This is a genomic window from Micromonospora sp. Llam0, assembly GCF_003751085.1.
Lineage (GTDB): Bacteria > Actinomycetota > Actinomycetes > Mycobacteriales > Micromonosporaceae > Micromonospora_E.
In genome coordinates, this window is sequence record NZ_RJJY01000001.1 from 56,463 (window position 1) to 517,835 (window position 461,373).

Annotated in this window: 418 protein-coding genes, 5 tRNA genes, 7 pseudogenes and 2 riboswitches (2 of these 432 running past the window's edge); of the genes and pseudogenes, 258 read left to right on the forward strand and 172 right to left on the reverse strand. The window is 71.1% G+C overall.

Annotated features, from left to right (window positions below):
* A protein-coding gene (ctaD, locus tag EDC02_RS00275; RefSeq protein WP_123600179.1) for a cytochrome c oxidase subunit I crosses the window boundary here: on the forward strand, positions 1-979 show its 3' portion. Its footprint begins 782 nt before the window's first position; the window shows 979 of its 1,761 coding nt (coding positions 783-1,761); its start codon lies off the left edge, out of view; the stop codon is at positions 977-979.
* A 94-nt stretch (positions 980-1,073) separates the two neighbouring features.
* Here the strand turns inward: ctaD and EDC02_RS00280 are convergent, their stop codons facing one another.
* The 4 genes from EDC02_RS00280 to EDC02_RS00295 form a co-directional block, all read right to left on the reverse strand.
* Positions 1,074-2,270 carry an MFS transporter gene (locus EDC02_RS00280; RefSeq protein ID WP_123600180.1) on the reverse strand — a complete coding sequence of 399 codons (1,197 nt, stop codon included), beginning with the start codon at positions 2,268-2,270 and terminating at the stop codon, positions 1,074-1,076.
* A gap of 104 nt (positions 2,271-2,374) precedes the next feature.
* Positions 2,375-2,959 (reverse strand): nicotinamidase, encoded by a 585-nt coding sequence (locus EDC02_RS00285; RefSeq protein WP_123600181.1) that lies wholly within the window; start codon positions 2,957-2,959, stop codon positions 2,375-2,377.
* 78 nt (positions 2,960-3,037) lie between these two features.
* A complete protein-coding gene (locus EDC02_RS00290; protein ID WP_123600182.1) occupies positions 3,038-4,327 on the reverse strand; it encodes a nicotinate phosphoribosyltransferase in 1,290 nt (429 codons plus the stop codon).
* Entirely contained in the window at positions 4,324-6,981 is a 2,658-nt protein-coding gene (locus EDC02_RS00295) for a LuxR C-terminal-related transcriptional regulator (RefSeq protein WP_233605661.1), read from the reverse strand. Before EDC02_RS00295 ends, EDC02_RS00290 begins: the two co-directional genes overlap by 4 nt.
* 290 nt (positions 6,982-7,271) lie before the next feature.
* Here EDC02_RS00295 and EDC02_RS00300 point away from each other — a divergent pair, with 290 nt between their 5' ends.
* The 24 genes from EDC02_RS00300 to EDC02_RS00415 all read left to right on the forward strand — a co-directional run bounded on the left by EDC02_RS00300 (position 7,272) and on the right by EDC02_RS00415 (position 34,083).
* Positions 7,272-8,687: a hypothetical protein gene (locus EDC02_RS00300; protein WP_123600184.1), complete on the forward strand. Its 1,416-nt coding sequence runs from the start codon at positions 7,272-7,274 to the stop codon at positions 8,685-8,687.
* Positions 8,688-8,736: 49 nt separating this feature from the next.
* On the forward strand, positions 8,737-9,027 hold the full coding sequence (gene clpS, locus EDC02_RS00305) for an ATP-dependent Clp protease adapter ClpS (RefSeq protein WP_123600185.1): 291 nt from the start codon (positions 8,737-8,739) through the stop codon (positions 9,025-9,027).
* Positions 9,024-9,533 carry a DUF2017 domain-containing protein gene (locus EDC02_RS00310; RefSeq protein ID WP_123600186.1) on the forward strand — a complete coding sequence of 170 codons (510 nt, stop codon included), beginning with the start codon at positions 9,024-9,026 and terminating at the stop codon, positions 9,531-9,533. The genes clpS and EDC02_RS00310 overlap by 4 nt, the downstream gene beginning before the upstream one ends.
* A 110-nt stretch (positions 9,534-9,643) precedes the next feature.
* Entirely contained in the window at positions 9,644-10,135 is a 492-nt protein-coding gene (locus tag EDC02_RS00315) for a Mov34/MPN/PAD-1 family protein (protein WP_123600187.1), read from the forward strand.
* 60 nt (positions 10,136-10,195) lie between these two features.
* Complete coding sequence (locus tag EDC02_RS00320) at positions 10,196-10,513, forward strand: MoaD/ThiS family protein (RefSeq protein ID WP_123600188.1); 318 nt, start codon at positions 10,196-10,198, stop codon at positions 10,511-10,513.
* A 10-nt stretch (positions 10,514-10,523) separates the two neighbouring features.
* Positions 10,524-11,489, forward strand: a complete 966-nt coding sequence (locus tag EDC02_RS00325) for a PLP-dependent cysteine synthase family protein (protein WP_123600189.1) — start codon at positions 10,524-10,526, stop codon at positions 11,487-11,489.
* A gap of 260 nt (positions 11,490-11,749) precedes the next feature.
* Entirely contained in the window at positions 11,750-12,496 is a 747-nt protein-coding gene (locus tag EDC02_RS00330; RefSeq protein WP_123600190.1) for an MBL fold metallo-hydrolase, read from the forward strand.
* Between the two features lie 98 nt (positions 12,497-12,594).
* A complete protein-coding gene (locus tag EDC02_RS00335; RefSeq protein ID WP_123600191.1) occupies positions 12,595-13,746 on the forward strand; it encodes a glycosyltransferase family 1 protein in 1,152 nt (383 codons plus the stop codon).
* 94 nt (positions 13,747-13,840) lie between these two features.
* The gene (gene rph, locus EDC02_RS00340) at positions 13,841-14,569 is read left to right on the forward strand and encodes a ribonuclease PH (RefSeq protein ID WP_123600192.1); all 729 of its coding nucleotides are present in this window, start codon (positions 13,841-13,843) and stop codon (positions 14,567-14,569) included.
* Positions 14,566-15,195, forward strand: a complete 630-nt coding sequence (gene rdgB, locus EDC02_RS00345) for an RdgB/HAM1 family non-canonical purine NTP pyrophosphatase (protein WP_123600193.1) — start codon at positions 14,566-14,568, stop codon at positions 15,193-15,195. The genes rph and rdgB overlap by 4 nt, the downstream gene beginning before the upstream one ends.
* A gap of 122 nt (positions 15,196-15,317) precedes the next feature.
* Positions 15,318-17,042 (forward strand): glycoside hydrolase family 26 protein, encoded by a 1,725-nt coding sequence (locus EDC02_RS00350; protein WP_233605662.1) that lies wholly within the window; start codon positions 15,318-15,320, stop codon positions 17,040-17,042.
* A gap of 181 nt (positions 17,043-17,223) precedes the next feature.
* On the forward strand, positions 17,224-19,161 hold the full coding sequence (locus tag EDC02_RS00355) for a delta-60 repeat domain-containing protein (protein WP_123604364.1): 1,938 nt from the start codon (positions 17,224-17,226) through the stop codon (positions 19,159-19,161).
* Positions 19,162-19,274: 113 nt separating this feature from the next.
* Positions 19,275-19,823 carry a DapH/DapD/GlmU-related protein gene (locus EDC02_RS00360; RefSeq protein WP_123600194.1) on the forward strand — a complete coding sequence of 183 codons (549 nt, stop codon included), beginning with the start codon at positions 19,275-19,277 and terminating at the stop codon, positions 19,821-19,823.
* Positions 19,816-21,594, forward strand: coding sequence for a lipopolysaccharide biosynthesis protein (locus EDC02_RS00365; protein ID WP_123600195.1), 1,779 nt, complete (start codon positions 19,816-19,818; stop codon positions 21,592-21,594). The genes EDC02_RS00360 and EDC02_RS00365 overlap by 8 nt, the downstream gene beginning before the upstream one ends.
* Complete coding sequence (locus EDC02_RS00370; RefSeq protein ID WP_370461402.1) at positions 21,587-22,885, forward strand: O-antigen ligase family protein; 1,299 nt, start codon at positions 21,587-21,589, stop codon at positions 22,883-22,885. Before EDC02_RS00365 ends, EDC02_RS00370 begins: the two co-directional genes overlap by 8 nt.
* Positions 22,882-24,381, forward strand: a complete 1,500-nt coding sequence (locus tag EDC02_RS00375) for a lipopolysaccharide biosynthesis protein (protein WP_123600196.1) — start codon at positions 22,882-22,884, stop codon at positions 24,379-24,381. The genes EDC02_RS00370 and EDC02_RS00375 overlap by 4 nt, the downstream gene beginning before the upstream one ends.
* Before the next feature lie 7 nt (positions 24,382-24,388).
* Positions 24,389-25,291, forward strand: a complete 903-nt coding sequence (locus EDC02_RS00380; RefSeq protein ID WP_123604366.1) for a sulfotransferase domain-containing protein — start codon at positions 24,389-24,391, stop codon at positions 25,289-25,291.
* Positions 25,270-26,625, forward strand: coding sequence for a hypothetical protein (locus tag EDC02_RS00385; protein ID WP_123600197.1), 1,356 nt, complete (start codon positions 25,270-25,272; stop codon positions 26,623-26,625). Before EDC02_RS00380 ends, EDC02_RS00385 begins: the two co-directional genes overlap by 22 nt.
* Before the next feature lie 365 nt (positions 26,626-26,990).
* Positions 26,991-27,473 carry a UDP-N-acetylglucosamine--LPS N-acetylglucosamine transferase gene (locus EDC02_RS00390; protein WP_199757458.1) on the forward strand — a complete coding sequence of 161 codons (483 nt, stop codon included), beginning with the start codon at positions 26,991-26,993 and terminating at the stop codon, positions 27,471-27,473.
* A gap of 73 nt (positions 27,474-27,546) precedes the next feature.
* Positions 27,547-28,173, forward strand: a complete 627-nt coding sequence (locus EDC02_RS00395) for a glycosyltransferase (protein ID WP_233605663.1) — start codon at positions 27,547-27,549, stop codon at positions 28,171-28,173.
* Positions 28,170-29,093, forward strand: coding sequence for a glycosyltransferase family A protein (locus EDC02_RS00400; RefSeq protein ID WP_123600199.1), 924 nt, complete (start codon positions 28,170-28,172; stop codon positions 29,091-29,093). The genes EDC02_RS00395 and EDC02_RS00400 overlap by 4 nt, the downstream gene beginning before the upstream one ends.
* Positions 29,094-29,211: 118 nt before the next feature.
* Complete coding sequence (gltX, locus tag EDC02_RS00405) at positions 29,212-30,615, forward strand: glutamate--tRNA ligase (RefSeq protein WP_123600200.1); 1,404 nt, start codon at positions 29,212-29,214, stop codon at positions 30,613-30,615.
* A 129-nt stretch (positions 30,616-30,744) separates the two neighbouring features.
* Positions 30,745-32,463, forward strand: a complete 1,719-nt coding sequence (gene argS, locus EDC02_RS00410; RefSeq protein WP_123600201.1) for an arginine--tRNA ligase — start codon at positions 30,745-30,747, stop codon at positions 32,461-32,463.
* Positions 32,464-32,763: 300 nt separating this feature from the next.
* Positions 32,764-34,083 carry a hypothetical protein gene (locus tag EDC02_RS00415; protein ID WP_233605664.1) on the forward strand — a complete coding sequence of 440 codons (1,320 nt, stop codon included), beginning with the start codon at positions 32,764-32,766 and terminating at the stop codon, positions 34,081-34,083.
* 322 nt (positions 34,084-34,405) lie between these two features.
* On the opposite strand, the gene hutH is transcribed toward EDC02_RS00415, so the two are convergent.
* Genes hutH through EDC02_RS00445 form a run of 6 tightly spaced genes read right to left on the reverse strand, consistent with a single transcriptional unit; the run spans position 34,406 to position 42,414 of the window.
* On the reverse strand, positions 34,406-35,947 hold the full coding sequence (hutH, locus tag EDC02_RS00420; protein ID WP_123600202.1) for a histidine ammonia-lyase: 1,542 nt from the start codon (positions 35,945-35,947) through the stop codon (positions 34,406-34,408).
* Positions 35,935-37,116, reverse strand: coding sequence for an imidazolonepropionase (gene hutI / locus EDC02_RS00425; protein WP_123600203.1), 1,182 nt, complete (start codon positions 37,114-37,116; stop codon positions 35,935-35,937). Before hutI ends, hutH begins: the two co-directional genes overlap by 13 nt.
* The gene (locus EDC02_RS00430) at positions 37,113-38,465 is read right to left on the reverse strand and encodes a formimidoylglutamate deiminase (protein ID WP_233605665.1); all 1,353 of its coding nucleotides are present in this window, start codon (positions 38,463-38,465) and stop codon (positions 37,113-37,115) included. Before EDC02_RS00430 ends, hutI begins: the two co-directional genes overlap by 4 nt.
* A 26-nt stretch (positions 38,466-38,491) precedes the next feature.
* Positions 38,492-39,760 (reverse strand): allantoate amidohydrolase, encoded by a 1,269-nt coding sequence (locus tag EDC02_RS00435; protein ID WP_123600204.1) that lies wholly within the window; start codon positions 39,758-39,760, stop codon positions 38,492-38,494.
* Complete coding sequence (locus EDC02_RS00440) at positions 39,757-41,469, reverse strand: urocanate hydratase (RefSeq protein ID WP_123600205.1); 1,713 nt, start codon at positions 41,467-41,469, stop codon at positions 39,757-39,759. Before EDC02_RS00440 ends, EDC02_RS00435 begins: the two co-directional genes overlap by 4 nt.
* A gap of 21 nt (positions 41,470-41,490) precedes the next feature.
* A complete protein-coding gene (locus EDC02_RS00445) occupies positions 41,491-42,414 on the reverse strand; it encodes a MurR/RpiR family transcriptional regulator (RefSeq protein WP_123604370.1) in 924 nt (307 codons plus the stop codon).
* Between the two features lie 11 nt (positions 42,415-42,425).
* Between EDC02_RS00445 and EDC02_RS00450 the strand changes: the two genes are divergently transcribed.
* Together EDC02_RS00450 and EDC02_RS00455 are read left to right on the forward strand one after the other, a co-directional pair.
* A complete protein-coding gene (locus EDC02_RS00450; protein ID WP_123600206.1) occupies positions 42,426-43,415 on the forward strand; it encodes an MOSC domain-containing protein in 990 nt (329 codons plus the stop codon).
* Between the two features lie 54 nt (positions 43,416-43,469).
* Positions 43,470-44,468, forward strand: coding sequence for an expansin EXLX1 family cellulose-binding protein (locus EDC02_RS00455; RefSeq protein ID WP_233605666.1), 999 nt, complete (start codon positions 43,470-43,472; stop codon positions 44,466-44,468).
* A gap of 8 nt (positions 44,469-44,476) precedes the next feature.
* Here the strand turns inward: EDC02_RS00455 and EDC02_RS00460 are convergent, their stop codons facing one another.
* The 3 genes from EDC02_RS00460 to bcp form a co-directional block, all read right to left on the reverse strand.
* Positions 44,477-45,040, reverse strand: a complete 564-nt coding sequence (locus EDC02_RS00460) for a GNAT family N-acetyltransferase (protein ID WP_123604371.1) — start codon at positions 45,038-45,040, stop codon at positions 44,477-44,479.
* Positions 45,041-45,087: 47 nt separating this feature from the next.
* Positions 45,088-45,161 (reverse strand) — tRNA-Leu (locus EDC02_RS00465).
* Positions 45,162-45,271: 110 nt separating this feature from the next.
* On the reverse strand, positions 45,272-45,763 hold the full coding sequence (bcp, locus tag EDC02_RS00470; RefSeq protein ID WP_123600208.1) for a thioredoxin-dependent thiol peroxidase: 492 nt from the start codon (positions 45,761-45,763) through the stop codon (positions 45,272-45,274).
* 135 nt (positions 45,764-45,898) lie between these two features.
* On the opposite strand from bcp, the gene EDC02_RS00475 reads away from it, so the two are divergent.
* The 4 genes and pseudogenes from EDC02_RS00475 to EDC02_RS00490 all read left to right on the forward strand — a co-directional run.
* Complete coding sequence (locus tag EDC02_RS00475; RefSeq protein WP_123600209.1) at positions 45,899-46,642, forward strand: energy-coupling factor ABC transporter permease; 744 nt, start codon at positions 45,899-45,901, stop codon at positions 46,640-46,642.
* The gene (locus tag EDC02_RS00480; RefSeq protein ID WP_123600210.1) at positions 46,639-47,004 is read left to right on the forward strand and encodes a PDGLE domain-containing protein; all 366 of its coding nucleotides are present in this window, start codon (positions 46,639-46,641) and stop codon (positions 47,002-47,004) included. Before EDC02_RS00475 ends, EDC02_RS00480 begins: the two co-directional genes overlap by 4 nt.
* 14 nt (positions 47,005-47,018) lie before the next feature.
* Entirely contained in the window at positions 47,019-47,789 is a 771-nt protein-coding gene (gene cbiQ / locus EDC02_RS00485) for a cobalt ECF transporter T component CbiQ (protein ID WP_123600211.1), read from the forward strand.
* Positions 47,786-48,544: pseudogene (locus tag EDC02_RS00490) on the forward strand (energy-coupling factor ABC transporter ATP-binding protein); the annotation flags it as partial. The gene cbiQ and the pseudogene EDC02_RS00490, both read left to right, overlap by 4 nt.
* Here the strand turns inward: EDC02_RS00490 and EDC02_RS41180 are convergent.
* Genes EDC02_RS41180 through EDC02_RS00505 form a run of 3 tightly spaced genes read right to left on the reverse strand, consistent with a single transcriptional unit; the run spans position 48,509 to position 50,905 of the window.
* Positions 48,509-49,696 carry a hypothetical protein gene (locus EDC02_RS41180; protein WP_233605667.1) on the reverse strand — a complete coding sequence of 396 codons (1,188 nt, stop codon included), beginning with the start codon at positions 49,694-49,696 and terminating at the stop codon, positions 48,509-48,511. The pseudogene EDC02_RS00490 and the gene EDC02_RS41180 sit on opposite strands and share 36 nt — an antisense overlap.
* Before the next feature lies 1 nt (position 49,697).
* A complete protein-coding gene (locus EDC02_RS00500) occupies positions 49,698-50,408 on the reverse strand; it encodes a thioredoxin domain-containing protein (RefSeq protein ID WP_123600213.1) in 711 nt (236 codons plus the stop codon).
* A 32-nt stretch (positions 50,409-50,440) separates the two neighbouring features.
* Entirely contained in the window at positions 50,441-50,905 is a 465-nt protein-coding gene (locus EDC02_RS00505; RefSeq protein WP_233605668.1) for a DoxX family protein, read from the reverse strand.
* A gap of 171 nt (positions 50,906-51,076) precedes the next feature.
* On the opposite strand from EDC02_RS00505, the gene EDC02_RS00510 reads away from it, so the two are divergent.
* On the forward strand, positions 51,077-52,738 hold the full coding sequence (locus EDC02_RS00510) for a copper resistance CopC/CopD family protein (RefSeq protein ID WP_370461502.1): 1,662 nt from the start codon (positions 51,077-51,079) through the stop codon (positions 52,736-52,738).
* 13 nt (positions 52,739-52,751) lie between these two features.
* Positions 52,752-53,576, forward strand: coding sequence for a YcnI family protein (locus EDC02_RS00515; RefSeq protein WP_123600216.1), 825 nt, complete (start codon positions 52,752-52,754; stop codon positions 53,574-53,576).
* Here EDC02_RS00515 and EDC02_RS00520 read toward each other — a convergent pair.
* Complete coding sequence (locus EDC02_RS00520) at positions 53,530-54,840, reverse strand: glycosyltransferase family 87 protein (RefSeq protein WP_123600217.1); 1,311 nt, start codon at positions 54,838-54,840, stop codon at positions 53,530-53,532. The genes EDC02_RS00515 and EDC02_RS00520 overlap by 47 nt on opposite strands.
* 72 nt (positions 54,841-54,912) lie before the next feature.
* On the opposite strand from EDC02_RS00520, the gene orn reads away from it, so the two are divergent.
* A complete protein-coding gene (gene orn, locus EDC02_RS00525; RefSeq protein WP_123600218.1) occupies positions 54,913-55,503 on the forward strand; it encodes an oligoribonuclease in 591 nt (196 codons plus the stop codon).
* 146 nt (positions 55,504-55,649) lie between these two features.
* A tRNA-His gene (locus tag EDC02_RS00530) sits at positions 55,650-55,725 on the forward strand.
* Positions 55,726-55,799: 74 nt separating this feature from the next.
* Here EDC02_RS00530 and EDC02_RS00535 read toward each other — a convergent pair.
* Positions 55,800-57,116 carry an Ig-like domain-containing protein gene (locus EDC02_RS00535; RefSeq protein WP_123600219.1) on the reverse strand — a complete coding sequence of 439 codons (1,317 nt, stop codon included), beginning with the start codon at positions 57,114-57,116 and terminating at the stop codon, positions 55,800-55,802.
* A gap of 223 nt (positions 57,117-57,339) precedes the next feature.
* Positions 57,340-58,620 carry an Ig-like domain-containing protein gene (locus EDC02_RS00540; protein ID WP_123600220.1) on the reverse strand — a complete coding sequence of 427 codons (1,281 nt, stop codon included), beginning with the start codon at positions 58,618-58,620 and terminating at the stop codon, positions 57,340-57,342.
* Positions 58,621-58,806: 186 nt separating this feature from the next.
* On the opposite strand from EDC02_RS00540, the gene EDC02_RS00545 reads away from it, so the two are divergent.
* The 3 genes from EDC02_RS00545 to EDC02_RS00555 all read left to right on the forward strand — a co-directional run bounded on the left by EDC02_RS00545 (position 58,807) and on the right by EDC02_RS00555 (position 60,834).
* A tRNA-Lys gene (locus tag EDC02_RS00545) sits at positions 58,807-58,882 on the forward strand.
* A 206-nt stretch (positions 58,883-59,088) separates the two neighbouring features.
* On the forward strand, positions 59,089-59,733 hold the full coding sequence (locus EDC02_RS00550) for an HAD family phosphatase (protein WP_233605669.1): 645 nt from the start codon (positions 59,089-59,091) through the stop codon (positions 59,731-59,733).
* 81 nt (positions 59,734-59,814) lie between these two features.
* Entirely contained in the window at positions 59,815-60,834 is a 1,020-nt protein-coding gene (locus EDC02_RS00555; protein ID WP_123600222.1) for a tryptophan--tRNA ligase, read from the forward strand.
* 22 nt (positions 60,835-60,856) lie between these two features.
* On the opposite strand, the gene EDC02_RS00560 is transcribed toward EDC02_RS00555, so the two are convergent.
* The 4 genes from EDC02_RS00560 to EDC02_RS00580 all read right to left on the reverse strand — a co-directional run bounded on the left by EDC02_RS00560 (position 60,857) and on the right by EDC02_RS00580 (position 64,632).
* Positions 60,857-61,888: an FAD-dependent oxidoreductase gene (locus EDC02_RS00560; protein ID WP_233605670.1), complete on the reverse strand. Its 1,032-nt coding sequence runs from the start codon at positions 61,886-61,888 to the stop codon at positions 60,857-60,859.
* Positions 61,878-62,510, reverse strand: coding sequence for a hypothetical protein (locus EDC02_RS00565; protein WP_148083283.1), 633 nt, complete (start codon positions 62,508-62,510; stop codon positions 61,878-61,880). The genes EDC02_RS00560 and EDC02_RS00565 overlap by 11 nt, the downstream gene beginning before the upstream one ends.
* A gap of 263 nt (positions 62,511-62,773) precedes the next feature.
* Positions 62,774-63,727 (reverse strand): hypothetical protein, encoded by a 954-nt coding sequence (locus tag EDC02_RS00575; RefSeq protein WP_123600226.1) that lies wholly within the window; start codon positions 63,725-63,727, stop codon positions 62,774-62,776.
* A 50-nt stretch (positions 63,728-63,777) separates the two neighbouring features.
* On the reverse strand, positions 63,778-64,632 hold the full coding sequence (locus tag EDC02_RS00580; RefSeq protein ID WP_158632003.1) for a hypothetical protein: 855 nt from the start codon (positions 64,630-64,632) through the stop codon (positions 63,778-63,780).
* Between the two features lie 650 nt (positions 64,633-65,282).
* Here EDC02_RS00580 and EDC02_RS00590 point away from each other — a divergent pair.
* On the forward strand, positions 65,283-65,846 hold the full coding sequence (locus EDC02_RS00590; RefSeq protein WP_123600229.1) for an NUDIX hydrolase: 564 nt from the start codon (positions 65,283-65,285) through the stop codon (positions 65,844-65,846).
* On the opposite strand, the gene EDC02_RS00595 is transcribed toward EDC02_RS00590, so the two are convergent.
* The 9 genes from EDC02_RS00595 to EDC02_RS00640 form a co-directional block, all read right to left on the reverse strand.
* Entirely contained in the window at positions 65,843-67,219 is a 1,377-nt protein-coding gene (locus EDC02_RS00595; protein ID WP_123600230.1) for a helix-turn-helix domain-containing protein, read from the reverse strand. The two genes, EDC02_RS00590 and EDC02_RS00595, sit on opposite strands and share 4 nt — an antisense overlap.
* 362 nt (positions 67,220-67,581) lie before the next feature.
* Entirely contained in the window at positions 67,582-68,541 is a 960-nt protein-coding gene (locus tag EDC02_RS00600; protein WP_158632004.1) for an IS1380 family transposase, read from the reverse strand.
* Between the two features lie 12 nt (positions 68,542-68,553).
* Positions 68,554-69,048 carry a hypothetical protein gene (locus EDC02_RS00605; RefSeq protein WP_123600232.1) on the reverse strand — a complete coding sequence of 165 codons (495 nt, stop codon included), beginning with the start codon at positions 69,046-69,048 and terminating at the stop codon, positions 68,554-68,556.
* Positions 69,049-69,878: 830 nt separating this feature from the next.
* Positions 69,879-70,838 carry a phosphotransferase enzyme family protein gene (locus tag EDC02_RS00615; RefSeq protein ID WP_158632005.1) on the reverse strand — a complete coding sequence of 320 codons (960 nt, stop codon included), beginning with the start codon at positions 70,836-70,838 and terminating at the stop codon, positions 69,879-69,881.
* A 28-nt stretch (positions 70,839-70,866) separates the two neighbouring features.
* Positions 70,867-71,889 (reverse strand): IS3 family transposase, encoded by a 1,023-nt coding sequence (locus EDC02_RS00620; protein ID WP_123600235.1) that lies wholly within the window; start codon positions 71,887-71,889, stop codon positions 70,867-70,869.
* Positions 71,886-72,314, reverse strand: a complete 429-nt coding sequence (locus EDC02_RS00625) for a hypothetical protein (RefSeq protein WP_123600236.1) — start codon at positions 72,312-72,314, stop codon at positions 71,886-71,888. The genes EDC02_RS00620 and EDC02_RS00625 overlap by 4 nt, the downstream gene beginning before the upstream one ends.
* Before the next feature lie 175 nt (positions 72,315-72,489).
* On the reverse strand, positions 72,490-73,134 hold the full coding sequence (locus EDC02_RS00630; protein WP_123600237.1) for a glycosyltransferase: 645 nt from the start codon (positions 73,132-73,134) through the stop codon (positions 72,490-72,492).
* The gene (locus tag EDC02_RS00635) at positions 73,116-73,550 is read right to left on the reverse strand and encodes a hypothetical protein (protein ID WP_148083284.1); all 435 of its coding nucleotides are present in this window, start codon (positions 73,548-73,550) and stop codon (positions 73,116-73,118) included. The genes EDC02_RS00630 and EDC02_RS00635 overlap by 19 nt, the downstream gene beginning before the upstream one ends.
* A 98-nt stretch (positions 73,551-73,648) precedes the next feature.
* Positions 73,649-74,389, reverse strand: coding sequence for an AP endonuclease (locus EDC02_RS00640; protein ID WP_148083285.1), 741 nt, complete (start codon positions 74,387-74,389; stop codon positions 73,649-73,651).
* A 69-nt stretch (positions 74,390-74,458) separates the two neighbouring features.
* Here EDC02_RS00640 and EDC02_RS00645 point away from each other — a divergent pair, with 69 nt between their 5' ends.
* Complete coding sequence (locus tag EDC02_RS00645) at positions 74,459-76,186, forward strand: IS66 family transposase (RefSeq protein WP_199757460.1); 1,728 nt, start codon at positions 74,459-74,461, stop codon at positions 76,184-76,186.
* Between the two features lie 190 nt (positions 76,187-76,376).
* Here the strand turns inward: EDC02_RS00645 and EDC02_RS39425 are convergent, their stop codons facing one another.
* From EDC02_RS39425 to EDC02_RS00665, 4 genes are all read right to left on the reverse strand, one after another.
* On the reverse strand, positions 76,377-77,273 hold the full coding sequence (locus EDC02_RS39425; protein ID WP_158632006.1) for a hypothetical protein: 897 nt from the start codon (positions 77,271-77,273) through the stop codon (positions 76,377-76,379).
* The gene (locus EDC02_RS00655) at positions 77,264-77,950 is read right to left on the reverse strand and encodes an HAD family hydrolase (RefSeq protein ID WP_158632007.1); all 687 of its coding nucleotides are present in this window, start codon (positions 77,948-77,950) and stop codon (positions 77,264-77,266) included. The genes EDC02_RS39425 and EDC02_RS00655 overlap by 10 nt, the downstream gene beginning before the upstream one ends.
* Before the next feature lie 11 nt (positions 77,951-77,961).
* The gene (locus EDC02_RS00660) at positions 77,962-78,723 is read right to left on the reverse strand and encodes a hypothetical protein (RefSeq protein ID WP_148083287.1); all 762 of its coding nucleotides are present in this window, start codon (positions 78,721-78,723) and stop codon (positions 77,962-77,964) included.
* Between the two features lie 83 nt (positions 78,724-78,806).
* Positions 78,807-79,553, reverse strand: a complete 747-nt coding sequence (locus tag EDC02_RS00665; protein WP_123600244.1) for a hypothetical protein — start codon at positions 79,551-79,553, stop codon at positions 78,807-78,809.
* A gap of 145 nt (positions 79,554-79,698) precedes the next feature.
* Here EDC02_RS00665 and EDC02_RS42610 point away from each other — a divergent pair, with 145 nt between their 5' ends.
* Together EDC02_RS42610 and EDC02_RS00670 are read left to right on the forward strand one after the other, a co-directional pair.
* Entirely contained in the window at positions 79,699-79,992 is a 294-nt protein-coding gene (locus EDC02_RS42610; RefSeq protein ID WP_370461403.1) for a transposase, read from the forward strand.
* A gap of 5 nt (positions 79,993-79,997) precedes the next feature.
* Complete coding sequence (locus tag EDC02_RS00670; RefSeq protein ID WP_199757918.1) at positions 79,998-80,882, forward strand: IS3 family transposase; 885 nt, start codon at positions 79,998-80,000, stop codon at positions 80,880-80,882.
* Positions 80,883-81,035: 153 nt separating this feature from the next.
* On the opposite strand, the gene EDC02_RS42235 is transcribed toward EDC02_RS00670, so the two are convergent.
* The 4 genes from EDC02_RS42235 to amcA form a co-directional block, all read right to left on the reverse strand.
* Positions 81,036-81,374, reverse strand: coding sequence for a transposase (locus tag EDC02_RS42235; RefSeq protein ID WP_158632008.1), 339 nt, complete (start codon positions 81,372-81,374; stop codon positions 81,036-81,038).
* Positions 81,364-82,515, reverse strand: a complete 1,152-nt coding sequence (locus EDC02_RS00680) for a transposase (RefSeq protein ID WP_148083288.1) — start codon at positions 82,513-82,515, stop codon at positions 81,364-81,366. The genes EDC02_RS42235 and EDC02_RS00680 overlap by 11 nt, the downstream gene beginning before the upstream one ends.
* An 844-nt stretch (positions 82,516-83,359) precedes the next feature.
* A complete protein-coding gene (locus tag EDC02_RS42240) occupies positions 83,360-83,482 on the reverse strand; it encodes an NAD-dependent epimerase/dehydratase family protein (RefSeq protein WP_255499733.1) in 123 nt (40 codons plus the stop codon).
* Complete coding sequence (amcA, locus tag EDC02_RS00685) at positions 83,479-83,664, reverse strand: multiple cyclophane-containing RiPP AmcA (protein ID WP_123600248.1); 186 nt, start codon at positions 83,662-83,664, stop codon at positions 83,479-83,481. Before amcA ends, EDC02_RS42240 begins: the two co-directional genes overlap by 4 nt.
* A 484-nt stretch (positions 83,665-84,148) precedes the next feature.
* Here amcA and EDC02_RS00690 point away from each other — a divergent pair, with 484 nt between their 5' ends.
* Entirely contained in the window at positions 84,149-85,483 is a 1,335-nt protein-coding gene (locus EDC02_RS00690; RefSeq protein ID WP_123600249.1) for an XRE family transcriptional regulator, read from the forward strand.
* Here EDC02_RS00690 and EDC02_RS00695 read toward each other — a convergent pair whose 3' ends face one another.
* The 3 genes from EDC02_RS00695 to EDC02_RS00705 are packed head-to-tail and all read right to left on the reverse strand — an operon-like array spanning position 85,484 to position 89,606.
* Positions 85,484-86,140, reverse strand: a complete 657-nt coding sequence (locus tag EDC02_RS00695; RefSeq protein ID WP_123600250.1) for an HAD family hydrolase — start codon at positions 86,138-86,140, stop codon at positions 85,484-85,486.
* Between the two features lie 47 nt (positions 86,141-86,187).
* Positions 86,188-88,743 carry a valine--tRNA ligase gene (valS, locus tag EDC02_RS00700; protein ID WP_123600251.1) on the reverse strand — a complete coding sequence of 852 codons (2,556 nt, stop codon included), beginning with the start codon at positions 88,741-88,743 and terminating at the stop codon, positions 86,188-86,190.
* 11 nt (positions 88,744-88,754) lie between these two features.
* Entirely contained in the window at positions 88,755-89,606 is an 852-nt protein-coding gene (locus tag EDC02_RS00705; RefSeq protein WP_233605671.1) for a TrmH family RNA methyltransferase, read from the reverse strand.
* 109 nt (positions 89,607-89,715) lie between these two features.
* On the opposite strand from EDC02_RS00705, the gene EDC02_RS00710 reads away from it, so the two are divergent.
* The gene (locus EDC02_RS00710) at positions 89,716-90,555 is read left to right on the forward strand and encodes a phytanoyl-CoA dioxygenase family protein (protein ID WP_123600253.1); all 840 of its coding nucleotides are present in this window, start codon (positions 89,716-89,718) and stop codon (positions 90,553-90,555) included.
* Between the two features lie 22 nt (positions 90,556-90,577).
* Here the strand turns inward: EDC02_RS00710 and EDC02_RS00715 are convergent, their stop codons facing one another.
* Positions 90,578-94,207, reverse strand: coding sequence for an AAA domain-containing protein (locus EDC02_RS00715; protein WP_123600254.1), 3,630 nt, complete (start codon positions 94,205-94,207; stop codon positions 90,578-90,580).
* Positions 94,207-94,584, reverse strand: coding sequence for a hypothetical protein (locus tag EDC02_RS00720; RefSeq protein WP_123600255.1), 378 nt, complete (start codon positions 94,582-94,584; stop codon positions 94,207-94,209). Before EDC02_RS00720 ends, EDC02_RS00715 begins: the two co-directional genes overlap by 1 nt.
* 249 nt (positions 94,585-94,833) lie before the next feature.
* Between EDC02_RS00720 and EDC02_RS00725 the strand changes: the two genes are divergently transcribed.
* The 3 genes from EDC02_RS00725 (at position 94,834) to EDC02_RS00735 (ending at position 98,304) form a co-directional block, all read left to right on the forward strand.
* Positions 94,834-95,811: a serine protease gene (locus EDC02_RS00725; protein ID WP_123600256.1), complete on the forward strand. Its 978-nt coding sequence runs from the start codon at positions 94,834-94,836 to the stop codon at positions 95,809-95,811.
* A gap of 154 nt (positions 95,812-95,965) precedes the next feature.
* Complete coding sequence (locus tag EDC02_RS42245; protein WP_255499734.1) at positions 95,966-96,415, forward strand: carboxypeptidase-like regulatory domain-containing protein; 450 nt, start codon at positions 95,966-95,968, stop codon at positions 96,413-96,415.
* 500 nt (positions 96,416-96,915) lie between these two features.
* The gene (locus EDC02_RS00735) at positions 96,916-98,304 is read left to right on the forward strand and encodes an RICIN domain-containing protein (RefSeq protein WP_123600258.1); all 1,389 of its coding nucleotides are present in this window, start codon (positions 96,916-96,918) and stop codon (positions 98,302-98,304) included.
* Between the two features lie 122 nt (positions 98,305-98,426).
* Here the strand turns inward: EDC02_RS00735 and EDC02_RS00740 are convergent, their stop codons facing one another.
* Positions 98,427-101,981, reverse strand: coding sequence for a ThuA domain-containing protein (locus EDC02_RS00740; protein ID WP_123600259.1), 3,555 nt, complete (start codon positions 101,979-101,981; stop codon positions 98,427-98,429).
* A gap of 537 nt (positions 101,982-102,518) precedes the next feature.
* On the opposite strand from EDC02_RS00740, the gene EDC02_RS00745 reads away from it, so the two are divergent.
* The 6 genes from EDC02_RS00745 (at position 102,519) to EDC02_RS00775 (ending at position 110,028) form a co-directional block, all read left to right on the forward strand.
* Positions 102,519-104,018 (forward strand): sugar ABC transporter ATP-binding protein, encoded by a 1,500-nt coding sequence (locus EDC02_RS00745; RefSeq protein ID WP_123600260.1) that lies wholly within the window; start codon positions 102,519-102,521, stop codon positions 104,016-104,018.
* Complete coding sequence (locus EDC02_RS00750) at positions 104,015-104,989, forward strand: ABC transporter permease (RefSeq protein ID WP_123600261.1); 975 nt, start codon at positions 104,015-104,017, stop codon at positions 104,987-104,989. Before EDC02_RS00745 ends, EDC02_RS00750 begins: the two co-directional genes overlap by 4 nt.
* A 2-nt stretch (positions 104,990-104,991) precedes the next feature.
* On the forward strand, positions 104,992-105,969 hold the full coding sequence (locus tag EDC02_RS00755; protein ID WP_123604372.1) for an ABC transporter permease: 978 nt from the start codon (positions 104,992-104,994) through the stop codon (positions 105,967-105,969).
* A gap of 9 nt (positions 105,970-105,978) precedes the next feature.
* A complete protein-coding gene (locus EDC02_RS00760; protein ID WP_233605672.1) occupies positions 105,979-107,160 on the forward strand; it encodes a substrate-binding domain-containing protein in 1,182 nt (393 codons plus the stop codon).
* A 22-nt stretch (positions 107,161-107,182) separates the two neighbouring features.
* Complete coding sequence (locus EDC02_RS00765; RefSeq protein WP_233605673.1) at positions 107,183-108,064, forward strand: sugar phosphate isomerase/epimerase; 882 nt, start codon at positions 107,183-107,185, stop codon at positions 108,062-108,064.
* Between the two features lie 212 nt (positions 108,065-108,276).
* Positions 108,277-110,028, forward strand: a complete 1,752-nt coding sequence (locus EDC02_RS00775; protein WP_148083289.1) for an RICIN domain-containing protein — start codon at positions 108,277-108,279, stop codon at positions 110,026-110,028.
* A 37-nt stretch (positions 110,029-110,065) separates the two neighbouring features.
* Here the strand turns inward: EDC02_RS00775 and EDC02_RS00780 are convergent, their stop codons facing one another.
* The 7 genes and pseudogenes from EDC02_RS00780 to EDC02_RS00805 form a co-directional block, all read right to left on the reverse strand.
* Positions 110,066-111,391, reverse strand: coding sequence for an MFS transporter (locus tag EDC02_RS00780; RefSeq protein WP_233605674.1), 1,326 nt, complete (start codon positions 111,389-111,391; stop codon positions 110,066-110,068).
* Positions 111,384-112,586, reverse strand: coding sequence for a cytochrome P450 (locus EDC02_RS00785; protein WP_123600265.1), 1,203 nt, complete (start codon positions 112,584-112,586; stop codon positions 111,384-111,386). Before EDC02_RS00785 ends, EDC02_RS00780 begins: the two co-directional genes overlap by 8 nt.
* Before the next feature lie 46 nt (positions 112,587-112,632).
* Positions 112,633-113,352 (reverse strand): DUF5825 family protein, encoded by a 720-nt coding sequence (locus EDC02_RS00790; protein WP_233605675.1) that lies wholly within the window; start codon positions 113,350-113,352, stop codon positions 112,633-112,635.
* The gene (locus tag EDC02_RS00795; RefSeq protein ID WP_123600266.1) at positions 113,333-115,258 is read right to left on the reverse strand and encodes a RiPP maturation radical SAM C-methyltransferase; all 1,926 of its coding nucleotides are present in this window, start codon (positions 115,256-115,258) and stop codon (positions 113,333-113,335) included. Before EDC02_RS00795 ends, EDC02_RS00790 begins: the two co-directional genes overlap by 20 nt.
* 97 nt (positions 115,259-115,355) lie before the next feature.
* Positions 115,356-115,514 (reverse strand): hypothetical protein, encoded by a 159-nt coding sequence (locus EDC02_RS40675; protein WP_199757461.1) that lies wholly within the window; start codon positions 115,512-115,514, stop codon positions 115,356-115,358.
* A 5-nt stretch (positions 115,515-115,519) separates the two neighbouring features.
* Positions 115,520-117,420 (reverse strand): annotated as a pseudogene (locus EDC02_RS00800) (alpha/beta hydrolase family protein).
* A 166-nt stretch (positions 117,421-117,586) separates the two neighbouring features.
* The gene (locus EDC02_RS00805) at positions 117,587-117,913 is read right to left on the reverse strand and encodes a hypothetical protein (RefSeq protein ID WP_148083290.1); all 327 of its coding nucleotides are present in this window, start codon (positions 117,911-117,913) and stop codon (positions 117,587-117,589) included.
* A 660-nt stretch (positions 117,914-118,573) separates the two neighbouring features.
* On the opposite strand from EDC02_RS00805, the gene EDC02_RS00810 reads away from it, so the two are divergent.
* From EDC02_RS00810 to EDC02_RS00840, 7 genes are all read left to right on the forward strand, one after another.
* Positions 118,574-119,902: a hypothetical protein gene (locus EDC02_RS00810; protein ID WP_148083291.1), complete on the forward strand. Its 1,329-nt coding sequence runs from the start codon at positions 118,574-118,576 to the stop codon at positions 119,900-119,902.
* A complete protein-coding gene (locus EDC02_RS00815) occupies positions 119,899-121,779 on the forward strand; it encodes an AAA family ATPase (protein WP_123600269.1) in 1,881 nt (626 codons plus the stop codon). The genes EDC02_RS00810 and EDC02_RS00815 overlap by 4 nt, the downstream gene beginning before the upstream one ends.
* Positions 121,776-122,291, forward strand: coding sequence for an FHA domain-containing protein (locus EDC02_RS00820; protein WP_123600270.1), 516 nt, complete (start codon positions 121,776-121,778; stop codon positions 122,289-122,291). The genes EDC02_RS00815 and EDC02_RS00820 overlap by 4 nt, the downstream gene beginning before the upstream one ends.
* A 20-nt stretch (positions 122,292-122,311) precedes the next feature.
* On the forward strand, positions 122,312-123,052 hold the full coding sequence (locus EDC02_RS00825) for a PP2C family serine/threonine-protein phosphatase (protein ID WP_158632010.1): 741 nt from the start codon (positions 122,312-122,314) through the stop codon (positions 123,050-123,052).
* A gap of 11 nt (positions 123,053-123,063) precedes the next feature.
* Positions 123,064-125,052 (forward strand): protein kinase, encoded by a 1,989-nt coding sequence (locus EDC02_RS00830; RefSeq protein ID WP_233606318.1) that lies wholly within the window; start codon positions 123,064-123,066, stop codon positions 125,050-125,052.
* 92 nt (positions 125,053-125,144) lie between these two features.
* On the forward strand, positions 125,145-127,673 hold the full coding sequence (locus tag EDC02_RS00835; RefSeq protein WP_123600273.1) for a CHAT domain-containing protein: 2,529 nt from the start codon (positions 125,145-125,147) through the stop codon (positions 127,671-127,673).
* A 64-nt stretch (positions 127,674-127,737) separates the two neighbouring features.
* The gene (locus EDC02_RS00840; RefSeq protein ID WP_158632011.1) at positions 127,738-130,347 is read left to right on the forward strand and encodes a CHAT domain-containing protein; all 2,610 of its coding nucleotides are present in this window, start codon (positions 127,738-127,740) and stop codon (positions 130,345-130,347) included.
* 50 nt (positions 130,348-130,397) lie between these two features.
* Here EDC02_RS00840 and EDC02_RS00845 read toward each other — a convergent pair whose 3' ends face one another.
* Both EDC02_RS00845 and EDC02_RS00850 read right to left on the reverse strand, forming a co-directional pair.
* A complete protein-coding gene (locus tag EDC02_RS00845) occupies positions 130,398-130,805 on the reverse strand; it encodes a VOC family protein (RefSeq protein WP_123600275.1) in 408 nt (135 codons plus the stop codon).
* Between the two features lie 3 nt (positions 130,806-130,808).
* Positions 130,809-131,891: a LacI family DNA-binding transcriptional regulator gene (locus EDC02_RS00850; RefSeq protein WP_123600276.1), complete on the reverse strand. Its 1,083-nt coding sequence runs from the start codon at positions 131,889-131,891 to the stop codon at positions 130,809-130,811.
* A 218-nt stretch (positions 131,892-132,109) separates the two neighbouring features.
* Here EDC02_RS00850 and EDC02_RS00855 point away from each other — a divergent pair, with 218 nt between their 5' ends.
* On the forward strand, positions 132,110-133,507 hold the full coding sequence (locus tag EDC02_RS00855; protein ID WP_199757462.1) for a PHB depolymerase family esterase: 1,398 nt from the start codon (positions 132,110-132,112) through the stop codon (positions 133,505-133,507).
* A 63-nt stretch (positions 133,508-133,570) separates the two neighbouring features.
* Here EDC02_RS00855 and EDC02_RS00860 read toward each other — a convergent pair whose 3' ends face one another.
* Positions 133,571-134,005, reverse strand: a complete 435-nt coding sequence (locus EDC02_RS00860; protein ID WP_123600277.1) for an Imm1 family immunity protein — start codon at positions 134,003-134,005, stop codon at positions 133,571-133,573.
* A gap of 64 nt (positions 134,006-134,069) precedes the next feature.
* Positions 134,070-134,543, reverse strand: a pseudogene (locus tag EDC02_RS42615) (DddA-like double-stranded DNA deaminase toxin); the annotation flags it as partial.
* Positions 134,544-134,765: 222 nt separating this feature from the next.
* Between EDC02_RS42615 and EDC02_RS00870 the strand changes: the two are divergent.
* Positions 134,766-135,125 carry a transposase family protein gene (locus tag EDC02_RS00870; protein ID WP_158632014.1) on the forward strand — a complete coding sequence of 120 codons (360 nt, stop codon included), beginning with the start codon at positions 134,766-134,768 and terminating at the stop codon, positions 135,123-135,125.
* A 40-nt stretch (positions 135,126-135,165) separates the two neighbouring features.
* Here EDC02_RS00870 and EDC02_RS00875 read toward each other — a convergent pair.
* Positions 135,166-136,349 (reverse strand): IS3 family transposase gene (locus tag EDC02_RS00875; RefSeq protein WP_123600279.1). Its coding sequence is split into 2 segments (ribosomal slippage): positions 135,166-136,082 and positions 136,082-136,349, totalling 1,185 coding nucleotides; the frame shifts between segments, so codons are not numbered across the junction.
* Between the two features lie 56 nt (positions 136,350-136,405).
* On the opposite strand from EDC02_RS00875, the gene EDC02_RS00880 reads away from it, so the two are divergent.
* From EDC02_RS00880 to EDC02_RS00890, 4 genes are all read left to right on the forward strand, one after another.
* Positions 136,406-136,963: an ISAs1 family transposase gene (locus EDC02_RS00880; protein WP_255500574.1), complete on the forward strand. Its 558-nt coding sequence runs from the start codon at positions 136,406-136,408 to the stop codon at positions 136,961-136,963.
* A 97-nt stretch (positions 136,964-137,060) separates the two neighbouring features.
* A complete protein-coding gene (locus tag EDC02_RS39430) occupies positions 137,061-137,309 on the forward strand; it encodes a hypothetical protein (protein WP_148083292.1) in 249 nt (82 codons plus the stop codon).
* 122 nt (positions 137,310-137,431) lie between these two features.
* Positions 137,432-138,700 (forward strand): Gfo/Idh/MocA family protein, encoded by a 1,269-nt coding sequence (locus tag EDC02_RS00885; RefSeq protein WP_233606319.1) that lies wholly within the window; start codon positions 137,432-137,434, stop codon positions 138,698-138,700.
* A gap of 13 nt (positions 138,701-138,713) precedes the next feature.
* Positions 138,714-139,808 carry a Gfo/Idh/MocA family protein gene (locus tag EDC02_RS00890; RefSeq protein ID WP_123600281.1) on the forward strand — a complete coding sequence of 365 codons (1,095 nt, stop codon included), beginning with the start codon at positions 138,714-138,716 and terminating at the stop codon, positions 139,806-139,808.
* A gap of 111 nt (positions 139,809-139,919) precedes the next feature.
* Here the strand turns inward: EDC02_RS00890 and EDC02_RS00895 are convergent, their stop codons facing one another.
* From EDC02_RS00895 to EDC02_RS00905, 3 genes are all read right to left on the reverse strand, one after another.
* The gene (locus EDC02_RS00895) at positions 139,920-140,876 is read right to left on the reverse strand and encodes a DUF559 domain-containing protein (protein ID WP_123600282.1); all 957 of its coding nucleotides are present in this window, start codon (positions 140,874-140,876) and stop codon (positions 139,920-139,922) included.
* Between the two features lie 266 nt (positions 140,877-141,142).
* Positions 141,143-141,463 carry a hypothetical protein gene (locus tag EDC02_RS00900; RefSeq protein ID WP_148083293.1) on the reverse strand — a complete coding sequence of 107 codons (321 nt, stop codon included), beginning with the start codon at positions 141,461-141,463 and terminating at the stop codon, positions 141,143-141,145.
* The gene (locus tag EDC02_RS00905) at positions 141,460-141,693 is read right to left on the reverse strand and encodes a hypothetical protein (protein ID WP_123600284.1); all 234 of its coding nucleotides are present in this window, start codon (positions 141,691-141,693) and stop codon (positions 141,460-141,462) included. The genes EDC02_RS00900 and EDC02_RS00905 overlap by 4 nt, the downstream gene beginning before the upstream one ends.
* Positions 141,694-141,826: 133 nt before the next feature.
* Between EDC02_RS00905 and EDC02_RS00910 the strand changes: the two genes are divergently transcribed.
* Positions 141,827-143,215 (forward strand): IS1380 family transposase, encoded by a 1,389-nt coding sequence (locus EDC02_RS00910; RefSeq protein ID WP_199757464.1) that lies wholly within the window; start codon positions 141,827-141,829, stop codon positions 143,213-143,215.
* Positions 143,216-143,356: 141 nt separating this feature from the next.
* Here EDC02_RS00910 and EDC02_RS00915 read toward each other — a convergent pair whose 3' ends face one another.
* The 6 genes from EDC02_RS00915 to EDC02_RS00940 are packed head-to-tail and all read right to left on the reverse strand — an operon-like array spanning position 143,357 to position 145,179.
* Positions 143,357-143,998, reverse strand: coding sequence for a hypothetical protein (locus EDC02_RS00915; protein WP_148083294.1), 642 nt, complete (start codon positions 143,996-143,998; stop codon positions 143,357-143,359).
* A gap of 40 nt (positions 143,999-144,038) precedes the next feature.
* Positions 144,039-144,236, reverse strand: coding sequence for a hypothetical protein (locus EDC02_RS00920; RefSeq protein WP_370461404.1), 198 nt, complete (start codon positions 144,234-144,236; stop codon positions 144,039-144,041).
* Positions 144,236-144,451: a hypothetical protein gene (locus EDC02_RS00925; protein ID WP_123600286.1), complete on the reverse strand. Its 216-nt coding sequence runs from the start codon at positions 144,449-144,451 to the stop codon at positions 144,236-144,238. Before EDC02_RS00925 ends, EDC02_RS00920 begins: the two co-directional genes overlap by 1 nt.
* Positions 144,448-144,651: a hypothetical protein gene (locus EDC02_RS00930; protein ID WP_123600287.1), complete on the reverse strand. Its 204-nt coding sequence runs from the start codon at positions 144,649-144,651 to the stop codon at positions 144,448-144,450. Before EDC02_RS00930 ends, EDC02_RS00925 begins: the two co-directional genes overlap by 4 nt.
* Complete coding sequence (locus EDC02_RS00935; RefSeq protein WP_123600288.1) at positions 144,644-144,886, reverse strand: hypothetical protein; 243 nt, start codon at positions 144,884-144,886, stop codon at positions 144,644-144,646. Before EDC02_RS00935 ends, EDC02_RS00930 begins: the two co-directional genes overlap by 8 nt.
* On the reverse strand, positions 144,883-145,179 hold the full coding sequence (locus tag EDC02_RS00940; RefSeq protein WP_123600289.1) for a DivIVA domain-containing protein: 297 nt from the start codon (positions 145,177-145,179) through the stop codon (positions 144,883-144,885). Before EDC02_RS00940 ends, EDC02_RS00935 begins: the two co-directional genes overlap by 4 nt.
* A 145-nt stretch (positions 145,180-145,324) precedes the next feature.
* Between EDC02_RS00940 and EDC02_RS00945 the strand changes: the two genes are divergently transcribed.
* Together EDC02_RS00945 and EDC02_RS00950 are read left to right on the forward strand one after the other, a co-directional pair.
* A complete protein-coding gene (locus EDC02_RS00945; RefSeq protein ID WP_199757465.1) occupies positions 145,325-145,525 on the forward strand; it encodes an AlpA family transcriptional regulator in 201 nt (66 codons plus the stop codon).
* A gap of 257 nt (positions 145,526-145,782) precedes the next feature.
* Positions 145,783-146,019 (forward strand): GntR family transcriptional regulator, encoded by a 237-nt coding sequence (locus EDC02_RS00950; RefSeq protein ID WP_123600291.1) that lies wholly within the window; start codon positions 145,783-145,785, stop codon positions 146,017-146,019.
* Positions 146,020-146,045: 26 nt separating this feature from the next.
* Here EDC02_RS00950 and EDC02_RS00955 read toward each other — a convergent pair whose 3' ends face one another.
* Positions 146,046-146,240: a hypothetical protein gene (locus tag EDC02_RS00955; RefSeq protein ID WP_123600292.1), complete on the reverse strand. Its 195-nt coding sequence runs from the start codon at positions 146,238-146,240 to the stop codon at positions 146,046-146,048.
* A gap of 331 nt (positions 146,241-146,571) precedes the next feature.
* On the opposite strand from EDC02_RS00955, the gene EDC02_RS00960 reads away from it, so the two are divergent.
* The 8 genes and pseudogenes from EDC02_RS00960 to EDC02_RS00990 all read left to right on the forward strand — a co-directional run bounded on the left by EDC02_RS00960 (position 146,572) and on the right by EDC02_RS00990 (position 154,222).
* Positions 146,572-147,177, forward strand: coding sequence for a DUF4956 domain-containing protein (locus EDC02_RS00960; protein ID WP_123600293.1), 606 nt, complete (start codon positions 146,572-146,574; stop codon positions 147,175-147,177).
* Positions 147,174-148,034 carry a polyphosphate polymerase domain-containing protein gene (locus EDC02_RS00965; RefSeq protein WP_123600294.1) on the forward strand — a complete coding sequence of 287 codons (861 nt, stop codon included), beginning with the start codon at positions 147,174-147,176 and terminating at the stop codon, positions 148,032-148,034. The genes EDC02_RS00960 and EDC02_RS00965 overlap by 4 nt, the downstream gene beginning before the upstream one ends.
* Positions 148,035-148,270: 236 nt before the next feature.
* Positions 148,271-149,722, forward strand: a pseudogene (locus EDC02_RS42620) (CotH kinase family protein); the annotation flags it as partial.
* Between the two features lie 60 nt (positions 149,723-149,782).
* Positions 149,783-150,193 (forward strand): annotated as a pseudogene (locus tag EDC02_RS42625) (cellulose binding domain-containing protein); the annotation flags it as partial.
* 175 nt (positions 150,194-150,368) lie between these two features.
* Positions 150,369-150,788, forward strand: a complete 420-nt coding sequence (locus EDC02_RS00975; RefSeq protein WP_123600296.1) for a cold-shock protein — start codon at positions 150,369-150,371, stop codon at positions 150,786-150,788.
* A gap of 211 nt (positions 150,789-150,999) precedes the next feature.
* Positions 151,000-152,112, forward strand: a complete 1,113-nt coding sequence (locus tag EDC02_RS00980) for an endo-1,4-beta-xylanase (RefSeq protein ID WP_123600297.1) — start codon at positions 151,000-151,002, stop codon at positions 152,110-152,112.
* Positions 152,113-152,426: 314 nt separating this feature from the next.
* Entirely contained in the window at positions 152,427-153,293 is an 867-nt protein-coding gene (locus EDC02_RS00985) for a polysaccharide deacetylase family protein (RefSeq protein WP_123600298.1), read from the forward strand.
* The gene (locus EDC02_RS00990) at positions 153,290-154,222 is read left to right on the forward strand and encodes a family 16 glycosylhydrolase (RefSeq protein ID WP_123600299.1); all 933 of its coding nucleotides are present in this window, start codon (positions 153,290-153,292) and stop codon (positions 154,220-154,222) included. Before EDC02_RS00985 ends, EDC02_RS00990 begins: the two co-directional genes overlap by 4 nt.
* 79 nt (positions 154,223-154,301) lie before the next feature.
* Here the strand turns inward: EDC02_RS00990 and EDC02_RS00995 are convergent, their stop codons facing one another.
* Genes EDC02_RS00995 through EDC02_RS01015 form a run of 5 tightly spaced genes read right to left on the reverse strand, consistent with a single transcriptional unit; the run spans position 154,302 to position 161,231 of the window.
* The gene (locus tag EDC02_RS00995; RefSeq protein WP_123600300.1) at positions 154,302-156,719 is read right to left on the reverse strand and encodes a hypothetical protein; all 2,418 of its coding nucleotides are present in this window, start codon (positions 156,717-156,719) and stop codon (positions 154,302-154,304) included.
* Positions 156,716-158,092 carry a lipopolysaccharide biosynthesis protein gene (locus EDC02_RS01000; RefSeq protein WP_123600301.1) on the reverse strand — a complete coding sequence of 459 codons (1,377 nt, stop codon included), beginning with the start codon at positions 158,090-158,092 and terminating at the stop codon, positions 156,716-156,718. The genes EDC02_RS00995 and EDC02_RS01000 overlap by 4 nt, the downstream gene beginning before the upstream one ends.
* Positions 158,089-159,381, reverse strand: coding sequence for a glycosyltransferase family 2 protein (locus tag EDC02_RS01005; protein ID WP_123600302.1), 1,293 nt, complete (start codon positions 159,379-159,381; stop codon positions 158,089-158,091). The genes EDC02_RS01000 and EDC02_RS01005 overlap by 4 nt, the downstream gene beginning before the upstream one ends.
* The gene (locus EDC02_RS01010; protein WP_123600303.1) at positions 159,378-160,340 is read right to left on the reverse strand and encodes a glycosyltransferase family 2 protein; all 963 of its coding nucleotides are present in this window, start codon (positions 160,338-160,340) and stop codon (positions 159,378-159,380) included. Before EDC02_RS01010 ends, EDC02_RS01005 begins: the two co-directional genes overlap by 4 nt.
* A 3-nt stretch (positions 160,341-160,343) precedes the next feature.
* Positions 160,344-161,231 (reverse strand): glycosyltransferase family 2 protein, encoded by an 888-nt coding sequence (locus EDC02_RS01015; protein WP_123600304.1) that lies wholly within the window; start codon positions 161,229-161,231, stop codon positions 160,344-160,346.
* Between the two features lie 482 nt (positions 161,232-161,713).
* Here EDC02_RS01015 and EDC02_RS01020 point away from each other — a divergent pair, with 482 nt between their 5' ends.
* Positions 161,714-163,555 (forward strand): glycoside hydrolase family 6 protein, encoded by a 1,842-nt coding sequence (locus EDC02_RS01020; protein WP_199757466.1) that lies wholly within the window; start codon positions 161,714-161,716, stop codon positions 163,553-163,555.
* 93 nt (positions 163,556-163,648) lie between these two features.
* Here EDC02_RS01020 and EDC02_RS01025 read toward each other — a convergent pair whose 3' ends face one another.
* The 3 genes from EDC02_RS01025 to EDC02_RS01035 all read right to left on the reverse strand — a co-directional run bounded on the left by EDC02_RS01025 (position 163,649) and on the right by EDC02_RS01035 (position 165,337).
* A complete protein-coding gene (locus EDC02_RS01025; RefSeq protein ID WP_123600305.1) occupies positions 163,649-163,960 on the reverse strand; it encodes a hypothetical protein in 312 nt (103 codons plus the stop codon).
* 151 nt (positions 163,961-164,111) lie between these two features.
* Positions 164,112-164,732 (reverse strand): hypothetical protein, encoded by a 621-nt coding sequence (locus tag EDC02_RS01030; RefSeq protein WP_123600306.1) that lies wholly within the window; start codon positions 164,730-164,732, stop codon positions 164,112-164,114.
* 11 nt (positions 164,733-164,743) lie between these two features.
* Positions 164,744-165,337 carry a hypothetical protein gene (locus EDC02_RS01035; protein WP_123600307.1) on the reverse strand — a complete coding sequence of 198 codons (594 nt, stop codon included), beginning with the start codon at positions 165,335-165,337 and terminating at the stop codon, positions 164,744-164,746.
* A 335-nt stretch (positions 165,338-165,672) separates the two neighbouring features.
* Here EDC02_RS01035 and EDC02_RS42495 point away from each other — a divergent pair, with 335 nt between their 5' ends.
* The 4 genes from EDC02_RS42495 to EDC02_RS01055 are packed head-to-tail and all read left to right on the forward strand — an operon-like array spanning position 165,673 to position 169,636.
* Positions 165,673-168,255: a nitrate- and nitrite sensing domain-containing protein gene (locus tag EDC02_RS42495; RefSeq protein ID WP_123600308.1), complete on the forward strand. Its 2,583-nt coding sequence runs from the start codon at positions 165,673-165,675 to the stop codon at positions 168,253-168,255.
* 11 nt (positions 168,256-168,266) lie between these two features.
* Positions 168,267-168,677, forward strand: a complete 411-nt coding sequence (locus EDC02_RS01045) for a roadblock/LC7 domain-containing protein (RefSeq protein ID WP_123604380.1) — start codon at positions 168,267-168,269, stop codon at positions 168,675-168,677.
* A complete protein-coding gene (locus tag EDC02_RS01050; RefSeq protein ID WP_123600309.1) occupies positions 168,667-169,053 on the forward strand; it encodes a DUF742 domain-containing protein in 387 nt (128 codons plus the stop codon). The genes EDC02_RS01045 and EDC02_RS01050 overlap by 11 nt, the downstream gene beginning before the upstream one ends.
* Positions 169,034-169,636 carry an ATP/GTP-binding protein gene (locus EDC02_RS01055; RefSeq protein ID WP_123600310.1) on the forward strand — a complete coding sequence of 201 codons (603 nt, stop codon included), beginning with the start codon at positions 169,034-169,036 and terminating at the stop codon, positions 169,634-169,636. The genes EDC02_RS01050 and EDC02_RS01055 overlap by 20 nt, the downstream gene beginning before the upstream one ends.
* Here the strand turns inward: EDC02_RS01055 and EDC02_RS01060 are convergent.
* The 4 genes from EDC02_RS01060 to EDC02_RS01075 are packed head-to-tail and all read right to left on the reverse strand — an operon-like array spanning position 169,615 to position 173,254.
* Entirely contained in the window at positions 169,615-170,310 is a 696-nt protein-coding gene (locus EDC02_RS01060; protein WP_233605678.1) for an LUD domain-containing protein, read from the reverse strand. The genes EDC02_RS01055 and EDC02_RS01060 overlap by 22 nt on opposite strands.
* Positions 170,303-171,793: a lactate utilization protein B gene (locus EDC02_RS01065; protein ID WP_199757783.1), complete on the reverse strand. Its 1,491-nt coding sequence runs from the start codon at positions 171,791-171,793 to the stop codon at positions 170,303-170,305. The genes EDC02_RS01060 and EDC02_RS01065 overlap by 8 nt, the downstream gene beginning before the upstream one ends.
* Before the next feature lie 53 nt (positions 171,794-171,846).
* Positions 171,847-172,581, reverse strand: a complete 735-nt coding sequence (locus EDC02_RS01070; RefSeq protein WP_123600313.1) for a (Fe-S)-binding protein — start codon at positions 172,579-172,581, stop codon at positions 171,847-171,849.
* Positions 172,582-172,585: 4 nt separating this feature from the next.
* Positions 172,586-173,254: a GntR family transcriptional regulator gene (locus EDC02_RS01075; RefSeq protein WP_233605679.1), complete on the reverse strand. Its 669-nt coding sequence runs from the start codon at positions 173,252-173,254 to the stop codon at positions 172,586-172,588.
* A gap of 169 nt (positions 173,255-173,423) precedes the next feature.
* On the opposite strand from EDC02_RS01075, the gene EDC02_RS01080 reads away from it, so the two are divergent.
* The 3 genes from EDC02_RS01080 (at position 173,424) to EDC02_RS01090 (ending at position 178,180) form a co-directional block, all read left to right on the forward strand.
* Positions 173,424-174,494, forward strand: coding sequence for a lactonase family protein (locus EDC02_RS01080; RefSeq protein WP_123600314.1), 1,071 nt, complete (start codon positions 173,424-173,426; stop codon positions 174,492-174,494).
* 255 nt (positions 174,495-174,749) lie between these two features.
* Positions 174,750-176,453 (forward strand): substrate-binding domain-containing protein, encoded by a 1,704-nt coding sequence (locus EDC02_RS01085; protein ID WP_233605680.1) that lies wholly within the window; start codon positions 174,750-174,752, stop codon positions 176,451-176,453.
* A gap of 242 nt (positions 176,454-176,695) precedes the next feature.
* The gene (locus EDC02_RS01090) at positions 176,696-178,180 is read left to right on the forward strand and encodes a sugar transferase (protein ID WP_370461405.1); all 1,485 of its coding nucleotides are present in this window, start codon (positions 176,696-176,698) and stop codon (positions 178,178-178,180) included.
* A 58-nt stretch (positions 178,181-178,238) separates the two neighbouring features.
* On the opposite strand, the gene EDC02_RS01095 is transcribed toward EDC02_RS01090, so the two are convergent.
* On the reverse strand, positions 178,239-179,453 hold the full coding sequence (locus tag EDC02_RS01095; protein ID WP_123600316.1) for an ROK family protein: 1,215 nt from the start codon (positions 179,451-179,453) through the stop codon (positions 178,239-178,241).
* A 74-nt stretch (positions 179,454-179,527) separates the two neighbouring features.
* Here EDC02_RS01095 and xylA point away from each other — a divergent pair, with 74 nt between their 5' ends.
* The 4 genes from xylA to EDC02_RS01115 all read left to right on the forward strand — a co-directional run bounded on the left by xylA (position 179,528) and on the right by EDC02_RS01115 (position 183,575).
* Complete coding sequence (gene xylA / locus EDC02_RS01100; RefSeq protein WP_123600317.1) at positions 179,528-180,718, forward strand: xylose isomerase; 1,191 nt, start codon at positions 179,528-179,530, stop codon at positions 180,716-180,718.
* A gap of 51 nt (positions 180,719-180,769) precedes the next feature.
* Complete coding sequence (gene xylB, locus EDC02_RS01105) at positions 180,770-182,188, forward strand: xylulokinase (RefSeq protein WP_123600318.1); 1,419 nt, start codon at positions 180,770-180,772, stop codon at positions 182,186-182,188.
* A 597-nt stretch (positions 182,189-182,785) separates the two neighbouring features.
* Positions 182,786-183,106: a hypothetical protein gene (locus EDC02_RS01110; protein WP_148083295.1), complete on the forward strand. Its 321-nt coding sequence runs from the start codon at positions 182,786-182,788 to the stop codon at positions 183,104-183,106.
* Between the two features lie 118 nt (positions 183,107-183,224).
* Complete coding sequence (locus EDC02_RS01115; protein ID WP_148083296.1) at positions 183,225-183,575, forward strand: hypothetical protein; 351 nt, start codon at positions 183,225-183,227, stop codon at positions 183,573-183,575.
* A gap of 282 nt (positions 183,576-183,857) precedes the next feature.
* Here EDC02_RS01115 and EDC02_RS01120 read toward each other — a convergent pair whose 3' ends face one another.
* Together EDC02_RS01120 and EDC02_RS01125 are read right to left on the reverse strand one after the other, a co-directional pair.
* Positions 183,858-184,115, reverse strand: coding sequence for a hypothetical protein (locus tag EDC02_RS01120; protein WP_123600321.1), 258 nt, complete (start codon positions 184,113-184,115; stop codon positions 183,858-183,860).
* A complete protein-coding gene (locus EDC02_RS01125) occupies positions 184,108-184,623 on the reverse strand; it encodes a hypothetical protein (RefSeq protein WP_123600322.1) in 516 nt (171 codons plus the stop codon). The genes EDC02_RS01120 and EDC02_RS01125 overlap by 8 nt, the downstream gene beginning before the upstream one ends.
* 185 nt (positions 184,624-184,808) lie before the next feature.
* Between EDC02_RS01125 and EDC02_RS01130 the strand changes: the two genes are divergently transcribed.
* Positions 184,809-185,594, forward strand: coding sequence for a helix-turn-helix transcriptional regulator (locus EDC02_RS01130; RefSeq protein ID WP_123600323.1), 786 nt, complete (start codon positions 184,809-184,811; stop codon positions 185,592-185,594).
* Positions 185,585-185,770 carry a DUF397 domain-containing protein gene (locus EDC02_RS01135; RefSeq protein ID WP_123600324.1) on the forward strand — a complete coding sequence of 62 codons (186 nt, stop codon included), beginning with the start codon at positions 185,585-185,587 and terminating at the stop codon, positions 185,768-185,770. The genes EDC02_RS01130 and EDC02_RS01135 overlap by 10 nt, the downstream gene beginning before the upstream one ends.
* Positions 185,771-185,929: 159 nt before the next feature.
* Here EDC02_RS01135 and EDC02_RS01140 read toward each other — a convergent pair whose 3' ends face one another.
* Positions 185,930-186,523: a TetR/AcrR family transcriptional regulator gene (locus EDC02_RS01140; protein WP_123600325.1), complete on the reverse strand. Its 594-nt coding sequence runs from the start codon at positions 186,521-186,523 to the stop codon at positions 185,930-185,932.
* Positions 186,524-186,603: 80 nt separating this feature from the next.
* On the opposite strand from EDC02_RS01140, the gene EDC02_RS01145 reads away from it, so the two are divergent.
* The 3 genes from EDC02_RS01145 to EDC02_RS01155 all read left to right on the forward strand — a co-directional run bounded on the left by EDC02_RS01145 (position 186,604) and on the right by EDC02_RS01155 (position 189,160).
* Positions 186,604-187,368: a DUF2306 domain-containing protein gene (locus EDC02_RS01145; RefSeq protein ID WP_123600326.1), complete on the forward strand. Its 765-nt coding sequence runs from the start codon at positions 186,604-186,606 to the stop codon at positions 187,366-187,368.
* A 76-nt stretch (positions 187,369-187,444) separates the two neighbouring features.
* Positions 187,445-187,648, forward strand: a complete 204-nt coding sequence (locus EDC02_RS01150) for an antitoxin (RefSeq protein WP_123600327.1) — start codon at positions 187,445-187,447, stop codon at positions 187,646-187,648.
* Positions 187,649-187,756: 108 nt separating this feature from the next.
* The gene (locus EDC02_RS01155) at positions 187,757-189,160 is read left to right on the forward strand and encodes an MFS transporter (protein WP_123600328.1); all 1,404 of its coding nucleotides are present in this window, start codon (positions 187,757-187,759) and stop codon (positions 189,158-189,160) included.
* Here the strand turns inward: EDC02_RS01155 and EDC02_RS01160 are convergent.
* The 9 genes from EDC02_RS01160 to EDC02_RS01195 form a co-directional block, all read right to left on the reverse strand.
* On the reverse strand, positions 189,129-190,805 hold the full coding sequence (locus EDC02_RS01160; protein ID WP_123600329.1) for a glycoside hydrolase family 13 protein: 1,677 nt from the start codon (positions 190,803-190,805) through the stop codon (positions 189,129-189,131). The genes EDC02_RS01155 and EDC02_RS01160 overlap by 32 nt on opposite strands.
* A 114-nt stretch (positions 190,806-190,919) precedes the next feature.
* On the reverse strand, positions 190,920-191,969 hold the full coding sequence (locus EDC02_RS01165; protein ID WP_123600330.1) for a LacI family DNA-binding transcriptional regulator: 1,050 nt from the start codon (positions 191,967-191,969) through the stop codon (positions 190,920-190,922).
* Between the two features lie 47 nt (positions 191,970-192,016).
* Positions 192,017-192,985 carry a carbohydrate ABC transporter permease gene (locus tag EDC02_RS01170; RefSeq protein ID WP_123600331.1) on the reverse strand — a complete coding sequence of 323 codons (969 nt, stop codon included), beginning with the start codon at positions 192,983-192,985 and terminating at the stop codon, positions 192,017-192,019.
* Positions 192,986-192,990: 5 nt separating this feature from the next.
* A complete protein-coding gene (locus EDC02_RS01175) occupies positions 192,991-194,049 on the reverse strand; it encodes a carbohydrate ABC transporter permease (protein WP_123600332.1) in 1,059 nt (352 codons plus the stop codon).
* Between the two features lie 88 nt (positions 194,050-194,137).
* Positions 194,138-195,484 carry an ABC transporter substrate-binding protein gene (locus tag EDC02_RS01180; protein ID WP_123600333.1) on the reverse strand — a complete coding sequence of 449 codons (1,347 nt, stop codon included), beginning with the start codon at positions 195,482-195,484 and terminating at the stop codon, positions 194,138-194,140.
* Positions 195,485-195,649: 165 nt separating this feature from the next.
* Positions 195,650-196,108, reverse strand: coding sequence for a TspO/MBR family protein (locus EDC02_RS01185; protein WP_123600334.1), 459 nt, complete (start codon positions 196,106-196,108; stop codon positions 195,650-195,652).
* A gap of 184 nt (positions 196,109-196,292) precedes the next feature.
* The gene (locus tag EDC02_RS40680) at positions 196,293-196,436 is read right to left on the reverse strand and encodes a GPGG-motif small membrane protein (protein ID WP_199757467.1); all 144 of its coding nucleotides are present in this window, start codon (positions 196,434-196,436) and stop codon (positions 196,293-196,295) included.
* Between the two features lie 49 nt (positions 196,437-196,485).
* Positions 196,486-197,175 carry a metallophosphoesterase gene (locus EDC02_RS01190; RefSeq protein WP_233606321.1) on the reverse strand — a complete coding sequence of 230 codons (690 nt, stop codon included), beginning with the start codon at positions 197,173-197,175 and terminating at the stop codon, positions 196,486-196,488.
* 29 nt (positions 197,176-197,204) lie between these two features.
* A complete protein-coding gene (locus tag EDC02_RS01195) occupies positions 197,205-197,495 on the reverse strand; it encodes a hypothetical protein (protein WP_233605682.1) in 291 nt (96 codons plus the stop codon).
* Positions 197,496-197,767: 272 nt separating this feature from the next.
* Here EDC02_RS01195 and EDC02_RS01200 point away from each other — a divergent pair, with 272 nt between their 5' ends.
* Both EDC02_RS01200 and EDC02_RS01205 read left to right on the forward strand, forming a co-directional pair.
* Complete coding sequence (locus tag EDC02_RS01200; protein WP_233605683.1) at positions 197,768-198,451, forward strand: dTMP kinase; 684 nt, start codon at positions 197,768-197,770, stop codon at positions 198,449-198,451.
* A 441-nt stretch (positions 198,452-198,892) separates the two neighbouring features.
* Positions 198,893-199,885 carry an RNA polymerase sigma factor RpoD/SigA gene (locus EDC02_RS01205; RefSeq protein WP_370461503.1) on the forward strand — a complete coding sequence of 331 codons (993 nt, stop codon included), beginning with the start codon at positions 198,893-198,895 and terminating at the stop codon, positions 199,883-199,885.
* 138 nt (positions 199,886-200,023) lie between these two features.
* Here EDC02_RS01205 and EDC02_RS01210 read toward each other — a convergent pair whose 3' ends face one another.
* Positions 200,024-200,983 (reverse strand): NlpC/P60 family protein, encoded by a 960-nt coding sequence (locus tag EDC02_RS01210; protein WP_370461406.1) that lies wholly within the window; start codon positions 200,981-200,983, stop codon positions 200,024-200,026.
* Between the two features lie 10 nt (positions 200,984-200,993).
* Positions 200,994-201,125: riboswitch (cyclic di-AMP (ydaO/yuaA leader) on the reverse strand.
* 473 nt (positions 201,126-201,598) lie between these two features.
* On the opposite strand from EDC02_RS01210, the gene EDC02_RS01215 reads away from it, so the two are divergent.
* Positions 201,599-202,135, forward strand: a complete 537-nt coding sequence (locus EDC02_RS01215) for a DUF6232 family protein (RefSeq protein WP_148083297.1) — start codon at positions 201,599-201,601, stop codon at positions 202,133-202,135.
* A gap of 47 nt (positions 202,136-202,182) precedes the next feature.
* Here the strand turns inward: EDC02_RS01215 and EDC02_RS01220 are convergent, their stop codons facing one another.
* The gene (locus EDC02_RS01220) at positions 202,183-203,064 is read right to left on the reverse strand and encodes a helix-turn-helix transcriptional regulator (protein ID WP_123600340.1); all 882 of its coding nucleotides are present in this window, start codon (positions 203,062-203,064) and stop codon (positions 202,183-202,185) included.
* Between the two features lie 267 nt (positions 203,065-203,331).
* Here EDC02_RS01220 and EDC02_RS01225 point away from each other — a divergent pair, with 267 nt between their 5' ends.
* Positions 203,332-203,547, forward strand: coding sequence for a DUF397 domain-containing protein (locus EDC02_RS01225; protein ID WP_370461408.1), 216 nt, complete (start codon positions 203,332-203,334; stop codon positions 203,545-203,547).
* Positions 203,548-203,673: 126 nt separating this feature from the next.
* On the opposite strand, the gene EDC02_RS01230 is transcribed toward EDC02_RS01225, so the two are convergent.
* Both EDC02_RS01230 and EDC02_RS01235 read right to left on the reverse strand, forming a co-directional pair.
* Positions 203,674-204,003: a DUF3817 domain-containing protein gene (locus EDC02_RS01230; RefSeq protein WP_123600341.1), complete on the reverse strand. Its 330-nt coding sequence runs from the start codon at positions 204,001-204,003 to the stop codon at positions 203,674-203,676.
* A gap of 25 nt (positions 204,004-204,028) precedes the next feature.
* Positions 204,029-204,472: a hypothetical protein gene (locus tag EDC02_RS01235; protein WP_123600342.1), complete on the reverse strand. Its 444-nt coding sequence runs from the start codon at positions 204,470-204,472 to the stop codon at positions 204,029-204,031.
* Positions 204,473-204,624: 152 nt separating this feature from the next.
* Here EDC02_RS01235 and EDC02_RS41205 point away from each other — a divergent pair, with 152 nt between their 5' ends.
* Both EDC02_RS41205 and EDC02_RS01245 read left to right on the forward strand, forming a co-directional pair.
* Positions 204,625-204,981, forward strand: a complete 357-nt coding sequence (locus tag EDC02_RS41205; RefSeq protein WP_233605684.1) for a DUF6158 family protein — start codon at positions 204,625-204,627, stop codon at positions 204,979-204,981.
* 3 nt (positions 204,982-204,984) lie between these two features.
* Entirely contained in the window at positions 204,985-205,314 is a 330-nt protein-coding gene (locus EDC02_RS01245; protein WP_123600343.1) for a hypothetical protein, read from the forward strand.
* A 3-nt stretch (positions 205,315-205,317) separates the two neighbouring features.
* Here the strand turns inward: EDC02_RS01245 and EDC02_RS01250 are convergent, their stop codons facing one another.
* Together EDC02_RS01250 and EDC02_RS01255 are read right to left on the reverse strand one after the other, a co-directional pair.
* Positions 205,318-205,521: a hypothetical protein gene (locus EDC02_RS01250; protein ID WP_123600344.1), complete on the reverse strand. Its 204-nt coding sequence runs from the start codon at positions 205,519-205,521 to the stop codon at positions 205,318-205,320.
* A 6-nt stretch (positions 205,522-205,527) separates the two neighbouring features.
* Positions 205,528-205,740: a hypothetical protein gene (locus EDC02_RS01255; RefSeq protein ID WP_123600345.1), complete on the reverse strand. Its 213-nt coding sequence runs from the start codon at positions 205,738-205,740 to the stop codon at positions 205,528-205,530.
* 141 nt (positions 205,741-205,881) lie between these two features.
* Between EDC02_RS01255 and EDC02_RS01260 the strand changes: the two genes are divergently transcribed.
* Positions 205,882-206,172: a GlsB/YeaQ/YmgE family stress response membrane protein gene (locus tag EDC02_RS01260; RefSeq protein WP_123600346.1), complete on the forward strand. Its 291-nt coding sequence runs from the start codon at positions 205,882-205,884 to the stop codon at positions 206,170-206,172.
* Between the two features lie 139 nt (positions 206,173-206,311).
* Here EDC02_RS01260 and EDC02_RS01265 read toward each other — a convergent pair whose 3' ends face one another.
* Complete coding sequence (locus EDC02_RS01265) at positions 206,312-207,397, reverse strand: 3-deoxy-7-phosphoheptulonate synthase (RefSeq protein WP_123600347.1); 1,086 nt, start codon at positions 207,395-207,397, stop codon at positions 206,312-206,314.
* A 353-nt stretch (positions 207,398-207,750) separates the two neighbouring features.
* Here EDC02_RS01265 and EDC02_RS01270 point away from each other — a divergent pair, with 353 nt between their 5' ends.
* The 4 genes from EDC02_RS01270 (at position 207,751) to EDC02_RS01285 (ending at position 211,943) form a co-directional block, all read left to right on the forward strand.
* On the forward strand, positions 207,751-208,905 hold the full coding sequence (locus EDC02_RS01270; protein WP_123604386.1) for an alkaline phosphatase PhoX: 1,155 nt from the start codon (positions 207,751-207,753) through the stop codon (positions 208,903-208,905).
* 56 nt (positions 208,906-208,961) lie between these two features.
* Positions 208,962-209,207, forward strand: coding sequence for a hypothetical protein (locus EDC02_RS01275; RefSeq protein ID WP_148083298.1), 246 nt, complete (start codon positions 208,962-208,964; stop codon positions 209,205-209,207).
* A 103-nt stretch (positions 209,208-209,310) separates the two neighbouring features.
* Entirely contained in the window at positions 209,311-210,603 is a 1,293-nt protein-coding gene (locus tag EDC02_RS01280) for a pitrilysin family protein (protein ID WP_123600349.1), read from the forward strand.
* Positions 210,600-211,943: a pitrilysin family protein gene (locus EDC02_RS01285; protein ID WP_123600350.1), complete on the forward strand. Its 1,344-nt coding sequence runs from the start codon at positions 210,600-210,602 to the stop codon at positions 211,941-211,943. The genes EDC02_RS01280 and EDC02_RS01285 overlap by 4 nt, the downstream gene beginning before the upstream one ends.
* Positions 211,944-211,995: 52 nt before the next feature.
* Here the strand turns inward: EDC02_RS01285 and EDC02_RS01290 are convergent, their stop codons facing one another.
* The 3 genes from EDC02_RS01290 to EDC02_RS01300 form a co-directional block, all read right to left on the reverse strand.
* Positions 211,996-213,060 (reverse strand): hypothetical protein, encoded by a 1,065-nt coding sequence (locus EDC02_RS01290; protein WP_123600351.1) that lies wholly within the window; start codon positions 213,058-213,060, stop codon positions 211,996-211,998.
* Positions 213,057-213,533 (reverse strand): PadR family transcriptional regulator, encoded by a 477-nt coding sequence (locus tag EDC02_RS01295; RefSeq protein ID WP_123600352.1) that lies wholly within the window; start codon positions 213,531-213,533, stop codon positions 213,057-213,059. Before EDC02_RS01295 ends, EDC02_RS01290 begins: the two co-directional genes overlap by 4 nt.
* 431 nt (positions 213,534-213,964) lie before the next feature.
* Positions 213,965-214,360, reverse strand: a complete 396-nt coding sequence (locus EDC02_RS01300; RefSeq protein ID WP_123600353.1) for a hypothetical protein — start codon at positions 214,358-214,360, stop codon at positions 213,965-213,967.
* A gap of 127 nt (positions 214,361-214,487) precedes the next feature.
* On the opposite strand from EDC02_RS01300, the gene EDC02_RS01305 reads away from it, so the two are divergent.
* Together EDC02_RS01305 and EDC02_RS01310 are read left to right on the forward strand one after the other, a co-directional pair.
* The gene (locus EDC02_RS01305) at positions 214,488-215,114 is read left to right on the forward strand and encodes a GNAT family N-acetyltransferase (RefSeq protein WP_123600354.1); all 627 of its coding nucleotides are present in this window, start codon (positions 214,488-214,490) and stop codon (positions 215,112-215,114) included.
* A gap of 125 nt (positions 215,115-215,239) precedes the next feature.
* Complete coding sequence (locus tag EDC02_RS01310; RefSeq protein ID WP_123600355.1) at positions 215,240-216,265, forward strand: aspartate-semialdehyde dehydrogenase; 1,026 nt, start codon at positions 215,240-215,242, stop codon at positions 216,263-216,265.
* Between the two features lie 48 nt (positions 216,266-216,313).
* Here EDC02_RS01310 and EDC02_RS01315 read toward each other — a convergent pair whose 3' ends face one another.
* Positions 216,314-217,450: a PP2C family protein-serine/threonine phosphatase gene (locus tag EDC02_RS01315; protein ID WP_148083299.1), complete on the reverse strand. Its 1,137-nt coding sequence runs from the start codon at positions 217,448-217,450 to the stop codon at positions 216,314-216,316.
* A 161-nt stretch (positions 217,451-217,611) separates the two neighbouring features.
* Here EDC02_RS01315 and EDC02_RS01320 point away from each other — a divergent pair, with 161 nt between their 5' ends.
* Positions 217,612-218,028: a CBS domain-containing protein gene (locus EDC02_RS01320; protein WP_123600357.1), complete on the forward strand. Its 417-nt coding sequence runs from the start codon at positions 217,612-217,614 to the stop codon at positions 218,026-218,028.
* 153 nt (positions 218,029-218,181) lie between these two features.
* Positions 218,182-219,489 (forward strand): NAD(P)/FAD-dependent oxidoreductase, encoded by a 1,308-nt coding sequence (locus EDC02_RS01325; RefSeq protein WP_123600358.1) that lies wholly within the window; start codon positions 218,182-218,184, stop codon positions 219,487-219,489.
* Between the two features lie 15 nt (positions 219,490-219,504).
* Here the strand turns inward: EDC02_RS01325 and EDC02_RS01330 are convergent, their stop codons facing one another.
* The 3 genes from EDC02_RS01330 to EDC02_RS01340 are packed head-to-tail and all read right to left on the reverse strand — an operon-like array spanning position 219,505 to position 220,327.
* Positions 219,505-219,738: a hypothetical protein gene (locus EDC02_RS01330; RefSeq protein ID WP_123600359.1), complete on the reverse strand. Its 234-nt coding sequence runs from the start codon at positions 219,736-219,738 to the stop codon at positions 219,505-219,507.
* Positions 219,732-219,992 carry a hypothetical protein gene (locus EDC02_RS01335; protein ID WP_123600360.1) on the reverse strand — a complete coding sequence of 87 codons (261 nt, stop codon included), beginning with the start codon at positions 219,990-219,992 and terminating at the stop codon, positions 219,732-219,734. The genes EDC02_RS01330 and EDC02_RS01335 overlap by 7 nt, the downstream gene beginning before the upstream one ends.
* On the reverse strand, positions 219,989-220,327 hold the full coding sequence (locus tag EDC02_RS01340) for a PadR family transcriptional regulator (RefSeq protein ID WP_123600361.1): 339 nt from the start codon (positions 220,325-220,327) through the stop codon (positions 219,989-219,991). Before EDC02_RS01340 ends, EDC02_RS01335 begins: the two co-directional genes overlap by 4 nt.
* Positions 220,328-220,490: 163 nt before the next feature.
* On the opposite strand from EDC02_RS01340, the gene EDC02_RS42500 reads away from it, so the two are divergent.
* The 3 genes from EDC02_RS42500 (at position 220,491) to ahcY (ending at position 224,465) form a co-directional block, all read left to right on the forward strand.
* Positions 220,491-222,074 (forward strand): IS1634 family transposase, encoded by a 1,584-nt coding sequence (locus EDC02_RS42500; RefSeq protein ID WP_123604387.1) that lies wholly within the window; start codon positions 220,491-220,493, stop codon positions 222,072-222,074.
* Between the two features lie 97 nt (positions 222,075-222,171).
* Positions 222,172-222,837, forward strand: coding sequence for an NADPH-dependent F420 reductase (locus EDC02_RS01350; RefSeq protein WP_255500576.1), 666 nt, complete (start codon positions 222,172-222,174; stop codon positions 222,835-222,837).
* Between the two features lie 158 nt (positions 222,838-222,995).
* Positions 222,996-224,465, forward strand: a complete 1,470-nt coding sequence (ahcY, locus tag EDC02_RS01355; RefSeq protein ID WP_199757468.1) for an adenosylhomocysteinase — start codon at positions 222,996-222,998, stop codon at positions 224,463-224,465.
* Between the two features lie 49 nt (positions 224,466-224,514).
* Here ahcY and EDC02_RS01360 read toward each other — a convergent pair whose 3' ends face one another.
* On the reverse strand, positions 224,515-225,966 hold the full coding sequence (locus EDC02_RS01360) for a glycoside hydrolase family 3 N-terminal domain-containing protein (protein ID WP_123604389.1): 1,452 nt from the start codon (positions 225,964-225,966) through the stop codon (positions 224,515-224,517).
* 179 nt (positions 225,967-226,145) lie between these two features.
* On the opposite strand from EDC02_RS01360, the gene EDC02_RS01365 reads away from it, so the two are divergent.
* The 4 genes from EDC02_RS01365 to EDC02_RS01380 all read left to right on the forward strand — a co-directional run bounded on the left by EDC02_RS01365 (position 226,146) and on the right by EDC02_RS01380 (position 229,670).
* Positions 226,146-227,321, forward strand: coding sequence for an ROK family transcriptional regulator (locus EDC02_RS01365; RefSeq protein ID WP_123600363.1), 1,176 nt, complete (start codon positions 226,146-226,148; stop codon positions 227,319-227,321).
* 117 nt (positions 227,322-227,438) lie between these two features.
* A complete protein-coding gene (locus tag EDC02_RS01370; protein WP_123600364.1) occupies positions 227,439-228,248 on the forward strand; it encodes an ABC transporter ATP-binding protein in 810 nt (269 codons plus the stop codon).
* Between the two features lie 12 nt (positions 228,249-228,260).
* Positions 228,261-229,151, forward strand: a complete 891-nt coding sequence (locus EDC02_RS01375; protein WP_123600365.1) for a ribokinase — start codon at positions 228,261-228,263, stop codon at positions 229,149-229,151.
* 111 nt (positions 229,152-229,262) lie between these two features.
* On the forward strand, positions 229,263-229,670 hold the full coding sequence (locus EDC02_RS01380) for a YccF domain-containing protein (RefSeq protein WP_123600366.1): 408 nt from the start codon (positions 229,263-229,265) through the stop codon (positions 229,668-229,670).
* Between the two features lie 70 nt (positions 229,671-229,740).
* On the opposite strand, the gene EDC02_RS01385 is transcribed toward EDC02_RS01380, so the two are convergent.
* Together EDC02_RS01385 and map are read right to left on the reverse strand one after the other, a co-directional pair.
* On the reverse strand, positions 229,741-230,172 hold the full coding sequence (locus tag EDC02_RS01385) for a DNA-binding protein (protein ID WP_123600367.1): 432 nt from the start codon (positions 230,170-230,172) through the stop codon (positions 229,741-229,743).
* A 79-nt stretch (positions 230,173-230,251) separates the two neighbouring features.
* A complete protein-coding gene (gene map, locus EDC02_RS01390) occupies positions 230,252-231,025 on the reverse strand; it encodes a type I methionyl aminopeptidase (protein ID WP_123600368.1) in 774 nt (257 codons plus the stop codon).
* Between the two features lie 77 nt (positions 231,026-231,102).
* On the opposite strand from map, the gene EDC02_RS01395 reads away from it, so the two are divergent.
* Positions 231,103-231,369: a helix-turn-helix domain-containing protein gene (locus EDC02_RS01395; protein ID WP_123600369.1), complete on the forward strand. Its 267-nt coding sequence runs from the start codon at positions 231,103-231,105 to the stop codon at positions 231,367-231,369.
* Positions 231,370-231,383: 14 nt separating this feature from the next.
* Here the strand turns inward: EDC02_RS01395 and EDC02_RS01400 are convergent, their stop codons facing one another.
* Together EDC02_RS01400 and EDC02_RS01405 are read right to left on the reverse strand one after the other, a co-directional pair.
* The gene (locus tag EDC02_RS01400) at positions 231,384-232,151 is read right to left on the reverse strand and encodes a hypothetical protein (protein WP_123600370.1); all 768 of its coding nucleotides are present in this window, start codon (positions 232,149-232,151) and stop codon (positions 231,384-231,386) included.
* A 172-nt stretch (positions 232,152-232,323) separates the two neighbouring features.
* Positions 232,324-232,785: a DUF6232 family protein gene (locus EDC02_RS01405; protein ID WP_123600371.1), complete on the reverse strand. Its 462-nt coding sequence runs from the start codon at positions 232,783-232,785 to the stop codon at positions 232,324-232,326.
* A gap of 79 nt (positions 232,786-232,864) precedes the next feature.
* Between EDC02_RS01405 and EDC02_RS01410 the strand changes: the two genes are divergently transcribed.
* From EDC02_RS01410 to EDC02_RS01425, 4 genes are all read left to right on the forward strand, one after another.
* Positions 232,865-233,653: an enoyl-CoA hydratase-related protein gene (locus EDC02_RS01410; protein WP_370461409.1), complete on the forward strand. Its 789-nt coding sequence runs from the start codon at positions 232,865-232,867 to the stop codon at positions 233,651-233,653.
* A gap of 155 nt (positions 233,654-233,808) precedes the next feature.
* On the forward strand, positions 233,809-235,431 hold the full coding sequence (locus EDC02_RS01415) for an acetolactate synthase (protein ID WP_123600373.1): 1,623 nt from the start codon (positions 233,809-233,811) through the stop codon (positions 235,429-235,431).
* Positions 235,432-235,570: 139 nt separating this feature from the next.
* Entirely contained in the window at positions 235,571-236,650 is a 1,080-nt protein-coding gene (locus EDC02_RS01420) for an ATP-binding cassette domain-containing protein (protein WP_123600374.1), read from the forward strand.
* Positions 236,647-237,462, forward strand: coding sequence for an ABC transporter permease (locus EDC02_RS01425; RefSeq protein ID WP_123600375.1), 816 nt, complete (start codon positions 236,647-236,649; stop codon positions 237,460-237,462). Before EDC02_RS01420 ends, EDC02_RS01425 begins: the two co-directional genes overlap by 4 nt.
* Before the next feature lie 39 nt (positions 237,463-237,501).
* Here EDC02_RS01425 and EDC02_RS01430 read toward each other — a convergent pair whose 3' ends face one another.
* The 3 genes from EDC02_RS01430 to EDC02_RS01440 are packed head-to-tail and all read right to left on the reverse strand — an operon-like array spanning position 237,502 to position 238,684.
* Positions 237,502-237,927 (reverse strand): PLD nuclease N-terminal domain-containing protein, encoded by a 426-nt coding sequence (locus EDC02_RS01430; RefSeq protein WP_123600376.1) that lies wholly within the window; start codon positions 237,925-237,927, stop codon positions 237,502-237,504.
* A gap of 36 nt (positions 237,928-237,963) precedes the next feature.
* Positions 237,964-238,302: a DUF202 domain-containing protein gene (locus EDC02_RS01435; RefSeq protein WP_123600377.1), complete on the reverse strand. Its 339-nt coding sequence runs from the start codon at positions 238,300-238,302 to the stop codon at positions 237,964-237,966.
* A complete protein-coding gene (locus EDC02_RS01440) occupies positions 238,295-238,684 on the reverse strand; it encodes a YidH family protein (RefSeq protein WP_123604390.1) in 390 nt (129 codons plus the stop codon). Before EDC02_RS01440 ends, EDC02_RS01435 begins: the two co-directional genes overlap by 8 nt.
* A gap of 33 nt (positions 238,685-238,717) precedes the next feature.
* Here EDC02_RS01440 and EDC02_RS01445 point away from each other — a divergent pair, with 33 nt between their 5' ends.
* The 3 genes from EDC02_RS01445 (at position 238,718) to EDC02_RS01455 (ending at position 241,082) form a co-directional block, all read left to right on the forward strand.
* Complete coding sequence (locus EDC02_RS01445; RefSeq protein WP_123600378.1) at positions 238,718-239,122, forward strand: hypothetical protein; 405 nt, start codon at positions 238,718-238,720, stop codon at positions 239,120-239,122.
* 203 nt (positions 239,123-239,325) lie between these two features.
* A complete protein-coding gene (locus EDC02_RS01450; protein ID WP_123600379.1) occupies positions 239,326-240,105 on the forward strand; it encodes an electron transfer flavoprotein subunit beta/FixA family protein in 780 nt (259 codons plus the stop codon).
* A gap of 14 nt (positions 240,106-240,119) precedes the next feature.
* Entirely contained in the window at positions 240,120-241,082 is a 963-nt protein-coding gene (locus EDC02_RS01455; RefSeq protein ID WP_123600380.1) for an electron transfer flavoprotein subunit alpha/FixB family protein, read from the forward strand.
* A gap of 59 nt (positions 241,083-241,141) precedes the next feature.
* On the opposite strand, the gene EDC02_RS41215 is transcribed toward EDC02_RS01455, so the two are convergent.
* Entirely contained in the window at positions 241,142-241,288 is a 147-nt protein-coding gene (locus EDC02_RS41215; protein ID WP_233605687.1) for a hypothetical protein, read from the reverse strand.
* Between EDC02_RS41215 and EDC02_RS01465 the strand changes: the two genes are divergently transcribed.
* The 11 genes from EDC02_RS01465 to gatB all read left to right on the forward strand — a co-directional run bounded on the left by EDC02_RS01465 (position 241,282) and on the right by gatB (position 255,122).
* Positions 241,282-242,478, forward strand: coding sequence for a cysteine desulfurase family protein (locus EDC02_RS01465; protein ID WP_123604391.1), 1,197 nt, complete (start codon positions 241,282-241,284; stop codon positions 242,476-242,478). The two genes, EDC02_RS41215 and EDC02_RS01465, sit on opposite strands and share 7 nt — an antisense overlap.
* A gap of 63 nt (positions 242,479-242,541) precedes the next feature.
* Positions 242,542-243,615: a tRNA 2-thiouridine(34) synthase MnmA gene (gene mnmA / locus EDC02_RS01470; RefSeq protein ID WP_123604392.1), complete on the forward strand. Its 1,074-nt coding sequence runs from the start codon at positions 242,542-242,544 to the stop codon at positions 243,613-243,615.
* 76 nt (positions 243,616-243,691) lie between these two features.
* Positions 243,692-244,726 carry a methionine synthase gene (locus EDC02_RS01475; RefSeq protein WP_123604393.1) on the forward strand — a complete coding sequence of 345 codons (1,035 nt, stop codon included), beginning with the start codon at positions 243,692-243,694 and terminating at the stop codon, positions 244,724-244,726.
* A 76-nt stretch (positions 244,727-244,802) separates the two neighbouring features.
* Positions 244,803-244,964, forward strand: coding sequence for a hypothetical protein (locus tag EDC02_RS40000; RefSeq protein WP_158632016.1), 162 nt, complete (start codon positions 244,803-244,805; stop codon positions 244,962-244,964).
* A gap of 132 nt (positions 244,965-245,096) precedes the next feature.
* A complete protein-coding gene (gene ligA / locus EDC02_RS01480; RefSeq protein ID WP_123600381.1) occupies positions 245,097-247,238 on the forward strand; it encodes an NAD-dependent DNA ligase LigA in 2,142 nt (713 codons plus the stop codon).
* 241 nt (positions 247,239-247,479) lie between these two features.
* A complete protein-coding gene (locus EDC02_RS01485; RefSeq protein ID WP_123600382.1) occupies positions 247,480-249,663 on the forward strand; it encodes a bifunctional diguanylate cyclase/phosphodiesterase in 2,184 nt (727 codons plus the stop codon).
* A gap of 79 nt (positions 249,664-249,742) precedes the next feature.
* Positions 249,743-250,042 (forward strand): Asp-tRNA(Asn)/Glu-tRNA(Gln) amidotransferase subunit GatC, encoded by a 300-nt coding sequence (gene gatC, locus EDC02_RS01490; RefSeq protein WP_123600383.1) that lies wholly within the window; start codon positions 249,743-249,745, stop codon positions 250,040-250,042.
* A gap of 3 nt (positions 250,043-250,045) precedes the next feature.
* The gene (gene gatA / locus EDC02_RS01495) at positions 250,046-251,524 is read left to right on the forward strand and encodes an Asp-tRNA(Asn)/Glu-tRNA(Gln) amidotransferase subunit GatA (RefSeq protein ID WP_123600384.1); all 1,479 of its coding nucleotides are present in this window, start codon (positions 250,046-250,048) and stop codon (positions 251,522-251,524) included.
* Between the two features lie 8 nt (positions 251,525-251,532).
* The gene (locus EDC02_RS01500) at positions 251,533-252,921 is read left to right on the forward strand and encodes an AAA family ATPase (RefSeq protein WP_158632017.1); all 1,389 of its coding nucleotides are present in this window, start codon (positions 251,533-251,535) and stop codon (positions 252,919-252,921) included.
* Entirely contained in the window at positions 252,921-253,553 is a 633-nt protein-coding gene (locus EDC02_RS01505; RefSeq protein ID WP_123600386.1) for a DUF4276 family protein, read from the forward strand. Before EDC02_RS01500 ends, EDC02_RS01505 begins: the two co-directional genes overlap by 1 nt.
* Before the next feature lie 63 nt (positions 253,554-253,616).
* Positions 253,617-255,122, forward strand: a complete 1,506-nt coding sequence (gene gatB, locus EDC02_RS01510; RefSeq protein WP_123600387.1) for an Asp-tRNA(Asn)/Glu-tRNA(Gln) amidotransferase subunit GatB — start codon at positions 253,617-253,619, stop codon at positions 255,120-255,122.
* A 138-nt stretch (positions 255,123-255,260) separates the two neighbouring features.
* Here gatB and EDC02_RS01515 read toward each other — a convergent pair whose 3' ends face one another.
* Positions 255,261-255,455: a DUF397 domain-containing protein gene (locus EDC02_RS01515; RefSeq protein ID WP_123600388.1), complete on the reverse strand. Its 195-nt coding sequence runs from the start codon at positions 255,453-255,455 to the stop codon at positions 255,261-255,263.
* Positions 255,446-256,237 carry a helix-turn-helix transcriptional regulator gene (locus EDC02_RS01520; protein WP_123600389.1) on the reverse strand — a complete coding sequence of 264 codons (792 nt, stop codon included), beginning with the start codon at positions 256,235-256,237 and terminating at the stop codon, positions 255,446-255,448. Before EDC02_RS01520 ends, EDC02_RS01515 begins: the two co-directional genes overlap by 10 nt.
* Before the next feature lie 251 nt (positions 256,238-256,488).
* Between EDC02_RS01520 and EDC02_RS01525 the strand changes: the two genes are divergently transcribed.
* Both EDC02_RS01525 and EDC02_RS01530 read left to right on the forward strand, forming a co-directional pair.
* A complete protein-coding gene (locus EDC02_RS01525) occupies positions 256,489-256,803 on the forward strand; it encodes a hypothetical protein (RefSeq protein ID WP_148083300.1) in 315 nt (104 codons plus the stop codon).
* A complete protein-coding gene (locus EDC02_RS01530; RefSeq protein WP_148083301.1) occupies positions 256,796-257,152 on the forward strand; it encodes a hypothetical protein in 357 nt (118 codons plus the stop codon). The genes EDC02_RS01525 and EDC02_RS01530 overlap by 8 nt, the downstream gene beginning before the upstream one ends.
* 161 nt (positions 257,153-257,313) lie before the next feature.
* Here the strand turns inward: EDC02_RS01530 and EDC02_RS01535 are convergent, their stop codons facing one another.
* A complete protein-coding gene (locus tag EDC02_RS01535; protein ID WP_123600392.1) occupies positions 257,314-259,002 on the reverse strand; it encodes a metallophosphoesterase in 1,689 nt (562 codons plus the stop codon).
* Between the two features lie 44 nt (positions 259,003-259,046).
* Entirely contained in the window at positions 259,047-260,213 is a 1,167-nt protein-coding gene (locus EDC02_RS01540) for a sorbosone dehydrogenase family protein (RefSeq protein ID WP_370461504.1), read from the reverse strand.
* A 230-nt stretch (positions 260,214-260,443) separates the two neighbouring features.
* On the opposite strand from EDC02_RS01540, the gene EDC02_RS01545 reads away from it, so the two are divergent.
* The gene (locus EDC02_RS01545) at positions 260,444-260,743 is read left to right on the forward strand and encodes a DUF1540 domain-containing protein (RefSeq protein ID WP_123600394.1); all 300 of its coding nucleotides are present in this window, start codon (positions 260,444-260,446) and stop codon (positions 260,741-260,743) included.
* 84 nt (positions 260,744-260,827) lie between these two features.
* On the opposite strand, the gene EDC02_RS01555 is transcribed toward EDC02_RS01545, so the two are convergent.
* Positions 260,828-262,087 (reverse strand): hypothetical protein, encoded by a 1,260-nt coding sequence (locus tag EDC02_RS01555; RefSeq protein WP_158632018.1) that lies wholly within the window; start codon positions 262,085-262,087, stop codon positions 260,828-260,830.
* Between the two features lie 394 nt (positions 262,088-262,481).
* On the opposite strand from EDC02_RS01555, the gene EDC02_RS01560 reads away from it, so the two are divergent.
* Positions 262,482-263,408: a 2-hydroxyacid dehydrogenase gene (locus EDC02_RS01560; RefSeq protein ID WP_123600395.1), complete on the forward strand. Its 927-nt coding sequence runs from the start codon at positions 262,482-262,484 to the stop codon at positions 263,406-263,408.
* Here the strand turns inward: EDC02_RS01560 and EDC02_RS01565 are convergent.
* Positions 263,402-263,857, reverse strand: coding sequence for a PH domain-containing protein (locus tag EDC02_RS01565; RefSeq protein WP_123600396.1), 456 nt, complete (start codon positions 263,855-263,857; stop codon positions 263,402-263,404). The two genes, EDC02_RS01560 and EDC02_RS01565, sit on opposite strands and share 7 nt — an antisense overlap.
* Before the next feature lie 191 nt (positions 263,858-264,048).
* Here EDC02_RS01565 and EDC02_RS01570 point away from each other — a divergent pair, with 191 nt between their 5' ends.
* Complete coding sequence (locus EDC02_RS01570) at positions 264,049-266,715, forward strand: bifunctional diguanylate cyclase/phosphodiesterase (RefSeq protein ID WP_233605689.1); 2,667 nt, start codon at positions 264,049-264,051, stop codon at positions 266,713-266,715.
* A gap of 58 nt (positions 266,716-266,773) precedes the next feature.
* Here the strand turns inward: EDC02_RS01570 and glyA are convergent, their stop codons facing one another.
* Both glyA and EDC02_RS01580 read right to left on the reverse strand, forming a co-directional pair.
* Positions 266,774-268,039, reverse strand: coding sequence for a serine hydroxymethyltransferase (gene glyA, locus EDC02_RS01575; RefSeq protein WP_123600397.1), 1,266 nt, complete (start codon positions 268,037-268,039; stop codon positions 266,774-266,776).
* 65 nt (positions 268,040-268,104) lie between these two features.
* Positions 268,105-268,190: riboswitch (ZMP/ZTP riboswitch) on the reverse strand.
* Between the two features lie 121 nt (positions 268,191-268,311).
* Positions 268,312-269,331 carry a LacI family DNA-binding transcriptional regulator gene (locus tag EDC02_RS01580; protein ID WP_123600398.1) on the reverse strand — a complete coding sequence of 340 codons (1,020 nt, stop codon included), beginning with the start codon at positions 269,329-269,331 and terminating at the stop codon, positions 268,312-268,314.
* Between the two features lie 244 nt (positions 269,332-269,575).
* On the opposite strand from EDC02_RS01580, the gene EDC02_RS01585 reads away from it, so the two are divergent.
* Genes EDC02_RS01585 through EDC02_RS01610 form a run of 6 tightly spaced genes read left to right on the forward strand, consistent with a single transcriptional unit; the run spans position 269,576 to position 278,262 of the window.
* Positions 269,576-270,856 (forward strand): ABC transporter substrate-binding protein, encoded by a 1,281-nt coding sequence (locus EDC02_RS01585; protein WP_123600399.1) that lies wholly within the window; start codon positions 269,576-269,578, stop codon positions 270,854-270,856.
* A 49-nt stretch (positions 270,857-270,905) separates the two neighbouring features.
* Positions 270,906-271,871, forward strand: coding sequence for a carbohydrate ABC transporter permease (locus EDC02_RS01590; protein WP_123600400.1), 966 nt, complete (start codon positions 270,906-270,908; stop codon positions 271,869-271,871).
* Positions 271,868-272,725, forward strand: a complete 858-nt coding sequence (locus tag EDC02_RS01595) for a carbohydrate ABC transporter permease (RefSeq protein WP_123600401.1) — start codon at positions 271,868-271,870, stop codon at positions 272,723-272,725. The genes EDC02_RS01590 and EDC02_RS01595 overlap by 4 nt, the downstream gene beginning before the upstream one ends.
* A 56-nt stretch (positions 272,726-272,781) precedes the next feature.
* Positions 272,782-275,268, forward strand: coding sequence for a glycoside hydrolase family 2 protein (locus tag EDC02_RS01600; RefSeq protein ID WP_123600402.1), 2,487 nt, complete (start codon positions 272,782-272,784; stop codon positions 275,266-275,268).
* Positions 275,265-276,224, forward strand: a complete 960-nt coding sequence (locus EDC02_RS01605) for an ROK family protein (RefSeq protein WP_123600403.1) — start codon at positions 275,265-275,267, stop codon at positions 276,222-276,224. The genes EDC02_RS01600 and EDC02_RS01605 overlap by 4 nt, the downstream gene beginning before the upstream one ends.
* Positions 276,225-276,258: 34 nt before the next feature.
* Entirely contained in the window at positions 276,259-278,262 is a 2,004-nt protein-coding gene (locus EDC02_RS01610) for a cellulase family glycosylhydrolase (protein WP_148083303.1), read from the forward strand.
* A 100-nt stretch (positions 278,263-278,362) separates the two neighbouring features.
* Here EDC02_RS01610 and EDC02_RS01615 read toward each other — a convergent pair whose 3' ends face one another.
* Together EDC02_RS01615 and EDC02_RS01620 are read right to left on the reverse strand one after the other, a co-directional pair.
* Positions 278,363-278,548, reverse strand: coding sequence for a DUF397 domain-containing protein (locus tag EDC02_RS01615; protein ID WP_123600405.1), 186 nt, complete (start codon positions 278,546-278,548; stop codon positions 278,363-278,365).
* Positions 278,545-279,330: a helix-turn-helix transcriptional regulator gene (locus EDC02_RS01620; protein ID WP_148083304.1), complete on the reverse strand. Its 786-nt coding sequence runs from the start codon at positions 279,328-279,330 to the stop codon at positions 278,545-278,547. Before EDC02_RS01620 ends, EDC02_RS01615 begins: the two co-directional genes overlap by 4 nt.
* A gap of 471 nt (positions 279,331-279,801) precedes the next feature.
* Here EDC02_RS01620 and EDC02_RS01625 point away from each other — a divergent pair, with 471 nt between their 5' ends.
* Positions 279,802-280,662, forward strand: coding sequence for a hypothetical protein (locus tag EDC02_RS01625; protein WP_123600407.1), 861 nt, complete (start codon positions 279,802-279,804; stop codon positions 280,660-280,662).
* 37 nt (positions 280,663-280,699) lie between these two features.
* Positions 280,700-282,238, forward strand: coding sequence for a sigma-70 family RNA polymerase sigma factor (locus tag EDC02_RS42505; RefSeq protein ID WP_123600408.1), 1,539 nt, complete (start codon positions 280,700-280,702; stop codon positions 282,236-282,238).
* 54 nt (positions 282,239-282,292) lie between these two features.
* Here EDC02_RS42505 and EDC02_RS01635 read toward each other — a convergent pair whose 3' ends face one another.
* Entirely contained in the window at positions 282,293-282,907 is a 615-nt protein-coding gene (locus tag EDC02_RS01635; protein ID WP_123600409.1) for a TetR/AcrR family transcriptional regulator, read from the reverse strand.
* 100 nt (positions 282,908-283,007) lie between these two features.
* On the opposite strand from EDC02_RS01635, the gene EDC02_RS01640 reads away from it, so the two are divergent.
* The 3 genes from EDC02_RS01640 (at position 283,008) to EDC02_RS01650 (ending at position 285,103) form a co-directional block, all read left to right on the forward strand.
* Complete coding sequence (locus EDC02_RS01640; protein WP_158632019.1) at positions 283,008-283,718, forward strand: SDR family NAD(P)-dependent oxidoreductase; 711 nt, start codon at positions 283,008-283,010, stop codon at positions 283,716-283,718.
* 103 nt (positions 283,719-283,821) lie between these two features.
* A complete protein-coding gene (locus EDC02_RS01645) occupies positions 283,822-284,397 on the forward strand; it encodes a GNAT family N-acetyltransferase (protein WP_123604396.1) in 576 nt (191 codons plus the stop codon).
* Between the two features lie 79 nt (positions 284,398-284,476).
* Complete coding sequence (locus EDC02_RS01650) at positions 284,477-285,103, forward strand: hypothetical protein (protein WP_148083305.1); 627 nt, start codon at positions 284,477-284,479, stop codon at positions 285,101-285,103.
* 24 nt (positions 285,104-285,127) lie between these two features.
* On the opposite strand, the gene dinB is transcribed toward EDC02_RS01650, so the two are convergent.
* Complete coding sequence (dinB, locus tag EDC02_RS01655) at positions 285,128-286,357, reverse strand: DNA polymerase IV (protein ID WP_123604397.1); 1,230 nt, start codon at positions 286,355-286,357, stop codon at positions 285,128-285,130.
* Between the two features lie 80 nt (positions 286,358-286,437).
* Positions 286,438-288,285 carry a dihydroxy-acid dehydratase gene (gene ilvD, locus EDC02_RS01660; RefSeq protein WP_123600412.1) on the reverse strand — a complete coding sequence of 616 codons (1,848 nt, stop codon included), beginning with the start codon at positions 288,283-288,285 and terminating at the stop codon, positions 286,438-286,440.
* 276 nt (positions 288,286-288,561) lie between these two features.
* Here ilvD and EDC02_RS01665 point away from each other — a divergent pair, with 276 nt between their 5' ends.
* From EDC02_RS01665 to serA, 6 genes are all read left to right on the forward strand, one after another.
* Positions 288,562-290,763 (forward strand): bifunctional diguanylate cyclase/phosphodiesterase, encoded by a 2,202-nt coding sequence (locus tag EDC02_RS01665; RefSeq protein ID WP_233606323.1) that lies wholly within the window; start codon positions 288,562-288,564, stop codon positions 290,761-290,763.
* A gap of 197 nt (positions 290,764-290,960) precedes the next feature.
* Entirely contained in the window at positions 290,961-292,847 is a 1,887-nt protein-coding gene (locus EDC02_RS01670; RefSeq protein ID WP_123600414.1) for an acetolactate synthase large subunit, read from the forward strand.
* 46 nt (positions 292,848-292,893) lie between these two features.
* Complete coding sequence (gene ilvN / locus EDC02_RS01675; RefSeq protein ID WP_123600415.1) at positions 292,894-293,409, forward strand: acetolactate synthase small subunit; 516 nt, start codon at positions 292,894-292,896, stop codon at positions 293,407-293,409.
* Between the two features lie 104 nt (positions 293,410-293,513).
* Entirely contained in the window at positions 293,514-294,527 is a 1,014-nt protein-coding gene (gene ilvC, locus EDC02_RS01680; protein WP_123600416.1) for a ketol-acid reductoisomerase, read from the forward strand.
* 177 nt (positions 294,528-294,704) lie between these two features.
* Positions 294,705-295,940 (forward strand): mannosyl-3-phosphoglycerate synthase, encoded by a 1,236-nt coding sequence (mpgS, locus tag EDC02_RS01685; protein WP_123600417.1) that lies wholly within the window; start codon positions 294,705-294,707, stop codon positions 295,938-295,940.
* A gap of 306 nt (positions 295,941-296,246) precedes the next feature.
* Positions 296,247-297,845: a phosphoglycerate dehydrogenase gene (serA, locus tag EDC02_RS01690; protein ID WP_123600418.1), complete on the forward strand. Its 1,599-nt coding sequence runs from the start codon at positions 296,247-296,249 to the stop codon at positions 297,843-297,845.
* A gap of 63 nt (positions 297,846-297,908) precedes the next feature.
* Here the strand turns inward: serA and EDC02_RS01695 are convergent, their stop codons facing one another.
* Together EDC02_RS01695 and EDC02_RS01700 are read right to left on the reverse strand one after the other, a co-directional pair.
* On the reverse strand, positions 297,909-298,277 hold the full coding sequence (locus tag EDC02_RS01695; protein ID WP_233605690.1) for a hypothetical protein: 369 nt from the start codon (positions 298,275-298,277) through the stop codon (positions 297,909-297,911).
* A gap of 246 nt (positions 298,278-298,523) precedes the next feature.
* Positions 298,524-299,468 (reverse strand): FAD:protein FMN transferase, encoded by a 945-nt coding sequence (locus EDC02_RS01700; RefSeq protein WP_123600420.1) that lies wholly within the window; start codon positions 299,466-299,468, stop codon positions 298,524-298,526.
* Positions 299,469-299,706: 238 nt separating this feature from the next.
* On the opposite strand from EDC02_RS01700, the gene EDC02_RS01705 reads away from it, so the two are divergent.
* Both EDC02_RS01705 and EDC02_RS01710 read left to right on the forward strand, forming a co-directional pair.
* Complete coding sequence (locus EDC02_RS01705; protein ID WP_123604398.1) at positions 299,707-300,738, forward strand: 3-isopropylmalate dehydrogenase; 1,032 nt, start codon at positions 299,707-299,709, stop codon at positions 300,736-300,738.
* Positions 300,739-301,097: 359 nt separating this feature from the next.
* Entirely contained in the window at positions 301,098-302,195 is a 1,098-nt protein-coding gene (locus EDC02_RS01710) for a branched-chain amino acid aminotransferase (RefSeq protein ID WP_123604399.1), read from the forward strand.
* 60 nt (positions 302,196-302,255) lie between these two features.
* Here the strand turns inward: EDC02_RS01710 and EDC02_RS01715 are convergent, their stop codons facing one another.
* A complete protein-coding gene (locus EDC02_RS01715) occupies positions 302,256-302,996 on the reverse strand; it encodes a tyrosine-protein phosphatase (RefSeq protein ID WP_123600421.1) in 741 nt (246 codons plus the stop codon).
* Between the two features lie 90 nt (positions 302,997-303,086).
* Positions 303,087-304,550, reverse strand: coding sequence for an NF041680 family putative transposase (locus EDC02_RS01720; RefSeq protein WP_305036219.1), 1,464 nt, complete (start codon positions 304,548-304,550; stop codon positions 303,087-303,089).
* Positions 304,551-304,887: 337 nt separating this feature from the next.
* On the opposite strand from EDC02_RS01720, the gene EDC02_RS01725 reads away from it, so the two are divergent.
* A protein-coding gene (locus EDC02_RS01725; protein ID WP_370461505.1) for an IS5 family transposase occupies positions 304,888-305,765 on the forward strand; the annotation gives its coding sequence in 2 pieces (ribosomal slippage) (positions 304,888-305,277 and positions 305,280-305,765; 876 coding nt in all).
* A gap of 219 nt (positions 305,766-305,984) precedes the next feature.
* Positions 305,985-307,448 (forward strand): NF041680 family putative transposase, encoded by a 1,464-nt coding sequence (locus EDC02_RS01730; protein WP_305036219.1) that lies wholly within the window; start codon positions 305,985-305,987, stop codon positions 307,446-307,448.
* A gap of 27 nt (positions 307,449-307,475) precedes the next feature.
* Here EDC02_RS01730 and EDC02_RS01735 read toward each other — a convergent pair whose 3' ends face one another.
* The gene (locus EDC02_RS01735) at positions 307,476-307,937 is read right to left on the reverse strand and encodes a PRC-barrel domain containing protein (protein WP_123600423.1); all 462 of its coding nucleotides are present in this window, start codon (positions 307,935-307,937) and stop codon (positions 307,476-307,478) included.
* Positions 307,938-308,273: 336 nt separating this feature from the next.
* On the opposite strand from EDC02_RS01735, the gene cimA reads away from it, so the two are divergent.
* Positions 308,274-309,878, forward strand: coding sequence for a citramalate synthase (gene cimA, locus EDC02_RS01740; RefSeq protein WP_123600424.1), 1,605 nt, complete (start codon positions 308,274-308,276; stop codon positions 309,876-309,878).
* A 58-nt stretch (positions 309,879-309,936) separates the two neighbouring features.
* On the opposite strand, the gene EDC02_RS01745 is transcribed toward cimA, so the two are convergent.
* Complete coding sequence (locus tag EDC02_RS01745) at positions 309,937-310,872, reverse strand: endonuclease/exonuclease/phosphatase family protein (RefSeq protein ID WP_123600425.1); 936 nt, start codon at positions 310,870-310,872, stop codon at positions 309,937-309,939.
* A gap of 277 nt (positions 310,873-311,149) precedes the next feature.
* On the opposite strand from EDC02_RS01745, the gene EDC02_RS01750 reads away from it, so the two are divergent.
* From EDC02_RS01750 to arfB, 5 genes are all read left to right on the forward strand, one after another.
* A complete protein-coding gene (locus tag EDC02_RS01750; RefSeq protein WP_123600426.1) occupies positions 311,150-312,196 on the forward strand; it encodes a MoxR family ATPase in 1,047 nt (348 codons plus the stop codon).
* A complete protein-coding gene (locus EDC02_RS01755) occupies positions 312,193-313,197 on the forward strand; it encodes a DUF58 domain-containing protein (RefSeq protein WP_123600427.1) in 1,005 nt (334 codons plus the stop codon). The genes EDC02_RS01750 and EDC02_RS01755 overlap by 4 nt, the downstream gene beginning before the upstream one ends.
* Positions 313,197-314,159, forward strand: coding sequence for a VWA domain-containing protein (locus tag EDC02_RS01760; RefSeq protein ID WP_123600428.1), 963 nt, complete (start codon positions 313,197-313,199; stop codon positions 314,157-314,159). The genes EDC02_RS01755 and EDC02_RS01760 overlap by 1 nt, the downstream gene beginning before the upstream one ends.
* A gap of 67 nt (positions 314,160-314,226) precedes the next feature.
* Complete coding sequence (locus EDC02_RS01765) at positions 314,227-315,123, forward strand: S1C family serine protease (RefSeq protein WP_123600429.1); 897 nt, start codon at positions 314,227-314,229, stop codon at positions 315,121-315,123.
* Positions 315,124-315,169: 46 nt separating this feature from the next.
* Entirely contained in the window at positions 315,170-315,598 is a 429-nt protein-coding gene (arfB, locus tag EDC02_RS01770) for an alternative ribosome rescue aminoacyl-tRNA hydrolase ArfB (protein ID WP_123604400.1), read from the forward strand.
* A gap of 16 nt (positions 315,599-315,614) precedes the next feature.
* Here arfB and EDC02_RS01775 read toward each other — a convergent pair whose 3' ends face one another.
* A complete protein-coding gene (locus EDC02_RS01775) occupies positions 315,615-317,162 on the reverse strand; it encodes a S8 family serine peptidase (RefSeq protein WP_158632020.1) in 1,548 nt (515 codons plus the stop codon).
* Positions 317,163-317,446: 284 nt separating this feature from the next.
* Here EDC02_RS01775 and EDC02_RS01780 point away from each other — a divergent pair, with 284 nt between their 5' ends.
* The 14 genes from EDC02_RS01780 to EDC02_RS01845 all read left to right on the forward strand — a co-directional run bounded on the left by EDC02_RS01780 (position 317,447) and on the right by EDC02_RS01845 (position 336,214).
* Positions 317,447-320,932 (forward strand): diguanylate cyclase, encoded by a 3,486-nt coding sequence (locus EDC02_RS01780; RefSeq protein ID WP_123600431.1) that lies wholly within the window; start codon positions 317,447-317,449, stop codon positions 320,930-320,932.
* Positions 320,929-321,438 (forward strand): hypothetical protein, encoded by a 510-nt coding sequence (locus tag EDC02_RS01785; protein ID WP_123600432.1) that lies wholly within the window; start codon positions 320,929-320,931, stop codon positions 321,436-321,438. The genes EDC02_RS01780 and EDC02_RS01785 overlap by 4 nt, the downstream gene beginning before the upstream one ends.
* 51 nt (positions 321,439-321,489) lie before the next feature.
* On the forward strand, positions 321,490-322,392 hold the full coding sequence (locus EDC02_RS01790) for a 3-methyladenine DNA glycosylase (protein WP_123600433.1): 903 nt from the start codon (positions 321,490-321,492) through the stop codon (positions 322,390-322,392).
* 193 nt (positions 322,393-322,585) lie between these two features.
* The gene (locus tag EDC02_RS01795; RefSeq protein ID WP_123600434.1) at positions 322,586-322,774 is read left to right on the forward strand and encodes a thiazolylpeptide-type bacteriocin; all 189 of its coding nucleotides are present in this window, start codon (positions 322,586-322,588) and stop codon (positions 322,772-322,774) included.
* A gap of 80 nt (positions 322,775-322,854) precedes the next feature.
* The gene (locus tag EDC02_RS01800) at positions 322,855-323,043 is read left to right on the forward strand and encodes a thiazolylpeptide-type bacteriocin (protein ID WP_123600435.1); all 189 of its coding nucleotides are present in this window, start codon (positions 322,855-322,857) and stop codon (positions 323,041-323,043) included.
* A gap of 142 nt (positions 323,044-323,185) precedes the next feature.
* Positions 323,186-324,115, forward strand: coding sequence for an ABC transporter ATP-binding protein (locus tag EDC02_RS01805; RefSeq protein WP_233605692.1), 930 nt, complete (start codon positions 323,186-323,188; stop codon positions 324,113-324,115).
* Between the two features lies 1 nt (position 324,116).
* A complete protein-coding gene (locus tag EDC02_RS01810; protein ID WP_123600437.1) occupies positions 324,117-324,872 on the forward strand; it encodes an ABC transporter permease in 756 nt (251 codons plus the stop codon).
* On the forward strand, positions 324,869-327,544 hold the full coding sequence (locus tag EDC02_RS01815; RefSeq protein WP_123600438.1) for a lantibiotic dehydratase: 2,676 nt from the start codon (positions 324,869-324,871) through the stop codon (positions 327,542-327,544). Before EDC02_RS01810 ends, EDC02_RS01815 begins: the two co-directional genes overlap by 4 nt.
* Entirely contained in the window at positions 327,537-328,721 is a 1,185-nt protein-coding gene (locus tag EDC02_RS01820) for a lantibiotic dehydratase C-terminal domain-containing protein (RefSeq protein WP_123600439.1), read from the forward strand. The genes EDC02_RS01815 and EDC02_RS01820 overlap by 8 nt, the downstream gene beginning before the upstream one ends.
* Complete coding sequence (locus EDC02_RS01825) at positions 328,721-330,679, forward strand: hypothetical protein (RefSeq protein ID WP_123600440.1); 1,959 nt, start codon at positions 328,721-328,723, stop codon at positions 330,677-330,679. The genes EDC02_RS01820 and EDC02_RS01825 overlap by 1 nt, the downstream gene beginning before the upstream one ends.
* Before the next feature lie 3 nt (positions 330,680-330,682).
* The gene (locus EDC02_RS01830) at positions 330,683-332,632 is read left to right on the forward strand and encodes a TOMM precursor leader peptide-binding protein (protein ID WP_123600441.1); all 1,950 of its coding nucleotides are present in this window, start codon (positions 330,683-330,685) and stop codon (positions 332,630-332,632) included.
* Between the two features lie 8 nt (positions 332,633-332,640).
* Positions 332,641-333,921, forward strand: coding sequence for a nitroreductase family protein (locus tag EDC02_RS01835; protein ID WP_123600442.1), 1,281 nt, complete (start codon positions 332,641-332,643; stop codon positions 333,919-333,921).
* Positions 333,918-335,705 carry a thiopeptide-type bacteriocin biosynthesis protein gene (locus EDC02_RS01840; RefSeq protein WP_123600443.1) on the forward strand — a complete coding sequence of 596 codons (1,788 nt, stop codon included), beginning with the start codon at positions 333,918-333,920 and terminating at the stop codon, positions 335,703-335,705. The genes EDC02_RS01835 and EDC02_RS01840 overlap by 4 nt, the downstream gene beginning before the upstream one ends.
* Positions 335,706-335,794: 89 nt before the next feature.
* Positions 335,795-336,214 (forward strand): winged helix-turn-helix domain-containing protein, encoded by a 420-nt coding sequence (locus tag EDC02_RS01845; RefSeq protein WP_158632021.1) that lies wholly within the window; start codon positions 335,795-335,797, stop codon positions 336,212-336,214.
* On the opposite strand, the gene EDC02_RS01850 is transcribed toward EDC02_RS01845, so the two are convergent.
* Together EDC02_RS01850 and EDC02_RS40005 are read right to left on the reverse strand one after the other, a co-directional pair.
* The gene (locus EDC02_RS01850; RefSeq protein ID WP_123600445.1) at positions 336,191-337,552 is read right to left on the reverse strand and encodes a radical SAM/SPASM domain-containing protein; all 1,362 of its coding nucleotides are present in this window, start codon (positions 337,550-337,552) and stop codon (positions 336,191-336,193) included. The two genes, EDC02_RS01845 and EDC02_RS01850, sit on opposite strands and share 24 nt — an antisense overlap.
* A gap of 138 nt (positions 337,553-337,690) precedes the next feature.
* Positions 337,691-337,882, reverse strand: coding sequence for a hypothetical protein (locus EDC02_RS40005; protein ID WP_158632022.1), 192 nt, complete (start codon positions 337,880-337,882; stop codon positions 337,691-337,693).
* Positions 337,883-338,098: 216 nt separating this feature from the next.
* On the opposite strand from EDC02_RS40005, the gene EDC02_RS01855 reads away from it, so the two are divergent.
* Positions 338,099-338,692 (forward strand): helix-turn-helix domain-containing protein, encoded by a 594-nt coding sequence (locus EDC02_RS01855; protein WP_158632023.1) that lies wholly within the window; start codon positions 338,099-338,101, stop codon positions 338,690-338,692.
* Positions 338,693-338,750: 58 nt separating this feature from the next.
* Here EDC02_RS01855 and EDC02_RS01860 read toward each other — a convergent pair whose 3' ends face one another.
* Positions 338,751-339,941, reverse strand: a complete 1,191-nt coding sequence (locus EDC02_RS01860; RefSeq protein WP_123600447.1) for a hypothetical protein — start codon at positions 339,939-339,941, stop codon at positions 338,751-338,753.
* A 196-nt stretch (positions 339,942-340,137) separates the two neighbouring features.
* Here EDC02_RS01860 and EDC02_RS01865 point away from each other — a divergent pair, with 196 nt between their 5' ends.
* The 3 genes from EDC02_RS01865 to EDC02_RS01875 all read left to right on the forward strand — a co-directional run bounded on the left by EDC02_RS01865 (position 340,138) and on the right by EDC02_RS01875 (position 341,279).
* On the forward strand, positions 340,138-340,941 hold the full coding sequence (locus EDC02_RS01865; protein WP_123600448.1) for a fumarylacetoacetate hydrolase family protein: 804 nt from the start codon (positions 340,138-340,140) through the stop codon (positions 340,939-340,941).
* Positions 340,942-341,019: 78 nt separating this feature from the next.
* A tRNA-Gln gene (locus EDC02_RS01870) sits at positions 341,020-341,094 on the forward strand.
* 112 nt (positions 341,095-341,206) lie between these two features.
* A tRNA-Glu gene (locus EDC02_RS01875) sits at positions 341,207-341,279 on the forward strand.
* Positions 341,280-341,460: 181 nt separating this feature from the next.
* Here EDC02_RS01875 and EDC02_RS01880 read toward each other — a convergent pair.
* Positions 341,461-342,147: an IclR family transcriptional regulator gene (locus EDC02_RS01880; protein ID WP_123600449.1), complete on the reverse strand. Its 687-nt coding sequence runs from the start codon at positions 342,145-342,147 to the stop codon at positions 341,461-341,463.
* Positions 342,148-342,196: 49 nt separating this feature from the next.
* Between EDC02_RS01880 and leuC the strand changes: the two genes are divergently transcribed.
* The 3 genes from leuC to EDC02_RS01895 all read left to right on the forward strand — a co-directional run bounded on the left by leuC (position 342,197) and on the right by EDC02_RS01895 (position 345,176).
* Entirely contained in the window at positions 342,197-343,654 is a 1,458-nt protein-coding gene (gene leuC / locus EDC02_RS01885) for a 3-isopropylmalate dehydratase large subunit (protein ID WP_123600450.1), read from the forward strand.
* A 37-nt stretch (positions 343,655-343,691) separates the two neighbouring features.
* Positions 343,692-344,279 (forward strand): 3-isopropylmalate dehydratase small subunit, encoded by a 588-nt coding sequence (gene leuD / locus EDC02_RS01890; RefSeq protein WP_123600451.1) that lies wholly within the window; start codon positions 343,692-343,694, stop codon positions 344,277-344,279.
* Between the two features lie 237 nt (positions 344,280-344,516).
* Positions 344,517-345,176, forward strand: a complete 660-nt coding sequence (locus EDC02_RS01895; protein ID WP_123600452.1) for an HU family DNA-binding protein — start codon at positions 344,517-344,519, stop codon at positions 345,174-345,176.
* A gap of 88 nt (positions 345,177-345,264) precedes the next feature.
* Here EDC02_RS01895 and EDC02_RS01900 read toward each other — a convergent pair whose 3' ends face one another.
* From EDC02_RS01900 to cofC, 5 genes are all read right to left on the reverse strand, one after another.
* Positions 345,265-346,161: an NUDIX hydrolase gene (locus EDC02_RS01900; RefSeq protein ID WP_123600453.1), complete on the reverse strand. Its 897-nt coding sequence runs from the start codon at positions 346,159-346,161 to the stop codon at positions 345,265-345,267.
* Positions 346,149-347,678: a CYTH and CHAD domain-containing protein gene (locus EDC02_RS01905; RefSeq protein ID WP_123600454.1), complete on the reverse strand. Its 1,530-nt coding sequence runs from the start codon at positions 347,676-347,678 to the stop codon at positions 346,149-346,151. The genes EDC02_RS01900 and EDC02_RS01905 overlap by 13 nt, the downstream gene beginning before the upstream one ends.
* A gap of 83 nt (positions 347,679-347,761) precedes the next feature.
* The gene (locus tag EDC02_RS01910) at positions 347,762-349,915 is read right to left on the reverse strand and encodes an RNA degradosome polyphosphate kinase (protein WP_370461506.1); all 2,154 of its coding nucleotides are present in this window, start codon (positions 349,913-349,915) and stop codon (positions 347,762-347,764) included.
* A gap of 462 nt (positions 349,916-350,377) precedes the next feature.
* A complete protein-coding gene (locus EDC02_RS01920) occupies positions 350,378-350,575 on the reverse strand; it encodes a cold-shock protein (protein WP_123600457.1) in 198 nt (65 codons plus the stop codon).
* 1 nt (position 350,576) lies between these two features.
* Positions 350,577-351,308, reverse strand: a complete 732-nt coding sequence (cofC, locus tag EDC02_RS01925) for a 2-phospho-L-lactate guanylyltransferase (protein ID WP_123600458.1) — start codon at positions 351,306-351,308, stop codon at positions 350,577-350,579.
* 149 nt (positions 351,309-351,457) lie between these two features.
* On the opposite strand from cofC, the gene EDC02_RS01930 reads away from it, so the two are divergent.
* The 3 genes from EDC02_RS01930 to EDC02_RS01940 are packed head-to-tail and all read left to right on the forward strand — an operon-like array spanning position 351,458 to position 354,370.
* Entirely contained in the window at positions 351,458-352,198 is a 741-nt protein-coding gene (locus EDC02_RS01930) for a 1-acyl-sn-glycerol-3-phosphate acyltransferase (RefSeq protein WP_123604401.1), read from the forward strand.
* The gene (locus EDC02_RS01935; RefSeq protein WP_123600459.1) at positions 352,195-353,199 is read left to right on the forward strand and encodes an NAD(P)H-dependent glycerol-3-phosphate dehydrogenase; all 1,005 of its coding nucleotides are present in this window, start codon (positions 352,195-352,197) and stop codon (positions 353,197-353,199) included. The genes EDC02_RS01930 and EDC02_RS01935 overlap by 4 nt, the downstream gene beginning before the upstream one ends.
* A 40-nt stretch (positions 353,200-353,239) precedes the next feature.
* A complete protein-coding gene (locus tag EDC02_RS01940; protein ID WP_123604402.1) occupies positions 353,240-354,370 on the forward strand; it encodes a cystathionine gamma-lyase in 1,131 nt (376 codons plus the stop codon).
* A gap of 74 nt (positions 354,371-354,444) precedes the next feature.
* On the opposite strand, the gene EDC02_RS01945 is transcribed toward EDC02_RS01940, so the two are convergent.
* On the reverse strand, positions 354,445-354,744 hold the full coding sequence (locus tag EDC02_RS01945) for a type II toxin-antitoxin system Phd/YefM family antitoxin (protein ID WP_199757470.1): 300 nt from the start codon (positions 354,742-354,744) through the stop codon (positions 354,445-354,447).
* Positions 354,745-354,832: 88 nt separating this feature from the next.
* On the opposite strand from EDC02_RS01945, the gene EDC02_RS01950 reads away from it, so the two are divergent.
* Positions 354,833-355,099: a hypothetical protein gene (locus EDC02_RS01950; RefSeq protein ID WP_148083306.1), complete on the forward strand. Its 267-nt coding sequence runs from the start codon at positions 354,833-354,835 to the stop codon at positions 355,097-355,099.
* Positions 355,096-355,443 carry a hypothetical protein gene (locus tag EDC02_RS01955; protein ID WP_148083307.1) on the forward strand — a complete coding sequence of 116 codons (348 nt, stop codon included), beginning with the start codon at positions 355,096-355,098 and terminating at the stop codon, positions 355,441-355,443. The genes EDC02_RS01950 and EDC02_RS01955 overlap by 4 nt, the downstream gene beginning before the upstream one ends.
* 1,073 nt (positions 355,444-356,516) lie before the next feature.
* On the opposite strand, the gene EDC02_RS01960 is transcribed toward EDC02_RS01955, so the two are convergent.
* Together EDC02_RS01960 and EDC02_RS01965 are read right to left on the reverse strand one after the other, a co-directional pair.
* The gene (locus tag EDC02_RS01960) at positions 356,517-356,717 is read right to left on the reverse strand and encodes a DUF397 domain-containing protein (RefSeq protein WP_123600462.1); all 201 of its coding nucleotides are present in this window, start codon (positions 356,715-356,717) and stop codon (positions 356,517-356,519) included.
* Positions 356,714-357,589 (reverse strand): helix-turn-helix transcriptional regulator, encoded by an 876-nt coding sequence (locus EDC02_RS01965; protein WP_123600463.1) that lies wholly within the window; start codon positions 357,587-357,589, stop codon positions 356,714-356,716. Before EDC02_RS01965 ends, EDC02_RS01960 begins: the two co-directional genes overlap by 4 nt.
* Before the next feature lie 590 nt (positions 357,590-358,179).
* Between EDC02_RS01965 and EDC02_RS01970 the strand changes: the two genes are divergently transcribed.
* From EDC02_RS01970 to EDC02_RS02000, 8 genes are all read left to right on the forward strand, one after another.
* Positions 358,180-361,197: a LamG domain-containing protein gene (locus EDC02_RS01970; protein ID WP_158632024.1), complete on the forward strand. Its 3,018-nt coding sequence runs from the start codon at positions 358,180-358,182 to the stop codon at positions 361,195-361,197.
* Between the two features lie 124 nt (positions 361,198-361,321).
* Positions 361,322-362,815, forward strand: coding sequence for an IS4 family transposase (locus tag EDC02_RS01975; protein WP_158632025.1), 1,494 nt, complete (start codon positions 361,322-361,324; stop codon positions 362,813-362,815).
* 20 nt (positions 362,816-362,835) lie between these two features.
* Positions 362,836-363,342 carry a LamG domain-containing protein gene (locus EDC02_RS01980; protein ID WP_255500577.1) on the forward strand — a complete coding sequence of 169 codons (507 nt, stop codon included), beginning with the start codon at positions 362,836-362,838 and terminating at the stop codon, positions 363,340-363,342.
* 527 nt (positions 363,343-363,869) lie between these two features.
* Complete coding sequence (locus EDC02_RS01985; protein WP_158632026.1) at positions 363,870-367,463, forward strand: RHS repeat domain-containing protein; 3,594 nt, start codon at positions 363,870-363,872, stop codon at positions 367,461-367,463.
* A 138-nt stretch (positions 367,464-367,601) separates the two neighbouring features.
* Positions 367,602-369,089 carry an ISKra4 family transposase gene (locus EDC02_RS01990; RefSeq protein ID WP_370461507.1) on the forward strand — a complete coding sequence of 496 codons (1,488 nt, stop codon included), beginning with the start codon at positions 367,602-367,604 and terminating at the stop codon, positions 369,087-369,089.
* Positions 369,086-371,446 carry an RHS repeat-associated core domain-containing protein gene (locus tag EDC02_RS01995; protein ID WP_123600468.1) on the forward strand — a complete coding sequence of 787 codons (2,361 nt, stop codon included), beginning with the start codon at positions 369,086-369,088 and terminating at the stop codon, positions 371,444-371,446. The genes EDC02_RS01990 and EDC02_RS01995 overlap by 4 nt, the downstream gene beginning before the upstream one ends.
* A gap of 18 nt (positions 371,447-371,464) precedes the next feature.
* A complete protein-coding gene (locus EDC02_RS39435) occupies positions 371,465-372,052 on the forward strand; it encodes a hypothetical protein (RefSeq protein WP_148083308.1) in 588 nt (195 codons plus the stop codon).
* A 653-nt stretch (positions 372,053-372,705) separates the two neighbouring features.
* Entirely contained in the window at positions 372,706-373,809 is a 1,104-nt protein-coding gene (locus tag EDC02_RS02000) for a D-alanine--D-alanine ligase family protein (protein ID WP_123600469.1), read from the forward strand.
* A 64-nt stretch (positions 373,810-373,873) separates the two neighbouring features.
* Here EDC02_RS02000 and EDC02_RS02005 read toward each other — a convergent pair whose 3' ends face one another.
* Positions 373,874-374,473, reverse strand: a complete 600-nt coding sequence (locus EDC02_RS02005) for a DUF3515 family protein (protein ID WP_123600470.1) — start codon at positions 374,471-374,473, stop codon at positions 373,874-373,876.
* The gene (locus EDC02_RS02010; protein ID WP_123600471.1) at positions 374,470-374,703 is read right to left on the reverse strand and encodes an Lrp/AsnC ligand binding domain-containing protein; all 234 of its coding nucleotides are present in this window, start codon (positions 374,701-374,703) and stop codon (positions 374,470-374,472) included. The genes EDC02_RS02005 and EDC02_RS02010 overlap by 4 nt, the downstream gene beginning before the upstream one ends.
* Positions 374,704-374,815: 112 nt before the next feature.
* Here EDC02_RS02010 and EDC02_RS02015 point away from each other — a divergent pair, with 112 nt between their 5' ends.
* Entirely contained in the window at positions 374,816-375,754 is a 939-nt protein-coding gene (locus tag EDC02_RS02015; protein WP_123600472.1) for a thiamine-phosphate kinase, read from the forward strand.
* A 63-nt stretch (positions 375,755-375,817) separates the two neighbouring features.
* Positions 375,818-376,303, forward strand: coding sequence for a GNAT family N-acetyltransferase (locus EDC02_RS02020; protein ID WP_370461508.1), 486 nt, complete (start codon positions 375,818-375,820; stop codon positions 376,301-376,303).
* Between the two features lie 97 nt (positions 376,304-376,400).
* On the opposite strand, the gene rpmB is transcribed toward EDC02_RS02020, so the two are convergent.
* Positions 376,401-376,595 (reverse strand): 50S ribosomal protein L28, encoded by a 195-nt coding sequence (gene rpmB / locus EDC02_RS02025; protein WP_123600473.1) that lies wholly within the window; start codon positions 376,593-376,595, stop codon positions 376,401-376,403.
* Positions 376,596-376,792: 197 nt separating this feature from the next.
* Between rpmB and EDC02_RS02030 the strand changes: the two genes are divergently transcribed.
* Positions 376,793-378,502, forward strand: a complete 1,710-nt coding sequence (locus tag EDC02_RS02030; protein ID WP_123600474.1) for a DAK2 domain-containing protein — start codon at positions 376,793-376,795, stop codon at positions 378,500-378,502.
* 22 nt (positions 378,503-378,524) lie between these two features.
* Complete coding sequence (gene recG / locus EDC02_RS02035; RefSeq protein WP_123600475.1) at positions 378,525-380,774, forward strand: ATP-dependent DNA helicase RecG; 2,250 nt, start codon at positions 378,525-378,527, stop codon at positions 380,772-380,774.
* Positions 380,775-380,934: 160 nt separating this feature from the next.
* Here the strand turns inward: recG and EDC02_RS02040 are convergent, their stop codons facing one another.
* On the reverse strand, positions 380,935-382,107 hold the full coding sequence (locus EDC02_RS02040; protein WP_123600476.1) for a cell wall anchor protein: 1,173 nt from the start codon (positions 382,105-382,107) through the stop codon (positions 380,935-380,937).
* Positions 382,108-382,508: 401 nt separating this feature from the next.
* Here EDC02_RS02040 and rsmD point away from each other — a divergent pair, with 401 nt between their 5' ends.
* The 8 genes from rsmD (at position 382,509) to mutM (ending at position 387,965) form a co-directional block, all read left to right on the forward strand.
* The gene (rsmD, locus tag EDC02_RS02045; RefSeq protein WP_123600477.1) at positions 382,509-383,072 is read left to right on the forward strand and encodes a 16S rRNA (guanine(966)-N(2))-methyltransferase RsmD; all 564 of its coding nucleotides are present in this window, start codon (positions 382,509-382,511) and stop codon (positions 383,070-383,072) included.
* A complete protein-coding gene (coaD, locus tag EDC02_RS02050) occupies positions 383,069-383,563 on the forward strand; it encodes a pantetheine-phosphate adenylyltransferase (RefSeq protein WP_123600478.1) in 495 nt (164 codons plus the stop codon). The genes rsmD and coaD overlap by 4 nt, the downstream gene beginning before the upstream one ends.
* A 244-nt stretch (positions 383,564-383,807) precedes the next feature.
* The gene (locus tag EDC02_RS02055; RefSeq protein WP_123604406.1) at positions 383,808-384,305 is read left to right on the forward strand and encodes a hypothetical protein; all 498 of its coding nucleotides are present in this window, start codon (positions 383,808-383,810) and stop codon (positions 384,303-384,305) included.
* A 134-nt stretch (positions 384,306-384,439) separates the two neighbouring features.
* Positions 384,440-385,003 carry a DUF177 domain-containing protein gene (locus EDC02_RS02060; protein WP_123600479.1) on the forward strand — a complete coding sequence of 188 codons (564 nt, stop codon included), beginning with the start codon at positions 384,440-384,442 and terminating at the stop codon, positions 385,001-385,003.
* Positions 385,004-385,008: 5 nt separating this feature from the next.
* Positions 385,009-385,182 (forward strand): 50S ribosomal protein L32, encoded by a 174-nt coding sequence (gene rpmF, locus EDC02_RS02065; protein ID WP_123600480.1) that lies wholly within the window; start codon positions 385,009-385,011, stop codon positions 385,180-385,182.
* Positions 385,183-385,306: 124 nt separating this feature from the next.
* On the forward strand, positions 385,307-386,239 hold the full coding sequence (locus EDC02_RS02070) for a phosphate acyltransferase PlsX (protein ID WP_233606326.1): 933 nt from the start codon (positions 385,307-385,309) through the stop codon (positions 386,237-386,239).
* On the forward strand, positions 386,236-387,069 hold the full coding sequence (gene rnc, locus EDC02_RS02075) for a ribonuclease III (protein ID WP_123600482.1): 834 nt from the start codon (positions 386,236-386,238) through the stop codon (positions 387,067-387,069). The genes EDC02_RS02070 and rnc overlap by 4 nt, the downstream gene beginning before the upstream one ends.
* A 41-nt stretch (positions 387,070-387,110) precedes the next feature.
* Positions 387,111-387,965, forward strand: coding sequence for a bifunctional DNA-formamidopyrimidine glycosylase/DNA-(apurinic or apyrimidinic site) lyase (gene mutM, locus EDC02_RS02080; protein WP_123600483.1), 855 nt, complete (start codon positions 387,111-387,113; stop codon positions 387,963-387,965).
* Positions 387,966-387,976: 11 nt separating this feature from the next.
* Here mutM and EDC02_RS02085 read toward each other — a convergent pair whose 3' ends face one another.
* Entirely contained in the window at positions 387,977-389,515 is a 1,539-nt protein-coding gene (locus tag EDC02_RS02085) for a CAP domain-containing protein (RefSeq protein WP_123600484.1), read from the reverse strand.
* 416 nt (positions 389,516-389,931) lie between these two features.
* On the opposite strand from EDC02_RS02085, the gene EDC02_RS02090 reads away from it, so the two are divergent.
* Together EDC02_RS02090 and smc are read left to right on the forward strand one after the other, a co-directional pair.
* Positions 389,932-390,126 (forward strand): hypothetical protein, encoded by a 195-nt coding sequence (locus EDC02_RS02090; protein WP_123600485.1) that lies wholly within the window; start codon positions 389,932-389,934, stop codon positions 390,124-390,126.
* Positions 390,127-390,370: 244 nt separating this feature from the next.
* A pseudogene (gene smc, locus EDC02_RS02095) lies at positions 390,371-393,946 on the forward strand (chromosome segregation protein SMC); the annotation flags it as partial.
* Positions 393,947-394,019: 73 nt separating this feature from the next.
* Here the strand turns inward: smc and EDC02_RS02100 are convergent.
* Positions 394,020-395,738 carry an alkaline phosphatase D family protein gene (locus EDC02_RS02100; RefSeq protein ID WP_123604407.1) on the reverse strand — a complete coding sequence of 573 codons (1,719 nt, stop codon included), beginning with the start codon at positions 395,736-395,738 and terminating at the stop codon, positions 394,020-394,022.
* A gap of 312 nt (positions 395,739-396,050) precedes the next feature.
* On the opposite strand from EDC02_RS02100, the gene ftsY reads away from it, so the two are divergent.
* From ftsY to EDC02_RS02200, 20 genes are all read left to right on the forward strand, one after another.
* Positions 396,051-397,262 (forward strand): signal recognition particle-docking protein FtsY, encoded by a 1,212-nt coding sequence (gene ftsY, locus EDC02_RS02105; protein ID WP_123604408.1) that lies wholly within the window; start codon positions 396,051-396,053, stop codon positions 397,260-397,262.
* A 6-nt stretch (positions 397,263-397,268) separates the two neighbouring features.
* Positions 397,269-398,099 (forward strand): aminoglycoside phosphotransferase family protein, encoded by an 831-nt coding sequence (locus tag EDC02_RS02110; RefSeq protein ID WP_199757471.1) that lies wholly within the window; start codon positions 397,269-397,271, stop codon positions 398,097-398,099.
* A gap of 357 nt (positions 398,100-398,456) precedes the next feature.
* Positions 398,457-399,710, forward strand: a complete 1,254-nt coding sequence (locus EDC02_RS02115) for an ammonium transporter (RefSeq protein WP_233605694.1) — start codon at positions 398,457-398,459, stop codon at positions 399,708-399,710.
* A gap of 24 nt (positions 399,711-399,734) precedes the next feature.
* Positions 399,735-400,073, forward strand: a complete 339-nt coding sequence (locus tag EDC02_RS02120; protein WP_199757473.1) for a P-II family nitrogen regulator — start codon at positions 399,735-399,737, stop codon at positions 400,071-400,073.
* Between the two features lie 36 nt (positions 400,074-400,109).
* The gene (locus tag EDC02_RS02125) at positions 400,110-402,365 is read left to right on the forward strand and encodes a [protein-PII] uridylyltransferase (protein WP_123600489.1); all 2,256 of its coding nucleotides are present in this window, start codon (positions 400,110-400,112) and stop codon (positions 402,363-402,365) included.
* Positions 402,366-402,509: 144 nt separating this feature from the next.
* Complete coding sequence (gene ffh, locus EDC02_RS02130) at positions 402,510-404,069, forward strand: signal recognition particle protein (RefSeq protein ID WP_123600490.1); 1,560 nt, start codon at positions 402,510-402,512, stop codon at positions 404,067-404,069.
* A gap of 20 nt (positions 404,070-404,089) precedes the next feature.
* Positions 404,090-405,169, forward strand: coding sequence for an amidohydrolase family protein (locus tag EDC02_RS02135; RefSeq protein ID WP_123600491.1), 1,080 nt, complete (start codon positions 404,090-404,092; stop codon positions 405,167-405,169).
* A gap of 104 nt (positions 405,170-405,273) precedes the next feature.
* Positions 405,274-406,680, forward strand: coding sequence for a proline--tRNA ligase (gene proS / locus EDC02_RS02140; protein WP_123600492.1), 1,407 nt, complete (start codon positions 405,274-405,276; stop codon positions 406,678-406,680).
* Positions 406,681-406,818: 138 nt separating this feature from the next.
* On the forward strand, positions 406,819-407,469 hold the full coding sequence (locus EDC02_RS02145) for a DUF402 domain-containing protein (protein WP_123600493.1): 651 nt from the start codon (positions 406,819-406,821) through the stop codon (positions 407,467-407,469).
* A gap of 229 nt (positions 407,470-407,698) precedes the next feature.
* Positions 407,699-408,220 (forward strand): 30S ribosomal protein S16, encoded by a 522-nt coding sequence (gene rpsP, locus EDC02_RS02150; protein WP_123600494.1) that lies wholly within the window; start codon positions 407,699-407,701, stop codon positions 408,218-408,220.
* Complete coding sequence (locus tag EDC02_RS02155; RefSeq protein ID WP_199757474.1) at positions 408,195-408,455, forward strand: RNA-binding protein; 261 nt, start codon at positions 408,195-408,197, stop codon at positions 408,453-408,455. The genes rpsP and EDC02_RS02155 overlap by 26 nt, the downstream gene beginning before the upstream one ends.
* A gap of 2 nt (positions 408,456-408,457) precedes the next feature.
* Positions 408,458-409,024, forward strand: coding sequence for a ribosome maturation factor RimM (rimM, locus tag EDC02_RS02160; RefSeq protein WP_199757788.1), 567 nt, complete (start codon positions 408,458-408,460; stop codon positions 409,022-409,024).
* Between the two features lie 29 nt (positions 409,025-409,053).
* Complete coding sequence (gene trmD / locus EDC02_RS02165) at positions 409,054-409,827, forward strand: tRNA (guanosine(37)-N1)-methyltransferase TrmD (RefSeq protein ID WP_123604410.1); 774 nt, start codon at positions 409,054-409,056, stop codon at positions 409,825-409,827.
* Between the two features lie 171 nt (positions 409,828-409,998).
* Positions 409,999-410,355 (forward strand): 50S ribosomal protein L19, encoded by a 357-nt coding sequence (gene rplS, locus EDC02_RS02170; protein ID WP_123600497.1) that lies wholly within the window; start codon positions 409,999-410,001, stop codon positions 410,353-410,355.
* 320 nt (positions 410,356-410,675) lie between these two features.
* Positions 410,676-411,524: a signal peptidase I gene (gene lepB / locus EDC02_RS02175; RefSeq protein ID WP_123600498.1), complete on the forward strand. Its 849-nt coding sequence runs from the start codon at positions 410,676-410,678 to the stop codon at positions 411,522-411,524.
* On the forward strand, positions 411,521-412,159 hold the full coding sequence (gene lepB / locus EDC02_RS02180; RefSeq protein ID WP_123600499.1) for a signal peptidase I: 639 nt from the start codon (positions 411,521-411,523) through the stop codon (positions 412,157-412,159). Before lepB (EDC02_RS02175) ends, lepB (EDC02_RS02180) begins: the two co-directional genes overlap by 4 nt.
* Positions 412,160-412,274: 115 nt before the next feature.
* Positions 412,275-412,775, forward strand: coding sequence for an NUDIX hydrolase (locus EDC02_RS02185; RefSeq protein WP_233605695.1), 501 nt, complete (start codon positions 412,275-412,277; stop codon positions 412,773-412,775).
* Positions 412,769-413,617, forward strand: coding sequence for a ribonuclease HII (locus EDC02_RS02190; protein WP_123600500.1), 849 nt, complete (start codon positions 412,769-412,771; stop codon positions 413,615-413,617). Before EDC02_RS02185 ends, EDC02_RS02190 begins: the two co-directional genes overlap by 7 nt.
* Entirely contained in the window at positions 413,614-413,937 is a 324-nt protein-coding gene (locus tag EDC02_RS02195; RefSeq protein WP_123604412.1) for a DUF2469 domain-containing protein, read from the forward strand. Before EDC02_RS02190 ends, EDC02_RS02195 begins: the two co-directional genes overlap by 4 nt.
* 123 nt (positions 413,938-414,060) lie before the next feature.
* Positions 414,061-414,618 carry a M23 family metallopeptidase gene (locus EDC02_RS02200; RefSeq protein WP_123600501.1) on the forward strand — a complete coding sequence of 186 codons (558 nt, stop codon included), beginning with the start codon at positions 414,061-414,063 and terminating at the stop codon, positions 414,616-414,618.
* Here EDC02_RS02200 and EDC02_RS02205 read toward each other — a convergent pair.
* The 5 genes from EDC02_RS02205 to EDC02_RS02225 all read right to left on the reverse strand — a co-directional run bounded on the left by EDC02_RS02205 (position 414,601) and on the right by EDC02_RS02225 (position 420,603).
* Positions 414,601-415,803 carry an aminotransferase class V-fold PLP-dependent enzyme gene (locus tag EDC02_RS02205; RefSeq protein ID WP_123600502.1) on the reverse strand — a complete coding sequence of 401 codons (1,203 nt, stop codon included), beginning with the start codon at positions 415,801-415,803 and terminating at the stop codon, positions 414,601-414,603. The two genes, EDC02_RS02200 and EDC02_RS02205, sit on opposite strands and share 18 nt — an antisense overlap.
* Positions 415,804-416,227: 424 nt before the next feature.
* Positions 416,228-417,229, reverse strand: a complete 1,002-nt coding sequence (locus EDC02_RS02210) for a tyrosine recombinase XerC (RefSeq protein ID WP_123600503.1) — start codon at positions 417,227-417,229, stop codon at positions 416,228-416,230.
* Positions 417,226-418,488 carry a DNA-processing protein DprA gene (gene dprA / locus EDC02_RS02215; protein ID WP_123600504.1) on the reverse strand — a complete coding sequence of 421 codons (1,263 nt, stop codon included), beginning with the start codon at positions 418,486-418,488 and terminating at the stop codon, positions 417,226-417,228. Before dprA ends, EDC02_RS02210 begins: the two co-directional genes overlap by 4 nt.
* Positions 418,488-420,005, reverse strand: a complete 1,518-nt coding sequence (locus EDC02_RS02220; protein ID WP_123600505.1) for a YifB family Mg chelatase-like AAA ATPase — start codon at positions 420,003-420,005, stop codon at positions 418,488-418,490. The genes dprA and EDC02_RS02220 overlap by 1 nt, the downstream gene beginning before the upstream one ends.
* Positions 420,006-420,240: 235 nt before the next feature.
* Positions 420,241-420,603 carry a YraN family protein gene (locus EDC02_RS02225; RefSeq protein ID WP_123600506.1) on the reverse strand — a complete coding sequence of 121 codons (363 nt, stop codon included), beginning with the start codon at positions 420,601-420,603 and terminating at the stop codon, positions 420,241-420,243.
* Between the two features lie 206 nt (positions 420,604-420,809).
* Here EDC02_RS02225 and EDC02_RS02230 point away from each other — a divergent pair, with 206 nt between their 5' ends.
* The 8 genes from EDC02_RS02230 (at position 420,810) to EDC02_RS02265 (ending at position 429,021) form a co-directional block, all read left to right on the forward strand.
* Positions 420,810-421,700, forward strand: coding sequence for a hypothetical protein (locus tag EDC02_RS02230; RefSeq protein ID WP_123600507.1), 891 nt, complete (start codon positions 420,810-420,812; stop codon positions 421,698-421,700).
* 223 nt (positions 421,701-421,923) lie between these two features.
* Complete coding sequence (gene rpsB, locus EDC02_RS02235; protein WP_123600508.1) at positions 421,924-422,772, forward strand: 30S ribosomal protein S2; 849 nt, start codon at positions 421,924-421,926, stop codon at positions 422,770-422,772.
* 39 nt (positions 422,773-422,811) lie between these two features.
* Positions 422,812-423,642: a translation elongation factor Ts gene (tsf, locus tag EDC02_RS02240; RefSeq protein WP_123600509.1), complete on the forward strand. Its 831-nt coding sequence runs from the start codon at positions 422,812-422,814 to the stop codon at positions 423,640-423,642.
* Positions 423,643-423,834: 192 nt separating this feature from the next.
* Complete coding sequence (gene pyrH / locus EDC02_RS02245) at positions 423,835-424,602, forward strand: UMP kinase (RefSeq protein WP_370461410.1); 768 nt, start codon at positions 423,835-423,837, stop codon at positions 424,600-424,602.
* Positions 424,603-424,681: 79 nt separating this feature from the next.
* The gene (frr, locus tag EDC02_RS02250) at positions 424,682-425,239 is read left to right on the forward strand and encodes a ribosome recycling factor (RefSeq protein ID WP_123604413.1); all 558 of its coding nucleotides are present in this window, start codon (positions 424,682-424,684) and stop codon (positions 425,237-425,239) included.
* Entirely contained in the window at positions 425,239-426,627 is a 1,389-nt protein-coding gene (locus EDC02_RS02255; protein WP_233605696.1) for a phosphatidate cytidylyltransferase, read from the forward strand. Before frr ends, EDC02_RS02255 begins: the two co-directional genes overlap by 1 nt.
* A gap of 83 nt (positions 426,628-426,710) precedes the next feature.
* Positions 426,711-427,838, forward strand: coding sequence for a 23S rRNA (adenine(2503)-C(2))-methyltransferase RlmN (gene rlmN / locus EDC02_RS02260; RefSeq protein WP_123600511.1), 1,128 nt, complete (start codon positions 426,711-426,713; stop codon positions 427,836-427,838).
* A gap of 37 nt (positions 427,839-427,875) precedes the next feature.
* The gene (locus EDC02_RS02265; protein WP_123600512.1) at positions 427,876-429,021 is read left to right on the forward strand and encodes a DivIVA domain-containing protein; all 1,146 of its coding nucleotides are present in this window, start codon (positions 427,876-427,878) and stop codon (positions 429,019-429,021) included.
* Between the two features lie 63 nt (positions 429,022-429,084).
* Here EDC02_RS02265 and EDC02_RS02270 read toward each other — a convergent pair whose 3' ends face one another.
* Entirely contained in the window at positions 429,085-429,306 is a 222-nt protein-coding gene (locus EDC02_RS02270; protein ID WP_123600513.1) for a DUF2631 domain-containing protein, read from the reverse strand.
* A 251-nt stretch (positions 429,307-429,557) separates the two neighbouring features.
* On the opposite strand from EDC02_RS02270, the gene EDC02_RS02275 reads away from it, so the two are divergent.
* Together EDC02_RS02275 and EDC02_RS02280 are read left to right on the forward strand one after the other, a co-directional pair.
* Complete coding sequence (locus EDC02_RS02275; protein ID WP_123604415.1) at positions 429,558-431,150, forward strand: Rieske 2Fe-2S domain-containing protein; 1,593 nt, start codon at positions 429,558-429,560, stop codon at positions 431,148-431,150.
* Between the two features lie 227 nt (positions 431,151-431,377).
* Positions 431,378-432,841, forward strand: a complete 1,464-nt coding sequence (locus tag EDC02_RS02280; protein ID WP_305036219.1) for an NF041680 family putative transposase — start codon at positions 431,378-431,380, stop codon at positions 432,839-432,841.
* A gap of 8 nt (positions 432,842-432,849) precedes the next feature.
* Here EDC02_RS02280 and EDC02_RS02285 read toward each other — a convergent pair whose 3' ends face one another.
* Positions 432,850-434,463 carry an NAD(P)/FAD-dependent oxidoreductase gene (locus EDC02_RS02285; RefSeq protein ID WP_123600514.1) on the reverse strand — a complete coding sequence of 538 codons (1,614 nt, stop codon included), beginning with the start codon at positions 434,461-434,463 and terminating at the stop codon, positions 432,850-432,852.
* Between the two features lie 54 nt (positions 434,464-434,517).
* Between EDC02_RS02285 and EDC02_RS02290 the strand changes: the two genes are divergently transcribed.
* Positions 434,518-436,713, forward strand: a complete 2,196-nt coding sequence (locus EDC02_RS02290; protein WP_199757475.1) for an MMPL family transporter — start codon at positions 434,518-434,520, stop codon at positions 436,711-436,713.
* On the opposite strand, the pseudogene EDC02_RS41225 reads toward EDC02_RS02290, so the two are convergent.
* Positions 436,700-437,506, reverse strand: a pseudogene (locus EDC02_RS41225) (YhjD/YihY/BrkB family envelope integrity protein); the annotation flags it as partial. The gene EDC02_RS02290 and the pseudogene EDC02_RS41225 overlap by 14 nt on opposite strands.
* A gap of 176 nt (positions 437,507-437,682) precedes the next feature.
* On the opposite strand from EDC02_RS41225, the gene EDC02_RS02300 reads away from it, so the two are divergent.
* The 6 genes from EDC02_RS02300 (at position 437,683) to EDC02_RS02325 (ending at position 445,163) form a co-directional block, all read left to right on the forward strand.
* Positions 437,683-438,318, forward strand: coding sequence for a Uma2 family endonuclease (locus EDC02_RS02300; protein ID WP_158632027.1), 636 nt, complete (start codon positions 437,683-437,685; stop codon positions 438,316-438,318).
* Between the two features lie 127 nt (positions 438,319-438,445).
* Positions 438,446-439,639, forward strand: a complete 1,194-nt coding sequence (dxr, locus tag EDC02_RS02305) for a 1-deoxy-D-xylulose-5-phosphate reductoisomerase (RefSeq protein ID WP_123604417.1) — start codon at positions 438,446-438,448, stop codon at positions 439,637-439,639.
* Complete coding sequence (locus EDC02_RS02310) at positions 439,639-440,886, forward strand: RIP metalloprotease (RefSeq protein WP_123600516.1); 1,248 nt, start codon at positions 439,639-439,641, stop codon at positions 440,884-440,886. The genes dxr and EDC02_RS02310 overlap by 1 nt, the downstream gene beginning before the upstream one ends.
* A gap of 8 nt (positions 440,887-440,894) precedes the next feature.
* Positions 440,895-442,067: a flavodoxin-dependent (E)-4-hydroxy-3-methylbut-2-enyl-diphosphate synthase gene (ispG, locus tag EDC02_RS02315; protein ID WP_123600517.1), complete on the forward strand. Its 1,173-nt coding sequence runs from the start codon at positions 440,895-440,897 to the stop codon at positions 442,065-442,067.
* 284 nt (positions 442,068-442,351) lie between these two features.
* Entirely contained in the window at positions 442,352-444,511 is a 2,160-nt protein-coding gene (locus EDC02_RS02320; protein ID WP_123600518.1) for a cellulase family glycosylhydrolase, read from the forward strand.
* Positions 444,512-444,626: 115 nt separating this feature from the next.
* The gene (locus tag EDC02_RS02325) at positions 444,627-445,163 is read left to right on the forward strand and encodes a DinB family protein (protein ID WP_199757476.1); all 537 of its coding nucleotides are present in this window, start codon (positions 444,627-444,629) and stop codon (positions 445,161-445,163) included.
* A 43-nt stretch (positions 445,164-445,206) separates the two neighbouring features.
* On the opposite strand, the gene EDC02_RS02330 is transcribed toward EDC02_RS02325, so the two are convergent.
* A complete protein-coding gene (locus tag EDC02_RS02330; RefSeq protein WP_123600519.1) occupies positions 445,207-447,651 on the reverse strand; it encodes a low temperature requirement protein A in 2,445 nt (814 codons plus the stop codon).
* 81 nt (positions 447,652-447,732) lie between these two features.
* Positions 447,733-448,455 (reverse strand): GntR family transcriptional regulator, encoded by a 723-nt coding sequence (locus EDC02_RS02335; RefSeq protein WP_123600520.1) that lies wholly within the window; start codon positions 448,453-448,455, stop codon positions 447,733-447,735.
* A 259-nt stretch (positions 448,456-448,714) separates the two neighbouring features.
* Here EDC02_RS02335 and EDC02_RS02340 point away from each other — a divergent pair, with 259 nt between their 5' ends.
* The 3 genes from EDC02_RS02340 to EDC02_RS02350 are packed head-to-tail and all read left to right on the forward strand — an operon-like array spanning position 448,715 to position 451,398.
* Complete coding sequence (locus tag EDC02_RS02340; RefSeq protein WP_123600521.1) at positions 448,715-449,722, forward strand: ABC transporter substrate-binding protein; 1,008 nt, start codon at positions 448,715-448,717, stop codon at positions 449,720-449,722.
* A 37-nt stretch (positions 449,723-449,759) separates the two neighbouring features.
* Complete coding sequence (locus EDC02_RS02345) at positions 449,760-450,542, forward strand: ABC transporter permease (RefSeq protein WP_123600522.1); 783 nt, start codon at positions 449,760-449,762, stop codon at positions 450,540-450,542.
* Between the two features lie 31 nt (positions 450,543-450,573).
* A complete protein-coding gene (locus EDC02_RS02350; RefSeq protein ID WP_123600523.1) occupies positions 450,574-451,398 on the forward strand; it encodes an ABC transporter ATP-binding protein in 825 nt (274 codons plus the stop codon).
* A gap of 141 nt (positions 451,399-451,539) precedes the next feature.
* Here EDC02_RS02350 and EDC02_RS02355 read toward each other — a convergent pair whose 3' ends face one another.
* Positions 451,540-453,225 (reverse strand): sodium:solute symporter family protein, encoded by a 1,686-nt coding sequence (locus tag EDC02_RS02355; protein WP_123600524.1) that lies wholly within the window; start codon positions 453,223-453,225, stop codon positions 451,540-451,542.
* A complete protein-coding gene (locus tag EDC02_RS02360) occupies positions 453,222-453,554 on the reverse strand; it encodes a DUF4212 domain-containing protein (protein ID WP_233605697.1) in 333 nt (110 codons plus the stop codon). Before EDC02_RS02360 ends, EDC02_RS02355 begins: the two co-directional genes overlap by 4 nt.
* A 399-nt stretch (positions 453,555-453,953) precedes the next feature.
* Here EDC02_RS02360 and EDC02_RS02365 point away from each other — a divergent pair, with 399 nt between their 5' ends.
* The gene (locus EDC02_RS02365; protein ID WP_123600525.1) at positions 453,954-454,367 is read left to right on the forward strand and encodes a hypothetical protein; all 414 of its coding nucleotides are present in this window, start codon (positions 453,954-453,956) and stop codon (positions 454,365-454,367) included.
* A 108-nt stretch (positions 454,368-454,475) separates the two neighbouring features.
* A complete protein-coding gene (locus tag EDC02_RS02370; RefSeq protein ID WP_123600526.1) occupies positions 454,476-454,892 on the forward strand; it encodes a hypothetical protein in 417 nt (138 codons plus the stop codon).
* 55 nt (positions 454,893-454,947) lie between these two features.
* On the opposite strand, the gene EDC02_RS02375 is transcribed toward EDC02_RS02370, so the two are convergent.
* The 5 genes from EDC02_RS02375 to EDC02_RS02395 form a co-directional block, all read right to left on the reverse strand.
* Positions 454,948-455,562 carry a hypothetical protein gene (locus tag EDC02_RS02375; protein WP_123600527.1) on the reverse strand — a complete coding sequence of 205 codons (615 nt, stop codon included), beginning with the start codon at positions 455,560-455,562 and terminating at the stop codon, positions 454,948-454,950.
* The gene (locus EDC02_RS02380) at positions 455,559-456,971 is read right to left on the reverse strand and encodes a hypothetical protein (protein ID WP_148083309.1); all 1,413 of its coding nucleotides are present in this window, start codon (positions 456,969-456,971) and stop codon (positions 455,559-455,561) included. Before EDC02_RS02380 ends, EDC02_RS02375 begins: the two co-directional genes overlap by 4 nt.
* Positions 456,968-457,771, reverse strand: coding sequence for an ABC transporter ATP-binding protein (locus EDC02_RS02385; RefSeq protein WP_370461411.1), 804 nt, complete (start codon positions 457,769-457,771; stop codon positions 456,968-456,970). The genes EDC02_RS02380 and EDC02_RS02385 overlap by 4 nt, the downstream gene beginning before the upstream one ends.
* A gap of 107 nt (positions 457,772-457,878) precedes the next feature.
* Complete coding sequence (locus tag EDC02_RS02390; RefSeq protein WP_123600530.1) at positions 457,879-458,688, reverse strand: zf-HC2 domain-containing protein; 810 nt, start codon at positions 458,686-458,688, stop codon at positions 457,879-457,881.
* Complete coding sequence (locus EDC02_RS02395; RefSeq protein WP_199757477.1) at positions 458,685-459,236, reverse strand: RNA polymerase sigma factor; 552 nt, start codon at positions 459,234-459,236, stop codon at positions 458,685-458,687. The genes EDC02_RS02390 and EDC02_RS02395 overlap by 4 nt, the downstream gene beginning before the upstream one ends.
* Before the next feature lie 215 nt (positions 459,237-459,451).
* Here EDC02_RS02395 and EDC02_RS02400 point away from each other — a divergent pair, with 215 nt between their 5' ends.
* Positions 459,452-460,921 carry an SDR family NAD(P)-dependent oxidoreductase gene (locus tag EDC02_RS02400; RefSeq protein ID WP_123600532.1) on the forward strand — a complete coding sequence of 490 codons (1,470 nt, stop codon included), beginning with the start codon at positions 459,452-459,454 and terminating at the stop codon, positions 460,919-460,921.
* Here the strand turns inward: EDC02_RS02400 and EDC02_RS02405 are convergent.
* Positions 460,900-461,373 carry the end of a hypothetical protein gene (locus EDC02_RS02405; RefSeq protein ID WP_123600533.1) on the reverse strand. 957 nt of this gene lie beyond the right edge of the window, so 474 of the gene's 1,431 nt are visible here — the last part of the coding sequence; the start codon falls outside the window, past its right edge; it ends in the stop codon at positions 460,900-460,902. The genes EDC02_RS02400 and EDC02_RS02405 overlap by 22 nt on opposite strands.

Here is a 461,373-nt window from a genome sequence, read left to right on the forward strand (position 1 = left end):
CCCCGAGGTGTACATCGTCGCGCTGCCGTTCTTCGGCATCATCAGCGAGATCATCCCGGTCTTCTCCCGCAAGCCGATCTTCGGCTACAAGGGCCTGGTGGCCGCGACGATCGCGATCGCCGCGCTGTCGATGAGCGTCTGGGCGCACCACATGTTCGCCACCGGCGCGGTGCTGCTGCCCTTCTTCAGTTTCCTGAGCTTCCTGATCGCCGTGCCGACCGGCATGAAGTTCTTCAACTGGATCGGCACCCTGTGGCGGGGGCAGATCAGCTTCGAGACGCCGATGCTCTGGTCGATCGGCTTCCTGGTCACCTTCCTCTTCGGCGGTCTGTCGGGTGTGCTGCTGGCCAGCCCGCCGATCGACTTCCACGTCTCGGACTCGTACTTCGTCGTCGCCCACTTCCACTACGTGCTGTTCGGCACGATCGTGTTCGCGGTGTTCGCCGGCATCTACTTCTGGTTCCCGAAGTTCACCGGTCGGATGCTCGACGAGCGGCTGGGCCGGGTGCACTTCTGGCTGACCTTCGTCGGCTTCCACACCACCTTCCTGGTGCAGCACTGGCTCGGTGCCGAAGGCTTCCCCCGCCGGTACGCCGACTACCAGGCGATCGACGGCTGGACCACGCTGAACATGATCTCCACGGTCGGCTCGTTCGTCACCGGCATCTCCACCCTGCCGTTCCTGTACAACGTGTGGAAGTCGTACAAGGCCGGGCCGCTGGTCGAGGTCGACGACCCGTGGGGCCACGGGAACTCGCTGGAGTGGGCGACGAGCTGCCCGCCGCCGCTGCGCAACTTCGACCGGATGCCCCGGATCCGCTCCGAGCGGCCGGCGTTCGACCTGAAGTTCCCGGAGCTGGCCGCCGGCCACCACTCGGTCGCCGGCCCGCCGGAGGGCGGTGCCAAGCCGCTGACCAGCGAGTCGGACGGCGGTGCCACCTACCAGGAGGACACCGCCAGCAACATCGACCGGCGCTGACCCACGGGCGACGCTGACCGACTGACTCACACCGGCCTACGACGCGGCCCCGGGCGGAATGCGCCCGGGGCCGCGTCGTGCCTCTGGGAGCCCGTCACCGCAGGGCCGGCACCCGGTCCGGCACCGCCCGGCGGCGCAACTGCATGGCGACCATCGGCAGCGCCAGCAGCAGCCCCGCCGCACCGATCGCCACGAAACCCCACGTCGGCGTACTGGCGTCGATCACCGCACCGGTCAGCGGCGCCCCGACGGCCATGCCCACGGTCAACGCCGAACCATGCAGGCCCATCGCCTCGCCGCGTACCGCCGCCGGGGCCAGCCGGGCGACCGCGTCGGACGTGGCGGCGATCGTCGGCGCGCAGAGCAGCCCGGCCGGGGCTAGGGCCAGGGCCAGGGTCCACCAGTGCCCGGCCCCGAGGCCGACCGGAATGGTGGCGACCGCCAGCGTCACCATCAACCCGACCGGCGGCACCGCACGCCGGGTGGCGCCGTAGGCGAACCCGCCGACCAGTGAGTACGCCCCCCAGCCGGCCAGCACGACGCTGGTCCAGGCCAACTGGTCGCTGTCCCGCAGCGCGGCGATCAACGCGACGTCGGTGCCGCCGAGCACCAGCGTCGACGCTGCGCCGACCGCGAGGACCCCGAGCAACTGCGGGGTCAGCCAGTCCCGCCGGGCGATCCGGACGCCAGCCCGCTCCGGCTCCTCATGCCGGGCGCGGATCGGCGGGTCGACGACGAACAGCGCCAGCCCGGCGGCGACCAGGCCGGCGCCGACCGCGACCATCGCGATCCGAGGGGAGACCGAGGTGGCGAGCAGCACCGCCAGCGCCGGGCCGATCATGAAGGAGAGCTCGACCGACATCGAATCCAGGGCGTACGCCGGACGCCGCTGCTCCGCCGGGACCAGGGCGGCCAGCGACTGCCGGATCACCGAGAACATCGGCAGGTTGAGCAGACCGGCGGCGACCGCGGCGACGAGCAACGCGGGGTACGGCAGCGCCTGCGCCACGGCCCAGAAGACGCCCTGGGCGGCGATCGAGACGGCCAGCACCGGACGTAGTCCGTGCCGGTCGACCAACCGGCCCAGCACCGGTGCGCCGATCGCGGCCCCGACGGTCAACGCGGTACCAGCCAGACCAGCCGCGCCGTACCCCCGGCCCAGTTCCAGCACGACGTACAGGGTCAGCGCCACTCCGGCGGCGGTGTTCGGCATCCGGGCCAGCACCGACAGGGCGAGCAGCCGGGCCACACCGGGCAGCGCGAGCGCCTGCCGGTAAGGAGTCAGGTTCATCGGTCGGTGTTACCTCCGGCCGGCATCATGCCTGCCGGGTACGACGTCGGCCAACCGATATCCGCGCCGCCAGCCCGACATCCGGTCCGACCCCGGCCGGCGGGTCAGGCCGGACGCAGCACCGGGGAGCCGGTCAACGTCACCCCGGCGGCCCGCATCGCGTCCACCGCCACCTCGGTGGTGGCCCGGGCCACCCCGGCGGTCAGGTCGAGCAGCACGGTGGTGTCGAAGCCGGCCCGGGCGGCGTCCAGCGCGGTCGCCCGTACGCAGTGGTCGGTGGCGATGCCGACCACGTCGACCCCGGTGATCCCGCGTTCCCGCAGCCAGTCGGCCAGGTCGGTGCCGTCGTCCGTGCGGCCCTCGAAGCCCGAGTAGGCCGCCGCGTACTGGCCCTTACGGAAGACCGCCTCGATCCGATCGGTGGCCAGCCCGGGATGGAACTCGTCCCCGCCGGTGCCCACCACACAGTGCGCCGGCCAGGTGTCGACGAAGTCCGGCGGGTCGCCGAAGTGCGCGCCGGGGTCGACGTGGTAGTCCTTGGTCGCCACCACATGCCGCCACCGCCGCTGCGGTGCTTCGGCGACGGTCCGAGAGATCGCCGCCGCCACGTCGGTGCCGCCGCCCACCGCGAGTGAGCCGCCTTCACAGAAGTCGTTCTGTACGTCAACGATGATCAGTGCCCGGTGCATGGTCGTCGTCCTCCTGCTTCTGACTTCTGAACGGGCGGTCACCGGCCGCTCCCGGTCGCGCCGGTCACGGCCAGGCGGTCACTGGTCGGCGGGCACGACGGTCACCGGAATGGCCGGATCTCCGGCGGACAGTTTCAGCCCTTCCCACGGTATCGAGATCAGGCAGCGACGCAGGTGCTCGCGGGACTCGTCGAGGGTCGGCCGGGCCAGCGCCTCGCCAGTGGCGACAAAGGACCGTTGCAGCACCCGGTCACCGTTGACCCGGTCCGGCACTCCCTGCGAGACGACGATCTCCTCGGTGGCGGTGCCGGTCGGCTTGTGCCGGCGTACCGCCACCTTCCGGCCCCCGACGGTGGCCTTGTTCTCGGAGCGCTTGACCACCGGCCGGCCGTCGACCTCGACCAGCTTGTAGACCAGCCGGGCGGTCGGCGCGCCGGACCCGGTCACCACGGCGGTCCCGGCGCCGTACATGTCGACCGGCTCGGCGGCGAGCGAGGCGATCGAGTACTCGTCGAGATCACCGGAGACTATGATCTTGGTCTCGGTGGCGCCGAGCGAGTCGAGCAGTTCCCGGGACTGTTGCGCCAGGACCGACAGGTCACCGGAGTCGATCCGGATCGCCCGCAGGTCCGGTCCGGCGACCTCGATCGCGTTACGGATGCCCTGGCTGATGCTGTAGGTGTCGACCAGCAACGTGGTGTCCCGCCCGAGCGTGGCCACCTGGGACGCGAACGCGGCCCGTTCGTCGTCGTGCAACAGGGTGAACGCGTGCGCCGAGGTACCCGCCGTCGGGATGCCGTACCGGGCACCCGCCGCCAGGTTGGACGTGGCCGCGAAACCGGCCAGGTACGCGCTCCGGGCGGCCGCCACCGCCGCCTCCTCATGGGTGCGCCGCGAGCCCATCTCGATCACCGGCCGGCCGCGGGCCGCCGTCACCGCCCGCGCCGCCGCCGCCGCGATCGCGCAGTCGTGGTTCAGCACCGACAGCACCAGGGTCTCCAACAGGACGCACTCGGCGAAGGTGCCGGAGACGGTGAGGATCGGCGAGTTCGGGAAGAACAACTCGCCCTCGGCGTACCCGTCGACGTCCCCGGTGAACCGGTAGTCGGTCAGCCACTGTGCGGTGTCGGCGTCGACCACCGCGCGGTCCCGCAGGTGACGGACGGTCTCCGCATCGAAGCGGAAGTCCCGGATCAGGTCGACCAGCCGGCCGGTGCCGGCGACCACACCGTACCGGCGGCCGGTCGGCAGCCGCCGGGCGAAGACCTCGAACACGCAGTGCCGGTGCGCGCTGCCGTCGGCCAACGCGGCGGCGAGCATGGTCAGCTCGTAGTGGTCGGTCAGCAGAGCGGGGCTTGAGCTGGTCACCTGGCTACTGTACGGCCGCCCGGCCGGCCCGGCCTGTCCCGGCCCGGTGGCCCCGGCTCGTCGGGCAGGGCGCGCACCGCCTCGGCCAGCTCGGCACGCCCGGTCACGCCGAGCTTGCCGTACGCCCGGTGCAGATGGTTCTCCACGGTGCGGGGCGACAGGAACAACCGCTGCGCTATCTCCCGGCTGGCCACGCCGGCCGCCGCCAGCTTCGCCACTTGTTGCTCCCGGCCGGTCAGGTTGGGCCGGCCGGCCAGCAACGCCGGGGTACGCACGTCGACGCACTGGCCGAGCGACCGGCCGAGCAGCACGTTGGTCTGCCCGGTCACCGGCGAGCGGGCCAGCCGCTGCCGCCGTACCGCCATCGCGGCGGACTCGGCGGCGAACAGGTGCAGCCCGAGGCCGGCGAAGCCGCTGGCCGCGCGCAGCAGGGCACCGTACGGTCCGTTGGTGGCGCCCTGCGCCTGACGCAGGACCAGCGGCGGCAGCGGGCCCTCGACGACCTTGGCGAGCTCGGTCAGCCGGTCCACCGCCAGGTCGGCCCGGTCCAGCCGGACCAGGTCGTGCAGCACCATCACCTCGTGGCCGGCGAAACCATCGGTACGCAGCCGGGCCGCCAGCTCCCGCAGCATGCCGACCGCGCCGGTGACGTCCCCCTCGGCGACCGCCACCCAGCAGCGCGCCTGCTCCCGCCACGGGTACAGGATGGCCATCCCGGGTGTCTGTGCCCGGTCCGAGTCGGCCATCGCCGCGGCGGCCTGGGCCGCCTCGCCACGCAGGGCGGCCGCGTGTGCGCGTTCGGCGTGGGCCAGCCCGGCGTACACCCGGCCGGTGGCCAGCGTGGCGCACGCCTGCAAGCTGTGTCGCAGCGCGTCGTCGAGCCGGCCGCGCAGCCGGGCGGCCTGCGCCCGGATCACCGACAGGTAACCGGACCCGAGCCGGAAGTCACCGGCGTCGGCCAGGTCGGCGAACTCCTCGGCGACGATCGCCTCGATCCCGGACAGGTCGCCGGCGAGCACCAGCCGGGTGCCGCGGGCGAGCTCCAGCGCCAGCTGCAGGTAGGGAAGCTCGGTACGCCAGTGCGGGGCGTCGGCCTCGACCCGGGCGATGGCCCGGCCGCTGCCGGTCAGGTCGCCCTGCGCGGCCTGCAGGTGGGCGATGGTGCACTGGGCCAGCCCGTGGGCGGCGTGACTGGCCGCCGGCCGGTCGAGTACGGCACGTGCCAGCCGCAACGCGGCGTCACACTCCAGCCGGTGCAACCGCATGATCGCCTCGAACGAGTCGACCCGGACCCGCTCGGCCGGGTCGGTCAGCTCGCGGGCACCGGCCGCCAGGTCCTCCAGCGTCGACTCGTTGCCGAGCCCCCAGTAGGCGACCAGTCCCAGCACCATCAACCAGCGGCTGCGTCGTTCGTCGGTGGTGACCTCGTCGCGGACCGCCTCGATGGTGGCCAGGGCCCGCTCCGGCTCGTCGCGGAACATCAGGATGGTCGCCCTCAGCTCGGCCGCGTCGAACCCCCCGCCGGCGTCGAACGCGCGGGCGGCCAGCCGGTCCGCCAGTGGGACGTCGTACCCGGCGAACGCCCGGCCGGCCGCGCTGAGCAGCATCGCCGGGTCGTCGGCGGTGTTCGACTCCAGCCGCCAGACGGCGACCCGCAGCAGATCCTCCCGGCGCCGTGCCCCGACTCCGTCCACGAGCGAGGCGAGCCGCGCCTGCAGCCGCTGCGCCCGGGTGACCGGGCACCGGCGGCGTACCACCTCGCCGTACAGCGGATGGGCCATGTGCACGTCCTGCCGGCGGTCGTCGACGTCGACCCGGATCAGCCCGCGTTCCTCGGCGGCCTCCACGTCGGCGTGCCGGCTGGTCCGCAGCAACAGCTGCAGCCCGATCGGCTGGCCGAACGCCACCAGCTCGACGACGCCGCGGACCGGCGGGCTGAGCCGGCCGATCCGGCTGTCGATCAGATCGGTCAGGCTCGGTGCCAGCTCCAGCCGGCCGGTCCACCGCCACACCCCGTACGTCTGGGTCAGCTCCTGCCCGGACTGGGCGGCGATGACGAGCTCCCGCAGCAGCAGCGGATTTCCTTCGGACAGTCGCCACAGCCGTTCGGCCGACGTCGGGTCCAGCGGCCCACCGAGCAGCTCCATCAGCAGGCCGGTGCTGTCGACGACGTCCAGCGGCGCCAGCTGGTCGTGTACCACCAGATCGTCGGCCCACAGTGCCCGGATCGGCAGCGGCACCGGCTCGCCGCTGAGCAGCGTACCCAGCACAGTGGCGTGGCCGGAGCGGGCGATCAGGTTCGTCACCGCCGCCGAGGAGGGGTCGAGCAGGTGCGCGTCGTCGATGGCGAGCACGATCGGCCGGCCGGCGGCCCGCTGCCGCAGCGACTCGACGGCCCAGCGCAGCAGCGCCGACGGGGACAACCCGGGTGGCTGATCCGCCGGGAGTACCTGGGCGAGGCCGGCGAACGGCAGGCCGGCGGCGCTGACGCTGCCCGAGGCGAACCAGACCGCGTAGGTCTCGGTCGGCAGTCTACCTACGACTTCCCGTAGCAGTCGGCTCTTGCCGATCCCGGCGGAGCCACTGAGGATCAGGCCGCGACCGCCGTCGGTGGCGGCGGCGAACAGCCGGTCGAGCTCTTCGGACCGTCCCACGAAGCTCCACAGGCCCATGGCAGGGGAGCATATAGAACAGTTGCCAAGGGGGAAGGGGCGGTCACGGATCGCAGTTGAGTATGAAGTGTTTGATCAGTTGAGTAGCGATGATCGTCGCTGTGTAAGTGATTGTGCACGTAGCGTCGGTGTATTGGTATTTCGTGGCGATGACGCCCGAAGGAGCTCAGCTTGTGGAGTCCGTGACAACACCGTCGAATCGCCCGGCTGCCCGCGCCGCGGCCCGAGTGCCCCGGCAGCGTAGGCGGCCGCGCCGACCGGGTGACCTGGCCGTGGACCTGCCGATGGCCGCCCCGATGCCGCCGCCCCCGGCCGACGAACCGGTCGCGGCCGTCGTGGTCGGAGCCGCCGCCAACAGCCGCCGTGCCGTGCTGACCGCGTTTCTCGACGGTGAATCGCTGCCCGACCTGCGTCCGCCCGAGAGTTTCCTGGTCATCCGGCACGGTACGGTCGAGCGGATCGCGGCCTACCTGCCGGGCTGGTCGCAGCCGTGGATCGTCCCGGCGCGGTCGGCGCGGTCCGGTGCCGGCCTGGCCCTGCCCCGTCCACCGCGCCGGGTCGAGGTGAGCCGACCGGATGCTCCGCTGCGCCGGCTCAGCCTGGTCGATTCGCCCGACCTGGAGACGCTCCGGTCGGCCGGCGCGACGGTGCTGCTCGACGCGGCGGTACGCGGCGGCGCGCTGGTCTTCGTGGTTGGTGCCGGGCCGCCGCCCGGGCAGGTCGAACACGAGCTGCTGCGCCGGGCACTGCGCGCCGGTATCACGGTGTTTGTCGCCATCACCGCGGCCGGCGTACAGAGCGCGGGCGAGTCGTTCCAGCGGGCGGCGCTGCTGGCCGCCGTGCCGGAGCTGGAACAGGCACCCTGGCATTCGGTCGACGCGGCAACCGGCGACGCGGTATTTCTCCGCCGGGAGGTGACCGACTGGGCCGCCCGGGAGGCGCTGCACCGGGCCGGTGCCGGTCTGGCCGATCAGTCGGCGTTCGACGAGCCGCCGACGCTGCCGCCCGGCGGGCCGGCAGCCGACTGGTCCGAGCAGCTGGACCGGGTGGTGCGACGGATCGGCCAGCGGGTGCGGCACACCCTGGCGATCGAGTTGGCCAACCTGCACCTGGCCGCGGTACGCGAGCTGCTGTTCGGCGGTGGACCGGCCGGGATACCCGGCTTCCTGGACCGCGAGTTCCTGACCCTGTCGTTGCAGGCCAGCACGGCCTGTGCCGTGGGCGTGGATGACGCGATGGACGAGGTGGTCGAGCAGGTGTTCGGGGCCGACCCGGCGCAGCGGCTCGGTCCGCTGCTGCGCGAGCAGCTCCGCCGCCGGCTGCTCGGGGATCCACCCACGGCGGTCGCGGAAGGACTCCTGACGACCGCTGCGGGCCAGTGCGAGCCGGTGCCGTCTCTCGCCGCCGGGCCGGCCCCCGTGGTGGTGGATGTCTTCGCCGCGTACCCGGTGCAGCGGTCCCGGTGCACCGTGCCGCCGATCGGCGTCGCGCTCGCCGCCGACTGCTGGCACCCGCGCGGTGGACCGTCCGGGATGGCGCCGGACCAGGCCCGGTCCTGGATCCAGCAGGCGCTGCGGGCGGTGGAGATCGCGCTGTCCCAGGAGATCTCGTTGCGGTTCGCCGCGGTACGGCGTGGCCTGGCCAACCTGTTGGCAGATGCGATCGACAGCGGCGACGCGCCGGGCTGACCGTGGTGGGCGTTGTCCGCCCCGTCCCCACCGGTGGCACGATGGGGGAATGGCGGCTCCCCAGGTTGCTCCGGTCGAGACGCCGGACACGGTCGAGGTACCAGGTGACGAACGCCTGTGGGTGACCATCGTCTGGGACGATCCGGTCAACCTGATGACGTACGTGACCTGGGTTTTTCAGAAGTTGTTCGGGTACAGCCAGGCCAAGGCGGAGGAGCTGATGCTCGACGTGCACAACAAGGGCCGGGCGGTGGTGTCCAGCGGCCCCCGCGAGCGGATGGAGCTCGACGCGTCCCGGCTGCACGCCTACGGGCTCTGGGCGACGGTCGATCGGGCATGAGCATGTTTCGACGCCGCAACGGGCGGGTCGTCGCGGTCTTCTCCCCCGACGAGGTACGGGTGCTGCGCAAGGTCGCCGGTGAGGTGGTGGGTCTGCTCACCGACGGGTTCGAACGGGACGACCCAGTGGTCGACCGGCTCTTCCCGGACACTTACCGGGACGATCCGGCGAGCTCGGCGGAGCTGCGGCGGTACACCGAGAGCGACCTCAAGACGGCCAAGATCGACCAGGCGGGAGCGGTGCTCGCCGCGTTGCCGGCCGACGCCGACGACACGGGCGCGGAGGTCCGCCTGGACGGCGAGGCGGCCGAGGCGTGGCTGCGCGCGATCAACGACGCCCGGCTGGCGATGGGCGTCCGGTTGCAGGTGCGGGCCGACACCGATCTCGGCGCCGAGCTGGCGGCGGCCGAGCGGGACGATCCGTCGTCGAGCCGGCTGTTCCAGCTGTCGGTCTACGCCTATCTGGGCTATCTGCAGGAGTCCCTGCTCGGCGCGTTGCTCGACTGACGTCGGCTGGCGTCGAACAGTGCCGGCCAGTGCCGGCCAGTGTCGGACAGCGTGACGACCGCCACGGGCCGGCCGGGCCGGAGAAGCGGAGAAGGCGGTAGGCTGGGGTCGTGCTGAGCATCGACCGGTCGATCATCGACGCGATCGTCGCCCATGCCCGCCGGGACCACCCCGACGAGGCGTGCGGCGTCGTCGCCGGACCGGCCGGCTCGGACACGCCGACCCGGCACGTCCCGATGCAGAACGCGGCCCGCTCGATGACGTTCTACGAGTTCGACTCGATGGAGCAGTTGCATCTGTGGCGGGAGATGGACGACCGGGACGAGGAGCCGGTGGTGATCTACCACTCGCACACCGCGACCGAGGCGTACCCGTCCCGCACCGACGCGGCGATCGCCGGCTGGCCCGAGGCCCACTACCTGCTGGTCTCCACCCGTGACCCGGAGGTCACCGAGATCCGGTCGTTCCGCATCGTGGACGAGGTGGTGACCGAGGAGCCGGTCAATCTCATTGACGCCGGTGTCGACCCGCACGCGGTGCAGTCGTACCTGTTCGGGCAGACCCCGACCACGGTCGACTACGAGTGTTCGTCCGGCCGCTGACCCTGGCGCCGTACCGCACCGCAGTCTGGTCCGACCTACCGTTGCAATAGGAGCACGTCAATGTCTATCGAAGTTCGCGTCCCCACCATCCTGCGCAGCTACACCGGCGGCGCCAAGGTCGTCGAAGGCAACGGGGACACCCTCGCCGCCCTGCTGGACGACCTCGACGCCAAGCACTCCGGCCTGCGTGGCCGGCTGGTCACCGACGAGGGCAACCTGCACCGGTTCGTCAACATTTACGTCAACGACGAGGATGTCCGGTTCCTCGGCGCGCTCGAGGCCAAGGTCGCCGACGGGGACACCGTGACGATCCTGCCCGCGGTGGCCGGCGGCGCGGGCGACATCGCCTCGGCCGCCACCACCACCGTCAGCGGCTGAGCGCCCCGCCATGGCGCGCTACGACAGCCTGCTCGACGCGTGTGGCGGCACCCCGCTGGTCGGCCTGCCCCGGCTCTCCCCGGTGGTGCCCGACGGGGCACCACCGGTACGGCTGTGGGCCAAGCTGGAGGACCGCAACCCGACCGGCAGTGTCAAGGACCGGGCGGCCATGTTCATGGTCCGCGCCGCCGAACGGGCCGGGCGGCTCCGACCCGGAGACACCATCCTCGAACCCACCAGCGGCAACACCGGCATCTCGCTCGCCATGGTGGCGAAGCTGCGCGGCTACCGGCTGGTCTGCGTCATGCCGGAGAACGTCTCCGCCGAACGGGTCCAGCTGCTCCGGATGTACGGCGCCGAGATCATCTTCTCGCCGGCCGCCGGCGGCTCCAACCAGGCGGTGGCCACCGCCAAGCAGATCGCCGCCGAGCACCCCGACTGGGTGATGCTCTACCAGTACGGCAACAGCGGCAACGCCCAGGCCCACTACGAGACCACCGGGCCGGAGCTGCTGCGCGACCTGCCCACGGTCACCCACTTCGTCGCCGGGCTCGGCACCACCGGCACCCTGATGGGCACCGGGCGCTACCTGCGGGAGAAGGTCGACGGCATCGAGGTGGTCGCGGCCGAGCCCCGCTACGGCGAGCTGGTGTACGGGTTACGCAACATCGACGAGGGCTACGTGCCGGAGCTGTACGACGCGAACGTGCTGACCCGGCGGTTCTCGGTGGGTACCCGCGACGCGGTGCTGCGGACCCGGCAGCTGGTCGAGGTGGAAGGGCTCTTCGTCGGCTTCTCGACCGGCGCCGTACTGCACGCCGCGCTCGCCGTCGCGCACGAGGCGGTCAAGGCCGGTCGCCGCGCCGACGTGGCGTTCCTGGTCGCCGACGGCGGCTGGAAGTACCTCTCCACCGGTGCGTACGGCGGCACGCTGTCCGACGCCGAGGAAGCGCTGGAAGGTCAGCTCTGGGCCTGAACCGCACCGGTCGGTACGGTCTGTGGCCCGGTGCTCCGGTGCAAATGATTGGTTGCGCTATGGGCGATCCTGGGGCGGGTTGTCGAAGTCGCTCCAGTTGTTCGCGCTTCGGTGTCACGTTGACGACAAGTTGCAGCGGATCTTTCATTCCGCTGCTGGCTGCGGCGTAGGCTGCCGAGCGTGGCAGAGCCGCTGGTGGAGATCTTCGATGGCATGGACGGCGCATCGCCGGTGTCTCACCGCGACCGTGGGAACAGTTGATGCGTCTGACCGTACTCGGCTGCGCCGGGAGTTTCCCCGGGCCCGAGGCAGCCTGTTCGGCCTACCTGATCGAGGCGGACGGGTTCCGCCTGCTCGTCGACTTCGGCTCGGGTTCGCTGTCCGCCCTGCAGCGGTACGCCGGCCTGCACGCGGTCGACGCGATCCTGCTCACCCACCTGCACTGCGACCACATGCTCGACGCCTGCACCTACGTGGTGGTGCGGCGCTACGCCCCGGACGGCCCGTACCCGCCGCTGCCGGTCTACGCCCCGGCCGGCGCGCCCGACCGGATCGCCACCGCGTACAACATCAGCGGCGAGTCGGTCGACGACGTCTACACCTTCTACGGACTGCAACCCGGCAGCTTCCCGATCGGCCCGCTGCAGGTCACCGTCGACCGGGTCAACCACCCGGTGGAAACCTACGGAGTACGCGTGGAGCACGGCGACCGGGTGCTGACCTACTCGTCGGACACGGCACCCTGTGAGGCGCTGCTGCGGCTGGCCCAGGACGCGCACGTCTTCCTCTGCGAGGCCAGCTACCTCGACGGGGTGGACAACCCACCGGATCTGCACCTGACCGGCCGCGAGGCCGGGGAGGCCGCGACCAAGGCGGGCGTCGGCCGGCTGCTGCTGACCCACCTGGTCACTGCCTGGGGCAGCGAGGCGTCGACGTTCGAGGCGGCGGCGTCGAGCTTCGACGGGCCGGTCGAGATCGTCCGGGCCGGCGCCCGTTACGAGGTCTGACCGGCAGACATCGGCCAACCGGTCTCTTGCCGCAGAGTTCGCCCGCTGGTCAACGCGGCGTAGCCTCGGCCACCCGCACAGGCGCGACCGTGACACCCATGCGCGTCGCGATCGTCACCGAGTCCTTCCCGCCGGACCTCAACGGGGTGGCGCACTCCGTGGTGCGGGTCGCCGAACACCTGGTCGCCCGCGGCCACGAGCCGTTGGTCGTCGCGCCGGCGCCAGCGCCGGCCGCCGCCGAGCGGGCGGAGGCCGGCGCCCACCCGTACCCGGTGGTCCGGGTGCCGAGCCTGCCGGTGCCGCTGTACCGCAGCTTCCGGCTCGGCCTGCCGAGCCGCCGGCTGACCGAGGTGCTGGCCGAGCACGCCCCGGACGTCGTACACCTGGCCAGCCCGTTCGTGCTCGGTGCGCGAGGACTGACGGTCGCCCGCCGGTTGCGGCTACCCACCCTGGCGGTCTACCAGACCGACGTGGCCGCCTACGCCCGCGCGTACCACCTGGGGTGGAGCGTGGCGACGGTCTGGCGCTGGCTGCGCGAGATCCACAACGCGGCGGACCGCACCCTGGCGCCCTCGACCGCCGCGGCCGCCGACCTGACCGCCAACGGCATCGACCGGGTACGCATCTGGGGCCGCGGCATCGACCCGGTCCGGTTCGACCCGGCCCGCCGCTGCGAACAGACCCGCCGCGAGCTGGCCCCCGGTGGTGAGACGCTGGTCGGCTACGTCGGCCGGCTCGCCGCCGAGAAGCGGGTGGACCTGCTCGCCGAGACCAGCCGGCTGCCGGGCGTACGGGTCGTGGTGGTGGGTGACGGACCGGCCCGCAAGGAGTTGGAACGCGCCCTGCCGGCGGTCCGCTTCCTCGGCGCCCGGCACGGCCGCGAACTGGCCCGGCTGTACGCCAGCTTCGACGTGTTCACCCACACCGGGCCGCACGAGACCTTCGGCCAGACCGTGCAGGAGGCGCAGGCCAGCGGCGTACCGGTGGTGGCACCGGCCGCCGGTGGCCCGATGGACCTGGTGGTGTCCGGGGTGACCGGGCTGCTGGTGCCGCCCGGTGATCCGACGGCGCTCGCCGGGGCGGTCGCCGGCCTGGTCGCCGACCCGGCCCGTCGGGCCCGGTACGGCCGGGCCGCGCGGGCCGCGGTCGCCGGCCGTACCTGGGCGGCGATCGGCGACGAGTTGATCGAACACTACCGCGCCGTGTTGGACGCCCCCGGCGTCGTGGCCCGCCTGCCGGTCGCCGCCTGAGCGGACCGGTCCGGTGTGACCCGGACGGTGCGCCCGGACGGGTCCGGTGTGACCCGGACGGGGCCCGGCGCGGCGCGGCACATAGGCTCTGCGCATGGCACGACCCGACGGACGCACCCACGCCCAGCTACGACCGGTGACCCTGACCCGCAACTGGAGCATGCACCCGGAAGGGTCGGTGCTGGTCGAGTTCGGGCAGACCAAGGTGCTCTGCACCGCGAGCGTCACCGAGGGGGTGCCCCGCTGGCGGAAAGGGTCCGGACTGGGCTGGGTTACGGCCGAGTACGCCATGCTGCCGCGGGCGACCACCACCCGGTCGGACCGGGAGAGCGTCAAGGGCCGGCTGGGTGGTCGGACCCACGAGATCTCCCGGCTGATCGGGCGCAGCCTGCGTGCCGCCGTCGACCTGAAGGCGCTCGGGGAGAACTCGATCGTGCTGGACTGCGACGTGCTGCAGGCCGACGGCGGCACCCGGACCGCCGCGATCACCGGCGGCTACGTCGCGCTGAACGACGCGGTCAGCTGGCTGGCCGACCGCAAGGCGCTCAGCGGCAAGCCGGACCGGGTGATGCGGCGCTCGATCGCGGCGGTCAGCGTGGGCGTGATCGACGGCGAACCGCGGCTGGACCTGTGCTATCTGGAGGACGTCGCGGCCGACGTGGACATGAACGTGGTCTGCACCGGCGACGGCGACTTCGTCGAGGTGCAGGGCACCGGTGAGGCGGCGGTGTTCGGCCGGGACCAGCTTGACGCCATGCTCGACCTGGCGGTCGCCGGTTGCGCCGAGCTGACCGCCGTGCAGCGTAAGGTGCTGGACCGGTGAGCGCGGCACCTCCCGGGCGCACCCGGCTGCTGCTCGCCACCCGCAACGGCAAGAAGCTGGCCGAGCTGCAGCGGATCCTGGACACCTCGCTCGGTGCCCACCGGGTTCAACTGGTCGGGCTGGCCGACCTGGAGCCCTACCCGGAGGTGCCCGAATCCGGCCTCACCTTTGGTGAGAACGCGCTGCTCAAAGCCAGGGAAGGCTGCCGGCACACCGGGCTGCCGACGGTCGCCGACGACTCCGGGTTGGCCGTCGACGCGCTGGGCGGGATGCCCGGAGTGTTCAGCGCCCGGTGGTCCGGCCGGCACGGTGACGACCTCGCCAACCTGAATCTGGTGCTGGCCCAACTGGCCGACGTGCCGGACGAGCACCGGGCGGCGTCGTTCGTCTGCGCGGCGGCCCTGGTGCTGCCCGGCGGCAAGGAACACCTGGTCGAAGGTCGTCAGTCCGGCCGGCTGTTGCACGCCGGTCGTGGCGACGGCGGCTTCGGTTACGACCCGATCTTCATCGGCGACGGCCAGGAACGGACCAACGCCGAGCTCAGCTCGGCCGAGAAGGACGCGATCAGCCACCGTGGCAAGGCATTCAGGTTGATGGCGAAGGTCGTCGCGAAGACCCTCGGATGACGCCGGTAGATTTAATTAGTGCTTAGATCTCTGGTTACGCGGCGTACATCTGAGCTCACCCCCGTTAGGCTCGCGCGGCAAGCTCGTGCCACAGGGGGGCTGTTTTCTTGAGCAGACACAGATTGAGCGACGTCATCGCGCGTACCGGGTCCGGCCGTCGCCGGCTCATCGTCGGCGGCGTCAGCGCCGCGCTGCTGGCCGGCATGGTGGTCACCGCCCTGCCGTTGCTCGCCGACGACGAGGTCACCGTGTCGGCGACCGCCGACACCACCGCAACCGACGTGCCGCAGGACGGTGACAACGGGGCGAAGACCACCCTGGCCACCTGTCCCGCGCTCTGCGAGCGCAACCCGCGGGGGGCCCGGGACGCGATCGTCGAGTTCACCGTCGACCAACTACCGAAGACCGTTCGCAACCTGCGGGTCCGCCTGCAGTTGTACTCCTGGCAGGACCTGGACGCGCAGGTCACCGCGTACCGGACCGCAGTGGACGCCCGTCAGTCGCGGCCGTCGCTGGCCGGGGCGGACGGTATCGCCCGGACCGTCGACCGGGCACTCGCGACGCTGCCGACGGTCCGCAAGGGCTACAACGAGTGGGACGTGTCCGCGCAGGTCGCCGGCAACGGCACCTACACGTTCGCGCTGCGCCAGACCGGGCTGAACCAACGCGTCTACTGGCCGTCGGTCGAGTACCGCGACCAGTCGATCCGGCCACGGCTGGTGATCAGCTACGAGCCGGCGGCGGACGCGCCCAGCAGCCCGCCACCGGCTGCGGCGCCCACCCCGTCGGCGCCGCCGAGCGCGCCGGTGCCGACCACGCCGGCCCCGTCGGCGTCCGCATCGGCCTCCGCTTCGCCGACCGCCGCGCCCAGCCCGTCGGCCAGCCCGCCGGCCCCCGGTGCCGGCTGTGGCTCGGTGTCGGACCTGCTGGTGCCCGCCTGCGGTGCCTGGTGGGGGATGTACTCGCCGACCAGCGCCGCGAAGGGCTGGAACCACGGGGGTGCGGTCGCCGAGGTGGAGGCGCAGGTCGGGCGCAAGTTCGACATCGTGCACCGCTATCACGACTTCTCGAACGCCGGCAGCAACGGGGCGTTCCCTGACAAGTTCGAGCAGGAGCAGATGCGCGGCGGCCGGTTGATGTTCTTCGCCTGGGAGTCCCGGATCTTCTCCTCCGGCACCACGCTGAGCTGGCGGGACGTCTACAGCGGCCGGTACGACTCGGTGATCGACGACGTGGCCGGCCGGATCAAGGCGACCGGGGTGCCGGTGTTCATGGGCTTCGACCACGAGCCGGAGGACGAGCCGGCGAAGGGCAGCGACGCCGACTTCGTGCGGGCCTGGCGGCACGTGCACCAACGCTTCGCGAAGGCCGGCGCGGACAACGCGGTCTGGGTGTGGGTGATGATGGGCTGGTCGGGCCATTACGACCGGTACGCCGACCTCTACCCCGGTGACGCCTATGTGGACTGGGTCGGCTACGATCCGTACAACTTCTACGCCTGCAACGGCGGCAAGACCTGGAAGGATCCGCACACCACGGTCGGCGGGTTCTACCGGTGGCTGGACGAGCACCGCATCGGTGTGGGCAAACCCCGGATGCTGGCCGAGTTCGGCAGCAACTTCGACCCGGACGACCCGGCGGCGAAGCAGCGGTGGTTCGAGCAGTTCCCGGCGGCGATCAAGGCGCATCCGAAGATCAAGGCGGTGGTCTACTTCAACTCCGCCGGATCGACGACCACGTCGGCCACCTGCAACATGACGATGAACCACAACCCGTCCGCACTGGCCGGGTTCACCAGGGCCGGCAAGGATCCGTATTTCCGGCAGCCGCTGCCGGGCCGGAGTTGACCTGATAGGACGTTCAGCAGATCTGGTAGAAACCCGATCGGTCACCGTCCGATCGGTGGATGTCTGACCCGGCTGGGGTTGGCGCACGCTGTCTGAGACAATTTCCCATCTGGAGGGAAGCGTGAACCAATCCCAGCCTGGCTGGCGTCTGTCCAGCGGCCGTCGTCCGTGGGTATTGTCCCTGGTCGCGACGGCTGCGGTGCTTACACTGATCATCGACGCGACGGCCGCGGGCGCCGCCGTCGTCCCCACCCCGGCTCCGGCCACTCTGGTCTCGACCAATCCGGCGGACCACACTCCACATGCCCGCAACGGCGAAGCCCGGGCGTTCGCCGAGATCGGTGGCGTTGTCTTCGTCGGTGGCACCTTCACCGAGGTCCGGCCGACCAGTTCGGCGCCCTGGGAGGCCCGGCCGTACCTGTTCGGCTACCAGCGGTCCACCGGCGCGCTGGTCGCCGGTTTCCAGCCCGACCTGGACGGTGCGGTGAACACCCTCGAGGTCACCCCGGCCGGTGAGCTGATCGTCGGCGGGGTCTTCCGCAACGTCAACGGCGAGGCCCGCCGCAATCTGGTCGCCCTCGATCCGGCGACCGGTGCCACGGTGCCGTCCTGGGAGGGCCGCTCCGACGGCGGAGTGGTCCGCGACATGGAGGTCAGCGGTGACTGGCTCTACATCGGCGGCGCGTTCAACTGGGTCAACGGCACCCAGCACGCCGGGCTCGCCCGGCTCGACGTGGACACCGGTGCGATCGATCCGACCTTCGACGTCGACATCGCGGTGGGCCGGCACGACGTGCCACCGTACGTGTGGACGCTCGACGTCGCACCCGACGGTGACACGCTGGTCTTCGGCGGCAACTTCCGCGAGGTCGAAGGCCTGATCCGGGAGCAGATCGCGATGGTCGACCTGACCGGCACCCCGGTCCTGGTCGACTGGGACAGCAACCACCGGTTCGCCCCGAACTGCTCCTGGCGGACCTTCACCCACTACGTCCAGGACATCAGCTTCGGCGACGACAGCAGCTACTTCGTCGTCGGCACCAACGGGGGATCGGGCTGGCCGACCGCGTACTGCGACGCGCTGGCCCGCTACGAGACCGCCGACCGGGGCAGCGGCCTCGACGCCACCTGGCTCAACTTCACCGGCAACGACACCATCACCTCGGTGGTGGTCCGCGACGGCATCGCCTACACCGGTGGGCACTTCCGCTGGCTGAACAACCCGAACCGCAGCGACAACGCCGGTGACGGGGCGGTCGACCGGCTCGGCATCGGCGCGGTGACTGTGGCGACCGGGATGCCGGTCAACTGGAACCCCCGGCGCAGCGGCGGATCAGCGCTGCCGCCCGGCGCGAGCAGCTGGGGTTCCGCGGTGCCGGTGCTCTGGTTCGGCTCCGACGGCCTCTACTTCGGCCACAACTCGGACGGGATGGGCAACGAGTACCACGGTCGGCTGGGCATGTTCCCGGACGCGGGTGGGCGGACCGTCGTGCCGCGCAACCCGCCGACCGGCAGCACCGGCTACCTCTACCTGGCGGCAGCCAACGGCGACCTGACCAAGGTGCCGTTCGACGGGGCCACGCTCGGCACGGCTGCCGTCACCAACCAGCCGAATCTGGTCGACGCCGGCGCGGTGTGGCGGGTGCACGACCGGATCTACTGGGCCCGCCCGGTCGCCGGCACCGACACCGGCAGCCGGCTGGACATCTCGATGTTCAACGGCAGCAGCGTCGGCGGGCCGTGGGAGAGCTCGGGCTACAACTCCTGGTTCGACGCGTTGTCGCTGAACGCTGCGTTCTACCTGGACGGCCGGCTCTACTACACCCGCTCCGGCAGTGGCAACGACCAGCTGTTCTACCGGTACTTCGAACTCGACGGCAACTACCTCGGCGCCACCGAGTTCACCGTACCGACCGACGGCGTCACCTGGAGTTCGGTCCGTGGCATGGCCTGGGTGGCCGGCAGCATCGTGTTCGGCTCGTCCGACGGGCGGCTGCGGGCGGTGCCGTTCGACCCGACCGCCGACGTCGCGGTGGCCGGCACCACGGCAACCGTGCTGGCCGAGCCCGACCCGGCGCTCGACTGGACCAACCGGTCGATGTTCTTCGCGGCCGAGTGACCGGGCGGCGTAACGCCCCCCGGTGACCGAGGTGGGTCGGCGGCAGCATCCCTGCTGCCGGCCCACCGGCCATTTTGTAGGGTGAGGCATCGTTGCACAGGGGAGGCGGACCGGTGGGTTCGAGCACACGTCGGCACGGCGCGTTGCCGCGGCTGGTGTTCGCCGTCAAGCGGGCCTACTACCAGCTGCGCTACCCCCGCCTGAAGCTCGGCCGGGACGTGGAGATCCGTGGCCGGATCCGGCTCCGCCGTGGGGTACGGGTGACGATCGGCGACCGGACCCGGCTCAACAAGTTCGTCCGCTTCGCCGGCACGGGTGAGGTCACCGTCGGTGCCGACTGCCTGCTCAACGCCACCTGGATCGGCAGTTGGACCAGCGTCGAGGTCGGCGACCGGTGCCTGCTGTCCGACTGCGAGCTGATGGACAACGATTTCCACAATCTTCCGCCGCAGCTGCGCCACGCACCGCCCGGCCCGGCGACCCGGGCACCGATCGTCGTCGGTGACAACGTCTGGATCGGGGCGCACGTCCTGGTGATGAAGGGCGTCCGGATCGGCCACGACAGTGTCGTCGGTGCCGGCACGGTGGTCCGCGTCGACGTACCCGATCGGGTCGTCGTGATCGGCAACCCGCAGCAGATTGTGAAAAAGTTCGATGAGTGACCAGCCAGCCCGGACCGTGACCCTCACCGACCTGCTGCGGATCCCGCGGCTGCGGTGGCTGACGGTCGTCGCGGGCGCCGCCACCGGTCTGCTGCTGGCGATCGGCTACCTGGTGGTGGCCCCACCCGCCGCCTCGGCCACCGCGGTCGTCGCCGTCCGGCCGGTGGTCACCGACGCCTTCACCTACCCTGGGGCCGGCGCCGACCGGTCGATCAACATGAACGTCGAGAGTGGCATCGCGGCCAGCACCGAGGTGCTCGCCCGGATCGCCGACGCCCGGTCGGCCGACGTGGTCGAGGTCCGCCGGGCACTGCAGATCGAGGTCCCCACCGGCGGCCAGATCCTGCGGTTCACCTACTCGACCGGCACGGTCGACGAGGCGGTCGACACCGTGAACCTGGCGGCCGCCACCTACCTGCAGGTGCGCGAGGAGATGTACGAGCGGCAGCGCACCGACATGCTGGCCTCCTACGACGGGAGCATCGTCAAGGTGGCCGAGCAGCAGGACGCGGCGCAGAGTCGGATCGCCGACGCGAACAGCGCCTCGGCGGCCGACGCGGCGCTGGCCGAGTTCGGCTCGCTGAGCAACCAGTTGGCCGAGCTCAACGCGGCCCGTACCGAGATCGCCGCGATCGACGTCACGCCCGGCTGGATCACCCAGAGCGCCCAGCAGCAGCTGTCCACCGACGGTCCGCCCGGGATCCTGTACCTACTGGCCGGCCTGCTGGTCGGCGCGGTGCTCGGAGTGCTGCTGACCTACCTGCGGGAATCGGTGGACCGGCGGATCCGCAGCGAGGCGGAGGCCAGCGAGGTCGCCGGGCTGCCGCTGCTGGGCACCGTACGCCGCCGCGGGTTGCGGGTCGACGCGCGTACCGTCGATGCCGACGTCCGGTACGTCGGCATGGCCATCGCCGAACAGCTCCGCCAGGCGGTCCGTACCCCGGTGGTGGTGATCTCGTCGCGTAACCGGGAGGACACCACGCCGATGACCGCGAGCCTCGCCGTCGCACTGGCCGCCGACGGGCGGGACGTCTACATCGGCGACGACAGCCACCGGGTTACCGCGCTGCGCGACGCGTTGCTCGCCGACCGGCGCCGGGTGCCGTCCGGGCCGTTCGTGCCGGCGCAGCCGGACGGTGCCGCGCCGGGCCGGCCGGCTCCGGCGGGCGGCCACGACGTCTCGATCCCGTCGCCGGCCGGCGGTACGCCGCAGCTGGACCCGGCCGGCGGCGGCCCTGGCGCGCAGCAGCGCCCCGGCGACAGCGGCGACCCGGAGAGCACCCTCATCTTCTCTCTGCCCAACGTCGACCAGGACCGTACGGTGATCCTGCCCCGGGTGACCGACACGGCGGACGCCCCGGCGAGTCCCGCCCGGCGACCGTCGCCCCGGCCGACCCCGGGCACCGGGCAGTCCGGGCCGGCGGGCGGGGACCGGCCGCCGGCCGGCGATCGCCCGGCCGGCGGCGGCAGCCCGGTGGTGGCCACCATCCCGGTCCGTACGCTGCCGGCGGACGCGCTCACCGTCGGGGCCGGCATGGTCCGGATCGGCCTGTACGCCCAGGCACCGCGCGACGGGGAGATCGTGCTGTTCAACGCCCCACCGGCCGAGTCGGACGAGCGTGGCGTGCGGGAGGCGCGGACCGGCACCGCGATCGTCGTGGTCGAGCGGGACCGTACCCGGCTGGCCGACCTTCGCCGGTTGACCGACCGGCTGCGCGCCGCCGGGGCCGAGCCGCTCGGCTTCGTGCTTACCGGCAGCGGCCGTGGTTGAGCTGGCCCGGCACCCCCCGGCGCTGCCGATCTGGCCGCTGTGGCTGATGTTCGGCCTGGTGCCGGTCTGGTGGCTCAGCGGGCTGTTCTACTTCGGCTGGCCGGTGTTCGGCGCGCTGCTGCTGATCGTCATGTTCGTCCGGGGACGGATCCCGTTGCCCGCCGGCGCCGGGCTCTGGCTGGCCTTCCTGGCCTTCGTGGTGGTCAGCGCCACCCAGTTGGCCGACGTCGGCGCGCTGCTCACCTTCACCTTCCGGTTGTTGTTCTACGTCACCGCGATCGTCGTCTGCTGCTACGTGTACACGATGGCGCGGGAGCGGGACGCGTTGACGGTGGTGCTCGGCCCGCTGTGCGCCTTCTTCGTCGCCCTGGTGCTGCTCGGCTGGCTCGGCCTGCTGATGCCCCGGTTCGGCATGGTCACTCCGTTCGAACTGGTGTTACCGGGTGGATTGTCCGGCAACCCGTTCATCCGGGACATGGTGCACGCCCAGGCCACCGAGTACAGCGCCCGCTCGACCAATCCGATCTTCCGGCCGGCGGCCCCGTTCGCCTACACCAACACGTACGGCAGCACATTCGCCATCACCCTGCCGGCGGTGGTGGCCTGCCTGCTGCTCGGTGCCCGGGGCCCGGCCCGGACGGTCCTGCTGGTCGCCCTGCCGTTGTCGCTGCCGCCGGCGTTCCTGACCCTCAACCGGGGCATGTTCCTCAGCCTCGGCGTCGGGCTGGCCGTGCTCGGCCTGCGGGCCGCGGCCCGGGGCAACGTCAAGGCGTTGGCGTCCATGCTCGGGATGTTGGCCGTCGGCGGGCTGGTCACCCTGTTCATTCCGATCGGCGAGCTGATCGAGCGCCGGGTGAGTGTCAGCGACACCAACACCGACCGGCTGTCGCTCTACCTGGAGGTGCTGCGCTGGGTCCAGCGGTCGCCGGTGCTCGGTTTCGGCGCACCGGTGCAGGTCGACACGGTCACCGCCGACGCGCCGATCGGCACCCAGGGCCAGGTGTGGGCCGTGCTGTTCAGCCACGGCGTTCCGGCGCTGGTCTGCTTCATCGGCTGGTTCGTGATCGTCGGGCTCCGCTGCTGGCCGGCCCGCACGGCGGCCGCGCAGTGGCTCTCCGTCGTGCCGCTGATCGGCCTGGTCCAGCTGCCCTTCTACGGCCTGGTCAACCAGAACCTGACTGCGATCTTCTACGTCGCCGGGGTGGCGTTGGTGCTCGTCGACCGGGAACGTCCGGGCCGTCCGCCCGGTCAGCGTCCAGCCCCGCAGCGTCTGGCCGGGGCCGTACGGTGACCGCGGCCACCGACCAGCGGGAGACCCGGCGCAGCGCCCGCAGCGGCGCCATCGGGCTGGCCGGCGCGGCGGTCAGCGGGCTGTTCGGCTTCGTCCTCGCGGTGGTCATCACCCGCGGCTACGGGCCGACCGGCGCGGGCGCGTTCTTCGCCGCCGTCGGACTGCTCACCGTGGCCACCGCGGTCTGCACACTGGGGGCCGAGACGGGGCTGCTCTGGGCGTTGCCCCGCCGCCGCACCGGCGCCACCGGGGATGCCGCCCGGATGCTGCCGGTGGCGTTGCTGCCGCCGCTGGCGTTCGCCATCGTGGTGGCCGTCGTCGGGCTGCTGGTCGCGCCGCAGCTCGCGGTCGGCCTGTTCGATCGGGCGAGCACGGACACCGTACGCCTGGTTCAGCTCTGCGCGGTCGGGTTGCCCGTGCTGGTCGCCACCGGTCTGATGCTCGCGGCGGTACGCGGGGTCCGACCGATCGGCGGCTACGTGGCGGTGCAGTTCTTCCTGCTGCCGATCGGCCGGCCGGTGCTGGTCGGCCTCGCCGCGCTGGCCAGCGGCGCGGTGCTGCTCGGGCTGGCCGGCTGGCTGGTGCCGGCGCTGGCCGCCCTGCTGGTCTGCGTCGGTCTGGTCGCCGGGCCGCTCGGTCTGGGGCGCGGCGCCCGGCTGCGGGCCGGGTCGGCGCACTGGCGTGACTTCTGGCGGTTCGCGCTGCCGAGGGCCGGCTCGGCCGCCATCGACGCCGGCAGCATGTGGATCGGGGTGCTGCTGGCGGTGGCGCTGGCCGGGCAGGTCGAGGCGGGTATCTTCGGCGCGGTCGGTCGGTACATCCTGGCCGGGCAGCTCGCCCTGCAGGGGCTGCGGGTCGCGGTCGCGCCGCAGCTGTCCCGGCTGCTCGGCGCGGACCGGCCGGCCGAGGCGGCGGCGGTGCACCGGCAGACCACCAGTTGGGCGATCGTGCTCTCCTGGCCGGTCTATCTGCTGCTGGCGGTCTTCGCACCGGGTTTACTGAGCATCTTCGGGCCGGAGTTCGCCGCCGGTGCCACGGCGATGACGGTGCTGGCCGTCGCGATGCTGGTGAACATCGCGGTCGGTAACGTGCAGACGTTGCTGTTGATGAGCGGCCACAGCGGCCTGCATCTGGTGGCCACGCTGGTGAATCTGACGGCCACGGTGTCGTTGGCGTTCTGGCTGGTCCCCCGGCACGGGGTGCTCGGCGTGGCGGTGGCCTGGGCCACCGGGATCGTGCTGGAGAACCTGATCGCGGCGACCGCCGCCCGGCTGGTGGTCGGGCAGCCACTGGTGGACCGGTCGGTGTCGGTGGCGGCGGCGGCGACGCTGGCCGGTGTCGGGGCGGTCAGTGTGGTCGCGGTCGCCGCGGCCGGCCGGGACGTGGCCGGCCTCGGTACCGCGTTGGCCCTGGTCGGCGCGGTCGTGATCGTAGTGTCGGCGCTGCCGGGTGTGCGGCGCCGGGTATGGCGCAGCGTCAGACAGAGAGGTGGGTGAGACGGCCATGGCGTCCATCAGGGACCGCATCAAGCAGGCGGTACCGACCCAGGTGACCGACCGGGTACGCGAGTCGATGGTGCACTACGGGGTACGTACCAGTCACCGTCGCCCGCTGCCGGACTTCCTGATCATCGGCACGAAGCGCGGCGGCACCACCTCGCTGTGGAACTACCTGATCCAGCATCCGCTGGTGCCGCGGCTCTTCCCGGCCTGGAACACCAAGGCCACCCACTACTTCGAGGAGCACTGGTCGCGGGGGGAGGCGTGGTACCGGTCGCACTTCCCGACCGAGCGTCAGCGCGCTGCCCTGGCCGCCCGGTACGGCGGCCCGGTGCGCGCCGGTGAGGCCGCTCCGTTGTACATGTTCCACCCGACGGCCGCCGAGCGGGTCCAGCAACTGCTGCCCCAGGTACGGCTGATCGTGCTGCTGCGCGATCCGGTGGAGCGGGCGTACTCGCACTGGAAGGAACGGCGGACCGAGGGCAAGGAGCCGCTGGACTTCCCACAGGCGTTGGCGAGCGAGCCGGAGCGGACCGCCGGTGAGCGCGACCGGCTGATCGTCGACCCGAACTACTTTTCCGAGCCGTACGACTGGTACACCTACCGGGCGCGCGGGCGTTACCTGGAGCATCTCGAGCCCTGGCTGGACCGGTTCGACCGCGCCCAGTTTCTCTTCCTGACCAGCGAGGAGTTCTACCGCGACACCCGGTCGGCGTATCTGCGTACGCTCGATTTCCTCGGCCTGCCCGGGCATGAGCTGCCGACGTTCAAGGTGTACAACGACCGCCGGTCGGCGCCGATGGACGACGCACTGCGGGCCGAGCTGACTGCGTACTACCAGCCGCACAACGAGGCGTTGGCGCAGCGGCTGGGGTTGCGGCTGGACTGGGCCGGGGCGCCACGATGACCGGCACCGACCCGCGTCGCCGCGACGACGGTCTTGGCTGGGTGACCCGGGCGGTCTTCCCGGACGAACGGGTGCGGCTGACGCTGCTGCCGGCCGGGGCGTCGCAGCCGGCGCTGGATCCGGCCGACCGGCTGCTGGCGCGGTACGCGGTGGTGCCGTCGCCGGCCCGGGCCCGGTTTCTGCTGCCGTTGGGACCGCGCCGGGTGACCGCCGCCTCGGTCTGGGCGTACAACGCGCTGCGCCCGCTACGGGTGCGACTGCCCCGGGCGTTGCTCGGTCTGGCGGCCCGGACCGGGGTGCTGCAGGTGACCCGGCCGGCGGTGCTGACCGTGTCGGCCGGGCCGGAGCCGGCCGAGCAGCTGACGCTGGTCGACCATCTGGCGGCGCACTCCGGCGGGGCGCGCTGGTACGCGGCGATCGGGGTCCGTCCGCCGGACCCGAACCACAAGCCGACGGTGCAGTTGTTCGACGCGGCCGGACGGCCACGCGGCTACGCCAAGATCGGTTGGAACGACGCCACCCGGGAACTGGTCCGGGCGGAGGCCGCCGCGCTGGCGGCGGTGGCGCCGGTCGCGGGGGTGGGTGAGCATCCGGTGGTGCCGAGGTTGCTGGCCGCAGGCGAGTGGTCCGGTCAGGCGGTTACCGTCGTCGAGCCGCTGCCCGCCGACGTGCGGGGGGTCGGGGTGGGCGAGCCCTCGCAGGTGGCGGCGGTGCTGGCGGTCGCCCGGCGGGGTGGTGCGCCGGCTGTGCCGCGGCCGCTGGCCGGCTCGGCCTTCCTGGATCGGCTGCGGCGGTCGGCCGCCGCGGCCGCGAGCGACCCGGACGGTACGGCGGCGGCCGGTCGGCCCGACGGCGCGGCGGCGGCCGGCAGGCCTGCCGCCAACGCCGCCGACCCGCTGGCCGGACGCCGGTTGGCGGCGGCGGTGGAACGGCTGGCCGACCGGTTCGAGCAGGTGCGGGTCGAGTTCGGCCACTGGCACGGCGACTGGGTGCCGTGGAACCTCGGCCGGTACGCCGGGCGGCTGGTCGCCTGGGACTGGGAGCACAGTGGCCCCGAAGTGCCGGTCGGCTTCGACCTGGCACACGACGCCTTTCAGCGCAAACTGGTGCTCGACGGGGCTCCGGCGGCGAGCGCGGCGGCCGCTGTGGACGCCCAACTGCACCGGCTGGCCGCAGCGTTGGGTGTGGACGCCGAGCGGCGGCGGCTGATCGTCCAGAGTTACCTGATTGAGATGTGGCTGCGGACCTGGCGGCTGGCGGCCGGTGGCGCCGGGTGGAATCCGGCGCTGCACCCGGCGCTGCTGGACGTGATCGAGCAGCGGGGCGCCGACTGACAGTCGCTCCGGCTCGTCTCATATAGTGAGACTTCCTTGTCGTGTGCCCGACGTCAAGATTGTCGATCACGCGATTGCCAGCGTACCGGCGGTGGTGCCCGACTCTGTTCACCTACTAATCCTACCGAACGGATAGAAAATGTCTCACATTCTTAGGCACAGATAGTAACTGTTTGTTGAAATGCTCAGTTGTCGGGTGGTTTCGGGGAGTAGTTGCCAACTGTGGTGGTCGGGGATGTTGTCGCAGGTCAAGTGGATCGACGGGAAGGTGTCAAGCGACCTCCGCCAATTTTCTTTCCGGCCGTGGTCGCATATATTGTCAAACCAAACAGTGGTTGGCCGGCTAGTGAACTCTGGGGGCATCTGTGGCCAACAACGTGCCTGACGTTGACAGTGCACCCACGCTCCTGCTGGTCGGCTCGAGCGGTGGTCACCTCGCGCAGTTGCTCGCGCTCGAGCCGTGGTACGTCAACCGGACGCGGTGCTGGGTGACCTTCGACACGCCGGACGCCACCTCGCTGTTACGTGGCGAGGATGTCATGTGGGCGCACCATCCGACGACCCGGAACCTGCGGAACCTCGTCCGAAACGCCCGGCTCGCGGTGCGGATCTTCCGGCAGCGGCGGGTCGCCGCCGTGATCACCACCGGTGCCGGAGTGGCCTTTCCCTTCGTGTTCCTTGCCTGGTTGCGCGGGGTGCCGGCGATCTACATCGAGGTCTATGACCGCATCGACACGGCGACGCTCACCGCGCGGCTGTGTCGCCCTTTCCTGTCGGCGATGCTCGTGCAGTGGGAGGAGCAGCGGCGCCAGTACCCGGAGGCGACCGTCGTCGGCAACCTGCTATAGCTGTGCGCATTTATCAACGACGATGACATGTGAACGTAACAAGAGTAGAAGTGGCCAGGTCAAGGAGTTGATCGTGGTGGAATCCGCGTTGTCGAACCCCGGGCCGACCAGCGTCGCCGCACGGATCCCCCGGCAGCGCGGTGGGCCGCGTACCGGAACCATCCTGGTCGCCGTCGGGACCGACCGGCACCGGTTCGACCGGCTGATCGGCTGGTTGGAGGACTGGCACGCCGCCGCCGCCGACCGGGCCGACCTGATCGTGCAGTACGGGCACAGCCGAGCGCCGGAGCTGGCCGGGGCGATCGACTTCCTCGACCACGACGCGCTGCAACAAGCCATGCAGCGGTCCACCCTGGTGGTGTGCCACGGCGGCCCGGCGACCATCCTCGAAGCCCGCCGGCACCGCCACCTGCCGATCGTCGTACCCCGGGATCCCACTCTGGACGAGCACGTCGACGACCATCAGATGCTGTTCGCCCGCCGGCTGGCCGACGCCGGGCTGATCCGGCTCTGCCAGTCGCGCACGGCACTGTTCGAGGCGCTGGAGGCCGGGCTGCGCGCGCCGGCGAGCTTCGGCATCACCGCCGACGCCGGCACCGACACGGCCCGGCTCGCGGCCGTCGCCCGGGTCGGCGAGATCATTGAAGGGCTGATCTCGTCGGCGAACCCGCGCCGCGTGCTCAGCCGGCGGTCGCGGTGACCGCCGACCGGACCCCGACGATCAGCGTCGTGGTCCCCACCCGGGACCGGCCCGAGCTGCTGCGCGAGGCCATCGCCGCGATCCGCGGACAGGACTATCCGGCGCCCGTCGACGTGGTCGTGGTCTACGACCAGTCCACCCCGGACGCCGCGCTGGCGAGCGACGATCCGCACCGGCCGGTCCGGGTGATCAGCAACAGCCGGACCGCCGGCCTGGCCGGTGCCCGCAACAGCGGCATCCTGGCCGCGACCGGCGAGTTGGTCGCGTTCTGCGACGACGACGACCGGTGGCTGCCCGGCAAGCTCGCCGCCCAGGTCGACGAGCTGCTCGCCCACCCGGACGCCGAGTTCGTCAGCTGCGGCATCCAGGTCAGCTACGACGGCACCGTCAACGACCGGGTGCTCGACCTCGACAGCGTGTCACTCGCCGCGCTGCTGCGCGACCGGATGACCGAGCTGCACCCGTCGACGTTCCTGATCCGGCGCGCTGCGCTGGTCGACGGCTTCGGGCTGGTCGACGAGGAGATCCCGGGCAGCTACGCGGAGGACTACGAGTTCCTGCTCCGGGCCGCCCGCAGCGCCCCGCTGCGCAACCTGCGTACGCCGTACGTGCTGGTCCGCTGGCACAAGCGGTCCTACTTCGCGCAGCGCTGGGACACCATCGCCACCGCCCTGCAGTGGCTGCTGGACCGCTACCCGGAGTTCGCCACCGAGCCGGCCGGCGAAGCCCGGGTCGCCGGGCAGATCGCCTTCGCCGAGGCCGCCGCCGGGCACCGCCGCGGGGCGATCCGCTGGGCCCGGCACACCCTGGCCCGCAACCCGCGCGAGCCGCGCGCCTACCTCGCCCTCGCCGTCGCCAGCCGGGCGGTACGGCCGGACATGGTGCTCCGTACCCTGCACAAGCGCGGCCGGGGCATCTGACGCGACGGCTTGGGTGCGCGGCGGCCCGCTGAGACGAGCGGGGCATCGCTGTGCCTCGCGGCGCTCCGAGCCGGATATCGGTGAAGGTATGCGGCGGTAGTTCGGTAGCCTGCTATCCGTGGCCAGTTCCGATATCCGTGTGCGCTTCGCGCCTTCCCCGACGGGCATGTTCCACGTCGGTAATGCCCGGTCTGTCCTGTTCAACTGGGTGCTGGCCCGACAGTCGGGCGGGACGATGGTGCTGCGGATCGAGGATACGGACGCGGCGCGGAACCGTCCGGAGTGGGTCCAGGGCATCCTGGACGCGATGGAGTGGCTCGGCATCGGTCCGAGTGAGTACGAGGGCCCGCTGTTGCAGTCCGACTATGCCCAGCACCACCGCGAGGCCATCGACCGGCTTCTCGCCGCTGGGCGCGCGTACTACTGCGACTGCGCCCGGGATCAGGTGATCGCTCGGACGGGCAGTGATCACAAGGGTTACGACGGCTTCTGCGGGGACCGTGGTCTGCCTGCTGGGGAAGGTCGCGCGTTGCGGTTCCGTACGCCGGACGACGGCTCGACCGTGATCGTCGACCTGGTGCGCGGCAAGCCGACCTTCGACAACGCGCTGATCGAGGACTTCGTGATCGCCCGTGGCGACGGGTCGCCGGTGTTCCTGCTGGCGAACGTGGTCGACGACATGGTCATGGGCGTCACCCATGTGATCCGGGCTGAGGAGCACCTGCCGAACGCGCCGAAGCAGCAGTTGCTGTGGGAGGCGTTGGGTGCTGAGCCGCCGGTGTGGGTGCACGCGCCGATCCTGGTCAACGAGAAGCGGCAGAAGCTGTCCAAGCGGCGGGACCGGGTGGCTCTGGAGGACTTCCGTGCCGAGGGCTACCTCGCCGAGGCGATGCGCAACTACCTGATGTTGCTCGGCTGGGCGCCGTCGGGTGATCGGGAGATCCTGCCGTGGGATGACATCGTGGCGGAGTTCCGGCTGTCCGACGTCAACCCGTCGCCGGCGTTCTTCGACGTGAAGAAGCTCCGCGCCTTCAACGGGGACTACATTCGGGCGCTGTCGGTGGAGGCGTTCATCGAGGCGTGCCAGCCGTGGTTGCGCGGCGATACCGTGCCGTGGCGGCCGGAGGCGTACGACGCCAACGCGTTCGCCGCTGTCGCCGAGTTGGCGCAGACCCGGATCGCGCTGCTGTCGGAGATCGTGCCGATGGTCGACTTCCTGTTCCTCGATGAGCCGGTCACCGACGAGGCAGCGTGGGCGAAGGCGATGAAGGTCGATGCCCCGGCGCTGCTGGCCGCTGTGGTCGAGGCGTACGGGACGTGCGAGTGGCGGGCCGAGGTGCTCAAGTCGACGCTGGAAACCATGGGTGCTGAGCGGGGACTCAAGCTGGGCAAGGCGCAGGCGCCGGTCCGGGTCGCGGTGACCGGCCGCACCGTCGGGCTGCCGTTGTTCGAGTCGCTCGAGATCCTCGGACGTGAGCGAACCTTGGCTCGCCTGCGAGCCGCACTCGACCGCCTGAGCTGAACCCACTTCTGTGACCGGCGGATCGACCCCGCCGGTCACCGTTTGGTCGTCGATCGATCCGCTCCCGAGCATTTCCCGGATGACCTGTCTCCCTAGTGGAGGCACGTCGGAGCATGATTGGCGTACCCGATGAGTCTTGAGAAACTGCTGGCCGACCGGCTGGCCCAGGCGTTTGCGGCCGTGGCCGGCGAACCGGTCGATCCGGTCGTGCGGCGATCGCAGCACGCCGACTTCCAGTCCGACGCCGCCCTGCCCCTGGCCCGTCGGCTCGGCCGCCCACCACGGGACATCGCCACCGACGTCGTCGGCCGAGCGGAGCTGACGGACCTCTGCAGCGCCGTCGAGGTGTCCGGACCAGGGTTCATCAACCTGACGGTCGCCGACCCGGCCCTCGGCACGCTGCTGTCGACGGTGGCCGCCGACACCCGGCTCGGCGTCGCACCCAGCGCAAACCCGCAGACAGTGGTCGTCGACTACTCGGCGCCGAACGTCGCCAAGGAGATGCACGTCGGGCATCTGCGGTCGACGGTGATCGGTGACGCCGCCGTACGACTGCTGGCATGGCTCGGGCACCGGGTGATCAAGGCCAACCACCTGGGCGACTGGGGCACCCCCTTCGGGATGCTCATCGAGCATCTGCTCGACCTGGGCGAATCGGAGGCCGCCCATGAGCTGTCCGTCGGTGACCTGGACTCGTTCTACAAGGCGGCCAGGGTCAAGTTCGACGCCGACGACGCGTTCAAGCAACGGGCCCGGCTGCGGGTGGTCGCCCTGCAGAGCGGTGACGAGCAGACCCTGCGGCTGTGGCGGATGCTCGTCGCCGAGTCGGAGAAGTACTTCCTCACCGTCTACGACCAGCTCGACGTCCTGCTCACCGGCAAGGACTTCTACGGCGAAAGCTATTACAACGACCTGCTCGCCCCGGTGGCCGACGAACTGGACCGGCTCGGGCTGCTACGCGACAGCGGCGACGCCGCCTGCGTCTTCCCCGACGGCTTCACCGGCCGCGACGGACAGCCGTTGCCGATCATCGTGCGTAAACGCGACGGCGGATACGGCTACGGCGCCACCGACCTCGCGGCGATCCGCCACCGGACGCAGGATCTCGGCGCGACCCGGCTGCTCTACGTCGTGGGCCAACCGCAACGGCAACACTTCGAGATGGTGTACGCGGTCGCCCGGCAGGCCGGCTGGCTGCACCCGCCCATCCAGGCGGAACACATCGGCTTCGGTTCGATCCTCGGCTCGGATGGCAAGATGCTGCGCAGCAGGGCCGGTGGCTCGATCAAACTCGTCGGCCTGCTCGACGAGGCCGTGACCCGGGCCGCCGAACTCGCCCGGCAGAAGAACCCCGACCTGCCCGAGGCGGAAATCGCCGAGGTCGCCCGCGCCGTCGGGATCGGCGCCATCAAGTACGCCGACCTGTCCACCGACCGGATCAAGGACTACGTCTTCGACTGGCAACGGATGCTGTCCCTCGACGGCAACACCGCCCCGTACCTGCAGTACGCCCACGCCCGGATTCGGTCCATCTTCCGCCGCGCCGGGATCGAACAACCCACCACGACCCCGATCGTGGTCTCGCACCCGGCCGAACACGCCCTCGCCCTCGAACTGGCCAACTTCGGCACCGTCGTCACCGGCGTCGAACAGACCCTGGAGTTCCACCGGCTCGCCGGCCACCTGCACACCCTCGCCACCACCTTCAGCGGCTTCTACGAACACTGCCCGGTCCTGCGCGCCGACGGCGAGGTACGCGACAGCCGGCTCGCCCTGTGTGACCTCACCGCCCACGTCCTGCGCCAGGGCTTGCACCTACTGGGGATTGCCACCCCGGACCGCATGTAGCTGATGGCTCCCGGCGGCGGGTAGCGGAGCGGGCCGGCAATCGGCGGCGGATGTGGATGTGGACGCGTACCCAGGTCGCCTAAGCCGTGAACCCGTCGCTGACGGGCCAGTGGGAAGCGGGACCAGTACGTGTGACCCCGACTGGACCAGGATAAAGGTCCTTATTTGTCTGCTTTAGATGTTCATTCACAGATGCTGTTGCACATCCTGTCGCGTGTACGCTGTAGTTATCTACAGCACACACGCTTGGAGGACTGAGCTTTGGCGCTGTCGTACAGGTACACGGCGGTGGGGAACGGGTTGCGAACGGATCACCCGATTCCGGATCTGCCGTTCGTCGACGACTCCCACCTGCCGCTGGACGACCCGGACGCGATCGAAGCGATCGGCCGCAAGCCCGGCGTCAACGGAACCTGGGGCCGTACGGATTTGTGCAAGGACGGTGGCTGGGTTGCCTTCACGACCGACGTCCTGCGACCGGATCTGGGCTGGGTGGTCCGCTGGCACCCCGAGCACGGCCGGTCGGTGGTGCTCTATCGCGACGAGGACGTGGCGAGCGCGTACATGTCCTACGAGGACGAGGCCCTGCTGTTCCGTGCCGGCGGCTACTGGTGGGACGGCACGACGTGGTATCGGCCGTCGCAGGTATTCGACCGGGCTCGGGAGATCTACGTCAACCGGCCGGTCCCGGCCGCGTTGACGATCAGTGCCGCCGACCTGCCACAGGGCGACCCCGGGAAGGGCGCGGTGTGGGCGATCACTGAGCTCGGCCCCGACACGATGACGCCCGCCGCCTCGCGCCGCTGGCATGACGACCTCGCGCTATGGGCGCTGCGGCACGGGTCAGTGCGGCACCTGGCGGGCTGCGTCGTGCACCTCACCGCTCCGGAACTTGCGGCGGACCAGCTCCTCGGCGTGGCCGAGCTGGCCGAGATCGCCGGGATCGGCGCCAGCACCCTGCGCGCCTACCAGACCCGAGGCGAGAGCGACGTGCCGCTGGCGCAGGCCACCGTCGGTGGGCGCAGCATGTGGTCCCGACCGGTCGCCGAGGACTGGGCCGAAACCCGCCGCCGCTCCCGCGACGGCGTCGCCCGCACCATGGCCGACCGCGATCACGAGAATCTGTCGGTCGGTGTGGCGCGGCTGTGGGACTACTTCACCAACGCCTTTGTCATCGACCTGTGGGACCGAGACAGAAACCGCAAGAGGTTCGCGCTGCGCTGGCGTACCAAGGCGGCGGTGCGTGACGTTGCCTACGACGTCGCCTGGACCGCTGCCGCCAGCCTCGATCGGATCGTCCCACTCGGCGATCTCGGAGCGACGATCCGCGCCGCCGTGTTGTTCGAGCTCGCAGACTGGCAGCGCACGGTGCGCAATGACGAGGTGAGTTACCCGATCAATCACGCGATTGCCCGGATGCTCGACTGGTTGATCCAGCACGAGCCCGGGCATGCCCGGGCCGTCGTCGCGGAGATCGTCGGCGAGGCCGAGCGTGGCCTGGGTATTCCGCCCGAGGTCACCGGCTCCTCTCTGCGTCAGGCTCTCGCGTTGGACGGCAAACTGTCTGGCGAGAACGCCTACGCCGAGTTTCTGGACCTCGTCCTACCACCGGACGACTGACCGGCGTAGACACGATGACGGCGGGGCGATCCGCGAGATCAGCCCCGGACCGAGCCGATGCTCGATGGCCCCGGCCTCAACAAGGTCCGCTGCCGGACGTCCGCCGATGTCCAGCCGCGCCTAACCATCGGCCCACCGCTGCCACCAGCGGACAACCTCGTTTGCCTCCAAACCGTCGCCTCGGCGATGTCCGCCAGGTCCGACCCGGCCAACAGAGCAACGCGAATCATCAAAGGGCTGCCAGCTTATCCACCGCACAGCACCCACGGTGCCGGCCTAGCAGATAGCGGGCCGGCACGGCGTGACGGCGGCACGCATCGGGTCAGTGCAGGGGGCCGATCTCGGATTCGATCGCGCAGCGCAACTCCCGGCCGGCCACCACCGCGCGCGTCGCCTCCAACGCCGGGGCCAGGAAGACATCCGGCCCCGGCTCACCGGCGAGCTTGCCGACGATCTCGACCGCCGCCTGCCCGGCCGGCGACGGCCGTAACGGGGCCCGCAACTGCAGGCCGCGTACCGCCGCCAGCAGCTCCACCGCGAGCAGACTGGTCAGGTTGTCCAGCACCGTACGCAGCTTGCGGGTCGCCGCCCAGCCCATCGACACGTGGTCCTCCTGCATTCCGGAGGTCGGCACCGAGTCCACCGAGGCCGGTGCGGCCAACCGGCGGTTCTCCGCGACGATGCCGGCCGCGGTGTACTGGGCGATCATCAGCCCGGAGTTGACCCCGGCGTCCGGGGACAGGAACGCCGGCAGGCCCCGGGACCGGTTCACGTCGAGCAGCCGGTCCACCCGGCGTTCGCTGATCGACCCGACCTCGGCGGCCGCGATGGCCAGGAAGTCGGCGGCGAAGCCGAGCGGCGCACCGTGGAAGTTGCCGGTCGACTCGACCCGCCCGTCCGGTAGCACCACCGGGTTGTCCACCACCGACCGTAACTCCCGGCCGGCGACCGCGCCGGCGAACGTCAGCGTGTCCCGGGCCGCCCCGGCCACCTGCGGCGCGCAGCGCATCGAGTAGGCGTCCTGCACCGCGTGCAGCAGATCGTCGCGGTGCGAGTCCATCACCGCCGAGTCCTGCAGCAGCCGGTGGATGTTGCCCGCCGACACGCCCTGACCGGGATGTGGCCGGATGGTGTGCAGGTCGGCCTGGAACGGCCGGTCCGAGCCGAGCATCGCCTCGATCGCCAGCGCGGCGGTGACGTCCGCCATGGTGAACAGGTGCCCGGCGTCCTCGACCGCCAGCAGCAGCATGCCGAGCATCCCGTCGGTGCCGTTGATCAGCGCCAGACCCTCCTTGGCGGCCAGCTCCACCGGGGCCAGCCCGGCCCGACGCAACGCCACCGCGCCGTCGACCCGGTCCCCGGTGTCCGGATCGCGTACCCAGCCCTCACCCATCAGCACCAGCGCGCAGTGCGCCAACGGCGCCAGGTCACCGGAGGCTCCGAGCGACCCGTGCTCCGGCACCCACGGGGTGATCCGATGGTTGAGCAGATCCAGCAGCGCCTGGGCGAGCAGCGGCCGTACCCCGGAGCGGCCCAGCGCCAGCGACCGCACCCGCAGCACCAGCATCGCCCGGACCACCTCGTCGGGCATCGGCGCGCCGACCCCGGCCGCGTGCGAACGGATCAGCGCGTGCTGCAGCTCCGAACGCCGGTCCGGCGCGACGAAACTGCTGGCCAGCGCGCCGAACCCGGTGGAGACGCCGTACACCGGGCGGCCGTCGCGTTCGATCGACTCGACGATGTCCCGGCTGCGGGCCATCGCCGCGACCGCGCCGGGGCTCAGCTCGACCCGCGCCCCGTCCCGGGCCACCGCCCGTACCTGGGCTGCGGTCATCCCGTCCGGTCCGATCATCACAGTGGACATACTGGTACTCCGTCGCGCAGGACCTGATGGACAAGGGGCACCCCCGGCCGGTAGGCCAGGTGCAGATGCGACGGTGCGTCGAGTAGCAGCAGGTCGGCGCGGGCACCCGGGTGCAGTACGCCGACGTCGGCGCGGCGCAGCGCCCGCGCGCCACCGGCGGTCGCCGCCCAGACAGCCTCCGCGGGGGTCATCCCCATCTCCCGTACCGCCAGCGCCACACAGAACGGCATCGACGTGGTGTACGACGAGCCCGGGTTGCAGTCGGTGGCCAACGCCACCGTCGCACCGGCGTCGAGCAGCCGGCGGGCATCCGGGTACGCCGACCGGGTGGAGAACTCCGCGCCCGGCAGCAGCGTCGCCACCGTCGCCGAGCCGGCCAGCGCCGCCACGTCGGTGTCGGACAGATGGGTGCAGTGGTCGGCGCTGGCGGCCCCCAGCTCCACCGCCACCGATACCCCAGGGCCGGGCCCCAACTGGTTGGCGTGCACCCGCAGCCCCAGGCCGGCGGCGGCCCCGGCGGCGAGCACCGCGCGGGCCTGGTCGCCGTCGAACGCGCCGCGTTCGCAGAACACGTCAACCCAGCGGGCGTACGGGGCCGCGGCCGCCAACATCGGGCCGGTGACCAGGTCGACGTAGTCGCCCGGGTGGTCCGCGTACTCGGCCGGCGCCACATGCGCGCCGAGGAACGTCGTCTCGTCGGTGAACTCCGCCGCCACCCGCAGCGACCGGGCCTCGTCGGTGACGCTGAGCCCGTACCCGCTCTTGACCTCGATTGTGGTGCTGCCCTGCCGCAGCGCTTCACGGCGCAGCCGCCCGACGGTGCCGCGCAGCTCGTCGTCGCTGGCGGCGCGGGTCGCCGCCACCGTGGTCCGGATGCCGCCGCCGTCGTAGCGGACCCCGGCCATCCGGGCGGCGAACTCGCCCGCCCGGTCCCCGGCGAAGACCAGATGCGCGTGACTGTCCACGAAACCGGGCAGTCCGGCCCGGCCGCCCGCGTCGATCCGCCGGTCGGCGGCCGGCGCCTGCGCCGCGCGCCCCACCCAGGCGACCCGGTCGCCGTCGACCAGCACCGCCGCGTCGGTCAGCAGCCCCAGCGGGCCGCCGTCGTGCGTCGGATCGTTGGTGACCAGCTCCCCGATACCGGTCACCAGCAGCGTGCCCGTCGTCATCCGGTCGTCACCGCCCGAATCGCGGCGGCCAGGTCGGCCGGTACGTCGACGTGCAGATGCCGGCCGTCGGCCACCACCGGCCGGCCGTCGACCACCACGTCGGTGACGTCGGCGGCGGTCGCCGCGAACACCAGACCGGCCGGGTCGACCCCGGCGGTCCGTACGCTGTCGCGTCGGACGGTGACCAGGTCGGCGCGGGCACCGACCGCGATCTGGCCGGCGTCGGCCCAGCCCAGCGCGGCGTGCCCGGCTCCGGTGGCCATCGAGATCAGCTCGCCGGGGGAGAAGTGTCCCCGCCGGCCGGTGCGCAGCCGCTCGTGTGTCTCCACCGCCCGCGCCTCCTCGAACAGGTCGACCACCGCGTGGCTGTCACTGCCCACGCTGAGCGCGACCCCGGCGGCCGACAGCGGACCGGCCGGGCCGATCCCGTCGGCCAGGTCCCGCTCCGTGGTCGGGCAGAGGCAGACCCCGGCCCGCGCGCCGGCCAGCAGCGTCACGTCGGCATCGGTCAGGTGGGTGGCGTGCACCGCGGTGGTGTCCGGGCCGAGCACCCCGGCGTCGGCCAGCAGCGCCGTCGGGGTCCGGCCGTACCGGGCCAGACAGGCAGCGTTCTCCGCCGGCTGCTCCGACAGGTGTACGTGCAGCGGGGTGCCCCGCTGCGCCGCCGCCCCGGCGACGACCGGCAGCCCGGCGGCCGGTACCGCCCGTACCGAATGGACCGCCGCGCCGGCCCGTACGTGGTCACCGGTCGGCCGCCACCCGGCGGACCGGTCCGCCCAGTCGGCCGCGTCGGCGTCGCCGAACCGGCGCTGCACCCCGGTCAGCGGTGACCCGTCCACCCCGGCGGTCAGGTAGCAGGTGTCCAGCAGGGTGAGCCGCAGCCCGGCGTCGGCGGCGGCCTGCGCGAGCGCGTCGGACATCACGTTCGGCTCGGCGTACCGCCGGCCCTGCGGATCGTGGTGCAGGTAGTGGAACTCGCCGACGCAGGTGATCCCGGCGAGCGCCGCCTCGGCGTACACCGCGCGGGCCAGCGCCAGGTAGCTGTCCGGGTCGAGTCGTGCGGCGACCGCGTACATCCGGTCCCGCCAGGTCCAGAAGCTGCCCCGGTCGTCGTGGGTCCGCCCGCGCAGCGCCCGGTGGAAGGCGTGCGAGTGGGTGTCGGCCAGGCCGGGCAGGGTCACCCCGGCGAGCCTCGGTACGCCCGGCGGTGCCGCCACCCCGGCGGTGACCGTGGTGAACCGGCCCGCCTCGGCCTCGATGAGCACCCCGGCCGCCGGGGCCGGCCCGCCCAGCCAGGCGTGTTCGGCGTACCACCGCATCCGGGTCGCCCCGGCTGCCGGCACCTGCATCCGGGCCGCCCGATCTGCCGGCCGCCTCATTCGCCGGCCAGGTCGGCCAGCGCGGCGGCGAGGGCCCGCACCCCGGCGGCGCAGTCGTCGTCGGTGGCGTGCTCGTTCGGGGCGTGCGACACCCCGGTCGGATTCCGTACGAAGATCATCGCCGTTGGCACGTGTCCGGCCAGGACACCGGCGTCGTGCCCGGCGGCGGTCGGCAGCACCGGCACCACGCCGGGCAGCTGCGCACCCACCGCCGTGGCGATCCGGTCGGTCAGGTCCGGGTCGAAGGCGACCGGCGGGCTGTCCGACTCGCGGACCACCGCCACCGCCGTCCCGTCCACCCGCGCCCGGGCCGCCGCCTCGGCACCCACCGCCTCGACCAGCGTGGCCAGCGCGGTGTCGTCGGCGGCCCGCGCGTCCAGCCAGGCGTGCACCTGGGCCGGGATGGCGTTGGTGGCGTTGGGCCGCACCGCGACCCGGCCGATGGTGGCGTGCGCACCCAGCCGGCGGGCCTGCGCGTCCGCGGCGAGTACGGTGTGCGCGCAGGTCAGCATCGGATCCCGGCGGTCGACCATCCGGGTGGTGCCGGCGTGGTCGCCGGCACCGGTGAACTCCAGGCGCCACCGGCCGTGCGGCCAGATCATGCTGGCCACCCCGACCGGGGCGCCGAGGTCGACCAACGCCCGGCCCTGCTCGACGTGCAACTCGACGAAGACCCCGACCCGGGCCAACCGGTCCGGGTCCGGCCCGGCCGCCGCCGGGTCGGCGCCGGCCGCCCGCATCGCCTCGGCCACCGTCACCCCGTCGGAGTCGGTCAGCGCCAGCGCGTACTGCGCCGACACACCGCCGGTCAGCAGCCGCGATCCGAGGCAGGCCAGGCCGAACCGGCCCCCCTCCTCCTCGACGAACGCGGCGACGGTCACCGGCCGGGCCGGGGTGAAGCCACGCTCCCGCAGCTCGTCGACGGCGAGCAGCGCCGACACGATGCCCAGCGGCCCGTCGTAGCCGCCGCCGTGCGGCACCGAGTCGAAGTGGCTGCCGGTGACCACCGCCGGCGCGGCCGGATCCACACCGGACGGTATCCAGTCGGCCCACAGGTTGCCGTTGCCGTCGGGGCGCACCGCCAGCCCGCGTCGGACCGCCTCGGTGGTGAACCACTCCCGGCAGGTCAGCTCCGCCGCCGACCAGGCGTAGCGCAGGTAGCCGCCGGTGCCCGGATCGCGGCCGATGCCGGCGAGCTGCGTCCACATCGCCCGGAACCGTCCGACCAGCGGATCAGCGGTGGTCACCGGGGCCGGGCCGGTCATCGGCGGCCCATCGGCACCGGCAGGTCGTGCGCGGCGGCGACCTGACCGGCCAGCTGGTAGCCGGCGTCGACGTGGCGCAGCACCCCGGTCGCCGGGTCGTTGCGCAGCACCCGTTCGATCTTCTGCCCGGCCAGCGCCGACCCGTCGGCGACGCACACCTGACCGGCGTGGATCGACCGGCCGATGCCGACCCCGCCGCCGTGGTGGATGCTCACCCAGGACGCGCCGCTGGCCGTGTTGACCAGGGCGTTGAGCAGCGGCCAGTCGGCGATCGCGTCGGAGCCGTCGGCCATCGCCTCGGTCTCCCGGTACGGCGACGCCACCGACCCGCAGTCCAGATGGTCCCGGCCGATCACCACCGGGGCGGCCAGTTCACCTCGGGCAACCATCTCGTTGAACCGCATCCCGGCGAGTTCCCGTTCGCCGTACCCGAGCCAGCAGATCCGGGCCGGCAGCCCCTGGAAGGCGACCCGCTCGCCGGCCAGCCGGATCCAGCGGACCAGCGCCTCGTTGTCGCCGAACAGGTCGAGGATCGCCCGGTCGGTGGCGGCGATGTCGGCCGGATCGCCGGACAGCGCCGCCCACCGGAACGGGCCTTTTCCGGCGCAGAACAACGGCCGGATGTACGCCGGCACGAAACCGGGGAAGTCGAACGCCCGGTCGTAGCCGCCGAGCCGGGCCTCGTCGCGGATCGAGTTGCCGTAGTCGAACACCTCCGCGCCGGCGTCGGCGAAGCCGACCATCGCGGCGACGTGCCGGGCCATCGACTCCCGGGCCCGCTGGGTGTACTCCTGCGGCGCCCGGCCGGCGTACGCCGCCGCGTCGGCCAGCTCGACCCCCTCCGGCAGGTAGCTCAACGGGTCGTGGGCGCTGGTCTGGTCGGTCACGATGTCGATCTCGACCCCGTCGGTGAGCAACTGCGGGAAGACGGTCGCCGCGTTGCCGACCACGCCGACGGACAGCGCCCGCCGGTCCCGCCGGGCCGCCTGCGTCGCCGCGACCGCCTCGGTCAGTGAGCCGGCGACGGTGTCCAGGTAGCCGGTGGCGACCCGGCGGGCCAGCCGCTGCGGGTCGACGTCGACGATCAGGCACACCCCGCCGTTCATGGTGACGGCGAGCGGTTGCGCGCCGCCCATCCCGCCGCAGCCGGCGGTCAGCGTCACCGTGCCGGCCAGCGACGCGGAGCCGACCCGGTCGATCCAGGACGGCGGCGCGGTCGGGTCGACCGGCGTGGTCGGGGTGCCCGCCGCCAGTTTGGCGGCCACCGCCGCGAACGTCTCGTAGGTGCCCTGCAGGATGCCCTGGGTGCCGATGTAGATCCACGAGCCGGCGGTCATCTGCCCGTACATGGTCAGGCCGAGCTGCTCCAGCCGGCGGAACTCCGGCCAGGTCGCCCAGTCGCCGACCAGGTTCGAGTTGGCCAGCAGCACCCGGGGCGCCCACTCGTGGGTGCGCAGCACGCCGACCGGCCGGCCCGACTGGACCAGCATCGTCTCGTCGTCGGCCAGCTCGGTCAGCGTCGCCACCAGCGCGTGGTAGGACGGCCAGTCCCGGGCCGCCCGGCCGGTGCCGCCGTAGACCACCAGGTCGTCGGGGCGTTCGGCGACGTCCGGGTCGAGGTTGTTCATCAGCATCCGCAGCGCGGCCTCCTGCGGCCACCCCTTGGCGGTACGGGTGGCGCCGCGCGCCGCCCGGATCAGCTCAGCCATGTCGCGGTCCCTTCCGGGTAGTCAGCCGATGAAGACGTTGCGCTGGGCGGCGGAGCGCTCGAACTGCTCCAGCCGGCGCTGCGCCTCGCCGGGGGCCGCGTCGCAGATCGCCTGCAGCAGCACCATCGCCAACGCCATCGGCGCGGCGTGCAGGTCGAACACCAGCTGGTCGCCGACCGGTGCGGGCAGCACCAGGTCGGCGTGCTCGGCGGCCGGGCTCAACAGGGAGTCGGTGATCAGCACCACGGCCAGGCCGACGGCGCGCGCTTCGACCAGCGCGTCGACGGCTTCCCGGGGGTAGCGGGGCAGCACGATGGCCAGCAGCGCGGTCGCGCCGGCCTCCCGGGTCTGCTCCAGACGCTCCGGCAGCAGGCTGCCGCCGCTGTCCAGCACCCGCACGTCCGGGCGGACCTTCGCGGCGAAGAACCCGAAGTAGGTGGCCAGTGGCGCGGCGGCCCGCAGCCCCAGTACCGGCAGCGGGGTGCTGCCGGCCAGCAGGGTGCCGGCGGCGGTCAGCCGGTCCCGATCACCGAGCTGGTCGGCGAGCATGCTCAGCTGCCGGGCCTCGGCGCGGACCGCGCGCTGCATCTCGTTGTCGGCGGCGTAGGCCCGCCGCCCGCCGCGCCGGGACTCGCCGCGCGGCGCCGGCAGTCCGGCGGCGGCGCCGGACTGGCCGGTGCCGACCGGGTTGACGGCGAACTCACGTAGCCGGCGGCGTAGCGCGGGGTAGCCGTCGTAGCCGAGTGCCATTGCGAACCGGGTGACCGACGGCTGGCTGACCCGGGCCAGCTCGGCGACCTCGGCGGCGGACAGGAACGCGGCGGAGCCGGCGTGCTGCACCAGGCTGTGCGCGATCCGTCGTTGGGTGGGGGTGAGGCGGACACCGGTGAACAGGTCGAGCACCCGTTCGGCCGAAGCGGCCGGGACGACCTCGCTGTCATTCACCATGACACTGTATGCATTATTTCATTCAGCCGGCAACGGTGGCCGCGACGGCACCGGCGGTCGCTGTGGTAGAACCAGCACGTGGAACGCCTGTCGCCGGGTCGCAACCCGGTCCGCACCCGGCCGCCGTCGTGACCGGCGTACGGGTCGCCGCCCTCCACACGTACCCGGTCAAGGGGTGTCGCCGGCTCGACCACGACGACGCCCGGGTCGAACCCTGGGGCCTGGCCGGCGACCGACGCTGGATGATCATCGACCCGGACGGAGTCGGCATCACCCAGCGGGAGGCTCCGGCGCTGGTCCACATCCACCCCCGGCCCGTCGCCGGTGGACTCACCCTGCACACCGCCGGCCGGCCGACGCCGGACGTCCCCCCGCCGGTCGTGCCCACACTGGATGTCTGCGCGCCGGTCGCCGGCCCGCCGGTGCAGGTCCGCGTCTTCCTGGCCAAGGCCCCGGTGCCGGCCCGGCTCGCCGCGGCCACCGCACACGCCTGGATCAGTGCGGTCATCGGTCGACCGGCCCGACTGGCCTGGCTGGCCGACCCGACCGTACGGGCGGTCGACCCCGACCACGGCCGCCCCGGCGACGTGGTCAGCTTCGCCGACGGCTACCCGGTGCTGCTGACCAACGCGGCCTCCCTCGACGCGGTCAACGACTGGCTCGTCGAGTCGGGCGACCCGGCCGCGCCGTTGCCGATGCACCGGTTCCGCCCCAACGTGGTGATCGGTGGAGCGCCGGCCTGGGCCGAGGACGGGTGGCTGGGGCGCCGGATCCGGATCGGCGACGTCACCTTCCGGGTCGCCAAGACCTGCACCCGCTGCGTCGTCACCACCACCGACCAGGACACCGGCGAACGCGGCCAGCAGCCGCTGCGGATCCTCGCCCGACACCACCGTGGCCCGAAGGGTGTCCTGTTCGGGATGAACATCATTCCGGACGGCACCGGACGGATCACCGTCGGCGACAACGTGGTGGTTGCGGCCGGTCCCGACTCTTAGGTCTCACTTAGGACCGTTGCCCGGGTACGTCGTAGTACGGCAGCATCACTGGACGTGACCGACGACGGACCCGCCTCCCATGCCCGCCGGACCCGCTGGCTGGCTGGCGGTGCGGCGGCGGCCGGGGCCGGCCTGCTCGGCCTGCTGCTGGCCGCCCAGGTCGGAGCCAGCCCGGCCTGCGCGGCACCACCCGTCGGCGGCGGCAACCACCAGGGCAAGGCCACCTTCTACGACGCGCAGGGGCAGGGCGGCAACTGCTCGTTCGACAGCGCGCCGGCCGACCGGATGTACGTCGCGCTCGGCCCGGACGAGTACGCCGACGCCGCCGCGTGCGGCGGGTACCTCGACGTCACCGGTCCCCGCGGCACCGTCCGCGTCGTCGTCATGGACCAGTGCCCGGAGTGCGCCGCCGGTCACATCGACCTGTCCCGGGAGGCGTTCGCCCGGATCGCCGACCCGGTGCGGGGCATCGTCGACGTCAGCTACCGGGCGGTGGTCGACCCGCAGACCGGGCCGCTCGCGGTGCGCGTCAAGGAGGGCGCGTCGCAGTGGTGGTTCGCGGTTCGGGTCACCGACCACGGCAACCCGCTCGCGACGGTCGAGGCCCGAACCGGATCGGGGTGGCGCGGACTTGTCCGGCACGACTACAACTACTGGCTCGCCGACGACGGGCTCGGCCCCGGCCCGTACTCCCTGCGGGTCACCGACGTGTACGGCAACCGGGCGACCGTGCCGGGGGTCCAGTTGGCCCCGGAGCGGACCCAGCGGACCGACGTGCGGCTGTATGGCAGCGGATCGGGTTCCGGCTCCGGCTCCCGGTCGTCCGGGTCGTCCTCGGCCGCCGGGGGCTCCGGTGCCGACCGGTCCGGTGACCGGTCCACGGCGGCCCAGACCACGCCGGCCGCCGAACCACCGTCGCCAGGTCCGACGCCCACCGGGTCGGCCTCGCCGGGTCCGTCGCCAACCGCCGGTGCAGCGGGTCTCGGCGCGGCCGCCAGCCCGTCGACGGTGCCGGCCGCGGCTCCTGCCGACCCGCCGTCAGTCTGCCGCTGACCCCGCCGTCAGCCTGCCGCTGGCCAGCTTGTCGGTGCGCCGCTCAGCTCCCGCCACATGATGATCTCGTCCCGGTCGTCGCCGTCGGCCACCCGCAGCGCGCCCGGCAGCCGGCCCACCTCCCGGTAGCCGCACCGCTGGTAGAACGCCGGCAGCCCGTGCCCGTCGCGGATGGTGACCTGCAGCGCGGACAGACCCATCGACCGGCCGACCCGCTCCGCCTCGGCCATCAGGGCCAGCCCGTAGCCGCGCCCTTGCCGGCCCGGCGTGACCACCACCCGCTTGAGCACCCGCCAGTGCTCCTTGAGGTCGAACCGGTTGCTGGTGACGAAGACGAACGCGGCCAGCCCGGCATCGTCGTGGCCGACGAGCAGCCGGTCGACGCCGGCGGCGACCCCGGCGAACGCCGCCTCGGCGGTCGGGCGCACGTCGGCGGCGGTCACCGGGGCGACGAAGCCGACCGCGCCACCGGCGTTGGTCGCGTCCGCCCAGACCGCGATGATCCGCTCGCGCAGCTCGTCGTCGAGCGGCGGATCAAGGACGAAGCCCAGCCGTACGGAGAGTGGGTGCATCATTGCGGTGTGTCGACTCCGGGTGGGCCTGGGTGCCAGGCGCTGGGTAGGGCCGGCGGGACTTGAACCCACACTGGTGCGATCCTAAGTCGCATGCCTCTGCCAATTGGGCTACGGCCCCGAGCGCTCCTAGGTTACGTGCCGAGGACAGGTTAGCCGAATCCCGGTCGGCCGGAGCCGGAGCCGGCTGCTGGAGCCGGCTGCTGGAGCCGGAGCCGGGTGCTGCGTCAGTCAGTCGAGGCCGAGGTCGCGGCGGAGCTTGGCGACGTGGCCGGTGGCCTTGACGTTGTACAGCGCTTTGGTGATCCGCCCCTCGGCGTCGATCACGAAGGTCGACCGGATCACCCCGGTGACCGTCCTGCCGTACAGCTGCTTCTCGCCGTAGGCGCCGTACGCGGTGAGCACGGCCTTGTCCGGGTCGGACACCAGCGGGAAGGTGAGCCCGTCGCGCTCGCGGAACTTGGCGAGTTTCTCCGGTTTGTCGGGAGAGATGCCGACCACCTCGTAGCCGGCGGCCTGCAGCCCGGCGAGCGAGTCGCGGAAATCACACGCCTGCTTCGTGCAGCCCGGGGTCATCGCCGAGGGGTACGCGTACAGCACCACGTTGCGCCCGCGTAGCTCCTTGAGGGACAGCTGGTCGCCACTGTCGGTCGGCAGGGTGAATTCCGGGGCGGAATCGCCCGGCGCGAGGCGGACCGGCCCGTCGGCGGCAGCTGAAGTCATGGCCGGAGCCTACCTCCGCCGCTACCGGGCGGGTCGGACCGCCAACCATGACCAGTTGCATCCCCTATGCAAGAGCAGTGACGGCGAAATACGCTGGCCACGCGACCAACGGACTGCCCAGCCGGGAGGAACCAGGTGGACCCCCTCGCACTCCACATCCAGAACGGGGTGCTCAACGGCCCCGTAGCGATCAGCTACGCCATCCTCGCCGCCGTGGCCTTCGGGTACTGCGTGGTCCGCGGCCGCCGGGACCTCGACGACCGGCTCGCCCCGATGGCCGGCCTGGTCGCCGCGTTCATCTTCGCCGTCCAGATGCTCAACTTCCCGGTGCTGCCCGGGGTCAGCGGCCACCTGCTCGGCGGCGCGCTGGCCGCGCTGCTGGTCGGCCCGTGGGTCGGCGCGCTCTGCGTGTCGATCGTGCTGATCGTGCAGGCGCTGCTGTTCGCCGACGGCGGGGTCACCGCGATCGGCCCGAACGTCACCAACATGGCGCTGGTCGGCACCGCCGCCGCGTACGGGCTGATCTTCGTCCTGCTGCGGGTGCTGCCGCGCACCCCGACCGGGCTGGCGGTCACCGCGTTCGTCGCGTCGGTGGTCAGCGTGGTCGCCGCCGCGTTGAGCTTCGTGCTGCAGTACGCCATCGGCGGCACCACCCAGTTGCAGGAGTTCGGCCTCGGCCAGGTGCTGACCCTGATGACCGGCACCCACGTCCTGATCGGCGTCGGTGAGGGGTTGATCGCCGCGGTCACCGTGCTGACCGTCGCCCGGACCCGCCCGGACCTGGTGTACGCCCTGCGCGGGCTGCGCCGCCCGAGCCCGCCGAACACGCCGGCCGCTCCCACCACCACCCAGCCCGCGTCCACCGGAGGTGCCGCATGAAGCGCAACACCGGTTTCATCCTGGCCGGTCTGTTCGTCTCGCTGCTGCTGGCCGGCGTGGTCAGCAACTACGCCTCCGGCTCGCCCGACGGGCTGGACTCGGCGTCGACCCAGGGCTGCGAGGTCGACGGCGAGGAGATCGTCGGCGGGGCCTGCATGGGCTCCGGCGCGCAGGACCACGAGCTGGCCGACAGCCCGTTCGCCGACTACGGCCTGACCGCCGTGGACAACGCCTTCCTCGGTACGGCGGTCGCCGGCGTCGTCGGGGTGCTGCTCACCTTCGCCGTCGCCGGTGGGCTGTTCTGGCTGACCCGCGGCCGCCGGCCGGAGGAGCCCGCCGACGCCTTGGCCAGCGAGCGGTAGGGGCGGGATTCACCGTGGGCGCGGGGCACTCGCAGCTGCTGCACCTGGAGCGGGACAGCCCGGTGCACCGGCTCGCCCCGGAGACCAAGATCGCGGCGATGGTGGCCTTCACCCTGGTGGTGGTGGCCACCCCGCGCGAGCAGCTGTGGGCCTTCGGCGGGTACGCCGTACTGGTGGCGGTGGTGGCCGCACTGGCCCGGGTGCCGGCCGGCTGGCTGGCCCGCCGGTCGCTGATCGAGGTCCCGTTCGTGGCGTTCGCGGTCGCGTTGCCGTGGCTGGCCGGCGGCGAGCAGGTCGTCATCGGCGGGCTCAGCCTGTCCGTCGACGGCCTGTACGGCGGCTGGAACATCCTGGCCAAGGCCACCCTCGGGGTGCTCGCCTCGCTGCTGCTGGCGGCCACCACCACCAGCCGCGAGCTGCTGGTCGGGCTGGACCGGCTGCGCTGCCCGTCGATCGTCACCCAGATCGCCACGTTCATGCTGCGCTACGTCGAGGTGCTGGTCGACGAGGCCCGGCGGATGCGGATCGCCCGGATCTCCCGGGGCGACGACCCGCGTTTCCTCTGGCAGGTACGCGGTTTCGCAGCCGGCGTCGGCGCGTTGTTCCTGCGGGCGTTCGAGCGCGGCGAGCGGGTGTACCTGGCGATGATCTCCCGCGGTTACACCGGTCGGATGCCGGTGGCCTGGCAAGCCACCGGCGGTGCCACGGCCGGCCAGTGGATGCTGGCCGCGTCGGTGCCGGTGACGGCGGCTACCATCGCCGCCGTGGCGGTGTTGTCGCAGTGAGCGATCCGGTGCCGCCGTCGCTGTGCGTACGCGACCTGCGGTTCAGCTACCCGGACGGGCATCCGGCGCTGCACGGGGTGAATCTGACCGTGCCGGCCGGGGCCCGGGTGGCGTTGCTGGGGCCCAACGGTGCCGGCAAGACCACGCTGGTGCTGCACCTCAACGGCGTACTGCGCGGCGGGTCCGGTCAGGTCGAGGTCGGCGGGCTGCTGGTGGATCAGCGGCGGGCGACGCTCGCCGAGGTGCGCCGCCGGGTCGGCATCGTCTTTCAGGACCCGGACGACCAGCTGTTCCTGCCGACCGTCGCCGAGGACGTGGCGTTCGGTCCGGCGAACCTGGGGCTGCGCGGTGCCGAGCTGGCGGCGCGGGTCGACGAGGCGCTCGACGCCGTCGGGATGGCGCAGCACCGGGACCGCTCCCCGCAGCACCTGTCGTTCGGTCAGCGGCGGCGGGTGGCGGTGGCGACGGTGCTGTCGATGCGTCCGGAGATCCTGGTGCTGGACGAGCCGTCGTCGAACCTCGACCCGGCGGCCCGTCGTGAGCTGGCCGAGGTCCTGCACCGGCTGCCGGTGACGATCCTGATGGTCACCCACGACCTGCCGTACGCATTGGAGCTGTGCGACCGGTCGGTGATCCTGGACGGCGGCCGGGTGGTGGCGGACGGTCCGACCACGGAGTTGCTCGCCGACGCGGAACTGCTGGCCCGGCACCGGCTGGAGCTACCGTTCGGCTTCGACCCGCGGCTCGCCGCGCGTCAGCTCGCCACCGTCCGGGCCGGCGCCGCCCGGTCCGTCCCCGCCGGCCCGACCGACACCGTCCGGGCCGGCAGCGGGCTCCGCGCGCAGGCGTAGCACCGCGCCGAGCGCCACGGCGGCCCCGCTGACCAGGACGGCGGCGACCGCGATCCGCGGCCACCAGGCCGGTCCGGGCACCGGGGCGATCGCCCGGGTGAACACGGCGGCGTTGGCCACCCCGGCGAAGATCGCCAGGCAGGTGCCGGTGAGGGCGAGGGCCAGCTCGGCACCGGGCCGGCGGCGGGCCGCGTACCCGGCGGCAGCCAACGCGGCCAGCCCGGTCAGCAACGCCCAGACCGGCCCGTCGAGCAGCACGCTGAGCAGGCCGAGCGGCCCACCGGTGCCGGATTCGACCGCGCGGGCCATCGCGTAGCCGACGGCGGTCGCCGCGCCGACGGCGAGCCCGCCTGCGGAGACCAGCTGTGCGGTCCGCGGACCGCGCCGGGCGGTGGCCAGCAGAGCGACCAGCATCAGTACGGCGCCGAGCAGCGTGCCGCCCCACCAGCGCAGCGGGTCGGGCGGCGGGATCCAGTCCAGGGTCCCGCGCAGCTCGACCGGGGTGACGCCGTCACGCAGCGGCACCACCCAGTCGCGTACCCGGTGCACCTGGTCGGGTGCGGCCCGCACCGCGTCCGGCGGTGCGGCGTCGCGCCAGTAGGTCCGCTGGTCGTGCCAGCGGACCACCGGCCGGTCGGCGATCCGCCGCCAGAGCGGCGGCGCGGTCGGGTCGGCGTCGGCGGGCACCGGGGTGTCGCCGGCCAGGGTCTCGTTCTGGTAGGCGGTGGGGGAGCGCCGGTTCTGGTAGACCCCGTCCGGTCGGATCTCCAGGTACGGCTCCCCGGCGTAGCCGAGCACCTCGATCGGTCGGCCGCTGTGGTTGGTCAGCTCGAGCCGGGCACCGGCCTCGACGACCCGGACGGTGAGCCCGTCGACGGCCGGCACGGTGCCGGTCACCGTCACCCGGTAGTCGGTGGCCGCGGGGGCGTCCGCGCCGTGCGCGGCGGCCGGCGTCGCGGCACCGGTGAGCAGTACCGCCGCCCCGCCGACGAACACCGCCAGCCGGCCGGCCAGTCGGGTGGCCCGCGCCCGCGCCGGCCGTCGGGTGAACAGCACGTCAGCCGGCCGCGTCCACGGCGGCGGTGATGGCCTGGGCGCTCGACGCGACGGTCGCGCCGTCGACCAGCACGGTCGGGGTGCCGCTGACCCCGGCCCGGCCGGCCTGCTCGGTGACGTGGGCCGGCCAGCCGGCGTAGGTGTCGTCCCGGACGCACCGGCCGAAGCTGCCGGTGTCCAGCCCGACCTCACCACCGATGGCGATCAGCCGCTCCTCGCTGAGCCCGGGACCGCCCTCGGCCGGCTGCTGTTCGTAGAGCGCGGCCGCGTACTCCTCGAACTTGCCGCCGGCCGCCGCGCAGCCGGCCGCCGCCGACGCCCGCGTCGAGTACGCGTCGTCGCTGAGCCGGTCGAGGATCGCGACGGGGTGGTACACCAGGGTGATCCTGCCATCCTCGACGAGCTGGTCCAGGGTCGGGCCGACCTGCTGCTCGAACTGCCGGCAGGCGGGGCAGAGGAAGTCGGCGTAGAGGTCGACGGTGACCGGGCCGTCGCCGATCGGGATGCCGGAGTCGTCGGCGACCGCACCGGGCGGGGCGGTGTACTCGCCGCCGCGCTGGGTCTGGTAGACGGCCCAGCCGATCATGCCGGCGAGGACCAGCGCCACCACGGCCGCCACCGACGTCCAGAGGGCGCGCTGGCGCCGCCGCTCCCGGGCCAGCTGTTCGCGGACCACCCGGGCTGCCTTCTTCTGCTCCACTCGCCGGCTCATCGCCGTCACCCGCCGATCTACCCGAAATCCGACTATCTGCTGTTGTTTACCCAAGAATCCGTCGACAGTGCCGTGCGCGGCCACCACACCAGGAACCCGGCGAGCGCGAGGAACGCCAGGTCGCGGGCGATCTCCGGGCCGTAGGCGGGGGTCTGCCCGGCGGCCAGCTCACCGCCGACGCCGAAGCAGCCGCAGTCGATCCGCAGCCCACGCACCCACGCGGAGGTGATGCCGGCGATGAAGACCACCAGCAGGCCGGCCGAGACGACCGCGCAGAGCCGGGTGGCCAGCCCGATCAGCAGCAGCACGCCGAGCGCCAGTTCGATGAAGGGCAGCGCGGCGCCGATCACCATGGCCAGGTCGTACGGGAAGACCTGGTAGGCGTTGACCGCCCGGCCGGACCCGGCCAGGTCGGTGACCTTCGACCCGCCGGCGAACAACCACACGGCGGCCAGCCCGAGGCGGACGGCGGTGCCGATCCAGGGTCGTACCCTCATGTCTGTTAGTCGCTGCGCACCCGGTGCCGAGTTCCACGGCGGCATGACATCAAACCGGAAAATCCGATGTCGTACGTCACACCGGGCATCGCGGAACTTCGGCCCCCGACCGGCCGACCAACCACAAATGAGGGGGAGCCGGGTCGCGCGGACCCAGGTGGACCGGCGAGCATATTGCCCATGACTGCCGCAACGAATAGATGGACGTCGCGCCTCGCGGCCGTCGCCGGCCTGCTGCTGGCGGCGCTGCCCGTGGTCCTGCTACCCGCCGCGCCGGCCAGCGCGCACGCCGTCCTGGTCAGCACCAGCCCGGTGACCGACTCGGTGCTGCCGAACGCCCCGGCCGAAGTAGTGCTGACCTTCTCCGAGTCGGTGCGGCAGGTCCCCGACCGGGTACGGGTGATCGCCCCGGACGGGCAGCGGGTCGACCAGGGCGAGCCGGTCTTCGACGGCGCCGTGGTCACCGTCGGCGTCGAACAGCAGACGTCGCGCGGCACGTACCTGGTCAGCTACCGGGTGATCTCCGCCGACGGCCACCCGGTCAGCGGCGGCTTCACCTACTCGGTCGGCGCGCCCTCGGCGGTGCCCACCGACGACGGCGGCGCCGACACCGATCCGCTGGTCAGCGGGCTGCTCCAGGCGACCAAGTTCGTCGGGTACGCCGGACTGCTGCTGATCGTCGGCCCGGTGCTGGTGCTGAGCATGCTCTGGCCCCGCCGGCTGGCCCGTGGCGGGCCGGGCCGCCTGGTCTGGACCGGGCTGGGACTCGTCGCGGCGTCCACCCTGGCGACCATCTGGCTGCAGGCCCCGTACGTCACCGGTGGCGGGATCGGCGACGCCGACGGCGCGGCGCTGCGCGACGTCCTCGGCAGCGGGATCGGCGCCGCGCTGCTGGTCCGGCTCGGAGTGCTGGCCGCCGCGGCGGTGCTGCTGCGGCCGTTCCTGGCCGGCTCGGAGGGCCGCAGCGACCAGATCCTGCTCGGCGGCCTGGCCGTCATCGGGGTGTTCACCTGGCCACTGGCCGGTCACCCGAGCGCCTCGCCGGTGCCGGCCGTCTCCGTCGTCATCGACGCCGTGCACCTCAGCTCGATGGCGGTCTGGCTCGGCGGTCTGGCGATGCTCGCGGTGTTCCTGCTCCGGCAGGCCGAGGAGCGGGAACTCGCCGCGATCCTGCCGATCTGGTCGCGCTGGGCGGCGCTGGCGGTCTGCGCCCTGCTGCTGGCCGGTACGGTGCAGGCGCTGATCGAGGTGGGCACCCTCGAAGCGCTGTTCGGCACCACGTATGGCCGGTTGCTGCTGGCCAAGATCGGCCTTTTCGGGCTGGTTCTCGCGGTGGCGGCGTACTCGCGGCAGTTGGTGCGCAACCGCAGCGCCGCCGGACGTCCCGGCCGGATGCGGCAGGCGATCGTCGCCGAACTGGCCGTCACCACCGTGGTGCTGGCGGTCACCGCGGTGCTGGTGCAGACCACCCCGGCCCGGACCGCCATCGGCGAGGACCTGCGGGCCGACAGCGGCTACTTCTCCACCACGCTGAACAGCGACATCTACTCGCTGCAGGTCGAGGTGGACCCGGCCCGTCGGGGCAACAACTCGGTCCACCTGTACGCCTACACCGAGGACAACCGGCCGCAGCCGGTGATCGAGTGGCAGGCCACGGCGGCGTTGCCGGCCAGCGGGGTCGAACCGATCGAGATCCCGCTGCTGCCGCTGACCGACAACCACGCCACCGGTGAGATCAGCCTGCCGGCTGCGGGAGACTGGGAGCTGCGGATCACCGTCCGGATCTCCGACATCGATCAGGCAACCGTCTCCACCACGGTGGAAATCAACTAGAAAGGGCTACTTCATGCTCCGTCACCGACGCACACCGGCCCGCGCCGCGGCGCTCGCCGGTGCGGTCGTCCTCGTCGGCGTCCTCGGCCTGGCCGCCCCGGCGGCCGCGCACATTTCGGTCAACCCGTCGCAGGCCACCGTCGGCGACTACGCCCGGCTGGCGTTTCGCGTGCCGAACGAGAGCGACGAACACAGCACCGTCGAGGTGGAGGTGGTGATGCCGGAGGACGCACCGGTGGCCTCGGTGACGCTGGCCCGGGTGCCGGGCTGGACCGCCGACGTGCAGGTGGCGCCGGTGGATCCGCCGCTGGAGGTGCACGGCGCCCAGGTCACCGAGGCGGTGTCCCGGATCGTGTGGACCGCCGACAGCCCGCAGACCGGGGTGCAGCCGGGTGAGTTCGTGGAGTTCCCGGTCTCCCTCGGCCCGCTGCCCGACGCCGAACAGCTGGTCTTCAAGTCGCTGCAGACCTACTCCGACGGCACCGTGGTGCGCTGGATCGAGGTGCCGGTGCCCGGCGAGGAGGAGCCGGCCACCCCGGCCAGCGTGGTCACGCTGACCTCGGCGGAGGAGGACAGCCCGGCGACCGGCGGCGGCGGTCAGGAACAGGTCGACGACGAGGCGCCGACGGCCGACACGTCGACGGCCGACAGTGACACCGGAGGCAACGGCGCCGCGCTGGGGGTGGGGATCGTCGGGCTGCTCGCCGGCCTCGGTGGACTGGCACTCGGCGGGCTGGCGTTCGCCCGGACCCGCCGCCCGACGCCCGCTCCGGCAGCTGCCCCGGCGGCTGCTACCCGCCCGGAGTCGACGTCGGGCGGCGGCGGATCGGCAGACTGACCAGCAGCAGCGCGGCCGCCAGCACATACAGGTTGCGCAGCACGAAGGTGGCCGGATCCTCGGTCGGCACCTTCGCGTGCCCCCAGTCGATCAGTGACACCACGCCGACGACCAGCGCCGCGAAGATGACCGCCGCCAACGCCGCCAACGCCGCCAACACTACCGACGCCGCCGGTCCGGCGGCCCGGACTCCGCTCCGGGCCGCCGGCGGGTCCGGTGCAACGCCGAACGGCGGCCGGTCCGGCAGCGCCGCGTCGAGGAGCACGACCAGCGCCGGGACGAACCAGTAGACGTGGTGCGGCCAGGTGATCGGTGCGATCAGCGCGGCCACCAGGCCGGTCAGGGTCAGCCCGGCCAGCTCGTCACCGGCCCGTACCGCCCGGGCCGCGCGCCACAGCCCGTAGCCGGCGGCGACGGTCACCAGCACCAGCCAGACCAGCCGGTCCGGCTCGGCCGGAGCGGCCAGCCGGGCGAGCAGCCCCTGCAGCGACTGGTTGCCGGTGTAGTCGCTGCGCCCCACCCGCTCGGTGCTCCACAGCTCGGTGAACCAGAACCGCCACGACTCGGCCGGGGCGACCGCGGCGGCGAGCAGGGTGGCGGCCGCCGCCGCCAGGCAGGACACCAACGCCGCCCGCCACCGGCGGGTGACCAGCAGGTAGACGATGAAGATCCCCGGGAACAGCTTGATCGCCGTCGCCAGGCCGATGCCGACGCCGGCCCAGCGGGACCGCTTCGGTACGGCGAACAGCAGGTCGGCCAGAATCAGCACGACCAGCAGCATGTTGATCTGCCCAAGGAAGATCGTCTCCCGGGTCGGCTCGATCAGCACCACCAGCGGTACCACCAGACCGGCCAGCCACCAGCGCGGCAGGCCGCGTCGGCGGGCGATCGGCGTGACCAGCCAGACCGTGGTGACCACCACCGCCAGCAGCGTGCCGACGGTGAAAACGGCGGCGGCGGTCCCGGCGCCCACCGCCGCGAACGGGCGCAGCAGCAGCGCGGTGAACGGGGGATAGGTGAAGTAGAGCTGGCCCTGCACGATGTCGGGCTGAACGTAGTCGTAGAGCGGGTTGCCGTCGGCCCACCAGCGCATCGCGCTGAGGTAGATCTTCAGGTCGTAGAAGTCGTGCCGGTTGCCGTACCAGATCAGGGCGGCGACCACGGCGGCGCCGAGCGCGACGACGACCGCGACCCGGCGCGGCGTGCGGGATCTGTCGTCGACGGGGCGCGGCGCGGGGCCGTCCGGGAGGGTGTCGGCGGGCACGTCCGCGAGCCTAGCGGGGGCCGCCGCCGGTGACCTGGTCGGCTGCTGGACGGTGCCGCGTAGGCTGTCCGCGTGGCGGATCTTCTTGTCTGGATCGACTGTGAGATGACCGGGCTCGACCTCGGCGGGGACGCGTTGATAGAGGTGGCCGCCCTGGTCACCGACTCGGACCTCAACGTGCTCGGTGACGGCGTCGACCTGGTGATCCACGCCGACGAGGAGACGCTGGCCGGGATGCCGGACGTGGTGCGGGAGATGCACGCCAGGTCCGGGCTGACCGAGGAGGTGCGGCGCTCGGCGGTCACCCTCGCCGAGGCGGAGGACCGGGTGTTGGAGTACGTGACCAGCTTCGTGCGGGAGCCGAAGACCGCGCCGCTGTGCGGCAACTCGATCGCCACCGATCGGGGGTTCATCGCCCGCGACATGCCACGCCTCGACTCCTACCTGCACTACCGCATGATCGACGTCTCGTCGATCAAGGAGTTGTGCCGCCGGTGGTACCCCCGGGTCTATTTCGGCCAGCCGGCCAAGGGGCTGTCGCACCGGGCCCTGGCGGACATCCGGGAGAGCATCCGGGAGCTGGAGTACTACCGGCGGTCGATCTTCGTGCCGTTGCCCGGACCGGACGTCGACGCGGCCAAAGCGATCGCCGCCGGCCTCTGACCGCTGTCGAACGACCGGCCGCTGCCGACGACCGGCCGCTGGGCGGCGGCGGGGCGGGCCCGGCGGAACCCGCTCGACGTGATGCCCGCCGGTAGGGCTATCATTGGTCGGCACCCCACGCGGCAGTCTGCCGGGTGTGGTTCTTGGTGGCTGTAGCTCAGCAGGTAGAGCACCGGGTTGTGGTCCCGGGTGTCGAGGGTTCAAGTCCCTTCAGTCACCCCATACCGAAGCGCCCGGCCAGGATCAGATCCTGGCCGGGCGCTTTCTGCTCAGTGCCCGTCCCGGGCGGGGACGGGTCAGGCCTGCGGGTCCGAGCTGGTCCCGGACCCGCCGGCGGCACCGCCCGGCGTCGACTCCGTCGACTCCGGCTCGGTCGTCGGCGGCTCGTACGGCAGGGCGCTGCCTTCGACGAGCTCGTCCCAGCTGAGGTTCCACACGGTCCAACCGTTGCCGTTGGCGAGCTGCACCTCGGTGCCCTTGACCGTGACCGGGTCACCGACCCTGGTCTGGTTGAACAACCACTTGGCGTTGTCCATCGACATGTTGATGCAGCCGTGTGACACGTTGCGTACCCCCTGGTCGGCCACCGACCACGGGGCGGCGTGGATGAACTCGCCACCCCAGGTCAGCCGCTGGGCGTACTCGATGTCCGTCCGGTAGCCCTCCTCCGGACCCAGCTCCTCGTACGTGTCGAAGACGGTCTCCTTCAGCTTCTCCATCACGATCATGGTGCCGCTGGAGGAGGGCGTCTTCGGCTTGCCGAGACTGATCGGGATCTCCTTGATCGTCTCGCCGTCCTTGGTGACCACCATCGTCTTGCTGGCGTTGTCCGCCGTCATCACCAGCGCCGCACCGACCTCGGCGTCCACGGTCAGGTCGTTGCGGCCGTACCAGCCGTCGCCCATCGGCAGGCCACCGGTCTGCGCCTTGTAGAACAGCTGGGTGCCGGCCTGCCAGAACTCGCGTGGCCGGAACTGGACCTCGGTGGGGCTCACCCAGTACCAGATGCCCTCCTGGGCGGGCTCGGTCTCGACGCTCAGGCGTCGCTGCACGTCGTCGCGGTAGTCCTGCGGGATGTCCCGGCTGAACCGCAGGATCAGCGGCATCGCGACACCCACCACGTTGCCGTCGCCCAGGAAGCTGGACACCCGTACCTGATTGCCCGGCTGGGCCATCGTCCGGAAGTTGTGGCTGGCCGTGGTGGTCTCGCCGTCGTCGCCGGTCACCGTCACCGTCGCCGTGTACGCGGCGTCGTACTCCAACTGCCCGTCCGGCAGGAAGACGGTGCCTTCGGCGTCGACCTCGCCCGGCACCGGGTTGCCGTCGGCGTCGGTCAACTCCACCGTTGTCTGCGCCGCGTCGGCGGTGGTGAACGTGATCGCCGTCGACGCGGGCACGTCGGTGGCGTCGGCGGCCGGCTCGGTGATCGTCGCCTGGGCCTGTGGGCTTGGCTCGGCCCCCGTACCGCCCTGCCAGGTGGGAGCGTCACCGGCGCGAGTGCAGGCGCCGGTGAGGGCGAGCGCGGCGGCGAGCGCGACGGCCGTGACAACCCGCGGTACGGGCGGTCGCGCCCGCCCGGCGCGCGGCTTTACCTGAAAGCGGCTGACTCGCATGATCCCCTCACGAAGTTTCGGTCCCCGGATCCCATCGTCCAGCAAAGACGCGATGGGGCAACTCCCGGGTTCGTGCCTCAACGTACGCAACATCGACACGGCTGACCGATATTTCCCGGATCATCCGGTCCGTTCGGTCAGCCGTGTCTCATTCGTCCGTAGTTGGCAGTTATTCAGATGTCATACTGTGCCGATCCGACGCCGACCAGAACCACATCGACCGTCACCCTGACGTCGCTGTCGGTACCGGAGCCGGCGTCGTCGGCGCCGGTGAAGCGGCCCCTGCCGGCTGCAGATCGGCCGGCACCGGCAACGCACTACCTTTGACGAACTCGTCCCAGGTGAGGTTCCAGGCCGTCCAGCCATTGCCGTCCGCCAACTCCCGCTCGGTGCCCTTGACCGTGATCGGATCACCGACCTTGGTCTGGTTGAACAGCCACTTGGCGTTGTCCATCGACAGGTTGACGCAACCGTGTGACACGTTGCGTACCCCCTGGTCGCCCACCGACCACGGGGCGGCGTGGATGAACTCGCCACCCCAGGTGATCCGCTGGGCGAACGAGATGTCCGTCCGGTAGCCCTCCTCCGGGCCCAACTCGGCGAAAGTGTCGAAAACGGTCTGTTCCTGCTTGTCCATCACCACCATGGTGCCGCTCGACGACGGCGTACTCGGCTTGCCGAGACTGACCGGCATCTGCTTGACCAGCTCGTCGTTCTTGAACATCGACAGCTGCTTGGTGGCGTTGTCGACCTCCACGGTCACCTTGTCACCGATCTTCGCGGTGGCGCCCCGGTCCATGTCCCCGTACCGGCCGTCACCGGTCGGGTGACCGTCCAGCGCGATCCGGGTGGTCACCGTCGTGCCGGCCTGCCAGAAGTCCGGAGCCCGGTAGAAGGCCTGGGTGCCGTTGGCCACCCAGTACCAGGTGCCCGGCTGCGGCGGGTCGGTCTTGACGAACATCCGCTTCTGGACGCTGGCCCGCTCCTGCTCCGGGATGCCGGGGAAGAACTCGACCACCACCGGCATCGCGACTCCGTACGTCCGTCCGTCGAACAGGTAGAGGCCGGTTCCGGTCTGCGACCCGGACTTGCCCATCGTGCTGAACGACGTGGTCTTCGTCTCCTCCTCCCCGGTGCTGCTGGTCGCGACGACGGTCGCCGTGTACTGCTTCTGATTCTTGAGTGGTTTGTCCGGCACCCAGGCGGTGCCGTCGTGCCGCATACTGCCGCTGACCTCGCCGCCACCGTCCTCGACGAGGGTCACCGAGGTGACCTCCCCGCCGCTGACCGTGGTGCCGATCTCCGTACTGATCGGCAGGTTCTTCGCGTCGGCCTTCGGCGCGATGGCGAACTCGAACGGCTCCGGCGAAGGTGTCGGACTCGCCGTGGCCACCTGGCCGTCGACGAATCGTGGCGTCTTGTCCGATCCACACCCTGCCAGTGCCGCCGGTGCGATGACTGCCAGTGTCACCGCGACCGACCAACCCCTCCTGACCTTGTGCATGCCAGTCCCCGTTCCTTGTTCCGTCCCTGCCGACATCGTGCATCACCCGCCATGCCCTTCGTGCCTGATCCGGAAGGGTGCCAGATCCGCGCACCCGGGCAGGTCCGCCGGACAGACGGCTCGTTACCGGCAACTGGTTGGAAGCTGGACGGCCGGACATGCTAGGGTTGCCCGCGTTGTCAGCGAGCGCCGCTAGCTCAACTGGCAGAGCAGCGGACTCTTAATCCGCGGGTTGTAGGTTCAAGTCCTACGCGGCGTACCAGACAACAAGGCCCCGACCAGGCGTTTCTCGCCCGGTCGGGGCCTTTTGTCGTACGTCGTACCGCCGGACGGGTGCTCGCCGGGCGCTCGTGAGCCGTTGGACCGGTCGGCCGCTGGTGGGACAGCAGCAGCATTGACGGGACGTTCACCCCGACCCACTGCCGGGCTCGTCAAACGGGTGGATGCCGGGCTGGGATAGTGATGAAGGTGAGCCCTGGATCCGCTGCGTCGCCTGAGCTTGTCATCTTCGACTGCGACGGGGTGCTGGTTGACAGCGAGCCGATCGTTGCTCGGGTGCTCACCGAGTGGATGCGACACCTCGGGGTTCGGATCACCTATGAGGAGTGCGCTCGGGAGTTCGTGGGGCTGGCGCAGGAGGTGGCGGCGCAGCGAATCGCCGACCGTCTCGATGGCGAGGTGCCAACGGGCTGGTTCGACGGGCTCACCGCTGCGGTTGACGCCGCGTTGCGGGCCCAGGTTCGGCCGGTGCCGGGCGTCGCGCAGGTGCTCGAACGGCTCAAGGTCCCATTCTGCGTGGCGTCGAACGGCCGGCCAGCCAAGGTCGACTTGACGCTGAGCGCGAGTGGCCTGGCGAGATACTTCGACGGGCGGATCTTTACTGCCTCGCAGGTCGCCCGAGGCAAGCCGGCCCCTGATCTGTTTCTGCTGGCGGCGTCCCGGATGGGCGTACAGCCTGAACGGTGCGTGGTGGTCGAGGACAGCGAGGCCGGCGTTGCAGCCGGCCTGGCTGCAGGGATGCGGGTTCTGCGGTACGCCTCGGACGGATCCCGGACGGGCTCCACCGAGGTATTCCACAGCATGGATGGCCTACCGCGTTGCTTGGGCCGGTGACCGGCGGCTGACCGATTCCAGGTGTTCCGAGCACCGGGTGCGGTCAAATGATCGACGTGGCTGCACGGTAATGTCCTACCTATGGGGTCGACGGCGCGTAAGGTTTCGCTGACTGGTATCAAGCCGACCGGTGAACCACATCTGGGCAACTACATTGGCGCGATCCTTCCCGCACTGAAGTTGGTCGATGACTATGAGTCCCTGTACTTCATCGCGGACCTACATGCGCTGACGACGATCCGTGACCGTGATCTGTTGCGGCACTACACCCGTTCGGTGGCCGCGACGTGGCTCGCGGCCGGACTCGATCCGGACCGCACCACCTTCTATCGCCAGTCGGACATCCGGGAGATCCCTGAGCTGACCTGGGTGCTGTCCTGTCTGACCGGTAAGGGGTTGATGAACCGGGCGCACGCGTACAAGGCGGCGCGCGACCGTAACCGTACGGCGGGCAAGGAGGATCTGGACGCCGGTGTGAACATGGGCCTGTTCAACTACCCGATGCTGATGGCGGTCGACATTCTCATCATGGACGCCGATGTGGTGCCGGTTGGCCGTGACCAGGTCCAGCACGTCGAGTACGCAGCTGACATCGCAGGTGCCTTCAACGCCGTCTACGGCGATCGGTTCAGGCTGAAGATCCCAGCTGCCGTCATACCGGATGAAGGCTCGGCGCAGACCCTGCCCGGCGTCGACGGGCGGAAGATGAGCAAGTCCTACGGCAACACGATCCCGCTGTTCGAGTCCGAAGCCGGTCTGCGCAAGATGATCCGGCGGATCCCGACTGACAGCGTGCCCCTCGAGGAGCCGAAGGATCCCGACTCGGCTGCGGTCTTCACGCTGCTGGAGCGGTTCGGCGAGGCGGACGTTGTCGCCGAGACCCGAGCACGGCTGTCGGCCGGTGGGATGGGTTGGGGCGAGGTGAAGGCCCAGCTCACCGACGCGTTGACCGCCCAGTTCGCGCCGCTGCGGGAGCACTACGAGGCGCTGATGGCACCTGGCGGCGAACTGGACGACCTCCTCGCGCACGGCGCGGACAAGGCCCGTAAGCAGACCCGACCGTTGCTGGAGCGGGTGCGTGACGCCGTCGGCATCGGGTAGCCGCTGGCAGCGTGCCTCGCCGTCAAACGAGTGCGTCGACTACCTGATCGGCGCAGTGCCAGGCGGTTGTCCATTTGCCGGGTAGCGCGACCAGCAGGTTGGCCGCTGAGGTCCAGCCGATTGGTGGCTTCCTGAGGTCGACGACCAGGCTCGATGGATCGGCCTCCGGGCTGGCTGGCTCGCACACGGTGCCCCACAGCAGGCTGAGGTCACGGTCGGGCCGTTGAACTCCGCGCAGGTCGAGGGCGGTCTGGAGCCGGGCATGTTCTTCCTCGGCCGTTGCGTACCGGCCGTTGACTGCGGGCAGGCCGACGCGGGTGCCTCCGAGATCTGGACTGAGGGCGAGGAGGTCGCCGTCCAGCCAGTAGGTCAGGCTCCGTACGCGGGTGCCGGCCTGCCGTCCCCAGGCGATGCGCCGGGTGCGGAGCGTGTTCCGGATCCCCGCTCGGGCCAACAGTCGCGGTGTACCGGCGCCGGCTGCCAGGACCAGCATGCGTGCCCGTGGGGCGGCACGCGGTGCGTTCTGTGCGAGCGAGACGAGAGAGCTGGCCGGATCTCGGCGTAGGGTGACCTCCCGTCGCAGTACCGGCGGTACGCCTGCGGTGTGAGCCAACGTGACGAGGCTGGTGTGCAGTGCGGGTAGGTTCACGCTGTAATCCGGGATGCGGAAGGCGGCGGCCGGTGGGGGAAGAGAGCCGCTGGCCACGGGAGCCGCTTCCGAGGCGGTGATGCCGATCCGGTTCCAGGCCTTCAGATACCGGTCGACGGCATCGGCCGAGTGGAACAGGGCCAGGCCGGTGGCGGCTCCGATCCGTACGGGCCGGGTCAGGTCGTACCAGCGACTCCGCTCCCGCCAGCAGGCCTCGCTGAGCGAGGGCAGCACCGGGGCGTAGACGGCACCCGAATGCAACTGCCCGAAGTTGGCGAGCGACGCCCCAGCCTGCCCGTCACCGACGCACCGCACCCGCAGACCACGACGTGCCGCCGCCACGGCGATAGCCAGACCGCAGAATCCTGATCCGACGATGAGAGCGTCAAGGATGTCATCTGGCACGCGCCGCCTCGTTCCCCTTTGATGGAGCTGCCTCGGACCGTTCATCGATGACGGCGATGCGATGGCGGTCGGCGAATCGGCGTAGCAGCCCGCGCGGTGCCAGGTGGTGGTCGACGCGGAGTCGGATGCGTCGGGGCCAGAGGCGCAGCCGGCTGCGGGCCGCGGCCCGGTGGGCCTGCATCGAGTCGCGGTCCAGCAGGAGGCTGCGCAGATGGGCCAGGATCGTCGAGCCAGCAACGGAGATGAAGCCGGCTTCGGCATTGATCGCTGGGTCTGGAACGACCGGCACCAGAATGGCGAGATCAGGTCGGACCGGTGTCGTCGCCGCCGCTGCGACGATCTTTTGGGCTGCCTGGTCGAAGGACCAGACCGGTTGAGGGGTCGGTTCGTCGACCGGCTGTGGCGTCAGCTGGGGTAGCAGCAACGCCATGCCGGGGATGCCGGATCGGGCGTATCTGACGACCTGTCGGCGTTTCGCGAGCCCGTAGGGCGTCTGGTACAGACCGGGTGCCAGCACCGCCGTCGTGCTCGCGGCGATCAGCGTGATCTCCCGACCGCTGGCGAGAAGTTGATCGCACAGGTGTAACACGGTTTCGGTCGCGCCGTGCACGCTGCGTCGCATCGACTGCACCCCGCTGCGGTCGAGAACGCTGTCTACGACGCAGACCCGACCGCGAGAGGCGGCAAGGATGGCCGTCGTGACGGCAACCCGGGCGCGGTGCTCGGCAACCGTCAGATCCGCGAGAATCCAATGCGCGTCGGCGGATGCCTGGTCCGCTGGGCGGCTCCGTGCGACGGCGACGACGGTGAAACCGGCTGCGACGGCTAGCGGCGCAATGGCACGACCAAGGCGCCCGGACGCGCCGAGCAGGACGAGGAGTGGGCTCATCGCGTGCACCACTGCCAGGTCTCGGCGAACTGGGTGAAGGAGCGGCAGTACTCTCGGCGTGCCTGGCGCCAGGGGCCTGGCCGGAGAAGCCGATCGGCGAACGCCTCACGGGCGCGGGTGATGTCCGTAGCGTCCCAGCCGCTGCTCAACTCGATGGCCGACAGCAGCGGTGCCTGGCTGGCCTCGTCGTCGCGCATCACCCGGTCGTTGATCTCGGCCGGAGTCATGTTCAGATGGATGCTCGACGCCGGGATGCTCTTCGACATCTTCGGGTAGCCGGCAAGTCCTTCAAGGACCCGGAAGTACAGGGCGCCGATCCGGCCCTGCCAGCCGAGACTCAAATCGTCGGCGCCGGCCTGCCGGTGCAGCACCAGCCGGGCCAGGTCGGTGAAGTAGGACTCTTCCACGCCGGAGACCATGAGGACGTCGCCTGCGCCGCCCTCGAAAGGGCCGAGAATGTCGGCGACCGTGTACAGCGAGTCGACGACCACTCCGGTCTCACTGCCGAGCAGCCCGTGGTCGGCGTACAGCTCCAACAGGCTTTCCCGGTGTTCCTGGAAGTCGGCCCGAGACAGGTAACGGGCTACCCGCCCGGCGCGGATCAGGTTGGCGTGGTCAAGGTGTGACCGCAGTTCGGCCGCGTCCCGGTCCAGGCCGATCGCGACGAGGAACGCGAGCATCTGATCCCTGACCTGGAGCAGCGTCTGCCAGGGCACGTTGCGGGAGTTCCACGCGCCGAGGTCCGAGATGACGACTGTCATCGGCGCGCCGAGTCGGCGTTGCAGCTCAACGATGCCGAGCATGACCGACAGGGTGCCGGCGGTCGGTGCGTTCGTTGGGCCGAAGCCGGTCACGACCGACATCGACTGGCGCTTGTACGGGTCCAGGACCGTGAGCGCGTTGTCGGCGTGGGTGAATCGGGCTGCGGTTGGTCCGAGCTCTTCGGCCAAGACCTCGGCCGATCGCAGATCTATTGACGCTGGTGGCATGTCTGGTTCCCCTACCTGAGCTCGGTGAGCATGGTCAGCAGCCGCATGGCGTTGCCGGAGCGGCGAGCGTGACGAACCCGGCTGCTCGCTTCGTCGATGTCGACTCCGCTTGCTCCCACGACGAGCGCGGCGTTCAGCTCGACCAGCATGGTGGCGGCCGTGTCGTCTCCAGGGGCGAGCGCAGCGGTGACGAGCGCGGCGTTCCCGGCATGTGTGGGTTGGTGCGCGACGGACTGACGCCATGAGGACGTCGGCTCAGCGCCTTGGTGGATGCCGCAGGTGATGAGGCCGTCGGTGAGACGGGCCAGCCGTGCCTGACCGACGCCGGCGTATTCGTCGACGGTCTCGCCGGGGGACAGCTCCGTGCAGGTGACGACGCCGAGGGCGAGCTCTGGCCTGATTCTCTGTAGCGCTGCGGCCGCGAGCGTGACGTCGCGGTGCGCCAGGCCGAGCAGGTAGCTGCTCGCGCGGACGCAGAGAGCGCCGACTGGCATGAAGAAACTTGCCGGATTCAGGGTGTCGAAGACGTCGTCGTACCGGTCTGCGTAGCGAGGGCAAAAGACTGGGTAGCCGACGAAAGCGATGCCGTAACGCTCCAGCACTTCAGGAATGTCCGTTGGCTGGCCGACCGGTCGTATGCCGAGGAGATCCAGGACGTCGGCGGCTCCGGAGACTGCGGATACCGATCGCGAGATTCCCTTGACGACGCGGGTTCCGGCGGCGGCGGCGAGGATCCCAGCCGCAGTGCTGACGTTGAAGGTCTTGTACTGCTCCTTTCCGCTGCCGGCAACGACGACAGTGCCCTCGGGTACGTCGACCGGCCGGCTGGCGTAGTTGGCGAGCACCGGGTCGAACTGCGTGATCACCGTCCACCACTCGGACAGTTCCGCCGGGCCGAGGCGGTCGGCGCGGAGCAGGTCGGCGCACCACCGCCGCCATTGCATGTTCGCCGATGGTGATTCGTCCCGAAGAAACGCGTGCAGCTGATCGGCGGACCATCTGTCAGACGGCGCGGCAAGAGACGGGGCGCTCATTTGGTCCACCACGAGCTCGTCGAGCCAGCCGTGCGGGCACCGGACAGCTCAGGACGAGACGCTCCAGGCGTACGCCGGGGCAGGTGTGCAGACAGGCTGAACACCCGTGCCGCCTGTTCGTGCGCCGCGCAGGGTCCGAGCGTTCCGCATGCCAGGCACTTCCCATCGGCGCACGAAACCACGTGCTGCGTCAGGGCGGCCTGCGCCTCCTCCAGCTGCCCGCCGCCGAGATACGTCGCCACGGTTCCTCCAAGGTCATTTGGTCAATGGGTGGTGTGGCGGGCACGTCGTGCGCGTCGCTTCCATCGACGTCGCCTGCCGTCGCCGTCACCGGGACTCAACGGCTCGCCGTTCGCATCCCTCGATGAACAGGTTGGTCGCGCCGATAGATCAGCTGAAGTGGTTCTCCGTCAGCCGGTGTCAGCCGACACCGGGCACCCATGGCGCGCGGGGGCCAGCGAAGCGGCGATAGGGTGCGGCATATGAGTACCGGTGCTCGGCGGGCAAGTGAGTGGACCATCCACGACGAGCGGGTCATCGACGACACGAGGCGTGCCGTGCTGAGCGTCGCCGACGTCGAACTACCCGACGGTGTCCGGTTCGAGCAGTACGTACTCAGAGTGCCGTCCGCCGCGATGGTGATCGTCCTGGACGACGCCGACCGCGTGCTGATGATGTGGCGGCACCGGTTCATCATCGACCGGTGGGTCTGGGAGCTGCCGGGCGGCTATCTTGACCACGACGAGGACCCAGCCGTCTGCGCGGCGCGGGAGGTCGAGGAGGAGACCGGCTGGCGGCCCAGGACCATGGAGCCGCTGCTGGGCTTCCAGCCCATGGTCGGCACGATCGACCAGCAGAACATCATTTACCTGTCCCGAGGGGCCGACCCCACGGGCACCGCGCCTGACATCAACGAGACCGCGCGAATCGGCTGGATCCCGCTGGCCGAGGTGGAGCAACGAATCCACGCCGGGGAGATCGTCGGTGCGGGGTCTGTCTCCGGTCTGCTCGCCGTGCTGCTGGCCAAAGCGACAGGGCGAATTTAGGCGGCTCGGAGTAGCGGCCGTACGCGCACAGAGAACTCCTGCACCGTCGGCAGCCCGGCGTACGGCGTGAGGCGGTCCGCGAGAGTGGCGAGGTAGGCGCGCGCCCGTTCGGAGCTCAGACTCTCAGCGGCTTGTGCTGCCTGCACCCCCACCGCGCCGGCTTGCTCCGGCTCACCGGACTGCACGTGGGCAAGCGCCAACAATGCCAGGTTGAACTGCTTGCCGCGGGCATAGGCGGTGCCGTCCATCTCCAACGACCGCACCGCGAACCGGGCCGCGAGCTTGCCTTGGCCGAGCGCGGCGAAGCAGTGTCCGAACTTGGCCGAGAGATACGCTTCGTCGAAGTAGCCGATCCACTGTGGGTTGCTCGTGTTCTCCGCGCGGTCGAAGGCGCGTTCAGCGCGGTCGAGCGCTGCCGTACACGCCGCCTCGTCACCGCCCACGGCGTGGCCCTGCGCCTCCAGCACCGCAGATTCCGCCTGGATCGCGGCCATCCCGGACTCGGCCGCCGTGCGACCTGCGGCACGCGCCAAGTCGACCGCCTCTGCCGACGCCCCCAGGTAGGCCGCCTGGTGACTCATCGCCGCCAGGATCTCCGCGCCCAGCGGGCGATCGCCAGCGGCTGTGGCGAGCCGTAGCGCCTGGACCATGTACCGCTGCGCCAAGCCGTTCAGCCCAGCATCGTACGAGGCCCAGCCCGCGAGCTGGGTGGCCTCGGCAGCCGCCGAGTACAGCGCGATACCGGTACGGGCGTCGTACCGACCACGCAAGAGCGGAGCCACCTCGGTATCAAGGAACCGGACCAACCCGTCACGGACGTGGCCGCCACCATAACGGTTGTCGAGCGACCGGTAGACGCCGGAGATGTGCCGAATGGTTTCGACGTGAGGTTCACCGACGAGTCTGTCACCGTGGCCGACGGGCTCCTCTTCGAGCCGAGCGGTCAGCCAGCGGAGCGCCGGCGTCAGGAACGCCGCCGCGTTGAATCCCGTACCTATCAGGAGATCTCGCCGTTGCATATCTCCCCGCCACAGCTCTGCCGCGACCTCCGCGCCGTGTCGCCAGTCCTGCGGAAAGTCTAATCCGACCGCCGCGTCGGGGCCCGCCTCAGCGGGACCCACGACCAGTTCGCCTCTGTCAGCCGACACCGCGCTCACCAAGGCGGACAACTCGCCGTTGGCACCGAGCGCCGTGTCGAGCAGCGCCACCACGGACGCGCTGGGCCGCTTGCCGCCGGCCTCGAGATCCCAGAGGTATCCGTGGGAGCAGTGGACCAGCTGCCCGAGCCGGCGAAGCGACAGGCCTCGCTCCTCGCGTAGCGACCTCAAGCGCGGCCCGAAGGCCGGATCGACGACAACGAGCTGTCGCGGCATGGCACGCTCTCCTCGGAAATGAGGTCACGATTGGCCGATTGGTCCTGCCGGAGCGAAGACGTGGGTTGACAGTACTCCTTGGATCGCAATCGTAGGACCACGAAACCATCCGGCCATCACAGTGGGCAATCTGGACTCGCAGCGCCCTCGTTTGGCGCGGATGTTGCTATAGGAGCTGACCGACCCAGATCCTTCACGATCTTGAAGGTCTGGGCTACTGATAGATGATTGTCGCTGTTTTGGGTGGTGTTTCGGGTTTCGGGCGTAGTGAGGACCCGGCCGGGGTGACCGGGTGTGCCCGTGGTGTCCCCTGTGGGCGGGGGTTCGGGGCCTTTCGTCTGGTCGGGGCGGTGGTTGCGGGGTCAGCCGCTGGGGTTCAGGGCACGGATCTTCTGCCAGGCCTGGGTGTACTCGGCGGTGTGGGGGTGGTTGTCGGGCAGGCGGATGAGGCGCCGTCGGGCGGTGTGGACAAGCCGGGCGGGGATGCCGAGCAGTGTGGTGCGTAGGGTGTTCGGAGTGGCTCGGCGCAGGGTGTCGTGGTCGTTGACGGCGAGCAGGCGTAGCCAGGCGAGCAGGTCGGCGGCGATCGCGACGATGATGGTCCAGGCCTGGTTGAACGTGAAGTAGTAGGACGGCAGCCGGCGTAGTCCGAGGTTTTTCGCATCTTTGATCACGGTTTCCACTCCGGCGTGGTTGCGGTGGAACGCGTCGAGTTTCGGGTACTGCTGCCCGGGGATGTCGGTGGCGACGGCCTGGAACCGTTGACCACGTCGTTTCTCCTGCTCGCTGGCCTGTTTGCGGTGTTTCGGATGCAGCGGCTCGGTGCGGGCGGTGATCCGCATGCCGGCCGGCCAGCCGTCGGCGAGTTCCAGTAACCCGGTGATCTCGGTGGTGTACGCCCCTTTACGGACCTTGCCCGTAGGGGTGAGTGCGGGTACCCACACGTCGGCCGGGACCTGGCAGATCGCCTCGCGTACCGGGGCGGTGACGTCGAACCCGACGCTGTAATGCCAGGTGTAGCCGTGCTCGGCGGCCTCAGTCTTGATCCAGGCGAGCAGGTCCTTGGTGGCGCCGGCCCCGTCGGCCCGGAAGATGATCTGCCTGCGGTAGCGGGCCGGGATCTGCGCGACCGCGTCAGCCAGCACCGTGAGGTGATCGGCGACGGTGTTACTGCCGGAGTTCCCGTCGCGTAGCAGGACGGTGAGCATCTCGCCGGTGTTCGCGACCGACACGATCAGCGGGTGGAGCCCGAAGATGTGTTTCTTGTAGGTGGGTGCCGCGCCCTGCTTGTCGGAGTGCGACTCGACCAGGGAGGCATCCACATCGATCACGATCTACCCGGTCCAGGTCTTGCCCGCCACCTGAAGCCAGGGGAAACCCTCTGGCCGGGCGGCCAGGGCGGCCCAGACCCGACGCCGGTGCACGGCCCGCGCGGTAGCGATCTTGTCCAGCATGGCCGCGTCGAGCTCCTCGACCACGCGCCAGGCGGTCACCGCGGTCGGGACCGGACCGCAGGCGACGGCCGCCTGTTGCAGTACGCCGGCCGCGGCGGTGACCGATACCGCTCCCAGGCCAAGCCCGACCGCCAGGTCGGTCACGACCTGACCCCGGTCGTAGCCGGGGCTGAACCCGGTGCGATGCAACGCCTTCGACAGCACCGTGCGCAGTCCGGATTCCTCGGCCAGCAGCCGCAGCAGCGGAACCCCGGCCGTGGGCAGCAGCCCGGACACCGACCCGGACACCGCCAGCCCGACGGTCCACCGTGACGTGCGTTTCTCCAGCTCACGCCGACGCCGCAGCTCGACGGCACGCTTGTTCTTCTTCTGCAACCTGCCCGATGTTCTACGCTTCACTGCGAAGGTGCCGTTCCCCTGGACGATTGATGATCTTCTCAATCGATATCGTCCCAGGTCAGGACGGCGCCTTCCTCACTCCGGGGACGGCCCGGACGCACCCATCACAAACCCCGTGAATGCACGAGGCCAGGTTGTGGGCCTGGCTGTCCGGGGCCTGTGGGAGATGGTCGCGCCAGCGGACGGCGACATTCACTGATTGGTCCTCCCGCAGGAGGACTGCCGTGTCGGGCTGTGGGTGGGTGACGAGGAGCCCGTGCACGGAGGCGATCTGTCCCAGCGCTGCGCGCAACTCCTCCGGGGTCACTGGGCCATGTAGGACGTGCCAGTTCCGGCCGAGTGGGGGGTTCTGGGTGGTCATCATGTTCCTCACTGTGAGGAGGTGGTTGGTGTCAGCGGTCCGCGATGATGTCGTGGAGGAGAGCGTCGGTGTCGGCCTGGTGGTCGAGCAGGACGCTCGCTGCGCGGTGTCGGGGTACAAGCTCGTCTACATAGGCGCGTACGGCTAGGTGTGCAGAACTTGTCGTACCCCTGCAAGGACAAATGATCAACAAAGTTGGATGGCCCCAGCCGAGGTGCCTCCAGACCTTGCAGAGGCAGCCGGGACCGGCGTGCTTCTGGCAGCGGGCCGTGAGCATGGAAGAGCTTCGGCACGCAGCCGCAGCCAGACGTTGTCATCGGTAGCAAGCCGACCCGCACCGCAGCCGCGCAGCGGCGAGGAGGGGAAGCTGCGCGGTAGGGATCTTGAAGTCGCGGTACCTCGCAGACGGGCTACAGTAACGCCTGGTACGGCGCAGATCTTGCCGTCACGGTGTGTACGTGTGGCCGTACTTGCCTTTGCACTCCAGGCCGTACCCCGACACGCGGTGGCGTAGGAGCCAGAATTCGTCGAGGGCGTCCTGGAACAGGCCAGGCTTGAGGTAGTGCTGCTTGACTCCGTACAGGCTGGTGAGCAGTTGCAGCAGCGCGACCCGGGCACAGGACCGGATGTCGTCGTCGGTCACCGTGGGGTTGGTCCGCACGTAGCCTTCGATCAGCGTTCGCGCGATGGTGAGCCAATCTGCCGTCGTGGCGACCGTGTTGGGGTAGAACGCCACCCGGCCCACCTCGTAGGAGACGAAGAACGGGTCCGGCGGCCGGAAATCGATCACGGCGGAAAGCCGGTCGCCATCGAAGATCAGGTTCACTGGGCTGTAGTCGCCGTGCAGGATCTGGGTGGTGAGCTTGGGCAGGTCCTTCATGAGCCGGGGAATGTCGGCGATGGAATCTCGTCGCTCGGCGAGCGTGCGGGCGGCTTGGGTATCGAAGGGGTCGGCAGGACCGGCCGCGATGCGAGCCTCGGCGATGTCGATGAGACGGTCGACGGTTGCTGCCAGACCGACGAGGTCGACGGCAAGCCAGTTCTGTGCTTGCGGCGATGGTCCCGCGCTGGCGGGCAGGGTGGCGAAGGCGGCGTGGATACGACCAAGGGTCGTGCCAGCGGCGAGCGCCTGACCCGCTGTCAGGTCCGTGGTGACGACGGCCCCGGGCATCCACTCCCACACGGATACCGCGTACAGGGAACTGGCGTCGATCGGGTCTCCGGCGTGGTTACGGAGCAGCCCGGCGACCGGCGTGCCGTGGCGCTCGGCGAGTGCCGACAGCTCGATAGCGGCGGCTTCGCCGGCCAGGTCCGTGCCGGGTGGATAGTTCTTGACGAAGACGTCTTGGCCTACGCACGTCGCCCGGTAGTTGGTTGTTCCCTGCCCGATGGCGGAGCCTGTCAAGGCAAGTGAGACAGCTTCTTGATTTTTCTTAGCTTTGTGTTGCTGGGTGTGTGGTCGTGGGCGGGGTGGTGCTCTGGTCGGGGGCGGTGTTGTCTGGTTTGTTGATCCATGCCCGGTCCGGTAGGCGGGGCGGCTGGGGTCGGCGGCGGCCAAACCGGTGTGGGTGAGCCGCACGGGCGGCGTCGAGGGTGTGCTGGCGTTGCTGACGGATCTGTCCAGCGGTGCCGTGGTGCACCGAGGCGGGGGTGTGCAGGCCGATCCCGGAGTGCCGGTGCTCGTGGTTGTAGTAGGTGTAGAAGGCTTCGCAGTGCTGCCGGGCGTGCTGGATCGACCCGAACCGGTCGGGGAACGTGGGGTCGTACTTCAGGGTCTTGAAGCTCGCCTCGATGTACGGGTTGTCGTTGGATGTCTTGGGTCGGCTGTGACTGCGGCCGATCTTCAGGTCTGTGAGGAGTTGGGTGATGGTCTTGCAGGTCATCGCCGCGCCCCGGTCGGCGTGCACGGTCAGCTGGTCGGGGTCGACGCGTTCGCGGGCGGCGGCGTCGGCGATCAGCGCTTCGGCGAGTTGGCCGTCCTCGTGCGTGGCGACCAGGTGACCGACGACGTAGCGGGACCAGATGTCGATCACGGTGTACAGGTGGTACCAGACGCCTTTGACGGGTCCGCGTAGCTTCGTGATGTCCCAGCTCCATATCTGGTTCGCGGCGTCGGCGACGAGTTCGGGTTTGGTGCGGGCCGGGTGGGTGGCCTGGTTGCGGCGTTCGCCGTTCTGTCCAGCGGCGCGCAGGATTCGGTACATGGTGGACTCGGAGCACCACCAGCGGCCCTCGTCGAGTTCGCGTGCCCATACCTGTGCGGGTGCCAGGTCCTGGTAGGGCGGGCTGTTGAGCAGGTCGAGGACCTGCTGTCGTTCGGTTTCGGTCAGTGCGGACGGTGATGGTCTGCGGGGTGTCCGGGGCTTCGGCGGTGTCGGGTCGCGGTGGCGGTAGATGGTGGCTCGGGACAGGCCGGTCAGTCGGCACGCCGCAGCGGTGCCCCACAGTGGTGTCAGCGCGGTGTGCGCCTCGCCGAGGCCGGCGGGGGTGTCGCGGTGTCCGCGCTCTCGGAGAGCAGTTCCAAGAGCGCGTGCGCTTTTCCCATGATGTCCAGTGCTGTGCGTGTCTTGGTCAGCTCGATCTCGAGGCGGGCGTTCTGTCGACGTAGCCGGGCGAGTTCGGCTGACTCGGTGTTCTTCCGGGTCCGTTCGGTGGACTGGCGTCGGTCGGTCAGGCCTGCCGCTGCGCCCGCGTCACGGGCCTTGCGCCAGTCCAGGATGTGTGATCCGTACAGGCGTTCCCGGCGCAGGATCGCACCCCGGGCCGTGGCGTCGGGGGCCGCGTCGTATTCCGCGAGGATCCTGGCCTTGAACTCTGCGGTGAATGTCCGACGAACCGGCTTGGCGTCCAGATCGCCGGAACCGATGGACTTGTCTGCCATGCTGATGAACTCCCCTCAGACCCGTCCCGGGGAGCGTATCCCCTGGTAGACGGCCTGTCTCAACTCAGCCTGACAGAGAGGGGGGTGGGTAGCTGGGCCAGACGGGCCGGTGCGAGTCCGTAGCGGCGCAGGAGAAGGTCGGCGATCGTGCGTGCGGGTTCGCTGGTGAGTTCGGTCATCGGAGGGACTCTCCCGTCGCGTCTTCGTGTGGTGGGCAACCGGACGCGGCTGGTGCGGAGGGTTGGTCCGGTAGCAGTTCTTTGGCGAGCGCTTCGTAGATCTGGCCGGTGCGTTTCCACCGGCCGGCTGAGCTGCTCGGCGGCCTGGGGGCCTTCCGCTCGACGGCACGTCGTGGTGTCATCAGAGCGGCTTCCGCTGCGGCCATCGCGGGTCCGAGGTCGCCTTCGGCGGGTGTCAGCCATCGGGGACGGTCTCGGGTGATTTCCTCGACGGCGGGTAGATCGGGCGCGATTACCGGCAGGTGATAGCAGATGGCGGTGGTGACCGAGCTGGGGTGCAGAACCTCCGAGAAGAAGTCGTAGCCGTCATCGCTGCGGTACGGGCAGACAGCGGCGTCTGCGGCAGCGTAGAGGTGGCCGGCCTGCTCAGGTGGCACGCGGTGTGGATACCAGATGGCTCGGCCTTCGGCGTCGGCGACGACGCGATTGATGTCGGCCGAGATCGCTGGGTCGCGGCTGGCGCCGGCGATTACCAGGCTCGCGCGGGTGGTGTGAGCGAGGAAGGCCGCAGCGGTGGCGGGTACGTCCTTGTACCGGGTGAGGTGGCCCAGTAGCAGGAACGTCAGGGACTGGTCACGCATGTGCTGCACCAGCTCGGAGACCGCGCCGCTCGGCGCTCGCTCGGGTCGTCCAGCCCGGCCCAGCCGACCACACGCACGTCCGCGTCTGTGCGGGGGCGCAGCGTGGTGGCATCTGCGTGCGTGTGGCACAGGACGATGTCGGCGAGGTCGAGGACACCCCGGGTCACGGTGTCATCGGTGTCGGTCGCCGCGTCGCCGTCGATCGGTTTCAGGTTGTGGACCGTCCAGACCACGCGCCAGCCGGCCTGCCGCAGACCGGCCAGGGTCGCCAACAACCTTTCGGCAGCCTGTGGTGTACGTGCCCCCTGGGCCGGATCTTGGTAGAGCCGTTTGAGCCGGTGCAGGTTGAGTACGCCGGGCGGCTGCATCGCGTTGACGCTGGCGAGGTCCGGACGGAAGGCCAACGGAAGCGTCATCGGGGCGTAGCGGTGGAGGTGAGCAAAGTACGGGCTCGGCCAGCGTGGGTAGTCCGTGGGAATGACCCATCGGCGAGGCATCGCGGTCGGTGCGGACGTCATAGGTTTGCCTCCGAGCGGGAGTGCCACCAGGCAACGGCGCGGCGGTAGCGGTCCAGGCAGACCTGCGGGCTGCGGTCGGCGCCGGTCCATTCGAAGGCGATCTCGACCGGGCTGTCGTTCTCCAGGTGCCCGAACGTCTTTGCCACGATTTCGTAGCCGGCACCGGGCACATGATCGTCACTGTCGCTGATGTGAATGACGCGGGTGCGCGGTGCGAGGACGGACACCTGAGCGGCGAGATTGTCGGGATCCTCGGAACGCCGCCACGCCTGTTGGACCTGAGCCGTGTCCATCAGCAACGCGAGCCATGGGGTTCGTTCGAGGTGCGTAACCAGCGCATCGACTGAATGATCTGTGAACCACGCTGGCTCATGTAGCTCGATGAGCGTCGTCAGCCCGTGGCGGGCGGCGAGGTCTGGCACCGCCAGGTCGGCCCACTGCCGCTGGTCGAGGTGATGCCTGGCGAGCAGGCGAACCGCGTGCGCTCGCAGTACGGACGCGGCGTGGCCCAGCTGGCTGAGTTCGGCGCTGGCCCGCCAGTACGTAGGAGTGCCCGGCCGAGCGAAATCGATCAGATCGAGATCTGCGGTGACAACGGTTATCGGCACGCTGACCTGGGAGCAGCGAGCCCACCGATCGAGCGTGGCGGTGTCACGCCTGGCCAGGTCGAATCCGCGCGGGCCGCCGCGCAGGTGCAAGAACGGAACCTCGTGCTCCACCGCGGTAAGTAGTCCCAAGTCCCGTGGGTGACTGTGTGTAAGTCGGACAGTTGGTGCGTGGTCGGGCGGCTGTGATGGTGTTGGTTGGTGGCTGTGACGGTTTCGGTGGGTGCTGCGGTGGAGGCGGATGCTGACGCCGGGTTGCGGGATGTGCTGGCTCGGGTGGTGGAGGCCAACGAGCGGTGGGAGCGGTTGGCTGGGCAGTTGCGGGCCGAGGACGCTGAGTTGCGGGCGGAGAATGGGCGGCTTCGGGCGGAGAACGAGCGGTTGTCGGCGGAGCTGGCGGTGTTGCAGCGGCTGGTGTTCGGCCGTTCGTCGGAGCGGGTCCGGCCGTCGTCGCCGGTCGACGGTGACGGTGACGGCCAGGGTGGACATGGCGGTCAATCTGACGGGCGGCAGTCGGGGAAGGCGACGCGGCGGGGGCCGGGTGGCCGGGCCGGCCGTAGGGACTACTCGCACCTGCCGCGGGTGGAGGTGCTGTGGGACTTCACCGGGGGCGGGTACTGCTGCCCGGATTGTTCGTCGCCGTTCGAGGCGTTCGGTGATCACGCCTTCGAGCAGGTCGATTGGCGGGTGACGGTGCGGGTGGTGGTACACCGCCGCCGCCGGTACCGGCGGCGTTGCCGGTGTGCGGGAGCGAGGACGGTGACCGCACCCGGGCCGCCGAAAGCGGTCGGGAAGGGCCGGTTCGGTAACGGCTTCATCGCGATGCTGCTGGTCGAACGGTATGTGGCCGGGCGTTCCCAGAACTCCCTGATCGCCGGGCTGGCCCGTCACGGGGCTGACGTCAGCGGGTCGACGCTGGTCGGGACCTGCACGGCGGCCGGGGCGCTGCTCGCGCCGCTGCAAGAGGCGATCGTCGCCCGTAACCGTGATTCGTGGCATCTGCACGCTGATGAAACCTCGTGGCACGTGTTCACCCCCGATACCGGTGACGGGCCGGCCCGCTGGTGGCTGTGGGTGTTCATCGGCGCGGACACCACCTGTTTCGTGATGGACCCGACCCGCGCCGGGGTGGTGCTGGCCCGGCACGCCGGGATCGACCCCGACACCGGGCAGTTGACCCCGCACGACGACGGCGGGCCGCGCGGGCTGGTCGTCTCCAGTGACTTCTACACCGTCTACGCCTCGGCCGGGCGTAGGACCGACGGTCTGACCAACCTGTACTGCTGGGCGCACATCCGCCGGTACTTCGTGCGCGCCGGGGACGCGAACCCGACCCAACTCGGGTACTGGACCCGCGACTGGCTGGACCGGATCAAGGCCCTCTACCACGCCCACGACGAACTGACCGACGCGTGGAACGCGTCCACGGCCGCCACGCCCGGACGCGCCGCGACCGAAGCCGCCACGCGGCTGGCTGACGCGTACACCGCCTGGGACACCGCTCTGGACGCGATCGACACCGCCCGGCAGGCACAGATGGCCAGCCCCGGGCTGCAACAGCCGGCGAAGAAGGCCCTGGCCACCCTGGACCGAGAATGGGACGGCCTGACCGCCCACCGCGACCACCCCATGATCAGCCTGGACAACAACGCCAGCGAACGCGCGCTCCGCAGACCGGTCGTGACCCGCAAGAACGCCTACGGCTCCCGCACCGACGACGCCGCCCGCCTCGCGGCCACCGTCTGGACCGTCACCGCGACCGCCGAACAGGCCGGCCTCAACCCGCTGACCTACCTCACCGCCTACCTCGACGCCTGCGGCCACCACGGCGGCACACCATTGACCGGCCCGGACCTGGAACGATTCCTACCCTGGACCGCGTCTCCCGCCGACCTGCACACCTGGGCCCAGCCACCACCGACCGGCTGACACCCACCACCACCACCACCACAACGGCGCCGTCACCACAACCGGCCGCGCCGGCCGTCGGTATGCCCACCTATCCGCGTCACCCACGAGACTTGGGACTACTTACCCACCGCGAGCGCGAGTAGGGCTTCCGGATCGACGCCACGGATTCCGATGCTGTAGAGGCCGACGGCTGTCGGCGTCGAACTGGTCACGACCACTCCAGGATCACGAACGGTGCAGTACAGCGCCGATTGCCGGTCAGAGCGGCGTAGAACGGACCGGCCAGCTCGCCCGGAAACCGGGCGAACCAGCGCGGCACTGCGTCGATGTCGACCGTGTCGCCCACCCAACCCAGCACGGTCTCGGATGCCGACCGCCTCGCCTGGTCCGAGTGACCGGCAAGTTCATGCATGCCCACCACAGCAACGCCTTGCCGGTGCACGGCAGCGGAAGACAGGTCCGCCGCGTCTCCCGGCGTGCCCAGCAAGCCAAGGAGCCCGCCCGGGGTGACCATGGCCAGCGCTCGCGTCGGACGCCCGGTGCAGTCGATGACAAAAGTCTGCGTCGCTACCCCGGGCGGCTCGGTCAGCATGGTCACGTCCGGTATGACCGCCGCAGCCGGTCGCGGATGCCGGGTAACTGCCACCACCTGCGCCACACCTCGGCGCTTGAGTTCCAGCACACAGCCGAGGGCGACCGGTCCGCCGCCGATGACTACAACGGGCTCCGAGGCGCGGTCGTCCGACATCCAGCGGCGCAGGCCAAGAGCCGCTATCAGCTGGAACCGGGCAACTGCGACGTGCTCGGGTCTGGCCCCCGTCGGGATCGGCAGTGCGCGGTGGTCGTCAGGCTGGGCGTCAGCACCGTGAGGCACGGGTGTCAGTAGCTGCCCACCATCCAGCGAATCGGCGACTGTCATGTACCCGGCAGCATGATCGTCTTCATCAGCTGTGGCGAGAAGATGCCGCAGCTCGGTCCCAGGGCTGACCACGCTGTACCGAGCCGCGAGCCAACCCTGCCTCGCGGGCACGCGCGGCACGACAATGGCGGTACCCCGCCGGAAGATGATCCGAGCACCTATACCTTTCGGATCGATCATGGCCATCGCTCCAGCAGGTTTGGCAGCTCGGCCACGTGCGCGATGACCGGAACGTCCTCGGGCAGGCCGGGCGGCGGTTCCCCGGCGCACACCAGGGCAGCCCGCATCCCGGCGGCACGCGGGCCGACGACGTCCTTGTCGAGAGTGTCGCCGACGAACAGCACTGCCTCCGGTACACCTCCGGCAGCGTCGACCACCGCAGCGTAGAAGCGGGGATCGGGCTTGGTGAACCCGATGTCGCTGGACAGCACAAGGGCATCGAAATGCTCCACCAAGCCGGCGACCGCAAGCGTCCGTCGCCGGTGGGCGATCGGGCGCTGAGTGTTGCAAGCCAGGACCAGCTCCCGCTGGCTGCGGCGAAGCGTCCGGACCGCAGCGGCGGCACGCGGATCGACGACAGCGTCGGGCACCGACTCCCACAGCGCGTCAACCACCGCGTCCAGGTCTGGCGGCTGAGCGCTCACGCGCTGCCAGGCATCCGCGAGAATCGTCTCCCACGGTGTCTGGACACCTTGCCGGTATGCCGCCTTCGCCTCGGCACGCACTTCGTCGACCGCGACGTCAAGCCCAGCGGGACTCGGCCAGCCAAACCGCGACTCCAACACGGCCACGACGTCGCGGCCGCACGGTGACGCCCCTGGAGTTGCGAGCGTGCCGCCGAAATCTAGCGCCACCGCTGCCACAGCTAATGTATTCACCGCCGATCCTCCTCACGCTGCATGGCATCAACCGCCGCCGCGATGTCGCCTGGGCTGCCCCGCACCCACCAACAACGAATGGTGGATGCCAGCCGACGCACCAGCCGCAGTCGACGGCGGGCTAACTCGGGGTCCTCCAGAAGCGACAACGGGTCCGCCGCCGCGTCGTCCAGGATCTTGCTCAGCAGGTGCCCGCTCGCCCGGTACAGCGCGTTCGCGGCCACCTGTTCCCCACAAGGAGCCGGTGGTGACCCGAAGCTGTTGCCATCCACCGCCACCATCACGATGCCCGCAAGATCCGCGACCGCGTTGCTGGCGTCACTGGGAAGGCTCGCGGCGAGATCTACCCGCTCGTCATCCGGCTGGCCGAGAACAAAGGTGGGGAACCACCGCTCAATCGCAGATCGTCGCAGCACATACGCGCGGGTGCCGCCGACCACGTCGAAGCTGCCCTGGCCATTCAGCCTCACGAGGCAGGTGTCCCCCGCGAGGGGAGACCAGCCCATCGACGTGATCATGGCCAGCCCAGAGAGACTCTTTCCGGCGCCGTAGTCGCCGATCAGCAGCATCGCGTGGCCCGCCTTCGCCACGGCGACACCGTGCACGCTCAGCGTGTCGTCGTAGAGGTGCTCGGCATGGAACCTGGCGTTGATGGTGCGCCGGGCGTCGGCCTGGGTGGTCGCGTCAGCAAGGGTGAGCGACGTGTTCTCGCTATCCACTTCGATTGGCTCGCTGCGCGCAGTGGGGATCTGCGCCAAGAGCGTGGGCCACCACCGGCCCAGGTGGGGTGGTCCTGCTACCACCAACCGGTTGCTACCGCTGTGAACAGCCCAACGGATGGTCACGACGCACTCCCCATGATCCAGGGGAGGTGGGCGGCGAGAGCATCCCATACTGGCAGCGACGGCAACCGCGCCATGTCCGGTACGCGTAGTCCGACTACCGCAACCTCGGCGCTGCGGAGCGCAGCGAGCAAGTCGGCCTGCCCGATCTCCGTTGACCGGAGCAGCTGCGCTGGCGGCCCAGCGACACCGAGAAGGTCGAGCATCATCAACCGTTGAGCGGGAATCTGAGTCGCGACCGTCAGCGCTGACCCGAGCCGGTCTACGCCGATATTCCCATCGACCTCCAGCCCGTGCCGCCCCGGGGAGGTGGCACTGGTTGGACTGACCACGACGACCGCACCCACCATCGTGGGTCCGGTCCGCTGGATGTCAAACATGGAAGCGTACTCGGGTGGGCTGAGCACCAACCGGTGCCGTCGAGAGCTACTCCCGAAGGTGTTGAGCGCAGTCGCAGTGGTGGGCCTCTCGTGTGTCATGGTGTTCAAAAGTTCCAACGGGATACTGACTCGGGTTGGCCAGCCGACCGCGATCACGCCGCCGGAACTGGGGCGGAGGAGTACAAGGTCGTCGGACATGAACTTGGCGGACAACTCGACAGACGCCCGGTGTGCCAGCGTCGACTTGCCGCCATGTGAGCCGGCAAGAAAGACCACCGCCTGAGGACCGACGTCCGTGTCGACGCTTACGGCCGCAGCGTGCATCAGGTACCAACCATCCGCGAGTAAGCGCGTTCCGAAGAACATCCGGCCAACCCAGTCCGGCCACCGCCGGCTCGGTTCGTCCCCGGAGGGCAGCAGCAACCTTGTTCGTTGGGATGAGGTGCCCCGAGGATTCCGGACAGGGAGCCAATAAGGTTACCCTGTTAGGAAAGTCGAGGGAAGAAGCGCGATGGCACGCATAAGCTCATACACCCCAGAGTTCCGTGAAGAAGCAGTGCAACTCGTTCTACAGTCGAACAAGCCAGTGTCGCAGGTTGCCCGGGAGATCGACGTTCATCCGGAGACGCTGCGTTCCTGGGTCCGCCAGTACCGGCGGGAAAACAGCGGCGCCCAGAACAGCCCACAGATCGGCATCGACGAGCGCGCTCGACTGAAGGAACTCGAACGCCGCAACCGGGAACTCGAAATGGAGAACAGCTTCCTGAAAAAAGCCGCGGCGTACTTCGCGAAGGACCCTCGGTAACGAGCTTGTACGAGTTCATCGAGACGATGCGACTCGACACCGCGAAGTACGCCTACCCCGTCGACTTCATGTGCGAACAACTCGGCGTGTCCAGGTCCGGATACTACGAATGGCGAACCCGCCCCGACTCCGCGACCGCCACCCGCCGCGCCCACCTTCGATCGGCCATCGAGGAGGTGTTCGCCGCGTCTGACGGCACCTACGGGCATCGACGTGTCCACGCGCAACTGCGGCGCCAGGGCGTGTCCGCCGGGCCGGAACTCGTCCGCCAGCTGATGCGCGAGCTCGGGCTCGTGCCGTGCCAGCCCCGCCCGAGGCGGTGGGGACTCACCCAGTCGTCGTCCGGCACGGTGCCTGACCTCGTCGGCCGGGAGTTCACCGCCGACGCGCCTGGGGAGAAGCTCGTCGGCGACATCACGTACATCCCGACCGGCGAGGGGTGGCTGTATCTGGCGACCGTCATCGACTGCTGCACGAAGGAAGTCATCGGGTACGCGATGGACGACCACTACCAGACGCCGTTGATCTCCCGCGCCATCCGTAACGCCGCCCGGAATCGCGAACTCAGGAAGAACGCCATCTTTCATTCGGACCGGGGCAGCAACTACATGTCGGACGACTACGGCAGAACGCTTCGGGATCTGAGGTTGCGGCGATCCGCTGGCCGGACCGGAATTTGTTTCGACAATGCGATGGCGGAATCGTTCTTCGGTGCACTGAAGAACGAACGCGTGTCGCGTGTGAAGTATCCCACGCGTGAGGCGGCACGTCGGGACGTTACTGCCTACATCGAATTCTGGTACAATCGTCAGCGTCTGCATTCAGCGGTGGGCTACCGACCTCCCCGGGAAGTCCACGCAGAGTTCGAGAACCTTCAAATCGCGGCGTGAAAGAACCGGCCGGACCACTGTCCGGAAAACGCGAGGCCCCTCAGGACTGGGCGCAAACATTCAGGTGGTGGGCGTAGGGTTCCGTGCGGTGGCATAGCGTGATGGCCGGTTGGCTGGTGGCCGCCGGCTGATGTTTACCTGGGTGGGTCGGGGTCAGGTGGGTACGGGTAGGTCCGGCATCCAGGGCCGTCCGAGGATGGCGTCGCGGAGGACCTGCATCTTGTCGAGGCCGTTCTTCGCCGCGCTGGACACATAGCCGAGAATTCTGTAGCGGTCTTTCGTGCGTTGCTCGCTGGTGAGCCGCCCGGAGATCTTCTGCTGGATCTTCGCTGGTCGTAGGTCCCGTTCGGCCTGGTTCGAGGTCGGCGGAACCTGTAGGTCGTCGACGAAGCGCAGCACGTCGGCGCGACGGTCCCGGAAGACTTCCAGCAGCAGGCGGGCTTTACGCTCACCGGGACGGTTGCCGGTGGTGGTGGTGGTGTCACAGGCCAACCAGGACACCGTGGTGCAGGTTGTACAGCAGTTTGGCCTTGACCTGCGGGTCGATGCCGGGCCGGTTCTGTTCCCGGGCCACGTTCGTCTCGTGGATCAGAGCACGCGGGGCGTCGGAGATCCGCTTCGGCCAGACCGCGTCGGGGTACACCTCGGCCGCACCGTCGAGATCACGGAGGAGGTGGGCACAACACAACTGGTGTACCAGGGTGCCCAACCCGGCCGAGTCGTAGTTCTGGTAGCGGTCGTGCACGACCACCGAGGCGGTCAGGTCCTTGACCACGAACGCGGTGAACGTGGCCAGGTCCCGATCACCGACCTGGTAGTGAGTCCACCACTGGGTACAGGCCACGAGCAGGTACTTGTCCGCTTTCTTGCGGCCCGGCTTCGGCTCCTTCGGCCCGACCCGCAGCGGCGTCTCGTCACAGCACACCGCGTACGCCAAGGTGATCAGCGTTCGGATCCGTTTGTCGACCTCACTGGTCAACGCGGCGGCCCGGCTCAGCATGCCGTGCACGAACCCCGGCGACGGTGTCGCCCCCGTCAACGACTGGAGCATCCGCACACACCGCTGCACCGGAATGAAATGCACGACCATCAGATAGACAGCCCACGCCTGCGGGTTCGGGCCGTACCCCACCGGACCGGCTCCCGCGCCTTGCGGGCGGGCCGCGGTGTGCAACGTCCCGCACCCGCACCGCACCGCGTGCTGGTCGTACTGGGTCAGCGTCGCGGTCATCAACGGGACCTCGACCTGCTGATACCGGTCCACCACACCCAGATCCCGCGCGTGCGTCAACTGCGCTCCGCACCCGCACACGCCTTCGGGGAACCGGTCCCGCCGCTGATCAGGGGCATCCGACCAGGCCAGGTTCGACCCCGGCGCACCCCGCTGTTTACCCCGCGTACCCGCCGGAGTGTCCCGCTTCTTCCTGACCGCCGGTGGCGTTCGACCCGGATCGTCGTCCTTCGACGGCGGAGACGACGAGTTCCGCGACAGCAGATGCTCCAACCGTGCCAACCGCGCCGCAAGAGCTTCGTTCGCCGCCGTCAACTCCGCGATCCGAACGTCCTGAGCAGCGATCCGCTCCGCCTGCGTCCGAGCGAGCGAGATCAGCTCTTCACGAGAAAGATCACCCAACGCCGGCACACCCAAGATGAAACCACATCGGACAGGGCCCCGCCGAACCAGCCAAGCCCCGTCACTCAGCCCGCACTGACCATCACGCTTCGAGAACCACGTGAATGTTTACGACTGGGCGTCTACCTCAATGAGAGTCTCAGCGGAGCCCTGCCGATACTGGCCGGCGAGGACAAGACGGCCGCCCGCTACATCGACGAGCTCCAGCCGCCGGCCAATGTCAGACCATGAAAGGACCGGATGGCCACGGCGGCGACCAGCGCTGACCGAGGCAAGCGCGATGTGGACCGACCAACCAGGTTTCGTAGCCGACGGCTCCGCCATTGAACATGGCGGGGCCAACACCGCCAGTGCGTCATCCGTCAGGCCCTGCGCGTCGGCGGTGAACCGTAGGCAATGCCCTGCAAGAACCAGGTCCCTTGGTGCTCCCGATGACCGCTTGGGCAGCCCAGCCGCACTGGACGTCAGCGTCACCACAATCCTCCTTGCTGGACAATTACGCCATACATGCCTAAACCTCAACGACCTCGATGATCGCGGTCATAGAGCAGATCCTCGGGATTGAGCGCCCGGCTGCGCCCAGCGACTGCCCAACCCGTGCGATCCGGCGGCAGCTGTCCCGCGTCCGGCTCGCGGCCAGCAGAAGGCGGTGGCGAGCCGGGATATCGATCAGGGTCGTCCCCGGCTGCCACGATGACAGACGCGGCGGATGCCCGTACCGGGCATGGCGCAGTCCTGCCACGGGTCGAGCACGTTCTGGCTGTGGTGGCGTGGTGGCGCTGGTACAGCTCCACGGCCGTAGAGTGAGTCAGAGTGCCGCGCAGGGTCGAGATCGGTCGATGCATCACAGTTCACCGAGCCTCCGCTGATGCAGGCGGACGCCCCTGACTTCGCTGACCGGCGGCGCGTCAACCAGGTGCGAGCCGATGAAGCCGGCTGCTCCGGTGACCAGAACGCGGGACATCATCGGCGTCGCTCCTTCCGCACGCTCTGTTCGAACAGCCGCTGCCAGACGTGGGTGAACAGCGGAGGATCGGTGCTGGGCGCGGCGGGGCCATCTCCCGCGATCGGCGAGCCGCCGTCGCTCGACCTGACGGTGCCGGCGACAACTGCCGTCGTCGCGGCGTTACGGGAGAGGTAGATCGTCATCGCGGTCCTGCCCCCGACCTGTGCGCGCCGCGCCTGAGTCGGGCAAACCCGCCGCCGGGTCGCCGGCGTTGGCCGCCGAAGTGGCGGACCCGCCGCGATGCCGGCGGGTCCGCCACCGCGAGGCGGCGGCTGGGAGCACCCCGCCAGTCACCCACCCGCGCAGCCCCAGTGGCGGTACGCGGATGAGGAATCAACCTCGCGGAACCGAAACCGACCGCCATGGCGGCAGCCTGGCCCTGCCGAGGTGACGCGTTCTCGAATCTGATCGATGTGTCCACCATGAACCTCATGCCGTTGACGGATCGGGTCGGTGAGCACCGGTGGCGCCAGGAAGCGGCGTCATTCGATGCTCGGCATCAGCGAACCGTCTGTAGGCGGTGACCGGTACCGTCCGCTACCCGTCCAATCGCGACCAGCTAGTGACGACCCGTAGCCGCAGTGGCTAGCGTGATCCATGTCGACAGGTGAAGCCCGGAGGTACGTGATGGCGGGACGGCGCTACCCCCCGAACCGGCGGCTCGCGTGGGAAAGGCTCCAACGCGGCTGGTCCTACGAGGAGATCACCGAACACATCCGCGCCGAGATGAGCCGCGCGGGCGAGACCGACACCGGGCTCAACGCCAACACCGTCCGACGCTGGGAGATCGGCGAGCGGTGGCCCGACCCGCGCTACCGCAAGCACCTGGTCGCGATCCTCGGCAAGCCGGCAAGCGACCTCGGTCTGCTCACCCCCGACGAGCTTGCCGTGCGACCGGACGCGGAGACACTGCACGAGTTCAGGAGGTTGTGGGAGATGCTCACCGGAGACGACAACAGCAACGGATGGGACCGCGCATCGGTACTACGCGCTCTCGTCGGCGCCAGCATGCTGCCCTTGGTCGCACCCCTGCTGTCCCTCGATCCAGACGCCGCACGCGCCGACGGCAGGACCGTCGACCCCGACTCGTACCAGCAGATCGTGCGCTGCCAGCGTGAGCTGTACTGGACCAGCCCGGCCCGGCCGCTCTACGAGGCCGCCTACGCCCACACCCAGCTCGGCGTCGGACTCCTGCGCGCCGCCGCCACCGGTACCAGCCGGGCCAGTCTCGCCAGCGCGCTCGCGAAATCCGCGCTGCTCACCGCCCGGCTCGCCTTCTTCGACCTCAGCCAACCCGCCATCGCCGAACGCTGCTACGACGTCGCCCTCGCCGCCACCCGCGAGGCCGGCGACCACGCCCTGGCCGCCGCCGTCCTCGGCCACATGGCGTTCATCCCCGCCTTCGGCCACCAACCGGCCAACGCCCGCCCGCTGATCGACGCTGCCCTGCAACACACCTGGCACGGCGTCAGCCCCATGGTCCGCTCCTGGCTGCACTGCGTCGCCTCGGAGGTCGAGGCCCGTGCCGGAGCGGCGGCGGCCAGCCGCCGCCACATCGACCTCGCCGCGGGCGCGGTCGACGGCAACTCCACCCCACCCGAGTGGCTCGACTTCTACGACAACGGCCGCCTGCATTCGTTCGCCGGGTACGCCGCCCTCGCCAGCGGCGACCACAGCGAAGCTGCCGGACAGCTCAACCAGGCACTCGCCACGCTCACCGGCACCAGCGCCAAGCAGCGCAGCGTTGTCCTCGCCGACATGGCCACCGCGCAGGGCGGTGACGGCGACCGCGCCGCCGACTACCTCAACCAGGCCATCGACGCCCTACACACCGACTGGTACGGCACCGGCCTCGACCGGGTCCGAGCCGTCCGTCCGACGCTCGGCGACAGCCGACACGGCGCACTGCTCGACGAACGCGTCGCCGCTCTCACCGCCGGCCGGGCCGCGCTCTCGGGATAGTCAGCGAGCTGACTCGTTGTGCTTGCGGACGAGGTCGGGCAGCTCTGCCAGCGAGTCGAGCTGGAACAGGCAACGGTCGATGACCGTCTGGTCGTCGAGGATGTGCCCCCACGGGCCGCGACGGATCAGGGCAGTCGCGATCCCCGCCTGCTGCGCGGGCCGGATGTCGTTGTCCAACCGATCCCCGACATAGAGCACCTGGCCGGCCTGGCAACCTGCCTCGGCGACCACCCGGTCGAAGAACGCGGTAGACGGTTTCTCCACGCCCCAGCCGTCCGAGGTGCCGATGACGTCCACCGGTAGGTCGAGGACCCGCAGGATCGTCTCCGCCCGTGCCGTCTGGTTACCGGCCAGGCCGACATGCAGCCCTGACTCGCGCAGCGCCGCCAGACACGGCCGGGCATCCGGATACAGGTCCTCCTCGGTGAAGGACTCCGGCTGCCCCGCCGCCGTCCGGCGTTGCCGCTCCTCGGCCAGGTCGAACCCCGGCCGGAACACCTGGAACGTCTCCCGGTAGTCGAGGCCGCGCGCGATCACCGCCCCGAAGGCGGCGGAGAAGGTGTGGCGCGGTACGCCGAGCCAGTCCGCCCAGGTCCCGTACTCCCGGGACTCGTCGACGATGGTCTCGCCCACATCGAAGAACACGCTCGCGATCACCCGGCGATTGTGCCTGGCGCGCCCGGTGGTCGTCGAAAGCCCTTCAGCTACACCGTCACCTGGGTGCTCAGGCCTGGCTCGTCGGCTTCCTCCGTGTCGAGCGACGCGACCCGGCCGGCGGCACGCAGATCCTCGACGACGCCGCCGAGCGCGGCCAGCATCGCCGGCTCGGCCCGGACCAGGACCTTGGACACGTCCGCCCGCATGGACAGCTTGGCCTCCGACTTGGCCTTGCGGATCGCGGCGATGACCTGGCTGGCGACGGTCAGCGCGGTCGAGTCGGCACCATCGGCCGCAGCGCGCAGCTCCGCACCCGTCGGCCAGGCAGCCTGGTGCACCGTTCCGGTGCGCCACCAGGACCACACTTCCTCGGCGACGAAGGGCAGGAACGGCGCGAACAGTCGCAGCAGCGTGGCCAGGGCGGTGGTCAGCGCGGTGCGGGCGGACTCGGCCGGGGCGGAGCCGCGTTCGCCGTACCCCCGGCTCTTTGCCAGCTCCAGGTAGTCGTCGCAGAACCGCCAGAAGAACTGCTCGATGCGCTCCAGGGCGCGCGCGTAGTCGTAGCCGTCCAGCGCGGCGGTGGCGTCGTCGACCACGGTGGCCAGCTCCGCCAGCATCGCCCGGTCCAACGCTTCGATGACGGTGGCCGATTCGACCGGAGCACCCAGGCCGAGCACGAACCGGCTGGCGTTGAGGATCTTCATCGCCAGCCGGCGACCGACCTTCATCTGCCCGGTGTCGAACGCGGTGTCGGTGCCCGGCCGGCCGTTGACCGCCCAGTAGCGAGCCGCGTCGGATCCGTACTCCTCCAGCAGCGCCAACGGAGTGACGACGTTGCCCTTGGATTTCGACATCTTCTTGCGGTCCGGGTCCAGGACCCAGCCGGAGATCGCCGCGTGCGACCACGGCAGGCCGTCATGCTCCAGATGCGACCGTACGACGCTGGAGAACAACCAGGTCCGGATGATCTCGTGCGCCTGGGGCCGCAGGTCCATCGGGAACACCCGCTGGAACAGGTCGTCGTCGGTGCCCCACTTGCCGGCGATCTGCGGCGTCAACGAGGACGTCGCCCAGGTGTCCATGACGTCCGGGTCGCCGACGAACCCGCCGGGGGTTCCCCGCTGCGCGGCCTGGTAGCCCGGCGGGGTGTCCACGCTCGGGTCGACCGGCAGCGTCGCCTCGTCGGGCAGGATCGGCTGGTCGTGGACCGGCTCGCCATGCTCGTCGAGGGGGTACCAGACCGGGATCGGCACGCCGAAGAACCGCTGCCGGCTGACCAGCCAGTCTCCGGTCAGGCCGCCGACCCAGCTGTCGTAGCGGGCCCGCATGTACTCCGGCTGCCAGGCCAGCTGCCGGCCCCGGTCCAACAGGGCGTCCCGCAGGTCGGTCTCCCGGCCCCCGTTGCGCAGGTACCACTGCCGGGTCGTGACGATCTCCAGTGGCTTGTCGCCGCGCTCGTAGAACTTCACCGGATGGGTGATCTTCTCCGGCTCGCCGACCAGGTTCCCGGCAGCGCGCAGCAGCGCCACCACCCGTTCCCGGGCGGTGTGCATGGTGGCCCCGACCAGCTGGGCGTAGGCCGCGCGTCCCGGCGGGTCGTCCAGGCCGGGTGGCGGGTCGGCCAGGACGCGGCCGTCCCGGCCGACGACCGGCCGGGTGGCCAGCTGCAGCTCGCGCCACCACAGCACGTCGGTCAGGTCGCCGAAGGTGCAGATCATGGCGATGCCGGTGCCCTTGTCGGGCGCGGCGAGCCGGTGCGCGGTGACCGGGACCTCGACCCCGAACAGCGGGGTACGGACGGTGGTGCCCACCAGGTCGCGGTACCGTTCGTCGTCCGGATGCGCCACCAGCGCCACGCATGCCGGCAGCAGCTCCGGTCGGGTGGTCATGATGTGCACCGGGCTGCCGTCCGGCCGGTGGAACGCCACCCGGTGCTGCGCGCCGGGTCGGTCCCGGTCCTCCAGCTCCGCCTGCGCGACCGCGGTCCGGTACGTGACGTCCCACAGCGTCGGCGCCTCGGACAGGTACGCCTCGCCGCGCCTGACGTTGCGCAGGAACGCCCGCTGCGACACCCGCCGCGCGTCGGCGTCGACGGTCTGGTAGGTCAGCTGCCAGTCGACGGACAGCCCCAACCGCCGCCACAGCTGCTCGAACACCTGCTCGTCGGCGACCGTCAACCGCTCGCACAACTCGATGAAGTTGCGCCGGGACACCTGAATCTCCGACTTGCCGGGCTGCTCGGGCGGGGTGAAGTCCGGGTCGTACGGCAGGGACGGGTCGCAGCGCACCCCGAAGAAGCTCTGTACCCGGCGCTCGGTGGGCAGGCCGTTGTCGTCCCAGCCCATCGGGTAGAACACCGCTTTGCCCCGCATTCGCTGATACCGGGCGATGACGTCGGTGTGCGTGTACGAGAAGACGTGACCGACGTGCAGCGACCCGCTGACCGTGGGCGGTGGCGTGTCGATGGAGTACACCCCGCCCCGGTCGGCGGACCGGTCGAACCGGTATACGCCCTGCTCCTCCCAGCGACGCGCCCACTTGTCTTCCAGCCCGTTCAACGACGGTGCCGACGGCACGGCGAAGCCCGCTGAGGTGTCAGTCATAGCTGCTCATGCTACGGGTGGCCGCCGTCCGCCCGGCAAAGGATCAACGGTGCGGTACGGGCGTCCCCAGCTCGCTGCCGGGCCGATTCGTACAGCACGACAGTCGCGGCGCTCGCCGCGTTCAGTGAGCTGGCGGAGCCGACCATGGGAATCCGGACGAGTTGGTCGCAGGCCGTCCGCCAGCCGGCGCTGATGCCGCTGGTCTCGTTGCCGATCACCGTCACCGTGGGTCGCGTGAAGTCGTGGTCGGCGGCGTTCCGATCGCCGTGCTCATCGGCTCCCACGATGCCGAGGTCGATGCCGTCGGCGCGGATGTCAGCGACCCAGGACAGAACGGTCTGGTGGGTGGGCACCCGGACCACGGGCAGGGCGAACAGCGCGCCGATGCTCGCCCGGACCGCCTTCGGGTCGTACACGTCGGCCGCGTGGCCGGTGACGATGACCCCGGAGGCGCCGAACGCGTCCGCGGAGCGAATCAGGGTCCCGATGTTGCCGGGGCTGGTGGGCCGGTCGAACACGACGACGTACATGGCTGGTCCGACCGGGATCCGGCGCAGGTCGTCCTCGGCGAGCGCGACCACGGCCAGCAACTCGGGGACAGTGTCCGCCTTGCCGCCGAGTTCGTGCATCAGCTCCCGGGAGACGGCGATCTTCTCGGCCCGGACCGTGTCCAGCGTCCGGCGTGCCCAGCCGGACAGGCGGCAGCTGTCGTCGTGCAGCAGCTCGCGGATCTGCCAGCCGTGTTCGACGGCCATGGTGATCGGGCGTACGCCCTGCACGAGGAGCTCGCCGCGACGCTGCCGTTTGCTCCGGTTGCCGAGCAGAGCTTCCCACTGTTGAAACCGCGCATTGCGGCTACTCACCTGCAGACCCACGGGCCGGAAACTACGCCCGATGTCGGCGGTGGCTCCCGACAGAAGCGGTGCAGTACATGTCGGGTGGTCGGGACCGGTGCCGTCGCATGATGGGGGCATGGACGACACGACCCTGGTGTCCCGCTTTCTCCGCGATGGTTTCGTGAAGTTGGCGGGCGCCGTCGCGCCGCGCGTGGCCGCGGACTGCGCGCGGCTGCTGTGGCGCGAGACCGGCTGCGAACCGGACGATCCGGCGACGTGGACGCAGCCCGTGCACTGGGTGACCGGCATGGCGCAGGGCCCGTTCGCCGCCGCACCCAACTCGCCTGACCTGCATCACGCGTACGACCTGCTCGTCGGCGAAGGACGTTGGGAGCCGCGCTACTCGCTTGGCGCGTTCCCGTTGCGCTTCCCGCACGACAGTGAGCCGGACGACGCGGGCTGGCACATCGAGGGAAGCTACCTGCCCGAGGGCGAGAGCTGGTACTTCACCAATGTGCGCTCCCGGGGCCGGGCGCTGCTGATGCTGTTCCTGTTCAGCGAGGTCGGCGTGGAGGACGCCCCGACCCGGATCCGGGTCGGCTCGCACCTTGACGTGCCGAAGGTGCTGGAGAGGTACGGGGAGGACGGAGCGAGCGGTCTGGCCCTTGCACCCGATCTGGTGGCGGCGTCCGACCACCGGCCACTCGCCCTCGCCACCGGATCCCCGGGGGATGTCTACCTGTGCCATCCCTTCCTGGTGCACGCGGCGCAGCCGCACCATGGGGTGCGGCCACGTTTCATGGCCCAGCCACCGCTGATGCCGGCTGCGGCGTACGAACTGGAGCGGGCCGACGGCGCGTACTCACCGGTGGAGACCGCGATCCGCCGGGGCCTCGGCCGAGACATCTCCGGCCCGGATGGGGACGATGCCGACGTTCGGACGCCGAAGGCCGTGGACCGTTCGGGGCGTACCTGAACGTGGCAGAGTGCGGATTCGATCATCGGCCGGCTAGGTTGAGTTGACGGAGCTGCTCGGACAGCTCGGTAGCCACCTGCTCCGGTTCGGCCAGGCAACGCCACGCGGGCACCCGGCGGACGGTGCCGTGGTGGGCGGCGACATCGAGGCGGGCAAGGACCTTGCGCAGGGCGCGACCGGACGGATCGCCGGCCGGGTCGTCGACGTAGACGGCGATCTCCCGACCTGCTTGGCGGATGACGAGGTCGGCGGTCTGCCCGGCCAGGGCGACGTCCCGTCGTACGGCGACCCCGGCCTCGCCCAGGGCACGGTGCAGCTGATCGGCGGGCCCCGGGGCGGCGTCCGGCAGCTCCGCTGTTGACGTGCGGCCAAGGGCCACGGCGGTGAGCAGGCCCCGTTGACCCGACCACCACGACCGGTCGCCGACGACGACGAGCTGGGATCGGGCCCGGGTGATGGCGACGTTCCACAGGTTCGTCTGGTGGGCGAGCCAGTCCCGGGTGCGGTCACCGATGCCGTGGGCACCGACCGGCGAGACGACCATGATGTCGCGTTCGCTGCCCTGGAACCGGTGGATGGTCGCGCAGAGCAGATTCTCGGTCAGGCCGGCGGCCTGCAGCGCGGATTTCAGGCCGCGCTGCTGCGCGGCGAGTGGTGTGACCACTCCGATGGATGCCTCCGGGTAGGCCGCGCGGAGTTCGGCCACTTCGGTCACCACCGCCGCGATCTCGACGTCGTTGCGCCCGGACCCGGTCGGTCCGTAGCTGAACGTGCCCGGCACGTCGCGCCACCGTACGGCCGGTTCGGCGGGAGCGGTCAGCCGGGCCGGATCGGTCAACACGGTGAGCCGGCCCTGGTACACCTCCCGGTTGGGGGCGTCGACGATGTCCGGGTGGCAACGGTAGTGCTCGTCGAGCAGATAGGCCGTGCCGGCTGCGGCGGCGAACGCGTCGTACGCCGAATGGCGTGCGTAGCGCAGCCGGCGGGTGTCCAACCATCCGGCGCCGAGCCCGGCCTTGGCCTGCTCGGTGCGATCGTCGGTGTCGGAAAGCTCGACGACGGGCGGCAACTGCCGGGGATCCCCGATGATCAGTGCCCGTTTGGCGCGGTACAGCATGGGCAGGATCGCCGGTACGGTGCACTGCGCGGCCTCGTCGATCACGACGAGGTCGTACATCGCCGGTTCCCGCCGCAACCGTCGCACGGACAACGCCGTGACGGCCCAGCCCGGCAGCACCCGGAGCAGCTCCGGGAAGTAGGCCCAGCTGTCGGACTGGGCTCTGGCCATCTCGTCGGCCCGGTTCTGCAGCAGCCGGGCCCCCGACGTCACCCGACGGGCGATCTGGGCGCGCAGCAGTTCGATGCTGCGCCGGGGCCGCTCGACGCCGATGAGTTCGGTCAACCGCTGCCACGACGTGTCGGCATCGGGCAGCGCGTCGGCCTGTCGCCGGCAATCCCGCCACCGCAGCTCGATGACGGTACGTTCACCGAGGGCCCGGATGGTACCCGGGTCGCCGGCGCCGTGCCGACGTAGCCGCCAGCGGTACCACCAGCCGAGCCACCGGCTGGTCAGGGCACGGTCGGTGAGCCGGTACAGCTGCGCGAGCGCGTCGTCGTCGTCCGGCAGCCCGACCGCTGCGGCGTCGCGGTCGGCCCGGTGTTCGTGGCCGGTCCGGTGTTCGTGGCGCGGCCCCGGCCGGCGCTCGGCTGCGAGGTCGGCCAGGTCACGTTCGAGCAGCCGCTGATCGTCCAGGCTCTGCCGGAGGCTGCTGATCTCGTCGGAGATCAGGCGGAGTTCGTACAGGGGTGTCCGATCGTCGGGCGCCAGGTGGCTCTCGGCCGGCGGGTACGCGGCGATCAGGTCGGCGATGTGCTTGGGCTCCTGCAGCCGGTGCTCCTTGTTTCCAGTGCGTAGCACCAGCCCTGGGCCGACCAGTTCGCCGACCCGGCCGATCACCGCGTCCACCGCCTGGTTGCTGGTGGAGCCGATCAGCACACTCTGGCCGGCGGCGGTGGCGGTGGCCAGCAGCGCGGTGACCAGTTGGCTCTTCCCGGTTCCCGGAGGACCCTGCGCGACGGTCAACGGCTGCGACATCGCGGCCCGGATGATCTCCTCCTGCGCCTCGTTGGCCGGGGCCAGCGCGACGGTCGTGATCGATACCGGAGCCTCCTCGCCCGGGCCCGCCGCGAGGGTTGCCAACGCCGTCCGGTCGATGAGCCGCGGATTCTTGATCATGCTCTGCAGATCGGCGACGAGCTGCTGCTGTGGTGAGGCCGAGGCGTCGACGGAGTAGAGCAGCGCGGCGTTCTGTACCCGGTCGAGTGGCCCGGGACGCGGTGCGCCGACCAGCGCCATCGGGTCGAGGTCGGCCACCGGAGTCAGACCGAACGTCTTCGTCAGCAGGTCGACGGTGGCGGTGAGGGCCGCCGGGTCGCCAGGGGCGAAGACCTGTCCGACCCGTTGCAGCAGCTCATCGGACTCCACGTCGGACAACTGCAGCAGGTCGAGCAGTGCCGGGCCGGGCCGTGGCGGGAAGGCGGCGTGCACGACGTCGTTGGTGCCGACGGTGACGTCACAGATCAGCAGCGGCGTCAGCCGTACGGGCTGCTGCCTGGTGGGTCGGACCGCGACGACCGGATAGCCGTACTGCAACTCCTTGCCGTCGGCGCGGGCCCGGGCGGCCAACGCGGACGCCCGGCCGGTCAACCGGACCGGCGAGGTCGCCGTGAACACGGCCTCGGCACCCGCCGGTGCCGGGGTGTACGTACTGACCGCCTGCGGATCGATGAAGGACCGTAGGACGGCCGAGCGCTCCATGCAGTTGACGTAGTAGGTGATCAGACGGCGCCACTGGTCGGCGTCGAACGGGGCGTCGTCGGCGGGGGTCGCCGGGCCGGCGTCAGCTTGCGCCCGGGCGGCCGTCGAGTCCGGCGCGGCGACCAGCCGGATGGGTTCGGTCACCCCCTCGCTCGACTCGACCGGTGAGTGCTGCCGACGTCGGGCCATCTCGGTCATCGCGTAACGGGAGAGGTCGTTGGTGGTGACCCAGCCGTCGGCGGACCCGTCGGCCGCGCCGCGCAGCCCGTCGAGCAGCACCTCGGTGAACACCGACGGCCGGTCGGCTCCTTGCGCCTTCGATGCCTTCATGTGGGTGCTGGAGGTCAGGATGAAGGTGCCCCGTTCGCGCTTGCCCCGGCGCGGCTCCTCACGTACGCCGCCACGGAACCGGTGCCGTGCGGTGAAGGCTCCGGAGAAGCAGCAGTCGAGCAGGACGACCTTCTGACTGGCCTTGGTGCTGTTCAGCAGATGCCGCAGGGTGCCGTCGACGTCGAAGGCGGTGGCGTGCAACTGGCCGGCGTGGGAATCCGTGGCGGCGAGGAACAGCGACTCCCGGTCCTCGTGCAGCACGCCGTGCCCGGAGTAGTACAGCAGGGCCAGGTCGTCTCTGCCGCACCGGCCGTAGAAGTCCTCGACGACCTGGCGTAGGTGTGCGACCGGTAGGTCCAGTCGAGCGTCGACGGTGTCGAAGCCGCCGCTGCCATCGAGCAGCGTCTTGAGCTGGGTGACGTCCTGGCGTACCGAGGGCAGCGGCGGGAGTTGCCGGTCGGCGTGGTAGCTGGCCGTGCCGAGCAGCAGCGCGTGCCGGCCCATCAGCGGTGGCCGGCTTCGATCGCGGCCCGTACCGTCTCGATCAGTTCGGCGGTTTCTCCCCGGGTGGGCTGGTCGATCGTCAACTCGACGTCGCCGACGCGGAGCTGGACGCGACGGCCGGTGTGGCGTTGCAGGAATGCCACGGTCACATCGACCAGCGACTGTACGTAGGAAGGGTCGACGCTGGTCAGTACGGTGACGGCTGCCAGTGCCAGCTCAGCGACGCCTTTGCTCGCCGGACCGGGGGCGAGTGGAACGCGCCGTACGTCCCCGACCTGACGAAGATCGTCCGCGAGCTCCTCGGTGAGCTGGTCGAGAACGAAATCGTCATCACCGGTCAGTGGTGTGAAAGTGACCTCGACACGTACCTGCGACACGCAGCCTCCTCCTGTTTCGCGACGAGAAGGCTACGGAATCGTCGATGCGGCCGGGCGCGTCTGTCGGCTATCTGATCGTGCCGACCGTGAACCGCTGCGTGCCGCTCGATGATCACATCGACAGTCGTCGAACAACTGGCAGTTCATGGACAGAAGCCTCGCCAGCCGGGAGAAGGCGATGAGGATTCATCTATGGGAGCACGTCCGAGCAGAGACCACCGGACACCCACCTCATCATCGGGAGGTTCCATGGACAAGAAGGCACACCGGACGCTCGGTGTCCTCGTCGCCACGGCGGCGTTGACATTGGCTGCCGCGGCGACACCCGCCGCGGCCGCACCCAGCAGCACTGTCGACATGGTCACCCCGGTCTCCGACACCGGCGAGACCATCAACCCGGCGGTCCTCGCCGAGCGGATCGACGAGACGACGGTCCAGGCCACCCGTCCGACCGCGCGACGCGGTGCCGACGGGACGGACCGGGTGCCCGCCGCCCAGATCGAAGGTGAGACCGAGCCGGGCGAGATCGGCGTCAGCAGCATCATCGGTACGGACAACCGGTACCAGACGACCCCGGCGGACTGGTGGCCGGCGAGTTCCACGGTCCAGATCACCCGTACCTCCGGTGGGGTCACCCGGGGACACTGCACCGGTTGGATGATCGGTGCCGACACACTGATCACCGCCGGACACTGCGTCTACCCCCGTAACGGCACCGCGTGGTACCCGCGCAACGAGTTCACCGTCTGGCCGGGACGCGACGGCAGTTCCACGCCGTACGGCTCGTGCAGCGTGGCCAGCCTGCACTCGGTCGCGGGATGGGTGAACAGCTTCACCAACGGCTACGACTACGGTGCCATGAAACTCAACTGCACGGTCGGCAACAGCACCGGAACCTTTGGTTTCATGTGGACCTCCGCCAGCCAGAACGGCACCTCGACCTACAACCGGGGCTACAGCGGGGACAAGGCCTTCGGCACCCAGTGGGCCAGCTCCGACCAGATCCGGGTGACCCAGTCCACCGAGCTGTTCTACCTTCACGACACGGTCGGCGGTAACAGCGGTGGACCCGTCTACACGTATTCCGTGACCGACTGCGGCCCCTGTGCCGTGGCGGTACACGCGCACGGCCTGCACGGCAGCGGGGCGCCGAACAACAACCACAACAGCGGACCGCGGATCACCGAGCCCGTGTTCAACAACTTCATATACTGGCGCGACCTGTAGTACGAAGTCGACGGCCCCGTCCGGTGACCGCACAACCCGGTCGCCGGGCGGGGTCGGCGCAGCGCGACGGGCAGCACTTCACCTAGAGTCCTGATACTCTGTGTGATCGAACAATGACGCGATTCGAGGACTGGCCATGAAACGAGGACTGGCCATGAAGTCAGTACGACGTGCGCTTCTGCCGGTGCTGTTCGTCAGCTTGCTGGTGGCGGGCTGCGCGACTGAATCATCGAGTTCGCCCGGACCATCGGCGCCGACCAGCCCGGACGCCCCTGTTTCGGACCAGCGATCGCCGGAGGGGCCCTCGGCATCGCCGGGTTCGGCCGCCGGCCGCGGTACGGCGATCATCGAGGTGCGAAGTCCGGCCGGTGAACCGCTCCCGGTGATCCCGGTGGAGGTCCGTACGGTCGACTGGCCGATGCCCGCAGAACTGTCCGAGGACATCGCCCGGATGACCGACGCACGCGGCGAGTACACCTGGACCGATCTGCCACCGGGGGAGTACGAGTTCACCGTACGGATTCCGGGCGAGGACGTCGCCGCGGCCCAGCGGGTGACTGTGGTGGCGGACGAGACCAGCCGGGTGCCGATGACCCTCGGCTGAGCGGCGTCCGGTGGCGCCGTGTGGGCGCCCGACGTGCCGTGCCGTGTGGGCGCCCGACGTGCCGTGCCGTGGTGAGCCCGTCCCGCCCGGGAAGCGGCGCTGTGATCGGCAACATCGTGGACCAGCCGGCTGGTCGGCTGTCCGTTCGGTGCCCGACCGATCCGAGCCTTGTCCTAGAAGGACATGCGTCTCGCCCAGGTCGAATGTCCCGAGCGGCCTGGCGAGAGAGCCGAGACTATCGACGTCGGTCGTTTGACGTATGACGTCGTGAGCGTTAACTTCTGAGGTAGCGGGTCGGGTGGCTGCCGGGAGCCTGATGACGCACCGCCGCGGTCTGCGGGGGCCTGCTTCGATCGTGGGCTCAGCGCGCCGCACCGCGCACGGGCTCTTTCCGTGCGACATCCCACGTGCTGACGTCACCACCACTGGGCGCCGGCACATTCCTTGAACGCCCACGCGCATCCGTCCGCTCGTGGGTGATCCGATCAAAGGAGTGGATCATGAAGTCTGTCAGTGCAGCGCGTCCGGATGCTCCGCCGAGACGTGGTTGGCGGTCGGTGGTGGCCGCAGCAGCCGCCGTGGTCATGACGGCGGGCACGCTCATTACCGTGAACGCGGCGCCCGCCGCCGCGGCCACGGTGGACACCAGCGCGTGGTACGTGCTGGTCAACCGCAACAGCGGCAAGGCATTGGACGTGTACGGGTTGGCCACCGACGACGGGGCCCGGATCAGCCAGTGGACCCGCAACGACGGCAACCAGCAGCAGTGGCAGTTCGTCGACTCCGGCGGCGGCTACTACCGGCTCAAGTCCCGCCTGTCCGGCAAGGTTCTCGACGTCTACGAGTGGTCCACCGCCAACGGCGCGGCCATCGTGCAGTGGACCGACCACAACGGCACCAACCAGCAGTGGCGCCTCGCCGACTCCGACGGCGGTCACGTCCGACTGATCAGCCGACACAGCAACAAGGCCCTCGAAGTCCAGGGCGCCTCGACCGCCGACGGCGGCAACATCGTCCAGTACGACGACTGGGGCGGCGCCAACCAGCAGTGGCAGCTGGTCCGCGTCGACGGCGGCGGTGACCCGCCGCCACCGGGCGACAGCGGGTGCGGCACGGCCCCGACGCTGTCCAGCGGCACCCACACGATCCAGAGCAACGGCCAGAACCGCCAGTTCATCCTGCGGGTGCCGGCCAACTACAACAGCAACAACCCGTACCGGCTGATCTTTGCGTTCCACTGGCGCGGCGGCACCATGCAGGACATCTCGTCCGGCGGCACCAGCGGGGCCGCCTGGTCCTACTACGGCCAGCAGGAACAGTCGAACAACAGCGCGATCCTGGTCGCACCCCAGGGATTCGGCAACGGCTGGGCGAACAACGGCGGTGAGGACGTCAGGTTCGTCGACGACATGATCAGGCGGATCGAGAGTGGCCTCTGTGTCAACCCGCGACAGCGCTTCGCGCTCGGCTTCAGCTGGGGCGGCGGCATGAGCTACGCCCTGGCCTGCGCGCGGGCCGATGTCTTCCGGGCCGTCGCGGTCATTTCCGGGGCGCAGATCAGCGGGTGCAGCGGCGGTAGCCAGCCGATCGCGTACTTCGGGCTGCACGGCATCTCGGACAACGTCCTCAGTATCGGCCAGGGCCGTTCGCTACGTGACACCTTCGTCCGCAACAACGGATGTACCTTCCAGAACCCGCCGGAGCCGGGTGCCGGCAGCCGTACCCACATCACCACGGCGTACTCGGGATGCCGGGCCGGGTATCCGGTGCAGTGGGCGGCGTTCGACAACGGGCACATGCCGGGCCCGGTGGACGGGACGTACGCCGAGAGCGGCGTGACGACCTGGACCAAGGGCGAGATCTGGCGCTTCTTCGCACAGTTCTCCTGACCCCGATCCCGGCTCGCCGCTGAAGCCGGACGGCAGCCGCCACTTCCAGGTACCTGGAAGTGGCGGCTGTTCGGTGTCCGGTAGGTGACCGCCTCACGCACTACTACGGCGGCCGCGGTGCGTCAGGCCGGGCTGAACCGCCACTGCTGGTTGAGGCCCTGGTGGCAGTTCCACTGGATGAGGCGTGCGCCGTCGGCGGTGGCGGCGCCGTTGACGTCCACGCACAGCCCGCTCGGCACGCTGCGCACCGTGTAGACCCCGGTGGTGCCGGTCGGGGTCGCGGTGAACCGCTGCTGGCTGCTGTTGGTGCAGGTCGCCTGCTGGAGGAAGGCACCCGCGCTGGTGGAGCCGCCGATGACCTCCGCACACTTGCCGCTGTGGACGGCCTTGAGGTAGACCGCACCGTCACCGGCGTCCACGGCCTGCCACTTTTGGTTGTCTCCGCCGGTCGCCGCCCATTGGTGGATCTGAGCGCCGTCGGCGGTGGAGACGCCGTTGACGTCCATCAACTTGTTGCTGTGCTGCGCGGCGATGGTCCATGTCCGGCCGGCGACCCCGTCACCCGGCGGATCGTCCGGCTGGCCGACCCCGGCCCCGTCGAAGGTGAACGAATCAAGGTCGAACCAGTTGTTCGAGCTTCCCTTGAACACCATGTAGAGGGTGTGGGTGCCGGCGAGCGCGGTGACGTTCACCGGGGACGTGGACTGGTAGTTGTCCCAGCCGCCGGTGCCCGGTACCGGTGTGGTGGCCAGCAGTGTGCCGGTCGGCGAGCCGGCCCGCAGTTCGATCGAGCCGCCGCCGGACGGTGACGACAGCCGGTACCTGACGTCGGTGATACCGGACAGGCTCATCGGGGTGAACGCCACCCAGTCGTTGTTGGAGATGTCCCCGATGCGCTTGCCGCTCTCCGCCCCGGCCTGATCGATGACCCGGGTGCCGGACTGGCTGCTGTAGTACTCGGCCTGCTTGTTCTTAGGCTGGAGGATCACCTTCGCGTAGCCGGTGAGCGGTGCGGCCCCTCCGTCGCCGCCGTCGTCGGTGTACCGGGCGTTGAGCGCGTAGAACAGGTTGGCTCCGTCGGGATGCCCTCCCAGCAGCTCGGTGGGGATCGTTCCGGAGCAACCCGGGTAGTCCGTGGTGTCGTGTTCGTGGTCGTCGTGACCGAGCGCCGGATTGACCAACACGTCGTCGCAGTCGACCGGTGCGCCGCCCGGGTCGGACACGTCGACCGTGTACGCGACCTGGTCGCCGAAGGTCAGCATGCCGCCGTTGGCCGGGGCGGTGATGGTGACCACCGGTGCGCTGTTGCCGACGGTGATGTTCACGTTGGCGAAGGCGGTCCGGCCGGTGTTGTCGGTGACCGTCAGCTGTGCGGTGTAGTTGCCGTTGCTGGTGTAGACGTGCGACGGGTTGGCCGCCGTAGACGAGCCGCCATCGCCGAAGGTCCACTGGTAGCTGATCGTGTCGCCGGGGTCGGGGTCGGCCGATCCGGCGCTGCTGAGCTGGACCGTCAGCGGGGCGTAGCCGTTGGTGGGGTTGCCGGTTGCCTTGGCGATCGGTGACCTCCCGCCCTGGATGTAGTCGATGCGGTAGAGGCCGGAGTCGCTGTTGCCGCCACCGAAGTTGCTGCCCCACTCCAGCAGGTAGAGCGAGCCGTCCGGGCCGAACTCCAGGTCCATCGGCTTGTTGAACTCCGCGCCGGGCAGGAACGGGTTGGTACGGGTCACCGCTGTCGCGGAGTCGAAGTGCACCTCCTTGACGTAGCTGCGTGACCACTCGTAGAAGAAGTGCACGCCGTCGTAGTAGGGCGGGAACTTCGTGTCGGACGGGTTCGCGGCGTCGTACCGGTAGACCGGCCCGCCCATTGGCCCGGAGCCACCGGCGCCGAGCTCCGGGAAGGTCGGCGAGGTGCCGTAGCCGTACCACATGTTGGGTGCGACGACCGGACGGAGGTTGGTCAGGCCGGTGTTGTTGGGCGAGTTGTTGACCGGTGCGTCGCAGTTGAACTTCGCGCCGACGGCGCCGGTGTCCGGGTTGTACGGCGCGTAGGGCTGGTTGTCGCCGTGGCAGAACGGCCACCCGTAGTTGCCGGGCGACTTGATCACATTCAGTTCGACCAGACCCTCGGGACCGCGGTTGGTGGTGGGTGGGTTGCGGTCGGGTCCGTAGTCGGCCAGGTACACCCAGCCGTTGGCCGGGTCGATCGAGAAGCGGAAGGGGTTGCGGAAGCCCATCGCGTAGATTTCCGGTCGGGTGGACGCCGTCCCCTGGGGGTAGAGGTTGCCCGCCGGAATGCTGTAGCCGCCGCCGGCCGACGGTCGGATGCGCAGCAACTTTCCGCGCAGGTCGTTGGTGTTGCCGGCGGTTCGGGCGGCGTCGAGCATGTGCCGGCCCGGCCGCCAGTCGAGTGGGGCGTAGCCCTGCCAGTTGGGGTCGAGGTTCGGCGCGACATCGTCGCCGGTGCCGATGTAGAGGTTGTCGTCCGGGCCGAAGCTGATGTACCCGCCGGTGTGGCCGGGTTCGGCGAACGTCCGGTCCCGGTACGCCGGGATGTCGATGATGGTGACCTGGCTGGACATGTTCAACGTGTCGCCGGTCAGGGTGTACCGGGACACCCGGTTGATGTCCGTGGAGCTGCTCGCCGGCGAATGGTACAGGTAGACGTACCCGTTGCTGGCGAAGTCCGGGTCCAGTGCGATTCCCGTCAGGCCGTCCTCACCGCCGGTGTAGACGCTGAGGGTGCCGGCGGTGACCGTACTGTTCGTGCTCGGCTTGAAGATCTTCACCTGGCCGCCGCGTTGGACGTAGAGCACGCGACCGTCGGGCGCGACCGCCAGTGCCATCGGGTCGACGGTGTTGCTGTCCAGGGTGCGTTTTTCGAAGTTGTTCCAGACGGTGCCGCCGCAGTCGCCGGGCTCGTTGCCGGCGGCCCACTTCACGCCGCCGAGTACGTGATCACGGAAGAGGGTCTCGCTGTAGGACTCAATGGCGTGTCCCATGGCGGTGGCCCAGACCCGACCGCCTCCGACGCTACGACACCAGGAGATCGGGTGGTCCGGCCCCATCGCCTGGGAGCCAGGGTTGTATGTCCGTTCGTCGGCGGTCACCAGGACGTGTACGGCGCCCCGCGGGTTGGCGTTGAAGTTGTACCACTCCTCGCTGCGGTTCCAGCGGTCCGGCAGGCTGGTCGTTGACGGGTGCTGCTTGTCGGCGACGACGGCGGTGCCCGGCAGCACCCCGGGGGAGTGTTCCGTCATGTGTACGCCGCCGTTGACGGTCTGGTCCCACCACGGATACTCGCCCTCGATGTTCATGTCGGTGGCGTTGTGCACGGCGGCGATGCCCTTGCCGCTGGCGAGGTACCCCTCGACGGCCTGGCGTTGGGCGGCCGAGGTCCAGATCATGCCGGAGGTCTGGAACATGATGAGGACGTCGAAGGTCGCCAGGTTGGCCGGGGTGAAGACGTTCGAGTCCTCACTGTGCACCAGTTCGAAGTTGTTGGCCGCCGCCTGCTGCTGGAACATGGCGATCCCGGCGGGGATCGAGTCGTGTCGGTACCCGACGGTCTTGCTGAACAGCAGGGCGCGGAAGGTCGGGGCCGCCGACGCCGGGTTCACGAGCGCGACCGCCAGTATCAGGCCGGCGATCAATCCGATGATGGGTGTGTTGCGACGCATGCCGTCTCCTCGTTGGGGGCGGGCAACAGTGGGGTGCGACCGGGGGCCGGCCACCTCCCACCACACGTCGGACGGTTCCTGAAGGTGCGAAGGCGCGAGGGTCCGGTCGGCGGCGTCGTGCCGCCCGTCACTCCGGCACCTGGTACGCCGAACCTAACGCAGCGTGAGGAGCGGGTGGGGTCTGCCCTGTGGTCTGCCAGCGGTCAGTTGGTGCTGGTCGGTTAGTTGATCATCGATGTTAACGACAACACACGCTGATGCCCTTCAGCGCGCTGGTGGCCCGGCAGCCCTCTTGGGCAGCGACGTCACGGCCGAGCGGACGGCCGGAAGCTGCTGCGAGCTCGGGGGATTGCGAACTCATTCCCAAGCACCTATCTTCATACGTGTGATGTTTCGGGTGTGTCAAGGAAAACTTGAGCACGACAACACCGAGTCCTGCTCCGAGTGTTGAAGGCGGCGTCACTGTATTGACGGAAGGTGATCAACGCCAGCCGAGGCGACGCCCGCGAAAAGTACTATCCGTAAGGATCTTCGACGATGGTGGATCGACGCCCAGCGTCGCTGCTCGCTCTGCGGGGCATCAGTAAGTCCTTCCTCGGGACGCGGGTCCTCGACGGTGTCGACCTCGATGTCGCGCCGGGCGAAGTCCACGCAGTCGTGGGCGAGAACGGTGCCGGGAAGTCCACCCTCATGAAGATCGTTTCGGGCGGGTACGCCCCCGACGAGGGTTTCATCGAGTTCGCTGGACGACGGTGCGTGTTCGCCGGTCCCCGCGACGCCCAGCGGGTCGGGATCGGCATCATCCACCAGGAGTTCAACCTGTTGCCGGAGCGCACCGTCGCGGAGAACGTGTTCCTGGGCCGCGAGCCGCTTCGTCGCGGTCTGGTCGACCGTCGACAGATGCGCGGCCGGACCGAGCAACTGCTGGCCACGGTCGGCGAGCGGGCGCTGCCGGTCGATGCCCCGGTGGGGCGCCTCGGCGTGGCGCAGCAGCAGGTCGTCGAGATCGTCAAGGCGCTGGCCCTCGACGCCCGGCTGCTCATCATGGACGAACCCACCGCGGCCCTGGCCGACCATGAGGTGGAGTTGCTCTACCGACTGGTGCGTCGGCTGCAGGACCAGGGGATCGGTCTGCTCTACGTCTCGCACCGGCTCACCGAGGTCTTCGACCTGTCCAGCCGGATCACGGTTGTCAAGGACGGCCGCCGGGTGGACACGCTGCGTACCACCGACACCACGGCCGGGGAACTGGTGCGGCTCATGGTCGGTCGGGAGATGTCCACTCTCTACCCCGACCGGGCCGGGACCGGCGGCGGTCCCGTGCGGCTCGCCGTCCGGGGTGCGGGGAACCGGAAACTGCGCGACATCGATCTGCAACTGCGCGCCGGGGAGGTGCTCGGCGTCGGTGGACTCCAGGGCTCGGGGCGCTCGGCGCTGGCCCGGGCGCTGTTCGGGGCGGTTCCGTTTACCACCGGGGAGATCACGATCGACGGCGCACCGGTGCGGTTGCGCTCCCCACGCTCGGCGACGCGGGCCGGCATCGCCTACGTCACCGAGGACCGCAAGGGCGAGGGCATCGTCGCCCGACAGTCGGTGCTCGACAACGCGCTGCTCGCGGTCCGGGCCGTGGCCGCTAGCCGACCGGGCCGTACCGCCCGGGTCCGTGCGCTGCTTGCCGCCGTCGACGTCCGGGCCGCCACCGAGGACCAGGAAATCCGCTTCCTGTCCGGCGGCAACCAGCAGAAGGTCGTCCTGGCGAGATGGCTCGCGGCGGACCCGGTGGTCCTGCTCTTCGACGAACCGACCCGCGGCATCGACGTCGGTGCCAGATCGGCGATCCACCATCTCGTCCGCCGGCTCGCCCGGGACGGCGCCGCCGTGCTGATGATCTCATCCGATCTGCCCGAGCTGATCGGCATGAGCGACCGGATGATCGTCATGCGCGACGGTCGGATCGCGGGTGAGCTGCCCGCCGGCGCGACCGAGCCCGACGTCCTCGCCCTCGCGGTCGGGACCGGGCCGGAGACGCCCGCGTGACCGCCCCCGCACTGCGGTCCGCTCGCCGGTCCGTACCGGGCGTCTTCGTGGCACTGGCCCTCACCCTGGCCGCCGGCTGGCTGGTCGTCACGATCGACGGAGGCCAGCTGTTCAACCAGTCGACGACGGTGAGCCTGCTCCATGTCGCCGCCGGGCTGGGGCTGGTCGCGGTCGGCCAGACCCTGGTCGTGCTCGGCGGCTCGCTCGACCTTTCCGTGGCGTACGTGGTGAGCCTCAGCACCCTGGTCGCGGCCGAGACGATGAACGGCCGGGACGGCGGGCTGCTGCCCGGCATCGGCCTGGCGCTCGCCGTCAGCGCCGCCATCGGGCTGTGCAACGGACTGCTCGTCACCAGGCTGCGGATCAACGCGTTCATCGCTACCCTGGGCGTCGGTTTGCTGCTCAAGGGCTACCTCGACAACGGCTACGACGGCCCGGCCGGCAGCACCTCGCCGGCGCTCGTGCAGACCCTCGGCTATCAGCGCGTCGGTCCCGTTCCGCTGTCCTTCCTGCTGCTGATCGCGGTCACCGGGGCGTGCTGGTTCGTCCTTTCCCGGACCCGGTTCGGCCACCACCTGGTCGCGGTCGGCGGCGACCCGCAGGTCGCCAGACTCTCCGGCGTCCGCAACGACCGGGTCCTGGTCACCGCCCATGTGATCTGCTCGCTCTGCGCCGGGCTCGCCGGGATCTATCTGGCCAGCAGACTGGGCTCGGGCGCGCCCCGGGTGGGCACCGAGGGCCTCTACGACCTGGAGTCGATCGCCGCTGTCGTCATCGGCGGCACCGCCCTCGCCGGCGGGCGCGGTGGAGTCATCGGCACCGTCGGCGGCGTACTGCTGCTCGCCAGCATCGACGCCATCTTCAACCAGCTTGAGGTCGACGCCTTCTTCAAACAGGTGATCCGGGGCGCCGTCATCATCGTCGCCGTGGCCGTCTACGCCCGTCGGACGCTGCGAAAGGCGGCCTGGTGATCATGCAGATCGTCCAGCGTCGCCCCGTGTCGCCGCGGTGGGCAGCTGCCGGCGGTGTGCTGCCCATCCTCGCGATACTCGTGGTGCTGCTGATCCTCGTCGCCGTCCGGCAGCCCGACTTCCTGGCTCCGGCGTCGCTGATGTCGTTCCTCGGCCGGTCGGCGCCGATCATCCTGCTCGCCGCCGGGCAGTACTTCGTGATCGTCTCCGGAGAATTCGACCTGTCGGTCGGCGCCCTGGTCACCGCGCAGGTCGTGGTCGCCGCCCGGATCATCGACAGCGATCCCGCCCGGACCTGGCCGGCGGTGCTGGTGCTGCTCGGCGGTGGTGCGCTCGTCGGGCTGGTCAACGGCCTGATCACGACGCGCCTGCGGGTGCCTTCGTTCATCACCACACTCGGCATGTTCCTGATTTTGGTGGGCGCTGTCTACCTGTGGTCCGACGGCGCACCCAAGGGCGGGTTCTCCGAAGAGTTCCGCCAGTTCGGCCGGCGTGCGGTCGAGGACGTGCCGGCACTGGGCCGGGTCCCGTACTCCCTGATGATCCTGCTGGTCCTCGCGGCGCTGGCCGTGCTGCTGACCCGCTCCGACTTCGGCCGGATCCTGATCGCCGTCGGGGACAACCCACGCACCGCGCACCTCAGCGGGGTGCGGGTCCGGCGGGTGCGCACCATCGCCTTCATCCTCAGCGGCCTCGCGGCAGCCGTCGCCGCCATCCTGATCGGTGGCTACAGCGGCGTCTCCTTCCAGGCCGGCGCCGGCCTGGAGTTCGGGTCCATCACCGCGGTCGTCCTCGGCGGGGTCGCGCTGGGCGGCGGCCGTGGGTCGGTCGTCGGCGCGATGCTCGGCGCGGTGACCCTCGAACTGCTGTTCGCCCTCATGAACTTCTACGGCGTCTCCGGCGCACTCAGACCGACCGTCCAGGGCGCCATCATCCTGTTCGCCGTGGCGGTCGCTACCCGACGTTCCTCGTCGAGATAGGGGATCCTGGTGCAACGTCGCCTGACCGCGCTGTCCGCGGTGGCTCTGCTCGCCCTCGCCGGCTGCGCAACGGACCAGCCGACCGTAGCCAGTACCGGCGGGTCGTCGGCGCCGGCAACAGGCACCGGCGACCAGTCGAAGTTCTTCGTGCAGGCCGACTACGACAACGAGCTGGCGCTCCTCGACGCCACTCCGACCGGCCCAGCGGACAAGCCGTGGGAGCAGGTGCTCGACCCGACGATGGTGGACACCGCGAAGTACGCCAAGGCCGGCCCGTACAAGATCTGCTTCTCCAACGCCGCGCTGAACAACCCGTGGCGGCAGGTCGGGTTCAAGACCATGCAGGCCGAGGTGGAGGCACAGGCGGACCTGATCGAAGAGTTCGTCCACATCGACGCCGAAGGAAAGGACCAGAAGCAGATCGCCGACATCAACGACCTGCTCGGCAAGGACTGCGACGCGCTCATCGTCTCGCCGAACACCACCGCCACGCTCACCCCGGCGGTCGAGGCGGCCTGCCGTACCGGTCTGCCGGTCGTCGTCTTCGACCGGGGAGTGGACACGGACTGTCCCGTCACGTTCATCAACCCCATCGGCGGGTACGGCTTCGGCCACGTCGGCGCCGAGTTCGTCAGCCAGCAAATGGACCCGGGCGGCAAGCTGCTCGCCCTGCGCATCCTGCCCGGCGTCGACGTGCTGGAGACCCGCTGGTCCGCCGCGAAGGTCGTCTTCGACCAGGCGCAGGTCGACGTCGTAGGAGTCGAGTTCACCGACGGCGACCCGGCGAAGACCAAGAAGATCGTCGACGACTACATCCAGCGGTACGGCACGATCGACGGTGTCTGGATGGACGCCGGTGCGGTCGCCGTCGCCGCGGTCGAGGCGTTCCAGGACGCCGGCCAGCCGGTGCCACCCATCAACGGCGAGGACCAGCTCGACTTCCTGCGGATGTGGAAGGACAACGGCCTCACCGCGATCGCACCCACCTACCCGACCTACCAGTGGCGTACCCCGGTGATCGCCGCCCTGCGCATCCTCGACGGCCAGCAGGTGTCCAACCCGTGGAAGCTGCCGCAGCCGACGATCACCGAGGACAATCTGGACAGCTACCTCGACCCGGACATGCCACCGCTGCACTACGCGATGTGCGGCTGCACCGGCCTGCCGGGCTACCCCCAGCGGTGGAAGTAGGCGCCCGGTGTATCAGATCGGGGTGAACCCCTGGGTGTGGACCTCGCCGGTGGACGACGCGGCCCTGGCCGAGTTGCTGCCCCGGATCGCCGGGTTCGGCTTCGACGCGGTCGAACTGCCGATCGAGCAGCCCGGCGACTGGGACCCGCACCGTACCCGGGACCTGCTCGCCAGACACGGGCTGACCGCGGCGGGCGTGTGCGCGGTCACCCCACCCGGCAGGGAACTCGTCGACGCCCCACCGGCCGTGGTCGAGGCGACAGTGGCCTACCTGAAGGGCTGCGTCGACAGCGCGGTGGCCGTCGGCGCGCCGACCGTCGGCGGGCCGGTCTACGCCTCGGTGGGTCGGACCTGGCGGATGACCCCGGCCGACCGCGCCGCCTGCTACGCCGACTTCCGCCGGTCGCTGGCGCCGGTCGCCGACCATGCCGCCGCACACGGCGTGACGATCGGCGTGGAAGCGCTGAACCGGTACGAGACGAGCGTGGTCAACACGATCGATCAGGCGGTGGAGCTGATCGACGGCCTACCGCCGAACGTCGGGCTGATGATCGACACGTACCACATGAACATCGAGGAGGCCGATCCGTACGCGGCGGTCACCGCCGCAGGGCCGTACATCAAGCACGTACAGGTCAGTGGCACCGACCGGGGGGCTCCCGGCGCGGACCACCTGGACTGGCCCCGGTTCCTCGCCGCCCTGGCCGCGACCGGCTACCGGGGCGCGATCTGCATCGAGTCGTTCACCCCGGAGAACGAGACGATCGCGACCGCCGCGTCGATCTGGCGGCCCCTCGCCCCGTCGCCCGACCGGCTCGCGCTCGACGGTCTGGTCTACCTGCGGCAGGCCCTGCGGTCCGTACCCGGACCACCACCTCGTCGGCCGGCCCGGCGCGGGCGGTGATCACCGGTACGTTCGTGACGGTGCTGGCCAGCTGATCACTAGGGATTCACCTCGATCATCTCTGCCTCTGTTCGCCCGCACGTATCATGCGAATGATCCACCATGAGCACTCTGTGCCCTTGTATCGGGCTCGGACGGTGCCTCTATCCGGTGCCGGCCGACATCTGGTGCTGGCTGAAAGGTGTGGAATCGGTGCCGAACAAGGTGAATCGATGAGTATCCCGATGAGGAGTCAGTTCCGGATTCTCATGGGGGCGGTCATGGGTCTGGTCACGATGGTTGCCCTCACCGCCTCGGTGGCACCCAGCCCGGCCGACGCCGGTGAGCCGCTGCCCGGCACCAGGGTGTCCGACGCGGATCTTCGCCTGCTGACCGAGGCCGCCAAGTCGTGTCCCACCTTGACCCCGGCGCGGCTCGCCGGTCAGGTGATGGTCGCGTCCCGGTTCTCGGGGATGCCGGTCGAGGCGGTGCGGTCGGTCGGTGGTCAGGGCGTCGCCGGTCTGGTGCCCACCGTGTGGGAGAAGTGGGCCCCCTGGGAGGAGGCGCGGCCGGCTGACCGGGAAGCCAGCGTCACCGCCCTCGCCCACCACATGTGCCAGCTGGTCGGCCAGCTCCGGGTGCTGCAGATCGACGGCGACCGGTGGCAGCTGGCGTTGGCGGCGCACTGGGTCGGCATGGAGCCGGTCGTCGACGCTGGTGACGTCCCGGCCGGCGCCCAGGAGTACATCGACACCGTGGAGCGGTACGCCATCTGGTACGCGTTGCAGCCGGAGTTCGGTGGCAGTGGTGACGCGGCGCCCGAGACATTCGTACCCGCCGTCGTGTGGTCCGCCACCGGTGCCGCGCCGTCGCCGGTGCCGGACGCCTATCTCGAGCTGATCCAGGCTGCTGGCGCGGTCTGCCCGCAGCTGCCCCCGGCTCGGGTCGCCGCGCAGCTCATGGCGACCTCCGCGTTCGACCCGCAGCGGCTCGGCCCGTTGGGTGAGCAGGGCATCGCGCAGTTCCTCCCCCAGATGTGGGTGACCTACGCACCGCCGTCGGCGACGGCGTCGCCGTGGACCCCGGCCTCGGCGGTTCCGGCTCTCGGCCAGGCCATGTGCGCGCTCCTGGAGGCCATACCCGGAACCGGACCAGACGACTACCCGCTGGCTCTGGCAGCGTTCCTGCACGGCGACCCGACGGTACGCACACTGGCCGAGGTGCCGGGCGGTGACGGGATCCTGGCCCTCGCCGAGCAGGTGAGCCGCTTCGAGAGCGAGTACGCCAAGGACCCGAGGTTGGCCCCGCCGGCCGGTGCCTCCCCGTCGGCGAGCCCGGCCGCGACGCTCAAGCCCAAGCCCGGGGCGACCACTGGCGCCCCGACCGCACCGCCGGCACCGACCACGCAGCCTGCGCCGACGGTGCAGACGCCGAAACCGAGCGCCCCGGCGCCGAGCGCCTCCGACCAGCCACCGGTCAAGGCCAAGGACGCCGACGGGACCAACCGTCCGTACGGCCCGTTCTTCGTCTACAACCTGGCCACCGAGATGTGCCTGGACATCCCGGGGATCGGCCCCGGGCCACGCGACGGACCGGTCCTGCAGAACCTCTGCTACGTGCACAGTCAGGACAACCAGGAGTACGCCTTCGTCCCGCGTCGGGCCGACTCCGCCGGCAACCAGCTGTACTGGGTTCGTAGCATCACCTCCCAGTACTGCCTGGACCTGCCCGGCCTCGGCTCGGTCCCGGCGGGAACCAGGGTGTACGAGACCGGCTGCTTCGACGACGAGAACCAGTACTGGCGGCTGCAGCCGACGGTGAGGTCCGGCGACACCCAGTTCTACCGGCTGATCAACACCGCCTCGAACCTCTGCCTCGACGTGCGCGGCACCGGGACCGGTGGATTGGACGAACACATAGAAGTGACTGTCTGCAGAGGCAACGACGATCACGACTGGGCACTGATTCGGCGGGTGAACTGGTGACCTGGTCACCAGCCCGGGGGGCGGAGGCGTCCCGCCGTCAACCCTGGCGCAGCTCGCGGCGGGACAGGCCGAAAGCGAACGCGGCCAGCAGGGTCGCCCCGCAGGCCAGGAAGACCGCCGTGCTGCCGTACCGGTCGACCACCAGGCCGGCGGTCACCGTGGACAGTGGGAACAGGCTCAGAGCCGCGAAGACGATCGCGCTCATCACCCGGCCCAGCAGGTGCGGCGCGGTGCTCTGCTGCATGGTGGTGATCACCAGTACGTTCGTGACGGTGCTGGCCAGACCGGCCACCACCAGGGCCACCACCGCGCCGAGGTAGCCGGCGAACGGCACGACGGCGATCGCCAGGCCCAGCACCATGCCGGCGAGCATCGCCGTCGCGCCGCGCCGGGGCAGCCCGGCCAGTCCGGCGGAGAACAGCCCACCGACCAGCGAGCCGGCGGTGAACGCGGCCAGCAGCCCACCCAGCCCGCCCGCGCCGGCGGCCAGTTCGCCGTTGCTCAGCGACGGCAACCCGATCCGGACCATGCCGCCGACGGTCAGGTTGGCGGCGGCGGTCACCAGCAGCACGGTACGCAGCAGCGCCGACTCGCGTAGCAGCCGCCAGAACCCGACCGGCGGTGCGTCCGACGGCGGTGCGCCACCGTCCGGTCCCGCCCTGCCCGGTTGCGGGCCGTCGTCGGCCGGCGGCGGTGGCGGTGGCACCGTGCCCCGCGCGACGCCGCCGATCATCGCCAGGCAGACCGCCGAGACGGCGAACGTCGCCGCGTCCACGCCGAACGCCACCGCCGGGGAGAGCACGGCCACGACGAGCCCGGCCACCCCCGGACCGATCATCCCGGCCGTAAAGCTCGCGGTGCTGTGCAGCCCGTTGCCGGCCTGCAACTGATCGGCCGGCAGCAGCCGCGGGGTGATCGCGTAGGCGGCAGGCTGGAACAGGCCGGCCCCCAGGCCGGTGCCGGCGACCAGGACCGCGATCACCGGTACGGACGGGTCGTCGGCGACGGCGGCCGCGACGATGCCGGCGGTGAAGACGACCCGGCTCAGATCGGAGATCAGCATCACCCGCCACGGCCCGATCCGGTCGGACAGGATCCCGCCCAGCGGTGTCGTCGCCAGCCGGCACACCCCGTACCCGGCGACCAGCAGGCCCAGCTCCCGCCCGCCACCGCCGAGTTGGTAGACCAGGAACGGCAGGGCGACGGCGTGGAACGCGTCGCCGAACACGGACACCAGTTCGGCGGCGAACAGCAGGCGGTAGCCGCGCGAGCGCAGCGGCGCGAAACTGAGCTTCGGCCGGAACCGCCGGGCCACCGTCGCGGTCGCCTCCGCCGGTGCCGAGTCGGTCACGGAGTCAGTCACCGAGGGCCACCGGCAGCGACTCCAGCCCGCGGAGCATGATCGTGTTCCGCCACGGTAGTTCGTGTTCGTCGGCGGCGAGTGTCAGCCCGGGATGCCGGTCCAGCAGGGCGCCGAGCGCCAGCTCGCCTTCGAGCTTGCCGAGGAACGCGCCGAGGCAGCGGTGCAGGCCGTGGCCGAACGCCAGGTGCCCGGTGTCGCCCCGGTCCAGGATCAGCCGGTCGGGGTCGGGGAACCGGTCCGGGTCCCGGTTGGCGCCGCCGAGCGAGACGAGCACGAGTTCACCTGCGGGAATCCGTACCCCGTCGATGTCGACCTGCTCGGTGGTGAACCGCAGCGTCGCCATGCTGACCGGCGACTCGTACCGCAGAAACTCGTCGATCGCGGCCGGCAGCGCCGGCCGGTTCGCCAGCAGCCAGCGGAGCTGGTCAGGGTTGCGCAGCAGGGCGAGGGTTGCGGTGCCGAGCAGGTTGACGGTGGTCTCGTGACCGCCGATCAGCAGCAGGAAGACCATTCCGACGATCTCGTCGTCGGTCAGCTCACCGGCGTCCCGGGCGGCCAGCAGGCCGGTCAGGATGTCGTCACCGGGATGGGCCCGCCGGTGCCGCAGCTGCCCGCTGATGTAGTCGGTCATCTCACCGAGCGCGGTGGCGAAGTCCGCCGGATCGTCGCTGTGCGTGAGGATCGCCGTCGACCAGGCGCGGTACGCGGCACGGTCCTCGGCCGGGAAGCCGAGCAGCTCACAGATGATCAGCATCGGCAGCGGGAAGGCGAAGTCCTTCACCAGGTCCACCGTCCGACGTCCGGCGATGCCGTCGAGCAGCGACGCGGTGATCCGGTCCACCATCGGCCGCATCGCGGCCACCCGCCGGGCGGTGAACGCCGAATGGATGAGTCGCCGCAGCCGGGTATGGTCCGGCGGGTCGCTGTTGAGCATGTGGACGACGTCACCGCCGAGGGTGACCCCGGCGACCCGGTTGTCGGCGAGCGTCTGAGCGCGGCGGGCGTCCTGACCGAACCGTGGATCGGCGAGCGCCGCCCGCACGTCCCGGTAGCGGGCGATCACCCACATCGGCAGCCCTTCGTCGCTGTGCAGGATCGACACCGGACCGTTGGACCGGATCCGGGCCAACGTCGGGTACGGGTCGGCGATGTACGGCACCTCGGGCTGCGTCGCCGTACCGGTCACGGTGTCCATGTCCCTCCTCGCGGAGACGGTTGGTGAAGGGAAACCGGGGTGGTGCTCATATCGCCAGTGCCGGGAACGGCCAGCGGTACGCCGGGGTCGGCAGCCACCACAGCTGTCCGGCCTGGGCCGCGATCAGCCGGGCGTCGGCCAGGTCCCGCCGTACCGGCGCGGGCACCTGCCCGGCCGGTACCCCTTCGAGCAGCTGCCCGATTGCGACCAGATGTTCCGGTTCGTCGATGGTGAACAGCTCCAGTGCGCCGGCTCGCCGGTCCCGGACCTCGACGAACCCGGGCCCGCGCCGGAACACGCACTTGCCGAGGAAGAACGAGTCCCGCCAACCGCGTACCGCCGGGTCGTCGGCGCCGACGGCGCCGACGACCCGGTCCGGCGGGTACAGATGGTCGAACATGCCCTGACCGGCGCAGCCGTCGTGGCAGCGGGCCACCCAGTCGACCGCGACGGCGTGGGCGGTGAGCTCCCTGAGCAGCACCAGGGCGCGGCCGGACGCGGCCCCGGCGTCCGGGCACAGGTCGACCGGGACGGGCAGCCGGGCATGCCGGACGCCGGCCCGGTGCAGCTCCGCCACCAGCGGCCGCCACGCGCCGGTGATCCGCCGGGCGCCGAGCGACATCCCGGTGACCTGGGCGGCGTCGGGCAGGTAGTCGCGGGACAGCGCGATCTCGACCGCACATCCGGTCCAGTCGGTCGGGCCGGTTGACCCGGGCGGGCTGGTCGGGCTGGTCTGGGTGGTGACGTCAGCCGACGACGACGGCATGCGGCTCCTCCTCGCTGTGCCGAGCGGCGGCGGCGGTCCGGCGGTGGTCCGTCCGGGCCAGCACCTGGTTGTCGGACTCGACCGCGAGATGCACCTGGTATCCGTCGTCGTGGAACAGGATGCCCAGCGCCGTCCAGCGGTCCAGTAGCGGTCCGACCGCCGCCGCCCCGCCGGGCACCTTGGCGGCGAGGGTGGCGGCGGTACGCGGCTGATCGAGCAGCCGGAACAGGGCGATCTCCGGTGCCGTGGTCAGCTCCAGCACCGTCCAGTCGTAGGCCGCGCGTTGGCTGACCAGCACGATCCGGTCGGGCAGTTCCTGACAGGTGAGTCGGCTGACCGGGTACTGCGCCTGCCAGGTGGCGAGGGCCGCGTCGAGGTCGTCGGCCCGGGCCCGGTCGATGCCCTGCGGGATCGACGTGAAGATGTACGCCAGGTCGGCGAGTTCCGCCTCGGGCAGCCGGTAGATTTCGGCGTACTGCGGTGCCGGTCGCAGGGTGGCGAATCCCAGCTCGGGGCGGTCGAAGTACGGGCTGAACCGTTCGATGGCGATCCGGGCGGCCCCCATCGGCGGCTCCAGGTGGTGCAGTGCCGGCAGTTGGTCGATGACGCCGGTGTAGTCCTGCGCCGTCTCGCCGGGGAACCCGTAAAGGTAGTTCCAGCTGGCCGTCACACCGGCGCTCTGCGCGTCGCGCAGCGCCCGCACGTTCTGGCAGCCGGTCACCCCTTTGTCCATCAGCCGCAGCACGTGGCTGCTGAGGTTCTCCACACCCGGCTGGACCTGCACCGCGCCGGAGTCGTTGAGCTGCTGGAAGTGTCGTCGGCGCAGGTTGGCCTTGACCTCGAAGTGCAGGCGGACGTCGTACTCCGATTCGGCCAGGCGCTGCAGCACCGAGTCGAAGTAGGACATGTCGAGGATGTTGTCGACCACGATGAAGTCGAGCAGCTGGTGGCGTCGGGCGAGGTCGAGGACCTCGTCGAGGAAGCGGGCCGGGCTCTTGCTGCGGAACTGCATGAACGATCCGTTGAGTCCGCAGAACGTGCAGTGGTGTTTCTCGCCCCACCAGCAGCCGCGGGAGCCTTCGACGACCAGCCTGGGAGCCACCCAGTCGGCTGCCGTCGACGCGTCCAGCCGGTCCAGGTAGCCGGTGTAGTCGGGGGCGACGATGTCGGCGGGCGGCAGCGGCCGTGACGACATCGGGTTGGCCCGGGCGACGCCTTCGGCGTCGCGCCAGCACAGCCCGGAGATGTCAGCGAGCCCGGATGAGCCGACCGGCCCGGACCCGTCGGCGGCGTCGGCGGTGTCGAGGACGGCGAGCAGTTGCGGGAAGGCGACCTCGCCTTCGCCGCGTACCACGTAGTCGACGTAGCGGAAGTTGCGGTGCAGCGCCGCTCCCTGCGGACCGTCGCAGTTGGCCCCGCCGAACACGATCCGGGTGTCGGGCCGCACCTGCTTGACCAGGCGGGCGACGGCAAGGCTGGCGGCGTTCTGCTGGAACGTGGTGGTGAATCCGACGACGTCCGGGGCGGCGGCGGCCAGTTCGGCGGCGAGCTCGCGGATGAAGCCGGGCACCAGCCGGTGCATCGCCCGGGTCAGTGCGATCTCGGTGTCGGCCGAGCCACCTTCGGTGAGCAGCCGGGCGTACGGGTCGAACGGCCGCTCTTCGTCGTCGAGCAGCCCGGAGAAGACCCAGTCCCCGGCGCCGAGGAAGTAGGAGGACTCGGAGAAGTAGCGGTAGTCGGCGAGGGTGAAGTCGGTGACCCCAATCACCCAGTCGACGAAGTCGATGTTGGCGTAGCGGACCTGCACGTCGTGGCCGGCCCGGCTGGCCGCCGCCCGCAGGATGCCCAACGCCAGCGACGGCACGTCGATCGACCCCCAAGGCATGTGCAGCAGGACGACTTTCACTTCCGGCCCCTTTCCGGCGGTGGTGGGCGTCGTTCCGGAGCGGCAGGCGCTTTCGCTCCGGAACGACGCCGTCGATCGTGCGGTCAGTACGGACCTGTCACTCGCTGGCGGGTGCCTTGTCGGCCGCCGCCTCGGTCACGTCGTGCCGCCTGGCCGGGACTGCCCGGTCCATGTCGAGGAGCATCTTGACGATGACCGCCCCGCGCTCCCGCTCGCTGGTGGTGATCGGGTCGTGACGTACGCTGCGTCGCTTCATACCATTCACCTCCCTCCCTGGCTGGCTGTCAGGAACGGGCGACCGTCCACTGCGGTCGTCCGGCTTCGGTCCGGTCGTGGCACCGTGTCGGCGTGAACACCGTGTCGGCGTACCGGAGCAGTTCGTCGAAGGTTCGGGTCTGCCCGGCGGCGTCACCGTGGTGGCCGCCGGGCATCCAGTGCAGTCGGTGCGGCACCCGTCGGTGCCGTAGCGCGGCGACGTAGCGGCGGATCTGGTCCGGCGGGCAGCGTTCGTCGTCGGTGGCGGCGGCGATGAACAGCGGTCCGCGGACCCGGTCCAGGTAGGTCGTGGGGTCTGCGGCGTGGTACCGCTGCGGTACGTCCTCGGGCCCGCCGCCGAACAGTTCGTCGTCGACCTCGCGCAGCGCTGCGGTGGCGCCCCGGTGGGCCGCCGGGTAGTCGGCGATCGGGCAGACGGCGAGTCCGACCGCCCAGTCGGCCGGCGCGACGCCCATCGCGAGCAGGACCAGGTAGCCGCCCCACGAGTAGCCGCACAGCCCGGTCCGGCCAGGTTCGGCCACGCCGAGGTCGATCAGCTTCCGGCGTACGGCGGCCAGGTCGTCGAGTTGCGCCAGCCCGACCCGGTGGTCGAAGTCCCGTTGCCACCGTGGCCCGTACCCGGTCGATCCCCGGTAGTTGGTGCGGGCCACCGCGTAGCCGGCGCGGACCAGCAGCTCCACCCGGGGGTCGTAGGCGTCCCGGTCGTGCAGGTACGGCCCGCCGTGCACCAGGAACAGCGTCGGCCACGGCCCGGTGCCGGGCGGGGTGGCCAGGAAACTGTGGATCTGCCCGTACGGCTGCTCGGTCCACAGTTCGGTGCGCCCGGGGACGGCAGCGGGGTGGGCGGCGGGTCGGGCAGCGGGTCGGGCGGGCCGGGGCCGGCTGGCCGGATGCGGTGCGGCCGTACCGGGGTGGGCGACCAACCGGCGGGGTGGCACCGAGTCGCTGGTCCAGACGTAGTGGATGGCGCCGTCCGGGGCGGCGGCCAGGTCGAGGACGGTGCCGGCTGGGGTGGCGACGGTGGTCTGTTCACCGGTTTCGGGGTCGGCCAGGAGCAGCCGGCTGCGCCCGGCCCGGTCGTGCTGGACGAGGATCCGCCCGTCGTCGCCGTACCAGTGGGCGGTGATCTCCGAGTCGTAGGACAGTTCGCGGTACAGTTCGACGCCGCGGTCGCGCCGCCAACTGCCGATCTGGTACCGGTCCGGTGTCTCGACGACGATCAGCAGTTCCGGCTCGGGCCGGTGCCCGGGGCGGAACTCCAGTGCCCAGATCCGCTGCTGGTCGCTGCCGGCGACGGTGTCGGTCCGTCCGTCGGTGAGCCGTACGACGCTGATCGCCGTCGTGGCGTCGGCCCGGGCGGCGAGCGCGATGGTGTGTCCGTCGGCGGTCAGGTCGACCAGGGTGGTGTAGCCGGCGGCGACCGCCACCAGGTGGCCCGGTCCGCCCGGTTCTCCGACGTAGCAGCGGGTCTGTGGGCCGGTTCCGACGCAGACGGCGGCGCGGCGGCCGGTGGCGTCGAAGGCGATGCCGTGCTGCCGGCCCGGTGGCAGCCCGGTCAGTGCCAGCGGTGGCGGGCCGGTTGCGGGTCGACCGGTTGTCTTCTGGCCGGTGAGACGCCGACCGGTTGTCTCCTGATCGGGGTCGACCGGCTGGCGCCGCCAGACACCGACGCCGGTCCGGTCTGCGTCGAACCACCAGAAGTGCCGGCCGTCCGGTTCGATGTCGCAGGCGGACACCCCGTTGGGCGCGGCGGTGCGGATCTGACGTCGGCCCGTGCGGATGTCCCAGGCCAGGACCTGGGCCGGGCCACCGTCGTCGTGCAACTCGACGGCCCTGGTGGGCTGGTGAGCGGCGAAGGCAGGTACATGTGGCGTGTTCACAACCACCCCGATCGGGTCGCGTGCCACACCGAGAGTAATTGATCCGCTTCTATTGGTAAAGAAGATGTTCGGCTGGCGGCGGAATCACCTGGTCACCGACGTGGCCGGCACCCGAGGCGGGGTGCCTGGGTGCCGGAGAGATCCGCCGGACCGTTGCGTCACGGTCGCCTGGTCACTGCCATCCGGCGGAGCCGGGTGCCGGACCGCCGGGTGCCGAGGGGCGCGGCGTCTGCGCGGCGAGCACCCGCTGGTTGTGCTGTTCCACGCCCTGTGTGGCCAGCAGTGGGCCGACGATGGTGTAGGTGAGCCAGGTCAGAAAACCGGTCACCCAGCCGATCAGGAGGAAGGTGAGCAGGATGTTGATGCCCTGGAACACCCAGTAGGAGATCATCATGATCAGGCCGAGGGCGGTGCGGCCCGCGTACATGTTGCCGACCCCGAAGAGGCCGAGGAAGCCGAGCACGATTTCGAGCACGACCGCGGTCCCGCTCGATTTCATGGCCAACATCGCCGCGTAGTTCGGCTGTTGCGGCCCGGCCACGACGTAGATCTGCGCCGGGGGCGGGCCGCCCGGGGGAGGAGGCGTCTCGAGTGGGCGAGGCTGATAGGGGTCCGGCACTGGCGCGGGTAGATCAGGTCGGGGTGGCGGCGGTCCGCTGCCGTCGCTTCCGGCGGTGGCCGTTGGCTCGTACGGTTCGGCTCGGTCGGGGCGCTCGACGAGGTATCGGTCCTGGTCGGGGCGATAAGGGTCCTGGGTCACCTTCGCAGTATCTCGATGAATTGCGTTCCGTCGGAAGTGGCCGTTCAGTGGAATGAAGAGTAATAGTACGTACGAGAAGCACCCGGTCAGCGGCGTGCGGAGTCTCTTCGTTCCGGTTTTCGTAGGTTCCAGCGAATCCGTCAAGATCTTTTTGTGCAGCGCCGACGGTGATGATCATGGAGTGGTACGGATATGAGCCGTCCCGATGACATCGGCTACGTACTTGTGCTTACTCGTAGCCGCCGGCCGGACGATTGTGCCCTGGTAGTACGCCGTGCCAGTCTTGGCAATCTCGATCGATACTCATCCGGTTTCGCCTGTCCCGGCCACGACCGGGATGCTATTCCGGCCGGCATCGGGTGAACTCGGGCAGAAACGCGCTGATCAGGAGAGCGGAACGTGCCGTGCGGGTTTGAGTTGGGGCTCGTCGCCCCGAAGGTCGGGCTGGTCGCCGCTTCGGCGGCGGGCCCGGTTGCCGTGGCCGGGCTGGCCGTCGGAATGACCTGGGCGGTGGGGCGGGCCGCCGACGCGCTGATCGAACGGCAACAACGCGTACTTGCGGCGAACTTCCGCATCGAACGGGCAGCGGACCGGTACCAGGCGGTGCGACGCTGGGCGGAGCGGGCCCGCGCCGAGTTCGGGTCCGGGATCGATCTGCCGTCGGAGCTGCCACGCCGTTCCGCCGGTGCCGACCTGGCCCGGGCCGACACGCTGGCGGACGACCTGCTGGCCCGGACCGCAGCGGCGGAGCAGACCCTGCACGCGCAGTTGGGCGCGGCCCGCGCCCGCCGGATCGTCGCCCGGGTGCGTGCGGCGATCGCCGACGGTGCGGTCACCTCCCGCACCGACCCGGGCCCGGACCCGGCGCTCGGGTCACCCGGGCCCGGTCGGCAACGGATGACCGAGCTGGCCGAGCTCGGTGAATCCCTGCACCGGATACTGTCCCGACTCGACGCCGGAGCGTCCGACGTGGCGGTACGGCAGTTGGAGCAGTGGGCCGAGCAGGCGCTGCGGGCACCGTCCCCAGCCACCGCCCGGCGGCTGCTCGACGACCTGCGGCACTCGGTGGACAAGGCGAACCAGGAGGTGGCGGCCCGTCGCGCCCGGTTGGACACGCTCGCCGCCCCACTGCGGGAGCGGGTCGGCCCGGCAGTCACCGTGATGCACGCCCGGCTCGCCGCCGCAGCCGACGACCCCCGACCCGACTGGCCTGGCCTGACCGCGGCGATCGACGCAGCCCTGGCGGACGCCCGCGCCGCCGCCGACCACGTGCAGACGGCGACCACCCGCACCTACACCGCCTGGTCGGTGCGGGAGTCGCTGCAGCAGCTCGGTTACACGGCGGAGCAGGGCTTCGACGACCGGCTCGCCGGCGACGGTACGGCCCACCTCACCCGACCCGACTGGCAGGACCTCGCCGTCCGGGTCGTCCAACGCCCCGGCGACCCGCACACCCCCCGGCGACAGGACCTGCACCTCGACCTGGTCGCGCCGCGCGACAGCGAGCCGGACTTCGGTCCGGCGGTACGCGACCAGTGGCAGACCTCCGTCGCCGCGCTGACACCCGCGCTGCAGGAACGCGGATTCGACGTACGGGTCGACGATCGCGGCGCGGACAGCGGCCCGCACGTACACCCGGTCGACGGGCAGGCGTACCCCTTCGACCGCGCCGACCGCTCGCGCCGCGACCGGCGACACCAGCCGCGCCTGCGGGAGCGGCGGCCATGACCGGCTGGGATGACCGGACGTACCCGGTCTGGTTGAGGGGGGTGAGCACCGCACTGTCGATCAACTCGCAGATGGTGCTCTACGGCAACGTACGGGACCAGTTCCTGCTGCCGGGACGGTCCGGACCGGAGCTGTGCGACCTGCGGCGGGCGGTGCACCGGATGCTGCGCGCCGAGGGCTACCCGACTCTGGCGGTGGCCGACGCGATCCATGGCGTGGGCGTACAGGCCGAACCGGACGTCTCCGCCACCACCGACGGCCGGGACGGTACGGCGGACCCGGCGGCCGGCTCTGCCGCACGTCCACCGGCGATAAAGATCGGCCCGTGGCGCGGTGCCGGGCCGGACCTCGACCGCGTCGCGGACCTGCTCACCCAGACGGCCGAGGCGCAGCAGCGGCAGGCGGTGCTGGTCGACTACGCCTCCCATCTGGTGCTGGACGCCAACCGGCTGGAGCCGGGCGAGCACCACTTCTTCGCCCGGTGTCTGCGGCTGGCCCGCTCGGTCTACCCCAGGCCGGCCCCGCCGGACCCGCGACCGCTCTACAACCCGGTGATCTGGGTGGTCGAGAACGAACGGGACCTGCCGCTGTGGCTGACCGCCGGCAACGAGGACATCCGCAAGATCGCCGTGCCGCTGCCCGACCTCGGCGTCCGTCAGGCCGCAGCGACCCTGCTGGCCGGCGTCCTACCCGGATACACCGAGGCCGGGCCGGACGACCGCCGGGAGGTGGAGAAGCGGCTGGCCGAGCTGACCCAGGACATGCCGCTGCGCAGCATGATGGCGATCGCCCGACTGGCCATGCGGATGGGCACCAGGCTGGACGACATCGACGAGGCGGTCCGCTGCTACCGGGTCGGCGTGTACGACAACCCGTGGCGGCAGGCGCATCTGCGGGACCGGTTGCGCGACGCCACCGGCACCATCGGCGCCCGGGTGCGCGGCCAGCGGGAGGCCATCCAGCATTCGGTGGACATCGTGACCCGGGCGGTGCTGGGGCTGTCCGGAGCGCACGCCGGCAACTCGTCGCGTCCGCGTGGGGTGCTGTTCTTCGCCGGGCCGACCGGGGTGGGCAAGACCCAACTGGCGAAGGAGCTCACCCAGCAGATCTTCGGCGACGAGCGGGCGTACACCCGGTTCGACATGAGCGAGTTCTCCGCCGAGCAGGCAGCGGACCGGCTGATCGGCGCCCCGCCGGGATACGTCGGCTTCGACGCGGGCGGCGAACTGACCAACGCCGTACGGGAACGGCCGTTCAGCCTGCTGTTGTTCGACGAGGTGGAGAAGGCCCATCCGAGGATCCTGGACAAGTTCCTGCAGATTCTCGACGACGGCCGGCTCACCGACGCCAGCGGCTCCACCGTGTACTTCTCCGATACCGTGCTGGTCTTCACCTCCAACCTGGGTGTCTCCGAGCAGGAGTACGCGCTGCACGCCGCCGCCGAAGCCGGTGGCCGGGCCTTTCCCCGCCAGGAGCTGGAACAGCGGGTCCGCGCCGCGGTGAACCGGCACTTCGTCAGCGAACTCAACCGGCCGGAGCTGCTCAACCGGCTGGGCGACAACATCGTGGTGTTCAACTTCATCACCCGTACCGCCGCCGAAGAGATCTTCTCCGTCCTGCTCGACCACATCGCGCAGCGGCTGCGCAAGGAGCATCAGCTCCAGCTCGAGCTCGCCGACCCGGTACGGCGGCAACTGCTCGACGGGGCCACCGCCAACCTCACCTTCGGCGGTCGGGGTATCGGGTCGTACCTGGAGAGCGCGCTGGTGAACCCGTTGGCCCGGGAGCTGTTCCGCCGAGACCACCCGCGCGGGGACCGGGTGGTGGTGACCTCGCTGCAGCGGCGCGACGACACCTACCAGATCGGACTGCAATGACACCGAAGCTCATCTGCCCGGGCTGCTCCCGCGTCGTCACCGACGGGCCGCCGTACTGTCCCACCTGCCTGCTGACGCTGGAGCCGCTGCCGGCCGACGAACCGGCGCAGGAGCCGGCCGACACGTCGGTTGAGCCGGCCGACCCGGCGGTCGCCGTACGACCCGCCGGCGACGGACCGGCGACCAGCCCGGCCACGGCGGTCGACCAGGCGGCGGCGGTGCTGTCCTTCCCCTGGGGAGCGGTCGAACTGGCGGCCGGACGCACCCTCGCCATCGGCCGGGAGAGCTCACCGTTCGCCACGGAACTCACGAGTTACGGCAACGTCTCCCGCCGGCACGCGGAGATCAGCTCCGCCGGAACCGGCCTGACCGTGACCGATCTGCAGTCGGTGAACGGCACCTTCGTCAACGACCAGCGGATCGCCCCGGGGGAACCGTTCCCGGTGCGGCCCGGAGACCGGGTCCGGTTCGCCGCCACGCTCGTGGTGCGGGTAGAGCGGCCCGAACAGTGAACCGGGTCGAGGTGGTCGGGGTGACCCACCGGGGTCGGGTGCGTCCCGCCAACGAGGACACCATCGCCGTCGCCGGTTTCCTGTCGGCGGTGCCGGAAGGTGAGCCGGTGCGCCTGACCGTATCGTCGACCCGTCCGGTGACCTGCCTGGTCGCCGACGGGCTGGGCGGGCACGCGGACGGTGCCCGGGCGTCCCGGCTGGCCGCCCAGGTGATCGTCGACGCGAGTCCGACCTTCGCGGATTCCGCGGCGATCGTGGCCGCCGTGCACCGTGCCGACGCCGACCTGTACGCCGACACCGACCTGCACGCCGGGTCCGGGCAGCCTCCGTCACCGGGCGCGATGGGCACCACCGTGGTTCTGCTCACCGTGTCCGGCGAGAACGCCACCTGTGTCAACGTCGGAGACAGCCGCTGCTACCTGCTGCGCGACGGCCTCCTCGTTCAGCTGTCCCAGGACGACTCGCCGCCGCCGTCGGTGCCCGGCCCGGCGGTACGTACCGGCCGGGTGACCCAGACCCTCGGCGGGCGTCTGACCCGGGTCCCGATCCATCCGCACGTACAGCGGCTTGCGACCGTCGCCGGGGACCGCTTCCTGCTGTGCAGCGACGGGCTCACCGACTACCTGCCGCTGGACGACGTGGAGACCTGCCTGACCGGCGGAGGTCGACCGGACGACGTCGTCCGGGACCTGCTGCGCCGCACCCTCGACGCGGGCGGTGGCGACAACGTTTCCGCCCTGCTCGTCACGATCCTGGAGTAGCCGTGGACGACATGCACAGTGAAGCGGGCATCGAGCGCGCCGCCGAACCGCTGAGCCCGCCGACCAGCCGGGACGATCTTCCGGCGACGACGGTCGACCAGCCCGCGACCACGCCCGACCAGCCGACCGGACGGTACCGGCGGGTCAACCTGCCGCCGGCCCTGCTCGACCGGTATTTCCCGGACCGGGACCTCGCCGCGGGCGGCGAGGCGGACCTGATGCTGGTCCGGGACCGAACCAGCGGCACACCGGCGGTCATCCGGATCTACCGTCGCGGTGACGCCGTCGACACCGCCACCCTGGACATCCTGCGGCGGGCGGACCGTCGGCACCTGATCGGCCTGCTGGACTGGGGGCGGGGCGACGGCGTGCTCTGGGAGGTCCTGGAGTACGCGGCCGGCGGGTCGCTGGCGGACCTGCGTCGTGACCGTCCCGGGCCGTGGACCGACGGGCAGGTCCGCCAGGTGCTCGACCAGCTCCTTCCGGCGCTGGAGTACGTCCACTCGTTGCATCTGGTGCATCGGGATCTCAAACCGGACAACGTCCTGGTCCGCTCGGTCGAACCGCTCGATCTGGTCCTCGCCGACTTCGGTCTGACGACCATGGTGGCGGCGACCCACGAGATGCGCCAGACCACCTCCCGTACGTTGGCCTACGCCGCTCCCGAGGCGGCCGCCGGCGACACCTGGGCCGGGTTGGACTGGTGGGCGCTCGGGATTCTCCTGGTGGAACTGCTCACCGGGCAGCACCCGTTCCAGCGGCTGGACGGCAGCTGGATGGACGACCGGATGATCGCCCGCGAGGTGGCCGTCCGGGAGATCGACCTGAGTCTGATCCGCGACGAGCGATGGCTGCTGCTGTGTCGAGGCCTGCTGACCCGCGCCCCGGAGCAGCGCTGGGGTGCCGCGCAGGTGCGCCGGTGGTGCGCCGGCGCGGCACCCGCCGTCGCCGGGCCGAGCGGACCGGTCTACGTCTTCGCCGACACCGCCTACAGTTCGCCGCAGGAACTGGCGGACGCGTTCCGGCGCCGGTGGACCGACGCCCGGCGGGTACTCGCCGGGCAGGCGTACCGGACCCCGCAGTTCCTGGCGTTGCGGGACTGGGCCGCGACCTGCCAGCTGACTGCGGCGGTACGGGCGCTGGACGAGCCGAGCCGGCCGGACCGGGCGGTCACCCGGCTGATCCACGCTCTGGACCCGGAAGGGGTCGCCGTCTACTGCCAGCGCCCAATGGACCGGGACAACCTGGTCCAGCTGGCCCAGCAGGCGATCGAAGGCCCCGGCGCGGCCCGGGACATCATCGTCGGGCTGCATGAGGACGGCATCCTGACCGTGCTCGACGGGCGGCCCGGCTGTGCCGGCTACGCCCTGGTCGACGCCCGGTGGCGGCGGCTCGGCGAGGGGTTCACCTTCCGGGCCCGGGAACTGGATCCGTCGTTGACGAAGTCCCAACGCGGGATGTACCTGGCGATGCTGCTGCTGGCCGCTTTTCCCGGCCAGGACCAGATGTACGCCCGGCAGGCCGAGGCCGCCGCGGCCGATCCGGACGCCCGGGAGCAGGCGCGGTTCGCCGCACTGGCCGACCAGGACATTCCGGCGGAGTCCCGTCCCGCCCACCACGTCATGTTGCTGCACATGGCACCGCTGGCCGCCGACCGGACGGCCCGGCAGCGTGCGGACCGCGAGATCCGTCAGGCCGAGGAGGACCGGCAGCGGAAGCTCCGTCGGCGACAGACGCTGGACGTGCGCAGCGGGCCGGTCGCGGTGGTCTGCGGTGCGCTCGCCTGCTGGCTGGCGCGGCCCGAACCGGTGCCGCTCGGTCCGGTGACCGCACCGTGGTGGCTGCTCGCCAGCGTCGCGATCGCAGCGACGTTCTACCTCGGCTTCCGGGCCCGGCGCGGCGGGCGCAGGAAGACCTCCATCGTGGCCTTCCTCTGCGGGGTGATCGCGGTGCTGATGCTCTACAGCGGCCTGGGTGGACAGTTGCCGCTGCCGGGATAGGCCACCGGCGGTGCGAGCCGCCGGCCAGGTGAGGCGTCGACGCCGGCGGCCGGTGGACCATCCGGTCCGTCAGTCGACAATGGGAGGGCGTGATGACCGCGATGGCAGGGCGACCGGACGGTGCCGCTGAGTTCGACGCGGCGCTGGTCGAACGGATCCGGGCCGTCGCCCACCGGCACTCGGCGGCCGAGGGGCAGCATCCGGGCGAACTGCTCCGCGAGCTGGACGTGCTCGGTGCGCAGGCGGCCGGATCGCCTGGCGTCCGGATCCTGTACCACGCGGTGCGGTCGGTGCTGACCACCGCCCGGGCGGTCCATGACGGCGACTCGACAGCGGACCGGCCCGGTCGGGGCCGGGACGAGATCGACGCCCTCCTGGCCCGTGATCTGCCGGGCTTCGATCGGCAGCTGCGGGCGCAGCAGATCATGCTGGCCATGGCGGCGAGCAGCGGGCCGGGCCGGGACGAGGAGTTCCTGCGGTCGCTGGAACAACTGCACGACCTGCTCGACCAGCCGGGCACCCGCGCCGAGGAGCGGACCGTGGCGTCGGATGCGAAGCTGGTCGCCACGCTGCTGGCCGGCATGACCGGTGACCAGTGGCAGTGGGACGCGGCCGCCGGGCTCACCGACGAGCAGCTGACACCGTTGCGGGCGCGGGCCAGGCCGCCGTACGGGCGCGACCCGCGGCAATCGGACCGTCTGCTCTACGGCCTGGCGCTGCTGATGACCAGCGCGACGGATTCGGCCCGGCTCGACGAGGCGGTCGCCGAGTTCCACGCCGCAGCGGCCGCCACGTCAGCTCGATCGCCGTTCCACGCGGCCACCTACGCCGCCCTTGCCGGAGTCGGCCTGTTCCGCCGGGCGGAACAGGCCGGCACCGCCGACGCCTGGGCTGCGGCCCGTGAGACGCTGGCGGCCGCCCGGCGGCTGGCCGGCGGACCGCAGCATCCCTTGTGGCCGGTCGTCGGTGAGCTGCTTGGCGCGGCCGAACAACACCGGGGACAGTGGGCGGACGCCCGGCAGACCGAGCTGGCGGGGTTGGACCGGTACGCCTGGCAGGTGCTCCTACAGCCCGACGTCACCGCTGCGGCGGAACTCGCCCGGTACGCGGCGGGGAAAGCGGCCGACCTGGCCCGCCGGTACGTGGCCCAGGACTCGATCGCTGAGGCGGTCCGGGCGTTGGAGTCGGGGCGGGGACTCATCCTGCACTCCGCGACCGAACTGCGTTCGGTCGGCGACCGGTTGGCCGGGGCGGGCCGCGCTGACCTGGCCCGACGATGGCTGGCCGCCACCGACCCGGCAGGGCTGGACGGCGCGCCGGCGGAGCTGCGTCGGGAGGTGCTGACGGCGCTTACCGACAGCCCCGGGGACCGGGCCGGCGCGGCGCTGCTGCGCCCGCCCGCGCCGGCCGAGATCCGCTCGGCGCTGGCCGTGCTGGAGCTGGACGCACTGGTCTACCTGGTGCCGTCGCCTGCTCCCGAGTTCGGCATGGCGGTCATCGTGCCCGTGGATGGGCCGCCGCTGGCGGTCCTGCTGCCCAACCTGGTGACGCAGCGGCCACCCGACGTCGAGCACTACCTGCGCGCGGTGACCGACCGGGCGGCCGCCCTCGCCGAGCCACACCGGGAGCTGCAGGTGCAGGAGGCGGATGCCCGGCTCGGCAACAGCCTCGCCGCGCTCTGCGACTGGGCGTGGTACGCGGCGGTCGGTCCGGTGCTGGCGAACTGCCCGCCGGGGCGAGCGTCGGCCGCGTCGGCCCGGCCTCCGAGGCTGGTCCTGATCCCGGTCGGGGAGCTGACCCGCGTCCCGTGGCAGGCGGCCCGCCGCCCGGACGGGGTGTACGCCCTCGAACTGGCCGAGTTCTCCCAGGCGGTCTCCGCCCGGATGCTCTGCGAGATCGCGGCGCGGCCACCGGTACCGGCGCGTCCGGTGGGCCTGATCGTCGGCGACCCGGACACCGCCGACCAGGCGGCCGACCTGCCGTACGCGCGGGCCGAGGCGTACGCCGTCCAGCAGTCCTTCTACCGTGGCGGACGGTACGTGGGACGCCGGCCGGACGGCTCGGTGAGCCGGTCGGGTCAGGGCGGCAAGGCCGAGGTCCGCGACTGGTTGTTGTCCACCGCTGCGGCGGACGGCGTGACGCTGCACCTGGCCTGTCACGGCGTCATCCAGGTCGAGCCCGGGGTGGCCAGCTCCTATCTGCTGCTGGCGGACGGGGAACGGCTCAGCGCCGAGGAGATCATCGCGAGCCTGGCGCTACGTCCGGACCGGCAGATCGGGCTGGTCGTGCTGGCCGCCTGCCGTACCGGTGTCTCCGGCCGTGGCTACGACGAGGCGTACAGCCTGGGCACCACCTTCCTGGCCGTCGGCGCCCGCGCCGTGCTGTCCACCCAGTGGAGCATTCCGGACGGCGCCACGTCGGTGCTGATGTTCATGTTCCACCACTTCCTGATGGTCGAGCGGCGGACGGTCCGGGACGCACTTCGCCAGGCGCAGCTCTGGATGCTCGACCCGGGCCGGCGGCCGCCCGATGCCATGCCGGCCGTGCTGCGCCGGCAGCTGCGGGTGTCGGATCCGGCGGCGGTCGTCGCCTGGGCCGGCTTCACCCACTGGGGTCACTGAGAGAGGGATCCCGCCCTGTCGGCGCCGACCGGCGGGCGGGCACTGGCGGAGAGTGAGGACCAAGGTGTCGACGTACGACGAGGTCATCGCCGGACTGCAGGCGACGCTGGCGGCCCGGTCCGGGCCGGAGCGGAGCAGCGTGTTGCGTGAGCTGGCCGCCGCCCACATCGGCCGGTACCGGCTCAGCCCGGGCAACCCGGCGGGGCTGCCCGATCTGACCGCCGCCATCGACGCCTGGCGGGAGATCTACACGGGTCTGGAGTCCGACGATCCGCAACGCTATCCGTACGCCGGGGTACTGGGGCTGTACCTGACGGTCCGGGACCGGGCACACACCCGGTCCTCGGCCGACCGTGAGCAGGCGGTCGCCTTTCTGGAGGAGGCGCTCAGCTATCCGCAGCAGTCGCCGACCGCGCTGGCGATGTACCGGTTCAGCCTGGCGCAGTACTACCTGTTCGAGACGGTGGGCCGCTTCGAGGCCGCGCAACGGGGTGGATCGGCCTTCCACTCCGGGGCTTCCCCTGAGGCCAGGGCCGTCGCCCGGCGTACCGTCGAACTGCTGCGTCTCGCCGCAAAGGAGTTGGACGGGGCCAACGTACAGCTCACCGCCGCCGTCACGCCGCTGCTGACGACGGCGCAGGCGTGGTGGGACCTGCTGGAGTCCTTGGGCTCAGGCTTCGGCGACATCGACTTCCCCCGATTGGCGCAGGCGATGGCCGCGGTACAGCAGCTGAACAAGGACGCCCAGCAGCCGGCGGGCGGGTTGCCCGCCGGGCTGCTGAGCGGAGGGCCGGCGGGCGGCGGGCCGGCGCATGCCGGCGGCCACCTGCCCGACCCGTGGCCTTCGGTGGCCGACCTGCTGGCCCAGGTGTCGCCACAGGACTTCCCGACCCTGGTCGTACGCAGCCGCGAGGCCGATGAGGACCTGTCGCCGGCACCGCCTGTGCAGCCGATCCCCGTCGCGGCGCTCGACCTCCTCGCCGTGCGGCACGAGCTGCTGGCGACGCTGGCCGGCACGGCCGCCGTCCCACCGGTGGACGAGGCACCGATGGAGGCGGCGCCGGTGGAGGCCGGGACGTCGCAGGACGACACCGTGCTGAAGTTGACGGCAGCGTTGTGGCGCACCGACGGTCCGGTGCCGGCGACGACCTTGATCGACCGGGCGGCAGCGCTGGCGACCACCCTGGTCGGCGAAGGAGAATCCGACCCGGTGATCGCCGCGATCGACCGTCTGCTGCTGGCCACCACGCTGTTTCTGCGGAACCGCGACGACGACGGTGGAGGTTGGGGGGACGACACCTGGACCGGCGAGGATCCCGCCGGACCAACCGGAGACTCCGGCACGGACCTGTCGGTGGCGGCCGGACATCTGTTGACGGCCGCGGCCGGTCTGTCGGCCGCGCACCCGGTGGCTGCGGTCGTCCAGCAGGCGTTGGGTGTGCTGCTGGACCAGCGTGGCTGGCTGCCCGGGGTGCTCGGGCCCGCCGATTCGATGCCTGCAACCGACGGGGTGCCCGCCGTCGACGCGGCCCCGGCGGCGGAGCCGCCGTCGGTCGGTGCCGTCGCCGCAGGGGCCCGCGACCTCGGAGCCGACCTGCTGGTGCAGCTCTGCCCACTGCCGGCCGGGGGGCGGCCCGGCGTACCCCGGGTGGGGTTGCTCCTGCTCCGTCCGCAGCCGGCCCGGGTCGACCTGGCCGGTCCGGTGCCGCTTCCCGATCGACCGGGCGGCGTGCCGGGAAGCCTGCCGGGCGGCGAGTTCGGTGCCTGCCTGCGGGCGGCGCTCGGCGAGCGGACCGTACCGGGGCGGGTACTGCTGGTCGTACCCGACGACCTGGCCCGGCACGCGTGGTCGGCGGTGCGCGACGAGGCCGGCCGCCACCTCGTCGCGGACCTGACGATGTCGTACGTCGCCTCCGGCAGACAGGTGATCGAGTTGGCCGGGCGGCGGCGGCTGCCAGCCACGTACACCCCGGTCTTCGTCGCCAACCCCCGGGGCGACCGGGAATGGGCGAGCGTCGAGGCGATGGAGCTGCGCCGGTTGTTCCACCCACGGTCCGTCGGGCTGGGCCGGGTCGTCGAGCAGTCGGACGGGGCAGGTACGCCGGCCCAGCTGCTCGCCTGGCTGCCCGGCCCGGACGGTCCCGGCACCGGGTTGCTGCAGCTCGACTGCGGTCTGGTCGACGCCGAGGCGGGGTACGACGGCGGCGCGGGGTACGACGGCGGCGCGGGCCCCGCGTTGGAGCTGGGGACAGCCGACGAGCCAGCCGTGCTCACCGCCGAGAGCATTCGGCAGCAGGGGCGGCGCCGTCCGGTGGACTCACCCGGCGGTCTTGCGCTCCTGCCGGCCGCCGCTGACCCCGGTGCCGCGATCCGGTTGGCGGACGCGTTGCTGGCCGCCGGGCTGACCGGGGTGATCGGCTGGTCGTGGCCGGTGCCGCGGCCGGTGGCGGCGCTGATGCTCGCGGTCCTGCATGGCAAGCTGATTGACGAGCGGCTGCCGGCGGCCGAGGCGGTCACCGCGGTACGGCGGTGGATGCTCGACCCCGACCGGCGTGGCCCGGTGGCCGGGGCGGCCGGCCACGCCGCGACCATGGCCGGAACCGATCTCACCGATCCGGTCTTCTGGGCGGCCATGTGGCATCGCGGCTCGATCCGGGTGCCGGACGAGTCGTAGCGGTAGCTGGCCGGCGGGGGTCAGCCCGGCTAAGTCAGCCCCGGCTGGAGTCAGCCCCGGCTGGAGATCTGCTGCACGGCCCAGCCGTTGCCGTCCGGGTCGGTGAAGTAGAAGAAGCCGACGTTGTCCAGCGGGTCGGGGACCGGATGGGGATTCTCGCCGAGGACCTGGATGTCGCTGACCGCGACACCGCGTCCGCTGAGCTCGGCGTGCGCGGCCTTGAGGTCGGCGACGACGAGCTGTAGGCCACGGAGCGAACCGGGCGGCATGTCCGGTACGGCGCCCTTGCCGATCACCACGGAGCAGCCCGACCCGGGCGGAGTCAGTTGGATGATCCGTACCTCGTCGTTGATCTTCGTGTCGTGGTCGACGGCGAAGCCGAGCTGTTCGGCGTAGAAGTCCTTGGCCCGGTCCAGGTCCGCAACCGGGACCACGACCACCTCGAGCGTCCAGTTCACGTGTCACCTTCCGGTCGACGGCGCGGCGGTGCTGCCCCGGACGACGAGAGTAGTGCCGATCTCCACCCGGTGTTGCGGCAACACGCCACCGTTGGCCAGCGCGAGCACCATCCCGGCGGCGGTCGACGCCATCTCGTCCAGCGGCTGGCGCACGGTGGTCAGCGGCGGGCAGCACCAGCGGGCGTTGTCGATGTCGTCGAAGCCGACCACGCTCAGGTCCTGCGGGATGCGCAGGCCGAGCCGCCAGGCAGCACTGTAGACGCCGAGGGCCTGCAGGTCGTTGCCACAGATCACCGCCGTCGGCCGGTCAGGCCGGTCGAGCAGGTCCCGGCCGTGCGTCTCGCCGTCCTCGTAGAAGAACCGGCCACTGCGGATCAGATCGTCGTCCAGCCGTACGCCGACGGCCGCCATCGCCGCCCGACAGCCCTCCAGCCGGGCGCGGGCTCCGAGCATGTCGAGTGGGCCGCTGATCACGGCGATCCGGCGGTGCCCGAGGTCCAGCAGGTGGCGGGTCGCGGTGATGCCGCCGTTCCAGTTGGTGGCACCGACCGACGGGGTCGGGTGGGCCGGTTCGCCGACCGGGTCCAGGGCGACCAGGGGGATGGCGCTGGCGGCGAGTTGGGCGTGCTGCTCCGGGGTGAACGCGGAGTAGACGGCGATCACCCCGACCGGCCGGCGGGCCAGCAACTGCTCGGCCCAGGACCGGCCCGGCTCGGTGCGGCCCTGCACCTCGGTGAACCCGACGGCGAGTTCGTTGGTCCGGGCGACCAGCTCCACCCCGCGCAGGATCTCGATCGCCAGGTGGCTCTCCAGCTGGTAGAAGACGACCTCGATGCCAGCGGTCGGGGAGGCCGAGCCGGGCCGCTGGTAGCCGTGCTCGCGCATGAGTGCCTCAATCCGGCGGCGGGTCTCCAGTGCCACTCCGGACCGTCCGTTGAGCACCTTCGAGACGGTGGGTTTCGAGACGCCGGCCAGCTCGGCGATCGTCGCGACGGAGAGCTCGCCACGGCGGCGTCCGCGTCGCTGACCTTCGGGCGGCCTGCCGGCCGCCGGTGGGTTGTCCGGGTGTGTCGGGGCGTGGTCCACGACCGTCGCCAACCTTCCGCTTGATCTGGGGCATCGCCCGGCTCATGCTACGAGGTGTCGAAGCGCTTCTATGTAGATCTCTCGATGCCGGTCCGACGCCGACCTTGAATCTCGAACCGTTTCTATCGATACTAGTAACTGTTTCGAGCCGGAGTAAAGCGGGAGCCTGGGCAGCCCCCGCGTCGGACCCCATCCTGCGTGCGTTCCGGAGGAACCACATGAGACTCATGGCCAAGATGCTGGCCGCCGCCGCAGCAACCGTCACCGCTGCGGCGGCCGCGTTGACCTTCGCTGCACCCGCCTCGGCGGCCACCCTGACCGAGGTCACCAACTTCGGCACCAACCCCAGCAACCTGCGCATGTACCTGTACGTGCCGGACCAGGTCGCACCCCGTCCGGCGATCCTGGTCGCGATGCACTACTGCACCGGCACCGGACCGGCGTTCTACTCCGGCACCCAGTACGCGTCCCTGGCCGACCGGTACGGCTACATCGTCATCTACCCGTCGGTCACCCGTAGCAGCCAGTGTTTCGACGTCTACTCGCCGCAGGCGTTGACCCGCGGTGGCGGCAGCGACCCGGTCGGCATCCGGTCGATGATCAGCTACGTGGAGCAGCGCTACAACACCGACCCGGACCGGATCTTCGCCACCGGTACGTCCTCCGGCGCGATGATGACCAACGTGATGCTCGGCGTCTACCCGGACGTCTTCGCCGCCGGTGCGTCCTTCGCCGGGGTGCCGTTCACCTGCTTCGCCACCACCGGCGGCTCCGAGTGGAACAGCCAGTGCTCCGGCGGGCAGATCGTCCGTACCCCCCAGCAGTGGGGTGACGCCGTCCGCAACAGCCTGCCCGGGTACTCCGGACCGTGGCCCCGGATGCAGATCTGGCACGGCACCAACGACGACACGCTGCGCTACCCGAACTTCGCCGAGCAGATCAAGCAGTGGACCAATGTGCACGGGCTGAGCCAGACCCCGACCTACACCGACAGCCCGCAGGGCAACTACACCCGCACCCGGTACGGCAGCTCCGGCCCGATGGCCCCGGTCGAGGCGATCAGCATGCAGGGCGTCGGGCACAACCTGCCGGTCGACGCCGCCCAGGTGATCCGCTTCTTCGGCCTGGACGGCACCGCTCCGCCGACGACCGCTCCGCCGACGACCGCCCCACCGACGACCGCCCCACCGACCACGGCACCACCCACCACCGCGCCGCCGACCACGGCCCCGCCGACGACCGCACCGCCGACCACCGCGCCACCGACGACCGCACCGCCGACCACGCCGCCGCCGTCCGGGGCCTGCCGGGTCACCTACGGGGTGAACGCGTGGAACAACGGGCTGGTCGCCTCGGTGACCATCGCCAACACCGGCAGCAGCGCGATCAACGGCTGGTCCCTGGCGTTCACCCTGCCGTCCGGGCAGACCATCATCTCCGGCTGGAACGCGACGTACTCGCCGACCAGCGGCGCGGTGACCGCCCGCAACATGTCCTACAACGCCACCATCCCGCCGAACGGCTCACAGAGCATCGGCTTCCAGGCCACCCACTCCGGCAACAGTGGTAGGCCCAGCTCGTTCACCCTGAACGGCACTCCCTGCGCCGTCGCCTGACGTGCGCCGCGGTGGTGGGGCGTCCGACCGGGCGGACGCCCCACCACCCGTACCGTGCGTCGTTCAGCCACCCAGCCAGTGCAAGGGTGGCTGCTCCCCGGTGCGTAGATAGTGGCGGGCTGCTTCGCGGGCCTGTGCCGTGGCGATCCTGGTACGTATGGGCGGCAGCTCGGCCCAGTCGCCGTAGACGTCGAAGGCAACCGGGGCGTCCGCAGGTTCGACGTCAGGGTCGACGGCGTACCGGTTGCCGGTGCCGTGCGGTTGACTGCGGTCCAGCCAGTCGACGAAGGACCGGTCAGGATGCCCGACGCCGATCATGATCGCGCCATGCCGGGTGGGACGGTGGATCTGCACCGCGTACGCGACGCCGTCCTCGGCGGCCTGTCGGTGCACCTGGTCGAGGACCATGTCGAGCTCTTCGACGGTCGACACCTCGACTTCGCGCCCGCGATCGGGCTCCTCCACGGACGGCCCGTCCCACGACACCACGTAGCTCATCGCCGGATACCTTTCCCCGTGCCGGTGTAGACACGCTGCAAGGTGGCGCTGTCGCCGTCCACAGGTACACGGCCAGTCGCTTCCCTTCGGGTATCAGTCCGGGCAGAACCTCGTCACATCCGACGTATTCGCCCCGGGTTACGCAACTCGGCTTGTTTACTACCAGCGTCGCCTCGGTGGGACTGCCAGGTTTACGGAGGACGGCGGCAGCGTGTGCTTCGACGTGTTCACGAGTGACTTGCGCCAATGCGTGCCAGTCTGCCCGGATTCCTGCCCGAGCGTCTGGCGCCCCGCCGCTGCGGAGGGCTCCTCCTCCCTGTGTCAACGGCGGTGAAATCATCTGCTTACCACTCGCATCGTAGAGCAGACCATGAGTCGGACCCTTCCTGCCGCGACGTGGGAGTTGCCGGCTCGCGTCCTGGAGCCACTGGGGAGCCTTGGCTCCGGCTGTCTCGCTGCGTCCGGCCGACGTGCTGTCGGTTGACGCACCATGATGGCCGTCCTTGCTGGTCGGGCGGGCAACCCCGGCCACGGGCACGGCAAAGTCGGAGGGTGTGCGGCTGAGGACTCCGCGTTGAGGTCCGGAGTGGATTTGACGGAACGGGCACGGCTCCGGTGATCTTGAGGTTGTCTACGCCTTCGGATCACCTTGTGGAGTACCGTGCCCGCGCCTGCATCATTGCTGATCAACGCTGTCCAAGGCCAGTCGGGCCAGAGGACACGGCCTGTCCTGTTGGGCCGTGACGGGCAGGAAAGCCTGGTGGCGGCGTTGTCGCGGGTTCCCGATCCGCGAGACGCGCGGGGTGTCCGGCATCGGCTTCCGACGGTGGTCGGGTTGGCCCTCGCCGCGGTCTTGGCCGGAAGTGTGTCGGCGTACGCGGTCGGGCAGTGGATCGCCGGATGTTCGCAGAAGACGTTGAAGGCGTTCGGTGCCCGGGTGGACCCGGCCACCGGAAGGTACGTCGGCCCGGACGAGAAGACGGTGCGGGGGTTGTGTGCCCGACTCGACGGTGACGCGTTGGACGCCGCCATGGGCCGGTGGCTGCAGCGCCGCGCGGACGCGGCGGCGCGGGCGAAAGCCCGGGTCGGGGTGCGGCCGTCGCGGGACCGTAAGGCCTGAGGGGCCTCGCGTTTTCCGGACAGTGGTTCGGCCGGTTCTTTCACGCCGCGATTTGAAGGTTCTCGAACTCTGCGTGGACTTCCCGGGGAGGTCGGTAGCCCACCGCTGAATGCAGACGCTGACAATTGTACCAGAATTCGATGTAGGCAGTAACGTCCCGACGTGCCGCCTCACGCGTGGGATACTTCACACGCGACACGCGTTCGTTCTTCAGCGCACCGAAGAACGATTCCGCCATCGCATTGTCGAAACAAATTCCGGTCCGGCCAGCGGATCGCCGCAACCTCAGATCCCGAAGCGTTCTGCCGTAGTCGTCCGACATGTAGTTGCTGCCCCGGTCCGAATGAAAGATGGCGTTCTTCCTGAGTTCGCGATTCCGGGCGGCGTTACGGATGGCGCGGGAGATCAACGGCGTCTGGTAGTGGTCGTCCATCGCGTACCCGATGACTTCCTTCGTGCAGCAGTCGATGACGGTCGCCAGATACAGCCACCCCTCGCCGGTCGGGATGTACGTGATGTCGCCGACGAGCTTCTCCCCAGGCGCGTCGGCGGTGAACTCCCGGCCGACGAGGTCAGGCACCGTGCCGGACGACGACTGGGTGAGTCCCCACCGCCTCGGGCGGGGCTGGCACGGCACGAGCCCGAGCTCGCGCATCAGCTGGCGGACGAGTTCCGGCCCGGCGGACACGCCCTGGCGCCGCAGTTGCGCGTGGACACGTCGATGCCCGTAGGTGCCGTCAGACGCGGCGAACACCTCCTCGATGGCCGATCGAAGGTGGGCGCGGCGGGTGGCGGTCGCGGAGTCGGGGCGGGTTCGCCATTCGTAGTATCCGGACCTGGACACGCCGAGTTGTTCGCACATGAAGTCGACGGGGTAGGCGTACTTCGCGGTGTCGAGTCGCATCGTCTCGATGAACTCGTACAAGCTCGTTACCGAGGGCCCTTCGCGAAGTACGCCGCGGCTTTTTTCAGGAAGCTGTTCTCCATTTCGAGTTCCCGGTTGCGGCGTTCGAGTTCCTTCAGTCGAGCGCGCTCGTCGACGCCGATCTGTGGGCTGTTCTGGGCGCCGCTGTTTTCCCGCCGGTACTGGCGGACCCAGGAACGCAGCGTCTCCGGATGAACGTCGATCTCCCGGGCAACCTGCGACACTGGCTTGTTCGACTGTAGAACGAGTTGCACTGCTTCTTCACGGAACTCTGGGGTGTATGAGCTTATGCGTGCCATCGCGCTTCTTCCCTCGACTTTCCTAACAGGGTAACCTTATTGGCTCCCTGTCCGGAATCCTCGGGGCACCTCAGGAGGTCAAGGAGGCGCATTTCGTGTTCCCGGTGCTCGACAACCAGCCGACCCTGTTCGACCGGCTCAACGCGCTGGACTGGGCCGGGGTGCCGGTCACCGGGCGCAGTGTGGATGACGACCGGGGCCGCCACGAGGCACGTACCGTCCAGGTCATGCCCGCCCCGCCGGATCTGAACTTTCCGCACGTCGCGCAGGTGTTACTGATCGAGCGCGCCGTCACCGTGAAGGGCCGTACCAGCTACCAGGCGATGCTGTATGTCACCAGCCTCACCGCCGGACAGGCCGACGCCGCTGATCTGCTGGCCTACGTCCGTCAGCACTGGGGAATCGAGGTCCTCCACTGGGTGAGGGATGTGACCTTTCGGGAGGACGCTTCCCGGATCCGTACCGGCAACGCGCCGCGTGTCATGGCGACCCTACGAAACGTGTCGGTCAGCCTCCTGAGAATCCACGACACCACCAACATCGCCGCCGCCCTGCGCTACAACGCCCGCAACAACAGCCGAATCCTCAAACTCCTACAGCTCCAACCAGCCTAAACATCAACCCAGCCGACTTTGCCGTGCCCGTGGCAACCCCGGCGGCTAGATCGAATCCGAGGATTCGCCCGTAGGCGACGACTCCCAAGGCGCTGGCATGAGAAAGCTTCTCGGCTTCGCTGATTCGTCGGATCGAAGTCGTGATGGTCAGGATCGTGTCGGCTACGGCTTGATGTCGGCTGTTGCGGGTGATCGTTTCCAGCTGGGATCGAGAGAATTCAAGATCGCGGCGAATGACCGCCAACCGCTGAGTCTCGGCGGCAAGATCCTTAAGAACGTCTTGGAGTCGGGCACGGACCGCTGCGAGACTCATGGGATCTTCTCCAAGCCGTACGGCTCAAGGTGATCACAGTGATGTCCCCGTCTGCTATCGAGACTAGGGATCGACCCGGTCGACGGTCAAGGCCGGTTTTCTATTGTGTATGATCTTCATGTCAGTCAATACCGTTGATCGTTTTCGACTGGGTGATGGGTTCCGGAGACCCGCAGGAGCAGCCACCGCGGTGGTACGCGGCACCGACGAGACGCCCGATCGGTGGCTCGCGTGACCCGTACGAGATGGAGGACGGCATGCTCAAGGTGGGAATCATCGGTGCGGGCGGCATCGCCGGTACGCACATCGCCGGTTACCAGGAGTTCGGGGAGGACTGCCGGATCACCGCCGTCTGCGACGTGACCCTGACGAAGGCGCAGGAGTGCAGGACGGCCTTCGATCTCACCGATGCCCGCGTCTACGACGATGCCGGGGCCCTGCTCACCGCCGAGGAGTTGGACCTGGTCAGCATCGCGTCGCCGCCGTCGACGCACGCCGACCTCACGATCGCGGCCCTGCGCGCGGGCGTCAACGTCCTGGTGGAGAAGCCGATGGCTCCGTCGTTGCAGGAGTGCGACGCGATGATCTCGGCCGCGACGGAGTCGGGCAAGCTGCTGTCGGTCGTCGCGCAGTACCGGTTCCGCGACGACATGGCCACCTTGAAGGCGGTGCTGGACTCTGGTCTGATCGGGCCCGTGTCACACGTGCAGGTCAACTCGTCCTGGTGGCGGGGGCGGCCGTACTACGACCTGTGGTGGCGGGGGACCTGGGCGTCCGAGGGCGGTGGCTGCACCCTCAACCACGCCATCCACCACATCGACCTGACCATGTGGATGCTCGGCCGTCCGTCGGCGGTCACCGCGATGCTGGTCAACTCGCAGCACGACAACGCCGAGGTCGAGGACCTGTCCGTCGCGATCCTGCAGTACGACCGGGCGCTGGCCCAGCTCACCAGCTCGGTGGTGCACCACGGCGAAGAACAGGAGATCGTCGTCCAGGGCGCGTACGCCCGGGTTTCCCAGCCGTGGCGGACGGTGGCCGAGACCAGTGCACCGAACGGGTTCCCCACGCCGGGCGGCAACCCGGACCTGCTCGCCGACATCGATGCTCTCGCGCAGGCGCACCGCCCGTTGGCGCACGTCGGGCACACCGGCCAGATCGGCGACGTCCTGCACGCGGTCCGCGAAGAGGCGGCACCTGCGGTGAGCGGCACCGACGGACGCAACGCGGTCGAGCTGGTCACGGCGATCTACGAGTCGGGGATCGAACGCCGACCGGTGACCCTCCCGCTGTCCCCGAACGATCCCTACTGCCACCGCGGCACCCTGGTACGGCGTGCGCCGCGGTTCTTCGAGAAGACCGCCGCGGTGCGGGACCTGCCCGGTGCCATTACCGTCGGCGGCACGGCCGACCACGACAACTGAAGGAGACGGACACGTGACGACCGTCAGCGGGGCGACGTACGCTCCGGATCCCGTGCCGGCCCCGGTGGTGGCACCGGGGGAGTTCGTCTTCGCCGCGATCGGTCTCAACCACGGGCACATCTACGGCATGAGTACCGGCCTGCTAGGCGCCGGTGCCACCCTCAAATGGGTGTACGACCCCGACCCGGCCAAGGTCGACGCGTACCGTCAGCGGTTTCCGCAGGCGCGGGTGGCGCGTGACGAGGCGGAGATCCTCGACGACGACGCGGTCCACCTGGTGGCCGGTGCCGCCGTCACCTCGCAACGGTGCGCCCTCGGCCTGCGGGTCATCGCGGCCGGCAAGGACTACTTCACCGACAAGGCCCCGCTCACCACCCTGGAACAGCTGGCCGCCGCGCGCGAGGCGACCGCGCGCACCGGACGCAAGTACGCGGTCTACTACTCGGAGCGGATCCACGTCGAGGCGGCGGTGCTGGCAGGTCAGCTCGTCAACCGGGGTGCCATCGGCCGGGTGGTGCAGGTCATGGGCCTGGGGCCGCACCGCCTGTCCGCCGCCGGCCGCCCGGACTGGTTCTTCGTCAAGGAGAAGTACGGTGGCATCCTCTGCGACATCGGCAGCCACAACGTCGAACAGATGCTGTACTTCACCGGCTCGACCGACGCCGAGATCAGCCACTCCACCGTCGGCAACTTCAACCACCCCCAGTACCCGGAGCTCGACGACTTCGGCGAACTGGGCCTGGTGTTGAACAGCACCGCGACCGGCTACTGCCGGGTCGACTGGTTCACTCCCGACGGGTTGCGCACCTGGGGTGACGGGCGCACCTTCATTCTCGGCACCGACGGCTATCTTGAGCTGCGCAAATACGTCAACGTAGCGACCGACTCCGACTCCGGCCCCGGTCACGTCTTCCTCGTCGACGGCACGGGGGAGCACCACCTGGTCGCCGCCGGTCAGGTCGGCTATCCGTACTTCGGCCAGCTGATCCTCGACTGCCTGCACCGGACCGAGAACGCCATGACCCAGGAGCACGCGTTCAAAGCGGCGGAGCTGAGCGTCCGCGCCCAGCTACAGGCCAGGGTGATCCGCCACGTCGCGCACCGCTGACGTTCGGGCCACCGGAGGCGGTCGAGTCGGTGTCACGATGTGAGGCTGGGATACCTAACCCGAGCCGGGTCAGGTATCCCAGCCTCACATCGTGGGGGAGGGCAGCGGCGGTCAGCTTCGTTCGGCAATGGCCTGCCGGACAGTTCGGATTAGTTGGTCCTTTTGTCGGAGTACGTCGTCTGCCGTGAACCGCAGCACCAGCCAGCCGGCTGCCCGCAGCGCGTTCAAGCGACCCACGTCGCGGCGGAACGTCGCCCGCTCCCGGTGGTGATCACCTTCGTACTCGATGGCGATCCGCCACTGCGGATAGGCCAGATCGACCCGGGCCAGGAGACGCCCGCGCCGCCTCGCATCAGTTGCCGCTGCGCCAGTTCTGGCGTCCGGCGTCAGATCAGAGGCGGGGAGTCGGATCTCGTACTGCGACGTCGGGCGGGGCAGGCCGGCATCGTGCAGCAGCAGGCGCAGCCGCGACTCCATCGGCGACTCGCTCAGCGCCTCGACGAGGGGTAGGAGTTCCCGTACCCGCCGCACGCCGGGCAGGCCGGCGTGGAAGTCGACGTAGCGTGCCAGTGCTTCGCGGCGCAGCACCCGGCTGTGCAGTAGCGCGTCAACGGCGGCCAGCGCGTCGGCGCGCGGCAGCGATCTGGCCAGGTCGAACGCCGTACGGACCTCAGTGGTCAGCGGTATCCCGCCGAACAGTCGTGTCACGTCCTCGCGGCCGAGTGACCGGTGGGCGACGGCCAACCGCGGGTGGGGGCTGGGCCGCGCCGAGCGGGGCAAGGTGACGTGCACCGGGCTGCGGCGCGGCAGCAGGTCGACACCCCAGAGGTACGCGGCGCTCAGGCCGCTGACCGCGCCGCCCGCAGGCATCTTCACCGCCGCCGCCTCGCACCACATCCGGTGGTCGCCATCGTCGAACGCTGCTGCTTGGACATACACGTCGGCAAAGAGCCGACGCCAGGCGGGGCCGGTCAGACTGCGTTTGGTGAGCAGCCCGGCGGCTACCGCGTTGCTGCCAGAGAACGGTCTCAGGCGCAACTCGCGAGGAATCCGGGCGACACGGGGCATCGGACTACTGTGCCGTCTGTGTTCGCGCTTTGCTGTCCCGGCGATGGGTTACGTCACCGATCCGACTGCACGCCACGATGTGAGGCTGAGATACCTTACCCGGCAGGAATAACGTATCTCAGCCTCACATCGTGATGGGAACCATTCACGCTGCTCGATGGCCAGTCGGCGTAGCCGCTGCCACAGTGCCAGACGATCCCCGCCCAGGCGGTTTGGCGCCGAGGAGAGCGGTGACCCTCGCGTGGAACTACAGAAAGACTGTAGTTTCACGCGACCCCGTCGCACGAAACTACAGTTGATGGATGATGATCTGGGGCGCTCTCCGGGCGCTCGACCGTCCCGAAGTCGCCCTTCGGCTCGCTGCTGATGATCTCCAGCAGTGCCTGGTCGCGGTATATCTCCGCCGTATGCCGCCACTGCGTGAGCAGAGTGGCCGTTGAGTCGAGCGCCGCCAGCGTTCTTCCGTCCCGAGCCAGGGCGCCCAACTCCGCGATCAGCTGGTCGACCTCGGAGTCCGGGAGAGATCTCGCCCAGGGCAGCATCTCCGCGAGATCCCGCCGAGCATCGCCAAGGGGTTTCGGTGTCACCTGCTCGCTCCTTCCCGTGAACGCACCGCGAGCGTGCCGAGCGCCAGTACCACGGTCGCTGCCACGGCGGCCAGCACCAACGCCGTAGCCGGCTGGTCACGCAGGACCGGGTAGTCGATCATTGACATGAATGCCTCGTCATAGCCGAGTTGCGTCGTCGCCAGCAGGGCCGCCACGGTCGCGAGCAGCACCACCGCCCGGCGGCGTACGGCAACCGGCAATGCCAGCACCGCGACGAGGCTGAGCCTCGATCCACCGATGAAGGTTTGACCGGCAGGACCCCGGCTACAGAAAGTGCCCTCTGAACTGGAAGGATAGGAGTTCTGACGCTTCTATCACTCGGTTCGAGAGGGCACCTCGCAGGTGAGAATACGCCAGGACGCGCCGGTGGTGCGCGCGACGTTCGACGATCCGAATCTGGTGTCGTGTGCCGGTCTCGTTCCGGTGATGCGCCTTGCCGAGCAGGCCGGTCTGCACGACGCGGTCGCAGACCGGGTCAGGCTACCGACGGACAAGGGCGCGAACCCGGCCGGCAAGGTCGCCACGATCGTGGCCGGGATGCTCGCGGGCGCGGACAGCATCGACGACCTCGACATCGCCCGGCACGGCGGCATGCGGTCGCTGTTCGGCGGCGTGTACGCGCCGTCGACACTCGGGTCGTTCCTGCGTACGTTCACCCACGGGCACGTACGGCAGTTACAGGCCGCCGCCCGCGACACCCTGATCGGTCTGACCGGCCGGGCACCGATCCTGACCGGCGCCGACACCCTGTGCTTCGTGGACATCGACTCCATGCTGCGGCGGGTGTACGGCAAGCAGAAGCAGGGCATCGGGTTCGGCCACGCCAAGGTCGGCGGCTACAACGTCTACCTGCGCGGCTACAACCCCCTGGTCGCGACGCTGTCCACCCCGCTGTCCGCGCCGGTGATCGCCGCCACGAGGCTGCGGTCGGGTAACGCCGGCTCGGCCCGGGGCGCCGCCACCATGATCGCCGAGGCCATCACGACCGCCCGGGCATGCGGCGCTTCGGGGGAGATCATGGTGCGAGCGGACTCGGCGTTCTACGCCAAGACGGTGATCAGCGGCTGCCGGCGTCGTGGCGTGCGGTTCTCGGTCACCTGCCGCATCGACCCGAAGATCCGCGCCGCGTGCGACGGCATCGCCGCCGACCAGTGGGTCGACATCACCTATCCGCAGGCCGTCTGGGACGAAGACGCCGGCCGGTGGATCTCCGACGCGCAGATCGCCGAAACCACGTACACCGCGTTCGCCGGCACCCGACACGAGGCGACCGCCCGGCTGATCGTGCGCCGCGTCCGCCGCGACGACCCGCAACAGATCCCCGGCCAGGACGAACTCCTGCCGACCTACCGGTACCACGCCGTGTTCACCGACAGCCCGTACACCCTCGTCCAGGCCGAAGCCCAGCACCGGCAACACGCGATCATCGAGCACGTCAACGCCGACCTGATCACCGGGCCCCTCGCCCACCTGCCCTCCGGACACTTCAGCGCCAACGACGCCTGGCTGACCTGCGCCGCGATCACGCACAACCTCACCCGCGCCGCCGGACACCTCGCCGCGGGCACCTGGTCGACCGCCAGACCCGCCACCATCCGGACCCGGATCATCACCGTCGCGGCCCGCCTCGCCCACCGGGCCCGCACCATCCACCTACACCTGCCCGAGTACTGGCCCTGGCAGGCGGCGTTCGACAACCTGTTCACCGCCGTCCAGCCGGCACCCGGCTGACCACACCCCACCAGCCGAAACCAGGCGGCCCGACCACAGGCCACAATCCCCGTTCCACCTCGAACCCTCACCCTCGGAGCAAGCCGATCACGTGATCGGCGACTCCCTCACGCCCGCCCCACCACCCCAATACAGAAATGTTCAACCAACATTTAGCGGCAACCGCGTCGGTGGATCGAGGCTGAGCAGTGCGATGAACGTCAGTGCGCCGAACCCGATGCGCGCCACTGGAATGGTGCGGATCGCCACGGTATCGCCGAATCGATCCGCCACCAGCGGCGCGCCAGCGGCGCTGAGCGATGCACACAGACCCATCGCGGCCGCTGCGGCCCAGAACCGGCCCGGAAGCGGTCGCTGCTCGCGGCCACCACTGGTCGCTGGCAGCAGCGACCCGCACAGTGGTACGGCGACGACCACGGCGAGCAGGAGGTGCCAACCGGGCGCGGCATGGTCGCGTACCCCGGTGACCAGCACCGCCAGCTCGGCCGCGACGGCGGTGCCCGCACCGAGCGCCGCTGCCGCGTGCCAGCCGGCGACCAGCGCCGCGACCAGCAGCGCCCAGCCGGCCAGCCGGGCGGTGCCGATCGGGCCGATGATGGTGGTCGGTGCCCGCTCGGCGAAGCGCCACGACCAGGCGGCGGCCTCGACGACGGGGCGGGCCTGGCGGGCCAGCACCAGCACAGCGGCCAGGGTGCCGACAGCGGCCGCTGCCGCCGGCCACGCTCCAGCGAGGGTCGTGGCGCGGGCGGCAGACACTCGTCGCGCGATCGCAGCCTGAGCCATGTCGATCACCTTCCTACCGCTGGCGTATGGCCGGGCTGACTCACCCGGCGGCGGTTCTCCGGATGAGACGGTAGCGGGGCAGGGGCGGATCCGGGCTCTGCCGGTGTTGGTGTTGGTGTTCGCGTACCTGGTTGTCCCAGGTCGCCTGGTCGTAGTCCGGGTCGGGTGGGATCCAGCGGTGTGAGCCGTCGTCGTAGTGCATCGGTTCGTCGCCGGGGCGCAGGATCGACATCGACATCACAGCCAGCCGAGGAAACGCCAGCGGAGGTCGCCACCGTGCCCGGCCGGCAGGTCGGTCATCGCCTCGACCATGTTGGTAGCGAGGTAGATCGACAGGGAGACGCGGGCGTCGGCGTACTCGATTGTGAGTTGTTGCCGGCTGTCCGAGCACGGCCAGGCGTGGCCGCAGCCGGCGCAGGCCCAGCTGGGGCGGGTGGGGACGTGCAGGCTCATCCGGCATCCTCCGGTTGGTCGACGGCGACGATGTGGACGCCGAGGTCGTGGAGCCGGGTGAGTGCGACGTCGGCGCGCCAGCAGCGCCCGGTGGCGGTGAGCGGGTCGCCGCAGGTGCAGTCGCCGGCGCGCGGTGGGTGCCGGTCGACCAGCTCCGTCAGGTGGTCGATCTCGACGTGGCGGGGGACGGGGTCAGTCATCGGCCGGCGCGGTGCGGTCGCTGACCGGGTGGCCGCCGGCCGGATCCGGGCTGGGGTCACCCCATACCCGGGTACGCAGCGACGGGCGGTCGGTGGCCGACAGTGTGGTGTCGGCGAAGTCGACGACGTCGAGGTGGGCCAGCGAGTCCCGCAGCGCGGCGGCGAACCGGGCGGCGGCTTCGATGCTGGTGAGTCGGGTCGGCAGGTGGATGGTCCAGCGCGGTTCGTCGCTCACCAGTGACCTCCGTTGCCGCCAGTCTGGCGCTGGTGCTCCGACTGGTAGACGCCGGCGGGCGGGTCGTTGAACCGGCAGCCGACGTGGCGTTGCCGCCACTGCCGCAGACCTTCGCGCAGCCGGTCGGCCTCGGCACGGTCCACGGCGGCCTGCCGGGTCAGCCGGTCCAACTCGTCGGCGACCTGCCGCAGGTACGCGTACACCGCCGCCGGGTCCAGCCCACGCCACCGCGTGCCAAACTGCACCGCCCTGACCTGCCACGGCTCCACGAGTACGCCCCGTCGATGCACCACCCGCCCCCGCCTGCTCCGCTGCTCCACGACTTCCTCCCCGAACGTCGAGTACTACTCGAGTGATGAGCTTACATGCTGAGAGCATCGATAGAGTGCACATGCTCAGAGAACATGTGTTCAGTTCGTATGCTCCTACCGTGGCGGTATGGGAGAGCTTCGACTGGTGGCGAGCCAGGAGGTGCAGGAGATGCTCGGCGTCTCGCGTACCCGCGCCTACCAGATCACCAACTCGAAGTCGTTTCCTGACCCGGTGGTGGTGCTGTCCGTAGGTCGGATCTGGCGCACCGAGGACGTCGAGCGGTGGATCAAGCAGCACCGACCGGACCTGCACGACACCGAGGGGTAACCGGCCGGGTCGGCCGCTCGGTGCCCATCGCTCTGTGAAGATCCGGTTCGCTGTAGGTGTACGGCTCGTCTACCCGGCAGCTGATGTGGCGTTGCCGCCCTGCCGAGGCGCCACTCGCCCCCCGCCTGCTCCGCTGCTCCACGACTTCCCCCCGAACGTCGATGACAACGACGGCGAGCCTACCAGACCTATAAAGCCTGTAAAGATAGCAAGGGGATGCCGAGGACGGAGGGCGGGATGGTTGCTTGGCTGTACCTATGCCGTACGCCCAGCCGCTTTGGCGCCAGATCAGGGATGATCTGCGGGCGAAGATCAGGGCCGGGATCTACCCGCCGGGCAGCAAGCTTCCGTCGGTCCGGCTGCTGGCCGACGAGTACGACACCAGTCACATGACCGTCCGCCGTGCCGTCGACTCCATGATCGAACTGGATGAGCTTGTCGGGCGAACGGGCATCGGTGTCTTCGTGGCTGAGCAGCCCGAACAGGACTCGTAGCAACTGTCGACCTGCTACCAAGTGAGTCACTGTTCTGTGAAGAGATCCGGTCCGCTGTAGGTGTACGGCTCGTCGACCCAGACCCCGTCGACGCTCCGGAGACCGACCGGGTACGCGGCACCAGCCGGTCGGCCCGGTAGCAGCGCGGCCGCTACGGCGTCCGCCTCGTCCCGGATGCGCTGAGCCGCGCCGCCGGCCAGTTCTTTGTCACGCTGCGGCACGACTGACCCGGGGCTGAAAGTTACGCCGCCTGGCCGGGTATGGGTGTCACCCGGCCAGGCGGCCACCGCCCGTCCGTACCAGGGGTTTCGTGCCGGCGTTCGACGGCGGCTGCCGGAGTCCGAATCGGGCAGTGGCGACACCCCTACCCAGACCACACCCAATAGGCATTGACGTCTCTCGATGGGATGGCTACCGTTTCGAGAGAGTTCCCGAAAGTTTACCGGAAATTCCGGCGCTGTTCGCCCGCCATCCATGCCTGCCCGCCGGGGCGGTGTGGACGGCAGGCAGGGCGCGTCGGCGTCCGACAGCGACCCAGGAGGAACGAACGAGATGACGCAGCTCGTCCTGTTCGCGATCGACATCGGCGCGGTGGCGCTGCTCGTCTTCGGGCTCTACTTCCCGCGCCACCGCCGTCGGGACCTCGTCGTGGCCTACCTCGGGGTCAACGTCGGCGTCCTGGCAGTGGCGAGTGCCTTGAGCGCCAGCAACGTTGGCGCCGGGCTCGGCCTCGGGCTCGCGCTGTTCGGCGTACTGTCGATCATCCGCCTGCGCTCGACGGAGTTGGACCAGCACGAGGTCGCCTACTACTTCTCCGCCCTGGCGCTGGGCATCCTCGGCGCGCTGAGCACCACCTCGATCTGGCTCAGCGCCGGCCTGATGGCCCTCATCCTGGCGGTGATGTTCCTCGGCGACCACCCCCGGCTGCTGCGGCACTACCGCCATCAGATCATGGTGCTCGACTCTGCGGTCACCGACCAGGTCGCCCTGGTCGCGCAGCTGGAGCAACTGCTCGGCGCCCGGGTGCACGGCGCCACCATCCAACGGCTCGACCTGGTCAACGAGACGACCATCGTGGACGTACGGTACTCGCTGGCCGGGCGGCGTACCGCTCCGGCCGCGGCGGGTGCTCCGGCTGCGGCGGGAGCGGGCCGATGACGACGCTCGCGATCGCCGCCGCACTCGGCGAGATGGCTCCGATCGACCTGGCCGAGCTGATCGAGTGCGCCGCGCTGCAGACCAGGGTGGACCGCAAGTACGTCGTGCCGTTGACCGCACTGCCGTCGTTGCTGAGCCAACTGCCTGTCGGTACCCGGGTGCTGGACATCGACGCCGAGCGGTCGTTCCGCTACGAGTCGGTCTACTTCGACACTCCCTGGCTGGCCAGCTACCACTGTGCCGCCTACCGCCGTCGTCGGCGGTTCAAGGTGCGTACCCGCACCTACCTCGACTCCGACGACTGCTGGCTGGAAGTCAAGATCAACGGTGCCCGGGACAGCATCACCAAGCACCGGTTGCCGTACCGGTCGCAGGACCGCAGCACGGTCGCTCCTGGCCGCGAGTTCGTTGACGAGGTGCTCTCCCGGGAGGCGATCCCGGCGGACGGCGACTTCGCCCCGACCCTGGTCACCAGCTACCGGCGCAGCACGCTGCTGCTGCCGGCCACCACCAACCGGAGCTTCAGCCGGGTCACCATCGACACCGAGCTGCGCTGGCAGTGCGGGTCGGCGAGCCTGACGCTGCCGCAGCTCGCCGTCGTCGAGACGAAGTCGAGCGCCGCGGCCGCGGCCGCCGACCGGCTGCTGTGGCGCGGCGGCATCCGACCGATGCGCATCTCCAAGTACGCCACCGGCCTGGCCGCGCTGCGGCCGGACCTGCCGGACGGCCCGTGGCGACGCACCCTGCGTCGGCACTTCTGCGGCATCTCCGCGTCGTCGGGTCGGCCGTCGGGCCCGGCGACGCACCTGACGCCGAGCGTCGTACACCACATCGAACAGGAGGCATCGTGCGTCTAACCGTCCATAGCACCGGAGCCGCGACGGCGGCCGTCCGCGCCGTGGGAGTCGCGGTCGCGGCCACCCTGGTCGCCGGGCTGCTCGTCTCCCACTCGCCGCCGGCCGGTGCCGAGCCGGTCGCCGGCAGCGACCCGGGTACCGGCGTCGACAAGACGGGCAGCGGACCGTTCACCGCAGCCGACCAGATTGCGGCCGCCGACGCGGCCGACGACCTGGTCGGCGACATCCAGTTCTCGGTGCCCAGTGGCGCCTTCCAGGGCGAGGTCGCGGTGTCGCTGAGCACCACGGTCAGCGGCGCGCAGATCCGCTACACCACGAACGGCCAGCTGCCGACGGCGCAGTCCACGCTCTACTCCGGTGCCGCGCTGCGCTTCACCGGCACCACCCAGCTGCGAGCCCAGGCGTTCGTCGGCGGCACGGCCTCCGGCGCGCCCGGCACCGCGATGTACGTCGCCCGCGCCGTCACCACCAACCACGACCTGCCGGTGGTCGTGGTCGACACCTACGGTGCCGGCCGGCCGGCCCGCGAGTACTTCGACTCGTCCCTGATGATCTTCGACCCGGGCGCCGGCACGACGGCGTTGGACGGTGCCCCGGCGGTCGCCACCCGGGCCGGGTTCAAGCTGCGTGGCCAGTCGTCGTCGACGTTCGAGAAGACCCCGTACCGGCTCGAGTTCTGGGACAACGACGACGATGACGCCGACTACCCGGTGCTGGGCATGCCCGCCCAGTCGGACTGGGTGCTGCGCGGCCCCTTCCCGGACAAGTCGCTGATCCGCGAGGCGTTCGTCTACGACCTGGGCCGGGAGATGGGCCTGTACGCCCCGCGCTACCGCTTCGTGGAGTTCTACCGGAACACCGACGCCACCCCGGTCGGCGACGACGACTACATGGGCGTCTACATGATCGTCGAGACGATCAAGAACTCGAAGGTCCGGCTCGACCTCAAGCAACTCGACGAGGACGACCGGACGTTGCCGAAGATCACCGGTGGCTACATCTGGAAGTTCGAGTGGATGGCCGCCGAGGAGCCGACGCTGCCCTGCACCGGGCCGGCCGCCACCTGCTGGAACTACCTGGAGGTCGCCGACCCCGACCCGTTGCAGCCCGAGCAGGCCGACTGGTTGCGCAGCTATCTGCAGGAGTTCCACGATGTGCTGCGGGCACCCAACTTCGCCGACCCGGAGACCGGCTACCGGGCGTACATCGAGGTCGACACGTTCATCGACCAGATGATCCTCAACGAGCTCAGCCGGGAGATGGACGCGTACATCCGCAGCGCCTACTTCTACAAGGACCGCGACACGAAGATCTTCGCCGGGCCGCTGTGGGACTACGACCTGACCTTCGGCGTCGGCGGCTTCTTCCAGAACGACCAGACCGCCGGCTGGCAGTACCAGCAGATTCGCCAGCCGGTGGCGAACGACTGGTTCAACCAGTTGATGCGTGACCCGGCGTTCGTCAACGAGGTACGGCTGCGCTGGCAGTCGCTGCGGCGCGGTCTGCTCTCCGACGCGTCGCTGCGGGCCCGGATCGACGCCCTGGCCGCACCGCTGACCAACGGTGCGCAACGGAACTTCCAACGGTGGCCGAACCTGACCTCACCGATGATCGGGTTCTTCTTCACCCCGACCGCCCCGACCTGGCGGGGTCAGGTCGACTACATGCGGGACTGGACGCTGCAGCGGGCGGCCTGGTTGGACTCCACGGCCGGCTGGGGCGGACCGACCACCACGCCGCCGCCGACGACCGCACCCCCGACCACGCCGCCGCCAACGACGCCGCCACCCACGACGCTGCCGCCGACCACCCCACCGCCGCCCACGACCGCGCCGCCGCCGACCACGCCACCCCCTGGCGCCGGCTGTACGGCGACGTACTCGGTGACCAGCCAGTGGCCGGGCGGTTTCCAGGGTGAGGTGCGGGTGACCGCCGGGTCCGCACCGATCAGCAACTGGACGGTGAGCTGGACCTTCGCCAACGGTCAGACGGTCAGTCAGGCGTGGAACGCCACCGTCACCAGCCAGGGGGCCTCGGTCACCGCCCGGAACGTGGCCTACAACGGGGCACTCGGCGCCGGAGCGAGCACCAGCTTCGGCTTCCTGGGCTCGTGGAACGGCACCAACAGCACACCTGCGGTGAGTTGCACGGCGAGCTGACCGGGCCGGCACCCGTGTGACGATACGTACCCGGCATCCATGCCTGCGCTTGGTATGGTGCTGGGTACGTGTCGGTTGCGGTCGTGGTTGTGGTGGTCCGGGGTGCCGTGGTCCGGGGTGCCCAGTGGTTGGGTGCCGTAGCGGTCGCGAACGGGGTCGGTGAGGAGGCTGCGGTATGGGTGCCGGCCGGGTGGTCAGGTTCGACGAGGGGCGCGGCTATGGGTTCATCGCCCCGGACGACGGTGGCGACGACGTTTTCGTGCACGCCGGTGAGCTCACGCAACGGGGAATTCGGGTGGCGACCGGCACCCGGGTGTCGTTCAAAGTGATCGACGGCGGTCGCGGTCCCAAGGCGTACGACGTCGAGATCATCGACGACGCCACCGGCTCCGCCAGCGGCGCGGTCAGCCGGCCGGCGGGCACCTCCGGCGAGGGCGGCGACGACGAGCTCTGCGAGATCTTCTCCGAGCCGGAGTACCTGCAGCGGATCACGGAGCTGCTGCTGTCCGACGCGCCGTACCTCACCGGTGCGCAGATCGTCGAGTTGCGTGGCCACCTGCTGCGGTTCTCCCGCAAGTGTGGCTGGGTCGACTGACCCGCTGGCCGCACTCCGCCGCCTGACGGCGTCCTCCGGCCTGCCCGGCCTGCCCGGCCTGCCAGCTTCGCATCCAGGGTTGACTATGGCCTCCGGCGGCCATAGGTTCCAATCAACTTACGGAAGTATTCCGGAAACCACCGTCCTGGTTTCGGGGGCTTTTCGGCCTCGCGTCCCGGGTGCTTCCGCCGCACCGTCCCGGAAGGATGCCATGAAGGCGACCCGCATATTCGCCGCTGGCGTACTCTCCGTGGCCATGATGGCTACGGTTGGTGCCAGCGCTTCCGCGACCTCCCACTCCGGCCGCCCGCCCGCCGGCGGCCCACCCATCTCCGACCAGTCCCTGCGCGGCCTGGCCAAGTGGAACAAGCTGCAGGTCGGCACCGCGGTCAACATGACCGCGTTGGCCGAGGACGAGACCTACCGCGACCGGATCGCCACCGAGTTCTCCAGCGTCACCGCCGAGAACGTGATGAAGTGGGAGACGCTGGAGCCGGTCCGGGGCGAGCGCGACTACGGGCCCGCCGACGAGCTGGTCGACTTCGCCCGCCGCAACAAGCAGGTCGTCCGTGGGCACGTCCTGGTCTGGCACAACCAGAACCCGGCCTGGCTGACCGAGGGCGTCGAGTCCGGTGAGATCGACGCCGCCGAGCTGCGGCAGATCCTGCGCCAGCACGTCACCGAGACGGTCCGCCACTTCAAGGGCCGGATCCACCAGTGGGACGTGGCCAACGAGATCTTCGACGACAGCGCCGAACTGCGGGACTCGATCTGGCTGCGCGAGCTCGGGCCGTCCTACATCGCCGACGCGTTCCGCTGGGCGCACCGGGCCGACCCCACCGCCAAGCTGTTCCTCAACGACTACAACGTGGAGGGCATCAGCGCGAAGAGCACCGCCTACTACGACCTGGTGCGGGAGCTGCGCCGGCAACGGGTTCCGGTGCACGGCATGGGGATCCAGGGCCATCTCGGAATCCAGTACGGCTTCTGGTCGGCAACCGCCGTCGCCGAGAACCTGCGCCGGTTCGAGGCGCTCGGGTTGGAGACCGCGGTGACCGAAGCGGACGTCCGGATGCCGATGCCGACCGACGTGATCAAGCTGCAGTCGCAGGCACAGGGCTACAACACCCTGCTGCAGGGTTGCCTGCTGGCGGACCGGTGCAACTCGTTCACCTTCTGGGGCTTCACCGACAAGTACTCCTGGGTCCCGGACTGGTTCGACGGCGAAGGCGCGGCGAACATCCTGGACGAGGAGTACCAGCCGAAGCCGGCATACGACGCGGTCCGGGCGACTCTCGGCCTCGCCGTACCACCGCGCCGATGACCGCCACGGGACCGTCCACTGGACAGCACCCTGGTAACCCTCGGCATTGATTGACCGCTGTACCGTCCGGCCGTAGCCTGACCGACAGAACAGCCGAAAATACCGGACAGATCCCGGAAGTTTCACGGCTGTTCCAGCTGGTCCAATGCTCCCCAGTGCCGGACCAACGACCACCGGCCGTGGCTGCCCTGGCGAACTCCGACCCCAGCCAGTTCAGCCACGGCCGGTTCGGCGGTCACCGCCGAGCACGGCCGGCGACAAGGAGCAGCGGCGAGAAGCAGGTTTGCCCCGCGTAGGCCGGGTAGACACCCCGGATGACCGGGTCCGAGCCTCCGGCGTACAGCTCCGCGGCACGCCCGAGTGCCGCGCGACCGGCGCTGCCCGTGCTGATGTACCACTCGATCTCTTCGGCGGCCCGCGGGCCGTTGCGGTCGCTCGCCGTCGGACCGACCCGGTTCGCCGAGCAACTCGCCGCGCTCGCCGACGCCGGCTACCGGATGGTCGGCCTCAGCGAGGCGCTCGACCTGCTCGACGACGCGGCGATCGACCGCAACCGGCCGGCTCCGTCGATGGTCGCGCTCACCTTCGACGACGGGTACGCCGATTTCCTCACCCGGGCGCTGCCGCTGCTCGACGCCGCGGACGCCCGGGCCACCCTCTACCCGTCGGTCGGGCACCTCGGGCAGTACGCCGACTGGCTGGGCCAGTGGGCCGACGAGTTCGGCCCGCTGCTGGACTGGACCCAGTTGGACGAGGTGGCCGGGTCGGGCCGGGTCGAGATCGGCTCACACGGTCTGCTGCACCATCCGCTCGACGTCCTGCCGCCGCAGCGGGCGGTGGACGAGATCATCGTCGCCCGGGACCGTCTCGAGCAGCGGTTCGGCACCCCGGTCCGGTCGTTCTGCTACCCACACGGCTACCACGACTGGCGGGTCCGGGCGGCGGTCCGCCGGGCCGGGCACGACAACGCGTGCGAGGTGGGCCGACGGCGGTACCGGCCGGGCGACCGGCGGCTCGCCGTACCCCGGCTGCTGCCGACCGGTGACCACGACGGCGCCGCGCTGCTCGACCTGGTCCGCACCGGCGGACCCCGGATGGTGCCGCAGGCGAAACGGCTGGCCCAGCCCGCCTGGCGGTTGACCCGGCGGGTGGCCCGGCGGGCCGGCCGGCAGTTGACGTGACGGCCCGCCGTCGGTGGCGGCGCGGCGGCCCACTCGCGGTCGCCGCCGGCCTCGCCGCGCTGGTACTGACCCTCGGTGTGCTGGTCCCGCTGCTGCAGCACCGCGCCAACCAGCCGGACCCGCCCGACCAGACCAGTCAGCCGGACCAGCCCGACGGGACAAGTCAGCCGGATTCCGGCGGCGGACCGCCGCCGGCCGGGCCGCCACCCACCGCGGCCGGCGGCGACCGGACGACGAACCCGTCCGGGATCGCCCTGCCCTCCGGCGATCTGCCCGGCTGGCGGCAGATCTTCGTCGACGATTTCGACGGCACCGAGCTGAGCGACGACTGGTTCGCCTACTCCGGGCAGCCGGACGGTGATCCGGGCGGCTGGTTCGACCCCGGCCACGTGTCGGTCGGCGCCGGCATGCTCACCATCGGCGGCTGGCGGGAAGCCAGCCGGGACAACATCTACGTCACCGGCGGGGTGTCCAACCGGCGGGCGGTGACCCGCAGCTACGGCCGGTACGACATCCGGTTCCGGATGGACCAGGGCACGGGGATCGCGTACGCGCTGCTGCTCTGGCCGGGCGACAACGTCTACCCGCCGGAGATCGACATCGCCGAGGACAACGGCAAGGGCCGGGACCGGATGTACGGGGTGCTGCATCCGGTGACCGGCGACCGGATCGGGCACGACGTCGGCGGCGACTTCACCCGCTGGCACACCGCCGGTCTGGAATGGACGCCGGACCGGCTGGTCTACACCCTGGACGGTGAGCCGTGGGCGACGATCACCGGCGACCAGGTTCCGGACGAGCCGATGGCGCTGGCTCTGCAGAGCCAGGCGTGGTACTGCGGGCACACCTGGGAGGCCTGCCCGGACGAGACCACACCGGACGTGGTGAACCTGCAGATCGACTGGGTCGCCATTTACGCTCCGGACTGACGTCCGGCGGAGCATCCCGCCTGACGTCCGGCGGAGCATCCCGCCTGACGTCCGGCGGAGCATCCGGCCGGACGGCCCGTCACCCGGCGTACCGGTAGACGGTGACGTCGTCGCTGCGTTGGAAGACCGACCAGCCGTCCCGGCCGTCGAGCAACCGTTCCAGACGGTCCAACGAGCCGGGCGGGAAGTAGCCGAAGTAGTCGGACTGCCGCCGCATCCCGTCGCTGACCACCAGGTACGCCGGGTCGCCGGTGAACGAGCCGAGGAACTCCTCGATCGCCGGCAGGTGCTCGCCGTCCAGCGCCGCGCCGCGCAGCTGCGCACCGACCACCAGGTCCGGCTCGCCGGCCGGCACGTCGGTGTTGAATCCCGGGTACGCCGCAGTCAGCCGGCTGGGGAAGTTGGACGTGGCGACCGCGATGGTGGCACCCGGCTCGGCGGTCGCGTACAGCTGGCGGGCGGCGGCCACCTCGTCGGCGGTCTGCCGGTCCACGGCCAGCTGCCCGTGCCGACCCTGCACCGTACCGAGGGCGAAGCCGCCGAGCGCCACGGCCACCGCCACCGCCGCGACCGGCCCCAGCCACCACCGCCGACGCCGACGCCGGCCAACCTGATGCTGGTCGGCGCGGTCGAGACGTCGGTCGGCGCGGTCAAGACGTCGGTCGGCCCGGTCGACCACCGCGCGGGCGATCAGGAAAGCGCACCACGGCGCGGAGAACAGGAACACCCGGTAGATCGCCTCGCCGCCGTAGCTCTGCGCCGCGAGCAGGACGAACGGCGTGGCGGCCAGCAGCGCCGGCACCAGCACGGTGCGCAGCCGGCGACGGTACGCCAGCACCGCCAGCACGGTCAGCGCCCAGACGGTCAGCGCGAGCGTACGGACCACGATCGCCGAGAACGCCTGCCCGGTCGAACCCCAGCTCTCGGCGTTGCCGGCGGCGTTGGAGAAGATGTCGAACCCGTCGAAGACGCCGAACGCCGCCGACACGAACCCGAACCGGGGCAGCAGGTAGCCGAGCACGACCGCGCCCATCGCCAGCGGCAGCCAGCGGGGCCGGACCAGCCGCAGCGCGGCCAGCACGGCCACCTGCGCCACGACCAGGTACGGCGACAGCTGGTGGGCGGCGGTGAGCACGGCCAGCAGCGCCAGCGCAGCCCCTGTCGCCCAGCCCCTGACCCGGCGGTCCGGTCCGGCGCGGCGGTCCGATGCGCTGGCACCGGCCGGCGAGCGCAGCCAGGTCAGCACGATCAGCAGCACCCCGAGGCTGAGCAGGAAACCGAACGCCTGCGGGGACAGGTAGTCCTCTTCCACCCAGTTGATCGCGAAAAACCCGAACACGGTCAGGTACGCCACCCGCCGGTCGTCGGCGAGGGTACGGGCGATGGCGTACAGCACCGGGGCGGCGGCCAGGTTGAAGAAAACCGGTGACCAGTCGGCCAGCGTGGCCGGCGCGATGCCACCGGCCGCGCCGAGCTGAGCGGCACCGGCGAACAGCGCCGGCCACTGCTGGTAGATGTCGGTCGCCGCGTCGACCGGGTTGCCCGCCGCGATGAGGTCGATCACCCCGAGGTGCTTGTACGTCCAGGCGTACTGCGGCTGGTCGAGCAGCAGCGGGGTGGTGCCGTGCAGCAGCACGACCAGCAGCACCAGGTAGCCGGCGACGGCCAGCCCGCGCCCGGTCGCCCGGTCGGGCGCGGTCGTCCGGTCGGGCGTGATAGGCCGGTCGGCGACTGGCCGCAGCCCGGCCAGCGCGGCGACGAAGCCGGCGACGGTGAGCGCCAGCGCGGCCAGGAAGAACGGACTGACGGTGCCCAGCAGCCCGAAACCGCCCACCTCCGTCACATCTGTGCGGGACACCGCGATCCACCACAGCGCCAACGCCGCACCGATCACTACGGCATGCGCCAGCAGCGGCCACCAGGCGACAGCCGGCCGCCCGGCGAGGGTCGGCCGCCCGGCGAGGGTCGACCGTCGGACCGGCCCGGGGCGGGAACCGAGGCCGTGGCCCGCTCGCGCGGCCCGGAGCAGGCCGGCGGCGCTGACGGCCGCCACCGCCACCGCCATCGCGCCGACGGCCAGCCTGGGCTGCCACCAGCCGACCCAGACCGCTCCGGTGGCCACGGCCGCGTACCCGGCCAGGCTGGCCAGCACGGTCGTCGCCCACCGGGTCGCCGCCGGCCGGACGGTCAGGTGGCTGAGCAGCGCGGCACCGGGGCCCAGGGCGGCGAACGCGACCGCGGTCGGGGCCTGCCACGGGGTGCCGGCGGCCAGGCCGAGCAGCGCCAGGACCGCGACGATCAGACCGGTGCACGCCTGACCGGTCCGGCCGGCACGCGGGTCGGGCGCGGTGTCGGCGGCTGGCCCGGTGTCGCCGGCCGTCGCGGTGTCGCCACGCCGGCCGGCGGCACCGGCCGGGGTGGTCTCGGCAGCCGGGGCGGCCGGCACGGCCGCTGGCTCGGGGAACGGGCGGACGGGACGCAGGGCGAGATCGGTCATCCGGCACCTCCGGTGTCGGCGGTAACGGTCTCGGACTCGGCGGTACGTCGGGCCCAGGCCGGGGCGTTCGTCGCGTCGCCGGTGGCCCGGTAGCGGCGGATCAGCCCGGGAAGCAGCACGATCGCGACCGCGGCCTGTGCCATACACAGCGCGGCGGCCGGCGCGATGATTCCGACCCGGGGCAACCCGACCCAACTGACCAGCAGGAACGCGGCGATGCCGATCGACTGGACGGTCACCACCGGCCACATCCGCTTCTCCATCATCGCGAATGCGCAGTAGAGCAGGATCACCCCGGTGAACGGCAGCGACAGCCCGATCAGCCGCAGCGTGTCGGCGCCCTCGGCGGCGTACTGCCCGCCGAGCAGCCGCAGCAGCGGCCCGGCCGCCCCGGCGAGCACGGCCGCACCCGGCAGCACCACCGCCGCGACCAGCAGGACCGCCCGGTCGACGTGTGCCCGGGCCGCCGTCGCGTCGCTGGACGCGGTGACCACGAACGAGGTGACGACGTTCCACAGCAGAGTGCTACCGGCCACCCCGATCACCCACGGAATGTAGAAGTAGGCGCTGGCGGTGGCGCCCAGCACGCTGGCCACCAGCACCGGCGGCAGGTACGCGACGGCGTTGGTGAGCAGCCCGTTGACGTACTCGGCGGAGGCGAAGCCGAGCAGTTCCCGCCGGGCCGGGGCGGGGGCCGCCGGTGCGGTGCGGGCGTGTGCCGGGGCGAGCCGGGCCAGCACCCACCAGTTGACCCCGAGCATGGTCGCCAGCATCGGCACCGACCAGGCGACCAGCATGCCGTCGCCGGCGGCGGTGCCGGCCAGCAGCGGCAGCAGCGCCACCTTGGCGGTGGACGCGATCACGTTCTTCGCCGGTACGCTGCCGGCCCGCCGCAGCGCGGTGAGCACTCCGTCGGTGATGAAGAAGATCGCCGTGCCGACCACGGCGGCGACGAAGAACAGCCGCTGCGTCGGTGCCGGGCCGATGATGCCGGTGCCCATGCCGAGGGCCAGGAACCCGCCGCTGAGCAGCAGTGACATCGCCGCTGACGCGGCGTATCCGGCGAGCACCAGCCGGCGGGTGTGCCGACCTGCACCGGGCAGGAACCGGGCGTACAGGTTGATCAGGTTGAGCTGGGCGAGCCCGGCCAGCAGCGTCATCGCCGACACCGCCGCCGACGCCCGCCCGACCGCCTCCGGCGCGAACCAGCGGGCGGCCACCACCCAGAACACGAACCCCAGCGCGGCGCTGGCCACCGTGGAGGTCATCAGCGCCGCCGCGCTGCGCAGCAGCGCCGGCCGGCGGACCACCACCACCACCACCACCACCACCACCGCCGCCGCCGGTGGGACGGTGGTGCCCGCGGCGGTCACGGCCAGCCCCGCATCCGACGGCGCAGCCGCCGGTCGGCCATCCGGCTGCGCAGGTACGCGACCGGCCCGGCGAGCAGCCCGCGCCGGTTGGCGCCGACCAGCTCGCGGGGGAAGTCGTCGCGCAGCCCGGCCAGCCGCTGCCCGCCACCGCCGCCGAACGTGTCGCGCAGCGCGGTCGGGGCCAGCCGCAGCAGCGGCCCGAGCAGCCGCGGTTCGCGCAGCAGCAGGCTGGTGTAGGCGGCGGTCAGCCCGGTGCCGTAGCCGACCAGCTGGTTGCGCAGCCCGGTGAGGTCACGGCGGTGGTGGTGCCAGACCAGGGCGCTGGGCTGGTAGGCGACGGTGCCGTCGGCGACCAGCACCTGCATCAGGGCCAGAGTGTCCTCGGAGCCCATCGCCGGGGTGCCGGCACCGAGCGCGGTGTCGAAGCCGCCGATGCGCTCCAGCACACCGGGCCGGAAGGCCATGTTGCCGCCGGCGCCGAACGGCGGCAGCGGGTAGAGCGGGCTCTGCCGGTGTGCGGTGGCCGGGGAGAACACGTCCGGTGTAAAGCCACGACCCTTGCTGTGCCCGCCGTACTGCTCGAACCACAGCTGCGGGTCAGTGGCCAGCTCGGCCGGCACGATGGCCCCGGTGACCGCGTCGGCCTGCGGGTGGTCGGCCAGGGCGCGGGCGATCTCGGCGAGCCAGTGCGGGTCGGCCACCTCGTCGTCGTCGATCCAGGCGACGATCTCGCCGATGGTGGCGCGTAGCGCCCGGTTGCGGGCGTGCGACAGGCCGGGCCGGGGTTCGCGGACGTAGTCGACCGGTGCTCCGTGGCCGTCGGCGGCCCGGGCGACCACCCGGACGGTGGCGTCGCTGACCGGCGCGTTGTCCACCACCAGCACCCGGAACCGGGGGTACTGCTGGGCGAGCACGCTGTCCAGGGTGCGGGCCAGCCCGGCGGGCCGTTCCCGGGTGCAGACGACCACGGTGATGTGCGGCGCGTCGTCGAGCACCTCGGCCCGCCGGGTCAGGTAGCCGGGTTCGGGCCGGTCGGCGGGGGGGATCTCCCGGTCGACGGCGGCGGCGAGGTCCGCGGCGGTCAGCCCGTGCGGCGGTACGTCGAGCAGCAGCGCGCCGATCGGCTGGGTGAACTGCCGGACCAGCAGCCAGGCGCGTTCCACCCGGCGGCCGGCCGGGTCGGTCCCGGGGACGTCGGGGAGCCGGTCGGTGATTTCCAGGTCGATGACGGTGGCCGGGATCCGGTCCGCGGTGCCGGCCGGGAAGTGCACGGAGGTACGCGGGTTCATGGGGCGGCTCCGATCGGTGGGGGTGGGGACGGAGTCTGGGTGGTGCGGCCGGCGAGTTCGGTCAGTGCGCCGGTGGCCGCTGCGGCGGTGCCGGCGAGGATGGCGCCGGCCCGGGCGGCGTGCCGGTGGCCGCGTCCGCGCAGGGCCGCGCCGATCTCCCGGCGCAGCGCGGCGGGCAGCGTACGGCGCAGGTAGTCCTGCTCGGCGCCGAGGCTGGGCGCGCCGTCGAGCAGCCCGGCCATCATGATCTTGCCGCGGCCTTCGGCGTGGCAGCGGCGCAGGAAGTAGCGGAAGGTGCTGTGCCTGACGGGTACGCCGTGCGAGATGACCGCCTGCGGCACGTACCACCACTGCCCGCCGGTGACCGCGGCCATCCGCAGGCAGAGTTCGGTGTCCTCGGGCCGTGCCCGGTTGCCGACCTTGCCGAAGCCGGTGCGGAAGCCGCCGGCGGCGAGGAACGCGTCGCGGCGTACCGCCATGCTGGCCGACCAGACGTTACGCACCGGTCCGGGCCGGACCGGCTGGCCGGCGTACGAGCCGCCGACCGCCCACCGGAACTCGGCGGGGAACCAGCCGGGCTGGTGCCGTTCCCAGGCGGGTTCGATGGCGCCGCCGGCCCCGACCACCTTGGGGTCGGCGAAGGCGGCGACCAGTCCGGCCAGCCAGCCTGGGTGGGCGACGACGTCGTCGTCGAGGAACACCACCAGGTCGCTGCCGGCGTGCCGGGCACCGGTGTTGCGGTTGCCGGAGACACCCCGCTGGTACGCGTTGCCGAGCACGGTCACCGCAGGCAGTTCCCGGCGGATCCGGTCGGCGAGCGCCGGGTGGTGGTCGACCACGACGATGATCTCGGCCGGGGCGAGGTCCTGCCGGCGGACGGACTCGACGGCGGTCCGCAGCCCGGCGAGCCGGTCCGGGTGGTGGGTCGGTACCACCACGCTGACGGTTGGTCGACGCATCGCTCAGCCCTCCTCGACGGTCACCGGTACGGCGGCGGTCTGCTGCCGGCGGTGCTGCCGGCGGGTCCGGCGCAGTCGGCGTTCGCGGCCGAACTCACTGAGGATGGTGCGCAGCACCCGGGTGCCGTCGCGCACCGTGTCGAGGTTGCTCTCGCCGTGGATCCGCAGGTGCTCGATGCTCGGCACCTCGGTGATCCGCAGCCCGTGGGCGGCGACCCGTACGTTGATCAACGTTTCGATCTCGAAGCCGTCGCCCCACAGCTTGCCGCCGTCGGCGGGCCGGGGGGTGGTCGGGTCCGGCAGGTCCAGCGTCGGGACCACCCGCCGCCAGAAGGCGTTGTAGCCGTAGCACAGGTCGGTGAACCGGGTGCCGAACAGCAGGTTGACCATGCCGTTGAGGCCTTCGTTGCCGAGCCGGCGCAGCGGGGTGATGTCGTGGCTGCCGCCACCGGCGCGGAAGCGGGAACCCTTGGCGAAGTCGGCACCGGCGAGCAGCGCGGCGACGAAGCGCGGGATCTCGGCCGGGTCGGTCGACCCGTCGGCGTCGATCATCACCACGATGTCGCTGGTAGCGGCGGCGAAACCGCAGGCGAGGGCGTTGCCCTTGCCGGTACGGGTCTGCTGGACGATCCGCACCGCCGGCCAGAGTTCCCGTGCGACCTGCACCGTACGGTCGACCGAGCCGCCGTCGACGACGATGACCTCGTCGACGTCGCGGGGGAGCCGGGCGAAGACGTGCGGCAGGTTCCGCTCTTCGTTGATGGTGGGGATGACGACGGTCACCGACGGCAGGTGCGGGCCGGGCCGGGTCGTCGGCGGGGCCGGGTGCGGCGGGGTCGGGTGCGGCGTCGGCGGGGTCGGGTGCACGCGGGTGTTGGCGAAGACGGACATGCCGGTGTCCTCCGGGGGGTGGGGGAGGGTGCGGGACACCAGGCGACGCGGGGCCGTTCGCGAGCCGCCCGGACTGACTAGCGGTCCATCACCGGGGGTCAACAACCTGATATGCCGGTTATTTCGGGCGCCGCGCGGGTCAGTGGGCTGGGTCACATCCGCCGTTGCGTGGTCGCTCCGACCAGGGCCGGCATCAGGTGATGCCGGGCGTGCGCGCTGAGCCGCGCCGGGCGGGGACCGGGTGGGGGATCGTCACCGGCAGGTTTCCGGGCGGTTGCGGTGGGAGCGTTCCCATGACATGATAATGATCGATTGGCGCTGCGGAGCCAGCCAAGCACACCTGTTCGCCGAGGGCAACCGGATCTTCCGGACCGGCGATCCGACCGCCGAGTCGTCCGTCCGACGACAGGTGGTGCACCGACCTCACCAGGGTCCCGGCCGATGCGCCGGTGACCAGTTATGTCGCGAGGAGACAACTCCGCATGAACCTGAACCCACTACGCGGCGCTGGGCGCTCGCGGATGCGTCGCGGCCTGTCCGCGGCCGCCGCGGTCGTACTCGGCTCCGGTGTGCTCGTCGTCGCGGCCACCCAGGCCAGCGCCGCCGCCGGGTGTCGTGTCGACTACTCGGTCAACCAGTGGAACACCGGATTCACCGCCAACCTGACCGTCACCAACCTCGGTGACCCGCTGAGCAACTGGACCCTGGAGTGGGACTACTCCGGCAACCAGCAGATCACTCAGGCGTGGAATAGCGAATACACCCAGAGTGGTACGCGGGTGACTCTGCGCAATGCGCCGTGGAACGGTTCACTCGGCACCAACGCCAGCGTCAACCCCGGCTTCAACGCGAGCTACTCCGGCACCAACACCGCACCGACGGTGTTCCGCCTCAACGGCGTGGCCTGCAACGGCACCACCCAGCCGACGAGCCAGCCGCCGGTCACGACCGCGCCGCCGACCACCGCGCCGCCGCCCACGACCGCCCCGCCGCCCACGACGCTGCCGCCCACCACGGTGCCGCCTACCACGGTGCCGCCGACGTCTCCGCCGCCGACCGGTGGGCCGCGGGTGGACAACCCGTACGTGGGTGCGGATGTGTACGTGAACCCGATCTGGAGTGCGAACGCGGCGGCGGAGCCGGGTGGTAGCCGGATCGCGGATCAGCCGACCGCGGTCTGGCTGGACCGGACGAGTGCGATCTACGGCAACAACAGCCCGACGACCGGTGACATGGGTCTGGCCGACCACCTGGACGAGGCGGTGGCGCAGGACGCGGCGAACGGCAGCCGGTCGTTGGCGATCCAGATCGTGATCTACAACCTGCCGGGTCGGGACTGTTCGGCGTTGGCGTCCAACGGTGAGCTGGGTCCGGATGAGATCGACGCGTACCGGGACGACTACATCGATCCGATCGCGGAGATCATGGGTCGGGCGGAGTACCGGAACCTGCGGATCGTGTCGGTGATCGAGATCGACTCGCTGCCGAACCTGGTCACGAACGTGAGTGGTCGGGAGACCGCTGTTCCGGAGTGTGACGTGATGCTGGCCAACGGCAACTACGTCAATGGTGTCGGCTACGCGCTGGCGCAGCTCGGTGCGGTGCCGAACGTGTACAACTACGTGGACGCGGGTCACCACGGCTGGCTCGGTTGGGACAGTAACTTCGGTCCGAGCGCGCAGATCATCGCGGAGGCTGCGAACGCGTCGGGTGCCTCGCCGTCGGACGTGCACGGTTTCGCCACCAACACGGCGAACTTCTCGGCGTTGCAGGAGCCGTACATCACGGTTGACGGCACCACCCGGCAGTCGAACTGGATCGACTGGAACTACTACAACGACGAGTTGTCGTTCGCGCAGGCGTTCCGGCAGCGGCTCGTGCAGGAAGGCTTCTCCTCTAGCGTGGGGATGTTGATTGACACGTCGCGGAACGGGTGGGGTGGTGCGTCTCGGCCGACCGGGCCGAGCAGTGCCAGTGATCTGAACACCCGGATCGACGAGTCGCGGGTCGACCGGCGGATCCACAAGGGGAACTGGTGCAACCAGTCGGGTGCGGGTCTGGGTGAGCGTCCGACCGCGGCGCCCGCGTCGGGTATCGACGCGTACGTGTGGATCAAGCCGCCGGGTGAGTCGGACGGTTCGAGTTCGGAGATCCCGAACGACGAGGGTAAGGGCTTCGACCGGATGTGTGACCCGACGTACACGGGTAACCCGCGGAACAACAACAACATGAGTGGTGCTCTGCCGGACGCGCCGGTTTCCGGGCACTGGTTCTCGGCTCAGTTCCAGGAGCTGATGGCGAACGCGTACCCGCCGTTGTCGTAAGGCTGGGCGTAACGCTGAGCGGGGCCCGGTGCCGGACACGGCACCGGGCCCCGCCCCATATCGGTCTCTGAGTGGCCCTCCGGATCCCTCCGGTCAGGGCACGGTGCGTTCAACCGCCGCAGCGCCGTCGTGTTCCAGCTCCTGACGCGCCCGCTCCACCTGCTCCGGGCTGCCGTCACCACCCTTGGCCACCGCGAGGTCCTCCGCGTCCCACGGCTGCTCGGCACCGGTCCGCACCCGGACCGGACCGGCCTTGCCGTCCGGTGGCTGGAAATCCGGACCGTCCTGCTCCGTGTCCGGATCGGTGACCAGCAGCGGCACCGTGGTGTCGTCCTCGACAGCGGCTACCACCGCCGGTTCCTCCTCCAGCGGCACCCGGCCGATCGCATGGTCCCGGTCCGTCATGGTTGCCCCCTCCCGTCGGAGCCGTCGAGGACAGGGGTACCCGGGGCAGGGGCGGATATGCGCGGGGCGCCGACGTGCGGACATGCGCGACCTCCGGCGCAGCTGGCGCCGGAGGTCGCTGAGATCGGGAAGGTCGGGTCCTGGCGACGGATCAGAGCGACAGCACCCGGTCCAGCAGGTCCCGGTAGCGGCGGACCGCCATCCGCAGTTGCTCGGTGTCCTCCGGACCGGCGTCGGTCCACCCGCCGAGTTCGTCGCGCTGCGCGGTCAACGCCGCGGTGAGCGCCTCGACGGCCTCGGTCACAAGGTTCTGTGCCTCGCCCGCCGCGGCGTGCGGGTCGTCGACGAAGCGCAGCTGCACGTCCCGCCACCGGTCCCGGAACGCGTCCGCCTGCTCCGTCGCGAAGATCCCCGTTGGCACCGGCTGTCCCGCCGGCACCGGCTGCCCGGTCTGCTGCGGTTCGCCGCCGTCGCCCACCCGTACGGTGTCGTCGTCGCTGGGGTCGCGCGGCTCGTGCAGCCGCTCCGGGCCAGCCATCGCCGAGGCCGCGACCGCGCCGCCGACGGTGGCGGCGCCGAACGCGGTCGGCTGTTCGACCGGCTCGTGGTGGACCGGCTCGTCCCGGTCGGGCGTCGCCATGCCGGAGACGACCTCGGTACGGTCCGGGTCCACGTACCCGTCGCGGTCGTGACCGGCGTCCGGACGGCCCGGTCCGCCGTGCGGGGTGATGACCTCGGTACGTTCGTCGTGCCACTGATCGGTGCGGGCCATGGTGTCTCTCCTCAGCGGGTCGAAGCTTCCGTCGGGGTCGAGGCTTGTTCGGTCGGGGTCGTGGTGGGTACGGGGTCCTCGCCGAGCAGCTCGGCGAAGAGCGCCCGGTAGTGCACCACGGCCTGACGCAACTGCTCGGTGCTCGCCTCCCCGCGCTCGTTGGCCAGATGGATCTCGTGCGCCTCGCGGTACCTGCCGAGAGTACGGGCGTGCTCCACGGAGAGCTGAGCCACCTGCTCGTCGTAGTCCCCGGTCGGGTAGCCGAGTTCGGCGATCAGCCGGGTGAGCAGTTCGTCGGCGTCGCCGACCGCGGCGCCAGGCGCGTCGACGAACCGGGTCTGCACGTCGGCCCAGGCGGCGGCGTAGCGGGCGCGGGACGTTTCGGACAGCGGGGTCAGGGTCAACTCGGCGTGCCGGCGTTCCCGCTGTCGGAGCTCGCGCTCGGCGGCGCTGCGGCTGTCCTGCTCGGCGACGACCCGGTCGTACTCCGGACCGAAGGTGCCACGCAGGTCGTGGCGCCGCCGCCACCGGGTCCAGAGCAGGGCGAGCGCTGCGAGCACGACGAGAAGTACGGCGGCGATGAGGACGATCTCGATGGGCGACATGGTTGTTCCTCCTTCTCGCCCTGGTATTCCCGCTCGACCGGGATCCTCAATCCAGGTTTGTCACATTTCCTTGACGATCTCGCCGGCATCTGATCCGGATCGGCCGCCGGGGTGGTCCGCTGCAGGTCGCGACGACGACCGTGGATGCCGCCGTATGTGGCCGCTTTCGGTACGCTCCGTGCCCACAATCGACCGCTGAGTGCCTCTGGTAGTGCCTGAGCCGTTAATTACGTATCCTTCCGGAGGCGCCGGACACGACTGACCGTCCACTCACCCGGACCGGTCGGTTCGCATCCGCCGCGCCAGCTCAGCCACCACCGCGCCGGCGAGGTCTGATGAATACCCGCAACTGGTCGATCCGCTCGAAGATCGTTGCGCTGGTCGCTGTCCCGATCGCCGCGCTGCTGGCGCTGTGGATCTTCGCGACGTCGCTGACCGTCGGCCCGGCGCTGAGCCTGCTGGGTGCCCAGGCACTGCTCGACGACGTCGGCCGCCCCGGCGAAGCGGTGATGGTCGAGCTGCAGCGGGAACGCCGACTCTCCGTGGTGTACCTGTCCCGCGCCGATGGTCAGAACGCGCTGCGCGCCGGTGACCTGCGGCAGTTGCGGGCCCAGTGGGAGGCGACCGACGCGGCGGTCGAGGAGTTCCGGCGCTCCGCTCGCGGCGACGAGCCGCCGGCGGATCCGTCCGTGCTGGACGAGCGGATCGCGGCGACCCTGTCCGAGCTGGAACTGCTGCCGTCCGGCCGAGGGTTCATCGAGCGTCGGGAGATGGACGCAGCCGGCGCGCTGGGCCTCTACAGCGGCATCGTCGACACCGCGTTCCAGATGTTCGGGGCGTTGGCCGGGCTGCCGGACAACGAGATCAACCGGCAGGCGCGGGCGCTGACCGACATCGGGCTGGGCCGCGACCTGCTCGGCCGGACCGACGCTCTGCTCGCCGGGGCCTTCGCTGCCGGTGAGTTGACCGCCGCCGGCCACCTGCAGCTGGTGCAGATCGTGGCCAACCAACGGTTCCTGTTCGACCGGGCGGTGGCCGAGCTGCCCGACCCGGACAGCCGGACCTACCACCAGCTCGCCGCCGGTGACGACTACACCGGGCTGCGGCAGATGCAGGACACGCTGATCGCCGGCGGGCCGGCCGAGGACGGGCTGCCGGTTTCCGAGTCCCGCTGGCGGGCCAGCTACCAGCTGGTCCAGGAGCAGCTGCGCGAGTTCGAGCTGCTCGCCGCCGCCGCGTTGACCGAACGCAGCATGCCGACCGCGATCGCCATTCTGGCCCGGCTCGCCGCGGCCGGCCTGGTCGGCCTGGCCGCGGTGATCGTCTCCGTGGTCATCTCGCTGCGGGTCGGCCGGTCGCTGATCCACCGGTTGACCGGGCTGCGCGCCGCCGCCCTGGAGCTGGCCGGCGAGCGGCTGCCCGGGGTGGTCGCCCGGCTACGGCGCGGCGAGGACGTCGACGTCGTCACCGAAGCCCCGCCGCTGGAGTACGGCGCCGACGAGATCGGCCAGGTCGGGCACGCGTTCAGCGAGGTGCAGCGGACCGCCGTCCGGTCGGCCGTCGAGGAGGCGGCGCTGCGTCGCGGGCTGAACGAGACGTTCCTCAACATCGCCCGCCGCAGCCAGACGCTGCTGCACCGGCAGCTGGCCGTACTGGACCGGATGGAACGGCGCAGCACCGACCCGACGGAGCTGGAGGACCTGTTCCGGGTCGACCACATGGCGACCCGGATGCGTCGGCACGCCGAGGACCTGGTGATCCTCGCGGGGGCCGCACCGGGCCGGGGATGGCGCAACCCGGTGCCGATGGTCGACGTGATCCGGGGTGCCGTCTCCGAGGTCGAGGACTACGCCCGGGTGCACGTCACAACCGTGGAGGCAGCAGCGGTCGCCGGCCGAGCGGTGGGCGACGTCATCCACCTGCTGGCCGAGCTGATCGAGAACGCCACGTCCTTCTCCCCGCCGCAGACCCGGGTCACCGTCATCGGCCAGAGCCTGCCCAACGGGTACGCGGTCGAGGTCGAGGACCGGGGCCTCGGCATGGAACCGGACACGATCGAGGACGCCAACCAGCGCCTCGCCGAGCCGCCGAACTTCGACCCGCACAACAGCGCCCGGCTCGGCCTGTTCGTCGTCGCCCAGTTGGCGGCCAAGCACGGTGTACGGGTCCGGCTCCGGCCGTCACCGTTCGGCGGGATCACCGCCGTCACGCTGATCCCGGCGGAGCTGGTGGTGCCCGAGTCCGAGGTGCTGGCGCTGCCGTCCGGCCGGCCACCCACCGCACTGACCACGGTCCGGCCGACTCCCGCGCCGGACGCGCTGGCCACCGTGCGGCCGGGCCCCGAGCCGGAAGCGCTGACCACCCTCCGGCCGGGCCCGGCACCGGAGGTGGCCGGGCGGCCGACCGCCGAGCCTGCGGCGGAACCGACCGGGGTGCAGCTGCCGGCCCGCCGCCGTCCCACCACCCTGCCGACCCGGCGGTCCAGTGGCGCGGGCGCGACCACCGAGGACGGCCTGCCGCGCCGGGTACGCCAGTCCAGCCTGGCGCCCCAACTGCGCCAGGCGCCCGATTCGCCCGGGGCCGACGGTCAGCCGCTGCGGGAAGCCCCGCAACGGTCCCCGCAGGAGGTGCGGTCCCTGATGTCCGCGTTGCAGGCGGGAACCGCCCGGGGCCGGCAGGCGGCCGGCCTGCCGGCGGCCGGGCAGCCGGGTGGCACCGGCGACACGACGTCGATCGCCGACGGCGGCCCGGTGCCGCCGGCGGGCGACGGCACCCCCGGTCCCGGCGACGAGCCGGCTGCCGTGGCATCGGAACCGTCCCCGACCGGGCCGACCGGCCCGGTCCGGGGCACCGCGACTCCGCCTCCGGGCGCGGTGCTGCCGCCCCCGGCGACGGAAGAGTCGGAGAGGGAGCTGTAGCTGTGCACACCATGCGGCATGCGATGAACCTCGACTGGCTGCTCGACGACCTCGTCGACCGGGTCCCGACCGCGCAGCAGGCCGTCGTGCTGTCCGCCGACGGGCTGCTGATGGGCGCGTCGCGGGGGCTGACCCGGGAGGGCGCCGAGCACATGGCGGCGATGGCCGCCGGCTTCCAGAGCCTCGCCAAGGGCGCCAGCCGGCACTTCGGTTCGGGCCCGGTACGGCAGACCGTGATCGAGATGGAGTCGGCGTACCTGTTCGTCACCGCGGCCGGGCACGGGGCGTGCCTGGCGGTGCTCGCCGCGGCCGACGCGGACATCGGCCTCATCGCGTACGAGATGGCGATGCTGGTCACCCGGGTCGGGCAGACCCTCAGCGCACCGAGCCGGACACCTGCGGCGCAATCCGATGCGGGGTGATCCGGCCGGACCCCACGACTGGCTGGACTCCGACGCCGGCCCGGTGGTCCGTCCGTACACGGTGACCGGGGGGCGGGTGCGGCCGACCGGTGCCACCTTCGACCTGCTGGCCTTCGTGGTGGCGAAAGCACCGGAGGGCACCGACGGGGAGGCCCCGCTGCAGCCGGAACACCGGCGCATCGTCGGGCTGGCCCAGCAGCCGGTCTCGGTCGCCGACCTGGCTGCCGACCTCGATCTCGCGCTCGGCGTGGTCCGGGTCCTGCTCGGGGACCTGCTCGCCGCCGGACTGATCGCCCTCTACGAACCCCCGGCTTCGGCCGCTCACCCCCACGACGACATACTCAAGGCGGTGGTCAATGGACTCCGTGCGCTCTAACTGGCATCAGCCTTCCCGGCGGGTCCCACTCGCGCTGAAGATACTCATCGCGGGCGGTTTCGGCGTCGGGAAGACCACCCTGGTCGGCGCGGTCAGTGAGATCCGGCCGCTGCAGACCGAGGAGGTGCTGACCAGCGCCAGCCTGGGCACCGATGACACGTCCTGGGTGGAGGGCAAGAACACCACGACCGTCGCGATGGACTTCGGCCGGATCACCATCAACGATGATCTGCAGGTCTATCTGTTCGGTACGCCGGGGCAGGACCGGTTCTGGTTCCTCTGGGACGAGTTGGCGTTCGGCGCGCTCGGTGCGGTGGTGCTGGCCGACACCCGTCGGCTCGCCGACTGTTTCCCGTCGGTCGACTACTTCGAGCAGCGGGGCACGCCGTTCGTCGTCGGGGTCAACTGCTTCGAGGGGGCGCAGCAGTTCAGTCAGGACTCGGTGCGCCGTGCGCTCGACCTCGACCCGGATGTGCCGATCGTGCTGTGCGACGCCCGCAACCGTGGCTCGGGCAAGACGGTGCTGATCGCACTGGTCGAGCATGTGGCGTACCTGCGCGGTCAGCCGGTGCCGGCGGGCTGACCTGCCGCCGGTTGCCGGCCGGTGTCGACCAGCACGACGTCCAGCCGGCGCGGCCCGTGCACCCCTTCCACCCGGTTCAGTTCGATGTCGCTGGTGGCGGACGGTCCGGAGATCAGCGTGATCGGTCGGGTCGGGACGGCCAGCCGGGCCAGCGCCGCCGGTACCCCGGCCACCACCTGGTCGGTCCGGACCACGCAGACGTGATGGTCGGGCACCAGGGTGAGCCGGCGTGGGCCCTGCGCCGGGCCGGTGTCCAGCAGCACCGTCCCGGTCCGGCCGATCGCCACCGCGCAACCGGTCAGCGCGGCCAGGCCGGGCTGGTCCAGGTCGGTGACGGACAGTGGCCGGGTGGGGCCGTCGCGTAGCACCTCCCCGGTGTAGCCGCGTAGCCAGCCGTCCGGCAGGTCCTGCGGTACCGCGACCCGGCGCACCCCGGCGAGCACCTCGGCGATCCGGTCGGCCAACCGGTCCGGTACACACCGGTGCACCGTCGCCCGGTAGTCGACCAGCCGGTCCACCAGGAGAGCGGCCGGTTCCGCGTCGGCCGGTTCTGTGCCGGCCGGTTCCGCGTCGGCTGTCCGGTAGTCGCGTGGCACCCGTACCGGCAGCGGCACCGGCCGGTGGTCCCGCGCCGCCCGCAACCGGGCCAGGATCTCGGTACGGGCGTCAGCCACTGCGCGTCCTCCCGTCCTCGTGCGGCCCGGCGCTGTCGTCATGTGGCCCGGTTCCGCCGTCGGGGCGGGTCAGCCACCAGTCACGGAAACTCTGCCGGGGCGGCACCGGCGCGTCCCGGCTGGCCGTCCAGCCGGCCAACGGCCACGGCAACCGGCGGACCGTGCCGCGCCGTCCGGCGGCCAGCCGTACCGGGGCGGCTGCCCGGCGGGCGGCGCGCAGCGCGGCGGCGTACCGTCGGCGGTCGCGCATCACCCACGACATCGCGCCCATCGCGGCGCGCTCGGCGGACGGGCGTCGGCGGGCCTCGTCGACCCCACGCTGGCGCAAATGCACCAGCACCTGCGGGATGTCGATGCGTACCGGGCAGGCGTCGAAGCAGGCGCCGCAGAGGGTCGAGGCGTACGGCAGGGTCCGGTTCGCTCCGGCCCGGGGGCCGGTGAGCTGCGGGGAGAGGATCGCCCCGATCGGCCCCGGATACACCGACCCGTACGCGTGACCACCCACCCGCTCGTAGACCGGGCAGACGTTCAGACAGGCGGAGCAGCGGATACAGCGCAGTGCCTGCCGGCCGACCGGGTCGGCGAGGGTGTCGGCCCGGCCGTTGTCGAGCAGCACGATGTGCAGCTGCCGCGGCCCGTCGCCGGGGGTCACCCCGGTCCACATCGAGGTGTACGGGTTCATCCGTTCGCCGGTCGACGAACGCGGCAGCAGCTGCAGGAAGATCTCCAGGTCCTGGAAGGTCGAGACGATCTTCTCCACCCCGACCACCGAGATCATCGTCTCCGGCAGGGTCAGGCACATCCGTCCGTTGCCCTCGGACTCGACCACGACCAGGGTGCCGGTGCGTGCCACCGCGAAGTTCGCCCCGGAGATCGCCACCCGCGCGGAGAGGAACCGTTCCCGCAGGTGGCGGCGGGCCGCTTCGGCCAGCGCCGGCGGGTCGTCGGTGAGGGTGGCCAGGTCGACGCCGGGCATCCGGCGGGCGAAGATCTCCCGGATCTGGGTCCGGTTGTAGTGGATCGCCGGGACCAGAATGTGCGACGGCGTGTCCCCGGCGAGCTGGACGATGAGCTCGGCGAGGTCGGTCTCGATCGCTTCGATGCCGGCCGCTTCGAGTGTCTCGTTGAGTCCGATCTCCTGGGTGGCCATTGATTTGATCTTGACGACCTGGTCGGCGCCGGTCCGCCGGACCAGGTCGGTCACCACCCGGCCCGCCTCGGCCGCGTCCCGTGCCCAGTGCACCTGGGCGCCGGCGGCGGTGGCCGCCGCCTCGAACTCCTCGAGCAGTTCGGGCAGGCGAGCCAGCACGTCGTCCTTGACCGCCGCCCCGGCGACCCGCAGCGCCTCCCAGTCCGGCAGCTCGGCGACCATCCGTTCCCGCTTGCCCCGGATGGTGCGGGTGGCCCGGTGCAGGTTGGCCCGCAGCTGGGCGTTGCCCAGCTCGCGGGCGGCCGCGGTGGGGAACGGCAGCCGGGCGGTCACGTTGCCGCTGTCGTTGCTGCCGCTGCCGCTGGTGCCGCTGGTGCTGGTGCTGGTCAATTCGGCTCCTCCGCCGTGCCGGCCAGGATCTGCGCGTAGTGCACCGCTCGTACCGGGCTGCGGGACCGGGTCAGCCCGCCGCCGATGTGGGCCAGGCACGAGTTGTCGGCCGCCGCCAGGTAGTGGGCGCCGGTGCCGCGTACCGCCCGGCACTTGTCGGCCAGCATGGCGCCGGAGACGGCGGCGTTGCGCATCGCGAAGGTACCGCCGAAACCGCAGCACTCCTCGGCGTCCGGCAGATCGCGCAGGTCGATCCCGCGGACCGCACGCAGCAGCCGCAGCGGCCGGTCACCCAGCCGCAGCATCCGCAGCCCGTGGCAGGTCGGGTGGTAGGTGACCGGGTGTGGGAAGGCGGCTCCGACATCGGTGACGCCGAGCACGTCGACCAGCAGCTCGGACAATTCGTACACCCGGGGTCGCAGCTGGTCGACCGCGGCGGCGAGCGCAGGGTCGTCGGCGGCCAGTCGCGGGTACGCGTCGCGGACCATCGCCACGCACGAACCGGACGGGGCGACCACCACCGGGTGGTCGCGGAACGTCTCGACGAACCGGCGTACCAGGGGTATCGCCTCGGCCCGGTACCCGCTGTTGCCGTGCAGCTGCCCGCAGCAGCTCTGGTCGAGCGGAAAGTCGACGGTGTGCCCGAGCCGCTCCAGCAACTGCACGACGGCCCGCCCGGTGCCCGGGTAGAGCACGTCGTTGACGCAGGTGACGAAGAGTGCGACGCGCATCGGCTCAGCCCTGCCGGAAGAAGGGGAGGTGGCGCTGCCGGGCGGCGAGCAGATGCTCGCGTACCGCTGTCTCGGCCCGGTCCGGGTCGCCGGACGCCACCGCGTCGACGATCCGGTGGTGCTCGGCCCCGCTGGTGCGGTAGTGGGTGGGCGGGAAGTGCAGCCGGAACAGGTGCAGGTGCGGTCGGAGGCGGACGACCGCGTCGTGCAGCATCCGGTTGCCGGACCGTTCGGCGAGCAGGTTGTGGAACCGGGCGTCCTGGGCGGTGAAGGCGGCGATGCTCGCGTAGCCCTGCGCGCCGGGCACCGGACCGGGCAGGTCGGCGGCCGCGCGGAGCAGGTCGAGCGTGGCCGGCTCGGTGGACGCCGACCGGGCGGCGGCCCGTCGGGCGGCGGCGGTCTCCAGGATCAGCCGCATCTCGACGAGTTCGTCGAACTCGTCGCGGGTAAGCAGTGGCGTGGCGGTGTATCCGACCAGCGGGCGCTTACGGACCAGCCCGTCGGCTTCCAGCCGGGCGAGCGCCTCGCGTACCGGGGTGGGGGAGACCTGCAGGTCGCGGGCCAGGGCGTCGATGTTGATCCGGGCGCCCGGGGCGACCACGTGGTCCATCACCTGGGCGCGGACGGTCTCGTACACGTCGTCGGTGAGGGTGAGACGACGCGCTGGCCGCACGGGACCCTCCTCGGTGCTCGACCCGCAGGTGGCCGGTCGGGTGGTCGCCCGGCCCGGCAGCGGGTAGATCAAAGATCCTATAGGATCGTACGGATTGAGTCGAGTGTCCGACGTCGGCGGCCCGGGTTCCAGCCGGGCCAGGCCGACGCGGACGGCGGAAGGGAGTCCGGTGCGCGTAGCGGAGCCGAATCCGGCGGCAGAGACGATCTACCTCGGCTGTTACACGGCCGAGGGCGGTGGGAACGGGGCCGGGGTGATGGTCGCCCGCCGGGACCCGGCGACCGGCCAGCTCAGCGAGCCCACGCTGGCCGCCGAGTGCGCCTCGCCGTCGTTCCTCGCCCGGCACCCGCACCGTCCGGTGCTGTACGCGGTCAACGAGTTGGACGAGGGCACCGTCAGCGCCTGGTCGGTCCACGGCGACCGGCTGCGCCCGCTGGGCAGCCGGTCCACCGGCGGGTCGAGCCCGTGCCACCTGGCGTTCGCCGCGACGGGTGGGCATCTGGTCAGCGCGAACTACGTCAGCGGCAGCGTCGCGGTGCATCCGGTCGACGACGACGGGGCGCTACTGCCGCGTACCGATCTGCAGACGCATTCGGGCACCGGGCCCCGACCCGACCGGCAGGAGGGTCCGCACGCCCACATGGTCTCCCCGGACCCGGACGGTGCCGGACTGTACGTCGTCGACCTGGGCACCGACGCCGTGCACCGCTACCTGCTCGATCCGGCGACCGGCACGCTGACCGAGCCGGACCCGGCAATGGCGGCGACGCCGGGCAGCGGCCCTCGGCATCTCGCCCGGCACCCCGACGGCCGGTGGGCGTACTTGGTGGGGGAGTTGGATGCCAGCGTGACGGCGTACGAGATCGACGGGGCCGGTGGGCTGACCGAGCGTGCCCGGGTGCCGGCGAGCGAGTCGTCCGGCGGTGCGGCCGGTGGGGCGCAGCCCGCCGAGATCGCGGTCGGGCCGGGCGGCCGTTTCCTCTACGTCGCCAACCGTGGCCCGGACACCGTCGCGGTCTTCTCGCTGGCCGTCCCCGACCAGCCGAGGTACGTCGCCGAGGTGTCGTCCGGCGGCCGCTGGCCGCGCCACTTCGCGATCGTCGGCGATCATCTGTACGTCGCCAACGAGCGGTCGGACTCGGTGGGCGTGTTCGTGATCGACTCCGCCGACGGGGTGCCGAACCCGGTCGGTGACCCGGCGCCGGCGCCGACGCCGACCTGCGTACTGCCGGGTTTCTGAGGCCCTGCGGCTGATGTCCGTCTCATGACGGCGCGGGCTGTTTGCCGAGGCAGACGGGGTCATGCCGGTCTTCTCGAAACGTAAGGAAGCGGAGCGGCTACCTGAAGTCACCAATTTCCATTCAAGTGTTTCTCCTCCGTAACTTTCGTCCGAACGTACCTGGCACCCTGGCCTGCGCATCCGGAGTATGGGACCGTGCCAGGCCGCCATCGAATGCGACGTCGGGTTCGCGGAGCAGGCGCCATCGCAGCGGCGATGGCGCTTGTCGTCGTCACCGCCGGGGTCTGGTTCGGCTACCAACGTCTCACCGCCCCGTCCTGCTCCGGGGCGCTGCCGCTGGTCGTCTCCGCCACACCGGAGATCGCGCCGGCCGTGCAGGCGGCGGCGGACCGGTGGCGGGCCGACAGTGGCGCGGTCGGTGACACCTGCGTCGCGGTCGAGGTCACCGCATCCGACCCGGTCGACGTGGCCGCTGTGGTCGCCGGGCAGCACGGTGTCGCGCTGGCCGGGGTCGGCCAGGCCAGCGGTACGGCGATCGCGCCGGACGTGTGGGTGCCGGACTCGTCCACCTGGCTGCTCCGGCTGAGTTCGCTGGCCCCCGGGTTCACCCCGGCCAACAACGAGTCGGTGGCCCGTAGCCCGGTGGTGGTCGCGATGCCCGAGCCGGTGGCGACCAACCTGGGCTGGCCCGACCAGCAGCTGACCTGGACCGACCTGCTGCAGCAGATCACCACCGGCACCGAGCTGCGGACCGGCATCGTCGAACCGACCCGCGACGCGGCCGGCCTGTCCGGCCTGCTCGCCCTCGGTGAGGCGGCCGGCGAGGCGGGAGCGAACGCCCAGCAGGCGACCACGGCGGCGCTGCGCGCCCTGGCCACCGGCCGGTCCGCGCTGCGGGAGGACCTGATCGCGCGCTTCCCGCGCTCGGCCGATCCCGCGTCGGTCGCCTCCGCGCTCGGTGCCGCCGCCCTGTCCGAGGAGGACGTGATCGAGTACAACGCCGCGCAGCCGCCGATCGCGCTCGCGGCGCTGTACCTGGAACCGGCGCCGATGTCGCTCGACTACCCGTACGCGGTGCTGCCCGGCGCCGACCCGGCGAAGGCCGCCGCCGCGGCCGGCTTCTACTCGGTGCTGACCGGTGCCGGGTTCCGGGAACGGCTCGGTGACCAGGGGCTGCGGGCGCCGGATGGCACCTGGGGGGCCGGTTTCAGCGCGCCTCAGGGGGCACCCAGCCCGGCCGGCACCGCACCGGCGACCGTCACCCCGGACTCCGGCGGTACGGCGGCCGGTGGCCTGGACCCGGTGGTGATCGACCGGACCCTCGCCACCTGGACGTCGGTCACCCTGCCCGCCCAGATGCTCGCGGTGATCGACGTTTCCGGTTCGATGCTGGAGCCGGTGCCCACTGCGGACAACGTCACCCGGGCCGATCTCACCCGGGAGGCGGCCCGCCGAGGGCTCGGCCTGTTCGACGATTCATGGGCCCTCGGACTATGGATCTTCTCCACCGAGTTGGACGGCGAGCAGGACTGGCGGGAACTCGTGCCGATCAGCCCGTTGAGTAGTCGTCGGGCGGAGCTGGAAGCGTCGCTGTCGGAGGTCGTGCCGAAGCGAAACGGAAATACCGGTTTGTACGACACGACGCTCGCCGCTTATCTGGCGGTGCAGGACGAATGGGCAGCCGGGCGTGTCAACTCGGTGGTCATCTTCACTGATGGTAGGAACGAGGACGACAGCGGGTTGACCCAGGATGAGCTGTTGGCCGAGCTGGCCGAGGCGGCTGATCCACAGCGGCCCATCCAGGTGATCTACGTCGGCATCGGCGACGGGGTGAGTCAGGAGGAACTGGAGTCGATCACCAATACCACCGGCGGCGGGGTGTTCGTAACCGAGGATCCGGCCAACATCGGTGACATTTTGCTCAAGGCGATCGCTCTCCGCCCGACAACCGTGCGCTGAGTCGGTGATGTGGGGGTTCGAGAGGATTTGTCGAGCCACCGAGTGACTGAGGGTTGTGAAATGGCTCCATATTGTACCTCTATTGTGGAAGCCCCCTGGCCAACTGACGGTAATCTGTCGCAAGCTTCGGCCATACCGGATGGTGGGCCAAGATATCGGGGTGCCGCGGCACCACCGGTACCAACGACGGGCCAGCGAGGTGCCCGGGGTCTGCGTCGACTCGAGCGAGCTGGGGAGGGCTAGTGACGTCGGCGACTTTGGTCAACGCTGCGGTGGTGCAACCGGAATCCCCACCGGGAGCGCCCACTGCAGTGCTGCACGCGCGACAGCGTGCCTACATTCGGGCGATCGCCGCCCTTGACATCGGCGTGCTCTGCGCCGCCGTGCTGGCCGGCTACCTGGTGCGTTTCGGCGCCGAGGAAGCCACCGGAGCGGACCTACCGTACGTCCTGACGACCCCGTGTCTGATGATCGCGTGGCTGGCCTCGCTGAAGTTGCTGCGCTGCTACGACGACCGGGTGCTCGGCTACGGCGCCGACGAGTACCGGCGGGTGATCACCGCCAGCCTGCGGCTGGCCGGCACCGTGGCGATCATCGGCTACGTCGCCAACGTCGGAATCAGCCGGGGCTTCCTGGCGGTGGCCTTCGCGGTTGGCACCGTCGGTCTGGTCGCCGGCCGGTTCGGCGCCCGTAAGTACCTGCACCGCCAGCGGGCCACCGGGACGGGGTGGTTCCGCAAGGTGCTGGTGGTCGGGGACACCCCACACGTGCTGGAGCTGGTACACACCCTGCGGCGGGAACCGTACGCGGGCTACCGGGTGGTCGGTGCCTGCATCCCGGACGCGCTGCTGGCCCCGGTGCCGCAGCGGCTCGGTGACGTGCCGGTCGCCGGTTCGTTCCGCAACATCCCGGATGCCGCCGCCGCCACCGGTGCCGACACCGTCGCGGTCACCGCGTCCGGGGAGCTGACCGCCACCCGGCTGCGCCGGCTCGGCTGGCAGTTGGAGGGCACCGGCATCGACCTGGTGCTGGCCCCGGCGCTGACCGACGTGGCCGGTCCGCGGATCCACACCCGGCCGGTCGCCGGGCTGCCGCTGATCCACGTCGAGGCACCCGAGTTCCGGGGCACCCGCAAGCTGGTCAAGGGCTTCGTCGACCGGTCGGTGTCGCTGCTGGCGGTGACCCTGCTGCTGCCGGTGCTGACCCTGCTCGCCCTGGCGATCAAGATCGACAGCCGGGGGCCGGTCATCTTCAAGCAGGTCCGGGTCGGCCAGGGCGGGCGGGAGTTCCACGTCTACAAGTTCCGCACGATGGTGGTCGACGCCGACAAGCTGCTCGCCGAGCTGGCGGCCAAGAACGAGACCGACGGGCTGATGTTCAAGATGCGCGACGACCCGCGCATCACCCGGGTCGGCAGGTTCCTGCGCAAGTACTCGCTCGACGAGCTGCCGCAGCTGGCGAACGTACTGTTCGGCCACATGAGCCTGGTCGGTCCGCGACCGCCGCTGCCGTCGGAGGTGGCCCGCTACGACGGAGACGTCGCCCGCCGGCTGCTGGTCAAGCCCGGGATGACCGGCCTGTGGCAGGTCAGCGGCCGGTCCGACCTGTCCTGGGAAGACGGCATCCGGCTCGACCTCTACTACGTGGAGAACTGGTCGCTGGCCAGCGACCTGACCATCCTGTGGAAGACCTTCGGCGCGGTCGTCAACGGCCGCGGCGCGTACTGACCTGGGCCTTGACACCAACTGGCCCTGATCGCGACGCATGCCGATCTGGCCGTCGGCGTCAGCCGGCGGTCAGCCAGGGGGCCGGGTGGTCGCGTACCGCCCGGACCACCGCGCCGGCCGCGCCGGTCGCCGCCGCCTCGGCGCCGAGCAGCGAGGCCCGGACGGTCACCGGCGACCAGCCGACGGTCAGCACCCGCCGGCCGATCTCCGCCTCGACGACCGGCGACAGCCACGGGGCCAGCGGCGCGTAGATGCCACCGAGCACGATGGTCTGCACATCCAGCAGGTTGACCACCCCGGCGAGCACCACGCCGAGCGCGCCGGCCGCCGCCGTCAACGACCGGCGGACCTGCTGCTCGGAGCCTGCGGCCCGCTCGGCGACCTGGCGCAGCGCCTCGGTGGCGGTCAGTCCCTGCCCGGCCAGGCCGGCCGAGCGCAGGATCGCCTCCTGTCCGGCGTACTGCTCCAGACAGCCGCGTGCCCCGCAGCGGCAGCTCGGTCCGTCCGGGCGGACCGCGAGGTGGCCGAGCTCACCGCTCCACCCCCGGGTGCCCCGGAACAGGCGGCCGTCCAGCACGATCCCGGCACCGATGCCGATCTCACCGGAGACATAGACGAAGTCGGCCGGCTCGCCGTGGCGGGCGTGCAACTCACCCAGGGCGGCGAGGTTGGCCTCGTTGTCCACGGTCAGCGGTACGTCGGCGAGCGGGCCGCCGTCGGCGGCCAGCACGGCCGGAACGTCGACGTCCTGCCAGCCCAGGTTCGGCGCGAGCCGGACGAGCCCGTCCCCGGTCACCAGCCCGGGTACGGCCAGCGCGGCGCCGGCCAGCGGGAGCCCGCGTGCCTGCGGCGCGGTGAGCACCTCGCCGGCCAGCGCGGCGAGCCGGGTCAGCACCAGCTCCGGCGGGTGCGGACGTTGATCCGCCGGCAGCACCGCCCGGTGGCGTACCGTTCCGGACAGGTCCACCAGGCAGGCGGCCAGGTAGTCGACGTTGATCTCCAGACCGAGACCGGCCGGGCCGTCGGCGGCGAGTGCCAGCCCGGTCGCCGGCCGGCCGGCGCCGGTCCGGGGCACCGGCGCCACCTCGGTGAGCAGGTTGCCGCCGATCAGTTCGTCGACGAGCGCCGAGACGGTGGCCCGGGTCAGCCCGGTGGCTGCGGCGATCTCGGCGCGCGACGGCGGGCGACCGGCGGCGGCGACCTGGCGGGCCACCAGCCCGAGATGGTGCTCGCGCAGACCAGCCTGGCGTAGCGGGGATTCTGGCGTGCGCATGGCCTTGACAATGCCACACGGCAGGAAAATAATTCAATCACTAAACAAATCTGTCGCGTTACGCGGAGGTCACCATGACAGTCCAGCCCACACCGGCCGACAAATTCTCCTTCGGGCTCTGGACCGTCGGATGGCAGGCCCGTGACCAGTTCGGCGACGCCAGCCGTGGCCCGCTCGACGCGGTCGAGGCGGTGCACCAGCTCGCCAGCCTCGGCGCGTACGGCATCACCTTCCACGACGACGACCTGGTCCCGTTCGGCTCCGACGCGGCCAGCCGCGACCAGCACATCGCCCGGTTCCGCAAGGCCCTGGAGGAGACCGGCCTGGTGGTGCCGATGGTCACCACCAACCTCTTCGGCCACCCGATCTTCAAGGACGGCGGCTTCACCAGCAACGACCGCTCCATCCGGCGGTTCGCGCTGCGCAAGGTGCTGCGCAACATCGACCTCGCCGCCGAGCTCGGCGCGAAGACCTTCGTCATGTGGGGCGGCCGGGAAGGCGCCGAGTACGACCACGCCAAGGACATCCGGGCCGCGCTCGACCGCTACCGCGAGTCCGTCGACCTGCTCGGCCAGTACGTCGTCGACCGGGGCTACGACCTGCGGTTCGCCATCGAGCCCAAGCCCAACGAGCCGCGCGGCGACATCCTGCTGCCCACCGTCGGCCACGCCCTCGCCTTCATCTCCAGCCTGGCCCACCCGGAGCTGGTCGGGCTCAACCCCGAGGTCGGCCACGAGCAGATGGCCGGGCTCAACTTCACCCACGGCATCGCCCAGGCCCTGTGGCACGGCAAGCTGTTCCACATCGACCTCAACGGCCAGCGCGGCGTCAAGTTCGACCAGGACCTGGTCTTCGGCCACGGCGACCTGCTCAACGCGTTCTCCCTGGTCGACCTGCTGGAGAACGGCGGCCCCGACGGCACCCCCGCCTACGACGGCCCCCGGCACTTCGACTACAAGCCCTCGCGCACCGAGGACTACACCGGCGTGTGGGCCTCCGCCGCCGCCAACATGCGCACGTACCTGCTTCTCAAGGAGCGGGCCGCCGCGTTCCGGGCCGACCCCGAGGTGCAGGAGGCCCTGGCCGCCAGCAAGGTCCCGGACCTGGCGGTGCCCACCCTCAACCCGGGCGAGACCTACACCGATCTGCTCGCCGACCGGGCCAGCTTCGAGGACTTCGACCCGGAGGCCGTCGCCGAGCAGGGCTTCCACTTCGTACGGCTCAACCAGCTCGCGGTCGAGCACCTGCTCGGCGCCCGTTCCTGACCACCAGCTGACCCCCGCCCACCCCGCCCGACCCCTCCTGGAGGACCAGCCGTGACCCTCGTCGCCGGCGTCGACTCGTCGACCCAGTCGTGCAAGGTGGTGATCCGCGACGCGGACACCGGCAAGCTGGTCCGTGAGGGCCGGGCGGCGCATCCGGACGGCACCGAGGTGCACCCGGACGCCTGGTGGGCGGCGCTGCAACAGGCCGTCGACTCCGCCGGCGGGCTGGACGACGTGTCCGCCGCCGCCGTCGCCGGCCAGCAGCACGGCATGGTCTGTCTGGACGAGACCGGCCAGGTGGTCCGGCCGGCTCCGCTGTGGAACGACACCCGCTCGGCCGGTGCCGCCACCGAACTGATCGACGAGTTCGGCGGCGGCACCGCCGGGCGGCAGGCCTGGGCCGACGCGGTCGGCCTGGTGCCGGTGGCCAGCTTCACCATCACCAAACTGCGCTGGCTGGCCCGCACCGAGCCGGCGTCGGCCGACCGTACGGCCGCGGTCTGCCTCCCGCACGACTGGCTGACCTGGCGGCTGGCCGGCACCGGCGACCTGGCCGCGCTGCGCACCGACCGCAGCGACGCCAGCGGCACCGGCTACTGGTCGGCCGCGACCGGCCAGTACCGCCCCGACCTGCTCGAACACGCCTTTGGTCGGACGCCGCTGGTGCCGACCGTGCTCGGCCCCAACGACCCGGCCGGCGCGCTGCGCTCCGGCGCCCCGCTCGGCCCCGGGGCCGGCGACAACGCCGCCGCCGCGCTCGGCGTCGGCGCCCGCCCCGGCGACGTGATCGTGTCGATCGGCACCTCCGGCACCGTGTTCAGCGTCGCCGACACCCCGGCCGCCGACCCCAGCGGCACGGTCGCCGGCTTCGCCGACACCACCGGCCGGTTCCTGCCACTGGTCGCCACCCTCAACGCCGCCCGGGTGCTCGACGCCGCCGTCACCATGCTCGGCGTCGACCACGACCGGCTGGCCGAGCTGGCGCTGAGCGCGCCGGCCGGCGCCGACGGGCTGGTGCTGGTGCCGTACCTCGAAGGGGAACGCACCCCGGACCGGCCGACGGCCACCGGCTCGCTGCACGGGCTCACCCTGGCCACCAGCACCCCAGCGCACCTGGCGCGGGCCGCCGTCGAGGGCATGCTCTGCGCGCTCGCCGACGGCCTGGACGCCCTGGTCGCCCAGGGCGCGGCCGTCAACCGGGTCATTCTGGTCGGCGGCGGGGCGCGCTCTGCGGCGGTACGCCGGATCGCGCCCGAGGTGTTCGGCTGCCCGGTGCTGGTGCCGCCGCCGGGGGAGTACGTCGCCGACGGTGCCGCCCGGCAGGCCGCCTGGCTGGCGCTGGGCACCCCAGACGCGCCGGACTGGACCCCGGCCGACACCGAGGAGTACGCCGCCGACGCAGTGCCCGCCATCCGCGACCGGTACGCCGACGCCCGCGACCACGTCCTGAACCGGGTCACCGCCAGCTGACGCGGCTGGCCGCACCCCGCTGTCTCACGGTCCTGTTGTCTGGACGGCGTCGCCGTCGAATCAGGACTGGCTGGCTACCCCCGGTCTACGTTGGTGACCGCGCCGGGTCGGCGCAGCGCGTCCTTGCACGCGCGGACACTGACCGCCTTGCCGTCGCGGTCAGTGTCGTCGGGTCGATTTTTGCCAGCCGTCGAGCTGCACCCACGAGTGTTCCTCGGCCGACGGTCAGATTTCCACTACCCGGAGTCGGACGGGGCGGTTGGCGTCCAGGTGTCACATTGGCGCAGCGCGGCCAGATCACCGGGGCACGCCAGCGGTGTCGGCTCGGGCATCGTCAAGGGCTCCGTACGGCTCGGCGGTTTCGTCCTTGTCATTGCCGTCAAGGCCGCCACCGACAAGCCACCCCGTTCACCAGCACCGCACCCGCCGCCACCGCCGGCTGACATCGCTGTATTCCGCTCTCTCGCGGTCCTGTTGTCCCGACGGACGGCGTCGCCATCGTTCCAGGACAGTCGCTGTACGGCGTTGGCTGTACGGTGAGGGTGGTGTAGCTCTGAACCTGGATTGTTAAGCGCTGGAAGTTGTGGTGACAACTCGATGACAGATGCCCATGATGGCGAATATCGTAGCACGACCACGTATAGGGTGATGATCTGGTCGATCAGGGCATTTTTTATGTTCTTCCTGACTGGCCTGTTCCTGATTTTGATATTGGAGCTGGTGGTCGCGTCTGAGGCCATTGGTATCTTGGTGGCGGGTTGTGTTTTTGGGGGTGTAATTTCGATCGCAACGGCGTTTGTTCCTCTGACAAGGTTCTCTGCGCTGGTACAGGAGAATTCTGGAATGCAGATTGATGGGCAGCTACCATTTTTGCGCCATCTGGTATCCGACCTGTGGCGGATGGGGTGGCGCCGCTGAGTGCAACGGGCTGGGACAATGTGTGCTCCGGGCGCCTGGAGTTGTGCCGGCTTGGCCTCGGGCCCGGCTGTCCTAGCCGGCATGAAGACCGTCTACTCTGGGTTGGGAGGTTGATTGAATGGTGGGTTCCTCAGATGATCCTGCCTGGCGTGTGCGCGGAGCCTGGGCGTACTGGCGTGCGTTGATCATTATGCGGCTTCTTCTTCTTGTATTCTTGGCTGTCTTTGCCGTGATTCTGGCGCTGTTACTGGGAGGGTCGGTCGAGGTGCTGAGGTCAATTTTCTTTGGGCTGATCTTGACGGCCGGTGTCGGAATTATCCTGGGGCTGTTTTCTGTCCGTCCGGTGCACCGCCGTATTGAAGAAACGCCGCATTTTGCGGGCATGGACGTCTTTGAACGTGGGCCCAAGCTGTTCGGCATGGTCGCGGTTGACCTTTTTGCCCTGAAGAGGTGGCGGCCCGGGCCCTGAGCTGTCGGGCTTGACCGCAGTGGTCTGCGGTCGGTCGCTGGGACGCGCGCATCGCAATCGAAAGCCGAGCTGCTCGTCGGGAGTGTTGACCCCCGGGGCGCAGCTTCCGGATCTCCCGTCCAGTGTCCCCGGGCAGGGGTTGCCGGACCCCTGGGTCCGGGTGCCGGCCTCAGGCGCGGATCTCGGATCACGGGGATGGGATCCGGGCGTCCGTCCTGGTCCGGCTAGCGGGGAGCGGTGGGGAATGCTGCGCCCCGGGGGCGCCTATCGGGGATTGGCTGGCTACCCCCGGTCTACCGTGGTGACCGCGCCGGGCCGGCGCAGCGCATCCTTGTATGCCCGTACGCTGACCGCCTTGCCGTCGCGGTCAGTGTCGTCAGGGTCGATTTCCCAGCCGTCAATCTGCACCCACGAGTGTTCCTCCGGCGACGGCCAGATTTCCACCACCCGGAGCCGAACGGGGCGGTCGGCGTCCACGTGGTCACATTGCCGCAGCGCCACCAGATCACCGGGGCACGCCAGCGGGGTCGGCTCAGGCATCGTCGAGTGCTCCGTACGACTCGGCAGTTTCGTCCTTGTCGTCGTGCGGGTAGCCGGCCGGCATCAGTCCGGACAGGTGCAGGACGGCGCGGATTCGTCGGGCGTTCGCCGGCTCCCACCGGTCCAGGATCGCGATCGCCCGCAGGAACGGCCGGCATGGCCCGGGGACGCCGCCGCACCGGTGGCATTCGCCGGTGGTCCGGTTCGGCAGGTGGGTGCGGGCGGTGGAGTTCGCGTCGTGGATCGCCCGGGACAGCGCGGGGGAGCGGGCCGCCCGGCCGGTGCGGTCCGCGCTCCGGGAGTCGTCGACCGCACCGTACGGGGCGGCAGCCACGCCGCGCGCGCCGGCGAGCTGGAACCGCCCGTCGTGATCGGGGTCGGTCTCCCCGGGGGTCCGCTTCGGCAGCGGCGGCCGGCCCGGTGTGGGTGCCGCATCGTCCGCTGCTGTGAACGTGATGTACCGGGCGAGGCGGGGAGTCCCGCCAATGCCGTCATTCCTGATCGACATTTTTCCTCCGAGTCCAGTCGACTGTGGTGTTCGCCGACTTCCACCCTGGACTATCAGCCCCCCACCACAGAAGATGGGAAAAGCCCGGGAGCGACCAGGTGGCAATTGATCAACGCGGGTGACTCCGGGGAATGTCCGGCACCGGTCAGTGGTGCGCCGTGATGAATTGGGGGACGTGAAAGGCTATGTCTGCGAGCGAGTATCTGGTAGAGGACCTCCGTCGTGTCCGGGAGATGCTGGGGCTCACCCAGGAGTCCTGGGGTGAGCGCCTGCACTTCTCGGCGTCGCACGTCGGCGCGGTGGAGCGCGGCGAGCGGCCGGCGCTGCCGGACTACCTCGGCGCGGTGGACCGGGTGTACGGCACCGCGTTCATGAAGTTCTATCGGGAGTTCATCCGTGGCGAGTGGACCCCGGTGTGGTATCGACCGTTCGTCGAGTACGAGGGCCGCGCGAAACTGCTGCGGATCTTCCAGCCGATGGTGATGCCCGGCCTGTTGCAGACCGAGGCGTACGCGCGTGCCCTGTTGCAGGCGCTCAACACCAAGCCGGAGGAGCTTGAGCCGACCCTGGCCGCCCGACTGGACCGCCAGGAAATCGTCACCCGGGCCACCAACGCCTGCCGACTGGTGGTGGTGCTCGACGAAATCGTGTTGCGCCGGTCGGTGGGCGGGCCGGAGGTGATGCGCGACCAGTTGAAGGCGATCGCCGACGCCAACCAACGGCAGAACGTGCAGGTACACATCGTGCCGTTCACCACCGGAGGCTATCCAGGGGTGCTCGGGCCGATGGTGCTCGCGACCGTGGACGGCCGGACGGTCGGCTTCCTCGAAGGCCACCTGGAGGGGCGGCTGATCGAGGCCACGGATGCCACCGAGGCGCTGGAAGAGGACTGGGAGACGATCCGGGGGTACGCTCTGCCCGGCCAGCAGTCCCACGAGATGATCATGGAGGCGATCGAGACATGGAGCTGACCGAGGCGCGTTGGCGCAAGAGCACCAGGTCCGACTCGGCGAACTGTGTCGAGGTGGCCGACAACCTACCGGGCCGCGTCTACGTCCGGGACACCAAGAACCGCGACGGCGGTACGTTGGCCTTCGCCCCGTCGTCCTGGTCGAGCTTCGTCGAGCTGGCGAAGAAGTACGCCTGAGCCTGCAACGATCCGCTTTCCGTAGCCGGAGCACACAGAGCCCCGGGACCCCGCCCCAGTCGCAAGGGTCCCGGGGCTCTGTTGCGTTCGCGAGGTGACGCTTACACACGTTAAATTGGCGAAATAACGTGCGTCAGCGTCACCTCGTTGACGTCAATCTCAGCCGGCCGGGTCGCGCAGGATCGCCGCGAACGTGTCCCGGATCAGCTGGTCCGTCGGGGCGTCCAGGCCGAGTTTCGTCAGGCCACCGTTGAGACGCAGGGTGGTCAGGCCGTGGACGGTGCACCAGATGGTGCGGGCCAGCGCGGTGGCGGACTGACCGGCGGGCAGGAAACCCGCCTCCTGCGCCTCGGCTACCGCGTCAACCAGGGGCGCGAAGGTGTCAGGCCTTACCTCGGCCCACGACCACTGCCGGAACATCATGCCGAAGATTGCGCTGTTCTCCTCGGCGAAGCGCAGGTACGCGGCGACCAGGCGGATGATGCGGTCGGCGGGGTCGGTTGCCTGCGCGGCGGCGGCGCGCTGGGCAGCACCGAACGCGTCGTACCCCTCGTCACGCAGCGCGGACAGCAGCGCCTCGCGGTCGGTGAAGTGCCGGTACGGCGCTGCGGAGCTGACGCCGACCCGCCGGGCCAGCTCGTTGAGGCTGAAGCCCTCCGCGCCGCGTTCGGCCAGCAACTCCCGCGCGCCGGCGAGCAGCGCATCGCGTAGCGCTCCGTGGTGGTACGTCCGGCGAGTGGCCCCAGCTGCCATGTTGACGACATTAACATCAGGCCGTATGTTGATGTCACTTACATTGTGAATGGCACTTACATACTCGTCTGGGGGCGGTCATGAGCGACACAGCAGTGGTGGCGTCACCACCGGTGCGGACGACCAGCGGCAGGCCGGTGCGGCGGTCCCGCACCGGCTGGACGGCGGTGCTGTTGACCTCGCTCGCGATCGGCGGGTTCTCGTTGTACACCTACGCCAGCGCTGACCTGCGTGCACTCGCCGATGACGGTGCCGGGCTGGCCGGCACCTATGTGGATGCGCCGTTGCCGGTCCGGGTGGCGTTCTTCGTCCACGTCGCCCTCGGCTCGCTTGCGCTGCTGCTCGGGCCGTGGCAGTTCTCCCAGCGGCTGCGCCGCCGCTGGCCGGTGGCCCACCGCTCGGTCGGCGTGGTGTACCTGCTCACCGTCGGTGTCGCGGCGGTGAGCGCGCTGGTGATGCTGCCGTTCAACCAGGCCCGGATGGTCGGCTTCTTCGGGTTCGGCGCAGTCGCGCTGCTCTGGGCATTCACGGCGTGGCGCGGCTTCGACACCGCGCGGCGGCGGGACCTGCGCCAGCACCAGGCCTGGATGATTCGCAACTACGCGTTGACGTTCGCCGCTGTCACCCTGCGCTCGTGGGTCGGCGTCCTCCTCGCCGTACAGTTGCCGTTCGCCGGGCCGGACGCGGATCCGGACCTGCTGTTCGAGACCGCCTACGCCGCCGTGCCGTTCCTGTCCTGGTTGCCCAACGTGATCGTCGCCGAATGGCTGATCCGCCGACGCGACCTGCCCTCGTTCCGCCTCGTCGACCGAACCCCGGACCAGGGCGTGTCCCGCGCATCATGACGTGCGGTCCGAGGTGACCTGCGGCGAGCTGGCAATGCGCTAGCCACCCTTCGTCGCCACGCTGTATATCCGAACCATGTCCGATGATTCCGCCGAGCCGATCAAGGAGCGGGCGGCGGCAGCCAGCAAGTCGCCGTCGGCCTACGTCGCCCGCCAACCGATCAAGATCACCGGAAGTTCGACGAACATTGAGATCGTTCAGCGGCTCAAGACCCGGAACCGATCTATTGGTCCACTGACGTCTGAGATCGTCGAGGCGGTGCAGAACAGTCGACGATGATTGTCAACGCGCGCTCGATTATGCACGTCGCGTCGGGGCGCGTAACAGGTGGCAGGAAGCCCCGGCCCGACCGTTGGCAGGCGGGCGCGCTGACCCATACTCGGCGGCATGACGCTGACCGGTGGGCGGGCGCACCGCATCTACAGCGTCGTCGTGTTCATCGTGCTCGCCTCGCTGGACAACGTGGCGATCGGCCTGGTCCCGCCGCTGTACGGCAGCATCGCCGACACGTACGCCGTACCGGAAGGGGCGATCGGCGCGGTCACCGCCGCGACCTTCCTGATCAGCGCGATCGCCGCGGTCGGCTGGGCGTACGTCGGCGACCACGGCGACCGCAAACCGTTGCTGATGGCCGGTACGGTGATCTGGGGCCTCGGCGCGGCCGGCACCGCCCTCGCCGGCAGCTACCCGCTGTTCTTCGCCGCGCAGCTCGTCGCCGCCGTCGGGCTCGGCGCGGTCGCCTCGGTCGGCTTCTCCGTGGTCAGCGACCTGATCACCCCCGGCCGGCGGGGCCTGGTGATGAGCTTCTGGGGGCTGTCGCAGGGCGTCGGCACCCTCGCCGGCACCCTGCTCGGTGGGCTGCTCGGGCACGTCGACTGGCGGCGGCCGTTCCTGGTGCTGGCCGCCGCCGGGCTGGCCGCCACGGTCGCGTACCTGTTCACCGTCGACGTGCGGCGCGGGCAGAGCCAGCCGGAGCTGGCCGGCCGGTTCGCCGCCGGCGGCGAGTACGAGCACCGGATCAGCCGGGCCGATCTGCCGACGATCGCCCGACGGCGGACCAACGTCTGGCTGGTGGCGCAGGGCCTCACCGCCCAGGTGGCGTTCGGTTCGCTGGTGTGGCTGCCGGCGCTGTTCCGGGCCCGCGCCGAGGAGCAGGGCTACACCGCCGGTACGGCGATCATCGTCGGCAGTGTCTTCGCCACCCTGTTCCAGCTCGGCGGCGCGCTGTCGATCGTCGGTGGGCTGGTCGGCGACCGGCTGCAACGGCGTACCCCTCGGGGTCGGGCCCTGGTCGCGGCGGTCGGCATCCTCGCCGCGGTGCCGTTCTACCTGGTGCTGTTCTTCGTGCCGATGCGCATCGACGTGCCGGACGGCGCTGGTGCCGGTGCGGTGACCGCCGCCGTGCTGGGCGGCGTGTTCACCGAGCCGACGATCGGGCTGAGTTTCCTCACCGCCCTGCTCGCCCTGGCGTTGACGTCGGCGAACTCGCCGAACTGGTTCGCGTTGATCGCCGACGTCAACCCGCCGGAGCACCGGGGCACCGTCTACAGCCTCGGCAACCTGGTCAACGGGGTCGGTCGGGCGACCGGCAACGCGCTGCTGCCGGTCGCCCTGCGGGCCGTCGGCGGTGTCGTCCCACCGCCGTTGAACTACGCCGTCGGCCTCGCCGTGTTCCAGCTGTTCTTCATCCCGACCGGGATCATGTACTGGCTGGCGTCCCGGACCGCACCGGGCGACATCGCCGACGTGCACACCCTGCTCAGCGAACGCGCTGCCGGGCCCAGACGGTGACGTCGGTCGGCACCCGTCCGCTGCCGTTCAACGGACCGCTGGCGATCAGCGGTTCGGTGCCCGGCGGCAGCGACACCGGCTCGGCACCGAAGTTCGTCACCACGGTCACCTCGTCGACGCAGCAGGCGAGCACGTCCTCCGGCGACTCCAGCCACCGCAGCCGGCCGGCACCAAGCCCCAGGTCGCGGCGCAGCCGCAACGCCGTCCGGTACAGCTCGTAGGTCGACCCCGGCACGTCGCGCTGCCGGTCGAGGGCGTACTCGGCCCACACCGGTGGCTGCGGCAGCCAGCTGGCGTCGGTCGGCCCGAACCCGTACGACGGGCTGTCCGCCTCCCACGGGATCGGCACCCGGCAGCCGTCCCGGCCGCGCTCGGTGTGGTCGGTACGCCGCCAGGTCGGGTCCTGCCGGACCTCGTCGGGCAGCGTGGTGTGCTCCGGCAGACCCAGCTCCTCACCCTGGTAGAGGTAGGCCGAGCCGGGCAGGGCCAGCATCAGCAGGGTGGCGGCGCGGGCCCGGCGCAGCCCGAGCGCGGTGTCCGGCTGCGGGTCGTTCGCGCCGATGCCGCGCGGCCGGGCCGCGCCGATCGGCAGCGCCAGCCGGGTGGCGTGGCGCAGCACGTCATGGTTGGACAACACCCAGGTGGTGGGCGCGCCGACCTTGTCGGTGGCGGCCAACGAGCGTTCGATCACCGTACGCTGCGCGTCGGAGGTCCACGCCGCCTCCAGATATTCGAAGTTGAACGCCTGGTGCATCTCGTCCGGTCGGACGTACGCGGCGAGCCGCTCCGCCGGCTGCACCCACGCCTCGGCGACCAGGATCTGCTGCCCGGGGTGCTCGTCCAGCACCGACCGCCACTGCCGGTAGATCTCGTGTACGCCGTCCTGGTCCCACATCGGCGGACGGGGCTGGTCGACGTGGTCGCCGGAGGTGGTCTCCTCCGGGTAGTGCCAGTCGGCCAGGTCGGCCTGCTTGACCAGGCCGTGCGCCACGTCGACCCGGAAGCCGTCGACGCCCCGGTCCAGCCAGAACCGCAGGATGGCCACGAACTCGTCGCGGACCTGCTCGGAGTCCCAGTTGAGGTCGGGCTGGCCGGCGTCGAACAGGTGCAGGTACCACTGGCCCGGCGTACCGTCCGGGTTGTCGGTCCTGGTCCAGGCCGGGCCGCCGAAGACGGACCGCCAGCTGTTCGGTGGCCGGTCCCCGTGCTGGCCGCGGCCGTCGCGGAAAACGTACCGGTCCCGGGCCGCGCTGCCCGGCTCGGCGCCGAGCGCCTCGACGAACCAGGGGTGTGCCGACGAGGTGTGGTTCGGCACCAGGTCGACGATCACCCGGAGCCCTCGGCGGTGGGCCTCGGCGATCAGCCGGTCGGCGTCGGTCAGCCGGCCGAAGATCGGGTCGACGTCGCGGTAGTCGGCGACGTCGTAGCCGGCGTCGGCCTGCGGCGACGGGTAGAACGGAGACAGCCAGATCGCGTCGATGCCGAGGGCGACGAGGTCGTCCAGCCGGTCGACGACGCCGGGCAGGTCCCCGATGCCGTCGCCGTCGGAGTCGGCGAACGACCGTGGGTAGATCTGGTAGATGACCGCCTCCCGCCACCATTCGGTGCCGGCACCGTCACGGGTACGGGTCGATGGCGTGTTCACCAGTTGTGCTCCTCAGCTCAGCTCGGTTGGCGGGGTTTTCCAGCTGCCAGGAACGTCCCTGGCAGCAGGCTTACCGGTGCCTTGTACGTCGGTCTACCAGGTCGGCCGGTGCGGTTACCCGGTTTCCCGGGGCGGCGCGGTCGACTCGCGGACCACCAGTCGGGTGGGCAGGGTCACCGTGTCGGTCGGCGCAGCGGCGGTGCCGGCCAGTGGGCTGGGCAGCGTACCGGCAGCCAGCGGGCCGAGCAGCGTACCGGCGGCCAGCCGGCCCTGCTCGGCGGCGGGTTGGGCGACGGTGGTCAGCCCGACCACCCGGGCCACGTCGTGGTCGTCGAGGCCGATCACGCTGACGTCGGCCGGCACCCGCAGCCCGACCTGGCGCAGTACGGCGATGGCGCCGAGCGCCATCTCGTCGCAGGCGGCGAAGATCGCGGTCGGCAGCGGGCCGCGGCGCAGCAGTTCGGTGGTGGCCGACCCGCCGCCGGCGATGGTGAAGTCGCCCTCCACGTCCAGCGCCGGGTCCGGGGTGAGGCCGGCCGCGACCAGCGCCTCCCGGTAGCCGCGGCGGCGGTCCAGGTGGGCGGTGAAGGCCAGTTCTTCGCCGGAGTTGCCGGAGATGTGGGCGATCCGCCGGTGCCCGAGTCCGATCAGGTGGCCGGTGGCGGTCCGGGCGGCGGCCACGTCGTCGATCCGGATGCTGGGCCAGCCGGGTACGCCGGTGCCGGAGCTGACCGTGACCCCGGGCATGCCCAACGCGGAGATGGCGGCGAAGTCGGACCGGTGCAGCGGGGTGGCGACCAGCATCAACGCGTCCACCCGGTGGCGCAGGCTGGCGGTGTGCAGCATCCGCTGCCGGGCGTTCTCCCGCCCGCCGAGGTTGTAGAGCAGCAGGTCGTAGCCGGCTTCCTGCAGTGCGTCCTCGGCGGCTTCGACGACGGTGCTGAAGAACCAGCGGGTGATCCGTGGCACCACGACCGCGACGGCCCGGGTCTTGCCGCCGGCCAGCCGCGACGCGCTGGGCGAGGCGATGTATCCGAGTTGCGCGGCGGCGTCGAGGACCCGCAGCCGGGTCGCCTCGGTGACCGTCGGCAGGCCCCGCAGGGCCCGCGAGACGGTCGCCGTGGAGACCCCGGCCAGCCGGGCGACGTCGTCGATTCTGGTCATGGATCATCACCTCGCCCGCGCGGTCGCGGCCGGCGTCGCCTTCGCGGTCAGCCCTTGACGCTGCCGGCCAGCAGCCCTCGGACGAAGTACCGCTGCAGGGAGAGGAAGACGATCAACGGCACGATGATCGATACGAAGGCACCGGACGTCAGGCGTTGCCACTGGTCACCTCGGGTGCCGGCGAGTTCGGCCAGCCGTACCGTCAGTGGTGCCACCCGACTCTCGCCACCTGCGAAGATCAACGCGACGAGCAGGTCGTTCCAGACCCAGAGGAACTGGAAGATGCCGAACGCGGCCAGCGCCGGGGCGATCAGCGGCAGCACGATGGTCCGGAAGATCTTCGGGTGGCTGGCCCCGTCGACCCGGGCCGCCTCCATCAGGTCCTTGGGTAGCTGGGACACGAAGTTGTGCAGCAGGAACACCCCCAGCGGCAGGGCGAAGCAGGTGTGCGCGAACCAGACCTGGACGTAGCGTTCGTAGCTGTCCAGCCCCCAGGGCGGGGTGATGGTGACGCCGCCGATCGTGGTGCCCTGCGAGAAGAACCGCAGCAACGGCACCAGCGCCATCTGCAGCGGCACGATCTGCAGCGCGAAGATGCAGATGTAGATCAGGTCCCGGCCGCGGAAGTTGATCCAGGCCAGCGCGTACGCGGCCAGTGCCGCGAAGGCCAGCGGGAACAGCACCGACGGGATGGTGATCACCAGCGAGTTGACGAAGTAGCTGGACAACTGCCCGGACGACGAGGACCTGCCGAACAGCACGTCCTGGTAGTTCTGCAGGGTGACCTGCGGGTTGGTGAAGAAGGTCCACCAACCGGTGGTCCGGATCTCCTCGGCCGGTCGGAACGAGGAGACGAACAGACCGAACGTCGGGATGGTCCAGATCACCGCGATGACGATCGCGACGATCGTCGCCGTCGGGGTGTTGAGCCGCTTGCGGACCCGGCCGACCCGGGTACGGGGCCGTTCCTCCCCGCTGCTGGCCGGGGCGGCCACGGGGGGCGTGGTGGTGGTCATGGGTGTCACACCTCCCGCTGCTTGCGCAGGTTACGGATCTGGTAGATGACGATCGGGATGACCAGCACGAACAGGAACACCGCCAGGGCCGAGCCGTAGCCGTTCTGGCCGTAGCGGAACGCCTGGTTGTACATCTCGTTGGCGATCACACCGGTGTCGTAGTTGCCGTTGGTCATCGTCCGGACGATGTCGAAGACCTTCAGGGTGGCGATCGAGATGGTCACCACCACGACGATCAGCGCCGGTCGGATGCTCGGCATGGTGACCCGCCAGAACATCTGCCAGGCGTTCACCCCGTCGAGCCGGGCGGCTTCGATGATGTCGGCCGGGATCGCCTTGATCGCGGCGGAGAGCACCACCATCGCGAACCCGGCCTGGATCCAGATCATCACCACGATCAGCAGCAGCGTGTTCAGTGGTGCGTTCAGTTGCAGCCAGCGTTGCGGCTCGAAGCCGAACAGGGTGACCAGGTAGTTGAGCAGACCGTACTGTTCCTGCTCGCCGCCCCGGTAGGCGTAGACGAACCGCCAGATGATGCTGGCGCCGACGAAGGAGATCGCCATCGGCATGAAGACCAGCGACTTGGCCAGCGCCTCGAACCGGGCCTTGTCCACCATGATGGCGTAGAGCAGGCCGATCGCGGTCGCCACCGTCGGCACCAGGATCACCCAGATCAGGGTGTTGGTCAGCACCTGGACGATCTCGTCCTGGGAGAACATCCACCGGTAGTTCTCCAGGCCGACCCAGTTCTCACTGCGTCCGTCCATGAACGACAGGACGGTGGTGCGCAGCGCCGGAATGACCAGCCCGATGCCGAGCAGCAGCAGGGCTGGCAGCAGAAAGAACAGGCCGAACAGGCCTTCGCCGCCGCGCCGAGGGCGGCCGACCGGCACCGATCCGCCGCCGGCACCGGCCGCGAGCAGCCGCTGCTCCCGTCGGCGGGCGAACCAGCTCGGCACCGCGTCGAGCAACAGCAGCATGCCGCCGACGATCACCACGAACGCGATCAGGCCGTACAGCAGCATCAACAGCTTCGGGTACTGCTCAGCGAAGTCGAAGTACATCCGCCCTCCCAACGGATCGTCGACCGGACCCAGCTATGGTGCGGCCGGCCTACCCCCGTGTGCTCGTGGGTGGGCCGGCCGCGTGGTGTCAGCTGGTCGGCCAGGAGCCTTCGATGTAGTCGAGGGTCTCTTCGGTGCTCTGGCCGCTGAGCCAGTCCACCATGCCGCGCCAGAAGGTGCCCGCGCCGACCGCGGCCGGCATCAGGTCCGACCCGTCGAAGCGGAACGTGGTGTTCTCGTCCTGCAGGATCTCCACGGAGAGCCGGTCGATCGGGTTCTCCACGTTGGCGATGTCCAGCCCGGTGTTGGCCGACACCCAGTTGCCGAGCGAGGCCCGGCTGTTGGCGTACTCCGGCGAGGCCAGGTAGGTCTGCACCGCCTGGACCTCGGGCCGGTCGGCGAAGGCCACGGTGAACTCGCCACCGCCGAGGACCGGCTGGCCGGCGCTCGGGTCGTTGGTCGGGAAGTAGAAGGCGAAGACGTCGCCGTCCTCGGCCACCTCGGTGCCCGCCGGCCACTGGTTGGCGTAGAAGCTGGCCTGCCGGTGCAGCGCGCAGTCACCGTCGAGGATCGGCACGCCCGCCTCCTGGAACGCGGTCGCGGTGATGCTGGAGACGCCACCGAAGCCGCCGTTGACGTACTCCTCGTTCTTGAGGATCGAGCCGGCCTGGTCGACGGCCTCGGCGACCTGCGGGTCGTTGAACGGAATGTCGTGGGTTGTCCACTGGTCGTAGACCTCCGGCGTCTGGGTCCGGAGCATGATGTCCTCGATCCAGTCGGTGGCCGGCCAGCCGGTGGCGTCACCGGACTCGACCCCGACGCACCACGGCTTGGTGCCGGTGGCGGCGACGTCGTCGCTGAGCGCGATCAGCTCGTCCCAGGTCTCCGGCACGGCCCAGCCGTTGTCGGCGAACATGCTCGGCGAGTACCAGACGAAGGACTTGACGTTGGAGCCGAGCGGGGCGCCGTAGAAGGTGCCGTCGACCGTCCCGTACGCCAGCCAGTCCTCGCTGTAGTTGGCTTCGGCCATCGCCCGGGTCTCGTCCGACGCGGCCTGCAGCTGGCCGGCCTCGGCGAACCGGCCGAGCAGGCCGGGCTGCGGGATGAAGGCGATGTCCGGCGGGTTGCCGCCGTCCACCCGCACCTGCAGCTGGGCCTCGAACTCACCGCTGCCCTCGTAGCGGATGTCGATGCCGGTGCAGTCGACGAACTCGCTCCAGGACTGCTCGAGCAGGTCTGCCTCGGCGTCACGGATCGAGGCGTAGATCGTCACCTCGGTGCCGTCGTTGCCCTGGTAGTCACTGTATGGGGCGCATTCCTCGGAATCCGGGTCCGCGCTGGTGCCGCTCTCCGAACTACACGCCGTCGAGGCGAGGGCCAGACCGAGCACGCTGGCGAGCGCGAAGACCTGGCGTGGTCTGGTGAAGACCGCCATGGAGCGTTCTCCCTTCCTAGCCGGCGGGCCCCCGCGTCCCCGCGGTCTGGCTGCGCCGGTCGGTTGCTTGTCTGGGCGTCCTCACATGTAAGCGCTTGCAATGGAAGCGCGTCCAGTCCTGACCAGCTACGAGCCAGTAACGATTCGGAAACCTTGACCCGCTACTCAGCTGTTCAGCTGCCAGATGGACAGGTTCAGCGCGGCGGCGAAGGTGACCCAGCCCCAGTACGGGACCATCAGCAGAGCGGCCGGTCGCCAGACCCGCCAGAACAGCACCACGGTGGCGCCGACGAGTAGCCAGAGGAGCACGATCTCGGCGAACGCCAGACCGTACCGGCCGGCGGCGAAGAACAGCGGTGTCCAGGCGGCGTTGAGCACCAGCTGGGCCAGCCAACTGGCGATCGCCAGGCCGACACCGGCCCGCCGCCAGACGGTGAACCCGGCAACGGCGATCAGCACGTACAGGACCGTCCAAACCGGGCTGAACAGCCAGGACGGCGGTGCCCAGGACGGCTGGACCAGTTCGGCGTACCGGGAACCGGCGTCACGGGCGGCGAACGCCCCGACCGCCGCGGCCGCCGCCACCAGGCCGAGGAACACCGGGAAACCCCACCACGAGCGCATGGCGACTCCAGGGAACAGCAGGTCAGGGAGCGCGGAGCGACTCCGGGGACGACAGATCAGGCCGGGGCCGCCGTCGCCGGTCCGCGGTGGGGAGGACCGGGCCGGTCCGGCGGCCCCGGCAGGCGCGGGGTCGATGTGGTCAGGTCGATGTCGGTCGAGGGGGCCGGGGGTACGCCCGGCACCGTCAAGCGAACAGGCTTACGCCACCGGGGCCGACGAGCAGCCCGACGACGATCAGCACGATGCCCCAGAGCAGTTGCCGGCGGAACAGCGCGAGAACGCCGGCGACGACCAGGACGACTGCGAGAATCCAGAGTAGTAGCTCCATGGCCGCTGAGTACCCTTGCGCCCGGCGACGGAAACCTTCACCGGTCTGGTCAAGCGACCGACCCGGCGAGCGAATAGACGCTGTACGCCTGTTTGATCACCGGATGGGCGACGTTGCGGACCCGTACCCCACCGGGCGTGGTGCCCCGTTCCGTGCCGAAGTGGGCGTGGCCGTGCACCGCGAGGTCGGCCGGTGCCGCGTCGATCGCCTCGGCCAGCAGGTAGGAGCCGAGGAACGGGTAGATCTCGGGCGGCTCGCCGGTGAGCGTCTCCGGCACCGGCGAATAGTGGGTCAGCGCCACCCGTACGTCGCAGTCCAGGCCGACCAGCGCCGCCCGTAGCCGATCGGCGGCGTCCGCCGTGGTGGCGACGAACGCCTTCATCTCCGGCTCGCCGAACCGGCTCGCGCACCGCCCGGCGAACCCACCGCCGAACCCCTTGACCCCGGCCACCCCGAGCCGGCCTCCGGGGCAGTCCAGCACCACGCCGTCGCCGTCGAGCACCGTGACCCCGGCGTCGCTGAGTATCCCGACCAGCCGCGGCACCTGATCACAGTGGTGGTCGTGGTTGCCCAGCACCGCCACCACCGGAACCGCCAGACCCCCGAACTCGTCGGCCACGCACCGCGCCTCCGACTCCGTACCGTGCCGGGTCAGGTCGCCGGCCAGCAGCAGGACGTCGGCCCGGTCGCCGAGCTGCGCCAACGCCGGCCGGAACCGGCCCAGCACGTCGCTGTCCATGTGCACGTCTCCGACGGCCGCGACGCGGATCACGACAACTCCTCCGTCTCGGTGGGCGCGGTGGTCCGACTGACCACGATGTCGACGATCAGGCGCACGCCGGGGAAGCGCTCGGCCACCAGCCGGACGATTTCCGCCCGCCGGTGGGCGCTCTCGACCTCCCCGCACAACACCAGGCTGTGGTCCCGGCGGGAGACGCCCACCCCCTGCTCGGCGATGTCGGCGTGCTCGCTGAGCAGCCGCTGCACCGCCGCCTCGGTGTAGCCGTCGAGCCGGTCCGGCCCGGTCTGTCGCGTCGACTGCCCCGATGTCCGGGTCATTTCCCCACCTCCTGGCTGTCGTCCGGTGCCCGTCGGTGGCCTACCCGTTCCCGGCCGGTTCGTGCCTGCAGGCACAGCGCGTCTCAAGGGGTGAACGGGGTGGCGACGTGCACGTGCTCGCTACCGTTGGGAAGGTGCTCGTCACAGTGACCCATGCGCCGCCACCACCGTCACCGTCACCGTCCCGGCCAGCGTCCCGCCAGCCGTCGCCCGTACAGTCCACGTCGTCAGCCGTGCCGCCATGCCCGCCACCGGACACCGCAGGGAGCACAGTGGACGCCGATCCGGCCTGGTCGCCGCCGGCCGGGCTGCGACGGATCGCGTTGGTGGGCATCGACGGGGTCGGCAAGACCACTCAGGCGCACCTGCTGGCCGAGGCGCTGACCACTGCCGGCCGGCCCGCCCGGTATTGGCGCAACGCTGGCGGCCGACGCTGGCTCGACCGGTTCGCAGTCCGACTCGGACGCCCGGACGCCCGGCGGATGGTCGGCCGTGGTGGGCTGATGTTCCTGGAGGCGTTGCTGCGCTGGCTCGCGATCGCCCGGTCGGTGCTCGGCTCACGCCGGGCGATCGCGGTGATGGACCGGTACGCGGTATGCCAGTACGCCAGCATCCGCACCCACGGCGCCGGCCGCTGGGAACGGCTCGCCCGGCTGGCGTACCGGGTGTTTCCCCGACCGGACGTGACGTTCCTGCTCTGGCTGCCGCCCGCCGAAGCGGCCCGGCGGATCGACGCCCGGGGCACCGACCACGAGTCGCTGGAGTTCCTGGCGACCAGCGCGGCCGCCTACGGGTCGCTGCCGGAGGCCGCCGGGTTCGTGGTGATCGACGCCCGGGGCACGGCCGCCCAGGTCGCTGCGGTGATCCGGCAGCGGCTGACCGACTGGCGGCCGGCCGACGGCCGTGCGGCCGGCGCGTCGTGGCGGCCGGATCCGGATGATTCGCGTGCGTCGTGACCCGGTGGCCGGTGTCTGTCGGGCGGTGATGAACCGCGCACCCCGCTCGGGCCGTATTCCTGGCCAGGACCAACCGACCGGCGTTGGCCAGGACCAGCCGACCGGCGGGCAGTGACGAGGATCGCAGGAGGGGTAGTGACGGGAATCGCTGCGCCCTGCCCGGTGTCGTGGTGTGCTGGGAGCCTGCCACACCCCGCCGACCTCAGCGAATCGGGCAGTCGGCCGGCCCGACGCAGCGCGGCGATCGAGGAGCCTGGCAGGAAACGCCAATCCCGCTCACAGCAATTATTCAGGCAATCGTGTCAGCTTCGACTCACGAGACGGAATCCCTGACGCGTCTCATCTGTTGTGCAGGTGTCGGCGCCATACGGCGGGGCCTGCCACATCAGGTTCGCCGGATCGGAGGCGGACGTGACGGGGGAGAGGCTGATGGAGATGCGCATCGCAGGTGACAGAGCACGACGTGGGGTTAACGAGGGGACCGTGAGCAACGTGGAGAAGACGATGGCTTTGCGGACCGACGAGGTCGCCGAGGAGCGGGACCTCGTTGGCGTCTACCTGCATGAGATCTCCCGCACGCCGCTGCTCGACGCGGCCCGGGAAGTCGACCTCTCCAAGTCGATCGAGGCCGGCCTGTACGCGGAGCACCTGCTGGAGCAGGGTGTGCCGCGGACCGGGGTGAGCCGTGAGGAGCTGGAGCGGCTGGTCGTCGAGGGTGAGCGGGCCAAGGACCTGTTCATCCGGGCCAACCTGCGTCTGGTGGTGTCGATCGCCCGCCGCTACGTCCGGTCCGGCATGCCGATGCTGGACCTGATCCAGGAGGGCAACACCGGTCTGGTCCGTGCGGTGGAGAAGTTCGACTACGAGCGTGGTTTCAAGTTCTCCACCTACGCGACCTGGTGGATCCGGCAGGCGATCAGCCGGGCGATCGCCCAGCAGGAGCGGACCGTACGGCTTCCGGTGCACCTGGTCGAGGACGTCAACCGGATGCGCAACGTGGCCCGCCAGTTGACCCGCGAGCTCGGTTCGGACCCCGAGCCGGAGCAGATCGCCGCCTCGCTCGGCGTACCGGTCGAGCGGGTGCACGAGCTGGTGCGGTGGTCGCAGGACACGGTGTCGCTGGACACCCCGGTCGGCGACGACGGCGACACCAACCTGGGCGACCTGGTGGCCGACAGCGACGCGCCGTCGCCGGAGGACATCGTGCTCACCGGGTTGGAGCGGCAGCGGATCGAGGGCCTGCTCAACCACCTGGACGACCGGTCCGCCGGCATCATGCGGGCCCGGTACGGCCTGGAGGACGGGCGGGAGCACTCGCTGACCGAGGTCGCGTCGCGCTTCTCGCTGTCCCGCGAGCGCATCCGTCAGCTGGAGATCCAGGCGCTGGGCCGGCTGCGGGAGCTGGCCCGGGCGGAGGGGCTGCAGGCGGCCTGACCAACCGGCTGCTGGCGACCTGATCCGCCGCGAACTGCCCCCCGCGACGAGCTGACAACCCGCCGACGAACTGACGACGGCCCGGCATCCGCGCTTAGCGGATGCCGGGCCGTCGTCAGTGTCGGGCGACCTGCCGGGTCAGCGGACCCGGCCGTAGCCGTACGGCGGCATCATGTCCACGCTGGCCAGCTCGACGGTGCGGCCGAAGGTGGGTGCGTGGATCACCTGGCCGCCGCCCACGTACAGGCCGACGTGGGCGAGACCGTTGTAGAACACCAGGTCTCCGGGCTGCAGCGCGCCACGGTTGATCTTCGCGACCACGTCCCACTGCATCGCCGCGTTGTGCGGCAGGCTCTTGCCGGCGGTACGCCAGGCGGCGAGCACCAGACCTGAGCAGTCGTAGCCGTTCGGGCCGCTGGCGGCCCAGACGTACGGCTTGCCGATGGCCCCGTACGCGAACTCGACGACCGAGCCGGCGGCACCGGACACCGACGGGACGGTCCCGGTGTACGACGAGCCAGTCTCGCTCGCGGCACCGTAGGCCCGTTCCCGCTTGTCCATCAGCTCGTCGATGTCCGCTTCGATGCTCTTCTTGCGGTCGGCGAGCTCCTTGACCTGGGCGTCCTGCTTCTCCAGGGCCGCCTGCAGCTTCTCCTGCTCGGCCAGGTAGGTCAGCTGGGTGCTGGTGAATTCGGTGAGTCGCTGCTGCCGGTCCCGGGCCAGGTGGTCCAGAGTGCCGAGCCGGTGGATGAAGCTGCCGGAGGAGCTGTCGAGCAGGGCGCTCGCGGTGCTCAACCCGCCGGTCTTGTACGCGTTGACCGCGATCTGACCGACCTCGGTCTGCGCTGCCGCGAGTTCGGCCTGCAGCGGGCCGAGCTTGGCGTCGATCTCCTCGGCCGCCGCCCGGGTGGCCTTGGCCTCCTCCCTGAGCCGGTTGTACGACTCGACGACCTTGGCCAGCTCTTCGGATTCCTTGTCGATCTGCTGCGTGAGTTCGCTGACCGTCGGCTGGGCGGTCGCGGCGGTCGCCGGTACCACCAGGCCGAGGCTCACGCCGGCCAGCATCAGGGTGCGCAGCAGAATCCGCGCTGTTGACAAGAACGCAGAACCCTTCTTCCTCGCCGCCTACCGGGTTAGCTGACGGATTCGGGCGGGAAGTTCGCCCTACCGCGGTGGACCGCGGATTCACCCCAGTTGCCGGTGGGTCCCCGGATCGCGACCGTGAGATCACTGGTTGTAACGCCAGGTAATCTCGGGACGGCGATTCGGCGGCACTGGACCGGCGTCACCGCTTCCCGGCGACTGGCGACCGGACCAGCCGGTCCAACTTAGCCGCAAGGGTTGCGACCCGGAAGTGCTGCGATCGTGATCCGTGGCATGAAACTGGGCGGGGCTCGTTGACGGTTACTTGATGTGACGGTTGGCTGCTCTGGGCAACATTTTCCTTGCCTTCGCGTGATCGGTCGACTGCGGTGCGTCGTCGTTGGACAACGGCTGATCAATTGCGACTAATGTGTCATTAGTCGGTCTGCGCGGTTGTCGTTAGCCAGCTATCCGGATAAATGGGTGCGAAAGGTTTGATTCGCCATCCAGGATGCGGCCTGCCGTACGTCATTCTGCTAGGTGGCAGAATGACTACCTTCCATCGAGTAGCTTGCTGTTTGCACAATGGACCCGCAAGGTCAGCGCCGCACGAGCCCTTCGGAGGCAGCTATGCGTGCTACTCGCCAGACCCCACCCCGACGCGGTTCCCCGGCGCCCGCCCCGTCCGGCTCCAGTGTCGGACGGACCTTCTACCGGCAGCCCGGTATCTGCGTGACCGGTGAATGGTTCGTCGTGGCCGGCCGGCGGTTCGCCGTCCGCGACCTCACCGAACTCCGGACCGCACGAGGCGCCCGTGACCGGCTCACCGGCCGGGTGATCGCGGTGACCGCCGTGACCCTGGTGGTGGTCGCGGTGACCGTCGGCTACACCCGAGGGTTGGACGAGGTCAGCGCGGGTGCCTACCTCGCCATGCTGGCGGCCGCGTTCGTGCCGGTGTCGGTCGCCTGGCTCGGTGACCGGTTGCGGCCACGGGCGTACGAACTCTGGGGCCGTCACCAGGGACTGCTGGTGCTGCTGTTCAGCACCGACGACGAACGCCAGTACGGCCAGGTGAGCCGGGCGTTGATGCGGGCCCGGGAGATGTCCCGGCTGGCCGGTCTGTCCGAGCCGGTCACCATCGAACCGTGGGTGCCCGACCAGCGGTGAGCGGGCCCGACCGCCGCGGCGGTCGTCGGCGGGCTGGTCGACGTCGATCAGCCCGCGTCCGGTCCGTCCAGCCGACGGGCGAGGTCGTGCAGCATCGCCACCGAGTCGGCCGGCGACAGGGATTCCGCCCGTAGCCGGTCGAAGACATGCTGGTAGGGCCGGACCTCGTCGGCCCGGTCGATGACCTCCTCGACCAGAGCGCTCTCCACGTACACCACGTCGGCGTCGGCCTGGTCGGCGAAGTGCAGGATGACGAACGGACCGAGCACCGTGTTGCTCCCGGCGGTGAACGGCAGCACCCGGACCGTGACGTGAGGCGCCGCGGACATCTTCGCCACGTGCTGGAGCTGCTCACGCAGCACCCGCGGGCCGCCGGTCATCCGGCGCAGCGCCGCCTCGTCGATGATCACCTCGATCTGCGGCGGATCCGCGCCGAACAGCACCTCGTGCTGGCGGGCCAGCCGGATCTGCACCCGTCCTTCGATCTCGGCCGCCGGTACGTGGTGCGGGCCGTCGGCCGGGATCACCGCGCGGGCGTACTCCTCGGTCTGCAGCAGGCCGGGGAAGCTGATCGGCTGGAAGTAGCGCAGTGCCGACGCCTCCGCCTCCAGGCCGATGTAGGCCGCGTAGGCGGCCGGCACCCGGTCCTTGTATCCGCTCCACCAGGCGCGCCGTCGTGCCGCCCGGGCCAACTCGACGAGATCCTGCACCTGCTGCTGGTCGCGTACGCCGTACAGGTCCAGCAGAGCCTTGACGTCGTTGGTCGAGATGCTGACCGACCCCGACTCGATCCGGATCAGCTTCGACAGCGACCAGTCCATTTGAGCGGCGACGTGGTCCTGGGTCAGCGCGGCGGCCTCGCGTGCCCGGCGTAGCGCCGCACGCAGCCGGCGACGCCCGATGGTCGGGCCCTGGTGTCGGGCAGGCATGGGAACGCTCCGGGGAGAGTGCCTAGCAGAGTGCCACCTGGCTGGTTGCCACCCTGTTGCACGCTACACCGCCGCCGTCAGGTCTGCTAAGGACGGCTGGCCCCTCCGCATGGACGGCCGGCCACTCCGCGTGGTCCGGACGGCGGTTCCGCCGATTTTCCCGGTGTCGCCCAGTCGCGTCGGCAAGATCGGGAACTGGTACAGTCCGCCCGATTGCCTGCGTACTCTGATGGCAAATCTACCGATTTATCCTATTAAGGAGTCTGGGTGACTGTGATCAGCACTGCCGGTCCGGCGTGGCGTAAGAGCCGCCGCTGCGAGGCGACGACCTGCGTCGAGGTAGCCGAGATCGGCCCGGCGGTCGGAGTGCGCAACTCCACCGACCCCGGAGTACACCTGGAATTCTCGGCGGCCGCCTGGTCGGCGTTCGTCGCCGGGCTGCCCGGTGCGCCGACCAGCGCCGGCGGCCACACCACGGGTTGATCCGACGCCGCACGAGGCCCGGGTCCACGGCCGTCGACAATGTCGGCCGTACGCCCCGGCCGGGTCGGCCCGACAACGGTGCCGGCCCGGCCGGGGCGCCGTCAGCCAGTCACCGCCCGCCCGGGGTCAGCCGGTGAACACCTTGTCCGGCTCGGTACGCGGCTGCACGCCCGCCCAGCGGCTGACCACCCGCTCGGCGTAGAACGACACGAACGGCACCGTGCCGGCCAGCATGATCGCCAGGATCCGGCCGAGCGACCAGTTGGCCCGCCGGGCCAGGTCGAACACGGCGACCAGATAGACCATGTAGAGGAACCCGTGCGCCGGCCCGATCGTCTCGACCACGACGGCCTGGTCGAACAGGTACTTCAACGGCATGCCGATCACCATCAGCAGGATCAGCACCACGCCGACCACGTACGCGATCAGTCGGTACCGGGTGAGTGCGCCTGACACTGTCGTCCGTCCTTCTCTCTTCCGGTCAGCCCGGGTAGTCGCCGGCCCTGGCGTGCGGGTTCGCGTTCAGCCAGGCCAGGTAGTCGTTGTAGGCGGCCAACTCCGGGTCGTCCGGGCCGGGGGTGGCGGTCACGCCAGGGGCAGACCGGACCCGTACCGGCCGGCCGAACGCCTCCTCCCGCGACGGCGCGTTTTCCGGCGACCCGCTCTGCGGCGACGGCGACCCGTGGTTCGGGCCGGGTAGGGAGTCCGGGCCGGGTACGGACCGGCGGGCCAGCCGCATCTCGCGGACCCAGATGAACACCACGAACGCCGCGAAAACCGGCCATTCCACCGCGTACGCCCAGCTCAGCGTGTTGCCGGCGGCGGCCCGGCTGATCTGCCACCAGCCGAGCGCGAGGAAGCCCACCACCAGCGCCACCGCCGCCAGGTGCCGCAGGATCCACGCCGGGGTCCACAGCTGCCGCATGCAGGGAAGCGTACCGGCCGGTCGTCGGCTTCTCCGACGAGCCGTCGTAGTCAGGTGCGCGGCCGCCCGGAAGCCGGCCGCCCGGTGTTTGCCGCCGGCCGGCAGGGGAACCCTACGACGGTAATGCCTCGTCGACTCCCCGGAGGCCGGAGATGACGGATTCAGCGCGGTACGGCAGCTACTCCCCGGCGGCGGCCGGTCGGCCCTTCGAACCCCGGCCGGACCATCCGCCCGGTGCCACCCGACCCTGGTCGGCCCCGACCGAGCCGGGTGCCGAGACCTGGGTCGACACGGTCGACGAAACCGGGATCGACCCGGTCGAGCTGGCCGACGACGAACTGCTCCGCGAGATCGGCAGCCTGCACCGGACCCGGCTGGACACGCTGCGGCACGGCACCGACGCGGCGCTGGCCAACCATCTGCACCGCACCGCCGACCTGGAGACCGAGTACCTCACCCGGCACCCGGGCCGGGAGGTCGAGGCCGCCCGGTTGCGGGACGGGGGCTGAGTCGTGCCCGCCTACGCCGAGCGCGGTGTCTCCGCGCCCCCTGAGGTGGCGTTCGGCACCGCGACCGACCCCGACCGCCGGGCCGCCTGGCTGCCAGGGCCGCTGCGCCAGGTGCCGGCGGAACCCGCCCACGGCGACCACCTGCAGGCCCGGTGGTCGACCGCGGGTGGCCCGTGGGCGGCCGTTGTGCAGGTGTACCCGGTGCAGGCGGGCGGCGCCATGCTCCGCCTGGAACTGGACTCCGACCTGCCGCACGAGCAGCTGACCCGACTCGCCGACGAGACGCTGACCAGCCTGGTCCGGGCGGTCACCGACAATCTCAACGCCGGTTGACCGTCAGTCGGCGGTGAACCCGGGCTTCTCCATCCCGGACCAGCCGCGGGGCGTTTCCGGCTCCCGGTCCCGGTCGGTTCCTTCGATGATGTCGTGGGAGACCGCCGTGTCGTCGTGCTCGCCGGCGAAGTCCGGGTCGTCCTCGGGCGGCTGGCCGTCCGGGGTCTGGCCGAGTGCGGCGGCCGGCCGGTTCTGATGCTCGTCCATCGGTGATCAGGCACCTTCCGTGGAGGAGTGCAGGACCTCTTCCGCCTCGTCCTGGGCGTATTCGCCTTCCGGCAGGGCGTTGATCCTGGTCAGCAGGTGAGCGGGTAGCTCGGCGGCGACCGCCCGACGGGCGATCTCGGCCCGGCTCACACGTTCCTTGCCGAGGTAGATGTCGTCGAGTAGCGCGTACAGCTCGGCACGGCCCGTCTCATCGGTCACCTCCGCCTGCTACCCCGCACGCGGCATGGCAAACGACGGTCCACGTACCGACCCGTACCGCCGGTTTCATCCTGCCGACCGTCGGCGTTCCGCCCTCCAGGTCCGATCCAGGCACCTACGCTCGGGCCAGGAGGTGGACTCATGATCGGCACCATTCTGTGGGCGCTCGTCGCCGGCGCGATCATCGGCGCTCTGGGACGTCTGCTGCTACCCGGGCGGCAGAACATCTCGGTCTGGCTGACCATCGGCGTCGGAATCGCCGCCGCCCTGCTCGGCGGGGTGATCGCCGCCTGGCTGGGCATCGGCGAGACCGCCGGGATCGACTGGCTGCGACACGCGATCCAGGTCGCGCTGGCGGTGTTCTTCGTCTGGATCGCCGCCCGGGTGGCCGGCCACCGGCCGACCGACGCCCCGGGTCGCGCCACCCGCTGACCGACGCCCCGGGTCGCGCCACCCGCTGACCGACGCCCCGGGTCGCGCCACCCGCTGACCACGCGCCCGGCGACCGGCCACCCCTTGGGCTCGGCCCGGGGCCGGCCGTCGCGCCGTGGTCAGCGCCGAGCGCTGCGGGCTACCGCTGCGTGGCGGCCAGCGCCGCCCGGCGGTCCCCGACCGCTGTCGCCAGCCGCCCCAGCACCTGGGCGGTCTGGTCCCAACCCAGGCAGGCGTCGGTGATCGACTGTCCGTGCACCAGATCCCTGGTCGGGTCCAGATCCTGCCGGCCGGCGACCAGGAACGACTCCAGCATCACCCCGACGATGCCCCGTTGCCCGGCGCCGAGCTGCCCGGCGACGTCCTCGACGACCAGCGGCTGCCGGCGGTGGTCCTTGCCGCTGTTGCCGTGGCTGGCATCGATGACCAGCCGCTGCGGCAGTCCGGCGGCCCGCAGCAGGTCCAGCGCGGCGGCCACCGACGTGGCGTCGTAGTTGGGCTCACCGGCACCGCCGCGCAACACCAGGTGGCAGTCGGCGTTGCCCCGGGTGTGCAGGATCGCCGGCGTCCCGGACATGTCGATGCCGGGGAAGACATGCGGCACGGCGGCGGCCTGGATGGCGTCCACTGCGGTGGCGACGCTGCCGTCCGGGCGGTTCTTCATGCCGATCGGCATGGACAGCCCGGAGGACAGCTGCCGGTGCACCTGGCTCTCCACGGTGCGGGCACCGATCGCCCCCCAGGCCACCGCGTCGGCGATGTACTGCGGGGTGATCGGGTCGAGGAACTCGCAACCCACCGGCAGCCCGGCCCGCAGCACCTCGAGCAGCAGCGAGCGGGCGATCCGCAGCCCGGAGTTGACGTCCCCGGATCCGTCCAGGCCCGGGTCGTTGATCAGACCCTTCCAGCCGACCGTGGACCGCGGCTTCTCGAAGTACACCCGCATCACGATCAACAGGTCGTCGGCGTGCCGTTGCGCGGCGGCGGCGAGCAGGTGCGCGTACTCCAGGGCGGCGGCCGGGTCGTGCACCGAACATGGGCCGACCACGACCAGCAGCCGGTCGTCCTGTCCGTCGAGCACGCCGGCGACGGCTCGTCGGCCGTCCAGCACCCGCGCGGTGAGCTGGTCGTCGAGGGGCAGCTCGTGGTGCAGTAGGGCCGGGGTGGTGAGCGGCACGACCCGGTCGATGCGCTGATCGGCGACGCGGCCGATGGAGGTGCTCATGTGGTGTCGGTTCCTTCCGCCAGCCTCCCTGGGGAGCCGGCGCCCCCAGCCGAGCCGGCTGCTCGTTGGCATACGAAAGGGCAGGGGGCTCGATGCCCGCTGCCCTTGGCCGGCTCTGGTGGGGTGACGTCAGGTCAAGGCTGAGCCACCGGCACCAGGGCCGGCTGCCTAAACCATCGATACGTGCGCGTCACGACGCACACTGTACCGGATCGGCCGCTGAGTGCCACCCCCTGCCGGGTGCCACCACCGGACTTCGGCCGGTCCTCGCCACCCGTTAACCCCGGTCGACATCCGTGGCCACCAGCGCCATCTAGCTTCATCGATTGCCACGAGCATCGATGGAGGTCGAGATGGATCGTCGTAGCGTACTGCGTGCCACGGTGGTCGGCGCTGGTGCCGCCGCCTTCTCCGGCAGTCTCTGGACCGGCGCCTTCGCCGCACCGGCGCAACCTGGCGCCAGCCCGTACGGGCCACTCGGCAGCCCCGACGCCAACGGCATCGCACTACCCGCCGGCTTCACCAGCCGGGTCGTGGCCCGGTCCCGGCAGCGGGTCGGCGACACCTCGTACGTCTGGCACGACGCACCGGACGGCGGTGCCTGCTTCGCCGCCGGGACCGGCTGGGTGTACGTCTCCAACTCGGAGATCTCCCGCACCGGCGGCGCCTCGGCGATCCGGTTCGACGCCAGCGGCGACGTCGTCTCGGCGTACCGGATCCTGGCGAACACCAACCGCAACTGCGCCGGTGGCGCCATGCCCTGGGGCACCTGGCTCTCCTGCGAGGAGGTGGCCCGCGGGTACGTCTACGAGACGTACCCGCTGGGTGGCACCGGCGCGGTCCGGCGCCCGGCGATGGGCCGGTTCTGCCACGAGGCCGCCGCCGCCGACCCGGTCCGCGGCGTGATCTACCTGACCGAGGACGAGAGCAACGGCTGCTTCTACCGGTTCCGGCCGGACACCTGGGGCGACCTGTCCACCGGCACCCTGGAGGTGCTGGTGGCCGGCAGCGGCACCAGCGGGCCGGTCAGCTGGGCCCGGGTGCCGGACCCGGACGGCGGCCCGATCGCCACCCGCTTCCAGGTCTCCGGCGCGAAACGGTTCAACGGCGGCGAAGGATGCCACTACGCCGACGGCGTCTGCTGGTTCACCACCAAGGGCGACAACCGGGTCTGGGCGTACGACGCGGTCGGCCAGCGGATCGATCTGGCCTACGACGACTCGCTGGTCTCCGGCACTCCGCCGCTGACCGGCGTGGACAACATCGTCGGTACGCCGGGCGGTGACCTGTACGTCGCCGAGGACGGCGGCAACATGGAGATCTGCCTGATCACCCCGGACGAGCGGATTGCGCCGTTCCTGCGGATCAGCGGTCAGTCGTCGTCGGAGATCTGCGGTCCGGCGTTCGCCCCGGCCGGCGGCCGGCTGTACTTCTCGTCGCAGCGCGGCACCTCGGGGGCGTCCTCCGGCGGCATCACCTACGAGGTACGCGGCCCGTTCCGTTCCTGACCTGCGTGGAGGGCGGCATGCATGACTCGGCCGCCGCCCGGGTAACCAACCGGCCCATGAACACTGACACCGACGACGACCCGTTCACCGGCCCACCACCACCGGGCGCCGCCACCACGGGCCAGGCGGCAGCCGACGTCGAAACCGAGGCGGAGCGGATCGAATCGCGCGCCGGCCACCTGCTGCCGGAGGAGGAGGCGGCCGGCAGCGACGACCCGGTGCGGCAGGCCGCCGCCATTCTGGACGACTCCGACCGGCGCGAGCAGCCGCGTCCGCAGCCGGGCAGCGAGCCGCCCGGCTGACTCCGACGGCACCGGCTGATTCCGAAAGCGCCGGGCGGCGAGCGACGGCACCCGGCCGGCCCGGTGCGGCCGGCCGGGGCCCCGATCGGATAACGTCGGGCGCATGTCGCCCAACGGGTACCCCTGGCCGATCGAGACCACCCGGCTGGACAACGGCCTGCGGGTCGTCGTCAGCCCCGACTCCAGCGCACCGGTGGTCGCGGTCAATCTCTGGTACGACGTGGGCTCACGTCACGAGCCCGCCGGCCGGACCGGATTCGCCCACCTCTTCGAGCACCTGATGTTCGAGGGATCGGTCAACGTCGCCAAGACCGAGCACATGAAGTTGGTGCAGGGCGCGGGCGGCTCACTCAACGCCACCACCAACCCGGACCGGACCAACTACTTCGAGACCGTCCCCGCCGAGCATCTGGCCCTCGCACTGTGGCTGGAAGCCGACCGGATGGGCGGCCTGGTGCCGGCGCTGACCCAGGAGACGCTGGACAACCAGCGCGAGGTGGTCAAGAACGAGCGGCGGCAGCGCTACGACAACGTCCCGTACGGCGACGCCTGGCTGCGGCTGCTGCCCCTGCTCTACCCGCCGGGGCACCCGTACCACCACGCCACGATCGGCTCGATGGACGACCTGAACGCCGCCGACCTGGCCACCTTCCAGGCGTTCCACGAGATGTACTACGCGCCGAACAACGCGGTGCTGACCGTGGTCGGCGACACCGACGCCGACGAGGTGTTCAGCCTGGCGGACAAGTACTTCGGCGGGATCGCCGCGCGGGCCGACATCCCGCCGGCGCCGGACGGGCGTACGCCGGCGCCGCTGGCCGGCCCGGTCAGCGCGACGGTCACCGCCGACGTGCCGGCCGCCCGGCACTACCTCACCTACCGCACCCACCCGTTCGGGACCCCGGCCTACGACGCGGCGACCGTGCTCGGCACGGTGCTGGGCAGTGGCCGGGGCAGCCGGCTCTACCAACGGCTGGCCGACGGTGCCCGGATCGCGCAGCCCGACTACCTGGGCGCGTACGGCGTCGACCTGGCGCACGCGCCCGCGCCGCTGATCATCACGGCGACCGCCCAGCCGACGGTGACCGCCCAGCGGCTCGCCGACGGCCTGATCGAGGTGCTCGACGAGGTGGCCCGCGACGGCGTCACCGACGCTGAGGTCGACCGGGCCAAGGCGCTGCTCACCACCGGTTGGTGGCGTCAGGTCGCCAGCTTCGAGGGTCGGGCCGACACGCTCGGTCGCTACGCCACCCAGTTCGGTGACCCGGCCCGCGCCGGGGAGCGGCTGCCGGGCTGGCTGGCGGTCACCGCCGAGGCGGTCAACGACGAGGCCGCACACCTGTTGCGGCCGGACAACCGGGTCCAGCTCAGCTACCTGCCGGAGGGCGACCAGTGACGATCATCGCGCAGCGTCCCGGACCGGGCGCCGCCCGGCCGTACCGTTTCCCGGACGTGGTCCGGCGCAGCGTGGCCGGTGGCGAGATCGTCGCCGCCCATCTGCCCGGCCACCGGCTGGCGGTGGCGACCCTGCTGCTGGACGCCGGCGCCAGCCGGGAACCGGTCGGCAGGGAAGGGCTGGCCGGAGTGCTCGCCAAGGCACTCGAAGAGGGCACCGAGGCCCGGGACTCGGCCGCGTACGCCCTGGTCCTGGAAAGTCTCGGCACCGAGCTGTCGATCTCCGCCGACTGGGACTCGTTCCGGATCGGCGTGCAGGTCAGCACCGACCGGCTCGGCGCGGCCGTCGAACTGCTCACCGAGGCGGTCCGGACCCCCCGGCTGGATCCGTCCGATGTCGAACGGGTCCGCGACGACGAGGCGACTGCGCTGCGGATGTACTGGGCCAACCCGGGGCCCCGGGCCGAAGCCGCGCTGCGCGCCGACCTGTTCGGTGCCGATCAGCGGCACGGCCGGCCGATGAGCGGCGATCCCGAATCGGTGGCGGCGGTGACCGTGGCGGACGTCGTCGACTTCCACAGTGCCTGGTTCACCCGGCCCGGCACCCTGCTGGTCGCCGGCGACCTGGACCTGATCGACCTGGACGCGCTCGGCGTGGCCGCCTTCGCCGGGGCGACCGGATCGCCGTCGCAGCCCGGACCGCCGCTGCCGGTCACCTTGCGGGACCATCGGCGGATCATCCTGGTCGACCGGCCGGGCGCGGTGCAGTCCACGTTGCGGCTCGGCCACCCGGCGCCGCACCGGGCCCACCCCGACTACGTGCCGATGACCCTGGCCAGCACCGTCCTCGGTGGAGCCTTCACGTCCCGGCTCAACCACCTGATCCGCGAGGTACGCGGCTACACGTACGGCATCCGGTCGGACTTCGGGATGTCCCGCCGGTTCGGGCGCTTCGCGGTCAGCTCCAGTGTGCAGACCGGGGTCACCGCGCCCGCCCTGATCGACTCGGTCGGTGAGGTGTCCCGTACCCAGGCCGACGGGGTGACCGAGGAGGAGTTGGCGGTGGCCCGGTCGTGGCGCGCCGGCCAGCTCTCGGTCGAGCTGCAGACCCCGCCAGCGATCGCCAGCGCCCTGGCGACCCTGGTCGTGCACGGGCTGCCCGACGACTACCACGCCCGGCTGCGCGACGAGCTGCTGTCGGCGACGGTCGAGCAGGTCTCCGTCGCCGCCGCCACCCACCTGCAGGCCGAAGGGCTGACCCTGGTGGTGGAGGGCGACGCGGCGAAGATCCGCGACGAACTGACCGCCTCCGGACTGGGGGAGCTGCACGACGCCGACTGATCCTCGCCGGGCGGGGCAGGTTGCCGTGGGTGCTGCTGTCGGGGTGCCAGGCTTAGCGCCGTCGCAGCAGGCGCAGGGTGCCGAGCAGGTACACGCCCGCGTACCACGCCGACCCGAGGGCGGCAGGCAGGGCGACACCGTACGCCGCCCAGTAGTGGCCCTGGGCGGACCAGGCCAGGAACGCGCTGACCGTGAGGCTGAGCCCGGCGAGGCTGCCGATCAGCATGGCGGGTGCGGTGCGCCAGAACGGGACGCGTCGCTGAGGTTCGTGGTCGGCGAGCTCCCGGGCGTACTCCTCGACCGGACCGAACTCGCTGTCCGGGATGGTCCCCGGGGCCGCGACAAGGTGGTTGCGGGCCTGCCGGGCCAACTCGCCGGCCCGTTGCGGGGTGAGGTCGTAGCGGCCGACCAGCAGGCCGGTGAGCCGGCGGAACCACGCGTCCACGTCCGCTTCGTCGTTGTCGTGCCCCGCCGTACGCGGGGTGGGCGGGGTGTGCACGATCGGCTGACGCGGCTTGGCCGGCCCGCGTAGCTGCCACAGCAGTACCAGCAGCGACACCCCGGCGAGAGCGAAGACCGGAACGCGGAACACCGGCTCGCGGGGCAGCGCGAAGAACGCCGTCACGGCGAGCCCGGCCAGCAGTGCGACCAGGGCGAACGACGCGGTGGCCAGCCGTGGCCGGCCGGCGGCGCGCAGCGCGCCCGGTACGCCGCGGACGACGAACACCGCCAGACCGAGGAGGGCCGTCCCGGTCGACACCGCCGGGTTGGCCGGGAAGCTGAGGGTCTGTTCCAGTACGGCGTAGAACAGCGACCCACCGAGCCCGATCAGCCCCAGGCTCATCAGGCCGCCGGACAGGTAGTCGCCCGGGGTCAGGCCGTTGCGGTCCGGGTTCTCGCGTAGGTGTGCCGGCTGCTCCGCCGCCGCGACCAGGGCGAACTCCTCAGGGGACCCGAACGCGTCGTACGGGCTCTGACCGGTGTACGCGCAGTGTGCCTGCACATCGGCGATGATCGGGTTCGCCAGGTGGTACCCGACACCCCGGTCGCTCAGCGCGAACCGGGCGGGAATCTCCCACCGCTCGAAGGGTTCTGCCGTCGCGGTCGGTTCTGTCATGTCGGTCGTCCTCCCCAGTCGCTGTCCTGCGTCAGGTGTTGCTGGTCGTCACTGCCACCGCCATTGCCACTGCTGCTGCTTCCGCCATCGCTGCCGCTGCTGCTGCTGCCGCTGCCGCTTCCGCTGCCGTTGTCGTTGCTGGTCGCTGTGAGCAGCCGGTCGAACGCGTCGGTGAACTCGCCCCATCGGGTGCGTTCGTCCGCCAGCCGCTGTCGACCGGCCTCGGTGATCGCGTAGACCTTCCGGCCCGGGCCGCCTTCGCCCGGCAGCCAGTCGGAGCGCACCGCCGCTTCGGACTCCAGCCGGTTCAGCACCGGGTAGAGCGCGCCGCCCCGGATCGGGCCGAGCCCGAACTCGGCGAGCCGCTGTGCCAGCGCATACCCGTGCCGGTCGCCTTCGGTGAGCGCGGCCATGATCGCCAGACCGAGTCCGGCCCGGATCCAGTTCGCGGCCGGATCGGTCGCGCCGCCCATCGCGTACCTCCCTGCTCTGACTAGTTCGCATCCGGATGTAAGTCGCTTCTCAACTAGCTGTATCTCAGACTAGTTCAGGTGCGCAACCGCCGACAACCACCACCCGCACCCCGAGCCCGCACCTACCTACACCCCGTGATCTAGAAGGATCTGGCCGGTATATCGACCACGATCCTTCTAGATCGCGTCCGTCAGGGCCGCCAGGTCCGCGCCGGCCGTCTGGTATGTCCGGTTAGGCGGTTAACGTGTTGGCTTTCCTGTCGAGGCGTCCTATGGTTGCCGGATGATCATTCCTGCGCAGCGCGACGGAGCCGTGACTGTCACGGCTCCGATCGGCGTGCGCACCGTCGTGCCGGGCGCCGTCGTGCCTGGTGCCGTCGTGCCGGGCGCCGTCGTGCCCGGTGCGGCTGGCCGGCCGGGCCTGCCGCGCCCTACCGGCAGGGGTCCTCCGGACGGCCGTCGCACCACCACGACGACGGCCACCAGGGGCGAAGCGGATCAGCTTCGGCCCTTTTTCTATTGAGGGAGACCCGATGGGCACCGAACTGCACGGCACCCGCAGCAACGAGTGGATCGAACAGGCACGGGTGCAACTGGCCGACCAGTTGGACACACACCGGGCACAGCTGACCGAACTCACCGCCGACACCGGCGACCCGGGCGAAGCGCACACCCGGACCGCGCTGGTCGTCGCCGCCCGGCGCGGCTACGACCAGACCGTCGAGGCGCTGAACCGGATCGCCGAGGGTCGCTACGGCCGCTGCGACCGATGCGGCGGGGGAACGGCTGGAAATCCTGCCGCACGCCCGGTACTGCGTGCCCTGCACACGCTGACGTCGCCTTGCCCGCCTACCGGCTCGCGGTCGGTAGGCGGGCAAATACATTCGAACCCGCGACGGTGTGTCGTCCGTTGTACCCAGGTGTCCGCAATGTGCCGCAGAGAGGCGAGCGCTGATGCCCCAGCTCCACACGTCGGTGATGATCCGGTACGCGACCTACACCGATACCCCGCAAGTGGCCAAGACACTGGTGGAGGCATTTCTGGACACCCCGGAGTCGTCCTGGCTGATCCCGGACCCGGTCGCCCGTCGCCGGGTCTACCAGCGGTTCTGCCCGGCGTTGATCGACTACGGGCTGCGCCAGGGCAGCATCTACCGGACCGAGGACTACAGCGCGGTGGCGGTGTGGCGCCCGTGCAGCCTGATCCTGCCGAACCCGGTCGAGTACGAGCAGCTGCTCGACGACACCTGCGGTGAGTACGCCTACCGGTTCCGGCTGCTGGACAACGCACTCGCCGAACGACACCCGGTGGGCGAGCACCACTACCTGGCGTACCTCGGGGTCGCTCCGGACCGGCAGGGCTACGGCCTCGGTACGGCGTTGCTGAACCACCGGCACGCCATCTTCGACACCGCCGGCAGCGCCGCCTACGTGGTGGCCAGCAGCCCCGGGGCCCGTGATCTGTACGCCCGGCTCGGCTACCGGCTCACCGCCACGGCCCCGTTCCATCTGCCCGACGGCGGTCCGCTGCTCTGGCCGATGTGGCGGCAGCCGCAGCTGGCCCGCCGGTACCTGAACTGACCGCGCGTACCTGAACTGATCGGGCGGGGGTACGCCGACGGGTCGGAAGGTGACGCCGGACAACTCGGTTCCGTCCCGGCCCGGCCCGTCGGTAACCTTCGCAGCATGAGGATCGGGGTTGCGACATGAGGATCGGAATTGTCGGCGCGACCGGGCAGGTCGGTGGCGTCATGCGGCAGGTGCTGGAGCAGCGGGCGGTGCCCGTCGACGAGTTGCGGTTGTTCGCCTCGGCCCGCTCGGCCGGTCGGACCCTGCCGTGGCGCGGCAGCGGGATCGTCGTCGAGGACGCCGCCACCGCCGACTACCGCGGCTTGGACATCGCGCTCTTTTCCGCCGGCAAGGCCACGTCGAAGGAGTTGGCGCCCCGGGTCGCGGCGGCCGGCGCCGTGGTGGTCGACAACTCGTCGGCCTGGCGGATGGATCCCGACGTACCGCTGGTGGTCGCCGAGGTGAACCCGCAGGCCGCCGCCGACCGCCCGAAGGGCATCATCGCCAACCCGAACTGCACCACGATGGCGGCGATGCCGGTGCTGCGTCCGCTGCACGACGAGGCCGGCCTGGTCAGCCTGGTCGTCTCGACCTACCAGGCGGTCTCCGGTGCCGGCCTGGCCGGCGTCGCCGAGCTGGACGAGCAGGTCCGCAAGGTGGCCGAGGGCGCGGCGGCGCTGACCTTCGACGGCGGCGCGGTGGAGTTCCCGGCGCCCCGGTCATTCGCCGCGCCGATCGCGTTCAACGTGCTGCCGCTGGCCGGCTCGATCGTCGACGACGGCTCCGACGAGACCGACGAGGAGCAGAAGCTGCGCAACGAGAGTCGCAAGATTCTCGGCATCCCTGAGCTGCGGGTGAGTGGGACCTGCGTCCGGGTGCCGGTGTTCACCGGCCACTCGCTGCAGATCAACGCCCGGTTCGCCCGGCCGATCGACCCGCGGCGGGCGGCTGAGCTGCTGGCCGACGCGCCCGGCGTGGCACCGTCCGACGTGCCGACGCCGCTGCAGGCCGCCGGCCAGGACCCGACGTACGTCGGCCGGATCCGGGTCGACGAGACCGTCGAGCACGGCCTCGCGCTGTTCTGCGCCAACGACAACCTGCGCAAGGGCGCCGCCCTGAACGCGGTGCAGATCGCCGAGTTGCTGATCGCCACGGCGGCCTGAGCCAGCTGTCACCGGACCGATCAACCGTCACACCGCCGGAACGGGTCGTCAGTCGGCGGCGACCCGTTCGGTGAGCAGCATTGCGGCGTCGTCGCTGATCTGGCCGCCGGCGTGGCGTTGCAGCTCGGCGACGACGCGGTCCAGCACCTCCTGCCGGTCCGGCAGCTCCAGGCACGCGGTCACCCGGTCCGAGGCGAGGAACTCACCGTGGCCGTTGCGGGCCTCCACCAACCCGTCGGTGTAGAGCAGCAGCCGGTCTCCGACCTGCCACGGCCGGGTCACCCGGAGTGGTTCCGGCGCGTCGCGGCGCAGCCCCAGCGGCGGGTGCCGGTCACCGGGCTCCAGGATCTCCAGCGTCCCGTCGGCGGTACGCAGCGCCGGCGCCGGATGGCCACAGTTGATCACGGTCAGCGCGTCGTCGGTGAGCTGCACCAGGGCGGCGGTGACGAACTGCGCCGGTTGGCGAGTACCCATCCCGTCCCGGTACACCGCCTGGTCCAGGTCGGCGGCGACGGCGGACAGCTCCTGCTGTACGAAGGCGGACTGCCGGAATGCACCCATCACGGTGGCCGACATCTGGACCGCCTGCAGGCCTTTGCCGCACGCGTCCCCGATGATGATCCGGGTCCCGTACGGGCTGTCCACGACGGCGAACAGGTCACCGCCGACATTGGCCGCCTCGGACGCGGACAAGTACCGGGCGACCAGGGCGACATCGCGCAGCTGCGGTGGCGGTGCGCGCAGCACCGCCCGCTGCGCGACCTCGGCGATCTCGGTCATCCGGCGCAGTCGGGCCTCCCGCAGGTTCCGGGACCGGGCCACGTAGATCGACACGATGCCGACCGCGAAGACGACACTGCTGCGCAGCAGATGGTCCAGGCTGCCGAACATGCCGCTGGGTAGCCCGGCGACCAACGCGACGACGCAGGCGACCGCGGTGACCAGCGCGGTCCGTCGGGTCTTCTCGACGGCGGCGGCGAGCAGCGGGGCCAGCGACAGGAACCCGAGGACGACCGCGTTGGTCTGGGTCAGCACGTCGATGACGGTGATGACCGCGATCAGCGCCAACGCCAGCGGCATCCCGCGCCAGCGTTCGGTGCGGTGCAGCAACGACCGGTCGGCCGGGTGCGGCACCCGCGAATCCGGCGAAAGAGGCTTACGCCAGCTGACCCGGCGTGCCCACACGACGTGCTCCCTACCCGGCCTGCCCGCCCGTGCACCTCGTGCCGGCGCAGCCGTTCCGACCTGCGAGCGTAGCCGATCCCACCGACCGGGGGAGGGCGCTGGTTTTCCGTCCCCGGCCCCGGGTACCCCGAAGACGGCGCCGACACCGAGAGGAGTGCGCGATGACGACCGTCGGAGAGTTCATGACGGCCCGGCCGTTCACCATGGACGCGAGTGACATGTTGACGGCGGCGGCGCGACAGATGCGGGACGCCGACATCGGCGACATCATCGTCACCAAGGGTAGCGACATCCAGGGGATCGTGACCGACCGGGACATTACGGTCCGGGCGGTGGCATCCGAGATGGATCCGTCGATGACCCAGCTCAGCCAGATCATCACCGAGGACGTGGTGGTCGTGTCGCCGTACGACGACGCGGTCGCGGCCGCCGAGCTGATGCGGACCTACTCGGTACGGCGACTGCCGGTGGTCGACGACGGCCGCCTGGTCGGCGTGGTCTCCATGGGTGACCTCGCCGTCGAGTGGGAACCGGACTCGGTGCTGGCCGACATCAGCACCGACGACCCGAACAACTGACCACCGGGCCCGCCGCCGCGCCCTCGGGCCGGTGAGCGGTGCCGGAACCCTCTGGTGGGTGTCCCCGACAGGTCTGCCCCGTTTCCCCGGCGCCCGGGTCCGGCAGACACGGGGACACCCGCTTGCGCCCACCCACCCCGATCGGAGATCAGCATGAAGCGACCACGCATCGTCATCGCGGGTGCCGGCTTCGCCGGCTACCAGGCGGCCCGTACCCTGTCCCGGCTGGCCCGGGGGTCCGCCGAGATCGTCCTGATCAACCCGACCGACTACTTCCTGTACGTGCCGCTGCTGCCCGAGGTCGCCTCGGGTGTGCTGGAGCCGCGCCGGGTCACCGTCTCGCTGCCGGACACCCTGCCCGGCGTACGGGTGGTGCTCGGCGAGATCGACCAGATCGACCTGCCGGACCGGCGGATCTGCTACGTCGACGGTGAGGGCGACCGGGCCGAGCTGAGCTACGACCGGTTGATCGTCTCCATCGGCAGCGTCAACAAGCTGCTGCCGATCCCCGGCGCCAACGAGCACGCGCACGGGTTCCGGACCCTGCCGGAGGCGCTCTACCTGCGCGACCACCTCACCCGGCAGATCGAACTCGCCGACCTGAGCGACGATCCGGCCGAGCGGGCCACCCGATGCACCTTCGTCGTGGTCGGGGCCGGATACACCGGCACCGAGGTGGCGGCGCACTGCGTGAGCGCCACCGACCTGCTGGTCCGCCGGCATCCCCGACTGGCCGGCCAGCAGGTGCGCTGGCTGCTGCTCGACCTGGCCGACCGGGTGCTGCCCGAGCTGGACCAGCGGATGTCGGTCACCGCGCAGAAGGTCCTCGACGCGCGGGGTGTCGAGACCCGGTTCGGCACCTCGGTCCGCGAGGCGACCAGCGACGGCGTGCATCTGTCCGACGGGGAGTTCATCCCGACCCGGTCGTTGATCTGGTGTGTCGGGGTGCGACCCGACCCGGTGGTGGACGATCTGGGACTGACCACTCTGAAGGGCCGGCTGGTGGTCGACGAGTTCCTCGCCGTACCGCAGCATCCGGAGGTGTACGCGTGCGGTGACGCCGCCGCGGTGCCCGACCCGAACCGGCCGGGCGAGGTCACCCCGATGACCGCCCAGCACGCCGTCCGGCAGGGCAAGCTGGCCGCACAGAACGTCGCCGCGTCGTACGGGCACGGCTCGTTCCGCCCGTACCGGCACAAGGATCTCGGGTTCGTGGTCGACCTCGGCGGCGCGCAGGCGGCGGCGAACCCGCTGCACGTGCCGATCTCCGGCCCGCTGGCGAAGGCGGTGACCCGGGGCTACCACCTGGCGTCGATCCCGGGCAACCGGATCCGGGTGGCGGCCGACTGGACGTTGGAGTCGTTGCTGTCGCGCCAGGGCGTGCAGCTCGGTCTGGTGCCGCCGGCGGCGGTGCCGCTGGACACCGCGTCGCCGGAGCTGGTGCACCCGGTCGGCCGCTGACCGGGTGCAGATCTGTCACCCGAACCGCAGGTGGGGTCGGCGGCGCAGCCGTACCCCGGTGGCGATCGCGACCAGGGCGACCATCGTGACCGCGACGACCGCGCCGTGCAGCAGCCCTCGGCCGAGGTAGCCGCTGTCGGTGTGGTCGATCGCGTAGGTGGCGATCTCCCGGCTGAACCAGAACGGCAGTGCCCGTGCGGCCGGGCTGGCCGGGTCCATCACCATCTGCAGCCCGACGATGGTCAGCAAAGCTTGGTGACGTCCTGCACGTCGAGCCGGACCGGGCCCGGGTGGACCCGGCGCGGCAGCTGGGCTGGCCCGCCTACGCTGCGTGCCACGTCGGTGGCGTACTCGGCCGGGGTGCCGAAGACCGCCAACGGTGGTTCGCCGCTGTCGTACAGGTGGGCCGCGGCCTCCGCGACGACGTGTCCGGCCAACTCGTGGTCGACGCCGTGCCGGTGCAGCTCGCCGGTCAGGGCGGCCAGCCAGGTCTGCTGGTTCACGAGGTGGTCACCTCCGGCAGGATCGTGTCGACGCCGGTGGCGAAGGACCGCCAGTCGGAGGTGGCCTGGCGCAGCCGCCGCGCACCGGACTCGGTCAGCCGGTAGTACTTGCGGGCCGGACCGCTGGTGCCGGCGCGCCACCGGGCGTCGACCAGGCCGGTCCGTTGCAGCCGGAGCAGGACGGGGTAGAGGGTGCCGCCCTTGATCGGCCCGAGTCCGGCCGCCTGCAGCGACTGGGCCAGCTCGTAGCCGTACGACTCGTGCCGGTGCAGCGCCGCGAGCACGCAGAGGTCGAGCACCCCGCGCAGCCACTGGCCCCGCCGTTCCTGATCCACGGCCAGAAAGGTAGCAGCGCTATCTAGACCCGTCTTTCGCACATGCGGTTGAGTGACTTGCGTTGCGGGCGTGCGGCTGGTTCGTTGCTGATCCATGAGTAGATCTGGTGGGCCTCGACGGGTGGCGCGGCGGCCTCGGACGCGGGTCGCCGCGACGGGTCGGGTGGAGAAGCAGCTGGGGTCGCTGCCGGTCATCGCGGACTTCTCCCGCCGGTTGGACATCGCGGGTGTGGTGGACCGGGCCTGCCCGATACGGGAGGTCGCCTCCATCAGCCACGGGCAGGTCATCGAGGCGCTGATCGCGAACCGGCTGACCAGTCCGAAGGCGATGGTCGCCGTGGCCGACTGGGCCCACGCGTGGGCGGTGGAAGAGGTCTACGACATCGATCCCGACCTGCTCAACGACGACCGGCTGGGCCGGGCCCTGGACGCCCTCGCCGATCAGGCCGACCAGGTCGTCGGATCAATCGGCGCGACCGCGATCACGGCATTCGGCATCGACGTCACCCGCTGCCACTGGGACATGACCTCGATCTCGCTGTACGGCGCATACGACCACGTCGACGACGAGTACCCCACCCCTGCCTACGGCCACCCGAAAGACCGGCGCACCGACCTCAAACAGATCCAGGCCGGCCTCGCCGTCACCGCGGACGGCGCCGTCCCCGTCCTCAGCCGGACCTATGACGGCAACGCCGCCGAGATCGCCCAGGTCACCGACACCATGCGCGCTCTGCAAGCCCTGGCCACACCCCGCAACTTCCTGCTGGTCGGCGACTCGAAACTCATCTCCTACCCCAACGTCACCGCGATGACCACCGAGCAGGTCACCTTCATCGCGCCCCTGGCCGCGTCCCGGGTCCCCGACGGGCTGTTCGCCGGCCTCGACCCGTCCCGGGCCACGATCGTGGACTACGTCGCCGAACGCGACGAGGGCAGACCACACACCGAACGGTGCACCTACCGGGTCGACGAAGACACCATGGACCTGACCGGCCCCCGCAAGAAGGACCCGGTACACACCCTACGGCGGATCCTGGTGCACTCCACCGCCAACGCCACCGCCCAGGCCAAGGCCCGCGCGCTCAGACTCGCCCAGGCCCGCACCGAACTGGACACCCTCACCCGTACCGCCGGCACCCGCCACCACCGCACCATCGAGGCCGTCACCACCAAAGCCACCGCGATCGCCCGCCGCCGCCGCATCAGCGCACACCTGCACACCACGATCACCACCGACGACACCGGCAAACCGACGTTCGCCTGGACCTTCGACCAGGCAGCCCTCGACGCCGAAGCCGCCGCCGACGGCTGGTACGCCCTGCTGACCAACCTGCCCGCCGACATCGACGCCACCGACGTGTTCCTGCGCTACAAGGACCAACCCACCGTCGAACGCCGCTACAGCGAGTTCAAAGGCCCCCTCGCCGTCGCACCGATCTTCCTACGCAACAACCGCCGGATCACCGCCCTGATCACCGTGATCTGCCTGGCCCTGCTCATCTTCTGCCTCATCGAACGCGAAGTCCGCCGCAACCTCGCCCCCGACACCGAGATACGTGGCTTCTACATCAACGACCGCCGCCCACGAAAGCCCACCGGACGGCTCATCCTGCAAGCACTCGGCGAACTCCGACTCATCCCCGCGCCCCCGAACGAAGCAGCCACCATCCCCACACCCGGGCCTCTACAAACCCGACTCCTGCGACTACTCCACGTCGACCCCACCCAACCCCGCTGGCCATGACCGACGACCACCCAACCGCATGTGCGAAAGACGGGTCTAGATAGCGCTGCTACCTATACCCGGTCCGCTGTTTCCGTGCCGGGCGGGCGGGTACCCGATCGACAGTGGCGACCCGTCGGAGAGGGAGAGAATGATGGACATCGGCATCATTGGCGCCGGCAACGTCGGCTCGGCCCTGGCCCGGCGGCTGACCGAGGTCGGTCACCAGGTGACGATCTCCGCGTCCAGCCCGGATTCGCCGCGGCTGGCCGAGGCGACCGCCGGCACCGGGGTGACCGCCGGCGACGCCGCCCAGGCGGCCGACGCCGAACTGGTAGTGCTGGCGGTGCCGTACACCGGGATCGGCGACACGCTCACCGGACCGGTCGCCGACGCGCTGGCCGGCAGCACCGTGATCGACGTGACCAATCCGCTCGGCCCGGACCACATGTCGCTGCGGATCGGTCACGACACCTCCGCCGCCGAGCAGGTCGCCGCGATGGTCCCGGCGGCCAACGTGGTGAAGGCGTTCAACACCGTGCTCGCCCCGAACCACGCCCGGCCGGTGCTCGGCGGCGTACGGCAGTCGGTGCCGGTCGCCAGCGACGACCTGGCCGCCAAGAAGACCGTCCAGGAACTCGGCACCCAGCTGGGCTTCGACACGGTCGACGCCGGCCCGCTGTCCAGCGCCCGCTACCTGGAGCCGGTCGCCGCGCTGCTCATCCAGGTCGCCTACGGCGGCGGTGCCGGTCCGACGGTCGGTTTCGCGCTCGCCCGCGACTGACCGCGGCTTCGCCCGCGACTGACTGCGGCCTCGTCCGCGACTGACTGCGGCCGAGCCCTCGGGTCGGGAAACGCGCCACCCTGGCCGTATGGTGGACGGGTGTCGTGCGTGCCGTGTCCGGCAGGACGGACGCATCCGTTGAAACCCGAGGAGTTCTAGTGACCGTCACTCTGACCGCCGACAGCGCCGGATCGGTCAGCGACTTCAAGGTCGCCGACCTGTCCCTGGCGACCTTCGGTCGCAAGGAGATCGAGCTCGCCGAGCACGAGATGCCCGGGCTGATGGCACTGCGCCGTGAGTACGCCGCCCAGCAGCCGTTCAAGGGCCGCAAGATCGCCGGATCGCTGCACATGACCGTGCAGACGGCGGTGCTGATCGAGACGTTGACCGCGCTCGGGGCCGACGTGCGCTGGGTCTCCTGCAACATCTTCTCCACCCAGGACCAGGCCGCCGCGGCGGTCGTCGTGGGCCCGAACGGCACGGTCGACAACCCGCAGGGTGTCGCGGTGTACGCATGGAAGGGCGAGACGCTCGACGAGTACTGGTGGTGCACCGAGCAGATGCTCACCTGGCCGGACGGCAGCGGCCCGGACTCGATCGTCGACGACGGCGGCGACGTGACCCTGCTGATCCACCTCGGCAAGCAGTTCGAGGAGGCCGGCGCGGTGCCCTCCACCTCGGAGACCGACTCGGTCGAGTACGGCATCATCCTGGAGACCCTGCGCCGCTCGCTGGCCGCGAACCCGACCAAGTACACCGAGATGGCCAAGCCGATCATCGGGGTCTCCGAGGAGACCACCACCGGCGTGAACCGCCTCTACGAGCTGGCCCGCGAGGGCAACCTGCTCTTCCCGGCGATCAACGTCAACGACTCGGTCACCAAGAGCAAGTTCGACAACAAGTACGGCATCCGCCACTCGCTGGTCGACGGGATCAACCGGGGCACTGACGTGATGATCGCCGGCAAGCTCGCGGTGATCTGCGGCTACGGCGACGTCGGCAAGGGTGCTGTGGAGTCGCTGCGCGGCCAGGGGGCCCGGATCGTGGTGACCGAGATCGACCCGATCTGCGCGCTGCAGGCGGCGATGGACGGCCTCGACGTGGTGACCCTGGACGACGTCGTCGACCGCGGCGACATCTTCATCACCACCACCGGCAACAAGGACATCATCCTGGCCGACCACATGGCGAGGATGAAGCACAACGCGATCGTCGGCAACGTCGGGCACTTTGACAACGAGATCGACATGGCCGGCCTGGCGAAGGTGCCCGGGATCGAGAAGATCAACGTCAAGCCGCAGGTCGACGTCTGGCGCTTCCCGGACGGCCACGCGGTGATCGTGCTCTCCGAGGGGCGGCTGCTCAACCTCGGCAACGCGACCGGCCACCCGAGCTTCGTGATGTCGACGTCCTTCTCGAACCAGGTCATCGCCCAGGTCGAGCTGTACGCCAAGATCGGCGAGTACGGCAAGCAGGTGTACGTGCTGCCCAAGCACCTTGACGAGAAGGTGGCCCGGCTGCACCTGGACGCGTTCGGCGCCAAGCTGACCGTGCTCACCAAGGCCCAGGCGGACTACATCGGCGTCGACGTGGCCGGCCCGTACAAGCCGGAGCACTACCGCTACTGATCCACGGCCGTCGGAGCGCACCGCCAGACGGTGTGCTCCGACGGCGTACTCAGGCGGCCAGGCCGAGGGCCTCGGCGGCGGCCCGGCCGTTGGCGTGACTCGCACCGTACGTGGTGACGAAGGCACGCACCCCGGCCGGGCGCCAGGCCGACGGCCAGCCCATCTCCACCACCGCGACCGGGTGCCGGGCGGCCAGCCGTTCGATCAGGTCACCGGCACCGGGAACCCGGTGCAGGTGCCGGCCGACCAGCACCAACGGCCGGCCGTCGGCGGCCGCCGCGACCTGCTCTGCGGTCACCTCGGCCGGTGCCACCCGCAGCTGCCGGGCGTGGCCGAGGTGCGGTCCGAGGCCCCACGGCACCCGGCCCTCGGCGATCGTCGAGCCGGCGGTCAGCTGCACCACCAGTGCGTCGGCCAGCCCGTCGAGGGTGCCTTCCACCCGGACGGCGCGGCGGGCGGCGGCGTACCCCAGATCGGCCGGGCCGGCGGTTCCATCCGCCGCCGGCCGGACCACGGCGGCCAGCGCGGTCACCCGGTCGGCCGCCTGCTCGACCCGGCCGACCGGCAGCGTCCCGTCGCCGATCGCGGCGACGATGCCCGCCGCGACCCGTTCGACCAGTGCGTGGTCGACCCGGGCGCCGATGCAGAGCAGGTCGGCACCGGCGGCCAGGGCGGCGACCGCCGCCGGGACGATCCCACCGGCGGCCAGCGTGGCGCCGCGCATCTCCAGCGCGTCGGTGACGATCACCCCGGCGAAGCCGTACTCGTCGCGGAGCAGGCCGGTCAGCGCGGCCCGGCTGAAGGTGGCCGGCGCGTCGCCGGTCAACGCCGGGACCCGGATGTGCGCGGTCATGATCGCCGGGGTGCCGGCTTCGACCACGGCGGCGAACGGCGGCAGGTCCCGCCGGCGCAGCACCGCCATCGGTACGTCGACAGTGGGCAGTTCGAGGTGCGAGTCGGTGACCGTGGCGCCGTGGCCGGGGAAGTGCTTGGCGCAGCCGGCGACCCCGGCGTCGGCCAGCCCGGCGACGGCCGCCGCCGCGTGCGTGGCGACCAGCGCCGGGTCGGCCCCGAACGACCGGGTGCCGATGATCGGGTTGTCGTCGGCGGTGTTCACGTCGACGGTCGGTGCCAGGTCGAGGTTCGCCCCGCAGGTGGCGAGCTCGTCGCCGATCGCCCGGTAGACCTGCCGGGTCAGCGCCGGGTCGTCGACCGCGCCGAGCGCCGCGTTGCCGGGGTACGGGCTGCCGGTGGCGTGCGCCAGCCGGGTCACGTCGCCGCCCTCCTCGTCGATGGCGACCAGCACGTCGGCCCGGGCGGCCCGCAGCGCGTCGGTGGCGGCCCGCAACTGCTCGGGTCGGTCCACGTTGCCACCGAACAGGGTGTGTCCGGCGAGCCCGTCGCCGACCAGGTCCACCGCCCACTGCGGGACGGTGGTGCCGGGGTAGGCGGCGAGCAGGGTGCGCAGCGCCAGTCGCCGCAGCGCCGGGTCGTTCGGCATGTTCTCCCCCTCCGTGGCGTCTCCGCGGTCCGAGTGGCGCACCGGGGAGGCGCTGTTCGTTGCCGGTGAGTGCCGGGTCGTCCGACCGCCGAGGGTGTCACCGGCGACTACGCTACGGCTACTTCCGTTGCGGATGCCAAGATAATAGTTAACTTTCCTAAATGCTAGAGGACGACCACATGGGTTCCCCGCGCCTGCCCGGCACGCCCCGGCTGCTGCGAGCGCTCAACGACCGGGCAGCGCTGGAGCTGCTCATCGCCCGCGGACCACTCACCCGGGCACAGCTCGGCGAGCTGACCGGACTGTCCAAAGTGACAGCGTCGCAGCTGGTCGAGCGGCTGGAAGGACGCGGGCTGGTCACCCGGGTCGGCGAACAGGCCGGTGGCCGGGGCCCCAACGCCCAGCTGTACGCCGTACAGCCGGCCAGCGCGCACGTCGTCGGCGTCGACGTCGGACCGGACCGGGTGGTGGCCGCCTGTGCCGACATCACCGGATCGGTGATCGGCCGGGTCGAGCAGTCCACCAGGGACACCGATGACCCGGTCGGCGTGGTACACAACGCGGTGGTGCAGGCCGCCAGCAGCGCCGAGACCCAGCTGGCCAGCGTACGGCGGGTGGTGCTGGGCACACCCGGCCTGGTCGACCCGGCCAACGGCGACATCACCTTCGCGTACAACCTGCCGCGCTGGCACCGCGGCCTGCTCGCCGCGCTGCGCGAGGACCTGGACACCACGGTCGTGTTCGAAAACGACGTCAACCTCGCCGCGGTCGCCGAGGCGCATGCCGGCGCCGCCCGCGACGTGCCCGACTTCGTGCTGGTCTGGGCCGGCGTCGGAGTCGGCCTGGCGATCATGCTCGGCGGCCGGCTGCACCACGGCAGCACCGGCGCGGCCGGTGAGATCGGCTACCTGCCGGTGCCCGGCGCGCCGATCCCGCGCGACGTCTCCCGCCGCGCCAAGCCGGCCTTCCAGCAGATCGCCGGCGCCGACGCGGTCCGCGCGGTGGCCCGCGAACACGGGTTCCGGGCGGCCAGCGCGGGCGACGCGGTGCGGGCCGCGATCGCCGCCGGCACCCGGGGCGGGCCGTTGCTCGACGAGCTGGCCCGCCGGCTCGCGCTCGGGGTCGCCAGCAGCTGCGTGGTGCTCGACCCGCCGCTGGTCGTGCTGACCGGCGAGGTCGGCCAGGCCGGCGGCAGCGCCCTGGCCGAACGGGTGCAGCACGAAGTGGCCGCGATCACCCTGGTCGCCCCCCGGGTGGTGGTCACCGAGCTGACCGAGGAGCCGGTGCTGCAGGGCGCCCTGCGGACCGCCCTCGACGCCGCCCGCGACGAGGTCTTCGGATCCACCGTGGCCTGACCCCGTCGCCGGAACCGCTGTGCTGCCACGGCGGTCCAGCCGCAGACCTGAGCAGCCCGTCGGGTGGTGCCGGCCACCCCGGCGCGGCCAGGTGGGGCGGCACCACCCCCGGCGTGATTGGATGGTCCGGTGCCTACCGTTGCTGACGACCTGGTGATCGAGCTCGACTCAGTGGGCGTGACCCGCTCCGGCACGGCCCTGTTGCAGGACATCACCCTGCGGGTGCAGCCCGACCAGCGGTGGGTGGTGCTCGGCCCGAACGGTGCCGGCAAGACCACCCTGCTCAGCCTCGCCGCCGGCCGGCTGCACCCGACGACCGGGACCGTCCGCGTCCTCGACGAGCAGCTGGGGCGCACCGACCTGGCGGAGCTGCGGACCCGGATCGGGTTGACCACCGCCGCGCTCGCCGAACGGATTCCCGGCACCGAGCGGGTGCTCGACGTGGTGCTGACCGCCGCCTGGTCGGTGGTCGGCCGGTGGCGCGAGCGCTACGACGAGCTCGACGTGGGCCGGGCACAGGAACTGCTCGGCCAGTTCGGTGTGGCCGGGCTGGCGCAGCGCGAGTACGGGACCCTCTCCGAAGGTGAACGCAAGCGGGTGCAGATCGCCCGGGCGCTGATGACCGACCCGGAGCTGCTGCTGCTCGACGAGCCGGCGGCCGGGCTCGACCTCGGTGCCCGTGAGGAGCTGGTCGGCCGGCTCGGGGTCCTCGCCCAGGACCCGGATTCCCCGGCGTTGATGCTGGTCACCCACCACGTGGAGGAGATCCCGCCGGGCTTCACCCACGCCCTGCTGCTGCGCGGCGGCACCGTCGTCGCGGCCGGCGAGCTGGCCGCGACGGTCACCGGCGAGCACCTGTCGGAGACGTTCGGCGTGCCGTTGGTCGTCGAGCGGACGGGCCAGCGGTACACCGCCCGGGCCGCCTGAGCGGAGGACGTCGTGACAGCGCCGCGGATCGCGGTGGTGGGCAGCGCGAACATGGACCTGGTCGCGACCGCGCCGAGACTGCCGTCGCCGGGGGAGACCCTGCTCGGCACCGACTTCGTCACGGTGCCCGGCGGCAAGGGCGCCAACCAGGCGATCGCGGCGGCCCGCGCCGGTGGCGCCTGCGTGTTTCTCGGCGCGGTCGGCTCGGACGCCTTCGGCGTCACCCTGACCGGCCGGATCGCCCGGTCCGGGGTGGACACGAGCCAGCTGCGGGTGGTGTACGGGTCGTCCGGCGTCGCGGTCGTGATGGTCAACGCGGCCGGTGAGAACGCGATCGTCGTCACCCCGGGTGCCAACGCGGCGTTCCGTGGGCTCACCGAGCCGGAGCTGGCGGCGGTCCGGGACGCCGACGTGCTGGTGGCGCAGTTGGAGATTCCGCTGGAGACGGTGCTGGCCGCCGCGGCGGCGGCCCGCGAGGCGGGCACCCGGGTGATCCTCAACGCCGCCCCGGCCCGTGAACTGCCGGCCGAGCTGCTCGACGCGGTGGATCTGCTGGTGGTCAACGAGGCCGAGGCGCGGGCGATCGTCGGCGCCGGGCGGGAGGACCCGGCGGCGCTGTTGACGGTGGTCCGTCGGGCGGTGCTCACCCTTGGCACCGAAGGCGCCTGGTTCGCCGACCGCGACGATACGGTGCACCACGTGCCGGCCTTCCCGGTCGAGACGGTGGACTCCACCGCCGCCGGTGACGCGTTCACCGGCGCGCTCGCGGTCGCCTGGGGCGAGGGACGGGAGCTGGTGTCCGCGGTCCGGTGGGCGTCGGCGGCCGGTGCGGCCTGCGTACGCCGGTTGGGGGCCTCGGTGTCGTTGCCGCAGCGGGCCGAGATCGACGCCCTGGCCGGCTGACCGCCCGGATGAACTGGCCGACCGCCTGCCTGGCCGGTCGACCGGCTGACGGCTGACCGCTGATCGCGGAACCGCCGGTGCCGGGTGGCGCGGATGCGGGATCATCGAGACATGCGAGTCATTCTCAACCTGCTCTGGCTCATCTTCGGCGGCGGTATCGTGCTCGGTTTCGGGTACGCGGTGGCGGCCCTCATCTGCTTCGTGCTGATCGTCACGATCCCGTTCGGGGTGGCGTCGCTGCGGTTGGCCTACTACTCCCTCTGGCCGTTCGGCCGGACGCTGGTCGCGAAGCCGGGGGCGGGGATCGGCTCCGGGCTGGCGAACATCCTCTGGGTGGTGCTGGCCGGCTGGTGGCTGGCGCTCACCCACATCGTCACCGGCGTCACGCTCTGTCTGACGATCATCGGCATCCCGTTCGGCATCGCCAACTTCAAGTTGGTGCCGGCGGCGTTCTGGCCGCTGGGCCGGGAGGTCGTCGACGTCGAGGATCTGCGTCGACCAGGGCTGGTCCACGCCTGACCCGGCCGGCCAGCGAGTCCCTGCCCGGTGCCGGCCGAGTGCTCGGCACCGGGCAGGGCACCCGCACTGATCAGTCGGCTTCGCCGGCCGGACTGCTGCGTCCGGTGAGTCGGTCGTAGCGCTGCCGGGCGGCCTGCGCGGTGCCCAGGCCGAGCCCGAAGGCGATCGCCTGCCAGGTGAGTCCCCGGCTTCGGGCGGCCTCCAACAGGCCCAGTTCGACGGCGTCGAGGTCGGCGCGGACCGGCGCGACCAGGGTCAGCGCGGCGATCAGGTCGCTGCGGTCCAGATCCGGTTCGTCCGGGTCGGCCTTGGCGCCGCCACTGGCCAGGCTGAGTGCCAGCCGTACCGCCTCGTACGGGTCGACCATCTGCGGGTGCAGGTGGCGGTGCCGCCGCGCGGTGGTGTCGGCGTGTCGTCCGGCGATCCTGAGCAGGGCCGCGTGCCGGCGGTGCGCCCGCGACTGTGCCGCGTCGGGCGGGGTGAACAGGTCTTCGGTGGTCACAGTGTCGACTCAATCACGCCAACGCACCGATGTCAACTGAACGTTTTCAACAGAACGTTTAGAAACCGTGTTGCTCCGGTCAGGGGGTCGGGCGACCGGTCAGGACCCGGGGCCCGGACGGTGTGATGGCGACCGTGTGTTCGGAGTGGGCGGTACGGGAGCCGTCGGCGGAGCGGATCGTCCAGCCGTCCTCGTCGTACCTGATCTTGTTGGTGGAGTGACAGAACCAGGGTTCGATGGCGATGGTCAGGCCGGGATCGAGCCGCATCCCACGGCCGGCGCGGCCGGTGTTGGCGACGTGCGGGTCCTCGTGCATGGTGCGGCCGATGCCGTGACCGCCGAACTCGCCGTTGACGCTGTAGCCGTACGAACCGGCGACGTCGCCGATCGCGGCGCAGACGTCGCCGAGCCGGCCGCCGGGCTGGGCGGCGGCGATCGCCGCCGCGAGGGCGACCTCGGTCGCCTCGATCAGCCGCAGATCGGCCGGATCGGGGGTGCCGACGATGACGGAGACCGCGGAGTCGGCCACCCAGCCGTCGATGCCGACCGCCATGTCGATGCTGAGCAGGTCACCGTCGCGCAGCACGTAGTCGTGCGGGAGGCCGTGCAGCACCGCGTCGTTGACCGACAGGCACAGCACGTTGCGGAACGGACCGCGGCCGAACGACGGGGCGTAGTCCCAGTAGCAGGACTCGGCGCCGCGTTCGGCGATCCGCTGCCGGGCGTGGTGTTCGATGTCCATCAGGTTGACGCCGACCGCGGCGACGTCGCTCAGTTCGGCGAGCAGTTCGCCGACGAACTGCCCGGTCACCGCCATCCGGTCGATCTCCTGGGCGGACTTGAGCTCGATCACGACAGACTCCCTCTCCCTCTGCGGTATTTTTATACCACGCCGGATCGAGGGCGCTCCGGGCGGCTATCCTGCTGGGCATGGTTCGCCAACCACTCACCGCCGAACAGATCGCCGCAGGCCAGCGACTCGGCGCCGCGCTGCGGGTCGCGCGGGCCGGCCGCAGCCTCGTCGAGGTGGCGCTGGCGGCCGGGATCTCCCCCGAGACGCTGCGCAAGATCGAAGCGGGCCGGCTTCCGGCACCGGCGTTCGGCACCGTGGTCCGGCTCAGCCAGGCCCTCGACGTCCCCCTCGGCGACCTGGCCGACGTCTGGCTGGCCGAGATGCCCGTCCGCCAGGCGTCCTAGCGCTGTCCTGGCGCTTACTCACCCGACGGCAGGGCCTCGTCCTCACCGAGCCGGTCCGCGCCCCGGCGGCGCAGCATCCGCAGCCCCGGGATGCCGGCCACCGCCAACTTCAGGTCCCGGGTCACCTCCAGCAGGTCGTGGATGTCCGGCCCGACCCGGTCCAGGGTGGCCAGGATCGGCAGCACGTCGGCCTTGAGATGCTGAGTCAGCCGGGGCAGCTCGTCGACCAGCCGGACCGCGGCGTCCACCTCGTCCTCGCTCAACTGCTCGACGAAGTGCCGGGCCATCGGGGCACCCCGGCGCAGCGCCGGCTCGTACTCGCCGATCAGCTCGACCGACCGGTCGGCGATCTCCTCGCTGCGCCCCACCACCCGACTGGCCCCCACCGCAACCCGGTCGGCGTCGGTGAGCAGCGTCTGCGCGGCGGCCGCCACCCGGGTCGCGGCCGCCACGGCGTCGGTCGCCGCCGTGGCGATCGTCTCCACCCGTAGGGTCGCCTCCTCGGCCTCAGCGACCACCCGTTCGCTGCGGTCGAGCAGCACCTCGACCCGGTCGACCACGGTGCCGACCCGTTGCACCAGAGCCTCGATCTCATCCAGTACGGCGAACGCGCGCGACGGCACAGCGGCGTACTCGGAGGTGAGCCGGCCCATCCGGGTCGCCACCTCACCGGCCTGGCCGGTGGCTCGCCCGGCCGCGCCGGTCACCGCACCGGCGACCTGCCCGACGGTGGATCTGGTCAGTGCGATGAGACTCGCCGGGGACGGCAGCGGCAGTGGCATCTCCCTATTGTGCGGCGCGCCGGCCACCACCGCTGGCGCGCCGGTCGGCGGCACCCGGCGCGGGCCGGGGCAGCGCCGGTCGGGCCGGAGCGGCTCGGACCGGTACGGCTCGGCCAGGTGTGGCTCGGCCCGGTATGGCTCGGCCTGGAGTGCTTCGGGCCGGGGCAGACGCTTACGATGCCAGCGCGGCCTCGACCGCACGGCGTAGCGCGCGGTGGATGCGGCCCACCCGCAGCGCGTCCCGGTCGGACACCAGCAGCACCGGGGTGCCCCGCACGTCGGCCCAGAGTTCGAGCAGGTGCGCGCCCCGGTCGTAGGAGTCGTCGAGCAGCCCGAGCAGCAGGTCCGCGATCGGCACGATGACCAGCCCGACCAGGATCGATCCGCCGATCAGCGCGATGGTGACGGTCGGCGAGGCGTCGATGGTCAACGCGGCGGCCAGCCCGATGATCGCGGTCGCCACCGGGGCCATGAAGGCGACGCCGACCATCCCTCGGCTGGCCAGGGCGCTCCACGAACGGGCACCCCGCCGCTGCCAGATCCGGTGCACCTGGGTGAGTGGATGTCGTCGCTGGTCCACCCGGATCTCGGTGGAGGTGATCCGTACGGATTTGTCATCGTAGTAGGTGATCATCCGCCTGCCTCCCTCACGTTGTGGATCACGTTACCCACTCTCCGACGGTCCCCGTAGGCTGTCCCAGAACGCGACGTCGATGGGGAGGTCCGCCGTGCCGGAGTTGGTGCTGGTCGAGGTCGAGCAGGGGGTAGCCACGCTTCGGCTGGCCCGGCCGCCGATGAACGCGCTGAACGCGGCGGTGCAGGAGGAGCTGCGCGACGCCGCGCGTACCGTCGCCGACGACGACCGGGTCCGGGCGGTCGTGGTCTACGGCGGAGAGAAGGTCTTCGCCGCCGGCGCCGACATCAAAGAGATGGCCGACATGTCGTACGTGGACATGGCGGCGCGGGCGGCGCAGTTGTCCAGCGCCTTCGACGCGGTGGCCCGGATCCCGAAGCCGGTGGTCGCCGCGATCACCGGCTACGCCCTCGGCGGCGGCTGCGAGCTGGCCCTGGCGTGCGACTGGCGGGTGGTCGCCGAGGACGCCAAACTCGGCCAGCCGGAGATCAAACTGGGGGTCATCCCGGGTGCCGGCGGCACCCAGCGGCTGGCCCGGCTGGTCGGCCCGGCCCGCGCCAAGGACATCATCCTGTCCGGACGGATGGTCGACGCCGCCGAGGCCGAGCGGATCGGCCTGGCCGACCGCGTCGTCCCGGCCGACCAGGTGTACGCGGCGGCACTCGACATGGTGCGGCCGTTCGTCACCGGACCGGCCCAAGCCGTCAAGGCGGCCAAGTTGGCCATCGATGGGGGCCTGGAGATGGACCTCGCCTCCGGCCTGGCCTGGGAGAGTCAACTGTTCGCCAGCCTGTTCGCCACGGACGACCGCACCGAGGGGATGGCGGCGTTCGTCGCCAAGCGCAAGCCCGACTTCACCGGTCGCTAGCCGGTACCGGCCCTCGACCGGCCGAAGCGCCGGACCCTCAACCGGCGCGGTGCCGGCGGTGCCGGTCGCACGTGGATGCCGAACGAAGTGACCGGGCGGTAACCTGCTCGGGGGCGCGCCGGCCGGGCGGGCCCGGGCGACGGGAGGCAGCGACGATGGCGGAACGGATCGAGGGACACGGCGGGACGTTGGCGCTGGCCGCCGCGCAGGCGTACGGCGTACGCGAGCTGTTCACCCTTTCCGGCGGCCACATCTTCCCGATCTACGACGCCGCGCACGCCGCCGACTTTCCGATCTACGACGTACGGCACGAGCAGACCGCCGTCTTCGCCGCCGAGGCGGTAGCGAAACTGCAGCGTCGCCCCGGGCTGGCCGCACTCACCGCCGGCCCCGGAGTCACCAACGGCATTTCCGGTCTGACCAGCGCCTTCTTCAACGCCGCGCCGGTGCTGGTGCTCGGCGGCCGGGCACCGGCGTTCCGCTGGGGGTCGGGCAGCCTGCAGGAGATCGACCATGTACCGCTGGTCGCCCCGGTCACCAAGCACGCCGCCACGGTCGCCGCGACCGACGACGTACCGGCCGCGGTCGGTGCCGCGCTGTCCGCCGCGCTCACCCCGCACCGCGGCCCGGCCTTCCTCGACCTGCCGCTGGAGGTCATCTTCTCGACCGCCGAGGTGACCGCGCCGACCGCCGGCGCGGTGCCGGTGGTCGAGCCCGACCCGGACGAGGTCGCCCGCGCGGCCCGGCTGATCGCCGCCGCCGACCGTCCGGTGATCGTCGCCGGCTCCGACGTGTACGCCGGAGACGCCGTCGCGGCGTTGCGGGAGGCCGCCGAGGCGCTGCAGGTGCCGGTCTTCACCAACGGCATGGGGCGTGGGTCGCTGCCGCCGGGCCACCCGTTGGCCTTCGCGAAGGCGCGGCGGGTCGCGTTCGGCCGGGCCGACGTGGTGGTGGTGGTCGGCACCCCGCTGGACTTCCGGATCAGCTTCGGTGACTTCGGCACCGCCCAGGTGGTGCACGTCGTCGACGCGCCGAGTCAGCGGGCGACCCACGTACAGCCGGCCGTTTCGCCCGCCGGTGACCTGCGGCTGATCCTGTCCGCGTTCGCCGACCACTCCGGCGACCGGGCCGACCACACCGGTTGGCTGGCCGACCTGCGCGCGGCCGAGGAGCAGGCCAGGGCGCGGGACGCGGCCGAGCTCGCCGCCGACTCCGACCCGATCCGCCCGTCGCGGATCTACGGCGAGCTGCGGGCGGTGCTCGACCCGGACGCCGTGACCATCGGCGACGGCGGTGACTTCGTCTCGTACGCCGGCCGTTACCTGGAGCCGTCGGTGCCCGGTAGTTGGCTCGACCCTGGCCCGTACGGCTGCCTCGGCACCGGGATGGGTTACGCGATGGGTGCCCGGCTCACCTACCCGGACCGGCAAATCTGCGTGCTGATGGGCGACGGCGCGGCCGGCTTCTCGCTGATGGACGTCGAGTCGCTGGCCCGGCAGAAGCTGCCGGTGGTGATCGTGGTCGGCAACAACGGCATCTGGGGGTTGGAGAAACACCCGATGCGCGCCATGTACGGCTACGACGTCGCCGCCGACCTGCAGCCGGGGCTGCGCTACGACGAGATCGTCGGGGCGCTGGGCGGCGCGGGGGAGACGGTCACCAAGGCCGGCGACATCGGTCCGGCACTGCGCCGGGCCTTCGACGCCGGGGCGCCGTACCTGGTCAATGTGTTGACGGACCCGGACGACGCCTATCCGCGCTCGTCGAACCTGGCCTGACCGCTTGTCGAACTCCGGTCTGAGCGCTGGTCGAACCTGGCTCTGACGGATCGCCGACCCGATCTGGTCGGCAAATGCTTGGCGGAATGTCGGTCCTGTCGTTCATTGTGGGGTCTGCAGACAAACGACAGGAGCGAGGATGTCGCACGCGATCTGGGCCGAGGGCCTGGTCAAGCGGTTCGGCCCGACGACCGCGTTGGCCGGGGTGGATCTCGCGGTCCGCACCGGCACCGTGTTCGGGCTGCTCGGGCCGAACGGTGCCGGCAAGACCACCGCGGTCCGGGTGCTCGCCACCCTGCTGCGGCCGGACGCCGGGCACGCCCGGGTGCAGGGTTTCGACGTGGTCGGTCAGGCTCACCAGGTCCGCCGGTCGATCGGGCTGACCGGGCAGTACGCCTCGGTCGACGAGACGCTGACCGGTATGGAAAACCTGATCATGATCGGTCGGTTGCTGGGGGCGTCCCGGCGGGACGCGCGCTCCCGCGCCCGGCAACTGCTGGCCGAGTTCCAGCTCACCGACGCCGCCGATCGCGCGGCCAAGACGTATTCGGGCGGTATGCGCCGCCGGCTCGACCTGGCCGCCAGCCTGGTGGGACGGCCACAGGTGCTGTTCCTCGACGAACCGACCACCGGGCTGGACCCGCGCAGCCGCAACGAGCTGTGGGAGCTGGTCCGTGGGCTGGTCGCCGGTGGCGTGACGGTGCTGCTCACCACCCAGTACCTGGAGGAGGCCGACCAGTTGGCCGACGAGTTGGCCGTGGTCGACCACGGTCGGGTGATCGCCGGCGGTACGCCGGAGGAGCTGAAGGCCAAGACCGGTGCCCAGGTCCTCGCGGTGCGCCCGACCGATCCGAAACAGTTGCCGACGGTGCTGACCGCGCTGCGGGAGCTGTCCGGCAACGAGCCGTCGTTGGCCCAGACCACGGTGACGGTGAGCACCGCCGATGCAGACCTGCTGCCGGCGGTGGTCCGCCGGCTCGACGAGTCCGGGGTGAAGGTCGGTGAGCTGGCGTTGCGCAGTTCAAGCCTGGATGAGGTCTTCCTGTCGCTCACCGGCCACCGGGCCGATCCGCGCTCCGGCGGCTCGCCGGCCGGCACCGGGTCTGCGGCCGGCTCCGGCGGCTCGGAGGTTGGCTCCGGCGAGCGGCCGACACCGGCGACCGGGCCGGCCGGTACGGGAGCACAGCCGACCGCCGCCACCATGGAGGGAATCCGTTGACCGCCACCACCGTCACCACGCCCGAGCTGCCTGGGCGGCACCAGTGGGTCAGCCCGGTGGCCGGGCTGCGGCATACCGGCACCCTGGCCTGGCGGAGCCTGGTGCAGATCAAGCACAACCCGATGGAACTGCTCGATCTCAGCATCCAACCGTTGATGTTCCTGCTGCTGTTCACCTATGTGTTCGGCGGTGCGATCGCCGGCACGCCAGGGGAATACCTGACCTTCGCGTTGCCGGGAATCATCGTGCAGAACGCCCTTTTCGCGACGATGACCACGGGGTTCGGGCTGAACACCGACCTCACCAAAGGGGTGTTCGACCGGTTGCGGTCGCTGCCGATCGCCCGGTGGGCGCCGCTGGCCGGGCGGATTCTGGCCGACACCGTCAAGCAGGCCTGGTCGGTGGTGCTGCTGCTGGGTGTCGGGATGATCCTCGGCTTCCGGGTCGACGGTGGTCCGGTCGGCCTGCTCGGCGCGTTCGCGCTGATCCTGGCCTTCACACTGGCCGCGTCGTGGATCTCGGTGCTGGTCGGGGTGATGGTCAGCGAGCCGGAGAAGGTGCAGATCTTCGGCTTCATGGTGATCTTCCCGCTGACCTTTACCAGCAACGCCTTCGTGCCCACCGAGACCATGCCAGGCTGGCTGCAGGCCTGGGTCGATGTCAACCCGGTGACGATCCTCGCCGACGGCCTGCGTGGCCTGCTCAGCGGCGCGCCCGCCGCCGGCCCGGTCGGCTACTCGCTGCTCTGGGCAGCCGGCATCGCGGCGGTGTTCGCGCCGCTGGCGCTCGCCCGGTTCAAGCGTCGGGTTTGACCTGACGACCTTACGGGCGTGCCGCTCGGGTTGCCCGGGTCAGGCACCTGACTCGGGCCGGCGGTCCTCCCGGGGGTCTGCGGCGTCTCGGCGGCGCAGGTCGTCCTCCCGGCGGCGCAGGTCCTCCTCCCACCGTTCGAAGAGCTCGCGATCCTGCTTCGACTTCTCGGCGTCGAGTGCGCGCAGGAACTCGGGATCGTCGTCGGGGGCCGCCGGGCGGTTGCGCGGTGGCGGGGTGCCGGTCGGTCGGGGGACGCCGCCGAGCGGTGACGGGCTGCCGAAGCCGGGCCGGCGGCTGAGGAACCAGGCGGCCGGCCCGAGGAGGGGGATGACGATGATGACCGGCACCCAGAGCAGGCGCGGCAGGGCGCGGACGTCACCTTTCTCCGCTGAGAGGCAGCTGATCAGCGCCACCGCCATGAGCACGACGTGGAGCATGAAGAGCAGGATGAACACGCGGGCCATCCCGCAATGATGCCCCGCCCGGCGGGCTGAGCCTAGTCAGCTGAGGATCAGGATGGCGCCGAGCACCGCGTAACCGGCGGTGACCAGCCCCAGCAGGGGCACCTCCGCACTGATCTGTCCGGCTGCCGGACGTCGTGGGCCACTGGCGTGCCGGTAGGCGTAGCCAATCAGCCCGGCCCAACCGACCACCGCGAACAGCCCGAGCAGCGTGGCTGCTCCACCCCGCTCAACGGCCAGCCGCATGGTCAGCGCCACCACCAGGGTGAGGGCCAGCGCCGACCGCCGCCAGGCCAGCCGGGTCCGTTCGGGCTGCAGTCCGGGGTCGCGGGCCGGCGGGCCGGACTCGTCGGCCGGCGGGTCGGTGTGATCAGCCACTGGCCGCCTCGACCAGTACGACGACGGTCAACGCGGTTGCGCCGACACCGACACAGATCGCGAGGAACGCCGGAAACCGGGACGCCGGTAGGTCGGTGCCCAGCCGCATGGCCCGCTCGGTACGGGCCCAGTGGTCGACGGCCCGCAGCGCGACGGTCCCGCCGAGCAGCAGGAGCGTCACCGCCAGCCCTTCCCGCATGTGGACCACGGACAGCTCAGGCAGGAACTGCGCGATGGCCAGGCCGCCGGCGACCAACGCCAGGGCGGTCCGGATCCAGGCCAGGAAGGTCCGTTCGTTCGCCAGCGAGAACCGGTAGTCGGGCGCGGTGCCGACCCGGCGCAGCTCCTGGGGATCGAACCACCGGCGCAGCGCACTCCACACGTGGATCATTATCGCCGGCTAGACTCACCGTCTGTGGCCGAGCTGACCGATGATGAGCGCAGCACGCTGAAGACCGGCGCTTTCGGCGCCGTCTACCTGGTGTCGGCCGCGGACCCGGGGCTGGTGTCGATGGTCCGGGAGAGTTTCGCCGCCTCGGACGTGTTCGCCGGGACGTCGGGTCTGGTGAACGACGTGCTGACCAGCGGCGAGTTGCCCAAGTTGGCGCGGGACAGCCCGGAGGCGGTGGAGCAGCTGGTGCTACCGGCGCTGCGGCAGTCGGTCGCGGTACTCACCGCGAAGGCCCCGCACGACCTGGAGCACTACCGGGCGGCGGTGACCGAGGCGGTCGACCGGGTGGCGCGGGCCGCGTCCGGGGTCGACCCGGCGGAGACGGCGATGATCTCCAAGATCAGGCAGGCGCTGGCCACTCCCTCCTGACCGGTCCGTCCCCCTGCTGACCAGGGCAGTCGTTCGGTCCGGCCGGCCTGTCGGCGGGGCCGTTTGGCCCTTGGCTACTTGCGGGTAACATAGCGGGTGGGGCATTCCACAGCGATGCTCGGTTGACCGATCGTTAAGGAAAGCGGCAGGCTGCGCCGAGAGTGGTAGAGCAGCACCACCTACAGGAGGGGTGTCGAAGCGCGATGAACATCGTCGTACTCGTCAAGCAGGTGCCCGATTCCGGCGCGGAACGCGCCCTGCGCGGTGACGACAACACCGTCGACCGCGGGTCGGCCAACAACGTGATCAATGAGATGGACGAGTACGCGATCGAGGAGGCGTTGCGGCTGCGGGAGGCCAACGGTGGTGAGGTGACCATCCTCACCATGGGCCCGGACCGCGCGGCCGAGTCGATCCGCAAGGCGCTGTCGATGGGGCCGGACAAGGCGGTGCACGTCGTCGACGACGCCCTGCACGGCTCCTGCGCGGTCGCTACCTCCAAGGTCCTCGCCTCGGCGCTCGGCACCCTCGGGGCGGATCTGATCCTCTGCGGCGCCGAGTCCACCGACGGGCGGGTGCAGGTGATGCCGCACATGCTTGCCGAGCGGCTCGGCATCGCCGCGCTGACCGGCGCCCGCAAGCTGACCGTCGACGGCGGCACGCTCACCGTCGAACGGCAGAACGAAGAGGGCTACGAGGTGGTCAGCGCCGCCACCCCGGCGGTGGTCTCGGTGTGGGACACCATCAACGAGCCGCGCTACCCCTCGTTCAAGGGGATCATGGCGGCCAAGAAGAAGCCGGTACAGAGCATGTCCCTGGCCGATCTGGGCGTCGCCGCCAGCGAGGTCGGCTTCGACGGGGCGACCAGTGAGGTCGTCGAGCACCACAAGCGCCCGCCACGGTCGGCCGGAGAGAAGGTCGTCGACGACGGCGAGGCCGGCGTACGGCTGGTCGAGTTCCTGGCGTCCGAGAAGTTCGTGTGAGCGGGGAGGTTGACATGGCTGAGGTTCTCGTTGTCGTCGAGGCCACCGGTGAGTTCGGCGTCAAGAAGGTCACCCTGGAGCTGCTGACCCTGGCCCGCAAGCTGGGCGGCGAGGTGTCCGCAGTGGTGCTCGGCGGGCCCGGCGCGGCCGCCGCGATGACCGACAAGCTCGGTGAGTACGGCGCCAGCAAGGTGTACGCCGCCGAGAGCGAGGAGATCGACGGCTACCTGGTCGCCCCGAAGGTGACCGTGCTGGCCGAGCTGATCGGCCGGGTGCAGCCCGGCGCGGTGCTGCTCGCCTCCTCCCAGGAGGGCAAGGAGATCGCCGGGCGGCTCGCCGTACGGCTGGACAACGGTTTGCTGACCGACGTGGTCGACCTGGCCGCCGACGGCACCGCGACTCAGGTCGCGTTCGCCGGCTCCACCATCGTCACCTCCCGGGTCACCCGGGGCCTGCCGCTGGTGACGCTGCGGCCCAACTCGGTGGCGCCCGAACCGGCCCCGGCCACCCCGCAGGTGGAGCAGCTGCAGGTGCAGGTCACCGACTCCGACAAGCTGGCCAAGGTGGTCGAGCGGGTCGCCGAGCAGTCCGGCTCCCGGCCGGAGCTCACCGAAGCGTCGGTGGTCGTCTCCGGTGGGCGCGGGGTCGGCAGCGGCGACAACTTCAAACTGGTCGAGGAGCTCGCCGACCTGCTCGGCGGCGCGGTCGGTGCCTCCCGGGCCGCGGTCGACTCCGGGTTCTACCCGCACCAGTTCCAGGTGGGGCAGACCGGCAAGACCGTCTCCCCACAGCTGTACGTGGCGCTGGGCATCTCCGGTGCGATCCAGCACCGGGCCGGCATGCAGACCGCGAAGACCATCGTGGCGGTGAACAAGGACGGCGAGGCGCCGATCTTCGAACTCGCCGACTTCGGCGTGGTGGGTGACCTGAACAAGGTGGTCCCGCAGGCAGCCGAGGAGATCCGCAAGCGCAAGTGACGTGATCCGTCGACGGCGGGTGGCCGGGACCAGTTGGTCCCGGCCACCCGCCGTCGACCTCAGCCGGAGAGGGTGCCGCGCAGCAGGCTCTGCCCGGAGTGCGTCGGATCGTTGTCGTACTCCTCCGCCGAGACGTCGACCAGCCGCGGGTCCGGCCGCCTCGTCGCCGGACCCGACCCGGCGGATACGCTTGCTGGTGATGGCATATCTCGACCACGCCGCGACCACGCCTATGCTCGACGAGGCGGTGGCGACCTACGTCGCCACCGCCCGTCGGGTCGGTAACGCGTCGTCACTGCACGCCGCCGGACGAGCAGCCCGGCGTACGGTCGAGGAGGCCCGCGAGCGGGTCGCCGCCGCCCTCGGCGCCCGGCCGTCCGAGGTGATCTTCACCGCGGGCGGTACGGAGAGCGACAACCTCGCGGTCAAAGGGATCTTCTGGGCACGTTCGGCGGCCGCTCCTGCCCGGCGGCGGATCCTGGCCAGCACCGTCGAGCACCACGCCGTCCTCGACGCCGTGCAGTGGCTCGCCGAGCACGGGCAGGCCCAGGTGACCTGGCTGCCGGTGGGCCCCACCGGTCGGGTCGACGCCGCCACCGTGCAGGCCGAGTTGGACGCCGTCGCAGACGAGCTGGCCCTGGTCACCGTCATGTGGGCGAACAACGAGGTCGGCACCGTGCAACCGGTCGCCGCCGTCGCGGCGATGGCCGCGCGGACCGGCGTACCGCTGCACACCGACGCGGTCCAGGCGGTCGGCCAGGTCCCGGTCGACTTCGCCGCCAGCGGCGCGGCCGCGTTGACCGTCAGCGGACACAAGCTCGGCGGCCCGGCCGGCGTGGGTGCCCTGCTACTCGGCCGGGACGTCGCCTGCACCCCGCTGCTGCACGGCGGTGGCCAGGAACGCGACGTCCGCTCCGGCACGCTCGACACCGCCGGGATCGCCGCGTTCGCGGTCGCCGTGGAGGTGGCGGTGAAACGCCAGGCCGAACACGCGGCCCGGGTCGGTGCGCTCCGCGACGACCTGGTCGGCCGGGTACGCCAGGTGGTGCCGGACGTGATCTACAACGGGGACCCGGCCGACCGGCTCCCCGGCAACGCGCACTTTTCGTTCCCCGGCTGTGAAGGCGACGCGCTGTTGCTGCTGCTCGACGCCCAGGGCATCGCCTGTTCGACCGGCTCGGCCTGTTCGGCCGGGGTGGCGCAGCCGTCGCATGTGCTGCTGGCGATGGCCGACGACGACCAGCGGGCCCGCTCGTCGCTGCGGTTCAGCCTGGGCCACGACTCCACCCGGGCCGAGGTCGACGCGCTGGTGGCGGCCCTGCCCGGTGCGGTCGAGCGGGCCCGCCGGGCCGGCGCGGTCCGCAGCACGAAGCCGGCGCCGCCCGCCGCCGGCTGACCCGGTACGGCTGCGGGACTACCCTCGAGCGTGCGGGCGACGATCAGGCAGGAGATGGGTACGGTGCGAGTGCTGGCGGCGATGTCCGGCGGGGTCGATTCGGCGGTGGCGGCCGCCCGGGCGGTGGCCGCCGGGCACGACGTGACCGGTGTGCACCTGGCGCTGTCGCGCAACCCGCAGACGTACCGCACCGGGGCCCGTGGCTGCTGCACCGTCGAGGACGCCCGGGACGCCCGGCGGGCCGCCGACGTGATCGGCATCCCGTTCTACGTCTGGGACATGGCCGAGCAGTTCCACAGTGACGTGGTGGACGATTTCGTCGCCGAGTACGCCGCCGGGCGTACCCCCAATCCCTGCCTGCGCTGCAACGAGAAGATCAAGTTCGCGGCGGTGCTGGACCGCGCGGTGGCGTTGGGGTTCGACGCGGTGGTCACCGGCCACCACGCCCGGCTCGGCCCCGACGGCCTGCTGCGCCGCAGCGTCGACGTGGCCAAGGACCAGTCGTACGTGCTCGCCGTGCTCAACCGGGCCCAGCTGGACCGGGCGATGTTCCCGCTCGGCGACTCCACCAAGGCGCAGGTCCGGGCCGAGGCGGCGCGGCGCGGGCTGGCGGTGGCCGACAAGCCCGACTCGCACGACATCTGCTTCATCGCCGACGGCGACACCCGCGGGTTCCTCGCCGACCGGCTCGGCAACGCCCCTGGCGACGTGGTCGACGCGACGACCGGCGCGGTCGTCGGCCGCCACGACGGGGCGTACGCGTTCACCGTCGGCCAGCGGCGTGGCCTGGGCATCGGGGTGCCCGCGCCGGACGGTCGACCCCGCTACGTGCTGTCGATCACTCCGACGAGCAACACGGTGACCGTCGGCCCGGCCGAGGCGTTGGACGTCGACGCGGTGACCGGGGTCCGCCCGGTGTGGATCGGCGGGGACCGGCCGACCGGCCCGGTCGAGGCGATGCTGCAGGTGCGCGCGCACGGGTCGACCACTCCGGCGGTGGTCGAACTGACCGACGCCGGCATGCACGCTCAGCTGCACCGACCGGTCCGGGGGGTGGCCGCCGGCCAGGCGATGGTCGCCTACCGGCCCGATCCGGCCGGCGACGTGGTGCTCGGCTCGGCGACCATCGCCGGCTGACCGGTGGAGTCGGCTGACCGGTAGAGTCGGCGGACGTGACCGACGCGAGTGACCTGCCGTGACCGACGCGAACGACCTGCCGGAACCGGCGCCGGCCGCCCCGGCGGCGGACACACCGTGGCCCTGGCCGCCGGGTGCCGCCAGCGGGATCGGATCGCTTCCCGGCACCGACGTCGCCGAGGCGCAACGGATCGTCCTCGGTGAACTGCCGGGCCTGCCGCACCTGCCCGAGCTGCCGGCCCGTGGGCCGGGGGCGGAGATGATCGGGCGCGGTGCCACCTTCCTGGTGGACCTGCCAGTCGAGCTGTACGCCGGTCGGTGGCGGGTCGCCGCCCGACCCGGCCGGGACCTGCGCCGCGCACTCGACCTGCGGGAACGGGACCTCGACCAGTTGACCGAGCAGGCCGACGGCTACACCGGGCCGGTCAAGCTGCAGGCCGCCGGGGCGTGGACATTGGCTGCCAGCCTCGACGTCGGCCTCGGCGGGCGGCTGGTCCGCGACCACGGTGCCGTACGTGACCTGGCCGCCTCGCTCACCGAGGGCCTGCGGGAGCATGTCGCGGAGGTGTCCCGCCGGGTGCCGGGTGCGCGGCTGCTGCTGCAACTCGACGAACCCTCGCTGCCCGCCGTGCTGGCCGGGACGCTGCGGACCGACAGCGGTCTGCACACCTACCGGGCGGTCGCCGCCGGCACCGTCCGGGACCTGCTCGCCGAGGTGATCTCCGGCGTCGGTGTGCCGGTGGTGGTGCACTGCTGCGCCGCCGGCGTGCCGGTGGGTCTGCTGCGGGCCGCCGGAGCCGTCGCGGTCGCCGCCGACCTGGACCTGCTCACCGACCTGGACCCGGTCGGTGAGGCGATCGACGCCGGGATGGGGCTGTTCGCCGGGGTGGTGCCGGCGACCGGGGAAGCGGCCGGCGCGGCGGCACCGACCTCGGCGCGGGCGGCGGGACAGGTCCGTACCCTCTGGTCGAAGCTGGGCTTCCCGGCGGAGCGGGCCGCCGCCCAGGTGGTGGTGACCCCGGCGTGTGGGCTGGCCGGGGCGACCGTTCCGTACGCCCGGGCGGCGCTCGCCGCCTGCCGCGACGCCGGCCGGCGGCTGGCCGAGGGCTGATCCCGGCTGGCCGTGGGCTGATCCCGGCCGGCGGAACGGCGCGCCGGGTGGGAAACAGCGGTTACCGTTGGTGGCGATGAGCTACCACGGTGACAGCGACGGTGACCCGGCCGCCGGTCGGCGCGGCTGGTGGCGGATGTACCGCGGGCTGATCGTCGCCGTGCTGGTGGTGGTCTTCGTGCTGTGCTTCCTGTGGTGCGCCGGGGTGGCCGTGTTCAACCTCGTCCAGGGCGAGTGACCGGTCCGGCACGCGGGTGACCGCAGTCGGCCCGGCACGCGGGTGACTGCGGCCGGCCCGCCGGCGGGTATCCGCGAATGTCGGTGCCGACCGATACGGTGCGCAGGTAGATCTGAACACGGAGGTCAGCCGGTGTCCGAGGAAGTCGTTCCGCAGCAGGTCAGCGCCGCCCAGCAGGCGCAGGCCGGTGAGGAGCCCGACGCGGCCGCCCGGGAGCGGCACGCCACGCTCGCCGAGGAGATCGATCGCCACCAGTTCCGCTACCACGTCCTCGACGCGCCGGAGATTTCCGACGGGCAGTACGACCTGCTGATCCGGGAGCTGAACCAGCTGGAGGAGCGGCACCCGTCGCTGCGCACGCCGGATTCGCCCAGCCAGCGGGTGGGCTACGCCTACGCCACCCAGTTCGCCCCGGTGAACCACGCCGAGCGGATGATGAGCCTGGACAACGCCTTCGACGACGACGAGCTCACCGCCTGGGTCGACCGGGTCGAGCGGGACGCCGGTGGCCCGGTCAACTACCTGTGCGAGCTGAAGGTCGACGGCCTCGCGGTCAACCTCACCTACGAGCGGGGCGTGCTGACCCGGGCGGCCACCCGGGGCGACGGCCGGGTCGGCGAGGACATCACCCCGAACGTGCGGACCATCCGGCAGATCCCGGAGCGGCTGACCGGTGAGGCGCCCGAGTTGCTGGAGGTGCGCGGCGAGATCTACTTCCCGGTGGCCGCGTTCGACGAGCTCAACGCTAGCCTGGTCGCCCAGGAGAAGGCGCCGTTCGCCAATCCGCGTAACGCCGCCGCCGGCTCCCTGCGGCAGAAGGACCCCCGGATCACCGCCGGACGCGGGCTGCGCATGGTGGTGCACGGTCTGGGGGCGCGCAAGGGATTCGAGCCGGTACGCCAGTCCGACGCGTACCGGCAGCTGGCCGACTGGGGGCTGCCGATCAGCCAACGCTGGCAGGTGGTCGGTGACCGCGACGGGGTGCGTGACTTCATCGCCCACTTCGCCTCGCACCGCCACGAGGTGGAGCACGAGATCGACGGCGTGGTGGTCAAGATCGACGAGGTGTCGGTCCAGCGCCGTCTCGGCTCCACCAGTCGCGCCCCGCGTTGGGCGATCGCCTACAAGTACCCGCCGGAGGAGGTCAACACCCGGCTGCTCGACATCAAGGTCAACGTCGGGCGGACCGGGCGGGTCACCCCGTACGCGGTGCTCGACCCGGTCAAGGTGGCCGGCTCGACGGTCGGCTTCGCCACCCTGCACAACGCCGGAGAGGTGGCCCGCAAAGGGGTGCTGATCGGCGACATGGTGGTCCTGCGGAAAGCGGGCGACGTCATACCCGAAGTGGTCAGCCCGGTCGTCGATCTGCGGACCGGTGCCGAGCGCGAGTTCGTGATGCCGACCGAGTGCCCGGAGTGTGGCACCGAGCTGCGCTACGAAAAAGAAGGTGACGCCGATATCCGGTGTCCGAATCTCGACTGCCCGGCACAGTTGACCCGCAAGCTGGACTACATCGCCGGTCGAGGTGTTCTCGACATCGAGGCGCTGGGGGAGCGGTCCGCGATCGCCCTGGTCGATTCCGGTGCCGTGCAGAGCATCGGCGACCTTTTCGATCTTGATGCGGACCGGTTGTCCGGAGTCGAGTTCTTCTGCAACCAGAGCGGGGAGCTCACCGAGAACGCGAAGAAACTGCTGGTCAACCTCGCCGAGGCCAAACAACGGCCGCTGTGGCGGATCATCGTCGCGTTCTCCATCCGGCACGTCGGCCCGGTCGCCGCCCAGGCGCTGGCCCGCGAGTTCCGTTCGATCGACGCGATCGCCGCCGCGAGCCAGGAGCAACTGGTCGACGTCGACGGGGTCGGTCCGGTGATCGCCGCAGCCGCCGCCGACTGGTTCGCTGCCCCGCACGCTCAGGAGGTGGTCCGGCGTTGGCGCGCGGCGGGCGTGCGGATGGTCGAGGAAGCCGGTGACGACCAGGTGCCGCGCCCGTTGGTCGGCGTCACCGTCGTGATCACCGGTTCGCTCGCCGGCTACTCCCGCGACGAGGCGGCCGAGGCGGTGCAGTCCCGTGGCGGCAAGGTCAGCGGGTCGGTGTCGAAGAAGACCGGCTTCGTGGTGGTCGGCGACAGCCCGGGATCGAAGTACGACAAGGCCGTCTCACTGCGTGTCCCGGTGCTCGACGAGGCAGGCTTCGGCGTGCTCCTCGAGGAAGGGGTGGACGCGGCCCGGGCGGTCGCCGTCAACGAACCGGACCAGCCCGCCGTCGCCAGTTAGCGGCGACCCGGCGCCGGCCGGCCCGGACCATCGCCGGAGCTCCGACAATTGGCGGACGCCATTTCTCTACGCGGCCGGGAATCCCCGCATCGGGCATTCGCCGACCGCGTCTCAAATCAGTCACGACCGCGCTTCGCTCCTGCCCCGCCGGCCGTCCGTCCTTAAGGTGTAGGACGTCGGCGGGACGCGCGGCTCATGCTGAGTCGGCGAAGCGGGCCACGGGAGCGCGACGGGAGGGCAGATGGAGGCCGCGGCATTGCGGAACTCCGTTCCTTCGGAACGCGCGCCCGGGTTCTTCGGCTTTGTCGGCGGCGTGACCGCCGCCGCGCTCGCCGTCTGCGCCGTACCGTTGCTGAACCTGCCCGCCCAGATTTCCGACCTGCCGGCGGCATTCTGGCTGATGGCCCTGCTCGCGGTGGTCGGCGACGCCCGACCGTTCACCCCACCGGGCCGGCGGCGCCGATCCGAAGTCTTCCCGTCGGTCTGTTTCACCTTCGCCATCCTGCTCGCCTGGGGCCTCGGTCCGGCGGTCGCGGTGCAGGCCGTCGCGGTGGCGGTCTTCGCCTGGCGGGCCCGGCACGTGCCGTGGCGGGCCCTGTTCAACAGCTCGCAGTACGCGCTGGCGCTCGCCGCCGCGGCGGCGGTGGCCGGGCTGGCCGGGCCGGGCGTCTTCGCCGGCACCGCGGAGCTGGCCTGGAGCGACGTCGCGGTGGCGGTCGGCGCGGCGGCCGCGTGGTCGGCGGTCAACTACAGCACGGTCACCCTGGCGATCCGGCTGCGCTTCGGCGGCCGGTGGTGGCGGTCGGCCCGCCGTGGCATCGGCTTCGAGCTGTCCTCCACCGGATCGTTGCTGCTGCTCGGGCCGGTGCTGGTGGTCGCCGGGCAGGTCGACCCGGCGCTGATCCCACTGGTGCTGGTGCCGCTGTACGCGGTCTACCGGATGGCCGCGCTGGCCAGCGAGCAGGAACGGTCGGCCCGGCTGGACCCGTTGACCGGGCTGGCCAACCGCAAGGCACTGATCGTCGAGATCGCCGATCAGGTGCCGGCACACGCCGACGCGCTCCGGCGCGGTGCGCCGGACTCCCGGATGGCACTGCTGCTGCTTGACCTGGACCGCTTCAAACGGGTCAACGACGCGCTCGGGCATCTGGTCGGCGACCGGCTGCTGGTCGAGGTGGGGCTGCGGCTGGCCATGGTGGTCCGGCCGCAGGACCTGGTGGTCCGGCTCGGCGGTGACGAGTTCGCCATCCTGGCCACCCGGCTCACCGGCGCGGACGAGGCCCGGGAGATCGCCGAACAGGTGGTGACCGCGCTCGCCGAGCCGGTCGCCCTGGACGGGCTGCCGCTGGACGTCGGCGGATCGGTGGGCATCGCCCTCTACCCCGAGCACGGTGGGGACTTCGCCACCCTGCTGCAGCACGCCGACGTCGCGATGTACGACGCCAAGGACACCGGTGACGGCACCGCCGTCTACGCCGCCGAGTCGGACCACAACACGCCGGAACGGCTCAGCCTCCTCGCCGACCTGCGCCGGGTGCTCGACGTCAACGGCGCGCACGCGGCCGACCCCGGCCGGGAAGTCGACGACGTCGGCGAGATCACCATGTACTACCAGCCGCAGGTGGAGATCGCGACCGGCGAGGTGGTCGGGGTGGAGGCGCTGCTGCGCTGGCGGCATCCGCGCCGGGGCATGGTCGACCCGGAAGAGCTGATCAAGGTCGCCGAGCAGAGTGCCGTGATGCGCCTGCTCACCCGCCGGGTCGTCGACGACGTCGTCGAGCAGATCGCCAAATGGGCCGCGGCCGGGGTCACCCTGCGCGCCGCAGTCAACGTCAGCGTCCGGGACCTGCACACCGGTGAGATCGCCGACCAGATCTCCGACCGGCTCACCCGCTACAACCTGTCACCGGACCAGCTCCAGCTGGAGATCACCGAGGGGGCGTTGATGGCCGACCCCCGGCGGGTGCTGGCCACCATCTCCCGGCTGGATGCCATCGGGGTGGCGATCGCCCTGGACGACTTCGGCACCGGCTACTCGTCCATGCAGCACCTGCGCCGGCTCCCACTGTCCGAAGTCAAGATCGACCGCTCGTTCGTCCTCGGCATGGCCGCCGACACCGACGACGCGGCCATCGTCCGCTCGGTGATCGAGCTGGCCCGGGCGCTCGGGCTGCGGGTGGTCGCCGAAGGCGTCGAGGACGACGCGTCCTGGCGGCGGTTGTCCGCGCTCGGCTGCCACGTCGCCCAGGGCTGGTTCTACGCCCGGCCGATGCCCGCCGACGAGCTGGTCAGCTGGCTGGCCCGGTACCGTCCGCTGGTCCCCGGCCCGCGCGGCGTCCCACCCGGCCCGTCCGACGACTCCCCAGACGCGCCGGCAGACCCGCCCGGCCCGCCCGATGACTCGGCCGGCCCGCCGGAGAAATAGACTCGTCGGGTCCGGCCCGGTGCGCGCGCAGCGCGAGGATCCGGGCCAACCGTTCGATCACCGTACGAAGGGGGCGCAGATGGCCGCCATCTCCCGCGAGGAGGTCGCGCACCTGGCGCGACTGTCGCGGCTGGCCGTGACCGAGGACGAACTGGCGACGTTCGCCGGCCAGCTCGACGTCATCCTGCAGTCCGTCGCCCGGATCGGCGAGGTCGCCGCCGACGACATCCCGCCCACCTCGCACTCGGTGCCGCTGACCAACGTGTTGCGCGACGACGTCGTCGTCCCCGGCCTGGACCGGGACGCCGCGCTCGCCGCCGCCCCGGACGCCGAGGACGGCCGGTTCCGGGTGCCGCGCATCCTGGACGAGGAGGTCTGAGTCATGTCCGAACTCACCGGGATGACCGCCGCGCAGCTGGCCGGGCTGATCGCCGCCGGCGACACCAGCGCCGTCGAGGTGACCCGCGCCCACCTGGACCGGATCGTCGGCGTCGACGAACGGGTGCACGCCTATCTGCACGTCGACGCCGACGGTGCGCTCGCCGCCGCGCAGGCCGTCGACACCGCCCGCACCGCCGGGCAGCCGCTCGGCCCGCTGGCCGGCGTACCGATCGCGGTCAAGGACGTCGTCACCACCAAGGGCGTACCGACCACCGCCGGGTCGAAGATCCTCGACGGCTGGCGGCCACCGTACGACGCGACGATCGTCGCCCGGCTGCGCGCCGCCGGCATGCCGATCCTCGGCAAGACCAACATGGACGAGTTCGCGATGGGTTCGTCGACCGAGTATTCGGCGTACGGGCCGACGTACAACCCGTGGGACCTGACCCGGATCCCCGGCGGATCCGGCGGTGGCAGCGCGGCCGCGGTCGCCGGTTACGAAGCTCCACTGGCGATCGGCACCGACACCGGCGGCTCGATCCGCCAGCCCGGCGCGGTCACCGGCACCGTCGGCGCCAAGCCGACCTACGGCGGCACCTCCCGGTACGGGCTGATCGCCTTCTCCTCCTCGCTGGACACCCCCGGCCCGTGCGCCCGGACCGTGCTCGACGCCGCCATGCTGCACGAGGCGATCGCCGGCCACGACCCGCGCGACTCCACCTCGATCCCGGCCGCCGTGCCGCCGGTCGTCGAGGCGGCCCGCGCCGGTGCCTCCGGAGACCTGACCGGGGTCCGGCTCGGCCTGGTCACCCAGTTCGCCACCGGCGAGGGCGTGGAGCCGGGCGTACTGGCCGCGTTCCGCGACGCCGTGGACGCGCTGACCAAGCTCGGTGCCGAGGTCGTCGAGGTCTCCTGCCCGCACTTCGACTACGCGCTGCCGGCGTACTACCTGATCGCGCCGAGCGAATGCTCGTCCAACCTGGCCCGCTACGACGGCGTCCGGTACGGGCTGCGCAGCGGCGACGACGGCAACCGGTCGCTGGAAGAGGTCATGTCGCTGACCCGCGACCAGGGCTTCGGTCCGGAGGTCAAGCGGCGGATCATGCTCGGCACGTACGCGCTGTCCAGCGGCTACTACGACGCCTACTACGGGCAGGCGCAGAAGGTCCGTACCCTGATCACCCGCGACTTCACCGCCGCGTTCGAGCAGGTCGACGTGCTGATCTCGCCGACCACGCCGTTCGTGGCGTTCCCGCTCGGGGCGCGCACCGCCGACCCGTACCAGATGTACCTGGCCGACCTGTTCACCATCCCGACCAACCTGTACGGCGGCCCGGCCATCTCGGTGCCGTGCGGGCTGGCCGACGGGCTGCCGGTCGGGTTGCAGGTGATGGCGCCGACGATGGCCGACGACCGGATGTACCGGGTCGCGGCGGCCCTGGAGTCGGCGGTCGGCACCCTCACCCCGCCGGAGCTCTGAGCCGCGACGTGCTGACCCGGATCGAGATCGACGGCTTCAAGTCGTTCCGCGACTTCACGCTGGACGTGCCGCCGTTTCTCGTGATCATCGGGCGGAACGCGGCCGGCAAGTCGAACCTGTTCGACGCGATCCAGTTCCTGTCCCGGCTCGCCGATGATGCGCTGCTGGAGGCCGCTCAGCAGATGCGCGGGGAAGTTCCCGATCTGTTCCATCGGCACACCGACGGCACCCAGATGCCGGTGATGACCTTCGCCGTCGAGGTGCTGCTGGGGCCGTCGGTGACCGACGCGTTCGGCGACACCGCCGAGGTCAACCACTCCCGGCTGCGCTACGAGCTGGCGATCGAGCTGCGGTCGGCCGGTCCGGGCGGGTCCCGCCGACCGTACGTGCTGCGGGAGGCGGCGTACCGGATCTCCAAGTCCGACGACGACGCGTTGCGGGCCTTGATCCCGCGATGGAAGCAGGTGGCCAGTTACCGCGGCGGTGGCCGGGAGCTGCTGGAGACCGAGCGCGACGAGCAGGGGCGCGCTGTCTTCAGCCTTTCTCCAGCGGTGAAGGGCCGTGAACGAAGGTTGCCGGCGACGGCGGCGACGGCGACCGTGCTGTCCAGTTTGACCACCGCCACCGACTTCCCGCTGCTGTACGCGCTGAAGCGGGAGCTGCAGTCGTGGCGTTTGCTGCATCTGGACCCGAGCGCTCTGCGTACCCCGGATTCCTATGACGACCTGGACAGCCTTGCGCCCAACGGTGCCCACCTGGCCAACACACTGCGCTACCTGGCCGCCGCGACGGGCACCGAGGACCGGCCGGAGGGCGCGTTGAACGACCTCTCCGCCGACGTATCCGAAGTGATACCGGGAGTAGTTGGGGTCCGGCTCGCCGAGGACGAGGCGCGTCGGCAGCGTCAGGTCGAAGTGGTCACCCGCGACGAGGCACCGTTCTCGGCCCGGGTCGCGTCCGACGGGACGCTGCGGGCGATCGCGCTGCTCGCCGCGCTCTACGATCCGCGTGGGGCCGGGCTGATCTGCTTCGAGGAGCCGGAGAACGGCATCTTCCCGCAGCGGCTTGCCCAGTTCGTGCGGTATCTGCGGGCCCTGGTCGAACGGTCGTTGGAGCCGCGCGACGAAGCGGACGGCCATCGCCTGACCCAGTTGATTCTGAGCAGCCACTCGCCTGCGATCCTGCGGGCGTTGGAACGCGGCCAGGACGGAGGACGGCTCGATGCGGTCTACCTGGACGTGGTGACCCGGGTGCGCAGGGGCGAGCCGCGCAGCCGGATCACCCGGAGCCGTCGCATCGGTAGCGATGAGCTGGCGCTGGATCTCGAAGATCCCAGCGGCGTGGTCAGCAAGGCCGAGATCGCCGAATTCGAGGTTCTGGAGACGCTGGACCGCTGATGCGTTACCTCTCGACCGCACTGATATCCGAAGGTCTCAGCGATGACCGCTTCCTGCCCCGCCTCCTGGCGCGCTCGTTGGAAGAACTGTGCCTGAACGAGTTCGATGAGACGGTGTACGTCGCTGACGTACAACCGCTGCGGGACCGGACCGCGCCGGCAGGTATCGATGATGTGGTCAGCATGGTCGACCGCAGCGACGGTGGGTTCACCATTGTCTTCTTCCACCGCGACCAGGGGGCGAACGCCGAACGGGTACACCGGGAGTGGGTGGAACCGCTCCGGAAGCGTTGGGCCGACCGTCGGGAGCAACTCGTCGCGGTGGTGCCGGTCCGGGAAACCGAGGCATGGCTGCTCGCCGACGGGCAGGCACTGCGCAACGCCCTCGGCGTCCGGTGGACCGATACCGAGATGGGCCTGCCTGGGCGTCCACGTCAGGTGGAGCAGATCGACGACCCGAAGAAGATCCTCAACGACGTGATGCGTCGGGTCAGCAGGTCAGTCGGGGACCACCTCGGCCAGCTCGGCGAGCTGGTCGATCTGAACAGGCTGCAGCAGGTGCCGGCGTACCGGCGATGGTGGGACGACACCCGGCAGGCTCTCGTGGCGCTCGGTTACCGGCCGGGTCGATGAGCGGAACCCAGGTGGACACTAGGCTGGTGCGGTCGGTGCCGCGCCGAGAGTTGGAGCTGTGAGATGAGCACGACCGCGTTGCCCACGTACGAGGATGTCGTCGCCCGCTACGAGCCGGTGATCGGCCTGGAGACGCACGTCGAGCTGGGCACCAACACCAAGATGTTCTGCGGCTGCCCGACCGGGTTCGGCGCCGAGCCGAACACCCAGGTCTGCCCGGTCTGCCTGGGCCTGCCCGGCTCGTTGCCGGTGGCGAACAAGGCGGCGATCGAGGCGACGATCCGGATCGGGCTGGCGCTGAACTGCTCGATCGCCGACTGGTGCCGGTTCGCCCGGAAGAACTACTTCTACCCGGACATGCCGAAGAACTACCAGATCAGCCAGTACGACGAGCCGCTGTGCGTGGACGGCTGGCTCGACGTCGAGGTCGACGGCGAGACGGTGCGGATCGGCATCGAGCGGGTGCACCTGGAGGAGGACACCGGCAAGACGCTGCACGTCGGCGGCGCGACCGGGCGGATCCACGGGGCGACCGAGTCGCTGGTCGACTACAACCGGGCCGGCATCCCGCTGGTGGAGATCGTCACCAAGCCGATCCCCGGCACCGGTGACCGGGCACCGCAGGTGGCCCGCGCGTACGTCACCGAGCTGCGGGACGTGATCCGCTCGCTGGGCGTCTCCGACGTACGGATGGAGCAGGGTTCGCTGCGCTGCGACGTCAACACCTCGCTGACCCCGGTCGGGCAGACCGAGTGGGGCACCCGCACCGAGACCAAGAACGTCAACTCGCTGCGGTCGGTGGAGCGGGCGGTACGCGCGGAGATGCTGCGCCAGGCGTCGGTGCTCGACACCGGTGGCCGGATCGTGCAGGAGACCCGGCACTTCCACGAGGACAGCGGCGACACCACGTCGGGCCGGTCCAAGGAGACCGCCACCGACTACCGCTACTTCCCGGAGCCGGACCTGGTGCCGCTCGCCCCGGACGCCGCCTGGGTGGCCGAGCTGAAGGCCGCCCTGCCGGAGCTGCCCCGGGTGCACCGCAAGCGGCTGCAGGAGCAGTGGGGGCTGACCGACCACGACATGCAGTCGGTGGTCAACGCCGGGGCGGTCGAGCTGATCGAGCAGACCATCGCCGCCGGCACCACCCCGGCCGGTGCCCGCAAGTGGTGGCTGGGTGAGCTGGCCCGCCGGGCCAACGAGTCCGGTGTGGAGCTGACCGCGCTCGGCGTCACCCCGGCGCACGTCGCCGAGCTGCAGGGGCTGGTCGACTCGGGCAAGCTCAACGACAAGCTGGCCCGTACGGTCCTGGAGGCGGTGGCTGCCGGAGAAGGCACGCCCACCGAGGTGATGACCGCGAAGGGTCTCGGCGTCGTCTCCGACACCGGTGCGTTGACCGCCGCCGTCGACGAGGCGATCGCCGCCAACCCGGACATCGCGGCGAAGGTCCGCGACGGCAAGGTAGCGGCGGCCGGGGCGCTGGTCGGCGCGGTGATGAAGACGACCCGGGGCCAGGCGGACGCGCGTACCGTCCGGGAGCTGATCCTGTCCCGCCTCGGCGCGCAGGGCTGACCACCGCAGGGCTGACCACCGCAGGGCTGGCCTCTGCTCAGTGACACAGGAGGTACCTCACGCCGTCGCGGCGAGGTACCTCCTGTGTCACTCGGCTGTCAGTGGTCGCACCGGCTGCTGCGCGGCCTGGCGGTCGGGCTACCGGCCGGTGCGGCTGACGAAGGTCTGCCAGGCGGTGGGGGAGAAGGTGAGGGTGCCGCCGGTGCGGTCCTTGCTGTCGCGGACCAGGACCCGGCCGGGCAGGTTGTCGGCGACTTCGACACAGTTGCCGCCGGTGCCGTTGCTGCGGCTGCTGGTCCGCCAGGCCGGTCGAGGATCGGTCGTCATGCCCATCTGTCGGCTGCCTCCTGCATCAACGCCACGGACTGCTCGCTGGGCAGAGCGTACTCCCGCAGCGACTCCCAGGCATGCTCCAGTCTGGTCAGATCGGCCTCCAACTCGATGGTCTGGCCCTCCAACGGCCCGTCGACGAAGCCCGCCGCCCGGCCGTCCAGGCTGGCCAGAGTGAACGGGCCGTTCAGCCCCGGGTAGGCGCCGACCCCGGCCGGCACCACCTGGATCGAGACGTTGGGCCGGTCGCAGGTGGCGATCAGCGCCAGGACCTGCTCACGCATCACCGCCGGGCCGCCGACCGCCCGGGTCAGCACCGCCTCGTCGATCACCCCGACGAAGCGGCACGGCCGCTCGGCCCGGTGCAGGATCTCCTGCCGGCCGAGCCGGTCGCCGACCGTGGTGTCGACGTCGTCGATCGCCACCCCGGCGTGGGTGAGGATGATGCGGGCGTACGCCTCGGTCTGCAGCAGGCCGGGCACCAGCAGTGGTTCGTAGCAGCGCAGCATGATCGCCTCCCGCTCGTGCTCCAGCCACGGGCGCAGCCAGACCGGGGCCCGCTCGGTGCGCAGCAGCAGCTCCCAGAGGGTCGAGTAGTCGCAGTTGAAGACCCGGTCGATGGTGGCCAGGTAGTCGAGCCGGATCGGCCGGGCGCCGCGCTCGACCGCGCTGACGTGCTGGGCCGACCAGTGCAGGGCGGCGCCCCACTGCTCCTGGGTGAGCCCGGCCAACTCGCGGCGGCGGCGGAGCTCCGCTATCAGATATGCGCTCGCTGCTCCAGACATTCGTTTCCTCCAGCTCTCTACAGAATTGCTTTGTGGTGGGCAGGGGTTGCCCCGTGACGGATGTTGTTGCTACGAGGTCGAATCCCATCTTCCATAGAGGAGGTGCAGAAGTCCAGGGTGGAGGAGTGGGAAATTCTAAAAGGCGTCCATCGTTGTCCCGATGGGGGACACATGGCGCAAAGATGAATGGCAAAGATCAATTGCGCTCGGTAGGTGTGGTGCATCAACCCGGCGCGGTTCGTCAACCCGACGTGGTTCCTCAGCCCGGTGCGGTGCGCCGGCACGGCGTACTCGGCTGGATGTCGGTGCCGACCGGCAGTGCCGTGCCCGGCTACGTCAACCACCCGGTGATCGCCCGCGCCCGCCACCTGGCCGCGATGCACCTGCCCGACCCGGTCTCCGGCTGCCCGCGCTGCGGCACCGTCGGCTGCCCGGCGCTGCGGCTCGCGGTGGCCTACCTGGACCGGTACGACGGTGACGCCGCCCGGACCATTCGTCGGCTGCTCGCCTCGGTCGGCATCTGGCTCACCGCCGGCCCGACCACCGGGGCAGGCAGCGATGACTGAGACCGGGAAATCGCCCCTGGTGCAGCCGTGGGACACCATCGAGATCGGCGCGTCCGACTATCTCAACGGAGACGGAGTGCTGCGGCTGCGGGTCATCCATGTCCGCGCCGATGCCGCCCACCCGAACATCGAATGGATTCACCTGCTCGGCACCCGACTGCACGGCAACCGGGACGGCCAGATGATGATGGTGATGGTCCGCGCGGCGGCGCTGCGCCGCCCCGGCGCGGTCATCCGGCCAGGGCCGGCCCTTGGGGCCCAGGTGCCCTTTGGCGACCTGATGCCACAGGTGCATCTTGATTCACCTCCGGCATCAGGCTCCACCGGTACCTCAGATCCACAAAAATAGGCGGCGCGAACCATGCTGCGGCGCGGGCCGGGGAGCCGGTGAGGCTCTGACGGGACGCGATCTAGAAGGATCGTGGTCGATATACCGGCCAAATCCTTCTAGATCGCGGGGTGGGCGCGCGTCCAGCGGGGTGGGCGGGCGTCGAGCGGGGTGGGCGCGCGTCAGGACGGGCTGGGTTCCGGGACCGTGGACGGAGTGGTAGTCGGGGTCGCGGACGGATCCGGTACCGCGGAACCGGACGGCGACGCCGACGGATCCGGCTCGGGTTCCGGGCCGGCGACGACGTGCCGCTCCAGGGTCACCTGGGCCTGGCCGGTGCCGCCGATCCGGATGTCGTCGTGCGCCTGCAACTGGTGCTCGGCGTCGAAGTACAGCACCGTCATGGCCAGTGGCGTCGGCTCCTCGCCTTCCAGACCGCGCAGTCCGGCCCCGCCGGTCGAACCCTCCACCATCAGCCGGGTCGGCTGCTCACCGGGGATCTCGGCGAGCATCCGGACCTCCCGGTTGTGGGTGTGCCCGGCCAGCACCAGCGGCGTGGTGCCGGACAGCGGGCCGGCCGAGACCGGGTCGTGCACCAGGGCGATGTCCACCGGTTCGTCGGTGCCCCGGATGGTCGCGGCGAGCTGTTCGCCGACCCCGATCACCTGGTCGGTGGCCGGCTTGGACAGCCCGCCGTCGGCCGGGCTGGTCTGCTTGTCGGGGGTGAACCGGGGGTCGCCGATGCCGGCGATGGTCAGCCCGGCGACCTCGGTGACCTCGTTGTCCAGCACGATCGCGTTCGGCTGGCCGGCCACCGCCTCCTGGGTGCGGATCGAGTCGTGGTTGCCGCGGATGAACACGTACGGAACCTCCAGCAGCCCGATCGAGGCGACGTAGTTCGCCTCCGGCTCGCTGCCCCAGTCGGTGATGTCCCCGGTGTCGATCACCACGTCGATGTCGAACTGCTCGACCACGGTGCGGATCACCGACCAGCCGGTCGGGTTGAGGTGCATGTCCGACACGTGCAGTACCCGGGTGCTGCCCTCGGCCGCCTGGTAGACGGGCAGCGTCGACACGGTGGTGTAGATCCGGCTGACGTTGCTGACGATGTGCTGCAGCTGCTCGGCGTACTGGCTGTAGTTGGTGGCGATCCGCTGCACGTCACCGACCACCGCCGGGGCGTTGACCAGCAGACCCTCGTACCGTGGCTCCTCGATCGACTCCGGCCGGATGGTCGCCGCCGCGACGCCGATGCTGCCGCCGGTGATCAGCAGCGCCAGGGTGCCGGACCAGGCGACCCGGCGGGTGTCGCGGAAGACCAGCGCGGCGAGGATCAAGGTGGTGAGCACGGCGACCGCGATGGTACGGATACCGAGCCGCAGCACGCCCTCGGTGACGTCGCCGACCACGGTCTGACTGGCCCGGGTGATCGCGTTCGGGTCGTCGAGCAGGGCGAGGGTGCGGACCTGGTCGAGGGAGCCGAGCCGGATGGAGAGCTGGACCGGCCCTTCGTGGCTGTCGACGTGCAGCGCGCCGAGCGGCGGGATGGCCATGGTGGTGCCGCCGTCCATCGCCGGGGTCACCGACATCTCGGCCCGGAACGGGCCGATGTCGACGTCGGCGCGGGCACCGAGCAGGACGCCGATGACGACCCCGGCCAGACTCACCGCGGCGACTGCGAGCGCCACGCCGATCCGCCGGGTAGCCCGTGACCGGGCAGCCCGCCCGAATCCGCGACCAGCGGTACGGCTGACGGAGCCGAGCCGCCGCCCGGCACGCGCCAGCCGTCGCCCGGGTCGGCCGGGCTGCTGATCCGGTCGGCCCGGCTGCTGGCCGGGACGGCTCCGGTCGGCCGTTTGCTCGTCGCTCATGGTGAGATCATGCCTGCCTGATGGATGGTGGGGAGGCGGGTGGATCAGCTGCGCCCGGCTCCGCCGTCGGCGAAGACCAGCCGCAGGATACGGTCGTCCTCCGGGGCCGGTTCGCCCCGGCCGTCCTGGTTCGAGGTGGTCACCCAGACCGAGCCGTCCGGTGCCTGCACGACGGTGCGCAGCCGACCGTACTCCCCGGTGAGCAGCGCGCGGGGCTGGCCGAACACCGTACCGGACTCGGTCAGCTCGACCAGCCACAGCCGCTCGCCGCGCAGGCACGCGGCGGCCAGGATTCGCTCCACCACGGCCGCCCCGGAGCAGGAGGACTCCTCGGTCGGCCAGACGACCAGCGGGTCGACGAATCGCCCGTCGTCGCCTTCGCCCTCGACCTGTGGCCAGCCGTAGTTCTCGCCCGGCTCGATCAGGTTGATCTCGTCCCATAGGTTCTGGCCGAACTCGGTGGCGTACAGCCGGTCCTGGCCGTCCCAGGCGATGCCCTGCACGTTGCGGTGGCCCAGCGACCAGACCAGCGAGTCGGGGAACGGGCTGCCGGGGGCCGGCTCGCCGCCCGGCGTCATCCGCAGGATCTTGCCGCCGAGGCTCTCCTGGTCCTGGGACAGGCCGGTGTCCGAGGCGTCGCCGGTGGTGGCGTAGAGGAAGCCGTCGGGCCCGAAGGCGAGCCGGCCGCCGTTGTGGATGCCGGAGAGCGGAATGCCGGTGACGATCGGTTCCGGTTCGCCGCCCAGGGTCAGTCGGGCGATCCGGTTGTCCTCGGCGGTGGAGTAGTAGATGAACACCGTCTCATCGGTGGCGTACTCGGGGGAGACGGCGATGCCGAGCAGGCCGCCTTCGCCGCCGCCGTCGACCTGGTCGATGGTCTGGATCTCGGTGACGTCCAGCCCGTCCGGGCTCGAACCGGGCCCGACCTGCAGGATCTTGGCGCTGTCCCGTTCGGTGACCAGCGCGGCGCCGTCCGGCAGGAACGCCACCCCCCACGGCACCGCCAGCCCGCTGGCCAGCACGGTGACGGCCACCTGCTGGTCGACGCCGCCGCCGGTCGGCGTCTCGGTGGGGGCGGGGAAGGTGGGGGGCGCGCCGGCCTGGTCCGGCTCCGGCTCGCCGAACGCGCAGCCGCCGGCGAGCAGCAGGGCGGTCAGGCTGGCGGCGGCGGTCGCGGCGGTCGCGCGGCGCGACGATCGGCGGTACGGCAGGCGAGCGTTCACCCGCACCAGACTAGCCCGCTGCCGGATATCCGCATCCGACGGCGTCCCCCGGGTGGTTAGGCAAGGGTATCCGAAATGACTTCGGATGGTGTTAGGTAAGGGTTCCCAAAATTGCGAGAAATGAATAAGCGCCATATATTCGATCGCAGTGGACTACGGTTTTCCCACAGTGGCTAGACGCTGCCACTGCCGGATGCTGCCGAGCTAGGAGGACCACCATGACCGCGATGATGGAGATGCCCCGGGTGCAGGAGTGCACCGCCGTGGAGTGCGCGTACAACCAGCACGAGGGCTGTCACGCCTTCGCCATCACCATCGGCACCGAGGCGGACAGCGCCAGCTGCACCACCTTTTTCGACATCTCGTCCAAGGGCGGCCTCGACGCGGTGATCGCCCAGGTTGGTGCCTGCAAGCGTGCCGACTGCCGGTTCAACGCCGAGTTGGAGTGCCGGGCGCCGGCGATCCGGGTCGGGCCGAGCCGGGAGACGGCCGACTGCATGACCTACGAGCCGGCCTGACCGCCACCGGTTCCGGCCAGAGTCACAGCGGCCCGGTCGTGGCAGGAGTCCGCGACCGGGCCGCTCCCGCCCCAACGGCACCGGCTACGAGCGGATTTCCGGGTAGTAGTTTCCGCCCCAGGAGACCACGGTGTAGTCGACCTGTAGTGCGAGATTGTGATCGGTCCCGGCGGCGATGGCCCTGATCAGGGACAGGTACTGCGTGCAGGGCGCGACCTGCACGACCGCGCACACCCGGGTCGGAGTCAGCCGAAAAAGGTAGTAGGTGCCGTCACCGAGCTGGCCCCATCTGTTCCAGCCCCAGGCCAGCACACCACCGCTGCTCAGCTGCGCCAAACTGTAGCCCGAGCCGGCATCGATGTGCCGGACCCCGTACAGGTACTGCGTGCAGGGCGCGATCTGCTCCGCCGCGCACACCCGTACCGGGGTGAGGCGCCTGATGGTAGTGCCGTCGCCAAGCGCTCCGGAGTTGCCGCCCCAGGTGACGACGCTGCCGTTGCCGAGCAGCGCCATGCTGTGCCCATGGCCAGCTGCCACGGCCCGGACCGCGTTCAGGAACTGGCTGCAGGGTGCGACTTGGCCGACCGCGCACACCCGTACCGGGGTGAGGCGGTCGATGGTGGTGCCGTCGCCGAGGGGCCCGGAATAGTTCCGACCCCAGGCGAGCGCCAGCGCGCTGTCCACCACCGCCAGGCTGTGCAGCCGGCCGGCCGCGAGGGACCTGACTCCGGTCAGGAACTGGCTACAGGGTGCGACTTGGCCGACCGCGCATACGCGTACCGGGGTGAGGCGGTCGGTGGTGGTGCCGTCGCCGAGCTGCCCGAGATAGTTGCTGCCCCAGGCGACAGCAGCGCCGTTGGTCAACTGGGCAAGGCTGTGTGACTCGCCTGCTGCCAGGGTTCGGACCCCGCTGAGCAGCTGACTGCAGGGTGCGACCTGGCCGACCGCGCACACCCGTACCGGGCTGGTGCGGATGTCGGTGGTGCCGTCGCCGAGCTGCCCAGCGGTGTTGTCGCCCCAGCCGACGACGGTCCGGTCCCGGAGCAGGGCAAGGCTGTAGTACTCACCCGCCACGATGGCTATCACGCCGGTGAGGAACTGGGTGCAGGGTGCGGTCTGGCCGACGGCACACACCTGCACCGGGGTCTCGCTCTGGTACCAGCCGCGGTCGCCGTTGCCGAGTTGCCCGGAGTCGTTCCAGCCCCAGGCGATGACGGTGCCGTCCGGGCGTAGGCCAAGGTTGTGCCCCCAGCCGGCGGCGATGGCGGTGACGCCGCCGATCTCGTCCGGAGCCTGTCGGGCTCCGGCGTCGGCGCCGGAGGTGTTGCCGATCACCAGAACCATGGCCAGCGCCGCTGCCAGAACGGCGCCGACCGTCGACCGGCGACGGTTCGCTCTATCGGCGAACACAGGGTCTGAGATCATTTCCGATGGGCGGCTGTCCATCGCTTCCTCCTCGGGTCGAGAGTCAGGAATGACGACGGTGGGAGTCGGCGGAATGCGATCGAGTTTCACTTTCTCGCCTGTTCGTGCATACCGATGGTTGCCATGCGTCCGGGTGCCAGGAATTTGGCTACAAATATAGAACGATGCAGCATGATCGATAAAGTGGATTGTCGAACGAGTAACGTACTCGCAAGTAGGTGGGTGTCCGTGCCTTGACCGGCCTCGTACCGGATGATCATGGGATGCCCGGCCTGGGCGGACCGGACCCGGATGGCCCGCTATCGTCGGACCGGTGAAAGTCTGGATCCCCCACGCGCACGGCCGACAACTGCTCGGCCGGCTGCCCGACGAGGTGACCGTCGAGGTCGCCGCCGACATCACCCGGCTGCCGTCCGACCCGGCTGGCGTGCGGTTCTGGGTTCCGCCGTTCCTGGCCAGGCCCGGAGCGGCGGAGCTGGCCGGAAAGATGCCGGATCTTCAGGTGGTGCAGTTGCTGTCCGCCGGTGCCGACGCCTGGGTGGGGCGGCTGCCGGAGCATTTGACGCTCTGCGACGCGCGCGGGGTGCACGATTCGTCGACGGCGGAGTGGATCGCCGCCGCGATCCTCACCCACGTCCGCGACTTCGCCGGCTTCATCCGGGCGCAGACCCGCGGGGAATGGTCGTACGAGCGGTTCGCCCCGACCGACGAGCTGGCCGGCAAGCGGGTCCTCATCGTCGGCGCCGGATCGATCGGTGCCGCGCTGCGCGCCCGGCTGGACCCGTTCGAGGTGGAGTTCACGCTGGTGGCCCGGACCGCTCGGCCGGCCGAACAGGTGCACGGCGTCGACGAGCTGCCCGCCCTGTTGCCGCACGCCGACATCGTGGTGCTGATCGTGCCGCTGACCGATCGGACCCGGGGGATGGTCGACGCGGCCACGCTGGCCGCGATGCGTGACGGTGCGCTGCTGGTCAACGCCGCCCGCGGTCCGGTGGTCGACACCGCGGCGCTCACCGCCGAGCTGTCCACCGGCCGGATCTGCGCCGTGCTCGACGTGACCGATCCCGAACCGCTGCCTGCAGATCATCCGCTATGGACATTGCCGAACGTGGTGATCAGTCCGCACATCGCCGGGTCGGTACGTGGTCTGCTGCCGCGCGCGTACGCCCTGGCCGGTCGGCAGGTCACCCGGCTGGCCGCGGGCGAGCCGCTGGACAACGTGGTGGTGGACGGCTATTGAGTCGGCGGCGTGGTCGGTTCGCCGGTCGGGCCGGTCGCGTCGGCCGCCGGTGCCGGCGGAGTCGCGGGTGCTGGCGGAGTCGCCGGGTCGAGCGGTTGTCCGCTGGCGGCGATCAGCCGGGGCAGGTCGTCGGCCCGTACGGCGGGCAGCCGTATCCGTTCGCCGTCGGTGAGCAGGGCCACCGCCCGGCCATGCGGGTCGGCCGCCAGCTCGGCCACCCGCGACCAGCCGATCCGGCGCTGGCCGATCAGCGCCCGCACCCGGAGCCCGGCCGGGTCGGCGTCAGTTCCGGAGCGGACCGCCCAGATCGCGATCGCCAGCGGCAGCAGCAGGACCGGCAGCAGATACCAACGGGCACTGGCCAACGGCAGCGACCCGACGAACGCGATCACCGCCGCCAGCATGATCGCCTGGTGCGGCCGGAACCGGACAGTTACCCTGCGACTCATCCGACAATCCTGGCATCCGGCCGGTGGGTGTCGGCTGCCGGGTAGGTCGGGTGGCACCGGCGCGGAAACCCGACGGAAATCTCTGGGCGACCGCCCCGTAACCCAGCGCCGGACTGGTTCGTTGTGACCGGCACAGAGGGCCGAACCGGCCCGGCTGTGCCCCGACCCCTTCCGTGGAGGCGACGGCCACCGTGCCCGAGGCATTCCCCGAACCACCCCGTCCCCGTCCCCGCCCACATCGGGCCGAACCCCCCGGCTGGACCCTGCCCGCACAGGCCGGCGCCGCCGCGCTGCTGCTGACCGCCGGCGCGGCCGGCCTGCTGACCGCCCCGGTCGCGGTGCTCGGCGCGGTGCTGTTCGGCGTCGGCATGCCCGGTTGGCGGCTGTCGCGGTTGGCTGTCACCGCGCACGCCCGTACCGGCGACTTCCGGGACTGTCGCGGAGCCGGCCTGCTCGCCGTGACCAGCGTCGGCGGCGCCACTGCGGTCTGCGTCGCCGCCTTCAGCCCGCCGGCGGCCCGGACCGGCCTGGCGCTCAGCGGGCTGATCCTCGCCCTGGCCGGTCACCTCGCGGCGATCCTGCTGCTGCCGGGCGTCGCCGAGAACTGGCGGCTGCGGTTGCGGCGGGTGGTCGATGGGCTGAGCCTGGGGATCAGCCTGATCTTCGCCGGATGGCTGCTGTCGCCGGTCGACACCGTGCCGCTGGCCGTGCTGTTCGTCGAGCTGAGCGTGATCGGGGCCGGGTCGATCATCGCGGTCACCGCGCTGGCCGTACGCAGGCAGCGTCCGGCGGTGCTGTACTACGGCGGCGGCTCCGGCGCGGTGCTCATCGGGCTGGCCGCCTCGACGGTCTGCTTCGCGTACGGCACTGCGAGCTGGCTCTGGTGCCTGGCGATGGCCCCGGCGGTCGGCGGCATGCTGTTGCTGGTCATCGGGGCGCAGCGTGCGGGCTCGCGGCCGGGGGCCACCCCGGTGCGCGGCCGGCTCACCGCGTATCCACTGTTGACGGTACCGGCGGTGGTGGCCGCGCTGGCCGCCGTGTACCACGTGGCGACCCAGGGGTCGTTCGACCGTACGTCGGTCCTGCTCGGCCTCGCGGTGATCCCGACCCTGGTGGTCCGGGAGATGATGGCCGCGGCCGACGTGCGGTCCTATGCCCGGCGACTGAGCATCCAGGAGGCACATTTCCGGTCGTTGGTCTCCGGGGGCAACGATCTCACCCTGACCCTCGGCGACGACCTGCGGGTGCGGTGGCAGTCACCGGCCGCCGCGCGACTGTTCGGGCTGGCCGACGCGCAGGTGCTCGGCCGACCGTTCATCGAGCTGATGCATCCGGAGGACGTCCCTGAGGTGATCACGGTGCTGACCGGCGTGGTGACCGGTCGGCTGGCGCCGGCCGGCCGTACCCCGCTGGTCACCGCCCGGCTGCGCGACGGCCACGGTCGGTGGCGGGACACCGAGTCCACCGTGTCCGACCAGCGGACGGTGCCCGAGGTCGGGGCGCTCGTGGTGCACGTGCGCGACGTGGGGGAGCGGGTGCACCTGGAGCGGCGGCTGTACAAGCTCGGCTTCACCGACCAGTTGACCGGGTTGGCGAACCGCCGGGAGCTGATGCGTCAGATCGCCAACCAGCGGGACCTGCCCGGCCACCCCGGTGCGTTGCTGATCATCGACCTGCACGGGCTGCTCGGCGTCAACGAGCAGTACGGGCGGGAGGCCAGCGACGCGGTGCTGGTCGAGGTGGGGCGGCGGCTGCGGGACACGGTGGAGCCGGACGACGTGGTCGCCCGGCTCAGCGGCGACGAGTTCGCGGTGATCACCGTCGCCGGCCCGATGCTGGCGTACGGCACCGGTGCGCGGCTGGTCGCGGCGCTGCGTGAGCCGTGCCAGCTGCCCGGCGCGGTGGTTGCGCTGCAGACCAGCATCGGCATGGCCGAGGTGGCCGGCGGCGCCGGGGCGGACGATGTGCTGCGCAGGGCGGACCTGGCCCGCCGCCGGGCCCGCCAGCTCGGTCGCAACCGGGTCGAGTGGTACGACTCCTACCTGGAGGAACAGCTGGTTCGGCGGCTGGATCTGGAGCGGGAGCTGCCGGGCGCGGCCGAGCGGGGCGAGTTGGACGTGGTGTACCAGCCGGTGGTGGACCTGGTCGACGGTAAACCGGTGGGGGTCGAGGCGCTGCTGCGCTGGCGCAGCCCGGTGCTCGGCACGGTGCTGCCGGCCGAGCTGCTCGCCGTGGCCCGGGAACTGTCGCTGCTGGGCCACATCGGCCGGTGGGCGCGGGCCACCGCCTGCCGGCAGTTGGCGTCCTGGTCACGGGAGGGGCACGGGCTGTGGCTGTCGGTCAACGTCGCCCCGGCCGAGTTGGCCGCGCCGACCTTCGTGGCCGACCTGATGGCCATGCTGGCCGCTCAGGGCGTCGGGCCGGAGCGGCTCGTCGTCGAGGTGGCCGAGTCGCTGGTCGCGGAGGAGCTGGCAGCCGCCGAGAATCTGCGGATTCTCGCGCAGTTGGCGAACCTGCGGGCGCACGGGGTGCGGATCGCGTTGGACGACTTCGGCGCCGGTCAGGCGTCGATCGCCCAGCTGCGGCGGCTGCCGCTGGACGTCGTCAAGATCGATCGGTCGCTGGTCGCCGACGCCGGTGCCGGCCCGGACACCGTCCACCCGATGCTGGAAGCGGTGGCTGGGCTGGGCCGGCGATTCGGGCTGGAAATCGTCGCCGAAGGGCTGGAGACGGACGGTCAGGTGAGCCAGGCGCAGGGGGCCGGCTGCCGGTTCGGTCAGGGGTACGCCCTGGCCCGCCCCGCACCTGCGGAGCGGACCGAGGCGTACATCGCCGACTTCCCCACCCCGTCGCACTGACCCGGATGAACGGAGATCGGGCGCGGGTGGACGGCCGTGAGGCGCGGGTGGGCGCAGATCAGGCCGCGTAACCGGGCATCGGGTAGCCGGCCAGCAGGTCGGCGACCTCCCCGGCGATCCGGTCGAGGGCGGCGCTGTCGTCCTTGACCGCTGCGGTCACCGCGTCGTCCAGCCAGGCGGCGACCTGCGGCATCTGCGCCTCGGTCAGCCCGCGGGTGGTCAGCGCGGCGGTGCCCAGCCGGATGCCGGACGGATCGAACGGCTTGCGCGGGTCGTACGGCACCGTGTTGTAGTTCAGCTCGATCCCGGCCCGGTCCAGCGCCTGCGCGGCCGGCTTGCCGGCGACGCCCTTGCCGGTCAGATCGGCCAGGATCAGATGGTTGTCGGTGCCGCCGGAGATCAGCTCGAAGCCCCGGTCGACCAGCGCGGCGGCAAGTGCCTTCGCGTTGGCGACCACCTGGTGGGCGTACCGGCGGAAGTCGTCGGTGTCGGCCTCGCGCAACGCGACAGCGATGCCGGCGGTGGTGTGGTTGTGCGGGCCGCCCTGCAGGCCGGGGAAGACTGCCTTGTCGATCGCGGCGGCGTGCTGTTCGGTGGTGAGGATCATCGCGCCGCGCGGGCCGCGCAGCGTCTTGTGGGTGGTGGTGGTGACCACGTCTGCGTGGCCGATCGGCGAGGGGTGCGCGCCGCCGGCGACCAGGCCGGCGATGTGTGCGATGTCCGCGACGAGCACCGCGCCGATCTCCCGGGCGATCTCGGCGAAGGCCGGGAAGTCGATGGTCCGCGGCACCGCCGTACCGCCGCAGAAGATCACCTTCGGCTGTTCGCGGCGGGCCAGGTCACGTACCTCGTCGAAGTCGATCCGGCCGGTGTCGCGGGAGACGTTGTAGCGGACCGAGTTGAACCACTTGCCGGTGGCCGACACCGACCAGCCGTGGGTGAGGTGCCCGCCCATCGGCAGCGACATCCCCATCACGGTGTCGCCGGGGGAGAGGAAGGCGAGGTAGACGGCGAGGTTGGCGGGCGAGCCCGAGTACGGCTGGACGTTGGCGTGGGCCGCCCCGAACAGCGTCTTGGCCCGCTCGACGGCGAGCGTCTCGATCGGGTCGACGAACTGCTGGCCCTCGTAGTAGCGCCGGCCCGGGTAGCCCTCGGAGTACTTGTTGGTCAGCACCGTGCCGCTGGCCTCCAGCACGGCGGCGGAGACGTAGTTCTCCGAGGCGATCATCCGCAGCTTGTCGTGCTGGCGGCGGGCCTCACCCTCGACGAGGGCGGCGAGCTCAGGGTCGGTGGCGGTCAGTTGCGGGATCTGCGGTACGTGCACGACGTGCCCTCCTGGGGTCGGGCGGCTCCGCTGTCCGGGGCGACCCGGGCATGACGGTGCCGTCGACGGTGCACCCAGGCGCGCGGCGCACGTCGGTGGTCGCTCCCCGGTGGTCGGTTCCACCTTCGCTGCGCCAGTCGCGTGACCGGTCCGAGCATAACCCGCGGTGGTCGGCGGGTCCGGCGGACCCCGACGGTACGGGGCGAGATTTGCCGGTTTTTGCACCGTTTAACGCTCCGGAAACTTAATCGGTTCAGCGGGTCAGCGGCAGGTCAGCCGTGGCGCGGCGGCGCGGTGCTGCCGCGTGGGGTCAGGTGCGGCGTCTCGTCCTGGTACGCCTGCGTCGGCTCACCGGCGATGGTCGCCAGCAGTTGCCGCGCCGCGTGCGCACCGTACGCCGGGATGTCGCGACCCAGCGCGGTCAACGGCGGATGCACCAGGCGGCACAGCGGCGAGTCGTCCCAGGCCACGATCGACAGATCGCCCGGCACGGCCAGCCCCATCTCCTGGGCCACCGCCAGACCGGCGATCGCCATCACGTCGTTGTCGTAGATCATCGCGGTGGGCCGGGCCGCGGTGCTGAGCAGTCGCCGGGTGGCTCGGGCACCCTCCTCGCCGGTGTAGTCGGACGGCACCGTTACGCACTGGTCCAGACCCAGCCGGCGGCAGACGTCGGTGAACGCACCCGCGCGGATCTCGGTGTGCAGCAGGCCGGGCAGGCCACCGATCCGGGCGATCCGGCGGTGCCCCATCGCGACCAGGTACTCGACCGTCTCCACCAGGGCCGACGCGTCGTCGGACCAGATGCTCGGCAGCGAGCCGGTGTGCTCGGGGCCGCCGATCACCACCGCCGGCAGCTGCAGCTTCTCCAGCGCCGGCACCCGGTCGTCGTCGACCCGCAGATCGCAGAGGAACACGCCGTCCACCCGGCGTTCACCCCACCAGCGCCGGTAGACCGCGATCTCGGCCTCGGTGTCGGCCACCACCTGCAGAGTCAGCGCGTACGACCGGGCGGACAGCTCCGCCTCGACGCCACTGATCAGCTCCATGAAGAACGGCTCGATGCCGAGGATCCGGGCCGGGCGGCTCAGCGCCAGGCCGACCGCGTTGGCGGTGGCTCCGGAGAGGGCGCGGGCGGCGCTGTTGGGGTTGAACCCGATTTCGGCGGCGATGGCGAGGATTCGCTGCCGGGTCGCCTCGGAGACCCCGGGCTGGCCGTTGAGCGCGTAGGAGACCGCGCCCTTCGAGACGCCTGCTCGGCGGGCGATGTCGGCGATGGTCGGCCGTTTCACCGGCGGCGCTCCTTCGGGTTCGTTTCGGCTGGCCTTGCCCGGTTAAGTCTGCTGCCCGAAACGATATCCGGCGTCGGCCGGGCCCGGCGGCCACCCCGCCCGAGGACACCGAGGTTACGGGTTGGCTGCGGCGGTAACCAGCCATTGACATGCGTCGAAGTCGCTCGTACCGTGGCCTAACTTACCCGGTTCAGTCGACGTTCCTCGATGTTGGGAGCGTCTCCAATTGTGTTCGGAGGATGGGATGAAGCGGCGTTGGACCCCTTGGACACGTACCGCGGCGGTCGGCGCCGTCGGCGCGTTGCTGATCGCCGGCTGCAGCGGCGAACCCGGCGGCGGCAGCGACGACGGCGGCACCACCCTGACCATCGCGTTCTGGGGCGACTTCGGCCTCGACGACCTCAAGGCCGCGTACGAGGCGGAGAACCCGGGCGTGCGGATCAACCTCAACTCCGGTGAGTACAACGCCCAGCACGAGGACCTGCAGAAGAAGCTCATCGCCGGGTCCGGCGCCGCCGACATCGCCGCCATCGACGAAGGGTTCGTCGTCCAGTTCCGCGAGCAGGCCGACAAGTTCGTCAACCTGCTGGACAAGGGCGCCGGCCAGTACGAGGGACGCTACCTCGACTGGAAGTGGCAGCAGACCCTGTCCGCCGACGGGACCACCCAGATCGGCCTCGGCACCGACGTCGGCGGGCTGGCCATGTGCTACCGCACCGATCTGTTCGCGGCGGCCGGGCTGCCGACCGACCGGGACGAGGTCTCCGCCCTGTGGCCCGACTGGGAGTCGTTCGTCGCCACCGGCGAGGAGTACGTCGCGGCCAGCGGCAAGAAGTTCGTCGACTCGGCCACCAACATCTTCAACCCGGTGCTCGGCCAGCAGCCGGTCGGCCTCTTCGACACCAGCGACAACCTGGCCATGCAAGGCGGTCCGAAGGTCGCCTTCGACACCGCCGCCGCCGTCGTCGGCGCCGGACTGTCGGCCAACCTCGCCGCCTTCTCCCCGGAGTGGAACAACGGCTTCGTCAACGGCGACTTCGCCGTGCTGGCCTGCCCGGCGTGGATGATGGGCCACATCCAGAACACCGCTCCCGACACCGCCGGCACGTGGGACGTGGCGGCCATCCCCGGTGGCGGCGGCAACTGGGGCGGCTCGTTCCTGACCATCCCCGCGCAGGGCGGCAACGTCGACGAGGCGTACAAGTTCCTGGAGTGGCTGATCCAGCCCGAGCAGCAGATCGAGATCTTCAAGAAGGTCGGCAACCTGCCGTCGCAGCCGGCGCTCTACGAGGACCCGGCGATCGTCGAGTTCTCCAACCCGTTCTTCAGCGCCGCGCCGGTCGGCCAGATCTTCTCCGCGACCGCCGCCAACCTCACCCCGCAGTACCTCGGCCGTAAGAACGGTCCGGTCCGGGTCGCGGTGGAGAACGTCCTCAACCGGCTGCAGAGCGGTGACCTGGAAGGCAAGCCCGACGAGGCGTGGACGGAAGCCATCGCGGAAGCCGAAAAGGCGGCGAACGCGTAGCCGCTCGCGGGCCGCGAGCCGCGCGTGCGGCTGAACCTGGAGGCAAACCATGTCCGCAACCCGTGCCGCACCGGCGCCACCACCCGAGCCGACCTGGCGCAACCGCGTGCTCCGCTTCGACATGCGGTACATGCCGTACATCCTGATCTCCCCGTTCTTCCTCCTGTTCATCGCCTTCGGGCTCTTCCCGATCATCTTCAACGGCGTGGTGGCGCTGCGGCACTGGCGGCTGGACAACGCCGACCTGACCGGCTGGGCCGGGCTGGAGAACTTCCGGCGGCTGTTCACCGACGACAGCTTCTGGAACGCGCTGTACAACACGTTCGGCATCTTCGTGCTGTCCACCGTGCCGCAGCTGTTCCTGGCCCTGATCATCGCGTCGCTGCTGAACCGCAAGCTGCGGGCGCAGACCTGGTTCCGGGTCGGCATCCTGTTGCCGTACATCACCCCGATCACCGCGTCGACGCTGCTGTTCGCGGTCTTCTTCGCCCGCGACTTCGGCATCGCCAACTGGGTGCTCGACGTACTGAACCTGCGCGGCGAGGCGCCGATCGACTGGCGGTCCAGCAAGGCCGCGTCGTGGGTCGCCATCGCCACCATGGTCAACTGGAAGTGGATCGGCTACAACGCGCTGATCTACCTGGCCGCGATGCAGTCGATCCCGCGCGACATCTACGAGGCTGCGGCGGTCGACGGCGCCGGCCCGTGGCGGCAGCTCTGGCGGATCACCGTACCGATGATCCGGCCGGTGGTGGTCTTCACCGTGATCCTGTCCACCATCGGCGGGCTGCAACTGTTCACCGAGCCGATGCTGTTCGAGCAGAACTCGCAGGCCGCCACCGGTGGGTCCAACGGCCAGTTCCAGACCATCGCCCAGCTGATCTACAAGGTCGGCTGGAAGGACCTCAACCTCGGGTACGCCGCCGCGATGTCCTGGGCACTGTTCGTGATCATCGTGATCATCGCGGTCGTCAACGCGCTGGTCGCCAACCGGCTGGGCGGAGGCCGCAGATGAGCACCAGCACCGTCGGCCGTCCCCCGGCCAGTACGCCGGGCAGCTTCTGGAACTACCTGTTCCTCAGCCTGGTCATCCTGTTCTCCGCGTTCCCGCTCTACTGGATGGTGGTGATCGCCAGCGGTACCGACGCCGACCTGGCGAAGATTCCGCCGCAGCTGCTGCCCGGCGGCCAACTGCTCAACAACGTCAACGAGGTCTTCACTCTCAAGAACGTCTACTTCGTCCAGTCGTTGGGCAACAGCTTCGTCGTCTCGTCGATCGTGACGTTCTCGGTGCTGTTCTTCTGCTCGCTGGCCGGCTTCGCCTTCGCCAAACTGCGGTTCGCCGGCCGCAACGCGCTGATGGTCGTCGTGGTGCTGACCCTCACCGTGCCGAACCAGCTGGGTGTGGTCGCCCTCTACATCCTGATGGGGGAACTCGGCTGGAACGGCACCCTGGTCGCGGTCATCGTGCCCGGCCTGGTCACCGCGTTCGGTGTGTTCTACATGCGGCAGTTCATCCTCGAAGCGGTGCCCGACGAGCTGATCGAGGCCGGCCGGATCGACGGCGCCACCACCCTGCGGATCTACTGGAGCGTGGTGCTGCCGGCGGTCCGCCCGGCGATGGCCGTGCTCGGCCTGCTCACCTTCGTGGCCACCTGGAACGACTTCCAGTGGCCGTTGATCACTCTCGGCGGCACCTACTACCCGACGTCGATGGTGGCCCTGTCCGACCTGGCCAGCGGCAACTACGTGCTGTACCGGCGGGTGCTCGCCGGTGCGTTCGTGGCGACCATCCCGCTGTTGATCATGCTCTTCATCGGTGGTCGGCAGATCGTCCGGGGAATCATGGAAGGCGCCGTCAAGAACTGACCCGGCGCGGACCCGTACCGTGGCCCAGTCCCGCTCCAGCACTAGTGAGGTATGGCATGAACACCGTACGACCGCTCCACGATGGCTGGACCGTACTACCGGCCGACGGGTCCGACGTACCCGACGGCGTCGGCGACCGCAGCGTCCCCGCGGCCGTACCCGGCTGCGTCCACACCGACCTGCTCGCCGCCGGCCTGATCCCCGACCCCTACCTCGACGACAACGAGACCCGGCTGTCGTGGATCGGCCGGACCGACTGGGTCTACGAGACCACGTTCGACTGGGTCGACCCGGGTGACCCCCGGGTCGACCTGGTCTGCGCCGGCCTCGACACCGTCGCCACCGTCACCGTCAACGACGTCGAGCTGGGCCGTACCGCCAACATGCACCGCGGCTACCGGTTCGACGCCCGCGCGGCGCTGCACCCCGGGCGCAACACCCTGCGGGTACGGTTCGACTCCGCGTACCGGCATGCCGAGGCGGTGCGTGAGCGGCTCGGCGACCGGCCCAACGCCTACCCGGAACCGTTCAACTTCATCCGCAAGATGGCCTGCAACTTCGGCTGGGACTGGGGCCCCAACCTGGTCACCGCCGGGATCTGGCAGGAGATCGGCCTGCACGCCTGGGCCGTCGCCCGGCTGGCCACCGTCCGCCCGCTGGTCACCGTCACCCACCACCCGACCGGCAGCGCCGAGGCGAAGGTCGAGCTGCACGTCGAGGTCGAACGTGACACCGACGAGGACATCACCCTGGTCGCCGCCGTCGTCGGCGCCCGCGCCGAAACCGTGGTCCCGGCCGGGCAGCGCAGCGCCGTCGTGACCCTGACCGTCGCCGAGCCCGAGCTGTGGTGGCCCCGGGGGTACGGCGAACCCGCCCGACACGCACTCGACGTCACCCTGCACCGGGCCGACGGCAGCACACTCGACACCTGGCAGCGGCACATCGGCTTCCGGTCGGTCCGCCTGGACACCACCGTCGACCCCGCCGGCAGCGCGTTCACCCTGGTCGTCAACGAGACGCCGGTCTTCGTCCGAGGCGTCAACTGGATCCCCGACGACGCGTTCCCCACCCGGGTCGACCGGGCCCGCTACGCCCGCCGGTTCGGCCAGGCCGCCGACGCCGGCGTCAACTTCCTGCGGATCTGGGGCGGCGGACGCTACGAGTCCGAGGACTTCTACGACCTCGCCGACGAGCTGGGCCTGCTCGTCGGGCAGGACTTCCTGTTCGCCTGCGCCGCGTACCCGGAGGAGGAGCCGATCGCCAGCGAGGTCGCCGCCGAGGCCCGCTACCAGGTCGCCCGGCTCACCCCGCACCCCAGCCTGGTGCTGTGGACCGGCAACAACGAGAACATCTGGGGCTGGCACGACTGGGGCTGGCAGGAGATCCTCGACGGACGCACCTGGGGGCTCGGCTACTACCTCGACGTGCTGCCCGGCATCGTCGCCGAACTCGACCCGACCCGACCGTACTGGCCGGGCAGCCCGTACTCCGGCCGGGACGACCTGCACCCCAACGACCCGGCGCACGGCACCATGCACATCTGGGACGTGTGGAACACCGACGACTACCTGAAGTACCGGCGGTACGTGCCCCGGTTCCTCGCCGAGTTCGGCTATCAGGGGCCACCCGCGTACGCCACCCTGCGCCGGGCGATCAGCGACGACCCGCTCGCGTCGGACTCGCCCGGCATGGCCCACCACCAGAAGGCCGTCGACGGCGACCTGAAGCTTCAACGCGGCCTCGACGCGCACCTGCCGGCGCGGCGCGACTTCGACGACTGGCACTACCTGACCCAGGTCAACCAGGCCCGCGCGATCGCCGTCGGGGTGCGGCACTTCCGCTCCCACCGGGGCATCTGCATGGGCACCATCCTGTGGCAGCTCAACGACTGCTGGCCGGTCACCTCGTGGGCCGCCGTCGACGGCGACGGCCGGCGCAAACCACTGTGGTACGCGCTGCGCGACGCCTACGCCGACCGGCTGCTCACCATCGAACCCCGCGACGGCGGGCTCGCCCTGGTCGCGGTCAACGACACCGGGGCCGACTGGCACCCGCACGCCGACGTCACCCGGCTCACCCTGGCCGGCGAGACACTGGCCAAGGTCGGCTACCAGTTGGCTGTACCGGCCCACTCGGCGGTCACCGTGCCGCTCGCCGCCGACCTGACCGCCACCGGCGACCCGCGCCGCGAGCTGCTGCTCGCCGACGCGGCCGGGCAACGGGCCTGGTGGTTCTTTGCCGAGGACAACGAGATCAACTACCCGGCGGCCGGGTACGACGCGGCGGTCGAGCCGACCGACGGCGGGCTGCGGGTCACCGTCGCCGCCCGGACCGTCCTGCGTGACCTGACCCTCTACCCGGACCGGCTCGACCCGGCCGCCGAGGTGGACCGGGCGCTGGTCACCCTGCTGCCCGGCGAGTCGACGGAGTTCGTGGTCCGCACCGGGGCCGAGCTGGACCCGGCGGCGCTGACCAGCCGGCCGGTGCTGCGCTGTGTCAACGACATCGGCATCGTCAGCGACAACCCGGCGGCCGGCGCATGAGCACCGGCCCGTCAGTGGCCGACCGCGCCCCCGGCCCGGTTCTCGCGGTCGACGTCGGCGGCACCAAGCTGGCCGCCGCCGTCGTCGAACCCGACGGCACCATCGCCGTGCAGGGCGCGGTGCCGACGCCGGCCGGCGGGGACACCGCGACCGTCACCGCCGCCCTGCACCGGGTGGTCCGCCAGGTCGTCGGCGACCGGGACCCGGCCACGCTGACCGGGCTCGGCGTCGGCTCGGCTGGCCCGCTCGACCCGGCCGCCGGCACCGTCAGCCCGGTCAACATTCACGCCTGGCGCGACTTCGGCATCCTCGACTCGCTGCGGCCGTTGCTGCCGGGCCGGCCGGCGGTGCTCGCCGGCGACGGGCACTGCATGGCGCTCGGCGAACACTGGCGCGGCGGCTACCCCGGCCGCGCCCTGCTCGGCATGGTGGTCTCCACCGGCGTCGGCGGCGGACTGGTCATCGACGGCCGGGTCCACCCGGGCGGCAGCGGCAACGCCGGCCACATCGGACACATTGTGGTGGACATGGCCGGCCCGCCCTGCCCGTGTGGCGGCCGAGGCTGCGTCGAGGCGATCGCCAGCGGTCCGGCGATGGTCCGCTGGGCCGTCGACCAGGGCTGGACACCGGGGGACCGGCCGGGCGACGCCCGTACCCTCGCCGAGGACGCCCGGGCCGGCGTACCGCTCGCCGTCGCCGCCTTCCGGCGTGGCGCGACCGCGCTGGCCGCCGCGGTGGTTTCCACCACCGCGCTGATCGAGCTCGGCGACGTCGTCATCGGCGGCGGGGTGGCCGCCGCCGGTGACCTGCTCTTCGCTCCGCTGCGCGCGGCCGTAGCGGAGCTGGCCGGGCTCGACTTCGTCCGCCGGGTCCGGATCCACACCAGCAGTCTCGGCAACGACGCGGGGTTGCTCGGTGCCGCCGCACTCGCCCTGGAGGCCGCCGCGCGTCAGTGACCTCCACCGCTCCACGGTCAAGGAGAACCCCGTAATGCGCCCACGCTCCGCCGGCCTGCTGCTGGCACTGGCCGGGCTGCTGCTCACCGTAGCGGCAGTCCCGGCCCAAGCCGCACCGCCGGCCCACCATCCCGGTACGCCTGGTCAGCCGACCGCCGGATTCGTTACCCGGCACGGCGACGACCTCAAGCTCGACGGCCGGAAGTTCCGGTTCGCCGGCAGCAACAACTACTACCTGATGTACAAGTCGCCGACGATGGTCGACGACGTGTTCGCCGACGCGAAATCTGCCGGGTTCACCGTGCTGCGTACCTGGGGATTTCTCGACATCGGCAACGCCGACGGTTCCGACTCGGTCGCCGGCCCGGCCGACGGCGTCTACTTCCAGTACTTCGACGGTGAACGGCCGGCGTACAACGACGGCCCGGACGGCCTGCAACGCCTCGACTACGTCCTCGCCGCCGCCCGCGAAGCCGGCATCAAGCTGGTGATTCCGCTGACCAACAACTGGCGCGACTTCGGCGGCATGGACCAGTACGTCCGCTGGCGCGGCGGGCAGTACCACGACGAGTTCTACACCGACCCGGTGATCCGTGGTTGGTACAAGGACTGGATCAGCCATGTGCTGAACCGCACCAACACCATCACCGGGGTCAGGTACCGCGACGATCCGACGGTGATGACCTGGGAGTTGGGCAACGAGCCCCGCTGCAAGGGCTCCGGCGTCTACCCGCCGTCACCGGACTGCACCACCGACACGCTGACCGGCTGGGCCGACGAGATGACCCGGCACGTCAAGTCGGTCGCGCCCCGGCAGCTGGTCAGCGTCGGCGACGAGGGCTTCTTCTGCGACGATCCGACCAGCGGCGACTGGACCACCAACTGCGGCGAAGGCGTCGACAGCGTCGCGCTGAGCAGGCTGCCGACGGTCGACGTCGTCTCCTACCACCTCTACCCGGACCACTGGGGCAAGGACGCCGCCTGGGGCAACGAGTGGATCACCCGGCACGCGCGCGCTGCGAAGAAGGTCGGCAAGCCGGTGATGCTCGGCGAGTTCGGCATCCACGACAAGTCGACCCGCAACGTCGTCTACCGACAGTGGACCGACACCGCGATCGCCGGCGGCACAGCCGGATTCCTCTACTGGATCCTCTCCGGCGTGCAGGACGACGGCAGCCGCTACCCGGACTACGACGGATACACCGTCTACTGCCCGAGCCCGGTCTGCACCACGCTGTCGAACGCGGGCGCGGCGGTACGCGGCGACAAGCGGCCGTGGCCGCCGGTCGCCGACCACGACACCAGCACCGTCGAGTTCGGCCAGGTCGCGACGCTGCGGCCGGCGGCCAACGACATCGCCCACCGGGGTACGGTGCGCGCCGCCACCATCGACCTGGACCCGACGGTACGCGGCCAGCAGCGCCGGATCGTCGTCGACGGCGGTGAGTTCACCCTCGGCGACGACGGGGTGGTCAGCTTCACCCCGGCGGACGGCTTCGCCGGCCGGGCCACCGCCCACTACCGGGTGTGGGACCGGGCCTGGCGCGTCTCGAACGTCGCCGACCTGGTGGTCACCGTCAAACCGGACCCGGCCGGGGTGCAGACGCTGTTCTCGTTCGAGACCGGCACCGACGGGTGGGGACCGCCGTCGTGGGAGCCGGGCATCGGCAGCGTCGCCCAGTCGGACGCGTTCGCCACCGACGGGGTGTACGGGCTGCGGGTCGACTCGGTCACCGGCGGCTGGTTCGGCACGTCGTTCGCCGAACCGGTGGACCTGTCCGGCCGGGTGACCCTCAAGTACGACCTGCGTACCGACCCGTCGGTGGGCACCAACGCGGCGATCGCCGTGCAGACCGGTCCGTCCTACACCTGGTGCCAGTCGACGTTCACCTGGCTGAACCAGGACTGGACCGGCACCGCCGAGATCGACCTGCTGACCGAGATGTCGTGTGACGCCGAGGCGCTGGCCGACGTGCGGGAGTTCTACGTCTACGTCAACCCGGGCTCCGTCCACATCGACAACGTCCGGGTCGAGTAGGACGGCGCGGTCTGCGGTACGCGTCGAGCCCGGCCCCCGTCGGCGTGGGGCCGGGGCTCGCCACGTCGTTGCTAACTCGCTGGTCCGGCGGCTCTGCGGCTCAGCGGAGCGTGGGTGCCTCAGCGACGAACGACCGCCAGGCGGTCGGGCCGAAGGCGAGCGTCGGACCGCCCTGGTCCTTACTGTCGCGGACCAGGACGCGGCCGGGGAGGTTGTCCGCCACCTCGACACAGTCACTTCCGTTGCTGTTGCTGCGGCTGGACTTGCGCCACGCCGGCTCGGTCATAGTTCCTTCACCAACTTCAAGATCATGTCTCGCGACTGGTCGCGCGGCAACGCAACACCACTCAGAGCCTGCCAGGCCTGTTCGAGGGCAGCAACCCGCTTCGGATCGGTCACCAGGCGTCCCTCCAACTGGTCGTCGACATAGCCGACGGTGCCGCCGGTCTCGGCCATGCTGGCAAGCATGAACGGCCCGCTCTGCCCGGGATGCAAGCCGGCGGACACCGGGGTTACCTGCACCAGCACCCGCGACCGGGTGCTCATCTCAGCGATGTGCTCCAACTGCTCCCGCATGATCACGGGGTCTCCCCGCCGAAGCCCGTCCTCGTCGATGATGAACTGACACACCGGCGGCTCCTCCCGCTCGAACACGGCGGCCTGTCGCGTCATCCTGAGGGCAAGGTATTCGTCGGCCTTTGCGGGAGTCAGCAGACCGCTGTGCAGGATGGCTCGGGCGTACGCTTCCGTCTGGAGCAGCCCAGGGATGATCTGGCACTCGTACCGCCGAATCGCGGAGGCCTCCTGCTCCAACTCCGGTAGCGCCCGGAACCAGTCTGGCGGGATGCTCTTGCGGGCGTTTTCGGCCAACTCCTTGACCAGTGGGGCGCTGCTGAATACCTGATCGATGTTGTCTGCCGTGTCGGGCATCGGTATCTGTCGACCGGTCTCGAACTTGGCGATCAGCGATGTCGAGACGCTGAGTCGCTGCGCCAACTGCTCCTGCGTCATGCCGCCGTTGAGTGAACGAAGAAACCTGAGCACCTGCGGAATGCCGTTGCTGCTCACTACTGCTCATCCTTCCGGCCCGTATCGGGGGCAGCGTCCTACTGGGAAACGACTGCCTTGCGTGCCGGTATCTTCTCCCGTCATGCCCATCTAGTCCAGGGTGGAGACGAAAATTGTATTGATCATCTTCGTCCAATTCTGTTCCGGGTCGGAGATGCTCGTCGAGCTTGATGCCAGAACTGAATCATGATGCACCTGTGGCATCAAGCTCGCGGAGACACCTTGGGTCCCGGGGAGAGCTGGGCCGGGGACTCCGCCGGTAGGTCAGCCACACATCCGGCTGACCCGCCGGCCGCACATCCGCCTGACAAGCCGGCGAAGAAGTTGTTGGTCCTCGGCCGGCCGCCGCCTCTCAACCATGTCCGGCACCTCGCCGGACGCCCCGCAATCAAGGCGGGGCCGCGACCCGGGCCGGACCCGGGACCCGGGTGGGGCATCGACCCGTCCGGCACGGAGAGGCTGGAGGACCAGATGATCTACACGACCAAGTTCGGGGTGCTGGCCCGGCGGTCGACCTGGCGGTGGGGCACCGTCACGTTCGTCGCCGCCGCCGTCCTGGGCGTGCTGCTGGCGGCGGTGCTGGCGGCCTGCGGCCCGTCCGGGTCGGGGCGGTTCGGCGCAGTGCCGGACGGCGGCGAGGTGTCCGGGGCAGCGGGGCTCGGCGGCGCGCCGACCGGGGTCGGCGGCAGCGGGTCGGCCGGCAACGGCGAGCCGCAGACCGACGGCGCCGACCCCGGCGACGGCAGCGATCCGGGTGGCGGCGGCACCGGCAGCGACGCTGACCACCCCAGCGGTGAGGATTCCGGTGACGGCGGGGACGGCGGTGAACCGGCACCGCCCGTGCAGCCGGCCGCCGAGGACTGTGTGACGTACGACCCGGCGAACCTGACCATCGAGCAGAGCGGCGACGCGTGGCGGATGCGCGACGGCGGCCACGCCATCAAGCTCTTCGCCACCAAGACCGACGCCGAGGACGGCGTCAAGGTGGCGCGCAACTGGACCCGGCTCTGCTTCATCGGCCGGGGCAACGACCGCGCCGACCGGCACCGCCACATCATCACCTACTTCCAGGGCCCGTCCGGGCTGCCGTTCGGCCCCGCGCCGCACTTCGACTGCATCACGTACGACCCGGCGGAGCTGGCGGTGCACGGACCCGACGGCGGCGGCTGGGGGCTGCGGGCCGCAGCCACCCCGCTGCTCTTCCTGGCCAGCGCGGCCGACGCCGAACGGGCCCGGCTGGTCGCGGCCGACAACACCCGGCTCTGCCTCATCGGCCACGGCAACGGGCAGCCCGACCCGTCGCGCTACCAACTGGAGTATTGGCGACAGTGACGATCCGTCCTCGACCGCGCCGCCTAGCATTGCCCGGGTGGACGATCGCACCATCGTGGCCGCGCTGGTCGCCGGTGACCCGCGCGGCCTCGACCGTGCCTACCGCGTGTACGCCGACCGGCTGTACACGTACTGTCGGTTCCTGCTGCGCGACGCCGACGGCGCGGCCGACGCCGTCCACGACACGTTCGTCCTGGCCGGTCAGCGGGCGGCGCAGCTGCGCGACCCGGAGCGGCTGCGCCCCTGGCTGTACGCCATCGCCCGCAACGAGTGCCTGCGGGTAATCCGTGGCCAGCGGCGGCAGCTGCCGCTGGACGACGTGGGTGAGCTGCCCGCCACGCCGGTCGATCCGGTCACCGGGCTCGGTGCCGAACAGTTGCGGGAGCTGGTCCGGTCGGCGGCCGCCGGGCTGAACCCCGGTGACCGGCAGGTGATCGAGCTCGCCATCCGGCACGACCTGTCCGCCGCCGATGTCGGTGCCGTACTGGGGGTCTCCGACAGCCACGCGCACGCCCGGCTGTCCCGGGCCCGGACTCAACTGGAACGGGCCATCGGCGCGCTGCTGGTGGCCCGCACCGGCGCCGACGACTGCCCGACCCTCGGCGAGCTGCTGCGCGGTTGGGACGGCACGCTGACCGTGCTGCTACGCAAACGGGTCAGCAGGCACATCGAGTCCTGCCCGACCTGCGCCGACCGTCGCCGCCGGCAGGTCAGCCCGGCCGCGTTGTTCTCCGCGTACGCGACCCTGCCGATGCTCGCCGTCCCGGCGGAACTCTGGCCCCGACTGGAGTTGACCAGCGCCGACGCCGGCCAGGCAGCAACCCGGGCGCGGATCGAGCAGCGGGCCGGCCGGTTCGACCCGGCCACCGGCTTTCCCCGCCGGGGCGAGCCGCGTCGAGGTCGGCTGCTGGCCGGCCTGGCGGCGGCCGCCGTGCTGGCCCTGCTGATCGGCGGTGCCGTGGTGGTGCCCCGGCTGGCTACGGTCGACGACACCGCCCGGTCTGCGCCGGCCGAGTCGCCAGGTCTGGCCGCGCCACCGACCACACCGTCGGCGGGCAGCGAGCCGACGGCCACCCCGGGCGAACCGGCACCGACGATGCCAACGGCGACCGCGTCGGCCGGCGGCGGCCCGGAGCCGACCGGCTCCGCCGGGCCGCTGCCGTTGACGGTCCAGGCCGAGGCGCGGGTCTCCTGCACCGGATCCAGCCGCTACCAGTTGACCGTGGTCGCCACCGTCACCGGCGGCACCGTCGAGTCGGCGGTGCTCATCTGGACCAGCGGCGCGGCCGGGTCTACGCAGCCGCCGCCGACGGATCCGACGACCGAGCCTGGATCCGACCCGGAGTCGACTTCCGGCCCCGGTGCCGGCGGTCCGGGTGGCATCGCCGCGCCGGGCGGGGTGCCGGCGCGGGGCGGCGAGGTGGCGATGACCGTCTCCGGGGGCACCGCGACCGGGCAGGTCGGGCAGGTGGCCGTACCCTCGGTCGACTGGCAGGTCGTCGTCGTGGCAGCCGACGGGCGGCGGGCCGGTGCCGGACCGTACCCGGTCGCCAACCCGTGTCCGGTGCCGATCTGACCAGGCTGTCACCGAGTACTGCGCGCCAGCGTGCCGATCTGCTGCTGGCCGCGGTCAGGAGGTGCCCGGAGGCCAGCTGCGCAGAGCCATGTCGGCCACTAGCTGTAACTCGTCACGAGCGGTGCCGCCTGCGGCCTGAACGGCGATCCCGTTGGCTACGGTCATCAGGTACCGGGCGAGCAGGCCGGGTTCGGCATCGGCCGGCAGATCGCCCTCGTCGACGGCCCGCTGAAACCGGTCCCGCAGATGGCTGGTGCCCTCCTCCCGCCACGCGGCGAGGGTGTCGCGGGCCTGACGACCGGATTCGCCGGCCGCCAGGGAGCCCTGCACTCCGAGGCATCCGGCGGGACAATTCGGCCGGGTGGTGGACCGCACCGCACCGCCGAGGAACGTGGTGGCGACCTCCCGGGCTGTCGATTGCCCCAGCGCCCGGGCGAAGTAGGCTGCCGGGCCCTCGGTGTAACGCTCCAGCGCTTTGCGGAACAGATCCTCTTTGTTACCGAAGGCCCGGTACATGCTCGTGCGGGTGATGCCCATCGCGCCGGTGAGATCGTCGAGGCTGGCGCCCTCGTAGCCCTGCGCCCAGAAGACCAAGACCGCCTGTTCGAGGGCCTCGTCGGCGTCGAACCCTCTCGGCCTGCCGATCGGCACCTTCTGCCTGCTCTGCATGGCTCCAGCCTACCCCTTCGGTACCAATCGGTTCGGAAGTGCTACCGTGGTATTCGGTACCGAGCGATACCGAAATCTGTGGAGGTAGACAGTGGGAAAAGTGGTTCTTGTCACCGGCGGAACGTCGGGTATCGGCCTGAGTCTCGCGGAGGCCTTCCTGGACGAAGGAGCTTCCGTGGCCGTGTGTGGCCGTTCGCAGCCGGCCCTCGACCGCTTCAGCCAGGCACACCCGCAGGCGCTGGCCGTGCGGGCCGACGTGACCATCCCGACGGCGAGAGCCGCGATGCTCGACGCGGTCACTGAACGGTTCGGCCGGCTCGACGTGCTGATCAACAACGCCGGCACGTTCGTCGAACGGGACTTCACCGCAGCCGGGGGCGCCACTGAGTCGCTCGACCAGGAGATCGACCTCAATCTCGGGGCACCCATCCACCTGACCGGCGAGGCGTTGCGGCGCTGGCCAGCTCTGGACGCGATCGTGTTCGTGACGTCGGGCTTCGCCCTGGTCTCGCCATCCCGCGCCCCGACCTACGGCGCTGTCAAGGCCGGACTGCACGGCTTCGCGGACGGGCTGCGCCGCCAACTCGCACCCCACGGCACCCACGTGCTCGAGGTGCTCCCACCAGCTACGGACACAGCCATGAACGCCGACCTCGCGCGGGCGAAGCTGCCGCCCGCGGAGGTCGCGGCGGTCACGCTCAAAGCGCTGCGGCGGCGCCGGCCGATGGCTCTGCCGGGCCAGACGAAGCTGATGCCGACGTTGCTTCGGATCGCGCCGCATGCCCTCGGGCGCATGGTCGCGAAACTCTGACCGCCGAGAGCTTTCGCCTGTCGATGTCCGCGACAGGCAAGTCGCTGTGACCGAAGTCCTGACCAGTCGACGGCACGCCGGTCCAACCGGCAGGATGTCCGGCATGCAGCGCAACCCCGACGGCGGAGACGGCGACCAGGATCGGGCATCGGTCTACCACCGGGCCGGTACACAGGCCGACGTTCCTGCGGTCCTCGACCTGATCGACGGTGCCGTGCAGTGGCTGGCCGAGCGGGGGCGCACCGGGCAGTGGGGGACCGAACCGCAGTCGACCGACCCGCGCCGGATCGCGATGGTCACCGGGTGGGCGAAGGAGAGCGGCCTGGTGCTGGCCTGCGTGCCGGTCGGCGACGGTGGCGAGCGGGTCATCGGGGCGCTCGCCGTCGGCACCGCCCGGTCCTACGTGCCGCCGGTCAACGAACCCGAGCTGTACGTGAACCTGCTGGTCACCGACCGGTCGTGGGCCGGCAGAGGAGTGGGGCGGGCGCTGCTGGACCGGGCCCGGGAAATCGCCGCCGAGCGCGGCGCGACGCTGCTGCGGGTCGACTGCTACGCCGGTGATGACCGGGCGCTGGTGCGCTACTACGAGCGGGCCGGGTTCACCGCCGCCGAGCCGTTCACCGTCGACCGGCCGGCGGGCCCGTGGCCAGGCCAGATCCTCAGCCAGCGGATCCGCTGACCCGACCTCAGCCGGTGGGGTCGCCGGAACGGGCGGTGCGGTGACGTGGGCCAGGGTCGATCCATGGCATGGTTTACCGATGGAAACGGCAGATCCCGTACCGGCGTCTGATGCTTCCCGGCCGTGGCTGGCTCGCCCGGTGGCCGTGCTCGGTGGCGTGGTCGCCGGGCAACTGCTGCTGGCCCGCAGCGACCAGGCCGCGGTGATCCTGACCAGTGTGCTGGCGTACCCGACGGGTTTCGAGTTCGACATCAGCGCGGTCCTGCGGGCCCCGGAGCCGGCCACCGCAGTCGACCCGACCACCGCCGCCGACCCGGCGCGGCAGCCGGCCGGTGCGTCCGGGCCGCCCCGGCCGCGTACCCCGGTCGACGGTGTCGGCGGCTTGCAGGTGATGGTCCGGTTCGCCGACGGTACGGTGCTGAGCAGCCTGCACCGGAGCGCGTTGCCGGCCGACCGCGAACCCACCGGCCCGCTGCTGTCGCCCGTCGTCGCCAGCACCGACCGGCAGCGGCACGACGCCCGCTTCTGGGTGTGGCCGCTGCCGCCGGACGGTCCGGTGACGGTGGAGTGCGCCTGGCCGGCGCGGGACATCCCGCACAGCCGGGTGGAGGTCTCCGGCGAGTTGATCCGGCAGGCGGCGGCCGGTGCCGTCGAGCTGTGGCCGGCGCCGACCGACCGACCGGCGCCGACCGAGTCACCGGCCTGACACCGGCCAGCGCCGGTGGCCGGGTCAGTCCGGCAGCAGTGGGGCGGCGGGGCCGAGGTCGCGGCCGAGCAGCACCGCCCGGTTGACCGCGCTGGACCCGAACCGGTCGCGGACCGCGTCGAGCGCGGCGTCCAGGCTCTCCTGCCGACCCCTGGGTTGCGGTGCTGCTGCCTCCGGCGCGGCGTCGGCCGGATCCAGTGGCAACGTCAGCTGGGTGGCCTGACCGTCGTCGAGGTTGCCGACCGAGACGCCGAGGAGGGTGAGGCCGCGCTCGCCGATCATCGGTCCGGCGGCGGCCAGCAGATCGCGGGCGGTGTCCAGGACGGTCGACGTCTGGTTGGTGGCCCGGGGCAGGGTGTGGGCGCGGGTGGCCCGGGTGAAGTCGCCGAACCGTAGCCGCAGGGTGACCGTCCGGCCGGTGCGCCCGGCGGCCCGCATCCGTCGGCCGACCCGGTCGACCAGCCCGGCGAGGATCGCGTCCACGTCGGCCGGGTCGCGGCTGGCCCGGCCCAGTGCCTGCTGGGAGCCGATCGAGCCGCGTCGGACGCCGGTCTGGATTCGGCGCGGGTCCTGGTTGTGGGCGAGGGCGTGCAGGTGCCGGCCGGCGGCGGCGCCGACGATGCTGACCAGCGCCGGCTCCCCGAGGCCGGCCACCCGGCCGACCGTGGTGATGCCGCGTTCGCGCAGCTTGCCGGCGGTGATCGGGCCGACGCCCCAGAGCCGTTCGACCGGCAGCGGGTGCAGGAACGCCAACTCCTCGTCGGGCGGCACCACCAGCAGCCCGTCCGGTTTGGCGACGCCGCTGGCCACCTTGGCCAGGAACTTGGTCCGGGCCACCCCGACGGTGATCGGCAGCCCGACCTGGTCGCGGACCGCGACCCGCAACCGGGCGGCGATGTCGGCCGGCGCCCCGACGAGCCGGCGCAGCCCGCCGACGTCGAGGAACGCCTCGTCGATGGAGAGCGGCTCGACCAGCGGCGTGGTCTGCCGGAACACCTCGAACACCGCCCGGCTGGCCGCCGTGTACGCCGCCATCCTGGGTGGCACGACCAGCGCCTCCGGGCAGATCAGCCGGGCCCGCCGGGCGGGCATCGCGGTGCGTACGCCGCGCGCCTTGGCCTGGTAGCTGGCGGCCAGCACCACACCGGCGCCGACGATCACCGGCCGGCCGCGCAGCCGGGGGTCGTCGCGTTGCTCGACCGAGGCGTAGAACGCGTCCAGGTCGGCGTGCAGGATGCTGGCCTCACCCGCCACCGCGCCATCATCGCACAGATGTTCGACGAACGGGTGTGAGCTGCGCAGACGTCGCCGAAGCGGCGGCGGGTCACGGTGGGTCACTCCGGGACGAGGCGGTAGGCGCCATCGCTGGCCGAGGTGGCCATCGAGGCGTACGCCCGCAGCGCCGCCGACACCGGCCGTTGCCGGTCGACCGGGGTGTACGGGCGGTCCCGCTTCTCCTGGGCGATCCGGCGGGCCTGCAGCACCTCGTCGGGCACGTTCAGCTCCAGCTTGCGGGCCGGGATGTCGATGACGATCTCGTCGCCCGGCTCGACCAGGGCGATCAGCCCACCGGAGGCGGCCTCGGGGGAGGCGTGCCCGATGGACAGCCCGGAGGTGCCGCCGGAGAACCGGCCGTCGGTGATCAGCGCGCAGGCCCGGCCGAGGCCGCGCCCCTTCAGGAACGAGGTCGGGTAGAGCATCTCCTGCATGCCCGGCCCGCCCTTGGGGCCTTCGTAGCGGACCACCACCACGTCACCGGCGACCACCTCGCCGGCCAGGATCGCCGAGACGGTGTCCTCCTGCGACTCGTACACCTTGGCCGGGCCGCGGAAGGTCAGGCAGTCGTCGGGCACCCCGGCGGTCTTGACCACCGCGCCCTGCGGGGCCAGGTTGCCGTGCAGGATCGCCAGGCCGCCGTCGGCGGAGTACGCGTGGGCCACGTCGCGGATGCAGCCCTGCGCCGCATCGGTGTCCAGACTGGACCATCGGTTGGTGGTGGAGAACGGCTCGGTGGTACGCACCCCGCCGGGGGCGGCGTGGAACAGCTCGACCGCCTCGTCGGTGGCGCTGCCGCCCCGGATGTCCCAGTCGGCCAGCCACCGGGTCAGCGACGGCGAGTGCACGGCGTGCACGTCGCGGCGCAGCGCGCCGGCCCGGTCCAGTTCGCCGAGGATCGCCGGGATGCCGCCGGCCCGGTGCACGTCCTCCATGTGGTACTTCGGGGTGTTCGGGGCGACCTTGGCCAGGCAGGGCACCCGGCGGGAGATGTCGTCGATGTCGGCGACGCCGAAGTCCAGCTCGGCCTCGCGGGCGGCGGCCAGCAGGTGCAGCACCGTGTTGGTGGAGCCGCCCATCGCCACGTCCAGGGCCACCGCGTTCTCGAACGCGGCCCGGCTGGCGACGGCGCGGGGCAGCACCGAGGCGTCGTCGCCGTCGTACCACCGCTTGGCGATCTCCACGACGGTCCGGCCGGCCTCGACGAACAGCGACTTGCGGGCGGCGTGGGTGGCCAGCACCGAGCCGTTGCCCGGCAGCGCCAGCCCGACCGCCTCGGTGAGGCAGTTCATCGAGTTGGCGGTGAACATGCCGGAGCAGGAGCCGCAGGTCGGGCAGGCGGACCGCTCGATGGTGTCGAGCTGGGCGTCGGTCACGTTGTCGTTCGACGCGGCGATCATGGCGTCGATCAGGTCGAGTTTGGCGTGCACGACGCCTTCGACGGCGACGGTCTTGCCGGCCTCCATCGGGCCGCCGGAGACGAACACGGTGGGGATGTTGAGCCGCAGCGCGGCGAGCAGCATCCCCGGGGTGATCTTGTCGCAGTTCGAGATGCAGACCAGCGCGTCGGCGCAGTGCGCGTTGACCATGTACTCGACGGCGTCGGCGATCAGCTCCCGGCTGGGCAGCGAGTAGAGCATGCCGCCGTGGCCCATGGCGATGCCGTCGTCGACGGCGATGGTGTTGAACTCGCGGCCCACCCCGCCGGCGTCGGCCACCGCGTCGGCGACCAGCCCGCCGAGATCCTTCAGATGTACGTGGCCGGGCACGAACTGGGTGAAGCTGTTGGCGATGGCGACGATCGGCTTGCCGAAGTCGTCGTCGGTCATCCCGGTGGCCCGCCACAGGGCCCGGGCGCCGGCCATCGTCCGACCGTGGGTGGAGGTCCTCGACCGCAGCTCAGGCATTCGACAAGTGTTACACCACGGTTGCCGGGCCGGCGGCCCCAGTCGTGTCGCGTTTCACGTGTCGGGATGTTTGCTGCCGGCAAACCCGCACCCCGGCACCACGGGCCGGTGCTGATCCGGCAGAGTTGTGCCGTGCACCTCCCCTCGGGCATGCAGGCGCTCGCGCTGGCGAGTGGGCTCGCGGCTGCGCTGGGCGCTGGATGGTTGTTCGTCGTGGCCCGGCGTCGGGACGGGTCGTCCGGCCGGGCCCACCGGCTGCTCGCGGTCGGTGCCGGGATGACCACCTTGAGTGTGCTAGCCGGGCTGGCCGGTGCCGTCGCGATGGCCGCCGAGTGGGACCGGCAGCAGCCGCAGCGGAGTCTGCTCGCCACGGTCGTCGCGGTCGGCTGCGCGCTCGGCGGGCTGCTGCTTATCTGGGGCCTGCTGCGGCTGCCGGACATCGCCGGGCGGTCCGCGCCGACCGCCCGTCACCTGCTCGACTGCCTGGCGGTCGGTGCGGCGCTGTGGTTTACCGGCTGGGTGCTGGTCGCCCCACCGACCCGGCTGCTGGGCACCGCCACCCCGGCCGTCTGCCCGGCGATCCTGCTGGCTACCGCGACGGTCGCCGCGATCACCGGGGTGGCGGTGATGACCGCGCTGCACAGCGGCCGGCATCCGACCGGTCCGCTGCTCGGCGGTGCGGGCACCGTGCTGATCGGGCTCAGCGGCATCGGCGCGGCGGCCGGCATCTGCCAGTACGGCGTGGGGCTCGTCCTGGCCGGTGCCGTCGGGTTGCCGGTCGGGCTGGTGCTGGTCTGGCTCGGTGGGGGACGGCCGGGGTGCGGCGGCAGCGCGCCGGCCGGCCTGGTGCCGCGCGGGGCGGGGTACGCGTTCCTGCCGATGGTGGTGATGGCCACCGCCGGCTTCTACCACGTGGCCAGCGGCGGCGAGTTCACCACCATCGCGGTGGCGGTCGGCAGCCTGGAGGGCTTCATCCTGGTGGGCCGGCAGTACCTGGCACTGCTCGACGTGCGCCGGTACGCGGCCCGGCTGGCATCGAGCGAGGCGCACTTTCGCAACCTCGCGCACACCGACCCGTTGACCGGGCTGGCCAACCGGCGGGCGCTGCTGCGTGAGCTGTACGACTGCGTCGCCGATCGGCGTCCCGGCGGGCTGCTCACCCTGGACCTGGACGGGTTCAAGACGGTCAACGACATGCGGGGTCACGACGTCGGTGACGCCGTGCTGATCGAGGTGGGCCGGCGGCTGGTCGCCGAATTGGCCGGGGCGGGGCTGGCCGCCCGGCTGGGCGGCGACGAGTTCGCCGTACTGCTGTCGTTGCCGGACCCGGACGAGGCGCACCGGGTCGCGGTCCGGATCCTGCGCGCCCTCGACGAGCCGTACCCGCACGACAAGGGTCCGATCTACGTGTCGGCGAGCATCGGGATGGCCTGCTGTTCGACCGCGCCGGACGCTCCGGCGCTGCTGCGCAACGCGGACCTGGCGCTGCGCTCGGCGAAGCAGCGGGGCAAGAACCGGGTGGAGCGCTACGACGTCTCCTACGACCAGGCCCAGCGTCGCCGGGTCCGGCTGGAGCACGAGATGCGCGGCGCGATCGACCGCGGCGAGCTGCGGCTGGCCTTCCAACCGGTGGTGGCGGTGCCGTCGGTACGGCCGGTCGGGGCCGAGGCGTTGATCCGGTGGCACCATCCGGAGCTGGGCAAGGTGCCACCGGACGAGTTCATCCCGCTGGCCGAGGAGTGCGGGATGATCAGCCGGCTGGGTGCCTGGGTGCTCGACGAGGCGTGCCGGCAGCTGTCCCGCTGGCTGGCCGAGGGGCACGACGTCTGGGTGTCGGTCAACGTGTCGCCGCACGAGCTGCACGCCCCGGAGTACGTGCTGCAGGTCGACGAGGCGTTGCGACGACACCGGGTGCCGTCGCAACGCCTGGTGCTGGAGGTCACCGAGCATGCCGTCGCCCGGGACCTCGCCGAGCTGATCCGCCGGCTGAAGGCGCTGCGCGCCACCGGGGTACGGATCGCCCTGGACGATTTCGGTGCCGGCTACTCGTCGCTCGGTCAGCTGCGGAACCTGCCGATCGACATTCTCAAGATCGACCACAGTCTGGTGGCCGAGCAGGGGCCGGTCGCGCCGCCGCTGCCGGGTCGGCGGGCGTTCGCGCCGATGGTCGACGTGGTGATGCGGCTCGGGCACCAGTTGGGTCTGGAGGTCATCGCCGAGGGGGTGACCAACCAGGCCGAGCTGGCCGTCGTGGTGGAGGCGGGCTGCCGGTTCGGGCAGGGCGCGCTGTTCGGTTGGGGGGTGCCGGCCGAGCATCTGGAGGCGATGTTGTCGGCGGCGACGTCGTCCGGTAACCGGCGTGGAATCGGCGGCCGCCGCCGTCCCGGCGAAGATCAGCAGGCCAGCGCCGGTGCGGCGCCGTTACCCGCCCAGGATGTGAGATCAGTTGACTCATCGCGTGAGATGCGTCAGGCTTAGCCCCATGTCGCTGACTCTGTCGTCTCGAGTACTTACCTGAGCGCACTCTCCGATCGAGAGTGCGCTGGCCCCGTGCATCTGCACGAGGGCCGTTTTTATTGCCAAATCCCTGCCGGTTCCGGCCGATCGGTCCCATCTGCCGGATACGCCACCGAGACCCATGTCACGAGACCACTGAGCTGAAGGCCTGAATCGTCATGACGAGACCCACGCCCGAGACCCTCGCCCACCGCGCGCACTCGGCCGCGGCGGCCGCGCCGACCCCGGCCACCCTCGCCAACGCCGTGACCCCGCCGCCGGCACCGCCGGTGCCGGTCTCCGGCGCGGGTTGCCTGGTCCGGTCCCTGGAGGCACTCGGCGTCGACGTGGTGTTCGGCATCCCCGGCGGGGCGATCCTGCCGGCCTACGACCCGCTGTACGACTCGACGGTGCGGCACATCCTGGTCCGCCACGAGCAGGGCGCCGGGCACGCCGCGACCGGCTACGCCCAGGCCACCGGTCGGGTCGGGGTGTGCATGGCGACCTCCGGTCCGGGCGCCACCAACCTGGTCACCCCGATCGCCGACGCGTACATGGACTCGGTGCCGATCGTGGCCATCACCGGCCAAGTGGCCCGCCCGTCGATCGGCACCGACGCCTTCCAGGAAGCCGACATCCAGGGCATCACCCTGCCGATCACCAAGCACAACTACCTGGTGCAGTCGGGCGAGGAGATCCCCCGGGTGCTGGCCGAGGCGTTCCACCTGGCGGCCACCGGCCGGCCCGGACCGGTGCTGGTCGACATCCCCAAGGACGTGCTGCAGGCACCGACCACCTTCGCCTGGCCGCCCACGCTGGACCTGCCCGGCTACCGGCCCACCCTGCACCCGCACGGCAAGCAGATCCGCGAGGCGGCCCGGCTGATGGCCGGCGCCCGCCGCCCGGTGCTCTACGTCGGCGGCGGCGTGCTCAAGGCGCAGGCCACCGAAGGGCTGCGCCGGCTCGCCGAACTGACCGGCATCCCGGTGGTCACCACCCTGATGGCCCGGGGCGCGTTCCCCGACTCGCACCCGCAGCATCTGGGCATGCCCGGCATGCACGGCACCGTCGCGGCGGTGTACGCGCTGCAGAAGGCGGATCTGATCGTGGCGCTCGGCGCCCGGTTCGACGACCGGGTGACCGGCAAGCTGGATTCCTTCGCCCCCGGCGCGGCGGTGGTGCACGCCGACATCGACCCGGCCGAGATCGGCAAGAACCGCACCGCCGACGTGCCGATCGTCGGCGACGCCCGGCACGTCATCGACGAGCTGATCGAGGCGTACCCGGCGGCGGAGCGGGGCGTCCCCACCGGCCGTCCGGCGGCGCGCTCCGCCGGCCCGGCCGGCGACCGCAGCGACTGGTGGGCGCAGCTGGACGACCTGCGGGAGCGCTACCCGCTGGGCTACGACGAGCCGGACGACGGCACGCTGTCCCCGCAGTACGTGATCGAGCGGCTCGGCAAGTTGGCCGGACCGGACGCCATCTACGTCGCCGGCGTCGGCCAGCACCAGATGTGGGCCTCCCAGTTCATCTCCTACGAGAAGCCGAACACCTGGCTCAACTCCGGTGGGCTGGGCACCATGGGGTACGCGGTCCCGGCCGCGATGGGTGCCAAGGTCGGCCAGCCGGAGACGGTGGTCTGGGCGGTCGACGGCGACGGCTGCTTCCAGATGACCAACCAGGAGCTGGCCACCTGTGCCCTGGAGGGCATCCCGGTCAAGGTGGCGCTGATCAACAACGGCAACCTGGGCATGGTCCGGCAGTGGCAGACGCTGTTCTACGACGAGCGCTACTCCAACACCGACCTGGGCACCCACAAGCACCGCATCCCGGACTTCGTCAAGCTCGCCGAGGCGCTCGGCTGTGTCGGGCTGCGCTGCGAGAACGCCGCCGACGTGGACAAGACCATCGCTGCCGCGATGGAGATCAACGACGTCCCGGTCGTGATCGACTTCGTGGTCGGCAAGGACGCCATGGTCTGGCCGATGGTCGCCGCCGGCACCAGCAACGATGAGATCATGTTCGCCCGGGACGTCCGGCCCACCTTCGACGAGGACGACCTGTGACGACGACCTGTCACGACCCGGCCCATCCGATGATGACGAGGAAGAAATGACCAAGCACACGCTCTCCGTGCTGGTGGAGAACAAGCCCGGGGTGCTGGCCCGGGTGTCCGGACTGTTCTCCCGGCGCGGGTTCAACATCGACTCACTGGCGGTCGGCGAGACGGAGAATCCCGAGGTCTCCCGGATCACCATCGTCGTCGACGCCGACTCGTCGCCGCTGGAGCAGGTGACCAAGCAGCTGAACAAGCTGGTCAACGTACTGAAGATCGTGGAACTCGACCCGGCGGTGTCGGTCGCCCGCCAGTTGCTGCTGGTCAAGGTCCGCGCGGACCGCGCGATGCGGTCGCAGGTGCTGGAGACGGTGAACCTGTTCCGCGCCCGGGTGGTGGACGTCGCACCGGACACCCTCACCGTCGAGGCCACCGGCACGTCCGACAAGCTGGACGCGTTGCTGCGCGATCTCGAACCGTTCGGCATCAAGGAGATGGTGCAGTCCGGTCTGGTCGCGATCGGGCGCGGCTCCCGGTCGATCACCACCGGGCCGGCGCTGCGCGCCGCCTGACCCGCCGGCCGACAGCATCGGCTGCCGGCCCTGATGACCTGCGGCAGGCAGCTGCCGCCCGAGGAGAAGCCGGCCACCGTGGCCGGGCACACGAGAGGGAAGTCATGACCGCTGAGGTGTTCTACGACGACGACGCCGACCTGGCCGTCATCCAGGGGCGGAAGGTCGCCGTGCTGGGGTACGGCAGCCAGGGCCACGCCCATGCGCTGTCGCTGCGCGACTCGGGTGTCGACGTCGTGATCGGCCTGCCGGAGGGTTCCAAGAGCCGGGCCAAGGCACAGGAGCAGGGGCTGCGGGTCCTCGGTCCGGCCGAGGCGTCGGCCTGGGCCGACGTGATCATGGTGCTGGCCCCGGACACCGCGCAGCGGTCGCTCTACGCCGAGGCGATCGCGCCGAACCTGACCGCCGGCAAGGCGCTCTTCTTCGGCCACGGCCTGAACATCCGGTACGGGTTCATCACCCCGCCGGCCGACGTGGACGTGGCGATGGTGGCGCCGAAGGGCCCCGGGCACCTGGTCCGTCGGCAGTACGTCGACGGCAAGGGCGTGCCCTGCCTGGTCGCGGTCGAGCAGGACGCCAGCGGCGGCGCGTTCGGCCTCGCCCTGGCGTACGCCAGGGCGATCGGCGGAACCCGGGCCGGCGTGATCAAGACCACCTTCAAGGAGGAGACCGAGACCGACCTGTTCGGTGAGCAGGCGGTGCTCTGCGGCGGCGCGTCGGCGCTGGTGCAGACCGGGTTCGAGGTGCTGACCGAGGCCGGCTACGCGCCGGAGATCGCCTACTTCGAGTGCCTGCACGAGCTCAAGCTGATCGTGGACCTGATGTACGAGGGCGGCATCGCCCGGATGCGCTACAGCGTGTCGGACACCGCCGAGTACGGCGACTACTCCCGCGGCCCACGGGTGGTCGACGCCCGGGTCAAGGAGGAGATGCGCAAGATCCTCGCCGAGGTGCAGTCCGGGGAGTTCGCCCGGGAGTGGATCGCCGAGGACGACGCGGGCCGGCCGAACTTCGCCAAGTGGCGGGCCGAGGGCGCGGCGCACCCGATCGAGGAGACCGGGCGGAAGCTGCGCGGCATGATGAGCTGGGTCGACCGGCCGATCACCGAGACCGCCTGACGCCGGACAGAGCCCATCACTGACAGTGATCGGTGATGGGCTCTGCGCCTATCTCGGGGCGAGTTTCGTTACCGGAAGATTGCGGCTTGGGGTCGGTTTCGGGTAGTTGGTTTCCGACGCCGATAATTGACCTACGGTTACAGGTAGTTAATGGCCGCCTCGGGTAATGTGCCCCGCATGCGTCTGGAGCAATCGCACCGCACGGAGCGCTTCGGGGCCGTTCGCATCCATGAGCTTCAGCGTGTCATCGAGCTGGACTCGGGGGATGTCGCCGGTGACCGGGGCCGTGGGCTGGTCTCCCAGGAGGACATCCGGGCCGTCGAGCGGGACATGGTGGTGGTCATACCCTGCATGAATGAAACACGCAGGGTGATCGAAGGAGTGCTCTCCGGTATCCCGCACGACTGCCTGATCGTGCTCGTCTCGAACAGCGGCCGGCAGCCGGTGGACCGTTATGAAATCGAGGCCCATACCGTCGAGCAGTTCTGCCGGTCGGCGGACCGGCCGGCGATCACCGTGCACCAACGGGATCCAGGGCTGGCCGCGGCGCTGAAGGCCGCTGGCATGCCGGAGCTGATCGACGAGAGCGGGCTGATCCGCACCGGCAAGGGCGAGGCCATGCTGATCGGCATGGCGATCGCCGCGCTCACCGGGCGCCGGTACGTCGGCTACGTGGACGCCGACAACTACGTCCCCGGCGCGGTCCACGAATACTGCAAGGTGTACGCCGCCGGCCTGCACCTGGCCGACAGCCCGTACTCGATGGTCCGGATCTCCTGGCACTCCAAGCCCAAGCTGCGCGACGGCCGACTGTTCTTCAGCCGCCGGGGCCGCAGCTCGGAGATCACCAACGGGTTCCTGAACCGGCTGATCGCCGAGTACTCCGGCTTCGGCACCGAGGTGATCGCCACCGGCAACGCCGGCGAACACGCGCTCAGCCTCGACCTCGGCCTGCGGCTGCGGCTGGCCGGCGGTTTCGCGGTCGAGCCGTACGAGTACGTCGACCTGTTCGAACGCTTCGGCGGCATCCTGGACACCGACAGCCCCGAAGTGATGGCGCATTCGGTGCCGGTGCTGCAGGTGGAGACCCGCAACCCGCACTTCCACGACAACAAGGGCGAGGAGCACGTCCAGGGCATGCGGATGCAGGCACTCAACGTGCTGTACCACTCCCCGGTGTGCCTGCCGGCGGTCCGTGAGGCGATCCTCGAGTTCATGATCGACCAGGGGGCGTTGTCGCCGGGTGCCGAGCCGCCCCGCGAACGGGTCTATCCGCCGGTCGGTTCGCTCGCCTTCGACCTGCTCTACGACACCCTGGAGGCGGAGGCCGGCACGTTCCGGCAGATCGGTGACGGCGGCATCGTCCGCGGCCGGATCCCCCGTCATCCGGTCAGCCCGGCACCGGCCGGCTGAGCGGGTCCGGGCCGGGCCGACTGACCGGGTCCGGGCCGGGGCCGGCCGAGTGGGTCGCTACGCCGACTGAGCGGGGCGGCGGGTCGCTGCGGGCGGGCGGAGTACGGCGTCGGTTGGCCGGGGGCGGGTGTTAGGTCTGATTTGTGAGGGCCCTCACCCCCGGCCCCGAGCCGCGCCGTCCACGGCTGCGCCTACGATCGCGGGTAGGCCGCCTCCGTGCCGGCGCGACACCCGGGCGGGGGAGCGTAGGGCGCAGAGCGGCGCCCCACCGCCGCAGATACCCGTCCCGGACGACTTTGAGGACCAATGAATCCTGTCGTACTGATCGCTGAAGAGCTCGCGCCCGCCGCAATCGACGTACTCGCTCATGACTTCGATGTCCGCCATGTCGACGGCACGGACCGTCCCGCCCTGCTCGCCGCGCTCGCCGACGCCCACGCGGTGATCGTGCGTAGCGCCACCCAGATCGACGCCGAGGCGTTGGCCGCCGCGCCCCTGCTCAAGGTGGTCGCCCGCGCCGGCGTCGGCCTGGACAACGTCGAGGTACCGGCCGCTACCGCCCGAGGCGTCATGGTGGTGAACGCACCCACCTCCAACATCGTCTCGGCGGCCGAGCAGGCGATCGCCCTGCTGCTCGCGGTGGCCCGCAACACCGCCAGCGCCAGCGCCGCGCTCAAGGCCGGCGAGTGGAAGCGGTCGAAGTACACCGGCGTGGAGCTGCAGGGCAAGACCGTCGGCGTGGTCGGGCTCGGCCGCATCGGCGTGCTGTTCGCCCAGCGGATCGCCGCGTTCGGCACCCGGCTGATCGCGTACGACCCGTACATCCAGCCGGCCCGCGCGGCGCAGCTCGGGGTTCGCCTGGTCGGGCTGGAAGAGCTGCTCCGGGAGAGCGACTTCATCTCGATCCACCTGCCGAAGACCCCGGAGACGCTCGGCCTGATCGGTGAGAAGGAGCTGGCGATCGTCAAGCCCGGGGTCCGGATCGTCAACGCGGCCCGTGGCGGCCTCGTCGACGAGCAGGCGCTGGCCGACGCGCTGGCCGAGGGCCGGGTCGGTGGTGCCGGCGTCGACGTGTACGCGAAGGAGCCGTGCACCTCCTCGCCGCTGTTCGCCTTCGACAACGTGGTCGCGACCCCGCACCTGGGGGCCTCGACCGCCGAGGCGCAGGACAAGGCGGGTCTGGCCGTGGCCCGCAGCGTCAAGCTCGCGCTGCAGGGTGAATTCGTCCCCGACGCGGTGAACGTGCAGGCCGGTGGGGTGGTCGCCGAGGACGTCCGGCCGCTGCTGCCGCTGGCCGAGAAGCTGGGCAAGGTGTTCACCGCGGTGGCCGGGGTGGTCGCGGCCAGCGTCACCGTCGAGGTACGCGGCGAGGTCGTCGGCAACGAGGTGTCGGTGCTCAAGCTGGCCGCCACCAAGGGGCTGTTCAGCTCGGTGGTCGAGGAACAGGTCACCTACGTCAACGCGCCGCACCTGGCCGCCGACCGGGGCGTCGAGGTGGAGCTGGTCACCCACCCGGACACCGCCGACCAGCCCAACCTGGTCACCGTCCGGGGTGTGCTGCCCGACGGCGGTACGGCCAGCGTCTCCGGCACCGTGGTGCAGTCCGCCGGCCGGGACGTGGTCCGGCTGACCGAGGTCGACGGCTTCGACCTCGAACTGTCCGCCGAGGGCATCCTGCTCTTCTTCCGGTACGCCGACCGGCCGGGCGTGGTCGGGACCATCGGCTCGATCCTCGGCGAGTCCAATGTCAACATCGCCGCCATGCAGGTGGCCCGGCGGTCCGCCGGTGGCGAGGCGCTGATGACCCTCACCGTCGACTCCGCCGTCGGCGCGGAGTCGCTGCACAATGCCGCCAGCTCGATCGGGGCGACCGCGGCCAGCGCGGTGGACCTGCGCGAGGAGTGACCTGCCGGACGTGTCGTCCGGCTCCGGCGGTTCGGGGATCAGCGTCCCCGAACCGCCGCCCGCTCAGCGGGTCGACGCGCTGGCCGGCGGCGGGTAGACCGAGCCGTCCTGCGGATCGAGCAGCAGCAGGTCGTGTTCCTGAGCCAGCCGTTCGATGGTGAGCAGCACCTCGTCGGCGCAGGTCTGACGCAGGTTCATCTCGACGTGGTCGGTTGCGGTATGTAATGGGACCTTTGCCCAGGGGCAGTCTTCTGTGGTGGAAGCGGCACCCTGATCCGGGTAACTGGCGGTCAGCGCGGCGTGGAAGGACGTGATCCGGCGGTCGGTCTCACCGTCGGCGTGCTCACCCTGCCGGCACAGTTCGTGTGCGGCGTGTACGTCCGCCGAGGTGGACTGATCGTCCAACGCCCATACGACTAGATCGAATGTCACGCCGCACAGCGTGCCATCCATCAGGGGGATCATTCCACCCAGTGCCGTGACCGACAAGCAATGTCAGAGGAATTGGAACCTTGCGCCCGGTTGTGTGGAATCGATAGCGTGGCGGTGCGGTTGCTCAGGAGTTGCTCCGGCGCCGGTCGCGTCTTCGGGTGACGTTCCGGCCGGCCCGTGGTCTCCCGGGTGACTGCGCCCCCGGTGCGCGAGCCGAGCGCACGTGTCGCCGGCCCGCCCCCGTGGTCACTTGCCGAGATCACGGGGGTGGGCCGCGCCAGGGGCCGATCGTCTGTCGCCGACCAGATCCAGCACGTGGTAGCCGTCCACTGTGGGAAACCAGTCGCGGCCGGCGGGGCCGGCGGCGAACAGTGCGGTCGCGTAGCCGTCGGCCACCGCGAGATCCGCGCCGATCACCATGGCGGCGCTGTCCCGCTCCACGACGGACCCGGTGTGCGGGTCGATGACCTCTCCGCGACCAGCGGTCAGTCCACTTGTCCCGATCGCTCCGTCGACCATGGTCACGGTGGTCGGCGGGCTGCCCGGCGTGGCGCCGGCCGGGCCGTCGCCGCTGCCTGCGGACAGCGGCTGCTGCAGGGCGATCCGCCACGGTCCACCGTGCGGGGCGCGTCCGCGTACCACCAGGTCACCGCCGCTGACCACGGCGTAGTCGGTGATTCCGGCGGCGCGCAACCGGCCAGCGGCCCGCTCGATGGCCCAGCCCTTGATCATGCCGGCCGGGTCGAACCCACCGGGCACCGCCCACGGGTCGAACCAGCCCTCGGTGGCCACCCGCATCGCCTCGCACCGGTGTACGATGTCGGCCAGCGGCGGGTAGACCTCGGCCGCGACCTCACCCCGGCGCAGCAGCGAGACCAGGCTGTTCGGCCGCAGCGGGCTGTACGTCACGTCGATCGCCCGCAGCTCCGCGACCGCGTCGCCGATCGCCTCGCTCAGCCCGCGCCGGCCGATCCGTTCGCTGCCCACCAGGACGAGCTGGTACTCGGTGGTGGAAGTGGCGACGGTGTGCCGGGCGACCAGCTGGCCGGCCGGGCGGGTGTCGTCGGCCGGCGCCGCGGTGCCGGCCGGCCCGGTCGGGGTGCGCGACGGCCCGGTCGAGGTGCCGGCTCTCGGCGTCGGACCGATCCGCAGATCGGGGGGTTCCGGCTGGGCGGCGCGGTACGCCAGCATGGTGGATTCTCCTTCGCCGGTGCCCGGATCCGGTCTTCACCTACAGTAGCCGCCCGAGGTAAGTAGGGGGTTAAGCCCGGCTGTGTGCTCCCTGGGCGGCGCGTGGCGCCGCGACCAGCGGGCCGGCCCCGTGTTCCAGCGGGTAAGTCCGTATTCTGGGACCGACGTACCGATTTCCGGGACGATCGCTTAACGTGCGCTAGGCGGTCGAGGAGCAGACGAGGGAGTTGACGTGGCGATGGCGCGGATCGCGGTCGTGGCCGGCGACGGCATCGGATCCGAGGTGACCGCGCAGGCCCGGAAGGTCATCGACGCGGTGCTGCCCGGCGTCGAGGCGACCGAGTACGACCTCGGCGCCACCCGCTACCACCGCACCGGCGAGGTGCTGCCCGACTCGGTGCTGGACGAACTCGCCGGTCACGACGCCATCCTGCTCGGCGCGGTCGGCGACCCCAGCGTCCCGCCCGGGGTGCTGGAGCGCGGCCTGCTGCTCAAGCTGCGGTTCGCCTTCGACCAGTACGTCAACCTGCGTCCGTCCCGGCTCTGGCCCGGCACGGCGAGCCCGCTCGGCGGCGTCAAGCCGGGCGAGATCGACTTCGTCGTGGTCCGTGAGGGCACCGAGGGCCTCTACACCGGGGCCGGCGGAACGATGCACCGCGACACCCCCGCCGAGGTCGCCACCGAGGAGAGCCTCAACACCCGGCACGGGGTGGAGCGGGTGATCCGGGACGCCTTCACCCGTGCTGCCCGCCGGGAGCGGCGCAAGGTCACCCTGGTGCACAAGACCAACGTGCTGACCCACGCCGGGTCGCTGTGGTCGCGGACCTTCGCCGCCGTCAAGGCCGACTTCCCGGACATCGAGACCGAGTACCAGCACGTCGACGCCGCCGCCATGTTCATGGTCACCCAGCCCCAGCGGTACGACGTGGTGGTCACCGACAACCTGTTCGGCGACATCCTGACCGACATCGCCGCTGCGGTGACCGGTGGCATCGGGTTGGCGGCCAGCGGCTGCATCAACCCGGAACGCCGCTACCCGTCGATGTTCGAACCGGTGCACGGCTCCGCGCCGGACATCGCCGGCAAGGGCGTCGCGGACCCGGTGGCCGCCGTGCTGTCCGCCTCGCTGCTGCTCGACCACCTCGGTCACCCCGAGTCGGCCGAGCGAGTAGCCAGGGCGGTCGCGGCCGAGTTGGCCTCCCGCGCTCCGGGAGCCACGCTGCGTACCGCCGAGATCGGCGATCGGCTGGCCGCCCACGCCGTGGGCTGAGCCCAACCGGTCGACCCGCGTACCGCGCCGGTCGACCCTTGCCGGGGCCGCACCGCGCGCCCGACCGCGCGGACCGGCGTCCGCCCACACCACGCGTGTCGGCGGCGCGGGTCCGCCCGTCACCCGCCAAGCCGTCAGTACGGTACGGCGCCGTCGACCGCGCAAAGCTGTGCAGTCCGAGTCGTCTGCCCGGCGCCGGTTGGCGTACCGACCGTACCTTCGCCGTGGGCACCCCTGCCGACGGCCAATCACCAGGCGGCGGACCTACCGGCCGTCGCGCCGGTTCCCGCTGAACGAACGTTCGGGGTAAGTTGCATGACACACAGCTTCGTCGTTTTCTCGCCATGGAGGTCAGCCCGATGATCGGCGGTGACAAACTCGAATTCGAGATCCGTCCGAATCCACACCCGGTAGCCGACGCGGAACGCGCCGCGCTGCTGGCCAATCCCGGGTTCGGTCAGATCTTCACCGACCACATGGTCACCGTCCGGTACGCCGAGGGCAAGGGCTGGTACGACGCCCGGGTGGAGCCACGGGCGCCGATCCCGATGGATCCGGCGACCGCGGTGCTGCACTACGCCCAGGAGATCTTCGAAGGACTGAAGGCCTACCACGCGGCGGACGGGGGAGTGACCCTGTTCCGGCCGGACGCCAACGCGGCGCGGTTCATCGCCTCCGGCGCCCGGATGGCCATGCCGGCCCTGCCGGAGCAGGTCTTCCTCGACTCGTTGCGGCACCTGATCACGATTGATCGACAGTGGATCCCGTCCGGCGACGACGGCAGTCTCTACCTGCGACCGTTCATGTTCGCCAGTGAGGTCTTCCTCGGTGTCCGGCCGGCCCGCGAGTACCTCTACGCGGTGATCGCCTCACCGGTCGGCTCCTACTTCTCCGGTGGGGTCAAACCGGTGACGGTCTGGGCGTCGTCGGTCTACACCCGGGCCGCTCCGGGCGGCACCGGGGCCGCGAAGTGCGGGGGTAACTACGCCGCCTCGCTGGTGGCCCAGGCGGAGGCGATCGAGCACGGCTGCGACCAGGTGGTCTTCCTCGACGCGGTGCAGCGGCAGTACGTCGACGAACTCGGCGGCATGAACGTCTTCTTCGTCTACGACGACGGTTCGCTGGTCACCCCGCCGCTGACCGGCGCGATCCTGCCGGGCATCACCCGCGAGTCGGTGATCACCCTGGCCCGCCGGGCCGGTCACCAGGTCGTGGAACAGCCGGTCAGCCTGGCCCAGTGGCAGGCTGACGCGGCCAGCGGCAGACTGCGTGAGGCGTTCGCCTGCGGCACCGCCGCGGTGATCACCCCGATCGGCCGGGTCCGCTCGGCCGACGGAGACTTCACCGTGGCCGACGGCGGGCCCGGGGAGGTCACCATGGCGCTGCGGCAGAGCCTGGTGGACCTGCAGCGGGGCCGGGGCACCGACCCGGACGGCTGGGTGCACCGGGTGTTCTGACCACGGCCGTGACGCGGTGACCCAGGCCCGGCCCGGGTCACCGCGTCGACTCGGCCCCGGTCACTGCGTCAACAGATGGTTACGCAGCTCGGTGATCCGGTCGGCGGGCAGCCCGGCGCTGCGCAGGTACCCCCCGACCGAGCCGTGTCGCTGCCGCAGCTCGGTGAGGAACGTCTGCATCGCCTCGGCCGGGCAGGAGAAGAACGGCACCGGCACCAGATGGTCGTTGCCGGCCTGGGTGCGCAGCCAGGCGAGCAGCCGTTCACTGCCGGCGTTGCTCAACGCGTAGTCCTCGGCGATCACCGAGTCTCGGACCCCGAGCAGGGACAGCGTCATCGCGCAGACCAGCCCGGTGCGGTCCTTGCCGGCCATGCAGTGCACCACCGCCGGTGCGGTCCGCGCCTCGGCCAGCAGCGAGATCGCCGCGACGAAGCCGTCCGCGGCCTGCTCGGTCAGATCGTGGTAGCGGTCGGCCAGGTAGCGGGCGGCACCCTGCTCCGGCTGGTAGGGGATCTCGCCCCAGTCCTGGTGCCGCAGGTGGATGTTGTGGTACTCGAAGCCGTCCGCCGGGGGGATCCGTCCGTACGTCTCGACCTCGTGCGGCCGGCGCAGGTCGATCACGGTCCGGACGCCGAGCGCGTCGAACGCCGCCGCGTCGTCGCCGTCGAGCCGGTGCGGCGAGTCGGCCCGGTAGATCCGCTGCCAGCGGACCGTGCGGCCGTCGAGCCCCAGGTAGCCGCCGATGTCGCGGAAGTTGAACATGGTCGCGAAGGCCAGCGAGCGGGTGGCGGCGGCAGTCATGGATTCTACGGTAGCCAGCCTCACCGACACCGGTAAACGGTGCGGTGGCCGGCACCACGTGGTGCCGGCCACCCGCGCCTAGCTTGATCTTTAACCTGTGCGGCGTGGTCTGGGATTGGCCGATTTTTTCTTTCTGGAGGTCGTCTTCCCGGTTTGGCTGCTGGTGACGGTGTGGACGTCGTAGCGGCGGGTGGGGTGACGGTTGGGTGTGCCGGGTGGTCGTCCGGGGCCTGGCCGGGTGGGTTTCGGCGCGCTGGCGGGGCAGGTGCTTGTCGGACGTAGGTGCCGAAATCCGCGGCGGACCCGGGATGGGGTGAGCCGTTCGGGTGGCGCTGGTCGTTCCCATGGGTGACGCAGGTCGGCGGCCAGTGGCCGGGCCAGCCTCAGCTGCGTGTAGGCGGCGATGATCAGCCAGGTCCACCGGTCGGCGGCGTGCGGGTCGCGCAGTTTCGGCACTGTCCAGCCGAGGGTCTGCTTGAACAGCCGGAACGTGTGCTCGATGTCGAAGCGGCGTAGGAACGCCTGCCACAACAGGTCGATCATCGCCGGATCCGGGCTGGGATCGTGGCCCGGCTCGTGGTCGATACCGGTGGACCACCACAACCATACCGGTTTCGCGGTCGCGCCCGACGGCAGCCGCCCGACGTCGAGACGGATCACGGTGCCTTCCAGGATCGGCAGTGCAGGGCAGTCGGTCCAGGCCGCGCGGCGGGTCAGTCTCGGATGCAAGCGGTGCCAGGCTCGGGCGGTGACGGTGCCGTAGAGGCGGGTATCGGTCACCGTGGTCACATCCGGGGCACCCCAACTGCGGGGGTCGCCGAAGATGAACTCGGCGCCGTGGCGGGGCAGCCGGCCCCGCCGGCCGGGCAGCGGTGGTGGCGCGGGTCGGCGCAGGACCCTGTCCGAGCGCAGCCTGGCCAGGACGCGCACCGGCAGGTCCCGCAGCAGCCAGGCCAGGCGGGCCGCGTCGTAGCCTGCGTCCATCACCACCCAGACCTGCGGATCGCCGGGCCGCCAATGGCCGGCGGCGATCAACCGGCCGACCACGTCCCGCAACTGGGCGGCGGTCACCGCCGCCAGATCCGCACCCGGAGCCAAGCGGACCGCGTCCAGCGGTGCGGTCCACGAGGTGCGGCCGGTCTCCAACGCCACAACGAACGCATACGGCCAGCCCGGAACTCCGATGTGCTGGTCCCTGCCACGGCCGTAGGTGTGACACAGGATCCGCTCCGGCGACGTGTGCGCCTCCGGCCGCAGCCAGCACGTCACATCCACGGCCAGGACGAGCCGCCCGTCAGCCGCCCGCGGCGGCGGCACCGCCGCCACCGCCGTACGCAGCCGTTGCACGTCAACCCGCCCGGCGGCCAAGGCGTCGTACAACGCGCCGTGCCCACGGCGGTACTCCGCTACCAGCGACAACCCGGGCAACGACCGCACCGGCCCATCCGCGCACAACACCGCGTCGGTCAACTCGAACAACGCATCCGACCGCCGTGACAGGGCCTGGTGGAAGTCCCGCCGAAACCCGGCCAACACCTCCGCCGGATCCCTCACCGGCCCGGTCGAGACAGAGCCGGGTAACACCAGCCCACTCAGATGGTCCAAAATCGTGGCCACGGCCACCGCCTTGATCTCGCGTCCTTGCCAGGGAACCCGAAGATCATCAACGGTGGCCGTTCCCACGTCAGCCCGACACGCCGGAATCCTCACAGGAGCAACCGGCGCCCGCCACCGACGGGTTAAAAATCAAGCTAGGGCGTGTATCAAAGTCGGCCGTGGGCGGGTGACGAACTTCCGGCGTGTCGCTGCCCGGTAAACAGCGAGGCCTCCGGTAGATGGCTTATCGACCAAGACGAACCATCAACACGGAGACCTCGTGACCAGCGTAGCGGTGACGAGGCGGCACGACCTGACGGACGCGCAGTGGGCAGTCCTGGAGCCTCTCCTGCCCACCGCACGCCGACCGGGCCGACCGCCCGCATCAACGAAACGGCAGCTCATCGACGCGATCCGGTGGCGCACACGGGCCGGCGCCCCGTGGCGGGACATCCCCGACCACTACGGCTCCTGGGCGGCGGCGTACGCCCTGTTCCGCCGGTGGCAGCGCGACGGGACCTGGGCCAGGATCCTGACCGCGTTGCAGGCCCTGGCCGACGCGGCGGGACGGATCGTCTGGGACGTGTCCGTGGACTCCACGATCAGCCGAGCGCACCAGCACGCCGCCGGAGCGCGTAAAAGGGGGATCTGCAGGCCGAACCACCCGGCGGTACCGGGTCGGAACCCGACGACCACGCGTTGGGGCGTTCCCGTGGCGGACGGACCACGAAACTGCACCTGGGCTGTGAACAGGGACAGAAACCGCTGTCGATCGTGCTGACCGGCGGGCAGCGTGGCGACAGCCCGCAGTTCACGACGGTCCTCGACGGTGTGCGGGTGCCCCGGGTCGGGGCCGGTCGGCCCCGGACCCGTCCGGACCGGGTGCTGGCGGACAAGGCGTACACGTCGAAGGCGAACCGTGCCTACCTGCGTCGACGGGGTGTCGCCGCGACGATCCCGTCGAAGGCCGACCAGGACGCCAACCGGCGGAAGAAGGGGTCGAAGGGCGGCAGGCCGCCGGCCTTCGACCCCGAGATCTACAAGCAGCGCCACGCGGTCGAGTGCGGGATCAACCGGCTCAAGCGCAACCGTGCCGTCGCGACCCGCTACGACAAGCTCGCGGTCCGGTACGAGGCGACCGTGCAGGTCGCGGCGATCAACGAGTGGCTGTGACCGACTTTGATACACGCCCTAGCTTGATCTTTAACCCGTCGGTGGCGGGCGCCGGTTGCTCCTGTGAGGATTCCGGCGTGTCGGGCTGACGTGGGAACGGCCACCGTTGATGATCTTCGGGTTCCCTGGCAAGGACGCGAGATCAAGGCGGTGGCCGTGGCCACGATTTTGGACCATCTGAGTGGGCTGGTGTTACCCGGCTCTGTCTCGACCGGGCCGGTGAGGGATCCGGCGGAGGTGTTGGCCGGGTTTCGGCGGGACTTCCACCAGGCCCTGTCACGGCGGTCGGATGCGTTGTTCGAGTTGACCGACGCGGTGTTGTGCGCGGATGGGCCGGTGCGGTCGTTGCCCGGGTTGTCGCTGGTAGCGGAGTACCGCCGTGGGCACGGCGCGTTGTACGACGCCTTGGCCGCCGGGCGGGTTGACGTGCAACGGCTGCGTACGGCGGTGGCGGCGGTGCCGCCGCCGCGGGCGGCTGACGGGCGGCTCGTCCTGGCCGTGGATGTGACGTGCTGGCTGCGGCCGGAGGCGCACACGTCGCCGGAGCGGATCCTGTGTCACACCTACGGCCGTGGCAGGGACCAGCACATCGGAGTTCCGGGCTGGCCGTATGCGTTCGTTGTGGCGTTGGAGACCGGCCGCACCTCGTGGACCGCACCGCTGGACGCGGTCCGCTTGGCTCCGGGTGCGGATCTGGCGGCGGTGACCGCCGCCCAGTTGCGGGACGTGGTCGGCCGGTTGATCGCCGCCGGCCATTGGCGGCCCGGCGATCCGCAGGTCTGGGTGGTGATGGACGCAGGCTACGACGCGGCCCGCCTGGCCTGGCTGCTGCGGGACCTGCCGGTGCGCGTCCTGGCCAGGCTGCGCTCGGACAGGGTCCTGCGCCGACCCGCGCCACCACCGCTGCCCGGCCGGCGGGGCCGGCTGCCCCGCCACGGCGCCGAGTTCATCTTCGGCGACCCCCGCAGTTGGGGTGCCCCGGATGTGACCACGGTGACCGATACCCGCCTCTACGGCACCGTCACCGCCCGAGCCTGGCACCGCTTGCATCCGAGACTGACCCGCCGCGCGGCCTGGACCGACTGCCCTGCACTGCCGATCCTGGAAGGCACCGTGATCCGTCTCGACGTCGGGCGGCTGCCGTCGGGCGCGACCGCGAAACCGGTATGGTTGTGGTGGTCCACCGGTATCGACCACGAGCCGGGCCACGATCCCAGCCCGGATCCGGCGATGATCGACCTGTTGTGGCAGGCGTTCCTACGCCGCTTCGACATCGAGCACACGTTCCGGCTGTTCAAGCAGACCCTCGGCTGGACAGTGCCGAAACTGCGCGACCCGCACGCCGCCGACCGGTGGACCTGGCTGATCATCGCCGCCTACACGCAGCTGAGGCTGGCCCGGCCACTGGCCGCCGACCTGCGTCACCCATGGGAACGACCAGCGCCACCCGAACGGCTCACCCCATCCCGGGTCCGCCGCGGATTTCGGCACCTACGTCCGACAAGCACCTGCCCCGCCAGCGCGCCGAAACCCACCCGGCCAGGCCCCGGACGACCACCCGGCACACCCAACCGTCACCCCACCCGCCGCTACGACGTCCACACCGTCACCAGCAGCCAAACCGGGAAGACGACCTCCAGAAAGAAGAAATCGGCCAATCCCAGACCACGCCGCACAGGTTAAAGATCAAGCTAGTGGTTCGTCACCGGGTCAGATGATCCGGCCCGGCGCCATCGGCGGGACCGGGGTGCCGGTGGCGCCGCCGTAGTAGGCGCTCAGCTTGTCGCGGTACGCCGGATCCGCGGCACTCGTCTCGTCGTACTCCGGGGCGTCCTTGATCTGGCCCTTGTCGCGGTCGACGTAGACCTTCTGCGCGTCGTGGTCGACGTGGTTGACCACCCCGGCCGGCAGCATCACCTTCCGGCCGAAGATCCACGGCCCGGTGTCGACCACCAGATGGCTGCCGTCCACCTGCTCGGTGGCGGAGTCGATCTTGCCGATGCCGCCGTCGGTCGCCTCGACGTGGTAGCCGGCCAGGTTGGCCCCGTCGACCCCCGCGTCGTCGCGGTAACGCCACGGGTCGAACGTGCCGGCCGGGGTGCCGCCCACGACGTCGCCCTGACCACCGGCCGGCCCCGTCAGCGCGGTGTGTTGCGGATCGAGCCTGTCCATCGGAGGTCACTCCTTCGCTCGGCGGAACTGACTGCGTCGTCGTCCCAGGAATACCCATGGCGCTCGATCGGTACACCTGACCTCGAACGATCCCGCTGTCCCGCGATGTGGATTCGACTACCGGTCCGGGCGCGGTCGGTGGCAAAGTACCCTGCGTGACTCGCCTCGTACTCATTATTGGCAGCTAGCGCGCCCGGCAACCGTCCGCCGAGCGCGCAGACCTCCCGCATCCGCGGGGGGTCTTTTTGTTGGCCGTACGAGGTCGGCCGGACGAGCGGGTGAGGACGGCCCGGCGCGAGCAGCGGGTGGTACGGGACGTCCGTCGAAAGGATCGAAATGACTTTCCAGGTCTATGACACGACTCTGCGCGACGGTGCGCAGCGTGAGGGCATCAGCTACTCGGTGGTCGACAAACTCGCCGTCGCGCGGCTGCTGGACGACTTCGGCGTCGGCTTCATCGAGGGCGGCTGGCCCGGTGCGATGCCGAAGGACACCGAGTTCTTCCGCAGAGCCCGCACCGAACTCGACCTGCGGCACGCTGTACTCGTCGCGTTCGGTGCCACCCGCAAGGCCGGCGTCAAGGTCGCCGACGACCCGCAGGTACGGGCCCTGCTGGACGCCGAGACGCCAGCGGTCTGCCTGGTCGCCAAGTCCGACATCCGGCACGTCGAGCGGGCGCTGCGCACCACCGGCGCGGAGAACCTGGCGATGGTCACCGACACGGTCGCGCACTTCGTCGCCGAGGGTCGGCGGGTCTTCCTCGACTGCGAACACTTCTTCGACGGCTTCCGCCACGACCCGGCGTACACCGCCTCGGTGGTCAGCGCGGCGGCCGCCGCCGGCGCCGAGGTCGTGGTGATGTGCGACACCAACGGCGGCATGCTGCCGTCGCAGATCGGCGCGGCGATCGCCGACCTGGTCGACCGGACCGGGCTGAGCGCCGACCGGCTCGGCATCCACTGCCAGAACGACACCTCCTGCGCGGTGGCCAACACCATCGCCGCCGTCGAGGCCGGCGTCCGGCACTTCCAGGGCACCGCCAACGGCTACGGCGAACGCCCCGGCAACGCCGACCTGTTCGCCGTCGTCGCCAACCTGCAACTCAAGCTCGGGCTGCCGGTCCTACCGGACGGCTGCCTGGAACAGATGGTGCGCGTCTCGCACGCCATCGCCGAGATCGCCAACATCGCCCCCGACACCCACCAGGCCTACGTCGGGGCCGCCGCCTTCGCCCACAAGGCGGGGCTGCACGCGAGTGCGATCAAAGTGGATCCGCTGCTGTACAACCACGTCGACCCGTCGGTTGTCGGCAACGACATGCGGATCCTGGTGACCGAGATGGCCGGCCGGGCCAGCATCGAGTTGAAGAGCCGCGAACTCGGTGTCGACCTGGCCGGCCATCCGGACGCGCTGTCCCGGGTCACCAAACGGGTCAAGGAACTGGAGGCCGGCGGCTGGTCCTTCGAAGCCGCCGACGCGTCGTTCGAGCTGCTGGTGCGCTCCGAACTGGCCGCCGACACCGGCGTCGTCACCACCCGGCCGTTCGCCCTGGAGTCCTACCGGGTGCTGGTGGAGCACCGCGAGGACGGCGCGGTGGTCTCCGAGGCCACCGTCAAGGTCCGGGTACGCGGCGAGCGGGTGATCGCCACCGCCGAGGGCAACGGCCCGGTCAACGCCCTCGATGAGGCGCTGCGGGTGGCGCTGCGCAGCCACTACCCGGACCTGGCCGACTTCCGGTTGGCCGACTACAAGGTGCGGATCCTGGAAGGCAGCCAGGGCACCGGTGCGATCACCCGGGTGCTGGTGGAGACGGTCGACGGCAACGCCCGGGACTGGACCACCGTCGGGGTGCACGAGAACGTGGTCGAGGCCAGCTGGCACGCCCTGGTCGACGCGCTCACCTACGGACTGGCCCGCAGCCGGACCACCACCGCCGTCTGACCCGCCCGGCCCCCGGGGCCACCGGTGACCTGCCCTGGCCCCGGGCCGGCGGATCAGGTCACCCGGCCGGCAGCACCAGCCCGGCGACGACCATCCGGTGGTCGCTGCCGGGCACCCGGTGCACGGCCACCGACCGCACCCCGATCCGGTCGTCCACCAGCACCCGGTCCAGCGTCACCGGCGGGATCGGGCTGCCGTCGTACGGCCCCCAGGTGCCGACCAGCCCGTCGCCGGTCGCGTCGGCGGCGTCGACGTAGCCGGCGGCGATCAGCCGGCGCAGCGCCGCGTGGTCCAGGGTGGCGTTGAAGTCGCCGGCCAGGATCCGGGGCGGGCCCTGCGGATCGGGGTGGGGCTGCCCGGCCAGGTCGGCCCGCCACGACGACAGGGTGTGCAGCGCGAACGGTGCCATCGGGTGCGCCGACTCGACCAGCACCGGACCGCTGCCCGGCGGGCGGACCGTGCCGTACGACTGGGCGAAGCCGCCCACGTTGCGTCGCACCCCGTCGTCGGTGACCGGCCAGCGCGCGTAGACCGCCGAACCGGTGGTCCCCACCTCCGGATCGGCCCGGCGGTACGGCAACAGGTCACCGACGCCGAGCCGGTCCAGCTCGGCCTCGGCGGTCGGAGTGAACTCCTGCATCGCCAGCACGTCCACCCGCTCCCGGCGCAGCAACTCCATCAGCACCGTCAGGTCCGCCGCCCCGGCCAGCAGGTTCGCCGTGGCGACCCGGACCGTGACCCCGTCGGCGGCGGTCGCGGCTCGGCCGCCGTCCGGCACCGCCCGGGGCAGCACCGCGACGGCGAGCAGCACCACCGCCAGCAGCGCGGCGCCGCTCGCCCACCACCGCCGGGACCAGACCGCCACCGCCAGCGGGACAACGGTCCAGGCCGCCACGTACGGGGTGAACGCGAGCAGCTGCACCAGCGGGCCGTACTCCCAGCCGGCCAGCCGCAGCACCGCCCAGAGCAGCCCCGGCAGCACCAGCGGCCACATAAGCCAACCGGCCGGCCGGCGTCTGGTGCTGGCCGGTTGCGGGGTGGGACTGGTCTGCGGCGCGCTCACGCCGGAACGGTATCCGGTGTGTCCCGGTGTGGACGGGCCACCCCGGTCCGGTGTCGGACGGACCGCCCCCGGCCGGTCAATCACCCGGTCGGAGACGGATCCCGGCGTTAGAACGGCCCGATTCGGGGCACCCCCCGGCCGGCGCCGCAGTGGCCCCGCACCGCGGGGCCGACCGGCGATTGGCGACCAGCGTCGAGGACGGTGCGCGATGACGACGACCGAGCCACAAGTCAGTACGGAACAGCCAGCCGACGCCACTCCGGCGGCGGCCGCGCTGGAACAGGCGTTGTTCGAGGTCAAACGGGTGATCGTCGGGCAGGACCGGCTGGTCGAGCGGCTGCTCACCGCGTTGCTCGCCAACGGACACTGCCTGCTGGAGGGCGTACCGGGGATCGCCAAGACCCTCGCGGCGCAGACCCTCGCGGTCGCCGTCGGCGGCAGCTTCTCCCGGATCCAGTTCACCCCCGACCTGGTGCCCTCCGACATCGTCGGCACCCGGATCTACCGGGCGTCGACCGAGTCGTTCGACGTCGAACTCGGGCCGGTGATGGCCAACCTGGTGCTCGCCGACGAGATCAACCGGGCACCGGCCAAGGTGCAGTCGGCGCTGCTGGAGGCGATGGCCGAGCGGCAGGTCTCGATCGGCGGCCGCAGCTACCCGGTGCCGGACCCGTTCCTGGTGCTGGCCACCCAGAACCCGATCGAGTCCGAAGGGGTCTACCAGCTGCCCGAGGCGCAACGGGACCGGTTCCTGATGAAGGTCGTGGTCGACTACCCGACCGACGAGGAGGAGCTCGGCATCCTCTACCGGATGGGGGTGGACCGCCCGCAGCCCCGCCAGGTGCTGGACGCGGCCACCCTGTGCGCCATGCAGCAGCAGGCCCGGGAGGTGTTCGTCCACCACGCGCTCGCCGAGTACATCGTCCGGCTGGTGCTGGCCACCCGCCGCCCGCAACTGTTCGGGCTGCCGGAGCTGACCGGGCTGCTGGCGTACGGTGCCAGCCCGCGCGCCACCCTCGGCCTGGTCGCCGCCGCCCGGGGCCTGGCACTGCTGCGCGGCCGCGACTACGTGCTGCCCGAGGACGTCCGGGAACTCGCCACCGACGTGCTCGCCCACCGGCTGGTGCTCTCCTTCGACGCGGTCGCGGACGGCGTCGACGCCGGGTCGATCGTCCGCCGGCTGATCCAGGTGGTCCCGCCGCCGCGGATCGCGCCGGCCCACGACCAGCGACCCGGACTGGCGGCCGTCGCGTGACCGGCGACGGACTGCTCGGCCCGGCCACCCTGCCGGAGCTGACCCCACCGGAGACGCTGCGCCGGCTGGAGCTGACCGTCACCCGGCGGCTGGACGGCCTGCTGCACGGCCAGCACCTGGGTCTGCTGCCCGGCGCCGGCAGCGAACCCGCCGGCAGCCGGGAGTACCGGCCCGGCGAGGACGAGGTACGCCGGATGGACTGGGCGGTCACCGCCCGGACCACCGTGCCGCACGTCCGCGAGGTCGACGCCGACCGGGAGCTGACCTGCTGGCTGCTGGTCGACGGGACGGCCAGCATGGACTTCGGCACCGGCGAGCTGGAGAAGCGGGAACTGGCGGTGGCGGCGGTCGCCGCGGTCGGCTTCCTGACCGCCGGCACCGGCAACGCGGTCGGGGCGCAGCTGATCGGGGCGGGCGGCGTTCGCCGGTTCCCGGCCCGGACCGGCCGGGACCATCTGCTGCATCTGCTCCGTGCGCTGCTCGCGGCGCCCCGGGTACCGGCCGGCGGGTCCGGTCGGGACGCGCCGCCGCCGCTGGCCGACGGGATCGACGGGCTCCGGCGGGCCGCCACCCGGCGCGGGTTGGCGGTGGTGGTCTCCGACTTCCTGGACGGACTGCCGGACGACCCGGCCGGCCGGCCGGACTGGGAACGGTCGCTGCGCCGGCTCGCCGCCGGGCACCAGGTGCTGGCGATCGAGGTGACCGACCCCCGGGAACTCGACCTGCCCGACGTCGGGGTGATCACCGTCGAGGACCCGGAGACCGGCCGCCGCCGGGAGATCAGCACCGCCAGCCAGGACCTGCGGCGACGGTACGCCGAGGCCGCCGCCGAGCAGCGCAGCCAGGTGGCCGGGGCGATCCGCCGGGCCGGCGCGGCCCATCTGGCGCTGCGCACCGACCGGGACTGGGTGGCCGACATCGTCCGGCACGTGCACCGCCAACGGCAACTGGCCGGCTGCCCACCGGTCCGTCCCGCCCCGGTACCGGCAGGAGGAAACTGATGACCTGGCAGTCCCCGGAGCGGCTGTGGCTGCTCGCCGCGGTTCTCGCGTTGGCCGGCGGCTACCTGCTGATGCAGCGGCGCGGTGCCCGGTACGCGGTCCGGTTCACCAACCTGCGGCTGCTGGACCGGGTGGCACCGCAGCGTCCGGCCTGGCGTCGGCACCTGCCGGCCGGCCTGTTCCTGGCGATGCTGGCGTTGCTGGTGGCCGGGTTCGCCCGGCCGATGGACGAGGTCCGGGTGCCTCGGGAACGGGCCACGGTGATGGTGGCGGTGGACGTGTCCACCTCGATGCTGGCCAACGACGTACGACCGGACCGGCTCGGCGCGGCGAAACGGTCGGCGCACGAGTTCGTCGACGACCTGCCGGCGCAGTTCAACGTCGGCCTGGTGGCGTTCGCCGGTAACGCCTCGGTGCTGGTCGGGCCGGGCACCGACCGGGAGGCGCTGGGCGCCGGCATCGACCGGCTCGCCGAGGGGATCACCGGGGCCCAGGGCACCGCCATCGGCGAGGCGATCAAGACGTCGTTGGAGGCGATCCGGTCGCTGGACGCGCAGGCCGCCGAGGAGGTCCCACCGGCCCGGATCGTGCTGCTGTCCGACGGGGCGAACACGTCCGGGCGGTCGCCGGAGTCGGCGGCGGCCGAGGCGGTGGAGGCCGGGATTCCGATCGACACCATCTCGGTCGGGACCGCCGCCGGCTACATCGACTACGGCGGCGGCCGGCCGCTGCGGGTGCCGGTGGACGGCGAGAGCCTCGAAGCGGTGGCCGAGTTGACCGGCGGCGCCTACCACGAAGCGGCCAGCAGCAAGCAGTTGAGCGCGGTCTACGCCGACATCGGCACCTCGGTCGGCTACCGGCTGGAGCTGGCCGACGTGTCGGCCCGGTTCATCGGATTCGGTCTGCTGCTCGCCGTGGCCGCCGCCGGGACGTCGCTGTTGTGGTTCTCCCGGCTGCCCTGACCCGCGCCACCCGACCTGGCAGCCCTGACCCGCGCCACCCGACCTGGACCTGTTGAGGAGGAGCCCGATGACTGTGCCTACTGGGCTGGGCGAGCCGCGTGGCCCGTGGTTCGTCTCGCCGGACGCGGACCGTTGGCCAGGGCTGGACGGCTCCGCCGTACCGCCGGAACCGACCCCGCCGCGACGGTGGCGTCGCCGGCTGCTGGCCGCCGCCGCGGTGCTCACCCTGTCGGCGGCGTCCGGCGGGCTGGCCGGCGCGGTGGTCGCCGGCTGGGGCGGCGACGCGGGACAGCCGGCGGCGCTGCCGTCGCCGTCGGTCACCCCCGGGGTGCCGCCGGATCTGGTGACTGCGGCGGCCAAGGTGCTGCCCGGCGTGGTGTCGGTCCAGGTCGAACGGGGCAGCATGATCTCCGGCGGGTCCGGCTTCGCGATCGACGACCAGCATCACATCATCACCAACGACCACATCCTGGACGGCGACAGCGAACCGGGTACCCCACTCAACGGCCACCAGGTCAGCATCGTCGCCCAGGACGGCAGGCGGCTCGTCGCCGAGGTGGTCGGCCGGGATCCGGGCAGCGACATCGCGGTGCTGCGGGTGCCGTCGTCCGCCGGGCTGCGTCCGCTGGCCCTGGCCCAGCCCGGCGCCACCCAGGTGGGCGAGTCTGTGCTGGCGGTTGGCTCCCCGCTCGGCCTGTCCGGCACGGTCACCGCCGGGATCGTCAGCGCCCTGGACCGTGAGGTGATGCTCGGCAACGGCGGGCGGCAGACCGCGGTGCAGACCGACGCGTCGATCAACCCTGGCAATTCGGGTGGGCCGTTGGTCAACGTCGATGGCGAGGTGATCGGGGTGAACACGGCGATCGCGACGTTGGAGGGTGTCGGGTCGATCGGCATCGGGTTCGCCATTCCGATCCACCGGGCCGAGCAGACGGCCGACGAGATCATCCGGCGGGGCGGCTGACCGCCGCCCCGGTGGTCGGCGCTGAGGGCGGCGGTACTGTCGGATGATGGCGGCAGGGGAGATGCGGGTCACCGACTCGGTGGTGATCCCGGCGGGCGAGTTGACCGAACGGTTTTCCCGTTCGTCCGGTCCTGGCGGCCAGGGGGTCAACACCGCGGACTCGCGGGTCGAGCTGTCGTTCGACGTCGCCGGCTCGACCGCGTTGCCGCCGTGGCTGCGCCAGCGGGCGGTGCAGCGGCTGGCCAACCGGCTGGTCGGCGGGGTGTTGACGGTCACCGCCAGCGAGCACCGCAACCAGTTGGCGAACCGGGCCGCGGCCCGGGACCGGTTGTCCGCTCTGCTGCGGGAGGCGATCGCGCCGCCGGCACCGCCGCGCCGGCCGACCCGGCCGTCGCGGGCGGCGAAGGAACGGCGGATCAGCGACAAGAAACGCCGGGCGCAGACGAAGCGTCTGCGCCGCGGCGATCCCGACTGATCCGGTACGGGCCCGGTCAGCACCAGCAGGCGTTGGCCCAGCTGTCGGTGGACCAGAAGTGCGAGCCCCAGTCACCCGGGGTCCACGATCCGGTGGACCAGAAGTGGCTCGACCAGGCGGGGTCCACCCACGACCCGGAGCCGTCCCAGGACGGTGCGGTCCAGGTCGCGCCACCCCAGGTGCGGCTGGCCCAGGAGGTGCCGGTCCAGCCGTCCGCGGCCATCCGGTGGCCCAGCCAGACACCGCCGGACCAGGCGGTCCGGGCCGCGGACTGGCTGGCCCAGGCCGGGCTGCTGAACGGGCCGAAAATGCTCTGCTCGCCCTGCAACGTCACGTTGTTGCGGACCACTTTGCTGGTGCCCCGGGACGCCTCGATCGGGCCGCTGCCGTCGGACCGGGTCCACTGCTGCGGCTGCCACACCGGGGTGTAGGTCAGCGCCGCGTGCAGGTTGATGCTGCGCAGGCCCAGGTTCGCGCCCCCACCGGTGGGCAGGAAGGTGCCGCTCTCCACCAGCACCTGCTTGACCTCGTCCGGGGTCAGCCACGGCTTGGCCTGCAGCAGCAGCGCGGCGACGGCCGAGGTGACCGCGACCGCCTGCGAGGTGCCGGTGCCCCGGAACAGGGTGCTGCCGACCCGGGCGCCGGGATAGTGGTTGTCGATGTTGGAGCCCGGGTTGCGCAACGACAGCACCGATTCGCCGGGGGCCAGCAGATCCAGTTGCCGGCCGGCGGTGGCGAGGTTGGTGAACGGCGCGAGCTGGTCGTCGGCGGTGGTCAGGGTGCCCTTGGTCAGACTGGCGCCGACCGAGACGACGTACGGGTTGGTCGCCGGGTTGTCCAGCCGGCCGAACCCGTTGCCGTCGTTGCCGGCGGCCGCCACGACCACGATCCCGGCGTGCCACGCCTGTTCGACGGCGAAGTGCAGCGGGTCGGTCCAGAAGGCCGGGTTGCCGGCGGAGCCGTACGCCAGGTTCAGCACCCGGATCGGATGGGTGGGGTCGTGGTCGCGGTTGGCGACGACCCAGTCGACCGCCGCGATGACCTGTGAGACGTCGACCGCGCCGTTGGCCGTACCGACCTTGACCGAGGTCAGCTTCGCCTTCGGTGCCAGTCCGCGCGCGCCGCTGGTCGGATCGTCGCCGATCAGTACACCGGCGAGGTGGGTGCCGTGCCCGTAGGTGTCGAGCCAGCGCAGATTCGTCGCCTGCGACTCGAAGGACAGGTCCGGGCCGTTGACCAGCCGGTTCGCCGGCAGGCCGGGGACCGGTACCACCCCGGTGTCGATCATCGCGATGCCGATCCCGGTGCCGTCCAGTGCCGCCGTCGCCGAGGTGTCCGCACCGACGACGCTGCGGACGTCGGCCAGCGAGGTGCCCTGGCCGATGCCGGGGGAGCCGTTCCACAGGCTGGCGAAGTCCCCGGCCGGTACGGTGCCCGGCCGGGTCGCCAGTACGGAATCCGGCCGGGTCGCCGGCCCGCCGGCCATGGCGGCGGCGAGCGCCACGACCGTCGACAGTGCAGCGATTTGTTTTCGGTATCTGCGCTGTTCGCGCGCAACGCTCATCGTCGGCACCGGTGCGATCCTCCTGACGAATAACAAGATCATGGCTACCGGTGGGTCCATCCGATAGGGACGCGTCCCCGGCACCACGGTGGACATGTTACGTAGCAGAAACCTCTCGGCTGAGAACGAACATCCCCCTATCGTGCAGGACGTGCGTCGGGCCGGTGGACTCCCATGCCCGGTGACCGACGGATAGCATCCAGTTCGGTGGTGCCGTAAGTGGAGGGCGCCGTTAACCAAGCCGACACGCCCGTCGGCCCACCAGGTCGCGGCAGGCGGGTCCGGTGACCCGGCACGCCGGTGGTGACGAGGGCGGTGAGAAGTACGACGTGGCGGCGACCGATCCGGTCACGGGAGCCCGTCCGCGCGCGTCCCTTGATCCATTCCTCAGACGCCAGTTGAGTCGGGCGGGGCATCCCTGCGGGGTGTTCCTGTTCGATGTCGACTTCTTCAAGACGGTCAACGACGTCTACGGCCATCTGCGCGGCGACCGGGTGCTCCGCCAGCTCGCCGAGCGGGTACGCGCCACCTGCCGGCCACAGGATGTGCTGTTCCGCTACGGCGGCGACGAATTCGTCGTAGTACTACCGCAGACCGACCGCACCGAGGCGGTCCGGCTCGCCCTGCGGCTGACCGAACGGATCCGCAGCACCGAGTTTCCCGGGGATCCGCCGCTGCACCTGACAGTCAGCCTCGGGGTGGCGAGCGCACCAGCGGACGGCACCACCGCCGAGCACCTGCTGGACCACGCCGACCGGCGCAACTACCTCGCGAAACGGCGAGGGCGGGACAGCGCCGTCGCCGACGACGTGGAGATCGCCGACGACAGCGGCTCCCGGCTGTGGGAGCGCGACGAGGCGCTGCGCCGTACCCACGAGTTCCTGACCCGGCTGCGGGTCACCGGCCGCGGCTCGGCCCGGGTGCACGGGCAGCGGGGTGCCGGGCACACCCGTTTTCTCGCCGAGACCGCCCGACTGGCGGCGCTGCGCGGGTTCGCCGTGGTCACGGTGCCGCCCGAACCGGAGCCCCTGCCGCTGCCGGTCTTCGCCGACCAGGTGCTGCTGATCGCCGACCTGGCCGCCGTCGACCGGGTCCCGCAGCTGCTGCGGGTCTGGTCCCGCCCACGGCTGCTGCCCGCCGTGCTCGGGCTGGTCCAGGCCAGCACCGAGACGGCCGGCCCGGTCCGGCCGTCCGGTCCCGCCGGTGCCGGCGAGCCGGTCTCGGTGACCGGCCCCGGACCGCTGCCCGGTGTCGGTCCGTCCGGGGTGCAGCTGCCGGAGCTGGAGCAGATCGAGCTCGCCCCGTGGTCGCCGACGACGACCCGGATCTGGTTGCGGACCGCGCTGCGCGGCGAACCCAGCCGGACCCTGGTGAACTGGTTCGTCCGACAGACCGGTGGGCTGCCGGCCGCCGCCGACCGGGAACTCGACCGGGTGCGTAGCCGCCGTGGCCTGGTCGGTTCCGGCACCGGCGGCTGGACGTTGAGCCCGGACCTGCTCGGCCGGCCACGGCGGCGGGTACGGCTGCCGGCCCCGCTGACCCCGCTGATCGGCCGGGACCGCGACGTCGCCCGGATCGACGCGCTGCTGGCGACCAGCCGGCTGGTCACGCTCGTCGGGGCCGGCGGGATCGGCAAGACCCGGCTGTCGCTGTCGGTGGCCGCCGGCGTCGCGGCCCGGTTCGACGACGGAGTGTGCTTCGTGGCGCTGGCGGCCTGCCGCACCGCGACGGAGGTGCTCACCGCGGTGGCCGCCGCGCTGGACATGTCGGTGCGCGCCGGGCAGTCGGTGCTGGACGCGGTGGTCGACCACCTCGCGGACAGCGAGCTGCTGCTGGTGCTGGACAATCTGGAGCAGGCGCTGGCCGCCGGCCCGCCGTTGGGCCAGCTGCTGGCTGCCGCCGGGCGCGTCCGGGTGCTGGCCACCAGCCGGGAGCCGTTGGGGATCTACGGCGAACAGGTCTACCGGGTGCCGCCGCTGCCGCTGCCCCGGCTCGACGACCTGCCGCGCGGGGCGTCGGCCGCCGCCCGCGCGGTGGCGCAGCATCCGGCGATCGCCCTGTTCGACCAGCTCGCCCGGGCGGCCGACGCGGACTTCCGGCTGACCGCCGACGCGCTGCCGGCGGTCGCCGAGCTGTGCCGGCGGCTGGACGGCCTGCCGCTGGCGATCGAGCTGGCCGCCGCGCGTACCGACCAGTTGAGCCCGGCGGCGCTGCTGGACCGGCTCGGCCCGCATCTGGACCCGCTGGGCCCCGGGCCACGTGACCGGCCGGCCCGCCAGCGGACCCTGCACGGCACCGTCGACTGGAGTTTCGGCCTGCTGGAGCCGGCGCACCGGGACGTCTTCACCGCAGCGGCCGTCTTCACCGCCGAGCCGACGGCAGCTGCGGTGGCCGCCGTCGCCGGCCTGGGGTCGCCGGCCGGGGCCGGGCCGGTGGCCGTCGACGACGTCGCCGAAGCGTTGGAGGCGCTGGTCCGCAAGAGCCTGGTGGTGGCGGTGACCGGGCGGGGCGGGACCCGCCGGTACGCGATGCTGAACACCATCCAGGCCCGGGCCCGGCAGCTGTGCACCGCTGGGCAGCGGGCCCGGCAGCTGCGCAACCATCTGGCGTACTGCGCCGGGCTGGCGGATCGGGCGGCCGCCGGGATGGCCGGGCCGGAGCAGAGCCGCTGGGCCGACGAGCTCGACCAGGAATACCCGGACCTGCGGGCCGCGCTGGAGCATGCGCTCGCCGCCGACGACCTGGTCACCGCGACCCGGCTGTGCCTCGGGCTGTGGCGGTACTGGCGCAACGGCAACCAGATCCGTGACGGCCGCCAGTGGCTCGACCGGCTGCTCTGCGCCCCTGCCGGGTTGGCCGTGGAGCACCGCCGCCAGCTGCTCTATCCGGCGGCGGTGCTGGCCGCCACCCAGGACGACACCGCCACCGCCGCCCGACTCGGCGGGGAGTGCCTGCGCCTCACCGAGCAGGCCGGCGACGCCGAAGGCGTGGCGCAGGCCCGCAACATCCTCGGCGTCGCGGCGATGCTCGCCGGCCGGTACGACGAGGCCGGCGAACACTTCCGGTACGGCCTGGAGGTGTGGCGCGAGCTCGGGGCGAAGCCCGGCATGGCGATCGCGCTCGGCAACCTCGCCAAGGTCTGCCTGCGGGCCGGTGACATCGCCGACGCCGACTGGCACATCAACCAGTGCCTGGCGCTGGAGCGGGAGGCCGGCAACAGTCGCGGCGTACTGCTCGGGTTGACCTGTCTGGCCGAGATCCTGCTCGCCCGGCCGGACCCGGCCGGTGCGGCCGCCGTGGCCCGGGAGGCGCTCGACCTGGCCACCGGGCTGGGGGACCTGTTCGGCGAGGCGGTCGCGCTGCACCATCTCGGCCAGTGCGAGCTGGCCGGCGGGGACCGGCCGGCCGCGCTGCGGTTGTTCGTCGCGGCCCTGGAACGGCGGTTCGAGCTGGGCGACCGGGCGGACCTGTCCACCTCGTTGGAGACGGTGGCCGAGGTGACCGTCGACGACGATCCGGCCCTGGCGGTACGGATCCTCGCCGCGGTCGACTCGCTGCGGTACCGGTTCGGTCTGGTCGCGCCGGTGGCGGTGCAGCGGCGGCGGGACGCCGCCCTGGCCGCCGCCCGGCGTGCGTTGAGCGCTGACTCGTTCGACGTCGCCTGGTACACGGGTGTGGCCACCCCGCTGGACCTGGTAGTCGACCAGGCACTGGACTGCGCACCGGAGGGACCCCGGGACCCGGCCACGGTGCTAGGGTCCCGGGGGTGATCGAAGCAGCTGTCCACCTTGCCGCCCAACCCCGTCTCGACACCCTGGTCACCGAGTGGCGCTCCGAGACGCAGCGGCTGCGTACCGACTATGCCGGCACCGCGTGGCTGGGTGACCGCCCGGCGGACGACACCGGCCTGGCCGGCCCCGACTACACCCGCCGGGGCGTGGACGTGCAGCTGTTCCTGCCGGACACCCACTGGTACGCCGTCGACGCCCTGGACGACGTGGAGATCCAGGTGACCGGCGGGCTGGTGCAGGTGGCCGCCACCGCCCGGCAGACTCAGGGGCTGGTCGGCGCGCTCGCCGCGCCGACGGTGGACTTCTTCGAGCACCCCGACGGCGAACCCGGCGTCGGGATCTGCCTGTCCCTGCGCGGTGAGATCTGGTCCAACCTGGGGCTGTCCTACCGGGTGAGCGTGCTCTGCCGGCCGGACGCGGTGCTGCGGTCCGGTGGGCGGGTCGACGACGAGCCGGCCGACGACGAGCCGGCCGCCGGGGACTGACCGGGCCGGACCTGGCGGGTCGGCCTACCCGGGCCGGCCTACCCTGGTCGGGTGGTGACCGACACCCTGCTCGACCGGGCCACCTGGACCCGGCGCCGCGACGCGCACGCCGAGCGCGTCGACCGGCTGGTGGGCGGGCACCTGGAGCGCCGCCGCAGGGGTGAGCCGCATCCGGTCGCGGACTTCCTGTTCACCTACTACGCGTACCGGCCGGCGCAGTTGCGTCGCTGGCATCCGGGGGCGGGGGTGCGGCTCGCCGACACCGAGCCGACGCAGTGGGGCCGGGACTACCGGGCGGTCCCGATCGGCGACGGGGTGGCGGTCACAGTGGACACCGCCGGGCTGCTGGCCCGGCGCGGCGAGTTCGTCATCTGGGTACGGGATCTGCTGGCCCGCACCGCGGCCCGGCCGGCGCACCTGGGCTGCTTCGGCCTGCACGAGTGGGCGATGGTCTACCGGCAGCCCGCCGAGGAGGTTCGCCACCACCGGTGGCCGCTGCGGATGAGTCCGGCCGGTGTCGCCGAGTTCGTCGACAGCCAGCGGATCCGGTGCAGCCATTTCGACGCATACCGATTCTTCACGCCGACGGCGCGGCCGCTGAACCTGCTTTCCCCGCAGCGCTCCAACCAGGCCGACTTCGAACAACCGGGCTGTCTGCATGCCAACATGGATCTGTACAAGTGGTCCTTTCGGCTGAGTCCGCTGGTCCCCGGTGAGCTGGTGGTGGACTGCTTCGAGCTGGCTCGTGACATCCGGGACCTGGACATGCGGGCCAGTCCGTACGACCTGCGGGAGCTGGGCTACCCGCCGGTGCGGATCGAGACTGCGGCGGGTCGGGTCGAGTACGTGACGATGCAGCGGGATTTCGCCGAGCGGGCCGCAGGACTGCGGGACCGCCTGTTGCGGTGTATCGCCCGATTCGATGGGTTTGGTCAGTCGGATCAGCCGAACTGACATTTCCGACCCTCCATCAGCTTTCTGTGCCAATCGTGGCCGGCTGCTGACCGCTGCCCTAATTCAGCCAACTCCAATGGTTGACCGGACCTAGACGTTCAACTAATCTCAAGCGCAGCAACAAGCTAGAACGTCAGGTGGAAGTCAAGGAGCGGCCCAGCGAACGGCTCCCGGGCCGACAAGGAGGTGCGCGATGTTGGCGGAACTGTCGACGACCTGGGATGCCACCCAGGACTACGACCTGGACATCGACGTGGACGGGCTGGACCTCGGGCCACTCACCGTCACCGCGATGCGGGACTCGGTGGCACTGCCCGAGACCGGGGCGTCCTCGGCCGGCGACGGCGGTCGGGCCTCCTGCTCCTGCTGCTACGTCACCTGATCCACCGGCGCCACCGTCGGCGCCGGTCACCGACGTCCTCGCCGACCGTGCGGGGCGAACCTCTCCGAAAGGTGCATCACATGTCCGACGAAATCATCGACGTCGAAGACCTCGAGCTGGACGAGCTGTCGGTCAGCTCCATCCGCGACTCGGCCGCGCTGCCCGAGACCGGTGCCTCCTCCGGCTCGTCGAGCTGCAGCTCCAGCTCCTGCTGCGGCGCCAGCTCCTGCTGCGCCTCCTGCGCCGAGGTCGAGCAGTCGGCGCTCTGACGCCAACCACCGCCCCGACCGAGGGCACCACCGGCAGTGTCAGGGATTGCCGGTAGCCGAGGCAGGGCGAATCACGTCAGTTCGATCGAGCGGAGGGGGCGCGGTGCGCCCCCTCCGCGCGTCACATGCCCAAGGAGTGCTCGTGGAAGTCTTCGCCCGTCTCGACAGCGTCACCAAGACGTACGGCAAGGTGGTCGCGCTCGACGCGGTCTCCCTCGTGGTGCCCGCCGGGGTCACCGCCGTGCTCGGCCCCAACGGTGCCGGCAAGTCCACCATGATCGAGATCCTCGCCGGTCTGCGCCGCCCCGGATCGGGCCGGGTCGAGGTGCTCGGCGGGGACCCCGCCGACGTACGGATCAAGGGCCGCCTCGGCCTCACCCCGCAACGGACCGCCCTGCCCTGGCGGCTCACCGTCGCCGAGACCCTCGCCCTGGTCGCCGCCCACTACCCGGACCCGGTGCCCCGCGCCGACCTGGTCGACCAGCTCGGCCTCGGCCCGTTCCTGACCAAACGGTGCGGCAGCCTCTCCGGCGGCCAGCGCCGCCGGGTCGCCCTGGCCACCGCCCTGGTCGGCCGCCCCGAACTGCTCTTCCTCGACGAGCCGACCACCGGCCTCGACGCCGACAGCCGCGACGGACTGTGGACCGCGATCGCCGACGTCGCCGCCACCGGCAGCGCGGTGCTGCTCACCACCCACGACATGGCCGAGGCCGAACACCTCGCCGAACAGGTCGTGGTGGTCACCGGCGGGCAGATCGCCCGCACCGGTGCGGTGACCGAGGTGGTCGCCGAGGTCGGGCTGCACCTGGTCGACATCGAAGTAGCCGGCGCGCTGCCGCCGATCGCCGTCTCCGGTCCCGCCGACCGGGTGGAGACCGTCGGCAACCGGACCCACATCTACACCGCCGACCCGGACGCCACCGTCCGGGCACTGGTCCGCGCCGAGGTGCCGTTCACCGGCATCCGGGTCGAACGGGTCGGCCTGGAGGAAGCGATCCGCACGATCAGCAGGTCCACCGACCCGGGTGCCGTCACCCGGCCCGGGATCCGCGTTGCCGAGAAGGTGGCCTGACATGCGCTACGTCCTGCTGCACGCCCGCGCGCACGCCCTCGACACGCTGCGGATGCCCGCCTACTGGGCCCCGGCGCTGGGCTTCCCGCTGGTCTTCTTCCTGCTGTTCGGGCTGGTCAACGCCAACCGCTTCGCCGACCTCGGGTTGGGCAGCGAATACGCGATCACCCCGTTCCTGCTCTACACCACGCTCAACGTCACGGTCGCCTCGCTCGCCGCCGGCGTCGCCGCCGACCGGGAGAACCCGTGGGAACAGCGGCTGCGGCTGCTGCCACTGTCCCCGCTGACCCGGTTCGCCGGCCGGCTGGTCTACGTCCTCGGCTTCAACGTGGTCAGCTGGATTCCGCTGCTGGTCGTCGCCGCGTTCACCACCGACCTGCGGCTGCCGCTGGTGGCCTGGCCGGTCTGGCTCGGCGCGGTGGTGCTCGGCGCCGTCCCGTTCGGCCTGCTCGGGATGGCGATCGGCTACCGGTTCGCCCCGCAGCCGGCGATGATGCTGGCCAACCTGCTGTTCATGCTGCTGGCGTTCTTCGGCGGGCTGTTCGTGCCGATCGACTTCCTGCCATCGGCGCTGCACGCCGTGGTGCCGTACGTGCCGACCTACCAGTACCAGTACTTCGTGCTGGCGCTGATCGACCGGGCCGACCACCTGATCGGGCCGAGCTGGATCGCTTTCCTGCTGCTGGGCTGGACGGCCCTGTTCGCCCTGCTCGCCCGCGCCGCGTTCCGGCGCGACGAGGGGGTGCGGTACGGATGAGCGAGGCCGCCGTCGTCCCGGCCACCGCCGACCGGCGGCCGGCGACCGACCCCACCCTGGCGCCGTACGCGCTGGTCCGGCTGGCCGCGCTGCCGTACCCGCCGACCCCGGACGGTGCCCGTGAGTTCCGTGCCGCGCTGCGCCGGCTGGTCGAGCTACGGTCGCGGATCACCGAGCTGGCCCCCCGGCTCGCCGACGCGCTCTACGCCAGCGCCGACGGACACCCGGCCGACTTCCACCGCAAGGCGGTGCTGCCGCTGCGCCGCGACGTGCACAACGGACGGCTGCCCCGGCCGGACCGGGTCGCCGAACTCGGCGGCCTGCTCGACCGGGTGCCCGACCTGCCGGCCTGGCTGGCCGTCATGCGCGAGGCCGCGCAGGTGCGCGCCGAACTCGGTGAGCTGGCCACCGGCGCGCTCGGCGCGGAACGCGCCGCGCTCGCCGAGGTCTGCGCCGCCGAACCACTGCGCCGCGCGGTCACCCTCACCGGCGCCGACCTGCTACGCGGGATCGACCGGGCGGCCGCCAGCGGGGCCAACCCGGACAGCCGGGCCCGCAAGTCCGAACCCAACGCGCTGCGCTACGCGCTGCGGGCCACCGCGAAGACCAGCCCGCTGTCCTGGTTCACCTACGTCGCCTGGGGCACCTGGACCGGGGCGTCAGAATCGGCCGGCGGTGCCGTACCGGCCGACGACGCGGCCTCGGTCGGCGGGCAGCCGGTGGCCGTCGCCCAGGCCAACCGGACCCTGCTGGCCCGGCTGCTCGCCGCGGTGATCGCGGACCCCGGGCTGCGGGACACGGTGCCGCACCGGCTGGCCGCCGCGATCACCGTCACCGGTGACCAGTTGACGTTCCGTCGGGACCGCCCGGTGCAGGGCGTCGACCGGGTCATCTCGGTGCTGGAGGAGGAGGTGCAGCTCGCCTGCACCGGACCGCTGCGGCTGCTGCTCGACCGGACCCGGGCCGCCGGGCCGGCCGGCGTCACCCCCGGCGACCTGGTCGCCGAACTGGCCCGCCGGCTGCCCGGCGGTCCGCCGCGGACCACCGCCGCCGCGACCCGCTACGTCGGGCAGGTGCTCGACGCCGGGCTGCTGCTCGCCGTCGAACCCGTCGACCCGCAGGACCCGCAGGCGGTACGGCACCTCGCCGACTGGCTGGACCGGCACCACCGCGGCGACCTGGCCGACCTGCTCGTCGCGATCGACGAGCAGACCAGCGGCTTCGGAGCCGTCGCGGCCGGTGACCGGGCCGCCGCCCTGGGCCGGCTGCGCGACACCTGGCGCTCGGCGTACCAGGCGGTGGGCCTGCCCTGGTACGACGCGCCGGTACTGGCCGAGGACGTGGCGCTGCCCGAACCGGTCCGGTTGGGCCGTTCCTACGGACGTGCCGCCGCCGACCGGCTGCCCCGGCTGGCCGGGCTGGTCGAACTGTTCGACCAGTACCTGCCGCTGCGTCGGCTGGTCCGGGACCGCTTCGTCGCCCGGTACGGCGTCGGTGGACGCTGCGAGCGCGCCGCCGACTTCTCCACCGAGATGAGCCAGGTGTGGCGGGCGTACAACCTGGTCTCGCCGTCCGGGGTGATCAACCCCGACCCCGAGTTCGCCGACCTGGTCACCCCGGCGCTACGGGAGCTGGCCGACATCCGGGCCCGACTGCTGGCCCGGATCCGGGCGGCGGCGCCGACCGACGCGGTCGAGTTCAGCCTGCCCGAGGAGATCGTCCGGGACGCGTCTGCGGCGCTGCCGGCCTGGGTCACCGCCCGGCCCGCCTCGTACGCGTTCTTCGTCCAGCCGGCCCGCCGCGACTACGACGACCTGCTGGTGCTCAACCACGTGTACGCCGGCTGGGGCCGGTTCACCAGCCGGTTCCTGGACCTGGTGGCACCGCAGGCGAAGACGCAGCTGGCCGCGCAGATCCGGGCCACCGCCGGGCGGCACGCCCAGGTGGCGCAGTTCCGCCCGGTCACCGGGTTCAACGCCAACCTGCACCCGTTGCTGGTCGACCACGAGGTGGGCGAGGACGGCCGGTGGGCCGACCTGCTCGCCGACCGGGTCGGGCTGCGCCACGACCCGGTCACCGACCAGGTGCGGCTGGTCCGCGACGACACCGGCGCCGACCTGGACGTGCTCTACCTCGGGTTCCTCGTCCCGTTCGTGATGCCGGACCGGACCGTACCGCTGCACTTCGACCTCAGCAGCGGACTGGTCGGCCCCGGCCTGCTGGCCCCGACCGGCGAACTGGCCGGTGCCCGGCACCGGACCCGGCTGCGATACCACGACCTGGTACTCAGCCGGCGGTCCTGGACGTTGCCGACCGACGCCGCCCAGCGGCTGCGCGCCGACCTGGACGCCGACGGCGACGTGCCGTTCGACGCGGTCAGCAGCTGGCGGGCCCGGCTCGGCCTGCCCGCCGAGGTGTTCGTCGCCGCCGCCGGCGTCGACGTACGCGGCGGCCCGGACGACTACCAGCGTTACCTGTCGCTGCCGAAACCGCAGTACGTCGACCTGGACAACGCCCTGCACCTGCGGAACCTGCCCCGGCTGCTGGGCCGCCACGACGGTCCGGTGCGGATCGAGGAGGCGCTGCCGGTGCCGGGGAGCGGCAGCCCGCACGGGCGGGTCGTCGAGCTGGTCGCCGAAACCTATCGGAAGGGGTGGGGCGGCCATGACTGACGCCCTCGACATCGTCAGCTACTACTATTCGCCGACCAAGCTGCCGCTGCTGCGCTCGGCGGTGCTGCCGGCCGCCCGGTGGGCCGCCGGGCAGGGGGTCGCCGTACACCTGGAACGGCACTGGCTGCACGGCCCGCACCTGCGGATCCGGCTGGCCCGCCGGGACCAGGGCGACCCGGCGGACCTGGCGGTGGTCGCCGCCGCGGTCGCCCACCGGCTGCGCGGGCACCTCGCCGAGCGGCCCAGCACCGAGCAGATCAGCGTCGCCGACCTGCTGGCACAGGCCGAACAGGCCGGCCGGATCGAACTGGTGCCGCCGCCGTACCAGCCGATCCACCCGGACAACACGGTCCGCGTCGAGCCGGTGGACGACAGCGCGATGGCCACCCTGTTCGGCTCCGCTGAGGCCGTCGAGTGCCGCGCCGAGCTGCTGCGCCTCGGGGTGCCGGCGGTCAGCGCCGCCGCCGACCGGTTGGCCGCCGCCGGTGACAGCGCCGCCGCCCGGGTACGGACCTGCCTGACCGCGATGGCGCTGCACGCCAGCCGCTATCCGCTCGGGCTCGGCAACGGTCACCAGTCGTTCCTGTCGCACCTGGAGGAGTTCCTGGTGCTCAACGACCCGGACGGCCGGGCACGGGCGGCGTTCGACGCCCAGTGGCGGCGCTCCGCCGACTCGGCGACCGCCCTGGTCGCCCGGCTGGCCGCCCCGACGGACGCGGCAGGCTCGGGGCCGGAGTCGGGTCCGGGCCTGGACCCGGCCGAACGCGGGTGGGAACAGTGGACGGTGTCCGCCGCCGAGGTGACCGGGGCCGCGTACCAGCGGGGTGAGCTGCCCCGGGTGCCGGCGTTCAGCTACCTCGACCGGGCCGAGCAGATCGGCGACCCGGACACGGTACGGCGCTGGCATCCGGACCGGACCGAGTACAGCGAGTACCACCAGCTGCTGCGGCAGATCGACTTCGACCGGGTCCCGTACGAGCGGGAGTTCGTCACCTACCGGTTCGCCACCAACGTGCTCTACCTGCTGCTCGGCCTGCTGGACGTCCGGCCGACCGAGCGCTATCTGGCCGCCTACCTGCTGAGCCGGGCGGCGGAGCGGATCACCGGGATCACCTGGCAGGAACGGATCAACGGCTACCTGACCAGGCTGGCCGCGACCGCGCAGGAGGTGGCGTGATGAGCCCTCGGCCCTCGACCGCCGAAGCCGGTCCCGCCGACCTCACCGTGACCCACCCCGCCGTGGCCGAACGCGCCGTGCCGTCGGCGGCGGAGATCGTCGTGCGGCTGCGGCCGGTGGTGTTCGCCACCCCGACCGTCACCGGAGTGCACGTACGCGGCTGGTCGTCGAGCTTCACCGTCAGCGGCGGCGCCGGGGTGTGGAAGGTGTGGCAGGTCCTCGCCCGACACCTGGCCGGCGGGCTGACCCCGCAGCGGCTGGCACAGCCGGCCGGACGGCCCGAGGTGGACCGGGTCATCCGACTGCTCCTCGACCAACTGCGGGAACACGACATGCTGGTCGAGGTGCCGGCCGGCTGGGGCGACCGGGAGGAACCGGATCTGCCGCCGGCCGACCTGGCCCGCTGGCTGGAGTCGGTGGCAGCCGACCCGGCGGCGGCCTGGCAGCGGCTGCGGTCGACCACCGTCACCGTTGCCGGCACCGGTGCGGTGGCGACGTCTGCGGCCCGCACGCTGACCGGCGCCGGCCTGGCCGTCGACCCGGTCGGCGACGCGACCACCCAGGACACCGTGGTACGGGCCGGCGAGGCGGCGGTCGCGGCCCGCTGCCTGCCGGAGATCGGGTACGTGACCCCGGTCGACCGGCCGGACCAGGCGCTGACCCACGGCGCGGCGGTCGCGGCCCGACTGTCCCGCGAGACCGGCCCGGCGCTGGCGGACGGGCCGGTGGCACCGGCCCTGGCCGCGCTGATCGGGGCCGCCGCGGCGCACCGCATCGTCTGCGCCGTCGCCGGCCTGCCCGACCCGGCCGAGGAGGCGGCCACCCTGCCCGGCGGCGAACCGGCCGCCCCCGGGCCGCACTACCCGTCGGTCCTGGTCGCCCGACTCGACCCGGTCCGGGCCACATACCACCCGTGGCTGCCGGCCGCCCGCGTGCCGCTGCCCGGCGGGCCGGCCGACATCGACGCGGTCGGGCTGCGGCTGGCAGCGTTGAGCGACCCGGAGCTCGGCGTACTGCCGCCGGCGGTCCCCGGCGACCTGCCGCAACTGCCGGCGATGCTGGCCCTGGCCGGCCCGGCGCTGGGGGTCGCGGCCACCGCCGACGCCGCCCGGGTCGACGCCACCCTGCGGTACGCCGAGACCGTCCTCGGTCTCGGCGCACCGCGCGGCGACGGCGACGCGCGGGACGCCGGTGCCGGGGACGGTGCCGGGTCAGCGGTCCGCTGGACGGAGACGGCCGCGATCGGCGTCGACGCCCGGCACGCCAGCGGGGCGGCGCTGCGCCGACTGGTGCACGCCGTACACAGCCGACTCGACACCGACCCGGTGCCGGAGGCCGAGTGGGCCGGCGAACCGGCGGCGCGCCGCTGGTGGAAGGCGCTCACCCTGCGGTTCGCCGTACCGGCGCGGGCGGTGGCCCGCCGGCTGCCGGCCGGCGCGGTACACGCCGAGATCGTCACCGACGCCGGGCCGCTGGCCTGGGCGGTGGAGGCCACCGCCGCCGACGCGGTGGCGATGGCGGCGCTGGCCGCCACCGGCGTCGCACAGGCCCGCGCCGCCGGGGTCGAGGTGCCGGCCGGGCCGGCGAGCCTGACCGGCGCGGCACCGACCTGGCGGCCGGCCGACCAGCACCTGGCACCGTGGACGGACGACAGCTGGTACTGGCCGGCCGGGGTGATCGACAACGAGGAGCGGTTGCAGGCGGCGCTGCGGTCCGCGCTCACCGCCGACGGCGCGACCCTGACCGGGCGGCCGGTGGTGCCGGTCACCGCCGGCACCGGTCCCGCCGACGCGCACCCCGACGCCGACTCGGTCGTCCACGCGCTGGCCGTCACCGGTTTCGTGGCGCAGGGCCTCCGGTGGATCGCGACCACCGTCACTGCCGACTCCGTCACTGCCGACTCCGTCACTGCCGACTCCGTCACTGCCGACTCCGCCACCGCGAGCCGAGGAGCCTGAACCATGTCGACCCGTACCGTTGCGACCCCGACCGACGATCTCGCGGCGGCGCTGGCCGCCGCCGGTCACCCGACCGTCCCGGTGCTGGACGCCGCGACGGCGCTGGACGCGGTGGCGGCGCCAGGCGGCACCGGCGGCCGGACCGCGGTCGTCCTGCTGGACCACTGGACCCCGGCACTGGCCGCACAGCTGAGCCGCCGGGCCTGGGAGACCGCCGCGACGGTCGTCCCGGTCCGTCTCGACGGCGGCCTGGTGCTGGTCGGCCCGGTGCTGCGGCCGAGAGCCGGCACCTGCCTGGCCTGCGCCGAGCAGGCCCGGCTGCGGGTGTTCGGGCCGGGCGTGCCGAGCCGGGACCCGCAGCTGCGGCAGGGCGGAGTCATCCCGCCGAGCCTGCTGCCGATGGTGGCCGGCACGGTCGGCGACGCGCTGACCGACCCGGGCCGGTTGGACGCGACGGTGGTGGCGATCCGCACCGACCACGCCACTGTCAGCAGCCACCGGGTCCGGCCCCGACGGCAGGGCTGCCGGATCTGCCGGCCGGTGCCGTTGGACACCCCGCACGGTGCCGAGGTGCCGCTGACCGCCGCCCCGACCAGCGACCCGTACTCGCTGCGCGGCGACAACCCACGGACCAGCCGGGCCGCGTTGCGCGCCGAACTGTTCGACTGGCGGCACGGGCCGGTCGCCCACATGATCCGCACCGAGCGGTCGCCGATGGCGCTGAGCACCAGCGAACTGTCCAGCGACACGGCGGTCCGCGAGGCCGGCTACGGCCGGGCCCGCAGCTTCGCCGAGTCGGAGCGGATCGCCCTGTTCGAGGCGGTCGAGCGGGCCACCGGGATGCGGCCGCACCGGCGGCGTACCGCCGTCGAAGCGGCCTTCGTCGACCTCGGCCCGGACCGGGCGGTCGACCCGGCCCGGCTCGGCCTGCACGACCCGGCGCACTACGACCACCCGGCGTTCCGGATGGTGCCGTACACGCCGCAGACCCGGGTGCGCTGGGTGCACGGCTGGTCGCTGGGCCGCCGCCGCCCGCTGCTGGTACCCGAGCACGTCGCCTACTGGGGACTGCACCGCAGCGACGGCCCCCGGTTCCTCTACGAGAGCTCCAACGGCTGCGGGCTGGGCAACAGCGCCGTCGAAGCCGCGCTGTACGGCATGTACGAGGTCGCCGAACGGGACGCGTTCCTGATGGCCTGGTACGCGCGGACCCCGCTGCGGCCGGTCGCCGTACCCGACGACGACCCGGTGCTGCCGCACCTGGTCGACCGGCTCGACACGGTCGGCTACGACCTGCTGTTCTTCGACGCCACCAACGACCTCGGGGTGCCGACCGTGCTGGCCCTGGTGCTGCACCGCGACCCGACCAGCGGCGCCCCGCAGGCGTTCTTCGCCGCCGGTGCCCATCCGGACCCCCGGTCGGCGCTGCGATCGGCGGCGGCCGAGGCGGTGGTCGACGTGTTCAGCCTGCCCGAGGTGGCCCGCAACAAACCCGGCCATCTGGACCCGGATCGGCTGCAGGCCATGTTCGACGACCCCCGGCTGGTCACCGGCCTGGAGGAACACGTCGCGGTGAACACCCTGCCGCAGGCCCGGCAGCGGTACGAGTTCCTGCTCACCGGCGACGCACCGGCGCACTGGCGGGACGTCTGGCCGGGCCGCCCGGCCCCGGTGACCGACCTCGCGGCGCTGCTCGGCGAGACCGTCGAGCGGTGGGCGGCGGACGGCCTGGAGGTGATCGTGGTGGACCAGACCGACCCGGCGAGCCGGGACCGGCTGGGACTGCACTCGGCGAAGGTGATCGTCCCCGGCACGTTGCCGATGACGTTCGGCCACGTGCACCACCGCACCCGGGGCCTGGACCGGCTGCTGCGGGTCCCGGCCCAGCTGGGCCGGCTGCCGTCCCCACTCGACTACTCCGACCTGCCCCTCTATCCGCACCCGTTCCCGTGAGGTCGGCCATGTCGTCCAGTCAGCTCACCGCCAGTCAGGTCAGCGCCGATCAGCCCAGCGCTACGCAGCTCACCACCAGTCAGCTCACCGCCACGCTCGCCGAGGTGTACGCGCACGGCCCCGGCAAGGACGTCCGGCCCGCGTCGGCGCGGCCGTACCGTCGCCGGCCCACCGGCCCGGCCGTGTCGTTCGGCGAGCTGGCCGCCGTCGCCGGGCCGACCGGTGCCCGGCTGGTCCGGACACTCGGTACAGCGCTGGCGCCGCGCCGGTTCGAACCGTGGAACGGCTTCAACGAGCACCGGGCGTACCCGTCGCCCCGGGCGGCGCACCTGGTCGACGTGCTGCTGCGGCACGACGGCGTCGACTGGCTGGTCGACCCGGTCCGCGAACTGCTGTATCCGACGTCCGCTGAGTCGCCCGTCGCAGCGCCGGACGGGGCGGTCGAGCTGGTGCTGCGGGAGCAGCCGACGCGGATGCCGGCCGGCTACGGCCGGCTCGCCGAGGCGCTGGCCGCGCTGGAGGCCGGTCACGTCGCCGGCGCGCTCGCCGAGGCCGCCGCCGGCCACGGACTGCGGTACGCCGCCGGCACCACCGCCAGCGCCACCGCCACCGCCACCTGCGGGCCCTGGCTCACCGTCACCCTCGGACCGTCGACCGCCCCCACCTGGTCACGGCACCGGCTGCGGGCGGTACGCAGCTCCGGGCTGAGCCCACGCGGGTTCGGCGCGGACCCCCGGCCGCTGCCGGCGGAGGCGTTCGAGCGGCTGGTCGCCGCCGCGTACCGGCCGCCGGCCGGGTCACCGGTGACCGGGGTGCGCCTGCGGCACACCCTCGCGGTCGGCAACGTCGCCGACCGGGCGGCCGGCTGGTACCGCCTCGACCCGGCCGCGACCGGCCGAGGCGGGGCTGCTGCGCCGCAGCCGACCCGGCCGGGCGACGCGACCGGGCAGGTGCAGCGGGCGTACAGCTATCCGCGTACCGAGGTCGACGTCGCCGGCATGCCGCTGGCCTGGCTGGTCAGCGCCGACGTGCCGGCCGCGGTCCGCGTCGGCGGCCCGGCGGCGTACCGGCGGCTGCTGCACGCGGCCGGTGCCGCCGCCCAGCACGTCGGCACCGCCGCCGCCGAGGTCGGCCTGTTCTGCCGGCCGGTACGCGCGGTGCGGGAGGCCGCCGCCGAGGCGGCCGCGGGTCTGCCCGCCGGGCACGACCTGATCTACCTGTTGTTGATCGGCCGGTCACGGGTGCGTGACTTCGCCTACGACCTGAGCAACCCGGAGGTGTCGCCGTGACCGCCCCGACCATCACCGCCACCACCACCCGCACCTGGGTGGGCCTGCACTGTTTCGCCTACTGGTCGCCGGCCGACCTGGACACTTTCCTGGCGGTGACCGTGGCGCCGCTGCTGGCCCGGCTGCGCGCCGACGGCGCGATCGCCGACTGGTTCTACATCCGCTACTGGGAGGGCGGGCCGCATCTGCGGATCCGAGTTCGGGACCCGCTGCCGGGCGTCGGCGACCGGTTGCGGGCGGAGCTGGCCGAACTCGCCGGCCAGGCGCCGTACGAGGTGTTCACCATGGACAGCGGCAACTACTACCGGCGGTTGGGTGGCAGCGCCGCCCGGTCGGCCGCCGGCTGGCACGACCACGGCGACGTCCGGGAGATCCCGTACCGGCCGGAGACCGCCCGGTACGGCGGACCGCAGGCACTGCTGGTCGCCGAGGACGTCTTCTGCCGGTCCAGCGAGATCGCCGCCCGGATCGTCGGCGCGGTCCCGCCCGGCCCGGCCCGGTTGTCCGTCGCCGCCGAGCTGGCCACCGCGACCGCCGCCGCGTTGGGCCTGGACGAGTTGGGTGCCGCCCGGTGGCTGCGTGGCCACGCAGCCGGTTGGCGGTGGCAGAACGAGGTGGCGATGCTGCCGGCCGCGGCGGTGCAGGGGCAGGCGGCCCGGGTACTGGCCAGCCAGGGTGCCGCGCTGCGCCGCCGGTGGGACCGGACGGTGGCCCGGGTCGACGCGCAGCGTACCGACGCCGCCGCCGACCTGGCGGGGGAGCGGTCGCCGGCCGGGTACTGGGCGCAGGTCGTCCGGGCCGCCCGGGACGCGTTGGAGGGGCCGGCCGCCGCCGGCCCGGCCGACCAGCGGTGGCGTTGGGTGTGGGGCTCCCAGCTGCACATGCTGTTCAACCGGCTGGGCATCCTGCCGGACGAGGAGCGGTCGGTGTGCTGGCTGGTCGCCGGGACCGCGCTGGCGCCGGGCGGGCCGGCGGACTTCTTCGCCGACGGGGCGGCGGCCGCCGACCGCCGCTACCACGAGGCGAGCAAGTTCCTGCCGGGAATGTTGCAGACGCAGAGGCCGCGCGAGGCCGTCTCGGAACGGAGCGGGACCCCGTTCCGGTTCGGCGGCCGGCCGGTTCCTCTGCCCGCCGGGGACCCGCCGCGTGCCGCGCTCGCTGATGTGCTGCGCCGGCGGGTCTCCGGTCGGGGGCGGCTGACCGGGCCGGTCACCGCCGAGCAGCTGGGCACCCTGGTGTGGAGCGCGCACGGGGTGACCCACCGCAGCCAGGTGCCGCTGTCCAACGGGGACCTGTACGACTACGCCCACCGCCCGTACCCGAGCGCCGGTGCGGCGTACGCGGCGCGGATGCGGCTGATCGTGCGCGACGTCGACGGCGTCGCCCCCGGCGCGTACCACGTCGACGACCTCGACCGGCAGCTGTGGCGGCTCGGGCCGGCCCCGTCGGTGCCGGAGCTGGAGGCGTCGTCGATGTGGTTCGGGGCGGACGCCCTCGACGTCGGCGGGATCGAACTGGCCGAGGTGCCGGCCCTGCTCGGGCTCTACGTGCAGCTGGGTGAGCTGCGGGAACGCTACGGGATGCGGGCGCTGCGGTTCGCGGTGGCGGAGGCGGGTCACCTGGCGCAGGCGCTGTCGATGGTGGCGGCGGCGAGCGGGCTGGCGCTCGGCATGATCGGCGGCTTCTACGACGACGTCGCCCACGAACTGCTCGGCCTGGACGGCATCGACGACGTGCTGGTCTACCTGCTGCCGGTGGGTCGTTTCCCGGGAGGTGCGCGGTGAGCCCGCGACCGGCCGACGGTGCCAGGTTCACAGACGGTGCCAGTTTTACAGACGGTGCAGCCCCCGACCGTCAGGGAACGTCGGGGGCTGTGTCCAGTGTGCCACGGCAACCCGGGTCCGCGCGACCGCCCGGCGGCACCGATCCGCCGACCCCGGCGGTACGGGTGCTCGACGGCGTCAATCAGCTGCGCGCCGTCGCCGATCCGATCCGGTTGCGGGTGCTCGCGGTGCTCACCGCCGAGCCGGACCGGGCGCTGTCCGCCCGCCAACTGGCCCACCAGCTGGGCATCACGTTCAGCCTGATGCACTACCACCTGCGGGTGTTGTCCGAGGAGGGGATGATCCGGGTGGTCAACCAGCGGACCGATCAGGGCCGGGCGGAGCGGTACTTCCAGGCCGCGCAGTTGGCGCTGCGGTGGGACTTCCCGCCGGCCGACCGGGCCGGCGACGACGTGGCGCCAGCGGACCGGGCCGGCGACGACGGGTCAGACGGGAAGCAGGCCGGATGAGCGGACGAACAGGTCGATCCGGCCGGCCAGGTTCTCCTTCATCGGTGGGCACGGTGCGGTGCCCTCCCGCCACAGTTTCGGGCAGGCGCCGCCGCACACCGGCAGGATCGGGCAGCCCTGGCAGCCGGTCTCGCCGGCGCGCAGCCCGGTGTACCAGTCGTCGAACTGGCCGGTCGGCCGCAGCTGGTCGACCGGTGCCCGGTCCACGGTGTCCAGATGCTGTTCGGTGAAGCCGGGCACCAGCGGCTGTTCGGTGCAGGAGTAGATCCGCCCGTCCGGGGCGATCACCTCGCTGTGCCGGGAGACGGCGGTGCACACCACCCGTACCGGGTGGGTGGGCAGCAGCCGGCAGTGCAGTCCGGCGGCGAGGTAGGCGGCGTACCAGCGCAGTTCGGTCTCGGCGGCCTGCTGCTGGCGCAGCCGTACCTCGCTGACGTCGTTGCCCCACGAGTGCACCGGCGCCGGGTAGAACCGGATCCGGGGGTCGGCGAGGCCGGCGTCGCGCATCGCCGCAGCGAACTCGTCGGCCCGGTCGGCGTTGTGCCGGCCGATGTTGGTCCGTACGGTCACCTGCAGCCCGGCCAGCTCCGGATCGGTGAGCACGGTACGCAGCGCCGTGGTGATCCGGTGGAAGGAACTCTGTCCACTGTTCAACGGCCGGGCGGCGTCGTGCACCTCCGCCGGCCCGTCGATGGTGATCTCCATCCGGTCGACCCGGCAGTCCAGATGCAGGGTACGCAGCTTGCGGGCGTCGAGCAGGGCACCGTTGGTGACCAGCATCGCCGAGTAGCCGACCCGGTGCCGGTCGGCGGCGGCCACGAACCGGGCGGACAGCGAGCGGAGTACCGCGTACCCCATCAGGGGTTCGCCGCCGAACCACCGCACCACCACGGTGTCGTGCTCGCCGCTGGCCATGGCGTGTTCGACCCGGGCGGCGATGGCGTCGCGGTGCCGGGTCGGCCGGGTGGCCGGGGTGTCCCGCCGGTGCTCCTGCCCGCAGTAGTCGCAGCCCATGTTGCAGTAGCCGGTCGGCATCAGTACGAACTGCCGGTGCCGGGCGTCGTCGGCCGCCTGCGCGCCGGCGTCGATCGTCGCGGCGGTCTCGTCGGCGTCGGCGGGCACCAGCAGGCCGAGTTCGGCGAGCCGGGCCTGTTCGTCGGCGGGCAGGCCGGCCGGGCCGGGGCCGTCCAGGAGGGCCCGCGTGGTGTCGGTGTCGAGCAGGAGGGTACGGGCCCGTCCGGTGTGGAACACGGCGCGCAGTTGCCGGCCGGACGGGTGCCGGTAGGTGGTCGGACTGAACACGAGGTAGCGGCTGAGCACGAGGTCGGGCTGGGCCATGACGGGCCTTTCGGAGGTCTCGACGAGTGGCTACTGGGGGCTACCGGGGTGACGGAGTGGGCGGCGGTCGACCGTGGGGTGCAACGTCACCGGACCCGGAGCGGTCGCTCCGGGTCCGGTGCTGGTGAGAGCCGCGGCTCAGTTGAAGGCACAGGCGAAGTTGACGCTGGAGCTGTCGTCGTGCATGCCGGTGCTCTCGGTGGGCAGCTCGAAGACGACCATGCTCTGGCTGGTTGTCTCGTCCGGCTGCTGGGCTTCGACGGCGGCCTGGGTGGCCGGGGCGGCGATGGCGATCGCGGCGACGACGGCGAAGAAGGGGTTGGTGGGCACGGTCGACCTCCGGAAAAGGGCAGGGGGTGGCGAAGGAAGTGGCGGCGCAGGTGGGGTGACGCGGGCAGGTGGGGGTGGTGCCGGCCCGCGCGGGTGAGTCGGTGGAAATCGGGGGTGATACGATCTTGCTGACGTTCAAAATAAGCTGAGCGACGGATGGAAGTCAATCGTCGGGGTAGAATCAACCGTGGAACGTTGGTTGAACGGAGGTCTGCGGTGACTGAGCTGATGGCCAGCCGGGTGATCGAGGACGTGGCTACCCTCAAGGCGCTCGCCGACCCCATCCGGATGCGGGTCCTGGAGCTCGCGATGTCCGAGCCCGAGCGGACCTGGACCGCCAAGGAGCTGGCGAAGATCGTGGGCGTCGCGCCCACCAAGATCTACTACCACATCAACCAGCTGGAACAGCACCAGCTGCTGCACATCCGGGACACCCGGGTGGTCAACGGCATCATCGAGAAGCAGTACGGTGCCGGCCAGCTCAATCTGACCTTCCACCGGCGCTCCGGCGAGGAACCCAGCTCGGTGCACGAGGTGGTGGCCACCCTGCTGGACCAGATCAAGGACGAGATCGAGGCCGGACTCAACGCCGGCACCATCTCCGGCAGCAGCGAGGCGCCCGACCCGGTCCGGATGATGCTCAGCCGGGGAGTCGCCGAGATCCCGGTGGACCGGATCGCCGAGTTCCGCCACGAGCTGCAGGCCCTGATGCGGCGGTTCGAGCAGGCCGGTGTCGCCCGTGACGGCACCGCCACCGGTGGGCACCGGTTCGCGATGCTGGTCGGCATGCACCCGCTCGGGCTGTCCTGAACCCGCCTGCCGGGTCCAGCCCGTCAGCCCGTCAGCCCGGGCTGCCGGGGTCGAGCCGTCAGGTCCATCCGACGGCGACCCCGGCGGAGAACGCGCCGCTACGCAGCTCCAACCGGACCGGGATCAGTTCGCCGCTGACCGTGAAGGCCAGCGGGACCAGCATCCGGCCGCCGGGCGGCACCGGCTCGGCGAAGACGTCCCGGCTGCCGTTCTCCTGCCGGGTCGCCGCCTCGTCCACCCCGACCCAGTCACCGGTCGGCAGGTACGCCCGCTGCAACGGCCCGTACCAGAACTGTTCGGTGTCGCTGCGGTTGCGCAACCCGACCGTGGCGACACACCGCCGGTCCTGCCCACCAGCCGGCGCGCAGGCCATCCGGAAGACGGTGAACTCGAAGGCGGCCTCGGTCAGCAGCACTCCGAACCCGCCGGCCGGTGGCGCGCCGATCCACCCGCTGGCCGGCTGGTTGGCCCGGTCCAGCACCTCGGTGCCGTAGCTCACCGCGCGTACCGCCGCCACCGCCAGCCCGGTCAGCATCGCCAGCAGCAGGCCGAACACCAGCGGCGTCGCCGGGCGCCAGCGGCGCTTCGGCACGGCCGCCGCCGCCGGCAACCGCACCCGCCGCCCGGCCGGGGTGACCACCCGGCGTCGGTCGACCCGACGTTCCCGCAGTCGGCGCCGCCACCCGTACCCGATCATCGCCACCACGACGAGTGCGGACAGCCCACCGATCAGCGGCACCGACGGGCGCTGCCACCAGGCCGGGTCCGCCGCCTCGATGCCGGCCGTCGGGGTCCACCGGGCGCTCGCGCAGTCGTACGGCCGTGCGGTGTCCCGCTGGTACGCGCAGACCGGGAAGGTCTGCGCGGTGCCGGCGCCGCCCGGCCGGAACGACGCGGTGACCGTCTGCCCGCTGTTCGCCGGCAGGCTCAACTGCCAGGTGATCTCCGAGGCGTCGACCCGGCCGCCGGCGCCGACCGTGGCCACCGAGGTGGTGCTCGGTACGGCCATCCGCAGGGTGACGTCGACCGGGGACACCGTACGGTTGACCGCCTCGACCCGGTAGGTCGCCGCGCTCTGCCCGATCTCGTTGATCGTCACCGCGACCAGTTCCTGCCCCTCGGCCCGTGCCGAAGCAGCCCACTCGGCCCGCGCCGGGGCCGCACCCGGTGCCAGGATCCCCCCGCCGACCACCAGAGCGGCGCCGAACAGCCCGGCCCGCAGCGCGTGTCGCCACCATGACATCACCATCTCGTTTCCGCCCCCGACCCGAACGGTAGGCCGGCACCGGCCGTCCGGCCGGTAAAGCGCGGTTCCGCCACCTGATCCGGTGACCGGTGCTAAATTCCCGGTCCTCGCGGTGACCGTTGTCGCCCTCGCCGTGACGGTTGTCGCCCTTTGCCGTGACCGGCGGGGCGGCGCAGGCGCGGGACGATACATTGACCGGGTGCGTATCGCTCGTTTCGCCCATGGCAAGGGAATGTCGTTCGGGGTCGTCGAGGGGGAGCCGGGAGCCGGCCCCGAGGCGTTGACCGTCGCCGAGGTCGACGGCCACCCGTTCGGCAAGCTGACCTTCACGTCGCAGCGCTGGGCGCTGGCCGACGTCCGGCTGCTGTCGCCGATCCTGCCCAGCAAGGTGGTGTGCGTCGGGCGCAACTACGCCGACCACGCCGCCGAGCACGGTGCCGAGGTGCCGGCCGAGCCGTTGCTGTTCCTCAAGCCGTCGACGTCGGTGATCGGTCCACGGGACGCGATCCGGCTGCCCGCCCAGTCCCGGCAGGTGGAGCACGAGGCGGAGCTCGCCGTGGTGATCGGACCGCCCGGTGCCCGGCGCGCCGACCGGGCCGCCGCCGAGCGGGCGATCTTCGGCTACACCTGCGCCAACGATGTCACCGCCCGGGACCTGCAGCGGTCGGACGGCCAGTGGACCAGGGCGAAGGGCTTCGACTCGTTCTGCCCGATCGGCCCGTGGATCGTCACCGGGCTGGACGTCACCGACCTGGAGGTCCGCTGCGAGGTGGGTCCGAAGCCGGACGAGATGGACGTACGCCAGCTGGGCCGGACCAAGCAGATGGTCTTCGACGTGCCGACCCTGGTGTCGTACGTGTCACACGTGATGACGCTGCTGCCCGGTGACGTGATCCTGACCGGGACGCCGGCCGGGGTGAGCGAGCTGACCGCCGGCGACACGGTGTCGGTCCGGATCGAGGGCATCGGTGAGCTGGCCAACCCGGTGGTCGCGGCGGACTGAGGCAAACCGCTGCGGTATCCCGATTTGGCGCGCACCATGGGGTCAGGTAGAGTTCTGTCCCGGTGCAGCGAGCACCGATGGGGTATGGGGTAATTGGCAGCCCGACTGATTCTGGTTCAGTTAGTCTAGGTTCGAGTCCTGGTACCCCAGCCACCGACGCCGGAAGGCTCCAGATGGCGTCGGGGTGCTGGTCTCTGTTAGAGTTCGGCACCGTGTCCAACAGGACACAGCAGCACGAAACGGTAGTTTGCACCAGGAAAGTTCTGGCCCCGTCGTCTAGCGGCCCAGGACGCCGCCCTCTCAAGGCGGTAGCGCCGGTTCGAATCCGGTCGGGGCTACAGCGCTCAAGGCGCCCTCCTCCGCGAGGGCGCCTTTTTCGTCGGCACCGGTCCGGTCACCTGCCGCCCGGTCACCTGCCGTCGCCGCTGACCATCATGCCGGACATGGCCCGGCCTGCGTCGGGTATTCGCGAACTTGCCGGGATCCGGAAACGCGGGGGCTCAGAAACTCCGGAGCGGCTCAGAGCCCGGAGAGTCGTTGCCCGGCGCGGACCACGGCCATGGCGTGCCGCTCACCCGGCCGGCGGCCGAGCCGCTCGATCGGCCCGGAGACACTGACCGAGGCGATCACCCGACCGGTGCGGTCCCGGATCGGCGCGGAGACGCTGGCCACCCCGGCCTCCCGCTCGGCGACGCTCTGCGCCCAGCCACGCCGGCGCACCTCGGCGAGCGTACGGCCGGTGAACTTGCAACGGGGCAGCAGCGGCATGACGGCCTCGGGCGGCTCCCAGGCCAGCAGGATCTGGGCGGCGGACCCGGCGGTCATCGGCAGCACCGAGCCCACCGGCACGGTGTCGCGCAGGCCACTGGCCCGCTCGGCGGCGGCGACGCAGATCCGCTCATCGGCCCGGCGCAGGTAGAGTTGTGCGCTCTCGCCGGTGGCGTCGCGCAGCGCGGCCAGCAGCGGCTCGGCGGCGGTCAGCAGCACGTCGGGCGCGGCGTTGGCCAGCTCACCCAGCCGGGGGCCGGGCCGCCACCGCCCCTGGGTGTCCCGGACCAGCATCCGGTGGATCTCCAGGGCCTGCGCCAACCGGTGCGCGGTGGCCCGGGGCAGCTTGGTCCGGTCGACGAGTTCGGCCAGGCTGGCGCCGTCCACGCAGGCCGCGAGGATCACCACCGCCTTGTCGAGAACGCCGACACCGCTCATACTGTGTCCCACAAGCCGAAACATACCTCCCAGAATTTAGGATGTCCAGATGGTGGGAGCCACTTCGAAGCCGACATCGCCCAGGACCCTGGCCGAGAAGGTCTGGGACGCGCACGTGGTGCGATCCGCCGCGGGCGAGCCGGACCTGCTCTACATCGACCTGCACCTGCTGCACGAGGTCACCAGTCCGCAGGCCTTCGACGGGCTGCGGATGGCCGGCCGGCCGGTGCGCCGGACCGACCTGACCCTCGCCACCGAGGACCACAACACCCCGACCGGGTACGCCGACCCCGCGTTCAACAGCCGGCGCGGCGACCTGCTCACCATCAGCGACCCGACGTCGCGTACCCAGATCGAGACGCTGCGCCGCAACTGCGCCGAGTTCGGCATCAAGCTGCACGCCCTGGGCGACGACAACCAGGGCATCGTGCACGTCATCGGCCCGCAGCTGGGCCTGACCCAGCCCGGCATGACGATCGTCTGCGGCGACTCGCACACCGCGACCCACGGTGCGTTCGGCGCGCTCGCCTTCGGCATCGGCACCAGTGAGGTCGAGCACGTGCTGGCCACCCAGACGCTGCCGCAGTCCCGGCCGAAGACGATGGCGGTCACCGTCACCGGCGAACTCGGCCCGGGGGTCACCGCCAAGGACCTGGTGCTGGCGCTGATCACCAAGGTCGGCACCGGCGGTGGTCGCGGCTACGTGGTCGAGTACCGGGGCGAGGCGATCCGCCGGCTCTCCATGGAAGGCCGGATGACGGTGGCGAACATGTCCATCGAGTGGGGTGCCAAGGCGGGCATGGTGGCGCCGGACGAGACCACGTTCGCGTACCTCAAGGGCCGGCCGAACGCGCCGCAGGGTGCCGACTGGGACGCCGCCGTGGCGTACTGGTCCAGTCTGGCCGCCGACGAGGGGGCGACGTTCGACGCCGAGGTGATCCTGGACGCCAGCGAGATCACGCCGTTCGTGACCTGGGGCACCAACCCCGGACAGGGTGCCGCGCTGAGCGCCGTCGTGCCCGACCCGGAGCAGTTCGACACCGACGCGGAGCGGGTCGCCGCCCACCGGGCGCTGGAGTACATGGACCTGCGGCCGGGCACCGCGCTGCGTGACGTGCCGGTCGACGTGGTCTTCGTCGGCTCCTGCACCAACGGCCGGCTGGAGGACCTGCGGGCCGCGGCCGACGTGCTGCGCGGGCGCAAGGTCGCCGACGGGGTACGGATGCTCGTGGTGCCCGGGTCGGCCAAGGTCCGGGAGGCGGCCGAGAACGAAGGGCTGGACAAGGTCTTCGCCGACGCCGGTGCCGAGTGGCGGTTCGCCGGCTGCTCGATGTGCCTGGGCATGAACCCGGACACGCTCAAGCCGGGGGAGCGCTCCGCCTCCACCTCCAACCGCAACTTCGAGGGCCGGCAGGGCCGGGGCGGGCGTACCCACCTGGTGTCGCCGCCGGTGGCCGCCGCCACCGCCGTGGTGGGCCGGCTGGCCGCGCCGGCGGACCTCAACTGACCGCCGCTGGACACGCACCACGAGACGGGATCACGACATGGACAAGTTCACCGTGCACACCGGGACCGCCGTCCCGCTGCGCCGATCTAATGTAGATACCGATCAGATCATCCCGGCGGTGTACCTCAAGCGGGTGACCCGGACCGGCTTCGCCGACGGTCTGTTCAATGCCTGGCGCGAGGATCCGGGATTCGTTCTGAACAATCCTTCGTATTCCGGAGCATCCATTCTCGTCGCTGGCCCCGAGTTCGGCACCGGGTCATCGCGTGAACACGCGGTGTGGGCGCTACGGGACTGGGGCTTCCGGGCCGTGCTGTCCCCCCGCTTCGGCGACATCTTCCGCGGCAACGCGCTCAAGGAAGGGCTGCTGCCGGTCGAGTTGGAAATGCCCGCCATTGAGGAATTGTGGTCGCTGGTCGAGGCCGACCCGGCCGCCGAGGTGACCGTCGACCTGGCCAGCCGGGAGGTCAGGGCCGGTGCCTCCGGCTGGTCGTTCCCGATCGACGACTTCAGCCGGTGGCGGCTGATGGAGGGATTGGATGACATTGGACTGACCCTGCGTCACGAGTCGGCCATCACCGAGTACGAGCGCGGGCGGTTGTCGTTCAAGCCCGTCGTGGCATAGCGCACAACCGTCGAGCCGGCCCCTTCCCAACGGGTTCCCGACGCCGATTCCGCCCCCATCCGGTGGCCTGCCAACCGTCCGGCTATACCAACCGGCCGACCCGGGCCACCGGTTGGGGGCGAATCCGTTACGACACAAGGACTTTTTTCCGGCAGATGTTTGTGTCCTGCCGGTACAGGGCATACCGTGCGCGCAGAATGGCTCGTTGAGTCCAGTTGCACATACGGGAGGGAACTCGTGAACAAGGCAGAGCTCATCGATGCGCTCGCTGCTCGCCTGGGAGACCGCAAGACGGCGACGACGGCGCTCGACGCCGTCTTGGCCGAGGTTCAATCGGCGGTCACCAAGGGCGACCGGGTGGGTATCACCGGTTTCGGGGTGTTCGAGAAGCGCGTCCGCGCGGCTCGAACAGCGCGCAACCCGCGTACCGGCGAGTCGGTGAAGGTCAAGAAGACCTCGGTGCCGGTCTTCCGGCCCGGCGCGGGCTTCAAGGACATGGTGGCAAGCGGCAAGGCGCCGAAGGCCACCGCGGCCAAGTCGACCGCGGCCAAGTCCACGGCGACGAAGGCCACCGCGGCCAAGTCCACGGCGGCCAAGAGCACCGCCCGTGGCGCGGCGAAGTCCACCGGTACGGCCGCCAAGGCGACCGCCACCAAGGCGCCGGCGAAGCGGGCGGCCGGCGGTACGGCGAAGAAGACCGCCGCCGCCAAGACCACCCGGTCCGCGGCGGCCGCGCCGGCCAAGAAGTCCGCGGCCAAGAAGACCACCGCGACGCGGTCCACCGCGGCCAAGTCGACGGCGGCGAAGTCGACCGGGGCCAAGTCGGCGGCGGCGAAGAAGTCGACGGCGAAGAAGGCCCCGGCGCGCAAGTCCACCGCCCGTAAAACCACCCGCTGAGCCGTCCGGCCACACCGGCCGGACAGCAGCAGCGCGAAGGCGCCCACCGCCGTACCGGCGGTGGGCGCCTTCGTATCGGACAGGACTGCTAGAGCCGGTCCGCGCCGACCAGCCGCTCCCCGGCGAACGACAACAACCAGCCGCCGCCCTTGGCGGTACGGTGATCCGCCGCCGCCCGCCGGGTCAGCACCGTCAACGCGGCCGGGATCACCTTGCCCTGACTGCACACCGCTGCCGGCGTACCGGCCGCCGCCAACTCGGTCAGTCGGCCCGCCGCCGCCAACGCGTTCTCGTCCGGCTGCTGGCCGGCGGCCGGCTCGTCGAACACCGACTCCACTTCGACCGGCAGATCCAGCGCCTGCGCCAGCGGGGCGACCGTCTGCACACACCGCCGGGGCGACGCCGACAGCACCCGACACGGCCCGGTCAGCACCAGCAACGCCGCCAACGCCTGCGCCTGCCGCAGCCCGGCGGTGTCCAACGGGCGGGCACTGTCCGGACCCGGCCAGGTGTCCCGACTGCCGGCATGCGCGTGCCGCACCAGGGTGAGCGTCGCGGTCACCGGCGGCAACTGCGCGAACCCGTGCAGCACCCCCACGTCGTGCCGGTACGTCAACCGCTGCCGCGCCTGCGCCAACGGCAGCCAGCACAGCTCGTCGACCTCGTCGGCGGCGTCGACCGGCACCGGCCCGGACGACGCTTCGACCGCCCGCATCGACCAGTAGTCGACCACCTTCAGGTTGCCGTCCGGCATGGTGTAGCGGATCGACGGCAGCCGCACCTGCGGCACCGCCCGGATCCCGGTCTCCTCACCGACCTCCCGCACCGCCGCCGCCAACGGATGCTCCGCCGGCTCCAGTTTGCCCTTCGGCAGCGACCAGTCGTCGTGCCGGGGCCGGTGCACCAGACACACCTGCACCGCTCCGCTGTCGTCGGTCCGCCACACCACCCCGCCGGCGGCCCGGACCTCGGTCACGGCAGCCACTTCGTCCGCTGCCCCGCTGACGCCCGCTCCCAGGCGGCGGCGAACTCCGCCCGCGCCGCCCGGATCGCGGCCCGCTCCCGCTCGACCAGCCGGCCGACGGTCATCGCCAACTCGTGGTCGTCTGGATGCTCGGCCAGCACCCCCTGCCAGGTCTCGGCGGCCACCGCCGCGTCCTGATGCTCGCCGAGCAGGTTCTGCACCTTCGACAACGCCTTCGCCAGCTTCGCCGCGCCACCGCCGATCACCGGCGCCACCGCGTCCACCGCGTACCGGGCCTTCTTGCCGTTGATCCGCACCGCGTGCCAGCGCTCGTCGGAAGCGTCCAGGGTCAGGTCGGCGGCACCGTCCACGCCGCTGCCGCCGAACGCCAACCGGCGCCACGGCTTGGCCACCAGCCGAGGCAGCACCTCGGCAGCCGGGCCGGCCGCCGCCTCGGTCAGTCGCGGCTCCCGGGCCGCCTGCACCAGCATCTCCACCAGGGCAACGTACCGGTCGGAGCGCAGCGCGGCGTCCACCTCGGCCAGTGCCGCCGCCTGCCGGTCGGCGAGCGTCGCGTCGATCAGCTCGACCGCCGCCGACGGCAGCGGCGCCAACGGGTCCGCCCCGGCGGTACGCCGCAACCGGTCCCGCAGCACCTCGGCGTCGCGGGCACCACCGAGCACCCCGGCGACCCACTTCAGCTCGTCGCGCAGCGCACCCGCCCACTCGCGGTCCACCAACGCCCGGAAGGTCCGCAGGTCGCTGCGCAGCCGCCGGCACCCCACCCGCATCTGGTGCACGGCGGTGTCGTCGTCGCCGACCGGGGCGTGCAGCCGCACCAGCGGATCGTGCGCCACGATCCGGGCGACGCCGTCGCGGACCGCCCGGGTGACCACGTCGGCGGCGGTCGGCTTGGCCGGCAGGTCCTCGACCGCCGGCAGGTCCGCCGGCCCGGCGGCGGCCGCGCCCAACGCCCGTACATGCTTCGGAGTGAACCCGCCGGCGGTCGCCCCCGCCGCGACCAGGTCGGCCTCGACCCGGTCCAGCAGCGACCGCTTGGCGGCCTTCAGCTCGACCTCCACCTCGCGGAACCGCGACCGGACCGTCTTGCCGTCCAACACCGACACCGCGTCGTCGGCCAGCTCCACCAGCAGCGCGTCGTCGGCGTCGCGCAACTCCAGCACCGTGCGTACCGTGCGCACCGTCGCGGCCGGCGTCAGCTCCACCCCCCGCGAGTACGCGGTGACCAGCCACACCAGCTCCGTCGGCGGCTTGCCGCGCTTGCCGGACCGGCTGATCTCATGCCGTACGCCGGGCGCGTCGGCGGGCAGCTTCACCGTCCACGGCTTCGAGTCGCCCACCCGGTGGCGCAGCGACACCCCGGCGCGGGCCAGCCGCAGATCCGGGGTGTCGTAGTAGGTGGCGGTCAGCTTCACCGCCGGCTGCTGCACCAGCCGGCCACCGTCCGGCAGACAGCCGGACAGGTCCGGCACGGTGAAACCCGGCTCGACCTCGTACTTGCGTTCCTCCTCCACCATCGGGCCAGCCTAGCGCCGCCGACCAGGGGCCGCCGCTGTCGACAGGGCGTCGCCGGCCCGCCGACCGCCGGCGGCAGCAGGAGCTATTTGCCGGTGCCGATGAATCGTCGGAGCAGCCGCTCCTGCAGATGCACCAGCGGCCGTTCGTCGGTCGACCGGTGCCGGCTCCAGGTGCCGTCGGGGTGCAGCTCGAACGACTCGCAGTCCGGGCTGAACGCGTCGCTCATCAGCTGGTCCAGCTCGGCGCGGGCCACCGGGTCGGTCACCTGCACCAGCGCCTCCACCCGGCGGTCCAGGTTGCGGTGCATCAGGTCGGAGGACCCGATCCAGAACTCGACGTCGCCGTCGTTGCCGAACCGGAACACCCGGGAATGCTCCAGGAACCGGCCGAGGATCGACCGGACCCGGATGTTGTCCGACAGCCCCGGCACCCCGGGCCGCAGCGTGCACATCCCCCGGATCAGCAGATCCACCTGTACGCCGGCCTGCGACGCCCGGTACAGCGCGTCCACCAGCTCCTCGTCGACCAGCGAGTTCACCTTGATCTGGACCAGCCCGCCCCGGCCGTCGCGGACATGGGCGACCTCCCGCCCGATCCGCTCGATCAGCCCGCTGCGCACCCCGTGCGGGGCGACCAGCAGCCGCCGGTACGCGGTCTGCCGGCTGTAGCCGGTCAACACGTTGAACAGGTCGGTCAGGTCGGCGCCGACCTCCGGGTCGGCGGTCAGCATGCCGAAGTCCTCGTACAGCCTGGCCGTCTTCGGGTGGTAGTTGCCGGTGCCGATGTGGCAGTAGCGGCGGATCTGGTTGCCTTCCTGGCGTACCACCAGGGCGGTCTTGCAGTGGGTCTTCAGCCCGACCAGGCCGTACACGACGTGACAGCCGGCCCGTTCCAGCATCCGCGCCCAGCCGATGTTGGCCTGCTCGTCGAACCGGGCCTTCACCTCGACCAGCACCACCACCTGCTTGCCGGCGGCGGCCGCCTCGATCAGCGCGTCGACGATCGGCGAGTCACCGCTGGTGCGGTACAGCGTCTGCTTGATCGCCAGGACGAGTGGGTCGGCCGCCGCCTGCTCGATGAACCGCTGCACGCTGGTGGAGAACGAGTGGTACGGGTGGTGCACCAGGATGTCGCCGTCGCGCAACGTGGCGAAGACGCTGCGCGGCACCTCGCCCTCGACCAGCCGCGGGTGGGTGGCCGGCACGAACGGTCGGTCCTTCAGGTCCGGCCGGTCGGAGCTCTCGTAAACCTGCCACAGCGCGGACAGGTCCAGCAGCCCCGGCACCCGCAGCACGTCGTGGCTGTCCATGTCGAGCTCGCGGACCAGCAGGTCGAGCATGTGGTCGGAGATGGAGGCGGCCACCTCCAGCCGCACCGGCGGGCCGAACCGGCGCTGGGCGAGCTCCCGCTCCAGCGACTGCAGCAGATCCTCGTCGCGGTCCTCGTCGACTTCGAAGTCGGCGTTGCGGGTCACGCGGAACAGGTGGCACTCCACCACCTGCATGCCGGAGAACAGCTGACCGAGCTGGGCGGCGATCAGATCCTCGACCGGCAGGAACCGGGCACCCAGCCCTTCCTGGCTGACCACCACGAACCGGGGCACGTTGTTCGGCACCTTGATCCGGGCGAACAGCTCCGGACCGCCGTCCGGGTCACGGACCGCGACGGCCAGGTTCAACGACCGGCTGGAGATGTACGGGAACGGGTGCGCCGGGTCGACGGCCAGCGGGGTCAGCACCGGGAAGATGTGCTCCCGGAAGTAGGTGCGCAGCCCTTCCCGCTCACCGGTGCTCAGATCGCTCCACCGGATCAGGTGGATGCCCTCGGCGGCCAGCCGAGGCCGGACCTCCTCGGTGAAGCACCGGGCGTGCCGGGCGACCAGGCCGGCGGTCTTCGCCCCGATCAGCTCCAACTGGGTACGCAGCGGCAGCCGGTCACCGCCGCGTACCGGCAGCCCGGCCTGCAGCCGGCGCTTCAGCCCGGCGATGCGGACCATGAAGAACTCGTCGAGGTTGCTGGCGAAGATGGCCAGGAACTTGGCCCGCTCCAGCAGCGGCGTCTGCGGGTCCTCGGCCAGCTCGATCACCCGGGCGTTGAAGTCGAGCCAGGACAGCTCCCGGTTGAGGAAGCGGTCGTCGGGCAGCGGCTGACGGGCCAGGGTGGCCGGCTCGTCCGGCTCGGCCGGTTCGGCGGTGTCCGACACCGGGTTGGCCGGGTCGGGGGCCTGCACCGGCAGCGGCGCGGCTGGCGCGTTGGTTGCGGACTCGGCCACCGCCTGCGGCGCCGGCTCGGTGGTCTCCGGCGCGGCCACCGCCTCCGGTTCCGCGCTCTCGGGTGCCGGTTGGGGCGCCGCCTCCGGTGCCGCCTTGGTCCGTCGGCGGGCGGTACCGCCCGCGGACTTGCGGGCGCTGCCGGCCGTGGATCTGCGGGCGGTGCCGGCCGTCGACTTGCGGGCGGTGCCGCCTGCCGATTTGCGGGCGGCGCCGGTCGACGACTGACGGCGGGCCGGCCGGGGCGTCGCGGTCGCGCCGCCGTCGGGCTGGTCGGCGGCAGACTGGTCGGTGCCGGCGGGCTGGTCAGCGGTGGGCTGGTCGGCTGCGCGGCGCGGACGGGCGGCGGCGCGCCTGGAGGGGGCGGGCGTCACCCGGTAATCATGACCTGATCACGGTGAACTTGACATGAATTCGCCCGGCTCCAGCTAGCCGAATGTGGGCAACGTGACGCGGTTAACGTGCCCGGACTCGTCACGCTCGATGCGTACCCGCTGACCCAGCCGCAGCAGCCGCAACCCGGAAGCATCGAACGCGGCCGCCGGGAACGCCAGCTCCGCCCCGTCGTCGAGCAGCACCGTGCCGCTGCGGGTCGCCGGATCGAAGGTCGCCACCGTGCCCTGCATCTCAGCTCACCGACCTGTGTCGCATGCCAGCACGGTACCCGCTGGGGCACAGGGCGGCGGTGTGCCGGCCCAGGCCGAGCCGGGCCGCGTCGGCGAGGTCGGCGGCGGTGTCCACGTCCCGGCGCAGCGTCGGCCAGTCCCCGCCGCACCGGACGGCACCCGACCGTTGATGCCGTACCGCCGATCCGGCGCCGAAACCCGGCCGCAGCGCGGTGCCGACGGCGGCCGCCAGCAGCACCGTGCCGGTGCCGGCGGCGTCCGGCACGAACCAGCGGTCCACGCCTGCCCCGGCGGCGGTGTCGAGGGCGCTGACGGTGCCGAGGACAGCGCCGGTGCCGGTGTCGAGGGCGGCGGCCAGCTCCGCCGGGCGCAACGCCGGCAGGTCAGCGGTCAACGCGGCGACCGGCCGGCCAGCGTCGACCGTCGCGGCCCCGTGCGTCACCGCCGCGTTCAGCCCGCTCACCTCCGGTGCGCCGAGCTCCGGCCCGGTGAGCTCCGGGTCGGCGACGGTACGGGCACCGAGCCCACCCAACGCGGCGGTGGCCGCCGGATCCGAGGTGACCACCAGCACCTCGGCGACCAGCGGGCAGGCCAGCGCGGCGGCGACGGTGTCGCGGGCCAGGGCCAGCGCCAGCTCCTCATGCGGTACGCCGTCGAGCGCACCCCGCAGCCGGCTCTTCGCCACCGCGAGCCGCTTGACCGGCAGCACCACCGACCAGGTCGCGTTCCGCACCGCTCCATCCTGCCGGCTGGGCTCGCATTGGCTCTGGCCGGGTCGGACAGGGCATGATTCGCTGCGTCGGTCGGCAAGACGGCGGTCGGGGTGTGGTGACCCGGTGGTGGCCAGGGTGGTGGCCAGGGTGTGGTGACGAGGAGGATCGGGTGGCGCGGCGGAAACTGGGCTTCTGGCGACGCTTCATCGTGATGGTGGTCAAACCGACCCTGCTCGTATGGACGAAGCGGACCTGGTCCGGGATGCAGCACATTCCCGGCACCGGTGGGGTGATCGTCGTCGCCAACCACATGTCGCACGCCGACCCGATGGTCATCGGTCACTACCTCTACGAGGCCGGCCGCTGGCCCCGGTTCCTCGGCAAGGCCAGCCTGTTCACCATCCCGGTCATCGGGCGCTGGCTGCTCAAGGTGAAGCAGATCCCGGTGCACCGGGGCAGCGTCGACGCGATCAAGTCGCTGGAGGCGGCGATCGTCGGCGTCGACGAAGGCGGCGCGTTGGTGATCTACCCCGAGGGGACGACCACCCGTGAGCCGGACCTGTGGCCGATGCGTGGCAAGACCGGCGCGGCCCGGCTGGCGTTGACCACCGGCGCCCCGGTCGTGCCGGTGGCGATGTGGGGTCCGCAGCAGATGTACGACCCGCGGACCCGGAAACTGAACCTGCTGCCCGGCCGGAAGGTGACCGTCATCGCCGGCGAACCTTTCGACCTGAGCAGATGGGCCGGGGCCGAGCCGACCCGGGCGGTGCTGGAGGAGATCACCGAGACCATGATGCTGCGGCTGCGGGACATGGTCGCCGAGATCCGGGGCGGCGAGGCGCCGCCGCTGTACACCCCGAGCGCCCGCCGCAACAACCGGTCCACCGGCACCCCGGAGCCGGGACAGTGACCGGGACCGGCCGGGCCGTCGTCCTGGGTGCCGGCTCGTGGGGGACCGCGTACGCCAAGGTGCTCGCCGACGCTGGCGCCGACGTGGTCCTCTGGGCCCGGCGCGAGCAGGTCGCCGCCGCGATCCGCGAGTACGGCACCAACCCCGACTACCTGCCGGCGGTGCGGCTGCCCGACCGGGTCACCGCCACCAGCGACGCCGCCGAGGCGATCAAGGGCGCGGGGCTGGTCGTGCTCGCCGTACCGTCGCAGACGCTGCGCGGCAACCTGGGTGACTGGGCCGCGCACATCGGCCCCGACGCGACCCTGGTCAGCCTGATGAAAGGGATCGAACTCGGCACCACCAAACGGATGAGCGAGGTGATCGTCGAGACCACCGGGGTCGGCCCGGACCGGGTGGTGGTGGTCTCCGGCCCCAACCTGGCCGCCGAGATCGCCGCCGAGCAGCCGGCCGCCAGCGTCGTCGCCGGCACCGACGCTGGCCGGACCGCCGCCGTGCAGCAGGCGATGCTCACCGGCTACCTGCGGCCGTACACCAACGACGACGTGATCGGCTGCGAGCTGGGCGGGGCGGTGAAGAACGTGATCGCCCTGGCGTACGGCATCGCCACCGCGATGCGCCTCGGTGACAACACCAAGGCCACCCTGATCACCCGAGGGCTGGCCGAGACGGCCCGGCTGGGGGTGGCGCTCGGTGCCGACCCGCTGACCTTCTCCGGCCTGGCCGGCCTCGGTGACCTGGTCGCCACCTGCTCGTCGCCGCTGTCGCGCAACCGGACGTTCGGCGAGCACCTGGGCCGGGGGGAGACCCTGGAACAGGCGCAGGCCGCCACCCGGCAGACCGCCGAAGGGGTGAAAAGCTGCCTGTCGATCCGGGACCTGGCTCGCGCGCACGGGGTGGAGATGCCGATCACCGAGCAGGTGGAACGGATCTGCCACGAGGGCCTGGACCCGCGTACCGCGTTGACGCTGCTGATGACGCGGGCCACGAAACCGGAATAGGCTCTGCCGCCAGCCGGCGACGTCGGTGAGGATGAACGTCATGACCGCCACTTCCCGCGACCCGGGGTACGGCGACGGCACCCGGTGTGTCGCCGCGGGGCTGCCCGAGCCGACGCCCGGCCAGCCGTTCCTGCCCGGCCCGGTGTTCGCCGCCCCGTACCACCTGGACCCGGTGACCGGGCCGTCGCCGGACCGCGACGGCTACGCCCGGGAGGACAACCCGACCCGGCGGGCGCTCGAATCGGCCATCGGTGACCTGGAAGGCGGCGACACGCTCGTCTTCGCCAGCGGCCAGGCGGCGATCACCGCGCTGCTGCTGACCGCGCTGCGGCCCGGCGACACGGTGCTGCTGCCCGCCGACGGCTACTACACGGTGCGGGCGTTGGCCGCCACGGTGCTGGAGCCGATCGGCGTGACCGTGCGGCTGATGGCGACCGCCGGACCGTACCCGGATTTCGCCGGGGTGCGGCTGGTGCTGCTGGAAACCCCGGCCAACCCGGGGCTGGACGTCTGCGACGTCGCCGCGCTCGCGGCGGCGGCGCACGACGCCGGCGCGCTGGTCGCTGTCGACAACACCGCGCCGACCCCGCTCGGGCAGCGGCCGCTGGACCTGGGTGCGGACATCGTGGTCGCCTCCGGCACCAAGGCACTGACCGGTCACTCGGATCTGCTGCTCGGCTACCTGGCCACCCGCTCGGCGGCGGCGCTGGCCGATGCGAAGCGGTGGCGCAAGCTGACCGGGTCGGTGCCGGGGCCGTTCGACTGCTGGCTCGCCCACCGGTCACTGGCCACCCTGGACCTGCGGCTGGCCCGCCAGTCAGCCAACGCGGAAGCGGTCGCTGCCGCGCTGGCCGGGCGCCGTGACGTCACCGGCGTACGCTGGCCCGGCCTGCCGATCGATCCGTCGTACGCGGTCGCGGCAGCCCAGATGCGGCGCATCCCAGGAATCGTGTCGTTCGACCTGGGCGACGCCGACCGGGTGGGCCGCTTCCTGACCGCGTCGAAACTGGTGTCGGCGGCCACGTCGTTCGGTGGTCTGCACACGGCCGCCGACCGGCGGGCCCAGTGGGGCGACGACACGTCACCGGGCTTCGTCCGGCTCTCCTGCGGCGTCGAGGACACCATGGACCTGGTACGCGACATCACCGCCACCCTGGACGCCACCAACTGATCCGCTACGGCAGATGTTGTGTCGGGCCCTGGCGGCCTACTGGTAGACGTCCTTTCGGTGCCCGACGGCGACCTTCACGCTGCCGCACCATCGGTGCGGTCGGCCAGCAACGCTTCGACCTCCCGAGGATCGACCCCGAGCGACTCCAGGGCCGCCGACAACGGCACGAACTGCCCCTCGGCACGGGATCGGGCGATCGCCGCAGCATCCCGGCGATCCCGGAACGCCTCGATCTCCTCCCACTCGTCGATGCCGACCAGGACAGCAACGGGCCGCTCGTACTTGGTGATGACGACCGGTTCCCCGGTGCGCTCCACCCCGTCCAGCACCCGGCCCGCACCGTCTCGGAACTCCCGCAGGGTAATCCTTGTCATGTGCCGAACTGTACCGTGCGGTACCGTTCTGGATGTCGGTTGGCAGACTTGGCCACGTGACGGCCAGCGGGTGGAAGGTGGGGTCCGGGTGACGGGGCCGGGTGGCAGTCCGCCGTCCGGCTACCGGCGACTGGCGGTGTACCGGCTGAGCGCCTGGTTTCTGCGCTTGGCGGCCGTGGCGTTGCCCTGCTTCTTCATCTGGCCGCAGGTCTGGTTCGTGTTGCCAATCGTCATCGTTTTCGGGCTGATCGTGACGTTGCCGCTGCGCTACCTGGCCCACTTCGAATGGAGGATGCCGATGCTCGACCTCGATGCGTCAGTGCTCAAGGACGCGTTGGACGTACGGTACTGGTGAGAGCTGCCGACGATCCGGTGCGGCGTGTCCGGGAGGCCCAGGCCTACTGGCGGGCGATCCGTTCCCTGAGGATCGCCTTGCTCGCGTTCCTGATCGTCGGTGTCTCGGTCCTGGCGATCCTGCTGGGTGGGCCGGTGGCAGTGTTCAGGACGGCGATCGAATTCATTTTCGTGGTGGTCTTTGCTGCGATTATTACGCACTCGCTCTCTGTCCTTTCGTTGTACCGTCACATCCATCAGATCCCCGAACTGGCCGCCATGAACCCCTTCGAACGTGGACCGAAGTTGTTCGGCCTGGTGGCGAGAGACCTGTTCGACCTGCGCAGGTGGTGTCCGCCACGATGATCCGAGATCCGAGTACGGTGAGGCGGGTGACGGACCGGTGCTGAGTGGTGCCCTCAGCGTTCAAAGGACGCGGTGGAGGTTCGAGACTGGTGAGATCTGTGACAGGGGTGCGGTCATGTCGAATCCTTTGGTGGTAGCCATACTGCTCCTGGGTCAGGCGTGTGCGTGATGATTGTTGGTCCTGTTCGTTGCTGCGTGCTGAAGTATCCAGCCAGGGCTTTCCGTGGAGCTCTGCGTAAATCATCTTTATCGGCTGCGGTGACAATCGTCCTTGCTGCCCTGACGTTGGCTGGTTGTAGTTCGATCGACGAGTTCACTGTCTCGAAGGACGGAAGATCTTATCCGGGTAGTCGATCGGCTAGTTCGCTAGAGGAGTCGCTGAAGGACTACGACTTGAAATTACCCCATTGCGCTTTATCTGATGTTCGATTCTGGGATGCTCCCGAGGAAGATGACTGGGGTCGAAATCTGATACTGCGAATTTCAACGTCAGTCGATTGTCTGGATAGTTTCCTCGATGCGCTTGGGATGACATCAGATGATTTGACAGAAGGTTTTCTCCCTCCGCCATACTGGGCTTACGACGCTAGCGGTCATCCGTACGGGGTTGGGAATTATGTCAATCTAGTGAACAGTGGTGGCGTAGTTCTTCCTGCGACGAAAAGGCGGGGCATGAAAGACATGCAGGTTTACGTGGCAGTGGAGGACGGTTCTCCCCTTATCGTGCACGTTCGAGCGATATTCCCATGAGGCGTTGAACAGCGACCCGGCAGGGCTATTGCATAGTCGGGTTACCCATGGTCTGGCCGAGTTTCCTCTGGTTACGGCATCGACAAGGTCGCATCGGGAGGTGTCGTGACCCGCCGCCGTGACTACTACCGCGACCCGGCCGCGCCGAGGGCGAACAGGATCGTTCCGGTGGTGCGGCGATCGTCACCGACGGTCGCGGTCGGGGGCTCCTGCACCGACGCGCCGACTCCGGCAACTGGTCGCTGCCCGGCGGGACGATTCTGGTCGGCGACGAGTCCACCGAGGTGCGGTTTGGACCCCGCCAGCGCGCTGGCGGGGTGCGGTCAGGCGGTGAGGGTGCCGGTCTTGGTGGCGGTGAGGAAGGCCGACCAGTTGGCGGAGGAGATGGTCAGGACCGGGCCGGTGGGGTCCTTGGAGTCGCGTACGCCGATCACGCCGGCCAGCCCGTCGGCGACCTCGACACAGTCGCCCTGGCTGTTCGATCGGCTGCTCTTGCGCCAGGTGGCAGCGGTCAGGTCGGTCATGGCTCGTACTCCTTCGCCGTGTCCAGCAGCAGCGCCCGTGACTCGGCCTCGCTCAACGCGGCCGACCGGATGTCGTGGTAGACCCAAGCGTACCGGTCGCACTCGGCCTGCTTGTCGAGGAAGAGCGCGCCGGTGATCGACTCCTGGTAGACGGTGGTGGGTTCGTACTGCTCGGGAAAGTCCAGGATGGTGAACAGTCCGCCGGTCAGCACCCCGGCGTGCAGGTCGGACGAGAACGGCAGGACCCGGACGGAGACGTTCGGCAGCCGGCCGGCATCGGCGAGCCGACGCACCTGTGTCGCCATGACCTGGCGCGACCCGACCACGCGACGCAGCACCGCCTCGTCGACGACGATGTCGAACTCCGGCGACTGCGGCTCCAGCCGGGTCAGTAGTCGGGCCCGGCCCAGCCGCACCGCGACCCGGTCGGCGATCTGGTGACGGGGCACGCCGTCGACGTCCTTCGTGAAGACTGCGGTGGCGTACTCCCGGGTCTGCAGCACGCCCGGGATGAGCTGGCTCTGATAGACGCGGATCCGGCTGGCGGCCTCTTCCAGGCCCACGTACAGCTCGAACCAGGAGGGCAGACTGGCGTAGTCGTGCCACCAGCCCTTCTCCCTGGTCTTGGTCGCCAACGCGGCAAGGATCTCGGTGGTCTCCTCGTCGACGCCGTACAACTCGCAGAGCAGCACGACGTCGCCGGAGCGGACCGGGACCTCGCCGCGCTCCATCCGCCACAGCTTCGTCGCCGACCACTCCAGCTCGCTGGCGACCGACGTCTGCGGCAGTTGGGTCAGCCGCTCGCGCAGCTGACGCAGCTCCCGGCCCAGTCGTCGGCGCGGTACGGACGAGTTCAGCACGGACGGGGACATGGCTACCACCTCCTGGGATGCTCGACCCGACCCATCCTGCCGTCACTAGTGGACTTATGAACTCCGTCGATCGGTGGACGGGTGGCTCGGCTCAACGTCGACGGGATTTCGTCAGAGTTGTACGCCTGGCCGGTCGTACCCGACTGATAACCCTGTGTTGCTCGATGTCCGGTGAGGGAGGTTTGTGGTAGCGGATCGTGATGCCCCCTTTACAGATACGGACATGGATATCTAGGGTCGGACGTACATGACGCATAGCCACGGGGGTCCCTAGTGGATGCTGCCCAGACGCCGCCGACCCGTCCGAGCCGCCCACGACATCGCTGGCCACAGAGCCTGGCCACCACCACCGCAGCAGCCACAGCCGCCGCACTGACGCTGAGCCGAATCGAAGCCGACTCAGGGCCCCGTCCCGGCCTGGTTGACACCGAACCGCATCCACTGACGTAGCCCGCTTCGGCGCATCAGCGGTAGCGATGCTGCCTCGATCAGAACTTGCCCAAGACCGCGATCAAGTCACGGGAGTCTTAGTGGATGTCAGCGTGACACCGCCTGTCCTGACCCGTTCGAGTACCCCGCACCGACGTTGGGTGCGGACCCTGGCGGCTATCGTGCTGATGCTGGCTGGTGTGGTTGTGCTCTCGTCTACGCCTGCGGAAGCCGAACCGCCTCAGCCCCAGTGCGTGGACCAGGTCGCCACGTCGGCTGAGGCCGAGCGGATCGCGCGTGCTTGTGCCGCCCGTGTCGAGGCCCTCGATGAGCGTGACGAGTATTCCCAGGTCTACGTGGAACCTGACGGCACCCGCACGCTGGAGTCGGCCGTCGTGCCTCAGCGGATCCGGACCGGGACCGACTCGTGGGTGCCGGTATCGACCGATTTGGCGGCGCAGCCGGATGGCCGGCTCGCCCCGGCGGCGACGACTGCCGACGTGACATTCAGCGGTGGCGGAACGGCCCCGCTGGTAACCCTGCAGGTCGACGGAGAAGACCTCACCCTGTCGTGGCCTGATACGCTTCCTACGCCGACCGTGCAAGCTGACACGGCTGTGTACGCCTCGGTTCTACCGGACGTCGACCTGCATGTGATGGCCACGGCGACAGGCTTCAAGCACGTCCTGGAGGTCAAGACCGCTCAAGCGGCAGCCCACCCGGACTTGGCCCGAGTGCGTTACATCCTCGGTGGTGACATTGCTCCGGAGCCGCTGCCCGATGGCGGGCTCCGACTTGCCAACTCCCAAGGGCGGACGGTCGGGGTCACCCCGACCGCGTCGATGTGGGACTCGTCGGTCGACCCGGCAAACGGCGGCGAGGTAACCGACGGCGGACGCGGCGCCGTTACTGCTGCTGCAGAACCTCCGGAGCCGTCGACCGCTGCCGGCCCCGGTCCAGCCGCCGCCAAGGCGGCGATCGACGTGGACGTTGTCGCTGGCGACCTGGAAGTCCTGCCGGACCCGGCGGTGCTGAACGGCCCGGAGACGACCTACCCGGTGTTCATCGATCCGGCATTCGACAACAAGAGCACCTCATGGGCGTACGCGAACAACAGCAACAACAACTGGGATGTGGAAAACCAGGCGTGGGTTGGGCGGAATCCGTACGACGACGTCCTTTACCGGTCCTACTTCCGCTTCAACATCTGGCCAGTTCGTAGCAAGCAGATCCTCTCCGCCGAGGTGCGTATGCGCCTCGACCACTCCTGGTCCTGCTCGCCAACCTGGGTGCATCTCTTCCGGACAGCAGGGATCAACAACACACCGCGGATGTCCTGGGGCGCACGTCCACTTCCAACGTCGGCCTACCTCGGGGCGCAGGACGCGAACGCGAACGAGGCCGGCGGGTGCGGCGTGATCCAGGACGACGTCAACGTCGAGTTCGGCGGTTCCGCCGTGACCAACGACGTGCAGTACTCGGTCAACCAGCAGTGGAGCGGCTACACCGTCGGGCTGTGCGCCTGTAACCCCTCTGGGCAGTATGAGTGGAACCAGGACAGGTGGAAGAGGTTCTACGTCGACCAGAGCTGGTTGATCGTCAACTACAACTCCCGACCGGGTACCCCGACCGAACTGACCACGTCGGCGGTCGCCTGCAACGGTATCGTCGGCACGACGTCGCCGACGCTGCGTGCCCGGTATCGCGACTCGGACGGATCGGACACCCTGGTCGGCACGTTCGAGTGGAGACAAGTGGGTGGCGGAGCCACCCTAGTCACCGGCCCGTCGCGTCCAGCCAACAATTTCGGCGAGGTCACCCTCAATCTCGGGGCGGGGGCCGAAGGCAAAACGTACGCCTGGCGAGTGCGTGCCAACGACAGTCATGCCGATTCCGACTGGTCCACGAGCTGCCAGTTCACCGTCAACGCCAGCGCGCCGCCAGCCCCGGGGATCAGCTCCACCACCTACCCGTCCGGGCCGACAGCGCACGGCGGTCCCGGAGAATCCGGCACATTCACCTTCACCGCCGGCGCCACAGACGTGACCACCTATGTCTATGGCTGGAGTAACCCACCTGGGACAACTGTCTCAGTTTCCCCGGGTGCCTCCCACACACTCACGCTCACGCCACCCCGGTACGGCTACAACGCCCTACACGTCTACAGCAAGGACAGCGCCGGCACGCCGAGCCCGACCAGCGTTTACTCCTTCCTAGTCGGGGCACCATCGACGCCTATCGGGCACTGGCCGATGGATACCATCAACAACCGGGGTCTCAGCAACATCACGGGAAGTTCCGGCGATCTTGTCGCTGCGGGTGACGTTACATGGCCGAGCGACACCCGACTGATCGGCGAGAGTGTTCCGTTCTTCGACAGCGTGACCGAGTCGCCCACCAACATATATGGCACCGCGACGGCGAACGTGCCGGAGTTGGATACCGCTGAGTCGTTCAGTGTCACGGCATGGGTACGAGCGTCGGCACTCACCACCGGAAACCGCACGGCGGTCAGTCAGGACGACAGTGACTTCAGCGGCTTCTATCTCGGCATCCGTTATCTCGGTAGTCCGCCGGTGCCATACTGGTCGTTCATGATGGGCGATTCGCCCGCCACCGGCTCCAACCATCGAGCGGACTCGGTAGTGCCGATAACCGCTGCGGACGTCGGGAAATGGACGCATCTTGCCGCCGTCCACGACGCTGAGCTCGGCATCATGCGTCTCTATGTAAACGGTGAACTGGCGGCGGAGACCAGCCGAGCCGCGACACCGTGGACGGCTGTAGGTTCACTCGTGGTAGGTCGGGCGCTGTGGTACGGAGCGCCGACCGACACCTGGCGTGGCGAGGTCACAGATCTGCGGATCTGGGACCGAGTAGTGGTTCCGGACGATCTATACGGCACGAACGAGGATCCGACTGCGGGCGTCCCGTTCAGCAACGGCGTACTGTCCCCGCCCAGGGTCGGGTTCTGGGATTTTTCCGGCACTGCGGACTGCTGGTGTGACCAGGCGCTTGACCTGGAATACTGGGGCCGCAACATCTATTTGCGCGGATGGGACGCTGCTCCACCATCATCGGCGTTCACTACTGACGGTCAGGATCAGGACGACGCCGCCTGGTTCGACGGCGATTCCGGGTATGCGACCACGGCCGACCCCTACACCCCACTGACCTAAACTTTGGTCGTTTTGTGGGTAATAGCGCCGGTTTCGGGGTGGGTGTGGGTCGGGTGCGGGACGTGAAGAAGCTCCTGGTAGGACATGGATTGACTAGATCAACATGTTCCAACCAGGAGCTTCGGTGTCGAATTCTGCCATGCTGTCCGCCAGCGCGGTGCGACAGGCCGCCGATCAGCGGGAGACGCTGCGGGCAGCGGTGATCGCCGGGCCCGCCGGTGTCGGGACCCTCGACGAGCAGGTGACCGGCCGGTTGTGGCCACTCCTGGCCGATGCCGCACTGATCGAACGGGCGCGGGCCACGGTCGGGCACGTCGACGCCCGGCGGCGGGTGCTGACCGGAGCGGTCACGGTGATGATCGTGCTCGGGCTGTGCCTGTTCCGGCGGGAGAGCACATCGGTGGTGACCGCACGGGTGACCTCACGGCTCCCCCGGACCCGGGTGGAGGGCGCACCGACCGCCGCGGCGGTGTCGAAAGCCCGGGGCAGACTCCCCGCAGCGGTGCACCAGCGGGTGTTCACCGACGCCGCCCGGTCCACACCGACGTTCGGGCCCGAGTCGTACGCGTTCGGTCTGCTGGTCACCGCGATCGACGGCACCGTGTTCGACCTGGCCGACACGACACGGACACGGGCCGGGTTCACCACCCCGACCGGCGGCCGGTTCCCCCAGGCCCGGATGGTCGCCCTGGTCGCCTGCGGCACCCGCTGGATCCTCGCCGCCCGCATCGCCTCCTCCGGGACCAGCGAACAGGCCCTCGCCGACGACCTGATCGGCGAACTCCAACCCGGCACCATCAACCTCGCCGACCGGGGCTTCTTCTCCATGGACCGCTGGACGCGGGCGGCCGCCACCGGGGCGCACCTGCTGTGGCGGGTCAAGAACGGCGCCCGGAGCCTGCCCGCCCGACTGGTCGAGGTCCTCCCCGACGGCTCCGCGCTCGTGCAACTCGCCGAGTCCGACGCGATGCTGTCCCGCCGCCGCACCACCCGCGCCGACCGCACCCTGCCCCGACTCCGTCCGACACTCGCCCGTCTGGTCGAGTTCACCGTCACCACCCGCGACCGCGCCGGCCGCACCACCCACAGCCGCTACCGCGTCCTGACCACCCTGCTCGACCACCACCGTCACCCCGCCACCACACTCGCCGCGCTCTACGCCGAACGATGGCAGATCGAACTCACCTACGGACGACTGAAGACCACCCTGCGGGGACCCCGCACCCGACCACGCGGACACACCCCCGAACTCGCCTACCAGGAACTCTGGGCGCTACTGACCGTCTACAACGCCCTCGTCCGACTCGCCGTGACCACCGCCGTCGACCTGAACATCGACCCCGACGCGGTCAGCTTCGCCACCGTCCTCGCCCTGACCCGCGCACACCTCGCAAGCCAGGACCCCGCACCCTGCGTCAACTGCGGACACGACGACCCCGACCCCACCACCACCCTGCTCACCGCGATCGCCGCCCAACCCCACAACCGACACACCCGCACCCGCACCGGCCCCCGCACCAAACGACAACGACGAACACAACGCACCCGCGACGTCACCTACGAGATAACCATCACCCAGACCGACCTACCCAAAGCCAGCAAAACGGCCAAAGTTTAGGTCAGTGCCCCTACACCCTGATCGAGCAACCGGTCGTCCGGACCGATCAGTCGTTCACTGTTTCGGCATGGGTGCAACTCGACGGCGATCCGTCCGATCCGCTGCCGACAGAGAACGCGGCTGCGGTTGCCCAGGGCGGGGCACAGGTAGAAGCGTTCGTGCTCGGCTATGACGCGGGTGACCAGCAATGGGGCTTCTGGATGCGGGGCAGCGACGCCGCCGACAGCCCGGCCTTGGCGTTGGCGACCTCGCCGGTGACGCCAGTGCCGGGTGAGTGGGTCCATCTGGTGGGCGTCTACGACGCAGGCACCAGTGCCATCAGCCTCTATGTCAATGGGCAGACCACCGGACCAGTTCAGCTCAGCGCGCCGATGACGTGGTCTGCCACCGGTGCCCTCACGCTTGCCAGGGAACGCTGGAACGGGGCCCTGAGCAACTTCTTCCCCGGAAGCATCGACCAGGTGTCGGTCTACGCAGGCAGCGTGAGTGCCCGCGAGGTCGGCAATCTGTACGGCGCCACCTCATGATCCGACTCCCCTCCTTCCGACATCGGCTTGTATCGGAGGTCGTAGTGTCAACCACCCTGCCTCGCCCAGCGACACGCCGGCATCGGGCGCGCCAGACGGGAATGGCGCTTCTCGCAGTGGCTGTAGCTGTTTCACTGGTCGCCGTCGCACCCCCGGCGCGCGACGCGGCTGCAGCTGCGTCGGTAAATCTGCAACCGGATCAGCTGTCGGTGGTGGACACATTCGCCGTTCCGGCCCGCCAGGACGGCGAGGACCGATCCAGCAACGAACGCTACGAGCCAACGCCAGTAGTTTGGCCAAAGCCAGGCGTACGCGAGGTCGACCTGGCCGGTGCGATGATGACCCGGGAACAGGCTCGGCGGCTGGGCCAGCCGGTGAGGCCGACCCAGGTGCGGGTGCCCGAAGCCCCAGTCTGGCTTACTCCTGTCCCGGCGTCAGGCAGCCAGACTGCCGAGCCGGGGCCGATTCGAGTCGATCTGCTCGACCGGGCAACAACCCGGCGAGACTGGCATCGGGCCGGCGTCCTGATGCGACTCAGCCAGATCGACGGGACGGCTGGGTCGAGTCGAGTGGTCGTCTCGGTGGACTACTCCGGATTCGCCAGCGCTTTCGGCGCGGACTGGTCGACCCGGCTACGGTTGGTCGAGCTACCAGCCTGCGCGCTGACCGATCCGGCTGCGGCCAATTGCGGTGCACGCCCGCTGGCCTCCCGCAACCACGTCGGTGATCAGCGGGTGACCGCGGAGATCACCATCGGCGAGGGCGGTTCCGGCCGAGCCGGCCGTCCGGGGTCCTCCACCGTCGTCGCGCTGCTGGCTGACTCGTCGTCCGCCGCCGGTGACTATGGCGCTACTCAGCTGCAGGCATCGTCGACCTGGGCGTCTGGCGGAGGATCGGGCGACTTCTCCTGGTCGTATCCGATGCGTGTGCCGCCGTCGCTTGGCGGTCCGGCACCCAGCACGGCCCTTGCGTACTCCTCTTCCGCTGTTGACGGGCGTAGCGAAGCGACCAACAACCAGCCGTCCTGGATCGGTGAGGGCTTCGAGTATTCACCAGGGTTCATCGAGCGGCGCTATCGTCCGTGCGCGCAGGACATGGACGGCGGGGCGAACAACACCGTGGCCACGGGGGACCTGTGCTGGGCTCGAGACAACGCGGTACTGTCGCTCAACGGCAGCTCGGTCGAGTTGATCCGCGACGGTAGTAGCGGTGTCTGGAAGCCGAAGCAGGACGACGGCTCCAAGGTCGAGCGACTCACCAACACCACCAACGACGACAACAGCAACGAGTACTGGAAGGTCACCGCTGCGGACGGCGTGCAGTACTTTTTTGGCCTGAACCGGCTTTCCGGCTGGACGACCGGCAAGCCAACGACCCGCTCGGTCTGGACGGTGCCGGTCGCCGGCAATCACTCCGGTGACCCGTGCCACGCGTCGTCGTTCGGCGGGTCCTTCTGCAACCAGGCATGGCGGTGGAACCTCGACTACGTGGTCGACCCGCACGGCAACACCATGTCCCTGTGGTATGACCCGCAGACGAACAAGTATGGTCGGAACTTCACCGCCGCCAGCGCCGTGACCTACACCCGCGCCGGAGTGCTCGCTCGGATCGATTACGGCACCCACAATCGAGGCGGCACGGACACGGTGTACAGCAGCACGGCTTCGCCCACGCGGGTGGTCTTCGACAGCGACGACCGGTGCGTGACCTCGTCGTGCGCCACGCACGACGAGAACAACTGGCCGGACACGCCGTGGGACCAGCAGTGCACCGGATCCACCTGCGCCGGATTGTACACCCCGACCTTCTGGTCAACGAGCCGGCTCGCGTCCGTGACGACCCAGGTGTGGGACTCTGGCAGCAGCAGCTATCGCGCAGTCGACTCGTGGACGTTGACCCACGACTTCCCGCCGACCGGAGATGGCACCCGGCGCGGGCTGTGGCTCGACTCAATCGTGCATACCGGTCACGCCGCCAGCCCGTCGATAAGTCTGCCCGAGGTCAGCTTCGACTGGCTGCAGCTGCCCAACCGGGTCGACTCCTCCGGTGATGGGAAGCCAGCGATGAACTGGCAGCGAATCAGTGACATCTGGACCGAAGCCGGTGGTCGGATCTCGATCGCCTATACCTCACCGCAGTGCCAGCCCGGTGGCCCGATGCCCTCGGCCGCGCACACCAACACGCTGCGCTGCTACCCAGTCATCAGCGACGCGGCAGGTGGGGGCACCGAGACCGACTATTTCCACAAATATCTGGTCACGATGGTGACCGAATCCGATCAGACCGGCGGCGGCGTGGACGTGGTCACCGCCTACGAGTACCTCGGCAACCCGGCTTGGCGCTACACCAAGGATGACGGGCTCAGCAAGGACGGTTACCGCACCTGGTCGGATTATCGCGGCTACTCGACTGTCCGTGCGCGAACCGGTGCTCCGGGGCAGCAAACCTTGACCGAGACGACCTACCTGCGCGGTCTGCACGGTGACCGGTCGTCGCCGTCGGGCGGTACGCGTAGCGTGCAGGTGCCGGCTTCGATCGGCGGTTCGGTCAACGACGAGGACGTCTGGGCTGGGCTGGTGCGCGAACAGGTGATCTACAACGGGGTGACGACCGCCCCGCTCTCGAAGACGGTGAACGTGCCCTGGCAGTCCAGCGCGACCGCCACCCGGACCATCGGTGATTCGACCGTTGACGCCCGCTACACGGGCGTCGCTACCGCCTACGCCTCGACCATGCTTGATCAGGGCCGTGGCTGGCGGACCACCAAGGTGGAGAACACCTTTGACGGCTATGGAATGGTCACCCAGGTGAACGACCTGGGTGAGGTCACGGCAAACGGCGCGACCGACGTGCCAGGCGACGAACGTTGCCAGAAGGTCACCTACAACCGGAACACTGCAGCGAACATCCTCGACCTGGTCGGGCGTAACCAGAGCTTCGCGGTGGCGTGCGGCCAGCCGGTGACAACCACCGCGCACGTCATCGGCGATACGCGGACCAGCTACGACGGCCAGACGTACGGGGCCGCGCCGACCAAGGGCGACATCACCCGGACCGAGGTGCTCAAGGACTGGGCGCCTACCGGTGGCGGCACGACGACGTGGCTGACGTCCGGCCGCGCGGAGCATGACGCATATGGCCGAGTGATCGAGAGCTGGGACGTGCGCGACAACAAGACGACAACGGGGTACACGCCGTCCACCGGCGGTCCCCTGACCCACGTCACCACCACCGGTCCGCTCGGCTGGATCTCGACCGAGGAGATCGATCCGGCGTGGGGCGCCAAGGTGGCCGCGGTGGATGTGAACAACCGCCGTACCGAGCTTGCGTACGACGCGTTGGGGCGGCTGACCAAGGTCTGGCTGCCGAACCAGGACCGAGACGACGGGGACGACCCGCACATCGAGTACTCCTACCTGTTGCGGCGGACCGGCGGGGTCAACGCGGTCACCACCCACAAGCTGAACGCTGCGGGCAACTACATCACGAGCTACGAGCTCTTCGACGGACTGCTCCGGCCCCGGCAGACGCAGGCGCCGGCGAAGTCCGGTACCGGTACGATGTTCACCGAGATGGTCTACGACGCGGCGGGCAGGTCACGGATCAACAACGCCTTCTACTACGACGATTCGGTCAACCCCGGAACTACTCTGCGGTCGGTGTACGACTGGGAGGCGAAAAGCCAGACGGTGACCGAGTACGACCGGGCCGGGCGGACCACCGCCGTCATCCTCAAGTCCAGCGGTGTCGAGAAGTGGCGTACTACCACCTCGTACGGCGGCGACCGCGTCTACACCGATCCGCCGGCCGGCGGCACACCGACCACCATGATCTCTGATGCCCGTGGAAACACGGTTGAGAATCGTCAGCACAAAGGATCCACAACCGCAGCTGCCTTCGCTGCTACCAGCTACGAGTACGATGCGAAGGGTCAGTTGGTGGAGGTGACTGATCCAGCGGGGAACAGCTGGACCTACGGTTACGATGTCCGAGGTCGTCAAGAAACCGCTGTGGACCCGGACGCTGGCACCACTACGCATGTCTACAACGACTACAGTGATGTGACCAGCACGACGAACGGCAACGGCGACGGGTGCGGCTCTTCTGGAGTGAGGCGGTGATTGCCTATGGTCGCGGAGTGGTTGCGGGGAGTGGTCGCGGGGGTGTTTGGGTCGGTTGGAAGGTTGAAGGGCTCCTTCTCGTAGGTTGATGGGTGGTCTAGATCCACAACCGAAGAAGGAGCCCGGGTGTCAGGGTACGTGGTGGCGGGGGCGTTCGACCGGTCGCGGGAGTGTTTCGAGGAGTTGGTGGAGGGGTTGGCCGGCTCGGACAGTGACGGGTTGACGCACGCCGAGTTGGAGGACCGCCTCGCGGTGCGGGGTCGTGAGCTGCTGCGGTTGTTGTTGCAGGACCATGTGGATCTGCGGGCGGCGCGGGAGGTGCGCCGGGAACGGGTGGTCGGTGCCGATGAGGTGGTCCGTTCCCGGGTGGAGGTGGGGCATGGTCGGGGGCTGGGCACGGTGTTCGGTGCGGTGACGGTGACCAGGATGGCGTACCGGGCGTCGGGAGTGGCCAACCTGTATCCGGCGGACGCGGTGTTGAACCTGCCGGTGGAGAGGCATTCGCACGGGCTGCGCCGGTTGGCGGCGGTGGAGTCGGTACGGGGATCGTTCGACGACGCGGTCGCCGCGATCGACCGGTCGTGCGGGGTGGGTGTGGGGAAACGGCAGGTGCAGGAGTTGGCGGTGGCCGCCGCTGTGGACGTGGCCGCGTTCTACGACACCCGATCGCACCGGCCGGTCGGCGATGGCTGGCTGCTGGTGCTGTCGTTCGACGGTAAGGGTGTCGTGATGATCCCGTCCGCGTTACGGGACGCCACCGCGAAGGCCGCCGCCCGGACAGGCCGTAGGTTGACCACCCGGCTGTCGCCGGGAGAGAAACGTGGCCGTAAACGGATGGCGGAGTTGGCGGTGGTCTACGACGCGGCGCCGGTGCCGCGTACCCCGTCCGAGATCATCACCGGTGACGACGGCCGGCGTCGGCGGGGTCCGGTCGCCCAGGCCAGGTGGTTGACGGCGTCCGTGGTCGACGACATCGCCCCGGTCGTCGCCGCCGGGTTCGACGAGGCGTGTCGCCGTGACCCGCGGCAGGCGCGGACCTGGGTCGTGCTCGTTGACGGTAACCGTGCCCAGATCGACGCGGTCCGGGCCGAGGCGGACCGCCGCCAGGTGAAGGTCCACATCGTGCTGGACTTCGTCCACGTGCTCGAGTACGTGTGGAAAGCGGCGTGGGCGTTCTTCTACACCGGTGACCCCGCCGCCGAGGCGTGGGTCGGCGAGCAGGCGGTCAAGATCCTGTCCGGCAAGGCCGGGCAGGTCGCGGCCGGGATCCGTCGGCGGGCCACCCGGTACGGATACTCGGCCAGGGAACGCGCCGGCGCCGACGAGTGCGCCGACTACCTGACCCGCCACCAGCCCTACCTGGACTACCACACCGCGTTGGCTGCGGGGTGGCCGATCGCCACCGGCGTGATCGAGGGCGCCTGCCGGCATCTGGTCAAGGACCGCATGGACATCACCGGCGCCCGCTGGGGACTGGACACCGCCGAAGCCATCCTCAAGCTACGCGCCGTATCCGCCAACGGCGACTTCAACGCCTACTGGGCCTTCCACCTGCAACAAGAACACCAACGCATACACCAGAACAGATACCAGCAACAACGGGAGGGCTACACCCTCGCCGGATGACCAGCCATCACTCCAAAAGAGCCGCACCCAACGGCGACGTGCTGGCATACAGCTACGATGTGCTCGGCCGAAAGACCGGTGTGTACGACGACGTCGTTTCGACCGCCACCCGTAGGGCCACCTGGACCTATGACACGGTGGGTGGGGGCAAGGGTCGGTTGCATACCGCGAACCGGTGGGTCGACGGGTCGGCCTACATTATGCGGGTTCGTGGCTACAACGAGCTGTACCAGCCGCATGGTGAGGACTACATCGTGCCGGCCGCGGAGACGGGGCTCGCTGGGATTTACACGTTCCTGCACTCCTACAAGGTCGACGGCAGTCCGGCGTCGGACACCTACCCCGGCGGAAGTGGAACTGGTCTGGGTAACGAGAATCTGGGGTACGTGTACGATGCGGTGACCGGCCTCGTCGAGCGGCTCACGACCGCCGGCAACGACATGTATGTACAGGAGACGACGTATACGGCGCTGGGTGAGCCGACTCTGATCCGGTACCGGCAGAACAGCACGGGGTGGGTGGAGCGGGGGTACGACTACGATGATGCGACTCGGCGGTTGACGCAGTCGGTTACTGTCCGGGAGACGTCGCCGCAGTACGTGTCTGATGTGCGGTATAGCTATGATCCGGCTGGTAACGTCACGAGGGTTGCTGACGTGCCGGACGGTGGGACCTCGGACATTCAGTGTTTTGAGTACGACGAGTTGCGTCGTCTGGTGGAGGCATGGACGCCCGCCGCCGATGACTGCGCTGCCGCTGCGAGTACAGGGTCGTTGGGCGGGCCGGCACCATATTGGCTCTCGTGGACTTTTGACGACATCGGCAACCGGCTGACGGAAGTGTCGCACGCCGGTGGTGGTGACACGACTCGGACATATTCGTATCCCGCCCCTGGTGGCGTGCGTCCGCACGCGTTGCAGTCGGTCACCTCATCGGGTCCGGGCGGGAGTAGCGTCAGTTCGTACGGCTACGATGATGTCGGCAACACGGTGTCTCGGCCTAGTCCTACCTCTGGGACTCAGAGTCTTGACTGGGACACCGAAGGCCGCTTGGCGGAGTTGGTTGACGGCAGCGAACAGCATGAGTTCGTGTACGGCGCCGACGGTGATCGGATCATCCGGCGTGATGGGTCCGGGAAGACTTTGTATCTGCCCGGAATGGAGATCCGGTACACGACTTCAACGGGAGCGAAGTCGGCAACCCGCTACTACAGTTACGTCGATGGCGTTTTCGCGATGCGTGATGCCTTTGGTCTCAAGTGGCTGGTTACCGATCACCAGTCGACGCAGTCGATTTCCATTTCCCCGACCGGTGGTCAAGCCGTTACGCATCGCCGCCAGACGCCGTATGGCGTGCCTCGTGGCAGTGTGTCGGGTTGGCCGAACCTGAAGGGCTTCGTCGGTGGGGACATCGATCCGACCGGCTTGACGCATATCGGTGCACGAGAGTATGAGCCGGAAAACGGCCGGTTCATCTCTGTCGATCCGATCATGGATCTGACTGACCCGCAGCAAATGCACGGGTATTCCTACTCGAACGGTAATCCCATCACCTGGTCGGATCCAAGCGGTTTACGTGTCTGTGGTGATCTTGGCTGCAATCAGCTAGCGACGCCAAATGCGGGCGGTGGCTACACCATTGATGGCGATCCAAGAGATGAAACCTGCTACAGCGGCTGCGGTGCCCATGACTCTTCCAGTGCAGCTGATCAGCAACCCAAGGTGCCGACGCGGTATGCTGATTCGTGCATGACTGTTAAACAGTGTGAGAAGCGTGCAGATCTAGGGTCTAGGGATCCGTGTGTGCGGGATCGGAACGGAAATCTTTGCTCGGCACTCCAGTTGACGTTGAGTGAGATTCAGACAAACTCTGCCAGTGCGGATGTCCAGCAAATCAGCTGGTGGATGGGGGAGGGCTGCAACCTTCTCCATCGGCTGTTCGATTTGTGTGGCAATACCTCTAGTGCACTGCAGGCACTAGAGCTTTGGTATCGGCTGGTGCGCGCCGGGGCCGAATGGGACCATAAGGCGGAGATTCGGGAAATGTGGGCTCCGAGTGAGTACGCCCAAGATGTTGGAACGGGCGCGATGTTCTATCTAGATATATTTTCGAACGTTCATTATGGATATGTTGGCCGTATGGCATCTATTGATACTGATCTACTTTTGTCTGTCAACAATCTGCCCACTAATCCTTGGACTGGGAGATCTGATCAGTCTGACCTGATATCTATGCAGATTGGTATAGACCTTTTTGATAGTCATGATCCGTCCGAGCTGAGCACACTCGTTATCTACGATGCGATCATGGCACGACGAGAAGATTATCTACGTGCCGGTGATGGTACGATGAGGTAAGGGAATCTGGGGTGCAATATGAATGTCAAGTTAACTTCTGGTCGATTTGTGGGCTGGCGTGGGAGGTTGTTGCTGTTATCTCTAGTCGTGCTTGCAGTTGTGACTGCTGGGGTCTTGGAACTCTTTGTCTCCGTGGGGCCTGTTGATGCACCCAAGCTAACCGTTTCGCCTGTAACGTTGCCGGGCCTGAAAAAACTTCACTGGGAGGTTGCTACCGAAGGTGTTGGTAGCTCATCTTTCGTGTCTGTGTGGCAGGCCAGTGGTGTCGATGAGGGGGGGCAGTATTATCTTCAAGAAGTGGAGCGATACCCTAGCTCGATTGTTGCAAGATGGTATTATTGGTCATCAATTAGGATTAACTTCGAATCTGATTTTCCGAACAAGGTAATAGGTGTGTCTGCGCTGCGTGACCTGGGTGCAGACTCGTTCGATCTGTTTTGCGTGGACATTGATTCGACGCATGCATCTTCAGGACAATGTGCGATCTGGGCTTATTGGGCGCGATACGGGGAATTTATTGTGTATATTAATATTACGGGAAGTGATCTTAATGTTAATGGATTCCTTGACATTGTGGTAAGTGCTGATAAGAGACTTGGGATTTGAAGAGTCGGCGAATTCACGTCCGGTCGGGGTGATGCTGTAGTCGGGTCACCCGGAGTTGGTTGCGGGACTGCCCCTGTGCCCAATGTTGTGTAGCCTAAGTTTATATTGGTGGGGCTGGGCCCGGTGGATCTGGAAGCTGGTGGCGGATGCAGACCGTTTCGCCGGGCTTCTTGACCCGGTGCGGGTTGCGGCGGGCGCGTTTGACCGGGCGGGGCAGGTGCATTCGCGTCGGGTGGGGATCAGGAGAGCGGCGATCTGGGCAAGGTGGGTCGGTAGCTGGTCAGACCAGTCTTGACTGGATGCCGTGAGGGTGAGCGAAGCTGCTTGCATTACGTCTCTGCCTGCGTCCCCGCGCGGAACGGACCGCCCCGTCCGGGCTTGCCAACAGGTGCGGCGACGGTGGGCTCGGTGCAACTGTCAGCAGAGGCGCTCCGAGTCGATCCCGCCGGAGCCGATCGTCGCTGCTAAACGGTGTGAGCTACCCGGCCGTTACTCCTTGCATCATCAGGAGGATCCCGGGCCGGTCAGGGCACGGTGGGCGGGTACGCAGAGTAGGGTCAGCCGCGTGAGCGCGAAGACGTGAACCGCGTACCGCCGGGCTCCCCCGACCATGCCCGGCGGGCGCGTGCAGGCCGCGAACGAAAGGCACCCCTGTGACCAGCCCAGCCAAGACCCGCGTCGCCATCGTCTTCGGCGGCCGCAGCACCGAGCACGCGATCTCCTGCGTCAGCGCCGGCAGCATCCTGGCCGCCCTGGACACCGACGAGTACGAGATCGTCCCGGTCGGTATCACCCGCGCCGGGCGGTGGGTGCTCACCACCGGCGACGGCAGCCAGCTGGCCATCACCGACCGGCAACTGCCGGAAATCACCGACCGGTCCGGCTCGGCCGTGGTGCTGCCCGCCGACCCGACCGGCAACGGGATCATGGTGCTGGACCCGGCGGACGGCCCGGCCGCCGCCCTGGCCGGCGTCGACGTCGTCTTCCCGGCGCTGCACGGCGCGTACGGCGAGGACGGCACCATCCAGGGGCTGCTGGAGATGGCCGGAATCCCGTACGTCGGGGCCGGGGTGTTCGCCTCGGCCGCCGCGATGGACAAGGAGTTTACCAAGAAGCTGGCCACCGTCGAGGGCATCCCGACCGGCCCGTACGCGGTGCTGCGCCCCGGGGTGAGCCTCAGCGACGCCGACAAGGAGCGCCTCGGCCTGCCGGTGTTCGTCAAGCCGTCGCGCGCCGGTTCGTCGTACGGCATCACCAAGGTCTCCGACTGGGCCGACCTGGACGCGGCCGTCGCCACCGCCCGGGAGATCGACCCGAAGGTGCTGGTCGAGGCGGCGATCGTCGGCCGTGAGGTCGAGTGCGGGGTGATCGAGGGCGAGGCCGGCGGCGGCCCCGAGGCGTCCCTGCTGGCCGAGGTCCGGGTGGTCACCGACCACGAGTTCTACGACTTCGAGGCCAAGTATCTCGACAACTCCTGCGAGTACGACATCCCGGCCGGGTTGTCGGAGCAGGTGACCCGGCAGGTGCAGGACTACGCCTGCCGCACGTTCACCGCGCTGGACTGCGCCGGGCTGGCCCGGGTCGACTTCTTCGTCACCGACGACGACCAGATCTACCTGAACGAGATCAACACGATGCCCGGGTTCACCCCGACGTCGATGTTCCCGCGGATGTGGGCGGCCGCCGGTTTGGAGTACCCGAAGCTGGTGGACCGGCTGATCCGTACCGCCCTCAGCCGGGGCACCGGGCTGCGCTGACCGACCGCCGGGACCCCAGACCGGACCCGACCAGACCGGACCAGAGCGGGGACCGGACCCAGAGTCAGGCGCGGCAGCCGCGCGGGGCGGCGTCCGCGTCGCTGGGCACCGTCTCGATCAGCGGGTCGGCGAACGCGGTCACCCACTGGCCCGGTTCGTCGTAGGAGCCGGGCACGCTCACCCGCACCGGGATCTCCCGGTCGACGGTGGTCCAGACGGTGGCGTCGGCCTGCTCGGCGGCGTGCCAGCAGACCCCGTCCAGCGCGTACACCAGGTCGGTCGGTGGGAACTGCGCCGCCGGCACCCCGCAGGCGACGGTGATCGGCGGTTCGCCGTACGCCGCGTTCTGCTCGGCGCCGTCGGTGACCCGCCGCTGCGGCAGATCGCGCAGCGTACCCGGCAGTTGGGAGATCAGCGCCCGGCAGACGATCTCGGCGCGTTCGTCCAACGTCGCGGCGGCGATCTGCACCGGCGTGGTCGGCGCCGGCGCGACAGCGGCGGACGCCGACGTCGACGGGTCCGCCGCGGCCCCCGGGTCGTCGTCGGACCCGGTCGGGGCGAGCCGGCTGAACGCGGCGAGCGCCACGATCACGGTCAACGGCAACGCCACCACGGTCGCCCAGATCGCCGCCTGCCGGGTGGTCCGGTCCGGCCCACCTGTCACAGTCGTACCACCGAACACGTCAGGGTCCGGGTGATGCCCGGCACCATCTGGACCCGGCTGACTATCATCGTCCCGAGTTCGTCCACGGTGTGCGCCTCGGTGAGCACGACCACGTCGTACGGCCCGGTCACCGCGTCCACCCGGACCACGCCGGAGATGTCCGCGATCGCGTCGGCGACGTCGCGTGCCTTTCCGACTTCGGTCTGGATGAGGATGTATGCCTGGACCACGACCCGACTCCTATCCGCCGCCCGGGAGCGGCTCGAACGTGAAACTACCGTACGGAGCAGGCCGGATTCATGACGGTGCCCGAGTGGAGACGACAATGATCGAGGTGGACCGGTGAATGTGGCACAGGCCGGTGAATTCGGGCTCATCTCCCGGGTCACCGCGCGGCTGCACCCGGGGGCCGCCACCCTGCTCGGCCCCGGCGACGACGCGGCCGTGGTGGCCGCCTCGGACGGCCGGGTGGTCGCCTCCACCGACGTGCTCGTCGAGGGCCGGCACTTCCGGCGGGACTGGTCCAGCGCCGTCGACGTCGGGCACCGCGCGGCCGCCGCGAACCTCGCCGACATCGTGGCGATGGGGGCGGTGCCGACCGCGTTGCTGGTGGCGCTCTGCGCCCCGCCCGAGACCGACGCCGGCTGGGCCGAGGACCTGGCGGTCGGCCTGTCCGACGAGGCGGCCAAGGTCGGCGCGAGCGTGGTCGGCGGCGACATGTCGGCCAGCCCGACCCTGACCATCGCGGTGACCGCCCTCGGCGACCTGCACGGCGCCGCCCCGGTGCTGCGCAGCGGAGCGCACGCCGGTGACGTGCTGGCCATCGCGGGCCGGCTCGGCTACGCCGCCGCCGGCTACACGGTGCTGTCCCGCGGCTTCCGGTCACCGAAGCTGCTCGTGGAGGCGTACCGACGCCCCGAGGTGCCGTACGCCGCCGGCCCGGCCGCCGCGAACGTCGGCGCCAGCGCCATGATCGACATCTCGGACGGGCTGATCGCCGACCTGGGTCACGTCGCCACCGCCAGCCGGGTCGGTATCGACCTGCGCCGGGCCGCCTTCGAGGTGCCGCCGCAGATGCGCGACACCGCCAACGCGCTCGGCGTCGACCCGTACCAGTGGATCTTCGGCGGTGGTGACGACCACGCCCTGGCCGCGACGTTCCCCGAGGATCTGCCGCTACCGAAGGGCTGGCGGCGGGTCGGCCACGTGGTCAAGGGCGCCGGGGTCACCGTCGACGGCCAGCCCTACCAGGGCGTCGCCGGCTGGGAACACTTCCAGTGAGGCCGCGCCGGTCACCGCTGAGCCACCGCCGGTGACCGCACTACGCTTTACCGCGTGACTGATCTGCTTCAGGCCGGCGTCGAGATCCGCCGGGTCCGCTACACCGACGCGGTGGCGCAACGCCTGGTGGCCGCCGCCATGGCCGATCTGGGTGCCCGCTACGGCGGCACCGGCGACGACACCCCGGTCGACCCGGCCCACTTCGACCCGCCCGGCGGTGCCTTCCTGATCGCCCACCTGGACGGGGCGCCGGCCGGCTGCGCCGGCTGGCGCAGCCACGGCACCTCCGGCGAGGACGCCGAGCTGAAGCGGATGTACGTCGCCGACGCCGCCCGCGGGCGCGGGGTGGCCCGCGCGCTGCTCGCCGCCGTCGAACGCTCCGCCGCCGGCCAGGGCCGCCGCCGGGTCATCCTGGAGTGCGGCGACAAGCAGCCCGAGGCGATCGCGCTCTACAGCAGCAGCGGGTACGCCCGGATCCCGAACTTCGGCTACTACCGGGACTCGCCGGGCTGCCTGTCCTTCGGCCGGGTGCTCAGCGCCGACTGGTGACGGGCGCTCACCGCCCGACTGGTGACCGTACGCAGTCAGCCGCCGGACCCGATCGGGTCCGGCGGCTGCTGAAACGTCGAGGTCGTGGGCGGCGCGGTCAGGCGCCCCGGACCACCTTGCCGGCCTTGAGGCAGGAGGTGCAGGCGTTCACCTTGCGGGTGTTGCCGCCACCGGCCGGGGTGCGAACGGTCTGGATGTTCGGGTTCCAACGGCGGTTGGTCTTCTTCTTCGACCACGGCACGTTGTGACCGAAGCCCGGCCCTTTGCCACAGACGTCGCACACGCTAGCCACGGGATACTCCTGGGGATTTGTCGTTCATCAGGTCGCCGGTCGCCGGGACACACCACGCCCAGACAACCTGGCCAGGCTACCCGATCGACCACCCGGGCGGCCAATCGCCCTGCCCCGACCGGTCCGCTGCCGGCGGCCCGGCCGCACCCGGGTCGTCTTCACGGCGGCTGTCGGCGTGCGCCAGTAGGCTCATCGCCGTGCTGGACACCCTTGACGCCGCCGCCGTGCGCCGGTGGTGTTCGGGTGCGCTGGCCGCGCTGCGTCGCCACCAGGGCGAGATCGACGCGCTCAACGTCTACCCGGTGCCGGACGGCGACACCGGCACCAACCTGGTCCTCACCCTCACCTCGGCCCAGCATGCCCTGGCGCTCGACCTGGACAACTCCTCCGAGGGGGAGCAGACCTCGCATGGGCGGGTGCTGCGGCTGATGGCCCGGGGCGCGCTGCTCGGTGCCCGGGGCAACTCCGGGGTGATCGTCTCGCAGATCCTGCGTGCGCTGGCCGACGCGCTCACCGACATCGCCGTGGTGCGCGGCCGGGCCCTCGCGTCGGCGTTGACCGCCGCCACCGACGCGGCGTACGCGGCGGTCGCCCGCCCGGTCGAGGGGACGGTGCTGACCGTGGTCGCCGCCGCCGCGCGGGCCGCCGACCGGACCGGCTCCGACGACCTCGCGACCGTGGTACGGGCCGCCGCCTCGGCCGCCCGCGACGCCCTCGCCGCGACCCCCGGCCAGCTGCCGGTGCTGGCCCGCGCCGGGGTGGTCGACGCCGGTGGTCGCGGCCTGTGCCTGCTGCTCGACGCGCTGGCCGCCGTGGTCGGCACCCCGGTCACCGACAGCACCGACCGCACCGGCGATCCTGCGGCCGACACCGGCGATCCCGCCTACCGGGTACCCGGTGACCCCGGCGGTGCCGGGCCCGCCGCCGACCCCCACAGTGGGGCCGGCTCCGAGGGGTACGCCTACGAGGTGCAGTTCCTGCTCGAAGCGCCGGCCGGGGCGGTCGACCGGATGCGGGCCGCACTCGCCGAGATCGGCGACTCGCTGGTCGTCGTCGGCTCCGACGCAGGAGGCGATGACGACGGGGGCTCCGACGCAGGGGACGGCGACGGGGACGATGACGACAGGGACGATCCGGTGTGGAACGTGCACGTGCACGTCGACGACATCGGCGCCGCCATCGAGGCCGGCATCGCCGCTGGTCGCCCGTACCAGATCTCGGTCACCCGGTTCGCCGACCAGCCGGCGCCGCCGCTCGCCGGCCGGGCCGCCGTGGTGGTCGCCGCCGGCACCGGCCTCGCCGCCCTGTTCACCGGTGAGGGTGCCGGCGTGGTCGGCGGCTCCCCGTCCACCGCCGAGCTGCTCGACGCCATCCGCCGCACCGGCGCCGCCGAAGTGGTGGTGCTGCCCAACGACCCGGACACCCAGGCCGTCGCCGGCCTCGCCGCCCGGGAGGCCGAGGCCGGCGGCGTCACCGTCGCCGTCGTGCCGACCCGGTCACCGGTGCAGGCCCTCGCCGCGCTCGCCGTCCGCGACCCGCGACGCCGCTTCGACGACGACGTGATCGCGATGGCCGAGGCGGCCGGAGCCTGCCGGTACGCCGAGGTCTGCCACGCCGCCCGGGAAGCGCTCACCGTCGCCGGCCGCTGCCGCCCCGGCGACGTGCTCGCCCTGGTCGAGGGGGAGGTGCTGCTGATCGGCACCGACCTGGCCGGCACCTGCCGCAACCTGCTGGACCAGCTGCTCGGCGGCGGCGGTGAACTGGTCACCCTGATCGTCGGCCAGCAGGCACCGGACGGACTGGGCGAAGCGGTGGCGGCGCACGTCGCCCGCTGCTGGCCGTTCGTCGAGGTGCACACCTTCGTCGGCGGGCAGCCGCACTACCCGCTGCTGGTAGGGATCGAATGACGCAGCCGTTGTTGGAGGCCGGATGACGCAGCCGTGCACGATGGACACTCCGCTGAAGGTCAACCTGGGCGCGAAGACCGCCAAGGCGATGGCCGACCACCTCGACCTGCACACCGTCGGGGACCTGCTCTACCACTTCCCGCGCCGCTACGACCAGCGCGGCGAACACACCGACATCCGCTCGCTGGAGGTGGGGGAGCAGGTCACCGTCCTGGGCCAGGTGCGGCGGACCACCGTACGGCCGATGCGCCAACGGCGCGGCAAGCTGCTCGAAGTGGTCGTCGAGGACGGCACCGGCGGCACCCTGACGTTGACCTTCTTCGGCAACCAGGCGTGGCGGGAACGGGACCTGAAACCGGGCCGCTGGGGGCTGTTCGCCGGCAAGGTGACCGAGTTCCGGGGCGTGCGCCAGCTCAACGGACCCGAGTACGTGCTGCTCGGCGACGGCGCCGCCGACGGCGAGGTGGCCGCCGAGGACCCGGTGGAGGAGTTCGCCGGGGCGCTGATCCCGGTCTACCCGGCCGCCGCCGCCGTACCGACCTGGGTGATTGCCCGCTGCGTACGGACCGTGCTGGACGTGCTCACCCCACCGGAGGATCCGATGCCGGCGGCGGTACGGGCCAGCCGCAACCTGCTCGGCCTGCACCCGGCGCTGCGGCAGATCCACCGCCCGGCCGACGAACCCGAGCTGTTCCAGGCCCGGCGGCGGCTCAAGTGGGACGAGGCGTTCGCCGTACAGCTGACGTTGGTGCAGCGCAAGCTGCGCGCCGCCGACTGGCCGGCGCGGCCCCGGCCCCGCGCGGACGCCGGCCTGCTGGCCGTGTTCGACGCGCGCCTGCCGTACGAGCTGACCGACGGTCAGCGGCGCATCGGTGAGGAGATCGCCGCTGACCTGGCCACCGCACATCCGATGCACCGGCTGCTGCAGGGCGAGGTCGGCTCCGGTAAGACGGTGTGCGCGCTGCGGGCGATGCTGCAGGTCGTCGACGCCGGCGGGCAGGCGGCGCTGCTCGCCCCGACCGAGGTGCTCGCCGCCCAGCACCACCGGGGCATCCAGGAGCTGCTCGGCCCGCTGGGGCGGGCCGGTGAGCTGGACGGCGACCCGGCCGGCACCCGGGTGACGCTGGTCACCGGGTCACTGGGTGCGGCGGCCCGCCGGGCCGCCCTCGACGAGGTCCGCGACGGCCGGGCCGGCATCGTCATCGGCACCCACGCCCTGCTGTACGAGGGCGTCGACTTCGCCGACCTGGGCCTGGTCGTCGTCGACGAGCAGCACCGGTTCGGGGTGGAGCAGCGCGACGCGTTGCGGGCCAAGGCCGAGCAGCCGCCGCACGTGCTGGTGATGACCGCCACCCCGATCCCGCGGACGGTCGCCATGACCGTGTACGGCGACCTGGAGGTCTCCGCGCTCACCCAGCTGCCCGGCGGCCGGTCGCCGATCGTCTCGCACGTGGTGCCGGCGGCGGAGAAGCCGGCCTTCCTGGAGCGGGCCTGGCGGCGGGTACGCGAGGAGGTGGCCGCCGGCCATCAGGCGTACGTGGTCTGCCCGCGCATCGGTGACGTCGCCGGCCCGGCGGGCGGCTCCGACGAGGAACCGTCGTCCGGCGGTGATCCCACCGGCAGTGATGCCGCTGGCGGCGCGGACGCGGCAGCGCGGCGGCCGCCGCTGGCGGTGACCGAGGTGGCGCCGCTGCTCGCCGACGGGCCGCTGCACGGGCTGCGGATCGAGGTGCTGCACGGTCGGCTGCCGGCCGAGGCCAAGGACGCGGTGATGCGTTCCTTCGCCGCCGGTGACGTCGACGTGCTGGTCGCCACCACGGTGGTCGAGGTCGGGGTGAACGTGCCGAACGCCACCGTGATGATCGTGTTGGACGCCGACCGGTTCGGGGTGTCGCAGCTGCACCAGCTGCGCGGCCGGGTCGGTCGGGGCTCGGCGGCCGGGCTGTGCCTGCTGGTCACCGACGCCGCCGACGGTACGCCGGCCCGCGAGCGGCTGGACGCGGTCGCGTCGACCACCGACGGGTTCCGGCTGGCCGAGCTGGATCTGGAGCAGCGCCGCGAAGGTGACGTGCTGGGCGCGACCCAGTCGGGTCGCCGGTCCCATCTGCGGCTGCTGTCGCTGCTGCGCGACGCCGACCTGATCGGTCAGGCCCGTGCCGAGGCGATCGACCTGCTCGGCGACGACCCGGAGCTGACCCGGCATCCGGCGCTGGCGGCGTCCGTCGGCACTCTGGTCGACGCCGAACGCGCCGAGTACCTGGAGAAGGGCTGACCCCGGCCAGGGAACGGTTTACGGGCGGACCGGTGGCAGGGTCGGCAGACGGCAAGGGCAGGCAGGCGGAAGGGCGCCGACCGGGGGGATGGTCGACGCCCTTCCTCGGGGTGGTGCGGGGGGATGACTTGTCAGTCAGTCACGACCAGGTGTGGCTGACTCAGACGGTGAAGGTGACCCGCCGACGACGCGCCAGGTAGAACAGCACGCCACCGATGGCCAGCAGCGCGACGGCGCCAGCGGCGAGACCGCCGGCGGCGGCACCGGTGACCGGCAGGGAGCCTTCGTCACCGTCGCCCGCGCCGCTTCCGCCGTCCTCGTCGCAGTCCTCGGGCTGCTCCCAGACGAACGGCTCCACGGTCTCGAGGCCGTCACCGCTCGGGGTGACCTTGAGCCCGTCGAACGCCTCGAAGGCCACGCTGCCGGTCTCGCCCGGCTCGACGGTCAGCTCCTGCGCCTCGCCCTCGTTCGGGGTGAAGGTGACGGTGATGCTCTCGCCGTCCTCCGGGTTCGTGAGGGTGAAGATCATCTGGTCGCAGGTGTACTCGACGGTGCCCTCCGGATCGGCGGGCTCGACGCAGTCTTCCGGCTCGGTCCAGGCGCTCTCGGCGAGCGGCTCCTCGGAGCCTTCCTCGGTCACGACGATCGAGGAGGCGTTCTCCGCCGGAACGGTGACGGTGGTGCTCTCCGCAGGCTGCACGGTGACGGACTCGGTGAAGTCGGCCGCGCCGGTGACGGTGAACTTGGCCGGTGCGGTGCCGCCGTCGCCGTTGACCAGAGTGACGACGACCGACCCGTCACAGGCCGACGCGAACGTCGCGGACGGGTTGGGCGTGGGCTTGGTGCACTCGCCGTCGAAGGTCACCGAACCGACGGCGGTCCGCTCGACCTTCCCGCCCAGCCGGAACTTCCACTTGGCGGTGACCGACAGGGTGGCCTCGGTCGAGTCGCCCGGCACGACCTGGGTGCCGGTCAGCTCGCCCTCGCCGGCCGTCGGGATGACCGCTCCCTTGGCCAACCCGTCCAGGGTGGTGCCGTCCGGGGAGAGACTCATCTCTTTGACGGTCGCGTCCCGCTTCACCTGGAAGTCCTGCTTGGCGAGCTCCTCACTCTCCAGCTTGTTCTGGCTCACGGTCCAGCCGACCAGCCAGTTGCCGGTCTCCGCGTCGCAGGTCGCCTCGCCGGTGACGGTCACGACGAACAGCTTGAAATTTTCCTTGTGGTTGCCGGTGGCGGCCGCAGGCGCACCGAAGGCGGCGATGCTGGCCAGGCCGATCGTCGCGCCGGCCGCGATGGCCAGGGCGCGCCGAAGCGGAGACTTCAGACGGTTCACAGGTACTCCCGAGTGAGGGGTTCAGGGGCCCGGCGCGGGCGTGCGCAACCTGACTGGTGAGGTGCAGTCGATGATTGGTGCGACAACGTCCCGCGTCGTGCGTCGTGTCCGGCGTTGTCCCACCGGCACAGCGCCTGACCTTAGCTGTTCCTGAACTGACGTGGTGACCCACAGGTCCGGCTAAGGATGATGTTGTCGATCCGAGACAATTGATAGACGCAACGTGTTCGTCGCCCGCTTCGCGGGTGGCCTTTCTCGCCTCAACTGTTTCTGCGGCAACAAGGGATGTGCCTGGTCATCCGAGAAGGGACTCAGCCGTCCGGGTCGGCATTCGGCCGGTTCGGCTGATCGCGTAGCGTGCCGGGCATGAGCGCACCGGCTGCCGTGGGAGCACGTCGCCGATGACCCGGATCATCTCCGGTCGGCTCGGCGGCCGGCGGATCGCCGCACCGCCCGGCGCGAACACTCGGCCCACCTCCGACCGGGTCCGCGAAGCCCTGTTCAGCACCCTCGGCACGATGACCGATCTGGTCGGGGTGCGCTTCGCCGACCTGTACGCCGGCAGCGGCGCGGTGGGTCTGGAGGCGCTGTCCCGGGGCGCCGACCACGTACTGCTGGTCGAGTCCGATGCGCGGGCAGCCCGTACCGTCCGGGCGAACATCGCCGCGCTGAGGGCCGGCGCCGCCGCCCGGCTGATCACCGCCAAGGTCGCGACCGCGCTGGCCACGCCGCCGGACGGCGGCGGCTACGACGTGGTCTTCGCCGATCCGCCGTACGCGGTGACCGACGCCGAACTCCGGACCGTCCTGGACAGTCTCGTCGCCGGCGGCTGGCTCGCCCCGGACGCCGTCGTGGTGATCGAGCGTTCGGCCCGGGGACCGGCGTTGACCTGGGTGGAAGGCGTCACTGCCGAGCGCGGGCGGCGTTACGGCGAGACCATGCTTTGGTACGGTCGGCGATCATGAGACGAGCGGTGTGCCCCGGCTCTTTCGACCCGGTCACCAACGGACATCTCGACATCATCGGCCGGGCCAGCCGGCTGTTCGACGAGGTCATCGTGGGTGTCCTGATCAACCAGTCCAAGGCTGGCCTGTTCACCATCGACGAGCGGATATCGATGCTCCGTGAAGTGGCCGGGTCGTACCGCAACGTTCGGGTCGCGTCGTTCCGTGGCCTGCTGGTGGACTTCTGCCGCGCCCAGGAGGCGGCCGTCGTGGTCAAGGGCCTGCGGGCGGTCAGTGACTTCGACTATGAGCTGCAGATGGCGCAGATGAACATCGGCCTGGCCGGGGTGGAGACGCTGTTCATGCCGACCAACCCGCTCTATTCGTTCCTCTCCTCCAGCCTGGTCAAGGAGGTCGCCAAGTGGGGCGGTGACGTCTCGGCGCACCTGCCCGAGGCGGTCCACGACCGGCTGCTCGCCCGGGTCGCCGCGCCACCGACCCAGCAGGTGTGAAACGGGCCGGCCCGGCAGTTCCGGGCGGGCCGACCCGGCCGCGATGAACCGCCCCGCCCCGCCCCGCTCCGCCCCGTCGCAGCGCGTTGCGACGCGCCGGACCCCGGGGTGGGATGGACCACATGTCGTCCTGGGTCGCATCATGATGGAGCGCCGACCGGTCCGGCAGTTGGGATGATGACGTTCTGGTCCGGCCTTGCCATCATGGTGGGTCGACCCTCCGACAACAGGGAGTGAGATGCCGGTGGATCCATTCGACCGCATCGACGAGATCATCGCGATGGTGGAGACCGCGCGGGCCGTGCCGATGTCCCGGAACAACTGCATGATCGACCGGGCCGAGATGATCGGCGTCCTGGACCAGTTCCGGGCCGAGCTCCCCGCCGACCTGCGCCGGGCGGCGGCGCTGCTGGAGGAACGCGACAAGATCATGGACGCCGGCAAGCGCGAGGCGGACCGGATCATCAGCGAGGGCGAGGCCGAGCACGCCCGGCTGGTGTCGGTGAACGAGATCACCGTCTCCGCCGAGCACGAAGGCGCCCGGATCGTCGCCGAGGCCCGCGCCGAGGCGCAGCGGCTGCGCGCCGAGGTCGACGACTACGTCGACACCGCGCTGGCCAACTTCGAGCAGTTCCTCACCCGGGCGCTGGCCTCGATAGAGCGTGGCCGGGACAAGATGCACGCGCTGCGGGAGATCGGTACCTTCTCCGGTGAGGAGAACGAACGCCCACTGCCCTTCTGACCGACTGCTCGCCCCTGACCGCTCGCCCTGCTGAACCGCCGTCGCCCGCCTGGCCGACCGGTGCCCCGGTTCGACGCCGTCGCCGCTGCTCGGGTAACCTGTTTTGTCGGCCTCTACCAGGCCGGAGTCCAACTATGCGCAATCACTCGTCGAAGACACTCAACCCCAGGTCGCCGCTGGTTCTCGATACCCGGGAACTGCCGCGTCGCCCTGGCGCGTTGCGTACGGTGAGCCGGGTGGTGCCCGCGCCGGCGGACCTCGGGCTGGAGCTGAACGGCGTACCGGAAGGTGCCGACCTGAGCCTCGATCTGCGGCTCGAGTCGGTCTCCGAAGGGGTGCTCGTCTCCGGGACGGTCTCCGGGCCGGTCTCCGGCGAGTGCGGGCGGTGCCTGCGCCCGATCAGCGAGTCGCTGACCGTCCCGATCCAGGAGCTGTACGCGTACGAGAACAGCACCACGGACGAGACGACCGACATCGACGAGGTGGGCCGGTTGCAGGGCGATCTGATCGACCTGGAGCCGGCACTGCGGGACGCGGTGGTGCTTGCACTGCCGACCACCCCGCTGTGCCGCAGCGACTGCCCTGGGCTGTGCCCCGACTGTGGGGTGCACTGGGACGAGCTGCCGGACGACCACAACCACCAACAGGTCGACCCGAGATGGGCCGGCCTGTCGCAACTGACCCGCCAAGAGGAGTAAGAGCCGTGGCCGTTCCCAAGCGCCGGATGTCCCGCAGCAACACCCGTTCCCGCCGGTCCCAGTGGAAGACCACGCCGGTGGTGACCGTCGAGTGCCCGCAGTGCAAGTCCGCGAAGCTGCCGCACACCGCGTGCACCGTCTGCGGCACCTACAACGGCCGCCAGGTCATCGAGGTCTGATTCGGTCGTCGTGACGCCGCCGGTCTCCGACCGGGCGGCGCGGACCTCCCGGCGAACGCCGGGTGCCTCGTCCCGGGAGCGGGCCGGTCGGCCGGCACCGGCCGGCGCTGACTCCGGGACCGGCATCTCGCGGATCGCCGTCGACCTCCTCGGCGGGGATGGGGCACCCGCCGTCGTGGTTGACGGCGCTCTGCGCGCCTGCCGCGCCGATCCCGATCTCCAGCTCCTGCTCGTCGGCCCGCCAGAGGCGGCGGACGACGTTCGCGTCGCGCTGCCCGACGAGCAGCGGAGCCGGATCACCGTACGCTTGGCGGGTGACACCGGCCGGGCCGACGGATCGATCCTGGCCGGCATGGCCGCCGTCGCCGACGGCGCGGCCGACGCGTTCATCTCCGCCGGGTCCAGCGGCGCGATCGTCACCGCGGCCGCGCTCGGTCTCGGCCGCTGGCCGACGGTACGCCGGCCGGCCCTGGTCGCCACCATCCCGGCGGTCGCCGGCCCGGTGGTGCTGCTCGACGTCGGTGCCACGGTCGAGGCACGCCCGGCGACCCTGACCCAGCACGCCCTGTTCGGCGCCGCCTACGGTGCCGCGCGACTCGGCCTGGACCGGCCCCGGGTCGGACTGCTCTCGATCGGCGCCGAGCCGGGCAAGGGCGACCGGGTCCGGCGTACCGCCGACACGCTGCTGCGCAGCCTCACCGTGCCCGCCGACGGCAGGTACGTCGGGCTGGTCGAAGGGCACGACGTCACGCTCGGCGACGGCATCGACGTGGTCGTCACCGACGGCTTCACCGGCAACGTGCTGCTCAAAGGCATCGAAGGCGCGTACGCGATGGCCGGCGGCCCGGAGCCGGGCCGGATCGCGCCCCGGGCGGCGGCCCTGCTCGGCGTCGCCGGGACCGTGGTGGTCTGCCACGGTGCCGCCAGCGGCGGCGACATCGCCGCCGGAATCACCCTCGCCGCCGGACTGCATCGTGGCCGGGTGACCGCGACAGTCGCCCGGATGCTCGACGACATCGCCCGGCTGATCGCAGAACAGGACGAGGTATCGCCATGAGCAACAACCAGTTCCGTCGTCCGCCGGTGGCCCACCTGGAGGCCGCGTTCGGCGTGGCGTTCGAACCGGACCTGCTGGAACGGGCGTTGACCCACCGGTCGTACGCGTACGAGAACGGCGGTCTGCCCACCAACGAGCGGTTGGAGTTCCTCGGCGACTCGGTGCTCGGTGTGGTGATCACCTCGGCGTTGTTCCACAGCCACCCCGACCTGCCGGAAGGGCAACTGGCCAAGCTGCGGGCCAGCGTGGTCAACATGCGGGCGCTCGCCGAGGTGGCCCGGTCCCTCGGCCCGCAGGGGCTCGGCCCGTACCTGCTGCTCGGTAAGGGGGAGGAGAGCACCGGCGGGCGGGACAAGGCGAGCATCCTGGCAGACACCCTGGAGGCGCTGCTCGGCGCGATCTACCTGCAGTACGGGCTGGACACCGCGTCGATCGTGATTCGCCGGCTGTTCGATCCGTTGATGGCGGATTCCGCGAGCCGGGGTGCCGGGCTGGACTGGAAGACCAGCCTGCAGGAGCTGACCGCGACGCTCGGACTGGGCGTGCCCGAGTACCGCATCGACGACGCCGGTCCGGACCACGCCAAGACCTTCACCGCCTGGGTGGTGGTCGCCGGGCAGCGCTACGGCGGGGCCGAAGGGCGCAGCAAGAAGGAAGCCGAGCAGCGGGCCGCCGAAGCCGCGTGGCGTACACTCTCCGCGCAGATGGCGGACTCCACCGCAGTCGCCGGCACCGCTGCGGCCGCCAACGAGCCCGATCGGGCCGTCGACGAACCTGATCCGGCCGTCGACGAGAACAACGCTGACGATGATCCGCCCGCCCAGGTCTGAGCACGCAAACACCACCGGCACCGGTCGGGGAAAGGCCTGTCATGCCAGAGCTGCCCGAGGTCGAGACGGTCCGGCAAGGGCTGGCCGGCTGGGTGATCGGCCGGCGGCTGGACACGGTGCAGGTGCACCACCCCCGGGCGATCCGCCGGCACCTGCCCGGCCCGGTGCACTTCGCCGCCGTACTCGCCGGCCGGCGGATCCTCGACGTCCGCCGCCGCGGCAAGTACCTGTGGCTGCCGCTGGACAGTGGCGACGCGATCGTCGGCCATCTCGGCATGTCCGGTCAGCTGCTGCTGCAGCCGGCGAACACCCCGGACGAGACGCATCTGCGGGTCCGCTTCCGGTTCGCCGAGGGTGACCCGGAGCTGCGCTTCGTCGACCAGCGGACGTTCGGCGGGCTCGCCGTGTCGGCCGGTGGTGCCGAGCTGCCGGCGGAGATCGCGCACATCGCCCGGGATCCGCTCGACCCGGACTTCTCCGACACCGCCTTCGTCGCGGCGGTACGTCGACGCCGTACCGAGATCAAGCGGGTGCTGCTGGACCAGTCGCTGATCTCCGGGATCGGCAACATCTACGCCGACGAGGCGCTGTGGCGGGCCGGTCTGCACGGCACCCGGCCGACCGACCGGCTGCCGCCCGCGACGGTCACCAGGCTGCTGGCACACGTACGGGACGTGCTGCGGGCGGCGGTCACCGAGGGCGGCACCAGCTTCGACGCGCTCTACGTCAACGTCAACGGCCAGAGCGGCTACTTCGACCGATCGCTCAACGTGTACGGGCGGGAGGACCAGCCCTGCGCCCGGTGCGGGGCGCTGATCCGCCGGGAGTCGTTCATGAACCGGTCGTCGTTCAGCTGTCCCCGCTGCCAACCCAGGCCGCGGGCCGTCCGCCGCTGACCGACGTCAGCTCAGCGCTCCGCCCCGAACATCTGCGTCCAGTAGAGGGTCCCGTTCGACGAGGTGGCCGTGCCGACCCCCATGGCGACCGCGTCGCAGTTGAGGATGTTGGCCCGGTGGCCGGGGCTGTTCATCCAGCCCTCCATCACCGCCTCGGCGGTGGGGTAGCCGGCCGCCACGTTCTCGCCGATCGCCTGCTCGTAGCCGGCCCGCTTGGCGCGTTCCCACGGGTCGCTGCCGTCGCTGCCGTCGTGCGACATCTCGTTGTTGGCCGCCTGGTCCTCGCTGTGCAGCCGGGACGCCTCGGCCAGCTGGTTGTTGATCGTCACCGCGCCGCACCCGTTGTCGTCGCGCGCCGCGTTGACCAGTACCAGGACCTGCTGCTGCCGGCTGGTGTCCCCGGTGGCGGTCTGCTGCGGCGCGGCGCTGGTCTTCGCCGGCGCGGCGGTGGTGCGCTGCGGCCGGGAGCTTTCCGGGGCGGCGGTGCTGCGACGTGGGCTCGGGGCGGCCGAGGTCGGCGGTGGCGGTGCGGGGCTCGCAGCTGGCGTCGGGGCGGCACCGAGTTCGGCGTCGAGCACTTCCGGCTCGCCGATCTGCGGGTCCTCCGTACCGGCGGATTGTTCGGTGAGTGGGTCGGTGACCGAATCGACATCCGTTGCCACGACGGTGTCGTCGGTGCCGTCGGTCGAGTCGTCGCCGAACCCGGCGCGCAGCATCGCGCCGCCGCCACCGATCGCCACCAGCAGCACGACGACCAGCGTGGCCAGGGTGACCGGCCCGACGGCGAGCCGGCGCCGTCGGCCGTCGGTTGCCTCCGGGTCGGAGTCGTCGCGCGCGTCGGATCGCCGCCGGCGGGCCGCGCGGGTCAGCGGCCCGGTGTCGGTCGGGTCCTCGCCCGGTCCCCGGTCGTCGTCGGCCCGGCGATCGTCGCCACCGGCCCAGCCGACGTCGCCACCGGGCCAGCCGTCGACGTCGTCGGCCAGGTCCCGCAGCACGCCGTACCGGTGCGTCCCGGTCTCGTCGTACGGGGCGTCGCTGTCGGCGGCGCCGTCGTACCCGTGCGGAGCGACGGGGTACCCCGGTCCGTCGGCGTAGCCTGGCCCGTCCGCGTACCCCGGCCCGTCCGGGCGGGCGATCAGGTGGGTGTCGTACCCGTCGTCGGCGGGTCGGCCGTACGGCTGCGGGTGGTAGCCGGCTCCGCCGGGGAGCGGTCCGGCCGGGTCGGCGGGGTAGCCGCCGTGGTCCACTCCGTCGTACGCCGGCTGCCCGGCGTATGGCTGCCCGTCGTGTGGCGGTTGCCCGTGGCGGTCCGCTCCGTACGCCGGGTAACCGCCGTCGCCGTAACCGCCGTCGCCGGGGAACCGGCCGGCGGTCGGGTGGTCGTCGGCCGACGAAGGGCCGGGCCGCCAGCCGGCGTCGAGGTGGTCACGCCAGGAACTCTGCCCGAACCGGTCGGTGTTCCAGCCGGCGTCACCGGGTGCGGTGTGGCCGGCGGGCGGCGTCGGATCGCCGGGGATGGATCCATCGACCCGGTCGTTGCGCCGGTACAAGGTCGTTGCCTCCGCAGGTGGGTGGTCGGCCAGCGGGCCGCGTCCGGTGGGACCGGGGGCGCTGTGCCGGGTGCGACGCTAAGGCGTTCGGCGGCGCCCGGCAACGCTGCTAAGACAAACCGGCGATCCCGCTAAGGAAGAGATAAGGCGGACAGCTGTCCGGCTGAGGTTCTGCCGGTGACACTGTGATCTGTGCCGCTAAACCGCCGCTCTTCGTACCTTTTGGGCGATAGATTCGGTGGAGGAGGTGGGGATCCTCGTCTGGTGGAACTTGACGAAGCGGCGACTTCGGCGGACCATGGGGGTGTCGCCAGTCGCGCCCAGTCGCGCCCCCGCATGCCCGGGGGTTGACCGACACGAGGGTTCACGGGCGCGCGTTGGCCGGCCTTTCCGGCAGCGCATTACAAGGAGACGAAATGGCGAAGGCCCTCTACGGCCACGTTGGTGCAGCACCCGACCGGCGCCTGCTCGACGAGGTCACCCGATTGCGTGCCACGGTACAGGCACTGGAGTTCGAGATCACCCGACTGCGGGCGGAGAACGACCGGCTCGCCGCAGCGGTCGCCGAGAGCGACGACCTGCTGCGGATCCCCGAGCCAGCGCTCACCTGATCTCTACGGGCGCCGGTGCAGGCCGGCGCCCGCCGCCAGTGACCGTACGTACCACTGATCGCACGCACCCACCGCGCGCCGACACTCAAGTGCCGGCGCGCAGCTTTTTGTCCGGGCCGCGCCCGGACCGCGTCCGCGCCCGGACCGCGTCGGATCCGGTGACCGTCCGACCGACGGGTTAGCCTGTGCGGTACTGACCAGCACTGACGGCCGCACGGCGACCCGTCGGACGAGGAATCGGACCGTGCATCTCAAAAGTCTGACGGTGAAGGGCTTCAAGTCCTTCGCCTCTGCCACCACCCTGAAGCTGGAGCCCGGGATCACCTGCGTGGTCGGCCCGAACGGCTCCGGCAAGTCCAACGTCGTCGACGCCATCGCCTGGGTCCTCGGCGAGCAGGGCGCGAAGGCGCTGCGGGGCGGCAAGATGGAGGACGTCATCTTCGCCGGCACCGCCGGCCGGGCCCCGCTGGGCCGGGCCGAGGTCACGTTGACCATCGACAACACCGACGGTGCGTTGCCAATCGAGTACACCGAGGTGTCGATCACCCGCCGGATGTTCCGCTCCGGTGAGAGCGAGTACGAGATCAACGGCAACCACTGCCGGCTGCTCGACATCCAGGAACTGCTCTCCGATTCCGGCATCGGCCGGGAGATGCACGTCATCGTCGGCCAGGGCCAGCTCGACGCCGTACTGCACGCCAAGCCGGAGGACCGGCGGGCCTTCATCGAAGAGGCCGCCGGGGTGCTCAAGCACCGCAAGCGCAAGGAAAAGGCGCTGCGCAAGCTGACCGCGATGCAGACCAACCTGGACCGGCTGACCGACCTGACCGGCGAACTGCGCCGCCAGCTCAAACCGCTGGGCCGGCAGGCCGAGGTGGCCCGCCGGGCCGCCGGGATCCAGGCCGATCTGCGCGACGCCCGGCTGCGGCTGCTCGCCGACGACCTGACCACCCTGCGGACCACCCTCGACAAGGAGATCGCCGACGAGACGGCGCTGCGGCAGCGCCGTACCGAGGTGGAGTCCGAACACGCCGAGGTGCAGTCCCGGCTGGCCGAGCTGGAGTCGGCGCTGGCCGAGGACGCGCCGCTGCTCGCCGCCGCCCAGGACACCTGGTACAAGCTCGCCGCCCTGCAGGAACGCTTCCGCTCGACCGAGCAGCTGGCCGGTGAACGGCTGCGGCACCTGTCCGGCGTGCCCGACGACGAGCGACCCGGGCGTGACCCGGACCAGCTCACCGACGAGGCGCACCGGGTCCGCGAGCAGGAGGAGGAGCTGCGGGCCGCGTTGACCGAGGACCAGATCCGCCTCGCCGAGGCGGTGGAGGGCCGCCAGCAGCTGGAGGCGCAGCTGACCCAGGCCGAGCGGGCGCTGGTCGCCGCCGCCAAGGCGATCGCCGACCGGCGGGAAGGGCTGGCCCGGCTGACCGGCCAGGTCAACTCGGCGCGGGCCCGTACCTCCAGCGCCGCCGACGAGATCTCCCGGCTCACCGCCGCGCACGCCGACGCGCAGGCCCGCGCCGACCAGGCCCAGCAGGAGCTGGACGCGGCCGCCGAGCTGTCCACCGAGGCGGACCGGGACAACGCCGACCTGGACGCCCGGCACGCCGAGGCGGTCGCCGCGCACGACGCCGCCGCCGCCCAGGTACGGCAGCTGTCCGACGCCGAGCGCCGGGCCGAGAAGGAGGCCGCCACCTGGCAGGCGCGGGAGGACGCGCTGGCGATGGGGCTGCGCCGGGGCGACGGTGCCGGGGCGCTGCTGGCCCGGGCCGATCAGGTGCCCGGCCTGCTGGGCAGTCTGGCCGGTCTGCTTACCGTCGCGCCCGGACACGAGGCGGCGCTGGCCGCCGCGCTGGGCGGTCTCGCCGACGCGGTGGCGGTCACCGGCGTCGACGAGGCGGCCGAGGCGATGCGGCTGCTCAAGATCCAGGATTCCGGCCGGGCCAGCCTGCTGGTCGCCGGACCCGCCGGGCCGGGGATGATCGGCTCGCCGGACACCCTGCGGCCGGCCATGCCGCCTGGGGCGACCTGGGCACCGGACGCTGTCAGCTGCCCCGACGAGCTCCGCCCGGCGCTGCACCGGGCGCTGCGGGACGTGATCCTGGTCGGCGACCTCGCGGCGGCCACCGCGGCCGTCGCCGACCATCCGCAGCTGCGGGCGGTCACCCCGGACGGCGACATCGTCGGCGCCTACGCCGCCGCCGGCGGGTCCGCCAAGGCCCCCAGCTTCATCGAGGTGCAGGCGGCGGTCGAGGAGGCCCGCAGCAACCGGCTCACCGCCGAAGCCACCGTCGCCGAGCTGCGCGGGCAGCTGGACACCGCGCGGGAGGCGGCGGCCGGCCTCAAGGAGCAGGTCGCGCAGGCCGCCGCCGAGCGGCGACAGGCGGAGGGGCAACGCAACGCCGCCGCCCGCCGGCTCGCCGAACTCGGCGCCGCGGCCCGGTCGGCACGGGCCGAGGCGGAGCGGCTCGGCGCCTCCCGGGACAAGGCCGCCGAGGCCCGGGACCGCGACCTGGCCGCGCTGGAGGAGCTGGAGGAGCGGCTGCGGCTGGCCGAGGCGACCCCGATCGACGAGGAGCCGTCGACCGCCGAACGGGACGAGTTCGCCGCGATGCTGCCCGGTGCCCGGCAGAACGAGATGGAGGTCCGACTCGCCGTCCGTACCGCCGAGGAGCGGGTGTCGTCGATCGCCGGCCGGGCGGACTCGCTGCTGCGGCAGGCGGCGGCGGAGCGGGCCGCGCGGGAACGCGCCGCCGCCCGCCGGGCCGCCCGGGCCCGGGGCGCGCAGATCGCCCGCGCGGTCACCGCCGGGGCCCGGTTCGCGCTGACCCGGCTGGCCGACTCGATGGTCGACGCGGCCGCCGCCCGTGACGAGATCGCCAGCGCCCGCGCCGCGCGGGAGGCCGAGCTGCAGGAGGTACGCGGCGCGGCAAAGCGGCTCGGGGCCGAGCTGGAGCGGCTGACCAGCGCCGTGCACCGCGACGAGGTGGCCCGCGCCGAGCAGCGGCTGCGCATCGAGCAGTTGGAGGCGAAGGCGGCCGAGGACTTCTCGCTGGACGTGGAGACCCTGCTCGCCGAGTACGGCCCGCACCAGCCGGTGCCACCCACCCAGGCCCAACTGGCGGCGGCCGCCGCCGACGGCAAACCGGAACCGCAGCCGGTGCCGTTCGACCGGGCCACCCAGGAGAAGCGCTCGGCGAAGGCGGAACGGGAGCTGGCCCTGCTCGGCAAGGTCAACCCGCTGGCGTTGGAGGAGTTCGCCGCGCTGGAGGAGCGGTACAAGTTCCTCTCCGACCAGTTGGAGGACCTGAAGGCGACCCGCAAGGACCTGCTCACCGTCGTCGCGGACGTGGACGACCGGATCCTGGAGGTCTTCTCCAGCGCGTACGCCGACACGGCCCGCGAGTTCGAGCAGGTGTTCACCGTGCTGTTCCCGGGTGGCGAGGGGCGGCTGGTGCTCACCGACCCGGACGACCTGCTGACCACCGGGGTGGAGGTGGAGGCGCGGCCACCGGGCAAGAAGATCAAGCGGCTGTCGCTGCTGTCCGGCGGGGAGCGGTCGCTGACCGCCGTCGCCATGCTGGTAGCCATCTTCCGGGCCCGGCCCAGCCCGTTCTACATCATGGACGAGGTGGAGGCGGCGCTGGACGACGTCAACCTCGGCCGGTTGATCACGCTGATGGCCCAGCTGCGGGACCGCAGCCAGCTGATCATCATCACCCACCAGAAGCGGACCATGGAGGTCGCCGACGCGCTGTACGGGGTCACCATGCGCAACGGTGTCACCCAGGTGATCAGCCAGCGGCTCAAGTCGGCCGACGAGTCGCCGGCGCAGGCGCCGCCGAGCGTGCCGGGGCCGGCGGGGCCGAGCGTGCCGGGGCCGAGCGTGCCGGAGCCTACTGCGGAAGCCCCGCAGCCTGCTGGGGAGGCCGAGGTGCCGGCTGCACCGCCGGATCGGTGAGCCGGCGGCGGGCCACCTCGCGCAGCGCGCCGTCGGTCGTCGTTCCCTCCAGCGTCACCTCGGCCGTCGCGCCGTCGTGCAGCAGCGTGCTGACCGCGTTGCCGAAGTACGGGCCGTCCAGCTTGCGCCAGCGCACCGACGGCCTCGGCAGTCCGGCGGAGCGGGCCAGCGCCCGCAGCGCCGCCGTCGGCCCCCGCCACCAGCCCAACCGCATCAACGGCCGCATCAGCGCCGGCACCTGGTTGTGGATCGGTGAACAGGTGAGCTGGTGTACCGGGCTGGTCACCCGCCCGGGCAGGACGGCCCGCGCCACGTACGAGTGGTGCACGTCGCCGGAGAGCATGCTGATCGAGGCCGGCGGCGGGTGACCCGGCCCGGTGCCGACCCGGGCGAACAACTGCCCGAGGTCGTCGAAGGAGCGCCGGAACGCGGCCCAGTGCTCCAGGTCCAGGGCCTGGCGCAGCCACTCCGACACCGCCGCGACCCACCGCCGGGGCGACTCGGCCAGCCGTTCGTTCCACGACTCGAGGTGGTGGATGCCGGGCGGCATGAGCCAGGGCAGCGACGCGCCGACCACCAGGTGGTCGTAGCGGCCGTGTGCCCGGTCGGTGAGCCAGGCCCACTCACCGGCCGGCAACATGCTGCGTTCCCCCGGCCGCAGCACCCGGCTGCACCGGTTGTCCAGCACGATCACCCGGGTCCGGCCGACGTCCAGCGAGAAGCTCCACTGGTACTGCACCTGCGACCAGCGCTGCGGGTCGTGCGCGACGTCCGCCTCGGCGTCCACCCGGGCACCGAACCCGCGCAGCACATCGGTGGCGTCGTCGGCGGCGGTGACCGCCCGGAACACCGGGTCGGCGGCGACCTCGTCCGGGGCCAGGTTGCCCAGGTGCTGGTAGACCCAGTAGGAGGCGAGTCCGCTGCTGATCCGCTCCGGCCACCAGGGCTCGCCGCGCATCCGCGTCCGCCAGACGGCCGAGGTGTTCCAGTCGTCGATCACCTCGTGGTCGTCGAAGATCATCACGCTGGGTACGGTCGACAGCAACCAGCGGATCTCCGGGTCCCGCCACGACTCCAGATACAGCCGGGTGTACTCGGGGAAGCTGACCACCTGGTCGGCGGGGGCGCCGGGCGGTAGCCCACGGTGCCGGCGCCGCCGCCGCAGGAACCGTCGGATCACCGGCGACGTCTCGTCGGCGTACACCTGGTCGCCGAGCAGGAGCAGCAGGTCGGGCCAGTCGTCGCCGGCCGGGTCCAGGCCGGCCAGCCGCCGGGCGTACGCGTCGAGCGCGTCCGGCGGCAACCGCCGGGCGGTGGAGTGCTGGGTGGTCTCCCGGCAGGAGCCGAAGATCAACCGCACCGGCTGGGTGCCGTCGTCGGCCCGCCGGGTCCGGATCACACTGCCCGGGTACGGCGAGTCCGGTTCCGGCCAGACCCGCCGCTCGTCGAGAAAGACCTCGTAGCGGTGGCTCGAGCCGGGGGTCAGCCCGTCGACCACCACGAGCGCGTAGTGGTGCCCGAACGCGCTGAAGGTGTGGGCCGTGCCCTCCGCCGTGCCCGTCGTCGCGACCCGTACCGTGGCCGGCGCGTCGGTCTCCACCCAGATGGTGGCCTGCCCGCCGACCACCCGGCGCAGCAACGGCCCGATCAGCAGCCTGGGGCCGACCGCCGGCCGGTGCTGAGGGTCCGGTCCGTCGGCGGCTGTGCCGTCGGTCACCGGTGGTCCCTGCCGAACTGGTGTGCAGACATGGTCGACCTTTCGCGAGGGACGCGGGACGGCCTCTTTTGTACCCCGCGTGCAGGCCCGTCACCCAGTTCCCCGACCTGTTCCTGGGGGTGTGGTAGCCGGCCGGCGACACAGGTGGCGGGGGTTGGTCGCCGAACGGCGACACTGTACCGGGGGGTGGGTGTCACCGATGGGTGCGGTGGGCGGGACGCGGTCGCGGCCATCTGTCAGGATTTCCGCATGGATTACCTCGTCCTCGCCGCGATCCTGCTCGGTGTGCTGCTGCTCGCCGGTCTCGGGCTGGTGGTGCCCCGGCTGCGCCGGCAGCCACCGCTGCCGCCGGCGCCGCCGACCGCGCTCGGCGGCGACCAGCCGCAGGAGCGCCCACCGGCCGACGTCGACGGCGAGCGTCCGGTCGGCATCGCCGTCGAGGACCGCCCGGTCGCGCCGCCGGCCGAACCGGAGCAGGCACCCGCGGAGCCGGTGGCGCCGGCCCCGCCGACCCTGGAACGCCCGGAGCCGACCGCCGGGCGGCTGGTCCGGCTGCGGACCCGGCTGTCCCGGTCGCAGGGCCTGCTCGGCAAGGGGCTGCTGAATCTGCTCTCCCGGGACCGGCTGGACGAGGAGGTCTGGGAGGAGATCGAGGAGAGCCTGATCACCGCGGACGTCGGCATCGAGCCGACCCGGGAGATCGTCGACCGGCTGCGGGAGCGTACCCGGGTGCTCGGCACCCGCAGCGCCACCGAGCTGCGGACGCTGCTCACCGAGGAGCTGGTCGCCGCGCTGGACCCGCAGCTCGACCGGGCGTTGAACACCGGCGGCGAGCCGAGCGTGGTGCTGGTCGTCGGGGTCAACGGGGCCGGGAAGACCACCACTTGCGGCAAGATCGCCCGGGTGCTGGTCGCCGATGGCCGTACCGTGCTGCTGGGTGCCGCCGACACGTTCCGGGCCGCCGCCGCCGACCAGCTGACCACCTGGGCCTCCCGGGTCGGTGCCGAGGTGGTCCGCGGCCCGGAGGGCGCGGATCCGGCCAGTGTCGCCTTCGACGCGGTGAAGCGGGGCATCGACACCAAGATCGACGCGGTGCTGATCGACACCGCCGGCCGGCTGCAGAACAAGATCGGTCTGATGGACGAGCTGGGCAAGGTCAAGCGGGTGGTGAGCAAGCATGGTCCGGTGCACGAGACACTGCTCGTGCTGGATGCCACCACCGGGCAGAATGGGTTGGAGCAGGCCCGGGTGTTCACTGAGGCGGTGGAGGTGACCGGGGTGGTGCTGACCAAACTCGACGGCACCGCCAAGGGCGGTATCGTCATCGCGGTGCAGCGCAAGCTCGGCATTCCGGTCAAACTGGTCGGTCTCGGCGAAGGTCCGGACGACCTCGCCCCGTTCGATCCGGCGCAGTTCGTCGACGCCCTGATGGGCGCCGATCCACGTGGAATGGATGCGTAGCCTCGGGTGACGTACCGCAATCAGGAGCCACGTCTCGGGAGACCGTACGTGACCCAGCAGGAGATCCCACTGCGCGGCGGCAACGTCAGCACCGTGGTGCGGGTCGGCGACACCGTCCGGCGCAACGTCGGGCCGTGGACCCCCTCGGTGCACGCGCTGCTGCGGCATCTGGAGTACGTCGGGTTCACCGGCTCGCCCCGGGCACTCGGCATGGACGAACGCAACCGCGAGGTCCTCTCCTACGTCGAGGGGGAGTGCGGCGAGTATCCGCTGGCGCCGCACTGGGTCAGCGACGAGGCGCTGGTCACCGTCGCGACCATGTTGCGGATGTTCCACGACGCCCAGTACGGGTTCAATCCGCCGCGCAGCGCGGTCTGGCGTTCGTTCGGCCCGCCGCCGCCGGACACCGAGGTGATCTGTCACCACGACGCGGCCCCGCACAACGTGATCTGGCGTCCGGACGGCACCCTCGCCCTGATCGACTTCGACCTGGCGTCGCCGGGGGCGCGGATCTACGACGTGGCCTATGCCGCGTGGACCTGGGTGCCGCTCTTCTCCGACCGGGACTCCTACACGCTGGGCTGGCGGCACCCGGACCGGCCGCGTCGGCTGCGGCTGTTCGCCGACGCGTACGGGCTGATCCCCCGCGACCGGCACCGGTTGGTCCGGACCATCCGCAAGCGGGTGGTCGACCATGTGGAGGGGATCCGGCGGATGGCCGCCGCCGGAGATCCGGCGTTTGTCCGGATCGTGCACAAGGGCCATCTCCGCCGGCCGATGCGGGACCTGCGGCTGCTCGACTACGAACGGCACATCCTGGAGTACGCGTTGCGCTGACAGGTGGCGAGTGCCGGTTGCGCTGACCGGTCGCGGGCCGGGGCGGCAGTGGTCCGGGTACGGGTGACGAGTTCTGTCGTCTTCCGGACAGCCGGCGGTGGCTATTCGGTTGATATGACCCTGCCTGATCTGGCGATAGTGAAGTGTTCTTCACATGTTGGAAACAACCCGTCACGTGTTGGAAACGGCACGGGCACCCTGCGTGAAACAGCTGCCCAGCAAGCTTCGCGCAACCGGCGAGCGGGCGATGCTGCCTCTTGGAGCCGGTTATGTTTCCAACTGAGAGGAGGCAGCGTGCCGGAACTAGATTCTGGTGCCACCGCCTGGATTTTGACTTCAGCCGCCCTGGTGTTGCTCATGACGCCCGGATTGGCGCTGTTCTATGGTGGCATGACGCGGTCCAAGTCCGTGCTCAACATGATGATGATGAGCTTCGGCGCGATCGGCCTGGTCAGCCTGCTGTGGGTCTTCTACGGCTACAGCATCGCCTTCGGCACCGACGTCGGCGGCGTCACCGGTGACCTCTCCATGGCCGGCCTGCGCGGCATGCTCGAGTCGGGCAGCGAGGGCGGCATCCCGGACCTGCTGTTCGTCGTCTTCCAGATGATGTTCGCGATCATCACCGTCGCACTGATCAGCGGTGCGATCGCGGACCGGGCGAAGTTCGGCGCCTGGCTGCTCTTCGCCGGCCTGTGGGCCACCCTGGTCTACTTCCCGGTCGCGCACTGGGTCTGGGGCGGTGGCTGGATCGGCGAGCTGGGCGTGCTCGACTTCGCCGGTGGCACCGCGGTGCACATCAACGCCGGTGCGGCCGCGCTGGCGCTGGCCCTGGTGCTGGGCAAGCGGGTCGGCTGGCCGAAGGACAAGTTCAAGCCGCACAACCTGCCGATGGTGCTGCTCGGCGCCGGCCTGCTGTGGTTCGGCTGGTTCGGCTTCAACGCCGGATCGGCGGTCGCCGCCGACGGCGCCGCCGCCGTCGCCTTCATCAACACCCAGGTGGCCACCGCTGCCGCCGTGCTGGGCTGGATCGTCGTCGAGTGGTTCCGCGACGGCAAGCCGACCACCCTCGGTGCCGCGTCCGGTGCCATCGCCGGTCTGGTCGCCATCACCCCGGCCTGTGCCTTCCTGGAGCCGCTCGGGGCGATCGCGCTCGGCATCATCGCCGGTGCCGTCTGCGCCCTGGCGGTCGGCCTGAAGTACAAGCTCGGGTACGACGACTCGCTCGACGTGGTCGCCGTGCACATGGTCGGCGGCATCATCGGTTCGCTGCTGATCGGCTTCCTCGCCGTCGAGGTGCTCGCCGGCGAGGGCAACGCCGGACTCATCTACGGCGGTGGCATCGACCTGCTTGGTCTGCAGGCGCTCGGTGTGGTCGCGGTGCTGGTCTACTCGTTCGTCGTCGCCTACATCATCGGCTTCGCGATCGACAAGACCATCGGCTTCCGGGCCAGCGCCGACGCCGAGGTCGAGGGCATCGACACCGCCGAGCACGCGGAGGCGGCGTACGAGTTCAGCAGCACCTCGGGTGGTGGCTTCGCCGCCGCCGGCATCGGGAAGGCGCCCGCCGGTTCGGGCGAGTCCGCTCCGGTCAGCGAAAAGGTCGCCGGATAACGTTCCCTGATGGAGGGGTTAGACATGAAGCTGGTGACCGCGGTCATCAAGCCGTACCAGCTCGACGCGGTCAAGGAGGCCCTGCACGCCCTCGGCGTCGCCGGGCTGACCGTGAGCGAGGTCCAGGGGTACGGACGTCAGAAGGGCCACACCGAGGTGTACCGGGGTGCCGAGTACACCGTCGAGTTCCTGCCGAAGATCCGGATCGAGGTGCTGACCGACGAGATCGACGTCGAGAAGGTCGTCGACGCGGTCGTCACGGCGGCCCGTACCGGAAAGATCGGCGACGGCAAGGTCTGGGTGACGGCCGTCGAGGACGTCATCCGGGTCCGCACCGGTGAGCGCGGTCTCGACGCGCTCTGAGCCGGCGAGCCCGCTGAACCGGGTAGAGGAGAACGCATGACCGACGGAGTCGGGGTCCGGCAGCGTTTCGCGGCCGGCCCCGGCCCGTCGCTGTCCGACGGCATCGGTGCCGCCGCCCGCGTGGACCGGGCGGCGGCGCTCGATGTCTGGCTGACCTCGCTGATGCCGGCCGGGCTGACCGGTATCGCCCTGGTGGCGGTCGGCGGACTCGGCCGGCTGCAGTGCTCCCCGTACAGCGATCTCGACCTGGTGCTGCTCCATCGTGGCGTCGCCGGGATGGACGAGATCGCCGCCCGCCTCTGGTACCCGATCTGGGACGCCCGCCTCGGGCTGGACCACTCGGTGCGTACCCTGCCGGAGGCGCTGTCCGTCGCCCACGACGACGTCAAGGTCGCGCTCGGCCTGCTCGACGCCCGGCACGTCACCGGCGACCGGGAGCTCACCGCCGAGCTGCAGTCGGCCGCGACCGACCAGTGGCGGCGCACCGCCGTCCGCCAGCTGCCGGCGCTGCGCGAGGTCACCGAGGCCCGCTGGCGTACCCACGGCGAGCTCGCCTTCCTGCTGGAAGGCGACCTGAAGGAGGCCGCCGGCGGGCTGCGCGACGTCGGGATCCTGCGCGGCATCGCGCTGGCCGGCATCGCCGACAGCATGCGCCCGGCCGCCCGCGCGGCCCACCTGCGGCTGCTGGACACCCGAGACGCGCTGCACGTCGCCGTCGGTCGACGGGTCGACCGGCTGGTGGCCCAGGAGCGCGCCACCGTCGCCGGCCTGCTCGACCTGGACGACCCGGACACCCTGCTGCGCCGGGTCGCCTCCGACGCCCGCACCATCACCCACGCCCTCGACGACGCCTGGCGCAGCGCCGAGCGGCTGCGCTCGGGCCGGCGGCGCGGCGGCGGACCACCGGTGCGCCGGCCGGTGGCCCGCGACGTGGTCGAACACGACGGCGAACTGGTCCTCGCCCGGACGGCGATCGGCGCCCGCCCGGACCCCAGCCTGTCGCTGCGGGTCGCGGCGGCCGCCGCCACCAGCCGGCTGCCGATCGCCCGGGCGACCTGCGAGTGGCTTGCCGCGTACTGCCCGCCGCTGCCGGCACCGTGGCCGGACGCGGCCCGGGCCGCGCTGATCACCCTGCTCGGCGCCGGTCCCGGTCTGGTGCCCACCTGGGAAACCTGCGACCGGTACGGGCTGGTCGACGGCTGGCTGCCGGAGTGGCCCCGGATGCGCAGCCTGCCGCAGCACAACCCGGTGCACCGGTTCACCCTGGACCGGCACCTGGTTCAGGCGGCACAGGAGGCGACCGCGTTCACCCGCGAGGTGGACCGCCCCGATCTGCTGCTGCTCGGCGCCTTCCTGCACGACGTGGGCAAGGGACTGCCCGGCGATCACAGTACGGTCGGCGCGCCGGTGGCGGCGCGGATCGCCGCCCGGATCGGGCTGCCGCCGGTCGACGTCGACATGATCGACAAGCTGGTCCGGCTGCACCTGCTGCTGCCGGAGGTGGCCACCCGGCGTGACCTCAGCGACCCGGTGACGATCTCCCAGGTCGCCGCTGCGGTGGGCGACACCACCACGCTCGGCCTGCTGCACGGGCTGGCCCGCGCGGATGCCCTGGCGACCGGCCCGGCGGCCTGGTCGGACTGGAAGGGACGGCTGATCGCCGAACTGGTCCGCCGGGTGCACACCGCGCTGGACACCGGGGTGCTGCCCGAGCTGCCGCGACCCGATCCGGCGCTGGTGGCGGGTCCGCTGCCGGCCGTACACATCGACGGTGACGACCGAGTCGCGGTGGCCGCCGCGGACCGGCGCGGCCTGCTCGCCGCGGTCGCCGGCTGCCTGGCCCTGCACCGGTTGGACGTGCTGACCGCCGACGCCTCCACGGTCGACGGGCGGGCCTTGGTCGAGTTCCGGGTCCAGCCCCGGTACGGCACCCCGCCGGACACCATCGCGCTCATTGCCGACCTGCGGCGGGCGGTCACCGGTGACGTGTCGGTCACCCAGCGGCTGCGGGGCCGGGCGCTCGCCGCCCGCCGGACCGGGGCCGACCCTCGGGTGGTGTGGCACCGGGAGGCCGCCACCGACGCCGTGGTACTGGAGCTGCGGGCGGCCGACTCGGCCGGTCTGCTCTACCGGGTGACCAGCGCGCTCGACGAGGCCGGCGCCCAGGTGCGGGCGGCCCGGATCTCCACCCTGGGCGGCGACGTGGTCGACGCCTTCTACCTGGTGGGTGCCGGCCCGGACGACGCCGAGCGGGCCCGGCTGGAAGCCGCGGTGCTGGCCGCCGCCGGATGACCGGGCGGCGCAGTGGCGGAAGCGGGCGCTGGAGTGGCGGAAGCGGCCGGTGCGGGCGGCGGCTAGGCTTGCCAGGTCGGGTGGAGTCACGTCCCGACACCGCCGTGAGTTGCCCTGCCGGATCGACATACAGGATGTTGCGTCGTGTTTGACACTTTGAGTGATCGACTGTCCGGGATCTTCGGCAAGCTCCGGGGCAAGGGGCGGCTCACCGACACCGACATCGACGCGACCGCCCGGGAGATCCGGCTGGCGCTGCTGGAGGCGGACGTCGCGCTGCCGGTGGTCAAGGCGTTCATCGGCCGGGTCAAGGAGCGCGCCCGGGGCTCCGAGGTCTCCCAGGCGCTCAACCCGGCCCAGCAGGTCATCAAGATCGTGCACGAGGAGCTGGTCGGGGTCCTCGGCGGCGAGCACCGCCGGCTCCGGTTCGCCAAGCAGCCGCCGACGGTGATCATGCTGGCCGGGCTGCAGGGTTCCGGCAAGACCACCCTCGCCGGCAAGCTGTCCAACTGGCTCAAGACGCAGGGGCACCAGCCGCTGCTGGTCGCCGCCGACCTGCAACGCCCGAACGCGGTCGGCCAGCTGCAGGTCCTCGGCGGTCGGGCCGGGGTCGAGGTCTTCGCCCCGGAGCCGGGCAACGGGGTCGGCGACCCGGTGGCCGTCGCCAAGGCGTCGATCGAGCACGCCCGCCGGTCGGCGCGCGACGTCGTCATCGTCGACACCGCCGGCCGGCTCGGTATCGACGCCGAGATGATGGCCCAGGCCGCCGCGATCCGCGACGCGGTCGACCCGGACGAGGTCATCTTCGTCATCGACGCGATGGTCGGTCAGGACGCGGTCCGCACCGCCGAGGCGTTCCGCGACGGCGTCGGCATCACCGGCGTGGTGCTGTCCAAGCTCGACGGCGACGCGCGCGGCGGTGCGGCGCTGTCCGTCCGGCAGGTCACCGGCGAACCGATTCTGTTCGCCTCCACCGGTGAGAAGCTGTCCGACTTCGACGTCTTCCACCCGGACCGGATGGCGAGCCGAATTCTCGGCATGGGCGACATGCTCACTCTGATCGAGCAGGCCGAGCAGGCCTTCGACGCCGATCAGAAGGAGAAGATGACCGCCAAGCTGATGGGCGGCGAGCAGTTCACCCTGGAGGACTTCCTCGATCAGCTCATCGCGGTGCGCCGGATGGGGCCGATCGCCAACGTGCTGGCCATGATGCCCGGCATGGGGCAGATGAAGGACCAGCTGGCCGAGGTCGACGACAAGCACTTCGACAAGGTCACCGCGATCATCCGTTCGATGACCCCGGGCGAGCGGACCAATCCGAAGATCATCAATGGGTCGCGCCGGGCCAGGATCGCCAACGGCTCCGGGGTCACCGTGATGGACGTCAACCAGCTGCTCAACCGCTTCGCCGAGGCGCAGAAGATGATGAAGCAGATGGGCGGGATGATGGGTCTGCCCGGTGGCGGGCGGCGTAAGGCGACCAAGTCGCCGAAGAACAAGCGCAAGGGGAACAAGGGCGGCAACCGCGGCGGCGGTGCCCGGCAGCGGGGCGGCGGCGGGGTGCCGGCCGGCTTCCCGGGCGGCATGCCGCAACTGCCGCCCGGCCTCGACCCGAACGCGCTGGGCGGCGGCGACGGTCTGCCGCCCGGCTTCAAGCTCCCCAAGATCGACTTCAACAAGCTGAACAAGCGGGAGAAGGGCTGAGCGTCGTCGACCCCGCGCCCGTGCCGCTGCACGTCCGCGGGGTCGTACTGCCCGAGGACCGGACCCGGGACCTGTGGCTGATCGGCGACCGGGTGACGCTGCACCCGGTGCCCGGTGCGACCACCGTGGTCGACGGCGGCTTCATCCTGCCCGGGTTGGTCGACGCGCACTGCCACATCGGCATCGCCCTCGGCGGGGCACCGATCGGCTCGCTCGACGACGCCCGCCGGCTGGCCGGTGTCGACCGGGACGCCGGTGTGCTGGCGCTGCGCGACGCCGGGTCGCCGTACCCGTACCCGCAACTCGACGACGAACCGGAACTGCCCCGGCTGGCCCGCGCCGGCCGGCACGTCGCGCCACCCCGGCGCTACCTGCGTGACATCGGCGTCGAGGTGCCGGCGGAGCAGTTGTCCGACACGGTGGCCGAGCAGGCCAAGGCGGGTAACGGCTGGGTCAAGCTGGTCGGCGACTGGATCGAGCGGTCCGCCGGAGACCTCGCCCCGGCCTGGTCGGCGGAGGCGATGACCGACGCCATCGCCACCGCGCACCGGGCCGGTGCCCGGGTCGCCGCGCACACCTTCGACGAGGAGGCGGTGCGGATCCTGGTCCGGGCCGGGGTCGACTCGGTCGAGCACGGCACCGGGCTGAGCCCCGACCTGATCGACGAGATGGCCCGGCACCGGACCGCGTTGATCCCGACGATGATCAACATCGCGACGTTCGGCGGGATCGCCGACCGGGCCCGGGAGAAGTTTCCCCGGTACGCCACCCACATGATCAGCCTGCGGGACAGGTTCCCCGAAGTGGTACGCGCCGCGCACGAAGCCGGCGTACCGATCTTCGTCGGCACCGACGCCGGCGGCGGCATCGCCCACGGCCGGACCGCCGACGAGATGCTCACCCTGCACACCGAGGCGGGCATGCCGGCCGAGGCGGTGCTGGCCGCCGCCTCCTGGGGCGCCCGGGACTGGCTCGGCTTTCCTGGCCTGGTCGAGGGCGGGCTCGCCGACCTGGTCGTGTACCCGGCGGACCCGCGTGCCGACCTGCGGGTGGTCCGCGCACCCGAGCGGATCATCCTGCGTGGGCGGGTGCTGCGCTGACCCGGTCGCCGGTGCCGCGTTGACCTAGTCGCCGGGGCGGCCCTGAGTCGGCTGCGGCGGGTGCGGCGCGCAGCCGTCACCGGCGGCGCATAGGATGTCCGGTCATGGCCCGCGTGCTCACACCTCGTGCGGAGGACTTTCCCCGCTGGTACCAGGATCTGATCGCCAAGGCGCAGCTCGCCGACAACGGACCGGTGCGCGGCACCATGGTGATCCGGCCGGCCGGGTACGCCATCTGGGAGCGGATGCAGTCCGAGATGGACAACCGGATCAAGGCGGCCGGCGCGGAGAACGCGTACTTCCCGCTGTTCATCCCGGAGAGCTACCTGCGCCGCGAGGCCGAACACGTCGAGGGCTTCTCCCCGGAGCTGGCGGTGGTCACCCACGGCGGCGGCAAGCAGCTCGCCGAGCCGGTGGTGGTCCGGCCGACCAGTGAGACGGTGATCGGCGAGTTCATGGCCAAGTGGGTCGACTCCTACCGGGACCTGCCGCTGCTGCTCAACCAGTGGGCCAACGTGGTGCGCTGGGAGCTGCGCCCCCGGGTGTTCCTGCGGACCAGCGAGTTCCTCTGGCAGGAGGGGCACACCGCACACGCCGACGAAGCCGACGCGCGGGCCTACGCCCGACGGATCCTGCACGAGGTCTACGAGGACTTCATGGTCAACGTGCTCGGCATCCCGGTGCTGGTCGGGCGCAAGACCGCCCGGGAGCGCTTCGCCGGGGCCACCAGCACCTACACCCTCGAAGGGATGATGGCCGACGGCAAGGCGCTGCAGCTGGGCACCTCGCACGAGCTCGGGCAGAACTTCGCCCGCGCGTTCGACATCACCTACACCTCCGCTGAGCGGGCGGTCGAACATGCCTGGACCACCTCCTGGGGGGTCTCCACCCGGATGCTCGGCGGGCTGATCATGGTGCACGGCGACGACAACGGGCTGCGGGTGCCACCACGGCTGGCCCCGGTCCAGGCGTACGTCATGGTGGTCAAGGCCGGCGACGGGGTCGCCGAGGCCGCGGCCAAACTGCGCGACGCGCTGCGCGACGCCGGCGTACGGGTCGGTCTGGACGACCGGGTCGACACCCCGTTCGGCCGCCGGGCCGTCGACGCCGAGCTCAAGGGCTATCCGGTACGCGTCGAGGTCGGCCCGCGAGACCTGGCCGCCGGCAACGCGGTGCTGGTCCGGCGTACCGACGGGTCGAAGACCCCGGTGCCGGTCGCCGACGTGGTCGGCGCGGTCCGCGACGCCCTCGACGCCGACCAGCAGCGGCTGTACGACGAGGCGCTGGCGCTGCGTCAGGCGCGTACCGTCGAGGTCGGCACCCTCGCTGACGCCGTCGCCGCCGCGGCGACCGGCTGGGCCAGGGTGCCCTGGTCGGTGGTCGGCCCGGCGGGCGAGGCCGAGGTCAACGCGCAGGGTGTGACCGTACGCTGCCTGCTGCGTCCGGACGGCTCGGTGCCCGACTCCGACGACGAGCCCGACCTGGTCGCGGTGCTGGCCCGCTCGTACTGACGCCCCGCCCTGCCGTCGGTGGGCGGTGTCGCCCGTTCGTGGGCGGTGTCGCCGTCGGGCTGTTCGTGCGGGTGCCGTCGTCGGGCCGTTCGTGGGCGGTGCCGCCGTCGTTGGGCATGGTGAGCGAGGGAGTTGAGCATGCGGTTTCAGCCGGGTCAGTTGATCATGCATCGGAATGTGCGACGTGGGCGGCTCGGCTGGGTCCGTCCGGCCCGGGTCGTCGTCGACGACGAGCGGGGCCTGCTGGTCTGGGTCGACCGGGGGTCGCCGGTGGTCAACGAGGTGGCCGACGACGGCCGTGGCATGCGAGCGATGCCGTTCACCGAGTGGATCACCCGGTCGTACCGGATCAAGCACGGCCGCTGGCTCGGCCCACCGGTGCTGAAGTTCCTGCCCGCCGGGGCCGCCCATTCGGTCTGGTGGTTCCGCGACGACGCCGGGAACTTCCTCAACTGGTACGTCAACCTCGAAGAGCCCGGCGTGCGCTGGGCCGACGGCGACCTCGCCGGGGTGGACGTGGTCGACCAGGACCTCGACGTGGTGGTCCGCCCGGACCGCAGCTGGGTCTGGAAGGACGAGGACGAGTTCGCCGAGCGGCTCGCCTTCCCGGAGCACTACTGGGTGCGTGACGAGGCGGCGGTACGGGCCGAGGGGCGGCGGGTGATCAAGATCGCCGAGGCAGGGGATTTTCCGTTCGACGGCACCTGGTGCGACTTCCGGCCGGACCCGGCCTGGGCGCCGCCGGCCGAGCTGCCGCCCGGCTGGGACCGCCCGCCGGCCGCCGGCTGACCGCCGGAGGCCTGGCCGGCGGCGACCCACCGGGGCCACCGGGTGTGGCGGTGCGCCACGGGTCTGGCACAATAGCGTGTTGGTATCCGGTACGTGTCCGGCGCCCTCTACCCGGGCACGTCGCCAGTCCACCCGAGCTGCCTCTGGCCCAACCCCACTGTGCCGGTCGGCGTTCACCCGCGCACCGCCCTCGGGGGCCGGTGAAGATCGCAACAGGAGCGAACAAACCGTGGCCGTAAAGATCCGGCTTCTGCGGATGGGCAAGATCCGCAACCCGCAGTACCGCATCGTCGTCGCCGACTCGCGTACCAAGCGCGACGGGCGGGCGATCGAGTTCGTCGGGATCTACCACCCGAAGGAAGATCCGTCGGTCATCGAGGTGACCTCGGACCGTGTCCAGTACTGGCTCTCGGTCGGCGCTCAGCCGAGCGAGGCCGTCCAGCGCCTGCTGGAGAAGACCGGCGACTGGCAGAAGTTCAAGGGCCTGCCCGCCCCGCCGCCGCTGCTGGTGGCACCCGAGCGGGCCGACCGCAAGGCGGCGTACGAGGCGGAGGCAAAGGCCGCCGCGGGCGTCGCGGACACGCCGACCAAGCCGGCGAAGAAGTCCGAGAAGAAGTCCGAGCCGAAGGCCGAAGCGAAGTCTGAAGCGAAGTCTGCGCCGAAGGCCGAAGCGAAGTCCGAGCCGGCGGCTGCCGAAGCGTCGGCCAAGACCGAGGAGCCCAGCGGTGCCGGCTCCGGCGAGCAGGCCTGACATGGTCCTCCGGCCCGCGCTGGAGCACCTGGTCAAGGGGATCGTCACCCACCCCGACGACGTACGGGTCCGGCTGGTCGACTCGCGCCGGGGCAAGCGCCTGGAGGTACGGGTGCACCCGGAGGACCTCGGCACCGTGATCGGCCGCGGCGGGCGCACCGCCAAGGCGCTGCGACAGGTGATCGGTTCGATCGGCGGGCGCGGCGTGCGGGTCGACATCGTCGACTCGTACTGATGCTGTTGATCGTCGGTCGGATCGGCCGACCACACGGAATCCGTGGCGAGGTCACGGTCGAGGTCCGGACCGACGAGCCGGAGACCCGGTTCGCCGCCGGATCGGTGTTGATCACCGATCCGGCGGCGGTGCCGGCCGCCCGCGAACCGCAGCAGCCGACACCGCCCGGCGCGACCCTGGTCCGCGTCCCTGACCGGTTGACCATCGAGACGGTCCGCTGGCATCAGGGCCGACCGTTGGTGCAGTTCACCGGGGTTGTCGACCGCGACCTCGCAGAGGCGTTGCGGGGCGTACTGCTCTGCGTGGACAGCAGCGACATCGCTACCCCGGAGGACCCGGACGAGTACCACGATCACCAGCTGGTCGGCCTGTCGGTGGTCACGCCGTCCGGTGAGGTTCTCGGCGAGGTGGCCCGGATCGACCACGCGCCCGCATCCGATCTGCTGGTGCTCCGCCGGCCCGGCGGCGGGTCCGCCCTGGTGCCGTTCGTCCGGGCGATCGTGCCGGAAGTGGATCTCGCCGGTGGGCGGGTGGTCGTCGACGCCCCACCCGGCCTGCTCGACCTGTGAGCGCCCCGATGCCATCCGGCGCGGTGCCGCTGCAGGTGGACGTCGTCACGATCTTTCCGGACTACCTGGCACCGCTGGACCTGTCGCTGATCGGCCGGGCGCGCCGGGCCGGCCTGCTCAGTGTCGAGGTGCACGACCTGCGCCGCTGGACGCACGACGTGCACCGGACGGTGGACGACACCCCGTACGGCGGTGGCGCCGGGATGGTGATGCGCCCGGAGCCGTGGGGCGCGGCGTTGGACGAGCTGACCGCCGCCGGACAGCCGCCCGCGCGGCTGGTGGTGCCGACCCCGGTGGGGGAGCGGTTCGACCAGGCGATGGCGCAGCGGTTGGCCGCCGAGCCTCGACTGATCTTCGCCTGTGGCCGCTACGAGGGGATCGACCAGCGGGTGATCGACGAGGCGGCGGCAGCGCTGCCGGTGACCGAGGTGTCCCTCGGCGATTTCGTCATCTTCGGCGGGGAGGTCGCCGTGCTGGCCATCCTGGAGGCGGTGACCCGGTTGATTCCCGGGGTGCTCGGCAACGCCGGATCACTCGTCGAGGAGTCCCACTCGGACGGGCTGCTGGAGGGGCCGGTCTACACCAAGCCGCCGCAGTGGCGGGGACGCGAGGTGCCGGAGGTACTACGATCGGGCGATCACGGCCGGATCGCCCGGTGGCGGCGGGACCAGGCGCTGCTCCGTACGGCATCGCGTCGGCCGGATCTGCTCGCCGGACTGCCGGCCGGAAAACTTGACAAAAAAGACATTGCACTGCTGGCGGCGGCCGGATTTCAACTGCCGGCCGGTGATGTGGCAGAGTAGTGGGGTTGCCGCAGACGGGCATGCGTGTCCGGCTGCGAGGATCCCGCCAGCGGGGAGGCGTCGAACGTTGAGGCATCGAAAGCTGAGGCGTAGCGCGTTCCGGCCCGGGATCAGAATCATCCATCCGCGCACCGCGAGACGGTGCGCCTTGAGTAGCCCAAGGATGCAGCGATGAACACGCTGGACGCTCTTGACGCCCAGTCGCAGCGGACCGACCTTCCGGACTTCCGCGCCGGTGACACGCTCAAGGTGCACGCCCGGGTCGTCGAAGGTAACCGTTCCCGGGTGCAGGTCTTCCAGGGCGTGGTGATCCGCAGGCAGGGTGCCGGCCTGCGGGAGACCTTCACCGTCCGCAAGGTCAGCTTCGGTGTCGGAGTCGAGCGGACCTACCCGGTCAACAGCCCGGCTATCGACCGGATCGAGATGGTGACCCGTGGTGACGTCCGTCGCGCCAAGCTGTACTACCTGCGAGAACTCCGTGGCAAGGCCGCCAAGATCAAGGAGAAGCGGGAGAAGCAGGCCAGCTGAGCCCGCTGATCCCGGTTCCCGATCTCAGGACTGCCGCTGGGAGCTTTCGCCAACTACCCTTGCGGTAGTGATTGATGGGGAGCGCTACATCTGCGGCATCCGTCGCGGCGGCGGGAGCCAACTGTGCTACCGCTCGTGGCGCCTGACGAGAGGCGCCGTGGGCGGTAGCGCCGTGTCTCGGGACCGGGGAGATGCGTAGCGTGTATCCACAAGGAGACCAGGAGCAGTGGCAGCGGCGCGCCTCGGCGGGGGCGCGGTCGCAGCGCAACCGTCGGGACGGCCGGCCGGTGGCGCGCCCGCGTCGGTCGGGCCGGTCCGGCATGCAGATGGTGCAGCGCAGGCGTCGGCAGATGCCACTGTGGCAGGAGTTGCCGCTGCTGCTGGTGGTGGCCTTCTGCCTGGCGGTGTTGATCCGCTCCTTCCTGCTCCAGGCGTTCTTCATCCCGTCCGGCTCGATGGAGGACACGCTGCTGGTCGGTGACCGGGTATTAGTCAACAAGGTCGTTTACGATGTCCGGGATCCGGTGCGCGGCGAGGTCATCGTCTTCCGGGGCACCAACGACTGGGCACCGGAGCACACCGACGACCCCGACCTCGGTTTCGCCGCCAAGCTTGGCCGTACCGTTGGCGATCTGGTCGGGGTTGGTCGGCCCGGCGAGAAGGACTTCATCAAGCGGGTGATCGGCGTGCCGGGCGACCGAGTTCGCTGCTGCGACGACCAGGGCCGGCTGACCGTCAACGACCAGCCACTGGACGAGGCCGGCTACGTCCTGGAGGACTCACCGCTGGACGTCCCACCGAGCCCGGGTGAGTGCCGATCCCGGCAGTTCGCTGAGGTCGTGGTCGAGCCTGGACACCTGTTCGTGATGGGTGACCATCGACTGGTCTCACAGGACTCCCGCTGCCAGGGTCCGGTGCCGATCGAGAACGTCATCGGCCGGGCGTTCGTGATCGTCTGGCCTCAGGACCGCTGGGACGGACTGTCCGTGCCGGACACCTTCGACAGCCTGCCGCCGACGGCTCCGACCCCGGCGGCGGTCGATCAGCCAGCGGACGTTCCCGATACCTCCGGTGACCTGGTGATTGTGCTGCCAGTGATGATTCCGCTACTTTTCGCTTCGCGCTCCGTGCCGCTGTTCTCAGCCAGACGTCGTAGGCTCCGGTTGTGATCGACGAGCAGACCGAGAAGAAGCCCAATTCCTTCTGGCGTGAACTACCGATCCTGTTGGGTGTGGCGGTCCTCGTCGCGGTCCTGGTCCGGGCGTTCGTCCTGCAGACCTTCTACATCCCGTCGCCGTCGATGGAGCACACCCTCGACATCAACGACCGGGTGCTGGTCAACAAGGTCGTCTACCACTTCCGCTCGCCCGAGCGAGGCGAGATCGTCGTGTTCCGGGCACCACCGGAGTGGAGCAGCAACCCGGACGGCGAGGACTTCATCAAGCGGGTCATCGGGGTCGGCGGAGACCGGGTCGAGTGCTGTGACGCCGAGGAGCGGTTGATCATCAACGGCCAGCCGCTGGACGAGCCGTACATCTACTCCGAAGGTGGGATCAGCGATCCCGCTGCGGTCGGTCCGTTCGACATCACCGTGCCGGAAGGACGGCTCTGGGTGATGGGCGACCACCGGTCGGCCTCGGGCGATTCGCTGGAGCACTGGGACCGCAGCGGCGACATCGACTACGCGACCATCTCCGAGGACGCGGTGGTCGGTCGGGCGTTCACCGTCTTCTGGCCACTGGACCGGGCCACCTGGCTCACCGTGCCGGAGCCGTTCGAAACCGTTCCGAGCTCGGGATCGTGACCGGTCGGGTCACGCCGACCCGGACGGTGTGGTCGGCGGCGTCGCGGGCTGTGTGGTCGGCGGTGGCTGTGGCCCACGTGTCGTGCCGGTCTGCTGGTTCTCCTACTCTGGTCGGGTGACCGACGCGGAGCTGACGGTGGACCGCGCGCCGGAGCCGGCGCGCAACCGGTACGCGGCCCGGGTCCTGCTCGTCGACTCGGCGGGTCGGGTGTTGCTGCTACGTGGGTACGACCCGGCCCGTCCCGGGCACCGGTACTGGTTCACCCCCGGCGGTGGACTGGAGTCCGGCGAGACCCCGGTCGACGGCGCGGTCCGCGAGTTGGCCGAGGAGACCGGCCTGCGGGTGACACCGACCGAGTTGGGCGCGCCGGTCTGGCAGGAAACCGTCGAGTTCCCGTTCGACGGCCGGTGGTACCGCCAGGAACAGCACTTCTTCCTGCTGAGGGTGCCCAACTGGCAGGTGGACACAAGCGGGTTCGACGACATCGAACGCCGTACGATCGACGCTCACCGGTGGTGGCCGGTCGGCGAGCTCGCGGCCACCCCGGAACGGGTCTATCCGCCGGAGCTGCCGACCCTGCTGCGCCGGCTGACGGGAGAGGCCGAACCGTGCTGACTCCACCGCGTACCGTGGTGCGCCGTGACGCCGGGCTCTACGCATTGGAGCAGGCCCTGCTACGGCGCGGATTCGCTCACGTGGCCGGCGCCGACGAGGCCGGTCGGGGTGCGTGTGCCGGGCCGCTGGTGGCGGCCGCGGTGGTGCTGGCGCCGGGCCGGCGGGGCGAGATCGACGGGCTGGCCGATTCGAAGCTGCTCACCCCGGCGGCGCGGGAGCGGGTCTACGCCTCGGTCCGTGACCGGGCACTCGCCCACCGGATCGTGGTCGTTTCGGCCGACGAGATCGACCGTCGGGGCCTGCACGTGTGCAATCTCGCCGCGATGCGCCGGGCGCTGGCCGGGCTCAGTCCCGCACCCGAATACGTGTTGACCGACGGGTTCGGCGTCGACGGGCTCGGTGCGCCCGGGCTCGCGGTGTGGAAGGGCGACCGGGTGGCGGCTTGCGTGGCGGCGGCCAGTGTGCTCGCGAAGGTCACTCGGGACCGGCTGATGGTCGAGCTCGACGGGCGGTTTCCGGGTTACGGCTTCGCCGAGCACAAGGGCTACGCCACCGCCGAGCATCAGGCCGCGCTGAGTCGGCAGGGGCCGTGCGTCGAGCACCGGTTCTCGTACGTCAACGTGGCGGCCGCCTCCGGTCGGTCCGCGAGTCCGCCCCGTTCCCGCCGACCGGCCGCCGAAGCTGACCGGGCCGATGGAACCGGCTCGGCCGGCATCGGCATCCGTGAGCCGATGGGGCGTCCGGACCCCGTACGGGGTACCGTCGGCGTGGCGTTGGACGAGCAGCTTCGCCAACCGGCGCTACTGGGGGAAGATGTGGTCATGGAAGGCGGATGGCGATGAGCGCCGAGGATCTCGAGAAGTACGAGACAGAGATGGAGCTGCAGCTCTACCGGGAGTACCGCGACATCGTCCGCCAGTTTTCGTACGTCGTCGAGACCGAGCGTCGCTTCTACCTGGCGAACCAGGTCGACCTGCACGTGCGCAATTCTGACGGCGAGGTGTACTTCGAGGTCGAGATGCACGATGCCTGGGTGTGGGACATGTACCGTCCTGCCCGTTTCGTGAAGAACGTCAGAGTAATGACGTTCAAGGATGTAAATGTGGAAGAGTTGGACAAGCCGGAAATCTCACTACCGGCAGATTCCGGGTTCAGCGGCTGACTTCAATGGCCGGTCCATAGCAGATCGACCGCGACGAAGTTTCGTTTTCCACAGCTGAGCCAGCATCCACAGTCTGTCGTCCTCCGTCGAGGCCCTGCCCCGGTCGGGTGCCAGGTTGTCGGCATGAGATTCCTGCTCCTGCCGATGCTGGTCGCGACGATCCTGTTCAGCACCGCGCCCGCGGTCCCCGCCACGGCGTTCGTCGCCGCCCCCGGGCCACCACCGACCGGGTCCGCGCGCCCAGCCGCAGACCCGCGGTTCCACCCGCCACTGGCCGGCGCCGTCACGCTGAGCCACCGGTTCGACCCGCCCCCGGTGCCGTGGGGGCGCGGACACCGGGGCGTCGATCTCACCGCCGACGTCGGCGCCACCGTGTACGCCGCCGGGGCCGGCACGGTCAGCCACTCCGGTCGGATCGTCGACCGGGGTGTGGTGAGCATCAGTCACCCGGGTGGGTTCAGGACCACCTACGAACCCGTGGACGGCTGGCTCGCCGTCGGCACCGTGGTCAGGGCAGGCCGTCCGATCGGCACCGTCACCGAAGGCCATCCGGGTTGTCCTGCCGATGCGTGCCTGCACTGGGGCCTGCGGCTGACGGACGGCAGCTACCTCGATCCGTTGCTGTTGCTCGGCAACGGACGGGTCCGCCTGCTGCCGCTCGGGTCAGCCGGCCCGGTGTAGCAGCGCGGGCAGCAGCTCCGCGAGCCGGTCGTAGTCTGCTGCCCGGTTGTAGACCTGAGCGCAGACTCGCAACCACGCCCGATCGGACCACCAGGCGACCGACACCTCGGTGGCCAGCTCGTCGGCGATCCGACGACGCAGCGCGGCCGCTGCGACAGCGCTGTCGGCCACGCCGGCCGGTAGCGGGACCAGCCGCATGGCCAGCTGGGCCGACTCCGGCCGGTGCGGATCGGGTACCGGCAGCCGCTGCTGCGGCACACCCAGCGCGTCGGCGATGGTCCGCTGCCCGTAGCCGACCAGCGCGGCGTTGTGCGCCCGGACCCGGTCCAGGCCGAGGCTGCGCAACGCGTACAGGCCAGCCGGCGCAGCCAGCCACGCGGTGTAGTCGCGGGTGCCCTGCCACTCCACCCGCGACGGGAACCCGGATTCCTGTTCCCAGGAGACCCCCAGCGGCTCAAGCCGTTCCCGCCATCGGGGCGCGACCGCCAGCAGCGCCGTGCCGCGCGGCGCGAACGCCCACTTGTGCAGGTTGCCCACCCAGAAGTCGGCGCCGATCCGGTCGACCTCGACCGCCAGCATCCCCGGTACGTGGGCGGCGTCGACCAGGACCGGTACGCCGGCGTCACGGGCCACCGGGACCATCTCGGCGACCGGGAACACCTGCGCGGTCGGCGAGGTGACCTGGTCGACCACCAGCAGCCGGGTCCGGCCCGGCCGGAGCGCGGCGCGCAGCCGCTCGACGACCTCCTTAGCCGGTGCCCCCAGCGGCACCGCTACGACGCGTACCGTCGCGCCGGTGCGCCGGCACTCCCGCTCGACCGAGAGCGCGACCGCGCCGTACCCGTGGTCGGTCAACAGCACCTCGTCCCCGCTGCCCAGACGCAGCGTCTGCAGCACGGTCGCGGCGGCGACGGTGACGTTGTCGACCAGTGCGGCGCCTTCCGGGTCGGCGCCGAGGAAAGCGGCCAGATGGCGGCGGGTGTGGCCGATCCGATCCAGCAGACCCTGGGTGAAGAACCGCTGCGGGTCGGCCTCCATCTCGTCGCGTAGCCGCTGCTGCACCCGCTGCACCGAGACCGGGACCGCGCCGAACGCGCCGTGGTTGAGGTGGGTGACCGCCGGGTCGAGGGAGAACAGCATCCGTGCGCCGGGTAGCGGTTCGGGTGGGACCAGGCCGCCGCTCATCAGATGCCTTCCGTGGATACTCCGGCCTTCCGGCCGGGGAGGAAACGGACTCCTGCGGAGCAGGACAGGGAAAGTCGATTCGCCGCCGAGGCGGATCGACGTCCACTACTCGCGCGCCAGGGCACCCGGCGTACGGACAGGTGTGCTAACGTGGTGTTGCCCTTCCGGTGACGACCAAGCCGGTCGGGCCTATCGCCGGGCTGGTGGGAAGTGACGTCTGTGGAGACTGTGTAAGACCGATGGGCGGTACCCCGTCCCTTGCCGTTGATTCGGGTCGGCTGTGGTCGGCGAAGCAGAAAACTCAACCCGTGAGGGTTGGATCTCCCTGCTTCAGCAGGGGGAGATGTCAACGGCACATCCTAGGCGAGGCCGCCGCCCCGGACCGCTCCGGTGCGCGGCCCGTCCGCCGGGCCGGCTGGCAGCCTCAGGCCCGCGGATGTGCCTGCCGGTACGCCGCCCGCAACCGCTCCACCGACACGTGGGTGTAGAGCTGGGTGCTGGCCAGCGAGGCGTGCCCGAGTAACTCCTGGACCGACCGCAGGTCGGCGCCACCCTCCAAGAGGTGGGTGGCCGCGGAGTGGCGCAGCCCGTGCGGGGTGACGCGGGGTACGCCCGCGTCGCGGGCAGCCGCGGCGACGATCCGGCGTACCACCGTGGCCTGGAGCCGGCCACCCTTCGCGCCGAGCAGTAGCGCCTCGCCGGAGTGGGGCGACGCGAGCGTCGGTCGCCCCCGGGCCAGCCAGTCGTGGATCGCCGCCCCGGCCGGCACCCCGTACGGCACGGTCCGCTCCCGGCCGCCCTTGCCCAGCACCCGGAGCACCCGTCGGCCCGGGTCGAGGTCGGCGAGGTCGAGCCCGCAGAGTTCGCTCACCCGGACCCCGGTCGCGTACAGCAGCTCCAGGACCAGCCGGTCGCGCAGCCGCAGCGGGCCGTCCGGACCGGTGCCGGTCGGTTCCCGGGTCTGTTCCCCGGCCGACTGAGCCTGCGAGTCGGTGCCGTCGCCGTCCGGCATCAGCTGGGTGGCCTGCTCGACGCGCAGCACCGCCGGCAGCGTCCGGTGCGGTCGAGGGCTGGCCAGCGCCGCACCGGGATCGGCGCCGGTCAACCCGCTGCGGTGCGCCCAGCCGCTGAAGGCGCGGGCGGCCGCCGCCCGCCGGGCCAGCGTGGCCCGGGCGGCGCCGAACGTCCGTTGCCGGGCCAGCCAGCTGCGCAACACCGTGATGTCGAGCCCGGCGGGGGAGTGGACCCCCATCCGGGCGGCGTGGTCGAGCAGCGACACGACGTCACCGACGTACGCCCGCACGGTGTGGGCCGAACGGTTGTCGACCAGAGCGAGGTGCCGCGCGAAGGCGTCCACGGCGTCGCGCAGGCCGGACGGCAACCCGGCGTGCCGCGCGGCGGTGCCCCGGCTGCCGTCGTCGCTCACCTCCCGACCGTCGGCCCGGCGGCCCGATCGGTCAAGTCGCCACGCCGACCGACCCTGGTGGCGGACCGGGGCGGCAACCGGTAGCGGCCATCCGCGCCGGTGAGCAGGCCCCGGGCCTGCAGGGCGGAGACCGTGCGCATCGCGGTACGGATGTCGACGCCGGCCCGGCCGGCCAGCTCGTCCAGGTCGACCGAGCCGCGGCCGGGAACCGCTTCCAGGATCCGCGCCGCCTGGGGGTCGAGCGAGTCACGGGGACGCTCGGGCCCGCGCGGTGGTGGTGCCAGGTCGATACCGATCCGGCCGATCTCCTCCTGCACGTGGGCGACCCCGGCGACGAGCCGGGCCTGCGGGTGGTCGCGCAGAATCTCGTGACAGCCGACCGACACGGCGGAGGTGATCGGCCCCGGCACGACCATGGTCGCCCGGCCCAGAGCCAACGCGCGCCGGACCGTCTGGGCGGCCCCGCTACGGGCACCGGCCTCGACCAGCACGGTCCCGGCCGTCGCGGCGGCGATCAACCGGTTGCGGGTGAGGAACCGGTGCCGCAGCGGCTCGGCGCCGGGCAGCCATTCACTGACCAGCAGCCCGGACTCGGCGATCTGGTCGAACATCGCCGTGTTGCCGGCGGGGTACGGCCGGTCGATCCCGCAGGCCAGCACCGCCACCGTGCAGCCGCCAGCGGCGAGTGCACCGCGGTGGGCGCAGGCGTCGATGCCGTACGCCCCTCCGGAGACGATCGTCCAACCCTGCTCGGAAAGGCCGTGGCCGAACTCCATGCTGACGTGCCGTCCGTACTCGCTGGGTGCCCGGGAACCGACCACGGCGACCGACCGGGCCAGCGCCTCGGCGAGCGGCCACGGCCCGCGGACCCAGATGGCCAGCGGTGGTGCGCCGCTCCGGGAACCTCCGAAACCGGTGTCGCCCGACCCCCCACCGGGGCGACGGGCCAGCCAGGTCAGGTCCTCGACCTGGCTCGGCCAGTCCGGATCCTCCGGTGTCACCAGCCGGGCGCCGACCCGCGCCGCCCGGTCGAGGGCGGCGGTGGCCACCTGCAGCGGATCGGCGGTCGCCAGTCGGGCGGCGCTCGCCGTGCGGGTCGAGTCGTCCGGACTCCGCCCGCCGCGCAGCCGGGCCAGCGCCTCGACCGGGCCGACCGCTCCGACGAGCCGGTGAACGGCTTCGTTTCCGGGCTCGGCGAGCCAGGTCAACGCGATCCGGGCCAGCCGGCTGCCGGCCGGCTCCGGTTCCGTGCCCGGCATCACAGCTCGCCCGTCCGCAGCTGGATGGCTTCGTCGATGTCGGCTGAGTCCGGCCGGGACCGTCCGTCCAGGTCCGCGATGGACCAGGCGAGTCGCAGAATGCGGTCGAAGCCCCGGGCGGAGATCGCACCGACGTCCAGCCGCCGGCGCAGCGCGGCGGTCTCACCGGCGGGCAGCCGCCACGGCGGGCGTCGCAACGCGGGCCCGGGGACCACCGAGTTGGTCCGCCACCCCTGGCCGGCCCAGCGCTGCCGGGCGGCCTCGCGGGCGGCGGCCACCCGGGCGGCGACCGTCGCGGTCGGTTCCGCCGGCGCCTGGGTCGTCATCAGGTCCACGGCCCGCAGCGCGGTGAGACTCACCTGCAGGTCGATGCGATCCATCAGGGGACCGGACAGCCGGTTGCGGTAGCGGCGGCGTACCACGGGCGGGCACTCGCAGAGTTGATCGCCCGCCGGCCGGGCGCACGGGCACGGGTTGGCCGCCAGCACGAGCTGGCACCGGGCGGGGTACTCGGTGACCCCCAGGGCGCGGGTGATCAGCACCCGCCCCTTCTCCAGCGGCTGCCGCAACGAATCCAGCACCCGGCCGTGGAACTCAGGTGCCTCGTCCAGGAACAGGACACCATGATGAGCCAGCGAGACCGCGCCGGGGCGGGCCAGCCCGGAACCGCCGCCGACCAGCGATGCGACGGTCGCCGAGTGGTGCGGGGCCTGGAACGGCGGTCGGCGTAGCAGCGCGCTGCCCGGTGGCAGCACTCCGGCGATCGAGTGCAGCGCGGAGACCTCCAGCGCCGCCGCGTCGTCCAACGGCGGCAGCAGACCGGGGAGCCGTTCCGCCAGCATGGTCTTGCCGGCACCGGGCGGTCCGATCAGCGCCAGGTGGTGGCCGCCGGCAGCGGCGATCTCCAAGGCCCGCTTGCCGAACGCCTGCCCGGCGACGTCGGCGAGGTCCGGGCCGGCCTGGACGGTGCCCGGCTTCGGTGGCGGCGGATCGAGCAGTTCGCCGGCACCGCGGATGAACGCGATCAGCCGGTGCAGCGTGTCGACGGCCTTCACCCGCACCCCCGGCACCACCGCCGCCTCGGCCGCGTTCGCGGCCGGCACCACCACCTGGGTCACCCCGGCCCGGGCCGCCGCCACTACCATGGGTAGCAGCCCGCGCACCGGTCGTACGGTGCCGTCCAGACCCAACTCGCCGAGCAGCGCCACCCCGTCGACCGGGGCGAGCGGCAGCTCTCCGGTGCCGCCGAGCAACGCGGTGGCCACGGCGAGATCGAACCCCGAACCGATCTTGGGCAGCGTCGCCGGCAGCAGGTTGACGGTGATCCGCCGGTTCGGCCAGTGCTGCCCGGAGTTGACGATCGCGGCGCGTACCCGGTCCCGTGCCTCGTGCAGGGTGGTGTCCGGCAACCCCGAGATGATCACTGCCGGTAGCCCGGCGGCGAGGTCGGCCTCCACCTCCACGAGGTGCCCGGTGACGCCGACCAGGCCGACGCAGAGCACCTTCGCGTAGCTCATCGCCCGGTCCCCAACGATGAGCCATCCGTCGTGGAGGGTGGTCGGTCGTCGGCGGGTGGCGGGCGGTGGATGTCGTTTCTCATGGCTCGACGGTCGCCGTCGACCACCCGGGTGGCTGGGCCGGGCAGGGGCGCGCCTGTGGACGAAGGTCCTGCTGTGGACAACGCGGCGACCGGTTGACGCCGGATGCTAGGCAGCGGCTGCCGGGCGGTGCCCACGGGGCGGGCGACGCTGGTCAGAAGGCCGCCGTCAGGTGCCGGACCTGGGCCGCGCCGGACCGACCGACGGTCACGCAGATCAGATCGAATCGCACCGGCCGCCGGCCATGTGCCGGGTTGGCGGCCAGCCAGCCGGCGGCCAGCCGGCGGATCCGCCGGGCCTTGGCCGTGGTGACCGCCTCCTCCGGCGTGCCGTAGCGGCCACTGCGTCGGGTCTTCACTTCGCAGAACACGATGGTGTCGGCGTGCCGGGCGATGATGTCGATCTCGCCGGCCGTACAGCGCCAGTTGCGTTCGACGATGACGAGCCCGGCGTCGATGAGGTGCCGTACCGCGCAGCGTTCGCCGTAGGCGCCGACGGCCTGCCTGATGTTGGTCATGGCCGGCAAAGTGCCCGGTGGCGATGGCTCATGCCCGGTGCGGTACGCCGTGGTTGTGGACGACGGGCATGCTGTGGACGCCGCGACGGCGCCGGCCGCCGACCTGCTAGCGCCGGTCTGACCAGCACCGGTACAAGATCGCCCGGGACGTCGGTGGAGCGGACCCGAGTGGCGGCGGCGGTTGCGGTGACATACGGTCCCTGTCCGTGGACCCGAACCGAAACTACCCGGACGACCCCGATCCCCGGTGGTACTCCGAGCGCACCTACGTCGATCCGTCCTGGCAATCCACCGAGTCGAGCAGCGACCGGCTCGGTGACGATCCGTTCGGCGGCACCAGCCGGTACGCCAGCGGCGACGGTACCGGCGAACTGCGGGCCGCCCGGGCTGCCCGGGCGGATACGACGGAAGGGGGCCGACGGCGCGCGGTGCCGGAACCGGCGTCGGCACCGCCGTACGGGGCTCCGGCGTCGGCACCGCCGTTTGCTCCGCCGGCCTCGGCGCCGCCGTTTGCTCCGCCGACGTCGGCACCTCCCGGGTCGGCGAGCGGTCCACCGTTCGCGACCCCGGAGCCCCGGCCTGAGCCGGGTCTGGCGGTCGATTCCGGCCGACGGTCCGAGTCCGCGAGGCGGTCCGACCCCGGCCGGCGGTCCGAGGCGCGGCCGGATGAGTCGGCCAGTTCGGTCGACATTCCCACCGGGCTCATGCCGCCGGTCACCCCCCGTCCGGCCGGTGATCCGCCGTCGATGGGGGAGTACGGCGGCCGGCGGGCACCGGCGGGCAGTGTCGTCAGCGACGGGGTGTACCGCAGTCGACGTCCTGCGCTGGGGATCCTGTTCGCCGTCCTGGTGATGATCTTCGAGGTGCCGGCGTTGCGGCTGTTGCTGGACGGAGCGTTCGCCGATCCGGCCGAGGTCGGCGCGGTGGTCGCCGGTACGGCGCTGATGATCGGACTGCCCGCGTTCGGTATCGGTCTCTACGCGCTGGCCACCGGGGCGACCAAGGTGGGTTCCCCGGTCGAGGCGTGGCTGCGTCCGCCGACCGCGCATCTGCTGGTCGGCCTGCTGCTGTTCGTGGTGGCCGGACTCGCGGGCTGAACCGTGCGGGCTGGCCGGGTCGCGACCCGGCGCAGGGCGTACACTTGACAACCGGCGACCGCCTCGCGCGGTCGACCTCGCGCGCCCTTCTCCCCGGCGTCAGCCGTGGGGGCGACGGTCCCCTGGTCCTGATCACTCAGGCCCACCATGACCGCCGACCGGGCGCCAGGACGCCCGGCCGCCGGCCGGCGTGACAACCAGGGACATACAGGGAGAAGACACCATGGCTGTGGTGACCATGCGTCAGCTGCTGGAGAGCGGTGTGCACTTCGGGCACCAGACCCGGCGCTGGAACCCGAAGATGAAGCGGTTCATCTTCACTGAGCGTAACGGCATTTACATCATCGACCTGCGCCAGACCCTCGACTACATCGAGAAGGCGTACACCTTCGTCCGTGACACGGTGGCCGACGGCGGCAACATCCTGTTCGTCGGGACCAAGAAGCAGGCGCAGGAGGCCATTGCCGAGCAGGCGACCCGGGTCGGTCAGCCGTACGTCAACCACCGCTGGCTCGGCGGCATGCTGACCAACTTCCAGACGGTGTACAAGCGACTGCAGCGGATGAAGGAGCTGGAGGCGCTGGACCTGACCGGCACCGCGCAGGGCTACACCAAGAAGGAGACCCTGCAGCTGTCCCGGGAGAAGGACAAGCTCAGCCGTACGCTCGGCGGCCTGCGGGACATGCAGAAGGTGCCGGCGGCGATCTGGGTCGTCGACACCAAGAAGGAGCACATCGCCGTTGACGAGGCCCGCAAGCTGGGCATTCCGGTGATCGCGGTGCTCGACACCAACTGCGACCCGGACGAGGTCGATTTCCCGATCCCGGGCAACGACGACGCGATCCGCTCAGCTGAGCTGCTCACCCGGGTCGTCGCGGCCGCCGTGGCGGATGGTCTGATCGCCCGTTCCGGCAAGTCGCGTGGTGCCGAGGAGAAGCCGGAGCCGGGCGCCGTCGCCACCGACGAGCCGCTGCCCGAGTGGGAGCGCGAGCTGCTCGAGGGGCCGGCCAACAAGGAGAACGAGCCCTCGGCCGGCAAAGAGAACGAGCCCGCTGCCGCCGCTGCGGAATGACGACCACCCAAGCCGTCTGACGAGACTGAAGAGAGAGTCATGTCCAACTTCACCGCCGCGGACGTCAAGAAGCTCCGCGACCTCACCGGCGCCGGCATGATGGACTGCAAGAAGGCACTGCAGGAGGCCGAGGGCGACTTCGACAAGGCCGTCGAGATCCTGCGGATAAAGGGTGCCAAGGACGTCGGAAAGCGGGCCGGACGCACCGCCGCGAACGGATTGGTGGCCCACGCCGGGTCGGCGCTGCTGGAGCTCAACTGCGAGACCGACTTCGTCGCCAAGAACACCGACTTCATCGATTTCGCGCAGTTGCTGGTCGAGCACGGCGAGCAGATCAAGGCCACCGACGCGGAGGCGCTGCTCGGCTCCACCCTGCCGGACGGCCGGCCGGTCGCTGACGCGGTCCAGGAGCAGTCCGCCAAGATCGGCGAGAAGCTGGTGCTCAACCGGTTCGCCCGGCTCGACGGCGCCGTCACGGTCTATCTGCACCGCAAGGCGCAGGACCTGCCGCCGCAGGTGGGCGTCCTGGTGGCGTACTCCGGCAAGGAGGACGAGGCGGCCGACGCCGACGCCCGCGGTGTGGCGATGCAGATCGCCGCGATGCGGCCGCGCTTCCTCACCCGTGAGGAGGTGCCGGCGGAGACGGTCGAGTCGGAGCGCCGGATCGCCGAGCAGACGGCCCGCGAGGAGGGCAAGCCGGAAGCGGCCATGTCCAAGATCATCGAGGGTCGGGTGAACGCCTTCTTCAAGGACTTCGTCCTGCTGGAGCAGGCTTCGGTGGCGGACAACAAGAAGACGGTCAAGAAGGTGCTGGCCGAGGCCGGCATCGACGTGACTGGTTTCGTCCGGTTCGAGGTCGGCCAGGCCTGAGCCGGTCCGGGCCGGGTGTCCGGCGTGCCGGCCGGTCGGCGACCGGCGCAGCCCGGTCCCCGGTGAGGATCGAGACGATCGACAGAGGAGGCCGTTGGTGTACGTGACAGGCACCACGGCCTCCTCGTTCCGTAGTGTGAGCACGAGGGTGAGTACGGCGGCGCTGAGGGCAGCTAGCGAAGGGCGGGTCGGATGACGCAGGTAATGAGTGGACACACGCTGGCGGCGGACGACCCGACCGCGCCCCCACCCGGGCGGTCCCGGCGGGTGGTGCTGAAACTGTCCGGTGAGGTATTCGGCGGCGGAGCGATCGGCGTCGACCCGGACGTGGTGCAGGACATCGCCCGGCAGATCGCGACTGTCTCCCGGCTCGGGGTCCAGGTTTCGGTGGTGGTCGGCGGCGGCAACTTCTTCCGCGGTGCCGAGCTGCAGAAGCGCGGCATGGACCGGGCCCGGGCCGACTACATGGGCATGCTGGGCACCGTGATGAACTGCCTGGCCCTGCAGGACTTCCTGGAAAAGGAGGGCGTCGAGACCCGGGTGCAGAGCGCCATCACGATGGCCCAGGTCGCGGAGCCGTACATCCCGCTGCGTGCGATCCGGCACCTGGAAAAGGGCCGTGTGGTGATCTTCGGCGCGGGTGCCGGGATGCCGTACTTCTCCACCGACACCGTCTCGGCGCAGCGTGCCCTGGAGATCCACGCCGACGTGGTGCTGATGAGCAAGAACGGCGTTGACGGGGTGTACACCGCCGATCCACGGACCGACCCGACCGCCAGCAAGCTCGACACGGTGACCTTCGCCGAGGCGCTGCGGCGCGGGCTGCGGGTCGCCGACGCTGCGGCGTTCAGCCTCTGCATGGACAACGACCTGCCGATGTTGGTCTTCGGCGCGCAGGGCGACGACACGATCGTGCGCGCGGTCGCCGGTGAGCGCATCGGTACCTTGATCACTACCTGACCGGCGGGGCCGCGCGGCGGATCCGTACCGGCAGGTGCCAGCAGGGACACCGGACCATCAGAAGGAGGCGACGGAACAGGTGATCGAGGAGACTCTGCTCGAAGCAGAGGAGAAGATGGAGCGCGCCGTCGAGCACGCCAAGGAGGAGCTCGGCGCGATCAGGACCGGTCGGGCCACTCCGGCGATGTTCTCCCGCATCGTGCTCGACTACTACGGGACCCCGACGCCGATCACCCAGATGGCATCCGTCGGTGTGCCCGAGCCGCGGATGGCCATCGTCAAGCCGTACGACATGTCGCAGCTCGCCGCGATGGAGAAGGCGATCCGCGACTCGGACCTCGGAGTCAACCCCAACAACGAGGGGACCCAGCTCCGGATCCTGCTGCCGCAGATGACCGAGGACCGTCGGCGAGAGATGATCAAGGTGGCGCGCGGCAAGGGCGAGGACGCCAAGGTCGCCATCCGCAACGTCCGCCGCAAGGCCAAGGAAGAACTCGACCGCATCGTCAAGGACGGCGAGGCCGGCGAGGACGAGGGACGCCGGGCCGAGAAGGAGCTGGACGATCTCACTCACCGGTACGTGTCGAGCGTCGACGATCTGGTCAAACACAAGGAAACCGAGCTGCTCGAGGTCTGATGTCCTACCCCGAGACCGCTGGCGGCGATCAACCGGACGCTCGAACGAGGGCGCGGCACCCCGGCGCCGCGCCCGAACCGTCAGCTCCGGAGACCCGTAACGGCTACCCGCTGGCCGAGCGGTCCCAGCCGTACGGCGGCCCGAACGGATTGCCCGGCCCCGGTTACGGCGGTACCGCGTACGGCGGTGCGGCCCACGGCGGTCCCGTCCCCACCGGGCCGTACACCGGTACCGGGGAATTCCCGTACGCCGGTCCCCGCCTCGGCAACGGTGGTCTGCCGCAGACCGGTGCGTCGACCGGTAACGGTCACGGCACCGGGCACTGGTCGACCGGGTACCCGGACGGCGAGCAGGCAGAGCCGTCGACGGACCCGGCCCCGCAGGCGGAATCCGACAGTTCGGCAGCGCGCCGGCGGGCCGGCGCACGACGCCGTCGATCCGGCCGGGTCGGTCCGGCCCGGCCGGCGACCGAACGCTCCGACCCGGATCAGCCGGTGTCGGAGCCGATCGACCCCCGTCGGGCCGGTCAGGACCCGTCCGGCGAGGCCGGGAACGCATCGCCGTCGGCCGACCGCCGGCCGTCGGCGGGCCGTAATCTGCCGGCCGCCATCGGCGTCGGCCTCGGGCTGGTCGTCGTGGTCCTCGGTTCGTTGTTCCTGTGGCGGCCAGCCTTCCTGGTCGTCCTGCTGGCCGCCGTCAGCCTGGGCACCTGGGAGATGATCCGGGCGGTGCGTACCAGCGGCGCCCGCCCGCCGACGACTCCGTTGCTCGCCGGTGGCGCGCTGATGTCCGTGTTGGCTTGGCGGATCGGCCCGGACGCTCTGGCGCTCGGGCTGCTGGTGACGGTCCTGGCGATGCTGATCTGGCGGCTGGGCGACGGACCGTCCGGGTATCAGCGGGACGCCGCCACGGCCACGCTGATCGCGGTCTACGTCCCGTTTCTCGGCGGCTTCGCCGCGTTGCTGGCCAGTCGGCCGGATGGCGACCTGCAGATTCTGGTCACCCTGGGCGCGGTGATCCTCTCCGATACCGGTGGCTATGCCGCTGGTGTCTTCTACGGCAGGCACCGGATGGCGCCGACGATCAGCCCGAAGAAGTCCTGGGAAGGCTTCGCCGGGTCGGTGGCCGCCGCCGGGATCGGCAGCGCGGTGCTGCTCTTTCTGCTGCTCGACGTCATGCCGCTGTGGGGGGCGCTGTTCGGCGTGGCGGTGTCGGTCGCGGCCGTGCTGGGGGACCTCGGCGAGTCCATGCTCAAGCGGGATCTCGGGGTCAAGGACATGAGCAACCTGCTACCCGGACACGGCGGGCTGATGGACCGGCTCGACTCGATCCTGTTCGCGTTGCCGGTCTCCTACCTCGTGCTGTCGTTGATCGCCCTGGCCGGCTGAGCGGTCGATCAGAAGGGGCGGCCGGTCGATCCGCCCACCGTGGCGAGCCGGCCACGGCGGGATCGTGGGAGACTGGTCCTGCCATGAGAAGCCTGCCGCTGACCCCGAGCCGTCCGGTGACCGCCGCGTCCGATGGTCGCCCCGCCCTGCCGCCCCAGCACCTGGCCGATCTTGACCTCGGCCAGCGGCAGACGTTGCTGGCCGGGCTCGGTCAGCCCGCGTACCGGGCCAAGCAGGTCTCCACCCACTACTTCGGCCGGCTGACCCGGGACCCGCAGGCGATGACGGATCTGCCGGCCACCGTCCGGTCCGGGGTCGCCGAGCGGCTGCTGCCGACCCTGCTCACTCCGGTGCGCGAAAGCGCGTGTGACAGCGGCGCCACCCGCAAGGCGCTCTGGCGGTTGCACGACGGAGCCCTGGTGGAGAGCGTGTTGATGGGTTACCCGGACCGGGTGACCGTCTGCGTGTCCAGCCAGGCCGGGTGCGGGATGGCCTGTCCGTTCTGTGCCACCGGTCAGGCCGGGCTGACTCGAAACCTGTCCACCGCTGAGATCGTCGACCAGGTCGTCCACCTCGCGGGGGTGGCCGCGGCGGGTGGCGTCACCGGTTCACCGCCCCGGCTGTCGCACGTCGTCTTCATGGGGATGGGCGAACCGTTGGCCAACTACGGCCGGGTGATCGCCGCCGTCCGACGGCTCTGCGCGCCATCACCGGAAGGGCTGGGCCTGTCACAGCGGCACCTGACGGTCTCGACCGTCGGACTGGTGCCGGCAATGCGGCGTCTCGCCGGGGAAGACCTATCGGTGACTCTTGCGCTGTCGTTGCATGCGCCCGATGATGATCTGCGCGACGAACTCGTGCCAGTCAACCAACGGTGGAAGGTCGCCGAAGTCCTGGACGCCGCGTGGGAATACGCGGACCGTACGGGCCGGCGGGTGTCCATCGAGTACGCGATGATCCGGGATGTGAACGACCAGCCATGGCGAGCCGATCTACTGGGTCGATTGCTGGCTGGTCGCATGGCCCACGTGAATCTCATTCCGCTCAATCCGACTCCGGGCAGTCGTTGGGACGCCAGTCCCAAGCCGGTCGAGCGGGAATTCGTTCGTCGGCTGCGTACGGCCGGTGTCGCGGTGACCGTGCGCGACACCCGGGGCCGGGAGATCGACGGAGCATGCGGGCAGCTTGCGGCCGCTGAGACGGCGTCATGAGCTACCGGTGTGATCAGCGAGTGAATCAGGAGACGTAGTGGCGAGTCAGGGACAGCGCTTCCGGCGCCGGGCGCTTCGTCGGGGCTACAAGGTCGACGAAGTGGATGCCTTCCTCGACCGTGTCGAGGCCACACTCGCCGGCGAGCCGGTCGGGTCACCGGTTTCCGCGCAGGAAGTGCACGATGTCGTATTCAGAGTCCGGTTCAACGGCTACGACGAATGGCAGGTCGACCTGCACCTGGACCGGGTGGAACGACAGCTCGCCGAGCTGGAGGAGCGCGGCCCGGCCGGTCGTGGCGCGGACACCCGTGCTGGCGGGCCCGACCGGCTGACCCCGGCCGGGCGTGACGATCGCCCGGTGCCGTCGGCCGCCGCCGCGCTGCCGCCGCGGCCGATGCCTGGTCAGCCTGGGCCGATGCCCGGTCAGCCCAGGCCGGCCCCCGATCCGTACGGTCACTATGCCGACCAGCCGACCGGAAGTTACGGCCGCTACGAGGACCCCCGGGGCGGCTACCCGCCGGGCGCTCCGGCCGGCGGCCCGCCGGTCTCGGCTCCGGGCGGGCCGCACCGCGGATTCGGCCCCGGCCCGGACGGTCGGTTCGACGGCTTCGAGCAGGGCCGGCACGGCAAGGCCGACATGACGGCCGAGATCTACTTCCCGGATCGGCGATCTGGCCCGTCCGGTCCGCCGCCGGGTGGACACCCCGGTCATCCTGGAATGGGCGGTTCTCCGGGCATGGGCGGTTCCCCGGGCAGCCACCCGGGGATGGCAGGCGGCCACCCCGGCATGGGTGGCCCTCCCGGCGGTGGCCACCCGGGCATGACGGGCGGCCATCCGGCGATGCCGGGTCAGCCCGGTGTCGGCGGATACCCGGGTGGGCCGGGCGGCCCCGGCCCCGTGCCGGGCGGACCGGCGGGACCGTCCGGTGGTGGCAGCCTGCAGCGGGTGGACCAGATCCGGCGGACCTTCCAGGTACGCCGGTTCGGCAGCGGCTACGACCCGGCGCAGGTGGACCGGCTGTTCGAGGAAATCCTCACCGCGATGGCCGGTCGGGGACCGATGCCGGTGGACACGGCGGAACTCGACACGGTGCAGTTCGGGCTGGTCACCGGCGGCTACTTCGAGGCCGAGGTCGACGCCGCGCTGAAGGAGGTGCAGGACATCCTGCAGCGCGGCCGCTGACCGCCGGCTGCGGCCGCCCCGGCCGGATCAGCGCCAGCGGTCACCGGCCGAGCCCGGCACCGGTCAGGATCGTAGGCCGTTGCGTCGTAGCACGGCGTCGCCGACGACGATGGTCAGCAGTCCGACGGCCAGTCCGATCAGCCAGATGTCCTCGACGCGGCCCTCATGGTTGCCGATCAGCATGGAGAGCAACACCAACGCCGAAACGACAGCACCGATCCGCCCCAACTTGCGATGGCCCGGCTTGTGCTGGTCGGGTGAGGTCACCGGCTCGGTTCCGGCCACGGCTGGTCCTCCTTCTCGAACCGGTCCGTTCCGATGAACGGAGCCCGGTCACTCGCATGGATCCCGCCCAGTCTGGCATGGTGCCGGCGGGCGCGGCATCGGGACCCCGCCAGGGGATCCGCGCCAGCGCCGGGTGATCCGGGCAGGCAGAGCCGGGAGCCAGCGGATCCGGACGTCGCCAGACGGGTCGACTGCTGCCTCCGGTAGCGTCTGCGGCGTACACATCGCTTGTGACCGAGGGGGTCTGTACGGTGCGACTGACGGGTACCGGGCACGCCAGTATGCGGATCGACACGGCTGCGGGCAGCATCCTGTGCGACCCGTGGGTCAACCCGGCCTACTTCGCCTCGTGGTTCCCCTTCCCGGACAACTCCCAGCTGGACTGGGAATCCCTCGGCCAGGTCGACTATCTGTACGTCTCCCACCTGCACCGGGACCACTTCGACGCGGCGCACCTGAAGCGCTTCGTGTCAAAGAAGGCGACCGTGTTGCTGCCCGAGTACCCCACCTCGGAGCTGGAGGACGAGCTGCGTGAGCTCGGCTTCACCAGCTTCCTGCGGACGAAGACCAATGAGGTGGTCGAGCTGGACGGCGGCCTCAACGTCATGATCCAGGCGTTGACCAGCCCGACCGACGGCCCGATCGGTGACTCGTCGCTGTGGGTCGAACACGACGGCGTCCGGCTGCTCAACCAGAACGACGCCCGCCCCACCGATTTGTCGGTCTTCGCCGCGCTCGGCCACGTGCACGCCCACCTGCTGCAGTTCTCGGGTGCCATCTGGTACCCGATGGTCTACGAGCTGCCCACCAACGCCAAGACCGCGTTCGGCAAGCAGAAGCGGGAGCGCCAGTTCGACCGCACCTGGCGGTACATCGACGACCTGAAGGCGTCGTACGTCTTCCCGATCGCCGGGCCGCCCTGCTTCCTCGACGACGCGCTGTGGCAGTTCAACGACATCCACGGCGACGAGGGCAACATCTTCCCCGACCAGCAGGTCTTCCTGTCCGAGTACGCCAAGGTCGGCGGCACCAACGCAGTGGTGCTGCTGCCCGGCTCGGTCGCCGAAGTCACCGCCGACGACTGCCGCACCAGCCACCCGCAGCCGGTCGACGAGTTCTTCGCCAACAAGCAGGCCCACCTGGTCGAGATGCGGGAGCGCAAGCGCCCGGTCATCGAGGCCGAGAAGGCCTCCTGGCGGCACCCGGAGATCGACGTGCTGGCCGAGATGAAACGTCGGATCGAGCCGTTGCTGGAGGAGTCGGTCTACCTGGCCAAAGGCGTCGGCGGCCCGGTCCGGTTCGACCTGGTCGACTACGACGGCGAGTCGGTCGAGTCGATCGTGGTGGACTTTCCCGGCAAGCAGGTGCGGCCGTACGCCGACGAGAAGGTCCGCTACCGGTTCCGCACCGAGCGGGCCCTGGTGGAGCACCTGCTGCACACCGGCGAGGTCGACTGGGTCAACTCGCTGTTCCTGTCCTGCCGGTTCTCCGCCGCGCGGATCGGCCAGTACAACGAGTTCGTGTACGCGTTCTTCAAGTGTCTGTCCACCGAGCGGCTGCAGTACGCCGAGGGCTGGTACGCCGAGCAACGCCCGGACGCCGAGGACGTCAAGATCGGTGACTGGATCGTGCAGCGCCGCTGCCCGCACCTGAAGGCCGACCTGACCCGGTTCGGCATCATCGACGGTGACCAGCTCACCTGCCAGCTGCACGGCTGGCGGTTCGACCTGACCAGCGGGCGATGCCTGACCAGTGTCGGGCACGAGATCCGGGCCCGGCGGGCCGGCACCCCGGCACCGGTGGAGTCGCAGACCCCGGCCGGCGAGCCGGCGGCGCAGGCCTAGCACCCGAAACGTCCGCCGCGACGCGACTAGCTTGATTTTTAACCCGTCGGTGGCGGGCGCCGGTTGCTCCTGTGAGGATTCCGGCGTGTCGGGCTGACGTGGGAACGGCCACCGTTGATGATCTTCGGGTTCCCTGGCAAGGACGCGAGATCAAGGCGGTGGCCGTGGCCACGATTTTGGACCATCTGAGTGGGCTGGTGTTACCCGGCTCTGTCTCGACCGGGCCGGTGAGGGATCCGGCGGAGGTGTTGGCCGGGTTTCGGCGGGACTTCCACCAGGCCCTGTCACGGCGGTCGGATGCGTTGTTCGAGTTGACCGACGCGGTGTTGTGCGCGGATGGGCCGGTGCGGTCGTTGCCCGGGTTGTCGCTGGTAGCGGAGTACCGCCGTGGGCACGGCGCGTTGTACGACGCCTTGGCCGCCGGGCGGGTTGACGTGCAACGGCTGCGTACGGCGGTGGCGGCGGTGCCGCCGCCGCGGGCGGCTGACGGGCGGCTCGTCCTGGCCGTGGATGTGACGTGCTGGCTGCGGCCGGAGGCGCACACGTCGCCGGAGCGGATCCTGTGTCACACCTACGGCCGTGGCAGGGACCAGCACATCGGAGTTCCGGGCTGGCCGTATGCGTTCGTTGTGGCGTTGGAGACCGGCCGCACCTCGTGGACCGCACCGCTGGACGCGGTCCGCTTGGCTCCGGGTGCGGATCTGGCGGCGGTGACCGCCGCCCAGTTGCGGGACGTGGTCGGCCGGTTGATCGCCGCCGGCCATTGGCGGCCCGGCGATCCGCAGGTCTGGGTGGTGATGGACGCAGGCTACGACGCGGCCCGCCTGGCCTGGCTGCTGCGGGACCTGCCGGTGCGCGTCCTGGCCAGGCTGCGCTCGGACAGGGTCCTGCGCCGACCCGCGCCACCACCGCTGCCCGGCCGGCGGGGCCGGCTGCCCCGCCACGGCGCCGAGTTCATCTTCGGCGACCCCCGCAGTTGGGGTGCCCCGGATGTGACCACGGTGACCGATACCCGCCTCTACGGCACCGTCACCGCCCGAGCCTGGCACCGCTTGCATCCGAGACTGACCCGCCGCGCGGCCTGGACCGACTGCCCTGCACTGCCGATCCTGGAAGGCACCGTGATCCGTCTCGACGTCGGGCGGCTGCCGTCGGGCGCGACCGCGAAACCGGTATGGTTGTGGTGGTCCACCGGTATCGACCACGAGCCGGGCCACGATCCCAGCCCGGATCCGGCGATGATCGACCTGTTGTGGCAGGCGTTCCTACGCCGCTTCGACATCGAGCACACGTTCCGGCTGTTCAAGCAGACCCTCGGCTGGACAGTGCCGAAACTGCGCGACCCGCACGCCGCCGACCGGTGGACCTGGCTGATCATCGCCGCCTACACGCAGCTGAGGCTGGCCCGGCCACTGGCCGCCGACCTGCGTCACCCATGGGAACGACCAGCGCCACCCGAACGGCTCACCCCATCCCGGGTCCGCCGCGGATTTCGGCACCTACGTCCGACAAGCACCTGCCCCGCCAGCGCGCCGAAACCCACCCGGCCAGGCCCCGGACGACCACCCGGCACACCCAACCGTCACCCCACCCGCCGCTACGACGTCCACACCGTCACCAGCAGCCAAACCGGGAAGACGACCTCCAGAAAGAAAAAATCGGCCAATCCCAGACCACGCCGCACAGGTTAAAGATCAAGCTAGCGCTCACCGCGCCCCAGGTCGGTGAGGATCCGCCGGGCGGCGTTGTGCCCGGCGGCCCCGATCACGCTGCCCGCCGGGTGGCAGCCGGCGCTGCCCGCGTACAGGCCGGGCAGCCCGGTCGCGTACGGCATCCGGTCGGTGAACGACACGGTGTTGTCCACATGGTGGATGTGCCCGCCGGTGATGCCGAAGTGCGCCTCGATACCGGGTGGGGCGAGCGGTACCGCGTCGGCGACCAGCGAGCTGGTACCCGGCGCGTACCGGTCGCAGACGGCCAGCAGTTGTTCGACGTACCCGGGCAGCTCGGCCGACCACGATGAACCCGCCGGCTGCCACGGCACCGACTGGACGAACAGCGCCGACGAGTGGTGCCCGGCGGCGTCGCGCAGCGACGGGTCGACGGTGGTGTGCAGGTACCACTCGATGGTCGGCTCGGCCGGTAGCCGGCCGGCCCGCACATCGGCCCACATCGCCCGCAGCGCCGTCATCGGCGACTCGCCGTCGCCGCCGGGCAGCAGCGACGCCGACCCGGGCAGCAGATGGATGGTGGCCCCGAACGGGCTGGGCGCGTCGTCCGGCAGGCAGCTGAACCGGGGCAGCCCGGTCAGCGCCAGGTTGACCTTCAACGTGCTGCCCGGCCGGCGGGTCGCGGTCATCCGGTCGGTCAACTCGGCCGGCAGCGCGCCGTCGGGGGCCAGCTCCAGCAGCCGGTACGGGTCGCAGGCGCCGAGCACCACCTCGGCGGCGACCGACCGGCCGTCGGCGACGACGACGCCGCTGGCGTTGCCGGCGTCCACGGTGATGCCGGTGACCGGCATGTCGGTGACGATCCGCGCTCCGGCGGCCCGGGCGGCGTCGGCGAAGGTCCGTGACACGGTGCCCATCCCGCCGGCGGCGATCATCCAGGTGCCGTCCGAGCCGGGCAACCGGCACATGTTGTGGGCCAGGAAGTTGTGACCGGTACCCGGGTCGTCCGGCCCGGCGGTCAGCCCGCTCAGCCCGTCGGTGACGGCGTACATGGCGACCAGCAGTTCGGAGCGGAACTCGAAGCGGGCCAGGTAGTCGGCGACCGAGCCGCGGACCAGGTCGACGAAGACCTGCCGCAGCGCCGGGCGGACGAAGCGCTGCGCGGTCTGCTCGACCGGCAGCGGCTCGGCCAGCCAGGCCGGCGCCAGGTCGTCGCGTAGCGCCGCCAGCTCGGCCTGCATGGCGTCGTCGGCGGCCACGTCGGCGGGGGAGAAGGTGGCGGCCATCTGCGCCCGGGTCGCGGCCCGGTCGGTGCCGAACAGCAGGTACGGCGACCCCGGCCCACCCGGGGTGGGCAGGAAGTAGTGCGGGTCGCGGCGCAGTACCGGGATCGTCACGTCGAGGGTGGCCAGCAGCTCCGGCGGCATCAGCCCGAGCAGGTACGAGCCGGTCGAGTGGCGCAGCCCCGGCACCCGGGTGAACGGCTGTTCGGTGCGGGTGGCGCCGCCGATCACCTCGGCCGCCTCCAGCACCACCACGTCCAGCCCGGCCCGGGCCAGCAGGACCGCCGCGACCAGACCGTTGTGCCCGGATCCGATGACGACCACGTCGGCCCGGGTCGGCAGAGGATGTGACGTACCCATGTCCCGACCCTAGTCGCCGTGCGGCGTCCATGATGGGCCTGCGATAGTCGAGACGTGTTCGCATGGTGGGGACGGACCGTGGTCCGGTTGCGATGGGTGGTGCTGGCCGCCGCCGCGTTGCTGGTCGTCGTCGGGGTGACCTGGGGGACCGGCCTGTTCGGGGCGGTCTCCGGTGGTGGTTTCGCCGACCCGGCGGCCGAGTCGACGCAGGCCCAGGAGCGGATCAACGCCGAGCTGGGCAACCAGGACGTCGACGTGCTGGTGCTGTACCGCAGTGACACGGCCACCGTCGACGACCCGGCGTTCCGCGAGCCGGTCACCGAGACCCTGGAGTCGCTGGCCATCCGGCCGGAGGTGACCAGTGTCACCAGCTACTACGACACCGAGTCGCCGGCGCTGGTCGCCACCGACCGGCGGGCCACCTACGCCCTGGTGCAGCTCGCCGGTGACGACGAGGACGCCAAGACCGCCGCCTTCGAGCAGATCCGGCCGCTGCTGGACGCGCCGGGGCTGACCACCCGGACCGGCGGTGCCGTGCCGTTCCTCGACCAGGCCAACGAGCAGACCATCCGGGACATCACCCGCGCCGAGCTGATCGCCCTGCCGATCCTGCTGGTGCTGCTGGTGCTGATCTTCGGTGGGCTGGTCGCGGCGTCGATGCCGCTGCTGGTCGGCGTGCTCGCCATCCTCGGCGCGTTCGTCGCGGTCCGGGCGTTGACCCTGGTCACCGAGGTCTCGGTGTTCGCGATCAACGTGATCACCCTGATCGGGCTGGGCATGGCGATCGACTACGCGCTGTTCGTGGTCAGCCGGTTCCGGGAGGAGCTGGCCGCCGGTCACCCGACCCCGGAAGCGCTGGTGCGCACCGTCGCCACCGCCGGGCGTACCGTCGCGGTCTCCGGCCTGATCATCGGCACCTCGCTGATCAGCCTGCTGATCTTCCCGCAGCCGTTCCTGACCGGGATCGGCTTCGGCGGGATGGCCGCCGTGCTGGTCGCCATGCTCGCCTCGGTGACCGTGCTGCCCGCCCTGCTGGCGGTGCTCGGCCCGCGGATCAACGCGCTCACCGTACCGTTGCCGTGGCGGCGCCGGTCGGTGCCGCCACCGCCGGGGGAGGCCGTCCGGGCCGGTGCCTGGGCCCGGATCGCCCGCAGCGTGATGCGGCGTCCGGTGCGCTACGCCACCGTCGTGGTGGTCGGGCTGCTGCTGCTGGCCACCCCGTTCCTGCGAGCCGAGTTCGGTGGCTTCGACGAGCGGGTGTTGCCGGCCGGTGCGCAGTCGCGGGTGGTGGCCGAGACGATCGCCGAGGAGTTCCCCGACGGTGCCAGCGTCGGCCCGATCGAGGTGCTGGTCTCCGGTGCCGGGCCCGACGTGGCGCAGGCCTTCGCCGACGACGTCGCCGGGCTGCCGGGTGCCACCGGTGCCCAGATCGCGGCGGTACGCGACACCTCGGCGCTGATTCGGGTCAGCTACCTGGGCGAGCCGACCGGCGACGAGGCGGAGGCGCTGGTGCGTGCCATCCGGGACCTGCCGCCCCCGGCCGGGGCCGAGGTCCTCGTCGGTGGCCGCACCGCCGCCGACATCGACATGCTGGACAGCCTCGGCAGCTACCTGCCGTGGATGGCGCTGCTGATGGCCACCGCCACGATGGTGCTGCTGTTCCTGGCGTTCGGCTCGGTGGTGCTGCCGGTCAAGGCGGTGCTGATGAACCTGGTGTCGATCGGCGCCTCGTTCGGCGTGGTGGTCTGGGTGTTCCAGGACGGGCACTTCGCCGACTGGCTCGGCTTCACCCCGACCGGGTTCATCGACCCGACCAACCCGATCCTGATGTTGGCGGTGCTGTTCGGGCTGGCCACCGACTACGAGGTGTTCCTGCTGTCGCGGGTGCGGGAGGAGTGGGACCGCACCGGCGACAACACCGCGTCGGTCGCCGCCGGGCTGCAGCACACCGGGCGGATCATCACCGCCGCCGCGCTGCTGCTGATCGTGGTGGTGGCCGGCTTCGCCACCGGCGGCATCTCGTTCATCAAACTGATCGGGGTCGGGATGATCGTGGCGATCGTCGTCGACGCGACCCTGGTGCGGGTACTGCTGGTGCCGGCGACGATGCGGCTGCTGGGTCGGTGGAACTGGTGGGCGCCGGGCCCGTTGGGCCGGCTGTACCGCCGGTTCGGCCTGCACGAGACCCCGGCGCAGCCGCAGTTGGCGTCGGTCGGCTCCGGTGCCGGTGCCGACGGCGCCACCGGCTGAACGCCAGCGTGGCGGAGTAGCCGGCCAGCACGATCACGTGCAGCAGGTAGAGCCAGAGCAGCACCGCGACCGCCGCGCCGACCTGGTCGAGCCCGCCGAACGGCACCCCGAGGTCCAGCGGCAGCGAGCAGAACAGGATGAATCCGTGCAGGAAACCGGACAGGTTGGCGGCGGTGAACGAGCCGACCGCGACGGTGGCCAGCCAGTCCGGTTTGCCCGGCCCGACCACCCGGAACACCCAGACCAGCACCGGGCTCAGCCCTAGCCAGACGGACAGGAACGACACCACCACCCCGAGCGCGCCGGCCCAGCCGCCCCGGGCGAACAGCCCGGCGGCCGACGGTAGGGCCAGCAGCACCAGCAGCATCAGCGCCGGTGCCGCGCCGAGCAGCGGCAGCAGCAGCACCCGACCCCGCCAGCCGACCATCGACTCGGCCGGCTCCGGCGGTGGCGCCACCGACACGAACGCCCGGCGCAGCCCTTCGCCGTACAGCGAGGCGGGCAGCAGCGCGGCGAGCGCCAGCACCGGGGTGAGGTGCAGGCCGGCGTCGATCAGGGCGGCGGCGGCCCGGTCGGCGCCGAGCTGTCCGGGCAGGGTGTCGATCGCCGGGTCGGTGAGCCGCCGGATCCGGCCCGTACCGGCGAACAGACCGGTCAGCCAGATCGCCAGCAGCGCCACCGGGACGACCGCGATCGCGCCGAAGAAGGTGATCGAGGCGGCGTGCAGCGACAGGTCCCGCCCACGCAGCGGCCGGAACGCTGCCCGGATGAGCCGCAGCGCTGCCCGAACCAGCCGGCGAACTCGGGAGACCACGTCCCCTAGCTTTCCCCACCGGAGCGGTCGCCACTCCCGTACGGCGGTGGCCCCCGTCCGGTCCGGCGCCGTCGGCTAGCCGACATGGCCCGGCGCGCCGCCGTGGCGGGGCGGCGCGGCTAGTCTGGTCGGTGCATCATGTCCCGCGGAAAGGGGTGAGCACGTTGGCACAGCCGGCATTCGTGCCCGATCCGGAGCCGCCGCGTGAGCCGTCGTTCGACGTACTCGGCGATTTCGACGAGCCGTGGACCGCGCAGCTCGCCCTTGACCTGTTGCCGGAGACCAATGGTCCCAAGGTCGAGGTTCTCAGCGGGAGCGTGATCGTGACACCACACGCCGGGTATGACCATCAGACGATCGAGCTGGATCTGGCGTACCTGTTGAAGCAGGCAGCTCGCCGGGCGAAGCTCTGGCTGTACCACGAAGTCAACGTCGTCTCGGGCGACGACCTGTACATTCCCGACATCGTGGTGCTCCGCTCACCTGGTGGAGGTCACGTCTCGATGCCCATCTCGGAAGCCGTGCTGCTCGGCGAGATCGTTTCCAAGGGCAACCGGCGCAAGGACGTGATCGACCGACCACGGCAGTACGCCGCAGCCGGTGTGCCCTTCTTTCTCCGGGCGGATTTCCGGAACCGGGTGCCGGCACTGGCGTTGCACGAGCTGAGCGACGGGGAGTACCGGCCGGTGGCGGCGGCCGCGGCCGGGACCACCTTTGTAATGAAGGAGCCGTTCGAGTTTTCCATCGATCCGGCCGATCTGCTCGACGAGGCCGACGACGACGTACGGTGACGCGGTGTCCGCTGCCCCGGCGGCCGGCGCGGATCCGGTGGCCCTGTGGCGACCCGGCGGCGCGCCCGGCGGCCGGGCGGATGCGCCGCTGCGGGACAATGGGCCGGTGACTTCCTCCCCACGGGATATCGTCCTGCTCGGCTCCACCGGCTCGATCGGCACCCAGGCGGTCGACATCGTCGCCCGCAACCCTGACCGGTTCCGGATCGTCGGGCTCGGCGCCGGCGGCGGCAACGTCGAGTTGCTCGCCGTACAGGCACTGCAGTTGCAGGTCGAGGTGGTGGCGGTGGCCCGGGCCTCGGCCGCGCAGGATCTGCAGCTCGCCTTCTACGCCGAGGCGTCCCGGCGCGGCTACCCGACCGGTGGGTTCCGGATCCCGAAGATCCTGGCCGGCCCGTCGGCAATGGCTGAACTCGCCGAGTGGCCGTGCGACGTGGTGCTCAACGGGGTGGACGGCTCCCGGGGGCTGGCCCCGACGTTGGCGGCGTTGCGGGCCGGTCGGACCCTGGCGTTGGCCAACAAGGAGTCGCTGATCGCCGGCGGTCCGATCGTACGGGCGGCGATCCAGCGCCCGGACCAGATCGTCCCGGTGGACTCCGAGCACTCGGCGCTCGCCCAGTGTCTGCGCTCGGGCACCGCCGACGAGGTGCGCAAACTGGTGGTGACGGCGAGCGGCGGCCCGTTCCGGGGGCGGCCGCGTGCCGAACTGACCGAGGCCACTCCGGAGCAGGCGATGGCCCATCCCACCTGGAACATGGGCCCGGTCATCACGATCAACTCGGCGACGCTGGTGAACAAGGGCCTGGAGATCATCGAGGCGCACGAACTGTTCGGCATCCCGTACCCGCGTATCGAGGTGGTGGTCCACCCGCAGTCGGTGATCCACTCGATGGTGGAGTTCGTGGACGGTTCGACGATCGCCCAGGCCAGTCCACCGGACATGCGACTGCCGATCGCGCTGGCCCTGGGCTGGCCGGCCCGGGTGCCGGCGGCGGCCGCCCCGGTCGACTGGACCCGGGCGCAGAGCTGGGAGTTCGCCCCGCTCGACGAGACGGCGTTCCCGGCGGTGGCGCTGGCCAAGCAGGCCGGCGCGGACGGCCGGTGCCGGCCGGCGGTCTACAACGCGGCGAACGAGGAGTGCGTGGCGGCGTTCGTCGCCGGCAGGCTACCGTTCCTCGGCATCGTCGACACGGTGGAGCGGGTGCTGCAGTCGGCACCGGACTTCGGCGAACCGGGTACGGTCGACGATGTGCTCGCTGCGGAATCCTGGGCGCGAGCCCGGGCGCAGGAGCTGATCGGTGCGTCGGCGGAGGGAGCTTGATGGCGTACCTGCTCGGGGTGGTTCTCTTCGCCCTCGCGATTCTCATCTCGGTCAGCCTGCACGAGGCCGGTCACATGGTGACCGCGAAGAAGTTCGGGATGAAGGTGACCCGGTACTTCGTCGGTTTCGGCCCGACCATCTGGTCGTTCCGGCGCGGTGAGACCGAGTACGGACTCAAGGCCATCCCGTTGGGTGGCTTCTGCAAGATCGTCGGCATGACCCCGCAGGACGACGACGTGTCACCCGCCGACGAGTCCCGGGTGATGTGGCGTTTCCCGGTGTGGAAGCGGACCGTGGTGATGTCCGCCGGGTCGGTGACCCACTTCGGGCTGGCGATCGTCGCGCTCTGGCTGGCGGCAGTCTTCATGGGCCTGCCGAACCCGGACTTCCCCGCCACCGAGGAGCAGGCCCGCCAGGAGCCGGCGGTGGTCGCGGTCACCGACTGCGTGGTGGTCGAGTACGTGGCCCGCGCCTGCGAGGCCGGCGACCCGGCCAGCCCGGCCGCGCAGGCGGGCCTGCGTGACGGTGACCGGATCCTCGCGGTGAGCGGCACCCCGGTCGACACCTGGGGTGACATGCTGCAGGCGATCCGGGGTGCCGATCCGGGGCCGGCGACCGTCCGCTACGAGCGGGACGGGACGACCGGCACCGTCGAGGCGGAGCTCGCCGCCGTGCAGCGCCCCGAGCTGGGCACCGACGAAGGCCCGCTGAGCACGGTCGCCGCGCTCGGCGTCGGGCTGCGGATCGAGAAGCCGGGCATGGTGACGTACGGGCCGATCGAGGCGTTCGGCGCGACCGGCGACTACCTGCGCCAGATGGCGGTCGGCACGGTCGAGGCGATGATGCGGATCCCGGAGAAGATCCCGGCGCTGTGGGCGTCGATCACCGGCGCGGAGCGCGACATCGACACCCCGATCAGCGTGGTCGGCGCCAGCCGGCTCGGCGGGGAGGCGGTGGCCAACGACGCGTGGGAGCTGTTCGTGCTGCTGTTCATCTCGCTGAACTTCTTCGTCGGGGTGTTCAACCTGCTGCCGCTGCTGCCACTGGACGGCGGGCACATCGCGATCGCCTGGTTCGAGAAGGCTCGGTCCTGGCTGTACGCGGTGCTTGGCCGGCCCGATCCGGGGCGGGTCGACTATTTCAAACTGATGCCAGTCACGTACGCGGTTCTGCTGATCGGTGGCGCGTTCACGCTGCTGACCATCACCGCGGACGTGGTCAACCCGATCACGCTGTTCTCGAGGTGAGTTGAGAAGTGACCGCTGTCAGTCTGGGCATGCCCGCAGTGCCGCCGCCGCCGTTGGCGCCGCGCCGGGTCAGCCGGCAGATCATGGTCGGTCCGGTGCCGGTGGGTGGCGGTGCGCCGGTCTCCGTACAGTCGATGACCACCACGGTGACCTCGGATGTCAACGCCACGCTGCAGCAGATCGCCGAGCTGACCGCGTCCGGCTGCCAGATCGTGCGGGTCGCCGTGCCGTCGCAGGACGACGCGGACGCGTTGCCGACGATCGCCCGCAAGTCGCAGATCCCGGTGATCGCCGACATCCATTTCCAGCCGAAGTACGTCTTCGCGGCGATCGACGCCGGCTGCGCGGCGGTGCGGGTCAACCCGGGCAACATCCGGCAGTTCGACGACAAGGTTGCCGAGATCGCCAAGGCGGCGTCGGCGGCCGGGACGCCGATCCGGATCGGCGTCAACGCCGGTTCGCTGGACAAGCGGTTGCTGGCCAAGCACGGCAAGGCGACCGCCGAGGCACTGGTCGAGTCGGCGCTGTGGGAGTGCTCGCTGTTCGAGGAGCACGACTTCCGGGACATCAAGATCTCGGTCAAGCACAACGACCCGGTGGTGATGATCCGGGCGTACCGGTTGCTGGCGCAGCAGTGCGACTACCCGCTGCACCTCGGGGTGACCGAGGCCGGCCCGGCGTTCCAGGGCACGGTCAAGTCGGCGGTGGCGTTCGGCGCGCTGCTGGCCGAGGGGATCGGCGACACCATCCGGGTGTCACTGTCCGCGCCGCCGGTGGAGGAGATCAAGGTCGGTACGGCGATCCTGGAGTCGCTCGGGTTGCGTGAGCGTGGCCTGGAGATCGTTTCCTGCCCGTCCTGTGGACGGGCGCAGGTGGACGTGTACACCCTCGCCGACCAGGTGACCGCCGCGCTGGACGGGTTCCCGGCACCGTTGCGGGTGGCGGTGATGGGTTGCGTGGTGAACGGGCCGGGTGAGGCACGGGAGGCCGATCTCGGGGTGGCGTCCGGCAACGGCAAGGGCCAGATCTTCGTCAAGGGCGAAGTGATCAAGACGGTGCCGGAGTCGCAGATCGTGGAGACCCTGGTGGAGGAGGCGCTGCGGATCGCCGACGAGATGGGCGCCGAGTTGCCGGCGGAGATGCGTGACCTTCTCCCCGGGCCGACGGTCACGGTGCACTGAGGCGTGACGCGCGCCGGCCCGGGGCCGGTTGTTGTTTCTGATCCCGCTGGCGGACGTCGAATCCGCCAGCGGGATCTTCTGTGCTGGTCAGGGGGCCTATACGGGTATCGGCTGGTCGGCCGGGGCAGGCCACCGCCCGGTGTTCACATCGGCCTGCGCCGATTGACAAAGTTTAGACTCCCGACTTAGTCTGCGGCCACTTCGCTGGTGCTGGCTGCTCGTTGCGACCGCCGGTGCCCGTCCCTCCGTGCCTGACCCGCAGGCACCCCACGGCGAGGAGCGACATGACTCAACAGACAACGACGGCTCGCGGCAGACGGTGGCGTGCCGGCCTGATCGCCGGCGGTGTGACCGCCGCACTGGTCGGCGGTAGCGTCGCCGTCGCGGCCAGCGCGCACGCGGCTGCCGGCTGCCGGGTGGTCTACTCGGCACCCGCCCAGTGGCCCGGCGGCTTCACCGCCAACGTCAACGTCACCAACCTGGGCGACCCGATCAACGGTTGGCAGCTGACCTGGGCCTTCCCGTCCGGACAGCAGGTCACCCAGGCATGGAACGCCACCGTCACCAGCTCGGGTAGCCAGGTCACCGCGACCAACGTCAGCTACAACGCTGACCTCGGCACCAACGCGACCGTCTCGTTCGGCTTCAACGGTTCCTGGTCGGGCAGCAACACCGCGCCGACGTCGTTCGCGCTCAACGGTGTCACCTGCACCGGCAGCGTCGGACCCACCACGCCGCCACCGACCGACCCGCCGTCGCCGACGGTGCCGCCGACCACCGCACCGCCGACCACCGCGCCGCCGTCCCCGACGCCGACCGCGACCCCGCGTCCGCCGGGCGACCCGCAGGACGTCGTCGACGCGATGCAGCCGGGCTGGAACCTGGGCAACACCCTCGACGCGACCGGCGACAACGTCGGCGGCAGCGGCGAGACCTCATGGGGCAACCCGCTGGTCACCCGGGACCTGATCCGCACCATCAAGTCGCAGGGCTTCAACAGCATCCGGATCCCGACGACCTGGACGCACCACCACGGTGGCGCACCCAACTACACCATCGACCCCAGCAGGCTCGCCCGGGTGAAGCAGATCGTCGACTGGGCCCTCGCCGAGGACCTGTACGTGATGATCAACCTGCACCACGACTCGTGGCAGTGGATCAACACGATGCCCAGCAACCGCACCGGCGTCCTGGCCCGCTACTCGGCGCTGTGGACCCAGCTGGCCGACACCTTCCGGGACTCGTCGCCGAAGCTGCACTTCGAGAGCGTCAACGAGCCACAGTTCAGCAACAGCTCCGGCGACGCGCAGAACGCCCAGCTGCTCGACGAGCTGAACCGCAGGTTCCACCAGATCGTCCGGGACTCCGGCGGCAACAACGCCACCCGGATTCTCATCCTGCCGACCCTGCACACCTCGTCCGACCAGGCCCGGCTCGACGAGCTCGCCAGCACGTTCACCGCGCTGGACGACCCCAACCTGATCGCCACGGTGCACTACTACGGGTACTGGCCGTTCAGCGTCAACGTCGCGGGCGGCTACCGGTTCGACGCCACCGCCCAGCAGGACGTGATCGACTCGCTCAACCGGGTACAGAACACCTTCGTCTCCCGGGGCATCCCGGTCGTCATCGGCGAGTTCGGTCTGCTCGGCTTCGACCGGCACACCGGCACCATCCAGCAGGGCGAGAAGCTGAAGTTCTTCGAGTTCTTCGGCTACCACACCCGGACCCGAGGCATCGCCACCCAGCTGTGGGACAACGGCCAGCACCTCGGCCGGACCAGTTTCCAGTGGAGTGACCCGGAGCTGATCGCCCAGATCAAGTCGGCCTGGACCACCCGTTCCGGCACCGCGGCCAGCGACATGATCTTCGTGCCGCGGACCGGCGGCGTCACCGCCAAGACCCTCGCGTTGAACCTCAACGGGCTGACCTTCCAGGGGCTGCGGCAGGGCAGCACCGAACTGGTCCGGGGGACCGACTACACGGTCAGCGGCAACCAGTTGACGCTGCCCGCGTCCACCGTCACCCGCCTGGTCGGCAACCGGGCGTACGGGGTGAACGCCACCCTGCACGCCCGCTTTTCGTCCGGCGTGCCATGGCGGATCAACATCATCTCGTCCGATCCGCCGGTACTGGCCAACGCGAGCGGCACCACTTCCTCGTTCGACATCCCGACGACCTTCCGTGGTGATCAACTGGCCACCATGGAGGCGCGGTACGCGGACGGTTCCAACGCCGGCCCGCACAACTGGACGTCGTACAAGGAGTTCGACGTCACCTTCCGTCCGAACTACGCCGCGAACACCATCACTTTGACGTCGGACTTCTTCGCCGAGGTCAACGACGGCTCCCCGGTGACGCTCACCTTCCACTTCTGGAGCGGCACGACGGTCACCTACACCGTCGTGCGTAACGGCTCGGCGGTGACCGGCACCACCTCGTAACATCCCTCCGGTACCCGGTGGGTGCCGCCGACACCCGGCGGCACCCACCGGCCCGGCACCCAGCAGAGCCGGAATTCGCTGGCCGTACCGAAGCAGTCCGTCGATGATGGCCGACATGACGATCGACATGTTCACCGATCCGGACGCCGACCCCCGAACCGATCCGCCGGTGCTCGGCGACGAGCGGGCCACCCTTACCGGGTTCCTCGACTGGCACCGCCGGACCCTGGAGCTCAAGTGCGGCGCACTCGACCCACAGCAGTTGGCCCGGCGGTCGGTGCCGCCGTCGGCGCTGTCGCTGCTCGGTCTGGTCCGGCACCTCGCCGATGTGGAACGGTACTGGTTCCGGCAGGTGATGGCCGGCGAGGACGCGCCGCCCCGCTTCTACTCCGAGGCCGCGCCCAACGACGACTTCGACGCTGCCGTCGCAGACCCGGCGGCGGTTACCCAGGCGTGGAAGGCGTGGCGGGAGGAGGTCGAGTACGCCCGGCGTTTCGTCGCCGACGCCGCCGGACTGGACGTCACCGGCTCGGGCCGGCGTGGCCCGATTTCGCTGCGCTGGGTGCTGACCCACATGATCGAGGAGTACGCCCGGCACAACGGCCACGCCGACCTGTTGCGGGAATGCGTCGACGGGGCGGTCGGCCAGTAGAGGTCGCCGGTCCACGGCCGACCGCCCGTCGAAGGACAGCGGGTCAGCGGGTCGGCGGGGGCGGCCGGGTCCGCAGATCGCCGACCCGCAGGAACTCGGCAGCCGCCGAGATCAGCCCGAACACGGTCAGCGCAGGCAGCGTCCAGACGGCGGGCAGTGCGGCGGTCGGGAACGCCAGCACGATGACCACGACGGCGCTGACGATTCGGTACCAGCTGAGCGCGCGCCAGGTCCGCCACCAGTACACCTGGTTGGCGAGCAGATAGAACCCCACCCCCCAGTAGAAGGCGTAGTGGCCGAACCGGATGCCGGTCTCATCGTGCGGCACGACGGCCTGATGCAGGCCGTACGCGATCAGGATGATGCAGGCGACCATCGGCAGGTGCAGGTAGGTGAACCCGTCCCGGGCGAGTTTGGCCCGGTCGACGCCGGCCCGCGCCTCCAGGGCGAGGCGGGCCGAGTCGATCGTGGTGAAGTACGGCCACCAGAGAGCGCCGACGGCGACCGCCGCCGTGACGACGATGACCATGACGGTGGTGGAGACCGGCTGGTCCGCGACGGCCAGACCGACCGAGATGATCGTCTCGCCGAACGCGATCAGCATGATCAGCGCGTACCGGTCCACCCAGTGCCGGGTGGAGCGGGGCCGCCAGGAGTCCACCCCGGTGGGGTAGCTGCCGGCGAGTTGGATGGTGAGCGCGGCGACCCAGAGCAGCGTGACGGCCGGGGTCCCGGCCAGCCGGTCGGACGTCGCCAACTCCACCACGGCGAACCCGGCGAGCAGCAGCAATGCGGCCGTGGACGGGACGGCGTTCTGCCGTGCGAGCGCCCGGAGCACCGGCTCGGTGCGCGACGCCTGCAGGATCAGCACGGTCTGCATGAGCTGGGCGGCGAGATAGCAGGCGACGATGATCAGCGAACCGGGCAGACTGCCCGGGGCCGGCTCGAACGCCTGCGGGGTGGCGATGCCGATCACCAGGATCGAGGCGGCGATGCCGACCGTGGTGAACCGGACCAGGACCGTCTCGTTGCGGACCGCGTTGGTGAGCCAGGAGTAGGAGGTCCAGGCCCACCACAGCAGCGCCAGCAGGGTCAGCCCTCGGACGATGCCCAAAGCCGAGGCGTTACGGGTCATCAGCGTGGTGACCTGAATGAACGCGAAGACGAAGACCAGGTCGAGGAAGAGCTCCCGGGGGGTGACCCCGTGTAGCCGGGACGTCTCGGACTCGGCCAGCCGGTGCAGTTGAGTGTGCCGGCGGTGGAACAGTGTCCGGTCGGCGATCAGCATCGCCACGACACCGACGGCCAGCAGTGCCAACGCGCCCAACGCCGAGACCTGAGTGGCTACCGGGAGCAAGCCCAGCAGCAGGGCGATACCGAGGATCGGGCTGCGGCCGAGCAGGCGTCCGGACAGCCATTCGAAGGCGACCAGCGCCAGCAGATAGAGCAGCACCCCGCCGTACATGATGACCACCTCGGCGGTGGTCCAGGGGTGTTCGGAGCCGCCGGGCATGGTGATGATCGCATGCTTGAGCCCGAGGGCGAAGAAGATCAGCCCACCGATCATCGGCAGGTGCAGGCCGCTGTACACGTCCCGGGCCATCCGGGTCTGGTCGACGCCGGATCGCCGGGAGAGAGCATGTTCGGCGAGGATCTTGGCGAGGTCGAAGTAGGTCCACCACAGGGCGGAGACGACGACCAGGCCGAGCGTGGCGGCGGCGAGCAACGGCCAGGTGACCTGGATGTCGGCACCGACCCCACCGCCCGTGCCGATCGAAATGATCGTCTCGCCGAGCGCGATCAGGACGATCAGCGCGTGCCGTTCGGCCAGGTGCCACGGGGAGACGATCTGCCAGCTGCCCCGGCCGACCGCGGTCAGCACCACGAAGTCGATGGCCAGGGCCAGGGCAAACAGCACCAGCCGTACCAGGTCGGCGTCGAACCGGGCCGGTAGGTGCGGCGGCAGCAGCGCGGAGGTCAGCAGCACCGACGCGGACGCGGCGAGCGTCAACCAGGCGATCGCGGCCGGCCGTCGGCCGGCCGGACCTTCCGACCAGCGGGACCGGGTGAGGACCGCGAGCACGCTGACCCGGATCGCCAGGTAGCCGACCACCACGATGACCGGTCCGGGCAGTCTGCCCGGCAGGTCGACGAACGTCTCTGGTACGGATACGCCGATCACCAGCAGGACGGTGGCGATGCAGGCCGCCATCAGTGGCATGCCGCCCCGGTCCAGGTGGACGACGTTGCCGAGCCAGACGAACGGGGTCCAGCAGTGCCAGAGCAGCAGGATCACCAGAACCCCGCGGAGCATGCCGACCGCAGTCAGATCGGCCGCCATCAAGTTGGTGACCTTCAGAAAAGCGAACACGAAGAACAGGTCGACGAACAGCTCCATCCAGCTGACGTCGCCGGCGACCAGCGGATTCCGGCGCACCAGGCGGAGACCGCCGGCGGTCGGATGCGGGTGCGGGCTGTCGTCGTGCACGCCCCAACTCTGGCAACCAGCGCCCCGCACCGGAGCAGATCGCCGGAACCTCGACCGCCGGGCCGGTTCCGCCCGACCTGGTCAGCCGGGCGCCGTAGCGGGTGTGCCGCGTAGCGCCCGGAGCACGTCGGCGCGGGTGTGAAACACGTGGTCGTGGGCGATGCGTCCGGCGGTGGCCGCATCGCGCCGACGAATCGCGTCGACCATCTCGCCGTGTTCACGGAGCGAGTCGTCCCGGCGTTGCGGCGCAACGGTGGCGAAGTAGAACCGGGTCCGGATGCTGAGGGTCCGGACGAAGTCGATCAGGAACTGGTTCTGGGCACACTCGGCGACCGCTACGTGGAACACGGCGTTGATCTCGCCGAGAGCGAACGGATCGACGGCCGCCCGCTGCCGGCTGAGGATGCCGTCGAGCTGGTCCAACTGGGCCGAGGTACGTCGTTCGGCGGCGAGCACGGCGGCGTGTGACTCCAGCTGCAGACGTAGCTCGAACAGGTCGGCGAGTTCCTGTTCGGTGCGGGCCCGAACGAATGCGCCGAGGTGGGGGCGGGTGTCGATCCAGCCGGCGGCGTGCAGCGACCGGAGCGCCTCGCGGACCGGGATGTGGCTGACGCCGAGTTGTTTGGCCAGCGCCTCGGCGTTCAAATGGGTGCCGGGTGCCAGGACCCCGGCCAGGATCGCTTCTTCCAGCAGGTCCCGTACCTGGTCCCCGGTGTGTCCGGCCCGCTCGGTGCGGCGCAACGGGGGCAACGCGGCTATCCCGCCCGGCTCCGCGTGTCCGCCCGGTTCCACGTCAACGGTCACGGATGCTCCTCACGGCTGTGGGCCCCGTCGGGCGCCCAGTGCTACCCGAACCCTATAGGAACATCCGGAGCTGCCTCACTCGGTCGGTCCGAGATCGTCCCGGCGCTCCGGTCCCTCGCCCCCGCACCTCGGCCCCTCGCTCCGTGTTCTGACCCCTCGAACCGAGGTCTGACCGGCCCGTAATGGGGTCGATACCTTGCGGAAACACCTCGGCCGTCCTATAGGACGCAACAAGTTGCCTGATGATTGGGGAGCCGATATGCGCCTCTGGACACCCGTACCCCGGCGACTGGCGTTGGTCGCGGCGGCCCTCCTCGCGCTCACCGCCTGCGGTGACGGCGGCGGCGGTACGGCCGGCGGGCCGGTCGATCCGGCCGACCTTGTCGCGCTCGAGGGCGAACAACGAAGCGTCACGGTCGGGGTGCTGCGCCAGCCGCACCTGTCCCATCCGCTGTTCTACGACCGGTTCCTTCCGGAGAACGTCACCCTGGACATCGTCCCGTTCGCCAACTCCACCGAGATCAAGAATGCGGTGGTCAGTGGGGATCTCACGTTCGGCGTCACCGGCATCACCGCCGCGCTGCAGGGGGCGGCGAACGCCGAGCCGGTCGTGGTGGTCGCCGCGGCGGCCGACGGCGGCTCGGCGATCGTCGCTGGCGAGGAGTCCGGCATCGGCGACGTCGCCGACCTGCGGGGCAAGCGGATCGGCTACGTACCCGGGTCGGCCCAGGACATCCTGCTGCGGCTCACCCTCACCGACGCCGGTATCGACCCGGCGACCGACGTCGACCTGGTCAACGTGCAGTTCGCCGACATGCCGGCGGCGCTGGCCCGGGGCGACATCGACGCGTTCTCCGGTGCCGAGACCGGTCCGTCGGATGCCCTGGTGCGGGGCGGATCAGTGGTGGTGACCAAGCCGTACGACACCGCCATGGGCAAGATCAACATCATCATGGCGACCAGTGAGTCGGTGATCGCCGCCGATCCCGAGCTGGTTCAGGCCATGGTCGAGGTGCACGCCAGGGCGACCGAATACATGCGCGACAACCCGGACGTCTGGGCCGAGGCCGTCGTCGACAAGTACGGATTCAGCGCCGAGTCCCTCGAACTCGCCGTGCCCAACATCGAGCTGCGCTGGCAGATCGACGACGACTACCAGGCACAGACCCGGGTCCTCGGCGAGCAGCAGTTCGAGCTCGACCAGATCCAGGGCGAGCCCGACTACGAGCGCTTCATCGACCCGTCGTTCGTGCAGGAGCTGATGTGAGTACCGGGCAACGACCGAACAGCACTGGAGGCAACTCGTGAACCAGCTGCGGAACTGGCGTACCGTCGCGCTGGCGATCCCCGTACCGGTGCTGTTGCTGATTTTCTGGGAACTCGTGGTGCGCGGTGACCTGGTGGCCAACCTGCCCGGCCCGGTGGAGGTCTTCACCCAGTTCGGCGAACTCCTCGGTGGTCGGCTCGCCTTCGACGCCCCGCTGGGTGAGCACATCTGGCAGAGCGCCCGCCGAGTCCTCACCGGCTTCGGCATCGCCTGCCTGATCGCCGTACCGCTGGGCGTTCTGATGGGACGGTCACCGCGACTCTCGTCGCTGCTCGACCCCACCGTCAACCTGCTGCGACCGATTCCGGTCACCGCGTGGGCGCCGCTGATGGTGGTGATCGTCGGCATCGGCTCGAAGAGCGCCATCGTCCTGATCGTGATCGCGACGTTCTACCCGGTGCTGCTGAACACGATCGCCGGGGTACGGAACGTGCCGCCGCGACTGCTGGAGGCGGCCGCGATGCTCGGCACCGCCCGACACCGGGTGCTCTGGCAGGTGGTGCTTCCGGCGGCCCTGCCCAGCGTCTTCGCCGGCATGCGGATCGGGCTCGGGTTCGCCTGGGTGATCGTGGTCGTCGGTGAGACTGTCGGCGTCCAGACCGGACTCGGCGCCCTGATCACCCAGGCCTGGCAGGTCAGCCGGACCGATCTGATCATCACCGGGATGCTGGTCATCGGACTTGCCGGGTTCCTGTCCGACAAGGGCATGTCCGCACTGTGGCGGCTGGCCCTGCGCAACCGGCCGCTGGGCAGCAGCTGAGCCGGCCATCCACCAGCAACGAGGAGGAACCATGCCGACAGCCACCGACCCGGTGACCGCGCCGGTCACCACGGCGGTCTCCTGCCGAGGACTCGGCAAGACGTACCCCGGTAGCCGCGGCCGAACGGTCGAAGCCCTGCGGGACATCGACCTGGACATCGCCGAGGGCGAGTTCGTCTGCATCGTCGGTGCCAGCGGCTGCGGCAAGAGCACGCTGCTGCGGCTGGTCGCTGGCTTCGAGCCGGTCACCGCCGGGTCGCTCACCGTACGCGACCGGCCGGTCCGGGCTCCGGGACCCGACCGGGGAGTGGTCTTCCAGGACTACGGGCTTTTCCCCTGGCTGACGGTAGCCGGCAACATCGGGTACGGCCCTCGGCAACGCGGTGTCAGCCGCGCCGAGACCCGCCGCGTCGTCGAACGCTACTTGGAGCTGGTGCAGCTGGGGAAGTTCGCCGACCGGTTCCCCCACCAGCTCTCCGGCGGGATGCAGCAGCGGGTGGCGATCGCCCGGGTGCTCGCCAACGATCCGGCCGTGCTGCTGATGGACGAGCCGTTCGGCGCGCTCGACTCGCTCACCCGGGAGAAACTTCAGCTGTCGTTGCTGCAGATCTGGCAACAGGTCCGGTCCACCGTGCTGTTCATCACCCACAGCGTGGAGGAAGCGGTACTGCTCGCCGACCGGGTGGTGGTGATGAGCGGCGGCCCCAACCACGGCGTACCCGGCCATGTCGCCGAGGTCAGCTCGATCGACCTGCCGCAACCGCGGGACGTCACCTCACCGGAGTTCAACCAGATGAAGCGGCACCTGCTCGACGTGGTGCATCGGGAGGTCGCGGCCGGCGCCGCCGAAACCTGACGCCCGCACCGGAACTGACGGCCAGACCGGCCGGAGGGCCGGCCACCCGCCCGCCGGTCGAGCCTGGCCGGAGGGCGGGCCCCGACGTCGTTGTCGGGGCCCGCCCTCCGGGGCTGTCCGGGATCGGAAAGACGGTCCGGATCAGGCCGAGTCGCCGGTGGAGCCGGCCGGCACGGTGCGGCGGGCAGCCGGGTAACGGATGCTCTCCACCATCTCGGAGATCTCCTCCGGCGGCGGTGCCGTCATCTTCGACACGACGATCGTGACGATGAAGTTGACGATCGCACCGATGGTGCCGATGGCCTCCGGGCTGATGTCGAAGATGTGCGGGTTCGCCGAAGTGCCGAACACCTCCAATGTGTAGATCATGTACGTGGCGGTGAACGCCATACCGGACACCATGCCGGCCGCGGCACCGGTCGCGTTACATCGTTTCCAGAAGATGCCGAGCACGATGATCGGGAAGAAGCTCGCGGCGGCGAGACCGAACGCGAACGCCACCACCTGGGCCACGAACGCCGGCGGGTTGATACCGGCGTAGACCGCGATCAGTACCGCCAGGCCCATGGCGATCCGGCCGGCGAGCAGTCGCTGCTTGTCCGTCGAGTCCCGCTTCACCCGGCGGAAGTACAGGTCGTGCGAGAACGACGAGGAGATGACCAGCAGCAGACCGGCGGCGGTCGACATCGCGGCCGCCATGCCGCCGGCGGCCACCAGACCGACGATCGGTGCCGGCAGGCCGGCGATCTCCGGACTGGCCAGCACCAGGATGTCGTTGTTGACGATCAGGTCGGCCCCGGACGTCGGGCTGTTGCTGACCGTCTGGATCGTCTGCGCGTTCTCGTTTACCGAGACCAGCCCGGTCGCCGCCCAGTTCTCGATCCATCTGGGCAACGAGTCCGCCGCTACGCCGTTGACGTCCTGCAGCAGGTTCAGCTTGGTGAACGCGCCCACCGCCGGAGCGGTGGTGTAGAGCAGCGCGATGAAGAACAGCGCCCAGAACGCCGAGTAGCGGGCGCCCCGGACGGTCTTCGTCGTGTAGAACCGGATTATGACGTGCGGAAGACCGGCGGTACCGATCATCAGTGACATCGTCACCAGGAACACGTCGATCTGCGGTCTGGCGGAGAACGCCTCGGTGAACTGGCTCAGCCCCATCTGGGTGCTGAGTGCGTTGAGTTCGCCGAGAATCTGACCGAAGGTGACCTGCGGGATCGGCAGTCCGGTCATCTGCTGTGCCACCGCGATCGCCGGGATCAGGTAGGCGATGATGAGCACCGTGTACTGCGACACCTGGGTCCAGGTGATGCCCTTCATGCCACCGAGCACCGCGTACGCGAAGATGATCAGCGCCGCGACGATGACACCGCCGGTGATGTCCAGCCCGAGGAACCGGCTGAACACGATGCCGCCGCCGCGCATCTGTCCGACGACGTACGTGAAGGAGATGATGATCGCGGCCACGGCGGCGATCGTCCGTACGGTCTCCGAGTAGCGGTCGCCGACGAACTCCGGGACCGTGAACTTGCCCCACTTACGCAGGTAGGGGGCGATGAGCAGAGCCAGCAGTACGTAGCCGCCGGTCCAGCCCATCAGGTAGATGGAACCGTCCGAACCGAGGAACGCGATCAGACCGGCCATCGAGATGAACGACGCGGCCGACATCCAGTCGGCGGCGACGGCCGCACCGTTGGCGACGGTCGGGATTCCCTGACCGGCCACGTAGAAGCCGGTTGTTTCCTTGACCCGGCTGCGCCAGGCGATGCCGAGGTAGAGAGCGAAGGTGAGGATGATGAAGCCGAGCGTCCAGCCCTGGATCTGGGTCACTTCTCTCCCCCTTCCGCCTGTCGCTCACTGACACCGAACTGGTCGTCCATCCGGTCCATCATCTTGGCGTAGACCAGAATCAGAATCACAAACGTGTAGATCGATCCCTGCTGGGCGAACCAGAACCCCAGTGGGAAACCGAGAATCTCGATGTTGTTCAACGGCTGGATCAGCAGGATTCCGAAGACGAACGAGACGACGAACCAGATGGCGAGCAGGATGACCATGAGGCGCAGATTCTTGCGCCAGTACTCCTGGCGCCAGCCGTTGTCCGGTGGCGACGTCGTCGGTGGCGGTTCCCCGCCACCGGCGTTCTTATCGGGGGTCACGTCAGTCACTGTGGGGCCTCCTAGTCGTTATGGGAACGGCAGGTGACGGGCCATGGCGGGCGACCTGCCGGTCGCCGCGCCGCAGCTGTGCCGCTGTCCGATCCGCACCTCCGCGCTGGTCGGTCGAGACCGCCGACGGCTTGTGCGGTCGGTCACACCCTTAATCTGGGAAGAGAACGTGACCCGGCCCGGACAGGCAATAGTTGATCTGCCTTACGCCGGGTTGGGGCGGTGAACGGTCTACCTGGGCCTGCGAGCGGTCGGCAGGTGTGGACGAGCGGAGGAGCGTCGCCCGGTTCGCACGTTTTGTGGTGACTATCTGGCCGTCCAGCGGCCCCGCCCGACCACTCACCGATTGCCGGCTGGGTCACACCAGGGTTCCCGGCCTAGCATCCGGACATGGCTGACACCGCATCCACCGCCGCCCCTGCCCGTCGGCGCATCCTGCACGCCGGCAGCCTCGGCATGATCGTCGGCGGCCTGCTCGCGCTGGTCGGCTCATTGCTCCCCTGGGTGATCACCCCGTTCGGGTCGCTCTCCGGCACCGCCGGTCCCGGCCTGTGGACGCTGTCCGCCGGCTTCATCGCCGTCGCGGGCGCGCTGCTGCCGTACCGCAAGGTGGCCATCGCGCACGCCCTGCTGCCCGGGCTGGCGGTCGCCGTCATCATCGGCTGGCAGGCCGCCCGGCTGATCTACCTGAGCTCGACCACCGACAGCTGGGGGCAGCTGATGCCCGGCATCGGGATGGTCATGGTGGCTGGCGCCGCGGTCGTACTGCTGCGTACCGCGATCCGGCTGATCTCGATCCGCTGACGACCCGGTCGGCCGGCCACCGGCTGGCCGCTGAGCAGCGACGGAAGACCGGCGGCGGGCGACCGAACGTACGGTGTTGATCTCCGTCGGAGCTGGGAGACTGAGCCGGTGACCTACCCCAACCCCTACCAGTCGGGGCCGCAGCAGCCGATGCCGGCCTCCGGGCAGCCGTACCAGGGGCAGCCGTACCAGGGGCAGCCGTACCAGCCGGGCGGCTACGCCCCCGTTCCGGGCCAGGGCCCGGCGGTGCCGAAGTCCGCTGGCGCGGCCGTGGCCCTGGAACTGGTGCCCGGCCTGTTCGGGATCTTCGGCATCGGCAACATCTACGCCGGCAAGATGGCGACCGGCATCGTGCTGATGGTCTCGTTCTGGGTGTTCTTCTGGATCAACGTCCTGCTCACGTTCATCGTGATCGGCTGGATCACCCTGCCGATGACCTGGGTGGCCTATCTGGTGGCCGGCCCGGTCCTGGCGCTGCGGGCGACCGAGAGGTACAACTCGCAGCTGCTGTCCGGCCACCGCTGACCGGCGGCGGGAAACCGCCGCCGGTCAGTCGCCGGTCGACCAGTCGACCTGTCGGTCAGTGGTCCGGCAGCGTCTCCGCTGCGGGCCGCAGCGGGCAGCCACGCACCGTGTACGCCACCAGCCCGGCCAGCGCCAGCAGCGTCGCGCAGACTGTGGCGGCGGTGGTCCCGGTTGGCTGGATCAGCCATGCGCCCACCTGCATCCGCAGCTGCTCACTCGGCCCCATCCACGGCATGATCGCGATCAGGGTCCAGGTCAGCGGCGCGATCCAGGACAGCGCGGCACCGAGCAGCGTGGCGCAGAGCGCGGTCAACCCGAGCAGACCGGCCGTGTTGCGTACCACCACGTCGAGCGGCTCGAACCGGGCCTCGGTCATCGTGGTGACCAGCAGCAGCGCGACGACCGCGACGGCGGTCAGCAGCAGGTGAACAGCGCGGCGGACCGGCCAGCGGGCCGAGGCGGAGTGGTCCAGGGTGTCGTCGGCGCCGCTGAGCGTGGTGCCGAGCGCGACCGCCGCGATCAGCACGACGACACTGATCATCCGGGTGTTGACGGTCTGCCCGTCGGAGAAGTGCGGCCAGGTGACCCAGGTCAGCGCGACGGTGCCGATCGCGATGACCGCGGCGAGGGGCACCCGGCGCGACCGCAGGTAGAGACTGACGAACCTCACTGGTCGCCCGCCATCAGGAGCGCTTCGAACCGGTCGTAGTCACAGACGAGGGCCGCCGCGCGGGCCTGCCCGACGAGTTGGCGCTGCTGATCCGCCGGCAGCGCGGTCAGCGCCTGGTGCGCCGCATCGATCTTCTGCTGGTCTTGGGGCCGCCACCAGTCCTGCGGCTGCGGCGGCCCGCCGGTCAGCCAGGCCGTCGCCACCGCCTCCGGCTGGAAGGGCGCATAGTCGACAGCGTAAGCCACCTGGCCGGTTGCGCCGCCGCTGTCGCGGCACTCCTGCGACCACACCGACGCCAGCAAGTCCGTCCGGAAGTCCCCGTCGCTGAGATCGACCTTCCCGCTCGAGGTGATGCTGGGGAACCTGAAGACCAGGGTGTCCGCGTCATGTCGCACCGCTGGCTGCTCCGGTGCCGCGTACGCGTCCATTCGCGCGGTCTCCTCCGCGCGTACCGGCGGGTTCGGCAGCTTGGCCGCCGCGAGCGCGAGCACCTCGCGGACCGGCCCGACGAGGTCGGGCAGCAGCGCCGCATGCACCTTGCGGACACATACCGGCGGGCCGTCGTCGTCGCAGACCAGCTCGGCGGCGGCGGGGTCGACGACAGCCGCCCCGTAGTAGCCGCCGGTGGGCAGCAGCGGCACCGCCACCGCGGCGCCGAGCACCGCGGGCAGCACCGCAACGGCGAGTACGCTGCGGCGTGCGGCGCCGATCAGCAGCAGCGCGGTGCCGGACAGCGCGGCCAACCACATGGCCTGCAGCGCGCTGACCGAGGCCGGGAGGGTCTGCAGGTCGTCGAGGCCGCCAGGGAACGCCGGAGTGAGCAGCAACGCGGACGGATCTGGGCGGGCCTTGACGAAGTTGGCGTCGTAGCCCGACATCGAGACGAAATCCGGCAGCAGCGCCACCACGGCGAACCCGACGACGGCGAGCACCGGCGCGGTGACGATCCGGGGCACGGCCCGACCCGCGGCCATGCCGAGCCAACTGGCGGCGACCATGCCCAGCGCGCCGACCGCAATCATGCCGAACACGGTGGGGGAGAGGTAGGCAGCGGTCGGTGCCACCCAGATCGCCCCGACTGCGGCGGCCAGCAGGTACACCACCACCATGGTGGCGGCGAACCCGACGGTGAGCGGAAGGATCCGCTGCCAGCGCGGGCGCACCGTAGTGGCGAACAACTCACCTACGCGACTGCGCCGGTCGCGGCGACCGAGCCAGGCGCCGCCGGCCAGCGCCAGCGGGATCAGCAACAGCAGCGATCCCCGGCTGTAGAGGGCCAGCTGGGTCCACCGTCCCGCGAAGAACTCGGTCGACGTCAGCGTGAACACCGCGCCGACCACGAGGAGCAGCAGGGCGATGCCGGGTACGGCCGACCGGCGTAGCTCCGTCTTCATGATTCGCCCGGTCATGCTGGCACCTTCCCTCGGTACGCGCGCAGCAGCGCCGAGTAGCCGCGTTCGGTGGCGCTGTCCCCGGCGTCGCCGGCGCTGCCCTGCGCGGCCAGTTCGCCGCTGGTGCCCTGCCAGACCAGCTGGCCCTCGTTGACCAGCACCACGTCGGTGCAGGCTGCGGCGACGTCCTCGACCAGGTGGGTGGAGACCAGCACGCAGCTGTCCGAGCCGATCTCGCGCAGCAGCTCCCGGAAGTCCAGGCGCTGTTCCGGGTCGAGCCCGACGGTCGGCTCGTCGAGCAGCAGCACCTCCGGGTCGTTGACGATCGCCTGGGCGATCCCGGCCCGGCGCAGCATCCCGCCGGAGAGCGTCTTCAACTTGGAGTCGGCCCGGCTGGTCAGCCCGACCCGGTCGACGGCCCGCTGCACGGCACCGGGAACGGCGGCCTTCGGCATCTCCTTCAGCCAGGCCATGTACTCGACGAACTCCCGCACCGTGAAGCGCGGGTAGAAGCCGAAATGCTGCGGCAGGTAGCCCAGATGCTGCCGAACCCGACGCAGGTCCGCCCGACCGGTCACGTCCTCGCCGAGCAGGGTCAGCCGGCCGCCGGCCGGCTTCAGCACCGTCGCGAGGGCCCGCATCAGGGTCGTCTTCCCGGCGCCGTTCGGGCCGAGCAGGCCGTGCACGCCGGTGCCCAACGCCAGGTCCAGCCCGTTGACGGCAAGGTGCCGGCCGGCCCGGACGACCAGACGTTCGGCGTGCACCGCCCACGCGTACGTGGGGGGTGCGGTCTCTGCCGCGCTGACCGCACGCATCATCAATCTCTCCTTCGGTGGGAACTCATGGTGCCTGGCGGATCACCGCCAGGTGGGGAAGATGTGAGCCGACCGGCCGACCGTGCGTCCGACCGGCCGGCGTCGCGGAGTCAGGACCGGTCGGACGAGATCCGGCCGAGGCGTAGCCGGTTGTGGTCGCCGGCCCGTACGGCCGCAACGGCCACCAACGCCACGGTGGCCACCGCCCAGCCGGGCCAGCTGCCGGACTCCAGGATGACCGGGAGTTGCCGGCCGACCAGACTGGGCAGGATCACTCCTACCGACCAGAGGACCGTCAACCCGAGCGCGGCCCGGTCCACTCCGACCAGCCCGCCCAGCGCCAGCGCGCCGGCGGTGAAGGCCAGACCGGGCAGTAGCCACAGCGCGGGGGACTGCCCGGTCGACCAGCCGGCCGCCGCGAGCACCGGCACGACCACGGTCAGCACCGCGAGGGTGCGGCGCAGCAGCAACGGCAGCCCGGTCCGGGGCATCGTCGCTATCAGTTCCCAGGCGGGGTCGGTTCGGCGGCTCCACGCCGCGGCCACCGGCAGCAGGGGAGCCACCGGAGCGACCAGCAGCACCAGCGAGGGCAGGCTGGCGAAGGTGGTCTCGAACAGGACCGCGATCAGCATCAACGCGACCGCCGTGGCCAGCCAGGGGAGGATCCGGGTGGCGACCCCGGAACGCCGCAGCCGGCGCCGGCGTACCGGTGCCGGGCCGGCCTCGATCCCGGCTGCGACGCCGACGGCCACCCGGTCGAGCAGTTGCCGGTCGGCCGGGCCGACGGTGTCGGACAGCTGCGTCCGGCAGGGTGCGCAGGACTCCAGGTGGGCTTCGACTGCCCAGACGGTCGCGTCGTCGACCCGGGGGTCACCGGACGCGTAGCGGGAGATCAGGGTCGGGGTGGGGTGGGTGGTCATGACAACGCCTCCCGTAGCGCGATCCGGGCCCGCCGCGCGTACGTCTTCACGGTTCCTTCCGGCATGCCGAGTAGCACCGACGTCTCCCGGGTGGTCAGACCGTCGAGCACCATGGCGCGCAGTACCTGCCGCAGGTTGGCCGGCAGGGCCAGCAGCGCCTGTTCCAGGTCGGCGTTCATCCGGCCGGCCAGCGCCTCGTCCTCGGCAGCTGGGGCGACAGTGGCGGCGGTCTGCACCGCCGGGACCCGTTCCCGGCGGGCGCGGGCGCGGAACGCGTCGACCAGCCGGCGGGCGGCGATGGTCCACAGCCAGCCGACCGCGCTGCCCTTCGCCGCGTCCTGAGCCTGGCTGCCGGCCGACCGCCATACCGCCAGGTAGGTGTCCTGCAGCACCTCGGCGACCATGTCGTCGTCGGCGCACCGCCGGCGCAGCCGCGCGGTCAACCAGGGCGACGTCCGGCGGTACAGCTCGTCGAAGGCCCGCCGATCGCCCCGGGCGATGCGGCGCAGCAGCTCACCCTCGTCGAGTGCGTCCAAGCTCCGTCTCACAACAGGCAAGACGATCCGCGTCCCCACCGTGGTTTTCCATCTCGGGTGAGCTGGGTCACATCATGTCGTCAATCGCCGGTTTCGCCGACGACAGAGGTTCCTCGATGTGCGCAACGCCGCTGTCCCCGGTGCGGCGGCTCTCGCGGCCCATCCGGCCCGGTGCGTAGAGTTTCAGGTCGCATCGGTGACGCTCCAGGGACGAGACAGGTACGGGAATGACGGTGGACGACGTACGGCCGCTTGGTGAGTCGGCCTCGACCGGGGTCGACCCGGCACAACTGGCGGTCTGCCTCGACGTCATCGAGGCGTTGGCGGCGCTGCCGTCCGACCATCCGGACGTGGTACGGGTGCAGCGGGCCACCGCGAAGCTGTACAAGTCGGTGAAGCGGCAGCGGCGGGCCGAGCGACGCGACGCCGTCCTCGCCGCCGACCAGGCGGTGACCGCGGCGACCGCGACCGGGGCACCCGGGCGCATCGACGACGAGACCAGGGGCATCCCGCTGGTGTCGTCGACCGTCGGGGCGACCGCCGGCATCCTGCGCCAGCCCCGCGCCTGCTACATCTGCAAGGAGCGCTACCGCGAGGTGGACGCGTTCTACCACCAGCTCTGCCCGCCGTGCGCCAAGCTCAACCACGAACGCCGTGACGCCCGCACCGAGCTGACCGGTCGGCGGGCGCTGCTCACCGGCGGCCGGGCCAAGATCGGCATGTACATCGCGCTGCGGCTGCTGCGCGACGGCGCGCACACCACGATCACCACCCGGTTCCCGCAGGACGCCGCCCGCCGGTTCGCCGCCATGGACGACAGCGACCAGTGGCTGCACCGGCTGCGCATCCTCGGCGTCGACCTGCGCGACCCGGCCCAGGTGATCGCGGTCGCCGACTCGGTGGCCGCGCAGGGCCCGCTGGACATCCTGATCAACAACGCGGCGCAGACCGTCCGGCGCAGCCCCGGCGCGTACGCCCATCTGGTCGCCGCCGAATCGGCGCCGCTGCCCGACGGGCCGCTGCCAGAGATCGTCAGCTTCTCCTCGGCCGGTGGCCGGAGCACCGCCGCGACGGCGATCGCCGGACCGCCGCAGTCGTCGGCGATCACCCCGCAGGCGCTCACCGCGTTGGCGTTGACCAGCGGCTCGGCGACCCCGGACCGGATCGCCCTGGCCAGCGCGATCGACGCCGGTGGGCTGGTGCCGGACCTCGACCCGGTGAACAGCTGGGTGCAGCGGGTGGACGAGGTCGACGCGGTGGAGCTGCTGGAGGTACAGCTGTGCAACTCCGTCGCCCCGTTCATCCTGATCAGCCGGCTGCGCCCGGCGATGGCTGCCGCGCCGGCCCGGCGCAAGTACGTGGTGAACGTGTCGGCGATGGAAGGGGTGTTCAGCCGCGGCTACAAAGGGCCCGGTCACCCGCACACCAACATGGCCAAAGCCGCGCTGAACATGCTGACCCGGACCAGCGCGCGGGAGATGCTGACCGACGGCATCCTGATGACCGCCGTCGACACCGGCTGGATCACCGACGAACGGCCGCACCCGACGAAGATGCGGCTGGCCGACGAGGGCTTCCACGCACCGCTGGACCTGGTCGACGGCGCGGCCCGGGTGTACGACCCGATCGTCCGTGGCGAGCAGGGCGAGGACCTGTTCGGCTGCTTCCTGAAGGACTACGCCCCGGCCGCCTGGTAAGCCGCGGCCGCAGGCGGGTGGTCACCGGCCGAGGACTCTCCCGACCGCTCCGGCGTACCGGCCGGCCCGTCGCGGTCGCTCACGGCCGCCAGCAGCCAGGACACGGCGCTCAGACAGGCGAGCATGGCGATCGGGACGGTGACCCGGTCCGCCGACGCGCCCAGCCACCAGTCGACGTCCGACGGCCCGGTCACGTAGGTGGCCACCAGCGTCGCCGTGTACCCGCAGCTGAGCAGCCAGATCCACAGGTCCGACCCGGTCCCTGACGCGGCCCGTCGCCGACGGACCAGCAGGGCCCCGGCCAACGAGCAGCAGACGGCCACCGCCACCAGCGGACCGACCGTTTCCCACAGCGCGTCGAGGGTGGGGTGCAGGCGGCTGGTCAGTCTGGCGGTGTCGCCGAACAGGTTACCCAGCGGCTCGGCCTGCTCGATGTCCGATGTGGAACCCGC

Bases quoted from the DNA above. Each gene is read 5' to 3' on its own strand.
- EDC02_RS00280 (WP_123600180.1), bottom strand. From the start codon at position 2,270: ATGAACCTGACTCCTTACCGGCAGGCGCTCGCGCTGCCCGGTGTGGCC.
- EDC02_RS00285 (WP_123600181.1), bottom strand. From the start codon at position 2,959: ATGCACCGGGCACTGATCATCGTTGACGTACAGAACGACTTCTGTGAA.
- clpS (WP_123600185.1), top strand. From the start codon at position 8,737: ATGGCGGCTCCCCAGGTTGCTCCGGTCGAGACGCCGGACACGGTCGAG.
- EDC02_RS00310 (WP_123600186.1), top strand. From the start codon at position 9,024: ATGAGCATGTTTCGACGCCGCAACGGGCGGGTCGTCGCGGTCTTCTCC.
- EDC02_RS00320 (WP_123600188.1), top strand. From the start codon at position 10,196: ATGTCTATCGAAGTTCGCGTCCCCACCATCCTGCGCAGCTACACCGGC.
- EDC02_RS00325 (WP_123600189.1), top strand. From the start codon at position 10,524: ATGGCGCGCTACGACAGCCTGCTCGACGCGTGTGGCGGCACCCCGCTG.
- EDC02_RS00330 (WP_123600190.1), top strand. From the start codon at position 11,750: ATGCGTCTGACCGTACTCGGCTGCGCCGGGAGTTTCCCCGGGCCCGAG.
- EDC02_RS00335 (WP_123600191.1), top strand. From the start codon at position 12,595: ATGCGCGTCGCGATCGTCACCGAGTCCTTCCCGCCGGACCTCAACGGG.
- rph (WP_123600192.1), top strand. From the start codon at position 13,841: ATGGCACGACCCGACGGACGCACCCACGCCCAGCTACGACCGGTGACC.
- EDC02_RS00365 (WP_123600195.1), top strand. From the start codon at position 19,816: ATGAGTGACCAGCCAGCCCGGACCGTGACCCTCACCGACCTGCTGCGG.
- EDC02_RS00380 (WP_123604366.1), top strand. From the start codon at position 24,389: ATGGCGTCCATCAGGGACCGCATCAAGCAGGCGGTACCGACCCAGGTG.
- argS (WP_123600201.1), top strand. From the start codon at position 30,745: ATGAGTCTTGAGAAACTGCTGGCCGACCGGCTGGCCCAGGCGTTTGCG.
- hutH (WP_123600202.1), bottom strand. From the start codon at position 35,947: ATGTCCACTGTGATGATCGGACCGGACGGGATGACCGCAGCCCAGGTA.
- hutI (WP_123600203.1), bottom strand. From the start codon at position 37,116: ATGACGACGGGCACGCTGCTGGTGACCGGTATCGGGGAGCTGGTCACC.
- EDC02_RS00430 (WP_233605665.1), bottom strand. From the start codon at position 38,465: ATGCAGGTGCCGGCAGCCGGGGCGACCCGGATGCGGTGGTACGCCGAA.
- EDC02_RS00435 (WP_123600204.1), bottom strand. From the start codon at position 39,760: ATGACCGGCCCGGCCCCGGTGACCACCGCTGATCCGCTGGTCGGACGG.
- EDC02_RS00440 (WP_123600205.1), bottom strand. From the start codon at position 41,469: ATGGCTGAGCTGATCCGGGCGGCGCGCGGCGCCACCCGTACCGCCAAG.
- EDC02_RS00450 (WP_123600206.1), top strand. From the start codon at position 42,426: ATGCATTATTTCATTCAGCCGGCAACGGTGGCCGCGACGGCACCGGCG.
- EDC02_RS00460 (WP_123604371.1), bottom strand. From the start codon at position 45,040: ATGCACCCACTCTCCGTACGGCTGGGCTTCGTCCTTGATCCGCCGCTC.
- bcp (WP_123600208.1), bottom strand. From the start codon at position 45,763: ATGACTTCAGCTGCCGCCGACGGGCCGGTCCGCCTCGCGCCGGGCGAT.
- EDC02_RS00480 (WP_123600210.1), top strand. From the start codon at position 46,639: ATGAAGCGCAACACCGGTTTCATCCTGGCCGGTCTGTTCGTCTCGCTG.
- EDC02_RS00500 (WP_123600213.1), bottom strand. From the start codon at position 50,408: ATGAGCCGGCGAGTGGAGCAGAAGAAGGCAGCCCGGGTGGTCCGCGAA.
- EDC02_RS00505 (WP_233605668.1), bottom strand. From the start codon at position 50,905: ATGAGGGTACGACCCTGGATCGGCACCGCCGTCCGCCTCGGGCTGGCC.
- EDC02_RS00515 (WP_123600216.1), top strand. From the start codon at position 52,752: ATGCTCCGTCACCGACGCACACCGGCCCGCGCCGCGGCGCTCGCCGGT.
- EDC02_RS00535 (WP_123600219.1), bottom strand. From the start codon at position 57,116: ATGCGAGTCAGCCGCTTTCAGGTAAAGCCGCGCGCCGGGCGGGCGCGA.
- EDC02_RS00540 (WP_123600220.1), bottom strand. From the start codon at position 58,620: ATGCACAAGGTCAGGAGGGGTTGGTCGGTCGCGGTGACACTGGCAGTC.
- EDC02_RS00555 (WP_123600222.1), top strand. From the start codon at position 59,815: ATGGGGTCGACGGCGCGTAAGGTTTCGCTGACTGGTATCAAGCCGACC.
- EDC02_RS00565 (WP_148083283.1), bottom strand. From the start codon at position 62,510: ATGCGACGCAGCGTGCACGGCGCGACCGAAACCGTGTTACACCTGTGC.
- EDC02_RS00590 (WP_123600229.1), top strand. From the start codon at position 65,283: ATGAGTACCGGTGCTCGGCGGGCAAGTGAGTGGACCATCCACGACGAG.
- EDC02_RS00595 (WP_123600230.1), bottom strand. From the start codon at position 67,219: ATGCCGCGACAGCTCGTTGTCGTCGATCCGGCCTTCGGGCCGCGCTTG.
- EDC02_RS00625 (WP_123600236.1), bottom strand. From the start codon at position 72,314: ATGGCAGACAAGTCCATCGGTTCCGGCGATCTGGACGCCAAGCCGGTT.
- EDC02_RS00630 (WP_123600237.1), bottom strand. From the start codon at position 73,134: ATGCGTGACCAGTCCCTGACGTTCCTGCTACTGGGCCACCTCACCCGG.
- EDC02_RS00635 (WP_148083284.1), bottom strand. From the start codon at position 73,550: ATGACGCTTCCGTTGGCCTTCCGTCCGGACCTCGCCAGCGTCAACGCG.
- EDC02_RS39425 (WP_158632006.1), bottom strand. From the start codon at position 77,273: ATGGCCATGATCGATCCGAAAGGTATAGGTGCTCGGATCATCTTCCGG.
- EDC02_RS00665 (WP_123600244.1), bottom strand. From the start codon at position 79,553: ATGTTCTTCGGAACGCGCTTACTCGCGGATGGTTGGTACCTGATGCAC.
- EDC02_RS42610 (WP_370461403.1), top strand. From the start codon at position 79,699: ATGGCACGCATAAGCTCATACACCCCAGAGTTCCGTGAAGAAGCAGTG.
- EDC02_RS42240 (WP_255499733.1), bottom strand. From the start codon at position 83,482: ATGATGTCCCGCGTTCTGGTCACCGGAGCAGCCGGCTTCATCGGCTCG.
- amcA (WP_123600248.1), bottom strand. From the start codon at position 83,664: ATGACGATCTACCTCTCCCGTAACGCCGCGACGACGGCAGTTGTCGCC.
- EDC02_RS00690 (WP_123600249.1), top strand. From the start codon at position 84,149: ATGGCGGGACGGCGCTACCCCCCGAACCGGCGGCTCGCGTGGGAAAGG.
- valS (WP_123600251.1), bottom strand. From the start codon at position 88,743: ATGACTGACACCTCAGCGGGCTTCGCCGTGCCGTCGGCACCGTCGTTG.
- EDC02_RS00710 (WP_123600253.1), top strand. From the start codon at position 89,716: ATGGACGACACGACCCTGGTGTCCCGCTTTCTCCGCGATGGTTTCGTG.
- EDC02_RS00715 (WP_123600254.1), bottom strand. From the start codon at position 94,207: ATGGGCCGGCACGCGCTGCTGCTCGGCACGGCCAGCTACCACGCCGAC.
- EDC02_RS00725 (WP_123600256.1), top strand. From the start codon at position 94,834: ATGGACAAGAAGGCACACCGGACGCTCGGTGTCCTCGTCGCCACGGCG.
- EDC02_RS42245 (WP_255499734.1), top strand. From the start codon at position 95,966: ATGAAGTCAGTACGACGTGCGCTTCTGCCGGTGCTGTTCGTCAGCTTG.
- EDC02_RS00735 (WP_123600258.1), top strand. From the start codon at position 96,916: ATGAAGTCTGTCAGTGCAGCGCGTCCGGATGCTCCGCCGAGACGTGGT.
- EDC02_RS00740 (WP_123600259.1), bottom strand. From the start codon at position 101,981: ATGCGTCGCAACACACCCATCATCGGATTGATCGCCGGCCTGATACTG.
- EDC02_RS00745 (WP_123600260.1), top strand. From the start codon at position 102,519: ATGGTGGATCGACGCCCAGCGTCGCTGCTCGCTCTGCGGGGCATCAGT.
- EDC02_RS00755 (WP_123604372.1), top strand. From the start codon at position 104,992: ATGCAGATCGTCCAGCGTCGCCCCGTGTCGCCGCGGTGGGCAGCTGCC.
- EDC02_RS00775 (WP_148083289.1), top strand. From the start codon at position 108,277: ATGAGTATCCCGATGAGGAGTCAGTTCCGGATTCTCATGGGGGCGGTC.
- EDC02_RS00785 (WP_123600265.1), bottom strand. From the start codon at position 112,586: ATGGACACCGTGACCGGTACGGCGACGCAGCCCGAGGTGCCGTACATC.
- EDC02_RS00790 (WP_233605675.1), bottom strand. From the start codon at position 113,352: ATGCCGTCGTCGTCGGCTGACGTCACCACCCAGACCAGCCCGACCAGC.
- EDC02_RS40675 (WP_199757461.1), bottom strand. From the start codon at position 115,514: ATGAAGCGACGCAGCGTACGTCACGACCCGATCACCACCAGCGAGCGG.
- EDC02_RS00805 (WP_148083290.1), bottom strand. From the start codon at position 117,913: ATGAAATCGAGCGGGACCGCGGTCGTGCTCGAAATCGTGCTCGGCTTC.
- EDC02_RS00815 (WP_123600269.1), top strand. From the start codon at position 119,899: ATGACCGGCTGGGATGACCGGACGTACCCGGTCTGGTTGAGGGGGGTG.
- EDC02_RS00820 (WP_123600270.1), top strand. From the start codon at position 121,776: ATGACACCGAAGCTCATCTGCCCGGGCTGCTCCCGCGTCGTCACCGAC.
- EDC02_RS00830 (WP_233606318.1), top strand. From the start codon at position 123,064: ATGCACAGTGAAGCGGGCATCGAGCGCGCCGCCGAACCGCTGAGCCCG.
- EDC02_RS00835 (WP_123600273.1), top strand. From the start codon at position 125,145: ATGACCGCGATGGCAGGGCGACCGGACGGTGCCGCTGAGTTCGACGCG.
- EDC02_RS00855 (WP_199757462.1), top strand. From the start codon at position 132,110: ATGAGACTCATGGCCAAGATGCTGGCCGCCGCCGCAGCAACCGTCACC.
- EDC02_RS00860 (WP_123600277.1), bottom strand. From the start codon at position 134,005: ATGAGCTACGTGGTGTCGTGGGACGGGCCGTCCGTGGAGGAGCCCGAT.
- EDC02_RS39430 (WP_148083292.1), top strand. From the start codon at position 137,061: ATGAGAAAGCTTCTCGGCTTCGCTGATTCGTCGGATCGAAGTCGTGAT.
- EDC02_RS00885 (WP_233606319.1), top strand. From the start codon at position 137,432: ATGGGTTCCGGAGACCCGCAGGAGCAGCCACCGCGGTGGTACGCGGCA.
- EDC02_RS00895 (WP_123600282.1), bottom strand. From the start codon at position 140,876: ATGCCCCGTGTCGCCCGGATTCCTCGCGAGTTGCGCCTGAGACCGTTC.
- EDC02_RS00915 (WP_148083294.1), bottom strand. From the start codon at position 143,998: ATGGCTCAGGCTGCGATCGCGCGACGAGTGTCTGCCGCCCGCGCCACG.
- EDC02_RS00920 (WP_370461404.1), bottom strand. From the start codon at position 144,236: ATGTCGATGTCGATCCTGCGCCCCGGCGACGAACCGATGCACTACGAC.
- EDC02_RS00925 (WP_123600286.1), bottom strand. From the start codon at position 144,451: ATGAGCCTGCACGTCCCCACCCGCCCCAGCTGGGCCTGCGCCGGCTGC.
- EDC02_RS00930 (WP_123600287.1), bottom strand. From the start codon at position 144,651: ATGACTGACCCCGTCCCCCGCCACGTCGAGATCGACCACCTGACGGAG.
- EDC02_RS00945 (WP_199757465.1), top strand. From the start codon at position 145,325: ATGGGAGAGCTTCGACTGGTGGCGAGCCAGGAGGTGCAGGAGATGCTC.
- EDC02_RS00950 (WP_123600291.1), top strand. From the start codon at position 145,783: ATGCCGTACGCCCAGCCGCTTTGGCGCCAGATCAGGGATGATCTGCGG.
- EDC02_RS00960 (WP_123600293.1), top strand. From the start codon at position 146,572: ATGACGCAGCTCGTCCTGTTCGCGATCGACATCGGCGCGGTGGCGCTG.
- EDC02_RS00965 (WP_123600294.1), top strand. From the start codon at position 147,174: ATGACGACGCTCGCGATCGCCGCCGCACTCGGCGAGATGGCTCCGATC.
- EDC02_RS00975 (WP_123600296.1), top strand. From the start codon at position 150,369: ATGGGTGCCGGCCGGGTGGTCAGGTTCGACGAGGGGCGCGGCTATGGG.
- EDC02_RS00980 (WP_123600297.1), top strand. From the start codon at position 151,000: ATGAAGGCGACCCGCATATTCGCCGCTGGCGTACTCTCCGTGGCCATG.
- EDC02_RS00985 (WP_123600298.1), top strand. From the start codon at position 152,427: ATGACCGGGTCCGAGCCTCCGGCGTACAGCTCCGCGGCACGCCCGAGT.
- EDC02_RS00995 (WP_123600300.1), bottom strand. From the start codon at position 156,719: ATGACCGATCTCGCCCTGCGTCCCGTCCGCCCGTTCCCCGAGCCAGCG.
- EDC02_RS01005 (WP_123600302.1), bottom strand. From the start codon at position 159,381: ATGAACCCGCGTACCTCCGTGCACTTCCCGGCCGGCACCGCGGACCGG.
- EDC02_RS01010 (WP_123600303.1), bottom strand. From the start codon at position 160,340: ATGCGTCGACCAACCGTCAGCGTGGTGGTACCGACCCACCACCCGGAC.
- EDC02_RS01015 (WP_123600304.1), bottom strand. From the start codon at position 161,231: ATGTCCGTCTTCGCCAACACCCGCGTGCACCCGACCCCGCCGACGCCG.
- EDC02_RS01020 (WP_199757466.1), top strand. From the start codon at position 161,714: ATGAACCTGAACCCACTACGCGGCGCTGGGCGCTCGCGGATGCGTCGC.
- EDC02_RS01025 (WP_123600305.1), bottom strand. From the start codon at position 163,960: ATGACGGACCGGGACCATGCGATCGGCCGGGTGCCGCTGGAGGAGGAA.
- EDC02_RS01030 (WP_123600306.1), bottom strand. From the start codon at position 164,732: ATGGCCCGCACCGATCAGTGGCACGACGAACGTACCGAGGTCATCACC.
- EDC02_RS01035 (WP_123600307.1), bottom strand. From the start codon at position 165,337: ATGTCGCCCATCGAGATCGTCCTCATCGCCGCCGTACTTCTCGTCGTG.
- EDC02_RS42495 (WP_123600308.1), top strand. From the start codon at position 165,673: ATGAATACCCGCAACTGGTCGATCCGCTCGAAGATCGTTGCGCTGGTC.
- EDC02_RS01045 (WP_123604380.1), top strand. From the start codon at position 168,267: ATGCGGCATGCGATGAACCTCGACTGGCTGCTCGACGACCTCGTCGAC.
- EDC02_RS01050 (WP_123600309.1), top strand. From the start codon at position 168,667: ATGCGGGGTGATCCGGCCGGACCCCACGACTGGCTGGACTCCGACGCC.
- EDC02_RS01055 (WP_123600310.1), top strand. From the start codon at position 169,034: ATGGACTCCGTGCGCTCTAACTGGCATCAGCCTTCCCGGCGGGTCCCA.
- EDC02_RS01070 (WP_123600313.1), bottom strand. From the start codon at position 172,581: ATGCGCGTCGCACTCTTCGTCACCTGCGTCAACGACGTGCTCTACCCG.
- EDC02_RS01085 (WP_233605680.1), top strand. From the start codon at position 174,750: ATGGCGCTTGTCGTCGTCACCGCCGGGGTCTGGTTCGGCTACCAACGT.
- EDC02_RS01095 (WP_123600316.1), bottom strand. From the start codon at position 179,453: ATGCGCACGCCAGAATCCCCGCTACGCCAGGCTGGTCTGCGCGAGCAC.
- xylA (WP_123600317.1), top strand. From the start codon at position 179,528: ATGACAGTCCAGCCCACACCGGCCGACAAATTCTCCTTCGGGCTCTGG.
- EDC02_RS01110 (WP_148083295.1), top strand. From the start codon at position 182,786: ATGACAGATGCCCATGATGGCGAATATCGTAGCACGACCACGTATAGG.
- EDC02_RS01115 (WP_148083296.1), top strand. From the start codon at position 183,225: ATGGTGGGTTCCTCAGATGATCCTGCCTGGCGTGTGCGCGGAGCCTGG.
- EDC02_RS01120 (WP_123600321.1), bottom strand. From the start codon at position 184,115: ATGCCTGAGCCGACCCCGCTGGCGTGCCCCGGTGATCTGGTGGCGCTG.
- EDC02_RS01125 (WP_123600322.1), bottom strand. From the start codon at position 184,623: ATGTCGATCAGGAATGACGGCATTGGCGGGACTCCCCGCCTCGCCCGG.
- EDC02_RS01130 (WP_123600323.1), top strand. From the start codon at position 184,809: ATGTCTGCGAGCGAGTATCTGGTAGAGGACCTCCGTCGTGTCCGGGAG.
- EDC02_RS01135 (WP_123600324.1), top strand. From the start codon at position 185,585: ATGGAGCTGACCGAGGCGCGTTGGCGCAAGAGCACCAGGTCCGACTCG.
- EDC02_RS01140 (WP_123600325.1), bottom strand. From the start codon at position 186,523: ATGGCAGCTGGGGCCACTCGCCGGACGTACCACCACGGAGCGCTACGC.
- EDC02_RS01145 (WP_123600326.1), top strand. From the start codon at position 186,604: ATGAGCGACACAGCAGTGGTGGCGTCACCACCGGTGCGGACGACCAGC.
- EDC02_RS01150 (WP_123600327.1), top strand. From the start codon at position 187,445: ATGTCCGATGATTCCGCCGAGCCGATCAAGGAGCGGGCGGCGGCAGCC.
- EDC02_RS01155 (WP_123600328.1), top strand. From the start codon at position 187,757: ATGACGCTGACCGGTGGGCGGGCGCACCGCATCTACAGCGTCGTCGTG.
- EDC02_RS01165 (WP_123600330.1), bottom strand. From the start codon at position 191,969: ATGACCAGAATCGACGACGTCGCCCGGCTGGCCGGGGTCTCCACGGCG.
- EDC02_RS01170 (WP_123600331.1), bottom strand. From the start codon at position 192,985: ATGACCACCACCACGCCCCCCGTGGCCGCCCCGGCCAGCAGCGGGGAG.
- EDC02_RS01175 (WP_123600332.1), bottom strand. From the start codon at position 194,049: ATGTACTTCGACTTCGCTGAGCAGTACCCGAAGCTGTTGATGCTGCTG.
- EDC02_RS01180 (WP_123600333.1), bottom strand. From the start codon at position 195,484: ATGGCGGTCTTCACCAGACCACGCCAGGTCTTCGCGCTCGCCAGCGTG.
- EDC02_RS01185 (WP_123600334.1), bottom strand. From the start codon at position 196,108: ATGCGCTCGTGGTGGGGTTTCCCGGTGTTCCTCGGCCTGGTGGCGGCG.
- EDC02_RS40680 (WP_199757467.1), bottom strand. From the start codon at position 196,436: ATGGAGCTACTACTCTGGATTCTCGCAGTCGTCCTGGTCGTCGCCGGC.
- EDC02_RS01190 (WP_233606321.1), bottom strand. From the start codon at position 197,175: ATGGACAGCGACGTGCTGGGCCGGTTCCGGCCGGCGTTGGCGCAGCTC.
- EDC02_RS01195 (WP_233605682.1), bottom strand. From the start codon at position 197,495: ATGACCCGGACATCGGGGCAGTCGACGCGACAGACCGGGCCGGACCGG.
- EDC02_RS01215 (WP_148083297.1), top strand. From the start codon at position 201,599: ATGCGTGCTACTCGCCAGACCCCACCCCGACGCGGTTCCCCGGCGCCC.
- EDC02_RS01220 (WP_123600340.1), bottom strand. From the start codon at position 203,064: ATGCCTGCCCGACACCAGGGCCCGACCATCGGGCGTCGCCGGCTGCGT.
- EDC02_RS01235 (WP_123600342.1), bottom strand. From the start codon at position 204,472: ATGCGGCAGCTGTGGACCCCGGCGTGGATCCTGCGGCACCTGGCGGCG.
- EDC02_RS41205 (WP_233605684.1), top strand. From the start codon at position 204,625: ATGACGGATTCAGCGCGGTACGGCAGCTACTCCCCGGCGGCGGCCGGT.
- EDC02_RS01250 (WP_123600344.1), bottom strand. From the start codon at position 205,521: ATGGACGAGCATCAGAACCGGCCGGCCGCCGCACTCGGCCAGACCCCG.
- EDC02_RS01260 (WP_123600346.1), top strand. From the start codon at position 205,882: ATGATCGGCACCATTCTGTGGGCGCTCGTCGCCGGCGCGATCATCGGC.
- EDC02_RS01265 (WP_123600347.1), bottom strand. From the start codon at position 207,397: ATGAGCACCTCCATCGGCCGCGTCGCCGATCAGCGCATCGACCGGGTC.
- EDC02_RS01270 (WP_123604386.1), top strand. From the start codon at position 207,751: ATGGATCGTCGTAGCGTACTGCGTGCCACGGTGGTCGGCGCTGGTGCC.
- EDC02_RS01275 (WP_148083298.1), top strand. From the start codon at position 208,962: ATGAACACTGACACCGACGACGACCCGTTCACCGGCCCACCACCACCG.
- EDC02_RS01280 (WP_123600349.1), top strand. From the start codon at position 209,311: ATGTCGCCCAACGGGTACCCCTGGCCGATCGAGACCACCCGGCTGGAC.
- EDC02_RS01290 (WP_123600351.1), bottom strand. From the start codon at position 213,060: ATGACAGAACCGACCGCGACGGCAGAACCCTTCGAGCGGTGGGAGATT.
- EDC02_RS01295 (WP_123600352.1), bottom strand. From the start codon at position 213,533: ATGGGCGGCGCGACCGATCCGGCCGCGAACTGGATCCGGGCCGGACTC.
- EDC02_RS01305 (WP_123600354.1), top strand. From the start codon at position 214,488: ATGCCCCAGCTCCACACGTCGGTGATGATCCGGTACGCGACCTACACC.
- EDC02_RS01310 (WP_123600355.1), top strand. From the start codon at position 215,240: ATGAGGATCGGAATTGTCGGCGCGACCGGGCAGGTCGGTGGCGTCATG.
- EDC02_RS01320 (WP_123600357.1), top strand. From the start codon at position 217,612: ATGACGACCGTCGGAGAGTTCATGACGGCCCGGCCGTTCACCATGGAC.
- EDC02_RS01325 (WP_123600358.1), top strand. From the start codon at position 218,182: ATGAAGCGACCACGCATCGTCATCGCGGGTGCCGGCTTCGCCGGCTAC.
- EDC02_RS01360 (WP_123604389.1), bottom strand. From the start codon at position 225,966: ATGCCGAACGACCCGGCGCTGCGGCGACTGGCGCTGCGCACCCTGCTC.
- EDC02_RS01365 (WP_123600363.1), top strand. From the start codon at position 226,146: ATGGGTTCCCCGCGCCTGCCCGGCACGCCCCGGCTGCTGCGAGCGCTC.
- EDC02_RS01380 (WP_123600366.1), top strand. From the start codon at position 229,263: ATGCGAGTCATTCTCAACCTGCTCTGGCTCATCTTCGGCGGCGGTATC.
- EDC02_RS01395 (WP_123600369.1), top strand. From the start codon at position 231,103: ATGGTTCGCCAACCACTCACCGCCGAACAGATCGCCGCAGGCCAGCGA.
- EDC02_RS01400 (WP_123600370.1), bottom strand. From the start codon at position 232,151: ATGCCACTGCCGCTGCCGTCCCCGGCGAGTCTCATCGCACTGACCAGA.
- EDC02_RS01405 (WP_123600371.1), bottom strand. From the start codon at position 232,785: ATGATCACCTACTACGATGACAAATCCGTACGGATCACCTCCACCGAG.
- EDC02_RS01410 (WP_370461409.1), top strand. From the start codon at position 232,865: ATGGGGAGGTCCGCCGTGCCGGAGTTGGTGCTGGTCGAGGTCGAGCAG.
- EDC02_RS01415 (WP_123600373.1), top strand. From the start codon at position 233,809: ATGGCGGAACGGATCGAGGGACACGGCGGGACGTTGGCGCTGGCCGCC.
- EDC02_RS01420 (WP_123600374.1), top strand. From the start codon at position 235,571: ATGTCGCACGCGATCTGGGCCGAGGGCCTGGTCAAGCGGTTCGGCCCG.
- EDC02_RS01430 (WP_123600376.1), bottom strand. From the start codon at position 237,927: ATGGCCCGCGTGTTCATCCTGCTCTTCATGCTCCACGTCGTGCTCATG.
- EDC02_RS01450 (WP_123600379.1), top strand. From the start codon at position 239,326: ATGAACATCGTCGTACTCGTCAAGCAGGTGCCCGATTCCGGCGCGGAA.
- EDC02_RS01455 (WP_123600380.1), top strand. From the start codon at position 240,120: ATGGCTGAGGTTCTCGTTGTCGTCGAGGCCACCGGTGAGTTCGGCGTC.
- EDC02_RS01465 (WP_123604391.1), top strand. From the start codon at position 241,282: ATGGCATATCTCGACCACGCCGCGACCACGCCTATGCTCGACGAGGCG.
- EDC02_RS41215 (WP_233605687.1), bottom strand. From the start codon at position 241,288: ATGCCATCACCAGCAAGCGTATCCGCCGGGTCGGGTCCGGCGACGAGG.
- EDC02_RS40000 (WP_158632016.1), top strand. From the start codon at position 244,803: ATGAGCTACCACGGTGACAGCGACGGTGACCCGGCCGCCGGTCGGCGC.
- EDC02_RS01485 (WP_123600382.1), top strand. From the start codon at position 247,480: ATGGAGGCCGCGGCATTGCGGAACTCCGTTCCTTCGGAACGCGCGCCC.
- gatC (WP_123600383.1), top strand. From the start codon at position 249,743: ATGGCCGCCATCTCCCGCGAGGAGGTCGCGCACCTGGCGCGACTGTCG.
- gatA (WP_123600384.1), top strand. From the start codon at position 250,046: ATGTCCGAACTCACCGGGATGACCGCCGCGCAGCTGGCCGGGCTGATC.
- EDC02_RS01505 (WP_123600386.1), top strand. From the start codon at position 252,921: ATGCGTTACCTCTCGACCGCACTGATATCCGAAGGTCTCAGCGATGAC.
- gatB (WP_123600387.1), top strand. From the start codon at position 253,617: ATGAGCACGACCGCGTTGCCCACGTACGAGGATGTCGTCGCCCGCTAC.
- EDC02_RS01515 (WP_123600388.1), bottom strand. From the start codon at position 255,455: ATGGGCATGACGACCGATCCTCGACCGGCCTGGCGGACCAGCAGCCGC.
- EDC02_RS01520 (WP_123600389.1), bottom strand. From the start codon at position 256,237: ATGTCTGGAGCAGCGAGCGCATATCTGATAGCGGAGCTCCGCCGCCGC.
- EDC02_RS01530 (WP_148083301.1), top strand. From the start codon at position 256,796: ATGACTGAGACCGGGAAATCGCCCCTGGTGCAGCCGTGGGACACCATC.
- EDC02_RS01535 (WP_123600392.1), bottom strand. From the start codon at position 259,002: ATGAGCGACGAGCAAACGGCCGACCGGAGCCGTCCCGGCCAGCAGCCG.
- EDC02_RS01545 (WP_123600394.1), top strand. From the start codon at position 260,444: ATGACCGCGATGATGGAGATGCCCCGGGTGCAGGAGTGCACCGCCGTG.
- EDC02_RS01555 (WP_158632018.1), bottom strand. From the start codon at position 262,087: ATGGTTCTGGTGATCGGCAACACCTCCGGCGCCGACGCCGGAGCCCGA.
- EDC02_RS01565 (WP_123600396.1), bottom strand. From the start codon at position 263,857: ATGAGTCGCAGGGTAACTGTCCGGTTCCGGCCGCACCAGGCGATCATG.
- EDC02_RS01585 (WP_123600399.1), top strand. From the start codon at position 269,576: ATGAAGCGGCGTTGGACCCCTTGGACACGTACCGCGGCGGTCGGCGCC.
- EDC02_RS01590 (WP_123600400.1), top strand. From the start codon at position 270,906: ATGTCCGCAACCCGTGCCGCACCGGCGCCACCACCCGAGCCGACCTGG.
- EDC02_RS01595 (WP_123600401.1), top strand. From the start codon at position 271,868: ATGAGCACCAGCACCGTCGGCCGTCCCCCGGCCAGTACGCCGGGCAGC.
- EDC02_RS01600 (WP_123600402.1), top strand. From the start codon at position 272,782: ATGAACACCGTACGACCGCTCCACGATGGCTGGACCGTACTACCGGCC.
- EDC02_RS01605 (WP_123600403.1), top strand. From the start codon at position 275,265: ATGAGCACCGGCCCGTCAGTGGCCGACCGCGCCCCCGGCCCGGTTCTC.
- EDC02_RS01610 (WP_148083303.1), top strand. From the start codon at position 276,259: ATGCGCCCACGCTCCGCCGGCCTGCTGCTGGCACTGGCCGGGCTGCTG.
- EDC02_RS01615 (WP_123600405.1), bottom strand. From the start codon at position 278,548: ATGACCGAGCCGGCGTGGCGCAAGTCCAGCCGCAGCAACAGCAACGGA.
- EDC02_RS01625 (WP_123600407.1), top strand. From the start codon at position 279,802: ATGATCTACACGACCAAGTTCGGGGTGCTGGCCCGGCGGTCGACCTGG.
- EDC02_RS01635 (WP_123600409.1), bottom strand. From the start codon at position 282,907: ATGCAGAGCAGGCAGAAGGTGCCGATCGGCAGGCCGAGAGGGTTCGAC.
- EDC02_RS01645 (WP_123604396.1), top strand. From the start codon at position 283,822: ATGCAGCGCAACCCCGACGGCGGAGACGGCGACCAGGATCGGGCATCG.
- EDC02_RS01650 (WP_148083305.1), top strand. From the start codon at position 284,477: ATGGAAACGGCAGATCCCGTACCGGCGTCTGATGCTTCCCGGCCGTGG.
- ilvD (WP_123600412.1), bottom strand. From the start codon at position 288,285: ATGCCTGAGCTGCGGTCGAGGACCTCCACCCACGGTCGGACGATGGCC.
- EDC02_RS01665 (WP_233606323.1), top strand. From the start codon at position 288,562: ATGACCACCTTGAGTGTGCTAGCCGGGCTGGCCGGTGCCGTCGCGATG.
- EDC02_RS01670 (WP_123600414.1), top strand. From the start codon at position 290,961: ATGACGAGACCCACGCCCGAGACCCTCGCCCACCGCGCGCACTCGGCC.
- ilvN (WP_123600415.1), top strand. From the start codon at position 292,894: ATGACCAAGCACACGCTCTCCGTGCTGGTGGAGAACAAGCCCGGGGTG.
- ilvC (WP_123600416.1), top strand. From the start codon at position 293,514: ATGACCGCTGAGGTGTTCTACGACGACGACGCCGACCTGGCCGTCATC.
- mpgS (WP_123600417.1), top strand. From the start codon at position 294,705: ATGCGTCTGGAGCAATCGCACCGCACGGAGCGCTTCGGGGCCGTTCGC.
- serA (WP_123600418.1), top strand. From the start codon at position 296,247: ATGAATCCTGTCGTACTGATCGCTGAAGAGCTCGCGCCCGCCGCAATC.
- EDC02_RS01700 (WP_123600420.1), bottom strand. From the start codon at position 299,468: ATGCTGGCGTACCGCGCCGCCCAGCCGGAACCCCCCGATCTGCGGATC.
- EDC02_RS01705 (WP_123604398.1), top strand. From the start codon at position 299,707: ATGGCGCGGATCGCGGTCGTGGCCGGCGACGGCATCGGATCCGAGGTG.
- EDC02_RS01710 (WP_123604399.1), top strand. From the start codon at position 301,098: ATGATCGGCGGTGACAAACTCGAATTCGAGATCCGTCCGAATCCACAC.
- EDC02_RS01715 (WP_123600421.1), bottom strand. From the start codon at position 302,996: ATGACTGCCGCCGCCACCCGCTCGCTGGCCTTCGCGACCATGTTCAAC.
- EDC02_RS01735 (WP_123600423.1), bottom strand. From the start codon at position 307,937: ATGGACAGGCTCGATCCGCAACACACCGCGCTGACGGGGCCGGCCGGT.
- cimA (WP_123600424.1), top strand. From the start codon at position 308,274: ATGACTTTCCAGGTCTATGACACGACTCTGCGCGACGGTGCGCAGCGT.
- EDC02_RS01745 (WP_123600425.1), bottom strand. From the start codon at position 310,872: ATGTGGCCGCTGGTGCTGCCGGGGCTGCTCTGGGCGGTGCTGCGGCTG.
- EDC02_RS01750 (WP_123600426.1), top strand. From the start codon at position 311,150: ATGACGACGACCGAGCCACAAGTCAGTACGGAACAGCCAGCCGACGCC.
- EDC02_RS01760 (WP_123600428.1), top strand. From the start codon at position 313,197: ATGACCTGGCAGTCCCCGGAGCGGCTGTGGCTGCTCGCCGCGGTTCTC.
- EDC02_RS01765 (WP_123600429.1), top strand. From the start codon at position 314,227: ATGACTGTGCCTACTGGGCTGGGCGAGCCGCGTGGCCCGTGGTTCGTC.
- arfB (WP_123604400.1), top strand. From the start codon at position 315,170: ATGGCGGCAGGGGAGATGCGGGTCACCGACTCGGTGGTGATCCCGGCG.
- EDC02_RS01775 (WP_158632020.1), bottom strand. From the start codon at position 317,162: ATGAGCGTTGCGCGCGAACAGCGCAGATACCGAAAACAAATCGCTGCA.
- EDC02_RS01795 (WP_123600434.1), top strand. From the start codon at position 322,586: ATGTTGGCGGAACTGTCGACGACCTGGGATGCCACCCAGGACTACGAC.
- EDC02_RS01800 (WP_123600435.1), top strand. From the start codon at position 322,855: ATGTCCGACGAAATCATCGACGTCGAAGACCTCGAGCTGGACGAGCTG.
- EDC02_RS01810 (WP_123600437.1), top strand. From the start codon at position 324,117: ATGCGCTACGTCCTGCTGCACGCCCGCGCGCACGCCCTCGACACGCTG.
- EDC02_RS01815 (WP_123600438.1), top strand. From the start codon at position 324,869: ATGAGCGAGGCCGCCGTCGTCCCGGCCACCGCCGACCGGCGGCCGGCG.
- EDC02_RS01820 (WP_123600439.1), top strand. From the start codon at position 327,537: ATGACTGACGCCCTCGACATCGTCAGCTACTACTATTCGCCGACCAAG.
- EDC02_RS01825 (WP_123600440.1), top strand. From the start codon at position 328,721: ATGAGCCCTCGGCCCTCGACCGCCGAAGCCGGTCCCGCCGACCTCACC.
- EDC02_RS01830 (WP_123600441.1), top strand. From the start codon at position 330,683: ATGTCGACCCGTACCGTTGCGACCCCGACCGACGATCTCGCGGCGGCG.
- EDC02_RS01835 (WP_123600442.1), top strand. From the start codon at position 332,641: ATGTCGTCCAGTCAGCTCACCGCCAGTCAGGTCAGCGCCGATCAGCCC.
- EDC02_RS01850 (WP_123600445.1), bottom strand. From the start codon at position 337,552: ATGGCCCAGCCCGACCTCGTGCTCAGCCGCTACCTCGTGTTCAGTCCG.
- EDC02_RS01860 (WP_123600447.1), bottom strand. From the start codon at position 339,941: ATGGTGATGTCATGGTGGCGACACGCGCTGCGGGCCGGGCTGTTCGGC.
- EDC02_RS01880 (WP_123600449.1), bottom strand. From the start codon at position 342,147: ATGAGCGGTGTCGGCGTTCTCGACAAGGCGGTGGTGATCCTCGCGGCC.
- leuC (WP_123600450.1), top strand. From the start codon at position 342,197: ATGGTGGGAGCCACTTCGAAGCCGACATCGCCCAGGACCCTGGCCGAG.
- leuD (WP_123600451.1), top strand. From the start codon at position 343,692: ATGGACAAGTTCACCGTGCACACCGGGACCGCCGTCCCGCTGCGCCGA.
- EDC02_RS01905 (WP_123600454.1), bottom strand. From the start codon at position 347,678: ATGGTGGAGGAGGAACGCAAGTACGAGGTCGAGCCGGGTTTCACCGTG.
- EDC02_RS01920 (WP_123600457.1), bottom strand. From the start codon at position 350,575: ATGCAGGGCACGGTGGCGACCTTCGATCCGGCGACCCGCAGCGGCACG.
- EDC02_RS01940 (WP_123604402.1), top strand. From the start codon at position 353,240: ATGACCGCCACTTCCCGCGACCCGGGGTACGGCGACGGCACCCGGTGT.
- EDC02_RS01945 (WP_199757470.1), bottom strand. From the start codon at position 354,744: ATGACAAGGATTACCCTGCGGGAGTTCCGAGACGGTGCGGGCCGGGTG.
- EDC02_RS01960 (WP_123600462.1), bottom strand. From the start codon at position 356,717: ATGACCGACCTGACCGCTGCCACCTGGCGCAAGAGCAGCCGATCGAAC.
- EDC02_RS01965 (WP_123600463.1), bottom strand. From the start codon at position 357,589: ATGTCCCCGTCCGTGCTGAACTCGTCCGTACCGCGCCGACGACTGGGC.
- EDC02_RS01985 (WP_158632026.1), top strand. From the start codon at position 363,870: ATGCGACTCAGCCAGATCGACGGGACGGCTGGGTCGAGTCGAGTGGTC.
- EDC02_RS01995 (WP_123600468.1), top strand. From the start codon at position 369,086: ATGACCAGCCATCACTCCAAAAGAGCCGCACCCAACGGCGACGTGCTG.
- EDC02_RS39435 (WP_148083308.1), top strand. From the start codon at position 371,465: ATGAATGTCAAGTTAACTTCTGGTCGATTTGTGGGCTGGCGTGGGAGG.
- recG (WP_123600475.1), top strand. From the start codon at position 378,525: ATGACGCAGCCGTGCACGATGGACACTCCGCTGAAGGTCAACCTGGGC.
- rsmD (WP_123600477.1), top strand. From the start codon at position 382,509: ATGACCCGGATCATCTCCGGTCGGCTCGGCGGCCGGCGGATCGCCGCA.
- coaD (WP_123600478.1), top strand. From the start codon at position 383,069: ATGAGACGAGCGGTGTGCCCCGGCTCTTTCGACCCGGTCACCAACGGA.
- EDC02_RS02060 (WP_123600479.1), top strand. From the start codon at position 384,440: ATGCGCAATCACTCGTCGAAGACACTCAACCCCAGGTCGCCGCTGGTT.
- rnc (WP_123600482.1), top strand. From the start codon at position 386,236: ATGAGCAACAACCAGTTCCGTCGTCCGCCGGTGGCCCACCTGGAGGCC.
- mutM (WP_123600483.1), top strand. From the start codon at position 387,111: ATGCCAGAGCTGCCCGAGGTCGAGACGGTCCGGCAAGGGCTGGCCGGC.
- EDC02_RS02090 (WP_123600485.1), top strand. From the start codon at position 389,932: ATGGCGAAGGCCCTCTACGGCCACGTTGGTGCAGCACCCGACCGGCGC.
- ftsY (WP_123604408.1), top strand. From the start codon at position 396,051: ATGGATTACCTCGTCCTCGCCGCGATCCTGCTCGGTGTGCTGCTGCTC.
- EDC02_RS02115 (WP_233605694.1), top strand. From the start codon at position 398,457: ATGACGCCCGGATTGGCGCTGTTCTATGGTGGCATGACGCGGTCCAAG.
- EDC02_RS02120 (WP_199757473.1), top strand. From the start codon at position 399,735: ATGAAGCTGGTGACCGCGGTCATCAAGCCGTACCAGCTCGACGCGGTC.
- EDC02_RS02125 (WP_123600489.1), top strand. From the start codon at position 400,110: ATGACCGACGGAGTCGGGGTCCGGCAGCGTTTCGCGGCCGGCCCCGGC.
- proS (WP_123600492.1), top strand. From the start codon at position 405,274: ATGGCCCGCGTGCTCACACCTCGTGCGGAGGACTTTCCCCGCTGGTAC.
- EDC02_RS02145 (WP_123600493.1), top strand. From the start codon at position 406,819: ATGCGGTTTCAGCCGGGTCAGTTGATCATGCATCGGAATGTGCGACGT.
- rplS (WP_123600497.1), top strand. From the start codon at position 409,999: ATGAACACGCTGGACGCTCTTGACGCCCAGTCGCAGCGGACCGACCTT.
- lepB (WP_123600498.1), top strand. From the start codon at position 410,676: ATGCAGATGGTGCAGCGCAGGCGTCGGCAGATGCCACTGTGGCAGGAG.
- EDC02_RS02195 (WP_123604412.1), top strand. From the start codon at position 413,614: ATGAGCGCCGAGGATCTCGAGAAGTACGAGACAGAGATGGAGCTGCAG.
- EDC02_RS02200 (WP_123600501.1), top strand. From the start codon at position 414,061: ATGAGATTCCTGCTCCTGCCGATGCTGGTCGCGACGATCCTGTTCAGC.
- EDC02_RS02205 (WP_123600502.1), bottom strand. From the start codon at position 415,803: ATGAGCGGCGGCCTGGTCCCACCCGAACCGCTACCCGGCGCACGGATG.
- dprA (WP_123600504.1), bottom strand. From the start codon at position 418,488: ATGCCGGGCACGGAACCGGAGCCGGCCGGCAGCCGGCTGGCCCGGATC.
- EDC02_RS02220 (WP_123600505.1), bottom strand. From the start codon at position 420,005: ATGAGCTACGCGAAGGTGCTCTGCGTCGGCCTGGTCGGCGTCACCGGG.
- EDC02_RS02225 (WP_123600506.1), bottom strand. From the start codon at position 420,603: ATGACCAACATCAGGCAGGCCGTCGGCGCCTACGGCGAACGCTGCGCG.
- rpsB (WP_123600508.1), top strand. From the start codon at position 421,924: ATGGCTGTGGTGACCATGCGTCAGCTGCTGGAGAGCGGTGTGCACTTC.
- tsf (WP_123600509.1), top strand. From the start codon at position 422,812: ATGTCCAACTTCACCGCCGCGGACGTCAAGAAGCTCCGCGACCTCACC.
- pyrH (WP_370461410.1), top strand. From the start codon at position 423,835: ATGACGCAGGTAATGAGTGGACACACGCTGGCGGCGGACGACCCGACC.
- EDC02_RS02255 (WP_233605696.1), top strand. From the start codon at position 425,239: ATGTCCTACCCCGAGACCGCTGGCGGCGATCAACCGGACGCTCGAACG.
- rlmN (WP_123600511.1), top strand. From the start codon at position 426,711: ATGAGAAGCCTGCCGCTGACCCCGAGCCGTCCGGTGACCGCCGCGTCC.
- EDC02_RS02285 (WP_123600514.1), bottom strand. From the start codon at position 434,463: ATGGGTACGTCACATCCTCTGCCGACCCGGGCCGACGTGGTCGTCATC.
- EDC02_RS02310 (WP_123600516.1), top strand. From the start codon at position 439,639: ATGGCGTACCTGCTCGGGGTGGTTCTCTTCGCCCTCGCGATTCTCATC.
- EDC02_RS02320 (WP_123600518.1), top strand. From the start codon at position 442,352: ATGACTCAACAGACAACGACGGCTCGCGGCAGACGGTGGCGTGCCGGC.
- EDC02_RS02325 (WP_199757476.1), top strand. From the start codon at position 444,627: ATGACGATCGACATGTTCACCGATCCGGACGCCGACCCCCGAACCGAT.
- EDC02_RS02340 (WP_123600521.1), top strand. From the start codon at position 448,715: ATGCGCCTCTGGACACCCGTACCCCGGCGACTGGCGTTGGTCGCGGCG.
- EDC02_RS02350 (WP_123600523.1), top strand. From the start codon at position 450,574: ATGCCGACAGCCACCGACCCGGTGACCGCGCCGGTCACCACGGCGGTC.
- EDC02_RS02365 (WP_123600525.1), top strand. From the start codon at position 453,954: ATGGCTGACACCGCATCCACCGCCGCCCCTGCCCGTCGGCGCATCCTG.
- EDC02_RS02380 (WP_148083309.1), bottom strand. From the start codon at position 456,971: ATGACCGGGCGAATCATGAAGACGGAGCTACGCCGGTCGGCCGTACCC.
- EDC02_RS02385 (WP_370461411.1), bottom strand. From the start codon at position 457,771: ATGATGCGTGCGGTCAGCGCGGCAGAGACCGCACCCCCCACGTACGCG.
- EDC02_RS02390 (WP_123600530.1), bottom strand. From the start codon at position 458,688: ATGACCACCCACCCCACCCCGACCCTGATCTCCCGCTACGCGTCCGGT.
- EDC02_RS02400 (WP_123600532.1), top strand. From the start codon at position 459,452: ATGACGGTGGACGACGTACGGCCGCTTGGTGAGTCGGCCTCGACCGGG.